A 461,373-nucleotide genomic window follows, 5' to 3' on the forward strand; every position below is an offset into this window, starting at 1 on the left:
AAGTGGCTTTGGTCTTATAACAATGAACGTCCTAACTCGGCTATTGGAGGTATACCACCCAAAAGAAAATTGGCTCTAGCAGCCTAGGTTTCTACTTTTAGTGTCAGTTAAAAATGGGGGGATTACCAGACAAGTGTTCGATCTTCTTTTATTAGTTTTTGTTGAGGTTCCTTGAACAAAAGGAAATCGTTTTGCATCCTTCTCTGTTGCAAACTCATAACCCATCGAATATTGTGCCTTATGATTTTTAATTTCTGATTGGACAACACGGATCAATTCTATAGCTAACTCCCGTGTACTTTCTTTAGAATTCATTTTAACCTTTAACAGGGTTGCATACTCATTAATTAAGTCATCAATCGCTTCCCATACCTTAGCTTTATCATTATCAACAGATTGTCGTGTCCTTTTGGGCAAGTTATTTAAATCTATTTCATCAAAATCGACGTTATTTAATAAACGCAGTTCAAATGACTTGTTCAAAAGCTCAGTCATAAAATTATTTTGAGCATTTTTATCACGAGTTAATTTAGATAAAAATTCGTGTTTAAAGGTGCCTAAAGGTTGCTTTAATTTATCGGCAATATCTGTAAAGCCGTTTTTAAAAATCACGGGCTCTATTTCTAATTGAGCATATTTTTCCAACATTTTTTTGATTGCTACTCGCAAAATAGGATGGCGAGGCACAACGCCAAAGGCATCATTATTTCCCTCAATTTCCAGAGGCAACTCAATGCCCAAAAGTCTGGCTAAATAACGCTTTTCCTCCGGGTGTTCAAATCGCCTAAAGTGACCGATTATCCCAAATTTAGGTTTATCTGGTGCAAGTGTTGTCGACTTATTCACTAGTGCTAATAAATCGGTGTCCAGATAGTAGCCGCCAAAGTAATATAAACTACAATACCTAATTAAATCGCTTACCGCTGCTAAATTCTTGTTTCCTATAGATTCAGTTAATATATGTAATAATAATGCATTAGTTTCTTTGTCTGAAAAAATTGGATCGTTTTTCAGACGAGATACCAATTCATTTATATTTCTGATTTCTATATGATAATTTTCTGCAGTAATAGGAACATCTAAAACTTCAGCGGGGGATGGTTCTTGTGAAATTTTACCTTTAGGATGAGAAGATCCAGGGTGGTTTTTCAATTTGCCAGAACTGTACTTAATTGAAGCTGCTTGGCTCAATGGCTTGTTGATAATTTTTTCATTATCTGTCCAAATGATCGTTTTATTAAAACGATTTCGATAGGCAACCCCCGATAAATCTTTTATGGATTGCAGGTAATGAGGTTTAATCTCGCCCCCTACCCAAACATAATGAAAGACCGGTGGGATGCTTTGGAGGGACTTCATAGAAAATACTCCGTGACAAAGGTTCTGCTAATTGACTAATTATTTTACACGGAATGAATTTTTAGAGAATATACTCATTTGGAAAGTAATAATTTCGAAATTAGTATATAGTGCAATTAATGATCCTTTGTATAAACAGATCCAAGGCTAAATTGCTGTTTTTGAAAGTGCGCATCTATCTGATGATCATATTCGGGATGCTCCGGATTGTTATAAATTTCTTTCCCATTGGTTGGTCTCGATTGATGGATGTTTATGACCATGGTTATGCCAGAATACGAGCCCGTAAAGCCGACTTACTAGATTCACGAAAAGGCGACATACCTCATAAAGAAAATAATTATATATATTTGTTTTCGCAATTCGAGAAATTTTCTTTCATTTTCTCTATTTCATTTTTATCAATAGGAAAATCTACAAAAAATGAGCTTTTGAGTTGTGGCCACTTATTTTTTTCACAAAATTGTTTAAATTTCTTTTTGCTAATATGATCTATTTTAAATTGATTACAAATAAGTTCATACGCAACACCTAGATCATTAAAGGATTGTTCTTTATCACCTTCTATATAACAAATTGTTTTAAAAATAAATAACCTGGTTTTTGGATTCCATAACAAACTCTTACCTCCCGTTGGTGTAGCAATCCCAACTAAGCCGATAAGATCACGGATTCCCAAAGTTAGGGGATAACAACCAAGTTTTGTTAATTGAGTAGAAATGGTAGTTTGATTTGCAGGTAAAAAAGAAGAGCAAAAACTGATCGACCAGTTTTCCTTTATCTTTCGGTAAAAATGATACTCCTCCTTTACTTTTTCGATTTTATAATGTTGATTATTTTGTTGATAAACATGTTCATTTTCTGGAATTAAAAATGGTGAGCAAGAACCATTCATTCCCATTGTAGGATCGACTAAATATTTTTCATTTTCTATAGTAACAATTAAGATTAAATGAGTAGCTGGAATCTTTTTTGCCTCAAGGGAGTCTGGTGATAATCCATTAAGAACTTTTGCAATAGAACGATAAACCTCAAAACCCGATTTACTTAATGCCCTATACAAAATTTCAGAAGATTGAAAACAAAAGCCACCATTATATCCGTCAATAAATTCACCCAAATTAAAAAGGGTTAGGGACTGACGAAATAATGGGTGTGATTGGCTTGCAACTCTCAATTCAAAATTATGAAATGGATAGCTTTGCATATGACAGTTATAAACTTTTTGCAAATAATCAAGTTTAATTTCTTTAGATAAATCATTTACTTGTAAAAAATTACAACTAATTTTTCTAAAATACTCTTTAATTAAATGCTCGTTTCTATCTGACTTACTTAACACAATAAAACCTTATTTTCTTTTGCTTAATTGGCTCAGAATATATTCTTATAATGTACAAAATGGAATAACAATATCAAACTATAAGTTTAATTAAGCCCCGCTCAACAAGATAGTTAATCAGATGCTAATAAATACCTACGCTAAGTAAATAGGAAAAATTTTCCATTTTTATAACAATGGAACCCGAGCTGTCTTATAAAGCCTCTAAACAGGAGGCAATTGAGCAAAATAAGGATATAGAGCTTAAAAAGAAGGCAAGAGAGGAGGAGGAACATCTTTTTTTTTATTTATTTCTCTTCAAAGTAGTTAGTTGCGTTACTGCATGCTGTTGAAATTTATATTTAGATGCTCTTTAAGTTTTAGAGGAAGCAAATCGTTTACTCAATGAATTGCCTTCACATTTAAAAGATATGGCTGACTTTACCTTATCTACTGGATTGCGTGCTTCGATACGTTACTGGAGTACGGTGGAATGAGGTAGATCTCATTAAGAGAAAGAGAACATCACTCCAAGAGCTGCAACAATTAGGGGTATGGTCAATTTTTGAAATGGTGTTACGTTATGCCCATCTTTCTAGGGATCATTTACGAGATGCTGCAAATAGAATTAGTGGGCTTCACGTAACGTTTTGGCACTAGTTTTTTGAAAGAATTTAAAAAAGTGTTACAAATTTGATATCCCTTTTTTCAATTTTCGAAAAACACACGTAAGTACTTGATTAAATGGCGCGCTTGGTAATAAAAACCTCTAATAATCAATACCTTGTGATGCATCATAAGTATAGAATAACAGTGTAAAACTGCCAAAAACAGCGGAGTACTGTCACAGTTATGCCACAATTTATGACACAATAGTTATATTAGATTGGATTGCTGAACGAAATGAGCAACCATTTTGGTACTGTCGCGAAAAGTTTTATTCATACAAATGTCCCTCTTAGAAAAAGTTAGTTTCCAAAAGAGAGTATTCTACAAAAGCATAAAATTGATATATTTTGCGCCGTTTACGCACTTTTGGAATATTATGTTTAAAAATTGTTTTTTTGAAGCGTCGACCGGAACTACTGTAAAAACCCCTGAGGCACGAAAAACGGAGCCAACAAGGCCAGCAGTTCCCAGGTTATCTCTTGAAATAGTTAAAGAAAACCCTTTATCGAAACGACTCCGTAAATTGGACAATACTTCCATTACGCATGCTCCCAAATATTCTGAGGGAGTTTATATCACAACAAATGAAGAACGCTCCGATGTCATAGCAGAACTTTTAGCCGAAAAGCCTAACACTGGAGGGGGATGCCATATTGGATTTTCTGGTTGGCATAACTTAGATATTATGGCTTTAAGAAGATCGAGCTATGGTGTAATTTGTGACCACAATCCTGAAAATGCTTACTTTTTAAGTGTTACATTAAACAACTTGCTTAAGTCAAACAATAGAGAACAATTTATTGAAAAAATGACTCGCTTCGTTAATACTCATGATTTTCACCGTCTTAGCAAAAAAACCGAAAGTAATTTGGATAATGCTATAAAATTTTCTCCAAATTTTCGATCAGATGCCCGATGCTCAGACCCCTCTGATGAAATTAGAGACCATTTACAGGTAAAAACGGGTTGGTTAGCCAATGAGGAACGGTTTCAGTTTATAAAGTTTCTAGCTCACAACGATAAGATTGTACTGTTAACTGAAGATATTCTTGCAACTGAAACCTTTATTAGACTAAAAAAATTGCTTCAGGAAAATGCAGTTGAAATAGATACCTTATATACAAGTAATATAGGTGCATACATGAAGTCTCCTGAATCGCGAGTTGCCTTTTTAGAAACAGTTCAAGCTTTGTCCGAATCCGAAACTAAAATAATTGATGCTCGATGAGACTTTTATCAATATTGCGATGATTTAGCGCAACGCTTGACCACGCCCAAGCTTTTAGTTGACTCGGACAAAGCAAATCAATGGTGGTGGGGAGAAGAAACCTTAAGAGAGTATCTCCAGAGAGAGACACCAGAAGAGAAGGCTAAAAGAGCAGCACTCGTTCACAGTCATTTTAAGTCTGAAGCTGTCCGACGCTTTATGCTACAAAACGAAGATACACCCACATCGCCATCTTTTACTAGCTAATGCATTCATCCTGGTAATTTTTAGCTAAGTGATCCGGGATAGCAAATTGCTAAAGCTTAGATACTGTGAATCAAAAGGTTTAAATCAATAATTAGAAGTAAGGTAAATATTTTATAATGTTAATAAGAGAAATTTTAAATACAGCAAATCTCTTTAGTAGCGAAGAGCAAGCTAGGGAGTTAGCAGCATTGCCTAAGGTTATATCCGATTATAAAGGTTTTAGCCAAGATGCTTATTTAGAATTATTAAGGCTAACTCTTAGAGCAGCAGAAACTGAAGAATACTATCAACCACAAATTGAACGGATTAAATCAGCCAGAATACGAGCACAAAAGCTAGTAATAGCATTTGGTACAGTAGGCGCAGCGCTGAAATATTTAGAAAATTTTGAAAAACAATTCCCTCAAGTGCAGAATAAAATTCATGATGCTTGTTTATTTGGATTCCTACCGGTCACTTGTAACCTTAATTTATGGCGTGGAATTATCAAGCATAATTTCCCAACGCATGCTAACTCTCCTATTTTTAGATTGTTACCTTTAGCTACTCGCATAGAAAAATATGTTAAAGAAAATACAGTACACTTAGAAAGGACCATTCAAGAAGATGTTTCTCAAAAATGTAAACAACGTTTCGTTAGAGACTACGAGTCATTATTTAAACTAAGAGACATGCAATTGCCTACTAAGAAAATTGCAAAAGAAACAAATAAAAAATTTGATGTTTATATAAGACAGCTACTTAGTTACCCATTAATAGGACAACTAAATGCAGTGCAGCAACAACAATTTGAAAAAAAAAGAATGGAGTTAAGCGATAAAAAGGAAGAAATTAAGAATTTAATAGAAGATAAATATCAAATAAAACTAAAAAAGAAAAATGATGCTAAATCTACACCTACGCTTATAAGCCTTGAAGATTACATCGAAGCAAAAATGAAAGAAAATAAAAAAGAAATAGAAGCTACGGTGAAAAGCCGCTTATTATCACCGCGCACACCGATTTCTGTTCTTTTTTCATATGCAAAATATAAAGCTTATACAAGGGCTAATGAAAACTTAGAAGCGGCAGAACTTTTTTTGCAGTATGGCATGCCAGAAAATGTGTTTGAGCAATATCTAGATTTAATACCTCAAGATAATGCAAATTATATTCCCGACTTATTTATTTCCGGTGAAAGTATCTCTGCCGACTATAAAGGCTATTATTTAAAAAAATTACCTTCAAGCGATCCACGCGCTGCCCTGCTTGGACATATGACTGGCTGTTGTCAATCAATTGATGAAAACGGAAAAAGCTGTGTCATTTATGGAATTACCAGTGAGAGATCAGGATTTTATGTGCTATGTAAGCAACGAGGAAAAGAGCCCGACCCTCATGATAGTATTGTTTCTCAATCTTGGGCATGGTTAGCAGAGGATGAAAACCTGGTTCTAGATTCCATTGAAAGCCAATTAGATTTTAGAAAGCATACCCAACTAATAATGGATTTTTATATGGTTCTAGCTAGCCACCTACTTAAAGCCGGGATCCCAGCTGTATTAGTAGGAGCGGGTGGTGAAACGCCTCCGCAGTTAGGTCTAAGGCGGTGGGCTAGATCTAATCCAATCGATTATACAGGTTATTCTGATTCTCATAGGCAACGCTTAATTGCGCATAAAGAGTTGCAGCCCTTACTTTATAAAACGCATAGTCAATTTAACCCTTCTTTGATTCCATTAAATTCAGTATTTGAAACTCAGCAACTAAGCATAGCAGCCTTCTTGGAGTGGTGTGATTTATACGTTATCAATAATCTAACTAATCTTGAGGATCTATACCTTTATCTTCCCCCCAGCATTAGTCAAACAGAAGCTAGATTTAAAATAAACCTTGTTAAAGATTGGAATCAATTATTAGACAAGATTATGGCTGATTCTGAATCGCCTGAAAAAGTTCTACTTAATATTGAACAATATGGACAATATATAAATTCAGGAATTGAGCATAAAAGTGATCAATTTTTATGTTGGGCAGTAAAAAAAGGACAATTAGAGCTCGTAGAACAAATTATAACATTTTACTCTGATGTAAATATTACCTTCGAGGGTCGTAAGCTGTTAGAATATGCTATTAATAAAAAAGAGTTAGGTGAAGCAGAAAAACAAATTATTAAGCTCCTAATTAAATATGGAGCTGATGTTAATGCAAAAGATATATTTAATAAGCCAATGCTTGCAACGACTGTCTATACTGAAAATGAAGTGGCTATTCAACTGCTTATTGAAGCAGGTGCCAAATTAATCGAGGAACCTGAAGTTTTTGTAGCGGCTATAGATAAATTGCAATCAAAAATTATAGATCGCGTATTTAAATCTAATGGTGACTTACAGGTTGTAAATGAATTTATTTCTTCTTTGCTTCAATATTTTATAAACCTTAATGATTACCAATCCAGAATTAAAGCCATTAAAATATTAATAAATATAGGTATCAATTTTGATGATCCAAAAGCAATCAAAGAAGCTAAAAAAATAGGGTGGAATTTAACAAAACTTGTGGTAGATAAACCAACCATATCAAATAGTTTTTTTCAAACACGTGCGGATTTACCCTCTAAGCAACAGACCAAAGAAATTTTACCGGAAAAGGAGTTGTTTGAGTTATGCTGGGATGCTCAAAATATGGACAGAATTAAAGCGCTTCTTTTAATTATTAAAGACATTAATAAGCAGTTTTATCTTGATAATACATGTTTAAGTAGAGCTGCAAGTCGAGGTCATATAAAACTTGTTAGGCTACTTCTTGAACACCAAGCTGATAAAACTATAACTAATATGTTTGGAAAAACAGCGGCTGAATGTGCATCTAATGCAAGCATTAAGGAATTGATTGATAATTGGGATTATAAGGAGGAATGCACGATAAATTCGGGATGGTGCGTCCTATTCTAAATGAGGGCATTAATTTATAATTTTAAAGGCAAGGAAATATTCCTTAATTATAATAATACCAAGTTATTGAAAAAATTGAGGATACCCCATTGAAACTTTTAAAAATTGCTTTCTCCATCTCTACGATTCTTTTGCTGATCCCATTGTGTGCCCACAGATGGGTGTACTCAGCGTGGGCAGATTTTTATTTTTTAGATCAGTTGGGTGAATGTTCGTTTGGGATAGAAAATTATTGGGAGTATCTGGGAAAATTTAGACAGTCGAGTAATCTGTTTATTTGTCTCATTTCCCCTGACACACTCTGGAATGATTGCTCATAGCCAAAATAAACAAAAATATTTAATTTTAATACACTGTCGATGCCTAACTCATGAAAAATTGTCCTCTGCAAAGCTCAGAATTCGTAATAAATCAATTCTTAAGCTTCTCCTTTAATAAATAGATGTTAAAATTTTGTTCTTTACTGACGTATAATAGACCACCATGAAATCTAAAGATGAAAATATTTCTCTCAAAAGAAAAGCAAGCGCAATAGAACAAGACCAATTAGATGGACCGAAAAGCCTAGAGGTAGATGGGATAATGGAAATAGGGGAAGAAGAATTCTATCAGCAAAAAGCGCCTAAAAAGCAAAAAGATATCACTGATAACAGCTCTAATGAATTGCTACCCCCTACAATCATGGAAGAGCTACTAAAATTGATGTTTTCTCAACCGGAAGTTTTAACACTCCAACCACTGAATCCTAATTTATATTCATCCATATTTTCCCCACTTAATGAGCCACAACAAAAAGAGGTTATGACTCAAACAGTGGAGGCGAATAATGAAGAGGTACAGATCCTTACTATTGATGATGAAGGCAAGGGAAGAGAGAAAGAGTTGGTGATAGACGACAACCGTTTTCCTACGACTACTCCTGCACAAAGTCACAGACCAATATTCTATCTTGATGATAATAAATCCATTCAAGAGTTAGAGAATTCAATTCACTTATCAGTCAATGGTTCCCAGGTTAACTTTCAATACAAAAGTGGCAAAAAGGACAAACCCGATCTGGTTTACATTGCTCCTCTGAATCTCATTTCATCACAGCAAATTCACTATGGTGTTTACGCCAGGCGTTTCATCAAAAAGGGCACTGTTTTATTCGAGTACACTGGTGAAAAAGTTTCCGATGAGGAAAATCAGGATGAAAAGAAAGACAGAGATTATTTTATGTTTTTGAAAAATAGGAACAAAATACTTGATGCAAAATACCAGGGAAATGTTTCTCGTTTTATTAATGCTTCAACCATTCAGGAAAATGTCGAATTTATAGAAAAGAAAAAGAGAATGTTGGTCATTGCCGCCAGAGATATTTATGAAGATGAGCAATTATTAGTTGATTATGGCAAAGATTATTATTTTTGCTTTAAACCTTTCTTTTTACACCCTTCGGATAATTTTAGATGTGCTCAGGAAATTTTTGAAGAGTATCAGGATAACTATCATCCTGTTCCTTACAATTTTGCAAACTGTACATATGATCTTAGCCCCTTAGGTATTACCAAAGAAGATACTGCTTTTCTACCTAAACCTGTTTACGAAATGCTACAAAATAGAAATATCAGAAAATATGATTCTATTTCTCATTTGCCATTACCAATTTTAAAAGTAAAAGATGGGCAATTCGTGCCGCTGTGGCAGCAGGAGCGTATCACTTTACTTTTGATGGCCGCTTTTCTGGGAAACGTAACTGTATTGAAGAAATTACTCCAGAACCCTAAAATGGATACAACGATTCAGCAAGCAATGTCGGGCCGTACCGCATTACATCTTGCTTGCTTGGGTACCTCCTTAGATAGAACACCTCGAGATATAAAAAATCGATTAGCAGCTTTAGATCTGCTCATAGAAAAACCGGGCTTAGATTTCAAAGATAGGAATCATAGAACGCCTATTTTTACATTGATTGATAATGATTCCCCCAATTATTTAAGGCATCTACTGCAGAAAATTAAACCTTCTATTACTAATTTCCAACGTCATAAAAAAAATCAGCTTGACCCATTTTTCTATGCATTAAAAAAGAATAAAAAAGATCATGCTTTAGTTATTATTGATTATATGGATAGTATTGGAAAATTATCTAAATATGCTGAGCACATAAAAGAGTTTGTGCGTAAAACGCTAATATTTAATAATGGTCGCTATGATCTCAAATTAATCGCAGCTTGTAATGAAGTGCTTGAAAAAAAAGGCATCCCAGGGACAGTTGTTAAAATGCCAAACCTTTTCAAACCTCTAGTATCAATACCTAATGACCAGAATATGATTTGTCGAGGAAGTTCTCAATCTAATTTGCCGGTACAGGATACCTAATCCAGATAAGAAGTGGTTTGACAGGCACTACACGGGGACGGTCCGGGACCTAAGTGATCTGCGCAAAATGTGATCAGTCAAAAAGGCGCAAAAAAAGCACATAAAAAGAACGAACAAATGATTGGTGTTAAATGATGATTAATGATCTAATAGTTTTATTAACGATTCGTAATCTTTTCCATTTCTTTCAGCTGTTCCTTTATCCACCATAGAGAACTAAATTTTTTTTCACCATGTAATTGAAAAGAAAGAGGGCATAGTAGTACTGGCGGGCTTGTAGAAGCATCGGTATTTACGTAATCTACCGATAATTCCCCATTATGGGCAAACAAGGAATGATAGAGTTTATAAGTTTCTTTTGCAGACCAATTCCTAGGTAAGTCTGTTTTTTTAAACCTAGTAGTCTTAGCCTTAATTGTTCATACTAATCAAATTTCTAGCCTCTTTTGAAACCAGGGAAACTTTATTAAGTATTTGTGCATTAAAGAAACTGTAAATCTGTAATTTAAGCTCGTTTGGTAATTTTTGAAACATAATTATTGTGCCGGCAATTAATTGAACTATTTTGTAATTAATAAAATGGAGTGAGATTTATTTGGATAAAGGACATGCTCTTATTCATCCTGATGAGTCAAAAACTAAAAGAGCAATTCCTGTTCCTTTGAATAAACAAGCTATTTCACTTATTCAATCCCAAAAGGGCAAACATCCTGCTTATGTATTTACATACAAGGGTAAGCCTGTAACTCGATGTAATAATCATGCATGGAGGAAGGCTCTAATAAGAGCGAATATTGATGATTTCCGATGGCATGATTTAAGACATACATGGGCTAGTTGGCATGTACAAAATGGAACAGCCTTACACGAGTTACAAGATCTTGGAGGATGGTCTAACTATTAAACGGTATTGCGTTACGCTCACCTTTCAAGTGATCATTTAAAAATTGCTGCAGAACGGATTTATGACACGTTTTTGCCACAGTAGGTTGGTTTTATGTCACAATTAAAAGGGTTAAGCCATTGATTTTACTATGTAAAAATGGCGCGCCCGGAAGGCTATCAATAGTGATTAGATTTAAGTTTTAAATTGAAATAAGCCCAAGACTCAAAGGAAGGATAGATTCGTCGCTTACTTTGTTCGCTCCTCACCGCTTTGCGGCGCGCTGAAGCGCGTCCAAAATGCTTCGCCGCACTTCGTGCTCTTCGCTTTGCATTTTGTCGAACCTCTTTCAGTTCAAACACTTCCGGGCCAATGACATGGGATGCCTTGGCTACTATTTCGGAGTGATTCTTATTTTGGTTTTATTATTTGGGAATGGCGCGCCCGGAAGGATTCGAACCTCCGACCCCCTGGTTCGTAGCCAGATACTCTATCCAACTGAGCTACGGGCGCGTTGACTGGCGGAGAGAGAGGGATTCGAACCCTCGATGGGATTTCTCCCATACTCCCTTAGCAGGGGAGCGCCTTCGACCACTCGGCCATCTCTCCAATCAATGGTTGCGGAGTATATCAGGTATTTTGATGTCGTCAATATCCATTACTTATAAATTAAATCTTAATATAGAGTTTGGTCTCTATAAGCTCCATTATGATCTATAATTGGTCAGTAAAGTGTGAGTTACTTACTTCTTCGCATACTACCCAATTTTTCAAGAAGTTAGTTTAGTATTTTGAAATATAATGCTTTATAAAATTTCCAAAATTACATGATTACTGCTACTCTTATCATTCATAAAATTACAGCCAATCTCAGTTAGGAGTCAGGGCGTGTAGTTAAAAGATTTTGGTATTTTTTGTAACTTGCAAAAGAGAATATAATCTACTTCTCAAAGAACTACAGATGTATGGAGTTTTTCGAGTAAGTTTCTTTTAACAAAAGGCTGCGACTCAATTTTAAAATAAGGAGGATCGATGAAACAGAAGTCAAATTTACATGGTCGAGACGTGTATATAGTTGATGGAAATCGAACACCATTTCTCAAAGCCAAAGGCATAGGTCCCTTTACTGGATCTGATTTGGCAGTAGCGGCAGGGACGACATTATTAAATCGACAACCTTTTGCTCCAACTGAGTTGAATGAAGTGATTATTGGATGTGCTATGCCTAGTCCAGATGAGGCAAATATTGCTCGAGTGATTTCCCTGCGTTTGGGATGCGGCGATAAAGTGCCCGCGTTTACAGTAATGAGAAATTGTGCATCGGGAATGCAAGCTCTGGATAATGCTGCAATCCAAATTGCAAGCGGTCGTAGTGACTTGGTGCTTGCAGGTGGTACCGATTCTATGAGTCATGCTCCTTTATTATTCAACCAAAAAATGGCCTCGTGGTTGGCTAGTTGGTATGGTTCTAAAAGTTTTAGTCAAAAATTAGGTCTAATCACGCAATTTAGACCAGCATATCTTGCTCCTGTAATTGCTTTGTTGCGTGGTCTCACTGATCCTATTGTGGGTATGAACATGGGACAAACAGCAGAAAAAGTTGCTTATCGCTTCAACCTAACTCGTGAGCAAATGGATGAGTTTGCGACCCAAAGTCATTTAAAGCTGGCAAAAGCTTATAACGAAAAGAGAATGACTGAAGTCTCACCGATCATAGATTATAAGGGACGGGTTTATACACAAGATGATGGACTACGCGCAGATTCAACAGTTGAGAAATTAGCTAAATTGAAGCCCTTTTTTGATAAAAAATACGGAATGGTAACGGCTGGAAATAGCTCGCAAATAACGGATGGTGCGTGTTTGTTATTACTCGCTAGTGCCGATGCAGTGAAAAAATATGGTTTACAAGTTATTGGTAGAATAGTGGACTCACAATGGTCAGCACTAGATCCATCACAAATGGGACTTGGTCCTGTGCATGCGGTAACTCCTATTTTGCAAAGACAGAAATTAAAATCTGAAGACATTGATTGTTGGGAAATTAATGAGGCATTTGCTGCGCAAGTTTTAGGCTGTGTTGCAGCTTGGAATGATGAGGATTATTGCCGGACTCAGTTAGGTTTGGAAAAAGCATTGGGTGGCCCTTCGCTGGAAAAACTTAATCGGGATGGCGGAGCAATTGCAGCAGGACATCCCATAGGTGCAAGTGGTGCACGTATTGTATTACACGTTTTAAAATCATTAGAACAAAGAAATGAGTCGCGAGGTATGGCTTCTATCTGTATTGGTGGGGGACAGGGCGGGGCTATGTATCTTGAACGAGTGACTGAGGTGAAAGGACATGAATAATTACAAACATTGGGACTTGAAACGAGATAGTGATAACATTCTGTGGTTGGGATTGGATAGAAAAGATACGTCTGTAAATAGCATCAATGAAGAAGTATTAGACGAACTCAACAGTCTTCTGCATGAAATAGCACAAGATAAAAAGGCTATAGGTTTGATTGTTTATTCAGCTAAAGAAAAAGGATTTATCGCCGGTGCTGATGTAAATGCATTTTCAAAATTTGAAACGCCAGCTCAAGCGGTGGATTTTTTAAGAAAAGGACAAGCGGTATTTGCTCGACTACAAGCGCTAATCATTCCTAGCGTCGCGATGATAGATGGCTTTTGTATGGGAGGAGGCTATGAATTGGCTTTAGCTTGCACCTACCGTATTGCTAGTGACGAAAAAGATACTCGTATCGGTTTGCCTGAAGTAATGTTAGGTATACATCCTGGTTGGGGAGGTTCTGTACGATTACCTCAATTAATTGGTGGATTTAATGCCTTATCACAAATCATTTTGACTGGAAGTGCTGTACATGCTGTAAAAGCTAAAAGCCTAGGCATGGTTGATGATGTAGTTCCCGTACGCCAGTTAAAACGAGCTGCAGTTTATTTCATTAAGAACAAGCCACCAAAGCATAAACCCTCATTCATACAAGGATTAACAAACAGTGCATGGATAAGGAAACCTCTAGCTGCTTTAATGCGTCGTAACGTTGCGAAACGGGTACGAAAAGAGCATTACCCAGCGCCTTATGCCATTATTGATTTGTGGGAAAAAGAAGGAGGTATGGGTGATAGAGCATACTTGAAGGAAATAGACTCCGTGGAACATCTGGTATCTACAGGAATTACTTCAAAAAATTTAATCCGTGCTTTTTCCTTGCGTGAACGTTTAAAAGGTTTTGCAAAAGGTAGTGACTTTAAAGCAACCCATGTTCATGTGATAGGGGCCGGTGTTATGGGAGGCGATATTGCTGCATGGTGTGCTTTGCGTGGTCTGCGGGTAACTTTGCAAGATCAATCGTATGCGCAAATTGCCCCAGCAATTGGCCGTGCTCATTCTTTATACAAAAAGAAATTACGTAAGCCACGTCTTATACAAGCGGCAATGGATAATTTAATCCCTGATCCTGAAGGCCATGGTATTGCACGTGCCGATGTAATTATTGAAGCTGTTTTCGAAAATCTTGCTGTAAAACAAGAAATTATGCAAAAAGTCGAAAAGCAAGCCAAAAAAGATGCCATCATTGCTACGAATACATCCAGTATTCCGTTAGATGAAATGAGCAGTGTCATGAGTAATCCGAATCGACTCGTTGGCATTCACTTCTTTAATCCAGTTGCTAAAATGGACTTAGTTGAGGTAGTGAGTAGTGTAAAAACCTCCAAGACCGTTGAGCTTGATTCCTGTGCTTTTGTGAATCAAATTGGTAAACTTCCTTTGCCTGTTAAATCCAGCCCTGGATTCTTAGTTAATCGAGTATTAATGCCTTATTTGATGGAATGTGTGCAATTACTGGATGAAGGATACAGTGCAGAAACAATTGATGAGGCTGCATTATCATTTGGTATGTTTATGGGGCCTGTGGAACTTGCAGATACTGTAGGATTAGATGTTGGTTTGGCGGTTGCTGAAAATTTAACAGCTCATTTTGGTGGAACTGTGCCACAAAAACTTCGTGATATGGTTAAAGCAGGTAAACTCGGTCGGAAAACGGGTCAAGGATTTTATCAATACAAAAATGGTAAGCCAGTTAAAAAACAACCCAGCACACCTATTGACCCTCATATTACTGATCGATTAATTCTAAGAATGGTAAATGAGTCAGCAGCTTGTTTGCGCGAGGGAGTTGTATCCGACTCGGATCTGCTTGATGCAGGAATGATTTTTGCCACTGGGTTTGCTCCATTCCGGGGTGGTCCAATGAACTATGCAAAAGATTTCGGAACAAATAATTTGGAAAATTTATTTAAGACCCTTGAATCTAAGTATGGTGAACGTTTTAAGGTAGATGAAAGTTTGTAATTATTGATTCTACTTTAATAAGCAGGATGGTAGTTTAGGTAGAGCGCTATCTTTAAGCTAATACTTTGGCATTCCCGCGAAGGCGGGAATTCATTCTTACAGTAGCACTATACCACGTTAGAAAGGTTCCCGCTTCCGCGGGAACTAGATCTTTTCATAATTGAAGTGCTTTCATCGAATCTATGAATTAAGCTCCTAATATACGTCTAGGGATATTCATTGCAAATGATCTTAAACAAGCAAAGTTTATTTTTTTTGATGTTTCTGCAATTTTGCACATCGTTCTGTGCTGCGACCACTTTGGTTTTACCAACAACAGGTAATGTTGTTGGAGAGATTCAATATGGGGTAGCTGAGGTAAATGAGACCATTGATGAGGTAGGAAGGCGTTTTGATCTGGGATATTATGAGCTTGTACGAGCAAACCCTCAAATTGATGCAAGACAATTTTTAATCGCCAATTCTCGACTTATTATTCCTGCACAATATATTTTGCCTAATGTTCCTAGAAAAGGAATCGTAATTAATTTAGCAGAATACAGATTATATTATTTTCCTGAAAATGAGAATGTAGTAATTACTTTTCCAGTGGGTATTGGGCGCAAAGGTTGGAGTACACCCTTGGGAGAAACAAAAATTATAGCAAAGGTAGCTAATCCCAAGTGGAGACCAACAGAACGACTGCGTGAAGAGGCAGAGAAGAGTGGGGATTTTCTTCCTGATGAATTCCCTTCCGGACCTTATAATCCTTTAGGTCAGCATGCTTTGCGCTTAGGATGGCCAACGTTCCTTATCCATGGTACTAATAAATTTAGTGGAATTGGGTCCCGGGTCAGCGCAGGTTGTCTGCGGATGTTTCCTGAGGATATTGAATATTTATTCCGAATGGTTCCAGTAGGAACTCCAGTGAGAGTTATTAACGAACCCGTTAAAATTGGTAAACAGAATGGGGAATGGGTAATTCAAGTCCATCCCCTTTTAAGTGAACATCAGGGTAGGACCCTCCAATCTATAGTTGAAGAGCAATTAAAAGATCGTAATATTTTTAATTTGAGCCGCAGTAAAGTACTTCAAAATGAGCTTCATTATCCAACAGGAATTGTCCGCAAAATATAAATTACGAGATAATTTTTACGTAAGCCACTGAGTGTAATTTAATTAATACAATTCTTCATCGGAGCTTGGGGGCGCTTTTGTTGAAAACGGTATAGTATTTCAAAAGGAAGTAGCATAAAAGCAAGACAATAAAGCCACCTATTATGTCGATTAAATAATGCCATCCTAACAAAACACAAGATGCAATAAGAAATAAATTAGTTATAAATAAAAGGAAACAAGGAATTGGCCATTCTCTGAGAAGATTCACACATAATATTGCCCAAATTGCGTGAAAAGATGGAAGTGCAATTAGTCCTCCTTCATTTGTAGTCGGATTAATATAATGATGAATTTGTCGGAACTTAAGTCCAGTATCAATTTGCTCAGGTGAAAAATAGGGACTGTTTATAATACTCGCGGGAGCAGTGGTAGGAAAAAAATAATAAAATCCAAAACCGATTAACACCGTACTTAACAAATAGAAATAATACTCTCTTATTAAATGAAAGCGACAAGTGGCAATGATCAGTAAAGGTAAAATACTCATTTGATAGGTGAGACTGTCATAAATTACACCGAGTACGTATTTAAACTGAGGATGGTTGTGAGTCCAGGCTAATATCGCTTCCATATGGATATTCATATGTTCTTCGAGTGTATTAATAAAGGGATCAATAATTGGAAATGGAGTTAATTGTACTGCATTTGTTGCGATGGCAATAAAACACATTACTGAAAAAAAATAGATTAGTTCTCGTCCCACTTGTCGAATTTTATTGTCCTTGGGGAAACAGAGAATAAGCCCAAGATTTAAAAGAATTAGTAAGAGAGCGAGGAAGGGAATTCCCTCTGGGAAAAAATTATTACCCGGATATTTATAGAAAAAATGATTTATTAAAAAAACAATAGAAGATAAAACCAGGACTAGGCCAGACAGAAAAATAATTAAACGAGATGAAACTTGACTCATGTTAAAATTAGTCAACTGTTTCTAAAAGTTGTTTTTGTTTAATGGCCTGAAAAATTTCTTCTCTATGAACATTAACTGATCTGGGGGCATCAACACCAAATTTAATATTTCCATGTTCTTGTGTTTTAAAAGCTAATATTTTAATTGCTGTATCACCAATATGAATCATTAAAGGTTCTTCAAATTGAAGAGAAATTATATCCATTAAAAACCTCTACTTTCAAATAAGTTGATTATTAATCAATGACATTTACATTGTATGCACGGTAACCCAATTCATAGAGAGTTGTCACTAAAAATTAATATAAAATTCATAAAAAATTCTTAAACAGAGCGTTTTATCTGTATAACATCCTAATTTAATAATTTTTAATTGATTAAGAATTGTATGATGCGCTTAATATGGTTATAATTAGCAGCTTTTTTTAAACCTTGCCTTACTGTTGTTTTAAATAACAGGAGGCTTTCATCCATAAGGAGAAATCATGAGACATTATGAAATTATGTTTCTTGTGCACCCGGATCAAAGCGAACAAGTACCAGCAATGGTAGAGCGCTATGAAGGGATCATAAGCAAGCACAATGGGGTCATCCATCGTAAAGAAGACTTGGGTCGTCGCCAGTTAGCTTATCCAATTTGTGATGTTCATAAAGCGCATTACATTCTTATGAATATTGAGTGTAGCCTTGAAGCTCTGGAAGAAATTAAAAATGCATTCAAATTTAATGATGCAATTATTAGAAATTTAATTACTCGTCAAAAACAAGCGATCACTACTGAATCTGTTTTGATGAAGAAAGAAAAAGAAACCAGATCTGCTTAAGGGGAGTCTTAATTATGTCAGCTTATTTTCGTAGAAAAAAAATGTGTCGTTTCAGCGCCGAAGGCGGTAATGAAATTGATTATAAAGATATCAATTTACTGAAAAATTATATTTCTGAAACTGGTAAAATTGTACCAAGTCGGATAACCGGTACTCAAACCCGTTTTCAAAGACAATTAGCTAGAGCAATTATGCAAGCCAGATTCCTTGGACTGTTGCCATATTGTGATAGTCACAGATAAATAATAATGATGCGTGCGGGCAATTTTATAGAAAAACATTGTAAGCTAATGCTTGAAAGTAAGAAGCAAGCAATTATATTTGCTGCTATTTTTTCGGTATTACCTTTTGCATCTTGGCTTTCCGTCGCTTTAGTATGTTTAGTGACCTTAAGAAAAGGTGCGCGATCTGGTTTTGATGTGTTATTGCCTGCACTTGTTATCCATTCTGTTCCATTGATGATGTTAATACCGTTGTCCGGAGCACTAATTAATACTCTTATCGCTTATCTTCCATGTTATTTCGCAGCCTTGGGTTTGCGAAATACTGAAAAATGGCAGGTGACTGCGGGAGTGTTTTTTATCCTGGCATTTTTGGGATGTTTACTTATTCAACTCTTAGCGCCTGGTTTTATTGTCGAACAGTTTAAGGTGTTTACAATAAATTTGTCACAATATCAGGAACTAGTTGACTCAACACTTAATGGCATAAACTCAGTAATTTTGGCGCAATTATTCTTCGGAATTCAGATACTTAGTGTGGTTGTATCCGCAACAATTTCCTTGATGTTTGCGCGAGCAATGCAAGCAAAATTATTTTTGCCTGGTGGTTTCAGGAATGAGTTAATGGTATTTCGTAGTGGTAGACTTTCATTTTTAGTTTTATTGGGAGTTTCTTTGGCAACTTTTTATGAGATTCCTTTGGCTATGAATGTGCTTCCCATTGTGCTTTGCTATTTCTTGGCTTCGGGATTTGGATTGGTTTATTTTATATTTTCTCAAAAGAGACAAGTAAAGATATTCATTTTATTAATGTTGTTCATATTAGTGAAGCCAACTTTGGTATTATGCACTTACGTCATTATTGGTTTATTAGATAGTTTAGTTAATTTTAGATCGTATTTCCCTACAAGGGTTGGCGAGTCAATTTAAGGGGTTATTAAGATGGAAGTTATCTTATTAGAAAAAGTGAGAAATTTAGGTAACCTGGGTGATAAAGTAAATGTAAAATCTGGTTATGGCCGTAATTTCTTAATTCCACAAAATAAAGCAGTTTTTGCTACACCAAAAAATATTGAGTTATTCGAACAGCGTCGTGTTGAGCTCGAGAAAAAAGCCCAACAATCTTTGGCAGTTGCCGAACAACGTGCTGCTAAGTTGAATGATACAACAGTCGTTATTAACGCTATGGCGAGCGACGAAGGAAAATTGTACGGGTCCGTGGGTGTAAATGAAATTAAAGATGCTTTAGTAGAAAAAGGTATCGATATAGTTAAACGTGAAATTGTTATGCCAGAAGGGCCTTTACACTCAATTGGTAATTTTGTTGTTGAAGTACATGTTCACAGCGATGTTATTGCTAAATTGCATGTTGAGATCGTCCCTGCTAAGTAAGTCCTGTGCATCCTGGGGAGCTATTGCGCACCCCAGGCTATCCTAAGCCGTTCTAATTTATACTAAAAGTATTCGATAAAGAGCAAGCAAGGCAATTATTGTATTTAAAACTGCCCACACATAAGAAGGATATAATCCCTTATACCCGCTATAGTAAGCATAGATAGCAATAAATGTACTTCCTGAAAAAAATATCCATTTATCATTGTATGCAAATCCCATAGACAGCAACGCTATGCCAAAAACTCCAAGTATTAAAAATACACTATTTTCCTTACCAAACATTAAATAGAACGTGAGGAGCTGACAGCACATTAATATTGGTAAGAAAAACTGAGTATAAGGCCCACTACCTAATAAAATTGCAGCGTGCCCAGCAATAAGTATTAATTGCAGAGCTATAAAAAAAAGCAATCTAAAATAAATGGCGGTTAAAAGTAAAGCAACACCGCCAATGAAATAATAAAGTTGAGAATGAAGTTGAGGGGTAGTTGTTCCAAAAAACTTCAAAAGTCCACTCAATATAATAAGTGAGCCAATGCATCCCAAAAAAAGAAATATTTCTTTAGCCACGTATCACCATTTTAAGTAAATCCCTTTAGCCACCGATTCTTGAATAATTGCACCTTGGGATTTGTTATATGAAATCCAATAATTTCCCATGTTACTTAGAGCGAACTTAACTCTTGGATACTGACATACTTCTAATACATTACGACAGTCAACAAGTGTAGTTTGTTCCTCAACGCGTTTATAACATTTGAAATTTAGGTTTCTGACATCAGAAGCAAAGGCGCCCCAATTCATTGGATCTAATGTAGCATGTAAAGGAGGACTCATAAATGCTTCTTCACTATTTACGCGCTCCATTTCAATTTTGGAATCAGAGTGATTTTGTATTAGATAATAAGACTGGTTTCCTGTTTCATTTAAAATCAAATAATTTTGACTATAACCGAAACCTGTAACTTCACATCCTCTTGGGAATGGACTTGCAACTTGAGCTTGTGCTGCGCTAATTAGAACAGCAGATAAAATAATCGATTTGTTAATTTGATGAAACACAGACATAAAATACCTCAGTAAGTAAACTTTGTGGGTTATTTTAATCATAAAAAATACAAAGTCTATCCCGTATAAAAGAATCTATTCTTTTTGTGCCGCAATTTTTGCCTTAATCATAGGATAGTAAGTTCTGTAAAAACTTAAAAATACATACATTCCAACATAAGCTAGGGAAAGTGTAAGGCAAATCACATTAGTATTAGGGTAACTAATGAGCAAACAAATTGAACTAATCGCATAAGTAATAGAACACACATGCATAAGTACTTTTAATATTTTGGAGTCTGTTAAATAGTCCAGTCTTGAAGGGTATACGTATTTTACAGGTACAAAAATAAGAATAGAAAGTATAGTCAATATAATTGCATTTGTGAGGGCGGAGGTATTAAAAATAAACATGTATAAAATAGTAATATTCCAGTAACAAGGAAATCCTTTAAAAAAATGATCTGGAGTTTTTGCATCAGATTGACAAAATTGATAAGCCGAAGTAATGGATACCGCTGCGATTATGAAAACCGAATAACTAGATGGAAGCATCCCGGGCTTGACGAGCAAGAAAAAGCAGGGAGTAATAACATAATTTAGATAATCAACAATATTATCCAGTAATGCACCATCAATTTTAGGTAAAATTTCTTTAATATTAACTAACCGAGCAAGACTTCCATCAACTGCATCGATAACCACCGTGATAAGCATTAGCCATAAAGCAAAAATATATTCATGCTGATACATCTTTACTAATGAAAAGACACCAATACAGGCTGCACTTGCAGTAAAGATATGCACTGACCAAGCCGCTACGTACTGTAAGGGATGGAATTGCTGTTTGCTTAAGTTCATTAATTATCCTAGTGTTAATAGAAAACCATTGCTTAAAGCGGGTTTAATTATGGATTTCTAAAATATTTATTAATTGTATTAATATATTGCTTTAAACTACTGTTGCTTTTTTGAAAAGCTAGAAATATAAAAATAGTATCAATAATCAAAAGTAGTACGCAAGGAGAGTTGATAACTTTAATGAAATATACTTTATTTGTATGGAGACATCATGATAATTCAAACAGTAAATCCCGCAACTGAACAAACACTACAAAGCTATAACTGCTTAAGTGAGCAGGAAGTTACCGAAAAACTTAACAAAGCACATGAGGCGTATCTGGAGTGGAAAAAAACATCGTTTTCTAAAAGAAAAGCTTTAATGCTGCGGCTCGCGCAATTGTTAAAATCTAAAACAGAAGAGTTGGCACATTTAATGTCAGTTGAAATGGGTAAACCAATAACCGCTGGAATCGCTGAAATTAATAAGTGCGCTTGGTTATGTGAGCATTATGCTGAACATGCTGAAGAATACCTTGCTGAGAAAGTGGTCCAAACGGATATGAAAAAATCAAAAGTATGTCATTTACCACTTGGGGTGGTTTTTGCCATTATGCCTTGGAACTTCCCATTTTGGCAGGTGTTTCGCTTTGCTGTACCAACACTTATGGCTGGTAATGTTGCAGTATTGAAGCATGCTCCTATCTCGTCAGGAACTGGGAATAAAATAGAGGAGCTCTTTCTGGAAGCTGGATTTCCTGAATATGTTTTTCAACATTTAATTGTCGATAATGATGGAGCCGCTAAAATTATAGAACATCCTGCAGTTATTGCTGTTACGCTAACAGGAAGTGGGCGTGCGGGAAGTGCGGTTGCAAGTCACGCAGGAAAATTTTTAAAAAAAGCCGTGTTAGAGCTTGGTGGAAGCGATCCTTATATTGTTCTTGAAGATGCTGATCTAGATCTGGCTGCCCGTTGTATTGTTAATTCAAGACTTAGCAATTCAGGTCAAGTTTGTATTGCTGCTAAGCGGATCATTGTTTTAAAATCTGTCGAAGAAGAGTTGGTACAGAAAATAATTGAGCACATTTCAACATTTAAAATGGGGGATCCACTCAATTCTGAAACCAAGCTTGGGCCATTAGCGCGTTCAGACTTGCGCGAAAACTTGCATATTCAAGTAGAAAAATCAGTAAAACAAGGTGCTAAATTATTGCTAGGTGGTATAATTCCGGAAGGAAAAGGTTTTTATTATCCACCAACTTTGTTGACTAATGTGACACCTGGCATGCCAGCTTTTGATGAGGAGTTATTTGGACCTGTTATTGCTATTATAACAGTCAATAATGAAAAAGAAGCCATTGAATACGCCAATCAAAGCCAATATGGTTTAGGTGCTGCAGTGTTTACTCGCAATTTAGAAAGGGGAGAGCACATAGCTACTTATGAAATAGAAGCTGGCGCTTGTTTCGTTAATGCTTTTGTGGCTTCTGATCCTAGATTACCATTTGGTGGAATAAAAGAATCAGGCTTTGGCCGTGAGTTATCAAGAGAAGGTATATTAGAGTTTGTTAACACAAAAACCATAGCCATTAGTGATTCATAACATTAAGTTTGCAGCCATTACTTAAAAGTGTTGGCTACAGTATGATTTTTTGGCCACTCTCATTGAGCCGATTGATTTATTGGCTCCGTGTGAGTGGCTGGTTATTTTTATTTAAACAATAATTCTCGCTGTAGGGCTGAGGCAAAATCGACGAGGTAAAACAACAATGTCTTATAAATTTGAAGAGGGTAAAGATGTATTAATTGAAGCCATTGTAGATAAAATTAGAAACTCTATGGTAGGTGATCAAACCGAGTTTTGCGCCGAATTTGCTAAGCAGTTGTATGGTACTGTAGCAATGGAAGACCTGAGTTCATGGACAATTGATGATCTTTATGGCGCTGTAGTAAATTTTTGGTCTTTAATTAGTGAACGTGCCCCACATGAAACGAAAATTAGAATCTATAATCCTGATTATGAACGTCATGGATGGCAAACTACCCATACTGTAATTGAAGTTATTTGTGATGACATGCCATTTTTAGTTGACTCTATTCGTTTGGTAATTCATAGAATGGGATTGTCCTCTCATTTAACCATTCATATGGGTGGTATTCGGGTTAAAAGAGATAAAAAGAATCGAGTTTGTGAAATCTTACCTCGTACTCAAATATTAGACGAGAAAGGCATAATCCATGAAGCGCCAATATTTCTCGAAATAGATCGCCAAACTGACCCCAAGATGCTTGAAGAGTTGCACAAGGGATGCGAACGCGCTCTTGAAGACAACCGAGTTGTTTTTGAAGATTGGGAAAAAATGCGTGCTGCAGTTCGAGAAGCAATTTCCGAGATCGATAAAGTATCTTCTGTACTCGATTTAGATGAGGTGGAAGAAACAAAAGCATTTTTACACTGGATAGAAGATCATCATTTTACTTTTTTAGGAATGAGAGATTACGAGTTAGCACAAAAAGGTAAAGAAACCATTTTACAAGCAGTACCTAATACAGGATTAGGCCTTTTGCGTGAAAATGTTTCTAAATCGATGACACGTAGTATTTCCGCAATGACACCTGAAGCACGCGAATTTACCTTATCCCCACGCATATTAGTTACTTCGAAAACAAATACGTTAGCCAGTGTTCACCGTGATGCTTATACTGATTATATAGGAATAAAACGATTTAACGCCCAAGGAAATGTGATTGGAGAAAGAAGAATTATTGGTCTTTATACTTCTGCTGCCTATCATACTAACCCCAAACAAATTCCATTCTTGAGACGTAAGGTTGCGCTCATTATGGAAAATTCCAAATTAAACCCACGCAGTCATGCGGGTAAAATATTATTGAATATTCTAGAAACGTTACCCCGGGATGATTTGATTCAGGGAACAGAAGAAGAACTTCTAGAAATTGCAATGGGTATCTTTTACATGCAAGACAGAAAACGTATTCGATTATTCGCGCGAGTGGACGTTTATCGTCGTTTTGTTTCTTGTCTGGTCTATGTTCCTAAAGATAGGATTAATACCGAATTAAGAATGGCAATGAAAAAAATTCTTGATGAAAGTTTTAATTCTGTTGAGACTACCTATTCAACTCAATTTACCGAGTCTGTTTTAGCACGGGTACATTTTATTATTAAAATTAATCCGGATATACCCCTTGAATATGATTTAAAAGATATTGAAAGAAAATTAATTGAAGCAGGGCGTTCATGGACTGACGATTTACAAACCCATTTATATGAGGCATATGGAGAGGAACAAGCAAATAGCCTTTTTGGGCGTTATAAAACCGCATTTCCTCTTGCTTATACGGATACGTTTCCTGCTAGAACCGCAGTTTATGATATTAAACATATTGAATTACTTACACCTGAACAACCCTTGGGCATTAATTTTTACAAACCATTGGATGAGACAGAAAATAGTTTTAGATTAAAAGTGTATCAACATGATACTACGATCCCTTTATCTGATGTTTTACCCATATTAGAAAAACTAGGTTTACGCGCAATAAGTGAGCGTCCTTACCCATTGAAGTTTGAGGATGGAAAAGTAGCTTGGATTAATGATTTTGCCATGCAATATAATAAACCGATTGAGTTTGATCTGGATGAGATAAAGGAATTGTTCCAGAATGCTTTTGCCAAAGTGTGGTTTGGTCAAGCGGATAATGACGGTTTTAATCAGTTAGTTTTAGCGGCAGGGCTAAATTGGCGCGAAGTAGCAGTACTACGTACCTATGCCAAATATTTCAAACAAATTGGTATTACTTTTAGTCAAGACTATATGGAAATGGCATTAAATAATAATGTCGCCATCGCTAAAAAGTTAGTAAAATTATTTGAAATTCGTTGCAATCCTGCCGATGATCCAAATAGAGAAGACCGTTTTGCTGATTTGTCCATTGAAATATTAAATGATCTGGATACGGTATCGAATCTTGATGAAGATAAAATAATCAGACAGTATATTCATGCGATTAGTGCTACATTACGTACTAATTTTTATCAATTAAATCAAGATGGACACCATAAACCTTATATTTCGCTAAAACTAAACAGTAAGATCATTCCTGGTGTTCCAAAACCACATCCTATGTTTGAAATCTTTGTTTATTCTCCACGTTTTGAAGGGGTACATTTGCGAGGGGGCAAAGTTGCTCGCGGAGGCTTACGTTGGTCTGATCGAAGAGAAGATTTTCGTACGGAAATACTTGGCTTGATGAAAGCGCAGCAAGTGAAAAACTCAGTAATTGTGCCTAGTGGTGCCAAAGGTGGGTTCGTTCCTAAGTTTTTACCTGTAAACGGCACTCGTGAAGAAATAATGGCCGAAGGAATCGGTTGCTATCAATTATTTATTCGTGGTCTTCTCGATATTACAGATAATTACGTTGAAGGAAAGGTAGTTAAACCTGCGAATGTCGTCTGCTATGATGAAGATGATCCTTACCTGGTGGTTGCTGCAGATAAAGGTACAGCAACTTTCTCTGACCTAGCTAATGCTATTTCTTTAGAGTACGGCTTTTGGTTGGGTGATGCTTTTGCATCAGGTGGCTCAATAGGTTACGACCATAAGAAAATGGGAATTACGGCTAAAGGTGCATGGGAGTCAGTGAAACGGCATTTCTATGAATTGAATATAGATATTGAAAATAACGATTTTACTGTGGTTGGTATTGGCGATATGGCTGGAGATGTTTTTGGTAACGGTATGTTGTTATCCAAACATATTAAGTTAGTAGGTGCATTCAATCATATTCACATTTTTGTTGATCCGGATCCTGACGCAGAGGCCAGTTTCAAAGAGCGTGAACGCCTATTCCATTTACCACGTTCAAATTGGACAGACTATGATAAAAAGCTTATTTCCAAGGGAGGCGGGGTATTCAATCGTAATGCCAAATCCATACCTGTTAGTAAGGAAATGCAAGCTGTTTTCGGAATTAAACAAACTGAAATTGAACCAAATGAGTTAATTAAAGCAATTTTAAGAGCCAAGGTTGATTTACTTTGGAGTGCTGGAATTGGTACTTATGTTAAAGCGAGTACGGAGTCAAATTCAAATGTTGGGGATCGAACCAACGATACAACCCGGATTAATGCCAAACAATTACGTTGTAAAGTTGTGGGTGAGGGCGGCAACTTAGGATTAACCCAATTGGCACGCGTTGAATACTCACTCAATGGGGGTATGGTTTATACCGACTTCATTGATAATTCTGGTGGTGTTAATTGTTCTGACAAAGAAGTTAATATTAAGATTTTGCTCAATAGTATTGTTGCAGTCGGTGATTTAACTCCAAAACAACGTAATGAGTTGTTAATGGAAATGACTGATGAAGTAAGTAAACTAGTACTTCGTGACAACTTTTTGCAAACCCGTGCCATTAGTTTATCTGCTTCACAACCTCTTCAGGCATTGGATCTCCAAAGTCGTTACATCAGTGAACTGGAACGAACCGGAAAAATCGATCGTAATCTGGAATACTTGCCCGACGATAAGATTATTATGGAACGCAAATTGATGGGCAAAGGGCTGATGCGTCCATGTATTGCCGTATTAATGTGTTACAGTAAAATGATTCTTAAGGAACAAATTCTGGCCTCCGGTGTTCCTGAAGAAGCATATATGACGCAATTTTTAATTAGTTCCTTTCCCAAGCCTTTACAAGAGCGATTTAGCAAACAAATGCAATCGCATCCCTTAAGAAGAGAGATTATAGCTACTAAGTTAAGCAATATTATCGTAAATGAGATGGGCTTTACTTACATGTACAGATTACAAGATGAAACGGGTGCTCCTGTTTCAGCAATCGTAAGAGCTTATGTCATTACTCGCTCTGTGCTTAATCTTGAATCTGTTTGGAAACAAATAGAGGAGTTGGGTACGCAGATCAGTGCTCAAAAACAAATAGAAATGATGATGCTTTATGCTAGATTGGCCCGTCGCATTACACGTTGGTTCTTGCGTAGTCAGCGTAGGTCTTTGGATATTTCTGAAGTTGTAAAACTCTATGCACATGGGATTGTCGAATTGAAGAGGTCCATACCAGCAATCTTAAGTGAAGAGCGAAGAGTCAAATACAATGAAGATTATCAAGCGCTTATTGAGGAAGGTATTCCACCAACTCTCGCGCATGATTTAACCGTCACTCGCGGTTTATTTGCTGCAACAGACATCATAGATATCGCTGATAAGAGAGATATGAAAGTAGCCCAGGTTGCTGAAATTTATTTGGGAGTCGGTGAATTCTTGGATCTTGCTTGGATAAGAAAGCAAATTATTATGCATCCAAGTGAAAATCACTGGGAGTCATTGTCTCGAGAAGCATTAAGAGATGATTTGGATTGGCAACAACGTCAACTCACTGCGGGACTGATTAACTATGATGGTGGTAACCCAGATCTGCAGGCTCGTCTTGCTTCATGGGGAGAGTCGCATCGGACACTAATTCAACGTTGGCGCTTTATTTTAGCGGATCTGAAAGCAAGCTCAGTTCTAAACTATACGATGTTCTTCGTTGCAATTAGAGAGCTACTCGATCTGACTCAAAGTACTTTTCAATCCTACGAGTTAGCTGAGCAGGAGGCCTAGCTTAAGAGCTGGCAGTAGCCAGCTCGGGCAACATTATTAGATTTTATTGATTGCCAGCAGCAGCCTGGGTTTCCTGAAACGAGCTCAGATTGATCTGGCGTATCATGGGTTTAATAACAGCATATCTTCAGAGTTCATTTATAAATTAATGGGTTGGATAATTTGATAGAGACCTCGGTCAACTCTATAGGTTGATTATGCCCATCAAGAAATACAATTTGACCGGATTCTTTCAATATACTGACTGCAATTATATAATGCCCAGACCCCAGTATAGAAAAATCAACCAACTCCCCCATTTCTGTTCCCTGAGGTTGTTCCAAGAGTTTTTGACCAGCATAGAGACTATGATGCGTTTTAATTTCATGGACGCTCATTTGATGTTTTAAGGTCGCTTTATAATGCATACGCGCAATAATTTCTTGGCCTTTATAACAGCCTTTATTGAAATTAATGTACGGGGTTTTTTGTAAATCGAGCCTATGTGGTAAAAACAAACCTCGAGATTCGGGATAAATCTCTACTTGCTGCTGAGATAGCCTTAAAGTATGCCAGGTTAATGAGCCAAGATACTGGTCTTTTTTTAAAAAACGATCTTGAATCTCCAATGCATTCTCATTAAGTACTAAAAAAATATAAAATCCATTTCCTAGGTGATAAAAGCATGAGTGTGCAGTGTAAGATTGTGCATAAAGTGCGTTAGGAAAAAATTTTGTATCAGGGATAATATCTTCTTGATTTTGTAAATAAAATCCAAAAATCTTAAATTGGGTGTTTGATTTAAGATTAACACGAGATAAAAGAGCATATTTATTCAATGAATGAAGCGTCGCTTCTTGTAAATCTTTAGGAAGTATTAACTTAATGCCGTGCCAGTTAATAATATCCATTAAGGCGAGAATTCGCCCTTTAAGATTACACTGGGCGCTTTGAATCATTTGTATATCGGATACGGAGCCTATATCGCTGGTTAATTGGCCTTGAAGAAAATCAATGGCTTTACTCCCTTCAACATCAATGGCACATAAATAAGATAAATCAAATAAATAATTTTTTTCAGGTGATAGCTCTAACTCATCTTCTAAGGGTTTAAAGGTGTTTAAGATTCTATTATTAATTAAATGGGTAAAAGTCGTGCTCATCGTTCTAACCTAAATAAAAACAGTTATTGTTCAAGTAACTGTTGGAGTAAATTTTGTAGAGTTTATCTGATTTTTAAACTCCCCATAATATGGTTTTAAAGAGAAACTTAAGGATTTCCGTTTATATAGACAGTAGTGTATCATTTGTCCGTTATAAGATCACAAAGAGATTAACCATGTTGGATGTGAAGGAAAAAGCAAAACTCGCATGGCACTGCCGCCGAGGAATGCTGGAGTTAGACCTTATTTTACAACGGTTTCTTGAGCAACAAGTGGATCATTTATCGATACAAGAACTTGCTGCTTTTAGTTCATTATTAAGTTGTACCGATCCTGAGTTATTTGCTTGGTTGATGGGGCATAACGATCCACAAGATAAAGAGTTAAACGAAATTGTCACCCTTATCCGAAATAACAATTGAACCAGGAAAGTCAAAGATTTATTTACGGTTAGTTTTAGTAATTTATTTCATTACAGTTCTTTTAATTTTCTTTTCATCCCTATATGTATTGATTAAACTGATTTTGGTTGGTTTTATTTTAATTCTGATAAACATTGATTTGCTAAATCAAAATCCGTGTTCATCTATTAAAAAAATTCAATTTATTGGAAATAAGTGGATTTTGGAAATGCGTCAGGGTAATAAACAATCATATACTCAAGCCGTAGTCCTAATCCATAATCCATTTTTTCAGCTTATTGAATTTGTAAATTCAAGAGACAAACAACGGATCGTTCTATTTCTTGATCAAATTACAAATCATCAATTACGTTTCCTACATCTCAAAATAAGTCAAAATAGTATATAATTGTACATATGGTATAAATAAAGGCCAATCATTTAAATAATGGAATTATGAGGAAGTGATGAGTAAAGAAACTTCTTATAGTGATGAGGACTTGATTAATTTGGCGAGACAGGGAGACATGGAAGCTTATAATCTGTTGTTATCGCGGTATAACAATAAAATACAACAAATTATTCAGTTACATATTCAAGATCGAGCAAATGTTAGTGATCTGGCACAAGAAGTATTAATTAAAGTTTATCGCTACTTACATTATTTTAAAGAAAAAAGCCAGTTTTCTACGTGGCTGTACCGAATTACTCAAAATACAATTAAAAATCACTATAGAACTACCAATCTACGCTTGGATCTTGAAGCAGAATATGCTGATAGTTGTTATCCAGGGGTAGAGCTCTCTCCCGAATATTTGTTAATGAATATTGAGTTCGGGGAGCGATTGGAATTGATTCTTTCTACTTTATCCGAAGAGCTACGGCTTTGTTATGGGATGTATATCCTTGATGGCAAATCTTATGAAGACATTGCGAAGAGAATGGATTGTCCTATCGGAACCGTACGATCTCGTATTTTTAGAGCTCGAAAATTGATCATGGAATCAATGGATCAATTTGTTTTATAAACATTTTTTTCGTTCCACAAATATGATATAACCCACTTTTTGAATCGTTTCATAATCAGTTATTTTCTAAATACTATAAAGAGTAACTTCATGCCTAATCCTCTGGAAACACGTTTGGCGAACTGTCGAGATAAACTTTTACGGTTTTATGTAGAGGATGAACATGAAGCAAGGATTCTTCAACAATTAAAAGAGGTTGATGCGTATTATAAAGCTTCATTCGATAAAGCAACTATGCGTTCTAAAGCAATTGTAGAAAGTTATGAGTTATTTGTTGATCATCTCTCTAAAGTAAAAAACGGTGAACTTTCTTCAGAACAAGCATTCCACAAAATTCAAGAGATCACATTTAATAGAAAGCTAGGTATTGCCTTTTATAATATTGCCAAGGCATTGGAAATGACTTTTTGGGCTATTTCCACCCCCGTTTTTTTACTGGGAGCCACTTCGGTCAATGTATCCAACCCTATCTGTGGATTATGTTTAACCATCATTTTAACTGGGCTAATCATAAAATCAATAAATAATTTTTTTGAATGTGCTAACGATTTCAAATCATATACTCGATTACTTGAAGAGGATGAACGGGAGCGAAGTTTGGTATCATTTTTTAAACCCGCTGTTTCTTCCTTACAGGAAACAAACCTAATCAGTTCAAATATGCAATTAACTCTAAATTTAGATCTAAAATTTGGCTAGTTTTTCGAGGAAGCGGATCTCAGCTTTAATTGTATTTTCAATTAGTTGCATCATCTTTAATAGTCGTTTTAATTATGATATAAAGCGTTCTGATTATTTACTAATCAAGCCGATTTTATTTTTCTTCATTAACTTAAGGGATGAATTATGACTGGTTCATTGGGAAAACGTTTAAATGATTGCGATAAACAAATTGATGACCTATTTAATGGAGTAACACTCAATGAAGAAATTGAAAGACAATTAAAAGCAATTAAGAGTTATTATCACAAATTATATCTTGACGCGATTGATGAAGAAACTGAAAAAGAACATATTGAAATGTATGAGCTTCTGGCCGCTGGTCTTGAAGGAATAAAAAATGGAAAGTTGAAGCCTGATTCCGTGTTAAAAGAACTGGATGAAATAACTTCCTTAAGAAAGTCAAACATTGTTTTAGAAAATATTCTCACCTCATTAGAATTACTTTGTTGGGCTTTGCTAGCAGGTTCATTTTTTTCTTATTGTGTTCTTATGGCGCCGCCATTGGTAGCAGTTAATCCTTTTTTTGCTTTAGCGGTAATATCCATTTCTTGCATGGCTGCAATCTATTGTGCAGTTAACTTTTTTAATTGTATTGATGATTTTAAATCATACAGTCCTGTTGAAGACGAATTAAAACGAGAAAAAAATATAATTTCATTTTTTAAGTCCCCACAAACTTCTGAGTTGCCTCCCAAAGTATCTGAATCGAATGATCTTCAAAACAGAGAAACCTTATATCATGTATTTAATTAACTAAAGCCGCCCGGATAAAGGTAGTGTTATCCGGGACTCGGATACGATATGATTCGACAAGGATAATCGAATTTTAGATTTTATCTGCATATATTCAACAAATAAGCTGCTATTCAAAAAACATATGATAAAATGCTACATTCTATTAAATTCTTAAAAGAACTTTATGCTGGAAAGTGACCGCTTAATCAGTACTCAAAGTACTGCCTCGGAAGAGGCCATTGATCGTGCCATTAGACCTTTAAGTCTTCGTGAGTATATCGGGCAAGATGCTGTAAGTTCGCAGATGCAAATTTTTATTGATGCAGCTAGAAAGCGAAAGGATGCTTTGGATCATGTGTTAATCTTTGGTCCTCCTGGTCTTGGTAAAACCACTTTAGCCAATATCATTGCCCACGAAATGGGTGTGAATTTACGTCAAACATCGGGGCCTGTGATTGAACGAGCCGGTGACATTGCGGCAATACTGACTAACCTGCAAGCAAATGATGTGCTCTTCATTGATGAAATTCATAGGCTTAGTCCTGTAATAGAAGAAATACTCTATCCAGCAATGGAAGACTATAAACTAGATATCATGATTGGTGAGGGGCCTGCCGCACGTTCTATAAAACTGGAATTACCACCTTTTACCTTGATCGGAGCAACGACGCGAGCAGGATTACTTACTTCTCCTCTCCGAGATCGATTTGGTATTGTACAGCGTCTGGAATATTATTCTGTTGATTCTTTAACACAAATTGTTACCCGGTCAGCACAATTACTAAATGTAAAAACTAAACCCGAAGGAGCGAGAGAAATTGCATTACGCTCACGAGGCACACCACGGATTGCAAATCGATTATTACGACGTGTCAGGGATTATGCGGAAGTTAAAGGTGGCGGTATTATTAACATTGATATTGCACAAAAAGCTCTAAAAATGTTGGATGTAGACAAACATGGTTTCGATCTCATGGATAGAAAATTACTGTTATCCGTAATTGAACAATTTAATGGAGGTCCTGTAGGTGTGGATAGTATTGCAGCTGCAATCGGTGAGGAAAAAGGCACAATTGAAGACGTTTTGGAGCCATTTTTAATACAACAAGGATTCCTTATGCGCACACCAAGAGGTAGAATAGCCACAACAAGAGCTTACCAGCATTTTGGTTTAAACATAGTGGAACAGGATTGATCAAATGGATGCTACAATTGTGCATCAACATTCCTTTCGAGTTTACGCTGAAGACGTAGATTATATGGGAATTGTTTATCATGCGAACTATCTTTGTTATTTTGAGCGGGCCCGAACAGAAATGTTAAGGCAAAGTAATTTAATTCTCTCTGATTTAATGAAGAAGGATATTCTTTTTGCGATATATGATGCACATATTCGTTATAAAGCACCCGCTCGTTTAGATGATTTGCTAACAGTTAAAACTCAAGTTCAACAATTAGGAGCTTGTAGTTTTTTATTTGATCAGAGTATGCAAAATCAGCAGGGTAAAATTGTTTGTGAAGCTAAAATTCAAGTGGTATGTGTCGATAGCAATTTGAAGCCAAAGCGATTTCCAAAATGAATAAAGAATGGTTTTCGTTATCGGCTTGTAAATAAAAATATAATCGATGATGATTCATAGAAATAAGATCTTGGTACTGGAGATAATATAAATGGGTAATCAAGCAAACGTATTAATGTACTTTATGCAAGCAGGTCTAGTTGTTAAATCAGTCATGATGTTACTCGCTGCTGCTTCCATTACTTCATGGACATTAATATTTCAACGCGCCTGGTTTTTCAATCGCAAAAAACAGCTCACTGATTCCTTTAATCAGAGATTTTGGGATAGCGGTGATTTAAGCAGACTTTATGCCGATATCGATAGTAATTCAGAAGAGCGAGATGGCATGGCTGCTATTTTTCATGCGGGCTTTAAAGAATTTGTACGTGCTAGAAAACTAGGTAATGTAATTATTGAACCCATTCAGCGGGTCATGCAAATAACTCATGCTAAGGAAGCTGAAAAGCTGGAAAAACATTTACCATTTTTTGCTTCCGTGGGTTCTATAGCCCCTTATGTAGGATTATTTGGTACTGTTTGGGGTATAATGACCTCCTTTCAGGCATTGGGTCATGCTCAACAAGCCACCATTGCTATGGTCGCTCCAGGTATTTCTGAAGCATTAGTAGCAACAGCTTTAGGTTTGTTCACAGCAATACCGGCAGTTATTGCATATAACCGATATACTACTCGTGCTAATGATTTATTAAATCGATTTGACTTATTTCAGGAAGAATTAATATCGCTTATAGAACAACAAAACAGTGATACTGTAAGAGGGTAAAATTTGAAATGATCAGACCAAAAACCAAACGTGAGCGTCCCATATCAGAAATTAATGTCGTACCCTATATCGATGTTATGTTGGTTTTACTTGTTATTTTTATGATCACAGCACCAATGCTGAGTCAGGGAGTAACTGTAGACTTACCTAAAGCAGCAAGCCAGACCCTATCACCCACAGATAGAGAACCTATTATTGTTTCAGTAAATCAACAAGGGGCGTATTTTCTTAATATCAGCAGCACACCCGCGGAGCCTATAGAGTCTCAAGCTTTAGTGGTTCGTGTTGCTGCAGAGTTGGAATTAGCAAAGCAGTCAGGCCAGAAGCTTAATGTTTTAGTTAAAGGAGACCAGGGCGTCGCATACGGTAAGGTGGTTCAAGCAATGGCTTTACTGAAGCAAGCAGGGGCAGAACAGGTAGGTTTGTTAACTGATTCCGAGCAAGAAAAATCAGAGGGCCTAGCATGATAAGCAATCCAAGTTATCGTAAACCTTTTTTTGCTGCAATTGGCTTGCATCTTTTTTTAGTGGTGATGCTTTTGACCGATAGTTCAAGCCAACGACCTGTTTTAACGGCGGAAACCAAGAATACGCCAGGAGTAGAGCAACCAATTGCTGTTACACCACAACCCGAAATAGTGAAAGCAGTGAGTGTCGATAACAAACAAGTTATGGAGACAGTAAATCGCTTGAAACAGGAACGGGAGCAACAAAAAAAGGCCGAAATTAATCGACAAAATGAACTCAAACGTCAGGCTGAAGTTGCAAAACAGCAAAGGATAAAAGAGCAACAACAACTTGCTCGACTTAAAGAAGAAGCGAATAGGATAGCTATTGCACGTAAAAAACAAGCAGAAGAAGAAAAAAAGCGTTTAAAGAAACTCGAAGAGCAAAAAGCATTGGAAGCAAAGCGCATTGAAGATTTAAAAAAGCAAAAGGAAGAGTTGGTAAAGCAACAGAAATTTGAAGCTAAGAAGCTTGCTGATTTGAATAAGAAAAAAATGGCAGAAAAAGAGCAAGCTGAAAAATTAAAAGAAGAACAAGCTCAAAAAGAAAAAGCAGATCTTGCAAAAGCAGAAATGGAAAGGAAAAAACAAGCTGAAGCCGCAGCTGCAGCGAAACAAGCACAAGCAGCAAAAAATGCCGAGGCACAGGCACGTATTGCTGGGGAAGTTGATAAATATAAAGCACTTATTGTAAATGCCATTGGTAGAAACTGGATATTGCCTGAAAATGTTGACAGCAGTTTATCGAGTCAATTCAGGATACGGCTTGCTCCCGATGGAATGGTATTGGAAGTTACTTTAACCCGTAGTAGCGGTGATCCATTGCTTGATCGTTCAGCACAAACGGCTATTTATAAAGCATCACCACTACCTGTGCCCGCAGATGCAGAAACATTTAACCTGTTTCGCGATATAAGTTTAACCGTTCGACCAGAACAAGTGAGGGGGTAAAACTCGTGATTAACCGACTTATTACACTTTTTTTAATACTTTTTACGCAGCAAATTTTTGCTCTTGATTTAGAGTTAACCCAAGGGATTAATTCAGCTTTACCTATAGCAATCAATTCTTTTGGTTCAAATAATACGGCTCAAGAAATCGGACAAGTTATTGAAAATGATTTAAATTTATCAGGACAATTTCGAATTGTTTCCGGGCCCCAAGGTGCAAACGCACAATCATCTGTAAGCACGTTGAAACAACTCGGAGCTGACAGTGTTGTTACGGGCCGGGTTAATCAAGTAGGAAACCATTATGAAGTAAGCTTCACTTTAACTGATGCCGTGGCTAATGGAGCTACTCTATTAACAAAAACGTATCAGATTGGCGCGAATCAAATTAGACCCTTAGCACATCATATCAGCGATGAAGTATATCAAAAGTTAACAGGAGAGAGGGGTATTTTCTCTACTCGTATCGCTTATATTTCGGTCCAAAGAACACTGAAAAGTACTCGTTATTCACTCGAAGTTGCAGATGCGGATGGATATAATCCACAGAGCTTATTGATTTCATCCGAACCTATTATGTCCCCCGCATGGGCTCCGGATGGTAAAACTATTTCTTATGTTTCGTTTGAGAAAAAAAGAGCACAGATATTTACGGTTTCAGTTGAGACAGGTCAACGACGTTTGATTACCAGTTTCCCGGGTATTAACGGGGCACCCGCGTGGTCTCCTGATGGAAGGGAATTGGCTGTTGTATTGTCTAAAAGCGGAACACCAAAAGTGTATAGTATAGATATCAATACCGGAAATATGAAGCAATTGACCTTTGGCGATGCTATTGATACTGAGCCACGTTATGCTCCCGATGGTAAAAGCTTATTGTTTACTTCAGGTCGAGGGGGGTCGCCACAAATATATCGTTTATCTTTAGCTAATGGCCAAGTAAGTCGAGTAACCTTTGAAGGCAACTATAATGCTCGAGCTTCTTATACCCCAGATATGAAAAATATTGTGATGTTGCATCGTGACGACAAGCAATTTAACATAGGATTACAAAGTGCAAGCGGTGGACCAATTGCCAGCCTAACTTTTTCTGGCCGTGATGAGTCCCCATCTGTTGCACCTAATGGTCGTTTAATTCTTTATGCGACCCATAATCAAGATAAAGGTGTATTGGGTATCGTTTCCCTGGACGGTAGAATAAGAATGAGACTCCCCGCACGTGAAGGAGATGTACAAGAGCCTGCGTGGTCTCCCTATTTGGGCTAATTATGTCACGGATTATTTATGTACTTGTTTTGTGTTTTGGGGCTTTAAATAGCTATGCTTGGAATGCGGCAGGCCACAAGGTAGTGGCGCAAATTGCCTACGATAATTTATCACCGAAAGCGAAAGACATGTGCTATAAATATCTTCGTTCGCGCACTCATAATACACCCAATTCAAGTTTTGTTAGCGCTTCAACCTGGATGGATGAAATTAGATGGAGGGAAGTATATTGGTATGATGTAATGCATTATATCGATATCCCTTATTCAAGTGATGGAACTCGGTTACCTCCCGTTGAAAGTACCAATGCAATTAAGGCAATTAAACAAGCATCCTTTGTACTTACCTCTAAAAAAACAAATCCATCCGATAAAAAACTAGCATTACGGATGTTAATTCATATAACAGGTGATATTCATCAACCACTGCACGCGATAACTCGAGTCAGTGAGCAACATCCTAAGGGCGATTTAGGCGGCAATTTATTTTTGTTAGGAAAAAATCCGGTAGGCAGTAATTTGCATCAGTACTGGGATAATGGAGCTGGATTTTTTCTTGGGCAATTTAATGAAACCCAAATAAAAAATACAGCACAGTACCTGGAACAAAAAATGCCCTGCTCGATGATTGGTACAGAACTAAAACCTGCTAAATGGGCAAAGATGTCACATAAGTTGGCCATAAAAAATGTTTATCAGACGAATTATAATGAAACTCCTAGCGATAAATATCAGGAAAATGCCCAATTATTAGTGCAGAAACAGGTTACATATGCAGGATGTAGACTTGCAGCACTACTTAATAAAATTGCTCAAGGATAATTCCAACTGAGTGCACGGTGCCCCTATAATAACGAGTGGGAAGCGAATGACATAGGTGTTTATTTCCGTGGCAAAATAAGGTGGTTTTATCCGTAATGTACTGAATTTAAGATATAAATTATTCGTAAAACAAAATAACAATACTGTGCTATATTTTAGAGGCTTGTCAAAAATGGGATTTTATCCTTAACAAAAGGAATTATAAAATGAATAAATTATTCGCAAAAATTAGTATACTTGGCTTATTGATGAGTGTTTCTTTATACGGTTGGACAGGACCTTGTAAAGCCATTGCAATTTCCTGTATGCAAAATGGTTACTATAAGGGAGGAGAAAATGCAGGTAAAGAATTAGTTAAAGACTGTGTGTTACCTGTAGCTATGGGTCAAAAACAATTACCAAATACCAATTTTAGTCCAGAACAATTGCAACAATGTAAAGTGAAAATAGCTGAGAAAATTAAAAGTAAAATGCAAGAAAAAATGGAACAGTAATATTAATCCTCTCCCTTCAGGGAGAGGATTTTCAATTTTATTCCTTTTGTAACGATTCCATCACTGCACCTAGGAAACGTGTTGCTTCGCCTCCAGTAACTGCTCTATGGTCGAAACTTAAGGATAGTGGAAGTATATTATGTGACTCGATAAGACCTTTGTTTACAACAGCCCCTTGGTAGAGCCTACCTACGGCTAAAATGGCCACCATTGGTGGAACAATAATAGGACTTGCAAAACGACCAGCAAACTTTCCAAAATTAGAAAGAGTTATTGTTGCACCTTTTAATTTATCTGCAGTGATTTCTCGAGTACTTACCGATTTTTTAAAATCATTAATCATATTACGAAGCTCAGCATCGGAATGTTTTGCTGCATCATGAATCACAGGTACAAACAAACCCTCTTCATTATCCATAGCTAAGCCTAGATGTACCTGCTCAAAACATTGGCGGGCACTATGCTTAGTATCAAACCATGCGTTTAAAGCTGGTTCTTTGCTCGCTGCATAAGTCATTGCGCGAACTAGGCGAACTGTAATATCAGTACCAGGTTTCCAAGCACTAATATCGGCCTCATCAAAGATACTTACCGGAACCACTTCGGTGTGAGATTGAACCATACTATTCAGCATAGCGCGTCTGACCCCTCGGAGAGGTTCAAAACCTGCAGGAACTTGTGAATTCTTATCTGCTTGGGCTTGAACATCAGCGCGAGTAATGACACCAAATTCACCGGAGCCTTTAACTGAAGATAAATCAACACCAAGTTTTTTAGCAAGTATTTTAACAGCAGGAGTTGTCTTAATACGATTTCTTGTAGTGTGTTGGGTACCAATTGTAAAGTTATCTTCAAACACTTCGCTACTTTCTTCTAAATTACCGACAACTGTTCCTTTATCTGCAGTTTTGGAACTTGTCGATTCAAAAGCTACCAAAGGTTCACCTGTTTTAATTACATCTCCAGGTTTACCGTACAATTTGCTAATAGTTCCAGACTGAGGACAGGGGACGTCAACTACAGCTTTTGCAGTTTCCATAGAAACCAAAGGTTGATCTGCTACAACTTTATCACCTTCTTTGACAAACCATTCATGAATCTCAGCATCCGGTAAACCTTCACCCAAATCAGGTAGATTGAATATATTCATTATTACTCCATTATGCTCATAACGCTGTTTTTAATACGTGCAATACTGGGTATGTATTGTTTTTCCAATTGAAAATACGGCATTACTGTATCATATCCAGTGACCCGTTGAACTGGAGCCATTAAATCAGTCATTGAATTTTCCATAATCTGTGCTGAAATTTCGGCACCCACTCCACAAGTTTTTGCTCCCTCATGAACGATCACACAACGTCCCGTTTTTTCTACTGAGGCTAGAATCGTCTCGATATCTAGTGGTTTAATTGTTGCTACATCAATCACTTCGCATGAAATTCCTTCGTCGCTCAATTGTTTTGCTGCTTGTTGTGTTTCGTGAATACTAGCACCCCAACTTACTAAAGTGACATCTTCACCTTGTTGCAAAGTAAAACATTTTCCTAGAGGAAGAGCTTCACCATTATCTTCAACAGGTTGTTTGACCAAACGATAAATTCGTTTTGGCTCAAGAAAAATAACTGGATCTGGATTACGCAAAGCCGCTAAAAGCAAACCATATGCTCGGCGTGGAGAGGAAGGGATCACTACTTGTAAACCAGGTATGTGCGCAAATAATGCTTCGGTGCTCTCTGAATGATGTTCAGGAGCTCGGATGCCCCCACCAAAAGGAGCGCGAAAAACGAGTGGGCAGTGAAGACGTCCACGAGTTCGATTACGCATACGAGCAGCGTGAGAAATAATTTGGTTCATTGCTGGATAGATAAATCCCATAAATTGGAATTCAGCCACTGGTTTCAGACCCTGAATTGACATACCAATCGCTAATCCAGCAATCATTGATTCTGCTAGCGGAGTATCAAAAACTCTTTTTTCACCGAATCGTTCTTGTAATCCTACTGTGGCACGGAAAACCCCGCCATTTTTACCGACATCTTCTCCAAAAACCACAACATTTTCATCATGAGCTAACTCGTAAGCCAAAGCCTGAGTTACTGCCTCGATCAATGTAATATCAGGCATGAGTTGCTTCCTCCATAGCTATTGCACGTTGCTCCACTAAATAATCAGGTAGTTCAGCATAATGATAATCAAAAATGCTACTAATCGGTTGTGGCTCCATACTTAAATATTCATTAACGGCTTTTTCAACCTCTTTAGAACAATGGATTACTAGATTTTCTTCATCTTGTGCATTCCAGATCTTTTGTTCTGTAAGAAACTCTTTAAATCGTGAGATAGGTTCTTTGGGTTTTGCCTTCTCAACTTCCTGACAGGGCTGGTACCGAGTTGCATCATCAGCAGTGGTGTGATCCGATAACCGGTAAGATAAGGCTTCAATTAAAGTCGGTCCTTCACCACGGCGTGCTTTTTCAATCGCATCGCCAATAATCTGTCGTGTTGCTAAAATGTCATTTCCATCAATCTGTATGCCGGTAAAACCAGCTGCTATGGCTTTCTGAGCTATAGTTTGTGTACCCGTCTGTTGATCCCTAGGAACCGAGATTGCCCATTGGTTGTTATTCACTACAAAAACAACAGGTAATTTCCAAGTACCTGCAACATTCATCGCTTCGTAGAAATCACCTTCTGAGGTACCACCTTCGCCAAGGCATACCACGGCAACCCGTGGCTGGTTTCTGTATTGAAATGCGAATGCTACGCCTGCTGCATGTAAACACTGAGAGGCAATGGGCACACATATAGGTAAGTCTTCTGAGTTCGATGAAAACTGACTACCACGCTCATCGCCACCCCAGAAGGCTAAAATTTCAGACATTTTTACACCGCGTTGAAGTTGGGCAGCGTAATCTCGATAATAAGGTACAAATACATCTTCAGGACGCATTGCATGGCCAATAGCTGCTGAAATTGCTTCTTGTCCATTAATTGGAGCATAAGTTCCCATCTTACCTGTTCGTTGTAAAGCAATTGCTTTTTTATCAAATGTCCGCGTAAGGACCATGATTTTATAAAGTTCTTTGAGCGCAGAATGATCATCGGCAAAAGGGGGTAATTGACCAACCAATTTTCCATGTTCATTTAAAAACTGAGTATATGTAATATTAAATTGAGCAACTGTTGACATATGAGGCTCCTTGTCAATAAAGCGTTTGCATAGCATACTCACAAATTAATTCAAAAACCAGAGAATAAAGTAAGAAACTTATAGCCTAAGTGAAGCGAAGCGGAACCCTAGTCATCCCGATTGTAATGCAGGAATCTACATCGTTGCACTCGGGATGTCGTTAAGAAATCCTAGGCTTCATATTACTTTATTCAGGCTACATCAAAAGAACCTATTATAATATTTACCTTAGAGGAATATTTTGAATCAATTTTCATTACATTCATTGGATTATCATGATTCACTGCATGAGTATTATCAAAAATTACATCATTTACCTGGTTTTGTTCTTCTTGAAAGTACCGATCGCTTTCATGGGCGTTATGATATTATCAGTGCTTATCCTTATGATTTTATTCAAATCGAACAAAACCCTCATGATTTACCAAATTTACTAAAGAAAATTACTCGAATCTTATCGCCGATACCGTCTGTAGCAAATCTTCCTTTCCAAGGTGGTGCTCTGGGCTATGTTTCTTATGATCTTGGCGCAAAGTTATTAGGGATAGATTCTAGTAGGCAACCTACATTAGACAACATGCCCTTATTGAATTTTGGGTTATATGATTGGGCAATCATTGTCGACCACCATCAAAAAAGCATAACATTATTCGCAGCAAATACACTTCAAACAACTCCTAGGATAGTTGAGGAGATCTTAGAACTTTGGAATGCGGCTACCAAACACCCTTGTGATGCACAGATTAAAAGTGATTTTACTCCTTTGATGAGCAAAAAAGATTACGTCGATGCGTTCTCCTCTATTTATCAATTTTTAAAAGAGGGGAGATGTTATCAGGTCAATCTTACTCAACCCTTTCATGCTGCCTATGAGGGAAATAATTGGGCTTTTTATAAAAAAATCTGTAAGAAAAACCCCGTACCTTTTGCTGCATTTTTGAGAACTGCTGATGCTGATATTTTAAGTTTTTCCCCGGAGCGGTTTCTTTTTTATGACGCAGGTAAATTAGTTACATCGCCTATTAAAGGAACTATCGCACGCTCCGAAAATGAAGTTGAAGATGGGTGGTTAAAAAATAAATTAACATCTTGTGAAAAAAATCGCGCCGAGAATGTAATGATAGTTGATCTATTGAGAAATGATCTCGGTAAAATTGCACAACCTGGATCGGTACACGTTACTTCTTTATGCGAAGTACAAAGCTATAATTCAGTTCATCATTTAGTGAGTACAATCGAAGCTCGATGTTTGTCGTCTATTTTGCCATTTGAAGCATTTTTGACTTGTTTTCCGGGTGGTTCCATTACCGGGGCACCCAAAATTGAATCCATGCGAATTATTGATGAACAGGAGTCTTTTTCCCGAGGAATTTATTGCGGGTCTATAGGCTATTTTTCACGGCATGGGCGATTTGACACGAATATCGCTATTCGGACATTGACGGCTAAAGATAATATTTTGCATTTAGCTGCGGGTGGTGGAATAGTTATTGACTCAAACTGTGAAGATGAATATCGTGAATGCTATATTAAAATAGCAGCGGTTATTAATGGACTTAAATGATTTTGAAGGGAAAAAACTAGTGCACTCGGCAGTAGTTGTCTTATATGAACAATTATCCGATTCATTAATTTTGACGCAACGTAGTGATCAATTGCGCACCCACCCAGGAGAAATTTGTTTTCCAGGTGGTACATGGGAAGAAGGAGATGAGAATTATTACGTTACTGCGCTTAGAGAATTGTATGAAGAGTTAGGTATTACCCAAGACCGCATAACCCTAATCAAGGAGTTAAATATCCAAAAAACTCTATTAGGAAGTATTATTCATCCTTGGTTTGCGAGCATCGAATCGGTTCAACCCTACCAATTAAATGTTCATGAAGTTGTTCGTTTAATATCGATACCCATGACATTAGTACAAGATGTTAAAAATTATAGAGACTTTAGGATTGAACGTGGCGGTCGTCGTTATGTTACTTGTGAATTTACTGCGAACAAAGACTGGGTGTGGGGTGCAACAGCTCTCATAATGAGACAATTAGTAAAATAGAAGTACTAGCTTGAGAAAATACTATAACACTGAACCCCGTGGACAAGCCGCGGGGAGGGCAATATCGTCATAAGACGAAGCTTCGTTCAGTTCTTTATATAGCAACAGCTGGTTTTTTCTCGGGATGACTGGGAGAGGAAGCATTCTTTTCTTTTAGTGCTCGACGAAGAATTTTTCCTACATTTGTTTTGGGGAGTTCATCGTAGAATTCGACTATCTTGGGAACTTTGTAAGCAGTTAGATGTTCTCGGCAATAAGCAATAACTTGTTCTTCGGTTAACTCAGGATCTTTTTTTACCACACATGCTTTAACTCGTTCGCCAGATTCTATATCAGAAACACCAACTACACCTACTTCTAACACACCAGGATGCATTGCTATTACTTGCTCCACCTCATTAGGATAAACATTGAACCCTGATACGAGTAACATATCTTTTTTTCGATCAACTAAATAGATGAATCCTTCTTCATCCATTTTACCAATGTCGCCTGTTTTTAAATAGCCATTTTTAGTAAACACTAGAGCAGTCTCATCAGGTCGCTTCCAGTATCCTGGGGTTACTTGCGGTCCTTTAATGCATATTTCTCCACTGGTCCCTATTGGTACTTCATGCTCTTGATCATCAAGAATGATGACATCAGTAGAAGGAATGGGTACGCCAATACTTCCGCTATATTCGGTCAGATTCATTGGATTCATGATGGCAGCAGGACTGGTTTCAGTTAATCCATAAGCTTCCAATACCGGTGTTTTGGTGACTTCACGCCATTTTAGGGCCACACTTTTTTGTAAAGCCATACCTCCTGCAAGTGAGATTTTTAGTTTACTAAAATCAACCTCCTTAAATTTAGGATGGTTTAATAAGCCATTAAATAGGGTATTTACGCCTGTAATTGCTGTAAAACCCACTTTTTTGATTTCTTTAATAAAATGTCCCATATCACGAGGGTTCGTAATTAGTACATTTTTTGCACCTTGTTTTAAAAAGGTCAAACAATTAGCGGTGAGAGAAAAGACATGATAGAGAGGTATCGCTGTAACAATAATATCATTGCCATCTGCACCTATGACCGGCTTAATCCATGCATCGGCTTGCAAGACATTAGAGATCATATTCCCATGAGTTAAAATGGCACCTTTTGCAACCCCTGTCGTACCTCCCGTATATTGCAAAAATGCAATATCATCATGATTTAACTCTACATGGTGTAAAGGTGCTTGTTTTCCTTCAAGTAATGCATAGTTAAAGGCAACTGCATGAGGGATACTATAAGCCGGTACCATTTTTTTTATATATTTAATTATAGAGTTAACAATAAGTCGTTTTGGGGTAGGGAAAAGATCAGCTATTTCAGTTACAATCACATGTTTTAATGTAGGAATTGAATTTAATGCCTTTTCTACAGTTTTTGCAAAGTTGGCTAGTACAACGATCACTTCAGCTCCAGAGTCATTCATTTGATGAATAAGCTCGTCAGTGGTGTAAAGTGGATTTGTATTCACAACAACGTAACCTGCGCGTAGGATGCCAAACAGAGCAATTGGGTATTGAAGAACATTAGGAAGCATGATTGCTATTCGAGTTCCTTTATCCAGCTTAAGCTGTTGAAGATAGGCAGCAAAATCTCGACTTAACTCATCCAGTTCACCAAAAGTTATACTACTTCCCATATTGCTATATGAAGTTTTTTTAGCATAACGTGTGCAGGATTCTTTAAACAAATCTACTAGGGAAGAATATTGACTTGAGTCAATTTCATGGGGAACTCCTTTCTGATATTGTTCAAACCACCGTTTATCCACCTTAATATCCTTCTGTTATTGGTTTTCACATGTTAGTATAAACAAAAATATTCATTATGGATATCATACTCATGAGTGAAAATACAACACAAACTCAAGCATTTAAATTAAAAGGTCGCCTTTATACATTTACTGTATTACAAGTACTCAATACGAATCCTGAGGCTTTTTCGCATCAGCTTGAGGATACTATCGCCAAAGCTCCTAAATTATTTGAGCATACACCTGTTGTGTTTGATTTATCCTCAGTACAACAATTAGAATTTGATTTACAGGCTTTACTGGAGCTTGCTCGTTCCCATGGCATGATCCCTGTTGCCATTCAAGGAGGGAGTATATTACATAACACCCTAGCCCAATGCCATGGATTAGCTGTATTACATGCTTCTTCAACCCAAGATAAACCTATTATTGAGCGACCCATTGAAAATAATCATCATGAATTAACAAAATCAAAATTAATTACTACTCCTGTTCGTTCTGGGCAGCAAGTTGTCGCAAAAGGAGCTGATCTTGTAGTGACTTCTTCAGTAAGTCATGGGGCTGAATTATTAGCTGATGGATGTATTCATGTATATGGAGCTCTAAGAGGAAGAGCTTTAGCTGGAATTTCAGGTGATAAAGAGGCCCGGATTTTCTGTCACTCCCTGGAAGCAGAATTAGTATCGATTGCTGGTTTTTATCGTTTAAGTGATGCAATCGAACCTTACAGTGGACCTTGTCAGATTTATTTATTGGATGAGCATATACATATAGAGCCCTTATGATAGAAGCTGTTTTTATTTCGGATCTTCATTTACATCCTGAAAATCTGGCCATTCAGGAGCGTTTTAATCAATTTCTCGAATGGGCTTGTGATTCAGTCAAAAATATTTATATCCTAGGTGATTTTTTTCATGCATGGGCAGGGGATGATACTGCCGATGATTGGAGCAGAGCGATTGCTAGTCAGTTATATGCCCTAAAAAAACAAGAAATTAATGTGTTCTATATGCATGGCAATCGTGACTTTCTATTAGGAAAAAACTTTGCCAAAATGGCGGGGTGGACAATTTTACCTGAGCCTACCGTGATCCAATTAGGCCAAGACAAAGTACTTTTGGTGCACGGTGATCGATATTGTACTAAAGATAAGGCTCACCAGCGTTTTCGTTTTATAACACGAAACAAAATCTTTTCTACCTTATTTTTAAGTTTCCCATTGAATTATCGGAAGAAATTAGTAAATCAAGTACGCTATCATAGTGAAATGAATCAGAACAAATCTTTAGAGGAAATGGATGTAGTGGCTGAAGTAGTGGTTGCTCATATGTCTTACTATCAAGTGAAACAATTAATACATGGTCATACTCATAAACCAGGCATCTCATCTTATCAAAAAAATTCGCAAAAACTAGTACGTTACGTGTTGAGTGATTGGGATGACAAACCCCAATTATTGTGTTATGATCATACAAAAGGGCTCTATTTTGCCCATTTGTGATTTTCCTGGAGTATCAGTTATGGCGGCTAAAAGTAAAGACGAAATGGATGAAAAATTAAAGGAATTCAATGAACTTTCCTCAAAAGGGATGGCTGAACTTCGAGAGCAAAAAAATAAGGAAGATTTGGATGCTTATATTGCTGAGAAACGTAAAGAAGAGCAGATGAGATATGCTAAATCGATGGATGAGCTGAGAAATAAACATAGAAAAACAAACGAGAGAACCGGTAAAGAAACAACTTATGATGAAGAGTTAAATGAACTCGCTGATTCAGTCATTAATTCTGAACAAAATGCTTATAATGATTGGCGATCCAATATGATGTCCTTGTTGAATTTATTTGGAAAAATGAATAAAGCACACAATATCTCAGCAAATCAAGTTGCAGGAGAAGCATGGGACTTAGCTAAGAATACACCACTTATTGGTGAGGCACTTAAAATGAAAGAGTCACTTTATATTCCTCTCAAAGGTAAACTCGTGCATAAAATAAAAGGGGATGGTGATCTTCAGTTACCTACTTTAGAACATAAAGTTACCTTTAAAGATGGAAAAGTTGAGATAGCTGATTTAACCCGGTCTGATAAGATATCTCTTGACAAAACAAATGAAGCGAATACAGCGTTTAAGTCAATGATAGCTCTTTGGCTAGCAGAAAATGATTATACTCCGGTTCAGGGTAAGCCGGATGAATACGAACATTATGCCAGTGGCGCTAGATTAGATGAAGATACGTTCAAAAGATTGAATGCGAATCCCCAAACAAGTTTAGCTAAATTTTTAAAAGATAATGCTAATTTGAAATATGAAGAGCAAAAAGAAGTACATTCTACTCCTACTCCTACTCCTCCATAATTATTGAATTTGCGGTATTCCGCTATGAAAGCGAAATACCGTATCAGAAGCCAAAATAAAATCATTTTCTATAGATAAAAAAAACTTCAAACGTTGCTCTATGTCTCCACCATATAATTTCGCCAGTCGAAGATAATCCTCAAAATGACGCGCTTCTGATTTAATTAAAGTACCATAAAACTTCACCAAATCCTGATCTTCGAGAAAGGGGATAATGGCGTGGAAACGTTCACAAGAACGGGCTTCGATAATGGCACCAATAATCAACTGATCACATAAACGTTGAAGTACATTTCTGCTTGAAACCTGCTTATGCATCTGAGTTGCATATCCTGATGGTTGTAGGGGGCAAAATTGAATCCCTTTGTTCGACATTAAATTAATGACCTTTTCAAAATGGAGTAGTTCTTCACGAGCCAATGGAGACATCATTTCCACCAGTTCTTTTTTCTCTGGGTATTTGCTCATAAAATTAATTGCAGTGGCAGCTGCCTTCCGTTCACAATGAGCATGGTCAATTAATAACAAAGGTATATGGTCTGCAGCATAATCTAACCATATTTGCGGAGTTTTTACTTGAAGAAAGTCATTTAACAATTGTAAATCAGTATCTAATCGTTTTAACATCTGCGAAATACACTATACTTATCGAATAAACTGTCTTATATCATAGGACCTTTTTACAATTCTACTATTTTGGCCTTTGAAGCTTTGATTACCTGCGCTCGATGCACATGTATCCTACGGTTTGATGAGGTGTAAATCAAAAATTAGATTAATCTAGGGAATTGTAAATACGCTTAATATTTTGAAATTTAAATTGGATGAAAAATGAACGGGGAAGAATCTGATAATGAATTAAGTCACTGGTTTTCAACATACGGAGTAATCACAGCCGAGCGTATATTGGGTACATACAAAGTCAATTTAGCACAAAGTGAATTAGTAGAAGCAATTAAAAGTCCATATAGTTTTTATCATCGGTTGTTACGTGTTCCACTAAAAAGTGTACTGAATGGAATCATCCTACAACAAGCGAATGATTATCATGTTTATACACAAAAATTATTTATTGATTATTTATTATCTGGAGAGAACTCTAAAGGTGAAGAGGCACAGGGAGCTTCAACTCGTGAGGAACTAGAAAATGAACGTCAGCAACTAGTTAATCTTGGAGATGAGTTTCATAATGTGCAGGGACAACATGATTGGTTGATTGCTAACAGTCAATCAGCGTTGATAAGAGTAACTCAAATATTTAATACTGAAATAGAAAAGGCAATCGCTTCATTGAGAGGCCTACTTAAAAGTATGGGTATTTCAGAGAAAAAAAGTAAAATACGGCAGGCAATAAATCATGCGCTAATCTATTGCAATATATTAGATGTTCAAAACAACCAATATTTTTTTATAGAGAAAATAAATGAAGTTCTCAAGACTCCGCTTACTGAGGATTTAGAGAGAAAAATGGCAATGATATTGTCCGAAGTTGTGCTCATTGATATGGATTTTGATGAACAAATCAGTGATTTTCTTGCGCAAACTGAAGAGATAGGACAAGCTGCTAATTCGTACCGAACTCTTTTTTATGAAACGATTCTACGGGTGATTGATTTAATGAAATCATTACCTGAATATAAAATTGACCCAGAACAAGATGCTATTAATAGAGAACCTTTATATTTTGATAAAACAATTGGTGCAATAGGGTAAGGTTAATGAAAAGTATGTATCTAGTTTTGCTTGATGAATGATGACTATGACTTTAAAAGGAATTTATATTAGCCATCTAGCTTAGATTTCGTGTATAATATTGCACTTTAACTAACCCCCTATGGAGTGCGTGATGACAAAAGAAACAACATTGTCAATTATTAAACCTGATGCAGTGGCTAAATCTGTTATTGGACAAATCTATACCCGTTTTGAAAACGCTGGTCTAAACATAGTTGCTGCAAAAATGATGCAACTTTCTCGTGAGCAAGCAGAAAGTTTTTATGATATTCATCGTGCGCGTCCTTTCTTTAAGGATTTAGTTGAATTTATGATTTCTGGTCCAGTAATGGTTCAGGCATTACACGGCGAAAATGCAGTAATGAAAAACCGAGACATCATGGGTGCAACAAACCCCAAGGAAGCTGCTCCGGGAACTATACGTGCTGATTTCGCTGACAGTATCGATGCCAATGCCGTTCATGGTTCAGATAGTCTGGAAAATGCTGCACGTGAAATTGCGTTCTTTTTTGAACCGCATGAAATTTGTGTACGATAAGATAGGTTTTGATATTTAATGACCTCATGTAGCCTGGGTAAAGCGCGCAGCGAAACCCGGGTTCTTGAAAGATTAGTATTCCCAGGTTTCACTATGCTATACAGAGGCTCCCGAATACGTTTTTTAGGTCATTAAATTTGGAGTAAAAATGACTGTACAGAAAGTAAATCTGCTCGATTACAACTACCAACAAATGCGTGAATTACTCAATAGCTGGGGCGAGCAACCTTATAGAGCGCAACAGTTAATCCAGTGGATTCATCAGGCAGGTTTTACTGATTTCACAAAAATGACCAATCTTAGTAAGACGTTGAGAGAAAAATTGGCACAACGTTCTTGCATTAAATTACCAGAAATAGTCGCTTGCCAAAAATCCAATGATGGTACTCATAAATGGCTTTTAAAGCTGGACTGCGGTAACTGCATCGAGACCGTATTCATTCCCGAAACCAATCGAGGCACTTTATGTGTTTCCTCCCAAGTAGGATGCGCTTTAAATTGTTCCTTTTGTTCTACTGCAAAACAGGGTTTTAATCGTAATTTATCCACTGGAGAAATTATTGGGCAAGTATGGTTGGCTGCACGAGAGTTATCACAACAACATGGAACACACGATAAAAGAGTTACTAATGTGGTGATGATGGGCATGGGAGAACCCTTGCTTAATTTTGATAATGTCGTGTCCGCAATGGATCTTATGATGGATGATTTTGCTTATGGATTATCAAAACGTCGTGTTACTTTGAGTACCTCGGGTGTTCTTCCCGATCTGGAACGTTTAAGAGAAGTTAGCCCAGTGGCCTTAGCTGTTTCCTTACATGCACCTACTGATGAACTGCGAAATGTCCTTGTTCCTATAAATAAGAAATATCCTTTAGCACAGCTGATGGCTTTGTGTAAAAACTACTTTAAAAATGAACCTCGAAGGAAGGTAACTTTTGAGTATGTCATGCTCAAGGGGGTAAATGATCAACCTGAACATGCGAATCAGTTGATCAAGTTACTGCGCAATATTCCATCAAAAGTCAATTTAATTCCCTTTAATCCTTTTCCGATGACTCAATATGAGCGTTCGCCTCAAGAAGCAATTGATGCATTTAGAGATAAATTAATAGCCCATGGTATTAATACGATTACCCGTAAAACACGAGGAGATGATATTGATGCAGCATGTGGCCAATTAGCTGGTGAAGTCAAGGATAGAACAAGTCGCTCTCAAAGATGGCAGAAATTACACTTTATATCCAAAAAAGATCAAGAGCAATCCACTGCAGAACAAGAAGAGTAGCTGGCGTAGGGGAGAAACTGGTTAAGATATAGCTCTTATTTACAGGTTTGGCACCACTCTTCGACTCTAATTATGTCACTGAAAACTACAATAAAATCATTATTTGTGACAAATCATTTTTAATTTATTTATAAGCGGTTATAATGCGCAATCATTTCTAACCTTAGCGTGAAATATTGTGTTAAAAAGGTTTTGTCTTTTGTTTATTATGACCGTGCTGTTTTTACAGGCATGTGTGCATGATGAAGAAAATGAAAAACAAAATTTTAAAAAGCCTGATCTCAGTAAAGCTGCATCCTATAATGCACAGCTAGGCCTCGAGTATTTAAAACAAGGGGATAGGCCTAGAGCGAAAAAAAAGATGCTTACTGCATTAGAGCAAGAACCTACTTCAGCCGATGTTAACTCTGCAATGGCTTATTATTTTGAGCAAACTAAAGAACTAGACCAGGCAGAAAAATACTATTTGAAAGCCATCTCATTTTCGGGAAATGGAGGCGCTCAGCTAAATAACTATGGAGCCTTTTTATGTCGACAAGGCAATTATACAAAAGCTGAAAATTACTTTTTAAAAGCTGCTAATGATTTAAAATATGTGCATACTTCTGGAGCTTATGAAAATGCGGGACTTTGTGCTCTTTCAGTTCCTAATGAAGACAAGGCCAAACTGTATTTTGCAAAAGCATTAAATCAAGACCCTTCAAGGAAAGCATCTTTTTATGAATTACTGAAACTTGAAATTAAAAGCGGAAAAGACTCAGATGCATTTGCGCTATTACAAAAGCACCCTGATTTAATTTTAAATGACAGAGTACTATTATCTTTGGCCAAGGAGATTTCTGAGAAAGTTGGGCAATATACTCTCGCAGCAGAATATCAGCAAAGTATAAATAATTTGAATTCCAATATCGACAATAGTGGAGTAAATAATGAATACAACAACCACACTGGATGAAAGTATAGTTGAGCATAAAAATCCAGGCGAACAACTTGCAAGTATCCGGGAACAAAAAGGATATACGATTGAGTATGTTGCCAATAAATTGCATTTAAGAGCTCGTATTATTGAGTTAATTGAAACTAATGAATTTCATTTGTTGCCAGAACCCGTTTTTGTTAAAGGGTATTTGCGTGCCTATGCTAAATTATTAGGTACTTCTCCGGAACCTTATCTGGCGATATTTAATGAGCAGTTTGTCGTTGAGAAAAAATCTGATCGCGCTCTGTTATGGCAACAAAGTAAACGTGAGTCTCATAAAGCAGAACATATTATTCGTTGGTTCACCATTTTGTTTGCTTTAGGTGTGATGGTTGCGGTAGGAATTTGGTGGCAAAAAAATAGAGATACTCAACAGGTATTTCCTGCCCAAAGTACTCCTGTTGATTTATCTCTAAACCAAACACCAGCAACAGAGACCCACGAATTAAAACTGACTGACATATCAAAAATGCAATCTCTATTAAATCCTAAACCGGAAATGTCTCCTATGGAGAAAATAGGTGGCTGAGAGAATCCAAGCAATACGAGGAATGAATGATATTTTGCCTGAAACAACGGCATTTTGGCGTTCCATCGAACAAATTTTTGTAAAAGTATTATCCAGTTATGGCTATCAGGAAATACGCTTTCCACTTATTGAAAGCACTCAGTTATTTAAACGCACTATAGGTGAAGTCACTGATATAGTCGAAAAGGAAATGTATACTTTTAATGATTTAAATGGGGATAGCATTACTTTGAGACCCGAAGGGACTGCGGGTTGTGTACGTGCTTGTCTGCAAAATGGGCTCCTACATAATCAACAGCAAAAATTATGGTATATGGGTCCCATGTTCCGACATGAACGGCCACAGAAAGGACGATATAGGCAGTTCAATCAATTAGGTGTAGAGGCATTTGGGATGCCTGGTGCCATGGTTGAATTGGAATTAATTTCCATATGTCGTAAATTCTGGGAACAGTTAGGCTTTGCAGATTCTGTACAGTTGCAAATAAATACCTTAGGTGAGTTAACAGAGCGTCAGCGCTATAGAAAAGTGCTTGTTGAATATTTGACAGATCATGAACAACAGTTAGATGAGGACAGTAAACGCAGGTTAACTCGCAATCCACTGCGTATTTTAGATAGTAAAAACCCTGAAATGCAGGAGTTATTGTCTAATGCACCTAAACTAATTGATGTTCTGGATGAACAAAGTCGAGAACATTTTCAGTCTTTTTGTGATGGTTTAGACCAATTAAAGGTACCCTATACAGTAAACCCGGTTTTGGTCAGAGGTCTTGATTATTATGGGCATACAGTATTTGAGTGGGTAACCGATAAATTAGGAAGTCAAGCTACAGTTTGTGCTGGAGGTCGATACGATATACTGGTAGAGCAATTAGGTGGTAATCCAACACCAGCAGTAGGTTTTGCATTAGGTATTGAAAGAATATATCTTCTTATGGAAACTCTGAGTGTTCTCAAGCAGGATAATAAAAAGAATGCATTGTATATTATTGCTACCAATGAAGATGCTGTGGTAAAAGCTCTGGTAATTTCTGAATCAATACGTACTAAATATCCAGAAATTGAAGTATCAGTAAATACGGCCGGTGGTAGTTTTAAAAGTCAATTCAAAAAAGCAGATAAAAGCGGGGCTCGATTAGCTTTAATTTTAGGTGAAGATGAGTTAGCAACCAAGCAAATTAGTATTAAAGATTTGCGGAATGAGACTGAGCAAATTACAGTAGATCAAAATATGCTTAATCATGTTTTAAAAGATTATTTAGAGTGAGTGCAGGAGAATAATATGTCAGTGTATATGACTGAAGAGGAACAATTAGAATCGATAAAAAAATGGTGGAAACAATACGGTAATCTTGTCACTATAGTATTATCACTTGTGCTCTTTGGTATTGCAGGATATCGATATTTGCATTGGCATCAGGAAAAACTTACTCAACAGGCTTCAGTTGCCTATGAGCAAATGATGGTCGCTCTCTCTAATCAAAATATTAAAGCAGTAAGAGCCTATGCTAATCAGTTAATTCACGAGCACGGTCGTACCGTTTATGCCGATGCTGCACATATGACACTTGCAAAAATTTATGTATCAAAAAATAAATTGGATAAAGCTACTGAAGAATTACAGGCCGTTGCTGCAAACAGTAAAATGTCAACTCTGAAGCAAATAGCTAAAATTCGTATTGCACGTATCTTCGCAGCAGAAAAGTCGTACACAAATGCTCTTAAGGAATTAAGCAATGTTGAAGATAATACTTATTTACCGGTCATTAATGAATTAAAAGGTGATATTTATGGAGCCACCGGCCAATATAAAGAGGCCATGAACTCTTATAAGCAAGCCTTGGATGAAGTAAAAAGTAATGGAATGGGGAATTTATTTTTAGAAATGAAAACTAATGCGATAGCGAGCAAATCTCATTCAGTTATTTCTGGAGATAAAAAAATAGAGTCTGCATAACCTCTTTGTTATTAGCTTAATAGGCTTAATACACCTGTTTTGAGATTTTCTCTATTGAGCTAAAACTTAGTGAATGCTTTTATTGAGCTGTTTTGTAAAAATTGAGGTCCAATTTTCATGAAAATGAAATTATTTATTTTAATTCTTTGTACCATAATTCAAGGGTGTTCAAAACTTGATGATTACATGTTAGGGAAAGACAACACGCCCAAACCTAAAGAACTTAAGCAAATTAAAGACAAAGTTAAAGTAGACCAAAACTGGACAGTAGCTGCTGGCAAGTCATCAAAAAATAAAGAATATTTAAGACTTAAGCCAGTAATTAAAAATGGGATTATTTATACCGCTGATGCGAGTGGATTAGTTCAAGCTATTAGCAAGAATAATGGTAATATGAAATGGTCTACTGCGCTTAAGCATGGTTTGGTTAGTGGACCAGCAGTAGCCAGTGGATATGTTGCAGTAGGTACTAATAATTCTTCATTAGTAGTATTAAATGAGAATAATGGTAACAAATTATGGCAATCAAAGGTTACGGGTGAAATTCTATCACCACCAGTTATTTTAGGCGGAAAGGTAATTGTTAAGACCATCGACGGTAGAGTGTATGCCTTTAATGCAGCTGATGGAAAACAAATATGGATGGCAGAACATGGTTCTCCTAGTTTAATCCTCAAGGCAAGTTCATCGCCTGTTGCTATGGGAAATTTAGTATTGATAGGTTTTTCTGATGGGAAACTTGATGCTTTAGATTTGAAAACAGGGCGTGTCATGTGGCAACGAAGTATTGCTTACGCTTCAGGACCCAGCGATGTAGAGCGATTAGTTGATATTGATGCCGATCCCATTGTGGAAAATAATGTGGTTTATCTTGCCAGTTATCAGGGTTATATTGGTGCATTATCTTTATCTGATGGGCAGTTTATTTGGAGAAAACCCGGTTCTGTATACAAGAATATGATTCTAAGTGGTAACACCTTATTTATCACAGACAGCCATGATGTCGTTTGGTCTATTGATAAACGTAGTGGACAAGTTAATTGGAAACAAACTGGATTAAAGGCAAGAGTACTAACTGAGCCTGCTTTGATCAAAAATGATTTAGTAGTAGGTGACAAAACGGGTTATTTACACTTTATTGATACCCAAACGGGTGAAATTATAGCCCGCTCAAAAGTTTCAAGTGGTGTGAGTATTTCCCCAAGCGTAATCGGAAAAAAATTATATGTATTAACAGACAATGGAATGTTAAATCAATTATCTGTGAGTTAATAAATGATCCCTGTGATAGCACTTGTTGGACGTCCTAATGTTGGTAAGTCTACATTATTTAATAGGCTGACTAAGACACAAGATGCCCTAGTTGCTGATTTTCCTGGCTTAACTCGTGACAGACAGTACGGTCAAGCCATTTATGATGATAAACACTATATCGTTGTTGACACCGGTGGTATCGGTGTTGACGATATTGCTGTTGATAATTTAATGTCCAAACAATCAGAAATCGCGCTAAATGAAGCTGATATCGTTCTTTTCTTGGTGGATGGAAGAGCTGGATTGACTGGAATTGATGAAAAAATTGCCAATAATTTACGTAAATTAAATAAAAAAGTTCATCTTGTTGTAAATAAAACAGAAGGCCTAGATGATGATGTTGTTTGTGCCGATTTCCATTCTTTAGGTATTGCGGATGTTCATTCAATTTCATCTTCGCATGGTAGTGGCATTGGAACCCTACTTGAAGAAGTTTTATCACCATTTGCAACTCATATTGATGAGAGTGGGGAAGATAAGGCAATTAAAATCGCTTTTGCTGGTCGCCCAAATGTTGGCAAATCAACTTTGATAAATCGGATTCTGGGTGAAGAGCGGGTTGTTGTTTATGATATGCCAGGTACAACCAGAGATAGTATTTCCATTCCTTTTGTTAGAGATGAGCAAAACTATGTCCTGATTGATACGGCAGGCGTACGGAGAAAATCTCGTATTGATGAAAAAATAGAAAAATTCTCTGTGATTAAGACATTACAGGCCATCCAAAAATCCAATGTGTGTCTGCAAGTTCTGGATGCTAAGGAAGGGATTACTGATCAAGACATGAATTTGCTCGGTTTTATTATTGAATCGGGTAAAGCATTAGTTATTGCGGTGAATAAGTGGGATGGTTTGGATGAAGAGCATAAAGAACATGTGAAAAGCGAATTATCTAGAAGATTGCACTTCGCAAATTTTGCAAAAATTAGATTTATATCGGCTTTACATGGCAGTGGGGTAGGTGGTTTATTTAAGGATATAAATGAAGCGTATACTTCAGCTGTCCAATCTTTTTCTACGCCCCGATTAACTCGCTTGCTTCAAGATATTAGCACGAAGCATACACCCCCTTGTGTCAATGGACGTAGGATAAAATTAAGGTATGCTCATCTTGGTGGCCACAACCCGCCCGTAATAGTAATCCATGGGAATCAATTAGCTGATCTTCCTGAAAGTTATAAACGGTACCTAAATAATGAATTTATTAAGCATTTAGGACTAATCGGGACTCCGTTAAAATTGGAATTTAAAGGTGGAACAAATCCATTTGCAGATAAAAAGGTTAAATTATCACAACGACAAGTAAATAAGAAAAGAAGATTAATGAGTCACATTAAAAAGAAAGCTAAAAGCAAAAAGAAATAGGTTTATTTGTGTTTGGAGGACAAATGATAGGTTCTCTAATATAGATAGGTAAAAAGGATAAGATAATTTTATCCATTTAAGACATCCCACCCAAGTAAAAAATCAACGATATTCTGGCTGAGGTCGATATTATTAGAGTTGTGAGGGATTGTATTGCAAGTAATGATCTTTGCAGCATGAGAGAGTAAAAGTTTTTGATAGGCATTTCCTGCGAAAACGCCATGGACACCAACGCAAACAGCGGGTTTCGTATTTAATGAACTTAAATGATTTAATGTTTCCATCATAGTCATTCCAGTCGAGATAATATCATCAATAAGAATAGGAGTAGCATCCAAGTATTGTTTTATTCCCGGAATGGAAATCTCAACTTGTGTATCGCTTTTTCTGATTTTTTCTAAAATAGTGAATGGTGCAGAAGACTTGTGAGCGATGTTTTCAACCCATTGCGCACTTTCTGAGTCCGGCCCAATAAGGAGAGGATTGGATACATGTTGAGCAATCCAAGATGCAATCTCATTTGTCGCATGAAGCACTTTAGTAGGTATCTTATAAATCTCGCTTAAATCTGACCAGCGATGAAGATGTGGATCGATTGTAATTAAGCCATCAAAATAAGAAGAAACCAATTGTGCAAAATAAGCAGATGTAATACCTTGACCTGATTCAAATACTTTATCTTGACGCATATAAGTAAGATATGGAGTTACTAACACAACTTGAGCCGCGTCTAAGGATCTTGCTGTTTGTGCAGCGAATAAAAGGGGTAGGATTTTCGGGTTGGGATGGACTAAATTGGCAACAAAGATAACAATACGCTTCGATACAACAGATTCAATTTTCACCAGAGTTTCTTGATCAGGGAATTGATGAAAGCTCATTTTACCAAGTTCATACTGACATTTTTTTTGAATCTTAGTTGTAAGTTCATTGTGTCCAAATAATGAAAAAATAATGGGTTTTTTCATATACTCGCCTCAATTTGAAAGACCTCATGACCCTGTTTCAGAAAATCAAGGGCATAATTGAGCTCCCCTCGGTTTTCTGCATGAATTCTAAAAAGAGGTTGAGATTTTTTGACTATTGAGTTGAGTGGCGTTAATAATTCCACTCCCGCCGCTTTTGAGCGTGGTGCTCCAGCCAACTTAGCCAATTGGGAAATATGCCGGTTATCAATATTAATAATAGTCCCTGATAGTTTTGACTCTACAGTATGCACAATGGGTGCTTTTTTAATCTCACGTAAGCCGCCTTGGGCTTTGCAAATTGCTTCGAATTTAGCTAATGCTTTTCTATTATCAAGAATATGAGTAGCAATGCTCAATCCTTGGCCTGGTGGTACTTGAGGGGAAAATTCTATGATATGAGACGCTAATGTTAAAGCATGCTCACGTAAATCTTGGGGCGCATGTTTATCGCAATTTAAAACGGCTAATACATCAAATGCCTCAAGTACAGGCCCAATTCCCCGGCCGATTGGTTGTGAGCCATCACTAAATATTACTTTTATACTGATATTAAACTCGTCTGCAACCAATTTTAATAGTTTTTTTAATGAATTGGCTCGTTCAATGGAACGAACTTTGGCTGTAGTTCCTATAGGCATATCAATGACAAGATGATTTGAACCTGCAGCAATTTTTTTTGATAAAATTGAAGCGACCATTTGTCCTTCACTATCGATATTTGCAGTTCTCTCAATTCGGATAAGTAAGTCATCGGCTGGACTTAAAGCCATAGAGCCCCCCCAAACGAGGCAACCATTTTCTTGTTCAACAACTTTTTTCATTTCAGCAATGTTCAGATCAACATTAGTAAATACTTCCATCGTATCTGCTGTTCCTGCGGGTGATGTTATGGCACGAGAAGATGTTTTAGGGATAACTAAACCGAACGCAGCAACAATTGCAACGACAATAGGGGTTGTTCGATTTCCTGGTAAGCCTCCTACCGAATGCTTATCAACAATAAAAGGGAGATCCCATGATAATTGTTTGCCAGAACTAATCATCGCCCGGGTTAGATCAATAACTTCTTTTTTAGACAGTCTATCTCCACCACTAGCAGCGAGATACATTGCAATATTAATATCAGAGAGTTGCCCGGATACAATATCTCTTATGATATGGGTTGTTTGTTCTGCGGTGAGCTCATTTCCATAAATTTTTGATCGGATGTAACTGAGGGAGTCCAATTGTTGTGGGTGAGCTACTGTAATTTCATCGCCTTCTTTTGCTGCGAGCAGCTCCCAAGCATAATTAGAAAGTCCTGCCTCATTGTGTCTTAATAAATTGGTCTCGACAGTATTTAATGTAGCCACAATAGAGCGCTCATTAAGTAGTACCTGAACACGAGCTTGAGCAGTAAATCCTTCAGATTTACAAATATAACAATCTTCACGCATATAAATAACAGGTTCTTTATGGGAATTAATGCCCAAATATTTTAGCGTCAAGGTTGTGTGTCTTTTACTCATAATTGTTCTTCTGTCCCTATCCAGGAATTTCACAGCACCACTCAAGTTGTATTCCAATTTTTAAGTTAAAGGATAAAGCGGCTTCTGATTCATGGTGTATCTATGTGTTGATGAACAATGCTTTTCGTCAACTTGATCAATCAATGAGCCTAATCTTATTGGGCGACAAAAGATCTCTAGAGTCTATTACAGTTCCAGAAGCAGCAAGAAATTTAAATTGCATATTAATCCTTTAATAACAGTGTCGTGAAAAAATTAATTTTAAAGTCGTAAGGTTAATACATCACATGGAGCATGATTCACTGTCGCATGTGCTGTGCTACCCAAAAATGAATGCAAACCAATAGATGAATGACTGCCAATAATAATAAGCTGACAATCTAGTTCTTTTACTTTATTAAAAATATGCTCTTTTACTGAGCCTACCTCGACAAATTGATGTTCGCGCGGAATGTTAAAATTTTCCCCTAGTAGAGTTAATACAGTTTGTGCGTCATCTTTGGCTGGGTTGGCTAATTCTGTAAAACCAAGTCCTTGTGCTAATTGAAAACTAGCAGGTAGTTCAATCACATGTAACAGATATAATGTAGAGGTAAATTGTTTTGCAATAGCGATTGCTTTTTCTGTGAGATGATTATGTTCCTTGAGCAAATCCGTAGCAAATAAAATATTCTTATACATAGCAACCTCACAATTAAATTTATTATTGTAAATAATAGTAGATTCCTTAATATAAGTACCTATTTTACTTCATAAAATTTAAAATAATTTCGGTTGATATGAGTCGCTGTGCATTCCTTACACAAAAACCAGGAGGCATTTAAGATAATTTCCCCAGTCAAGATTTCCCTAATTTATAATGGGGATTTATTTCCAGTAGAGGAATTAAGACAAAGTCTCTAAATTGGATCTGGGGATGGGGAAGTATTAGTTTCTTTGAATAGATCGATTGATTCTCGTAAAAAAGAATATCAATATCAATAACTCTAGGCCCCCAGTGTCTTTTTCGAACTCGACCTTGTTTTTTCTCAATTTTTTGGCATGCTTTAAGTAATTGTAAAGGAGATAAAAGGGTAGAGAGCTCTATCACCGCATTACAAAAGTCTTGTTGACCTTGCAATCCCCATGCTTTATTCCAATAAAAAGAGGAAATTTTAGTAACCACAGTGGAGGGTAATGCCCGTATGGATTTAATTGCTTTGCGAAGTTGACGTTCAGGTACGTGCTGATTCGAGCCCAGACCCAAATAACATACATTCATTGTGGATCACTAACTTTATTACTTTTAGGTTTGCGACGGCGCTTACGCTTAGGCACATCAGGAGTGAGTTGAGCCACCATATCAGATTGTTCTGCTTCATCTGCATCCTGAAAGCTTGTCCACCATTGCGCTAGCTCCATAGACTCATCGCCTGCAAGGGCACGTAACGCCATAAAATCATAAGCTGCGCGAAAACGTGGATGTTGTAAAAGATTAAAAGCTCTTCCTCCAAGTCTTTTTGCAAAGCGATACTGTAATAACCAGATCTCACGAATTATTTGGGTGTACCGTTTGGGAATTGAAATAATTTGATTTTGTTCGGCAATGACGAGAGACATTGCTTTTTCGATTGAAGGCAATGGATCTATTCCAGTTTTTTGTAGTTCCTTTGCCCGCTCAATCATGGGGAACCATAAAAGAACTGCGAATAAAAATGCTGGTGTTACGGGTTTGTCTTCATGAATACGTGTATCGGTGTTTTCAAGAGCAATTTCCAGCAATGCATTTACTGGATGGCTGCTGTTCAATAGAGCATTAGTTTGAGGGCATAAATATTGGAACAAACCATATTGCATGAGTAGTCTTTGTACCGCTACTGCATTACCGCATTGATACAGTTTGGTCATTTCATCAAATAAGCGCGAACTGGAAACATGGGTAATCAGATGACTAATCTCGGGAAAAGGTGCTTCTGTCTCTCGCGCAAGTTTGAAATTTAATTTGGCACTAAAACGAATGGCGCGCAACATGCGCACAGGGTCTTCTTGATAACGTTTGGTCGGATCCCCAATCATACGAATAAGCTTTTCTTCAACATCCTTTACCCCACCAGTAAAATCTACAATGGAGGAGTCATTGATATTGTAGTAGAGCGAGTTAATTGTGAAGTCACGCCGCCAAGCGTCTTCATCAAGGGAGCCGTAAGCATTATCACGCACTAACATACCACGTTCATTTGTTTGTTGACTTTCATCCTCCGCTACATGACTCCGGAACGTAGCAACCTCAATGATTTCCCGGTGGAATAGTATATGTACCAGCTTGAATCGACGCCCAATTATCCGTCCGTTACGAAACAGACTCTTTACTTGATTGGGTGTTGCATTGGTTGCAACATCGAAGTCTTTGGGAGCCTTATGCAGTAATAAATCCCTGACACTGCCTCCAACAATGTAAGCTTGAAAACCAGCACCAATTAGACGGTTAAGCACTTTGAGCGCATTGCTACTAATGTCCGCCTTAGATATGGAATGTTTATTCCTTGGGATGATATAAGTTGAGGCAACAGGGGCCACATGAGCTCTGTTTCTCTTTAATAGCTTTTTAATAAATTTGATGATCTTTGTATCTCACAAGATTAATAAAACACTTATATTATATCGAAGCAAAAGAATAAAGTGAATCTTTTACCCTTACAAACCTTGATCTTTCAATAAAATTTATGCTGGATATTTTAAAGAAAGGTATAGGTGAATCTCAGAATAAGAGTATATCATATAGTTTTTCAATTTCTGACATCTGGGGATTTGATGGATTTTATTGATATTACTGTAGGCTTAATTGTCTTAATTATATTAGAAATAGTTTTGGGAATTGATAATCTAGTAATTTTATCTATTTTGTCAGAAAAGTTACCGCCACAACAGAGAAAAAAAGCAAGGCGCTGGGGACTAACGCTTTCTTGGGTTATGCGGTTAATTATACTCGCACTAGCAGTGGATCTCATTAAATTAACTAAACCAATACTTACTCTGGCCAACATGTCGTTCTCCGCCCGAGATATCTTTCTCATTGGAGGTGGTGCTTTTTTAATCTGGAAAGCAACTGATGAAATTCACCAGGATGTGACTGAAGAACTTGAATCTAATGGTAAAAAGACCGGCGGTTTTAAAACAACATTCCGTGCAGTTATTTTCCAAATTGCATTAATGGATATTATATTCTCTTTGGATAGTGTGTTAACTGCAGTAGGCTTAACATCACACTTTTGGGTAATGGCTGTCGCAATTAGTAGCGCCATACTGATTATGATTTTTGCAAGTGAAGTTGTAAGTGCATTTATTAAAGAACATCCTACAATCAAAATGCTTGCCTTAAGTTACTTGATCTTAATTGGTATGGTCCTGGTTGCTGATGGTTTTTCTTTTCATATTCCTCGAGGATATATTTATTTTGCCATGGGATTCTCTTTGGCAGTGGAGTCCTTGAATTTAGTCAAACACTCACGGAAAAAACGACAGAATCGCTCGGGAAATTAATTATGTTGTGGATTAAAGCATTTCATATTATCGCCATGGTTTCTTGGTTTGCAGGATTATTTTATTTACCCAGGCTGTTTGTGTATCATGCGGATACCCAAGATGAGCCTAGTCTTATTCGTTTTAAAACAATGGAGAGACGGCTTTATTATGGAATTATGTGGCCCGCGGCGATACTGACCACGTTCTTTGGATTATGGCTTCTTAGCTATAATCTCTCTTATTACATGAGTGTAGGATGGATGCATGCAAAATTAAGCTTGGTGATTATTTTGTGGGTTTATCATCTACTATGTGGGTATTATTTAAAGGCATTTTCACGAAATCAAAATCAAAAGAATTCGCGCTTTTTTCGTATTTATAATGAATTTCCAACTCTTCTACTGATTGGTATTGTGATCTTAGTAGTAGTGAAACCCTAGTTCTGTAGCCTGGGTGAACCAGAGAGTAGAAGTCCTTACGGTAAGAACCCCGAGTCCCGCTTCATCCATGCTACATACTTATTAAGGTGTGAACTGAGATCTTATTCTATTTCCACCATATCAAAATCTTCTTTACCAGCGCCACAATCTGGGCAAAACCAGTTTTCTGGCACGTCTTCCCAACGCGTACCAGGTTCAATCCCATCCTCCGGCCATCCCTCAGCTTCATCATAAATAAAACCACAGATAACACAAATATATTTTTTATATTCTTGCATGATAATAACTCATTTTAAAAAGCGTAATTTAGCTATTGTAGCAGTCGATGTAAAGATAAACTGCTTTTTTTGCCAATTTTTAATAATGTCTGTAATATAATCCTGCAAAATTATGGAGATTTTTTATGACTCGTTCTGCAGAATTATTTCATCAAGCTCAGGCTCTTATTCCTGGAGGTGTTAATTCACCCGTAAGGGCATTTAAAGGTGTGGGTGGTGATCCGATTTTTTTTAGACAAGGTAAAGGCGCCTATCTTGTTGACGTTGATAATAATGAATACATTGATTATGTTGGATCCTGGGGGCCATTAATCCTTGGACATTGTCATCCTGCTGTAATTGAAGCAGTAAATAAAGTATTACATAGTGGAATGAGCTTTGGAGCCCCTACAGAACTTGAAATACAATTGGCTGATAAAATAATCTCTTTAATTCCCTCGATTGAAAAAGTAAGGATGGTTAATTCAGGTACTGAAGCAACAATGACAGCTATCAGATTAGCTCGTGGCGTAACCCAAAAAAACAAATTTGTTAAATTTAATGGCTGTTATCATGGACACAGTGATAGTTTACTTGTGAAAGCAGGTTCTGGTTTACTTACGTTAGGCATTCCTTCTACACCTGGAATTCCCCAGAGTGTTACAGAACATACTCTAACTGCAAATTTTAATAACTTGGAACAAACGGCACAATTGTTTGAAAAATTTCCAGATGATATTGCTGCAGTAATATTGGAACCTGTAGCGGGAAACATGGGCTTTGTTTTACCTGAACCAGAGTTTTTAAAGGGATTGCGTCAATTATGCGATCAATACAATGCTTTATTAATATTTGATGAAGTGATGACTGGTTTTAGAGTGGGACTAACAGGAGCTCAAGGCGTATTTGGCATCACCCCAGATATTACTACTTTGGGTAAAGTTATTGGAGGAGGCATGCCTGTAGGTGCTTTAGGTGGTAAGGCGGAAATTATGTCTTTTCTAGCGCCAGAAGGACCGGTTTATCAAGCAGGAACGCTTTCAGGTAATCCATTAGCTATGGCAGCAGGCCTTGCAACTTTATCCGAAATTGAAAAACCAGAGTTTTTTAAACAACTGAGTGAAACAACACAAAGTCTAACCCAAGCTTTAGCTTATGTTGCTGAACTGTTAGGTATCCCATTTTTTACCGCTTCATTAGGTGGTATGTTTGGTTTTTGTTTTACAGAAAAAAAATCCATTGCGGACTATGCGGATGTTGCTGCCTCTGACGAGAGTTTATTTAAACAATTCTATCATGGGATGTTAGATAGAGGAGTTTATTTTGCTCCCTCAATGTATGAGGCTGGATTTGTTTCCAGTGCCCATGGGAAAAGTGAAATTGCTAAAACGCAAACGGCTGCGGAAGAAGTTCTAAGAAAATTAAAAAAATAATATCGTAGGGTTTGGTTTTAGCCTGCGGGAAGCATAAAGCGGACCCCAGTTTTTGATAATTTATTGATTTCAAAAAAAAACGATTATATTGCGTTGCAATGTAATAACTTATTGAAAAGTAATAGGTTTAAAATATATTTTTGAAATACCTAGACAGTGTTTTTTCCTCATGTCATATTCAAAGACGATCTTATTAACAAGGAAGGTCATATGTCGATAATGACAAATAAAAAGGAATTTATTAGGTCAATGCCCCAAGGAACTATTCCACTTTTTTTTATTCAAATTGTTTCTACTTTAAGTTTTAGTGTGTTGTACTCAACACTAGTTTTGTATATGAAAGGCAAGTTAGGACTTCAAATTAGCACTGCTAATAGTATTATGGGCGTGTTTATTGCATTTAATTATGGCTTGCACTTGCTTGGAGGTTTTTGGGGCGGTCGTTTGCTCTCTAACCGTGCGTTGTTTTGTGCAGGAATGGTGGCGCAAATTATAGGTTGCGTTTTATTATCCTTCGGTGATGTTACTTTTCTATATTATGGTTTAGCAGCGTTCCTAACTGGATCGGGTTTAAACGTAACCTGCGTGAACTGCATGTTAACTCAATGTTTCACCCCAGAAGATACGCGACGTGAAACAGCATTTCTCATGAACTATGCGGGTATGAACATTGGCTTTTTCGTCGGTTTTAGTTTGAGTGGATTATTCCAGTTGACCCAGAATTACGAGCGACTTTTCTTACTGAGTAGTTTGGGAAATTTGATTGCCCTACTTATTTGTTTATATTGTTGGCAGCAATTATCAGATAAAGACACAATATTCTCTAAAAAAGACAAACAATCTCAAAAAAGAGCTGTGCTGGTAGGTAGTATTTTGATTATAGTGCTTCCTTTCTTTTTGGGACAAATGCTCCAATATGCGGACTGGGCTAAAAAATTAGTAATGATAACCGGCGTTGTAATGCTGGGGGTAATTCTATATCTGGCACGTCAGCAACCAACAAAAGAAGCCAAAGATAAATTAGTAGCATTTGCAGTGTTTATGATTGTGGGTACTGTTTTTTGGATGCTCTACCAAATAGCCCCTATGGGTCTTACCGTGTTCATTGACCATAATGTTCAACGAGAGTATGCAAGCGGGATTATTCCTCCACAATGGTTCCAAAATATTAATACAGTCGCTATTGTAATTGGTGGTCCCTTATTAGGAATATTCCTGCATAAAATGCGTAAAAATGGAGTACAAATTAATATTCCAACTCAGTTTGCATTAGCATTGTTGTTTATTGGTATTGCTTTTGCAATATTGCCTATTGGTATTGCCTATGCCAACTATGAAGGGTTAGTGAGCCCCAGCTGGATTATCTTAAGTTATATTTTGCAAAGTATTGGTGAGCTTTTAATATCACCAATTGGTTATGCTATGATAGGATATTTGGCTCCTACCTCGTTACAAGGTGTAATGATGGGCATGTGGATGCTAAATTCAGGAGTCGGTGCAACTCTATCCAGCTATAGTTCCAACTTAATGATTGATGGTAAAGATAGTGTTTCACCTTTAATAACTAATAGTGGTTATAGTCATGTATTTTTAATGTTAGGATTATTTGCAATTGGTTCTTCAATTGTACTTTTTATCCTGGTACCTAAGTTAAAGGAATTAATTCAGGAAAAAAAGGCACCTGAATTACAAGAAGCCAAAGGGATGGCTGCGAATCGAGTAGTAGTATGTGAGTAATTTTTTTGTACCTATTAATAAGGCAGAGTTGAGATGGCAGGACACTTTGCCTTTTTCCACACAATACGATGATATTTACCATTCTTCTGAAGGTGCAATAAATCAAGCGCTTCATGTATTTATTAATGGAAATGATTTAGTCCATCGTTGGCAATCACTCTCTGATGATAAACCCTCAAGATTTACTATTGCAGAAACGGGTTTTGGACTGGGGTTAAATTTTCTTGTAAGTTGGAGTTTATGGGAACAATACGCACCCCAAAACTCCAAGTTGCACTTTATTTCATGTGAAAAACATCCTTTATCTCTTGCGGATTTAACAAAAAGTCTCGGTTCCTGGCCACAATTGGAAAAGTATGTTCAGCAGCTGATAGCAAGTTATCCTGTCTTAACTCCTGGATATCATCATTTATCCTTTTGTAATGGCAGAGTAACACTCACCTTAATGTTGGGTGATGCATTGGAGTGTTATGAACAACTATTAATTTGTGGGGAAGCTGTGCTTGAGAAGGAGCTTAGAGCAGCTTTTATTGATGCATGGTTTCTAGATGGATTTGCTCCAGCTAAAAATAAAAGTATGTGGTCTGAATCATTGATTAAAATAATTGCGATGTTATCAAAAGAAAATACTACTTTGGCCACTTATACCGCGGCAGGATCTGTTAAGTCTGGTTTAAGCAAGCATGGATTTGTGGTCGAAAAAAGGAAAGGTTTTGGGCCAAAACGTCATATGATTTGTGCTCGTTTTACACAACTAGGGGTACAAAATACTGCGAAACGACATACACCTTGGCATGTAGGGACGCCAGAAAAATATCCCCGTAGATCAGCAATTATTATCGGTGCGGGTTTAGCTGGTTGCTTTACTGCTTATACCCTGAATAAGCGAGGGTGGAACGTAACAATTATTGATGAATTAAATCAGGTTGGAAGAGGAGGATCCGCAAATCAACAAGCGGTTTTATTTCCCAAGCTCTCTGCTTACAGATCTCCATTAACACAATTCTTATTAACTGCATTTTTATATGCTGCACGAACATATCAATGTATTTTAAAGCAAACAAAGCTTGGAGAGTTGAATGGTTCATTATTACTTTCATACTCTGAAAAAGAAGAAGCCGCGCAGTCCAGCTTGTGTTCTTGGCTAGAACATTATCCAGAGTTAGGATCTCTCGTAGATGCACAGCGTGCAACAGAATTAGCTGGCATTCCTTTAGACAAGCCCGGATTGCATATCCCTTTATCAGGCTGGATTAATTCTCCGGAATTATGTCAGTATTTAGTAAGTGCGGAAGGTATTTCCTTGATTACCAATACCTCAGTGAGACAATTGAATTTTGATAAACGATGGATCGTGAATGATTTAGAAACTGAAGTGCTCATTCTAGCAAATGGTCATAAAATCAACTCATTCTCTGAAACAGAGTATTTGCCAGTGAAACCTATACGGGGACAAATGACAGGGATTACATCCACCGAACAAACTGGAGGTTTAAAATTGCCTGTTTGCGGCGAGGGTCATGTTCTTCCAGCCATAAAGGGTATTCATCAGTTAGGTGCTACCTATGAGTTAAAATCAGCAAATCCACAAATCAAATCCCAAGACGATCAAAGTAATTTGGCTAAGCTTAGAGAGCTCGCGCCAAAAGTGTTGTGGTCTCAAACAGTAAGTAATCATTGGGCAGGTGTCAGAGCATCAACCCCCGATTATCTCCCTATAGTGGGGCAAATTGCTCAGGCCGAACAATTTATGCAACAATTTGCGCGGTTGGAGACTAATGCAAAACGTTGGATAGGCCAAGCAGGTTCTTATTATCCCGGTCTTTATGCTTGTGCTGGATTTGGTTCTCGAGGCCTGACAACAATTCCATTATGTGCGGAATGGCTCGCTTCTGTAATAAATAACGAAATGGGTTGTCTTCCAAGGAATTTGCAATATGCTTTATCACCTGCACGTTTTTTACGTAAAAATATAATTAGAGGTTCGGTTAAAATCGATTGAGATGGAATTCTCATTAGAGCATAATATTAATCCCTAGCTGGGATGAAGAGAAATTATGGGGCTCTCACCTAAAGATCGAGTTCCATTTGATTTTTCCAGCGTGATAAGATTCACAATAAGATCAAGGAGTGACAGCTAATGGTAAGTTCCATGGGCAAAGCCTTCAAACAAATAGTCAAAGAAAATAAACCTTTACCCGTATTGGGTACCATAAATGCATACTCTGCTATGCTCGCACAATCCGCTGGTGCAAAAGCAATATATCTTTCAGGAGCTGGTGTTGCAAATGCATCCTACGGTATACCTGACCTGGGTATGACTAATTTATCTCAAGTTCTTGAAGACGCACGCAGAATTACTGAAGCTTGTTCTTTACCTCTACTTGTAGATGTGGATACGGGATGGGGACATGCCTTTAATATCGGCAGAACAGTGAAACTCATGGAAAAAACCGGAGTTGCTGCCATTCACATTGAAGATCAGGTATTGGCAAAACGATGCGGACACAGACCCAATAAAGCTATTGTGTCTCTGAAAGAAATGGGGGATCGAATTAAATCAGCAGTGGATGCGCGCCAAGATCCTGATTTTGTTATCATGGCTCGAACAGATGCCTATGCTGTTGAAGGAATGAATGCAGCTATTGAACGAGCCTTACTTTGTGTTGAGCTAGGTGCTGATATGATATTTCCTGAGGCAATGATTAACCTGGAAGAATATCAAACCTTTACTCAATCGGTTCCCGTACCTGTGCTGGCAAATATTACTGAGTTCGGTAAAACCCCTTTATTTAATCAAGAAGAACTCAAGCAGGTAGGGGTATCCTTAATTTTGTACCCCTTAAGTGCATTCAGAGCTATGTCTCAAGCGGCGTTAAATACCTATAGCGCAATTCTTCAGAACGGCACGCAAAAGTCTATGCTCGATAAAATGCAAACACGTGAGGAACTATACGAAATACTTGGTTATTATCAATACGAACAAAAACTAGACCAATTGATGGAGGAAGACAATGAGTGTTAAAAGCGGCGGTTTAGCCGGGGTTGTTGCGGGTCAATCAGCAATTTGTACAGTTGGGCTAGCAGGGAAGGGTTTGAATTATAGGGGCTATTCAATTGATGATTTAGCAGAGTATGCGACGTTTGAAGAGGTTGCCTATCTATTGCTTTATGGAAAACTTCCTACTCAAAAAGAACTGGATGAATATACTAAACGATTAGTTAATCTAAGAACCTTACCAGAGACTTTAAAAACAGTACTTAAATTAACTCCAAAAAATACCCATCCTATGGATGTTCTAAGAACCGCTTGTTCATTTTTGGGAACAATTGAACCAGAACATGACTTTTCCGAGCAATATCATATTGCAGACCGATTGTTGGCTTTATTTCCGGGAATAATGTGCTACTGGTATGCGTGGCATTTCCATAATAAAGAAATCAATGGCCTAAGTGAAGAGCAAACAACAGGTGCACATTTTCTAGCCTTATTACATGGACGTAAGCCAAGTAAAAAAGAAGCTCAGATGATGAATGTATCTTTGATTCTATATGCAGAACATGAGTTTAATGCCTCTACCTTTGCTGCACGAGTTACTGCAGCAACACTGGCTGATTTTTACTCTGCAATTACAAGTGCGATTGGTACATTACGCGGTCCTTTACATGGAGGGGCCAATGAAGCAGCAATGGAGCTGATAGAACGTTTTAATAGTCCGGATCAAGCTGAAACTGAATTGAAAAAAATGTTACTCAATAAAGCACTTATTATGGGATTCGGACATCGAGTGTATACGACTAGTGATCCACGTTCTGATATCATCAAAAAATGGTCATTCCGTTTAGGTGAAGATAAAGATGATCTTCTTTTATATCATATTTCGGAACGTATTGAGGAAGTAATGTGGAATGAAAAGAAATTATTCCCTAATTTAGATTTTTATAGTGCTTCGGCGTACCACTATTGCGGTATTCCTACATTCTTATTCACACCCATTTTTGTTATGTCGCGCATCACAGGATGGTCAGCACATGTATTTGAACAAAGAGCCAATAATAAATTGATCAGACCCACTTCTGAATATATTGGACCTGAACCTCAAGAGTTTCCAGCTATTGAAACGAGAGGGTAGTTGTTCCATCCATGCATTAACATATGAATGAAAAGATAGTGAATAGCACAACAGCATCGCTATTTAAGTAGAGTCCCGCGATGTGTTCGCGGGATCCAGGACATCAAAATAAGATGGAGATGTGATTAATCCGAATGCTCATGGATTCCGCGAACAAGCCGGTGAATATAGCCTAGATAGGGTTCGTCAATACACTCTAATAAGACAAGAGGTGATTATGCACAGTTATGTAGAAGACAACATTAAGCCTGATTATGATCAGGTTATGACTGATATAGTGGATTATGTATTAAACAAGAAAATTGATAGTGCTTTGGCTTATGAGACAGCCCGTTTATGTCTTATGGATACATTGGGATGTGGAATTTTAGCATTAAATTTTGCGGAATGTACTAAACTCTTGGGTCCAGTTGTACCTGGCGCAACTCTCGCTGGTGGTGCACGTGTTCCAGGTACTGCATACGAGCTTGATCCTGTACAGGCTGCATTCAATATAGGGGCGATGATACGCTGGCTGGATTTTAATGACACATGGCTTGCTGCAGAATGGGGGCATCCTTCTGATAATTTAGGTGCCATTCTTGCAGTAGCAGATTATATGTGTCGACAAAACTGTACTCATGGTAAGGCACCTATTTTAATGCAGGATGTACTTACCGCGATGATTAAGGCGCACGAAATTCAAGGGTGTTTTGCTTTGGAAAACAGTTTCAACCGAGTTGGACTGGATCATGTTTTTTTAGTTAAGATTGCTAGTGCTGCTGTTGCAGCTCAACTTTTTGGCGCAGATAGAGATATGATGTTAAGAACTTTATCTCAAGTTTTTGTGGATGGTCAAAGCCTCAGAACTTATAGACATGCTCCTAATGCAGGCTCAAGGAAATCATGGGCAGCAGGTGATGCTACATCTAGAGCAGTTCGATTAGCATTAATTGCTAAAGCCGGTGAAATGGGTTATCCAAGTGCATTAAGTGTCCCTACCTGGGGCTTTTATGATGTACTTTTTGACAAAAAAATATTTAAGTTTCAACGTCCTTACGGCAGTTATGTCATGGAAAACGTATTATTTAAATTATCTTATCCTGCTGAATTTCATGCACAGACTGCTGTGGAGTGTGCTGTTATGCTGCATCCGATTGTGAAACATCGTTTTGATGAAATCGCTCGAATTGATTTAGTAACTCATGAATCGGCGATCCGAATTATCAGTAAACAAGGTGCTTTGCACAATCCTGCTGATAGGGATCATTGTTTGCAATATATGGTGGCAATAGGTTTATTATTCGGTGATTTAAAAGCAGAACATTATGAAAACGATATTGCAGCAGATCCCCGAATAGATGCATTACGTGAAAAAATGCATGTTACTGAAAATGAACGTTTTTCTCGTGAATACCATGATCCTGAAAAACGTTCGATTGCAAACAGTATTAAAATTATTTTTAAAGACGGTACTGAAAGTGATTTGGTTACTGTGGAATATCCCATTGGTCATAAACGTAGACGTGAGGAAGGTATTCCCGTTTTATTATCCAAATTCAAAAAGAACCTAAGCACCCAATTTTCTGCAGATAGGGTAGAACGGATTATGCAAGCAATGAGTGATACAAATACACTTGCAACCATGAAAGTGGATGATTTTATGCAATTATGGGTTGTCGAGTAACTCGTTCACACAGATAAATTTAACGTATGGAACATTCGATATTAATATCTTAAGTTCCATTACGTTGACCCCAGATCCTATTACTTACAAAAGTAGATTCATTTGCTTATCCCTATTAAATGTATATAATTTAAACAGTATCTGGTTGGTAGACTAGGGAGAATCAATGAAACTGAAACGGACTGGTTTCTCTGTGTTGTATACTATATTGATGCTTGCAAGTTCTGTTTTATATGCAGGTATTGACCCTAATGAAAAAGTCGTTTCAGTTTATTTGCTTCTTGAAACCCCAGAGCAGCTTCAACGCTACGTTAATGATTTAGTAAAGTTAAAAAAACCTAATTTTAACAGGGTTATCTTCTCATTTGTTAGACCGACTTTGATCGATTACCAAGCTGGTAATTTAGCAACAACCGGTATACTAGGTTACTTTACAGATCACGATGGTAAAGGTGCTCAAGCTTTTAATGCGTTAAAATCCGCAATCAAATTATCTGAAGAAAAAAAGATTCAAACATTTCTAGCGGTAGGTGGTTGGAATTACAGTTGTAACTTTAGTGTGGTAAAAGAGAGTTGTAGGATATTAACTTCAACTACGAGTCAAGCGTTCTATGATTGGTTTCCTGATCCAACTGATCCCGAACAGGCATCAAAAGCAAAAACTTCTTATGAAAATTTAGTAAAATTAGCAAATGACTTAGGTGTGAATGGCATTGATTTTGACTACGAAGAATTTTGGCATGCAGATGAATATGCTGTTGCTTGGGGGCCTAGCACAAGCGGTGAATGGTCAACTGATATTGCGCAAAGCATTCTTAAAGCAGGTGGTCCAACTTATAAAAATCTCATGAAATACGGAATAAATTCTGGATCCTCTTATGTGATGCCCAAAACAATTGATAAAGTGGATGCAATTTTACACGCGATAATGGACAATCCCAGCGCAAAATATCTTAAGTTTAGCACCGCGTCACCCCCCGTGGGTGCTCGCCCAATTACGGGCTTTGTATTTGGAGACAAATATCCGGATATTAATACGAAAGGAGGTTTGTGGTGGAAGGGAAACTTGAAAGGGTTGTGGTATAATCTTACGAATAAAGATGAAGCACTCGTTTCCCGCTTTGATAGCATTGGTTTAATGACCTATGATCTATGTGGAGACAATCCGGTTGTTTGTGCACCTTATGCTAACGGGCCTTTAGATTTACCGGGTCAAGTCGGTGCTTATATGAACGATTTTATCAATTGGCTTAAAGCCGACCGTGTTACTAATCCGAGTTTAACAATTGATAGCATTGGAAAAGTAACTTTTTTACCAGCCAAATATCATATTAATGCAAAAATACAATTTGGTTTTGAAGTAAATCAACCCGCTTATCCGAAAACTGTTGGTGGACAATTGCAACTTACTAATCAATTAGTCGATAAAATCCTTAGTGAACAAAAGGACAGTGGAGGGGTTATCATCTGGCAAATGTATTCTAAGAAAAATATAGCGGTACCCGATGCTACAACTGTCAAATACACAATTAATCAAAGTTGCAAGACCTTTCTAGCTAATGATAGTCGTTATGATTGTAATGCAGACTTCCCTAGTGCTTCCAAATAGTTTCTCCCATTGTGGTGTTTCTAATTTTCTTCAGTTTTGCGGCATTAATATCCAGGATACTGTTAACCAAAAACTTCCTGTTCTATATCTTACGTTGTAAACCTGAGGCAGCCAGTATCTTTGTTGATATTTCCTCAATAGAGTATTTTGTCGAATTAATATAAGAAATTTTTTCCTTTTGATACATAGCCTCGACTTCTTTCACCTCCAGACGGCATTGTTCTGGGGAAGCATATTTACTGTTCGGTCTGCGCTCTGCCCTGATTTGTTGTAAACGTTGCGGATCAATGGTCAACCCGAATAGTTTGTTTTTATAAGGTTTGAGTACATCGGGTAATTTAAAACCGATAATTTCTTCCTCAGTAAAAGGGTAATTTGCAGCCAAAATACCGTATTGTAGTGCCATATATAAGCAACTTGGGGTTTTTCCACAACGTGAAACCCCAATAAGAATAATATCAGCCTTATCATAGCCTCGAGTTTTCACGCCATCATCATGCGATAACGCAAAATCAATTGCTTCTAATCGATGCAAATAGAGTTTACTGTTCACTACACCATGAGTTTTTCCGACGGTATATGAAGATTTTTCATTAAGCTCTTCTTCCATGGGGCCAATAAAAGTATTGAATAAGTCGAAAACGCGAGCATTAGCTTTTTTAAAGTAATTTCTGATTTCTGGATCAATCAGGGTTGTAAATACAAGAGGTTTGATTCCCTGTTCCTCAAAAGCTTGATTGATTTGTGCAACAGCATGTTCTGCTTTCTTTAAAGAGTCAACATAAGGGATGGTGAGTCGCTCAAATTTAATATTTTCAAATTGGGTGATTAAACTATGGCCTAAAGTTTCAGCAGTAATCCCTGTGCCATCGGAAATCATAAAAACATAGCGCTTCATTTATTGCCTTATAATGAAAATGATAGATATATTCTATTTTAAAATGAAATGGTTAATATCACCAGTAAGTGTACTTATTTAAATCCATCTGCTATCTTAAATAAAAAGAAAAGGTTATTTAAGAGGTGATATGGAACAAGATCGGTTTAGCCAAAACAGTAAGCTCTATATTTTAGGCATGATTTGTTTGGTTCTTTGCTTGGGATTATTGTTCTATAGTTTATACCTATTACCCTATCTAGCTTGGGGACTAAATTATAATGTTCCTGAGATGGTTATGACACTTCTGAGTTCCTTGCAAGATGATTATAACTATACCGTTGGGCAAAGTAAGCTTATTGTTTGGTTAATGTTTTTTGTACCCAGCCTCATCACGGGATTGATTTCTTATTTTGTATCGAATCATATTGATAATAATCTTTATAAGTCAGAGCTAAAACCTCAAGAAGAACAAGAGAATCCTCCTAGTAAACAAATTGGGAAGGAAATAAAAGAATCTGCCGGTTTTGGACTTAAGATTCTTGCTTTAATGATTTTAATTTTAATGGCAATTTTTTTCTTACAATATCTGATTCAAGTAACAGCATAGTAAATGGCAGGAGAGTTTATGTCCTATTTAAAACGTTGGAAAATTAAACGAATTACAAAGAAGATAAAAGCAATGCAAGCAAATCGGGTAAATAATCAACCCGGAGACGAACTCCTTAAAAAAGAAATTGCATATTATTTTGAACTGGCAGCTATTTATAATACATTGAGAGGAAGTAAAAAGTTCCCTTATGCCAATGTGATGTATATGGAATGTTATAGAGCTGCCGCAATGCTTGATGATGCAGAAGCTAATTATCAGTTAGGGCAAATGGTTCTCGAAGAAGCTAAATTTAGACAAAATTTAGAAAAAGAAGGCATTTTTAAAAGCGAATCCAATTTAAAAAAATGTAACCAGCTTTTTGAAGAAGCTCATGCTTATTTATCAGCAGCAATAGCATTAGGTCATATCGCTGCAAAACGTTTGAGAGGTCTCAGCTTTATAAATGGATGGGGATTAGAGACCGATAAAAAAGCTGGGTTTGAATTAATTGTTGCAAGTATAGAGGAAGAGGGTTCATGGGATAGAGTTCCCCAAATTTTTGCCTCTATGGGGTTAAACAAGCCGGAATTTTTTTCGCAAATTATGCAGCGAAGAAAATCATCATAAATATTTATAAATCTTTCGCCTAGGTGAGTAAAACAATGCCTAGGCAATTTATCCTTCTGTTACATTAAGCTTTTATAATGTAATACACGATTGTTGGTATTAATATGACTTTTGATGTAAAATTATTAACCTACCAGGTTACGTTGTATTCAAAAAACTGCCATCTATATTTTTAATTTATGCCCTCACATCAATCCAAAACAAAGGTTCAACGTTCAATTACACCGAGTGAAAAACTGTATCTTGCAGGCGATGCTATGAATCACTCCTTTTCGCTACAATTGGTGCTTGAAATGGATTCAGAAGTGCATGTATCTTCGCTCAATAAAGCAATTGTTCGAGCGAGTGATGCAAACCCATATGTCCATTTGCAAGCTGGATTAAGAGTCATTCATTCGATTTGGTATAAGATCCCCGATGAGTTGGTCGATCTGAACACTGTTCAAGTTATCGAGATGGAATGGGATGGACATAATATTCAAGACTTATCATTGTTCCATGGACATAAGTTTGTACCTTCCTATCCTGGGACACAAATTACCTACATCAAAGGGGAACGCCATTTTTTAGTATTCCGTGCGTTTCATGGGGTAATGGATGGCATGGGTTTGTATCATTGGGTAAAGGATATTTTTCGTTCATTGAGAAAACAACCTTTAGTGGGTACAAACTGTACCATGACTGACTATGAATTCCTCAGTGAAAAACGAAAAACTGAATGTAGATCCAATTTTCCATTGGATTGCATTGCACCAACAGGCACTACTGGCGCCACTCATACTCATTATTTATGGCATAAAGTAACCCTTCCTGGAAAAATTAATGCGCTAACGGCTAAGATTTGTCACATATTATTAGAGCGCAGTACACATTTTGGCGCTGAAAAGGCCCGTTTTATGATTCCAGTAGATTTACGTCATCATATTGAGGCGAATACTACAGCAAATTTTACAAATCCTATTTTTATCGAAGCAAAAAAAGGGTCGGACTGGGCTTCCATTTATTATGATATTGTGAAGCAACTTAGTGAGCAGAATGAACTACGCATAGGAACCTTTGATGCTTATATGAACCATCTACCTTTGCCCTTGCTAAAAGGGCTACTTAAAGCATTGATTTATTATCAGAACAAAAAAAATAAATATATGATGTCTGGAATTGTGTCGAAACTATCGATTAATTTATCAGATCTCTATTTAGGTCAAGACTGTAAAGCGCTTGATGGTTATTTTTTGCCAATTAATGTTCCTATTGCTCCCATTGTCCTTACTGTAACCGAACATGAGAATGCCACGACTATTTGTTTCTCTGTCTCAAATGCCCATGCCACACTTGAAACAAGTACCCATTTAGTCAACCAATTTAAAAAGTTGATTGATGCGCCTAAGTTAGTTCGGCAGAGTTTATCTTATTGCGATACCCTATGGCCTGTATATAACAATACCCAGATTGATTTTCCCCAAGAGAAAACAATTTTTACAAAAATATGGGAGAGCGCACTAAAGCATCCTCATTTACCTGCTTTAATTTCTAGAACTCACACTACAACGTATCAGCAATTGGGTCATCGTGTTTTGGAAATTGCCAGTTATTTTTCCGATTTAGGTATTCAGAGCGGGGACAAGATTGCTATTTATTTACCAAGAAATGAGACTATGATTTGCTCTATTCTTGCTTGTTGGTATCTAGGGGCTACTTATATTCCTATTGATATAAAATCACCCAGCGCTTGGGTTTTAGCTATATTGGAAGATGCGCAACCTGCTTTGGTGGTTCATGAAGAATTCGCGGTATTAAAGCAGGATTACCCTGGATTAAGTACCCATATTCCAATACAGATTTTAAATTCCCATATACCAAAAAATAATGGAAACTTACTCACTCAATTGGCTTATATCATATATACCTCGGGTTCTACTGGGATGCCTAAGGGAGTCATGATTAATCATGGGCAATTACTGAATTATTTATCTTGGGCTGTTGGAGCCTATGGAAATACGAATCAACCTTATCATACAGTGTTATTTACAAGCATTGCTTTTGACTTAACCGTAACATCACTTTATTTGCCTTTACTTTCGGGTGGGAGTATTAGGTTAGTCCAAGAGACCCTTAGCTCACTGATGCTTAAAGATATCCTTACAAACCCAGCAATCAATTTTTTAAAGCTAACGCCCTCACATTTGCGAATGATTAGCAATTTACCAATGATCTCGGAACATTCATTAACTTTGGTCGTTGGTGGAGAAGATTTTCCTTGTAAATTGGCACACACTATTAGTAAAAAATTACCTGCGGCCCGAATATTTAATGAATATGGTCCAACGGAAACTACGGTGGGATGTATGGTTCATCAATTTGATGTTATTAACGATCTTCAAGGAAGCGTGCCTATTGGTATTCCTATAGCAAATACTCGCATTTATTGCTTAGATAATAAACTCAAACCAGTCAGACTTGCAGAAAAAGGGGAAATTTATATTGCGGGAAGTAATGTGGGAGTGGGTTATTTAAACCAACCCCAGTTAACAAGTAAACATTTTATGAATGATCCTTTTTTTCCAGGCGATCGTATGTATCAGAGTGGTGATTTGGCGACCCACCGAGAAAATGGTTTGCTTGTTTATTTAGGAAGAACAGATTATCAAACAAAAATACGCGGTCATCGCATTGAATTGGCGGAAATTGAACATGTGTTATTAGGAATAGATGGGATCTCGCAAGCTGTGGTAACACTCATAAAGCAGGATCATCTTATGGGTGAGGATCATAATGAATTAGCTGCATATTTAGTTTCAGATTCGCAAGAGAGAATTGATTTGCACGATAAGCTAGCTACCATTCTTCCTTCTTATATGATACCCAAATATTTTACTTTTCTACCTGAATTCCCTTTAACGGTTAATGGAAAAGTAGATTATAAAAAATTACCAGCACCAACTTCTAATTTGAATTTTAATAAGATAGACGTACAGAAGGATTTACTAACAAAAATTCGTCAATTATTTGCAAACGTATTATCGTTACCCCTTGAACTTATTGATAATCATGTTACTTTTGACAATCTGGGAGGAGACTCCATGCAAATGGCTTATATGATTAATGAAATAATTTCAAAAATGATTTCTCCGCAACATCACATGGTCTTTGCCAAAGAATTAGAGCGATTATTAATTTGCGCAACGCCCTATAATTTTTATAAACATCTATCAAAAATTATTTGAAAATAGAATTGCGCTAGGAGATAAGCGAAATAACTTTATCCTTTCTTATTGATTGAATGCTGGATTTTGAAAAGTAGATTAATGGTTTTAAGGAAATGATTTAGATGAAGATTTTAATTACTGGAGGTAGGGCGCCTGCTACTATGGACATTATGCGTAGCCTCATTAGTCAAGGATATGAGGTCTATAGTGCCGAGAGTATGCTTTATCCGCTAGCGCGACTGGTTAAGGGAGTAAAAAAGCATTTCGTGATTCCTAAACCCAATCAAAACCTGGCTGCGTTTTTAAATACAATCGAAGAACTAGTTATCCATCATAAAATTGATTTACTTATTCCATCATGCGAGGAAATTTTTCATATAAGCCAAGGCTATGAACAATTATCAAAGCATACCAAAGTATTCTGTGAACCTTTTGAACGCCTGAATCAATTACATAGTAAGTATGCATTTAACCAGCTTGTTAGGGAATACGGTTTAACTGCGCCGCAAAGCTGGTTACTTAAAACAGATAAAGATAAAGAGCGTCTTCCAAAGGACGTACCTTTGGTATTAAAGCCTGTTTTTTCTCGTTTTGGATCGCGTACACTCATCAACCCTTCACCACAAATCATTGCAAATCTCCCTGTTAATGAACCTTATATTGCTCAACAGTTTATCCCAGGTAAAGAATACAGTACTTATGCTATTGCGCATAAAGGTGAAGTATTAATTCAATCCTGCTATTACTCAAAATATCAAGCCGGCCTATCTACCGGAATATATTTTGAACCCGCAGAAATAAAACCAATCACTGATTTTATTAAGATATTTTGCAAGAAATTTCAATTTAGTGGCCAAATAGCGTTTGATTTTATTTTAATGAATGATAAAGCATATGTTTTAGAGTGTAACCCAAGAGTAACCAGTGGGTTCCATCTTTTAACTGATAAAATTGATTGGCATACTATTTTAAGTGGACAAAGACAGTATGATATACCTAATATGCAACACATGCAGCCTTTTATGCTGGGCCAAGGAATGATGCTTCACTGTTTGAAATATATACTCAAAAATCCTCATCAATTCATTAAAGATTATCGAAGAGCACATGACGTCTTAAAACATAAAGCTTACCCCTGGTTTAAACTGAAAAGTATGCTGATGATGCTGAATGTACTTTGTAGAGCAATCAGAGCCAAGAAGGGATTCTATCCTGCATCTACTTATGATATTGATTTCAATGGAATTGAAAATTTGTCCAAATAAAAATTTCAACTCCATTTTACAAAGCAGCGTGGTTTGATTAACGTTGCTCTGGACTATGCTCTGGCGATGTATTCTTGGCCTACATTATATAAAATAGAGCCCATAGGATTATATTTGTTTTATTAAAACATTCTTCTGGGAGTAATAAATCGATGAAAATAGCAGTGTGCAGCGATGAGCTTTATCCTGTTAATGAGTTTGTTGTGCAAGAACTTAAACGGTTAGGACATCAAGTTATTCCATTTGGTGCACTTAAATCGCGTCAAAATGAGTCGTGGATTGAAACTGCTCAAATGGCTGCTGAAGCGATTCATGATGGTGAATGTGATGAAGGTATTTTCTTTTGCTGGACAGGGACTGGCATTTCCATTGTGGCGAATAAAATTCCCGGAATAAGAGCGGCATTATGCACGGATGCTCAAACTGCAAGAGGTGCAAGAATATGGAACCGAGCGAATGTTTTAGCCTTATCCAATCGACTTCTAACACAGGATTTGGCAAAAGAAATTTTGGAGTCTTGGTTTAATACTCAATCTGATGAAGAAGGGGAACTGATCATAAAAGAAATTGAAGCCATTGAACGGAAACAGTACTAGTTTTATCGCTCATTTCCTATTTACAAAAGTGGTTAAAGCACAAGTGATAATCAAAGAGTTTTAAGAAGTAGTTGCACCTATCTGGAATTATTTAAACTTGTATAATGAATTACTTTCTGGCTAAATTGGAGTATCACCATCCTCATAGGTTTGTTATGTTAAAACGGGATATTTCAACAACTAATATTCTTATTGCCTCTGCTGGCGGAATGATCGGCTCAGGGTGGTTATTTAGCCCATTCATTAGTGCCCAAATGGCAGGTAGTAATTCATTAATTTCATGGATTATTGCTACTGTATTTATGATTTTTATTGCTCTACCTCTTTGTGAGCTGGGTACTATGTTTCCCATATCTGGCGGGATGTCTAATTATCCTACTTTTACTCATGGGAAGGAGGTTGGGTTTTTATTTGCATGGACATCATGGTTGTCTTATGTCGTAATGACCCCGATAGAAATACAGGCTATTTTGCAGTACTCAAGTCATTTTTTCCCGATATTAATAGTTAAAGATTCCTCAACCTTCACACTCTCCGGCTATGGTTATATTGCAGCAATGGGGATCATGCTTTTTGTCGTGGTCTTGAACTCCTACGGAATTAAATTGCTTGTTGAATGTAATAAATATGCAAGTATCATTAAATTTATATTACCAAGTATTGCAATCGTTTCTTTACTTCATGTTGCTCCAACCATGGATAACATCAAGATCAATTTGTCGGATAAAGAAAGTTGGGTAAATATTTTTACCGCACTTTCTGCTGGAGGTATTGCTTTTGCGTTCACTGGATTTCAAAATGGTTTGGTATTGGCAGGAGAGGTAAAAAATCCACAACGAAATATTCCTATTGCTATTTTAGGTGCCGTCTTGATTGGATTTGTCTTGTATTTCATGCTTGAATTAAGTTTTATTGCGGCAGTACCACAAAAATATTTATCACATGGTTGGCAAGCTCTGAGTTACCCAGGAGATAGTGGACCTTTAGTAGGTTTAACTTTGCTTTTAGGCTTAGGAGTTGTAGCTACTTTGTTGATGATCGATGCGGCTTTTTCTCCATTTGGAACTACTTTAGTGTATACCGCTGCGACTTCACGAATTTTATATGGAATGGCTTTGAATGATCACCTGCCCAAAATCTTCTTAAAGGTAAATCGTCATAAAATTCCTTATGTGACTCTCTATGCAAATTTATTAGTTGGAATGCTTTCGTTTCTCCCATTTCCAGGATGGCAGAAATTGGTAGCATTTCTATCTTCTGCAAGTATTCTTTCATACAGTATTGGACCTATATGTCTTTTAGCAATGCGTAAATTACAGCCTTTAACGCCTAGGCCCTTTAGACTTTCTGGAGCACTTGTTTGTTCACATATTGCATTTTATTTTTGTAATTTAATGCTTTATTGGTGTGGATTTTCGATTATTTGGAAGTTAGATATTGCTTTACTGTTTGGTCTTCTAATTTATTATATATATCATCGCGCAAACTCATGGGATAATCGTTCTCTTTTATACTGGTTTTTATTTTACATGGTGACCCTACTTGTTGTTTCTTATTTAGGCACTTTCGGTGGAATAGGTATTTTAAAGTTTCCTTTTGATCTATTGACCTTATTACCTTTAAGTATCTTTATTCTATACTCCTCTCAAAGATTGTTAAGTCCATCACGTCATGAGCATGTTGTTTCTATGGTAGAAGAGTCAACAGCAATTGTGAAAGATGAACTTCTTATACAATGAGCATTTAATCGTATAATTGTTCTTTATTTTATTGGATTGGATTTTGTTTTATGCGTTTCAAGGTATTTAGATTCAGGGGCTTAAGCAAAGGAGCTTTTTCGCTTTTAGGTATTTTCTTTCTGTCCGCTTCTTTTGCTACTGAAGTCCCGATTTATGATTTCTCGCTAAAATCCTACTCTCAAGATATTCATGATTATTTCCCTTCAGATAGTAAGGACAATGAGGTTCCCTTATTAAAACCGGAATATCAAGAGATTCAATTGCATCAATTTTATAATCACTATTACTCAGATAATTCAGAAGGCCTCTCTCCTTGGAGTGAGAGAATGGTCAGTTCTATTATCCCTGTAGTGAAAAAAATTGAATTGGAATTATTAACGGAATTTGATAATCAAAATAAATCAGAAGAAGAACGACACTATGCAGAAAACTTTAAAGAGCATGATGAGCGATGGTTAAATCGAATCAAAAACAATATGAATTTTCCAGCTATTGAAATATTAGCATTTAACGAAAAGAATAGAGCAATAGCTGTAAATAATACCTTTGCCCGCGCTTTACCAGATGGTGCCCCAGATTTTTTCCATTTTACGATTCCCGGTCAAGGATTTCCCTTTGATAATTTACAAGAATCAGTGATTTGGGCGGGAACACCACTTTATGTTTTTACAGTTTCCCAGGATAGCGCCTGGTCTTTAGTATTAACACCTGACGCTTATTTTGCATGGGTAAAAAACTCAGATGTTGCTTATGCTTCTAATGGATTTATTGAACACTGGAAACAAGCGTCAAAAAAAAGTTTAGTAGCCATCACTGAAACAGAAGCAAGTATTGTAAATCAACGTGGTCACTTTCAATTCGCAGGCTACATCGGTGCAGTGTTCCCATTCCATAGCCGTACTCAAAATCATATTTCTATCTTGATTCCAATAAAAAATGAACTTCATGAAGCAGTGATCCAGACTGGATTTGTGCGCTCCCAATCCGCTAGTCTAATGCCTCTTGAGGCTACAAAAAAAAATATGAGTCGAATATTAGAACAATTACAAAATCGTCCTTATGGTTGGGGAGGAGCTTTCTTTTTTAATGATTGCTCCCAAGAACTAAAAAGCATATTTACTCCATTCGGTATTTGGTTGCCGCGCAATTCCGCACAACAGGCTAAAATAAGCTCAGGGATCGATTTAACTAAAAATACGGTTGATGAGCGAATTAGTACTTTGAAAACACAAGGGCATCCACTCATGACCCTTATTTATATTGGTGGCCATGTAATGCTTTATTTAGGCAACAAGTCGATAAATCATGAAGTTGCTGCTATGACGTATCAGAACATTTGGGGGCTTTCTCCTGAGAGCAGGGACAAAAGGTATGTCATTGGCCAAGCATTATTTTTTCCCTTACTTAAGTACTATCCAGAAAATCCAGATATAAGTTCGCTGGCTAATAAATCATTTTTTAAAATGATTCATCTCGATGAATTGAGTCCCAAGGACATTACACCGGAAGTATTTTCCCGAAGCTTTACAAAACCGAATCGCCCCAATTTGAACTTATAGAATGGAAAAATCTAACTATTATCTTGTCTTGCTATGGGTGAACCTTATTTATTAAAAATCCCCAGATATATTGCCTGACCAAAATATTGGATTAGGGGTTGCACTTCGGCTCTGAATCGGTAAAGCTATACTTCATGTATCTCATTAGGGTAAATGTCGTGCGCTATTCTAATTATTTATGTTTCTTTGCCGCTTTTTTCTTTAATCAAATGGGAAATTCTCAAACGCTTTCAGAAAAAATAGACGGGATTATTGCACAAAAATTACCCCATGCAACCGTTGGTATACTTATTAAAGAAGCGGAAACTGGTCGTGTTGTTTACAGCAGAAATGCAGATAAATTGCTTTCTCCGGCTAGTGGCATGAAGTTGCTTACTGCTGCAGCGGCTCTTTATCAATTAAAACCAGATTATCGTTTTATAACAACACTTTCCCGAAAAGAAAAAAATTACTATGTTCAATTTACCGGATCACCCTCGTTTACTGCCGATAATCTAACTTCATTAATATTAAACTTGAAAAAAAATAATAATATAAACTCCATTCAAGGAAATATAATAATTGACAGTTCGCAATATCAAGAACCAAATTATCCAAGTGGAACTTCTTATGATGATTTAGGTTGGTATTATGCTGCTCCAGATACGGCTGCAATTATCAACGAAAATAAAGTGGCTTATGAACTTACCAGCGCTAAAGAACTGGGTAAACGGGTCGACATTAAACCCAAAACACAGCTTAAAGCACTAACTGTGATAAATGAAGTCTTAACAGTGAGTAAAGAAGAAGGGAAAGACCACTGCAGCTTGAATATTGAACTCAATCCAAATAATACCATTCGCTTATATGGATGTATGATTCAGGAAAAAAATCCAAAAGTAATAGAACTTGCTATCCCTGATCCGATATTGGTAGTAAAACAAGTGATACAAAAAACCTTTGATAAACACAATATTGCCCTGAAAGGAAAAATTATTACCGGCACCTCTCCAGCTGATCCTACTTTTATTGCGAGTTTCCAATCAAAAAAACTGAGTACCCTGATTACTCATATGTTACAACAATCAGATAATCTCTATGCAAACAGTCTAACTAAAAAACTAGGCTTTACTCTAAGCGGGAAAGGCACGCACAAAGAAGGGGCTTTTGCGATTAAAAAAATATTATCTGAACACACCCATCTTGATATGTCACAAATGGATATCATCGATGGCGAGGGAACCCGCTATAATTTGGTTACGCCAGAACAAATGGTAGTTTTGCTTAGCGATCTTTATCATGATCCAGCTATGAAACCTATTTTCTACAATGCACTGCCACGAGCTGGTGTTTCAGGAACGTTAAAGGAGAGAATGAAGAAGACTATGCTTGAAAATAATGTTTATGCCAAAACAGGTTCAATGCATGACATATCTTCTTTATCAGGCTTTATCACCAATCCCCACCAAAAAACATTTATTTTTTCTATTATCATCAATGGAGTTAATAAACCTATAGGAAAAGCGAAGTCTCTTGAAGAAAACATCTTGCTAGCTTTAGATGAGTATAGTTTAGAAGAAAGTCCGTCTCTTTAAACCTTATTGAACATCTACTTTTGAGAGTATGCTTTCAATGTATCTATAGGTTTTTCTTTGTTTTATACTCTATTTATAGGCCAAGGAAATGAAAATGGATGAAAAGGTATACTATAGGACTTTTACGTGTCTAATTGGAGGAATCTGTTTCTTTGTGGGGTTATTTGATTTTTTTGCTTGGTATTTTAGCTCTCATTTACCCGACGAACTCCCCGAATATATTTTTATGAGACCCACCACTACTTTGGGCTTTATTTTGTCGGGCCTAGCTTTAATTTGTTTGTATCGAAAAGCAATACAAGCCAGCCGACTTCTTAGTTGTATTCTTTTATTATTTTCGGCATTTATTTTGTATGAGCATATCGCGAATGCAAATCTAGGTATTGATATTTTCTTCATCAAAATTCTTGCATTAGATTACAAGTTATACCCAGGTCCTATGGCTCCAAGTGTGGCTTTAAGTTTTATCATTGTTTCACTTTGTTTTTTAATTATTTCTTTCGATTTTTCACCTAATTGGCTTGGGGTAAGTTTAGTCGGTGTATTCTTTATTTTGAGTTTGGGATTTATCGCCGGGACTGATTATTTTATGGATTTTACAGCACGCTTTGGAGCTGGAAGATGGATGAAAATTTCTATTTATACTTCTTTGGGTTTAATCCTTTTAAGCTTAGGTATCATTTTTTACATCAATTCAAAAAATGTAAAACATTCGCGAGTCTCCCTGCCATTAATTACGATGTTCGTAATTTTAAATATCACTACTCTAGGATGGCAGATTACTAAAAAGAACCAAGAAAATTCATTAAATATGTTATTGCAGTTGAAGATTGAAAATGTTGAAGATGTCATTGAATCTCATTTACAAGAGTTTACTTCTTCTTTTTCCCGAATGGCCAAACGTTGGATAAGTCAACAAACACCATCCGAAACCGAATGGAAGGCGGATGCAATGCATTATATTCATGATCAGCCCGGCTACCGAGCAATTGCATGGGTGAATAATCAATATATAGTACGTTGGCTTGCACCAGAGGAAGGAAAAGAGCAGCTTAAAGAATATAACCTTTACAATGATCCTGATCGACGAAAAGAGATAACCAAAAGTTTGGCCTCCAAAGAGTTGCAAATGAGTACTCAGTTTGAACTAAAAGGGCTGGGTAAAAGTCTTTTGTTGTTAAGTCCCTTATATAAAGGAAATCTATTTGAAGGGTTTATGGTCGGTATTCTCGATACAGAAAAGTTTTTGGCTGATATTTTAAAAAAAATGGATATTCAAGGATATAATTTGAATATCTATGATTCTTCAGGAGTTTTATATACTAATACTCAAGATATGAAGTTTTATAAGAGTTGGCAGCACAGTATGATTCTTCCTACTTATGGACAAAACTGGAAAATTATACTTTGGCCTTCAATCACACTACACAATCAAGTAATTACCTCTTTTTTTCCTGCCATGATCTTAATAATCGGAATAATTATGGCTTTGCTCTCCGGATTTTTGGTTCATACACTTCAATTTATAAGAGAAAATACTGAAAGATTAAAGAGAACCCAAGTTGCTTTAGCAAATGCGCGAGAGCGTTTGCAAGGAATTATTGAAGGAAGTAATGATTTAGTTGCTGCAATTGATTTGAACTACAATTTTATTGTGTTTAACACTATGTATAAATGTGAAATTTATCGAATTTTCAAAGTCGATTTAGAAATTGGCATGAATTTTAATGTACTTTTACAGAAAATGAGTGTTGAGAATCAAACAAAATCCCTGACGCTGTGGGAAAGAGCAATGAAAGGTACTGCGTTTACAGTGATTGAGTCATTTAAAGACAAACGCTACGATGGACTGGATTATGAAATACATTACAATCCTATTCATGATTCGCAGGGAAATCTTATTGGGGTTAGTCATTTTGCAATGAATGTTCATCAACGTATTCAAAATGAACAAAAACTTGAAGAATCTAAAATAGAGCTTGAGAATCTTGTTAAAAGTCTTGAAATGCAAAATAAAGAATTGGAGTTATTAAAAGAATTAATGAGTTTATTACAATCCAGTCTTTCCATGGATGATGCGATTGAGATAATAAAAAATTACAGTAAACGTATCCTATCAGGTACTTCTGGAATTGTTTACCTTATTGCTTCTGATAATCCGAATATGATTAGCAGAGTTTTAAGCTGGGGTGAGACTGTTTCTAACTTATTCCTGTTTACGCCCAAAGATTGTTTGTCTTTATTGCGACATCAACCTTATTATATTTCCGATAGCACTGAAGGAGTATTGTGCAATCATATAAAAAAAGGAGATAAAAAACCTAAAAGCTATGCGTGCTTGCCTTTATTTGCTCAAAATGAAATGTTAGGCTTATTTTACGTGGAATTTGGTTTAAATACTGACAATCAACGCTTGATTGCTTTGGCGCAAATCATCTCTGAACAGTGCGCATTGAGCCTGTATAATATTAGACTTCGTGATGTCTTAAAAACCCAATCTTCCCAAGATAGCTTAACGGGAGTTTATAATCGACGTTATTTTGAGGAATACCTGCAAAAAGAAATTTTGAATTCAAAAGATAATCCATTTACATTTGCTCTATTATTAATTGATATAGATGATTTTAAAAAAATTAATGATACGTATGGTCATTTGGTAGGTGACCAGGTTCTTTTGGAATTTGCTGCAAAAATACGACACATAGGACGAGAGGAGAATGTGGTATCTCGTTGGGGTGGCGAAGAGTTTATGATTTACCTACGAAGTAGTAATTTAGATCAGGTCAAATCACAAGCGGAAACGCTGCGTAAATCCATCGAAAACTTTTCAATAGAAATTAATCAAGAAAAAACTATTTCAGTAACTATTTCCATCGGTATTGCTTTTTATCCTCACGATGGTAAGAGAATAGATGATTTAATATCTAAGGCAGATGAAGCCCTTTATCAAGCAAAAAAAATGGGGCGGAATAAAGTTGTAGCGAGCTCAAACATTCATCAAAATAGAAATCATTAGCAAAGAAATATTTTAGAGAAAAATTAAAAATATCGAAGATGTTTATCTTGTTATAAATAACAAATACTGGATAATCAGCCATTTAAATAGGTAAAGCGATGAACGTTGAAAAACTATTTTCTTATGGAACTTTGCGTTATGAAACAGTACAACTGAATAATTTTGGACGAAGATTGCATGGATCGGCAGATAAACTGCCTGGATTTGGTATGTCTAAAATAAAAATCAAAGATCCCAGCGTAATTGCGACGAGTGGTGAAGAAGATCATCCTATCATTACCTATACAGGTCAACCCAACGATAATATCGAGGGTATGGTTTTTGATGTAAGTTCAGAAGAGTTAGCAAAAGCCGATTCTTACGAGGTTGAAGATTATAAACGGGTCAAAGTGAAATTGGCTTCGGGCATATTTGCGTGGGTCTATGTTCATGTCGAGAGCATTGAATAACTTCTTTCGAAGAGTAGATTCCCGCTTACGCGGGAATGGTATTTAGTTGTGAGCACATTGATTCAGCGTATCTGGGTTTTCACCCTCTGTTGCATCCTTTGCATAAGGGAAAAACTTATAAGCATTGTTTGTTATTTTGCGAAATGGACATTTTCCTTCTTGTTGTGTTAAGGGTGTTTCTATAAGCTCTTTAATGACGCGAGGAGCATATTTCCCCAGGACATCTTGATACATAGCGTGTCTATCATTAAGCATACCTAGACCGATCTGCATATTATGTAAATCTCTAGCTAAATCGTCGATAAGCATTTCAATAGTTAAATCCTTCATTTGTTGGGGTAACATTTCGGAATAGATAATACCTCCAAAAGGGGTATTCTTTTCATCGATTCCATAATAAGCACGTAGTGCATTAAAAAATTGATGCTCAATAAGATCTTTTTTAGGGCCACGAGCACCCACAATAATGATATAAGTTTTCATTAAGTCAATTTGATATTTCTGGTTCCAGGAAATATATATTTGCTGTAAGCCCTTTAGTTGCAGTTCGGCTGCCATTTCAGTGTACTTATCTGTATTAGGTTTTAAATCACGTAAGTAACGTTTCCGTATCAGGTCAAGTTGATTTACCTGCGTACAACGTGAAATTTCTTTCAGATAAGACAACATTAAATCAATAGTAGGCATAACTACATCTAGATTGGAGAAGTTAGTATGTAACGTTTCAATTTGTTCATACAATTCATCTAATTCCTCTGGCAAATCTTCCAATCTTATATGTCTTTGGATTGCCTGCTCTAAAATTTCAAATAAAGAAATTGAGAAATGACAGGTGATCTTCAAAAGTAGGTACGGATCATCCAGTGCGGGTGTATTACTTTCTTCACAAAGAATATGCTTGGATTTGTCATCTCGTTGAAGAAGCATTAACATTCCATTCATGTAAGTAACAATATGATCTACACCATTTAATTCCTTTTTTGCGAAAATGAGATGTTTTTCAAGAAACCAGATCGAGGCCTTTTGAGCATATCCCCTTAGTGAGGTTTTTGAGGGATGAGTTGTTGGCGTGCCTTTTCCTCTTGTATTAAGTGCAGTAGACAAAGAAAATTCAGATTGAGGAAGAGAATGTTTGGGGGCTCTAGTTGATATTTTTTTAGTGTCTAAAAAGATACCCCCAACTCCATATTGTCCTTAATTGAGCGCCTATGTGGGTTATTTTGTGGATGGCATTTTTGAGCATAGCAAGTAACATAATGATCTCCTATAAAACATAGTGAAAAATAAACAACAAATTGAACCTAACATAGGCTTTATTATTTTGTCAATTTCTTCTATGGAGTGCTCGGAAAATTGAATCATTAAGTTAAAAGAACTTAATGATTCAATGCATGCTTAATGGACCACTTGATGATGTTCATCTTTTACCCATCGCATCAAAAAAGCTCCAATAATTTGGAATAAAGGTAAAATAGCTAAAGCAATATGATAACTAAATATTGAAAAATCATGAGAGGTCCCTGCGGTGCTAAATGTATCAAGCAATTTTCCTATCGCTGGCTCGGTAACTGCATCTAAAAACGCATCACTGGCATTGATTAGCGAGCTTACCGTGCCTGCCAGATATAAAGGGTTGGACTCTTTTCCGATAACAAATACTATGGGAAATGCTCCTAAACTAAAGCCGAAAAGAAAGAGTAATACACTTAATAGCCAAATTGGCATAGGGTGAGCGTAGATAATTAAAGTAATGGATAATGCAGAAACTAAAGTGCTGTAAAAAACAAATGCGCAGCGATTTTGTATGCGATTAATAAATAAAGCAAATAAAGGACATGCAATTGCTAATCCTACAAATACTAATGAAATGAGGGAAGGGGCAACCAACTTATCTAAATGATAGGCTTTTTGTAAAAAGGGATTTCCCCATAAACCACAAAAAATAACGATGGGAGAAAATGCTAAACCACTATATCCGGTTAATAACCAGTTTTGTTTGTTTTTTATAATTAATAAAATGTCTTTCCATAGATGCGGGTTCTTAGCAGCATGTTGAGTTTCTATGGAACCAATGGAAAAGGATGGTTTATCTTTGACAATAAGTAAGAACAAGAAAGCTAAAATTATTCCCATCCAGGCTACGTTAGCTAAACTGGCTCTCCATCCTATTTGACTGACCAGCCATGCCAGCGGCATTTGCCCGAAAATTGCTCCGATCATGGCGGCAGTAACGAGAAGTGAGGTTAACAAAGCATAATATTTTTTGGGAAACCACACCGCTGCTAATTTAAAATAAGCAATGGAAGCAAAAGATACGCCTACTCCTGTTAAAGAACGACCTAGAATGGCGGTATTTAATTCCTGGGCCTGAGAAAAAATATAGATTCCAAAAGCACAGCAAAAAATGGCTCCTGTAGTAACCCAGCGCGTGCCATAGTGATCGAGGATAATTCCTACAAATAGAGGTACGATAAGGTAAGTCCAGAAATACACTCCTGACAAGACTCCGAGACCTAATCCTTGAAGATGAAAGGTATCCATTAATTGTTGGGGCATTACACTTGGAAAATTCTGAAGAATATATTTATAAAATAAAAATGCTGCACATAAACTAATGATAAAAATAGCGCGAGAGGTAATTATTTTTTGTTTTTGCGATGCTTGTGAATCGAGTGCGGTTTCCAAGGTAATCTCCTCAAAATAGTTAAAGTCGTATCGGCTGATTATTTTGGCCTTTCCCTAGAGAGGCCGAATAATCAAAACGCAACTCTAGGGCGAGGAGAGGAAGACCACGACCACCACCACAGAAACGACAGAAACAATAGCACACACCAACCAAGTAGAGTTGTTTAAAGAAGATTGATGTTGTATGGCATTGTTCATATATGTTACAGAGTGTGAAATAAATCGTTAATCATTTGATAGTAACAATTCCGATTAGATCTTGTCAAATAGATTATCAAATAATTGAGTAATTTAGCTGAATAATCATTTGATAGTTGGTGATCTGAGCAAGTACATCTCAGATCACTAAGAATACTGATTTATGAATGGTTTGTTTTAAGTATAACAAAGCCATTTATTTTTTCTGATGTTTTGAACTCGAATCTAATTCGGGTACAGGAAGATCGGGTATGAGTTTTTTTACTCTATAAAGCCACCCAAGTCTTGTCTCGGGACTCATAATTTCTCCCGGCTTTACTTCGCCGATTAATTCATTTAATTCGTATTTGCGTTCTGGTTTAACTACCGCCTCAAGTACATTTTTTGCTTTAAGTATGTCTTCAGGACGAGGAGCAGGAGCATGGGTTGGGACCAAACACTTCAACATGCGCGAATAGCTACTTCTAGGCTGCGGTCTAGGGGCCGTAGGTTTTGGTGACATAGCAAAAGGGGTTTGTGCTTGAAGAAGTTGAACTTTATTTGCCTGAAAATTATCTATACGGTTCATCACTTTCTGTACTCGACTTTGACAATCTTGAGACCGGGTCCTAAGTGTTTCTGCCTGATTTTGTATGCGGTTATTGTATAAATAGTTAACGGTACAAATATCTGATTTTAATTTGTCATATTTTAATTTGGCCTTTAACAAGTCTTTTTCACTTGCATGATCGGGATCCATCTTTTCTGAAAAGACAACATATGAATCTCCATGTCGGCGATAACGAGCTCTTTGATTTGGATCAATAATAAATTGTGCTTGGCTGAAATCATTAACAGGCTCTAACTGGGAGTTTAGAAGAATTTTCTCTTTTCTTAAAAATTGCAACGCTTGTATCAATCCCCGTTCTTGTAATCTCAGACCTTCTATTTGATGTGCACGATACGTAGGCAATTGTAAATCTTCGTTTAACGATTCTTGTTCATTTAAACGGGTTCTTATTTGAGCGATTAACTGTTGATAGACTTCTTCAGAAGTTTGAGGAGGATGTTGGAGTTGAGATTGATAAAAAGCAATCCGTTCTTCCAACAATCGCGCTCTTCTCTCTAGGCGCTGCGTATTTGTTTCTTGTATTCTATCAATATTATTGGGAACCTGTGCTGTTTGCTGTGCTCTAAGGGTCGCTAGCTGGGTTGATAGAGCTGTTATTTGTTGGTTTGCATGCGAAACATATTGAGTTATTGGTTGATTGTTTAATAAAGGTATTTGAAGAAACTCATTGAGCTGTTCCAGATGATCGGCCATGTCTGCATGATATTCTTCCATTGCTAATACTTCTTCTTCAAGCTCTTGTAACTCTTCTTCCAATTGAGTTAAATCACTCTCTAATTTACTTAATTCTTCATCAAGTTTTATAATCTTACTGGCTCGAATACTTGCATCCATGAGATGCATTGCAATTGAAGAGTGCTTTTTCTCCTCAGATTTAAACTCATTAAGCCTTTCATCAATTTGATGCTGCGTCATCTCATTAACGTGTTCAGTATGCGCTTTATTTTTGGCAATTAAGGTCATAAGAAGAAAAAGCAAACGTTGCTGTCGGAGCAGTTCCTCTTCACTACTTTTTCTAATCAAAAGAGTTTGTTCCTCTTCCTTCATTAGTTCTTGTGCTATCATATTTATCGTTTCATTTCCGCCAGCAGTTTTGAGAAATTCAACTACCTGGGTAGCTTCTCTTAGTCCAAACCGTGCAAGGAATTGAGTCGATAAATGGGAATCTGTTTCTGTGGTATTGGGGGTATTGTCTCTTTCTATAGTTGCAAACCATTGCTCAAACTGATGTGAATCCAACATCCTTAGCATTGATTGACTGGGTAATGTATAAGGCACAGAAGAACTCCTGTAGAAAAATATTCTGTTCAAATTATAATCTTCTTTCAATTTAAAGTAAAGGTAATGTGGATTAATAAACTGATAAATCAAGAGTTTAATACATTGGCTTATTACTTCGAGATTTAGTTCTTAAGTACTTCTTTAGTTACTCTAAAATAAAGAATTCTTTTCCCAAAATAAGCGGATGAAGCGATAAGAAACAAACATATAAGGATAAATAAATCGTAATGCAACAATGAATCATATTTTAATGAGGAAGGAGGAGTAAAGCTGACCGCAATTGAAATAATAATGCCAATAAATCCGAGAATGGATGATAAGACAATGCACAAATAATATTGATCTTTTTCTTGCCAAGATAAGTGTATTGCACCAGCAAACATAAACCCATACATTAACAAGTACATTTGAGTAGCCAGAGTAATCATAAACCAATAGGAGGCATTAACACTGGGTAATAATAAAAAAAGTGTACTAATAAATGATACACCACATGCTTGCATAACTAGTAATCTAGAGGAGGATTGTTTCGAAATAGGGAGCTCATCACTTGCAAACAGAAGGCCCTTAACTGGGGAAATAAGCCAATTATTGGCACATCCAATACAACCAATGACGATTAAAATATTAACTATCAAACTTAATTTCGCACATTGGATTTGAGTGAAGAAAACTTGAAATAGCTGGGGAATGCCACTAATAAAATTCAATTGATTCGGTGAAAGTAGCATAGCTAAAGTCAAAGAGCCAAAGAGCATCGTAACAAAAATAATAATCACTGAAAGAGCAATCGCCTTAGGTAATGAGCCTGGTTTGCAATCTTGCGCATGAACCCCAGCAATTTCAATGCCACAAAAAGAAAGTATTATTGCCGTTAGGGATCCCCATGAATCTTGATGGGAAGGTGTTATAAGGTTAAGCGATTGGGGATGAATAATCATCCCTATAAATCCTATAGCTAGGATTAAAATAAAGGGGATTAAAAGTCCCATTATAGAGCAAACAATAGTCAGGCGATTGGAAAAATTGAGTCCTTTTATATTAATCCAAGTCAAACCCCAGATGAGAAGATTAATTATAATAAAAAGAAGCATTTTATTTTCAACAAGATCCGGATTGATGCAGTACAAAAACGCACCCGCTATAAAACTGAAAAAGGTGGGATAAATAAGGATGTTTTGCATCCATTGGAACCAAATAGCGAGAAACCCAGCTTTTTTCCCCAGACTATTTTTTACCCAGCCATAGATCCCTTCGTCAAATTTAGTGGAAAACCAGCCTGCAATGATGGCGCTGGGTAATAAAAAGAAAAATAATGCCAAGCCGAAATACCAAAAAATATCTGTCCCAACCAATGCAGCAGCAGGCAGGTTACGAATGCTGTCTACTGAACCCACGGTCGTTAAAGTCAAACTAAAAATAGTAAGCTTTTTATTCATTAAAATCTTAGGGATAAACAGCTCAAACCACCATCAATTTTACGAAATTCGCTTACATCTACGGTGATCACTTGGAAGCCAGAATTAAGAACCATTTCAACTGAATGTGGGAAACCTTGAGGCATAATGATGGTGTTATTAACATTAATGGAATTCGCGGCGTAAGCTTCACAATCATCAATAACCAATTGTTTTAATGATTGAAAAGCCGGATGATTAATTAATTCTCCATTGACGAGTACACAGCCATCACCCAGATATGAAACTCCAGTTTTTAGATGTAAAAATTTGTTCAATTCAATCACGGTACTTTTAAAACCATATTGTGTCAGTAAAGCCGTTAATTGTGCCGCCCCTTCTTTATTAGTTCGTTGCGAAAGCCCTATATAGAAATGATCTTCTACTTGCATCACATCACCAGCTTCCAAGGTTCCAGGGGCAGTAATTTTATGGATGTTTGCTTTGTAAAAAGTTTGAATACACGGTTCAATTAAATTTACCTCTTCCTCTCTTGATAGGGCCCCTGGACGAGTGAGGAGGGCAAATCTATCTGTAAGGAGTGCAGGGTCCTCAACAAAGCACGAATCAGGAAATGGGTCCAAGGCAGGTAAAACAGTTACTTCGAGGCTACAGCGAGCCAAGGCATTGATGTAACTTTGATGTTGTTTGAGGGCTTTTCTATAATCCGGTTGACCTAACTCGATTGTGGATGTTAATCCATGAATTAAATTGGAAGACGGTGTTCGTACAATTGCCTGTTGAAACATATTAATCATAATCCCTTGGAATAAGTAAATTGAAATCCTTGATGTTGATAGTCCCAAATATTAAGAGCCAAAGCAAGGGAATAGAGTGCTTTATCCTCCGTATTGAGTTCAAATTTTAATTACCGCAGCACCTGTAAACCGCCCGTGACGTAGATCCTCAAGTGCTTGATTAACTTCTCTTAATGGATAGACATGAACTTCTGTTTTAACAGGAATTTTCGGTGCGAGCGATAAAAACTCCTCCCCATCCTTTCGGGTTAGATTTGCTACAGAACACAGAGTCCGCTCTCCCCAAAGAATATTATAAGGAAAACTAGGAATATCACTCATATGAATTCCAGCACAAACTACTATCCCTCCTTTTTCTATATTACCAAGTGCACGCGGAACAAGTGTTCCTACAGGTGCAAAAATGATTGCAGCATCTAAAGGATGAGGTGCCTCTTGGTTTGAATCTCCTACCCATACCGCGCCTAGACTATATGCAAACTCCTGTGCCTGCTTATCACCAGGACTGGTAAAGACATAAACCGATCGTCCTTGTTGTTTCGCTACTTGGATAAGAATATGTGCTGCTGAGCCAAACCCATATAATCCTAAAGTTTTTGCATCATTTGTTTTTAATAAAGCCCTATAACCAATCAAACCTGCACAAAAAAGCGGGGCTGCCTGATCATCAGAATAACCCTCAGGTATAGGAAAACAAAATCGCTGGTTCGCTACACAATATTCTGCAAAGCCACCATCAATTTGATAACCAGTAAATCGGGCGTGATCACAAAGATTTTCATGCCCAGATTTACAAAACAGACATTGGCCACAGCTCCCACCTAACCAAGGGACTCCAATTCGTTGCCCAATAGTAAAAGGGATATTCACTGAACCAATTTTTTCGATGGTGCCAACAATTTGATGACCCGGTATTAGAGGAAGTTTGGGGTGATTTAATTCACCATCTACAACATGTAAATCGGTACGACAGATCCCACAGGTATGCACTTTAATGAGCACTTCATTTTCTTGAGGTTCAGGTTTTTTTATTTTTTTATAGATTAACTTTTGGCCTGATTTTTCCATAATCATTGCATGCATCATAATATGTTCCTTAACTTGAGTACGCGAAAATGCGAATGATATTTATTACTGTAGACCAATTAATACTATTTTGACTTGACAAAATACTTTTGTATATCAAACTGTATTTGGTGTATTTCGTTAATGGAAAATTAATATAGGACGGAGTCGATAACATGAATGCGCTATTAAAATGGAAAAAAGGAACACCTATTTCAATTGAACATCCTCATAATCCTTTTTTAAGTCTTCAACAGGAAGTGGATAAAGCATTCCAGGATTTTTATGAAATGTTTTCACCAAACAGAAGCATGGAACAATTTGAGAATCTAAATCTTATGCCTTCCATGGATTTGGTTGAGGATAAAGATCACTTTACCATCCAAATGGAAATGCCTGGCATGGATGAAAAAGACATCACTGTATCTTTAAGGGACAATTCGCTTACTATTACAGGTGAAAAATCAACTTCTAAAAAAAATGAAAAGAAAAAATATATTTCTCGAGAAATTAGTTATGGTAAATATGAGCGTTCACTCTCTTTACCCTCAACAATAGATATAAATAAAGCCAAAGCAACTTTTAAAAAAGGAATGCTATGGATAGAGCTACCCAAGAAAGCAGAAGCTAAAGGGAAATCTCGAGACGTAAAAATAGAAACTGCAAAATAGAATAAAATGCCCCACGATTATGGGGCGTAATGCTCATGTGACAAAATGACCACGTTCCAAGTGGATTATGAATTATTATAATAGGCATAAAGATGAGTTACATCGAAAATCAGGTCTTTGATGAGATAACAATTGGTAAATCAGCGAGTCTAATACGCACATTAACTTCAGAAGATATCCAGCTGTTTGCCATCATGTCTGGAGATATTAATCCAGCGCATGTAGATGCAGAGTACGCTAAAAATGATATGTTTCACAAAATTATTGCTCATGGTATGTGGAGCGCATCACTTTTATCTACTATATTGGGAACAGAGTTGCCAGGCCCCGGCACCATTTATTTAGAACAAACTTTAAAATTCGAACATCCTGTGACTCTAGGAGACACCATCACCGTCACACTTAAGGTAGTGAATAAAATACCGGAAAGACACATTGTGGAGTTTGATTGTAAAGGCGTTAACCAACTGGGAAAAACAGTTATTTGTGGTCGTGCAAAGGTAATAGCACCAACCACAAAAATTAAAAGAGTCTGTATTGAGTTGCCTAAAGTTGAGCTTAAACCAAAACAAGAACATTGGTATCACCATTTAATTATGGAAAAAAACGCTCTAGAACCACTTAAAACGGCTGTGGTTCACCCTGTGGATGTACTCTCGCTTAAAGGAGCAATTGCTTCGGCCGAAGAGGGATTAATTATACCGGTTCTCGTGGGCCCGAAACAAAAAATTCTTGAGGCCGCTAAAGAAGCTAATATTGATATTTCGGCTTACGAACTTATTCCTACTAGACATAGTAATGAAGCTGCTGAAACTGCGGTAAAACTAGCTGCAGCACAAAAAGTTGAAGCGATAATGAAAGGAAAACTTCATACAGAAGAATTGATGAAACCTATTGTCGCTAAAGAAAATGGATTACGTACAGGGCGCCGTATGAGCCATGTATTTTCTCTTGAGGTACCTAATTATCCTAAACCTATTTTTTTGACCGATGCCGCAATCAATCTATTTCCAAATCTCAGTGAAAAACGTGACATCGTACAAAATGCGATTGATCTATTTCATGCACTTGAACTAGGTACCCCTAAAGTTGCAATTCTTTCTGCAGTTGAAACCGTAAATGAAAAAATTCCATCCACACTGGATGCCACAGCATTGTGTAAAATGGCGGAGCGCGGACAGATTACAGGGGGTATTTTAGATGGTCCCTTAGCTTTTGATAACGCTATTTCTATGGATTCAGCACGTGAAAAAGGTATTTTTTCTCCTGTTGCGGGTAATGCGGATATCTTAGTAGTTCCTGACATTGAATCAGGTAATATGCTTTACAAACAAATGACTTATTTGTCAGGTATAGAAGCCGCTGGGATGGTATTGGGAGCTCATGTTCCCATTATTTTAACCAGCCGAGGTAGCGATGAATTATCACGAAAAGCATCCTGTGTTATGGCTTTATTGTATGCACGTAGAAAAAAATAATGAAATCAGAACAATTTGATGAAGCAGTATTAGTAATTAATGCAGGTTCTTCCAGCATTAAATTTAGTCTCTTTATTTCTTCTTTAACTATAATTTATCATGGTGAAATAGAAAGTATTTTTAAACATCCTCAAATAACCATTTCCAATGCACAACAGGAACAGATTGCTAATACATCCATTTCATCACCGGGGTATGAATCTGCATTGAGATTTTTATTTGAATGGATAAAGCATTTACCTACACGGTATATTTTAAAAGCGGTTGGGCATCGCGTAGTTCACGGGGGACGTTTTTTTCATGATCCCATATTAATTAATAAAGATTCTATTGAAAAATTAACCTCTTTAAATCCTTTGGCACCACTTCACCAACCCCATAATGTAGCGATTATTGAGAGTATCTTGAAGCTTTACCCTGAACTTCCACAAGTTGCATGTTTTGATACATCATTTCATCAAACCCAAGACAAATTAGCTACTCTTTTTGCTATACCCAGGAAATTAAGTGAGGAGGGAATAATTCGCTATGGATTTCATGGTATTTCTTATGAGTACATTGCTTCCGTTTTACCTTCAGAAATCAAAGATAAAAAAGTAATTGTTGCTCATCTGGGTAATGGTGCGAGCATGTGTGCGATGGAACATTGTAAAAGTGTTGCTACCTCTATGGGATTTACTGCCTTAGAAGGTTTAATGATGGGAACTCGCTGTGGTGAAATTGATCCCGGGGTAATTTTATATTTACTCCAGGAAAAAAAATTATCTGTAGAAGAAGTGAATACCCTTTTGTATAAGAAATCAGGACTATTGGGAGTTTCTGAAATCAGCAGTGATATGCGCGAACTTCAAGCCAGTAAGGATGAAAGGGCAGTTGAGGCAGTTGATTTATTTTGTTATCGGGCAGCACGAGAATTATGTGCTCTAGCCAGTAGCTTGCAAGGATGCGAGGCAATCATTTTTACTGCCGGCATTGGTGAACGCTCAGCGCCAGTAAGAAAAAAAATATGTGAACGTCTGACTTGGCTGGGAGTAATATTGGATGATCAGGCAAATTGCACTCATACTGCAGTAATTAGCCATCCTCATAGTAGAGTATTCGTAGGTGTTATTCCTACTAATGAAGAATATATGATTGCAAAACATACATTGAATCTGATTTAGATCCATAACTATCTGGAGTTATTATGTTTCAGTTTTTTATAAGGTTACTTTTAGTGATTTCCGGATCAATCGCGAGCTGGTTTGTTGCGCATGATGAACTCCGATTTCCTATCGTTCAAATGGTAATTTCAGTTATTTTATTTACTCTCATTATCGCTATCATTGCTTTTTGGCCGGAATTAAAAAATTGGTTTAAAGGAATTGGCAAAAAGCATTAAAGGTCGCACGTCTCTATTATTTTACATCAGGCTTTTCTTTTGGTTCCTCATCCGTAAGTTCTTCTATTCTGGATTCCATTTTTCTCATGTGTGGTAAAGATTCGATAGTCTTAAGCATATACTCACGAATAGCATCGATATCATTAACTGGAATATCGCTTGGCACATGTGAAAATACATATGTTTCATCATCATTTTCATACATATTATTGAGTAGTTCCAATAAACCTGATTTTGCTAAATATTTTGCTTCATGCATCGTAATTACTCTACCCTCAGGAGGAATAAGTCCTATATCTCGATTTCTTTGATTAACTAAATCATACTCGTCAGCAAGATAGGCATCATGCTCAGCAAACCCAACTTTTACAGAACACACCCTGAGTTTGTATTCTGGATTTTCAAAACTTACTTCATGCAAAGGGGTATTGATACTCGTCCAACTACATAATATTTGACCTGGTACTGTCAAAAGATGAATGTCTTTTACATCATTTAGTTCTAATCCAACATATTTTTTTCCAAAATTTCGAATCATGGTAATTTCTATGTTTTTCCCTGCTGTTTCTATGACATCCGTAAGCCCTTGAAATTCTGTATTCATTTCTGTTTCTAAGTCATAGCGCTTTTTAAAACGCTTATATAACTCTTCATGAGTCCCCAGGATTTCTTTAGGGTTAACAAAAAAAGGGGGTAAATTGGTTGTGACAATTGCTCCGGAGCTAGGAACTATAGTACTCATGCTTGCATAGGTACCACCAACTTGTAATGATGGAGTAAAAGCACCAAATTTGGTTGTATTATTCAGAATGACATGCTCAGGAATGTTATAATGATCCTGTTTCTGTTTGCTGGGCGCACAGAGAAATCTTCTTCTTTTTAAAAAATCAGCAACTTCATGATTGCTCATACCTCTAAATATGAATTGTTTTTTATGTTCCCTTTCTAGACGCGTAACAAATTTTGGAAATGGTTCATGACTTGAATGCAAATTTGTTTTATATACCGTTTTAAAATCTTTTAAAATGGAACTATTGCGTGTATTTAGGTAATTTAGTACAACATTAGAGTATGAAGACCCACTTTGGTGTTGCTTTACGCGACCGAAAAATTCTCTTGCTTTCATCAAAAGCACTCCAACGATTTTCAATGATCGATTTTGTTATCTTTGATTATAATTATAGCACCGCGGTTAAATTATGCTCTTAATGCAACTGTAGGTAAGCAGAGATGTCCAAGGTTAAGAAGTTGAATACAATAAAACAAAATGTTAGGAGAAGGTAATGAAACAACATGCGCAAGGATTTTTAAAACTAGTAGCTGAGTCTAAAAAACGTATTACCGAAATACCCCCCAAAACACTAAAAGAAAAAATTGATCGGCAAGAACCGCTGCATCTTATAGATGTGCGTGAGTCAAATGAATGGGATACTGGACATATTCCTACAGCAATTCACTTAAGTAAGGGCATTATCGAACGAGATATTGAAAAGAAAATTCCAGATTTGAACGCTCCAGTTCTTGTTTATTGTAGTGGGGGATTTCGAAGTGCCTTAGTAGCAGACAACTTACAAAAAATGGGTTATTCCAATATCTTATCGTTAGAAACCGGACTACAAGGCTGGCTTGATAATGGATATTCGTTACAAAAATAGACGGCGTGGAGCTATCAAATAGGAAATACCAAAAATCGATTCGCTTAACCGAGTAATAAGAGGTTAAGCGTTTCAAAGATAAATTCTACTGAGTCAATCGCTTAAAATTGATAATATATTCGTTGTTCCAATGCCAATTTCTTTCCTGATTTGTGGTAATGACCAAGGACTGAACTTTCTTAGCATCTAATTCGTTATTTCTTTTATAAAGCATTGAGAATTCGGCAGTATTTTCAATAAGAGGTGAAATGAGAAACATTGATTTCGCCATATTAGCCACAAGACGATATTGTTTGGTGCGACCATTGTTAAGATTCATAGTAATGTGCAATTGTTGCGGTTTAAAGAGAATGGTCGCTAATGTTCCCAAAAGAGTAGGAGTTAGCTTAATTTCAGCAAATAATAAATCGCTTTCTGGTAGTTGGACTGTTTCACCAAGCAAATGAGATTCTTTTTTTAACACAATAACTTCTTTTGGATATTCATATTTCTTTTTTCTAAGAAATAGAAAATTATTATTGTAATGAATAGGTTGATAATTCAACAGCAGTAAAGGCCAACTTGCACCATCTTCCAAAGAGGGAACTCGTTGATCTATAGGTTCAATTTTAAAAATAATATTATCAGGCTTGTACTTCCCCTGAAGATGTTTTTTATTATTACTTGCCAGACTTGCATTAAAAACAGAATAGCTCTGAAAAGTTGGCCGAGGTGCCCATGTATTCTGTGAGGATAATAGATAAGCTTGATCGTATGAGTAAATGTCCGTAGTGCCTTGTAAAATGGGGAAAGCCGCTTGCTCACGTATGAAATTCATACTAAATGAAAAATTTTTTTCGAGCCAGGAGAAATCCTGAATTCTATTCTTTAAACCATGCCAGGCTGAGGAGGAAGTAGAGATAAAGTTATTCCGGATGGATATGTGGGTATACTGACTATTGATGTAATACCAAGTGTTCAATGAAAAAATGACGAGCAGATAACTGATCCAGGTATTTAAAATCAGGGATAAAAGTAACGTTGCAAGCATAATGGAGGTTCCCGGGATAAAGGCATGACCAAAATGACGAGTAAAACCGGTTTTAAAAGAAACAAACAAAAAAATAATATATGCGCCTAGCAAGAATATTTTTGTAGTAAGGCGTATTTGTTTATTCCCTGAAATGGTTAACAAAATTAACAGGCAAGTAAGCAAATATAAAATGACTTCACTAATATTACCATTAGAAGACATGGCTTCAGTAAATCCTGATGCTATAAAAACCGAACTGATGAGGTAATCAGGTAATGTAAGTAGAGATTGTCCCGCGACCAACCAAAATAAAATAATTGATATTAAAGGAGAAATAAGACAAATTAGTGCAATTTTTTTTTCTTTATAAGCAAGAAAAAAAATGAAATAAAGAAAAAGTATAAGTAAGCAAATAATTAACATGGACCCTTTTACTAAGGCCAGTAGCCCAAATGGAGCGAAGAGAAGAAAAGCAAATAATAGACGATAGTTGCGAGTAAGCCTATGTTCCAAATAGATGATTTTGAAACTGCATAATCCTGCAAGTAATGGATAAGAAAAAAACAAAGAGTCCCGCGAATAAATCATCCCTAGAAATGGTACGCAATAAATTAAAGTCCAATACCATCTCTTTTTTTGCATTAAAAAAAATAAACAAACCCAGTACATGAGTGCGAGGTAAAAACATCCTAAAATCATCATGAGATCAGTTGCTGGATGATAGGCTTTTGTATACAGAGACGAATAGGGGCCTAGGGTAAATATTATTTCCTTACCAAAAGCCAACCCTTGAGCGACTGCTTGGTTTAGTCCCAGTGCCCATGAAGGATCGATCCCCGAAGCAGGCATTTTGGGAGAAAAGGGCACAAAAGCAATTATAAGAATAAGTAACAACAAGAGCTGACTTAAAAAATCAAAGGGCTTATGCGCTTGTGCAAGCAGTCTCCTTGATATATTCCTCACTATAGCATCCATAATCTTTTTTTGTGGTAGTTTAGCTTGGGTGGTATAAGGGAACAATACTTTTCAAATTTATGGCTTCTCTTTGTGGCCTTTATCATGCGAATCATAGAATCAGGAAATCCTTTTGTTGTAAACGCGTATGGATGACGTAAGTGTGCACTCCAGATACTTCATACAGCCATACTCAGGTGACTCAATTGCGTTGACGGAATAAGGGTAGTATGAGTTCTTCCTTCATGACATTCTTGGTTTTGCAGTGAAAGGTTCTTCCTCAGACCGAGTAGGAATCAGCGATTCCTCTAATTTGTAGGTTCTTTTTATTGCCGAAGCCTCAGCAATTGCTGCACCTGTAGCAACTTCCAGATCTAAAGGGGATAGTGTCAAAAATCTTTGCAACCTGTTTAAGGCTTGCGAAAAACTAGTTATTTGTCCATTACTTGCTTCTTCTAATGTTTTTCCTTGATACGCATTATTGAGCATGGGGATAGAGTATTGCTCTAGTCTTTTTGCAACACTCATTGCTTGAAATGCTAGAAGCGATAAATTCCATCCAACTAAATTCGTTTCGTTTTGATATTGAAGTAATTCTTGATAAACATTTGCTAAAAGTAAGTACCCTGCAGATAAATAATATTTTGCAGCAAGTTGGGCATAAAAAATTATCTTTTCTGCAATCTTTTCATCAAATTTATAGTGTAATAGCTCTAGCCCCCCCTTGCATAACGCATTTAAGGCAAAAAAACATCCATAAAGACCAGACGCCGCCAAAAACTCCTCCGCATTGTCATATAATTCTTGTGTATGCTCCATGTCTTTAAAAATTTTTTTAAAATTTTCATAAAGATAAAGACCTTTTAGTAGATCAAAACATGAGGAAATCGTAGGCATGGGTTGATATTCGTGCACAGCCTCAGAGTTTATAGAAGCATTTTCTTTCGGATTAACACCACAAAGACGCCACATGTCCTCCCAGTGAGATTTTAATTCAGGGGCTTTACATATTGCATCAATTTCAGGATTATTCATCGCAAGTTTGAATAACAATTCATGATCTGCTTGTGCGATTATTTGATAAAAAAAATCGGGATCCAATCGTTTTTTTAGGCTTAATAACTTGGTCTGCTGGTAATTTTCTTGATCATTTAACTCAAGAAATTTAGCTAATAGCATGTTGATTCCAATTGAGTCGTTAAAAGAGCATACAAAATATTTACTATTTTTTACGCATAAGAAAGAACATAAGACTCTTATGTTTTTATCTCTGCAATTAATTGTACACCTTGTTCCTCTTTTTCTATAGTGTCCTTAGATGTTTTCTTTGCATGAACAGAGGATACGAGAATATCCGCATCTTTTGATGTTCTTTGTGGGCCAAGCCAGGATAAAAGTTTTTGTCTCGATTGGGTTGGAACAGGTTTACTGTCTGTTTTTAATGCTAGATGTCCATGTCCTTTTATTTCAATGATTTCATCTAACTGATGTTTCTTTAGAAGTGCTAAAATCATTGAGTGGGAAGCCCCACACGTACTTGTTTTTCTTGCTTCTAACAAATCCTCTACAAAACAGGCAGCCACTTTTGGTTCAACACCGGATTTTTCTAAGTATTTAATAATTAAATATTGACTGTCCATGTTGGCATTAATACTATTTGGATCGAGACCACGCCAAAAATTATAACTCTTGATTTGCGCTCGGGAAGGGGGCATTGATCCTGGACCTACATCACCACCAATGTTTTCGGATTTAAGCCATTTCCAGGTTGCATCCATATATTCCTTTTCTCGTACTGCCATCGCTGCTGCGCCAAAGAAAAATACTTTTTTATCCGCTGAGCATACATGAAGAACCATATTATTTTTATCATAAACAAGTGATACATCGGCCTCGATTTCCTTGCAAATATTTCTCATACGATTATCATCTTGACCAACAGAGTAAATAAGTTGATCACATTCAATAGTGAAGGCTTTTGTTTTTTTCTGAGCAGCGGAGCTTTCAGTTGTAAAGGTTAATAATAAGCTTCCATTAATTTGCTGTTCAATTTTGATTAATTCGGCTTGAATTAAATCTCCACGGGATTTTGCTGTGCCTAATGCAGTCGTAGCGAGTTTTCCTGTACCCGCTTTATCAAATTGCTTTGCAATCCAGATAACAGAGTTTTGTTGATTTGTTTTATTAAACTCCATATTTTCAGTGCGTTTATCATGACCAAAAAAACCCTTCCTGTAGCAGGCAGCGGCGGTTCCCCCACCTCCGTAGATCACTAATTTTCTTGGTGCTTTAACTCGTTCCTCTGTATCCGTTAAAATAAATTGATTACCATCGACAATCGGTGTGAATCCTTTCTTAGAATCAAATTTGTTTAAATGATTGAACTCATCCGATGAGAGTAATGAGCCAGAAATGATATTTCGTGCAGGACCGAGGCCTGTGCATATGTTGAGTTCATTTGCATAGATATTCTTAGTTCCATTAGGCGTCTCTACTATCACACGATATTCATGATCTGAGGATTGCCAATCATTTAAATGATTACTTCTTTTTTCAATTTTTGATACAAATGCACGTAACAGAGGAGCTTCAGTAAAACCAAGATTCACTTGATTTGCTTGATAGACATGTCGACCATTTGCATGAGGATTTTTTCGATAATACTCTGTAGATAAATAGATAGAGGGATTTTCTTTACATGTTGTTCGCTCAAGGATGCTATAAGGTTGGGCAAGGGTATAATTATGTCTCCAACTACCAGAATCTTCACCTATCATTAAAACTGGCGGAAGATCACCCTTAGCTAAGAGTGTTTGGCTGGTCCCATGATGTGCTTTATATTGTTCAAGCCAAAGGGTAGTTCCCGTATCACCCGAACCGATTATTATCTGTGGAACTACAGCAAACTCCTTATTAGTTAACACACGTAAAATCTCGTTAGAAATTTGCTGGACATTTTCCTGAGCCATTTCTAGACGATCATAACCTTTTGTTACTTTAGTTAAATCATCTTCAACTAGCGTCTCAACAGAGGATTTTTTTGTTGTTCCAACTGATATTCTTGTTTTTTCCGCGCCAATAAACTGATCTATGAGTTCTTCTTTTAGTGTAATGTTATATGCATAGATACTATTGTAAGTTTTAATTGCTTTTTTGAGTATTTGAATGCATTGTTCCGGGGTGTAGGTTTCTTTGAAAATTTGTGGATTTCTGCGAATTTGTTCAATAAGTTGAGAAAAATGGGTAATTAAATCTTGAGTAGTACGAATTAAATTATGATTTAACAAAACACAAATAGAGTTTATTTCACTTTGTCTTATGTCTTTAGGAAGGGAGCTTTTACCCATATATTACCTCTCGGATCTGCCCATTACACGAACACATGGTCTGTAATTTTACCAATTAAATCTTAAGAGAATATTAATCAAACAGAATGGTTATTCATTTTTCTTTAGAAAAAGAGGATTTCTGAGGAAGAAATATTAAAAATATTGGCATTTAAAACTTAACTTAAATAAGATAACACTAAATTCCGAGGGTGCTTTTTGTAAATGTCACGAACTGAACGATTATTAGACTTAATTCAGATATTAAGACGGCATCGGTTCCCAGTCCGTGGTGTAACGCTTGCCCAAGAGTTGGGAATTAGTCTTCGTACTTTGTATCGAGATATTTCGATGCTTAAAGGACAAGGGGCTGAAATTGAAGGCGAAGCAGGTATGGGGTATATGTTGCGCCCAGGATTTACTCTTCCTCCACTTATGTTTACCCCAGAAGAAATTGAAGCTATAGTTCTTGGTTCACGATGGGTAGCGGATCGAACAGACACTCAACTCAAATTTGCTGCACAAAATGCACTAGCTAAAATTGCAGCGGTATTGCCTAATGAATTACGAGAACAACTAGAAATATCTGGACTTCTTATAGCTCCAGGCATAGTTGCCGAAAGTAAAGATTCTGATTTAATTTTAATTAGAAAAGCAATACGTTTGGAAAGAAAACTACAACTGCTCTATCGAGATGTAAATGAACATTCATCAAAGCGGATTATCTGGCCATTAGCACTAGGTTTTTTTGATCAAGTTCGTATTCTTATTGCGTGGTGCGAACTAAGGCAGGATTTTCGACACTTTAGAACAGATCGTATTATTGAATTAAATCTAACAGAAATGGGTTATCCTGAACGTCGCCAACCGCTTTTAAAAAAATGGAAGGCAACTTTTGCAACCAATAAATCCAAGTAAATAAAATTAATTTTATGAAAATTAGTGTGTTGATTTATTTTTCTTTAAGAATACGTTAAAACTATTCTAATAATCCAATATTGAGTTGCAATTTTATGCTTGAAGCATTTAAACACGAGTTCCATCATATTAGTATTCCACCTTTTCTGTATGGTACAGCTTGGAAAGAAGAGCGAAGCCAAGAGCTTACTTTTCAGGCATTAAAAAACGGATTTACTGGAATTGATACAGCAAACCAACGTATGCACTATTTTGAAGAAGGAGTAGGGCTTGGAGTTCAGCAATTTTTAAAAGCCAGTGGAAAACAACGCAATGAGTTATTCTTGCAAACAAAATTCACACCCGCCCATGGTCAAGATGAGCGCAAACCTTTTGAGGAAACCGATTCATATAAAGAGCAAGTGATACAATCATTTACAAGCTCACTAGAACACTTACAAACCGATTACCTTGATTCATACATTCTTCATGGTCCCTCTTATAATTCGGGGATTGTTCAAGACGATCTAGATATTTGGAACGCAATGGAGGATTTATATCATGAAGGAAAAATCAAATTACTTGGTATTTCAAATGTGAATTTAGATCAACTAGATGCCCTTTATCATGCTGCACGGGTAAAACCTGCTTTCGTTCAAAATCGTTGTTTTGCCAGTACGCAATGGGATTTAGCAATTCGATTATTTTGTAAAAATCATGGAATAATTTATCAGGGATTTTCTTTGCTCACAGCAAACCAAACTTATTTAATCACTAATATTATGCATCAGCTTGTGAAACATTATAAAAAATCGATACCACAAATTATTTTTCGATTCGCATTGCAAATTGGGATGGTTCCCTTAACTGGAACTAGCAGTGAACAGCATATGAGAGAAGATTTGGATCTGGACTCATTTGAACTTACAGCAGACACAATAAAACTTATCGAAGAAATAAGTATGAAATAACTGTGCTCTACTGACAAAAACTGTCACTAGCTTCAATTATATTGGTAAATATTGTTGCTGCTATGCAGCTGTGTGGTTTCAAATTAAGAGAGAACTGGTTATGAAAAACATTACACCCGAGCTTGTTAAAATAGAGTCATTTACTGTTATGGGATTAAGTGAGCGAACCCGCAATTTCGACGAATTTAATCCTCAAACTGCAAAACTTCCAGAACTTTGGAACAGATTTTATGCGTCAAAAATTCAAACACAAAAATCTCATGTACCGATATATGGAGTCTATTCGGATTATGAATCAGATTGTAATGGCTTTTATACTGTCACTGCAGGAGTTGAACTTGATAATTCGGCAATAATAAATCATTTTAATACCACCAGAGTAAATAAAGGGAATTATCTTGTTTTTAAAAACACCGGTCCTATGCCAAAAGCAATTATCGAAACCTGGCAAGCAATCTGGGCTTATTTTGAAACCCAGTCCAATATTATCAGAACGTATGAGACGGATTTTGAAGTGTATGAGAGGCAAGATCAATGTGCTATCTTCATTGGCGTTAAAACCTAAGGGAACCTCACCTTTTTAATAAATTTCAACCTCACTGCAGCTTGTCCTCGAAATCCGGAGCATCTTGAAAGGATTAAAATTCTGATTAGGAGGGGAGTTGTTTGTTGATCCAGCCAAAAATATAGAACTGCTTAGAAACCGAACGTCTGAAGGATTCAAAAATTAATACGTTTAATTTATAAATGATTTAGCTCCTTGGTGCAGTGAAATAAATTATTTGGTAATTTCCACTACACCAACTTTACTTAATTTACTATGCAATTGTTCTAATAATCCCGCCATCCACACGAATACTCGCTCCATTGGTAGCAGAGGATAATGGACTGCATAAGAATACAACCATATTGGCGATTTCTTCAGGGGAGGCAAATCGCTTGATTAGCGAAGTGGGTCTTAAATCTTCAAAAATATCTTTCTCAATTTGTTTTGTTGATTTATTTTGCTGTTTACCAAGATCGTTTACAAATTGGCTAATACCCTCGCTACTGGTCGGTCCAGGAAGAACTGCATTAACAGTTACATTAGTTCCTTTTGTCGTCTCAGCCATTCCACGAGCAATGGCAAGCTGTGCTGTTTTACTCATGCCATAATGCACCATCTCGGGCGGAATTTGGACACCTGATTCACTTGAAATAAATATGATTCTGCCCCAGTTTTGCTCTAACATCGGAACCAAGTAATGACGACTTAAACGAACACCACTCATTACATTGACTTCAAACATATGCAACCATTCTTCATCGGAAATATCCACAAAGGGCTTTGTGTTATAAATACCAACATTATTGACCAGAATATCTACTGTGGGTATTTGTTTAAGTAATGTCTCTGTTTCTTTTTTTAGACTTAAATCAGAAGGCGCGGCAATTAAGTTGGCTTCGGGGTTGTGCGTTTTTATTTGTTGCATTGCCTCAGTGACCCTATTCTTAGTTCGCCCATTAATTACAACAGTTGCGCCTTCATGAGCTAATAGTTCCGCGATTGCAAACCCTATACCTGCAGTGGAGCCGGTAACTAACGCTGTTTTGCCTTTAAGTTTTAGATTCATGATTTATTTCCCTGAAATTTCGATTGAAATGAATAAATACCTATTCCATGTTTAAGAAAGCTTAACAAATATATTTTAATTGTTAATCTTTTTTATAAATAATTATTTAAGGAGATTGTATTTAAAGGAAAGATATTATTTACATTCCACATTTGAATTCGCACCGCTCAAGGTAGAGTCCTCATTAGGGTCTTTTTGATCATCTTTTTGATTACCTTTCATCACTTCCAGTTGATTTTTCATCTCTTCCAGTTGATTTTTCATCACTGATTGCAACGATTTTCGTGCAGAAAGTTCCCACCCAGCATTAAATGTTGCCCAACCTCGGGCTGTCAGGTCTGATTTTATGTCTATTTTTCCAAAAGAGGCCATAGACAATGCACCTAAAACAATATCTGTGACAGTTCCAGCAAAGATTTTTACTAACCCTCTTAAAACTGTTAGTTCTGGAAAGCTTATTTCAAGCTTATCATAAAGTTTTTGGTATCGGTCGATGTTTTTAGGCTTTTGGGTGTCAGGACTGAGCGACATTGACGTAGTTCTTACAGCGGTTTCCAACAACACACGTCTTCCACTAACACCCAATTTTGTTTGCTTATCTATTTCTTCTAAAATCATTTTTCCTTGGGTAAGGGCTTTTATTTTAGGAGAGTTTTGTTCAGTTCGAAGGTGTTCTTCTATTTCATCCAAACCTTCTCCTAACCGTTTTTTTAGCAAACTTTCGACGCGCTCATGGGGGCAATTATAGTCCCTCCATTCTATAAGCCATGCCTTATCGGAATTATTTTTGAGGTCGTTATAGTGTGCATTAACATAAGCATCAACAGCGTTCCAGATAAGCTTTCTATGATGATTCATACCACGACCTTTAACCATGGTGGGCGCGGCATGTAATGCTTCTTCAAACTCTTCCCGACTCATTGGTTTGTTTCCTACTTCCTTTTTCTGTTCGGAATCAGTTAAGTTAAAAGATTTCACCAGGTTATAATAAGCAGAGGCTACTCCACCTCGGTCAATTGCATCTTTACAACTGAAGTTAATACTTTTGGGGTTTAGAGATTCTATGATGTGATTTGGTAGTTGATATTTTACAAAATGGAACCAGACTGCCTGCCGTTCAGCTTCAGTTAATTCAGTTTTATCTGAATAACCTAAAGCCTTAAAGCTCTCATCAAGTAGTCCTTTTAAAACTTTGGCTTCAGTTTCGTGGGTATACTTGCCTCCATCCTTAAATATTTTTCTGCGAATTCGCTCACTGATGTGAAAGTCTTTTATTTTCATCAGTCCAGGAGGGGTGTGGTCTGAGCTTGCAATCATGCTCTTGGCTTGATCATCTGTAAGATGTATTAAGTCAGAGTCTTGCTCCTTTATATCTTTTAGATTTTTCTCAAATTGAGCAATGTTTTCTATGGGTACCTCTTTAGATTCCCCATCTGCATTAATATAGTACAGTGTTTTAATTTTATCATCGCTACAATATATATAACTTCCTTGATATTGAGTGAGATCTTCAGGTAATTTCTTCCTCAAATGGAGATCATATCCTTTAGATTCCTGTGCAATCCGTAAAAAATCTTCAATCACATTTTTTGAGTTATATTTTGTTGTGGTATCTGCATAGGCTTTTTGCCACATCAACCCCTTATCTGCAGGAAGGGTAATGACAGCTACATTTTTATATCCAGATATAGTTCCGTCTTCCTTTTGGTGTAGTTCAAGTGCTTCTAACTTTTGGGTTAATTCCTTTTCCTTTGTTCCTTCCAGACCGGTTCTATCGCGACCTAAAAGGTTGAAATAAATATGAGTTATTCTATCTTCATCTATCTCTCCATGATCAGCACTCTTTATTCGTTCTAGAGCGATAGTTCCTTCTGCTTGGTTGGGAGCTTGTTTTCCTGTTGCACTCAAGCGTGCCTCGAGTTCTTTTTTTGCTTGTTCTACCCTTGCGTCCTCTCTTTCGGCTTCAATTTTTAAAAACCGTTTGAATAATGGGCTTATGCGAACCTTACCTTCGTGACGTTGTCCTTGAGTACCAAAACGGTATTCTATAGGGCCATTAACATTGTAGCGATAACGTCTGATTGTTGACAAACTGGTTCCATGTTGTGGATGGTATTCCTTAGCCATCATGGCGGTAACCCGACCAACTGTAGAGCCCTCATATGCTGGTGAGTTGGATTTTTTATTGATCGGAGTTTCTTTATCGCTTACATGATTTGAAATGGATTTTTCAATGCTTGATGAGCTTGGATTCTGTTTTAAAGTTATTTCTCTAATATTGTCAAAAGTATCATTCAAAATATGATTATCATTTGCATAAAGAGAAAAAATAAATTCATCTAATGCATCTATCTCTTCTTCTATACGGTTTGCCTTTTCCTTCAAGTTACCAATTGTTTTTATAGAAGGTAAAACACCCATATTTCCAACATATGCTTTTTGTAACGAATAAGGAAGGTATGTGGGGTTAACTCGAATAGTTTCTTGGTATACTGCAAGTCGCTCGCGGTCAAGTAGCAAAGCTGCCCGAGGTTTATCAAAAATATTTTTAATATTATCTTCAAGATAATCAAAAAATTCGGTGTATAAATCAGCATATGGGTAGCTGGAGTCATAGGGAAGGTGACCTCCGTTGGAGGTAATCAATGTTTCAATTTGCGTGGGTTTAAGATTGAATTGCTTCAAACCCTTAACATTCATCTCTTGTAGGTTCTGATCAAATAAATCAAAATCCTTAATTTGTACTGACTCAGATGTACCATCTGATTTAATAAAATATAATTTTTTACTCTCTTGATTAGTGCAATATATATAGCTACCTGTATAGTTCGTTAAATCTTGAGGTAGTTGGGACATTACATTGAACTGGGGTTCTTGTAATGACGAGATGCTGTTAATAACATTTTCTGGAAGTAATTTTAAATCAATAACAGCACGAGGTAACTTCACGTGCCTCAAATAGCTAAAACAGTTTTTATTATGCAGTTTATCACTGGTTAATTTAATTTCTTCTTTTGAACCAGACATAACATTCTCGAATGGTAAATATTAAAGACTTATACTAATAGTCTAGATCTAATTTATTAAAAGAATATTAACTTTCAGCGATTTATAGGATTATTTTCAAAAGGATAAAAAAATGTTGCTTCGTGCTTGTTATAAAACATATTGGTAAGAAAAGAATTTGGTATTTTTTGAAATTTTTTTATTGTGGCCATCTCAATCGTTCCTTGTAATTTTATAGTAAAGATCAATTGCTTGGCTTTTCCCGACTCTATCCATTTCATGATGAGTGCATAAGCTCGCTCCGGATAACAGGCGACATCCGATAATACCCAGTCATAGCTTTGTTCCCACTGCATCGGATCTATAGCAAAGGCACTTTGTTGCAAGTAGTTAATGCGAGGTAATTTAGCAATTTGGGGATCTAATAAAGCCTTATCCACAGATGTCACTGAAGTACCCAGGGATTGCATCACATAAGACCATCCTCCTGGAGAAGCGCCCAAATCTAGGACTTGGTCACCTGGCTTTGGGTATTTTTCTAAAAGGGTTAGTGCTTCCCATAGTTTTAAGTAGGCTCGATTGGGTGGATTTAATTTATCTTCAATAAAATAACATGTTCCATTAGGCCATTTTTTCTGGCGTTTTTGGCTATATATCAAAGTATTTTTATCTAATAAGCAAAAGGCACCTATTTGTGGAATTTCCTCTTCAATAGGAAACTGGCGCAAAAGGGGAGGAGTCTGACGTAATTGTTCTTCGATTAATCGTGAGCGTCTTACATGAGAAATAGGATGTAGGTGCCAAAATTTGCCAGCTTGACGAAGGATTTTTACTGCCTCTGAAATAGATTGAAAAGTTACTGTTTGTGGTTCTAACCAAATGTCCTGTGCAAAACATACATCCAGTTTTTTATGAGAAGAAAAAACTAAATCTTCTACAATTTTGGAAACATTACCTAATTCTTCAGCAAGTATGGGCAGGAATTCAGGTTTGGTGACATAGACTGCAGCAATTTTATCCATAATTTGAGTTTAAAATTAGGTGTAAAAGTACGTTATATTATCATCATGCCCCTATAAGAAACGAGTCTTGGCAGTAAAAATACTTGATGAACCCCGACAATGATTAGTAGGCAAGTTTTATTTACTGAACGAGGATTAAAAATAAACATCCCTTTGATGAAAAAGGCAATATGTCTTTTTCATCAAATTATTCTATTTCACATAAACAGTACTTGCTGCTGGACCATCATTACTTTTTGCTTCAACAAAACTAACTTTTTTTCCAACTTCTAACTTACTGAAATCATAATCAATTACACTTTTACTGGTAAAACGAAGTCTTCTTCCATCAATGGTTTCAATAAAACCGTAATCAGCTATAGGTGCGATTTCTCGAACCAATCCTACAGTAGGTAGTTCATGGTGTTTTATTTCCCCACGTTGTTTATGAACGTATTTTTTTAGTTGTCGTGTCATGGCAAGAAATTTATCTCTTATTGCAACATAAACGTCTTCATGCGCGTGATTTTCTGCTAGGTCTCGATTTACGACGAGTTCCGCATTTGGAACAACAAGATCAATACGCACATGAAAAATTTTTCCTTTATTGTGATGTCGATGCGTTTCTAAGCTGACATTACAACTGATAATACCGTCAAAATACTTCCCTAATTTTTCAGCATGCTTGCGTACATTACTCTCAATTGATTTTGAGTGTTTGAGATTATTGAATATTATTTGTATAGGAAAATATGCTGAATTGTTCATTGCTTGCTCCTTATATCACATACATCAATATCGTTTATTTAAAACTAATTTTTTGTTCTTCAGAGTAGAACTAATGTCTCCAACATGATAGGGGACACGTGAACTCTGCAGTGTTTTTTACTGATTCCATAGGCATAGATGAAAACTAGATTATCGTTATAGTATTTGCCAACTCTCATAAAGGTCTCCCCAAATTAGTTGTTTAGTTTTGCGTTATTAGCAAAGTACTTTTCGAGATAGAAATCTTCATATTCACTACGTCTAACAACTAACTGAGCGCAGAGAAACGAAAGTCAAATACTTTATTAGCTGTTTTTATTATAGTCTATAAAACTTGGGTTCGGGCTAACTCGACTAAGTTAACCCCTGATTTTATGCTGAAATAGAAGATACATAGGATTGTTTTCTAAACAAATTAAAACGAAATAGGAAAAGATTTACCAGTAAAAACAATATAGCTAAACCGAAAGATAAAAATATACCATTTTTTAATGAGAGAAGAATAAATAAAAGAATAATGGAACGCAGTAGTTCAAAAAATAGATTTTTTTGTTTCCCGTTGGCAATTGAACCTAATGTATAGAGGGTAAATAAAATAAATACTCCCATAAGCCATGAGCTCAGTGAGTCTAAAGTGAAGATAAATGAGAGGTAAGCGTAAAGAACTATTGCAAGGGCGATATTGAATAACATATATAGTTTGGGAGATTGGCTGTTTTTCTTATTTACCATTCTTTTGGGAATATCATTCTGCTCTTGTAACTGATTAATTACCCATTCTGGTGGCATAAAAAATGCTTTAATAAGGTCCAGCTTATTTTTCAGATTTTTTCCATAATACAATACGTCTTTAACGACTTTAACATTGGCATAAAACGGATTCCATGTTTCAAGCGGCTCAGTGATTCCATATTCTACAGGAATCTTTTCTGGTTCAAAGGTACCAAAAATCTTGTCCCATATAATTAAACTTCCGGCGAAGTTTTTGTCGATATATTGCGGGTTTATGCCATGATGCACTCTATGATGCGAGGGTGTATTAAACATTATTTCCAACAATCCCATTCGATTTATTGATTGAGTGTGGATCCAAAACTGATAAATAGTATTGCTTGAAGCGATCAGAACAAACATCCAGGTTGGAAAGCCTATTAAAGCTAGGGGCAGATAAAAAACCCAAGATGTTAGGGTTTGGAAATAGCCCTGTCTTAAGGCAACCGATAAATTATAATTTTCACTTTGATGGTGAACCGAGTGCCCTATCCAAAGAAAATTACATCGATGACTTGCTCGATGGTACCAATAATAACAAAAATCAACACCAAGCCAGAGTAGGATCCAGGAAATAATAAGATGAGAATTTATGTGAAACACAGCAAAATGCTCATACAAATAATAATAACCAAAAATTATTGCCCCCCTTACTGGTAGAGCCGCAATTTCTTCTAGTATGCCAGTACTCAAATTATTAATAGAATCATTAAATTGATATACACTAGATTTTTTGTAATAAGAAATGCTCCATTCAATTCCAATTAAAATTAGAAATATTGGGGCAGCAAATACTGTTAAATTAATATCCATATCAATCCTTTTGCTTGGGTGAGTCGCGATAAATTTTATTTTCTTCTAATTGTATTCTGCTTGCAAATGCTGGTATTTATTTTGGTGTGATTTTATTCAAAAATCTGATTGAACAACTGGCTAAGCTCGAAACAAAAAAATGTTAATTTTTGGATTAAACAGTGTAGTAATGTATTCACGCACTATATCAAGATACGTTTTTCTTTTAACTTATTAAAGGCAATTATATAAGTACTTCTGTGTTCATGCTTGATTTCAAGAAATCCATATATTCAGTTTCATAGCCGATAATTGCCGGCAAATGAGCAACAGAGCGAAGGGTGTATTTAATAGGGGTTTCCAAAGAGTCGTTAGTTAATGTTCGATTATTAATTAAACAATAATCGATTCCAAAGTTCTTTGCTCCATAACCATCACTAATAATCGAATCACCAACCATTAACATGGACTGTTTTTCAATTACTTGTTTGCGTTTGCTAGTAATTTCTTGTAGCGCAATATTAAAAATTTCTACGTTAGGTTTAGCAACACCAACTTCATCAGAAACTATATAACAATCAAACCAATTCTTTAACTGGAGTCTTTGCCTTTTTTCTCCTTGTACTTCGACGAAACCATTGGTAATAATACCTAAAATATGTCCTTTTTGATGTAAGAATTCAATAGCAGTTCTCACGTTGGGTAGCCAATGTGCATGGACATACAGATTGATATCATATGCGTCTGCAATTACTTCTGGTGGAGTAGTACAAGAAAGCTTTTGATTTAACTGTACAAATCGTAACAATCTTACATCGCTTGGCATGAGGGCATGTTCTTTGGTTCCCACCTTGCTCCAAAGACAAGCATTAATTTCTTTGTAAAGACGCTCAAAAAGTGTGTATTCGACAGTTGAGTAGAATTGTTTATAGATATCCATCAACCCCATTCGTTGAGAATAGGCAAAATCAATTAGTGTGTCATCTAGATCAAATAAAATAACTTGATAAGCCATTTATGAATCCTGATTATTCATTTTACATCCAAAAATGCAAGTACCAATTGACTATACTATGGCCCCAGAATAAAGAAATTAATCCGCTTACGCATAAAAAAGGACCAAATGGAATTGTTGTATCTTTGGATTTACCTTGTAAATGCAAATACAACAATCCAATTATTGTACCACTAATTGAGGCTAGAAGGAGGATTAGCGGTAAAAATACCCATCCAAACCAAGCTCCAAATGCAGCAAATAACTTAAAATCCCCATGCCCCATGCCTATTTTACCCGTAAACAAATAAAATAGTTTGATAAATATCCATAATCCCATATAAGCTCCCGCAGCACTGAGTACTGCCTGAGGTAAGGAAGTAAATAAAGATTGAGTATTAGCAATGAGACCAATCCACAATAAGCCTAAGGTTAAACTGTCAGGTAATATTTGATGATCTAAATCGATAAAAATTAAACAAATTAATATCCAAATACCAATCAATACAAATACTAATTGTAAAGTAAAGCCGAAATGCCAACTTGCAAATAATGATAGAAGTAAGGTACTTAATTCAATCAAAGGATAGCGAATAGAGATTGGATTTTTACATTGATAACAACGCCCACGTAACAATAGATAGCTTAAAATTGGGATATTTTGCCACGCTCTAACCATAGCTTTGCACGATGGGCAAAAAGATCGTGGAACAAATAAATTAATTGTTTGTTGTTCATCTTCCTTGCCCCCAACTAGTTCATAACATTGTTGTTTCCATTCTCGTTCCAACATTATAGGCAAACGGTATATAATCACATTTAGCAAACTACCCACCGCAAGCGAAAATAGAGCAATTACCACATACATAAACCATGGAGTGTTAATAAGTTCATATATCATTGAAAGATCCTGCTGAAAATGTCTAGGTGCAGCGAAGCCAACCTAGGTTATAGGTCATAAATTCCCAGGATGTGCTTCGCTGCACCCAGGCTATAAGCGATTAGATTATAATGTTATATTGCTGATCCCAGTTTAAAGATAGGTAGATACATTGCAACAACCAGTCCACCGACCAAGACACCTAAAACACACATAATAACAGGCTCTAATAAACTACTCAGGGAGTCAACTGCATTATCAACATCTTCTTCAAAAAAATCAGCAACTTTACTTAACATTTTTTCTAAAGAACCTGATTCCTCACCAATGGCAACCATCTGGATCACCATGTTGGGAAATAATTGCGTATTCTCCATAGCTTTATTCATTTGCTGCCCCGTGGAGACCTCTTCTCTGATATTATCAGTAGCTTTGGCGAAAATAATATTTCCTGTGGCACCTGCCACAGATTTAAGCGCTTCAACTAAAGGCAAGCCGGCTGCGAACGTGATCGATAAAGTTCTTGCAAAACGAGCGATCGCAGCTTTTTCAATAATAGGACCAATTACGGGTACTTTTAACAGCATTCTATCTATATTCTGCGCGAATTGAGGTGAGTGTTTTTTCGCATAAATAAATGCATAAATCGCGCCTCCTAAAACTCCAAATATTAGATACCAATAAGATTGAAAAATTTTCGACATACTCACTACAGCTTGGGTCATTGCAGGTAAGTCGGCACCGAAACCTTTAAATAATGCCTCAAATTGTGGAACCACAAAAATAAGTAAACCTGCAGTAACAAGGAAAGCAACAACCATTACCGCGAGAGGGTAGGTTAATGCCTTTTTAATTTTCTTCTTTATTGTCTCTATTTTTTCTTTATAGGTTGCAACTTTATCCAGCATAATATCGAGAGATCCCGATTTCTCACCCGCCTCAACCAAATTACAAAATAATTCATTAAAATATGCTGGAAACTTTTGCAGTGATTCTGAGAACGTTAATCCTGTCTCAACATCTCTTTTTATTGTTTCAATTAATTCTTTAAATCGTTTATTGGATTGTCCTTTTGCCACAATATCAAAGGATTGTACTAGAGGGATCCCGGATTCAATCATTGTTGCCAATTGGCGACTAAATACAGTTATATCCCCAGATTTTATTTTTTTACTTTTTAAACTAAATAGAGGTGGACGTTTTTTAGCAATTTTATTGACAACAATTCCTTGTCGGCGTAATTCGACTTTGGCTAAAGCAAGACTTCTGGCCTCAATATCTCCATTTACTTGTTGAGCTGCCTTATTAACTCCAGTGTAATGAAAAGTTAAGGTTGTATTGGCATTTTTTTTCATTTTTTGCCTAGTTAATCAACGGTTACCCGATTGACTTCCTCAATAGTTGTAATCCCTTGTTTTATCTTTTCAAGTCCTGATTGATAAACCGTAATCATCCCTTCTTCCTGGGCAATTTTTAATATTTCCAGAGAGTTTCCTCCAGCCATGATGATCTGGCCAAGTTTTTTAGTCATAGGCAGCACCTCAAATAATCCAATCCTTCCACGGTATCCGCTGGTACACCTAGCGCATCCTGCAGCTTTATATAACTTAATTCCTTCCAAATCAGACTCTTTAAAACCTAACTCTAACAAACTCGGTTTATTGAAGTCATCTCTTAAGACTTTACAATGTTCGCATAATTTTCGAGCTAAACGCTGGGCGATAATAAGTGTTACGGAGCTGGCCACATTAAATGTTGCAATTCCCATATTAACTAGACGATTTAATGTTTCAGCGGCACTATTCGTATGTAAGGTCGAGAGGACTAAATGTCCTGTTTGAGCTGCTTTAACTGCAATCTCCGCCGTTTCTAAATCACGTATCTCACCAACCATGATGATATCAGGATCTTGTCGTAAAAAAGAACGTAATGCATTAGAAAAAGTTAATCCCGCTTTAGGATTAATATTAACTTGATTAATGCCAGTTACTTTAATTTCTACGGGATCTTCAGCCGTAGAAATGTTGACTTCTTTAGTGTTAAGAATATTTAATGCGGTATACAACGTTACGGTTTTACCACTACCTGTTGGACCTGTTACCAGGATCATTCCCTGTGGTCGTTCAATAGCATGTTTAAAATATTCTTTTTGAATAGGGCTAAAACCTAAAGCTTCAATACCTAATTTTGCAGAACCAGGATCTAAGATCCGCATAACAACTTTTTCACCTGAGGTAGTAGGGCAGGTGCTTACACGAAAATCAATGGATCGCGTTTTGGATATTTTCATTTTAAAGCCGCCATCCTGAGGAACTCGTCTTTCCGAAATATCAAGACTCGACATGATTTTTATACGTGCAGTAATTCGTGTGGATAAGCTTCCAGGTGGGGTGGCAATTTCATGTAAAATACCGTCTTGACGATAGCGTATGCGGTACTCTTTTTCATAGGGTTCAAAATGGATGTCAGAAGCTCCTTGTTTGATGGCATCTAGAAGTATTTTGTTAACGAATTTAACAATAGGAGCATCCTCCGTTAGCGAAGTAACAACTGCTGTCTCATGCTCTTCTTCTTCATTGATGATAATTCCATCGAACTCACTTGTATCACCCACAAATTCAGATAATCCTTGAGTTTCCTTAACGGTGAGTAAATGATCAATTAATGCACTAAGCTTATCTGCCTCAACGATAATTGCATGTGTATTAAGTCCCGTATGAAATTGAATCTCCTTTAAAGAAGCTTGTTTGCTTGGATCTTCAGTTGCAAGATATAAGTTATTTCCGCGACAAAATAGAGGAACCATTGAATGACGACGAATTAACTTTTCATTCACCAGATCAGTAGGAATAGAATCTATGTCAATACAGTCTAGGTCTAGCATAGGAGCACCAAAATTATGTGCTGCTGTGAGTGCAATTTGGGTGGCTGATAAAATGTTATTTTTGACAAGGTATTGAACTAAAGATATTTTTTCTGCAGAAGCATTTTTACAGAACTCAAGAGCTTGTGGTTTATCCAAAAGCTTTTCAAGAACAAACAATTGTCCTATTCCATGTAATTTAAATTCATCGCTTCCTAACATAAATTCCAATCAGTTTATAATAATATTAAATATAGTTAATTCATTTAATAAAATCACGTGTTCCATTCATATTCGAGTTGTTCATATATTATTATTAAATAAAAACTAATGACGAAGAACTTGCTAAAGGTTTCTTTTTGTCCAGATTTAATGGGTTTCGAAGGCACTATTTAAACTCAAAAAATGGATTGTATGTATATGAAACTCGTTGTATTGTAGTTTAATTGAGGATTAACTATTTGAAAAGGCATTATTTTGTTGATCGAACGGCAACTTAAACAATATCGCGCCCTGAATAAATGGTTTCAATCGCCTTTAGGGCTTTTTGCTGCTCATGAATTTGTAGTAAATATTGAACATGAAAGTGTCTACTCTCATGGCGAGACAATACTGCAATTGGGAAATTGTGGTGACAACATATGGCTCAAAAAATTTAATTACATGCACAAATGGATCGCATCACCTTTTTATTTAGCTAATAAAGTCCACATCGAATGTGCTTTAAACCAACTTCCACTCGATCGTAATAGTGTTGATTGTATTATTGTTCCACTCACGCTTGAACCCTTCGCCAACAGTTTTAGCTTAATTGATGAAATTGATCGCGTCCTTAAACCAATGGGTTTTGTTATATTATTAAGTATTAATCCTTGGAGTTTATGGGGTGGAGCAATGAAAACAGGGCTTCTGCACTGTTATAGTGACCAAAAAGTTAAAATGCGTACCCCCTTTAGCTTAAATCGAATTTTTTTGCAAAGAGGGTATAGGCAATATTCTCTGAGTAACTTTTGTTATATTCCTCCAGTAAATAACTCATCATTAATTAAAAAATTTACATTTTTGGATGAAATAGGCAAAATGCTATGGCCTTTTCCTTCAGGTTTTTACTGCTATATTGCTCAAAAATATCAAATCATAGAACCTGATTTACAGGTAAATCCCGCCGAGTCTGCAATGAAAGACTATCAAGTTCCATTACAGCCGGTTATTTTTTCTTCTCAGAACCATAAAATACAAAATTGATATTGATTACTGCTCCTTAGGTTTAAACGTAGTATCAAAGGGATTAGGTGCTTTCATTTCTGTTAATGAAGGCGATTCTGCTTCAATGGCGGCTGATGCTTGAATCCGCTGAGTAACTGCTTTATCAAAGTTTATTAATCCATCCATCAACGTATTTTGAGTTGGACTTCCAAATTGCTGTTGAGTAATGTCTTCTTTTATTCTCTTATCTATCGTTTTTGTACTTCCTTCATAAAGTTGACCGTTGCCAGCAGAAAATACATAGTCGTCCTTAGGAGTAAAAGCGATATCATCTACGAAGTTGGCGCTAATGGGAGATAAGCCACCACAACAAAACTGATGACATTTTACTGCTTCATCTTCATAAAATTTTTTCTTCTGCTGTTCATTACGAAAAGAAAGAATCGGAGGAAACTCCATGAGTAACATCTCTCGTTGTTTTTTAATTGACTCATTGGGTTCCGCATCAAGACATTCAGATTTAAAATCATTAATTAACGGAGACTGCTGTAAACCAGGTACCAAATTTTGAAAATAAATCATTTTATCTAATTGAAGAGGAGCTTGTGACATGATAGTGCGTCCTAACTAAACTCATTTATTAATAAAATAGTTAATTTAACCACTGTTAATAGTTTAAAGATTAGCAGTTGTATAAAGAAATGCGAGTTATAGAGGATATACGTTAATTTAAATTGAATAGAGTGCCTTTGTTTTTGTATAATTTGCTCTGCCATAAAAATAGGTTAATTTTATGAATAAAAAAACGATATTCAGAATCACTTTTGCTAATCAAGAAGCAATTTATGAAATTTATGCGCGCTCTGTAAAGGAAAGTGAGATATTTGGGTTTCTCGAGGTCGAAGAATTAGTGTTCGGTGAACAAACCGCATTAGTTGTTGATCCTTCTGAAGAACGATTAAAGCTTGAGTTTAATGGTGTAAAACGAACTTTTATTCCGATGCATTCAATTTATCGTATCGATGAAGTTACGCAACAAGGGACAGCCAAAGTAAAAGATAATCCCGGCTATGGAAGTAAAGTTAGCCCTTTTCCTGGAACAGGAAAAATAAAAGATTAAATGACTACATATTTATAACCAGATCTGTCCTGAGGACCCACAATGACTATTCCAGATAAAATTAAAGAAGTTTACGAAAAATCATCTTGCTTGTTTACTACTAATGAAGTTGAAGCAGCTCTTGATCGAATGGCAATTAATATACATAAGGAATTGCAAGATCAAAATCCAGTACTGGTCTGTGTTATGGTTGGAGGATTGGTCCTTTTAGGCAATTTACTTCCACGATTGGACTTTCCATTAGAGGTAGATTACGTCCATGCAACCCGCTATCGAGGTGAGACCCGAGGTGGAGAGATTGTCTGGAAGGTGAAACCATCGGCCAATTTGCAAGGTAGGACTGTTCTAGTTGTCGATGATATTCTTGATGGTGGTGTTACCCTGGCAGCAATTATTGATGAAATAAAATCATTGGGTGCAGAAAAAATATACAGCGCTGTTTTGGTGGATAAATATCGAAAACGTGTTCCCAATGGATTACAGAAAGCTGATTTCGTAGGCTTACAAGTCGAAGATCATTATATATTTGGTTATGGTATGGATTATAACGAATACCTTAGAAATGCACCCGGTATTTTTGTAGTACATCCTGAGCATGAATAATCAAAAAATCTTTTAGGTTATGAACTAAGATAAAGTAGTTATAGCAGACAAAATTAATGGATAAGAAGGAACATCTATACAATTGAACTAGGAGCAAGGAGCCTAAAATGCGTTCGGTGGTGGTTACAGGTGTTTCATCTGGAATTGGATATGCTATAGCTAGTAAACTGATTGCTCAGGACATAAGAGTTTTTGGAAGTGTGCGTAATGAACAAGATGCACAACGTGTATCTAATGAACTAGGCTCACTTTTTATTCCCCTTATTTTTGATATAACTGATCAAAATGCGGTTCGAAATGCAGCCCAAGAAGTGCGTGAGCATTTACAGGGTATAATGCTCTGGGGACTGATTAATAATGCAGGAGTGGCTGTTGTTGGACCGTTGATAGAAACACCGATTGAAGAATTTCGTCGTCAACTTGAAGTAAATGTTATTGGGCAAATTCAAGTCACACAAGCTTTTATCTCGTTACTTGGTGCTGATAGAACGCTGAAAGGCACACCGGGAAAAATCATTAACATAGGTTCTATATCAGGTAAAATATGTAAACCATTTTTTGGCCCTTATTCTATTTCAAAACTCTGCTTTACCCGCTAGCAAAGTAGGGGAGCTTGTGTATCGGATTTTAACTAATTCTAATCCTAAACCCCGCTATACTCTAGTTCCTCATCTTTTCTCAGACTGGATAAACCCAAGACTCTTACCTACGCGTTTTTTAAATAAGAAAATAGCAACAGCACTGGTTTTTTTTAAAAGTAATTAAACAATCGTCTCCTTTTGGTGTTTTCTGTATTTACTAGTTGAGTAGGGAAATGTTATGAATATAATTTTAACAAGGATTAAATTTGATGGTTCAAAGTGGAATTAGGTGGGCCGTGACCCAACTATTCCACTCCTGGTGTTATATAAGTTTAAATGAATTTTTTTAGGAGCCCATTGTCATCATCTACAGCCTCTATTGCGTCTTTGGCTAGTTGGGCTGCATTTTTAACTGTCTTAGCCACTGTAGTCGCAGTTTTTATGTCAAGATAGCTTCCTATTTTTTCAGCCATTTCATAAGGTAGTTCTTTTTTGTGAAAAAAGAATCCTCTTACGGATGCTTTACCATAGAATTGTTGGTCTGCTAATATACTGTCTTTTATTTCTGTCAAAGATTGTTTTTGAAGACTAGCATTTCCAGGAAATAACTCACGTAAAGTGGGTAAGTTTTCTGTTGTTACTATATAGTCAATTCGGGAACTATCGGTCAGATAAAAAAATAATTTTTTTGTGCTTGTGGGATTATCTTTGACTAAGTCCTTTAAAGCACGTAATGCCGTAATATTTACAGTAATATCCCAGTTTTGAACAGATGCAATAGTTCCTTTAATCCTGTCGAAAATTTTATCGAATAATTCTTTTTTTTCCGATGGAGTGATTGAGGATACTAATTCCGCGGATAGATTCATTTCGAATGCATAACCAATAGATACATCCAAATCATCCATAACATTTATCACATCAATAAGAATATTATCCTCTAAATCTGCTAATAACTTTTCAAAAGCCCTGGCAGCTGCTAAAACACTGGTTTTTATTTCTGGTAGAGATTGTTTTTGAAGACTAGCATACTCAGGAAATAACTCACGTAAAGTGGGTAAGTTTTCTGCTGTTATTATATAGTCAATTCGAGAACTATCGGTTAGATATAAAAATAATTTTTTTGTGTTTATGGGATTATCTTTGATTAAATCCTTTAAAATACTTAATGCGGAAATATTTAAAGGAATATCATCGTTTTGAACCGATTTCATATATTCTTCTATCCTATCGAAAATTTTATTAAATAAATCTTTTTTTTCAGATAAGGAGATTGATGATATTAACTCCACAGATAGATCAATTTCGAATGTATAGCCAGTAGGGAGGCAATTAGAGTCATTCATTACATTAAACATATCGACGAGAATAAAATTCTCTAGTTCTATTAATAATTTTTCAAAAGCCATAATACTTCCTCGCTACCGGGTGGTAGAATAAAAACGATACAAAATACACCGAATGCACTTATTTTATACAGTTTGATATATTAATAGAATGCTCTCATTTAGAAACTAAATTTTTCCAATAAAGATAAGGACAATAAATTTTCAAATCTAAGGAACTTGTTTTAATCCTATCCCATACATAACAACGTAAATCCATACCAACTATCTCGCTAGCCCAAGTCCTTGGGCTAGTCTCGCTCTCATATAACTTATTTATTATAAAGCTAGAGTTTGGATGAGGCCGATCACGTCTCCAAGATTCGACTTTGATACGCGGATAGGAAAAGATTTAATTATGTAAGTTTATTTTTTCCACATTCTTATCTAAGGGTGTTGATTCTTGCTTGAACGGTTCAAAGAACAGGTGTTGGTAAGGAATAGGGGGATCAAGCTTCCTCTTATCTAACCCCTTTTTTGACATGTTTCTCACATCAGCAGTTATGGCATAAGTATTAATAAATTCCAATTGGCTTAACATTAATTTTTGTCTGTTTTCATCAAATTTATCCCAGTTATTAAATTTTTCCGTTAAATTGGCAGCCAAAGTTGGATTGATTTTCTCCAATTGCAAAATGACATTACCGATTAATTCATATCCTTTTCCTGAAAAAGCATGGAACCCATAAGGATTTTTGATAAAGGTTCCAAATAGAGCACTTACTTTATTGGGATTAGATAAATCAAAGGCAGGATGAAGCATTAATTGTTCTACCAATCCGATTACGCTCTCTGAATGGGTTGCTGCTTGAATATTAAACCAATAATTGACAGCACTGGGGTCATGTTGCCAGTAGTCATAAAAGGATTTCAAAAGCTTATTTGATTGACTGCTGTTATTATCCAATAACAAATTGAGCGCATAGATGCAGTCGGTCATATTTTTACCCAATGAATTGTTGAATTGCTCAATTAATGAGTGTTCTTCATTTTCAGGTTGTATTGAAAATAAATAGGAATGACAAACGTAATTTAGACGTCGTGAACCCGCAGATAAAATATCAAATGACTTAAAGGGAGTGCTTTGAGATACAGGTAACCTATCTAGGTTTTTTTGTAACCGTAATAGGTCCTCCTTTAGTTCATTTGCAAGCTGACTTTGAATCAATCGACGTGCTTCAGCTATTTTTTCAAAATCCTGATTTTGCATGCTGGAAAACAAGATTTCCTCTGAAGGGATAGCGATTAGCTCAGCAAGTAACCAAGGATTCAAAGAGCTGTTTTCATCACGCAGTATAGCTCGATAGGCGTTAAAAAACTCAGGAGTAAATATAAGGGGCTTGCCAGAACAATATTGACTTACCATTTGGGTAAGGAGTTTATTCGCTGCCTCACAACGATTATATACATTGGTATCAAATTGCATTAGGCGAAGTAGTTGTTCTGAGTTGTATGGGAAATCGAGAATTACAGGAGCAGAGAAACTACGCAATAAAGATGGAGTAGGATGGGAGTCAATGTTCTCAAAATGGAACTCTATTTGAGGTTTATCAACCAGTATCATGGTGTCACTTTGAATTTCCTTGCCTGTATTATTGAGCAATCCAACAACAATCGGAATTGGTCTTCCATTCCCATCTTTGGTTTTAAATCTTAAGGTGTAGCGTTTTGCGTCTACATCATATTCATCAGTAACGGTAATTTGAGGAATACCTGATTCAGTAAACCAAGCTAAGAAAGGATTCATATCTTTCCCCGTTGATTTACTTAATGCGCCTAATACATCTTCCAGCGTTACGGCTCCACCATCATTATCTTTTAGAAATTGGGACATTCCTTTATAAAAAGCTTTATCCCCTAAAAAAAGCATCATCATACGAAATATATCAGCACTTTTTTCATATGCCGCGGGAGTATAAAGGCTTCTAACATTTGTATAGGTATCTTGACGCGGGGCGCGCTCATCAAGATTTTTTCCGTCTAACATCCTAATTAAATCGGTACCAAACAAACGCTCACGAAACATTGCTGCTCTGAAAGTAGTTAATCCTTCTTTAAAAGGTAAATTAAACCACTCGCGAATAGTCACTCGATCACCTGACCAATAATGATAATATTCATGGGCAACAACTTCTAATACCCTTAAAAAGTCAGCGTCAGTACGTGCTTCAGGTGTAGCAAATAAATTTGCAGTGTTAAATAAATTTAACCCCGTTGGCTCCGATGCACCCGATGCATATTTATCCACCCCGGCAACCATATGTTGGGGTAGTTCACACTCTAAATCAAAGATTTCCTCTTCCCAACGCATTGCTTCTTTTAAAACTTCTTTTGCAAAATCACATTTTATCGTAGCTTCTGGAGGAACATAAAATTCTATTGGTAATTCACGACCCGAACGTGTTTTAAAATAAGTGACCGATTTCTGTAGTTTCCCAGCCACCAATGCAAACAAATAACTGGGCTTCGGAACTTTATCAAACCAGGTTACAGACTGCCGTTCCTCATCTAAATCCCTTTGTTCTATAAGCGAACCATTAGAAAGCAGCACAGGGTAGTCTTTTTTCTTAGCAATAATTGTTGTTTTGTAAGTAGCTAAATTATCAGGCCGGTCATGACAATAAAAGACTCTACGAAGCCCTTCGGTTTCTGCCTTGACTAGAATTGTTCCCTCTGTTTCATATAAACCAAATAAATCTGTATTTTTACCCAAACGAGTTTTTGTTTCGAGTATAAAGGGGCGCCCTTGAGGAACATTTTTGATAATTAGAGAGTCTTTTGTTAGTTCATATTCTTCTTGAGACAGTTTTTTGCCCTCGAGGAAGATGGAGTCTAAGATCATATTTTGTCCATCTAACTCTAGATCTAAGGAGCATGATTCAGAATTTGGGTTGGGCTCAATTGTCAATAGAGCGGTTGATTGAACCGGGTTTTTGGAAAGATCCAGCGTCAAATCGACATGTCTTACCAGATAGTCAAGAATCTTATACTCACTTAACCTAAATATCCCAGAATGATTCTTCATGAAAACTCCCTAATTCATGTCAGATTAAGAAGCAACAATATAAGATCAAAATGTTTATTTCAACTGAAATAATAGCTTAAACTGTCATTTCATAATGTGACTCTTTTTCCAACTCTGAGTTTTCTGTGTTGCCCAATTTTAAGTTTAAAGGTTTGGTTACATGTTTAAAAGGATTATCATCTGCATCCCATGGAACAAAAGCCGTCATATCATTAAAATAGCAAAGTTTGGGTTCACCGATTTCCATAGGCAATTTAGTTTCTTCAATAATTATGTTTAGTGTTTTTGTAATTTCTGTATGAAGTTGCTCACAATGTTCTTTAGTTATTGTTTTATTAGGTCTTGAGTAGGCAAGTGTGATATGAAAAACTCGTGGTATTGTTTGTTCGATATTTAAATCTTTCGCAATTTCTCTAATATGCTTTTCTTGCTCTGTGGATAAAGATAACGTAAGCGAGATGCACTGATCAATATGAACCACCATCTTCTCAATTGAAGGATAAAAAGCTTTTTCTTGTAAAGTTTGTTTTATTTTTGTGTAATGAGGCAATGTTTTAATAATAAATTGATTCCATTCTTCACCAATTTGTTGTTCTGTTTCCAGACTCATTGTAGTCATGTGATAACTAGAGGCAGGAAGAGGATTAAAATAACGGATAATCAATGGATTAGTATTTAATGCTCTAAAAATAGCCTCACAAAACTCCTGGTGTTCAGGATAACACGAGGATACGACCGTAACGCCTGGGAACGGTGAATATTCCCCATATTCATTGACTTTACTTAATTTTTTCTGCAGCTCATTTCTATTTTTTAATGTGAACATTTTTATAAACTGAGAGTATAAATTGATCAGAGAATATCATGAATTCACACGGATGCAAAAAGAGGGATTAATATTTCATCTATAATGATTATATGTGAAGGATAAGTAGAACTATTTGCTTTAAGTCAATAAGGATACCAAGCACAGAGAATTATTATGAAATCAAAAAAAGCAGATGGACCCCTAGATTTAGAACAGAAAAGACTTGATGCCCTCCAATCATTGAATATTTTGGATACACTTCCAGAGGAAAGTTATGAGCGGTTGGTACGTCTGGCGATTGATTTATTTAACATCCCAATTTGTTACATCGCGTTTCTAGATGAAGAAAGACAATGGTTTAAAGCACGATACGGTTTAAACGAACCCCAAACACCACGATGTATTTCTTTTTGCAATGTAACGATTAAAAAAAGTGAACCACTCATCATTAATGATGCACTTCTTGATGAACGATTTGCCAATAGTCCTTTGGTTCAACAAGCGCCTTATATTCGTTTTTATGCTGGTGTTCCTTTGACTGATCCCCAAGGGTATAATGTAGGGACCTTCTGTTTAGCTGATACTTCTCCCAAAGAGTTTAACTCAAAGCAACAAGAGCTTTTATTAAATTTAGCGAATATAGCTAAAGATGAGTTAACTCTTCGTAAAACGAATTTCTTATTACAAAAAATTAAAAGCCAACTTGAAGTGCGTAATAAGTTAATTCGTAAAGTATTCAGCTTTTATATGTCTGATGAAGTAGTGAATACAATACTCAAATCGCCTCATCAAAAACTCGGTGGATATGAAAATAAAATAACCATCATGTTTAGTGATTTAAGAAATTTTACTCCATTATCCGAATCCATTCCTTCGGAAACGCTAGTTTCTCTTTTAAACAGCTATTTCAGCAAAATGGTACCGGTTATAGAAAAACATCAAGGAATCGTTGATGCCTTTATTGGTGATGCAATTATGGTTATTTTTGGAGCCCCTTATTCTTCAGGGGATGATTCACACCGGGCAATAGCATGCGCTCTAGAAATGCAAAAAATGTTAAGAAAATTAAATCATGCTAATAGTAAAAATAATTTACCGCAGTTAGAGATGGGGATTGGGATTAATACCGGAGTTGCCATAGTAGGAAATGTAGGATCTAAGAAGCGAATGCAATACAGTGCTATAGGATCAGCCGTTAACTTATCATCGCGAATTCAAGATTTGAGCTTGGGTGGACAAATATTGATTTCAGAGTCCACGTACAAAGAAGTTGCACAGGATGTGGAGATTAATGGTCATCTTCGAGTAAAAGTTAAAGGAATTCAATCACCAATTACTATTTATGATGTATCTGGTTTAAAATCGAAGAATCAAAAAGCTAAAGAGCAAAAGAAATAACTTACTTTAAAGTGGTTTTCAGATAATGCACTGAAAACCACAAGCTACATTCCTAAATTTAAATTTTAGGGGCTTTGCTACTGAGCTCCTCTGACAAACCATTCGGCGTAATTACCCAGGGCTTTACCTTAGATTGCTTAATGGGCAATCCTCCTTTATTTAAGATTTCGCTCACAAGTGAGGTGCAATTATGTACTTCATGATTATTAACTTGTTTTTCAGTGACCCTTCGACGCATTTCTATATCAACTGGATCTTGGGCGATAAATGCAGAACTATCTTTAAAAAATCCAACAACATTCACATTGGGAAAGAGTTGATATCCCATTTCCCCCGTATCTACTTTTTTATGAGATTGTTTTAAGTGTTTACTCATTGCAGAAGTATCAAGGTCTTCAAAATGATATACATGATCTGGAGCTAGGGGTTTAGCCTCTCTTGATTTTACCTTAATTGGTTCTCCTATATCGGTGATGGACATAGTATTTTCTGAGGCACCTAAAGTTTCCATATCTTGAGATAAATTGGTGGCAAGTTGTGCTGGCAAAGGCAATACTGATGTTAATCCTGTGGATGGGATTTGACCGGGATGAATACTGGCATATTCACCAGGGTCCTCATCGTTCATTTTTGGTTTTGATCCACCGATTTGTACTGCAGCATGACCTACTTTATCTGCTGTCATATTCCAAATAAAAACCCAAGTATCTTTTGAAGTTTGTGAGGGTTTTATGTTTTTGGGTGAATGAGCAGTTAAATCAGGGGCATCGGGAGCACTTTGGAGCGTTGAATCTGATGTGGAATTCAGTCCATTATTTTTTTTAGATTTTAAAAATTTAAACATGAGCAATCCTTTTTTGATAGAAACTTGTAGGTACGAATTATAATCAGTTACTTAATTTTTTAGCAAATGATATTAATTATTGCCCTACCTAATTATCTAAAGTAGGGCAATGGTTCATTAGTTATTTTTTCACTGAAGTTCCATTTATATTGTCAAATTCTTTCATGAAATCCAATTTTTCCATTTTAACAAAACCGTGCTTTTGCAACTCGGGAGTAAAGAATGTTGGTATTTTTGGATTTTGGAAATCCTTATAACCTGCTTTGCGTAATACGTGGCTAACAGAACTTGCGCAATTGTCTACAAGAGGTCCTTTTTTAATTTCTGCATGACAATCATTATCATATACATGGATACCACAATGGTCTTCAGGGGGTTCATAACCGGTTTCCTTCACATGTTTGGCTACAGTGAGCTGCGCTCCTTTATACCCTGAAAATAAATGAGTCATACCATGTGCAATAGGGTTGTCTTTCCCAAAAACAGAGTACATTCGACGTCCACTTACTACATCCTTACTAAATGATTGTTGTCCTTTTTTAGCACCTTTAAATGTTTCTTTAGATACGGAAGCAACTAACACATGGTCAGCTTCCTCTAGATCTTGTTTATGATCCGAAGCTAATTCTCCAACTACAGGTACAGATCCAAAAGTCATACCATTGACTAAACTACCAAAAGGTCCAGGATAAAAGCTTGTATGGTAAACTTTAGTATTACCTTCTTTCCTTTTAATAAGCATCGCTGACACATGCCCTGGACCATTTTCTTGATTTGTTTCCTTTACGCACACACCAATTTGGTATTCAGCTTCTGACTTTGATTTCATTTTAGCACCTCAATATTAAAAGGCATCCATACCCATTTAAATTCACTTTGACCTTTAATTATACAGATCGATCATTAACGAATTATTAATTTATTAATACAATTTGAGCATTGTTTGTACAGCGCATAAATTTCTCTAACCGAAATTGTTTGGCTATGTTTTGGAGAAAATTTAGGAGATGGAATTTTGAAAAAAATCCTGAAAAAACTCTTATTGATTACTTTGGCTAATTTAAAATTTTACGCTCTAGGATGCCGATGAGGCATGAAAATTCTTCATCCAACAAATGTAGAATTTACCTGAAAAATATGGGCGAATTTTATTTTGCAGTAAGATGATAAATCTCTAATAGTAATTTTAATAAGGATAATGCGGAGTCAACTGTATTTAGAAAAGAGTGTACTCAAGCTTTAGTGGGAATTTTTGGAATGTTGTTAAGCTAACCCTTTATGAAACTACAATATGTCATCAAAATAATAGAGATCTCCGGTAGGTAGTTTGGGCTTTCCAATAAAATATTATACTCATACCAGAGGAGTGCCTGCCGTAATATCTGGAATAAAGTGTACGCGCCCAGAGTTGAGCCATTCTTTTAGTGCGTTTTACTTTGTACGAGCATTTTATTAGTCAATGCAATTGCCAAAGCTGAAACAAGTAAGGTTAAATGAATAACTACTTGCCACATTACCGAATAATTACTGAGTTTATTCGGATCAATAAACGTTCTCAACAAGTGAATTGATGAGATACCAATTAATGAAAGAGCAAGCTTTATTTTCATAGCTCCTGCATCGAGATGATCCAACCATTCTGGTTGATCGGGGTGTGAGTCAAGAGTGAGATGAGAAACAAAGGTTTCATATCCCCCCATAACAACCATAATCAACAGATTTGCAATCATTACTACGTCAATTAAATCTAATACACCAAGCATAATAAGGGTATCATCAAAACTATTTAGATGAGTTACTAATTCAAATAGCTCATGAACGAAACGATAAACATAAGCTGCCAGGATTAAAATCAGTCCTAAATAAAGCGGAAGTTGCAACCATCTTCCCATAAAAATAAACTTGCTAATGCCATTTTTTAAACTAATCATGAATTACACCATTTACCTATTACAATTCGGGGATACTCATTGAGCGCTGATTATCTTTGAGCGATTTAACAGCGTTAATTTAAAACAGATCGACTTAAAAATGCAAATCAAATTTGTTTTATTTCTTATTTGTATTGGGTATATTTTTATCATATTTACCCTGCTTTTCAGAAGTCTCCTAAGTCTGTGAGAGGAGGTGAGCAAGGTTTGACAGCATATCATTAACCCGGGTTAGGCTGCGCTACACCCAGGCTACAATATTTAACATTATATGCTTGATCCCATTTAAACCATTTAGGGTGTTTCTGTAATTGTAATCACGGAGGAGACACCTTGTGCTTTCGTATTAGGATTGTACATTGCTTCCGCATAGGCAGGGGGAACAATATATTTTCCTATATTTACAGCTTTAATTTTATAGACAATTTCTTTAGCAACGGATTCAACACCACCAAAGAAATTTACTCGATCTTCACGTATGTCAACATAATCCATGACATTATTATTTTTTATGGAGTCATTTACCACTTCAAATCCACCAGGTAGAAGGTCCTCAATTGCGATATTGGACAGATAGTCATTACCTAATGCCCGAATTTGAATATGTACTTCAATTTCACTTCCTAGAGTTGTGGAGGTAATCACATTCCCTTTTGAATCTTTATACTCTCGGAAAATTTCTAAACCTTGTTTTAATGGAGTTTTTGGAATGACTCGATTAAATCCTGACTGCATGAGTTGATAGAAAAACGTTTTCTTATCAGGGTTGTTAAAACGAATTTTTTGGACATTAGGTTCAATATCAATTTTTTGATATCCCGCATTAGCGGCTGGTACATTGAATTCCTTATTATTGTCCATAATTTTTGTCATGGATAAAACAGAGGCCTGCTCATTGGATAAAGAAGGATGATATGCACCTAAGGCCAAGCTGGAAAATCCAGATAGAACTGTATTGATTTCATCATTATTTATGGCTTGAATTAAGCGCTTAAGCAATTCATCGCCAACCTGAGGTAATAAGTTGGGGAAATGTTTTGCTACCAAATATAAATACTGGGCATCCGCAATGGCACTACTATAAAAATCAGTCACATATGCTTGAGTATTTTGTGGCTTATATAAGCCAATTAATTGATTTGCTTCATCATGGCTTTGCAACAATTGATATGAAGCAGCAATATAAGCTGTCGCAATGTCGGTTTGCCATGATTTTGTCTGGTCTTTTTCCAGATATAATTGCAGGTTTGCCAGATAGTTAGTAGTGACTATTTCATTACGGGTTAAAATGTAAATCGCATAAGCTTGAAGCCTTGCTGCATCCATGTTTGTTACATTTTGGCTTGCCAAGGTCTTAAGGTAGTTGATCCCATTGAAGAACAGATCACTAGGAATATTAAATCCTTGGGTTTTTGCCTCGGTGAGGAAGTGCATTGCATAAACTGATGCAAAGTCATTACCTTGATTGTCACCCAGTCCTGGCCAATAACTAAATCCTCCATTAGACATTTGCCGTTGACTTAGCATCTGAATGGCAGCATTTACTTTTTCTTCAACCTGTTTTGCTTCATAACCAAAGCCAGATTGATTATTCATTGCTAATAATGGTATTGCTTTACTCGTTAATTGCTCTGTACAACCATAAGGATAATTATCCAAATAACGTTGTAAACCAAAGACCAGAATCATAGGGCTAGTGGAAGCAGTTGCGTTTACTTTGCGATATTCCGGATACAATGTTTGCATCACCTCCAAAGTTTTTTGCGCGTCTGCTGATTTACCACTATTAATGTACGTACTCAGCGGCGTAGCTGGTCTGACACTAAGTGTCGCGCTCATTGCACTCGATTTATCGCCCATACTCGCTTTAAAGTTTAATTTAGCAGCGCCTAAAAAGGATTTAGCTCTTAATTTGAAGTGCACAGTTTGCTCATGTCCTTCAGCAATTTCTAATGTTTGCGTTGGGGAGCCAATCACTTCAATTTCAGGCGAAGCAATCAAATCTACATTTATGAGTGCATGTTCTCCGGAACCTTTGATATTATTTGCAATGGATGAAGAGATTTCAAACTCATCTCCTGGTGCGACAAAAGTTGGGACATTCGGATTAATAATGAAATCTCCACGAATTTCGGCAGAGGTTTCTTGAGCACCCACAGAATCTGATGATACCGCTACAGCCATAACTCGTAATGTTCCATTAAAGTAGTCAGGCACTTGATAGACGACTTGGTGGGTACTAGAATCAGTATCAATAATTCCAGACCAATAGGCCACTGGTAGATCCGTTTTTCTTTTAAATGGATTTAGACGGCTTGCCATACCTTCTTCCCCATCGTCCCCACCCACTGCAGAAAGCTCTCTATCCTGAATGAATTTGGGCATGATTTGATCCACAGTTTGTTGCGTTAAAACCTCAAGAGCATGCTTTTGGAAGAAAAATGATAAAGGATCCGGAGTTTCATAGTGTGCTACTTGCAAAATACCTTCATCAACCGCAAATACAATAATTTTACCTGGCTTATCGGTGTGATAATTAATAGTAAATGGTTCACCAGGACGTGCGACGTTTGGTGTTTGCAGATCTATTTTTACTTCATGACTCTCATGATTGACTGTGAAGGGGACAACGCTATAGCTAAGTGGGCTAATAAAGATTTCAGGAGAGCTCCAATCGCGTATAAAGGCGACATTAATATATCCGTCTCCCTGAAAATCAGCAGGGATGTGGATGGTTTGCACGGAGTTGGTAGTATCTGTTTTAAACCATTGAGCTGCAAAAACCTTATCACGCTCTATAGTAATTAAGCCGGAGCCAGTATAGGGCGCGGTGATTTGTATTTCAATATCCTCATTGGCTTGATACTCGGTTTTATTAAGTTTTATTGATAATTCAGCATTTTTAGCTAAGGGTTGTTGGCTGGCACCGACCACACTGAATTTTAACTGATTAAGTACCGTATTATCTTTCCCAAGGACACTTAAGGAAAAATCCCCAATTTGCTGTGTGGGTAAAGCGTAATCAGTTCCTTGCGCAGCAATATTAAATGGGGTAGTGCTCACAATTGTCGACTGAATAACTGACTGATATTGGTAGGTTCCATCCGCTTTTTTAACTAAGGTTGTAACCGGATGTAAAGAGACCAGCTGTAGCTTTAAGTCGTTAATTTCTTGTTTATTTAATTCAGGATTAATTGCAATATAATTAACGCTTCGGGTGCTATTTTGCTTAATAAAAGATAGATCACCGTCGGGTTTATAGCCTACAAAATACGGCAGGGGACTAACCAATGTTTTAGTTTGACTTGTTACGCTACGACCGCCTTCCGCCTCAAAACCTTCAGCGAAAAACGTTAATTGGTAGGTCGCCTTTTCAAAACGGTCAAGATTTAAATCAAATTCGGCTTCGCCTTTGTTGTTTGTGGTCCCATCATTTAATGTTTCAGTGAATACCTTAGGCGGTTTTTTGGGATCCAGTAAAGGGTCAATAAAGACGAAATCGGGATATTTATCAAATTCAACTTTTTGAGGTACTAATAAAATTTTAGCGCTGATTTTTCGGTCCGTAGCCGGTGCACCATATAAATTCCAAAGATTTACCTCTCCTTTCAATCCAGTTGGAGAACTCCATCCTGCGGAAGGCTTTGGTGACAGACTGGTAGTAATTCGCATTCTATCGGGTAAGAACTCAGAAACACGAATACTTGTAGAACCAAGTAGGTTTTGTGGGTATCCATCTTTAACTAGATACAAATTAACCATATATTGGCCGGTGGGCGAACTGGTATTTGTTGTAAAATCAAGATCCATATACCCAAGATCATTCAGGGTAATTTTTTCATCTTTAATCGTAGTTCCTCTTGCATCGACTACAGTTGCTTGCAGTGGTAAGCCTCCAGGTTGTGGCTGAGCATAAGCTTGCTTGACTATCATGCCCACATGAACTGTATCTCCTGGTCTGTAGATTCCTCTATCCGAGAAAAGGTAAGCGCTTAGGCTATGCATTTCTTGATTATTCGTATAAAGACCACCGATATCAAATTTAGAGAAATTTAGTTGTCTGTTGGCATTGTTAAATGGAATAAATGACACGTCATTATTTAATTGAGCCAAATATACAGTAGGTTCTCTATCATCGACAAAATCTTTTAAAGGGGGAAAATTAACTCGACCCTGAGTATCACTAACACGTGATAAAATAGGCAACCCATTTTTACCTAAAACAGTTACCGTTGCATTTGCAACAGGGGTACCTTGCGTTATCGAATTAACAAAAACGTCATGGCTACCGTCTTGATTGTCTTTTACCAGTAATGCCATATCAGTAATTAAAATCATGCGGCTTGCTTTAACATCTAACGCACTTTTATTTGTAGTATCCCACCCAGTGGCTTGTAATAAAAACAATCCTTGAGGTCCCAGCGTATTCGTATTCATTGTTAAATACTTACTGAAATCAAGCGCAGTATACTGTTGCTTTGCCAAATCCGAGATGTCAAACTCTTGAATCTCTGATGAGATTTGGCTGATATTTTGTTGATTAAATGTAGGATTAATGAAATAAGGATTGTTAAAATCACCCTGAGTTTGAGTGATTAATTGGTTAATGTTTTCAGGTAATACTCGTGCGAAATCAAACTTCACTGCAGGAACACCACGAATCAATACAGAAAGTTTTTTCTCCCCACTTAAAGCGAGCAATGACCCTTTATGTAAGAAACTGATTTCTTTAGGTATCGCAGGAACAGGGATGATCGCTGCATACTCAGTTCCTAATGTAAAATTACCAAAACTTCGCATTCCTTTATCTATTTGTATATATATATATCGTGGTGTATCTGCTTTAAATTTAAAACTATGCAAAGTGGAGTAGTTTTGTTCTGTAGGAATCTCTTCCTTTGCTAAAGGCGTAGCTAGAGCCAGGACCGCTTTAGTCACCTCACCTGGATTTTGCCATTGATAGTTCTCCTTAGCAGCTTCACCAACTGTGGCTGGGCGATCTTTCGGTAATAAATAAACATGTACCGATTTATTAAACTCATTCTCATTTATGCCTAGGGAGGTTTCGACATTCAGTACTTGTTCAGGTCTGTCTTTGTCGTTACGAATAATGGATGCCGAAGCAGATAGAACTTTAAGAAAATCTTGGGCACTAGGGATCAGGAGGTTTTGCGATAAATCTTTTTTCAAATGAGCAGAATCTGTAGATGAAGTAACATTTTTATCTAAAGTTAAGCGTAAAAAGCGAGCTTCATTGTTTATTTGTATTGTATCTGAATGGAGATATGCTACCCGCTTATTTTTATCATAAGTAAAGGTAATAGGGAGTTTTTCGCCCGAAGAACCTGATTTAGTTTGATACACTAAAGAAGTGTTTTTCTCCAGATTTTTAGGATTAACTGGAAAATTAAATTCTATAGTAGCTACAGCGTTTCTTATTTCAGCATGTACTGGATCTTGATACAGTTTAAATTCAGAGATTTTGCCATCGAAAGAATGAGTGGAAAATGAATATTCATGGCTTTCCATATTGGCATTGTTTGCAAAAAAGTTAGAGGCAAAACTGATGGTAAATTTTTGTCCCGCAGGCCAATCTTGCGCAGGAGTGAAAACTAATTGACTGTCGCTATTCCACGTCCATGTTCCAGGCATTTTTGGAGTCATTTCTATGCCTTCAGTTACCGTTTTTCCAACCTGGCTCAGCGGTGCAACCGATTGATTAATGAATCCGTTATTCTTTATTCCAAAATCAATAACCAAATTGTTAGCGATCAATTGTTCTTCTGAATTTGGTGTGATGTCTGGAACAGTAATTTGCGCAGTGGTATAAATAGGTTTTGGTAAATTTTTATACCAATGTATTGAATAGCCGGCAATAATTAAAACCAGCACTATTAAAAGGCTGCTTCCCCAAAACATTTTTGGAGATGATTTTGATCTATAGCGTAAGTACTTCAGCCACGGAGGGCTACGCCAATTTAATTTTCCAAACACCGATGAGAAAGCATTTTGTACTCGAGATTGCCGATTTTTATTCATCATTTATTCCAAGGGTGGTGAATTGTGCTGAAAAATTTTTGCATATATTTTATTCTATTTAAGGCATAATAGCGACTATGAACAAAATATTTAAGAAACTTAGCATAATATTTGTTACGCTATTTGTCAGCGTCTATCTGGTTTTATTTTTTTTGCCAAAGCCATCTTTGTTAGAGGACGTGAGTTTTTCTAGGGCGGTTTATGACAACAATCATAATTTATTAAGATTAACATTAAGTCAAGATGAGAAATATCGATTGTATACCCCCTTATCACAAATATCCAACCAGTTAATCGAAGCAACCTTACTCCAAGAAGATCAATACTTTTATTGGCATTATGGCGTTAATCCTTGGGCAACAATAAAAGCCATTTGGCAAACGTACGGTGCACAATCACGTAGAATTGGTGCGTCAACAATTACCATGCAAGTTGCTCGAATGCGTTATGGTATGAATTCAAAAAAAATCTCTGGAAAATTAGCGCAAATCATCCGTGCGATACAAATTGAAATGCATTACTCCAAAAAGGAAATTCTAGAAGCTTATTTAAATTTAGCACCCTATGGCGGCAATATTGAAGGAGTCGGGGCAGCAAGTTTGGTGTATTTTGGGACCTCTGTGAATCAAATCACTTTGCCACAATCCTTAACTTTAAGCATTATCCCCCAAAATCCTGGTAAAAGAACGCCCAATAATAAGGAATTAAAAAAAATTAGAGAGCATTTATTGGGCCGATGGTTAAAAAAACATCCAGAGGATCTTAATAAAAAAGGCATGTTTGCTTTACCTTTAGTAATGCAGAATACACATATGCTGCCTTTTAGCGCCCCACATTTTGTAAATGAAATTTTATACGCCACGGCAACTAAACATCAAAGTATCGATACAACTTTAGATTATCGTGCTCAAATGATTATCGAACGTATTACCCATCATTATCTCGACAGAAAAAAAGGTATCGGTGTAAATAATGCAGCTGTTTTACTCGTAGACACCCGTGATATGGGTATTAAAGGTATGTTGGGCTCGGCTGACTTTTTTAATCAAGGGATTAGCGGACAAATTAATGGTGCAGAAACAAAACGCTCGCCAGGATCCACATTAAAACCCTTTATCTATGGGTTGGCTTTAGATCAAGGGTTAATTCATCCAGATACTGTTTTAAAAGATGTTCCACACAGTTTTAATGGTTATAATCCTGAGAACTTTGATTATGATTTTATGGGCCCCATTAAAGCGAAGGATGCTTTGGTTTTGAGCCGTAATATTCCCGCAATTTCTCTTGCCAATCAATTAACTAATCCAACATTGCATCAATTATTGGAAAAAGCTCAGATCAGCCAATTACGTTCGGAATCTTACTATGGTCTGTCACTGAGTTTAGGTGGAGTTGAATTAACGATGAAAGAACTCGTTAGTTTATATGCGATGTTAGCAAACGATGGACTATGGTACCCAATCCGCACATTTAAAAACGAAGCCAAACCCCAAGGGATACGTTTGCTTAGCCCGGAAGCTAGCTACCTGGTATTAGATATGCTTAAAAATACTCCTCGTTTGGATGAGGTTTCCAAAGATTGGTCTCGTTTGCCTATTTCTTGGAAGACTGGGACATCCTCAGGTTATCGAGATGCATGGACGGTAGGGGTATTTGGTCCTTATGTATTAGCAGTATGGGTGGGCAATTTTGACAATAAAGCAAATCCCGCATTTGTTGGTAAAGACATAGCTGCTCCCTTATTCTTTGAATTATTTGATGCATTAAAACACGAACGAGGACCTATATATGCTTTAGAAAAACATCCAGAACAGATGAATCTAAAGAAAGTCGAAGTATGCAAGGCTTCAGGAATGCTTCCTACTCGTTATTGCCAAGATACGGAATGGGGCTGGTTTATTCCAGGAAAATCCCCCATAAAAAAAGATACAATATATCGAGAAGTTGCTATTAATAGCAAAACAGGTTTACGAACTTGCCACATTGATGAAAATACACGCTTTGAAATTTTTGAGTTTTGGCCTTCTGACTTACTGAGTATTTTTAAGCGGGCAGGAATCCAAAGACATACTCCACCATTTTTTGAGCCTGATTGTAACTTATCTGGAAACTCGGGGCTTAATCCTCACATTACCTCTCCACAAAACGGGATCAGTTATATTATTCGCGCAGATTCCCAGCAAAATAATACCATTCCTCTTACTGCAGTGACTGATGCCGGTATTGCTCATGTATACTGGTTTATTAATGAAACATTTATTGCAAAGACTAAAGCAGGGGAGTCCTACCTATGGAAGGCAAAACCCGGAAAATTTGTTGTCAGAATAGTAGATGATCATGGTCTATCTGATGCACGTGATATTAATGTACAATTGGATAGTTAGTTGAGACTATAAATCTTTTCCCCTGGGGGCAACTTTGCTGAACCAGACTACTTGAACTGAGTGCTAAGGAAAGCAATCATGAAGGAAGTAAGAATTCGTCATTGGTTACCTTTAATTATATTAATAGGACTATTAGTCCTTTTTTTTAGTTTTCGTCTGGATAAGTATTTAACTTTTGAATCCTTAAAAGAACACCATTCCTTATTGTTGTCATGGACCAATAAACATATCTTTATGGCATCTTTTCTTTTTATTTTGGGTTATATCTTTTCTGTTGCAATTTCTTTTCCTGGGGCAGTTTTTCTTACAATAATTGGTGGTTTCTTATTTGGTATATTTTGGGGTGTAATCTATGTAGTCTTTAGTGCCACAATTGGCTCCATGATTGTTTTTTTTGCTGTTCGTACATCCTTAGGAGAGTGGTTAGCTGACAAAGCGTCAGGATGGGTAGGGCGAATGCGTAAAGGATTCAAGCACAATTCCTTTTTTTATTTGCTTACTTTACGCTTAGTGCCTCTATTTCCCTTTTGGGTTATTAATATTGTACCTGCACTTTTGGATGTGAATGCAAAAACATTCTTAATAGCCACACTAATTGGTATCATTCCTGGGTCCCTAGTTTATGTAATGGTTGGTAATGGTTTAGGCCATGTATTTGCTGCGAATCTAACACCTAATCTTCATATTATTTTTGAACCCCAAATATTAGGACCTTTATTGGCACTGGCTGGTCTTTCTTTAATCGCACCAATTTATAAATTTTTTATTGGAACCAAATCTACGCAGCGCAATTCAAGCAATAAGAAAGCAACCGACGAGAACAAAATCATAAATTATGATTTGACCATCATTGGCGGTGGAGCAGGTGGTTTAAGTCTTGCATCGGGTTGTTCTCAATTAGGGCTAAAAGTAGCATTACTCGAATCAGATAAAATGGGTGGAGATTGTTTGAATTATGGATGTGTACCATCCAAATCCTTATTGGCTGCAGCAAAAGCTTGTTACAATGCCCGATGCGCAGAGTCTTTAGGACTACATTTTAAAGAATTGAGTATTGATTTCCCTCAAGTAATGAATCATGTGCAGCATGTCATTAGTCATCTTGAAGAGCATGATTCAGTTCAACGGTTTGAAGCTTTGGGCGTCAAGGTGATCCTAGATTCTGGGACATTTCTCAGCCCAAGTGCGATGAGGGTTGGAGATAAGGTTATCCAAAGTAAATTTTTTGTCATTGCAACGGGTTCTTCACCTTTTATACCCTCTATTCCTGGATTAGATAAAGTCTCCTATCTTACAAATGAAACCGTATTTTCTTTAAAAGAACAGCCACAACATTTAATTGTAATAGGAGGAGGTCCTATTGGTTGCGAACTAGCTCAAGCTTTTGCCATGCTAGGATCCAAGGTAACGCTTTTAGATGCAGCAAATATTCTCCCTAAAGATGATGCGGATTGTGTTCAAATTGTTCGTGATCAACTGGAAACTATGAATATTGCCATTTACGAACACATCAAAGATCTTCAGGTAGAATCACATTCCAAATCTAAAATAAAAATATCATTTAGTGATCCTAATGATCATGTAACCATTACTGGAAGTCATTTGCTTATCGCAACAGGCCGTAAAGCGAATGTTGATGGCCTTGATTTACATAAAGCAGAGGTTAAATACACATCCAAAGGTATCAAGGTGAATAAACGATTACAAACCAGCAATAATAAAATTTATGCGATTGGCGATGTAATCGGAGGATTTCAATTTACGCATATGGCAGAGTATCAAGCAGGGATTGTCTTACGCAATATAGTGTTTAAACTCCCCTTCAAAGTAGATTATCGCGCAATTCCGTGGGTTACCTATACGGAACCGGAATTAGCTCATGTAGGTATGCTCTTGGCTGATGCTAAAAAAAACTCGAGCATTAAAGTTTTTGAATGGCCTTTTATGGATAATGATCGTGCACAAACAGAACGAACTGTACAGGGCAAAATTAAAATTATCACAGATGCAAAGGCAAAAATCTTGGGTGTGACAATTGTAGGACCACATGCCGGCGAGCTTATTTTACCTTGGGTTATAGCAATACGGGAACAAAAGAAATTACGTACGTTTACCGATACAATAGTGCCTTATCCTACTTTAAGCGAAATCAGTAAACGAGTTGCCAGTGCGTATTATACACCCAAACTGTTTTCTAAAATAACCCGAACCCTGGTTCGTTGGTTGCAAAAATTAGGGTAGCTCTATGATAGAACAACATTTAAGAGAATATTATCAACAAGTATTGGTTAATCCAGTGGTCACTCATTTGCATCGTTTCATAACCCCTAATCAGGTTACTTTGTTATCTGGAATCTTAGGTATTCTTATTTTTCCAGCCTTAATCGTTCATCAAGAAATTTTAGCAATTGGCTTACTGCTTTTATCGGGTTATTGTGACACTTTAGATGGAACCTTAGCACGTTTTAATCATCATACATCCAACTGGGGCTCTGTATTAGATATTATGATCGATCGATTAGTGGAATTCATCGTTGTTTTAGCTTTATGGTATGTCTCACCTGTAGATCGTGGGTTTTGGTGTTTGTTGATGTTGGGAAGCATGCTTTTGTGCATTACCAGTTTTCTTGTGGTAGGTATTTTTTCAGAAAACCAGTCTCAAAAAAGCTTTCATTATAGTCCTGGACTTATGGAGCGTGCTGAAGCATTTGCCTTTTTTATTGCGATGATAATATGGCCGCGCGCGTTTATCTCTCTTGCTTCTTTATTCACCGTTCTTGTAACTTTAACTGCTCTAATTCGTCTGATTCAATTTTATAACCAACAACAAACAAAATGAAAAAAAATTGATAAAAGGTTAGAGTGCTTTGCAACTAACCTTTTAATAGATTACCAAGCTTCCCCAAAAGGGCGAACTTCCACTTCAAATGACCATGTAGATGGTGCTTGTTGCGTTAACCAAAATACCGTATCGGCTACATCATCTGGTTTTACGAAGAAACTATCCGGTTTATCAGGCATAAATTCCCTGGTTTTTGGTAAATCCACAATTCCATCAATAAGAACCAAACCGACGTGAATACCCATAGGACCTAAGTATTTAGCCATTGATTCAGCAAGACTTCGTTGGGCTGCTTTTGCTGGGGCAAATACTGCAGTATTAATACCTCCTCGTTTTGAGGCTGTCGCACCTATTATGATAAGTTTTCCCTGACCATTTTGTTTCATTTCAGGGATTACGCACTGGCTTACAAGCATTAACCCTAATGCATTAACGCGCCAACTTGCTTCAAAATCTTTGGGTTTAATTTCTTCTATATTACCCCATACCCCAGAGCCAGCATTGTAGACAACCACATCGATTGTACCCAAATCCTGATGAATTTGAGTAAAAGTTTTTTGTATCGAATCATTCTGACTGACATCACATTCATAGGCATGTGCATTACCTAGTTCATTTGCAAGCTCATAAGCGAACTTTTTTGAGCGAGCGAGTAAAGCCAAATGGTATCCTTCTTTAGCAAAACGCGAAGCAACCGCAGCACCGTTCCCAGGCCCAACCCCAACAATAACGCATACTTTTTTTTCCATATATATCTTCCCATAACAATAAGTTATCCATTCTGTTCCAATTTGTTTGATCAATCAAATAAGTATTATCTCACTCAGGTACCGATAGCATCCAAACAATGCTTACCAGCATAACTAGGAAGTTGAAATGGAGCATGTTAATTTCCAAAAACATTTACATGTGAAATGATATTGAACATAATTGCTTCTTTTTTTCAATTAAAATATGAAACGATTTTTTAAGCCCTCTAAAAGAAAAATTTCCTTTCAAGAATACATGCAAGATACTTTACTTCTAGCAAAGCGAATTGTTTCGGATTGTGGTCAACAACGTTATAGTAGTGCCCAATTAGAATTAGCTCTTGTCTCTTTTGCAGATCTTCTAACATTAAAACAAGAAATAGATGATGATATTGAGGTAGAATTTCCCGAGTTGGAATGTGACTGGAGTGCTGGCTTTGACTGGCTGGATCTTTCGGTGCATTTTGGTGATCCTGATGCCATTAAATATTTTAAGAATAACCTGCAAAGAGAAGATTTTTCTGACGAATATCAAAATTATAAAACATATATTCGTCCAGATTGCGATTTACAGTTGTATGAAGGTAACGGTAAGTCTTTAAAAGGATAGATAAAATTGTCCTAGACACTACTATAAGGGCTAGAAACTGACGCTCGTTAAATACACTAGCTCTATTGTATAATTACAATTTCCGATAAGTTCCATTATTAAAAACTAGGTAGGCTTCGCCACGATGAGAGATAACTTCATCAAAAGGAAAGAGCGCTTTAAGCTCTGAACAATTGAGATCACTTCCAAGCCATTCTATTGAAGCCACTTCTACTGAGTTAAACTCAGAGTATCTATTTTTTAAATTAAGTGTAAACGCATGTCTAAAGGGAGTAGGGAGTTTATGAATTAATGATATTAGGTCAGTAAGAATAAATTTATTGTATTTAAAAACTAATTTAATATGAGCAATTGAATTTGTCGGAGTCGGAATAAAAATCGCAACACTCTCTTGATTCAGTTGTTTTGCCAAGAGAGACGCGATAAAGAACGTTTCTTTTCGAGATAATTTCTGTAAGGGCGAAACATAAAAAATCTCTGAGTTCTCCGCTGTGAACCGTTGCGATTCTTGCATTGTATAAGCACCCAGAGCGTTTTTAAATTCGCCTACTTCCATATGCTTTTTTTGTAATACACGAATAGCACTTTGGTTAAGCTGATGCTGCTCTTTGCCGACTAAACGTTGGTACGCTTTTTCAAGATCAAGGATTCGATTATTATTTGAGTAAAACAATTGAATGCTATTTGAGGCAGTAAAACCTATAAGATGATAGGTTAGAAAATAGAATATAATAAAAAGATTAAATAATTTTTTCTCTGACATTGGAAAAGCCCCTTATCGTTTTTGATTGGATGATGAAGCGATTAGTAGGATGGGATCCTAAGCTCCTCATAATAAATAGGATTAAATCAATAAAACTCTGTCAATTAAGAATGTAAATCTAATTATGCTGTATTTTGAGGATCATGGATTCTAAGGTTAAACCAGGCCCAAAAGCACAACTAAAAATATGCTTTTCCATATCTTTGCTATTCAATTTATCCCAAATATTTTTTAAAACGAATAATATGGTTGCTGAGGACATATTCCCATAATTTCTTAATATATCGTAGGAATGTTGGTTGTCTTGACTGGAAATTTTTAATGCTTTTTCACATGCCTGAAGAATTTTAATACCGCCTGGGTGAATGGCATAATAATTGATGTCCGCAAACGAATAATTAGACTGTGTTAATAATTTTTCAACAAACAGAAAAATTCCTGACTCAATTGCTTCGGGCACATAAGAACTCAGTATAATATCAAATCCATAATCTGTGATTGTCCATGCCATGTCCTGGCTTGTTTGAGGAACTAAATCACAATAAAAGGACTCTATACTCAAACATTTGTTTGAATGAGCTTCTCCCTGAATCAAAGCGGTTGCAGCTCCATCAGCAAAAATTGCATTTGAAACGATATTCTCTATTTTAAAGGTATTTTGAAAGTGTATTGTACAAAGTTCAACACAAACTAAAAGTACATTGGCATCAGGTTCAGTTTGACAAAATGCATTTGCGACTTTTAAACCATTAAACGCCCCATAACACCCCATAAAATTGATCGCAGTACGTTTTACCGATGAAGTTAACTCAAGTTTCTGTATAATTTCAATGTCAATTCCAGGAGCATACATACCCGTACAGCTGACTGTAATTAAATGTGTAATCTTTTTTCTATCAAACTCTATGCTATTTAAGCAATTCTCAATGGAAACTATAGCTAAATTTAGTGCATTATCCTTATACAAATTCATTCGCTTTAAGGTTGATGGAAAATTTTCTTTTGGTGTATTAGGAAAAAATTCAAATTCCCCTGGCTGTTTGCAATAATCGGTTAATACACTATATCTAGTCTCAATTCCTGATGATTTATAAATTTTTTTTAGCACCTTTTTTTGTGCTTCATTGAGATGAAAACCCACGGAAATAAGATCCGCAATCTCATCTTGTGTTCGTTTAAAAGGCGGGGTGGCTATTCCAATTGCGGTAATTTTTGATGGCATTTTTTCCCTTTTTTTTGCAAACATCCTCGAAAGCCAGTATGTTATAGCTTATAAGTTTATAGCACAAATCATTATTGCAATATTCAAATATACGATGCAGAATTAAAATTTCCCTCTTTAAAATGAAATGGCCCGATTGAAAGTACGATCACATGAAAAGGAACTCATCGATCTTGGACAGGATTTTTATACGCCTCAAGAATACGAACAATCCTTAAAAAAATTATTTAAAATCAATAAATTAATGGGAATGTTTAAAAATACAGTCCATTTATTGCATCAATTTCCTTCCAGTTCTATATTGACTGATGTGGGATGTGGAGGCGGCTTATTTTTAATTAATCTTGCTAAATACTTTCCTAAAATGCGTCTAATAGGATTAGATATCTCACATGATGCGATTAAACTTGCAAAAGAAGAATTAATTAAATGGGAACAAAAAAATGGAGATGCGCAAGTTAAGTTTCAAATCCAATTAAAACCTGAGCTCGAAATCAATACTCGTGTAGATATCATTTTACTTAATTTGGTATGCCACCATCTGAATGATGAAGAATTAGTCTCGCTCTTAATAAAAGCAAATGATACAGCGCATAAAGCTGTGGTGATTAATGATCTCCATCGTAATTTTTTTGCTTATTGCCTTTATAAAATAATCAGCCCAGTATTGTTTCGTAACCGACTTATCACCCATGATGGTCTATTATCGATCAAAAAAAGTTTTACCAGAACGGAGTTAGTTTTTTTTCTACAACAAGCAGGTATTAAAAATTATCAAATCAAATGGCACTTCCCATTTTGGTGGAGTATTCTTATTCTGAAATAATTATGGATTAAAATTTATGACTCTGGATGTGCTTATCATTGGTGGAGGGCCTTCTGGTGCAACTACTGCATTATTACTTGCCCAAGCAGGATGGTCTGTAGGGCTAGTCGAAAAGAAAAAATTTCCTCGAAGAAAGGTCTGTGGTGAGTTCATATCGGTTACAAGCTTACCTCTAATACAAAAACTTGGTTTGGAAGAGTTCTATCTAACAAATTGTGGACCGGAAATACAAAAAGTCGGTTTATATGCGGATGATCTTATTTTGACCGCAAATATGCCTTCCATTGGAGCATCAAGAAATCTATGGGGACGGGCGCTAGGACGAGAGTATCTTGATACAGAACTTGTAAATAGAGCTAAACTGGAAGGGGTTTGTGTTTGGCAACCATGTGAAGCTCTCTCTGTACAACGTTCTAAAGATGGATTGTTTCTATGCTCCATAAAAGAAAATGATAAAACAATCGAGATAAAGGCTTCTTTAGTTGTTATTGCAAATGGTTCATGGGAAAAAAGAATCGATGCACAAGAGAATAAAATACACAAAGCCTCTGATCTCCTTGCATTTAAAGCACATTTTAGAAACTCCAGCTTACCTGTAAATTTAATGCCACTTCTGGCTTTTCCTGGTGGCTACGGCGGCATGGTTCATAGTAGCATGCAAAGAGTCACACTTTCTTGTTGCATTCGACGAAATGTTTTGCATGACTTGCGTTTAAAAAATCCAGGTGTACAAGCAGGTGAAACAGTGTATCAATATATATTGAACCAATGTCGAGGGGCTAGGGAAGTGCTTAGTTGTGCAGAGCGAGAAGGAAACTGGCTATCAGCAGGGCCAATTAAACCTGGTATTCGTAAGTGCTATCAGAATGGTTTCTTTTTTGTTGGTAATATTGCAGGTGAAGCTCATCCCATTGTGGCCGAGGGAATTAGTATGGCCATGCAATCCGCATGGTTGCTTGCACACTGTTTAATTCAATTTAAACTCAACATACGAAGAGGGCAGCATTTCGATGATGCGGGTACGTTTTATACGAAACAATGGTATAAATACTTTAGCAATCGCATCCATGCAGCCTCATTTTTTGCACAATTAGCGATGATGAAGCCTTGGGCCAGATCGTTATTGAGACCTATAATCAAACAATTCCCTGGGGTTTTAACCATGGGGGCAAGATTTAGTGGAAAAATACAACAGGTTGTACCAATCAATGAACGCTAAAATGAGTCATTTCGATATAAATGTTGAAACATTAATTCTGGTAGCGATATGGGGACAGAATCCAAGTATTGTTCAGGGATGTTTTAAAGTCTCTACGCTTCGTGCTCAGCGTGAACAGTATTTTCTTTTTCGATGTGAAATTAAAAATAATCCACAAACAGCACATATTGAAGATGAATTTTATCCTGAAAATTACCAATTCACCCATTTTTACAATCAAGAACAGACCATCTATTTGAATGAAACAAATGAGTCTCAGGAATACGCTGTATACATATTAAAATATGCACTTCATGTCACTATAAAAAAAATGTTAATCACGAATCCTCAAAAACACCAATTTTTATCTATGGATGATGCATTTATTAACTCTTTGATTAAAAAAATTAAACCTCTATTAAATAAAGAGGAGTTGTGGAGCGAGCCATTGAACGAGATAGGTTTTGCAGTTGCGATGGATTTTTGTCCCCAAGAAAAAATGGGTGAAGCAGCAGTACAAGCACTTTTAGCCAACTTTCATTAACTTCTATTTGTTTAGGGAAAAAAGCTAATAAATACTTATATTTTGTCTACAAAAAAAACATTTTTATGTATTTATGATAAACTTGGCATCCCTTTATTTTGGATAGAATTCTATGTTTGAACTATATAAAAACAATCATTATGTTATGTACTATGAAAACCAAAACAATAGTTCTGGACCCACGCATTTACTCACAGTTAAATGCTTAGCCACAAACAAGACCACTGGAATGTGGGTGGATCCAACGGGCACCAGTACTGATGCAAAACTTCTGGACAAAATTCTACGCCTTGAAGAGTTGAAAAAAACCCTTAATCAAGATTCCTATGAACATGAAGTTGCTTGTTTTATAGAAAAACTCATAGAAAATGGTGGTTATACGTGTCTTGAAATATCAAGTTTAATGAAAGATGCACTAAAACATCATAAAGACCCACAGCATTTGTTTGAAACAATTAAAAACATAGATGTTTCATACATTCGAAATGAAGATCATCACCGGTTTCATAATATTCAAGAAATGAGAAACGCAGTAGCTGGATTTATTAGAACACTTACCGAATTCATTTGTACTGTTTTGTCTATCCCTTCGGAAAATTCCGTCACAGAAACCTTGGTAAAATTTAATATTTATCAAAATCCTGTTGCCAATAAAACACTAAAAAAAGAACGAGACGAAGAACACGACCGAGAGCTAGACGAAGAATCAACTATTAAACCTTAAACGGTTTAGGAAAGGGTTAGGGTAATTAAAAGCAATATCGTTCCCTTAGGTCTGATTATTTTGATAATCAGACCTAATATGGTAAGCGTAGTTAATGTAGTCAACGTTAGATAACTGCTTTAATATCGCGCATCTAACGGGCTGTATTAACGATCTAGGCGCACGTTGGTTAAAGCAAAACATCCTGATACCTAATCGACTGTGCTTACCTCTAACTCTGCAGAAATGTCCTCATGCTAATGCATGTTTAACATGCACACACATTTCGGAACCTCAAAGAAACACCTGGAACAACATAAATGTAGAAAAAATTGAAGACACAATTGAATACTATGCACCCTATGATTATTAATATTCTGAGAATACTCGTTTAATTGATTCTGCCTATGGCGCGATTTAAAAAAATGAATGACTTCAATTTTTTAACAGTTGTTAGAGGCTTTCATTCATTAAATATTTTTCAATGATCTTAACCTGTAGTTTAGTTGAAAGCATTCCATCTATGAGTATATCCGCTTCAGCTTTAAATTTCGTATCATCAAATAGAGGTCTTGAGTGGTTTAAATAAAAATCGATTTCAGAAACAAGCTCATTTTTTGTTCTATTCGTTTCTTTGTAATTTCTAAGTAACCATCTACATAATGAAACATCGAGTGGGACGTCAAGGTGAACCCATGTATCAATATACACTCCAGTCTGCGTATGAAATCGTCCTAAAGGAGCATCAAAAATAATATATTTTGTAGGATTAAGAGTGACTTGTAATGTTGGATGAGCTATGGGTTGTTTAACTTTAAGAGATTCAAGAATTTCTGCCAATTTCTGATAATTCCACTCGACATAGTTTTCTCCACGTTTATACCAGTCAACATAATCCTCCGGTCCTGTGGAAATCTCATCAAAATCATCCCAATTAATAAAAGTACTATGTAACTCTTTCGCAAGCTCCATGGTAAGTGTGGATTTTCCAGCACCCATGTTTCCACTAATACCAATAATATGAGATGCCATAGAATTTATTTTCCCTTGTTATAAAAAAGCCTTAAATTCATAATATAAAGTAAGGGCATTATTTAGATCTCTCTGGTAATTTCATTACCATTAAATGCGTTTGCTCTCCTTTAAAAACACCAATATCCATTTCGAAATCACCAGCCATTTTAAAGCCAGCTTTTTCATAAACATGCTTTGCTCGTGGATTATGTTCAGCTGGGTCAATGAAAAATGTATCTGCAGAAGGATCTATTTCTTTTTGAAAAAATTCTGTAAACAATTTTAATGTTGGCGCTGCTAATTTTTTACCCAAATAAGTTGGGTTACCAATCCCAAAATCAATACTGTATGTTGCCCCTGATATTGAAATATTATCTTGCCATATTGGTGGAAGATCATCGTCTTTATTAACGATGGCAGTTAGGATAAAGCAAAAAGGATTATTGTCGACCAGGCCAATCCAATAGGTAAAAATTCCATCGAAATAGTTAGATGGGTTAACACGCCCATCTATAAAGTTGATAATATCATCCTTATGTTCTTGGCTATTATCCCAAAATTCTTGCATATGCGGCTCAGCAAGCCATTGAAATATTATCTCTTGATGTGAATGATTAACTTTTTCAAAATGAATTAGATTAATAAGGCTTGTCGATGTCATCTAAACTCTTTGATTTATTTCAGTATATTTTTGTATATCATAAATGACAAAGGCTTCCGAAGAAGCCTTGAACGTGGCATCAACAAGGATTATCATCTCCATTTTTGTTGTGCCAGCTACAATGGGCGGACCTTTGTGTAGCCTCGAATGCCTGATGCTAAAGCAGAGCAGGAACGATGAAATTATATTAATTTCTGTAATAAATTACAATTTATTTGTTAATTTGGATAATTTTAGCACATGAAATACCCATTTATAAATTTCTCTAACCTACTCTTCCATGCTTATTTCTAAAATAATCTCTTTAATCCAATAGTCCCTTTAATCTATATAATCAGACCTAATAGCAATAAGGTCTTAATTCAATTCGCCCACAACGGTATTATTCACTGTTTTTAATGCGATAAAATTTACATTCTATACCATGCCCAATTCCATCTTTATAGTAATGCATTCCACATTTTTCCATTACACGATGAGAGGCTTTGTGTTCTATGGGAGCAAAAGCAATAATAAAATCGGTTTTGATATTTTTTTTACTCCAATTAAGAAGGCCTTTTAAAACCTCTGTAGCATAATTCATGCCCCAAAATTTTTTTGCTATTAAATATCCAACCTCAATTTCTCCAGTCTCTATAGGACCAAAACCACAGCGTCCGATAAATTCATTAGATTCTTTATTAAATATAACAAAACAAGGAAGTCCATATTCTTTATGAAAGCCTATAAACTGTTGAATTCTTAGTTTGGTTTGCTCCTTCGATTGCACTCCCTCAGGAAAGTACTTTCTAACTTCTGGGTCTAAATTTAATTCAGCCACTAGATGTAAATCTTTTTCATCTATAAGGCGTAATTTGGTGCGTTCAGTTTCGATTTCTAGCAGCATAGTATTTTCCTATCATTTTATTGATCACAACAACGGCTTTTTTAGTGATGTAATCCCTTGAGTTAAACTAAGTGTATATTTACTTTAGTGAATCAACTAAAGGTTTTTACTGCCATCCACTGTTTAATAATTAACAAATTGACTACGAATAGACATTAATTTTGTTTGCCTCCATAGGCGGAGATTCCTTCATTACCTCTGCCTTTTTTATGGATACTAACTGCTTTTTGAAGGTACCATCTTTTGCAAAACATATCCTGCTTTTGTTTGCAGTGTTTCATAAATATCTTGAAAAACTGGGTTTTTACTTTGTGCTGAATTAACTTATTTTGCAAACTCCAAAGGAGATTTCCCGATACGTTTATCAGTCTAATCAGGATCCACACCTGCTTCTAATAATATTTTTACAAGCTCCAGATTTCCACATCCTATCGCCTTAGAAAGTGTTTTGGCATTAAATTTCTCTTTGTCTTCATTTGAAGCTGGTATTAAGCGTAAAGAGACAGGATTTTTGCAATCTTTCAATTTTTGTTGAAGTAGTCCCAGATAACTATATAGATCCCAGGTGGTATAAGACCCACTAAAAACAGGGACAAAAGGAACCCCTTCCAGTATTTGAGGAGGAAGTAACAAAGAAGCTGCAGCATCAGTAATTTGATGCTTCATTTTACCTTGAAACAATATGGAGTGGGCGTGGGTTGCATATAATTCAACACATCTAAAAACATATCAATAGTAAGTCGAGCTCGATCTTCTAGCTAAGGCATGTATTAATTTCGTAAATTGTTCATTAGCTAGATTATTATTTATATAGTTATCTATGGGATAGAAATTATTGCCTAGATTTCTTTCCTCGAGTACATCGTTAACTAGCTTTTTGAAATAGCCACCCTCTCCTCTTTTATTTTCTCCATTTCTTGAGGAAAATATTCTGTAGGAATCGCAGCCATTTGTTTAAGTCGTTCTTTAAATAGATCGTACTCCCTAATAGAACTGCTTGTGTGCCATTTGGCAAAGTCCAAAGCACATGCCGTTTGGATTTCCTCTGTATCCTAAACTCTGCACGCTTTCGATAAACCATTCCTGTCCCACAGGCAGTTCGTTCATAGTTTCAAAATTGTTATATCTAATATATAAATTATAGACATGTAGTATATTTTTACCCCAAACTCAGACCCAATAAAATAAGGATCTGAGGTCTTCCAGCATGAGGGCTGAGATACAGCTGAAGGCTATGATTCAGGCAAAATTGATTTAAAGTTTGATGGCTGCTTTTATTGCATCCAAGCATTCTTCATTCACTTGGTCAGTTGGTAACTCACTACCGCCAGGAACTTTGTTTTTTACTGCAAATGCAGTTAAATATTTCAAACTTTGGGGTGTATAAGTAATTTGTTGCTTGATTTTATTAGGAAGTTTGCTGATGGCAGCTTCGTCTAAGTGCATTGATTTAACGAGTGTAGCAGTTAGTTCCGCTAAACTTGATAATCGTGGTTTGGCAAAATCTGTTCGACGTCTTAATTCCCATTCAGGATGACCTGCATGTTCTAATAAAGAATCCAATTGTTTAATACGTTCATTGGCTTCATCAATTGAGTTAGCTTCTTTTATTTTGATAACAAAAAGTTCATATTTCTTCTTTAGTAACAAAAGAGTCTTGTTACCAAAAGGAACTTTAGCTTCAAATAAAAGGTATTGGAAAACAGCTGCAGACGGTCTTCGGCTATCAAGGGTTACATCTAAGACAGAATTCTTCTCTTTGTCTTCTTTCAATAAATCATTTGAGTTCCCAAATTGCAGCAAACATTTTAAAGCTTCTATGTGTCCGCAATAAGCTGCTAAATGAAAAGCTGTTGCTTGATTGTTAGGTTCGGTGCTATATAAGTCTTCAGGATGCTCTCCTAGATGCTTTCGAATGGCTTCAGCATTACCGCGTAGTGCAAGTTGGATAATGCGAGGTAGCTCAATAGTTTTTAGGTAACTTTCTTGCATGCATAACCTCCAAAATGAGGCCGCAATTCTACCATAAATTATGGTCAAAGATCGAATTTCACTCAATTCGCACTATTTTTATTTTACGGAGTATCCTTAGGTTGTACTACTGATTCAGCCTTCTTATCAGAATCCACCGCCTCTTTTTCTAAAGTCTTAAAGACCCCTTTTTTCATGGAGCGTGCTAAGGGACTCGAGCTTTTTGTTAGGGGAGCTTTTTTCTCCTCGGGTAGATCACTGGAAGTTTTTGATGCAGTAGGTTCCCTATTCATTTCGTCGGAAATATCTTCTTTTTCAGCATCAGAGTCATTCTTTTTTTGGGTTTTTTTCTCTGATTTATGCTCTGATTCTTCATTTTGAGTTAAATCAGTGGTCTCAGATTCTTCAGCTAAAAATTCATAATATTCTGTACTTTTAAGCTCATCTACTTTTTCCCGTTCATCCCTTCTTTGATGAGATTCCTCTTCGTCATTAGACAGCTCAAGCTCAGCGACCTCTTCTTCAATCATTTTTAAGTTAGAATTAACCAGTTGCGTAACGTCTTCTACCCGGCTTTGCTCAGCAGTTCTTGGAAAGTATTTATTATAGTCTTTTTTACTTACAGCTTCTGGAAAATCAATTTCTATTAAATTACTTCCATCAGAACCTATCACTAAATTTTCAGGCTGTCCTTCATATAAACGTATAAATCTAAAATTCCTTGCAGTAATTTCAGGTCTTCCTGCTAAAATACCGTAAGATTTTCCTTGATTCGCAAGAAAATTGTCTAGCTCCTCATCAAAAACTGGTAGTGTGTTTTCAGTAATTAGGCAAACTATTTGGTTGGGTGCCTTATAAAAAGAGGATTGAGTATACGCTTCTAAACTCGGATACATTTCTTGAAATTTTATTGCTTCGGTATGGCTATGGAACAAAACACCCCGGGTTATCTCTGGCCCTTTAACTTCCTCGTCGTCTGTTACCAGCCATAATTTCACAAAAGGTGATGCTAAATCAGAAGCGGCATCTCTCTGAAACCTTTGTGTAGTTAGGTCAATTGGTTCATAAAATTCGCATTCATTAAATTTGCCACTATAACCTATTCCGTTATGAACCTCTTTTAAAATATGTAAGCTAAGGTTCGTTAAGCCAATAGAGTTTTCCTGTAAACCTTTACTAAATCCAGCCCCTGCAATAGTAAGTATAGGAACTGCTTTCAGCACTTTTTTTGTGCTGTCAATAAAATCGTTCTTTGTCATTTCTCTGAATTTTTGCCGTCTGGTATTATCAGTTAACCATTCATTAGTGCGATAAATTTCTAAAATTTTCATTATAACCAGCCTGCATGAAACTGCTTCTCTTCAACTTGAATGAAATTATAGCACAATTATTAAACAGACTGATCAATAGATATCAAATTAACAGAGATAGAGATTGGATAACTTTAAAAAACAATTATTGAAAGAAAATTGAAAAATTACCCTTTATTGGAATAATATAAAAGAACCGCAGAAACTTTGTAGATACTGGAGTTATTCCTGATTTATAGAGACAGTCCCTTGAATAACCCCTATGACTAAAAATAAATAGCTTATGTTCAAGCAACACTTTCAAGAGCAACAAATCATTGAGCTTTTAAATGTTCATTTTGGAATTTTCATTCATTCGGCACAACTCATCCAGAGTGGAGCGGATATGAATTCGTTTGCATATAAAGCGGATTCAGAAACCAATTCTTATTTTGTGAAGCTGAAATACGGGCATTACGATGAAATTAATTTGTCAATCATCCGTCTCTTGCAGGATTCAGGAATAAAAGAAATTATAGTACCTCTGCCAACACTCGAAGCAAAACTATTTCAACAAATAGAGCATGTTAAAATAATTGTGTATCCATTTATACAAGCACCGAATGGATTTGATGAAAAGTTAACAAAAAAACAGTGGTGTCAGCTGGGGAAAGTATTAAGACAAATTCATGAAACCCCTTTGCCGCCATCTGTTAAAAAACATTTAAGAAAAGAAATGTATTCATCCCAATGGCGCGATATCGTCAAATCCTTTTATACTAAAATGAGCTTGGATAGTTCAGATGATATGATTGCTACTGACTTCAAATCTTTTTATAATCAGCATATTGACGCAATTAAACATTTAGTGGATTCCTCAGAAGCACTTTCTAAAAAAATTCAACCCGATATCGATGAATACGTATTATGCCATTCTGATATCCATGCGGGTAATGTATTGGTGGTTAATGAGGAGGCAATTTATATTATTGATTGGGATGAACCTATTCTAGCTCCTAAGGAACGTGATTTGATGTTTATTGGTGGTGGCGTGGGTAATGTATGGAATGCATCTCAGGAAATTCCTTATTTTTATGAAGGATATGGTCGAACTACCGTTGATAAAACAATTTTATCTTATTACAGACATGAACGCATTGTCGAAGATATAGCAGTGTATGGACTAGACTTGCTTTCCCAGAATCAAAGCTATCAGTCCAGACTTGAAAGCTTTAAACATTTTAAAGAGATGTTTAATCCTAACAACGTTGTTGAAATAGCTTTTGCTACAGAGCAATAATAAGTCAATGCACAGAATAATCTACCAATCTACTCAATTTATTATTATTAAATCAAGAGTGGATGCTCTTTTTAAATTTAAGATGTCCCATTTTCAAATGGCTGTGGGACCTTTATATGTGCTTGATATCAAAGCCTCTATATTATTTATTATTGATCTCATTGAACAATGTACTAGCGTTTTATCATTTAGAAAATAAACAGTTCTTAGTTTTTAATGCATTTAAATTTTTCTACATAAAGATGGAACTGAGTGCTTGAAAAACAAAGAGTTTAATATAAGATACAATATAACATTTTTTTTAGCTACTTGATTTTCAATCAAGTTTTTTGATTATTTAATAGTACAGGATGTAAATAAAAAAGGTATAAAAAAGGTATGATTCAAGTAAATGTTTGGCTCTCTACAACACAGATTTTGGGCAAACGAATTAAAAATCGTTTTTTTGGCCCTTTATTAGCCTCTGAGGATAAAGGGGAACATATTGGACATGCTAATTTTGTTATGGAACTTAATGAACACTCTCCAGGATTTGCAAAATTAGAGGATAAATCATCTATCTTATGCGCCAAGAAAAGTCTATGTTATGTTCCTGAGGCCATTGTCGGTCAATCTGGTAGGTATTATAAACGTAAAGCGCTTCGAAGCGTTCAAGTAACACATAGTTTCTGGCCAGAAGAAAGACCCTCTTCAGGAGAGTTATTTCGGGATTTTTTCAATCTCTTACATCTTGCTCCGAAAGCTAAAGGCACAAAACCAGAGATATCAGATCATGATTCGGATATGAAAAGAGAAGATAGTAATAGCCGTACTCTTGCTATTGAACATCCTGCCTATAGAAAGAAACAAAAAAAGATCGATGATGCCAAGAGAATTAATCTTGATGCAACCGTTAAAGTTTGGAATATTGATGGGGATATAGATAATAGAAGAACTGCCGTAGAAAAACTCAATCAATTAATAATCAAACAACAAAATTTGATTCTTTCATATAATCAACTTGTCGAACACTCTCAGACTGAACTGGATGCATTAAAGAAAACAAAGAATGAGATAGCCGCGCAAGTATTAAAAAATACTAAAAAAACTATTTTTCCTACTAGGCTACTAAATTATTTAAATAAAATTACTAAACCTGATGCAAAGACAATCGCTGAAATATTTCGTTTAACTCTAGAGTTAAACGATTTGCAGAAAGAGAATGAAACACTCAATCAAGCTTTGGTTGTTCTTGAAAAAAATATTGAACAAACTCAAATTAATTACCAGGCACAGTTAAAAACGAGTCAAGAAGAACTAGATCAAACAGCTAAGGAAATCATACTGCTTCAGAGTCAAATTCAAGAACTTAATCAAAGAATAAACGGCATGGATGAGACTGCTGTTGAATTATTAAAAGCAAACGTTCGAAATCGAGCAGATTTTCTTTCCCGAAAAGAAAATTTATTGCTAAATTCAAATAAAACAGAAGGCAAACATCCAGAGCATTCAATCCAACTACCCACTAGTGAAAGCGGTTTACGCTATCATATTAATGAGTTAGCAGTTATAAATGCAATGGAAAAAGAGAGTAATGAAAGTTATTGTTTCATACAAAATAACTGTGCGAAAAGTGTCAAACGTTGTCTATTGGCTGGAATACAACATTTAAAGGCTGAGCTCAAAAAAAATGGAGTTTCCGATAGTTTTTTCAAACCTCAAGCTATTGAAACAACAAATGGGGTTTATAAGTGGGCTCGATCATTGGAGCGTGAACTGAACAAGTTAAATAGTCGACCAGAAGCGGAAATAGAAGTAGAAAAAGCATCTCATAGAATGAGCTATAAATAAACTTTTCTGCTGTAAATCTATTTTTTCTCAGCAACGTCCCTCATGAAGGGACGTGGAGCTGAGATATAAATCGCTTAAGAACGGGCCTATCAAAGTACTTTGACTTAGCCACGCCATGAGAACACGCCAGCGATCCCATTATCATGCACCCTTTCACTTAACTGCCCAATGTAGGACAGCCGTAAATTCAAATGGCCTGGATGATTTGACCAATTTAAACCCGCATCAATTAGCAACGAATCCTTGGCAATGGGAACACCACTGATTTGAAAAGGTATGCCACCACTTACAAAGTGCTGCAGAACTTGGGGAGTTAGGCCATTATAGGCATGTTGCCAACCTAACAGAATGTTCTCGCTGACTGTAAAACGTTCTCCCTTATATAAATTACTCGTCTCCCGAGCACCCAGTGTGGAGTAAAACACATGGTCACTTCCCTCACCTCTCAAAGCCGAAAGTCCACCTCGCTCTGCCCACCGGTCGTTATCAACGTTCACATAGGCGATACCTACAAAAGGCTCTAACTCCACACGCTTGACATTCATACTATATCCGGTTTCAGCAAAAATCTGTCCAGTGTGTGCATGGAAGTTTGACATGAGATGATTGCTAAACCCAGGAAAAATTACGTCGCGATTTATATCAACATTATCCCAAGCATACGCACCTCCCACACGTATACCCCAACTATTGAAGCGGGCACCGCCATAGGCTCCAAGATAATAATTTTCACTGACAGCGGATGAGCTCCTGGTATTTACATTAAAGTTACTATGGCTATATCCACCCACGATCCCCAAACGAAAAGCCTCACCGAACATTCCGTCGGTTCCCAGAAATACTCCACCCGTAGAACGGTTTAAGGTCGCTGCATTGCCATTTCCCTCCAAATCACCCCAGGAACCATATCCGTCACTCCAAAATGACCAACCATCTTGAGGGTCTATTATATGTTTGCCAAACTTATCCACAAACACACTTCCGCGGTCCGCAAATACTTGCTGCAAATGATTTAATACCGCAGAACGCAGATATCTGCTCTCCTCAATAAATGCTCCAAGCGCTGAAGCATAAATTTCTCCAGATAAGCTATTGAGCGCTCGTTGTACCTGCTGTGCATTTAACAAATTAGCCATGGCATCATACACTTGATTGCCTGCTCCCAGGCTTTCTACGGCATTAGCCGTGGCTATCTCATTGGGTGTACTCGCCAAATCAGCAAAAAGAATAGCCGAGCGTAAAACCACCAAATATACATTGTTGCTGTCGTAATTTAGGTTTAAATCCAGAAAAGGCATTAACTGATTAAGAACATCATATTGTCCGGTCACTCCAGAATCAGCGTGCAATATAGTATACTCGGTGTTCGCTACATAAGTCCCGGGAGCCCCTAATACTTCCACCGTACCAGCAATATTAGCCGTACCGCTTACATCAATGAAATCGGATTGTCCCTGGGAGTTAATTTCCACTTCATAAACAGAATTCGTCGTTTGGGTATAATTACCGCTAACCGTCAGAGTACCTATGGAGTTGCCAGGAGCAATAGTGCCGTCTACTGTGACATCTCCTACAGTTCCACTTCCCCTTAATGAACCATCCCGATTTATCAGCAAATCACCACCCAGGATGCCATTGACATTAAGAACGCCCTCGTTGACCGTCATGGAGCCTGCAAATTCACTGCTGTCGCTAGTGAGCGCAAACACACCTAAACCTCGCTTCGTTAATTCTCCTGTTCCTTGAAAAGCTCCTGCAAACTCAGTGGAATGTACCGTACCAAACAACAAGCTACCGTCAACATTCACCAGGCTGCCTGCAACACCAGCTAAGTCCTGTATCGATTGATTACTGCCCGAACCAATTGCTAAAACACCAGTACTACCGGTTAAGTTCACACCGGCACTGGACGCAATTTTCCCACCAGCCCCCAAAGTTAAGGTCCCTTCGTTGATAAATGTGTGGCCGGTAAATGTATTATTGCTATTAAGTATCAATGCGCTGCTGCCGGTTTTTATCAACGCCCCAGTTCCGTTAATGATGCCATTTAAGATTAAATCCGCCTGGGTTTCAAAGGTGCCCTCCCCATTTAAGGACACTGAGCGGCTATTGGTAATAGTAGCGGTGTTACGCAAAGTACCTCCGGTAAAAACAAGACCTCCAGTGGCATTACCCAAATTGGCATTTTGAGAGATACTTAACACTCCTGAAGCAATCGTAGTATCGCCTGTGTACGTGTTTAACCCCTGTAAAACCAAAGTACCCAAGTCTGTCTTGGTTAAGCCATCAACACCATCCAGCACCGCATCAATGGTTGCTGTCATTGCTGAACCCAAAAAACTGCCATCGCCAACCCGAATTGTAGCAGCCTCCGTCAGCAAAAGAGAGGCTCCCGTTAGCGTATATCCATCCACTGCGAACTGCAGACCTGTAGCACTAACCTGACCATCACTATTGTCTATAGTAATCGTACCGGCTGCTCCTTCAAATACTGCAAATGCATTATTAGACTTATAGGGTGCATTCAAAGTACCGCTGCTATCAGTCCAATTGTCATTAGTCAAATTCCAGGTCCCTGTACCACCGTTTACCACGCCATTGTTAAATGGGCCTGAGCCATCCCAGAAATTTAAAGTTACACCGGTACTGTTCACCAGATTTACTTGATTAGCTACAGACGTTTGTATTTTATAATTGGAGTTGTTCGTTTCTAATCCATTGTCCGTCAAACTGCCGCCATAATTCATCAGTCGATACACGCCCGCACCAAAGCCTTGAGTCTGATTGATACTTAGGGTGCCATCCAGCGTCAGGTCATTATTTACTATGAATAATGGATCGCCGCTCGGACTGCCAAGGGTAACATCCAGTGTACTGCTACTACCTAATAGCAGCGATTCCATCGTTAATACTTCACCACCCACACCAATCAGTGTCCCATTAACTGTCACCGTTTTACCAATCGTTGCCCCATTGCCGCCACTTAAGAATGCCCCGGAAGCCACTGTTATATTACTGCTGGCTAAACTGCCCGTGATGTGCAATCCTCCTTCTTTAAGGAGAGTGTTTCCAGTAAAGCCGCCACTATCTCCTGCCAAAACAACTGTGCCACCACCCTGCTTGGTTAATTCTCCAGTACCCTGGAATACTCCACTAAAGGTAGTTGAATTTGCCGTTCCAAAGGAAAGACTTCCGTCAATATCCGCCTGGCTGCCAGCAACACCTATTAAATCCTGTATCGTTTGATTACTGCCCGAACCAATATCCAAAACAGCAGCACTACTGGTTAAATTCACAACAGCACTGGAGGCTATACTTCCAGAAGCTCCCAAAGACAAGGTACCTTCATTAATAAGTGTGGTACCAATATAGGTGTTTTTACCATTGAGTATTAATGCACTACTTCCACTCTTTAGCAGCGAACCAACTCCGCCCATAACTCCATTTAAGGTTAAATCAGCCAAAGTCTCAAAAGTGCCATTGCCATCTAAACTTACTGCACGGTTGCTGGAAATATTGCCCGTGTTACGCAAAGTTCCTCCATTAAAAACAAGACCTCCTGTGGCATTCCCCAAATTCGCATCTTGAGAAATACTTAACACACCCGATGCAATCGAAGTACCGCCTAAGTAGGTATTTATCCCCTGTAATACCAATGTACCTAAGCCCTCTTTCACCAGAGAACCCGCTCCCGAAATGACGCCAGAATGATCCAGGGTAGTATTTTCATTAGTTATGAAGGTAGCACCATTTGCACTTACAAAGGTAGTTCTACTGGTTGCTACATTCCCAAGCGTTTGTAATCCACCGCCATCAAATAGCAAATCGCCGGACGAAGCCCCAAGGCTCCCATTGTCTGAAATAGCTAAAACACCTTCTCTGATATTCCAATCCATCACTGTGTTTGATGTACCAACGAGTGTCCAGATACTTGAACCCTGCTTTTCGAAAACTCCAAAATTCAGATATTGCGTCCCTATGGCAGACACATTCAAAGTACTGTCTTCTGAACCACCTAGAATAAAGGTATCACTAAGACTAAAAGCCTGGACATTTCCTAGTATATTAGAGCCATTACGTAATTCCAGGACATTAACTCCACCAGAAAACTCGATGGCATTTGCACGGCCTGAACCAACCAAACCACCTTCAATAGTACCTGAATTTACCACACTAAGATTATTTCCTCTGATGCCTGTTCCACCATTAGTTCCTCCAATTCCCGCATCACCGGCACGGATAACACCCGCATTTGTAACTGATGAACTGCCTGTTGTTGTGCTTATTTCGATACCATTGCCTCCATTTCCGGTACCACCACCTTTTCCCCCAGAGATCGTTCCAGTACTCTCATTTGTGATAATATTATTACCACTAACACTACTCTGGATGATAGATGCTGCACCATCCCCATCATTCGAGCCTCCAGTGGTCATCAACCCAGAATTTATAATGATATTACTACCATCGTCACTGGTTTGAATTACATCAGACCAACCCGTCCCAGAAGGCTCGGTTGTTACGATAATCCGACCGTTATTTATTAGTATGTTATCGCCTTCTCCAGGCCCAGAGATTTGCTCAATTGGAGTAAGACCTGTCGCTAATATATCCCCATCATTTTGAATAAAACTTGAGAATAACCATTGACTACCATAAACATTAAAATGGTTAAGGGGAGTGTTTGTAATACTATAAGGGGAAATTAGAGTTTTGTTCAGGAGGTCACCTGAATTAAACGCATAATCAGGAACACTAAAAAACTCTAATACGACCAGAAATCCATTGGCAATTAATTTTTTTTGATGCATTAAGTAAATCCATTTATAAATGTACCTTACTATGGGAATAAATTTCAGGTTATGTCAATTAATAAATTTATTAAGGAAGTGTCCTGAATATTGCACATCGACAAGGAAATGGAAAATACCCAACGCCAATTTGTTTGCCGAAACGCGAGGTATGAAACGATTAGATAAGCTGCAAAAAGTTTATTGTCTTTAGATCAATTTTTTTCTTAAGATGTAACTGGTATAACCTATAAAATTATCTGGCAATGTGGCAATCACTTGATAACCAAGTTTCTCATAGAAACCTTTCGCTTGAAACTCTGCCGTATCAAGTTGGATCATAGTGCAATTATTTTCTTTCGCGAAAGTTTCTAGAGTCGCGAATAGATCTCGCCCTAATCCTTTACGGCGATATTTTTCATGGACCCACACAGTAAACACCCTGCATAAGGGACCGAATACATCTCCTTTAATCCCACCACAAATTTCAGACGAATCATTTTGCACATAGATAATAAATGGTTTTGCTTCATACTTCCCAATAATTGATTCGTTATAATTTTTTAGATTTTCATTGATGATTTTAGAAATAGCTTCATTTTCTTTAAAATCAATAATAATATTTACTGAACCCTCCATGCTCTCTCCAACTTATAAGACTCAATTTATCCTGCTGTTATAGATATTTAATCACATATTTAACTTGAGAACACATCAAATTGACCATCTCATGAAGTAAATCGATTTGCACTAAATGGTAATGGATCTGCGATTAAGTCCCCTTCTGTTATCATTTCTGCAATTAAACGTCCAGTCACAGGCCCAAGCGTCAAACCGTGATGAGCATGTCCGAATGCAAACCAAAGCTTTTTATGCCGGGGAGCTTGGCCAATAATAGGAAGCATATCCGGTGTACAAGGTCTACATCCCATCCAGGGAGTTTCATCGAGTCGGGTTGTAATTGGAAAAAGAGAGCGTGCAATAGGTTCTACCAACTTGAGTTGCACTGGAGTTTTTTTTGAGTCTCGTGATGCAAACTCAGCTCCCGTAGTGAGACGAATTCCTCGACGCATTGGTGCTAACAGATAGCCATTTTCTACATCAAGTATTGGATGATTAAGTTGGACATTATGTCTCATGGAATAATGCATATGGTATCCGCGTTTGACTGCGAGGGGTAAATGATATCCCAGTCGAGAGCATAAAGTATCTGACCATGGTCCCAATGCAATGACTGCCGTGTCGGCTTTAAGCAAACCCTTCTCTGTGTTGACCGTCCATTGCTCCGCTAAAGTGAATGCGTCACCCCAAAAAAAGCGGCCACCAAGATGTTCAAAATAATGTGCATAGGCTGCAACTAAGGCAGCTGGATCATTCACCGCCTCAGAATCAATATAACGAAAACCTCCTAACAAAGATTTATCCAGATGAGGTTCTGCTTGAGATATCGAAGCTGAGTCCAAATACTCGAATCGGATTCCATATTCATTTTTGCATTGTTCAGCAAATCGCATTTCCATATCTTGTTTTTTTGCAGTTCGAAATATCTTTATCCATCCACCAGAATGGAATAAATGGCTTACGCCTGCTTGCTCAGCTAAAAAATGATGTTCCGTAACGCTATGTTGAATTAAAGTTGCATAGGAACGGGCAATCTCTGCATGGCGCAATGAATGAGAATTCACCCAGTATTTCCATAGAAACGGTGCAAGCCTTATAAGCGATTTAGGATGATACCTAACCTCAGGGGAACAATTCAAAGCATACTTGAATAAGGAGGCCATATCTCTTGGAAATGGATAAGGATATACCCCTTCACGTTGGATCAATCCGGCATTTCCAAAAGAGGTTTCACTTCCGGGTGCCTTCAAATCAATTAATGCCACAGAACGCCCTCGCATTTGTAAATGAATTGCAACCGATACTCCTACAATTCCACCGCCAAGGACAACGGCATCAAATTTCATAAATAAATACTCCGCTTATGAGATAATGCAATGAATTGCCATTATTGAGTTTATTGGATGAGTTTATAACCTGTAAATAGTTAATTTTTCAATAAGGTACAACTGGGTTCTTACAACCTTTTATGAAAGTACAATTACTAGGTAGGCTAAATATAAAACTCCATTCAACAGTAATGCCTTTATTTGAATTCCACGAGTGCCAATATTAAATCTTAGCCATGCTGTAGCAATATAGGTTACAAGAATACCGGTGAGGACTATTCTAGAGGGCTCCCAAGGTGTTAGGAGTATTCCTAATGCAGGAAGTAAAGTACCCTGAAAAACCATCGCGCCGGTTATATTGCCAAAAGCTAGAGTATCTTGACCTTTTCTTACCCAAATCACACTATTCACTTTTTCGGGTAATTCCGTTGCTATAGGAATGACTAATAATGATAAAAGCAAAACGGGTATGCCTAGAGAGTTAGCCGCCTGCTGTACTCCGTGAATGAACCCTTTTGCACTCAATACTAATAAAAATAAACCCAAAATTAATTGGATCAAAATGGTTAGAAGGTTGTTTTTTAACCCGAGTTTAGTGATCAATAAGGGTTCGTTTGTGATTACCGAATGACCATCTTCAACCAACGCCTTAGAGGCTCTGAAAGTGAGCATCAAGTAAATAAAATAGAGAGTAACAAGAATAATGCAAAATAGAATACGGATGTAGTTTGGTTCTAAGGGAAGGAACATCGCTAAGGCTGCGAATGTGAAAGCGACTAAGAAAAAAGTCATATCACGTTCAAAACCAGTGCGTTCGGGTGTTATATATCCATTTAAGCCTCTTTTTTTAATAACTGAACACGTCATGATAAAAGTTGATAAAGTGGATAACATTAACGGGGCACCTAAGATTGCTCCTACACTAATTTCTTCATTTACTTGTCGATCAGCCGTTCCTGCAATGATTGCAAGAATCGGCACTGTAGTTTCAGGAAGCGCAGTCGATATAGCAGCAAATATTGAACCAGTAACCCCCGTTGAAATATCTATTTTTTCACCAAAATACTCAAGCGCATTAGAAAATAGTTGCGCGGAGATTAAAATAAGGATCAACAAAACTAATAGTTCAAACCACATATACATATTGTATCCCTCTTAATTGCAGGCAATAATTCATACATAAGTACTTTTTCAATGTATAATTTGAGAGCGTTTATTAAAAGTACAAAAATTTTAATGTCCAACATAATTCAGAATAACTAAAATACAAGGCCCTTGGGCTATGATATTGATATTATGATGTTTACAATTTTGAATGGCTAAGTCGCTTTCGGCTCCAGGCTGCATCCAAATGTTTTTAATCCTTTTTTTAATCGCTTCTTCCACAATTTTCTCAGTAATAGCTGGTGGCGTTATAATGGAAATACTTTCCACCTCATCGGGTAATTCCCTCACTGAATGCACGACAGATACGCCTTCAATTAAATCCTCTTGAGGATTTACTGGATAAACTGTTTTATTGTTCTCAAGATAACAACGTAAGACCTTATTACCATATTTTGACCGATTAGAGGAAGCCCCAATAACAGCAAAGGCTTTTGACTGGAAGAATATTTCAATTTGGTGATTTATCATTGTGGTTTCACTTGAATAGTTGGCATTCATTAAGTTTAGCAGTGAATATTAAGCCCTAGTATATTTTACTAATCATAATATTTTTCCAATTTCAATGTCGCGCGGATCACTTTCATGATGGTCAGGATCATCAAATGGCATGTTAACGTATTGATGATGCAAATAAAAATTTATCGCTTCAGGAGAGGATTGTATGTTTAGTTTAATAATGCCCATATGCTGTAACCATCTTTCAATAAGAGTTAAGAAATTACTTCCTATACCCTTATTACGATAGACCTCATCGATCACAATTATTCTTAATGCAGCTCTTTGATTTGGCCAGAATTGGATATGGGCATACCCAACTCGGTTCGTTCCTTGATAAAGAACAAAATGTATGTGGTCCTTATGATCAAATGTCCAGGTATAGGGATCTGAAATCGGTACTTTATCAAAAAAATATTTTTGACGAAAAGTACGTGCTGATTGCCATTCTAGAGGCGTTAATGCTTTCACGATGCGAAGCTTAGTAAAGCCAGTTTTAGCCTCGATTTGAGTAATAAATTCCTCTTTCCCTAGACAATAAGCGGTAATATCATTGGGAAACTGTTTTGCTAAGTCTATTTTCAGTGTTGCATAAGTATCACTATCACTTGGATGGGATCTCATCCAATCTCGAAAATTCAAATGCCGTTCAATTTCTGAATTGTTCTCTTCAAAAACATGTACATTGTGAGTTCTTACTAATGCTCCTTTTTGAAAAAAACGACGAAATGGAATGCCATACTCACCCATAGTAGAATAACCAATGGTTTCCATTGCTTTTGAAGCTTTATCTACGAGCAAAATATCTTGAACAACAGGAAGGATATCAATAATAGGCTTTGCACTTAACCCTGGAACCGATGTTGAGCCTATATGATGGATGGCTATACAATTGTTCCCGAGTGTATGCTTTATTTGGCGTGCTTCTTTTGCAAAAAGTTCAGGCCATAATGAATTATAAGAAACAACTTCGACCGTTCTTTTCATTTTGTGTGTTGCCAGTAACAAAAAAAGTAAATCATACCTTAGACCTACCTTACACTCAATTTGAAGGATGCTTTTCTTAAACAATAATGGCATTAAGTTGGACTTAACCTTCTATTCGTTATAATTCTGTCAGCTATATCTCCTTTATGAAAGAACCAAAAAAAATTCTTATTGTGTGCATATTAATTCCTTTTGTTATATTATCATACACCTTGGTTATTTGTTATTTTTTCATAACCATGAATCCTAATCTTTTATATAACTAGTATATAAGTTTTATTATGCCTAAATTAAAAAAAGTAGATAACAGCAGTGATGGAAACTGTCTTTATTATGCCTATGGCATCTCATTAATGTATCATTTGCGTAACAATAGGAATAGAGCAAACGCAGAGAACATATTTAACAGACTGGAATTAGGTGCTGAAGAAAAAGCAAAACTTTTTTATTTATTAGAAAATGAAAAAAATAAACCCTTTACGTTACTCCACATAAAAAGAATCATTGAACCGATACTTGGCCCTGCCTTGAGACACTATGCTGCAGAGATGACTCGAGAAAATTTTTTAGCCAATCCCAAAGGTTCATCACTCTATACAGCAGCCAATTATGGCATGATCTTTCTTTTCAAAAAATTACTTGCGGAAAAAAAACATCCTGCTCTTTTATTATTTGAAACAGATAGTTTTGATAATGAAAATTTCAATCAAGCAGAAATATTTAAAGTTGAAAATATACCCCAAGAAATGCAGCGTTTTATAGGTACAAAATTCGAAGAATTAATAAGTATCTTTAATGATGAGTGGTTTGCCGAAACAGAGGCTCCAAAATCACTTGCAGAGATTGGAAGCTACATGTTCCGTGCAAAACAACGTTTAACGGACATAATAGGTGATATGACTGTAGCCTTTTTTTTCGAAGAAGACCACCAAAATCTTGAGGCTTATATTAATCATTTAGATACTAATTACAAATGGGGAACTGAAGAAACCCTTATGCTCATGCATTGTAAACTTCAAGGGGAAATACGAGAACGGATTGACGCAGAACATGTTGCGATACGTTATGAGACACCCATGGGTTTACAAATATATCGCGATGGAACACCCTATTTCTCATCGGATGAACACGGTAATCCAGATATTATTTTAAATAACTCAGCTAATAGCCATTGGTTTTCTTTGGTTAACTCTAAGTTCTACTCAATTAAAAGCAAAAATATTCTGAGAAATGATCTATTGGATATAGTGGAATTTAATGCATATCTGCAAAAAATGTTGGAAAAAGCAGATGAGTTGCTAGAAACAGAAAGCGGTGCAAGTGCCGAATTATATAAACTTCATAAAAGTTTAATGGATGAAAAAGAAAAATTTATAGCTCCAGAATCTAAGATCACACGAAAAGATTTCGCAGCGTCATGCACCGCTTTGTTATCTGACCCTGACGCAACAAAGGAGTTACAAAAGCAAAGCGGCTTAGTAGATATGTTAAGCAAAATAATTAATTGCCTTTATCTTATAGTTACTTTCAACTTTAGTAACCTACAGCAAGGTAACCTCAATGTGATTAACCCTTTGGGGATCCATTCAATGTTTCATCGAGTTGAATCAGTAAAGACATCACTAAAAATATCACTTAAAGACTTAGAAAACAGCAAAGTGCCTGATAATAACAATCAATTAGGAGTAGTATAACTAGAATTATTTTGGAGAATTCTATTAAGACAATAAGAGGATGTTTATTTAAACTCTAAACTCCGAGTCATAGAACAATCGGAATGATTTTCTCTTAGCTGTTTCAGGAATTCTCTGTACTCATGAATACATTCCTCGCCAGAAGATTGCATGTATTTTCCTTTATTAGCTTCAAATTCATGCTCCTCTGCAGCCCAATCTGTTTCACTTGCATGTAAACCAGCTAAAGATTCCAAACAATACTCCACTCGGTCAAAGCGCTCCTGCTGTTTTTCTTGCCAATTTTCTTCAAGATCTGTGGCAAAACCATATTTCTCTTTAAACCACTTAAACGCATGCTCTAATTGAAAATAGGGTTTTATTAGAGTCTCTGCAAGCACATGTCCATTCCCATCATTGCCAGGGCCTTTTGCAAAATAAACCGTTGCTCTCCGATCCTTTAAATCAGCACTTAAATCTACGGCTACCCACCCTCTCCAGGGCCCCATATCCCCTGTCTTAAACGCTGTAAGCGGTTTGCCTTTGTTATCTATTTCAAGTTGGAAGCCCAAACACTCAGCTACATAGTTCAAATCGTTTTTATCAGGCACCATCTCTTTTGCCCAAGGATCCTGAGTCATACGTATTTGTGGATTAAATGCATATTGTAATTTCTCATCACACATCCAGGATTGTACAAAAAGTGCATAATCTTCAGCTGTAGTAGTTAAACTGTTTGCTGAGCATGGTCTATTCCCAAAACTACTATTATTCATATGTAAAGGCTCAAATACATATTTCCTGGCAAGCACATCAAGATGGGTGTTATGGCCACGCCTGGCTAATTCTTTGAATATTTTATCATGGTATGGGTTAAGTTCCTGAACATCAGAAAGACTTTGAAGTTCACAATTAAGAGCTTTTAAGTCAATGACACCTGATATACCTACACCATTTATATCAATAAATGTATACCTTAAACTGGGAGGGGTGAGCGAAAAATAGAGCGTGTTTTCTTCAAAAGATTCTATATGATCCAGCATTAAAGCCAATTGTGGTTCATGAAGTTTTTCAATCACTTTTTGCAAATAGAATAGTGGCAATCCTGAATACCTATAATATTCTTGGCCAGGTTCAAATTGATGGTTTGCTTCGTTTGTTCGACTTAAATCAAAACCCGTTTTATGAGAGAGAATCATGGCAGGTGTAATTGCATTAATACGTGCTATATCTTTTTCACTAATTTCTTTATCGTTCTTCCATTTAAAGCCATGTTGGTCGCAAAAGACTTTAAATGACAAAATATTATTAAGTCCTTTCATATCAAGAGTTAACTTGCCCGCCTCTACGAGCTTTAACACGAGGTAAGCAAAAACAGGTTTACTAAGAGAGGCAGCTCCGAAACGTATATTCTTATTTCTGTCACTACCTCCAAAGCTATGAATTATAGGAGAACCATTACTTTTAACTGTAGCCACATCTACTTGTGTTATATTAGCTGTCTTTCTTACATGTTCTATATTGGAAGTTGCGAGAGGCTTTTCGGTTTTAGATTGAGACATTTTAAATCATTAAATGCGATAAATTGTTCTTAAATTATACAATTCCGAGATTATCAAACTTTCTTCTTGTGAAATCTTTACCACTTTTTATCAATACACCAGTCTACAATTAGAACGTAGATGAATTATGAGTTGCTCCAAATATAGCCAACCCTTGGGTACGAAACCAGTACTTATCTCTAGCAATAACATATGTTTTGAGTTCAGGAATCGCCTGAATATCAGCGTAATCCGTAGTTACAAAATAACTCCGTCCAATAATGTAATGCTCTTTTGTATTTCTAGAAGGAGTCACTAGGATAAACCCATCAGGAACGATTTTGACTATTTTCCGCATAAAATCCACGATGTCCTTTTCTTGTTCAATTCCATTCTCAACCCCTAAAAGATACGGAACAAAGGCGGTATCAAAAGTCTGTTCTTGTATTTTATCTATGGTTCCCACCTGAAACTGAATGTTTTTATCCAATTCATAATTCGTTTGATTTATGGATTGAACGGCTCGTTGAACCAATCCCACCATATAGTGTATATAGGCTCTCCGTAATAAATTGGGTTGAATAGTCCAGAATAAAAAATTAACAAGTTTTCCCTGTGATAGATTGATCAAGGGTGGGTACCAACATGTGAGTGCGTCAAATAATTCGCCGACTGATGGTAATGCATTTCCTTGAGTATCATATTCACGATAAAGATAGTATTTCTTAAATGCTTTCATCCATGCAATCGTTACTGGATCTTTGTCATAAGCAGTCACAGATTTAGCGCCCGCAAATGCGAATAAAAAACTGCTAGTTCCATATGCTGGAATGACTAAAACATTTTTTCCTTCAATATGGGGTCGTATATCATATCTTTTTTTTTGATTTCCGGCCAAAGCGGATGATAAGTAGCGCTCTGCTCCCATGGGGTATATTTGTACTTCTTTATTGTCAGCAAGTCTTGTTATACGTCTCTCTAAGATCCATTTTTTTTCTTGCTTAGTTAAAATAGTTTCATAAGCTGACATACTACTCCCAAGTTAATTTCTTGAAGATTGTAATCGCAATGACTTACCCCACTTCTTTATAAAAAAAGGGAACTTTGAGAAGTGAGAATCTAATCTTTCTGCAATTTTTTTCCCAAACGCTTGCGAAGGCCGCTCAATAATTAGATGTAGGAACCAAGATAATAGGATGGAAATAAACATAACCACACATAATGCAAGCTCAATATTAAAATTCCTATCCAACATAATGCGCAGGAGACTGTAACCCACAATGCTGTGAATAATATACAAGGGATAACTCACATCAGCTAAAAAATTAAATATGGGGTTTGCTTTAAAAAAATGAGGAAATATATAAGCGAACATGAACATTAATAAAGCCAATGCATAGCTCCAAGCCAATATTAAATTTTCTGAATAAGGCCCAACCCGCCAGGCAATGCAAAACATAAAAAATAAGGTACTTATTAACAAATACCCCAAATCAGAGGATATTTTATCACTGTATAAATAATGAAAAACAACTCCGATAAACATGAAAATTATATAAGGTGATGACATCATGTAGATTTCTGCCTGGATGAAGGCAACTAAATGATTCATAGCCCACACTGGAATCATGTGCGATACATAACATGACAAAAGAAAAAAAGCTGTGGGTATAAGGAAAATCTTTAGTGAATAACTACGAAACCAGGCAATTGAGAGTGCTACTATAAGATAAAATTTCATTTCTATTTCTAAAGTCCAGACAATGGTATCTATATTTCTCGAACCAAGAAGATCGCGAAGGCCGGGAATGAAATGAATTAACACTTCGTGAATCGAGTAAGGCAAAACTGCAGAAAAATATCTCGCACATGAAAATAAAGCCAATAAAGTAATGCTAAACCCTAGCATGTAGGTTGGAATGATACGAAAACAACGGCTTATGCAAAATTCTAGGCCACTCCTTCGATGGAGTGAAAAAGGAATAACAAAACCACTGATAATAAAAAATAACCCTACTCCAAAAGAACCCCAATCGAAAAGAGGGAAGCAATTAAACCAGGTAATAAATGTTGGTATACTATGTGTTTCAGGAGATAGAAGTGGCGCATTAATTAGATGAGCGATCGAATCCCTCTTGTACCAAAAAGTACTTAAATAATGGGATAAAACAACCGATAATGCCGCAAATCCGCGTAAGGTATTTGCAAATTCGATTTTGAAATTATCACTCATACGTAGGAACTACCTCCCCTTTCGATAACTTTTAGAATAGTCGTGCTATATTTCTTAGATTATTATCAACTAGCAAACACTGATTGTATCTCAGCCCATTTTCTTTGCCTATATCCGTTCGGGTAGTGCGTCGTCCTATAGTGAATTTACATGCCTATTCAGCAAGATATTTTTTGATACCGAGAAGATTCGTATTTTTTTGTCAAAGTCAGACTATTTTTCAATTACTTTTGGCTTTGATAATCTAAATTTTTTCTAAAAAACAGTGTCCAATTAATTTCTTCTTTTAACTTAAAAATTAAATACATGATAATAGTTTACAAGTAATCAGAATAAATTCATTATCTTTGATTCTTTAATTTAATATAAATAAATTTTAGATAATAAATAAGCTTTCCTTCATCCCGCGTCAAGTACATTGAAACGCGGCGATTTCATTAACCATTTTATTTAAGGACAAATGTATGGCTAAAATTCTTTGCGTTTTATATGACGACCCAATTAATGGATATCCAAAACATTATGCGCGGGATATCCTTCCTAAAATAGAACACTATCCTGATGGGCAAATAGTACCTACTCCTAAACATATTGATTTTAAACCTGGAACTCTACTTGGTTCGGTATCTGGTGAACTGGGATTGCGTGAATTTCTTGAAGCTCAAGGCCATCAATTTATTGTTACTTCTGATAAAGAGGGACCAAATTCAATTTTTGAAAGAGAATTACCCGACGCTGATATAGTGATTTCTCAACCCTTTTGGCCCGCTTATTTAACTTCCGATCGGATTGCTAAAGCCAAAAAATTGAAATTAGTAATCACGGCAGGTATTGGTTCGGATCATGTAGACTTACAAGCTGCTAAAGAAAAGAACATCACCGTTGCAGAAGTGACTTATTCAAACAGTATAAGCGTTGCAGAGCATGTGGTCATGATGATTCTTTCTTTGGTGCGTAATTATTTGCCTGCTCATCAGTGGGTTATCCAAAAAGGTTGGAATATTGCGGATTGTGTCACGCGTTCCTACGATCTGGAAGGAATGACGGTGGGTTCTGTCGCATGTGGACGTATCGGTTTGGCGGTGATGAAACGCTTAAAACCTTTTGATGTTAAATTACATTATACAGATCGCCATCGATTGTCTGAGAAAACCGAAAAAGAATTGGGATTGGTTTTTCATAATCGTATTGAATCCCTTGTTGAAACCTGTGATGTAGTGACTATTAACTGCCCTTTAACACCAGAGACTGAAAATTTATTTGATGAGCAATTGATTAATAAAATGAAACGTGGCTCTTATCTAATCAATACCGCTCGAGGAAAAATATGTAATCGCGAAGCGATTGTAAGAGCGTGTGAAAATGGGCAACTGGCAGGCTATGCAGGTGATGTATGGTTCCCACAGCCCGCTCCAAAAGACCATCCTTGGCGCACCATGCCTCATCATGGCATGACTCCTCACATTTCAGGAACTTCCTTATCCGCGCAAGCTCGCTACGCGGCCGGAACACGTGAAATTTTGGAATGTTGGTTAGAGGGTCGCCCTATCCGTGATGTTTATCTTATTGTCGATCAAGGCAGACTCGCTGGAACAGGAGCGCATTCCTATAGTATGGGTAATGCAACTGTAGGAGCTGAAGAAGCATAGATAATTTGAACATCAAAAAAGAATGAATATCGTTTAACTATTAATTTATTTATAGAATGAACGATATTCATGTATTACTATTTCTTTTGCATACATCTTCTACCCAAGAGCAGCCGCAGTTAGAATAGCGGATAATAATTTTACAAAAAGAAAATAAACAAAATTCGTTTGGGTTGCGAAGGATCATAATCAATGATTATAACCTCCTCCGCGTATTGATCTTTTGTATATTCAGAAATGGTTTTGTGCCAAAATCTATATGCTATTTGATTTTCTGGAATCACAGAAACTTCCCAGTGTCCTGGATGAAGCTTAAAAACTTTTTCCACAACCGCCCTTCCTACTCCTTTTTTTTGAAATTTTCCTAGAATAAAAAACTCACCCATATTCCAATCGGTTTTAGGAAACTTTACTTCATGGTTTAAGAGAACAAATCCGGCAAGCTCCCCATCGATTAAAACTTTATAAGCTTTTCGAGTTTCATTTACAAAATACTCTTTAAAATCAAAACATTCGTACAAACCATCCGCTGGAATATTCCAATCAGTAGAATTAAATCCGCATTCTTTTGACATGTCGTACACATAGAAACGAGCCATGTTTTGGATGGTTGGGTAATCTTCAAGTGTTGCCTGTACAAGTTGTGGCTCAAAAGATTTTTTTTTCATCCTGCTCACTTAAAGTTAACAAAAATAAGTTTAGAACATCTATACTAACTTATGATTTTACCATTTAACTAAGGAAGGTACGTATCATGTATAAAAAAATTATACAAACCGCTGTATTTGCATTTACACTGGTACTAAGTCCAGTTGTATTGGCACATTCTGGAGGTTGTGGAGAGGGATTTAAAAGCATGGTTGAATCACTAAAACTTGATGACGGCCAAAAGGCTAAAATAAAACCTATTTTAGACCAGCTTAAAACCTCAATGAAAAATGATGCGGAGCAAATGATGAATTTAAGTCGACAAATAAATCAACAAGCTCAATCAGCCAATATGGATCAATCTACAGTAGACGATTTAATTGATAAGAAAACAAAACTGATTGGGGATATGATGAAAGCCAAAATCACCGCGAAAAATCAAATTTTTGGCGTACTTAATACACAACAAAAAACAGAACTGCAAAATAAAATGAAAAAGATGGAAGCAAAAATGGAAGAAAAATTTAAAAACTGCCATAAAGAATAATCTGCATGAAACAATTAATTCAGGAATAATGTTCGTTGTTCCTGAATTTTTTAGGATAAAAAGGTATTTTCATGTTATTAAAAGAATATCTTAACTGTGATGCAATTGAACTTGCAAAACGAATTAAAGCACGTGAAATTAGTCCCGATGAGGCTATAAATTGCGCTCGCTCCCGAATAAATGAAGTAAATACCACACTCAATGCAATTGTTACTGATTGTTCTGATTTTGCAAAGAAATCTCTCGCGAATCTTAGTGGTAAGGAGCCCTTTTATGGTGTTCCTTTATTAATTAAAGATTTAGGACAACCCCTTGTAGGAACCCGTAGCACCGAAGGATCACGATTTTTTGCTAACAATATTGCTCAGTTCACTAGTGATCTAGTGAGTAAAATGATTTCATTAGGTTTTATACCCATAGCCAAAACTAACACACCTGAGTTAGGTCTTTCCTATGTTACAGAATCTTTTTTATTGGGTCCCTGTCGTAATCCCTATGACCACAATAGAACGTCTGGTGGTTCTTCGGGAGGTTCTGCAGCTGCGGTTGCTGCGGGTATTGCACCAGTTGCTACAGCAAGCGATGGTGGAGGCTCCATTAGAATTCCTGCTGCATGTTGTGGTTTGTTTGGGTTTAAGCCGACAACCGGTTTAACACCCACAGGCCCTTTGACAAATGAATTGTGGTCTGGTTTGGCGGTTAATTTTGTTTTAACGCGATCTCTTAGAGATTCGGAAGCATTATTTAATCAATTAGCAGATCGTTCACGAATTCTTCTGCATCAACCGAATAAAAAGCCATTAAATATTCTTTATCTCGATGGTGTTTTTGCCTCAGTACCTGTTGCAGAGCCATGCCTTGAAGCAGTAAATTTAGTGGAACAAGCATTAAAAAAAATGGGACATACGGTTCAGAAAAAAAAATTAATTCTGGACCTTGATGCCATCGGTAATTGCGTACTTACTCTTATCGCTGCTAATACATATTCAGTAATTAAATTACAAGAGATTCAATTAGGAAGAAAGGCAACACATAATGAACTTGAACCCGTAACTTGGGAGTTTTACCAGCGTGGACAAGCCCTTTCAGCCTATGAGTATCTTATAGCAAAAGCGCGTTTATACCAACTTACTCAGCCACTCCATCGGTTATTAAATTACTCGGATATAATATTAACCCCTGCTCTGGCCCAACTTCCCTTACTAATCGGCGAGTTAAGAACTGATGATGAGTTCGAGAATTATTTACAAAAAAATGTTGAATTTTCTCCATTCACCTCATTATTTAATCAGGCAGGCCTGCCAGCAATGACCATTCCGGTCATGATGCATCATCAACTTCCAGTCTCCATACAAATTGGGGCTGCTCAGGGAAATGACTTACTCCTGTACTTTTTGGCAAAAGAATTGCAAACTGTACTGCCTGACTTTAATAAATGATTACTTAAGAATAAAAATAAGAGTTCATTCATGCAAAAAAATCAAACCACTATAGAATTTCATAACTCCCTACCCGCTGATGTAGCAAAACTTATGCAAGAAGATATGGTAGCATATGAAACCAGTAAAGGAATCGATGTTAATTATAAAACTTTTTGCCTCATTTTAAGAGATGAAAATCAACAAGTATGTGGTGTCCTCAATGCATTCACTGCATTTGCTGAGATTTACATTGATGATATGTGGGTACATCATCAACATCGTGGTAAAGGTTATGGCAAAAGATTACTGCAAGCACTTGAAGATCAATTTCAAGGCAAAGGCTTTAATAATATAAACCTGGTCACTAGCGCATTCCAAGCTCCTGAGTTTTACAAAAAATGTGGTTTTATAGTTGAGTTCATCAGAGAAAATACTAAAAACCCCAAACTCACAAAAACATTTTTGATCAAATATTTTAAAGATGAGATTCAGAAACAAGGAATCTTAGAATAAAACAGCTTAAATAATTATATAAGAGCTCTTACTATAAGGAGAGAGCTCTTTTATTCTTAGTGATTTGGCATGGGATTACTTTTACCCATATTTTGGATGTTAAGATTACTTTTTTCAGGCAAGCTGCCTAGTTTTGGCATATTTTTATCAACTGCGTTAGTGCTCTTTGGAGCATTTTTTTCCATTGCTTCTTTACCATGTAGTGCGGTTGATTTTTGAGGATTACTTTTAGCTTCCTGATTTTTTGAAGCAGGAGATGCCTTACTTGTCGCTAGCTTAGTATTTTTTTTGGAACTTACTTTTTTCACTGATGATTTTTTAGCAGTAGGCGTACCCTTTTTTGCAGGCGAAGCGGAAGCCGCTTTATTATTACCGGATACCGCTTTCTTTGCAGTTGAAGTAGCTTTTTTCATAGCAGAGGAACCCTTCTTCACAGCAGACTTAACTGCGGTAGATGCTTCTTGGGTACTCTTTTGCATAAGATTAGAAGACTCACTCATCATTTTTTTAGTATTTTGATCCAAATTTCTAGAGACATTTAACCAATGACCTTCAAGAATATTAAATGTTTCTCGCATATACTCTAAAGTCATATGACTATTTTGAATGAACAATTCCATATTTTTTTCAAAAAAGTCCTCTGGTCTTTTTAGGCTCAATAAATCCACAGGTTTCATTAAAGATAAGTTCTGCATCATTTTAACATTGAGCTCCATGAGTTTTTGCATCGGAGCATCAAAATTGTTAAATAATTTTTGCTCAAAAAATTCATTTTTCATTAGCATCTCCTTATGTTGCATTGCACAATTCAAGGTTAGTTATAATTAATTAATTTGTCAAATAAAATCTATGAAGCCTTGGGAGGTCTTTTTTATTGTATCCCCACTTTATATAACTCAATTCTAATTCTACTTATCTTTGGATTTTCAATCGCTCAAAAATCTCCACAATTATAACAAATAGATTTTTTATAAAAAGCAATAGCACAAATCATGTTTTTTCAGGTAGGATGAAAAGGGATTTTTATTGTAATTTTTCAAGGAGAGTATTGTGGGGACACTTACAGTTGATGGAATGACCGCTGTTGAAAAATCAAAAAAAGAGCGTGCGGACGCTTTAAAATTATTAACTTCCAAACCGTATAACTCAAACGACGAAGAACAGCAAATAGCACTTAGAAAATATATTAATGACTTTGAATACAATGCCAATCTAATGTACCTTTTCCAAGGAATGAGTACCGGACTGACGGCTTGGGGCGGCTCCTGGCTCGCAGGATTCCTTCTACCAATTCCTGAGTTTGCAAATTACTTTCTAAGTATGTTTCTTTACTGTGGAGCAGCTGGCTATATTCTCCAAAATTTTAGTCTAGCCAATTTTCATAGCCAACTTGATGAAATGAAAACTATTTACAACTGGTGTTTGAAAAAAAATCAGGCTGAATATGATGGCACTGATAATACCAGCACCCTCTCTAATCCAGATATCCAACGCATGATCAAATTAATGGCTCCATTATGCTCCAATGAGTTTATGCTAGTATGGAAAAAAGTAACTGCAACTGAGGAAACTAAAACCTCTATTTGGAGTAGTTTCTACAGTGCTTATTCCCTCTTTTCATCATCTAAGCCTGATGTGGATCTCAATCGTCTTCAAGATTTAAAGGCTAGCGTAGAAAGGCGAGAACTTGATGTAGGGGTATATAAAGGGGTAGAAAGCGCCATTCGTTATTTCGCAACAGATGCCCATTTTAGAGAACTTTTAGTCGCTAAAGTAAAACAACCTGTGGACCAGATAAGAGAAATGTTGCCTTCGGCACTAACCTTTGGACACTCAAAATCGGAATAGTAAATAGTATTTTCAATTACCCCGGGATACTCTAAGTAATCGGGGTTTTTTAATTTAGACATCTACAAAGCAAATACGCAGTGTACACCGCTGTTAAGAGCTATTCTTACCCCCTTTATTACAAAATGAGCACCTCTGGAACACCTTAAGCTTAGAGCTTCTGATTCGCACAAAAGAATATCCAATTTCCTATTCCAGATCATTCAAATATCACTTCCACACCAAATTAATAAAATTTTAATCCAAGTGTCTATAATATATTTATATTGATTCTATTTTGTACCAAAATGTATTCATATCGTATGGGCTTTTTTAAGCCAGTAATTAAATATATACAAGATAAGAAATTAAATAAAGAGCAAGGTAAAGTCCTCGAAAAGTTGTTTGCGTTTATTAAAAATCATGAAATGCATATTCCAACTATACGGAATACTCCTTCTGAAGTATCCTCTCAAGGCAGCGAAGAAGTTATAAAAATATCTTCTGAAGAAGAGAAAAAAGCTCAAGTATCAGACACCCAAACCGAAGCATCCATAACAATACAAAGAATTTGGCGAACTTACTTATTAACTAAAGAATTCTATTCTGCGGAAGGAACAAAAGCCTATTGGAAAATGCTTGATAGACAAGATCCTACCTTAGTCGATAGTGAAAGTAATCTACTTGCCAAAATGATGTATGGAAAAACAATAGCTGCCGTAAAAAATGATAGCAACTTTCCAGTAACACAACATCCTGATTGGCCAACAGAACGTTACTATCACAGAGATGACAAACTACAGGGAAAAGCAATTGATGATATTATAAAAATTTTTGTTACTGAGATCGATTATAAAAAGAATGTATACGTGCCTATAATTTTAGTAAATAATGCATCTATCGATGATCTATTAACAAATTATTTAGCTCCCGAACACTTACCTTTTATTAAAATACATAAAAAAGAAGGTGAAAATATAGGGATAGTACAAATAGATTTAAGAAAACGTGATGAAATTCTGAGTAAAATTCAATCTGCTGGATTAATTGCTTCGCCCTGGGAATTAGCTAAACTTCATACAAAATATCTCTCTAAAGAAGAAGAGCCTCCAGAAGAGGTCTCTATGAATCTAGAGTCTATTGAGGAAGAGTCCCCAGAGGGAGTATCCCCCAAAGAAGAAGAAATTGATACATCCACAATGGCAAGGTTGTTAACCACAATGCCAAACACTATTAAAGACCTAAAAGAAAGCGACATAATGCTTGGTTTATTTAGAATGGCAATCAAAAAAAATAATCCAAATAGATTGTTAGCTTCTTGTTTACATAGAATGATCTCCGCGTTACCCGAAACTGAGATTGATTCAGAAGCAGTTCAACGCATAGCTCTATTTTTAAGCTTTGGAACAAAGTTTTATACTTATAATTATGAACGTTTCTCCTTTTCTGTTTATGCCATAACTCATGAAATATCTCTATTGCTTAACAAAGCCCTAGAGAACGACATCTCCGTTGTAGAATACAGTAATTTCAAAAAATCCATTGAGAAAAATGTTATTTCATCATTTGCTTTAAACTATGAGCCAGACAAATCTTATAGAATGATTGCTGCGCCTGCTATGGCAGGTACCCATGCTTTTATGGTAGCAATGGATTTGGCCAAGAAGATGAAGCTTCCAGAAGGAAAAAAACCAGTTATCAAGACTATCGGATCAAAGTATTTTGAATTTAATAAATTTTTACCCACCAAAGAGGAAAATGAAACAGATGAAATTGCAGATATCTATCATGTCTCCACGGGCCCGATTGTAAATCCAGATGGGATTCATGCAGGAATAGATTTAAATCTTTTTATAAGAAATCAATTGATGAAAGGGAAACAAGATCTTGAAAAACCTATATCAATAGTTGTTGATGTTACTACCGGATTGCATAAAAATTTAAAACTGGATGAGGATATAAAAAAATTAGTCAACAACGGGACATTATCAATTATATGTTATGAGAGTTATCAAAAATTTGGCTTGGCTCATACCGATCAAGTGCAAGGCGGCGTGGTTTATGGTGTGTGTGGCGATGGTTCTTTTTCACCAGAAATTATTGATGAGTTTGAGCAAAAAGCAAAAGATGATTTAGAAAATCATCTGGATATGGTGATTGCAAGCTTTATGCATGAACACAGTGGATACTACTTAGAAAAAATCAAAGAACAACATTTTGAAAATGGAGCTTTATTCAGAAATTTTTTTGCTAACTTGGATAATTATAAACAAAAGGAAATTTATTATAAGGATATGTTAAATGATTTAAATGAATTGTATTTTTTCGTCATCGCAGATTCTCCTAAATTGAAAAAAGCAGCAAGCTCAAATTTCCCAAATCGCGATAGCTTTGGGCATTTTGGCTCAACCTTATCCACGGTTTCATCGGTAGATCGACTTTCCCCAAATGCCTCAGATAAAGTTGATACGCTGATTCAAATTTCCCAATTATATCTTTCAAGCAGATTTACAAGAGATGAACTATTTATGTTTACGACCTCATTTCTAAATAAGAAAAATGGACAACCATTTAACAAACAAGAACAAGTTATTTTTGCAGGATTATTAATTGCATTAAAGAACTTAAGTATGAATAAGCCCCCTCTAACGAAAGCAGAAGAATTTGAAATTTCATACGGAAGCCATTACTTGTCAAAATCGGCCCAATTTATTTCAGGTAGAAATTCTTATCAAGCTTTATTAGAGAGAGTGAAATATACTTCGAAACCCGAAGTTAAAGAGACTAATTTTATTGATCAAGAGAGGGTGAATAAATTTTTAGGTTCTAATCCAAAGCATCAAGATGCGATGAGTGTTTTAGATGAGTTAAAAAAACTCTCTAAAGTTGAAAACAAAGGAGCTTCAGAACAAAACAAACACAAGGCAATAATAGCTTTACAACTCGCTTTTTTATGGCACGAACAAAATCCTGCAACAAAAGAGCCAGTCAAAAAGTTCAATTTCAGCTCTAATAAGTTAATTTGTGAAGCAATTGTAGCACTTAGTAATTGTGATATTCTATCTCGTAATGTGGTTTGGAGCTTGTTGCGTGGAACTAAAAACTCAAAAAGACTGGCTGAAGAAATTGTAACATTGCATCATAATAAATCACTAAACTCTGAGTCTCTGAATAACATGATGAATGGTGCTTTAGCTCAAAAAGGTGAACCCAGCGGATCTCCATATTTACCTAAAGCAGTTCCCGATGGGTCTATAAAATCGACCACTAATGCTAAAAAAATCATTGATACACTAAGGAGAGATGACGCTAGTACAGAACATGGACCAAGTCCCACTAAATAAACCCGCAGCATACAATTGGGTTATTTTGAATTAACTCCCTTTTCTCTAATAAGATCCATAGAGAAGGTTAAAATTTTTGCGGTAAAACGGCTTCTTAAATAAAATCCGCGCGGTAATGTTTTGATTTTATTTCCATAAACATCATAACCATAACATAATGATTTTCCATGGGCAGCCTTGGGTCTCACCTGCAAATATTCTCCGGATTTTGCATCGAGTGTCTGAATATTCCCGCTACTGATTTGAAATGATAGATAATTCCAATCCTCTGCTAAAATACGCTCCTCTGCATCATCGGGTGACCATAAAAAACCTTGTCCGATCCTTCTCTGCGAATAAGGAATATCTTTATCCCCTTCTACCGGAACCCATAAAATTCGTTTTAATTTGGCATAGCATTGAGAAGATTTCCATTGCTGTTTATGAATAGTAAGCAACGGAATGGAAGTAATGAACGTGGATTCTGTAGGTGTTCCAGAGTTATTTAGAGGAAGTGTTTTTAATTCTATGCCTAAAGCTTGAAAATCAGGTACTGATTTATTCTGGGCGTCGGTGCCCAACGCCAACTCAATAGCTTGACCAACCCACCCTTTTCGTTGATTAGGATAAGCCGGAATTAACAACTCTAAACCCAAACCTAATTGTGCAAAACTAAGGCCCGCAATAGAATTGCAACGTTCAAGCAATTCCGCTTCAGTTTTCGGCGGTCTGTTTTTTTGTACTGAGGTCAACATGGCCTTCTTTAATTTCAATAGCGAGTGGTTCAATTGGAGGTCTAATATTTGCGGCTTTGAATTGAGTCATAATAGCAAATAATACTTTAGATCGTACTTCAAACCGGGTATGAATTTGAACATTGATAAAATATCGTGCTTCAAATTCAAGCAATGCTTCATCAATTTTCTTAAGAAAAACTTGAGCCGGAGGATCACTAACAATTTCTGGGGTTGTAGCCAAGATATCCTCTATCAATTGTTTGACTATTACTGGATCATCAGAGCGACTCACTTTTATTGGTATAACTGTTCTGACAATACCGTCCTGGTGGGTCCAGTTAGTAAATGGTTTATTAAATGTTTCTGCGTTAGGGATCAGAACTTCCATATTATCCCAAGAGCAAACCCTCATAGAACGAATGCCGATATGGGCAACACGCCCTTCATGCTCACCTATAGTTACCAAGTCACCCTCGCGTACAGGTCTTTCTACAAGCAACATAAGACCACCTACAATATTACTTGCAAAATCACGTAAACCAAACCCCATGCCTACAGCAAGACCTCCAATAATCATGGACATACCACTAAAATCAAATCCAAGTACGTGGAGAGAAACAAAACCACCTAAAAGTATAATCGCGTACTGGGTAAAAACAGAAAGACTGTTACGTATTCCTGCATCTTTGACGTTTTTATACAACCAGCGATAACAAAATTCGCGCGTCCATTTAGAAGCCCAAACACACACTGCAAGTAAAATAAGAAATTCCAGGGTGCTTGTCACCGTAACGTGGATCCCTGGGATATTCACAATGGTATATTGAGCAAATTTACCTAAGTTGATCATAACTAAGGAATCAGAATTCCAACCAAATAATTGGAATAGAACATGAATGCTCGCTATTAATAGTAAAATTCGTAAAATATTATCTAAGGGCTTTAAAAAAACTTCCACCCATAACCATCCGTTACGTAATGAAGAGATCATCAATTCAGAAAATAACTCCAATGCATCGAATAACAAACCTCTAGCAATGATGTATCCTACGAGTACCAGTAATGCATAAGCAAGATATTGACTAAGGCTCCATGCTAAACCGATAAATCCATATAACCCTATTACGCCCGTAGTTAGTAATGTAAGCGGTACTAGAATAACCAATAATGAAATAGCGTTACTAACATATCTTTTCTGACTCTTGAATAAAGGTCGCAGAAGATAGGGAATAACATCTTTACTTTTCCATATAACCAGAGAGACGGTTAAAATAAAGAGCATAAATAAACGATTAAATATATCTTGAAGCAATATCGATAAGGGTAATAAATGGCCGATAGTCATTAATGCGGTGGTCCAACCACCGAATAGTAATAACCATTTCAAACGATAATAAAGTTTAACATCCTTACCTGAGGAGTCTGTAATTCGTTCCAATAACACCAAACGTGCTATTAAAATTAATATCTTAAAAGTGAACCACACCGCAATTAATTTAAACAGCAATTGGTAATTTGAAAAAGAAATATGGGTTACGTAAAGTAATGCCCAGAGCATTGAAACGATACAAAAATAAGGGAGATTTCTTTGTATGAGAACTAAAACGCCATCATACAGGTAACCTGTTAGACGGGACCGCTCTTTGTCTCTTCGAATAATCTTTAAAATACGGCTTATCAAAAAGAAAAACCCAGCAATCAGCGCAAATCCACCCCACAAGATAACCATGGATACAGTACTTAACCACAAATAACTGTCATAAACTTTTACGCTTAATGTTTTTAGGTATTTATAAAACAAACCTGGAATAGCTACTATTTTCTTTAGAATAATTGGCCAACTGCTAAAACTATAGTCAGCAAGTGTTTGGCGTGAAGATATGAGGGTTTTAAGCTGAGCTTGATAATCAGACAAGCTCTTAAGTAAAAGTTGTTTTTGTATATTGGCTTCATTAACTTGTTGCGCTAAAGTATTTTGTAAAGTGCTTATTGATTTCTTTAACGTTGGGGCTACTACAAGTCTTGTTTCTTTATTCAGAAAATTTTGGATGTGCTGTATCGACTTTTCAATTTTAGCGTATTGATTTAAGGCATCTTTATAAATCTCTGTGATAAGCTGCAAATTTTTGGTATCTGGATTTTTAAGATAAACCATATCCCCTTTAACCACTGTCTTTTGTATATTTAAAGCATTTAACTGGTTTTGAATTGCTGCAATATTTTGATTATTAATCAACAACATTGCTTCATAGTCTGCTGCTAGAAGTTTTGGTGATGTCTTAGATCGTTTATCGGGTTGATTATTTACATTAACGTTGGTGTCATAAAGCGTACTTAAACGTTTATTAAGTTGCTCTTTGAGCGACTTAATCCGTACTAGTTTTTGTTCTAGCACAAAATTCGAATGCCAAGACTCCAAATGTTTTATCTCATCATCTAAAGCGGATTGATATTCTTTAGCAAGTTTTAAATTTTCAGTAATAAGTTGGGTTGTTTGTTTGTTAATATTGATTAAATTTTCTACTCTCTCTACACGTTCAGGTATGGTCGTATTCTCTTTATCCAGAGGCATCTGTTGAAGCTGTTTTAAACGTTGATTAAGATAGTTTTGTTCTTTATTTTGATGTTCTAAGAAACTTTCTAGGCTTTCAATTTTAACTTGAGTCATTGAATGTATCGCCGAGACCAACTTCATCTTAGCGCTAAACTCTTTCTCGCTTTTTAGCTGTATTGTTTGTTTTGCATCTTGAATAGCAGTTATTAAATGTATTTTTTCTTGAGTTAAATATTCAGAAAAAGTAGCCTGCTTTTTCATTGGTGCAGGCGTAGCAAAGGAAGCCGAAAAAAGTAAACAAAATAAAAAGCCCAAAGAGATACGACTTATCATTGATGAGTTGACTTTTCTTAAGAAAAAATTACCCCTAAGAGTACAAAGATTTTCTTCCAAGTTAGCTCTTGTACCCATAGGAGAATAGATCCCTGATTTTGCAGGGATAATCATGTTTTTTACGAGTTTAGCTAAGTTTCTAACTCGTTTTAGTCTGCGTAGTTGGAGCAAGTCTTATTCCTAATTCATTTAATTGTGCATTACCCGTAGGTGATGGCGCACTCGTTAAAAGACACGATGCTGTTTGAGTTTTAGGAAAAGCAATAACATCTCTAATTGATGTTGAGTCTGTAAGTAACATTGCAAGGCGATCGATACCAAGAGCAATACCACCATGTGGTGGCGCACCATATTGCAAGGCATCCAGTAAAAAGCCAAACTTTTCCTGAGCTTCTTGCTCATTAATTCCAAGCAATTCAAAAACTGCCTTTTGTAAATCCGATTGATGAATGCGTATGGAGCCCCCACCGATCTCATAACCATTAATTACTATATCATAAGCTTTTGCTAATGTATGGGTTGGATTAGCACGTAGATTTTCAGGTGATAGATCCTTAGGGGAAGTAAATGGATGATGCATAGGATTCAATTTGTTATTTTCATAGTCTCTTTCAAACATGGGCCAATCAACAATCCATAATAATTCCCAACCCTCTCTGAGTAGCTTTCTATCATGGCCTAATTTAATTCTTAGTGCTCCCATAGATTCATTAACAATATGACTTTTATCCGAACCAAAGAAAATAACATCGCCCGTTTTAGCTTCTGTGCGTTTCAATATGGCTTGTACAGATTCATCAGATAGAAACTTTAAAATAGGCGATTGTAGTCCGGCCATGCCTTCGTCAAGATTATTTACCTTTATGTAAGCAAGGCCCTTAGCACCATAAATTCCTACAAAACGACCATAATCATCGAGATCTTTTCTACTTAGGTCACATCCACCAGGTAATCGTAAAGCAATCACTCGTGATTCTGAATCATTAGCGGCAGCAGAAAACACTTTAAAATCACAGTCTTTTACTAAATCCGCAACATCAATTAACTCTAAAGGATTGCGTAAATCTGGCTTATCACTACCGAAACGTCGCATCGCTTCAGCATAAGACATTCTACGTAACTTTTCGGGTAGCTCTACATTAAGAACTTGCTTAAATACAGTTTTTAATAACCCTTCAATGAGATTTAAAATGCTTTCCTCATCTATGAAAGCCATTTCAATATCAAGCTGTGTAAACTCAGGTTGTCTATCAGCGCGTAAATCTTCATCACGAAAACAACGAACGATCTGATAATACTTATCAAACCCCGAAATCATTAATAACTGCTTAAAGAGCTGTGGAGATTGAGGTAACGCATAAAAAGATCCAGGGTGTACTCTAGAAGGAACAAGATAATCACGAGCCCCTTCTGGAGTAGCTTTTGTAAGCATTGGTGTTTCAATATCAAGGAAACCATACTGATTGAGATAATTTCGAATACAGCTGTTTAACTGATGACGTATCAATAATTTATGTTTCATTGAAGGGCGACGCAAATCAATGTAGCGATACTTATAACGTAAATCTTCATTCACAACTTGGAAATCATCAGGTAAGAATGGTGGTGTCGGTGACTGATTAAGTATTTCCAGCTTTGTGCCAACCACCTCTACCTTACCAGTGGCCATTGCATCATTAATCATTCCTTCTGGTCTTTTACGTACAATTCCTGTGATACGAACCACAAATTCAGAACGTAATTTTTCTGCGTCAGAAAAAGATATTTTATTTTCTGGTTCATACACTACTTGCAATAAACCTGAGCTATCGCGAACATCAAGAAATATCACACCACCATGATCTCGACGATGATGTACCCAGCCACATACGACAACCTCTTTACCTAAACTTGACTCATCGACGCCCAAACAGTAGTGTGTACGCATATAAAACCGCCTATTTAAATTTTTACAAATTGTTTGCTAACGCTGCCTCTGATGCAGGCGGCATTACTCCTAAAGAAATTATAAATTTCAGTGCTTCATCAATACTCATATCTAACTCAATTACATCACTTCTAGGAGTCATTATGAGGAAGCCTGAAGTAGGGTTAGGAGTAGTAGGTATAAATACAGATATCATTTCATCTTTTGTTTTATTATTTATCGAAGTATTTCCTGCACCTGTTTGAAAGGCAATACTCCATAATCCTTTACGTGGATACTCAATTAAAACTACTTTACGGAAGGCCTCGCTATTTGTAGATAATACCGCATTAATTACTTGTTTTACTGCTTTATAAATTGAGCGGACTAAAGGAATTTTGATAAGAATGGATTCTCCCCATTCTACTAATCGTTGTCCAAAATAATTAGTGGCAACAACCCCTGTGATCAATAAAATGAGCAGCGATAAGATCACTCCAAAACCTGGAATATAATGCCCAATGAGCTGCTCAGGCTGATAGGCTTTAGGAATTAAAGCTAGGGTATTGTCAAGTAAGTCAATAATAAAGCGCAATACTCCTATGGTAATGAGTATGGGTAACCATACCACCAATCCAGCGAGTAAATAGCTTCTTAATGACTTTGTTTTCACTTTTTGTCACCATCTTGAGTAGTTTTAGACGAAGAAGTCTCTTTCGTCTTCTCCGTAGAAGCAGTGCTCTCATCTTTAGCGGTAGTCTCCGGAGGTTTACTGTTTTTATTTTTAAAATCAGTAGCGTACCAACCAGTACCTTTAAGTTGAAAGCCTGCAGCTGAAATAAGCTTAATTACAGTATCTTTATAACATACAGGACACTGTTTAACTGGCTCATCACTAATTTTTTGCATCAAATCAAAATGATGATTACAACTTGAACATTGGTATTCATAAATTGGCATCGAAAACCACTCCATTAACTTCAGACAGTTTAATCTAACCTGTTATTATAGCTAACTCACAAAGGATGAACAATATGTAAGGGCTACGCCAGAGCGAGCAAAGTCGTTGAATCTCCCATGAAATTGTTTAAATTTTAACAAATATTTTTCGACTATATAAAAAAGAGGCAACTAAAAAATTAAAGAAAAGAAAAAGTAAGGCGTAAAATAACCCTGCGCATTGTGGACCCAAACCACCAAACAAATATTCTGAAATCGCAACTCGTAATACGTCGTGTGCCCCATTAGGCAGTGTAACAACAAACATGGATTGAATTTTTAACAAAAGCACATGAAAAATAAAAATAAATAATGCATTCATGCCAAAGATCTTAAAAGGCAAGGACCATTTTGTATACCCTAAAACATCGATTATAAAAAAACATAAACCAAAAACAATAAGTGAAAAACCACTACTCCATAAAACAAAGCTGCTGGTCCATAAATTTTTATTAATGGGGATGTTGTAACTCCATATCCAAGCTAATAAAAGAGATAATATGCCTGTTGCAATTATTATCATACTTTTCTTTTGCTTATTAATTGGAGTTAACAAAAAATGTCCTACTAAGACTCCCGACAGTGTCGTGGCAATTGCGGGGATAGTGCTCAGAAGCCCCTCTGGATCAAAGGTTTTCGATAATAGATGCACAGGTGAAAATAATGATGAATCTATATAGCTTACCCAGTTATTTGTCATGCTTAATTGATCCATACCAGTACCAGGGATAGGAATTTGGGTCAGAAAATACCAATATCCTATAAGAATGCCAAAAAAAATAAAAAACTGAGTCTTAACAGAAGTATTAAGATAAAGAAGAGCACAAATGAAGTAACAAAAAGCGATGCGTTGTAAAATTCCATAAACACGCACAGTGGCTAAATCAAAATGAGAGGGAAATGCATTTAGGAACATGCCAAATAAAAATAAAAGGACCGTACGAGTAAGGATGCTTCTATAGAGTAATGTTTTACTCTCCACTTTGAGATGTCTTTTCAGACTAATAACAGTAGTAATTCCCACTATAAATAAAAAAGCTGGAAACACAAAATCAGCTAATGTAAATCCATTCCATTCAGCGTGCTCTAGTATAGGGAAGGTCATTCGCGTTCCCTGGCTATTGACTAAAACCATTAATGCCATAGTCAGCCCACGAAAAACATCTAAAGATAAAATACGACCGACTTCAGTTGAATTACTGCTCATAGAAAATTCATTTAAAATGATTATAATAGCAGCATACTAAGTTGTCTTCAAACCACGCACCGGAACATCCATGTGGTATACATAGTGTTTGATAATTTGTTCGGCTTGTTCACAGGTTAAAGGTTTGCTAATTGCCCCTTCCATAAAATAATGCTGGCAATCGTATTTGACTACATCTGCTTCAAAACCAGTTAGGGCAATTATAGGAACATGGTATTGTGTATTTTTCTCTTGTTGACGCAATTGTTTTGCGACAACATAGCCAGACGAATCTTCTAATCCAATATCCATTAACACCAAATCATATTTTCCGGGCTGAAATAATTTTATTGCGCTATCAGCAGAATCAGCGATATCAACCCGACAATGTAACGCAGTGAGCAGTGCTTTTTCAACGTTTTGTGCAATAATATTATCTTCTACCATTAGCACAGTGGGTAAATAATTTTCCTTTAATGAAGGCTCAATCATTTGGGTGTCTTCTGGTAAAACCTCAACATGTTTTTCAGCTTCTTTAGTTGAAGTAATATCATTTAAAATAACGATCAATCCAATTACTTTTTTATTGCGATTATGCATTAGTACGCGAGAAGAGAGAAAGTAATAAGGTTTACCTGTAGAGTCTTCAATCGCTTTTTCTTCTACGTTATGTTGAGGAATACCTGAAAATATCACTCTCATATCTTCTAATTTTAATTCCTCTACTCGTTCCTTATTCCAATGGGCAAATTCCTCCATTTTTTGATAAGGAGATCCTTTGAGTTCTTTAAGAGTATTTAGCCCGAGTAATTTGACAAAGTTATTATTACACCCCTTCAAATTACATTCGGTATCTACCCAATACACGATGTTAGGCATGGAATTGATAATTTCCATATAATATTCATGTATAGAATCAATATCGTCAACAGTCCTATTTTTAGCGTGGGATGACATGCAAATACTCCAAGAATTTATAATTTGCATGTAAATTATAGTACAGATTAATCCTTTTGATTTTTGAAGTTGGAGACTGGAAGAGTCTTATTAAACAAGTATTTGGTTTAAAAAATCAATCTCTCAATTAAGAACTACTATCTGATTATCCATTCAATTTGGTGTTTTAAGTCAATTGGAATTTCTGAAAGTTCCTCAAGCTCATAATCCAGATACGGGTTATCGATGGAACTATTATTTGCTTGATGATGCATAATTTTTTTATCACGCTCTTGATGCAACCATAAAATTTGTGGCTTAAACAAATGAATCATCCCTTCAACCCAGCGGTCTAAAACTTGCCAATAAGGATCATCACTTAACGTCATTTTATAGTATTTAAGTAGACGCGCACTGTACTCCGCATTATACCAAATTTCCGAAGTAACCCAGCGATTCACCGTGAATAAGCGTATTGGTTGCCCAAGTTGATTCATGCCAATTGCAATCAAGTGGGTCATAGGATTATCAATATATTTATCCCAATCTGCTAAAGGAGCGGGTTTGATACTTTTGGGTATGTGTTTATAACGTAAAAAGCAATGAAAATGACCATGCTCCGTACTCTCATAATTTTCTCTATGACAATGATAAAAATATTGAGCCCCAGTTTTACGATCAATACGATCCCCGCGAGGATAATGACTCATCCGTTCAAAACGCCGTTTCTTTTGTAAGGTATAATGCAGGATGCTTTTACCCTTTCTTGCTGTCATTAATTGTTGGGCTTCTAAAACTTGCTTGGCGTAATTCAAATAAATATTTTTGTGCCAATTGCTAAGTTTGGGTAACGTGAATTCAGCATGAGTAATCATATTTCTTACTTCATTAGGGAGGAAAAAGAAGAGGTAGTGAGAACTACCTCTTGATAGAACCCAAGCTACAGATTAGTCACCTGAGCAACCACTGCAGCCAGTACAACCCTTGCAACCTTTGCAGCCTTTGCAGCCAGTACAACCCTTGCAACCTTTGCAACCTTTGCAACCTTTGCAACCATTACAAGTACTTGTAGTAGTAGATGCATCATCTGCATAAGCAACAGATACTACAGGAGCTGCTAATACAGTTAAAAGAGCAGCTACAGCTATTGTTGATTTTTTCATATTTTACTTCCTTGATAGTTAATGATTTTAACCCATTTAGATATTAGCAAAGAAATTGGAGTTTTTCTTCCTTTTTTTAAAAAGTTTATTATTTCATCCCCTTTTTATCTCGGTTGGTTAGCTCGAAAGTGCAATTAGGAGAGTTCTTTTTTGGAAACCTGCAAAAAGAATTTATCTAACATTTTAACGCTTAAAATCCATTTTAAAAAAATCATGAGATGGGCGGGAAATGTTACCGGATATCGGGCTTTAGGCTTTTTAGATTCAATTGCATGGATCAAACTATCAATCACCGCCTCTGTTTTGCGAGTAAAAAAAGAATCAGTTTTTTTTTGCTTAAATGAAGTCAACATCCGTTCATACTGTTTACTGAAATAACTATGTTGCATATCAATGTTGTTTAATGAGTTATCCACAGAATTATCTCTAAAACGACTTTCTATAGGGCCAGGTTCTATCGTAATAACATCAATACCTGAAGATTTTAATTCCAATCTTAGTGTATCGCTTATACCCTCTACGGCATATTTAGATGCATTATAAGCTCCCCGAAAAGGCATACTGACAATGCCTAAAATTGAACTTATATTTATAATACGACCATATCCTTGCTTACGCATGATTGGGATCGCTTGATTAGTAAGTTCAAGTAGCCCAAAAACGTTCGTTTCGAATTGGGCCCTCATCACATCACGTCTGATATCTTCCAGAGCCCCTGCTTGACCATACCCAGCGTTATTAATTAAAACATCTAAGCGCCCTGCTGTTTTAACCAATACCTCCGCAAACCCATTTTGAATTGAGGTTGAGTCCGAAACATCCAGTTGAACGGCCTCTACTCCGCTATCTAATAGCTTTTGCACATCCTCTTTTTTTCTACATGATCCAATAACTCGATGCCCTCTTTTTTTCAGAGTAAAAACAGCATCAAAACCAATTCCACTAGAACATCCAGTAATTAGAATTATTTTTTCCTTCATAAATTGTATCCAAAAATTGCTCAGGGAAATCATTTATAATCTATAATTCCTAATGTAACAACAAAATATGGAGTTGCAACATGGAAAAAGTTACCATTCGAAACTGTAGGATTTTTCGGCTCCTTGTTCTATCTTTCGCAATACTTATAGGTTTCCTTTACAGTAATATAGCTAAGGCAGAAGCGACCTCCGCCCTACCTGCTCAACAGCTTGCATATTTTGTGGGATACCATTCTGGATACTATGGGCCGTCTTCATATTATGGCCCGCAACCTTATCGCCACTACCGCCATCACCGTCATCATAGAAAATTTTACTGGACAGACTGGAGATACATAGGCCATGGCTGTAGTCGAAGCTGTCTCATTGACCGCTGGAGTGGACGTGTTATTCGCTGTAAAAGAAGTTGTCGTTAAAATTCATACTTCTAATCAATAAAGTAATACTTAGGCAAAATAATCGACCAAACCTTTAATTACCCTCTTATTTTTTAAGGGGGTTACCTCATCTACATCTCCTTGAGGGAATTTTTCTGGGTCTCGAGTATTCTGTTGTGAAAATTGACGTGAATGGGTTTCCGAATCAATGTGCACTTCTGATAAATTTAAACCTTGGTCCGCCATCATCACCTGTAGTTTCGGTAATGATTGATCAATAATATCACGTACATGAGAATTATGTGTTGTTATATTTATTGAAGCGGTATCGTTTATTATCTTAAGGCTTATTTCCAACGGTCCTAAGTGTTCAGGATTTATTTTAATTATTGCACCTTTAACCTCTTGCTGCCCAAGCCAGATAATATGCTGTGAAAATTGGTCTGACCATTCCGGATTATTTATTTCCATAGGTATAGTTAGGGTTTGAGATATATCGAGAGTACGAGTCGGGGTATTAATTTCCACAGTAGCCAGTACATTTACCATGGATGCTAAGTTTATTTCATTAACATGCTCGATTAGATGGGTTAGCTTTGAGTCAGTAGGTAACATAATTTCATTTTGAATTTCTATTTGATTTAAAGGCTGAAATATAATCTGGTTCTCCAAATTTTCCACTTCCAAGGAATTAGCGTTAGGACCCAAGGGAATCAGTGAGCTCATTGATTTTGTATGTTCTTCACGCGATGCTAGAATATTCCTTGAAGTTATATTGGACACAGTGGACTCTATAAGATTTGAAGAATCCGGTGTTATCATTGGGTACGAATGAGAATTGGGTAATAAGCCATATACTTCTGTAATTTCAATTAAAGCCGGTGCATTGGTTTGTTGTTCTTCTTGGGTTATAATATTTTCATTCACATTTTGAAATTTTTGAACTGGGTTTAGAGTTTCTTGGGTTTTTATTGTTACATTCAGCTCGCCATTTGCCCCTATACTTATATTTTTATCCTCAACTGAATCGGTTTTCTGATCATTACTTGTCCAGTTTGCATCAGCTTCCTGCTTCACTTCAGATAAAAAAGATTCATTTTGAATAACCCAATCTTCTACCACCTGTTGAGTTAAACTGTTTTGAATTTGAGCGTCGCTATTTTCTCCGAAAGTTGGAACGTCCTCTTCTGTCTCAAGCATTATTGGGGTTCTATTTTCAATTGCCTTGTCATCTTGTAGGTCCATATTTAATTTTGTCATTTCGATTACATTCTGGTAATACGGAGAATTTATCCATGAAACAGCAACATTATCTTCCATAACATGTGCGGATTGTTCTTCATTCGTTTCTTCTGATATGGGGTTTTCTAACACTTTTTCAGAATCAATTACTGAAGCACCAGTTATGGAACTCAATGATGCTATTACTTCTGAAACTGGAATCGAATTTTGTTTAGCTTCTTGATGATTGGATATAGGGGTCCCAATATGAGTTAATAAAAATAGAAACTCATCTACGTCCTTAGGATCATTATTTGACAAAGGATTTTGCATCTGTGAGTTTTCTACCGTTTTCGTCAAAATTTCGCCATCTAAAGTGTTATCCGACAAATTATTTGAGAAAAGGTCAATAGCGGGTAGATTTGATATTGCTTTACTCAAGTCAGTCATTCCAATTCTCCTAAATTTGTAGATTTAGATAGCAATATCCATACCAATTAATAATAAACACATAACTATTAATTTTTTGTTAAAAAATATTTCTTGAGTGTAAATTAACCTAAAAGAGCTATTTTAAATCAAATCAAACAATGTTAATCTGCGCACTCAAAATATTGAAGAGTAAATATCATGTACGGTAAAAATTCATTTTATAAGCCAAAATATACGCACGAATCAGTTTCGGATATGATTAATAAAGCGTTGAAATTACTAATTGAAGAAAATAATAAAAACGCTTTTCTTGATTTGCTGGCCTTGAGAAGGCAGGAGTTTGAGACTGCCCTGAAGCAAAACCCAGATCCTTTTGAAACCCAACGAATATTAGCTCAATATTATGTTTTTGCTAAGACCTTATCAAAGTGTATATCTGACTCACCTAAAACTAGTACCTATGTAGATTCTTATCTTAACCATAAAAATTATTATCCAGTGGGAGTTACTAAGGTAATCGAAGAGCCCTTTCGGCATAATATCTCACTAGCTGCGACCATCTTAGGTGCAGCGCTTATCTTAGCTTCCTTTGCTGCGTTATTCTTTAATCCATTGATAACTGCAATTTTACTTCCAATTGGTATTTCTCTGTTGGCTCCTGGTGTTGCCTCTTTATTAACCCCTGGGCCTCTTGATACCTCAGAGGTAAAGGGTTTAGAAAAACTTATTTTTGAAGCTGCTGCTAAAGTCAATAATCCAGAATTAGATTTTGACGATGGTCCAGGGCTTACTCAGAATGCTACTGTATTCTAAAAAGTTCTGACCTAATTTCATAAGAACTCATGGAATTTTCTTAAAATTGAGCTATCATTCGGTTTTTGATTTCAGGAGCTCCTTATGAAAGTAGGTCATGACAGCTTATCAACAAAATCTCAATTACATGTAGATGGAAAAACTTATCATTATTACAGCCTTAAAGAAGCGGAACAGAAACATTTAAATGGGATCCATCGTCTTCCTTATTCGCTTAAAGTGCTGCTTGAAAATCTATTGCGTTTCGAAGATGACAATACAGTTACCACTAAAGATATTAAAGCTGTTGCCAACTGGCTGAACGATAAAACCTCACAACATGAAATTGCATTTAGGCCTGCTCGTGTATTAATGCAAGACTTCACTGGAGTTCCCGCTGTAGTTGATTTAGCCGCAATGCGAGATGCTATTGTTAAAATGGGTGGTAATCCCGATAAAATCTCCCCATTATCTCCAGTTGACTTAGTCATTGATCATTCAGTTATGGTTGATAAGTTTGGCAGTAAAGACGCTTTAACTGTAAATACTGAAATCGAAATGAAGCGAAACAATGAGCGTTATGAATTTTTACGCTGGGGACAAAAAGCTTTTAATAATTTCCAAGTCGTACCACCTGGAACTGGGATTTGCCATCAAGTAAATCTTGAATATTTAGGAAAAACTGTATGGAGTAGTATTGAAGACGGCACTTTATATGCCTATCCAGATACTTTAGTAGGTACAGATTCTCATACAACCATGATTAATGGCTTGGGTGTGCTCGGTTGGGGGGTTGGAGGTATTGAAGCAGAAGCTGCCATGCTAGGACAGCCTGTATCCATGTTGATCCCAGAGGTTATCGGATTTAAATTACATGGAAAAATGAAGGAAGGAATCACTGCAACCGACCTCGTACTCACTGTAACCCAAATGCTTAGAAAAAAAGGTGTGGTTGGCAAATTTGTTGAATTTTATGGCCCTGGGTTAAGTGATTTGCCCCTTGCTGATCGCGCTACAATTTCTAATATGGCTCCGGAATACGGCGCTACATGTGGTTTTTTCCCAGTAGACAAAGAAACCATTCGTTATTTAGAGTTGACCGGCCGTGATAAACATACTATTGCATTGGTCGAAGCGTACGCTAAAGCCCAAGGTATGTGGTATGAAAATGACAGCGAAGATCCTGTATTTACAGACACCCTAGAACTTGATTTGAGTTCTGTTGTCCCATCATTAGCTGGCCCGAAACGCCCACAAGACAAAGTAACTTTAAATACGCTACCTGTGGAATTCGATAAGTTTCTTAAGGAAGCTGGGAAAGAACAGGAAACAAATTCTTCGTTCCCAGTTAAAAATCATGATTTCCAAATGAAACACGGCCATGTGGTTATTGCCGCCATTACCAGTTGCACCAATACATCAAACCCAAGTGTACTCATGGCAGCAGGTTTAGTAGCCAAAAAAGCTATTGAAAAAGGCCTCCAACGCAAACCTTGGGTTAAGTCTTCTTTAGCTCCTGGATCTAAAGTAGTTACAGATTATCTCAAACAAGCAGGGTTACAACCTTATTTGGATCAATTAGGTTTTAATTTAGTTGGCTATGGCTGTACTACATGTATCGGTAACTCGGGTCCACTTCCGGATGCTATTTCTCACTGCGTCAGTGATAACGATCTCGTCGTTTCAGCTGTTTTATCAGGAAACCGAAACTTTGAAGGCCGTGTACATCCACAAGTCAGAGCAAACTGGTTAGCATCTCCGCCTTTAGTAGTTGCTTATGCTTTATGCGGAACGACCACAATCGATCTAAGTAAAGATCCTATTGGCAAAGATGATAAAGGGAATGATGTGTATCTCAAAGATATTTGGCCATCTAATGCTGAAATTGCTACTGAGGTATCTAAAGTTACTGGTGGCATGTTCCGTAAAGAATATGCGGAAGTTTTTCTCGGTGACGAACACTGGCAATCAATTAAAACAAGCACTGGAAAAACCTATGAATGGGACGCAAATTCAACATACATTCAACATCCACCGTTTTTTGATCATCTAAAAGCAAAACCTGATTCAATTAAATCAATCAAACAGGCTTATATTTTGGCTTTATTTGGTGATTCAATTACAACCGATCACATCTCTCCAGCAGGCTCAATCAAAGCGAACTCTCCAGCAGGTTTGTACTTAAAATCCAAAGGGGTTGATGAAAAGGAGTTTAACTCCTATGGCTCTCGTCGTGGTAACCATGAAGTAATGATGAGAGGTACTTTTGCTAACATTCGCATCCGCAATGAAATGACTCCGGGACAAGAAGGTGGCATTACCCGGTATATTCCATCTGGGGAAGTTATGCCCATTTACGATGCAGCAATGCTTTATCAAAAAGATCATCATGATCTCGTAGTGATTGCTGGGAAAGAATACGGTACTGGCTCTTCAAGGGATTGGGCAGCAAAAGGCACCAATTTACTTGGAGTCAAAGCCGTTCTTACTGAAAGCTTTGAACGCATTCACCGGTCAAATTTAATCGGCATGGGTGTTTTACCTCTACAATTTTGTGAAGGTATAACTCGTAAAACTCTCGATTTGAAAGGAGATGAGCGTGTTAGCATCGACGTAACTGATTCATTAATGCCTGGTTCAATGGTTCCTGTCACCATTGAGCGTTCCAATGGTCAAGTTGAGAAGATCAAAGCATTATGCCGTATCGATACTGCTGATGAATTAGAATATTATAAAAATGGTGGGATTCTTCAATACGTTCTCAGGAACCTGTGTAATTGAGATGATTAGGTTAACGTCTGGGTTGGGCCTGAGGCCCAACCGCTCTGAGATTCAGTTCACCCAAATATCTAATGCTCACTTTTTTATGATTCTAAAAATCAAACTACTTTTTAGTTTTAATTTCATTAATGATAATGGCATTGCGCATTCAAAGTTTTGCTTGTACCGCATTTGTTAAGGACAAATCATGAATCACCCTAAAAAGGTTCTAAGTGTTTTTTCATTAGTAATGATTAACGTTATTGCTGTTGATAGCTTACGTACTTTGCCTATTAGTGCCAAACTTGGACTTACATTAGTCTCTTATTACGTTGTAGCTGCATTTGCCTTTTTTATTCCTGTATCTTTAGTGGCGGCAGAATTAGCAACAACCTATCCCGAAACTGGTGGAATATACGTATGGGTTCGCGAAGCATTCGGTAAACGAGCAGCTTTTATTACTATTTGGCTACAGTGGATATATAATGTGGTATGGTATCCAACGATACTGGCTTTTATCGCGGCAACCCTATCCTATCTAATAGTCCCAGAATTAGGGAGCAACAAGTATTACTTGTTGGGTACCGTGCTGGGTCTGTTTTGGTTGTTTACGCTACTCAATTGCTTTGGAATGAAAGTATCAAGCATAGTAAGCACTATTGGAGCAACAATAGGGACTATATTTCCAATGCTGTTTATTATTTTTTTAGCAATACTATGGGCAGTTCAAGGAAAACCTATGGTTGTCGGCTATCCAACGACATGGTTACCTGACTTCAGTTCATTTGGTAATTTATCCTTATTTGCAGTAGTATTATTTGGTCTTCTTGGTATGGAGATGTCAGCAGTTCATGCTGAAGAAGTAAAAAATCCCCAACGGGATTATCCAAAAGCACTTTTATATTCAACTATTTTAGTCATTTCTACACTTTCGTTAGGCTCAATAGCTATTATGGTCGTGGTCCCCAATGAAAGTTTAAGTGTGGTATCTGGGCTAATCGATGCTTATGCTGTTTTTTTTAATGCATATAATATGCCCTGGATGACCTCAATTATTGCCATTTTAATTATTTTAGGTGGACTCAGTGGAGTTTCGGCTTGGATTATCGGTCCCACAAAAGGATTAATGGTTTCAGCGAGGGATGGCTCTTTACCTGCAATATTCGCCCATACAAATAAATACGGTGCTCCAACAAAAATTCTCTTTGCACAAGCTATTATTTTTACCCTTCTTAGTACAGCTTTTATTTTGTTAGATTCAATTAATGCGGCCTACTGGATGTTAAGTGATCTGTGTGCGCAAATGGCCTTATTGGTCTATGTCTTTATGTTTGCTGCTGCTATTAAACTACGATATAGTAAACCCAACCTGAATCGAGGCTACACCGTTCCAGGTGGTAATATGGTGATGTGGTTATTATGTATCATTGGGATTCTCTGTTGTCTAACAGCAATTGTTATCGGATTCGTACCGCCCACACAAATACCGGTTGGTAATGTTTTTATCTTTGAATCTTTTTTAATCGGTGGATTACTTTTATTTGTATTAATCCCCTGGTTTCTTGCTAAAAGACATTAGCATATCTAAAGCCGCCATCTTACACTAGACATGAGATGACGGCTGGATCTTCAAGTTTCTCCGGGCAATAACTACTTACTACTATTCAAACATATCCATTATTGCTTGATTCCATTGTTGGGGTTGTTCTAAATTAGATAAATGCCCTGTATTAGGCAAAACAATTAATTGACTATTTTTGGCAAGTGAATGCATATCGATACTTTGTTGTGGAGGAATCACTTTATCCATCTCACCTGTAATAATTAAAATAGGCACCCTTGTTGCTGCAAGGACAGATGAGGTGTCATCACGGAGTGCCATTCCACGCAAGGCAGATGCAGCAGCAGTTGACTTTTGCAAGCTTAGAATATGACGAAGATAAGTTTTTAGTTCCCATGAGACATTAGATGCAAGTGCCTTGATCATAAAACCCTCTATCAAATTTTCCATTCCATTTTCAAGAACATCAAGTGCAGTTTTTTCCCGAGTTACTTTTGTTTCAGGACTATCTGCCACAGCTTGGGTATTAGAAAGCACTAATCCTAGCGTTTGATGCGGATATTTATCTAAAAATGCTAGCGCAATGTAACCTCCCATAGACTCTCCAGCAATAATTGCTTTATCTATTTTTAGGTAATCTAATAACTGTTTTACTTCGTTGGCATATTCAGTCATAGGAATGGCATTTCCATCCACAGATGAGGACTCACCAAATCCCCATAGATCCAAAGTAATCACTCGAAAGCGCTCTTTAAGTCCTTCTTGTTGGGCCTGCCATAATCGTTGATCTGTAGGGAATGCGTGGATTAATACGATTGGTTTACCTTCACCTACGTCATTATAAGAAATAAATTGATTCGACTGAGGAGGAGCAAAAGTCATTGCGAGCAACGTATTGCTAACACAACAAATGAGCATAGAAATTAAAGCCTGGGTTACATAGAATATCTTATTCATTAATAACTCCACTGAATGAGCAATGGCAACATCCTGTTGCGCCAGCAATCTAGGCGTAACTCAATCAAAATACTGAATTACGCCCCAGATATAAACTAATCAGGTAAGGACATTAAACTTGCATTACCTCCTGCAGCAGTAGTGTCAACTGTGTAAGTGCGTTCATGGCAAAGTCGAATCAAATAGTTTGGGCCGCCTGCTTTAGGACCGGTACCAGACAATCCCTCTCCACCAAAAGGTTGTAATCCAACAACAGCACCTATCATATTACGGTTTACATAACAGTTACCCGCATGAATATTTTGTCTAATATATTCTACTGTTTCATTAATTCGACTATGGATACCCAAGGTTAAACCATAACCTGTTGCATTAATTTGTTTAATAACTTGATCGAGATCTTTTCGTTTGAATTGGATTACATGTAATACCGGACCAAAGACTTCCTTTTCCAATGCATTGATATGATCAATAGCAATCGCAGTGGGTGGCATGAAGTATCCCGACTCCAAAGATTCATCCAAAGGGCATTGGTAAATAATTTCAAAACGCTTTTTCATATGCTCCACATGATTTTTTAATGTGGATAAAGCAGCCTTATCAATCACAGGCCCAACATCAGTTACCAGCCAACGGGGATCGCCTACTACCAATTCAGCCATAGCTCCTTTTAAAAGAGCAATGGTTCGTGGATATACTTCTTCTTGAACAAATAATACGCGGAGCGCAGAACATCTTTGACCAGCGCTACCGAAGGCAGAGTTAACCGCATCGACTACTACCTGTTCCAATAGTGCAGACGAGTCTACAATCATCGCATTTTGGCCGCCTGTCTCAGCAATTAGAGGAATCAGTTCACCACCACGCGTTGCTAAGGTACGATTAATTAGATTTGCTGTGTCCGTAGAACCTGTAAACAATACTGCTTTAATTCTTTTGTCGGAAACTAATGCAGCCCCAATGGTTTCGCCAGGTCCAGGAAGCAATTGTACAACGGCCTCTGGAATTCCTGCTCGATGCATTAATTTAACTGTATAAGCAGCAATTAATGGGGTTTGTTCTGCTGGTTTTGCAATAACACAATTTCCTGTAACCAAGGCGGCAGCAACCTGACCTGTAAAAATTGCTAAGGGAAAATTCCAGGGACTGATACAAAGTGCGATTCCACGTGGATGCAAACTAAGCTCATTGAGCTCTCCTGTATAACCAGTTAAACGCAAAGGAGCAGCTAAAATTTGTTGTGCCTGCATCGCATAGTAACGACAAAAATCTATTGCTTCTCGCACTTCTGAAATGCAGTCATTCATGGTCTTACCGGCTTCTAGACATGCGATGGTCATAAGTTCTGCGGAATGTTCCTGTAATAAATCAGCAAAACGGTTAAGACATGCGGCTCTTTCTTTTACAAGAGTATTAGACCATCCTGGGAATGCCTGCACAGCTTGTACCAATGCTTGCTCCACATCTTCTAGGGATGAATTTTGAACGGTTCCAATAATATTTTCAGTGAGTTGCGGCGACTCAACGCGTTGCTTTTCACCTTTAAGTGATGCAGTTCCTGAGATCATGGGGCCTGAAGTCCACTGTTGCAATTTAAGTTGGGTCATTTTTTGTTGTAAAAGAGCTCGCTCAGTACGATCAGAAAAATCAAACCCTTTAGAATTTTTTCTGCTGGGTTGAAAGATATCCTCCGGTAGTGGAATATTTTGATTCATCTTATGCAATAAAGATCTGGCTTTTTCTACAGGATCCTCAACCAACGTACTAATCGGTGCGTTATCATCAACGATGCGGTTTACAAATGATGAATTTGCTCCGTTTTCTAACAAACGACGTACCAAATAGGGAAGTAAATCTTCATGACTTCCCACTGGCGCATAAATACGACATGGGATTCCATAACGTTCGGCTGGTACTATTTGTTGATAGAGCTCAGTACCCATTCCATGCAAACACTGAAATTCGAAGTCTCGATAATCACCAGTAATATCTAAAATCATCGCCACCGAATAGGCATTATGGGTTGCAAATTGAGGATAAATGGCATCCGTCATGGTCAATATTTTTTTAGCACAAGCCTGGAAAGAAACATCTGTAAAAACTTTGCGGGTAAATACAGGATATTCTTTAAAACCCTGCATTTGTGTCTTTTTTATCTCACTATCCCAATAAGCTCCTTTTATCAATCGCACCATGATTCGACGTTGCTTGCTTCTTGCAAGAGCGGCAACCCAATCTAATACATAAAAGGCTCTTTTTTGATAGGACTGAACCGCTAAACCGAAACCATTCCAACCATCCAAACTTGCATCATTAAAAACACGCTCCATTACATCTAGTGATAAATCCAAACGCTCAGACTCTTCTGCATCAACCGTTAGGGCAATTCCGTAACTTTTTGCCAATCGAGCCAGAGCGAGTAGTTTAACGGGTAACTCCTCCATAACGCGATCATGCTGACTTTCGTTATAACGTGGGTGCAATGCAGAAAGTTTTATAGATATACCTGCACGTTTATATACATCAGAGTCTTTATCAGCCTGCTTTCCTATGGTTTCAATTGCTTCCTTATAGGCTTCAAAGTAACGCAATGCATCTATTGATGTAAGAGCAGCTTCACCCAACATGTCATATGAATAACGGTATCCTTGCGCCTCTTTCTTTTTGGCTCGGCTTAAGGCTTCACTAATAGTGCGTCCCATAACAAATTGTTTGCTCATAATGCGCATGGCTTTATCAACTGCTTTTCTTACAACCGCTTCGCTGCTGCGATTAACAAGCTTCATTAAAGATTTAGTTAATGTGGTTTCGGCTTTTTCCGGAGTGAGTATTTTCCCTGTGAGCATCAATGCCCAAGTTGTTGCGTTAACAAAGAATGAATCACTTTGGCCTATATGTGATTTCCAATCTCCACCCGACAATTTATCTTTAATTAAATTATCTACTGTAGCACTATCAGGAACACGTAATAGTGCTTCAGCCAAACACATCAGAGCAATACCTTCATCACTGGATAAAGCATACTCAGTCAAAAATGAATCAATTCCCGTGCTTTTTTTTCGTTCCATGCGCACTGACTCAACTAATTTTGTAGCTCTATCCTTAATGTTAATTAGTTGCTGTTGCCCTAACGCCGCTTTTTCACAAAGTTCGGTTATTAAAGGCAACTCATCGATACGATAGGCATGGTTAATAGCAGCACGTAAGCCTTCTGGTAATTGTATGATCTGCTTTTCCAGCATAGTATTCTCCGCAATCAAATATAACTAATCTTTTTCCCGTTCACTCTTGAAACACAAAGAAGTACAAGTCAATGCTGGGTTTAAAAGAGTTTAAAAACTAACAGCCAAGTATAATTTAGCGCCATCTAAAATGGAATGCATTACCGGTTATTTTGCCTAGGAACAAAAGATAAATCGGCGGTAAATCGAGTTATTATACCTAAATTTCGATCATTTTTCTGGTATTTATTTATTTTTTTTGAATTTTTTTTTATCTATTTGCGCTCAATTTGACAACTCAAATTGGTCTTTTTTGAATCATATAGACCATTGTTTAATCTATACATTTTTTCAATACAGGGTTAAGCATATGAATTGAGTAATATTTTTCCCTGATGGGCAAATAAAGGACTCATGATTTTACAATTACGTGAATTGTTAATATAATCACCATTTTTTCGAAGAAACTATAACGGCGATTTATAGAAGAAAGGAGCAGTATGAATACTCTATTAACTCTTATCTCAACCGTAATTTTAACTAGTAATATAACCTCAAGCACACCTTCGTTTGCAGCAAGGTCAGATTCAGATATTAATAGCAAATTGCAACATTTGAGCCATAAAGCACCCCAATTGAATAAAAATGTTTTAAGACTTGCATTAACTGCGTACCAAAACGCAAGTAAAAGAGGCTCTGTTAAAAAGCCTGTACTTACAGTTATAGATTATTCCTTACCCTCAAACAAACAACGAATGTGGGTATTCGATATTCGTAAAGAACGTCTTTTATATAACACTTATGTGGCACACGGAAAAAATTCGGGTGTGAATAAGGCCAGTCATTTTTCCAATATTCCTTCAAGCAAACAATCAAGCTTAGGTACCTACATTACAAAAGACACCTATATAGGGCATAAAGGATATTCGCTTAATTTACAGGGCTTAGATAAAGGATTTAATGACAATGCATTAAGTCGACGTGTAGTAATACATGGAGCTTGGTATGTAGAACCTGATTTCATAAAGCGAGCAGGTCGCGCTGGGCTATCCTGGGGGTGTCCTGCGATCGCTCAAACTTTAGCAAAACCCGTAATTAATACAATTAAAAATGGGTCTGTGATTTTCGCCTATTTTCCTGATAAAAAGTTTTTATCTCGATCAGGCTATTTAGTAGCATAAAAAAAGCCAGGGCATAAACCCTGGCTTTCGCAGTCATCCGTATAAGAACGTTAAAGTTCTTATTATCATCCATGATAAATCATATCCATATGATTACAATTCCATTTGTGTGACTTATATCCATACAAGCCATGTTTAAAATTTAGCATAGATAATGAGAAGCGCAAGCAGACCTCAGTGTCTTTCCCTAACAAATTTTAAGTGGCTCAAAAAGCATATTCTAAAAATTTTAGTTAAAAAACAGTATGTTATGAAAAATCACTATAATCTAGGGCAAAGAAAGCAGCAATTCTCTTTGCTTGAATTGAGAAATCTCTTACACGAGATAGAGCAAAAAAACGTGCTACGTTTTCAATAAAGCGTATTATTTTTAACTAAAAAACTAAAACTAATAACAGTCTTTACATACAAGTGCTTGATTATGTCAAAAGATGTGGTAGTTTATTCAGCATCTAGATTACGCTTTAGAGCAAAATGATGGACAAACAACCGTTAACTACAGTAAAAAAAGATAAACTAAATGTCATAGATTGGCTTATTGAACATTTTCCAAATGCCTTTTTTAAAAAAGGGAATCAGATCAAACCTCTGAAAATTGGAATATTTGACGATATCATCGACTTCTACGAACGACTAGATACCCCGCCTTTTAGCAAAAAAGCGATACGTGAGGCTTTAAGCTACTATAGTGCTTCACCAGCTTATCTAAACTGCCAAAAAGAGAATGCTGCGCGTATTGATATTTATGGGAATGAAGTAGATGTAGTGACACAAGAACAAGCCAGATACGCTCATCAGCGTTATTTGGAGCGTTATAACAAGAAACAAATTTCCGAAAAAAATCAGAATACCCATAGTGACACATAACGGAATCTCAAGAATCTAAGACTGGCTTTTTTAATTCCAGTCTTAGATAAGTACTAGCTCGTTTATTATTACTGAAAAGCTATCAAATAATTAACTCTTACATCCGACCCTAACGTAGCTTTTCTCAGAAAAGGGTTGTAATCCATACCTTTCAAATCTATTAAATTAAAGTCCCAAGGACGGGCCATAGCACACAACTCACTGGGTTTTATAAATTTTTTATAATCATGAGTCTGTTTTGGCAATAAATTCAATACATATTCAGCAGCAATAATTGCAGTAGCATAGGCTTTAACTGTTCTACTGATTGTTGATACAAATAAAAACCCATGAGGCTTAAGTAACCGTCTACAATGTTCAAAAACAAGCTCAGGATTTTCTACATGCTCCAACATTTCCATGCAGGTAATAACATCAAAACTTTGATCTTTATATGTTTCAACTGAAGTACATTGGTAGTTAATGTTCAAATGATTTTTTTTTGCATGTTCTTGTGCTACAGAAATTGCTGTAGGTTCTGCATCGATACCCGTAACATTTGCTCCAGTACCTGCCATAGCTTCACATAAAATCCCACCGCCACAACCAACATCCAAAACATTTAAACCATTTAAGTGAACATGTTGCTTAATAAAATCCAGTCGGATTTCATTTATATCATGAAGTGTTTTCAATGGCCCTTCTTTATCCCACCATAAGTTAGCATGCTGAGCAAACTTACTAATTTCTTGAGGGTTAATTGTTGATTCAGAATTACTCATATTTTAATAAATCCAGAGGTTTAAAAAAATTGATCACGTGTTGATTCGTGATAAAGCTCACATTATAGGGATGTTCTGCAATAAGTCCTATAGGCAATTTATTCTGAGCTGCGGTTTCTGCTATTTTACCTAATAAAATTAGCTGAACATTAGGTTTAACTTGAACTAACTGCTCCAACAGACTTTGGATAAAAGGCTTCCATTGGCGAGCATGATAAGGAACTTTACCCTCACTATAGACCAATGAGGCATTGAGCAATAAAATACCTTTATTCATCATACCTTCAAACAATTGTTGGGCCGTTTGCACCAGATCATTTTTATCCAGTAAGGCTATATCAGCTTGTGACGTATTAAAACCTAAATCGCCACGGGCACAAAGCATCATTTTTATCCAATTACGCAAAGAAGTTGCCCTATTAACTGTTTTACTTAACCCGGTCGAACTCCATAGGTCCGCAACGGAGTTATCCCAAAAAGCATATCCATTTGCTGAATCTTTACGAGGATATGGGGATTCTCCTAATAAAATGTATTGAGTTCTTGCCAACGGTAAATTGAACGCCGCAAGTAATCGTTCTGCGCCCGGCAACCAATTTTTATCATGAATTAACTGAAACAAATAATTCTGATCCATCGTTTTCAATGCTGTGATTAGAATTTCCTTCCACTCAGGATGGCAAATATTTAAAAAAATTTGATATTCCACTTTTGTACTCGGTATCAATACTTCTAACGACTCTTCCAATATGACTCCCTTTTCTATATAATGACCTCAATTTGCACAATCATATAAAAATTATGAGCACCAACGCAAAAAATGCAGCAAATCTAACTAGCGATGCACTTCATAATCGTAACTGCTATACTTATTTTCTTCAATTAAAAGCTGCAATTGACCAATGCCCTATTGCGCAACTCCTGCCTGAATTTTCCAAATTACACACTGTGATGAAGCAACCGTATAATAATGCTTATCCCTATGGTAATTTATATTCGTCTTGTATCGCTGCTTTAGAGACGTATATTGAGAACAATCCAGCAGAACAAGTTAAAAAGCTGGATGAATTAGTTTTAGCGATTTACCACAATGACAACAAGATCCTCGAAGAATCTTCTGATTGGATAAATGATATTGGTGCCAAAATACATCCTCGGAAATCCAATGTAGAAAAAAAAATTCAAAAAACAATAAAAGACATTGATAAAAAAGTTAATCGACACTCTCCCCATAGCGAAGGTGGAATTTACCGTCGTCTTTATTCTTTATTTTCGGATGACTTTAAACCCCAACAAGAAACCAATCTGCCAACAATCAAAAACTTTTCCTATCAGGACCCTTCAGATCCAACAGAGTATCGTTTTAGCACCCAAGCCCAGCGCCATAGTGGGAAAACTCGCATCAGCCCTCTTTTTGAACGTTGGTTACAAATAAATGCCGAAAGATCGAATAAACAAATATGTCATATCTATTTTAATAATTTGGGGTTGGATCGAAGTAAGTATGATATAGCTGGAGCTAAAGAAAGAGATTTAACTCTAGCACTACATAAACTTGAAGACGATCCGAGCCTCAAGGTCTTAGTCATTACCCTTCCAGCAAATGAAGGTTTAATGGAGTCCTCCGACTTCGAAAAAATAGATGATACTTTATCCACCAGAGCTGTATTTAATGAATTTCTAGATATAGCGGGAGAGAGAACAAATAAAAAAGTCGTTTCTGATTTCCACATTAGCCCCGCAGCAAGAGCATTATTGTTTGGGACTGATGAACAGCAAATTTTAACACATCTACTTTTGGAGAGTTTTAAGGCACAAGGGCTTATCCATAGAAGCTCTATATCTTCCGCAGAAAAACAAGCAGTTTGGGTGCACTTCGTCAAATATGAGCTCCCCAATTACATCATAAAAAAAGTCCAACCTAAAAGTTTCAATTTTTCTTGCAAAGATGCAATAGATCGTGGCGCCCTATCATCTACATACTATAATTTGATGAAGTCCTTTAGGTTAGAAAAACCTATAACTAAAAAAGAATTTGAGCGTTCTTTAGATGCAGCAGCTGCAAATGTAAAAGGAAGAGGTATGAATTTTCATCGAAAAATCATATGGAACGCTTTAAATACGTATGTCAATGCAAATTACTCAGATTTAATTATGAACAAGAAGAAATCTTGGTTAATTCACTGGCGTGATATGAACTGCCCTGAGATACAAACAAAGAAACTTCTTAAAAAAAGACTTAAACAAACTCAAGAACAATTTGAAAAGCTACCCGAAGGAAACATTAAGCGAGTGGGTCTTGATTTATTAAATAATGTAGCGAAGTTAGATCGGCAAAAGTCGGGTAGCGACGAGCTCATACTCGAAATCATTTCCCGTACCTCTGAACTCGTAAATACTCCGTCTAAAGAGTCCATTGAAATCTACAAAACACTAACCGATGCCCTAAAAATAAATCATCCCATTTTATATGAACTCGCCGGCATAATGGTGTCCTTACTCGGCTATATACTTCTTATTCCTTCTTTGGGATTCTCTGAGGGAATGATTGATAAAGGAACTTCCCTACAAAACAAAGGATTATTCTACGAAAGCAGAAATAAACTGGGCGAAGAAATAGCAGAATTTACTTCAACGCTACAGAGCTAAAAATTGCGCTACTTTTCCCTAGCACCATTGTCTTAAAATAACTCCATGAAAACAAATTTTTTACTTGCTTATTCATGTCTTGTGGTTAAAAATAGAATTTACAGGGAGATTCTTAAACACAGGGAGCTGGTGTTATGTCTATTAAAGAACAAGAACTTGATGTACTTATAAAGAGTGATACAAACCTCTCTAATACTAATAGAGTCGTCATTGAAAAAGCTTTATCACAGATGAACTTCTCCGATGCGGCAAAAGAATTATTACTCAACCCAGATTCACCTGAACATGACCTAGATAGTCTTCAAAGTATTGCTTTAACTCAACAACACTTGGCCCAAGTCAAAAAAAGCTTGGGGGAAATAGTGGAAAGTTTACAAGATAATCCAAGCCTTATTTCCCGGGCGGCTGCGTTTTGGGGAGAGTTGCCTTTATGGCAGAGAATTATAGGTGGGGTTGCCATATCAGGACCAACCTTAATCATAGGTGCAGCAGCTCACATTGGATTTCTAGTTACAATTAGTGGTGTAAGCGCCTTAGCATACACTACCAGCGGTATCGTTCTTGATGACCATCATTATCATACGAGAAACATTGCTCAAAAATTAAAAGAAGGGATTTTTGGGGTCGCAGAAATCCTTGAGTTAACTATTGGTGCATTAGATGCTATTCGTAAAAAACTAGCCGTTGAAATCGAACGATTTAAAGAAGAAAATGAAAAATTAGCTAGAAATATTTCAAGGTTGAATGAAGAAGTTGAAACATTGAGCGCTCAAGTTGAAGTGTACGTAGAAACCGAAAAATTACTTCGTAAAACAAAAGACGAGCTTGAAAAAACAGCAGCCTCTTTAAAACTGGATGTTGAAAAACAAAATAAGCAATTTGAAACAACCCAAAAAGAACTTATGAAAGCTCGAGATGAGCATTCAAGAAGTCTGGTGTTATTGTCCCAAAAAACATCTGAGTTATCTGAGGTACGAATATCTATGGGGGCTGAGGTAGAAAAAGCTAAAAAGATTGCTTCCACTTTAGAGGGTACCGTAAGAATTCTATCTAGCACAGCTATAACTGATTCAAATCAAAGGCTTTCTTTTCAAGAAAAACTTAATTCTTTCTTGGATAAAAAAGCAGCAAGTTTCGATCAAGTAGCAGAGCGTATTTGCAAAGTAGAATCTGAACTTTTAGAAGTTAAATCCGAATTGAAAGCGAGTACAGAACGTTTTAATAAGTTACTCGAACTTCAAGAAAGGCAACTTCAGCGTCTACAAAGTCTGGATAAACGTGTTGACTCCAGTGTTAATCCAGAACTGAACCCTGTCAAAACTGAGGAACAAACCAAACCAGAGGGGTTGCTTAGTAAACTCGGTTTCATGGCATTACCTCAAATATGGCCTATAAATAATCCGTCTCCAGCTCCAAAACAACAATCTTCAGTACCCTAATAAAAATTTTTTTGAATGGAATGCATCCTCCAGGCATCATTGGATGGAGGATGAAATGATCGGATAGGAGCGAATTGCGTGCATTTTTTCTTTCTGGCGCAATAGGACAATAGATTGTTAAGCCACCTAATTTCAGCTATTCTGTATTTTTAGCATTAAGCCAAAACCCGTGATTAAATCATATAATAAGCTGATAAATATAATAAAAAACAAACAAGGCATGATGGTGAAACAACTCCATCAATTTTGTGAGATTAATTCTGGGACTACGAATTTAGTTGGATTAGCCTCCATGGCTAACCTACTGAAGGAAGTCTATCTGCCCCTTGCAGATACAATTGATAAAAAAAAATTGCAACCCCTCTCAGTTATTGATATGTGCGGAACTACTTCACTCCAAAGTTGTGGGGATGTTCTATTCATCAGAAAACGGCCCCACTTAAAACGTCGTGTTTTACTTTGTGGACACATGGATACTGTATATGCTGTCAATAATCCATTCCAGAAATTAACTTATATTAATGATAACTGTATCAACGGGCCTGGTGTTACTGATATGAAAGGTGGGCTTATCGTGATGTTGCATGCCTTATCTGCTTTTGAACTGAACGACTGCGCGACAGAACTGGGTTGGGATGTTTTAATTAATGCAGACGAAGAAATTGGATCACCAGCATCCAGCATACTTTTTGATAAACTGGCATCTAATTACCAAGCAGCTCTAGTATACGAGCCAGCCATGACCGCAAATGGAACTTTAGCTAAAAATCGTAAAGGAAGCGGAAAACTAACACTCATCGCTACTGGCAAAGCAGCTCATGCAGGACGTGATTTTGCAGAAGGACGAAATGCAATTTGTTACTTAGCTGAAGCGATAAGTGCCATACACGCTCTTAATGGAAAGCGTAATGGAGTAACCATCAACGTAGGAAAAATCGCAGGTGGCGAAGCACTTAACGTAGTTCCTGACAAAGCGGTAGCGCAACTTGACATTAGAATCAGTCTGCCTGAAGATGAATTTTGGGTACGAAGCGAACTTGATAATATTGTTGTTCAATTAAAACGTCCAGACTATTCTTTAAGTATACATGGTGTATTTGGTAGGCCCGTTAAACGTGTGTGCTCAGGTACAGAACGTCTGTTTCATCGTGTTCAACATTTAGGACAAGAGCTCGGTTTATCTATAGATTGGAAAGATAGTGGGGGCTGCTGTGATGGAAATAACTTAGCACAACACGGTTTACCCGTCCTAGATACACTGGGAGTCAGGGGAGGAAATATCCACAGTGCAGATGAATATATACTACTCGATAGTCTGTCTGAACGTGCTGCACTTAGTGCCCTACTCTTACTCGACCTTGCTCAAGGTGGCTTAGAGGATTTAAAAAATGATGCTATTTCGTAGTGCGTGCAATACAGATTTAGATGCCATTCATCATTTGGCCGAAGAAAGTGGTGTAGGAATCACGACACTTTCTAAAGATAAGGAAATATTGGCAAAACGACTTCACTGGTCCACTGATTCATTTAAAAAAAATATTGAAAAGCCAAATAATGAATATTATCTATTTGTTTTAGAAAACCCTAAAAGTAAAAAAATAATCGGTGTTTCAGGAATTGAATCCTATACCGGTCATGAGGCTCCTTTCTATTCTTATAAAATTTCCAAACGTACCCGAATTAGTCGCTCATTAAATATTCGTAGTGATTATGAGGTTTTAAGCTTAGTGAATGATAATCAAGGCCGAAGTGAAATCTGCACGCTTTTTTTAGAACCGAAGTATAGAAAAAATAAAAATGGTTTATTGCTATCCAAAGCACGTTTCCTATTTATCGCCCAGCATCCTGAACGTTTTGCCTCAACAGTAATTGCTGAAATGCGGGGAATCTCAGATGCGAAGGGTATATCACCTTTTTGGGAAAATGTGGGAAGCCATTTTTTTCATATGTCTTTTGAAGATGCCGATCGACTTACTCTAGCAACTGACAAACAATTTATAGCTGATTTAATGCCACGAAATCCTTTATACATTAAATTGCTGTCGCTGGAAGCCCAAGCAGTAATTGGACAAGCCCATCCTTCCACTCAAGCAGCTATGAACATCTTATTAAAAGAAGGTTTTCGATATAATAAGTATATTGATATTTTTGATGCTGGCCCTACCCTTGAGGTTCCCTTATCACAAATTAAAACCATCGAACTTAGCCAAGTTGTAACCATTAAAAATATTAGTGATGAGGTGAGTAGCACTAGTTATTTATTATCAAATACCCAATTGAATTTTCGAGCAACTATTAATAGTGCGCTAGTCAATAAAGAAAATAATACCTGCATTATTAGTAAAGAAACAGCTAATCTCCTCCAAGTCAAATGCGGAAATCAATTACGAATAGCTCCTTTACAATGTGAGAGTGGAGAGGTAAATGACTAAAGGTGAAATAATCTATGGAAAAGGACAATATGTTAATGGTCAATGGATAAGAGGTCATGGAACTACACTTGAATCCATAAACCCTAGCTATGGTACCATACTTTGGCAAGGCACAAATGCTACAGCTCAAGAAGTTTCAGCTGCCTCTGACGCAGCACGACAAGCACTTTCTCCTTGGTCCTCTTTGGATTTCGAAAAACGAGCCCATTATACCCACAAATTTGCACAAGAAATTGATAAAAATCGTGATCATCTAGCACACCTAATCGCTTTAGAAACGGGAAAACCTTTATGGGAAGCTCATACTGAGGTCAATGCTGTTATAGGAAAAATTAATTTATCCATACAAGCATACCATGAGCGAACTTGGACAAAAATAACCAAAACCACAGAAGCTAATGCATGTCTTCGTTTTAAACCCCAAGGGGTCGTAGTGGTGCTTGGCGCATTTAATTTCCCCGCCCATTTAAGTAATGGACACATAGTTCCAGCCCTTCTTGCAGGCAATACAATTCTTTATAAACCAAGTGAGCAGACACCAGCGGTCGCTGAATTTATTATGCAGTGTTGGCATGAAAGCAAAATACCGCCCGGAGTGATTAATTGTTTACAAGGCGATGCCTCTTGTGGGAAAGCTTTACTTTCACAAGATATTCAAGGCGTATATTTTACAGGAAGTTATACAACGGGGTTACGCATCCATCAACAATTTAGCGATAAACCTGAAGTAATTTTAGCTCTTGAAATGGGGGGAAATAATCCTTTAGTCATTGATGAAATTCCTGATCTTCATGCGGCCATCTATCATACCTTGCTCTCCACTTTGCTTACGGCAGGTCAACGCTGCACCTGCGCACGACGCGTCATTATTCCAGACACACACCAGGGTGATGAATTTTTAAATAATTTTATCAAAACATGCTCATCTCTTAAGATTGGCCCTTTTGATAAAACACCAGAACCCTTCATGGGCCCCGTTATTAGTCATGCACAAGCCACTAAACATCTTCAGAGTCAAAAAAAACTGGTTGACTCGGGTGGCTCTTCCCTCTTACCAATGACTTTACTTGCTGAACAGACTGGCCTACTGTCACCAGGCATAATTGATATGACACACTTTGAAAATCCCCCAGATGAGGAAATTTTTGCTCCTTTAGTGCAGATATATCGTTACAATCATTTTGATGAAGCCATCAAGTTGGCTAATCAAACCCGTTACGGTTTAGTTGCGGGCTTGATTAGTAATAATGAGCAACACTATGATCAATTTTATCAACAAATACGCGCTGGATTAATTAATTGGAACCGACCTACAACAGGAGCAGCCAGTAGCCTTCCATTTGGAGGGGTTGGGCTAAGTGGAAATCATAGGCCCAGTGCTTATTTTGCCACAGATTATTGCGCTTATCCGGTTTCCAGTATGGAGCAGCCAGTTCTAACAATGCCTGAACAAATTTTGCCTGGTATTGTATTGGGTAAATAAAATTATGTGGAAAATTCTAAACTGTCTAAGTAAGGTAAATCATTGGTGCATCTATGCCTAACTTCCCCATTGAGTTTCCGCTTAGTAATTACTTTAAAAATGGATAATTAGAAATGAATGTTTATGAATTAAACATGGATGGCCTTGTCGGACCCTCCCATAATTATGCCGGGCTTGCGCAAGGCAATATTGCCTCCTTCTCGAACGCACTAGCAAGTTCCAATCCTCAAGCAGCTGCTTTGCAAGGATTAGAGAAAATGCACCTACTTCATAAAATGGGCCTCCAACAGGGTTTACTTCCCCCCCACCAACGCCCTAATCTTGAACTACTTTACCAATTGGGTTTTTGTGGTACACCGAAAGAACAAATTAATAAAGCCTACAGAACAGCCCCTGATCTTCTCAGTGCTTGTTATTCAGCTTCCAGTATGTGGTCAGCAAATGCTGCCACAATTTCCCCAAGTACTGATACCCAAGACCACAAAGTTCATTTTACAGCAGCAAATCTTGTAAGTAATTTACACCGACATCATGAAGCTGATTTCTCCAAAAAAATTCTGGAATTTATTTTCTCAAACTCAGATTACTTCCATCATCACCCTATTCTACCTCGATCAACCATTATGGGAGATGAGGGTGCTGCGAATCACAGCCGCATCTGCCAGAGCTACAATCAACCTGGAATTCATCTTTTTGTATATGGGAAAAAAGGTTTAGCAAACAATCCATTGCAACCTGGGCCAATAAAATATCCAGCTCGACAAACCCAAGAAGCATCACAAGCCATCGTCCGTCAACATCAATTATCGACAGACCATGTTGTATTCGCTTATCAAAATCCGCTCGCTATCGACCAAGGTGTTTTTCATAATGACGTGATATGTGTAGCGAATGAATCGGTCTTACTCATCCACGAACAAGCATTTCATCAGCAAGGTTCTGTCCTTAACGAATTAAACGACAAAGCTTCATTCCCCATCAATATCATTCAAATTTCAGCAAAAGAACTGAGTATAGTGGATGCTGTTGAAACCTACCTTTTCAATTCACAAGTCGTTAGCTTGCCCCAACAAAACTCTATGATGCTTATAGCTCCTTTTGAGTGTCAAACTAATTCACGTGCTAATAGCTGTATTGAGAGAATACTCTCTGATTCTTCGAATCCCATTAACTCCGTTCGCTTCCTTGATTTGAAACAAAGCATGCGAAATGGTGGTGGCCCCGCTTGTCTGAGATTACGTATTGCGTTAAATGAAGAGGAACTTCAAGCAATGCATCAAGGCGTTTTAATAAATGAAGAATTATTAAAGCTTTTAAAAAAGTGGGTATTAAAACACTATCGTACTGAGTTAATTGCAACCGACTTAGCAGATCCTCTGTTACTTGAAGAGTGTTTTTGTGCTCTGGATGAATTAACTGGAATACTAAAACTAGGGTCAATTTATCCCTTTCAATTAGAGAAGACTTCCTAAAATGTGGAAAACAAAATTAGGTACCTGCATTTATACGTCTCCTTCAGGTTACAAAGTATATCAAAATGCATTTTATCGATGGTTAAAACTAGGAAGTAATGCGTTACAAACCGTTATAAACCGTCATAATCCACATCAGCCAGGCCTTCATTATCTACCCGCACTCACATTAATGGCTCGAAAATATCCCGGTAGTACTTGCATGTTAGGCCTAGGTGGGGCTGGAGTCGCACTAATGCTGAAGGATATTCATTTGACTGCAGTAGATAATAGCGAAGAGGTTATCGAGATAGCAAAACGTTTTTTTATAATGGATCGTTTAAAAAATTTAACAATCATTCATGAAAATGCAATGGATTATGTACAAACAAGTGAATTTCATTTTTCACATCTCATTGTGGATCTCTACAATGCAAACCATTTTCCACCTGAATGTTCAAACAAGCAGTTTTTTGCTTCATGCAAAAAAATAATAACTGATGATGGAATTTTTGCTGTAAATCTAGCAAATATTAAAGAACAATACCCGATTTTTCAATTAATTAAACATCAATTTAGCAATACGTTGGTGATCCCTATAAGACAAAGTGCAAACATGGTAATTCTTGCTGCCAAAAATGACAGTAAAGAATTATTTATGAATAAAATAAAACACACTGATGCGTTTAAACGAATTATTTGGGTCGACTCGTGGGGTTATGTTGGAGATTATAAAAAAACTACCTGGCAACAATTAACAACATTTTTTAGACGATGAGTTCGGTTGAGAACCGATTATCATCTACCCCAGCGATTTCCTCCTCTCGATTTATGGAGAACTCCCATAAAACTTGCTATGAGAGATATGGGTTATTATAAAAAACTGCGAAATACTCATTTAAATTTTTAAACTACAACACAATCGCGGGGTCGAAGGAAGATACTGTTTCAGCAAATTCATTGATGGCGCGCAGTTCTGGAGATGATTTAAATAATCCATACGCTGTGAGTCCACCAGTTAGGGCCCCTAGCATAGTACTGGATGAGGCTACGGTAACCGCAGCAGTATAACCACTTAGAAGACCTGCAAAAAATGCCCCTGGACCTGTCCACCAACTGCAAGCCACCCCTATTGTAAATCCAATCAATGCAGTTACAGTAAGTACAATAGCGGCTGCAGCAACTGAAAGAACTGCTTTAAGAACATCTGGATATTCATCTTTTAAAATAGTTTTACAATTATGTTTAAAGTCTTCAATCGCTTTAGCCTTAATTTTGGGGCTTACACTAGAATTGTCATGCCTCGCCAATATAACTTGTGACAGCTCTATTAATTCTTTATTAATTAATAAACTTTTTTCTGATGGGAGCGATTGTAAACTACTTTGGAGTGCCTCAACGTTCTCGTTCCATAAGGATAGAAGCTTAGCGCTACAATATTTACAGATTAAACCAAAAAGATTTTCTACATTTTTATCATCTTTTGCTGAGGTGACGATGAAATCAGCAAATAATTCTTTCGATTTAATTCTATCAAGCGCTTTCACATCCGCTTTGGGGGAATCGGATTTTGTTCCAACACAAATAATAGGGGCAGTAGGTACATAGTGACGAAATTCTTGGATACTTTTAAGGATTTCTTCTTCCTTAATTTCTTGGGTTAGATCAATACAAAATACCCCAACATCTGCACCTCTATAAAACATTTTTGACATTCCTTTGTATTGCTCTCGTCCAGCTGTGTCCCATATGCTTACACTGTTATTAGAGTCTATTCGCCTTGTCAAAAAATCAGCACCTATGGTAAGTGGGGCCCCATTTTCGAAATTTAGATTTGCTATTCGATTATTAAGTTGAGTTTTACCACTATCACTTTTACCAAAAAAAACGACCTTATATATCATGGGTTAACCTCAAAGTGACTTACATAACATTTTAGGGCGAGATGCATTCGAGATTATAAAAAAGTGATGCAAACTTTAGTACAAATTTCCCTTATTACATAAGTTAGCGAACGAACTAATTACTTTAGTTATAATGAAAGTACAACAAAATGAATATTGCTGCTTGAGGCTGTTTGCCTCAAGCAGTAACTAGAATTAAATTTCCATTAAATCTTTTTCTTTTTCGGCTAATAATCCGTCTATTTCAAGAATATATTTATCAGTAAGCTTTTGAATAACCTCTGTTGCGCGACGTTCATCGTCTTCTGAAATAGTTTTATCTTTGACCAAATCCTTTAATTGAGTATTCGCATCCCTTCTAATATTACGAATGGAAACTTTTCCTTGTTCGCCTTCATTACGAACAACCTTAATCAACTCTTTTCTACGTTCTTCAGTCAATGGGGGCATTGGAACACGAATCGCACTGCCTGCTGTCGCAGGATTCAACCCCAAATCTGAAGTCAAAATAGCTTTTTCTACGGCTGCTACCATAGATTTTTCCCATGGAGTCACTAAAATTGTTCGTGAATCACTAGCAGAAACATTTGCTATTTGATTTAAGGGGGTCATAGTTCCGTAATAATCAACTTGAATGTGATCGAGCAAACCAACACTCGCTCTTCCTGTGCGAATTTTAGTCAAATCAGTTTGTAACACTTCAATAGTTTTTTTCATCCGCTTTTCTGAATCTTGCTTAATCTCATTTATCATGATTAGCTCCGACTATAGTTCCTACGCGCTCTCCAGATACAATTCTTCTTAATGCATTAGGTGCAGTCATATCAAAAACCTGTAAAGGCATGCCTTGATCCTGACAAAGACAAATTGCAGTAGAGTCCATTACTTCCAAGCCTTGTGTTAAAACTTCAATATAAGTTAAATAATCATACCGTTTGGCGTTAGGGTTTTTAAAAGGATCTTCTGAATAAACACCATCGACTTTAGTGGCTTTTAAAACTACATCAGCTCCTATTTCAATAGCTCTTAAACAAGCGGCGGTATCTGTAGTGAAAAACGGATTTCCAGTTCCGGCCGCAAAAATTACAACATATCCAGTTCGCAAATGTTCAATTGCTTTGCGTCGATGATACGGGTCAACTACACCTAGCATAGGAATAGCTGACATAATACGCGCAGGCATATCAATACGTTCTAAAGCATCTCTCACCGCTAAAGCATTCATTACGGTAGCAAGCATTCCCATATGATCGCCTGTTACACGACCAACGCCTGCCTGAGAAAGTGCTTTACCACGAAATAAATTACCACCACCTAATACGAGACCAACCTCAACGCCCATCTTAATTAAATCGGCTATATCCTTAGCTAATGTATCTAAGACTGAGGGATCAATACCAAATTGTGACTTGCCCATAAGGGCTTCGCCACTATATTTAAGTAAAATACGCTTATATTTTAATGGGTGACTTTCATTCATCATGTACGAACCTGAGCCATCACTTCTTCAACAAAGTTGTCTTCTTTTTTCTCTATACCTTCTCCAACTTCATAACGAACAAAAGAAAGAACTTCAGTATTCTTTTCTTTCAAAAGTTGACCTACTTTAATATCTGGATTTTTAACAAAGGGTTGACCTAATAAGCTTACTTCATCAATAAACTTGTTGATTCGACCTTCAATCATTTTATCGATAATTTCTTGTGGCTTGCCACTTTCTTTGGCTTGAGCAGTAAAAATCTCACGTTCATTTTCAATCGCTTCAGTAGATACTTGATCTTTACTTACTACAATGGGTTTGCTCGCAGCAATGTGCATTGCAATATCTTTAGCAAGCTCTTCATCACCATTTTTAAGCGCAGCCATAACACCAATTCTTGATCCATGTAAATAGCAACCAATAACTCCAGTGTCGCAATGCATACGTTCTATGCGTCTTAATTTAATATTTTCGCCAATCTTTGCTACTAACTGTTGACGGGCTTGTTCTACGGTACCGCCTGATGGAAGAGGCATAGCGGACAATTCTACAATTGTTGTGGCTGAACTATTTAATGCAGCATTAGCAACTGAGTTAGCAAAGTTGGTAAAGTTCTCATCACGCGCCACAAAATCTGTTTCACTGTTTATCTCTAGCATCACTGCGCTGCGTCCATCAACAGAACGTGCGATTACTATTACACCTTCCGCAGCAACACGATCAGCTTTCTTATCTGCTTTTGCCTGGCCTGCTTTACGCATTTCAATGATTGCAGCTTCTATGTCACCATTGGTTGCTATTAGAAATTTTTTACACTCCATCATACCAGCACCTGTACGCTCACGTAACTGCATGACTAAACTTGCACTAATTGACATTTTCATTTCTCCGTATAGCAAAAAGGGGGCAAATTTAGGTGTTCAAACACCCAGCCCCCTATATGTTAAATTCTAATTATTCCCCAGCTTTTTCTGCATCTTTAGTTTGTTCAACTACTTCTACAAATTCAGCGTCAGATGAACCTACTCCTACTGTATTAGTGCCTTTAGCATCTAAAATTGCATCAGCAATACAACGTACGTAAATATCAACTGCTCTCATGGAGTCATCATTACCCGGAATAATATAATCAATATTTCTTGGGCTATTGTTGGTATCAACAACACCAATCACAGGGATTTTTAATCGATGTGCTTCTTCAACAGCAATATGCTCGAAGCCAACATCAACAACAAACAGAGCATCAGGCAAACCACCCATGTGCTCAATCCCACCTAAACCTCTTTCTAATTTTTCAAGTTCACGTGTCAGCATCAATGCTTCTTTTTTAATCATGCCGTTAAATAATCCTTTTTCTTTCATTTCTTTTAATTCTTTTAAGCGAAAAATGGATTGACGAACAGTTTTATAGTTGGTCAACATACCACCTAACCAACGATGATCAACATAAGGCATACCACAACGCTTCGCATGTTCACGAATACTGTCTTGTGCTGCCCTTTTAGTTCCTACAAATAAAATTTTTGCTTTATTAGATGCCAATCTACCCACATAATTGACAACATCATTGAGCATTACCATTGTTTTTTCAAGATTGATAATGTGAATTTTGTTGCGGGAACCAAAAATATAATCGCCCATTTCAGGATTCCAAAAACGCGTTCTGTGTCCAAAATGAGCACCTGATTCAAGCAATTCACGCATGCTTATATTCATAATTTATTCTCCAGGGTTATTCCTCCACGCTTCCCATACGAAACCCTCAAGGGACCCTATCGTATGTGCCGAACCGTGTGTGTATTTAAAGCGCGGTATTTATAACATATTCGACGAAATTCATCAATCGAATTTAGTCGCAATTCATTTTTTTTATCTTGTGCTAAGCTTTTTATATGAACGTTCTTATTGCGTTCCGGAATATACAGTGACTAGTTTTTATATACGGTAATTTATTGAACCTAAAAATTAAGAATAAAATGTATCAATATAATCCAAACTTACATGTAAAAATCTGGTTAAGTAATAATCCAAACGTGTTTATGAATTTGGAAAATCAAATTCGTCTTATTGAAATGCGCGAAAACAATCCTAACGATACGATTCATCTAGTATATGACTCTGCATTATTGACTCATGCTTCTGTAAATTCATTAGATGAATTCTGTAAGGAACATAAGATTATTACTTTTGATGCCAACACCCTACTTGCCACCCTTCAATCGGATAATGAATTGAAATTGTATAGTTTTTATAAAGAAGAATTATCTAATTTAAAATCTGGTGGGAATTTGGCCGTTGCAAGTGATATTTTAAGATGGCTGTCACCAATATTTAAAAAAGGGACTTATACAGATTTTGATTTCCCCATTGATACATCCAAACTTCCTAAGCTCATTGCAACTGAAATGCCCATACTTCTTAACATCGGTAGTTTAAAAATGGGTAGAAAAGAATTTATTCTATCAAATAATGATTTTGTTGCTATTGTAGATGAACTTGCTGCAAAAAAAGACATTGAACGCGTACAATCCGGACTTATCTCAAGACTAGCACATTATGATACCGATTTTATTGAACGAACTGAAAATGAATTAAATGCGAACAGCTTTATAAATCGCCATCTTTTAAAGTTTATGAAAAATCGTTCTGAGTCCCTTTATATAGCAAAATCCAAAGAAATCCTACCACCAGATACTTCCGATTCTTCATTAAAAATCAGAGCCTATATTAATGAAGTAATGACCGATAGAAATAAATTTTTAGATTTTAATAAAATTGAGGCGCAAGAAACCCATGAAGAGGTGATCAAGAGATTACGGAAAGATCTCGAGACACAATTAAACCTAATTAAGTATCTTTTTTTCAGCAAAGAATATTCTTCAATTAGACGTATTTTAGAAAAAAATGATGAGAAGTTCCTAGCTTACTTAATGAATAAGGAACGAGACCTTTATATTAAGTCCATTGTGGTCTGCACTACAGGTCCAATACAAATATCAAATGCATTATTCAGTGGGTACGTTGTGGACTCCGATAAGTTCATTAAAGAGATTCAACCTCTCTCTTTCAATCATTATGGATTGCAAAATGCTTTTCGCTCACAAAACTCTATTCCCTTGCACGAAAATGTTTTGGGAATGCTCAAGTTTCTAGGTGTTGACGAAGGCGAATTAAACGATTCCTCCTGGCTGGATTCTGGAAAAAAATTACAAGCATCCCGGACAAAGTTCCTTGCTACACGTCAGAAAGAACTTGCTCAAAGTTTACCTGTTTCTTTTTTTACAATAAAAAATGATATAGAACAATACATTCAGCAAATACCGCATACATCCAGCCATTTTACTTCTAAAGGAAAAAATCGTGCCAAAATAGATCTTGAGCTGGTATTAAGTTGTTTTACTCAAGAGAATGAATTTAATATCCTCCAATTCAAAAATATCCTTCATAGTATCCGTCAGCATAAAGGATATACACAAAAATTAATCAAAGAACTCGATAGTCTTTGTCATAAAGCAACTATTTTTAGTCTTACAAAAGATAAAAAAATAAAATTAGGCGATCCTTGGTATCACTGATTTTAAATTAATAATATTTTAGGTTCATCGTCATGATGTTAAACAGGAAAGTTAGTTTAATTATTATAAGGATTAAATAATGAAAAAATTTATTTGGCTATCAACAATCGCATTAACCTTAATCTTAGGACAGCCAAGCTTTGCTTGCATTGATGATTCAAAACATTGTAATTCTCATCGTCAATTTGATAAGTTAGCGCAAGAACTTAACCTTACTGCAGATCAAAAAGCAAAATTAAAAGCATATAAAGAAAATGCAAAAGCAAACTTCAAAGAACATTATGCTCAGCTCAGAATTTTACGCAGCCAGATAAACTCTTTGGTTAAGACTGATAAAATTGATGAAGCAAAACTTGATGCTTTGATAGAGAAGGTCAATAAAATTAGAGCTTCTATGTTAAGAAGTAAGATAATGATGCAACATGAAATGTTTGCTCTTTTAAACGACAATCAAAAAGCCAAATTTATCGAATTAAAGAAGAAGTGGCTTATGGAGCAATAATTAATTAACAATGCATCATTTAAGTGTGCTGGTAAAGGATGAATAGTTCTATAGGTTCGGGATAACGTATAGCCTCCATTCCTGCATCCAGAGGAGTTTACGACGAAGGATCTCAATTTCAGGCATTGTATTCCATATACCTCCTGCCATTTACTGAAGATTCCTTAGTACGCTGGGAGGAGGTATTGTTAACCCCTGAATGAAATTATTGTTTACGCGTAGCAACCGCTTTAAAATTTACTGTGACTTCATCTTTTATTTCACTAGTACTCGACCAGTCCCCTTGTCCAATTCCAAAATCTAACCGTTTTAAGTTAGTATGTCCTTCAACAATCAGATGATCTTTAGGAGATTCTACAGCGGTAAACGTAAGCGTTACTGGTAACGATTTATTTTTTATCGTCAATGTCCCAGTGGCTTCATAATTTTTATCATCTTTTTTTGTGAATTTAGATGACTTAAATTCAGCCTTTGGAAACTCTTTAGCATTAAACCAATCGGAACCCTGTAATATGGAAGTAATTTCTGCGTAGGAGGTTGTGAGTGAGTTCATGTTCACTTCCACCACCACACTGCTATTTTGATAATTTTTCGGATCTGCAACTATTTTTGCCGTAAATTCTTTAAAGGTACCTGTAACAGGTGCATTATTTTGTGTTGCAGTAAAACTTATACTGCTTTCATTTGGAACTAGGGTCCATTCAGATAAGGCATCCGCACTCGCATTGACACTGTTCAAAAATAATAAAACAAGAAAATACTTAATCATTTTCATGGGAACATTCTCCGTAATATATCATCCTTATTAATAAAATGATGTTTTAAAGCAGCTGCGGTATGCATACAAATTGCCGCAATAAGCGCATAACCTAACCATTCATGAATCGATTCAAATAAAATCCTTTTGCTTTCATCAGGTGCTATAAGATTAGGCAAAGTAAATAAACCAAAAAATGAAGCAGGCAATCCCGCGGCTGATGTGATTAGCCAACCAGTAATGGGCATCGCAAACATAAATACATAGAATGCCCAGTGCATACTGCGTGCCGCAATTTTTTCCAGCCAAGGTAAAGCCAATTCAGGATTTTCATTCGCTAGACGCCATATGATCCTTAAAATAGCTAAAAATAGGACTAAAAAACCATACTCTTTATGCCAGCCATAGTATTTTAGCCTTTGGGCATTCCAAGGCATAGACACCATATATAAACCAAGTATCAATAGCCCTATAATTAATAAAGCGATTACCCAATGGAATACTATGGTAACAATACCAAAATGTGTGGGGCTGTTTTTGAATTGCATAAAATATCCTATTTTTTACCTTGCGCCTGGTCTTTATCTTGATCTGGTTTTTTATTTTGATCCTGATATCCTTCAGCTCCAATAAAAAGGTTTACTTTATCGCTCACTGCAGGCAAGAATGCATTGATTCCGAAATCCGAACGATTTATAGAGGCTGTGGCAGTAAAACCGACTGACTGTTTATTACTAATCGGATTCATTCCCACCTTATTTAAGGTAACCTGCAATATCACAGGCTTACTTACACCGCGTAACGTTAGAATACCCTCCACTGTAGCTTTTTTATCGCCTTGTGGGGTTACTTTATTACTAACAAAGGTAGCTGCGGGATAATGCTCAGCATCAAAAAACAAATTACTTTTTAAATGTTTATCCAGCTCTGGAAGTCCCGTAATCATATCCATAACATCAACTGTCACATTAACTTTACTCTGACTTGGATTGTCTTTATCAAGAATTAACTGTCCTGTTGCATACCATTTTCCATATTGAGTTGTAAAACCCATGTGATCCGCACTCCATAACACGTAAGTGTGATTTTTATCTAAAGTGTATGTTTCAGGTGCAGCATAGATTGAAGTAGAAAAAGTAATTGCCATAAGCAATGATGAAAACCAACTTCCTAGCGTTTGCTTCATAATCAATTTCCTTATTTACTATGTAATTTTACATCATTTTTATATTCAAATTATTACTCAGATTTGAGACTTCCGCCAACAATTCGTTCACAAAGTCCTTTAGGTAATAAAATAAAGGCATCTTTTTGTTTGTCTTTTGTTGCAGATGAAGCGCAAGAAGCAGTTGCAGTAGCGCAATCATTCATTCCTTTTTTAGCAATTCCGTAGCATTTTTCCGTGGCAGCAGTATTATTGTCATTGCTGTCTGCCGCTGAACTTCCTGTTGCTACTAAAACAAAAAATGCAGTCATTACTGATTGTATTAACTTATCTCGTGTAGACATAGTTTTCCTTTTCATTAAATGAATTCTTCATTAACATACAATAGTGTTATTAAAACAACAAGTGGCAACAAAAAAGGATTCAACCCACCAAGTTAATAATGATCAAGAAATGAATTAATCAGAGTCAATTCACCAGAGAATGGCACTGTGGCTAAAAGACGAGAAGTAAGTTTTTGGCTTAATGTATCTATATTGGCGGATAAAGCTTGCATATTGGGATCAATGCAATTGGCAATCCATCCCATACATTGAATGTTGTTTGTACGTAAAACCGATTCTGTTAACAATGCATGGTTGATACAGCCTAATTTCATACCAACAACCAAAATAACCGGGATTCTAGTAATCTTCAAAAAATCAATCCAAGTTTCATGATCGTTGAGTGGAACCATTAATCCACCCGCACCTTCAATGAACAAGTTTTCAATACCATCAAGCTGCACATTAAGACAATAATCTGCAATTTCATTAATGCATAACTGAACACCCTCTTCATGTGCAGCAATATGGGGTGAAACAGCCCATCTAAACCGCCAGGGATTTATTACATCCAAACTAATACCATTTTTTTGTAAATATTGTGCATCACTACTTATCAGTTGATCTTCTATTTCCATGCACCCACTTGCTACAGGTTTAATTGCGGCTGAGGATGAGAAATAATTGGCCAAACGTGCTGTAACATAGGTTTTACCACAATCCGTGTCAGTACCTGTGATAAAAAAACGTTTCATTTAATAAATCCTCGTAGTTCGTCAATAAATAAATCTGTATGGGATAAAAAGGGCATGTGTGCAGCTCGCTTAAATAAAACAAGATGAACATTGGGGTAGACCAATTGCATGAAATTCATTGTTTTAATCGGTACAATAGGATCTAGTCGACCAAATATAAAGCATGTTGGCTTACTGAACTGCTTTAATTCTTCTCGCAAATCCCAAGATTCTAAACTTTTAAGACCTAATTCCAGCCCCTCTTGAGAGGGCAATTGGTTAGGTAAAGGTGGAAACTCCTTATTAGCTGTTAATCCATTGAGCTCTAGAAATTCTTTTAATGTAGCATGTGGTTCTTCTGATAATCTTTTATAAAAATTTCTAAAAACTTCTGGAGATACCCCTGGCCATAGCTCGCTATTTAAAAATCGTGGTGATGAAGTAATATTAATAAGATAATCGACCCTATCCGGTTCCTCTGTTGCCAAACGCGTTGCATATAATCCGCCCATAGACCAACCAATTAATGCAAATTTTTCGGGCAATTGATTGACTAAGCGCGTTTTAAATAAATCCCAGTCCATTATTGTGGTATAACCAAATCCTGGCAAATCAACGAGGATAAGTTGGTAATGCATGAGAAGCTTGGGTATTAATGGTGACCAGATCTGACTGTCAAATCCCCATCCATGAAAAAAAACAAGCGGGTATCCTTCTCCATAACTATGGATGTTTATGTTCATAAATTTCACTTAACTGATTAAATAACTCATGAATTTGCTCCGGAGTATGATCGTAATTCAAAATAATACGTAATCCCGATGCTTTGACACTCACGGTAGGCTTTCTTATCGCACAGCAACTTATCCCCCGTTTCTTTAATTCGCGAGCATAATGCAAAGCTAAGTGAGGACATCCTAATTTGAGTTGCTGAATTGGACTAATAGAATCAGTCCAATTTAAAGGGGATTGTTTCACGTACGTTCTAAATAAGGCTATTAGTTGTCCTAATTTTGAACGTCTGTCTTCTGCCTTGACTACCAATTCCAAAGTATTCAATAAACCATAACTTAAAGCAGGACTTACCGCAGTCGAATAGATAACGGAACGGCCCGCTTGCAATAAAGCATAAATCCAGTCTGCTTTTCCAGCAACAAGGGCACCTTGCGCCGCATAAGCTTTGCCTAATGGAATTATTCGTAATGGGACTTCATTTTGAGTCAACTCATGATAGTCTGTCGCCCCTCTTCCCTCGCCGCCTATAATCCCAAAAGAATGCGCCTCATCTACTAAGAGTGCGCTTTTATTCGCATGACACATTGAAGAGAGCTTTACCAAAGGGGCCAATTGGCCGCTCATACTAAAAACTCCTTCAGTGATTAACGCCGAACTTTTAAAATCACTAGTTAATTTACCGCTTAAATCATCTAAATTATTATGCAAATAACGGGTATAGTTTACATGCGATAATGCTAAGCCATCATAAATTGAAGCATGAATTTCCTTATCAATAAAACAATGAACGTTTAACTTTCCTAATAAGGCTGTAACTGCGAGATTTGCCGCATATCCCGAAGAAAATAAAATGCAATCGTCTACGGCTAGTAAATTGGCAAATGCTTCTTCAACAGCGCGGTGATTGGGATGATAGCCGCTCAGTAACATCGAAGCCCCACTCCCACTAGGGTATATAGCATAACCTCGTTGGTATCCTGCAGAGATACGTTTATCTCTTGCCAAGGATAAATAATCATTGCTGTCAAAATGAATTAATGAGGAATCCTCAGCCGTCACTAGTCTATTTCTTAATAAACCTTCTTGTGCCAGCTGATTAATATAATCTTTAATTTTATAACTTAGAGGCATTTAAACCATCTCAGTTAAACCAAGTTTACTAAAAAGCTCCTTATCTTTTGTACGTCGAGGATTCTCTTCAGTTAACAACTTATCTCCAAGAAATACTGAATTCGCACCTGCAAAGTAACAAAGGGCCTGTAATTCATCACTCATTTCAGTCCTTCCAGCCGTCAGTCTAATGACACTTTGAGGCATTATTATCCTGGCAGTAGCTATGGTTCTTACTAACTCAATACCTTCTACTGGTTGAGCTTTTGCAAGAGGTGTTCCTTCTACAGGTATTAGACGATTAATTGGTACACTTTCAGGCGGTGTTTCCATGTTTGCTAAAGTGAATAAAAACTCAATTCGGTCTGCACGTGTTTCACCCAAGCCCAAAATACCACCACAACACACATTCATTCCGGCAGCTCGAACATTATTTAAGGTATCCAATCGCTCACTAAATTTGCGTGTTGTAACTACTTTTTCATAATAAGAAGGTGATGTATCAATGTTGTGATTATAATAATCCAAACCCGCTTCTTTTAAACTGGCAGCCTGCTCTTGATTTAACATACCTAAAGTCATGCAGGTTTCAAGCCCTAAAGACTTTACTCCCTTAATCATTTCCTGTAACTCACCCATCGCCTTATCCGGAGGACAACGCCAGGCAGCTCCCATACAAAATCGTTTAGCCCCACCTTCTTTTGCCTCTTGAGCGGCTTTTAATACATCAGTAACTGACATTAACTTTTCTTTCTCAACATGAGTTTTATGATGGCCGCTTTGAGAACAATAACCGCAATCCTCGGGACATGCTCCAGTTTTAATACTTAACAATGTAGCGAATTGTAATGAATTTGGTTGATGGTATTCTCTATGTACCGTATGTGCTTGATGTAGCAAATCATTAAAGGGTTGTTCATAAAGTGCTGTAATTTCAGAAACAGCCCAGTGCTTCTTAACTTGAGTCACAACATTACCTCCTAATCAAGGATATTAAGTGAAGCGAAAGCACCTAACTTCGCTGCAATTTTGTGTCGTATTTATTTAATTTAGGTAACGGACATGATAAAGTCCCAACCCATCTTGTCAACCAAAATTTTAAAAATGGTCAACATCAACCAATTAATTAGTAGAGATTTGAAACATTTTTGGCATCCTTGCACACAAATGAAAGATTTTGAGACATGCCCTCCTTTGTTTATTGAAAAAGCTAAGGGTAGTTATCTCTATACCAACAAAGGGCCACTAATTGATGCTATCTCCAGTTGGTGGTGTAAATCTTTAGGTCACGGCCATCCGGCGATTATTGCAGCAATAAAAGACCAAATGAATCGCTTCGAACATGTCATTACCGCAAATACCACACACCCACAACTGGTGGAGCTAGCCGAAGCGTTAACCCAAATTACACAAAAACAACATGTTTTCTTCGCAAGTGATGGCTCTAGCGCCGTTGAAATCGCGATGAAACTTGCAATCCATGCGAATCAAATCAAAGGCCATACAGATAGGAACCAGTTCATTGCTCTTAAGAATGGATACCATGGAGAAACCCTAGGTACAATGAGTATTAGTGATTTAGGTCTTTATAAAGCTCCCTACTCATCGTTTGGTCTTACCTGTCATTATATTGAAAATATACCGTATATCTCGGGGAAAGGAGATCCCTTATGGCACAATTGTGACAACTATTGGCCCATTGTAGAAAAAGAATTGGAAGCAATCAGTGATAAAGTCTGTGCCATCATTGTAGAACCCTTACTTCAAGGTGCGGGAGGAATGTTGTGTTATAGCCCCGATTTCCTTAAACGCTTATCATCCTGGGCTAAAAGCAAGGATATTTATCTTATCGCCGATGAAATAATGACGGGAATGGGTCGCACAGGTAAATGGTTAGCATCAGATCATGCAGATGTTGAACCCGATCTTATTTGTTTATCCAAAGGATTGACCTCCGGATCGATCCCTTTAAGTTGTGTAATGATCGATAACTCAATCTTTGATCTTTTTTATGCAGATTATGGAAGCGGAAAATCTTTTTTACATTCACATACTTATAGTGGAAATCCACTCGCGGTCAGCGCCGCATTAGCAACCATTCGCGTCATGCAGGAAGAACAAATCCTCGAGCAAGCTCAAAAGTTAGGTGAATACATGTTTGCAGCCTTAACTGAAGTAGCCCAACTCTCTGGTAAATTAAGTAATGTTCGAGGAATTGGAGCCGTAGTAGCAGCGGATCTAGAAGGCACTGAAGATGATCGCATAGGCAATAGTGTTTATCAGCAAGCATTAAACCATGGAGCTTTAATAAGGCCTATAGGTAAAACGCTTTACTGGCTACCTCCATTAAATACGCAACATGAAGTAATTGGGAAATTAGCGGAAATAACACTACACTCTATAAAGGGAGCCTATCTAACGCCGTAAAACATGCGAAAAATATACAGAAACATGGCATTTATTGTTTACAAGCGATTGAGGCTAGTCTGGATATTTTTTACCATTTTTTTACTTTTAGCATTTTCTTATATTAATTGGTATAAGAGTGTTTCGAATTTTTTTAATTATATTACAGACATAACCCATAAACGAGCTCAAAATATTGATCGTTTTATCAATGATGTGTTTCTTGAAATAAATAAAATACCTACGTATCAAAAGAACAATATAAATTGTAAGAATGATTTTGATCCTTACTTACAACAGATTATTATGAATTATCCCCAAGTCTCTGGACTTATGATTTATGACACCAGGCACCAGATTTCGTGCTCTACATTACCCCAAAACCAAACGTTTAATCTAAGTCACGACAACAGTCGCTCACTTATAGGTCCATTAAAAGTCCCTATGTTTATTCATCCTATCTACCTGATTCAAAAAAAAATAGGTATTTATCAAATAAAAATGATCCTCTTGTCTCCCGTCCTCAATGAAGAATTGAATATTTCAGAAAATGGAATACAAACGATTACGTTATACGATGTGAATCAGAAAAAAGAACTTATCCGGATTCAAAAACCAACTAATAGCTCTTGGATGGATAAATTACCCATTTTTACAGAACAAATATTTGCCAGTGCTCCATTAAATACTCTTAATGGCATTGAACTTACGGTCGAAGGACCTGATCAAACTTTAATTAACAACCTTTTGCATAATCAAATCCTGCTGATCCTTGATATTTTAACATTCACAGTTTTATTATACCTTTTGATTAAAAATAAATTTAACAAATATTATTCATTGCACGGCGCAATAAAACAGGCTATTAAAAGTGGACAATTTTATCCTGTTTATCAACCATTATTTGACACTCAACGTAATACCTATTCTGGGGCCGAAGTATTATTAAGATGGCAAGATTATAGTAATGAGATCATTATGCCTGATCTGTTTATAGAGGAAGCTGAAGATACTGGCTTAATTGTCCCTATAACCCTACAAATTATTGAAATAGCGTTTAAAGAAGCTAAAAACATTTTGGATAGCCAGCCCAATTTTCATCTGTCATTTAATATTTGTGCACTCCATTTCACTGATAGTCAATTTTTTCCTCAATTTTATAAACTCGTGCGTCACTATTTGATTGAACCCAAACAAATATTATTAGAAATAACAGAGCGCTCTTTACTTGATATGAATAACGAAATTTATATCAACAGACTCCAAGAGCTTAGAAACATTGGGTATTCCTTAGCTATAGACGATTATGGAACAGGGCATTCAAGTATCAGCTATTTGCAATACTATCCTTTTAATTATCTTAAGATCGACAAATTATTTATTCATGCAATCGGTACAAAAGCTATAGCTGAAACATTAAATGATGCAATTATTCATTTAGCAAAAAAAATTAATCTAACTATTATTGCAGAAGGAGTAGAAACAGAAGAACAACTGAATTATTTATTACAAAACGAGGTTAGACTTATACAGGGCTGGTATTTTTCTAAAGCTTTACCTGTCGAAGATTTAGCTGACCTGCTTCAAGGAGAAACAAATGAATAAACACATAAGATGTTGTTTTTTTCTTGTTCTAGCTGTTCCACTTTCAAGTTTTGCTGAATCAATAACCCTCGAAGATAATTACTGGCAATGTTCCTCTCAGGATGCAACCCAGACTAAATGGACGACCCAAAGTGCTTACCAAAAGGTAGCTTTAAATCTTTCTTACTCTGAATGCAAAAAAAAGAGCACTGCCCCTGCTTCGTGTAAAACTTCTAAAGCCAGTTGTGTTCGATTTATTCATGGTGCCGATGTAACGCCTATGTGGCGATGTACCGCTTTAGATAGAGAAGCTTTTAGATGGAATAGTAATCTTTACCCTACACGAGATGATGCGGCATTAGCTTCCCTGGCGTATTGTAAACACAAAAGTCCCGTCCCTTATACATGTTATATTAATGTAGTAACATGTATTAATAAAAATGAGATTTAAAGAATATGGTTTATTGTGTTGGATTAACAGGCGACATAGCGAGTGGAAAAACTACCGTTGCTGAACTTTTTTCGAAATTAGGCATTAAGGTAATTTATGCTGACATAATATCAAGAGAACTTACCAAAAAGAATGAACTAGCCTATAACAAAATCGTAGAACATTACGGGCACAGAGTTTTAAAACAAGATGAAGAGTTGGATCGAAGTAAACTAAGAGAAATAATATTTGCGAATCATCAAGAACGGTACTGGCTTGAGCATCTTCTACATCCTCTTATCCGCCAAGAAATAGAAAAACAAGTTGATACCTGTACGACACCTTATTGTATTGTTGAGATTCCTTTGCTTATTACAAAACAATCCTACCCTTATATCAATCGAATTTTGCTTGTCCGCGCGCCAAAGGAAATACAAATAGCACGATTGATGCAACGGGATAAATGCAGTACAGAACAAGCCCTGGCAATTTTATCCGTGCAACCAGATATTAATATTCGTCTCAAAAGCGCAGATGATCTTATTGAAAATAATATGGAGATTGACGAACTGACTAAAGCGGTAAATGATTTACATGATAAATACCTATGGGAGGCAAAAAATAAGATGTAACAAATATTTCTCTCTAATTCAACTGATAGAAAGCACGTGTTTTTCTGTCAAATTATACGATCAATGAAAAAGGAATTTAGTAATCAATGAAATTAATTACTTTAAATTTGTGGGGCGGACACCTACGAAACCCTTTATTAGAATTTATTAGCCAACATCATGAAATCGATATATTTTGCTTTCAAGAAGTATATAACAACGCTCATCGTACTGTAACCGAAGAAGATAGAGAACTTAGTCTCAATATTTTTTCTGACCTACAGCAGCTCCTTCCTAATCATTTTGCTATTTTTAAACCCGCTGTAGAAAATATCTATGGAATTGCGATGTTGTTGAAAAACGATATCGATATTTTAGGAGAAGGAGATATCAATATTCATCAAAAACAACATTATCCAGGAATAGGGTTAAACCACCCTAGAAATTTGCAATGGGTCGAATGTGAAGTAGGGAAAAAAATTTACTCCATATTGAATGTTCATGGACTCTGGAATGGGCAAGGAAAGAAGGATACCCCAGAACGAATCAATCAATCACAACGGATTCGCCATTTTATGGATACCATCAATACACCTAAAATATTATGCGGTGATTTTAATTTAAAACCAGATACAAAAAGCATGCATATTCTTGAGCAGGGAATGAATAATCTCATAAAAATTCATGACGTAAAGTCAACAAGGACTCGTTATTACAAAAAAGAAGAAAAATTTGCAGATTATATTCTGACTTCCCCAGATATTACTGTGAATGAATTTTGTGTATTAAGTGATGAAGTATCGGACCATGCTCCGCTGTATATTGATTTTAATTAAGGTGTACTCATTGACCTGCTTTAAGAAATTGTAGCTGAGGGAACCCTATAGAGGATTCCATCATAAAGCTTCTCTGCAGCATAAATAGTTCTGTACGATTGCAATTACTCTATGGTTTGCTTCAGGAAACTGTTCGGGATTGAGTTCATGCTGATGAACCCATTTCATAGCCAACTGTCCTTCCTTACATGAAGGGAGACCAACAAATTGATCAACAAGAAAAATATTTAATTTTACTTCTTTATCGGAATATTGGTGATTAATTTCTCCCAATAATTTGTATTGCAAAATATCTAAGCCAACCTCTTCCTTGATTTCTCGAACTAATGCAACTCCTGGAGACTCACCAGTCTCTAACTTACCGCCAGGAAACTCCCAGCATCCTCCATGCGGAACATGGAAAGGACGCTGGGTTATCAAGATACGCTGCTGTTCATCAACAATAACTGCTACAGCAACTTCTATATTCACGCTAAACTTCCATGGCATGTTTTATATTTTTTACCCGAACCGCAGGGACAAGGATCATTTCGACCAATTTTCTTTTCATGCCTTTTGTAGGTTTGTGTCTGAATTCCCTCTTCCTCATTTTCATCAACATAATTACCGTGTTGCAAGTTCATCTTACTCACTTGCTCAGCTCGGCGCTGCTCTTCAACGGCATTTACATCTTCTTCAGTTTGAATTTCAACTGAGGAAATTAAACGAGTTACATCATATTTTAAAGTATCAAGCATCGTGGTAAACAAGGCAAAAGCTTCTTTTTTATACTCTTGTTTTGGATCTTTTTGGGCATACCCACGCAAATGAATTCCTTGACGCAGTTGATCCATTACCGCTAAGTGTTCACGCCATTGATTATCCAAAGTTTGCAAAATCACTGATTTTTCAAACTGAGACATTGTAGCTCTACCTGCTTGTTTTACTTTTTCATCATATCTTTTTGCCGCAATGTCAAGAATCTTATCCTTGATTTGCTCTGGTTGGATATGATGATCTTCTTCAATCCATTCAAGCACTGGAGCCTTAAGTTTGAACTCATCAGCCAGAACATCACTTAAAGATTTTGCATCCCACTGATCTTCCAAACTTTGTGGAGGAATATAGGTATCAACAAGATTTGATATGACCTCCTCTCTCATCATATTGACCATTTCTTCAGTATCTGTCATATCCATGATTGAGGCACGTTGCGTATAAATAACCTGTCTTTGATCATTAGCCACATTGTCATAATCCAACAACTGTTTTCTAACATCAAAATGATGTCCCTCAAGTTTCCGTTGAGCATTCTCAATCGCTTTGGTAACTAAACTATGCTCAATAGGCTCCCCAGGCTTCATTCCTAAACGACGCATCATCGATGCAACACGATCAGAAGCAAATATACGCATTAAATTATCTTCAAGTGATAAGTAGAAACGACTGCTTCCCACATCACCCTGACGACCTGAACGACCCCGTAACTGATTATCGATTCGGCGTGATTCATGACGCTCGGAACCTATAATTCTTAATCCACCAGCAGCAATTACTTCATCATGACGTTTCTGCCATAACTTTTTAACCGCATCTATTTCTTCGGCACTCGCTGTTTCCGGCAATTGAGCTAAATCAGCAGACAAACTTCCTCCCAAAACAATATCTGTTCCTCGACCAGCCATATTTGTAGCAATGGTTACGGCACCTGGACGACCTGCTTCAGCAATAATCTGGGCCTCTTTTTCGTGAAATTTGGCATTGAGAACTTGATGCTTGATATGTTCTTTTTTAAGAAATTGACTTAAAAATTCAGAAGCTTCAATCGAAACAGTACCCACAAGAACAGGTTGCTTTCGGGCAATACATTCACGGATGTCTGCTATGACCGCTTGGAATTTATCTTGTTGCGTTAAATAAACCAGATCCGATTCATCTTTTCTTACCATCGGTTTATTGGTTGGAATGACCACTACATCAAGATTATAAATTTGCTGTAATTCATACGCTTCAGTATCCGCGGTTCCAGTCATACCGGACAATTTATTATACATACGGAAAAAATTCTGGAATGTAATGGAAGCAAGAGTTTGGTTTTCATTTTGAATCCCAACACCTTCTTTCGCTTCAACAGCTTGATGTAATCCTTCAGACCATCGTCGACCAGGCATTGTACGACCAGTATGCTCGTCAACTATAATAACCTGTCCATCCTTAACGATATAATCCACGTCTCGATGGAACATCGCATGAGCTTTTAATGCAGCATTCACATGATGCATTAACATAATATTACTAGCATGATACAAACTTTCACCCTGGTCCAGAAGTTTTGCTTTAACCAGCAATTCCTCTATATGTTGATGACCTGTATCAGTAAGATGCGCCTGCTTTTGCTTCTCATCAACAGTATAATCCCCTTCACCGCCCTCTTCTTCTTGTTTCTTCAAATGAGGAATCAATGTATTAATTTTGATATATAGTTCGGAACTATCTTCAGCCGCACCCGAAATAATCAAAGGTGTACGTGCCTCGTCAATTAAAATAGAGTCTACTTCATCCACTATGGCAAAGTTCAACTCGCGTTGTACCTTGTCTTCAAGACTAAATGCCATATTATCGCGTAAGTAATCAAAACCATATTCATTATTCGTTCCATAAACAATATCGCAACGATAAGCTTCTTGTTTTGCTGAATGGGACATATCCGGATAAATCACACCTACAGTTAAGCCTAAAAACTCAAATATAGGTTTCATCCATTGACTGTCGCGTTTCGCGAGATAATCATTCACAGTTACAACATGTACACCGCGGTCAGTAATTGCATTCAAATATGCAGGCAAAGTTGCTACCAGTGTTTTACCTTCCCCAGTACGCATTTCAGCAATGTTACCTTCATGCAGTACCATCCCACCAATTAATTGCACGTCAAAATGGCGCAGACCTAAAGTCCGTATAGATGCCTCTCTTACTGTAGCAAAAGCTTCCGCCAACATTTCATCAAGGCTTTCACCTTCTGCAAAACGTGCTTTAAAATGCTGGGTTTTTGCAGCCAACTCAGCATCTGTCAATGCTTTCATTTGTGGTTCAAATGCATTGATTGCCATTACTGCCTTTTCCATACGCCGCAATGTACGCTCATTTCGGCTTCCAAACATTTTCTTAATCAACGTATTCAGCATGGCCTAAATAATCCTCTGGAGATTTCAAATAACAAATTCGTTAATGTACTAAAATTTGGGGAAAAATACCACGAATACCTTATAATTTAAGAGAATCTTCATGATATAACTTGGATGATGAGAAAAGTTTCTGGCGAAACAGACAACCACGATATGATTTTCCACAATTCATATCATAGTATACAATATTTTAAATCAAATAATGCATATATCTCGATATATCAAGATAATGCAATTTAGTTCACTTATAATTCCTCTGCATGCAGCTCAATTTCCTTTAAATACTCTCTTAATTCACTAAACAAAGTAAGATTTTTGGTCTGCATAATCAGCATTAGTTTTCTTTTCCATTGACTTGCACCCGGTAATCCAAAAGCTAAATTGAATACGGGCTTAATCAATAAACTTAAAGAAGCCCCTTTTTTATATTCTTCCTTTAAATAATCCAGATAACGATTAAATACTTGACTGCGTGTACTTGTTTGGATTTCTGGATAAAGTTCATGATGTATTTTTGCTATTTGAAAAGGGTTATCACATGCTAAACGACCGAGCATTACTCCTTCAACAATTTGCAGATGTTCACTAATCTCTTTTATATTTGATATATTACCATTGACTATCACAGGAACGTCCGGTATTTCTTTTTTAAGTCGATAAACATATTCATAGTTAATTGGTGGAATTGTTCGATTTTGTTTAGGGTTTAACCCATTGAGCCAAGCCTTTCGGGCATGCACAATTACTTTCTGCACTCCAGCCTCAATCAACTGATGGACAAAGTCACTAAAAAACTCATAACTGTCTTGATGATCGATCCCGATTCTGGTTTTTGCAGTAATGGGTATAGTAGCAACTTGCCGCATCGCCTTAAGACAAGCTACAACGTGTTTTGGTTCCCGCATTAAGCACGCGCCAAAACGTCCCGCCTGAACTTTATCACTCGGACAACCCAGATTAATATTAATCTCGTTATATCCTTCTTGCTGGGCGTATTGAACACATTGAGCTAAGGCTTTGGGGTCTGACCCTCCCACTTGTAGCGCTATGGGATGTTCTATTTCACTAAATTGTAAAGACCGCACCGGATTATTCTGGATCGCACCAGTAGTTTGCATTTCTGTATACAAAAGTGCACTAGGAGCCAGAATTCGCATAAAAATCCGAAAATGGCTGTAAGTCCAATCAATCATTGGAGCAATAGATAAAGGGGATAGCAAAATGTCTGACACTATTATTATTCAAATAAAAAAAGAGCAATTATAACCTGATCTGAAACTTTGCACAAAAATATAACTGAAAATCCCTGAGTGCAGTAAAGCGAAACCCGGGATTAAATATGGGTTCCCTGAGCTGCATGAGGCTACTTTTTATACCTATTCTTGATTTACAGCATTCATTGCTTGGATTAGTAATTGTAACCGTGTTCGACCTTGATAAAAATTGATATCCAACTTATAAGCTGCATGTACGTATTTAACTCTATGGTTTGGCCAAGATTTTAAGTCCACATTAAACGCGATCGCATCCACTTGTTGATCGCCTTGTGTTGTCACTAAAGTCATTTTTAAATGATTTTTCCCAACCAACCGTTGATCCAGAATCTCAAAAACATTATCAAAAACAGGTTCAGCAAATTGCTGGCCCCAAGGACCAGCTTGCTGAATTAATTGAGCAATTTCAAGACTGAACTCTTCAGGCTGTAAGGGACCATCAGTCAGTAACTCACCTTCGCATTGCGACAAATCGATGTGTTTGCTCACTTCACAAACCAGAGCCTCTCGAAATACTTTGAGAGAACGCGGATGAATACTCAGGCCGGCAGCCATAGCATGGCCACCAAATTTATTAATAAGTCCAGGATGATCCTTATCTATTGCTGCCAAAACATCCCTAATATTTAAATCAGCAACCGAACGTGCTGATCCTTTCAACTCATCGTCACTTACTTCTGCAAAAGCAATAACTGGACGATGATAACGCTCTTTCATTCGTCCTGCTAAAATTCCAATTACCCCTTGATGCCAGGTTTTATCAAAAAGACACAAAGCAATAGGTAAGTGCGTACTGTTGTATTCAGCATTTAGAGCAAGTTTTTCCAAGGCAAGCATGGCCTGTTCCTTCATTTCGGTTTCAATTTGCTTCCTTTCATCATTCAATTCATCTAACTGCTGACAATAATTTCTAGCTTGTTGTTCATCAGAAGTAATTAAACATTCAATACCCAAAGCCATATCATCCAATCGCCCAGCAGCATTGAGTCTGGGTGCAATAGCAAACCCCAAATCAGACTCTCTAAGTCGTGCGCACTCACGTCCAGAGACCTCAATTAAGGCTTTAATCCCTGCACGGCAAAGACCTTGACGTATTCTTGCCAGACCTTGATTTACCATGATGCGGTTGTTTTGGTCCAGTCCAACAACATCCGCTACTGTCCCTAAAGCAACTAAATCCAAAAAACTCGCCATATTGGGTTCGGTAATATTCATCTCACGAAACCAATTCGTACTCACCAAATGTCTTCGCAAAGCCAACATCACATAAAAAATAACTCCAACACCAGCAATCGATTTACTAGGAAATTTACAATCTCGCTGGTTGGGATTTACGATGGCACAAGCATTTGGAAGAATTTCAGCAGGCAGATGGTGATCCGTGATTAAAACATCGATCCCTAATTCATTTGCCCTTTGTACACCTTCAATACTAGCAATTCCATTATCCACAGTGATTATTAACGCGGGATTCCATTTGCTTGCCACTTCGACTATTTGTGGAGTTAAACCATAACCAAACTCAAAACGATTAGGGACTAAATACTCTACAAACGAAGCACCCATAGAGCGTAATGCGGTAATTGCGAGGGCTGTTGAGGTCGCTCCATCGGCATCAAAATCTCCTATGACTAAGATTCTATGCTGTTCACGCAATGCTTTTTCCAAACGTAGACACGCTTTATCGATCCCCATTAGGCTATCAAAAGGCAATAAAGCTTGGAGTTGTTTATCCAATTGAGAAAGCTCAGTAATCCCTCTGTTTGCGAATATTCTTCTTAGAACGTCGGGTATATTAGGTAAATCCAAAAGTTGTGATGCTCTGGGGCGTTGTTTAATAAGCATGAATTAGTTTTCTCCATAAACGAACATACCAACTATCTGCACTTATAGAATAAGCCTCATTGTTCCAATACCAATCAGTACACATCTCCTTCAATTCTTTTTGATGTGGTTCACTGAGCACAGAATAGTCAGTAAGCAATAGAATCTGATAATTATTCAGTGTTATTGATGGGCTATATAAAGAAACTTGAGAACTACATAGTTGTGCTAATGAATAAAAATGCTCGTCAACACAAATGCGTATCGGCATTTTATCCTTAAGTTTTGCACTACTCCACGTCCATAATCCATTAGCCAAGGATTGATTAGGCTTAGATGCAAAAAGCATTTGGCTTTCAGTAATAAACTTTTGCCAATACATCGTATTATCCAATTGTGCTAATTGGGGCATTAATGATTGATGCAATAAATGATGGGGTGGTTTTGCATTCAGCGCGTTTTTTTTGTTATTAATTAACCAAGTTTCTGAATTATGGTAATAAAGAGAGACACCTTCTTTTGCCAGATAGTCTGAGAATAAAAGAAACCATGATTTCGCTTCAGACTCTTCAAGATGCAGTTCACTCCCCAAAGCAACAATCATGGCATCATTATGCGTTGCTTCCCAATAAACTGGTGTCAATACAAACCACTCACCTTCTAAATTATGATGTTGTCTTAATAAGTCAGCATAAGGTGGATTCGTAGAATCATAGCCAAGACACAGCAAAAAATTGAGTAATACATTCCCTTCTGAATTTAGAGGCTTGGCATACTCAGGAATCGAACTGCATTCCGAGTTAATCACAACATGCATATTTGTTCTGCCTTAATCAATCCATCTCTACGAAACAATGCTTTTAAATTTCTTAGTGCTTGACGCATTCGATCTTTATTTTCTATTAAACCGAAACGAACATGACCATCACCCTGTTGTCCAAAACCGATTCCAGGAGACACAGCAACATGAGCTTCTTTTAATAAGTATTTACTAAACTCAAGGGAACCCATATGTTGATAATGAGCAGGAATGGGTGCCCAAACAAACATAGTTGCCTTGGGACGAGCGACTTCCCAACCCATCTCATTTAAGCCATCGCAAAGAATATTACGTCGCTTTTCATATAGAGCTCTAATTTCGTGGACACACTCATCAGGGCCGTCTAATGCAGCAATCGCTGCAACTTGGATAGGCGTAAATGTGCCGTAATCTAAATAAGATTTAATTCGAGTAAGTGCTCCGACTAACTCTTCATTTCCGCAAGCAAATCCAACTCGCCACCCTGGCATATTGTATGACTTAGACATAGAATAAGTTTCAATTGCTATATCTATTGCTCCTGGAACTTGAAGTATTGAAGGAGCTTTATATCCATCAAATACGATATCAGCATAAGCTAAGTCATGAACCACCCAAATTTCATGTTTTTTTGCTAATGCAACAATTTTTTCGAAAAATTCATAATCTACACAATGTGTACTTGGATTTGCAGGAAAATTAATTACTAATGCTTTAGGTTTAGGTAAACTGCGATTAATCGTATCTTCTATTGAAGCTAAAAATTGAGTTTCATTTATAAGCGGGACTTGTTTTACGTTCGCTCCCGCAATGATAAATCCATAGGTATGAATAGGGTATGCGGGATCGGGAACTAAAATCGTATCCCCCGGGCCACTTATCGCTAGTGCCAGATGAGCTAGACCTTCTTTCGAGCCAATGGTAGCTAATATTTGTGTTTCACTATTTAAATGAACATCATAATTCCGTTGATACCAGGAGGCCATAGCACGTCTTAGCCTTGGAATGCCTTTTGACATAGAATATCGATGAGTATCTGGTCTTTGCACCGCTTCAATGAGTTTATTCACAATATGTGGAGGAGTTGGCTGATCAGGATTTCCCATACCAAAATCAATAATATCCTCTCCACGAGCCCGCGCTTCAGTTTTTAGTTGAGTTAATGTATTAAATACATAAGGTGGCAAACGATTGATACGCGGAAATTGACTCATAATAGTGACCTCTGTGATATACTTACAGCCATTTATAATTCATTGAATCATCCTAAACTATGAAGATCAATTTAGAATCCGCAGAACTACATGCAGTGCAAGCTTATAGTGATAACAAAATTCAGATTAATTCCATTGTTTATGAACGCAGTTTAATTGTTTCTAAAACAGAAATCATTAGTGATCTGCCAATTAAAAACATTGAAGAAATTGATGAACACTATATGAATTTATTAACGCAATTTAAACCGGAAATCATCATCATTGGCCATGAACATACCGGAAAACTCCTGTCCCTGTCAATTATGAAACATTTTGCAGATCAAAGAATAGGTATAGAATGCATGTCTATAGGTGCTGCGTGTCGTACCTATAATGTTTTATTAAGCGAGTATCGTGCTGTTATTGCAGGGTTTATTTTTAAATAAGAATAGATGTAGCCTGGGGATGCACAGTGGAGTTCGATTTTTGAATAGGAACGATCTCCTAACTTCAGGTCGCACCCGCTTCACCCAAGCTACAAATCATGACCAAATTAAACTTGTCTTCTCGCCTCGAGAACATTAGGAATTTGCTCTAACTTTGCTAGGAGCCGAGATAAGCTACTTAACCCATCAACATCTACAGTTAAAGTGATATAAGCCATATTTTCTTGTTTATTACTTTGGGTTTGCAATGCATAAACGTGTGCTTTTTCATTAGCAAGAAGTGAGGTCACATCTTTTAAAAGTTCGGAACGATCAAACGCTTTGATTAAAATATCAACCACATAGTTTTCTCGAGTAGCACTGCCCCAAGTAACTTGCAAAAAACGCTGTTTTTGTCGCTCACTAGCATGAATAATATTAGGACAATCTTGTCGATGTACTGATACACCTCGACCTATCGTGATATAACCAATTACGGAATCTCCAGGAACAGGTTGACAACATCGTGCCATAAAAGTTAATAAATTACCTACACCTTCAATACGCAGATCACTTCCAGTAATTTCTGGTTTTGCATGAGGTTTAACAAATCGTTCAAGATTGAGCTCTGAAGTAACCGGTGGAGCAAGTTTACTGACGATTTGCCCTATTTTAATATCACCCCGTCCCAGATTTGCATAAAGATCATCAAGTTTTTTGAAATGAAGTGCTGTAGCGACTTCATTAAGTTTATCGGATTTTATTCCTAAAGATTTTAATTCTTTATCAAGCAATTCACGTCCATCTTGGATGTTTCGGTCATAATCTTGCATTTTAAACCAATGCAAAACTTTGGCTTTAGCTCGCGATGTTTTGAGATAATTTAAGTGAGGATTGATCCAATCACGAGAGGGCTTACTTTCTTTTCCAGTTAAAATCTCAACCTTATCGCCTGTTTTCAGTTGATACGTTAAGGGTACAATGTGTCCATTTATGCGTGCTCCGCGACATCGATGGCCTAAATCACTATGTACGTGATAAGCAAAATCCAAAGAGGTTACGCCTTGAGGTAAATCAAGAACATCTCCGTCGGGAGTAAAAACATACACCCTATCTTCAAGAAATTCTGTGGTAGTACTTTCAGGAACACCCTTATTATTCGCCATTTCCCGATGCCAGGCTAAGACATCGCGTAGCCATTCAATTTTGCGCTCATGGCTTTGTTTTTGTTTGAAACCACCTTCTTTATACTTCCAATGAGCTGCTACCCCCATTTCCGCCAAATCATGCATAAGGAAAGTTCTTATTTGCACCTCAAAAACTCTGCCTTCGGGGCTTTGAACTGCTGTATGTAACGATTGATAACCATTAGGCTTGGGATTGATAATATAATCATCAAACTCAGCGGGAATTTGTTTCCAAAGGGTATGCACCATCCCTAAGACTTCATAACAATGAGGCTGGGTATCCACAAGAACACGTACTGCAGTAGCATCATAAATTTCATCGAGTGAAACATTCTTCCGGGTCATTTTTTTATAGATACTATGGATATGTTTTGAACGTCCATAGACGGCAAAATGTTCTATTCCATGAGCTTTAATTTGTTCATTTAATTGAGCAACAATTGCATCAACGAAATTATCGCGCTCCAATCGTTTTGCTTTGAGACCTTTGGCAATCGCTTTATACTCCTCAGGATGTAAATAACGAAAAGCCATATCCTCCATTTCCCATTTAATTGCCCCAATTCCCAACCTATTGGCTAAAGGAGCATAAATTTCCATCGCTTCGGTAGCTAATTGTTTACGTAATTCTTCTGATAAATGCCCGGCTGTTCTTAAAACGCATAAGCGTTCAGCTAACTTAATTAATACCACTCGAACATCATCTACCATCGCTAATAACATTTTACGAATGTTATCGATTTGTTGTTTATTCTGTGGGTATTTATTTAATCCTTGAAAACTCTGCATTGCGCTCATGCGCTCTATGCCTTTAACCAATTTGGCGATATTTGGGCCTAATTGCTCCACCACATCATCAATGGATAAATCGGCATAGTGAACGTTTTCAAAAATAATGGCTGCTGCGAGTGTTTCTTGGTCGACCTCAAGATCTGCAAGCAAATCGGCCATAGACAAGCCTTGTTGCAAACAAGATTGTCCTGTTTCTGTTGCATGTTCTTGTCCTGCAAGTTGACTTAAGGTACATGCACTACGAATGAGTTCAAGATTATCCAAATAACCCTTTGCACTTAACTGATGAAGCCACAAATCTACATCGATGCTTCCATCTTCGCACAATGGGACAGTATCTTTTACTCTAACCATCAGTTTTATCCTTTTTAAACAATGCGATTGATTCAACATGAGCAGTATGGGGGAACATATCCATTACCCCTGCTTTCATCAACTTATAGCCTTTTTGATTAACCAATACATCTGTATCACGAGCTAATGTTACGGGATTACATGATACATATACAATACGCTCTGGATTCAGTGCATCAATTTGTTTCACAATTTCGAGTGCACCCGATCGAGGAGGGTCAATTAATACTTTGTTGCAAGGTTGCTGCACCAGTTTCTTTACTTCATGTACATCATCTAAATTTGCAGCATAAAAGTCTACATTTTGAATATGATTCAGCTTTGCATTCATATATGCTCTTTCAACCATATTTTTACTGCCTTCAACACCGAGTACTTTGGAACAAAATTTAGCCATTGGAAGCGAAAAATTACCAAGCCCACAAAATAAGTCTAGCACGATATCAGTACTTTTTAAGTCCATAAGTTCAATCGCTTGTGGCACCATAGTACGATTTAATGCTGAATTAACTTGAGTAAAATCTGTAGGGTGAAATGAGAAGTTAATCTGATAATCTGGTAACGTATATGTAAGATATTCACTTGCCTTAGCTGGATAAAAACAATATACGCTGTCTGGACCACCAGGTTGGAGGAAAATTTTATAATCATACTCTTCAGCAAATTTTTGAATGTTCAACTCGTCGTCAAGACTTAGCGGAGTTAAATTTCTGAAAATAAGAGCAACTTCCTTGTCCCCTGCAGCAACTTCAATTTGTGCAATACAATTCTTGTCTTGCATCGAGTCAATCAATTGCCGTAATGGAATAATATCTGCATCAAGCTTTGCATTTAAAACGGGACATTGAGTAATCTCAGTAATATACCGAGGGTTACTACGTTCTCTAAATCCCACCATCGAGGTTTGCTTTTTCTCGACATAGCGGACACTTAGTCGGGCTTTATTCCGGTAATTCCAATATCCAGCAACTAAAGGAGGCAATACAATCTGTGGTTGGGTATGACCATATCGACCTAATAAATCTAATAATTGCTCTTGTTTAAAATGGATTTGTTCTTCTTCATTCATATGCTGTAATGAACAACCGCCACACATGGAATAATGCGGACATTTGGGTTCAACTCGCAAAGTAGATGGTTCAACAACCTTTAGCAAGAATCCTTCATCAAAATCCTTTTTTATCCTGGTGTATTGAAATTCGACAAGTTCACCGGGTAAAGCACCCTGAATAAAAGTTGCTTTGCCATTAATACGTGCAATACCTTTTCCATCATGGCTTAAATTATCAATTTGAGCAGTTTGCGTGGTAGGATTAAGTTTGGATTTTGCTCTTCTCATGACATGTTCTCAACAAATAAATTCTTAAATCAATTTGAATTACCAGTTGCAATCGTTGTGAAAAAGATTGCATTTTTCAAGGTGTTAGAGAGTACCATAGGAAATTTATATTTGTCATGGTAAATTGTGATGACAAAACCCACGCTGTACAAATTAACCGCACCATTATAGCGCTGCATACAATAAAATAACATGTTTACATACCGCTTTGCTTTATTTTACCCGCAGCAAACACACTATTTATTATTGGTTAAATTTGAGGCACACCAAAATGCGCTTATATATCAAGTAATTTATAATCCTATTCACAATGTTATCCACAGTTTTTGTGGATAAACTCTATTTTTACCATCTCACTGAAAAAAATATAATTTGGCTCTGCATAAGGAGAATATTAATATTTAATGGAAAAAATACAAAAAAGATAGAGTACTACTCTAAAAGTTATCCACAGAATGGGGAATAAGAGGATTTACCGAAATGGTCGTATATAATAGCAAAGAAAAAACAAAAAAACAGTCTTGACAGAATACTTTTATAAAAATTTTAAATTAGATTCAGTTTTAAATGGGTAATATTTTTTTTAGCACAATTGCATCTTCAACATGGTCCCCTTCCACATAGTAAGCTGGTTTAATTTCAATTTGCTCAAATCCCATACTTTGATAAAGATGTAAAGCTGATTTGTTACTAGGTCTCACTTCAAGGACAACATGATCAATATACTGGGACTCTGTTAATGAGTGCAGTACTTTTTTTAAAAATTGACGTCCGTAACCTTGTGATTGAAAAGATTTAGCGATACAGAAATTTAAAATATGGCAGCACTTATTACTATGCCTAGAAATAATATAACCCCCAATTATTAGACGGTTTCCAACATCTATATCTAATACACGACAATCATATCCTACACGAACACAATCCCTTAAAATATCTCTCTCCCAGGGTGCAATATGAACCTCTTTTTCAATTGCATAAACATGATCAATATCTGATTCAGTCATGGGTCGAATGTTAAGTGTCATCCTTTTCGCTCCTATACAAAAATCATCTCCCTGGCAAAGCGAAGCCGGGGGATTACTTCATTAGTTTCCCATGTTGCGTAACCCGTAATGCTAATAAGTTCAAAATTTTTTCGATTTCCGAAGGAGTGAATTTATTGCTGAGTCACTATAAAATAAATCTCCGCCTGAGCGGAGATGACAAAGATTTTAGTTCAATCAATTTAACTCAATACAGCAGGTAAGCACTTCATTAGACTGCGCATTACATATTATCCATTAGTTTTTTTCTTTTTTGGCAAGTAAAGATCTGTAATTGTTCCTTCAAATGCCTCTGCAGCTTGAGCGATTGTTTCAGAAAGAGTTGGATGAGGATGTATGGTTAAAGCAATATCTTCAACATCGCAACACATTTCAATAGCTAATGCGGTCTCAGCAATTAAGTCCCCAGCATTAACCCCCACAATCCCTGCACCTAATATTCGATTCGTGTCTGGGCAGAACAATAATTTAGTCATACCTTCTTCTCGACCCATACTAAGAGCACGACCACTGGCGGCCCAAGGGAATGTAGCTTTTTCATATCGAATATTTTTTTCTTTAGCTTCTTTTTCAGTTAGACCAGCCCAAGCAATCTCTGGATCGGTATAGGCAACACTGGCAATACATTTAGGATCAAAGTAATGTTTTTTACCTGCAATAACTTCTGCAGCAACTTTCCCTTCAGGAATTGCTTTATGTGCGAGCATTGGCTGTCCTACAACGTCACCAATGGCAAAAATATGTGATACATTTGTCCTTTGTTGATTATCGACTTTGATGAAACCCCGTTCATCAACTTTTATTCCTGCTTTTTCTGCATCAATGGCACCACCATTGGGTTTTCTACCCACTGAAACAAGAACCTGCTGGAAACAAAGAGGTTGGTCTGTTGCATGTTCGCCTTCCATAGAAACATAAATTCCATCTTTTTTGGCTTCGACGGCAGTTACTTTAGTTTTCAAAAGGAACTTAACGCCTTTCTTCTGCATGCGTTTTTGCAAAACATTAACCAAATCGAAATCAGCACCTGGAATTAGCTGATCCATAAATTCTACAACCGTTACCTCTACACCTAAAGAGGCATAAACGGTAGCCATTTCTAGTCCAATAATCCCCCCACCTAATACCAATAAACTCCCTTTGAGATCAGCAAGCTCTAAGGCTCCTGTGGAACTAAAAATGCGTTTATCTTCTGGAATAAAAGGTAAATTAATGGATTCAGAACCCACTGCTATGATTGCATTTTCAAATTCAACTTCCACTGCACCATCTTTTGTGGCAACCGTTACTTGATTGGGACCTGAAAATTTACCTATGCCAATAACGACTTCAACTTTACGTTGTTTGGATAATGCCTTTAAACCACCAGTCAATTTGGAAACTACTGAATTTTTCCACGCAACGATTTTTTTACTATCCAGCTTGGGTTTACCAAAACTAACACCTTGCTCGGACATTTCATGCGCTTCATCAACCACTTTTGCAATATGTAATAATGCCTTAGATGGGATACAACCGACGTTTAAGCAAACACCACCTAGTGAATCATAACGCTCAACCAATACTACTTTTTTTCCCAAATCAGCTGCTCTAAATGCCGCGGTGTATCCACCAGGGCCACTTCCTAATACTACGACATCTGTTTTTATTTTATTAGCCATTACAAGCCTCTTCAATTAGATATTTATAAAAATTAGAGTAAAATTCGTCTTATATCACTTAAGCACTCGCAAACAAAACGAGTAAAACGCGCCGCTTCAGCTCCATCTATAACTCGATGATCATAGGATAGAGACAAAGGCAACATTAATCTTGGTTGAAAGGTACCGTTTTCATAGACCGGTTTTATTTCCGAGCGAGATAATCCCAGAATAGCTACTTCGGGACTATTCACTATGGGTGTGAATGATGTCCCACCAATTCCACCTAAGCTGGAAATTGTAAAGCATCCTCCTGACATATCATTGAGCATCAAGCCTTTATCTCGAGCTTTAGTGCTTAAACGGGTCATTTCAGCCGCAATTTCAGCTACAGTTAACTTATCCACATTTTTAATTACAGGAACAACCAGACCGTTAGGAGTCTCTACTGCAATACCTATATTGAAATACTTTTTATAGATAAGATTTTCGCCAGAAGCATCTAATGATGCATTAAATTGAGGAAATGCCTTTAGTGCTTTACTCACTACAGCGCATACGAAAGCCAGCAAAGTGAGTTTATATCCTTTTTCTTTAGCCTGTCCTGATTCAGACTTCCTAAATGCTTCAACATCAGTAATGTCAGCTGAATCAAATTGAGTAACATGAGGGATGGTTATCCAAGAACGATGTACGTTAACTCCAGTAAGCTTTTTAATTTTATTCAGTGGTTTAGTTTCAATATCACCAAATTGAGTAAAGTCAATTACTGGATTAGGTTGAATGTTAAGAGAGCCTTGACTCGGTTGCTCACTAAGACGACCTTTAACATAGGCTTGTACATCCTCTTTAGTAATCCGTTCCTTACGACCAGTACCTTTTACTGCATCAAGATTTACACCGAATTCACGAGCTATGCGCCTTACAGCAGGACCTGCAGCAATTAATTTTGAAGAATTTACTGGCTCAACAAAAGCAGCTTGAGGAGAAGCTGGCTCCTCTTTTTTAGATTCTGTCTGGTTTGTTGTTGCAGCAACACTTGCTGGCTTCTGCTCGGCTGTAGCGGTTTTACTTTTTTCAATTTCAGATCCACTTTCTAAGGCAGCTAAAAGAATCAAATCACCTTCAGAGACCTTATCACCTACTTTAACATTAAGCTTCGTTATAGTTCCTGAAATCGGTGAAGGAATCTCCATGCTGGCTTTATCTGATTCCAAAGTAATCAGTGGCGTATCTACTTCAATTCGTTGCCCAACTTGAACCATGATTTCAATCACGTCTACTTGGCTTGCGCCACCAATGTCGGGAATTTTAACTTCTTTTAATTGTTCTGATTTCTTTTCTTGTGTCACTTGAGATTCTTTTGGCTCTGAATTGACCGGTTCCTTTTTAGCAGGTGGAGTTTCATTTTCTTTTTCGTTATTCGATTCTTTTTCCACCGTGGCAAAAAGAATCAGATCGCCTTCAGACACTTTATCACCCACTTTAATATTCAGTTTGGTGACTTTTCCTGCAACTGGAGAAGGAATCTCCATGCTGGCTTTATCTGATTCCAAAGTAATGAGTGGCGTATCAACTTCAATTTGATCTCCTACTTGAACCATTATTTCGATCACATCAACCTGAGTCGCTCCACCAATATCAGGAATCTTAACTTCTATTTCGTTTGCCATGTTTTTCCTCAAAAGATTGCTCAGTGTACTCAAGCCTTGATGGAATAGAAAACATATCTAAGTGATTAATTTATGGTTCCATTACCACCAAAACTTGAATTACCAAGCCTACTATATATTTTTAATTCTAATGATTAACCGGATTTAATTTATCAGGATTAATGTTATAGCGCTTTATAGCATCCACAACTTTAGACTTATCAATACTTCCTTCGGCAACTAAAGCATTTAATGCTGCGAGAACAATAAATTTAGCATCTACTTCAAAGAAATGACGTAGTCGCTCTCGTGTGTCACTTCTTCCATAACCATCAGTACCCAAAGTTACATAGTGATTAGGTACAAACGGTCTAATTTGATCTGCATAAATTCGTAAATAATCTGTTGCAGCTATTACTGGCCCTGGTCTGCCCTCTAATTGAGTTGTAACATAACTTTTTTGTGCTTTTTCCTTGGGATGCATTGCATTATAACGTTCTACAGCCAACCCATCTCTTCTTAATTCATTAAAGCTTGTTACGCTCCAAATATCTGCAGTCACAGCATAATCATCTTTTAACATTTGTGCCGCTTTAATGACTTCACGCAATATGGTTCCACTTCCCATTAATTGAACATGTTGTTTGGACTTCTTCTTGGTTTCTTGCAATACATACATCCCCTTTATGATGCCCTCTTCAACCCCTTTTGGCATATCTGGATGCATGTAGTTTTCATTCATTACGGTAATGTAATAAAAAATATTTTCCTGCTTCTCGAACATACGATATAAACCGTTTTGGATAATCACAGCAAGTTCATAAGCATAAGTGGGATCATAAGAAACACAATTTGGAATTGTTGAAGCATATAAATGGCTATGTCCATCTTGATGTTGCAATCCTTCCCCTGCCAGTGTGGTTCGTCCAGCAGTTCCGCCTAATAGAAATCCTCTAGCTTGCATATCCCCAGCAGCCCAAGCCAAATCGCCAATACGTTGAAATCCAAACATAGAATAGTAAATATAAAATGGGATCATCGCTAATTTGTTTGAACTGTAAGAAGTCGCTGCTGCAATCCACGAACAAAAAGCTCCTGCCTCGTTAATTCCTTCCTCAAGGATTTGTCCATCTTTCGCTTCACGATAAAACATTACTTGCTCATGGTCTACCGGTGTATAAAGTTGACCCACTGGAGAATAAATACCAATTTGTCTAAATAAACCTTCCATTCCAAACGTTCTGCATTCATCAGGAACAATTGGAACGATCCGTGGGCCGATTTCTTTACTTTTCAACAATGTTGAAAGAATACGTACGAATGCCATCGTTGTGGAAATTTCACGGTCACCTAAGCCTTTAGTAACAGATGAAAATTCAGCAAGCTCAGGAGCCTTTAAAGGTTCTACTTGTGTTGATCGCGATGGTAGATAACCGCCTAATATTTCTCTTTGTTTCTTAATGTATTTAATTTCAGGGCTATCATCTGCAGGTTTATAAAATGGAATATCAGCAATTTGGTCGTCACTGATAGGAATACTAAATCGGTCTCTAAATGCCTTCAGTTGCTCCACAGTCATTTTCTTTTGTTGGTGAGTAATATTTTGTCCTTCACCAGCGGCTCCCATTCCATAACCTTTAATTGTTTTTGCTAAAATAACAGTGGGTGTACCTTTATGTTCAACCGCTTTAGCATAGGCAGCATAAACTTTTTGAGGATCATGGCCACCACGATTCAATCTCCAGATTTCTTCGTCGGTATAATTTTCAACCATTTTCTTTAATTCGGGATATTCATTAAAGAAATGCTGTCGCACATAAGCGCCATTATTTGCTTTATAGGCTTGATAGTCACCGTCCACGCACTCTTCCATACGTTTTTGCAACCAACCCTCTTTATCACGCGCTAGCAATGGATCCCAGCGTCCACCCCAAATCACTTTAATTACATTCCAGCCAGCACCACGGAATAAACCTTCTAGTTCTTGAATTATTTTGCCATTGCCACGTACAGGTCCATCAAGGCGCTGTAAATTACAATTAACCACAAAAATAAGATTATCAAGCTTTTCACGCGCTGCAATACTTAAAGCCCCTACTGATTCAGGCTCATCCATTTCACCATCACCAAGAAAAGCCCATACTTTCCTATCCTCAGTTTTTATTAATCCTCGATTTTCTAAATATTTTAAAAATCGTGCTTGATAAATAGCTTGTAAAGGACCTAATCCCATAGATACAGTAGGAAATTGCCAAAACTCACTCATTAACCACGGATGCGGGTATGAGGATAGACCATCAACTTCTACTTCTTGTCTGAATTTACCCAATTGTTCTTCTGTAAGTCGCCCTTCAAGAAAAGCACGAGCGTAGATACCGGGGGAAGAATGACCTTGGATATATATTAAATCCCCCCCATGCTCGCCATTGGGTCCTTTAAAAAAGTAATTAAAACCTGTTTCATACAAAGTAGATGAGGAAGCGTACGAAGCGATATGCCCCCCTAGTTCAGGAGCATATTTACCTGCACGTAACACCATTGCCACCGCATTCCAACGAATCAAAGCACTAATCCGCTTACCAATACCCTCATCAGGAGGTATTTGCTTTTCTTCATGCAGATTAATGGTATTTCTGTAGGGTGTATTAATTGAACTGGTTAAGTTAACCCCTTCTGCATTTGCTTTACTAAGAAGCTGTTTCAAAAGAAAAGCTCCGCGTTGCGGACCGTCATTGATTAATACAGCTTGCAGGGCATCCAGCCATTCACGTGTTTCTATAGGATCCAAATCTAAATTGTTTTCATTTGCCATGAAAGTGTTCCCCGAAATCTATTAAACTCAATAAGGTACAGCTTGTAATTATTTTGGAATTACACCAGCGCAACCTTTCTTACAAATTGTGAAATCTGATGAGCAATCACATGTTACTTTGCGGCATTGTAGTGGATCGCGGTAAGAATTCAACTCGCGCATCACCTTTTTACCTTGAACTCTTCGCTCATGTACATATTTCGCAAAACTTTTTTCCGCTTGTCGTTGAGACACATAGGAACATGTCTGACAATTATTAATACAGTTATCTTTACAAAACTCAAAGTGCTGCACACATGTCGTATTACATTGTTCTAATGCTTGGCCTGTTAATGCATTTTGATGAAACCCCTGACAACCAGCAAGCATTAATATTATAGTGCAACAAATTAGACGCTCAAAAGAATTCATATAAAATCCACAAAAATGATTATGCAGTTAAATGCTCTCAGCTCAAAACTCTTAAAACATAATTACAACCAGGTAATTAATGTAAATAAAGCAATAAAAACCAACATAACAATAATTGCATGCTCAACCAATCCTTCTGCTACTGGCATAGGAATCTCGTCTGTTTCATTTGTTCTAACCGCGAGTAGCCCACACTCTCGTAACATCTCATTATTCATATCCGGTTTGGCGAGAAAGTAATTCGTAAATAAAGAAAAGCCTCGTTGGAAATTTCCTACAAGTAAAAAAAGCAATACAGTTAAACGAGCTGGAATCCATTCAAACAGATCAGTAACTTCATCTGCCTGCTCCTCTATGAAAGGAATCTCGCGGCATAAAGTAATTAAACGATATGCCAAAGCTCCAATAGGTCCGGCGATGATAAACCAAAATACAAGAGAAAATAATTGTCTGTTAACTAAGATAAAATAGTCCCCGACAAGCTCTTGGTTACTTTTTGTATCTGATTGTACTATTGGGTAAAAAACATTTTGGGGACCAAGGCAATAAAAGAAAACGAGTACACTCAAAAGAAATCCCATTAAACCGAACACCACAGGGTTCAGCAAAAGATAAAGCAGAGACACCAGCAGTAAAATAGGTACTATGATTAAAACCAAAAGTGCCCATGGATTATTAAGAAAACTATGTTTATTCCCCATATTTTTGATCTTTTGACAATAATCTGGGAACCAATAAAATCGCTGATAGGAAACAGAGTGAATCAAAAAACGTTCACTTAATAAACACAATAATATTACCAATAATTTCATTATTTTAGTCCTTACGCATTTTATCAGAGAATGCTATGGGTGTGGGGTATTTCAATACAACAAAATACGATGAAACAATAAAAGTTAATATAGTAGTTGCCTGAATTAAATTAGAAGCTTTATTCGAAATCAGTTCGGTACTCAAGGCAATACTGGCAACCAGCAATGAGAACTCACTTGCTTGTCCCAATCGTATACCTACCTCTTTGGCAACATGTTTCTTTTCACCCGATTTTTCAAGAAGTAAATAAAATAAAACAGGTTTAAGCAGAAGCACTAAAGCAGACAAAATAAGCGCAGGAATTATAACTTGTTGTGCCAAACCAAAGTTAAAAGTTGCTCCGATTGAAAAGAAAAACATGACCAGGAAAAAATCCCTTAAGGGTTTTAAACTCTCTGCAATGAAAAGGGAGATTGGGCTTGCTGCAAGTGCAACTCCAGCAATAAAAGCACCAATATCTTCTGAGAGCCCCATCTTCTGTGCCAGAACTGATAACCCCAAGCACCAACCAATTGATAATAAAAATACATATTCCTGAGTTCTATCAAAACGAGCCAGCAACCGGATTAAAACATATTTCTCAATAGCAAATGCAAAAAGGCACAAAGCAGGTAAATTAATGCCTACTAAAATTATATCATCTATGGAGAAACCACCTGTTTGCTGGGCTCCATTAATTAAGATCAATACAATGATTGCAATAACGTCCTGCATAAGCAATACGCTTATCATGACCTCACCAGTATGTTGATGGTGTAGGATAGTCGTCGGTAATAATTTCAACCCAATAATGGTACTTGAAAACATCATTGAAGCGCCTAAAATCCATGATTCAGCCACTGTCAACCCAAAGAACCTGCCAATAAAATATGCAGTAACTGCAAAAAGAGCAGAACTTATTAAAGCAATCCATGTAACTTTCTTAAGCATATGAACGAGATTTTGTGGCTGCAAATGCAATCCAAGTAGGAATAATAAGAAAACTATTCCCACGTCACCAATTTGTTTGACAATACTCACATCAGATACAAGCTTTAAACCCCATGGTCCAAATACTGCACCCAAAAGAATATATGCAACCAGCAAAGACTGTTTGGTGTAAAGAACCAAGGTGGATAGAAATGCTGCTCCTGCGAAAATTAAAAATATGGTATAAAACACAGAGCCATCATGCATTGATTCAGCACCTTAATATTAAAATAAAACCAACCTTAATAAAGAACATTGTAAGCCAGATTAAGCACACTAGAACAAGAAGTTAAACACAAAATTGATATATACTGCGCTAGTACATAAGGCCTATACAATTTTATTACTATAATAATTCAAATGTTCTGAAGTTTGACGTGATAATTTTATCCATTAATCCATTAATAAGCCATCAAAATTCATATGAATTAAACTAAAACGGAAAAAGAACCCTTCACTCCATTAAGTGTTAATTTGCGTTTTAGACTATCGGCCATATTTTTAGAACCAAATGGACCAACTCTCACAATATAATGCTGCTTGTAATGCTCAATATATACTGGGGATGGAGTGATATGAGTTAATTTTTCTTTTAACCGCTTCGCCATGGCTTCGGTTGTAAAAGCTCCAGCCTGAAGATAATAGTGGGCCTGTCCTTTAGGTCCCATTAATGTTTCAATTTCAACCGGTGCAGTCCCTTTGGGAAAGACACCGAGTTTTAAAGCCGCAGCGTAGGACAAATCAATAATCCTGTCGGAATGAAATGGTCCCCGATCGTTTACTTTAACAATTGCAACCTTTCCATTATTTAGATTTTTAACTTTTACATATGTGGGCAGTGGTAAAGTTTTATGTGCAGCGGACATGACATACATATCATAAGGCTCCCCACTTGAAGTTCTTTGTTTGTGAAATTTTGTGCCATACCAGGAAGCGATTCCTCTTGCTTTATATCCTGATGAGCTTCTCATTACTTGATATGAGCGTCCATCAACGGAATATTCTGATATGTTGCCATATCGACTCAAAGGCTCTTTGGAAGGTACCGGCTCTTTAAAACTTATTTTTTTAGCTTTTGCTGGGGCTCCATCTTGGCGCTGGGTATATCGATTGTTTTTATTCTTATAACGGTTATATATGGAATAATTAGTATTGTTCTTATTCTGAGTTACTTGTCGTGTAGGCTGCTTGCTTCCTGCTGATGCTGAATCAAGAGACTGATTTGTAGTTTGACAACCGGCTAATATAATCGTCACGGCAATAAGTATCTTTCGCATATTTTCTATTTTTAATTATTATTTTCTGGTTAATATACAGAAATATCACATAATTTCGAAGATTTATTTTATTTTGAAAAAAATTTCATTATTTTTCATCTGCTATTTTGTTGCCGGCAAAAGGCTGTGGTACTATATTCGCATTTTGCACTGGGACTAGATAACAACATGACAAGAGCAACGTCTATTTTATTAACTACTTTGTTTATTATTACATTATTTGTACAATCAACAAATTCTATGGCTGAGGGAGACTCCTTACCTCCAAAACCTACCGCGGATTTGGAAAGACCTTCGCCAACCGTGAATGATAAACCTTTAGTTACTCCTGCGGCCCCAATTCTTAATGCGAAAGCGTACATACTTATCGACGTAAACAGCGGCAAAATTATTGCTGAAAAAAATAGTGAAGAACGTTTACCTCCAGCAAGTTTAACTAAGATGATGACTTTATACGTGATATCCAACGCCCTGCATCATGAACAAATTCACCTCACTGATAATGTCCGAGTAAGTCGTGATGCTTGGAAAATAGGTGGCTCACGTATGTTTATTAAAGAAGGTCAACAAGTTCCTGTTGAAGACCTGCTCAAAGGAATTATCGTTGACTCCGGCAATGACGCCTGTGTGGCTATGGCAGAACATGTTGGTGGAACTGAAAATTCTTTCACTGATCTTATGAATCAGCAAGCTCAAAATCTTGGAATGAAAAATAGTCATTTTACTGACAGTACCGGTTTGCCTGACCCTAACCTATATACTACGGCAAAAGATTTAGCGATTCTTGGAAGATCCTTAATTATTGATTTTCCACAATATTATGACTGGTATAAGCAAAAGTGGTTTACCTACAATGGCATTCGTCAACCCAATAGAAACCGATTGTTATGGCGCGATAATCAAGTGGATGGTATAAAGACTGGTCATACGAATGAAGCAGGTTTTTGTCTCGTATCTTCTGCAAAACGTGACAATATGCGTTTACTTGCTGTTGTTCTTGGTGAACCCAGTGATTCTTCTCGTGCCGATGATAGCGAAAAATTACTCAATTATGGTTTTAGGTTCTTTGAAACGCATCAGCTTTACAAATCAGGACAATCAATTTCCGAGCTTCCTCTTTATAAAGGAAGTGTTGATAAAATAGCTGTAGGACTAAATGAAGATCAATATATCACTATTCCGACTGGTCAGTATCAACGTCTTAATATCTCTACAAAAGCTCCTTCTTACCTTGAAGCTCCCATTAAGAAAGGTGATAAAATAGGTGACTTGGTGGTTCAATTTGACAATAACGTAGTATCAACTCGACCACTGTATGCTTTGCAAGATGTTGAATCAGGCGGTTTTTATACTCGAACAAAGGACTCAATACGTTTGGCCTTTAAACGATGGTTTGGCTCCTAAGCCATAGGGTTTAAGAATGGAAAAAACAACTTTAATTGAATTTCCCTGTGATTTTCCTATAAAAATAATAGGGACCAATTCAACTGTTTTTCTAGAGGAAATCAGAGAAATTACTTTCACTCACTTTCCTGATATTACAGAAGATGCGCTGACTCATAAAATGAGTAAAGATTCCAATTATCTAGCAATAACTGTGACGGTTTATGCTAGAAATCAAGAAATGCTTGATACATTTTATAGAGCCATTACCCAACATCCCGACGTGAAAATGGTTCTATAATGAAAATACAACAGCTGGGTATTCAAAATTACAATGATGTTTGGCTGCGAATGAAAGAGTTTACCCAAAACCGAGACATACATACACAAGATGAACTCTGGCTTTTGGAGCATTCCCCTGTCTATACTCAAGGACAAGCAGGTAAGCCCGAACATATTCTAAATCCTGCATCTATCCCTGTAGTACAATCGGATCGTGGAGGACAAGTGACTTACCACGGACCAGGCCAGCTTGTTGCATATGTCTTAATGGATATTAATAGGAAAAATTTAGGGATAAGATCATTGGTGAGTCAATTGGAGCAGATTCTGATTTCCGTGCTTGCACAATATCAAATCGAAGGTTCTATACATTGTGGCGCCCCGGGTGTATATGTTAATGAGAAAAAAATTGCGTCAATTGGGTTAAGAGTTAAAAATGGGCGTACTTATCACGGAATTGCCCTTAATGTTGATATGGACTTAAAACCTTTTTCAGGAATAAATCCATGTGGATTTGCAAAAATGGAAATGACTCAAATAAGTCAGTTTGTTCCTACCGTGCAAATAGACGAAGTCAATCAGCATTTCGTGCAATATTTTCTGCAACAATTTTATCGCTGAAAAAATATGAACTTGTTCGTAGATTACGTACAGCCACTCACTGTTTGGTTGCAACAAAACCCTCACTGGTCATTATTTATCACATTTCTAATTTCTCTAACTGAATCCCTTGCAATTATAGGTAGTATTGTACCAGGTAGTGTTACTATGACCGCCATAGGTATCCTTGCTGGCTCCGGAATTATGCGTATTGATCTTACCTTATTGGCAGCGATTTTAGGGGCCGTTGTTGGAGATAGCCTTAGTTATATCCTGGGTTATTATTATAGCGATCGATTGACTGAAATTTGGCCATTTAGTAAATATCCCAAATGGATACAATGGGGCAAAGATTTTTTTGAAACACACGGAGGCAAAAGTGTATTAATTGGTCGGTTTGTGGGACCCCTACGCTCAATTATTCCCGTAATTGCAGGGATACTACATATGCAGCATTGGCGTTTTTTTGTAGCAAATGTTTTATCAGCGATTGGCTGGTCTATTTTATATGTTATGCCGGGTGTTGCAATAGGAGCGGCAAGTCATGAACTCTCTACTGAAAGCGCAACACGATTATTTATATTAATCCTTATTCTACTTGCTGTACTTTGGTTTATTAGTTTATTCATAAAGCGAATTGTTGGGTTATTAAGCTCTATTTTAAAGCTTCACTTACATACTTTCTGGCTAAAACTTAAAGACAACTCTGTTTTTGTTTACGTGTACCGCATGCTTACACCTCAGGGTGAATCAAATCACTACCATACTGCTGCACTGGTATTGATAACCATGTTTTGCCTGCTTTTTTTTCTCACACTTTTAGGACTAACAGTCGGGACACAATATCTTGCCTCCGTTAATTATCCCACTTATTTATTTCTACAAAGTTTTAATACCCCCACATTAAAAGTATTTTTTATCTTTTGTACTCAATTAACCGCTACAACAACGATATTCAGTCTCTTTATTATTTGTTGTGGCTGGTTTATTTATCAGAAAAATAAAACAGCCATAGTTTATTTATGCAGTCTTATTGTTTTTAGTAGTTTTTTAGCTCTATCCCTTATTTATTTTATCCATATTCCTAGACCGTCTGGATTATTGATTGTTATGCCTGGCTCTTCTTTTCCTGCAGTTAATCTTTTAATTGCTACAGCATTGTATGGATTTATTTTATTTTATCTTAATAATACCTATGATTTATTCACCAACATGTCAAAGTCAATTGTATTTACAATTCTTGGTTTTAGTGGTTTAGGTGCGTTGTATTTAGGAGATTATTGGCTCACAGACATTTTGGCATCGTACTTTGCGGGTACAACAATTTGCTTGATTCACTGTTTGATTTATAGAAAATCTAATATCCCACAGCAAAAAACGATACCGTCATTACTATTAATTTCTTTGCTTTTTATCGGTATTTTTTTACCTTCATTTGGCTCAACCTATGTAAATTTCAAAACTTTATCTTACAACCATACTCCCTATCATAAAAAATTTACTTTAAGCGAAAAAACTTGGTGGGGGCAAGAAAAGCCAACTTTACCAATTTACCAATTTAGTCGGATAGGTAAACGAATTAGTTTATTGAACATTCAATTCTCAGGCAATTTGGATACACTTCAAAATTCGCTAGAAAAGAATGGATGGAAACCGCATCAAGATTCATTTTTTACCAATTTACTTTTGCGAATGAGTCAAAAACCAAACAGCGTTAAATTGCCATTGTTTACTCAGTTGTATGAAAATAAGCCGCCCATGTTGATAATGACTTATTCCGATCAACAAACTAAGTTAACTTTGGAATTAAGAATTTGGGAGTCAAGTTATAATATATTAGAATCAAATCAGCCATTATGGATAGGTAGCGTTCATCCATCTACTCGAGCAAATAAGAAAATGAGTAATCAGGGTTATTTCCCAAATTTAATAAATCCATTAAGTTATATGTTTAAAACTGAAAATCCTTTTGTAGTCAAACAAATCAAATTGCCAGAGAGTATGATTAAAACAACAATATATCCAACAGAACCATACTTAACCCTTATTAAAGAAAACAATGACACTACCTTTTAACCATGTCACAACACAGCTTTTTCAAGTAACTTTATTAGGACATCGTCCAAACAGTTCTCCTACATACTCTCAAGATGATCGATTAAAAAGGAAAACATCCTCAGGGCAACGATAATTTATTACACTTAAACTCAAGCTTAGTACAATCTATACAGATGCCCAAAATACTGATATAACTATATAGTTTTAAAGTATATATCACTTAATTTTTAGAGTATGACTCAAATGTATACACTGGGAAAATTAATCCAAAGTCTTTTTCCATTAATTGCACTAGTACTCTTTATTATTGGAATAAAACGACACGCTATTTATTACATTATTTCATCTCTTTGGCTGAGCCTTATTGCACTTCTCATTCATTTTCAATTCTCTGGAAATGAAATTTTTGGAACCTATTTTAACTATCTTAATGCAGGAATTTATTCATTTAATTTACTTATCTTGCTCCTTGCCCTAATACAAGTCATATCGCATTTAAGTATAAATGCCCCTGCTTTTAAATACGCATATACTTTTGTTAATGCACTTTTAGTTGTGGGAGCATTTATTCTGATTAGCAATCTGTGGATTAATGCATTCTTTATAGAGAATAAGATGGAAGGAACACCCGTTATGCAGGTGGCCCTCTTTGACAAGCCTGGATATTGTGATAGTAAGTATGTATTTTATAAAATTGATCGAGACAGTTCTGTCGCCTACCTTTGTCCGAACTATTATGGTCTATTACCCTCTGTAGGCCATCTAGCAACGAGCCCCGATTTCATTACTACACAAATGTCATTACCCATAAAAAAACAAATGCTACTCAAACAAAAAAATAAAAGTTAAATCTATTGATCCATTCTGAGAAGAAAATCAATAAAAAGCATTAAATGAATTTATTTGCACGTGAAGTCTGGGAGGTTAAATTGTTCTTTGTATTAATATTTGATAACATGCCAACAATCCATCACTCTAGTATTTCTATGAAACGGTTATTTGCATTTGTCATAATGATATTTAGCCTGAATTGCTTTGCTATGGCACCTAAACTTAATTGGGATCAAGCCGTCGACCGAGCAATTAAACGATATGGCTTACGTGTCGAACCGCAATTGAAATCTTATTTCTCAAAAGCTAAGGTAAGTTATCCTCCGAGTGATATTGCGTTACTTGCTTTTAAATCCGAAAGAAAAGTGGAGCTCTGGGCTAAAGACTCTAATCAATCATGGAAACATATTCATGATTACCCTTTAACAGGATTCAGTGGTCGGCTAGGTCCTAAGTTACGTGAAAATGATAAACAAATCCCTGAAGGTGTTTATAAATTAGTTAATTTTAATCCATTCAGCAGTATGCATTTGTCAATGATGATTAATTACCCCAATAATTTTGATAAACAAAAAGGTTATCAAGATGGGAGAAGAAATTTAGGCAATAATATTTTTATCCATGGTAAAAACTTATCTGTAGGTTGTCTGGCTGTGGGAGATCTCGCTATAGATCAACTTTTTATTTTGGCACGTCGCGTAGGTTTAAGTAATATTCAGGTAATTATCGCACCCAATGATTTACGTAAGAGCAAACCATCCACCACTACCTTTGCACAACCGAGATGGCTTCCTGAATTATATAAACAAATTGCAGAATCATTAAAGCCTTTTAGTAAAGAGAAAAAGACATATACTGCTTAAAATTAAATGTAGGGTCGACCCATTTGGGCAGCATCCTCTTGAATACCGCGTCCCGTCATCCCGCGTCTTGCAAGGGATGACGACAAAATTCCCTATATTAAAAGTACTGATATAAATTATTGTTTAGGCAAAGAAGCTAAAAACTCAGTAACCTCTTTGGGCGTTAATTCATAACATTGGCCACGCGATAAAAATCTTGGCATAGTTAATACACCATAACGAATGCGTATCAATCGGCTTACTTCAACACCTTGGGACTCCCATAAACGTCGTACTTCCCTATTACGTCCTTCATTTAAGGTCACATGATACCAGGAGTTCGAGCCTTCTCCACCCCGGAATTCTAAGCGGGTAAATTTAGCTATTCCATCGTCAAGTTCCACTCCTTTTTGTAAAATATTTAAAGCCTCCGGACTCACTTGACCATGAATTCTAACTGCATATTCTCTTTCTAAGCCATATTTAGGATGCATTAATTGATTCGCCAAATCACCATTATTGGTGAAGATAAGTAAACCAGAAGTATTTAAATCCAAACGACCCACCTGAACCCAACGGCCTTGTCGTAAATGAGGTAGATGATCAAAAACGGTCTTCTCAAATTTAGGATCATGACGGCTTGATATTTCACCTACAGGTTTATGGTAAAGCAGAATGCGGGTGTTTTGCCTCACTTTAAGGGGATTAGCAATTAACTTTCCTTTTACAGTGATTTTATCTTCGGCACTTGCTGAGTCACCTAATTTTACTGGTTTGCCATTAACTTGGACCCAGCCATTTTCTATCCAACGCTCCATTTCTCGTCGAGATCCAAGGCCAGCTTGACTTAGTATTTTTTGTAACCTTTCGCTGCTCATTCAGTAATATACTCTTCATTAGGATTATGTAAAGTTAATGCTTCCATAACCTCAGGTAAGGTTGGAAGTTCATTTAAATATTTTAAATTAAAATAATTCAAAAATTCTCTTGTAGTCGTGTATACAGCGGGTTTACCCGCTACATTTTTATAACCAGAAACCCGAATCCATTCTCGCTCCAATAAGGTTTTTATTATTTGACTACTTACTGCCACACCACGAAGCTCCTCAATATCAGCTCGGGTAACAGGTTGCTTATAAGCAATAATAGCTAAAGTTTCAAGCAAAGCACGAGAATATTTACTCGGTTTTTCAATTTGCATTCGTGCAACCCAGCTACTATATTCTTTTCTGGTTTGGATAATAAAGCCAGTAGCAACTTGGATAAGCTCAATGGATCGAGAGGTATAGTCTTCTTTTAAGTCATTAATAATAAAAACTAAATGTTCTTTAGTTGGCCTTTGCCATTCATCGAATACATCTAGCAGTCTATCTATAGAGAGTGGTTCATTCGAACTTAAAAGTAGCGCTTCAACTACGTTTTTTAATTCCTTTTCATCCATCTTATGCTGCCTGTAAATGTATTGAAGAAAATGCTTCGTTTTGCGTGATCACAATGAGTGATTGTCTCGCTAATTCTAAAATGGCTAACAGAGAAACTACCAAACCAATTCGTCCCTCTTCGATTGAAAATAATTGACTAAATTCTAAAACATTATGTTCTTGGAGAAGCGCTAATACATGACTCATTCGCTCACGAACCGATAATACTTCGCGTGAAACTTGATGGTGGCTTGTCTGCTCTTCTCTTTGTAATAAGGATTTCATTGCCGTAATTAAATCTTCTAACTGTACGTCTGGATGAACTATGATACGTTCAAGCTCAGAAGGAACAATTTGAATTTGAAAATGATCTCGCTCTTGTCGTGGAAGTGCATCGAGCAATTCCGCAGCAACTTTTATTTGTTCATAGGCCTGAAGTTTTCGTACTAAACTCATACGAGGATCCTCTTCCTCCTCCTCTCCACTAGTAGGAGGAGCCGGAAGCAACAATCGAGACTTAATTTCTGCAAGCATTGCAGCCATCAATAAATAATCAGCAGCTAATTCTAAACGTCTGCATTCCATTAATTGAATATAATGCAAATATTGCTTCGTGATACTAACAATTGGAATATCCAATATATCAATATTCTGTTTGCGAATAAGGTATAAAAGCAAGTCTAGAGGTCCGCTAAAAGAGTCTAAAAGCACCTCTAGTGCATCAGGAGGAATAAACAAATCATCTGGGAGCTCCGTAAGCTCCTTACCGTCAATAATTGCTTTTACTTCTGGTTTACTTGCTAATTCAATATCCATGCTAAAAACTCATTCTTTATTAGGCTCCTTGCAGACACCTTCAAAGATCAACATAAATCGGTACTGTGAAGTTGGTGAAGTAGTGAAACCTGGACACTATTATATTCGTCCAGGATTTTTCAAAAGTACCCATACAACGTCCAGACATCAATAATCGAGGCCCATAACTTCTCGTACGGTACTCAAATTTTTACAAGCAACTTCTCGTGCGGCCTCGCTTCCTTCAGAAACAATTCGCTTTACTGAACTCAAATCAGACTCATATTCCGTAATTGCTTCCTGGATAGGTTTTAATTCTTTATTAACCGCGTCAACGATGGGTCGTTTGCATTCAATGCAACCAATACCAGCTGAACGACAGCCTTTTTGAACCCAATCTTTAACTTCATTATTCGAGTAAATTTTATGAAATTGCCAAACTGGGCATTTTTCTGGCTCACCAGGATCTGTTCGTTTGATTCGCGCTGGATCAGTGGGCATAGTTAATATCTTTTTCTCAACCTGTTCAGGAGGCTCTCTTAACATAATTGTATTATGATAAGATTTAGACATTTTTTGTCCATCAATGCCAGGCATTTTTGCAGTTTCGGTAAGTAATGGATGAGGTTCAGGTAGAATTATTTTGCCACTTCCTTCCAAGTAACCTAGGAGACGCTCTTTATCACCAATAGATAAATTGGGTTGATCTTCTAACAATGCTTGTGCTGTTTTAATTGCCTCATGATTTCCATGCTCCTGAAATTGACGACGCAACTCGCTGTAATACTTACCGTTCTTTTTGCCCATTTTCTTAATTGCTTCGGCTGCCAACTCTTCAAAATTAGGTTCTTTACCATAGATATGATTAAATCGACGCGCAATTTCTCGAGTAAGCTCAATATGTGATACTTGATCTTCACCAACAGGAACATAATCAGCATGATAGATAAGAACATCAGCACTTTGTAATAAGGGATAACCTAAAAATCCATAGGTTGATAAGTCTTTTTCTTTTAGTTTTTCTTGTTGATCTTTAAAACTCGGTACCCGTTCCAACCACCCTAACGGTGTAATCATGGATAAAAGTAAGTGCAATTCTGCATGTTCTGGAACCCAAGATTGGATAAATATTCGTGATAATCCAGGATTTACTCCACAAGCCAGCCAATCCACAATCATATCCCACAAATGTTTCTCTATGAAACCCGTCTCATCATATTGTGTAGTTAAGCCATGCCAATCGGCTGCAAAAAAGAAGCAATCATATTGATGTTGTAATTTAATCCAATTTTTTATTACACCATGGTAGTGCCCAAGATGTAATCTTCCACTGACACGCATTCCAGAAACAACTCGTTTATTGGAACTAAATAATGCTGACATCAATATCCTCTTTATAAATATTAATTATTACTTAAAAGGTTCGGGATCACCCTTACCCTCCCTAATTATCACTGGATAATCACCAGTCAAATCAATTACCGTTGTGGGTTCTTGTCCACAATTACCACCATCAATAACTAAATCGATCTGATGCCCTAAAAGATCGTGAATCGCTTCAGGTTCACTCAATGGGGCTTTTGCACCCGGGAGAATCAATGTCGTACTCATTAACGGAGCTTCGAGACACTCTAATAGTGCAAGTGTAATCATATTATCGGGGACCCTTAATCCTAGGGTTTTTCTTTTAGGATGCAGCATTAATCGTGGAACCTCGTGGGTTGCATTAAGAATAAATGTGTAGGAACCGGGCGTAAATGCTTTCAATAATCTGAATATTGGATTGGATACACGGGCATAAGTCCCAAGCTGAGATAAATCACGACATACCAGAGTCATGTTATGATTTTTATCCAATTGGCGTAATTTTCTAATACGTTCAAGTGCCGCTTTATTACCTAAACTACAACCCAACGCGTAACCTGAGTCAGTAGGGTAAACAATTAATCCCCCTTCCTCAATAATATTCACCGCTTTTCTCAATAAACGAGCCTGTGGATTATCAGGATGTAATGCAAAAAACTGACTCATAAAGTCCCCTGTTAAATGTTCCATTCATGCCAAATAGGTGTACAGTTTACTGGGAGTGGCCTCTGACCGCCAAGCTTTACTCGCGAAGCAATATCACTATGATAATCCGATCCAGAAGAAGCTAATAAATTGAACCGAAGACATATCGCAGCCATTTCATTGACTTCAGTTACAGTCATCTCACCTGAAACCACTTCTATTCCCACGCCACCAACTTCTTTAAATTCTTTAATTAACTCATGCAATTTAGAACGCGTCAATCCGTATTTAAGTGGATGAGCAATTACTGACTGACCACCAGCATCAATAATGCCCTCGACAGCTTCCTGGATGCTAATCCAAGGAGTAGGAATATAAGCGCCCTTACCTCTCCCCAAAAAACGCTTAAATGCAGTAGCAAGGTCTTTAACTTTACCCTCATTTACAAGAACTTGTGCAAAATGAGGTCTACCAACGCGCTCATGTCCCGCTAAGTTACATGCCTTTGAATAAGCATCCGCAATACCAAGCAAGTCCAATGCAGTCCCAATTTGCTGCGCACGCGCTACTCTATTTTGATTTTGTCTTTGAATAAGCTCGAAGAAATCCGGCGTATAATCCATGTGATACCCTAGGATATGTAATTCATGCTTTTTCCATCGGACACTAAACTCTATACCATTAATTATTTTAATCGAAGTGGTAGAAGCCGCTTGCAATAATTCAGGATAACCTGAGACTGTATCATGATCTGTTAGCGATAAACACTGAATCTGTTTGCTTTGTGCTCTTTGGATTATTTCCTTCGGACTTAAGAATCCATCAGAAAAACTGCTATGACAATGAAGATCGATCATGAATGAATGTTATACCAAAAAAGAATGATTGTAGCATAAATCTTGCAGAAGGTGCGCGTTCTGAACTATTCTTGTGAGCTTAAACCTTACACAACTAAAAAGTATAATAAATACTATACTCATAATATATTACTTTTAAGGAAAACCAAAAAATAATGATCCATAATGTTCATCATGTTAAACTATGCAGAAAATCAATTGTCGCCCGAAATAATAAACAAGCTGATTTTCTCGATTCAATTGATCGTTTTGATGTAACCTTTGCTGTTGGTCCAGCAGGAACTGGGAAAACTTATTTAGCAGTTTCTAAAGCGATACAATGTTTTGAAAAAGGGGAAGTACAAAGGTTGATTTTTGTAAGACCGGCAGTAGAAGCAGGCGAAAAATTAGGATTTCTCCCAGGAGATTTAGTAGAAAAAGTACTACCTTATCTGAGACCTATTTATGACGCATTATATGAAATGATAGGCTTCAAGGAAACTCAAAAACTCATTCAAACTGATATTATCGAGGTTTTACCTTTAGCATTCATGCGTGGTCGAACTCTAAACGAAGCATTTATAATTCTTGATGAAGCACAAAATACAACAGTTATGCAAATGAAAATGTTCTTAACACGTATTGGTTTTGGCTCAAAGGCTGTAGTAACTGGAGATGTGACCCAAGTTGATTTACCTAAAGGTATTGATTCTGGACTTGCGCATGCAGTAGGATTATTCAAAAAAATACCGGAAATCAGTATTCATACGTTTACAAGTCGTGAAGTGGTACGACATCCGTTAGTATCTAAAATTGTTGACTGCTATGATCAGGCATCAACAGGAAAAAAATAAATGACTTATTATATCGATATCCAAAACGCAACTGATGAATCACTACCTATCAGCGAAGATGAAATAATAAACTGGGCCTCACTGGCTTTAAGAGATTATCAAAAAGAAGCTGAACTCACCGTTCGTCTGGTTACACCAGAAGAAATGATTCATCTAAATCATACCTACAGAAAACAAAATAAAACCACAAATGTTTTGGCATTTCCCAGTTCATTACCTCCGGAGATACAATTGGAGTGTCCATTACTAGGTGATGTCGTAATTTGCCCCACAGTTTTATTAGAAGAAAGTAAGCATCTTAAAAAAACTTTAGAATCCCATTGGGCATTGATTTTGATTCATGGAATATTGCATTTATTAGGCTATGATCATATTAAAGATGATGAAGCGGCCGTAATGCAAGCTATTGAAATTAAACTATTAGCTGAGCTTGGGTTACCAAATCCTTACGACGCAGAGGGTAATTAACTTGAATAAAGAGGAAGATAACAGTACGTGGTTTGCTCGATTTAAGCAGTTTTTACAAGGAGAACCACAAAATCAAGAGGAACTTGTTAGTTTACTAAGAGACGCACAGATTCGCTCTCTTATTAGTGCTGAAACTTTGGCAATGATAGAAGGTGCTATTTCATTCTCCAAAATGCGTGTGCGAGATATTATGTTGCCAAAAAATCAGATGATTTGTATTAAAGAAGATGAACAATTCTGCGACATCATCAAAACAGTCACCCAAACTGGCCATTCAAGATTTCCAGTAATCACTGCAGACTCAGATGAAATCATTGGAGTATTACACGCAAAAGATTTATTACGCTATCAATCTGCTAACTTGGATTCCTTTGACTTACTTGATATTTGTAGGCAGGCCACTTTTGTTCCTGAAAGTCGACGCTTAGATAGCCTACTGAGTGAATTTCGTAGTAACAAAAATCACATGGCCATAGTGGTGGATGAATATGGTGAAGTTTCTGGCTTTGTGACCATTGAAGACATTATCGAACAGATTATTGGGGATATTGAAGATGAGTTCGATATCGATGAAGATGCGTATCTTAAGACGCATGAAGATGGACACTATATTGTTAAAGCCCATATGCCGATTGATGAATTTAATGAACAACTTAAAGCAGATTTTAGTGAGGAAATTTATGATACAATAGGTGGGATTGTAATGAATAGTTTTGGTCATTTACCTTCACGAGGGGAAACGATTACGATTGATTCTTTTGAGTTTAAAATTATTAACGCGGATGCTCGAAGAATCAAATTAATGGAATGTATTGATAAACGCAAGGCATAATGAAGTATGAATGGTAATATTCTCATAATTGATGACGATATAGAGCTGACAGATTTATTAGCCCAATATTTGGAACCTGAAGGATTTCATGCTGTTTGTGTCCATGACGGAGAAAATGGAGTAAAGAAAGCATTAAATCAAACTTTTGATGCAATTATTCTAGATGTCATGTTACCCAAACTGAATGGTTTTGAAGTATTAAAAGCAATTCGTGAACATTTGGAAACACCAGTTCTTATGCTCACGGCTCGTGGTGATGATATCGATCGAATTGTAGGTCTTGAAATTGGAGCAGATGATTATCTCCCAAAACCATGCAATCCCCGCGAATTAGTAGCTCGTTTACGTGCTATTTTAAGGCGTACTCAAAAGATTCCCACATCAAGACCTATTATTGAGCAACATAATATAGTTGTTGACTGTTCCAAACGTCATGTAACCATGGCGGGAAACTATCTTGAACTGACGAATGCTGAATTCAATATTTTAGAAATGCTTATAAAGTCACCAGGACAAGCATTCTCTAAGGAGGAACTTACTGAATATGCGCTAGGCAGAAAATATACTGCATATGATCGTAGTATCGATGTTCATATCAGTAACTTAAGAAATAAGTTAGGAGATAATCCTCAAGGTGAACCAATAGTTAAAACAGTTCGTGGATTTGGATATATGTTTAATGCGTAGTTTGTATTGGAAAATTTTTATTTCGTTTTGGCTCGCCACAATACTTATTATTTTCACTACAGCCTGGGTAATAAGTCACATCGTACAAAAATCATCATTGCCTGCCCAAGAACAGCTATTTATGGATAGTTATGCAAATGCGGCGGTTGCAACCTACGAATCAGGCCGACAAACTGCATTATTAAAATGGCTTAATAAAATTGGTATTTCACGCCATATGTCAATTTATTTGCTATCCAGCACGGGTGAAATTATTGGCACACACGCAGTACCAGAAAATGTGAAAAAAGTTGCAGAAAACTTACTTCAGGATCAGCTAAGCGAAGGTATTTTAAAATCAGGCAAACTCATAGTGAGTCATGAAATTTTATCCACTTCAGGAAAATTTTATCGACTTGCAGCTGTTAGTGAAAAACCAATCTATCATTTTGTCGGTGTTCCGTGGGCTGGTCTAGCGATTCGTCTCATTTTGGCCACATTTATTAGTGGTCTAATCTGTTATTTATTATCCCGCTATTTAACTCAACCTCTGCGATCGTTAGGAATGGCAGCTAAGTCGATTGCGACTGGAAAGTTAAATACACGTGTTGGGCCTTTAAGAGGACATTACAATGACGAAATAGCTCAATTGAGCAATGAGTTTGATCGAATGGCAGAACAACTTGAGACCCTAATCACCTCTAAAGAGCGATTGTTACAAGATATTTCACATGAATTACGTTCCCCTCTTGCTCGATTACAAATTGCCATAGAATTAGGACGTAATAAAACGAAGGGTTTAGCAGATACAGAGTTTAATCGTATGGAGCTCGAATGTGCCAGGTTAAATGCTTTGATCACTGAAGTGTTAGATTTTGCTCGTTTAGAGAAATCAACAACTGATCTTAATTTAAGTAAGGTTGATCTTTCTGCTCTTTTACACAATATCATTAGAGATGCCAATTATGAAGTTGGGGAGGAAACCCCCCGCGTCAACGCGGGTGTAATTGAACCGTGTAGCTTGCTCCTTGATGAGCGGTTAATTCATAGAGCAATAGAGAATGTGGTTCGCAATGCCCTACATTATTCGCCAGCCACAGAACAAGTCGTCGTTTCATTAAAACATGATGAAACTAAAGAACATATCTATATTGATATCAGTGATAAAGGCCCTGGTGTACCTAAAGATCAGCTCGATAAAATATTTAGTCCCTTTTATCGTGTTGATACGTCAAGAACAAAAAAAACAGGTGGATACGGATTAGGATTAGCCATTGCCGCTCGCTCAATTTACTTACATCATGGTGAAATTATGGCTCTAAATAACCCTGATGGAGGATTGCTCGTACGGGTTATTCTTGATTCAAAATCGGATATTAAAACCGAAATATCTGAACTCAATTCGGTAATGGCTAATACATCAACCTATAATGTAAAAGTAAAAAATTGATTAAGTCTGCATATTTTTTCACTTTTATATTCTTAAATATATTAAATAAACTATTTTTTTCTGTTTAATTAAGGTACAATTTGCAGGGTTACAAAATCTTCAGGATTACTTTTAATGACCGTAGCCCAGAAATTAGATAAAGCAAGTGGCATCTTTTTCTTTGCTGGCTTTTTGCTCTCAAAACTCCAGTATATCCCTTTTCCACTCGCCGCATCGATTTTTAGATTTCTTTCACTGGGCGTTTATGGATTAGCGTATCTGAGTTGGTTTACAGCATGCCATCTTCATCCAGATCACCCAGAGCACTATCGCAAATGGTATGGATTTGCTCAAATTAAAGAGCAATTTATTTTTTCCTCAGCTATAGGGTTTACAGCAACAGTAATCAGTGTGGCTGCCATTTTTGTACCCGCTTTATTTCCGCCTGCAGCATGGCTTTTTCTTCTTGGTAATATAATTTGGGCGATTGGAGAGTATCATAAGTTAAAAAATCCCCCTCCTGCCGATGAAAATTTTTCTTCGACACGGCAAAAAGCTTATGTATCTTACGCCGTAACATCCACTGCCATAAGCTTAGTTGCTGCGCTTGCAGCTACTTTTATACTTTTATTTCCACCACTAGCAATACCCATTACTATTTTTTCACTGCTCATTTGTGTGGGGCTTGGCGCATTAGCATTTGAATTTTGGTTAAATGGCAATTTGGGACAACATGAACCCGACTTACGTCCTGATAGTTATTGTGAAATGACTGAAACATTAAAACCTTCACCTTCCCTGGACCATTCGAACTCACCTGAACCAGAACCCAGTTGCTTCAATGGTTTATTCTCTGATCCCCCAAAGCAATCTCAACCCTCTAAATCATCTGTTAAGGATGAAGAACATAAAGAAGAAGATGGTCTTAAAGTCAATCCTCTTTTATACTTACAGACTACTAGTTTTAATTGAGATTTATTATGGATCAAATAATTGCGAAAATGATTTCAACCGCCCATAAGGCCCTTGCTCATTCTTATTCTCCCTATTCCAAGTTTAGCGTGGCTTGTTGTATATGCACCGATAAAGATAATTTATATAGCGGTGTCAATGTAGAAAACAGTTCCTATGGTTTAGGTGTATGTGCTGAAACTTCCGCCATATCTGCAATGGTCTCGGCAGGAGAGCAACACATTAAAAGTATGGTTATACTTGCGGGGACTAATCTATTGTGTTCACCTTGTGGTGGATGCAGACAAAGAATCCATGAATTTTCCACCGCAGATACGTTGATCCATCTATGTAATAAAGATTCAATATTACGTAGCTTAAAAATTAATGAACTCCTCCCATTGGCTTTTAATTTTGATGTTAACCCTTAATTAATAGGAAATTTGTATGACAGATACTGCACCAAAGCAGAGCTATGCCCATTTAGCAGCAAACTATATAAAAAAACTATATCCCTCATTTAAACCTCGTATCGGCGTGGTATTAGGATCAGGTTTAGGGAAATTTGCTGATGGGTTACAGGATTCAATTCGAATCAGTTATGAAGAATTACCTGGATTTCCAAAAGTTACCGTACAAGGACATGGGGGTAATTTAATTTTAGGATATTTGAATGATGTGGCTGTTGTATGTCTCCAAGGCCGAGCTCATACGTATGAAGGTTCGGAGAACTATGAAACAGTTAAAACCTATATTCGTGCTTTAAAACTATTAGGATGTGATTACTTCATAGCTACTAATGCCTCAGGCTCATTAAGAGAAGATGTTGGGCCCGGAGAGTTAATGCTTATTTCAGATCATATAAATTTGCAGCCCAGCAATCCTTTGATTGGTCCCAACGATGATGAGTTTGGTCCAAGATTTTATCCTTTAGATAATGCTTATGACAAACAAATGCGTTTTGACTTATTATCAATTGCAGCAAAAAATTCTATTAAGCTTACCGAAGGAGTTTACATTTCAGTTTTAGGTCCTCATTACGAAACAGCCGCCGAAATCCGAGCATTTAAAGTTTGGGGGGCTGATGCTGTAGGGATGTCTACTGTACCAGAAGTTTTAGTTGCGAATCATTGTGGAATGCACGTTGCAGTTATTGCAATGATAACGAACTATGCAACTGGTCTTTCAAAAACTGCACACAGTCATGAATCGGTGGTTGCAATGGCTGAAAGTGCTGCAGAAAAACTAAATTTAATTCTGCAACAATATATTGCGAGTATAAAGTGACCTTAGAAACCAATTTTAATGAGGCTATGGAAACATTGCTTGGCAACTATTCCAAAAGAATTATTCCTGCCAAGCAACTGATTCACACCATTGATCTTACCTTGTTGGATGAGCAAGCCACTAATGAAACATTATTGCAATTAAAACATAACGGAAATCAAAATCAGGTTGCTGCGTTATGTGTTTACTTACAGCATTTGGATCAAGTTTCTTCAGAAAATACTATTAATTTAGCTACAGTTATTAACTTTCCTCATGGAAGCGAAGATCTAAATAGTTCACTTGAATCTATAGAAAAGGCTATAAGGTTGGGGGTTAGAGAAATTGACTATGTATTTCCTTACCAAAGGTATCTTAAAGGACAGAAACAACACACATTAGATCAATGTCATGCTATTGCACAATTCTGTAAACAACATAAGCTCATTTTGAAAATAATTTTAGAAACGGGAACTTTTCCTGATATCACAACTACTTACAATGCAAGTAAAGAGTTAATTGATTCAGGCTGTGATTTTATTAAAACATCAACGGGAAAAACCCCTATAGGGGCATCATTAGTTGCCGCATTCGCCATGTTAAGTGCGATTCGAGACGCAAATACATCTTGCGGTATTAAGATTTCGGGTGGCATTAGGACACCACAGCAAGCACATAATTATGCAACCCTCGCAGAGTTAGTGATGGGAAAACAAATTAATAAGAGTTGGTTTCGCATTGGAGCGAGCAGTTTATTAGGAGAACTGTTAAAAATAAATTAATTCTCGGTTATACTTCGTACGGTCGCAAAATTAATTATTACGTGAGATAGATAATCCCTATTACTTAAAAGGTAATCACTCGCAGTCTATATAGGGCTCTTATCTTAATCATGTCCCTTACTGGAGTTAAGTATCTATGAACCGAAAAAACTTATTTAAACCTATTTTAGTACTTTTCTTTGGACTCATTTTAGCAAGCTGTAATAATAAATTACCTCCTGGTGAATATGATTCAAATGAAGTAGGCAAAATTAAAAAAGTTATTCCAGGTACAATTATTTCTAAGCGCCCTGTGAATTTACATCGAAACACAAGCAACATAACTAAAGGTAGTACTAGCTTTGAGGACAATGGCTATAACCAATCACATGGTGTTGAATATGTCATTAAGTTAAATTCAGGCGGAATTATTTCTGTGGTTCAAGCAGAAGATCTCAAACTGAAAACAAAACAAAAAATCCTTGTAATTTATGGAAAAAATACTCGAGTTGTTGCAGATAATGGTAGCGATACCTACTAAATCTAAATTACCTGGGGGACGCATAGCGGAACCCAGGTAATAAAATGCTGTCACTCCTATCTTATAGACTGATACAAACCGCCATCCACATTGATGCGCCATAATAGACACTCACAATAAAAGCTTTGAAGCAATCTCGGGGAATTCTTTTATTAATCAGTATTTGTTGATAAACCAAGATGAGGCCCGCTATAAACCAAAACATATAAAATGATTCATTTATTTGATTCATAAATGCCCAACATAACCACAAACTATGGAATGAACATTGTAACAAACCTATAATCATCCGATCATAATTAGCAAAATAAATCGCTGTCGATTTCACCCCAATTCGTAAATCATCCGCTTTATCAGCCATTGCATACATGGTGTCATAGGAAAGAATCCATGAAAAATTTATTAAAAACAATAAGAAGCATTCATTATTTAAAAATTGATTTGATGCAACATAAGCCATTGGTATTCCCATAGAAAATGCCAAACCTAGGACTAGTTGCGGCGCATCAAGAAAGCGCTTACAAAATGGATATAATAAAGATATAAATAAGGCGATCAATCCAAGATAAAAACAATTACGAGGAAGCTGAATCAATATAAAAAAGGCTGCTAAAAGTAATATTATTAATAATAGGAAAGCCTCAGGCAAAGTCACTTCACCCGCCGTTAATGGTCTTAATTTAGTGCGTTCAACATGTTTATCAATATTTCTATCAGCAATATCGTTAATCACACAGCCTGCCGCCCGCATCAGTATAGTGCCACATAAAAAAAAGACCAAGAGTTTAAGTGTTGGGATCCCTTTATTTGCCATCCATAAAGCCCATGCGGTTGGATACCAAAGTAATAGGATTCCTACAGGTTTATCAAATCGCATTAATCGCCAATATGCATTCCACTTCATGGGTTAATATTCTCAAGTTCAGGTAACATAATCTCGGCCAAATAAAATGATTCTTTTTGTAAAAATAAAAATTCAGTGAGCCGAACCCAAAGTATCCCGCTAATTGAGTTCAGATGCCTTTTTACCCAATGATACTCCAAACATTGTTGATCCACGGGATAAGTTGTCCCCTGAATACGATGAACTTTATCTTCATTAAAAATTAAGTTTTTTATGGATTCATTTTCTAAACGCCCAAAAAAAACAGGATCGAGTTCATAACATCTTTTAGGAATAATACTGCGTGCATACCAATACACAACATCATAACTTTTCATTATGATTTCGCGCTGAAAGACCAATTCATCCTGAATTTCTAGAAGGTTTCTATCCCACCAATTCACATTTTCCCAACCTTGAAAGATAACCTCGATCTGCGTTTCGCCCTTAAGTTGCTGGAGTTTATCAGTTAATGAGGCTTTATAATTAAGCCACTCTTTAAGTTGTTCCGAACTTTGTGCATTTATGGTAAAAATAGAATGAGTATTAATAGACATGTATTATTGCTACTTATGACAAAATATAGTTCAGTAAGATCTTACAAAATTAACGCATCAGCGACAAGTTATTGCTAACTCTTATTCTCCCTAGCCTATTTAAAATAATTAGCACCTGCTCATGGGTATCCATATTCATTAAAATGAAACGCCCATTGCTAATTGCTTGCCCAGGATAAGTTGAAAAGCTGATTTTCTTTTTCGAACCTGCGCCATCCCAATGCAAGTCCCAGCGGGGATGGTTCCATTGCCATTGATAAATTACTTCCCTTTGATTCGTTCTTTTGTTTAAAAAATTTAACACCATCCCATTTGACCAATTAGATGACCCATCGAGCGGAGAAACATATACCGGATTACCAAGAATTATCGCCTGCATCTTAGCATATTGTATTGCCGTACGAAGTTCATCAATAATTGTTTTTTGCTCATTTTTTTTCAAAAAATAAGTATATGAACCAATCCCTATTACTGATAAACCTATGAACACTGCCATCGTTATCAGCAATTCAAGCAGTGTAAACCCTTTTATATTCATAATAAAAATTTATTCCATTAATTCGCGAGTTAACGGATAAAATATCATAGTTCCATGAACATATTACATACTAAATGAAAATCCTTCATCAGACTCTAAATCTCCATAATCATCTTCATAATAAATGCCCGCTTTCACCGTTTGCATCGGCTCATATTTTCTGCTCAATGAACGGAGCATTCGAGGATTAACTTCAGAATTTTTGCTCATTAAATCGAGTATGCGTGAACATTGAGAAAAGGATAAATCCCAACGTGAGAAATACTCTTCTTTATATAAATTTTTATTACTATTAAGTAAATCAAGCAGTCGACTCATCTCTTCATAAACTCTCTCACAAGGATTTTTCTTCAATTGCTTTAATAAATTTATTGCGATATGAAAAATTACATGCGTTTCATTACGAATTTTTGCAAAATGAGTTAAACACTCAAACGGTGCTTTTAATGAAAAAACATGGCGGGCATAATCAAAAATCTTTTTATCGGCGCTGTCCTTTATTAAATCTTGTGATAGTTTTAAAAAAACAGGATATATCGCAAGTAATATCTTATGATGGTCTTTTCTAGTTGACGATGATAAGGCATTGGGTATTTCATTACCAAAAAAAGTCAATGGACTATCATCTTGCTTGGGAGTTTTAGGTGATGAAGTTGCGGTAGTAAAATAAAGTCTACGCAACTCCTGTGCTTGTTGCATTAACTCACTTTGATTAGGAGCGCTAGATTCTTCAATTAGTCGGAATACTATTTCAAACCAATGCTGATCACCTCGATAACAACAATAGGAAAGTAATTCACCCAGGGAACTAAAGGTAGTATACATAAACTCTTCATTTTCATATTCCTTGGCATCATTTTTGTGATATCGCATGTTCAAATAGTTGTTTGTCTCTTGATAACCAGAATCAATCATTTGCTTTCTAGTTTCTTCTCCAACGGTAAATGATGAGGTAGATACATTATCAACATTGATTACAATGGATTGACATGCATATTTTCTCAATTTCAAACGATCTTTTTCCCACCCGCTGGCTGGATCACTAACACCAGTTAATAATCTATAAATCCAATTTAAGACAACATTCTCTCTATAAACTCTATCCATCACACGATCGATCGCCTTTCTCTCTGGACCATCATCAAACTTAACGGCTAATACTTTTAAGTTATTACCATACTCGGATTCAAGTAGTGTGGAATGATCATCGAAAAACACATTGGTTGGTAAATTATTTAATATTCCACCATCACTATGTTCCTCTCCGTCAATGAGTGTTGCTCTATAAACTATAGGAAAACTTGCGGATGTTTTTACTGCCTCACTCACTTCAAAATTTGGTGAGCGTAAGTAAGAGAAATATCGAGTTTTTCCTTGGCTTTTATTTGTTGCTGTAACTACTAATTCCTTACCAATTCCACACCCCGGGCATTTCTGCCGAATTTCTTCTAAGGTTGCAAATGTGATTGGACCTTGGGGATATGGAATTTGGTATTTGAAAACAATTTGATCTAATTTATAAGCAATCGCATAATCAAGAGCGGTCTTTAGGGAATGAGCCTCAGAAATTCCATTGATATTTATATCAAAATGGACTAAATGCTCATGTTTAAAATGTTTAAATAATGCTTCAATTTCTTCCGCTGTATAACCTAAATAACACATTAAGGCCATAATGGCTCCTGCGGAGCTGCCTGCAAATTTTTCAGGATATATTTTGGCTTCATTCAGTGCTTTCCAGACACCAATATGAGCAAAAATTTTTGCGCCACCACCACAAAGAACTATATTTTCAATATTAGGCTTTCTTTCTCTTACAAGAATCTCATGTGATTTTAAAAACCTAAATATCTCGATTTTTTTGGTTTGATATAGAGGTACTACCTGTTTTTCTTTAATCGATTTGCTTTTAACTTTTTCCTCGTTTATCCAAGGAAATAACCAACTCCAAATGCGTACGTACCAAGGCTTTAATGACATATATCGCTGCATCTTTCGATAATCATGCATTTTATCTAGACGTTCTTGTGGATCGGACACTTCGATAGAATGAGGATGAGGGCTTTTACATATGGATTCAAAGTTAATATTTTTTATATTAAGCGAAATTAGCTGATCGACTAATTTATCGGTAATAAAAAGTCGTTTCGTATTTCCTAGAGGTTCTTGCTGTGAGTCATTAGGATCTTTATATTTTGTTCCCGTCCCAGGAACTAAAAATTGATTAAAGCCTACTAATATCCCATGATGACCATGGCACATTTGAATACCAGTTAATTGATAATTTGATATATTTTTCAGTGATAAATCTAAATCACTTATTTTCCAATGCTCTAAAAATTGCCCTTGAAACCAGCTTACTATTCTACCCCACCAGGTTAAAGCAACCTCTGCTGTGAAACCGCGATACTCATTTACTGTTACGCCCGATAAAAATGCTTTAGTTTTTTCCTTTTGGTGGGGATCCAACAGCCATTGGTTAAACAATGATCTTTTCTCATCACTTACGCGAGTAAAATCGAACATTGTTTGTTCGTTATCAAATAGATAATTACCAAAAGCGATTTTATTATCGGGGAGGGAACCATTAATTTCTAAACGTCCTAAATAGGCCGTCATAATAATTTTTTTTAATAAATCAAGATTTTGAGCATATGGGTGTGCGTCAGATTCAAGCAGCTGACTTATTACGTGTTGTGGTGTCATCACTTATCCTTAAGTTATGATAATCCATTAACTCCCTCAGCAATAATTAAAGCACTCCCTGCTTCCAGTTGATTTATTGCTGATTAGATCATGCTATATTTAACTCGAGTCTTGCTGTTTCCATCACCTTTTGTTCAAATGATTCGATTAAGATTCCTTTTTGTTTTATTATTTTTAACCATCACAAATATAATTAACACAAATTTATCAGAAATTAAATAGACCGAATTATTCCGAAATGAACAACTAATAGCTGCTATGAACTGTCAGATGTGACTTTAACGTATGATACTCAGGCACATTTTTGCAATGTACCTAGGGTATAAATAGGATTAATTATCTTGAATATTCTTTAAAATTTGAGTAACAACAAGTTCAGGATTTGATGCTTGATTGATTGGACGTCCGACAACCAAATAATCACTCCCTTCTTCAATGGCCTGTTTGGGTGTCATAATTCGAGATTGATCATCACTTACGTTATTTGGCAATCGGATGCCTGGGGTTACCGTTATAAATTGATCCCCACAAGAACTTTTTATGACCTTAACTTCTTGAGCGGAACAGACGACTCCATCCAAACCTGCTTCCTTGGTCAAAATAGCTAATTTTTTTACATGACTCATTACAGATGTGTCTATCCCAATTGAAATTAATTCATTTTGATTAAAACTGGTTAAAACAGTTACTGCAATTAAGATAGGTCTATTCGTGCCATATGAATCAATAGCATTTCTTGCCGCTTGCATCATACTCATTCCCCCAGAAGCATGGACATTCATCATCCACACTCCCAGCTCAGCACCTGCTTTACACGCTTTTGCAACTGTATTGGGAATATCATGAAATTTTAAGTCTAAAAAAACTTTAAAGTTTCTTTTGATTAATTGTTTCACAAAACTTGTGCCAAGCAGTGTAAATAGTTCGCTTCCAACTTTTAAAGCGCAACTTTTAGGATCCAGCTTTTCAACTAATTTTAAAGCATCATGCTCATTATCAAAATCTAGTGCAACAATTAATTTAGGCATCATTATACTACAGCCTCTTCATGATGTACTTTTAGTGCACTTTTTACGGCGTTAGCTATTTTTATTTGCTCTGCTTCCTGCAAATAAGGATGCATGGGTAAACTAATAACACGACTGCTTGCATATTCAGCATGAGGAAAATCTCCCATTTTATAACCCAAATAGGCCATGGCAGCTTGTTGATGTAGGGGTACAGGATAATGCACTGCAGTTGGAATTCCTGATTCTTGCATTGCCTTTTGGAATGAATCTCGATTACTTACTTCAATGGTATATTGTGCATAAACACTTGTATTATAACTATGAACAAAGGGCGTTTTTACAAGGGGTGACAGAATCTGATCATACGCTTTGGCGACTCTTTGGCGCATAATAATTTCATCGGGGAACAGTTTCAATTTTTCAATTAAAACAGCTGCCTGAATCGTATCCATTCTTCCATTAATCCCTATACGGTTATGGCAATAACGCGCATTTTGACCATGAATTCTTATTTCAAGGAGTTTTTGGGCTAAATTATCATCATTTGTGAAACAAGCTCCCGAATCTCCATATCCTCCTAAAGGTTTAGATGGAAAGAAACTGGTACATCCAATCGTTGATAAAGCACAGGAATATTTACCTTTATAAGTGGCGCCAAAACTTTGTGCTGCATCCTCAATTACTGGGATACCGTGATGAGCTGCAATAGCATTAATCTCGTCATGATCAGCACATTGACCATATAATCCGACGGGCATTATTGCCTTAGTTTTTCTGGTAATTGCTGCCTCAAGCTTGTTAGGGTCCATATTATACGTAAGTGGATCAATATCTATGAAAACAGGCTTAGCTTGACAAAGACTGATCACCTCAGCAGTAGCGAAAAAACTGAAAGGAGTGGTAATAATTTCATCTCCCGGCTGAATTTCCAAGGCCATCAATGCCATTAATAATGCATCTGTTCCACTTGAGTTGACAATTGCATGTTTAACTCCTATAAAATCAGCTAATTGCCGTTCAAGTTGTGCAATTTCAGGCCCCATAATATATTGACCATGATCTAAAACGTTTTTAATACTTGCTAAAATTTCGTTTTCTATTATTGAATATTGTTTTTTTAAATCGATAAATTGCATCATAATCTCTTAAAAAATTAGTTAATATCCTTCCAATCCATGGACAGGTTTCATTCTCCCCCAGTTTTTACAGCTGGGACAATGCCAATGAAGATGCTTGCCACCAAAACCGCAATGAACGCATCGATAAACTGGCTTATTGTCTAAAAATTTACTCGTTATATCATAAAGCATTTGTAATTTGTCACGTACCTTTCCATGGGCAGATTCAAGATGCCAATAGATTAACTGATTTAAACCTCGTATGGATGGATGTTTGCTCAAGTTATCCGCTACGAAATCTATAGCGGCATCCATATTTTTTTGTTGTCTTAAATATTCCGCTATTACAAAAATTACCGAAGCTCTAGGGTTATCCTCTAAAGTCTCTTCAAGATATTTGACACACTCATCCATTGTATTTAATTCTTTATGGCAAACAACTAGAGGTTCGATAATTTCTGTTAAAAAATCTGCATCTTGCTGAGGAACACGTTTTAACGAACGAATCGCATGTTTGTAACGTCCCTCTTTCATTTCAAGACTTGCGTTCATTAAACTGGCTCTAACTGATTCATTATCAACGCTTATAGCTTGTTTGATACAATAAGTAGCTTTATCAATGGCATTGCTTTTTAATGCCTGATTAGCCATTTCACAATAATAATGAGCCGCTTGGTTATGAAAACTTGTTCCTGTTGAAATTTCTAACTTTTTAATTACATCTAAAGCCTTTTCCCAAGCTTTTTCTTGCTGATAAATTGCTAACAAACCATGCAAGCTGCTTGTTTCTTTAGATCCACCTAGTTCAACAACTTCTAAAAATATTCGCTCTGCACGATCGAATAAACCAGCACTCATATAATCCTGGCCTAAGGCCATTAATGATTCTTTCCTTTGCAGAATACTTAATTGAGGCCTTGCAATTAAATTTTGATGAATACGTATGGCTCTATCAACCTCACCCCTACGCCTAAATAAACTTCCTAATGCAAGATGAGTTTCTACCGTATCACTGTCAACTTCTAGTAATTTAATAAAAACATCAACCGCTTTATCGGGCTGCTCATTTAAAAGATAATTAAGTCCAACAACATATTCGCGAGATAAGCGATTATATAGAGTGGGATCTTCCTTGGGTTTACTACGATTTGCCATCCACCAACCAGACCACGCAGCAGCAGGCAATAGTAATGGCCATAAATCAATCATTATTACCCTCCCCTCTGCTTGTTAGACTTTCATAATAATAAAAAAATTAATGTTGATCTTGCAATGGAATTGATCGTAAGTTTTTAATTTCTTTTTCAGTTAATTTTAATTGGTTTTTAATTTTGTGGCATTCAGCTTTTAAACGCCAATATCTTCCAATAAAAAGTATAAAGCCTACTACTATACCAATACCCAACATGATTGTCATGAGAACAGATATAGGGATTGTTATTGTTTTAAAATATAAATTAACATCCACTGAAGTTGCATTTAGAGCAGCAAAACTAACGCCAATAATGATAAGAAGTATATAAATAACTAGCATTAATATGCGCATAAATTCTTCCTTTTTTGTTTCCAGGGCAATTCGAAGCGGAACCCGGGATTCCAGGATGATACAGCAATATTAACCTGAGCTCCACTTCCCATCACCCAGGTGATTAAAATATACAAACAAAAAAGCGTAGAAAAATCTACGCTTTCTAACTAATTAACTATAAAGAATTAATCACTCTCTTTACTTGCCATTTTCTCTTTGAGTAAATCACCTAAGGTTGTTGTTGAAGCGCCTTCGGTTCTAGAGTATTTCTTGATTGCATCTGCTTCATCTTGAGCATCTTTCGCTTTTACTGAAAGAGTAATTGAGCGGTTTTTACGATCCACATTTATGATTTTTGCTTCAATCTCATCACCTTCTTTGACAAGAGTAGTCGCATCATCAACACGCTCATCAGACAATTCACTTGCACGAATAGTACCAGTAATATCATCTGCTAAAGCTACCGTAACTGTCTTAGGATCTACAGCTACAACAGTACCTTTAACTATGGCACCTTTAGTATACTCATCAACAAAACTTGCGAAGTTATCGCCTTCAAGTTGTTTAATACCTAAAGAAATACGCTCACGCTCAGGATCTATAGCAAGAATAACTGCTTCCAACTCTTGGCCTTTCTTGAACTGTTTTACCGCTTCTTCACCAGGAACAGTCCAGGAAATATCAGACAAATGTACCAAACCGTCAATATCTCCATCCAAGCCAATAAATATTCCAAAATCGGTGATTGAACGAATCTTACCACTAACTTTTTGGCCTTTATTGTGTGAGGCAGCAAATTGTTGCCATGGATTACCAACACATTGTTTCATGCCTAAAGAAATACGGCGTCGTTCTTCATCAATTTCAAGAACCATCACATCAACTAAATCACCCAGAGAAACTACTTTACTAGGATGTACGTTTTTATTGGTCCAATCCATCTCAGACATATGGACTAAGCCTTCCACACCTTCTTCGATTTCAACAAAGCAACCATAATCAGTAATATTAGTTACTTTACCTTGTAATTTTTTGCCTATTGGATAACGCTCTACTAGATCAACCCAAGGATCGTTACCTAATTGTTTCATACCTAGAGAAACACGGTTTCTTTCGCTATCAAAGCTCAATACTTTTACTTTTACGTCTTGGCCAACTGATAACACTTCACTTGGATGTTTTACACGTTTCCATGAAATATCAGTGATATGCAACAAGCCATCTATGCCGCCCAAGTCAATGAATGCACCATAATCGGTAAGGTTTTTAACAATACCATGAAGCTCTTGTCCCTCATGTAAGGACTCAAGCAATGCTTGTCTATCAGCACTACTTTCTTCTTCAACAACTGCTCGACGGGATACAACGATGTTGTTGCGCTTTAAATCCATTTTAATAACTTTGAATTCAAGCTCTTTGCCTTCTAGATAAGAAGGATCTCTTACAGGTCTGACGTCTACTAATGAACCAGGTAAGAAGGCGCGTATAGTACCAATTTCAACAGTAAATCCGCCTTTAACTTTTCCAGAAATAAGACCAGTGACTGTTTCATTGTTTTCGTGTGATTTAGATAATTTACGCCAAGCTTCCTGACGTTTTGCTTTTTCTCTTGAAAGGAGCGTTTCGCCGTAGCCATCTTCAACAGAATCCAGTGCTACTTCGACAGTATCACCTAGGCTAACTTCCAAAGCACCATCTTTGTCATAAAATTCTTCTTTAGGTACAATCCCTTCTGATTTTAGACCAGCATTTAAAATGACATAATCGCTATCGATTCCGATAACTTTAGCATTAATAATGGCACCAGGGTAAAATTGAGCACCGGCTATACTTTGCTCAAACAATTCTTTGAAACTTTCAGACATGTTAATAAACTCTTTAGTAAAAAAATGAAAGATTGAGTTCCACTCATCTTTCCCCCAACAAATAATTAAGCACGGTACAAACGCTCATTAATTAATTTTAATACAATATTAAACACTTGTACAATGGATAATCTGGTTGTATCAATTTGCACTGCATCATCCGCAGGCTTCAATGGCGCATGCGCACGAGCAGTATCCCTAACATCACGCTTAGCCAATTCTTCTACAACCTGCGCGAGGCTAACATTAATTCCCTGTTCTTTCAACTGTAAATAACGTCTATTTGCTCTTTCTTCTTCATTAGCATATAAAAATATTTTTAAAACAGCATCAGGAAAGACTACGGTGCCCATATCTCGACCATCAGTAACGAGTCCTGGATATTGAGCAAAATTACGCTGTCGCTCGAGTAATGCATGTCTAACCTCTTGAATCGCAGCAATTTGTGATGCATCTTGTCCGCATTGCTCACTTCGAATTTCGGAACTTATGTTTCTTTCATCTAAAATAGCTTGCGACCCATAATCAGCAGAAGATTCAAAACGTAAATTTAGTGAACGCGCAAGTGTAGTTAATTTATCTACATCATGAAAATCAATTTCATTCTTCCTAGCGGCATAAGCAAGAACACGATAAATAGCACCACTATCAAGCATATTCCATTTAAGATGTTTCGCAAGTAATTGACATAAAGTGCCCTTTCCAGTGCCGCTTGGTCCATCTAGGGTTATAACAGGTACTGCATCATTGTACATTATTAACAGATTCCTCTATTTGTAATTGAAGCTCCTTTGCCGTTTGCACAAACAAAGGAAATGAGGTAGCTACATTGACACAATTTCTAATAGTAACAGGTTCTTTAGCTACAGCCCCAGCAATTGCAAATGACATAGCAATACGATGATCGTCTCTGCTTTCAACAGTACCTCCTTGTAAGGTCCCTCCCTCGATTAGCACGCCATCGTCTAATGCATTTGCATGAATACCTAATTCATTTAGACCCTCAACCATTGCAGCAATCCGATCACTTTCTTTAAAGCGTAGCTCACTTGCACCATGCAGCGTAGTTTGTCCTTGCGCACAAGCAGCGGCGATAAAAATAACAGGGAACTCGTCTATTGCAAGGGGTACCATTTTTGGATCAATATTAATTCCTTTCAATGGTGCATACTGAACGCGTAAATCAGCCACCAATTCTTCTCCAAGTTGTCGCTGATCTAAAAGGGTAATATTAGCCCCCATTTCCAATAAAATATGCAGTATTCCAGTACGGGTTGGATTAATACCTACATTTCGAATGAGAATATCGGAGTCAGGAATAATAGTAGCTGCCACAATAAAGAATGCCGCGGATGAAATATCTCCAGGAATATCTACCTCAGTACCCATGCATTCGCTCTTGGAGTTAACCATTAAAGTATTACCAGAGCGGTGAACAGGATAAGAAAAGTTTTTTAGCATGAGTTCTGTATGGTCACGACTCACCCCTGCTTCTGTGATTCGTGTCTCTCCTTCAGCATAAAGGCCAGCCAATAGAATGCATGATTTAACCTGGGCACTTGCTTCAGGCATTATATAGTGAATTCCTTTCAGTTTTTTGCCACCTTTAATTGTTATAGGAGGTTTTCCATCTACGGTAGTAATATCGGCACCCATTTGTGTTAATGGTGTACTCACCCTCATCATCGGTCTTTTTAATAAGCTCTCATCCCCTGTCAATTGACTATCAAAAGATTGAGCAGCTAATAATCCTGCGAGCAGACGAATGCTGGTTCCAGAATTTCCACAATCAATAACGTGATCTGGTTTTTTCAATCCATGCTTGCCAACTCCATAGATTACGACTTGTTGTTCATCAGGGCCTTCTATTGTAACTCCCATTGCTTGGAAAGCTTTTAGGGTTGCCATGCAATCAACACCATCAAGAAACCCATTGATGATTGTTGTTCCCTTAGCTAAAGAACCAAAAATAATTGAACGATGTGAAATCGATTTATCACCAGGTACAGTGATCTCACCTTTAATTGACCGAACAGGTTTACTAACAAAATTAAGTACTCTCACTAACTATTTTCCTTTGCAAATTCAGACATGAACTCTATAAGCGCATCTACCCCAGCCATAGGCATTGCATTATAAAGACTCGCACGAATACCACCCACGAGTCGGTGTCCCTTCAAAGCATATAAACCTCGTAGCTGAGCTAAATGTAAGAATTCATCCTCTAATGTAGCATTTTGGAGGGAAAAACAGACATTAACTATTGAACGAACTTCAGGATCTACATGAGTAGTATAAAAATCGTTGTTGTCCAAATATTGATATAATTTACCTGCCTTTTGACAATTAAGCCGGTATATTTCTTCAACTCCGCCTTGTGCTTTTATCCAATTAAACATTTTATCCGCTAAATAACAATTAAATACGGGTGAGGTCGCATAAAGCGAATGATGCTCGGCTTGAGTTTTATAATTTAACATGGTTGGCACATAGGGTGTGGGTATTTTTTCTAATAAATCATCCCTAATAATCACTATGGTTAATCCTGCGTTTGCGATATTTTTCTGGGCTCCAGCAAAAATTAAAGCAAAATTTTTGACATCTATAGGTTCGCTAAGCAAAGCAGACGTCATATCAGCGATTAATGGAATTTCTTTAGTTTTTGGAACAAAAGGGAATCGCACCCCATTCACAGTTTCATTTGGAGTATAATAAATATAGGTTGTATTTTCTTTTAAGTCCCAACTTCTTGGATCAGGAATGGTTTTATAACCATTTTGTTCATCACTGGCAATACAATATGCTTTTTTCAAATGTTGTGCTTCAGAAAAAGCCATCTGTGACCAAACCCCAGTGACCAGATAACCTGCCTCATCTTTTGGCCCTAAAAGATTCATTGGAATCATGGCAAACTGAGTACGGGCAGCTCCTCCCAAAAATAAAACATGATAATTTGAAGGGATAAAGAGTAGTTCCCTTAAAGATTGTTCTGCACTGGATAAAAGAGCTGTAAACTCCGGACTACGATGTCCAACTTCAAGAACAGAAACGCCAAGATTTTTCCAATCGAGAAATTCTTCTTGTGCTTCCTTAAGAATAGTCTCAGGAAGCATTGAAGGACCCGCACCAAAATTATAGACTCGAGTTGTCATCGCCATTTTCTTCAATTTCAGTTATGTCATCAGACTCATTAGAATCCTCAGTATCCTCGCCCAAATCTTCAATTTTTTGCATGCCCACTACTTTTTCCCCTGGGCTAACATTAATTAGGCGAACACCCTGCGTATTCCTACCAATTACGGATAACTCATCAACTTTAAACCGTACCAGGGTACCCTTATCGGTAATCAACATGGCTTCATCTGCATCTGTAACTTGCACGGAACGGACCACTTTACCATTACGCTCACTAACCTGAATGGAAATGACACCTTGTCCACCTCGTCCAGAAACCCGATATTCCTCAATGGAGGTACGTTTTCCATATCCATTTTCGGTTGCAGTCAATATGGTTCCATCTGAATGAGCCACAACTAGAGATATTACTGCTTGCTTCTCTTCGATGCGGATACCTCGTACTCCACGGGCAGTACGGCCCATGGGTCGTACTTTACTTTCATCAAATCGTACCACTTTACCTGCATCGGTAAATAGCATGATATCTTTACTACCATCTGTAATATCAACCCCAACTAAACTGTCGTCTTCATCGAGATCCACAGCGATAATTCCATTAGATCTGGGTCTACTAAATGCATTTAACGGAACTTTTTTAACCGTTCCTTTTTTAGTAGCCATAAAGACATAATAACCTTCTTGGTACTCTCTGACAGGTAGCATGGCATTGATTTCTTCGCCTTCAGCAAGTGGTAATATGTTAATAATGGGACGACCCCTAGAGATACGACTGGCTAAAGGAAGTTGATATGCTTTTAGCCAATAAAGTTTTCCGAGGTTAGAGAAGCAAAGCAATGTGTCATGCGTACTTGCAATCACTAAACGAGAAACAAAATCCTCATCTTTAACGTTGGTCGCAGATTTACCCTTCCCCCCCCTACGTTGAGCTTGATATGCAGTTAGAGGTTGGTATTTTACATAGCCTTGATGCGATAGAGTGACTACTACATTTTCTTCAGTAATTAAATCTTCAATTGTCAAATCTTCTTGGGAGGCAGTGATTTCAGTACGGCGTTCGTCACCAAACTGAGTTTTTATATCTATTAACTCATCACGTATTACTTGCATGAGTCGCTCTGGAGAAGCCAATATTTCCAACAGCTCGCGAATTAACTGCAATAATTCCTCAAACTCACCTAAAATTTTATCTTGCTCTAATGCAGTTAAGCGATGAAGTCTTAATTCAAGAATAGCTTGGGCTTGAGCCTCTGATAATTTATATCCATGAGCTCCTAATCCAAATTCAGCAGCCAAATCATCAGGCCGTGATGCATCAGATCCAGCCCTCTCCAGCATTGACTTAACCATACCGGGTTGCCATAGCTTGGCAAGCAATCCTTCTTTAGCATCTTGAGGGGTTGGTGATTTTTTAATCAAATCAATCATTTCATCAATATTTGCTAAAGCAATTCCCAAGCCTTCTAATAAATGGGCGCGAGCACGTGCTTTCTTTAGATCAAATAAGGTTCTTCTAGTTACAACTTCTCTTCGGTGTTTAATGAAATACTCAAGAATTTGTCTCAAATTCAAAGTGCGTGGTTGACCATCAACTAAGGCAACCATATTAATTCCAAACACATTTTGCATTTGGGTATGAGCGTACAAATTATTTAAGATAACATCAGCAACCTCATTACGCTTTAACTCGATAACGACTCGCATACCTTGTTTATCGGACTCATCTCTAAGTCCAGAAATTCCTTCAATTTTTTTATCTCGCACCAACTCAGCAATACGCTCTACTAAACGGGCTTTATTAACTTGGTAAGGAAGCTCGGTAATAATAATGGCTTGGCGTCCTGAATCTTCATCGGTTTCAATTTCTGTGCGTGCCCTAATAATTGCGCGCCCTTTTCCTGTGCGATAGCCTTGTATAATTCCAGCCCGACCATTGATAATTGCAGCTGTTGGAAAATCTGGCCCAGGAATAATTTCCATAATGTCATCTAAACTTAGTTCCGGGTCATCAACCAGAGCAATGCATGCATTAATTACTTCAGTAAGATTATGGGGTGGAATATTCGTCGCCATACCTACAGCAATACCGGAAGAACCATTAACCAATAAGTTAGGTATACGTGAAGGCAAAACTACAGGGGCAAACTCTGTCTCATCATAGTTAGGACTAAAATCTACAGTTTCTTTCTCGAGGTCCGCTAATAAAGCATGGGCTACCTTAGACATTCTTACTTCGGTATACCGCATTGCCGCAGGTGCATCGCCATCTACAGAACCGAAGTTACCCTGACCATCAACCAAAAGATAACGCATCGAAAAAGGTTGTGCCATACGAACAATGGTGTCATAAACTGCGGTATCGCCATGTGGATGGTATTTACCGATTACATCCCCTACAACACGTGCAGATTTTTTATAGGGTTTATTCCAGTCATTGCCTAATTCACTCATTGCGAAAAGTACGCGTCGATGAACTGGCTTCAAGCCATCGCGAACATCAGGCAAAGCCCGCCCCACAATAACGCTCATCGCATAATCTAGATAGGATTGTTTTAATTCATCTTCGATATTAACTGGCAAGACTTCTTTAGCTAGATAAACCATAGTTTGGACGTATCCTTGACGATAAATTTTAATGATAAAGGATACCATACAGACGAATTTAATTAAATCATCTACACTAAAATGTACCTCAAGTACCGCATAACATGCAGTATCCTCCTAGGACAAGGGATAAAATGTACGGTAAATTTTAGATTCTCATCTCAACATAGATAAATTTGTTACTTTTTTACTGTTATTCTTTGAAATTCTAACCCATAATAAAATTGACTGTAAGTGCTCATTTTGTATATAGTGCCACGCACAAACAAACGAATCCTTTTCTCAGGAGAAGCAATGACAAAAAAAACAGCGAAACTTAGCCTTGAAGGGCAAGAGCCACTCGAATTACCAGTATATACACCTACGTTAGGAAATGATGTGATTGATATCACACAACTAGGTGCGCGTGGCGTTTTCACCTTTGATCAAGGTTTTTTATCGACTGCCTCCTGTGAATCTAAAATCACCTATATAGATGGTGAGAAAGGGATATTACTCTATCGAGGCTATCCAATCGAACAATTAGCCGAGAAAAAAGATTTTCTGGATGTAAGTTATCTTTTACTCAATGGCGAACTACCTAATGCCGACGAAAAGAAAAAATTTGTTAATTTAATTAATAACCATACCATGGTACATCAACAAATGTATCAATTTTTAAATGGTTTCCGACGTGATGCGCATCCAATGGCAATTATGGTTGGAATGGTTGGGGCTTTATCTGCCTTTTATCATGACACCATGGATTTAAATAATGCGGAAGACCGATTTATTTCTGCAATTCGAATGGTTGCTAAAATGCCGACTTTTGCGGCAATGAGTTATAAATACTCAATAGGATTACCCTATATATACCCTCAAAATAAAATGTCTTATGCTGAAAATTTCTTGCATATGATGTTTAGCGTTCCGACTGAAGAATCAACTCCTGATCCAGTCCTTGTACGCGCCATGGATACAATCTTTATTTTACACGCTGACCATGAGCAAAATGCATCTACCTCCACTGTTCGTCTCGCTGGATCAACAGGAGCGAATCCTTTTGCATGTATTTCTGCGGGAATCGGTGCTTTATGGGGGCCTGCTCACGGTGGTGCGAATGAGGCCTGCCTCAACATGCTTAAAGAAATTGGAAGCGTTGATCGCATTCAACATTACATCAAACGCGCAAAAGATAAGGATGATCCGTTCCGATTAATGGGGTTTGGTCACCGTGTTTATAAGAGCTACGATCCCAGAGCAAAAGTAATGCGCCAAACCTGCTATGATGTATTGGAAGCAGTAGGTGCAAAAGATGCTCCATTATTCAAACTTGCAATGGAACTTGAACGTATTGCTCTTGAAGATGATTATTTTATTGAGAAAAAACTCTATCCCAATGTTGACTTTTATTCAGGCCTGACTTTAAGTGCTATAGGAATTCCAACAAATATGTTTACAGTGGTCTTTGCTCTAGCTCGTACTGTTGGTTGGATGAGTCATTGGATGGAAATGGTTGCCACTAAATCAAGAATTGGTAGACCACGCCAGCTTTATACTGGTGAAAAAACAAGAAATGTTCCTTAGTATAATTAACTGGGTGTGGGTTTTCCAAAGACCATGCACCCAGGATCACTCGAATTCTCCAGCTCTTGTAATGCTAGGTTACACAACCTAATTTAGACTTTATCTTTTTATTTTTTGTAAAGCATGCCGCCAACCACGATATTCTTGCTCTACCTGCTCCAAAGGCCTTTGCGGTTTAAAGGATTGTTCTACATCCCAAATTGCATGCAGTTCATCCAATGAATTAAAAATTCCGCACCCCAAACCCGCTAGTATGGCTGCACCTTTTGCAGTGGTTTCAATATCTTTAGGTTTTTGTACCTCTAATTGACACTGATCAGCTAAAAATTGTAAAAACCACCGATTAACTGCCATTCCACCATCAACTCGCAATAGTGATAAATCCAATTGGCTGTCCTCTCTCATACAAAAACAGACTTCGCGTGTTTGATAACAAACCCCTTCTAATGCTGCGCGGGCAAAATGCGCTCTATGAGTGGATAGACTCAAGCCAACAATGGATGCTCCCGGAGCGGATAACCAATGTGGTGCACCTAAACCTGTAAATGCTGAAACTAAATAAACTCCCTCATTTCCATATAAGGAGCTTGCCAGGGCCTCAGTTTCATCAGAACTTGTTATTAATTTCATTGAATCGCGTAGCCATTTGACTGTGGTACCTGCATGATAAATACTACCCTCTAACCCGTATACTGTTTTTCCTTGAATTTTATAAGCAATTGTTGTTAGAAGTTTATGCTGAGATAATACGGGTTTATTACCTGTATTAAGTAATAGAAAGGCACCCGTACCAAAAGTTGCTTTTACCATACCAATTTTAAAACAGCCTTGGCCAATTAAAGCAGCTTGTTGATCTCCCGCAACTCCCGTAATAGGTAACTCATTGCCAAGCCATTGCTTATCAATAAGCCCAAAACGGCTATCACTGGCGCAAACCTTCGGTAAAACTGACTCGGGTATTTTAAAATAATCCAGTAGCTCTAAATCCCATTGTTCTTTTTTAATGTTAAAAAGCATCGTTCTCGATGCATTAGTCACATCGGTTAAATGCAAATGCTCGGTAGTTAAACGCCAGATTAGAAAGCTATCAATAGTACCAAAAGCTAGATCACCTTTCTTTGCAAGGTCATTTGCTTCTTGATTATTCTCTAGAAGCCACTTTAATTTTGTTGCTGAAAAATAAGGATCGGGAATTAAACCGGTCTTTTCTTGAATCATGGGTGCATCAATCGCCAGAGTATTGCAATATTCGGCTGTTCTGCGGTCTTGCCATACAATCGCAGGAGCAAGACATTTGCCTGACCTTTTATCCCAAATTACAGTAGTTTCCCTTTGATTTGTTAAACCACAACATAGTATTTGATCTGCTGGAACTTTTGTGACTACATCGCGCATTGCAGTTAAGGTTTTTTGCCATATTTCTTCTGGATCATGCTCGACCCAGCCTGCTTGAGGATAATATTGAGTGAGCGGATATTGACTACTGGCAACTAACCCACCACAAATATCATATATCATGGCACGGGTACTACTCGTTCCTTGATCAATTGCAAGTAAATAATTCATTGTTGCAGAGTTCCTTGTCCCAACTATTAGTGTATATTGATAGTGTATACTTTTTTTCTGGAGACCAAAACATGAATTCGGTTTTTGATGTTGCAATTATTGGCGGCGGCATCAACGGCTGTGGTTGTGCTGCAGATGCAGCATTAAGAGGATTATCCGTGGTACTTTTTGAGCAGGATGATCTAGCCTCGAAAACATCTTCCAGTAGCACCAAGCTTATTCATGGTGGATTAAGGTATTTAGAAAACTTTGAATTTGGCATGGTTAAAAAAGCAATTAATGAACGACAAAGACTTTTAGACCTTGCACCCCATTTAGTACATCCCCAACCCCTGGTTCTCCCCTATGAAAAACACATGCGTTCTGCTTGGTTTTTGCGTTTAGGGTTATTTATTTATGACCATTTAAGCGGTAAAAACCGTTTACCTAAATGCAAAATGATTTCTAGGAAGAGTAAAAAGGATTATTTCTCCTCCCTTATCGATAAACTGAACATGGGTTTTCTATTTTATGACGCAGTTACTGATGATGCTCGTTTAACTATTGTTAATGCCCTACAAGCCAAAAATCATGGAGCTAGCATACGAACTCATTCAACAGTAATTCATGCTGAAGTAGTCAATAACTTGTGGAAATTAACAATACAGCCTAAAACAGGTTCAAATTACACCCTCTATGCTAAATCAGTAATTAATGCAGCAGGACCATGGGTAAAATCAGTAGAAGAGCTCACTAATATTCCCGATCGGAAAAAAATTAGTTTAATTAAGGGAAGTCATATTATTGTACCCAAAATTTATGAGGGTAATCACGCCTATGTATTACAACATCAAGATAACCGTATTATCTTTGTCATCCCTTATCATGGGTTTAGTATGATAGGCACAACCGATATCCCATTAACAGAAAATCCTAATGAGGCTAGGATTAGCAATCAAGAAATTCATTATTTAATAGATCTGGTTAATTCATATTTTAAATGCACGATATCTGAAAAAGATATTTTCTATACTTGGAGTGGCGTTCGTGCCTTGCTTGCTCAAGAGAATAAGGAAGCCAGAGCCTTAAGTCGCGACTATTCCTATGAGGTCCACCTTAAACCTGCACCGATCGTTACAATTTATGGCGGTAAAATTACTACTTATCGTCAATTAGCGGAAGAAGTTATAGATCAGCTTAATTCAATCTTTCCACAAATTGGTTCTTCACTTACAGCCTCAACTCCCCTCCCCGGGGCCATTTTGGAGAATATGAATTTTGCGCAATATGTAGATTATGCTCAAAATAAATATAATTGGATGGATCCAAACTTACTTAATCGTTATTTATATACATATGGAAGTCGAATGGAACTATTTCTTGCCTCTTGTAAAAATCAAGAATCCTTAGGAAAGAAATACTGTACATACCTGTATCAAGTCGAGGTTGATTATTTGATATTGGAAGAGTGGGCTCAAAACTGCGATGATATACTCAAACGAAGAACCAAACTCGATTTGATAATTGATGAAAAAGGCAAGAAAGAACTCGCTACTTACTTATCACGAGTTACTTCTTTTCCTGCTGTTGAAGTTCCGCTTTTATTGCACTAACATCAACTGCTACTGCTTGTTCAACCAACTCTTTTAAAGTCGAAGCTGGCATACTGCCAGCATTTGAATAAATGACTATTCCTTCCTTGAATACCATCAGATGAGGAATCGAGCGTATTTCAAAGAAATCAGCCAATTGTTGTTCGACTTCAATATTAACTTTCGCAAATTTTATATTTGGAAACTGCTCAGCCACCTGCTCATAAACCTTAGAAAACTGTTTGCAGGGAGCACACCAGTCAGCCCAAAAATCAATGAACACAATGCTATTTTGGTCAATTAAAGATTGGAATTCTGCACTGGATACATTGAAGCTGGTCATATTGCTTCCTTAATTTCGATCGACTTAACAATTTTTTGAAAAACGTCGTCTACATCACCAGTACCGCAAATACTATGAAACTCTGGAGCACTAGGATCACCACTCTCAGCCCATGATTTATAATAGTGAACTAGAGGTGCAGTTTGACTGCGATATACTTCTAAACGTTTTCTTACTGTCTCTTCTTTATCATCTTCACGTTGAATTAAAGGCTCACCAGTAACATCATCTATCCCCTCTCGTTTAGGAGGATGGTTTTGAGCATGATAGACTCGACCTGAAGGGAGATGGATTCGACGTCCACTAATTCGCTTGATAATCTCTTCATCATCTACAGCAATTTCAATAACGTGATCTAAATAAATTCCAGCTTGTTTCAGGGCATCTGCCTGAACAATTGTTCTAGGAAAACCATCAAAAAGAAACCCGTTAGCACAATCACTTTTTTTTAAACGTTCTTTAACTAATCCAATAATAATCTCATCAGATACTAGACCACCTGTTTCCATAATTTTTTTAGCACTTTGTCCTAAGGGCGTTCCCTGTGCAATAGCTGCACGCAGCATGTCACCAGTGGAGATTTGCGGAATTTGATAACGTTCAATCAAACGCAAAGCCTGGGTTCCTTTTCCTGCACCCGGCCCACCCAAAAGCATTAATCGCATTAAAAACTCCTTAGTGATCTATATCAGTTTTAATAACTGTATATATTATTACTTATTAACCTATACAAATTCAAATGCAGCCATCGATTCAATTATCAATCCAAAGCCGCTACCTTTCTAATTTTAAAACCAAAATCGTGATTTTAATGATCTTTTACACGAATTGAGTTGCATTGCGTAAAGTTGAGAACGTGCTTTCACTTTACGTGCAACAGGAATTAACCACGATTTTCTCAAATAAGTTCTACGTTGATAGCCACCTATACCTTCATGATAGGCCAAATATAGCGCATAAGCATCTGTGCGAGGAATTCTTGCTTTTTTATAAGCCTCATTCGCATACCAACCAATAAAATCAACACCATCAGCAAAATTATCACGGGAAGCAAACCATCCCCCACAATTTTGTTTATAATGACTCCAGGTCCCATGTAATGCTTGGGTGTACCCATATGCTGACGAAGGTCGTTTCCAAGGAATGATACAAAAGAGTTTTTTCCGTGGTGGCCGAGCTCGAGCATTAAATTTGGATTCCTGATGGATAATAGCCATTTGGACGGGAATAGGAACCCGCCATCGACGCTCAACATCCTTAGCACTTCTATACCACTTTGGATGCTGTCTAAATATACTGCATACGTTGTTTATATCTGCAGGGGGATGACTAACACACGCAGTAAGAAAAAAAGTAAACAACAAAAATACGATGCGTAACTTCTTAATTTTTAATAATGCGTCCATGAGCAACCAAACAATAAAAAGATCATTTTAACAAATTTGCTAACTACAATCTACGCCTGCATTATTATCACAGGCAAGAGGGTTTAATTTAAGATGTTCTGTCCTGATTTTATTTCTTAGATCAATATTTTTCGCCAAATATATGTTCTAAGTGAGACGGTTTGCTATTTCGAAGTATTTTGGCGGGATTCCCAGCAATAACATGTGCTGGCTCGACATCGCGAATTACATTACTACTCATGCCGATAAATGCGTGCTCACCAATTTTAATCAGCTCTTTTAAACAAGAATTTGGGCCTATCCAGACTCTATCGCTGATACTGACAAAGCCGCAAACAACAACTTGAGCGCATATTATACAATTTTTGCCGATCTTAACTTCATGAGCGATGTGGCAATGTGCCGCAATTTTAGTTCCTTTGCCAATAATAGTATCCCCAGTAAAGCCCCTGCTGATATTGGTGCACGCTTGTATTTCAACATTATCTTCAATAATTAATTTGCCAATATGGGGCATAGTTATCAGATCCCCATTTTCATCTGCAATGACATATAAACCGTCGGTTCCTAAAGTACAGTGTTCATGAATAATTACATTTTTTCCAATGATGACATGTTCTGGAATACTAACACTAGGATGAATAAAGCTATTCTCCGTTCTATATTTATTAATTCTGGCTTTAGCAAATTCAATTTTTTCTGCTTGAGATTTTAAATGATTCATATCGGTACAAAGTTGTTAATTAAGTATATTTAGAGACGTCTTTATGGAACGCATCTTAACATAACGAAGTGTTATGTTGAAAAGGAATCTATAACCTCAATCAATTAATTTACCCAATAATATGCCAATATATAAGCACTAACATCATTATAAATGCTCTGGGCGCACATCGTGATTGCCGTGATTATTATCATGACAAACTCAAAATATGCTATTGTTTCTAAGAAATAAACTACTATTTCGCTGCTTTGCCCCATGTTAAGATATAGTTCATTCATAATAAGTTAAGCTGAACCAATGACCATTCTTGTATTTGATATAGAAACAATTCCAGATATTGAAGCTGGCCGGAATTTATATGATTTGCATGGACTATCTGATAAAGATACTGCAGATGCAATGTTTGCATTACGTCGCGCTAAGGTAGGTAACGATTTTTTACCTCATTATTTACAAAAAATATGTGCTATTTCTTTAGTTATGAGTCATGGTTCGCAAATAAAAGTCTGGTCTTTAGGTGATGAGTCCTCTGATGAAAAAGACCTAATAACCCGGTTTTTTTCTGGAATCGACAAACATACCCCAACATTAGTCAGCTGGAACGGCAGTGGCTTTGATTTGCCTGTGTTACATTACCGCGCATTGGTACACGGGATCACCGCCCCTACCTATTGGGAAGTCGGTGAAAATCAACAGAACTTTCGTTGGAACAATTACTTAAGTCGTTTTCATTACCGACATCTTGATCTCATGGATGTAATTGCAGGATATCAAAATAAAGCTTTTGCTCCGCTGGATGAAATCTCCAGCATGCTTGGATTCCCTGGGAAAATGGGTATGAGTGGTTCTAAAGTATGGGAACAGTATTTATTAGGACAACTAAAAAGTATTCGTGACTATTGTGAAACAGATGTACTCAATACTTACTGTGTTTTTTTACGATTTGAATTAATGCGCGGTGTGCTTCAAAATGATGAATATAACCATGCACTGGAATTACTCAAAATATATTTAAAATCCGAGCAAGAAAAAACACACCTACAAGAATTTTTGAATAACATGGCATAAAACAGTCGAAAGTAGATGTTTTCGCTTGGCGACAGCGAAAAAAAACTGGGGATATGAGAGATATTATATTCCCAGGTTCTGCTGAGCTGCCCCAAAACTACTTGATTTTCAGAAAGGCCGATGACCGTCAAAAGTGTTTTCCAAACGATCTGCCTCAATAATATTTAATGCATCTTTATATCCTTTGCTTTGCAAATTCTCCACAGTCTTTGCAAAACGCTCTATCCCTAAGTTTCGATATTCATCCATACTTACTGATTTTGCCTCATTTGCTAGTTGGGTCCAAGACCAAAGAGTAATCCACCACTCTACAACAGGTTTATAAGCGGTATACCATGCCCATATTGAATCTGAGGGCTTTTCTTTACCGAAATATGCACTTAAATAAGCTAATTCTTGTTCTTTGCTGAGTTTCGATTCTATAGCAAAATAAGCAAGGTCCCACATAAAATCGTTGTTGCTTGAGTATTCCCAATCAATTTGATAGAACCTTTCTTGCTTGTTTGTTCCCTCAACTGCCCTCATATAGTTTAAAGGCGTCGAATCATTATGACATGGGCACATTTCAATTTTATAAGAAGAAAATAATTTCTTTAAATAAGACATTTGTTCTATTACAAACTCAACTTTCTCAGGAAAAGCAAAATTTTTAAGTTTTAATTGTTGGAGCAATTGCTCATTACGCTCGAACACAGCAGTATCATTGTCAAAGCGTTCTGAGGCATGAAGTTTTTTTGCCATACCAGCTAAGGTTTGTAATATACCATCTCGTTGTAATGTTTCCTTATCTAAATTCTGAACTCCCTCTATGAATTTAGTAAGTTGTAAGCCATCCGGTCCAACGTACTCTATAGGAACATTAAGTCCTAATATTGATGCCTTATGAGCATTTTTTGCTTCATCCTTACGCGATACTGAAAATAACGATACATCTCCCGGAATTCTTAATACCCACCGTTGCGGTTTTTTACGTTCAATAATAACTGGATTGATCCCAGGAATTTTTGCAAGGTATTTAGAGTAATCTTGTTCAGTTTGTACCCTATAAACAATATTTGTCATGCCACCTGACATTAATTTTAATCTTAATACATCAAGTCCCACTTCAGAAAGCATTGGAATGCGATGAATTGTTGGCAATAAACTCATGTATTTTTGAGTTAAATCGACCATTTTTTTCCATTTATGATTTACCAAGGACGCCTTGAACTGCGAAGTTGGATCAAGTAGACTAAGAATGTAAATCATTAAATGTTCATTAATTCTCGGTTTGCCACTATCTTCGCCAAAAAAATGCCATTTCATAAGATTGTTTTGAAAATTGAACATCAAACGAGTATATAAAATTTAGACACAGATTTACAAGACAGCACACTTAAAGAAAAAAATAAACAACAAGGGCTCTTGCTATGACTGACCCCCTTATTCCTATAACAAAAAAACAGGCGCTTATATTTACCTGTTTTTTTGTCATGTATGAGTTTCTAACTTATATAGCAAACGACATGATCATGCCGGGCATGATTCAAGTTGTTCGTTCTTTTGATGCACCGGAATCTGTGGTAGCTACTTCTTTAAGCGTTTATATACTCGGAGGCGCAAGTTTACAGATCTTCTTAGGACCCATATCTGATAGCTATGGACGCAGGCCGATGATGCTTCTTGGTGCATTTCTATTTTTTATTTTTACTTTATTTATAGCGTGCTCCAATTCAATGAATCAATTTTTAATTGCGCGTTTTTTCCAAGGTATGGGATTATGCTTTATTGGTGTAATCGGTTATGCGACGATTCAAGAAATCTTTGAAGAAATGGATGCGATTCGCTTAATTGCAATTATGGCGAATGTTGCAATTCTCGCCCCATTACTTGGTCCTCTTATTGGAGCGCTGGTAATCCATTACACTTCTTGGCGCTACATATTTGTGACCATTGCGCTAAGTGCTCTTGTCGTATTATGGGGATTATGGCGCTATATGCCTGAACCAATAGGTCAAATCAAGAGGAATGGTCAATTAATTCCAAAAACTAAATTCTCAGCAAACAAAGTACTGCAGAACTATAAAGATTTGTTTACTAATAAAGCATTTTGTTTTGGTACTTTAGCGGCAGGTACAGTGGGCATTCACTGTATTGCTTGGATTGCGTTAGCACCCATTATTCTTATTGTTGAGGCAAAACTTACAGTAATTCAATATGGGCTTTGGCAACTTCCCGTATTTGGCGCTACCATTTTAGGCAATTGGTTTTTACATAAACTGACGTATAAATACAGTATTAGACAAATAGTTTTTCTAGGTTGTATTATTCTGATTGTGGGAGCATTTTTAACTTCTTTGCTTCCTTATTTGTTCGGGAATGCTTATTATTATTTGCTTCCTGGAACGATTATTTATTTTTTTTCACTGAGCATAATCAATGCGCCTTTAAACAGATACTGTCTCTTTGTAACCCCTGTAAGCAAGGGTACAGCTTCAGCTCTTGTTAGCCTGTGCGTTATGGTTGTTGGCGCGATAGGAACAGAAGGAGCTAACCTATTCTATAAGCATCATAATAATCTTCATTTTGGACTTTATTGTAATGCAATCGAGCTTATCTTCTTGATATTTATAGCATTAACTTTTCTACCTAAAAATCCGATTGCGGATGGGACTAAATAGTCAGGCATAAGAAACCATGCTTTTAAATATTGATTTCGCAAGCTTGATTGGACTGACTTGAATTTTTATAAAATTCATATTAAATCTATTAAGTTATCCGATACACTATTGCCAACACCCATTCTTAAGGATAAGACATGCTAAAGACAATCCAGATATCCTCTTTATTAATTGCAACCGCATTGTTCTCTACTGTTTCGGCAGAAACATATAGAGTCCCCGCCACAAAAGATACCGTAACTCTTGGTCTTTTTTCACTTGATAAAAAACCTGCCGTTAAAGTTCACTCTGGGGATTCGGTGTCTTTAGAGACTTGGAACAGTTGCTTGCATGAAATGGTCTTTAATAAAACCACACCGGCTGAAATTGCAAAATTTTATACAAAATATGACATTCAAAAAAGACGGGGTATGCATAGCTTAACCGGCCCTGTTTATATTGAAGAAGCAGAGCCAGGAGATGTTCTCGAAATTCGAGTTTTAGATATCAAGTTAAATGATTTTGGATACAATTTTTTAAGTCCCACACAAGGTATTTTATCAGAATTTACGAAACCACGAATTATGTACTTCAAATATAATAAAGAGAGAAATACCACCGAATTCTCCAAAGGTATTTGCTTACGCCTAAAACCCTTTCCGGGAGTTATCGCGGTAGCCCCACCCAAGGATTGGCCTGATGGCTGGCCCGTGAATTTAGAAACGCATATGGGACAACCTGTTCCAGGACAATTCAACTCCGTCCCTCCAGGTCCTTTTGGAGGAAATCTCGATCAACCGAGTCTGCAAACAGGATCCATTCTTTACCTACCCGTTTTTCAAAAAGGTGCTTTAGTTTGGACCGGTGATTCCCATGCGATGCAAAGTAATGGAGAAATTGATGTCACAGCACTCGAGACTTCTTATGAAGGTATCACCCTGCAGTTTATTGTAAGAAAAGATTTAAAAGCCGAAGGAGTATTTGATAAAACCAAACGAAATGGTAGTAACTTATTCACCTGGCCTATTGTTGAAAACGCGGATGAATGGATAATAATGGGTTTACATGAAAATCTATTTGAAGCCATGCAGCTTGCCTCTAAGAATGCAATTGACTTTTTAGTACGTACTCAAGGGTTCTCACCACAGGAAAGTTATCAATTTTTAAGTATGGTGGGTGATTTCAAAATTCCTGAAGCAGTTAATGTTATTAAAAATGTAGCTGTTCATATTCCTAAAGAGGCCTTCATACATAATGGAAAAATGAGCACGCTGAGCTCCGAAGGCAAGTTTCCTCTCTCAAGGCCTAAGAGCGATGAGAATACAACATGTGTGCCCCAAGAAGGCAAAATTGTTGAATAACCTTTAGGGAAAATAAATGAATAAAATTTTAGTTTATTTATGCTTGTACTTTATGGCTTCAACGGCCTTAGCTACTCAAATTGTGCTTGATAATAAAACAAATTACCCTACAAAAAACAATCAAGGTAAAATTGCAGTACAATGGAAAGCATCCGCTGAGGCCATTCAGGAGAGTAATAGAGCCATTGTCAATGGTTTCAAATTAGACTTAAGTTCCATAATTATTCTCTCGCAACAAGGTCAAATCCCGCTCGGTCTACCTAATCAAGCCCATTACTTCAGAGTGCTTGTCTGGTCAACTGATAAAAAAGAGCCTGATTTACTTACGAACTGGGTCGATATTGTCCCCAATAAAACTTATACCCTAAACCAAGACCAACTTGCAGCAGCAATACTGGTATCTGGAGCTGGCTGTTAGCAATATAATCTTTTTAAGCTTGTGGACCATTTAAACTGCAAGCTTAAAAATTTCTTTCAAAAGGAATATGTTCCTACTTTCAATCTGTCTAATTAAGAATTCGATACATTTTTTGTAACCGTTACTGTCTTTAAATGATTAAAAACTGCTTCATCTTTTTTTAATAAGACTCTTTGAGAAAATTAGTTGTAGGTATTTGTTTCACGGTATTAAGGTTGGTTTTAGGCCAGAAAATATTGAATCTAAGTTTAGAAAAGTATATGGTGAATGATGTTATAAATGGATGTATATTAATGCTTTTAAAAGAAAAATTATGAGCAGATTAATTTTTTTTATCTTATTTATTCTTATAAATTGCATTGATATTGTGAATGCAAAAACCTCAGAAACTATTCCCACAGCAACGAAACCCACGGCCGTACCTAATAGCTCCAGTATCAGTTCAAACCCCGCTGCAGTCAATGTGACTACAGGGTCGGGTGCAATTCAACGTTATATAGAGAAAAAACTAGGTATTGAAGATAATCATGGAATTATGGTTCAAGGGGCCTGGATTGGGGACACCAATAAGTTGTTTTCAGGAGGAATACCGGATGCTGATCGTATCACCTCAAACAGCGTATTTTTACTAGATCTTACGGTGGACACGGAACAATTCAATGGATGGAAGGGAGGATTATTTAGCGCTCAGTTTCTGCAACAAAATGCCCAGAATACTAATGCTCAAGCAGGCATTATTCAAGGATATAACTCATTACCTGATGTGTATCCTTTTAATCGATCAGAACTTTATGCTCTTTGGTACAGGCAAGAACTTTTTGATAAAAAAATGTTTGTACGAATTGGAAAAACAATTACCACCCTTGATTTTAATAATGTAATCAAGCCTGCCCCTCTCCGCTCTGATGAACCCAATATTCCTGCAGTAACGAGCCTAATTTATACTCCAATTTTTATTAACCCAGCTGTAGATGGTGTCATGCCTGGCTACACGAACACGGCTTACGGCATTACTACGACTTGGGCTCCGATTGATCAATGGTATCTTTCCTACGGCATATATGATGGCAATCTAGCAAGTGGTAAACAAACCGGTTTAAGTGGACCAACATTCAATGGAAATTATTTTCAAGTAGGTGAAACGGGTGGCGCCTGGACTATAGGTAAAAACCATCGCCCTGGCACAGCAGGAATAGGGGTATGGCATCAGACCGGTTTAATACGTCAACACAACCTCTGCGAAATGGGAGCGACAGGGGCTTATCTATTTGGTTCCCAACGTTTATGGTATCGGCATCCTGGATATGATATCAGTGGTGTTTCTGCGTTTTATCAATTGAGTATTAATAATTCTAGTGTTTTGCCCATGACCCGCTCTATTGGTGCTGGTTTTACCTTATTTGGACTTATTGCAAATCGTGAAGGTGACTCGTTAGGTGCAGGATTTTCTCTTGCTTGGCTCAACCATAGAATCACCAATCGCTCCTCTGAATTAATGTATCAAATTTATTATCAAGCAAAATTAATCCCCAATATCTATATTGAACCGGCACTTTCATACATACCTACTCCAGGTGAAGACAACCATTTACCGCCGGCATTCGCTGGAACGTTACGCGCTATTATACTGGCATAAAAGCTTTTGCTTGTTATTAGGTATCAAACAGTATAATCATTGCATTCACGGATCCAATTAAACACCATAAGATCAATCATTTGACATATATGCCAATAAATGATTAGTATCAAATTTAATACCTAGAGAACTCTTTTTTACTTCCAAACTTCATTGTGCAATCTAAGTATCTAAAGCAAGGACCATTAGGTCATATTTGAAAGGAATAAAAAACATGACTGTTGAACTCATACAAATAGGCAAAAAAGATACAAATAATTACGAGCAAAGCTTACTAGATCTGGGTTACTCAGAGTTAGATACTCCTCTCAAAGAAGATGTGATTGCCATTTGGAAGTTTTTTTGCAATGAAGAACTTATATACAAAGGGTTGGAAGAATTTGTATCAACCTATTTTGCATTTACCCAACACGACAAAAAATCTTTACGCCAATTTTTTGATGAATGGGGCAGTAAAAATCATTTTAATACCCCGGATTCTCGTGACATTAGTACAGAATTCCAAACCAGTCCCCAATTCCAATACCCTCAGCATACACCCGTTTTGTATGGTGAATTGACAGCTGACCTATTTAATAACGTTTTACTAAAAAATGGTTATCTATCTGCTGATGCAGGTGCAGGCCCCAAGCATGGTAAGTGGGCTCACTCCATTCAGTTTTACCTTTTAGAGGAAGCACGAAAGAAAGGTATTTTACAGCTGCATTCACCCACAATTTGCCAATTTGTTAAAAACATATCACAAATTAAAGGTTCTTTTGAAGCAATAAGTTTATGGGACATTCTATTTGACTCTTTTGAGGATCATATTTTTACTCAGCCTAATAACATTACTACGCTCTTAACCAGTTCCTGGTCCGGTTCAGAGGCAGCTAAATTTCTAGCCGCAAAGTTGAAAGCTTTTGACGAGAAGTTTAATCGGGTTGCCCATGAAAAAGGATGCTATGAAGCCTATGCAAAGCTAAAATATTTAAGTCGATTAAATGAAGCAAGTTATATTTTTTATAAAGAAAAATGTGCTTTATTATGGTTTGCACCCAAAGAAAAAAAGGACACATCTCCCTCGAGTTTGTTGGATCCTTTTTGCAACCTTGAATTAGGATCTTGAGAACAAACCAACTCATTTTTAAGTGAAAAATGAGTTGGGAAATAAAGGTTAATGCTTCTTACGTGCTGGATGAGACTCTTTGAGTATGCAGCTTGCAATGATCAAACTGGCTAGAAAGCATATTGGCATTACCACTAAGGCAATTTGGTAACTCGCAACACTATATACATGCGCCCCATTCACTACATGCCATAAGTTAGTGTGCTGTAATATATAACCTACTAGTGGCTGAAATATGGCACCACCTATCACTACGGAAAGATTATTAAAACCAGAAGCAGTACCCACCAGATCAGGAGCATTATTTTCTTTGACCACGGCAAAACTCACCGTTTGTCCACCTGCCCCTAAACCGAGAACAAAGAGAATAAAAGGTGTCCATCCGTAAGACAAGCCTGGCAAATACAAGAGAATCAACGTTGCAAGTAATCCTAAAATTGCACTAATAATCAGAGCAATACGACGACTTTCAATCTTATCACTAAACCATCCTAAAAGAGGACTACCCACGCCTATTCCAATCCAAATCATGCTGCATAATCCAGAAGCAGCAACCACACTTATTTGGAATTTTTCTTGTAAATATGGAACACCCCAGAGTGCCGCAAACACGGCGATGGGGGCCCATATAGTGAATGCATACGATCCTATTATCCAGGTATAACTATGTTTGCATACAGCAAGAAGTCGTTTCCATTCATCCCGCAAGTAATGTTGAGGAACTGATTGACTCTTTTGATGTGGATAATCTCGTATATACAGCCAAAAACAGGCTGCTAAAATGAAACCAATAATCGAAAGAATAAAACTTGCATTTCGCCATCCAACTGCTTGAATTAAATAAGCAAGCGGCATCTCACCAAATATAGCTCCTACTGAACTCATCAATTGGGCGACTCCTGCCAAAATAGCAAAATAATAAGGAGGAAACCAACGTGATAAAAGAACCAAAACCCCTATAAATGAGAATGCAGAACCAATTCCAATAAGAAACCTTCCAATACACGCCGTGAGCACACTATCCGTTGATGCAAAGAAAGCTGACCCTAGGGCACATAAAATAATTGCAAAGGTCATTAGTTTACGGGGGCCATATCGATCGTATAATACACCTGCTGGTAATTGCGTTGGAGCATAAGCATAAAAATAAAAAGCAGATATGACCCCAAACCCTTGACCAGTAACCCCAAAAGTTTTCATCATGGATTCAGCCATAACGCTGGGTGCTACTTGCAAAATAAATTCATATAAATAAAAAGATGCGGCAAGGAAGAATATAAAATAAGCGGCTGCAAGATTCGTGCTCGCTCCTTGATGTGTTTTATCTGTATAATGTGCGCTCAATTTAAGGTCACTCCGTTTGAAATTCAACATTTAAGCCTATACGTATTTATGTTGTCAATACGTTCTTAGTACATAAAAGACATATAAAAGATAATATTGGGCAAGTTTTAGGTTTAGACCGGTTTTTTGCTGCGCCGCACCCAAAGTTTTTCTTTTAAATTATTTAGTTACTGGATAAATTGCTCCCAAAATTGCAGGGCGTCGTGAGCCAGTAATGGTACGTAAATCCACTGGAATTCGATTAATCGCTTGAGCTGCCAACCAAGCAAACATCATCGCTTCCAAATAGTCGGGACTCATACCAACTTCAGCAATGCTCATAACACTGGTTTGAGGCAATAAATGGGCAAGCATTTGCAATAAAGCTAGATTATGAGCCCCTCCACCACATAAATAAATTTTTTTAATCGGTTCTTCTTCATTTAATACTGTATGTGCAATTGATTTAGCAGTAAATGCAAGGAGAGTCTTTTGAATGTCTACAGGTTGAAAACCTTCTTTTAAATACTCCTCTAGCCAGGATAATGAAAAATATTCTTTTCCTATACTCTTGGGTGCTGACGAACGAATGAACGAATCAGCCATTAAGGTTTCCAAAAGTGGTTCAATCACCTCTCCCTGCTGGGCCCAAGCGCCATCTTTATCATAGGATGTGCCTTGATATTTCATAATCCAAGCATCCATTAAACAATTTCCAGGTCCTATGTCCCAGCCTTTAATAGGTTTATTCGGATTAATAAATGTAATATTGGCAATACCCCCTATATTTACTACAGCGATATGGTTATTTGCATCATGAAATAATTGTTGGTGATAAATAGGTGCAAAAGGAGCCCCTTGTCCACCTAACACTAAATCCCGAGTTCTAAAATCTGCAACAACGGTGATTCCAGTTAATTCAGAAATAGTATGCGCACAACCTAACTGTAAAGTATATGGAATAGTGCAATTGGTATTATGACATAGTGTTTGACCGTGGCTTCCTATAGCAGAAATATCACTGGGGGATAATTTTACTTTTTGCAATAATTCATTAACGGCATTCGCAAATTCTCTTCCAATTAAGGTGTTTAATTGACAGATCGCAGCGAGACTTAAATCTGAGCCAGAAAGCGTCTTATCTATATGGGCCTTGACTTCTTTAGTGTATTTTTTAGTGATTCCACAATGTAGTATATTTTTTGACACATCAACAAGCGCGGTATCTATACCATCCATACTTGTTCCGGACATCAAACCTATGTATAAAGTCATTAATTGGTCCTCACTTCATCATTCAATTATATTAGAAACAACTAGATGTACCCGGATGCAATGAAGCGAGGCCTGGTATGACGAGAAGGAAAGCCCGTGTTCCGTTTTGCTGCACCCAGACAATTCATCCAGACTACACACACTACAATTTAAAACAATTATAAAAGTTATTTGTGGTAATTTCAGCAATCTCAGCGTAGGACATTTTACGAAGCTCAGATATTGCCTCAGCTACATACTTTACAAGAGCAGGATGATTTTGTTTGCCACGATAAGGTACGGGTGCTAAATAAGGCGAATCGGTTTCAATAAGTATTCTATCCAAAGGCACTTTTCGTGCCACTTCTTGAAGTGCAGTTGCATTTTTAAAAGTAACAATTCCTGAAAATGAAATATAAAAATTTAAATCAATCGCTTTATATGCTATATCCAGACTTTCAGCAAAGCAATGCATGACTCCACCAATTTGTTGCGCATTTTCCTCTGCCATTAAGGTTATGGTATCTTCTGCCGCTTGACGAGTATGTATAATCAATGGCTTAGAAGATTTTAAAGCAGCCTGAATATGCTCTCTAAAAAGGGCACGCTGGATCTCTCGCGCTTCTTCCGTATGGGTTCGATAATAATCCAATCCCGTCTCACCTATCGCAATACACGCTGGATTCAGTGCTAAATCACATAACATTTGTGAGGTAACTGGATAGTCCAGCTCCGTATTTGGATGGACCCCTACAGAAATACTGATATTAGGATATTCAGCGGCAAGACGTTCTAGGTGGGGATAATCATTGAGTTCAACACAAACACATAAAAAATGCTGCACGTCATTTGCTTTTGCTTGTGCCAAGACATTAGTCATATCATTATTAAAATCAGTTAGATCAAGAAAGTTTAAATGACAATGCGAATCTACTAACATGGAATGACCTCATAAAATTTTGATCAATTCAGTATAAAATAAGAACGTTTTTTCCAGATTGAATTGATCTTACATGGTATCTGTTAACTGGGAAGATTTTAACATGCCTGCTAAATAGGTCTCTATTCTATTACATACATAGCGGCTATTTTCTCCAATAAATTGCACGCCAATCCCTGGCACTTTATTACCCTGCGCTCCTTTAGGAGTAATCCAAATAACTTTACCCTCAACTACATGGAGTTCATCTTCATCCATTAATTTAATTGAGAGTTTAACTATTGAACCAAATAAATAATTCGTGTCCGTACGGATAAATAGGCCGCCTCCTTTCAAAAAAGGCATATAAGCCTTATAAAGAGTCGATTCATTAGGAAACGAGCAATTAATCTGTTGTATAGTATCCATCATAGATCTCCCTTATACATCTGGATTTCCTATAAAATCAAATTATGTATGCATTTTTATGGAAACATATTAGATTTATTATGAAGTCCTAACAATAAATCTTCTAATGCTAAAGTTTGATTTACATTCATATTATGGCTTAATTTTCGTTGCAATGTATTTATTTTGTCAATTTGGCAAAAAATCGTTACGGAATCTATTTTAGGCATTAAATGGTTTAATTGGTTTATAGCGGGGCCAGCAGCTGCTGCCCCATTAATTTGCATCATTAGGAGCTGCGCATAGACTAAATAGAGAAACCACAGTAATACGCCAAATTCAAACTGACTCCATTGAGCTGCAACCGCACTTGGATGCTCCTTTTGTTCCAATACATCAATTATTCCACCTAAAATAGATTCAGAGTGTTTAATAATTATTGCATGATCAGATTCTTCCGGAAAATACTCAGCCAATCGTAAAAAATTATTAAGTAATGCACTATCAGGCGAAGCAAAACGGACTATCTGGCATCGGCTTAAAACTGTTGGTAATACGGTACTTAATTGCCGGGCTAAAAGTAAAAAAATGGTCTGGGGCGCGGGTTCTTCCAAAATCTTTAGTAAGGAATTTGCAGCAGCAGTGTTCATGCGATCGGCCGATTCAATTACAATCAACCGATGCTTAGCCCGCTGTGGAGTTAAATAGGCGTAACTTTGTAGTTCCCTGATCTGATCAATTTTAATGGGTCCACCATTTTTTTCTGGCTTAACCCATTTCACATCAGGATGCTCGCCGCGAGCAACCATTTGACAATCAGCACATTCAAGGCAAGGTTCATTTTGGTTCTTTCTACAGAAAAACAACTGAGTTAATTTTCTGATTAAATCATTAAAGGCATGATCAAACGATCCTACATATAACATCGACTGAGGTATACGATTGTTGACCCATGCAGATTGAATCTGAGTCCACTGTGATTGATAGCGTTTCTTTTCATCCAGAGAAGAAAGGCTCTGCAGTTCATTAACGTGAGTCATTACTGCTGCTCTATAAATTTATTCATTGCATTTTGAATGGATTGTTTGACTTCCTGCAATGGGCGTCGTGCGTCAATAGTTACGGTATTATCACACAACTCAACATAATGAATATAGCGTTCATGGACTCGATGAAAAAAATCAATCGATTGCTGCTCAATTCTATCCACTTCACCTCTGGATTTAACGCGCCTCATTCCTTCTTCAGGAGTAATATCCAAATATAAAGTCAAATCGGGTTTAAATCCATGCAGTGCAAAAGAAGATAAACGATTAATCATCTCTTGATCTAATCCTCTTCCACCACCTTGATATGCCATAGTGGATAGTTCAAATCGATCCGCAATAACCCATATTCCTTGCCGTAATGAAGGCTTAATAACTTCTTCAAGAAGCTGAATTCTGGCTGTATAAAGTAATAACAATTCGCTTCGATCATCCAAAGTATCTCTGTATTCTGGATTTTTAATCAAATCACGCAAAATCTCACCTAGAACCGTGCCACCTGGTTCTCGTGTTGTTAGCGTTTTGATATCTCTTTTTGCTAGCAGTTCTATAACCGTGTTTATCGCAGTGGACTTACCAGCCCCTTCCAATCCTTCAATAACAATTAACTTCCCGGTTGAAGACAACATTAGAAATCCTTCCGTTTATATTGATTAATTGCTTGCTTTTGTTGTTGATAAGTTTCAGAAAACTGATGAGTTCCATCCCCTTTAGCAACAAAATATAAATAATTGGATAATTGAGGGTGGGCTGCAGCATCTAATGACTCTTTTCCTACCATGGCAATAGGGGTTGGAGGTAATCCTCGATAATGGTATGAGTTATAAGGTGAATCGATTAGTAAATCATTATGAGATAGTTTTCCAGTATAGGCCGCCCCTAAACCATAAATAACGGTCGGATCCATCTGCAAAGGCATTTTTTTATTTAAGCGGTTGATCATTACCCCGGAAATTAGCTTCCGCTCTTGTGGAACAGCGGTTTCCTTTTCGATAATTGAGGCCGCTATTAGTAACTCATAGGGATTCTTATAGGGCAAATTTGATTCTCTGTTGGCCCAACTTAAATTCAAATAATTAATTAAATTACGATGTGCATGTTCTAACAAACTTTTACCAGTGCTTCCACCCCGATATTGGTATGTGTCAGCAAGCAATAATCCCTCAGCATTCGGGTGATCGTCTTTGATTGAATTCCAATCTTGTGGATGATAATTCAAATAAGCCGCTTTGAGTAAATCTTGGGAAATTTTTTGCTGGGTTGTCCCTGCAATAATTGTAAAATTTTGCGTTAAGACATCTCCTGCTACCACTCGATGAACTAATTGCATTGCGGTTTCACCGGGTGTTACTTGATATACCCCTGCTTTGAGCTGTGAAGACAAGCCTGAAGCACGAATCATCATGAGAAGCATTGAACTGGAGCTGATTAAATTTTTATCTTTTAATATTTTTACAAACTGTGAGGCAGTGGCTGTTCGATCTAGAGTAATAATAACCGGGGAACCCTGCTTAGGAACAATAGGTTTAGTAATTTGAATATAGGCAATCAAAAAGAAGATAAAAAAAGACATAAAAAACAGTACAACATATAGTGTTAGTTTTTTATGTCTTGGAAATGTCATTTACACACGCTTAAACAGTAAACTACCATTTGTTCCACCAAAACCGAGTGAGTTACTAAGAACATAATTAATAGCTCGTTTTTGAGGTGTGTAGGGTACATAGTTCAAATCACACCCTTCATCTGGATTATCTAAATTAATAGTAGGGGGAGCGATTTGATCTCTAATTGCTAAAATACTAAATATAGCTTCAACAGCTCCTGCCGCACCCAGTAGATGACCTGTCATTGATTTTGTAGAACTCACAGCTAAATCATAAGCGTGTTGTTTAAATATACGCTTAATTGCTTTTGTTTCATTTAAATCATTAAGATAAGTCGAAGTACCATGTGCATTGATATAATCAACTTGCTCAGGATCTATACCTGCATCATGTATGGCGGCTTCCATCGCTCGAGCGGCACCATCAGCATCATCATCAGGAGCAGTAATATGAAAAGCATCACCCGACATACCAAACCCTACCAGTTCGGCATAAATTTTTGCACCACGAGCTTTCGCATGTTCATATTCTTCTAATACAAGAATGCCCGCCCCTTCGCCCATAACAAAACCGTCCCTATCTTTATCAAAAGGTCTAGATGCTTTTTCGGGCTCATCATTACGTTTAGATAAAGATCGAACTGCAGAAAATCCTGCTAGGCATAGTGGAGTTAAGGTCATTTCAGCGCCACCACATACCATAACATCAGCATCACCATAAGCAATCATACGTGCAGCAAGACCAATATTATGAGTTCCAGTAGTGCACGCAGTAACAACAGCAATATTGGGACCCTTGAGCTGATGTCTAATTGAAATCTGTCCAGCAACCATATTTATGATACCTGCCGGAATAAAAAAAGGAGAAACTTTGCGGGGACCGCCCGCCACCAGTTTATCCTGATTATTGGTAATTGTCTGGATGCCGCCAATACCTGCACCCACTGCTACACCAATACGATTTGATAAATTTGCGTCAATCTTCAAGCCCGAATCACGCATTGCTTCATCAGCCGCAGCAATGCCATATTGGGTAAATACATCCATTTTACGCGCATCTTTAAGTGGAACATAGTTCTCAATATTAAAATTCTTAACTTTAGCCCATATGCGTGTGCTGTATTCGCTGGCATCAAATTCATCTGCCAAAACAACACCACTTTTACCTGCTAATATATTTTGCCAAGTTTCTTCTACATTAAGACCGACAGGGGTAATCATACCCATACCAGTAATCACTATACGCCGCTTATTCAATGAAAGCTCCTCGTAAAACATTCTCATTCCTCTCCCACATACATGTAGGAGAGAAAGAGATCAAGCAAATATTATGCTTCTTCTTTATTTAAATTTGATTCAATATAATCAATCGCTTCTTGAATCGTGGTAATTTTTTCAGCTTTCTCATCAGGAATTTCTGTTTCAAATTCTTCTTCAAGGGCCATAACCAATTCCACAGTATCTAAAGAGTCAGCACCTAAATCATCAACAAATGATGCATCATTCTTCAGTTCTTCTTCTTTAACGCCTAGTTGTTCAACAACAATTTTGCGAACACGCTCTTCAACTGTACTCATAACTTGATTTTCCTCTTTCGGTTGATAGAAATTTAAAAAAATTTCGGGTTATTAACATACTACTTCCACTTAATTTTTCTTGCTTGGTTAATAAATCAAAATACATTTTATAACCTAATCAATTACTTATATTTTAAGCAACCCAAACAACCAAAGTTAAATGGAAGTGGTATAGTTTATTCATTTATACAGATAACGCAAGTGCATTTAGTCCATATACATGCCGCCATTGACATGAATTGTTTCGCCTGTGATATATTTAGCACTATCTGATGCTAAAAATGCTACAGCTTCGGCTATATCGTTAGGCTCTCCTAGCTTACGCATAGGAATTCTCTTTAACATTTCCTCCTTTACCATGTCAGGTAAAGCAGCTGTCATATCTGTATCAATAAAACCAGGTGCAACCACATTAACAGTTATTCCTCGGCTTCCAATTTCTTGTGCTAAGGACTTACTGAATCCAACGATACCTGCTTTTGCTGCAGTATAGTTTACCTGCCCTGAATTTCCACTTGAACCCACAACTGATCCAATAGAAATAATACGTCCCCATCGTGCTCTAAACATAGGTTTAATACAAATTTTAGACATTTTGTATATTGAATTCAAATTCGTTTCAATTACCTTATACCACTCCTCGTCATCCATACGCAGTAATAAATTATCTGATGTGATCCCTGCATTATTCACTAATATTGAAGGAGATTGATTCTCATGAGTCAGTTCACCAATTACCTGCTCTATTTGTTCCGAATTGGTAACATCAAGAACCAGACCTTTTCCAGATAACTTTTCTTTATCAAAGTAGGCATTAATAGCTTGAGCACCTTGTTCTGTAGTCGCTGTACCAAATACAAAAGCACCTTGTTGCGCTAACTTAAGGGCTATAGCCTGACCAATTCCTCGGCTTGCGCCAGTAACTAAGGCAATTTTTCCCTCTAGACTCATTATGTATTCCTCGATAGAAAATAATTATTTTTAAGGTTGTACCTTTGAATTATGCAAATTGCTCTTCAAGTTGATCCAGACTAATAGTATCGTAAACACTAATAGTATTTAAGCTTCTATCTATTCTTTTAATTAATCCGCTCAACACTTTCCCTGGGCCACATTCTAAAATAAGCTCTATGCCAAGATTTTTAAAGAGCTGGATTGTTTCAACCCAACGAACAGGACTATATAATTGCTCTTTTAGCTTTTCACGTATGTGTTGTTCCGAATGATAAACGCTTAAATCTACATTGCTTACTACATCTGTTTTTGTGTTTTTGAATTCAATTTTAGCCAGATATTCTGCAAAAGATACCGCCGCTTCAGATAATAAGGGACAATGGCATGGAACACTTACAGGAATTACTTTGGCCAGACGGGCACCCGCTTCTTCAGCTAATCCGAGTATGCGCATAACAGCTGGAGTATGCCCCGCAACAACAACTTGTCCGATTGCGTTATAATTAGCAGGTGTTACAACCTCATGTTCTTGACTCGCTTCCTTGCATAAAGACATTACTTGCTCATCGGTTAAGCCCACAATCGCTGCCATAGCACCTAAACCCAAAGGCACCGCATTTTGCATTACCTGTCCTCGACGAGAAACTAAACATGCAGCATCAAATAATGATAATGCATCAGCGCAAACCAATGCAGCATATTCCCCCAGACTATGGCCAGCCATAATCATGGGCTGAGCAATACCATGTTGGATTAATACTCTATATACAGCTACATCAGCAGTTAGCATTGCGACTTGTGTATGTTCTGTTTGATTCAGTTTTTCTTCCGGCCCATGTTGCACAAGTTTCCATAAATCATAACCTACTGCTTCTGATGCCTCCGCAAAAGTTTTTACAACAATAGGATACTGCAACTCAAAATCAGCCAACATACCTACTGATTGTGAACCTTGCCCAGGAAATACAAATGCTGTTTTTACCATTTAAAAATAGCTCCGAACTAAAATTTAATTCAAAATGTTGATGAAAAAAAATTATTAATAACGAATTACCATAGCTCCCCAAGTCATTCCACCACCGAAGGACTCAATCAATAACAACTCATCTCTTTTAATCTGATTGGTCCGAATAGAATGATCCAGAGCCAAGGGGATAGAAGCAGCCGAAGTATTACCCTGGCTACCGATGGTAACAATGACTTGTGACATAGGCAGGTCAAGTTTTTTAGCAATGGCCTGTATGATACGCATATTAGCTTGATGAGGAATCAACCATTGAATATCTGATTTTTTCAAATGGCTCGCCTCTAGAACTTCATCAACAACATCGCCCATAATTTTGACGGCAATTTTAAATACTTCATTACCACGCATGCTAATCGTTGCACGTTGATTCTCAAAGGTGGCATTACTAAGATTTAACAATTTTTCAGCATCATAAGCAGCATGTAACACACTTCCCATAACACCTTGTTTATCACTGGCACTTAAAACCACTGCTCCAGCACCATCCCCAAATAAAACACAGGTTGAGCGATCAGTCCAATCTACTGCTCGGGACATGCTTTCACTACCAATGACTAGTACATTTTTTGCTGCACCGGATGTAATATACTGTTTTGCGATATCCATGACGTAAACAAAACCACTACATGCAGCACCGACATCAAAAGCAGGGATAGGTCGTTTCATTTTTAAAGCATGTTGAACATAACAAGCTACTCCTGGAAAAAAATGATCAGGAGTACATGTAGCAACCAATATCAAATCGATTTCATCAGCATTTAAATTCGAAGCAATCAATGCTTGCTCGGCAGCTTTGGAAGCCATGTAGGAGGTTGTTTCATAAGGTTGTGCTACACTACGGCTGCTAATGCCGGTTCTGGTAACAATCCACTCATCAGTAGTGTCCAACATTGACTCGAGTTCAAGATTGGTAAGTTGCTTTTCAGGAATATAACTTCCGGTACCAAGTATTACAGCATTTTTCATAACAGCAATCCCTGATTTATAAAATCATTTATTTGGACACGTACTAAATCTACAACGTTATTTTTAACCTCAAGAACGGCTTGTTCAATAGCATGTTGAAACCCTAGTTCATTAGCACCACCGTGGCTTTTTACGACAATACCATTCAAACCGAGCATACTTGCGCCATTATAACGAGAAGGATCAAAGCGTTTCTTAAGATGCTTTAATGCCGGCCGGGCAATTAAAGCGGAAAGTTTGGTATACCAATTTCTGTTGAATGACTCCATGAGTAAACTTACAAATAACTTTGCAAGGCCTTCACTCGCTTTTAAGGCTACATTCCCCACAAAACCGTCACAAACCACCAGATCTACCTCTCCGGAGTAAAAATGATCACCTTCTACATACCCAACATAGTTCATAATCTCGCATTCAGCAAGCATATGAGCTGTGCGCTTCACTTGATCATTTCCCTTCATTTCCTCAACGCCAATGTTTAATAAGGCGATTTTAGGTTTAGGCTTATTGGCTACCGCTTGTACCAATGCAGATCCCATAACTGCGAACTGAAATAAATGTTCTGCACAGGAATCTACATTAGCACCCAAATCAATTACCCATGTTCTACCCTTCATAGTGGGTAGTTCAGAAACAATTGCAGGCCTATCGATTCCAGGTAAGGTCTTTAAAACATAGCGTGCTGTAGCCATTAAAGCACCAGTATTCCCAGCACTAACACAAGCCTGAGCCATACCTTCCTTCACCAAATTAATGGCTACACGCATGGAGGAATCTTTTTTATTGCGCAAAGCATGTGACGGCAATTCATCCATAGCCACTACTTCAGAAGCATGAACTATGGAAAATTGATTTGAAGATGCTACGCCCTGTTTTTTTAGAAAAGCATTAATCTTGTCGTGTACTCCAACAAGAATAAGTTTCAAATCAGGATCATTCTTTGCTGCACGAATACAGGCAGGAATCACAACATTTAAACCATGATCCCCACCCATCGCATCAATTGCAATGGTGATATTTTTCAAGAAAATTACTCTTGTTCGTAAACAGTATCAGTGTCAATAATTTTTCTACCACGATAGTAACCATCTGGAGTCATATGATGACGAAGATGAGTTTCACCAGTAGTTTCATCAACAGACAATGTTGGCTTTGTCAAAGCATCATGCGAACGACGCATGTCACGACGTGAGCGTGACTTTTTATTTTGTTGTACAGCCATTGTATTACTCCTAAACAAATTGCATTCATAAAGCGGGAATATTAGTGTTAATTAGATAAAATTTCAATAAAATTCATTTTTTCCCACTAAAATTTGATTTATTTCACTGCTGCAATCATCAATTCTTGGATGAAATTGAGGCGCATAGAGATGTAACTCATCAATTAATACATCTTCCAAGCTAACCTGCAAATTTTCGGAAACAATACATTCGTAATGTTCTAATATCTGTTCTGCCCTTTCATCATTCCGACATACAGCAACTACAGTCATATTATCATATGGAAAATTAAATTCGTCCAGACAACGCTGGCATTGAATGAGTAAATCACCTTTAACATGAAGATGAATTAAATAAAAATCTTCTTTAGCTTCAACATGATAAGTAGTATCCAACTGACAGGGAGAAGTAATAAAATTAGGTAACCTCTCGCTGATTGTGACCTTTTTAGTTTGTTGGCCTTGTTTAACCATTTCTTGTAAGTGCAGCATTATTGTCGTATCCTAAAGAGTTATATTTTTCGAATAATACTATTATAGAACAGCAGTTTGTGATCTATTTTCCACACTACGGTTCTAAATCCTAGAATATTAAGCGGTATCTTAATTTTATGAAAGCTAAAGTTATTGTTGGAATGTCTGGTGGTGTTGACTCATCTGTTGCAGCATGGTTATTAAAAGAAGCAGGCTATCAAGTTGAAGGCTTGTTCATGAAAAACTGGGAACAAGACGATAAAGATGGATTCTGTCCCGCGGCCATAGACCTTGCTGATGCCCAAGCTGTATGTAATCAATTAAAGATTCCACTACATACGGTTAATTTTTCTGAAAACTATTGGCAAAGGGTGTTTACGCATTTTTTAAGTGAATATGAAAAAGGAAGAACGCCAAATCCTGACGTATTGTGTAATAAAGAAATCAAATTTAATGCTTTTTTAAATCATGCATTAACACTTGGAGCTGATTACATTGCAACAGGACATTATGCTAAAAATAAAATTGTGGGGGACGTTGGACTTTTATACAAAGCTAAAGATCGTGATAAAGATCAAACCTATTTCTTGCATGCGGTAGATCCTAAGGCTCTAGCAAAAACCCTGTTTCCAATTGGCGATTATACAAAACCAGAAATTAGAGAGTTTGCAAAAAAATTAGGTTTAGTGACTCAAGCAAAAAAAGATTCGACGGGTATTTGCTTTATTGGTGAAAAACGTTTTAAATCTTTTTTACAAGAGTTCATTTTGGCACGACCTGGACAAATAAAAAGCGCTGACGGCAAAGTTTTAGGAAAGCATGATGGGTTAATGTTTTACACTTTAGGCCAACGTCAGGGTCTAGGCATTGGGGGTTTACACAATTCAACCGATGATCCTTGGTATGTTGTCGATAAAGAAGTAGCTACTAATACCTTATATGTAGCACAAGGAAGTCAACATCCTATGCTTTTTGCACAAGGACTGATTTGCGGCCCAATTCATTGGTTAGCTGATTGTAAGGATAGCTTACCTCTTACCTGTTACGCTAAAACACGATATAGACAAGCGGAACAAGGCTGCATGATTTCTCCTCAAAATGAGAATCAGCATTATGTGATGTTTTCGAATCCACAAAGAGCAGTTACCCCAGGACAATATGTAGTTTTTTATGATAAAAACCAATGTCTGGGCGGTGCTACTATTGAACAAATTATTCGATAATTGAGTTATAATTTATATGATACAACGGGAGTTAAAATGGCTGCTATTGATATATCCCCAACTACCAGCGACATTCACTTTTCTGTCAGTGCAGCAGATAAAGTGGCAGAGCTAATAAAAGAAGAAGATAATTTAAACTTGAACCTCCGTGTCTCCATAACAGGTGGGGGGTGTTCTGGGTTTCAGTATGGATTTAGTTTTGATGAAGAAGTCAATGAAGACGATACTGTAGTCATTCAGCAATGTTCAGATGGTGTGTCTTCAGTAAAACTTCTGGTTGACTCAATGAGCTATCAGTATTTACATGATGCTGAAATTGATTATGTCCAAGGAATACAAGGCGAACAATTTGTTATTCGTAATCCAAACGCAAAAACCACTTGCGGATGCGGCTCTTCATTTAGCATTGATGATGAGGATGATTAGTAATATTGCTAATATAATCAAGTATAATGAGGCAAATTCACTTTGCCCATTATACTTGATAATTCCAAATCAATAAGATTTAACAATAACTTTAGTTCCTATTTTAATAAAATTTTTACTAAGCCATTTAGCATCGCCTGGATGTACTCTAATACACCCATGGCTCGCATTATAGTTTGGGACTTCATACGAACCATGAATTGCATAATATTTAGAAAAGAACATGCAGTATGGCATTGGTGAACCACCGCGTCCTACAGGATAACGACTCGATACACATCCTGGCCCACCCTTGCTCCAAATAGTAAAAACACCACTTGGTGTTTTACATCCTCTGTGAATATCGGGGCAATATTTTTTACCACCAGATCCTTTTCCTACTCGCACAACTTTACCATTTGAATCAATAGCCTTCCATGTCAAGGTATTAGGGTTGAAAACAAAGGTGTTTGCTAAAGCTGCGGGAGAACAGAAAAGTAATAGGAGTAGAGGAATTATTAAAAAATAAACTAATGAAAATAAAATAGAACTTTGTTTTTCCATAGTAATTCCTAAATGATTTATCCATCTTCATCTTAATTTTAGTTTATTTTTTGACCAACACAAATTGTTTTTAAGCAAAGTAGAAATATTTGTCCTACTATTTAATGGAAGGATATTAAAAGGGTAACCAATCATGACTAAACATTTACTTACAGGGTTGTACATTTTGTTAGGTTGTACATTTATTTCTTTCTCAATAAATGCTGAAGACACATCCAGTAATGCTGCTGGTGCTTCTTCTAGTAGTAATGACTCTTCTAGTGCTAGTTCTAATAACCAAGTGGATATAACTAAAGACAGTTGGCTTAAATCAGTAACCCCTTTATTACCTGATCTCATATGCAAAGGATTTGAAAACGATCCTCAGCTGAAAAAAAGACTTGATGAAATTAAAATGACTTACGACCAGTGCGCTGCTAAGATTCCTGATAGCGTTAGTAAATGTCAGCAAGAACTTTATGGTAATATTCCTGAGAAAATCAACAGTGATAATGCAGGTATTTGGGGTAAAGCGCTTGGAGAATGTATTGGTAAGGATTTTGCGATAAAATTCCTCATTCCCAAAAGCCAATAGAGTTGAAATTATTGATAACTATGGATACTAGGTCCTTTGGACCTTGTATCCATTAGTTTATATGATAGAGATTAGAAGAAAAAGCTCCAGAATATCAAGCCTCTTCCCAATGATTGACACCTGATTTCTTACTCAAAAACTCCACAAAAGCTTGATGTGAATCAAGCTCTTCCCGCGCCGCACTTAACACAATAGGATTTGCTAATTGAAGTGCAGCAATTTCTTGCGTTTTGACTTTAGTTTGAATGGACGTTTCTTCAACTTCTGCAAACAAGCTGGTTTGACCCCCGGTCATTGCCAGATATACATATGCTAGGATTTCAGCATCCAGCAAAGCGCCATGAAGTTCACGGTTGAAGTGATCGATGCCAAAGCGTTTGCATAGAGCATCTAAACTATTTCGTTGTCCAGGATATTTTTCACGTGCCAACGCTAAGGTATCAACAATATTGCAATACTCTTCAAGCTTTTTGCTCCATTTAATCAGCTTGAGCTCTGAATTTAAAAATCCAACATCGAAAGGAGCGTTATGGATTATTAATTCTGCCCCAACAATAAACTGCCAAAATTCATCAGCCTTTTCCTCAAAGAGGGGTTTGTCTTGTAAAAACTCATCACTTATACCATGAACACGAAAAGCGCCCTCATCAACCTGGCGCTGGGGGTTGAGATAAACATGGAAATGTTTTCCTGTTAATTTTCTCTCTACTAGCTCCACACAGCCAATTTCAATAACCCGATGTCCTTGTTCAGGTCCTATACCTGTAGTTTCTGTATCTAAAATAATTTGACGCATCGTTTACTCACTTAATTCTTCAATCGCCTGATTTGCCAAAGCATCTACTAAATCATTTTCTACATGACCCGAATGCCCTTTTACCCAATGCCAGTTAATTTGATGACGAGAAGCTAATACATCTAATATTTGCCAAAGATCTGCGTTTTTGACTGGCTCCTTTTTGGAGTTACGCCAACCTTTTATTTTCCACGTGGGCAACCAATCGGTCATTCCTTGCCTTAGATATTGCGAATCAGTATACAAATCAACAGAACAAGGACGCTTTAAGGCTTCTAAGCCTTTAATTGCGGCCATAAGCTCCATGCGATTATTCGTGGTATGTGCTTCTCCGCCATATAAGGTCTTTTCTTGTCCTTTATAACGAAGCAAAACCCCCCAACCACCGGGACCTGGGTTTCCTTTACATGCGCCGTCGGTATAAATTTCAATAGTCACTTTAATTCCTAATCTTTATCCCATAAACGGAAAAATGGAGTAACAAATTCCTTATTTAAAATCTTTTGCTTAATTAGGGCAATGTCAGGCGCAAAATACCGATCAGTATTATATGGCGCCACATGAGAACGAATTTGCTGATAAATTTTATCTAATAATACAGATGACTTTAATGGTTTATGAAATTCAAGCCCCTGCCCCGCGGCTAATAATTCAATAGCTAAAATCGTTGCGGTGTTATCATTCATATCATGTAAACGTCGTGCGGCACTGGTTGCCATAGATACGTGATCTTCTTGATTCGCTGAAGTTGGAAGACTATCTACCGAGTGCGGATGAGCTAGAGCCTTATTCTCACTTGCACAAGCAGCTGCTGTAACATGAGCAATCATAAAACCGGAATTTAAACCACTTTCTTTAATTAAAAAAGCTGGTAAGCCACTAAAATTTTTATCAATTAGCAAGGCAATGCGCCGTTCAGCGCTCGCTCCTATTTCGGATATAGCCAAAGCAAGATTATCCGCAGCCATGGCAACTATTTCACCATGGAAATTACCTCCTGAAATTATTTGCTCTTGCTCACTGAAAACAAGCGGATTATCAGAAATCGCATTTACTTCAACCTGTAACGTTTCCCTTACAAAGCCTATTTGATGCAAGATGGCTCCCATAATTTGAGGTTGGCATCTTAACGAGTAAGGATCTTGAACACGAGAGCAATGGCGATGAGCCTCACGAATCTCACTTCCAGCTAATAGCTCCCTATAATATGCAGCTACATTTCTCTGCGCCTGATGGCCTCGTACTTTTTGAATTCGATCATCAAATGGCACATCACTTCCATTCGCTGCATCAACAGATAATGCTCCAGCAATAAGGGCTGTTTCAAATAACTTTTCTGTAGTAAATAAAGCATTTAAAGCAATTCCAGTAGAAGCTTGCAGTCCGTTAAGTAAAGCAAGACCCTCTTTCGCCTCTAATTCTATTGGTTTTAAACCTGCAATCCTCAATCCTTCCAGCGCACTGATAACTTTTCCTTCATGTCGAACATCCCCAACACCCAGTAAAGGTAAAGACAAATGGGCTAAAGGAGCCAAATCTCCAGAAGCACCTACTGACCCTTTCTCTGGAATGCAAGGATATACTTTATGATTAAATAAAGAGATTAATGCTTCAATTAGTTCTAAACGAACTCCGGAATATCCTTGAGCGAGATTATTTATTTTAAGCAATAAAATTAGAGCAACAATGTCATCTGCTAATAATTCACCCGTACCACAAGCATGAGATAGTACGATATTTCGTTGTAATTGTTTGAGATTTTCCTCTGAAATGGTCTGATTTGCCAAAGACCCAAAACCAGTATTGATCCCATATACCGTTTTTTTGTTTAGAATTACTTTCTTTACTGTTTGATGTGATGCATGAATCCGCTCAAATGACTCTTTAGCAAGAACGCAAGTCAATTGTTTTGCTAAAATCTCTTTGATTGAATGCAAGTTCAACTCACCTGGTTGAAGAATAAAAGACTCTTGCATTAACTACCTCCTTAAAAAATAGGTTGGGTTCTATGGCCCACCTGAGATCACAATTCGATTAAGATCCTTATTGGTATAAACCCAAACTACAAAATCTATTTTAGGATTCCATAGGCAACCAAAGCGAGTTTTCCTTAGCACATTTTTTTGCAAGCTTATACCCCGCATCAGCGTGGCGCATAACTCCGGTTGCGGGATCATTATGAAGCACTCTTGCCAGACGTTGTGCCGCTTTCTCTGTGCCATCAGCGACAATCACCACACCAGCATGTTGTGAAAATCCCATTCCTACTCCACCACCATGGTGGATGCTAACCCAAGTGGCCCCGCTAGCACAATTTAATAATGCATTAAGTAAGGGCCAGTCCGATACTGCGTCACTACCATCCATCATCCCTTCTGTTTCACGATTTGGACTTGCTACTGAGCCAGAGTCTAAATGATCACGTCCTATTACAATAGGAGCTTTAACTTCACCCTTACGAACCATTTCATTAAAGGCCAATGCTAAACGTGCGCGATCTTTTAATCCAACCCAACATATCCGTGCAGGTAAACCTTGGAATGATATTTTCTTCTTCGCCATATCCAGCCAATTATGCAAATGCTTATTATCCGGAATTAGTTTTTTAACCATTTCATCCGTTGCATAAATATCTTCAGGATCTCCTGATAAAGCAACCCATCGGAATGGCCCAATTCCTTCACAAAATAAAGGCCTAATGTACGCAGGAACAAAACCTTCAAATTTGAAAGCGTCCTTTTCTCCCGCTTCAAAAGCCATTTGCCTTATATTATTGCCATAATCAAAAACAGGGATTCCTCTTTTTTGAAATTCAAGCATGGCATGAACTTGTAGAGCCATGGATTTTTTTGCTTCAGCAACTACCTCGTCAGGGGCAGTTTTGCGCATTTTTGCCGCTTGTTCTAATGTCCATCCAGCAGGAAGATAACCGTTTAAGGGATCATGAGCGCTGGTTTGATCGGTGACTAACGCAGGAGAGGCTCCTCGTTGAATTAATTGTGGAAAAATTTCAGCGGCATTTCCTAAAACGGCCACAGATAGAGGGCTTTTCTTTTGACAGGATTCGTTTATCCAGGCTAAAGCTTCATCTAAATCCGTCGTATAACGATCCAAGTATCTGGTTTTAAGGCGTTTTTCTATTCGGGACATGTCGCATTCAACTGCCAAAACACTTGCCCCTGCCATTGTACCCGCTAAAGTTTGGGCTCCTCCCATTCCACCTAAACCACCAGTTAATATCCAACGGCCTTCCAAACTTCCATCGTAGTGTTTCTGAGCTGCAGCAACAAATGTTTCATAAGTCCCTTGCACGATACCTTGCGAGCCAATATAAATCCAGCTTCCGGCAGTCATCTGCCCATACATCATCAAACCTTTTTTATCTAATTCATTAAAATGTTCCCAAGTGGCCCAGCGTGGAACTAGATTGGAATTGGCAATAAGCACACGAGGAGCATCCTCATGAGTGGTAAAAACACCTACAGGTTTTCCTGATTGAATTAAGAGTGTTTGCTGATCGGTTAATGTCTTAAGTACTTCTACAATTTTATTAAAACATTCCCAATTACGAGCTGCTTTACCTAAGCCCCCATAAACAATAAGAGAATTCGGATCTTCTGCTACATTTGGATCAAGATTATTACACAACATACGGAGTGCAGCTTCTGTAAGCCAACTTTTAGCTTGTTTCTCGCTGCCTTGATTTGCTCTAATTACAGGGTTTGTTTTAAACTCTTCCATTAACACTGCTCCATAGCGAATAAAAAAAGAAGCATAATACACCAGAGCTATATCAGAGCATAGATATTCAATTTTAATTCCTAAATGAGCCCAACTCTTCAGCTCCTGATAGTTACAATTCGCGCAGTTCACGGCTCGTTTAATACAAATTTAAATCAATATGCCCGCGAGAGAAACACCTTGTCTATGCTAGATTACATTACTATGGTATAATTGGCCCATGTTAACTTATCGATCTAAATAAAGTGCACACCAACTCTGAAAAACACCCAAAGTCACTTCGTATTTTTTTCGCCACTGAGATGTGGGAACGGTATGGTTTTTACGTAGTCCAATCACTTTTAGCACTCTATTTAGCCTTACATTTCAAATGGCCAGACAAACAAGTTTATGCTTTAGTTGGATCATTTACTGCACTGACCTATCTTTCCCCTGTAGTAGGTGGATGGATTGCAGATAAATTAATAGGCCAAAAACGAGCGGTTTTACTTGGTGCAATTGTGCTCTTTGCAAGCTACTGGGTTTTATCATTAGTAGATAACACTACTGTTCTGACCGCAGCTCTTGCAGCGATTGCTGTAGGAACTGGATTGTTAAAGCCAAATATTTCATCTCTTTTAGGAAATGAATATCTTACGGGTTCCGCACGTCGTGAGAGTGGATTTACCATTTTTTATATGGGAATTACAACGGGTATTATTTTAGGCACCACACTACCAAGTATTTTGAATGATCATTTTGGTTGGGTTGCCTCATTCACAAGCGCTGCAATTGGTATGATCGTCGCCTTTGGCGTCTTTTTATATGGCATCAAAAAATACAATATTCAAGACTATAATCCATTTGTCTTTCAATATAAAAAGATTGTTGCAGCGATTTTCTTAATGATATTTTTATGGTCTTTATCGTTCTATATTTTAAATTCTCCTCAGTTGGCTAATATAATTTTTGGACTTGTTGTATTATTTTCAGCCGGATACATTTTGTACTCTGTCAGTGGAGAAAATGCCAATCAGTCGCGACAAACTTTAGTAATTGGTTTGTTGTGTATTATTTCAGTAGTGTTTTGGTCTTTTTACTTCCAAATGTTTATGTCACTTACCTTATTTATATCACGAGTTGTTGAACCCACATTTTGTGGCATTCAATTTCCAGCACCTTATTATGTGACTATTCAAAGCGTGGGCATGTTAATTATTGGATACTTTTTAGCTAAGAAAAATCCAAAACTTAACCTAGTAGAACGCGGATTAAGTATTGGAAAGAAATTTCTACTTGCAATCTTTATTATCACCGCTGCTTATGCCGTGATTGCTTTCGTCAGTAATTTCACTGACAAAAATGCTTTGCTAACACCACTTTTAATCATTCCAGCATATTTAATGTTTTCATTAGCGGAACTCCTTTTATCTCCAGTTGGATTATCTGCAATTACACTTCTTGCAGATAAAAACAAGGTAAGTACCTTAATGGGTATCTTTTTTGTCTCTCTTGGAATTGGCGGATTCTTATCAGGCAAACTGGCTTCATTAACAGCGATTCCCTCCGGTGAAACGAATATTGCCGTGTTAAAAACTCTATATGCTGCGGCCTTTACTCAACAATTAGGAATACTATTTATTGCAGCTTTATGCTGTCTGGTTTTATTTGCAGTGATTAAATTTTTATTAACTCATGTTCATGTAAATGATTCTTCAGATTCAATGGTACAGCCAATGCTGCGCATGCAAGTGAATGAGAAGTAATTGGGGTCATTTTTAATCTATTTTTTCTTTAAACTGGTATTTTGTCTTAAATGAATCGAGTGTATTGACTATAACTCTTTTTATATAAGCAAAATACTGTTATGATTCAGCGCCTTTTATAATTATTAGCTTATATATGTTAGATAAAAACCCAATATTAACTAAACTGTTGCAGCTGCTTGATGATAATCAGGCCATCGACGTAAAAGTAATTGATGTAAAAAAACAAACTACAATTACAGACTATATGATTATTGCTTCAGGACGCTCCTCTAGACATGTTAAAGCAATTGCACAAAAAGTTATGGAAGATATGAAAAATGCAGGGGCTCCAGCAAGGAATTGTACTGGTTTAGAAACAGGTGATTGGGTTCTTATTGACTTTGGTGACTTTATTATTCATGTCATGCAACCTGAATACAGACAATACTATAATCTTGAAGGTCTTTGGGAAGATCTCCCCGGGAACTAAATATTTTAAACGTTATGTTAAAAATCACCATCATTACTTTAGGCAATAAAATGCCGGACTGGGTTACTCAAGGCACAAATGAGTATGCCAAACGATTAAATGATGGTGTTCAACTCAAAATAGTTGAAATCCCTTTAATTCGTCGCAGTAAATCATCAGACCTATCACGGATATTAGAAAAAGAATCTGCGCTTATCAAAGATATGTTACCCAGCAATGCACGAATTATTGCTTTAGAAATTGAAGGTAAAACATTTAGCAGTGAAGAGTTAGCATTTAAGATTTCTCAATTGCAACAAACAAATAGTCATTTTTGTTTTATTATTGGGGGTCCTGAAGGCCTCTCACAAGAAATACTCAAATTAAGTGATGAGCGTTGGTCTTTATCAAAACTCACCCTTCCCCATACCTTAGTCCGTATTATTTTACTAGAAACTCTATATAGAGCGTGGTCTATTATTAATAACCATCCTTATCATAAGTAGTGTTTTTTCAAGTTGTAGTCACAGCAAACAAAGTGGGACCACACGGGATAGAAACCCAAACATTACTAGATTCCATCCAGACTTCAAGGGGCAGAAAGCTATAGTAAAGCATTCAATTTTAAGTTACTATGCAGGTCTTTAAGTCCAGCTACTGACTGTGCGTCAATGAGTCGAAATCAATCTTTTAAAAATTATAGGATGGAATCCCAGCATCAACTTTTTAGAATTAATTTGCTGGTTACTTTTCTTATTATTTTATCTTTAATTCTTGTCCTAAGACTAGCGTTTTTACAAATTTCAGAGTTCAAAAAATATCAGACCTTATCCTTAAAAAATCAAATGAGTATTATCCCAATTGCTCCACCAAGAGGAGTAATCCTTGATAGAAATGGGGTCTTGCTTGCAGAAAACATTCCCGTTTACGTTCTGGAGATAATCCCCGAACATGTAAAAAACATAGATCAAACCTTAATTGAATTACAAAAATTAATTCCTTCAATCTCTGAAGACGACATACAAAATTTCAAAAAAATACGAAAGCAAAACCGTTCCTTTGTGCCGATACCTGTTAAATTGAAATTATCGCAAGAGGAAGTCGCGATTTTTGCCATTAATCAATATCATTTTCCAGGTGTTAGCATCAAAGCGCGGCTGATGCGCCACTACCCCTTAGGTGAAATTACGGCCCATGTTTTAGGTTATGTAGGTCGAATCAATGTGGAAGAATTAAGATCGGTGGATCCAACGAATTATCGGGCTACAAACTTTATCGGTAAAGCAGGGGTCGAAAAATATTACGAAGATGTACTCCATGGAAAAGTTGGATACCAAATGGTTGAAACTGACGTAAGCGGGCGTACATTAAGAGTTGTTAATAAGATAAATCCTCACTCAGGAGCAAAACTCTACTTAAGTATTGATGTCAGACTTCAACAAGCGGCTTACGAGGCACTCAAAGATAAAAGAGGTGCTGTGGTCATGATCAACTCTAAAAATGGTGAAGTTCTTGCCATGGCAAGTTCACCAAGCTTTGACCCTAATATATTTGTTAGTGGCGTAAGTTCTAAAGAGTACAAAAAACTGTCAAATACCTTACAAAGACCTTTATTTAATAGAGCTGTACGGGGAGTATACCCCCCCGCATCTACAATCAAACCATTTGTTGGTTTGGCAGGCCTAGATAAAGGGTTTATTACTACGGCGACAACGATTTATGATCCGGGTAAGTATAAGCTCCCTACTGCTAGTCATATTTATAGAGACTGGAAAAAAACGGGCCATGGAATGATCAATTTTAAAAGAGCGATCACGGTTTCGTGCGATACTTATTTTTATCAATTAGGTAATAAAATGGGTATCTCTAATATTGAGGATATGCTCGTAAAATTTGGTCTGGGCCATTTAAGTCATATTGATCTTTATGAAGAAGCCTCGGGGATCGTTCCAAGCCTACGTTGGAAAAAACAAACTAAAGGAGTACCCTGGTATCCCGGAGATACCTTAATTACTTCAATAGGTCAGGGTTTTATGCTCGCTACACCATTGCAAATGGCAAATGCAACCGCTTCGTTGAGTCAACATGGACAACGATTTAGACCTCATTTGTTAACTAAAACGGTTAACAGTGACAGTGGAGAGACGGAGCAATATAAGCCGGTCGAAGAATATCCAATTTATCTTAAGGATGAAGCTAATTGGGAAGTCGTTGCAGATGCAATGCACAACGTTTTAACCAGCAATGAAGGTACAGGGTATCGATTTGGACGCAACCCACCTTATCCTGTTGCTGGTAAAACCGGGACAGCACAAGTATTTAGCGGCAGACAATATGAAAAAACAAAATATGAGGATATTCCAGAAGCATTACGCGACAACTCCTTGTTCATTGCATTTACTCCGGTTGAAAAACCTGAAATTGCCCTAGCAGTTGTTGTAGAAAATGATGTTGCTGCTTCAATAGTTGCACGCAAAGTCCTTGATACTTACTACCAACTTTATCCGATGAAAACAAATGAACAGACGACACAGTAAACCCGTTTATCGCTTCACCGCAAAATCACTCCATTTGGATTTTCCCTTATTAGGATTATTGCTTTTATTAATCTGCTTTGGTCTTTTAATTTTATATAGTGCATCGAATGCTAACTCGGGGATGATTTTACGACAATCAATGAGACTTATTTTCGCATCCCTCATTATGGTTGTGCTCGGTTTTATCCCCCCTCATAAATATAAGATATGGACCCCATGGATATATAGCATTGGATTAACTTTATTAATCGCTGTAATGCTTATGGGGAAAATTGGCAAAGGTGCCCAGCGTTGGCTTGAATTAGGGTTATTTCGTTTCCAACCTTCTGAAATCATGAAGTTAGCTGTTCCTATGATGGCTGCATGGTACTTTGATCGACAGACGCGTCCGAGTAGTTTTAAATCTCTGGCCATAGCCGGACTAATCATCTGTGTTCCAGCCCTACTTATTGCCAAACAACCCGATTTAGGTACGGCGATCATGGTTGCTGCGGCGGGTCTTTGTGTAGTATTTTTAGCTGGAATTCGATTTAAAGTTATTTTGTTGCTGATCCTTTTAGTCAGTTCAGCTATTCCAGTAATTTGGCATGTAATGCATGACTATCAAAAGCAACGAGTATATACGCTTCTTGACCCGGAACAAGATCCACTTGGAGCTGGCTATCACATTATTCAGTCCAAAATTGCTATTGGTTCAGGTGGATTAGCTGGTAAAGGTTGGTTACAAGGAAGCCAATCCCATCTTAACTTCTTGCCTGAACATGCGACAGATTTTATCTTTGCTGTGACCAGTGAAGAATTCGGCTTTGCAGGGGGATTTGCCATCATCGCACTGATTGTTTTGGTTTCACTAAGAAGCTTGAATATCGCATCGAATGCTCAAACAACATATACTCGTCTTTTAGCCGCAAGTCTTGCAATGTCTTTCTTTTTATCTGGTTTTGTTAATATTGGAATGGTTATGGGAATTATTCCTGTTGTAGGCATCCCCTTGCCTTTAGTTAGTTACGGAGGAACGGCAATGGTTACCTTTTTAGCAAGCTTTGGAATATTGATGTCTATCAGCTCACATAAAATTCTATTTAATAGTTTACGTTGAAGTAGATGGGTATGGTTTATCGAGAAATCATAAGTAAGTGTTTCCACTAGTAGAGGCCTTTCTGCATCATATTGATCCCATTAACTTAGGAAACCCTTAGAATGTTTTATGACTGCAGCACGAAGTGACTCAAAATGCTCTAACTTCTTTAAGCTGCAGTGCACTCAAACGGTATAAATTATAGCAAAGCGGCTACATGCTCGTAGCTTCGACGGTGAATCATACAAGGACCGAGACGATTTAAGGCTTCTCGATGAGCAACCGTAGCATATCCCTTATGTTCCGCAAACCCATACCCCGGATAGATAGCATCAAAGGCAACCATTTCTGCATCTCGCAACACCTTTGCAAGAATTGATGCGGCACTAATTTCGGGAATCAAATTGTCCCCTTGCACAATCGCTTTACAAGGGATACTCAACTTAGGGAGATGTATGCCATCAACCAATACTTGATCGGGTTTGATTGGTAAGGCCTCAACTGCTCTTTGCATAGCCAGCAGAGTAGCATGATGAATGTTTAGGCTATCGATTTCATCTACTTCTGCCCTGCCATAAGCATATGCAATAGCCTCTTCCTTTATTTGTATAGATAACAATTCACGTTTTTTGGGACTTAATTTTTTTGAGTCTGCCAGTCCCTCTATGGGTGCTCTTAAAATTACTGCTGCGGTGACAACAGCACCCGCTAAAGGACCACGTCCTACTTCATCAACTCCAGCTATAAGCATAATATTATTATTCCCTGTATCTAAAATCAGTGTATGGATAGACATAATGTTGGCCAATAATACTCTTTTAAAATTGATTTATCATCCAGGAAATGCGATCATTCGCGCAAATAATTAACATATATATGAATTATAAATGAATAAAACTCGTTGTGCTGTGGTTGGTGTAGGTTATCTAGGAAGATTTCATGCACAAAAATATCAACTTCTTCCAAATGCAGAACTAGTTGGAGTTTGCGATCTGAATTCCAATGCATTAGAAACTGTATCTCAAGAACTGAATGTTGCTGGTTATCACGATTATCACGAGCTATTTGGCAAAGTTGATGCAGTTAGTATTGCCGCGACAACGAACAAACATTTTGAAATCGCCAAAGCTTTCTTGGAGCACGGCATTCATGTATTAATTGAAAAACCAATTACTGAAACTGTATCTCAGGCAGATGAGTTAATTCAACTTGCCAAAAAAAATCGAGTAAAGTTACAAGTTGGGCATCTTGAGCGTTTTAATTCCGCGCGATTGGCTTTAGATGATTATTTAGAAACTCCTTTATTTATTGAATCAGAGCGATTAGCTCCGTTTAAACCACGGGGAGCAGATGTCAATGTCATTCTTGACCTGATGATCCATGATATAGATTTAATTCAAAATATTGTTAAGAGCCCTATAGTGTCCATTCTAGCACAGGGTACGCCTATACTGACTAAGGCAATTGATATAGCTAATGCTCGCATTGCTTTTGCCAACCAGTGTGTAGCTAATCTTACAGCCAGTCGAGTAAGTTTTAAAACAGAACGCAAAACCAGAATCTTCCAAAAAAACTCGTATCTTTCAATTGATTATCAAAGCAAAAAAGTAGCTGTATTCAAAAAAGGAACCGGTGAAATGTTCCCCGGAATTCCTGATATAGTGCGTGAAGAAACAGCATACGAACAAGGAGATGCATTATTGGAAGAAATAAAATCATTCCTCCGATGCGTCCAAGAAGATAATACACCACTGGTGACGGGTGAAGATGGTCTACAAGCACTGAAAGTTGCAGAAACAATTACTTCTTTGATACACAATAACTTAATTGAACGTCATGCAGGAATTTAAACGCGTTGTTATTATTGCTGGCGAAGAATCGGGAGATGTTCACGCATCTGTCTTAATTCGCCAATTAAAATCCACCTACCCCAATCTTGAAATTAGTGGAATTGGGGGGCGACACATGCAAGAAGCTGGAGCAGAAGTTATTTCAGATTTAGCGCATCTTGGTGTGACCGGGCTTACGGCAGTTATCCGTAATCTACATGTGATTCGCAAGGCATTTCTGGCAATCAAACAACATTTGAATCAGCAAAAACCCGATCTACTGATTCTCGTAGATTATCCAGGTTTTAACCTGAGACTAGCAAAATACGCCAAGCTAAAATTAGGTATTAAAATTCTGTATTATATCAGCCCTCAAATTTGGGCATGGAAAGCCAATCGCATTCACCTTATAAAGAAATGTGTGGATCGAATGGCAGTTATTTTGCCTTTTGAAAAAATTTTATATGAAAAGGCTCAAGTTCCAGTAAACTTTGTTGGTCATCCGCTAGTGGAGAAAATAGCCTCTGTGGACGAATGCCAATTACAGCGTACCGCATTAGGACTTCCCCAAGAAGCAAACATTTTCGCCCTTCTACCAGGTAGTCGAGCAAATGAAATTAAATATCATATGCCTGTCCTACGTGATACTGCACTCCTTTTGCATCAGCGTTACCCCAATTTGCATTTTGTAATTCCTATTGCAGATACCATTAACCCAGAGAAAATTAAACACTATTTTTCAAATGTGAATATACCTGTTAGCTTTGTACAAGGCCGAGCGCTAAACTGCATGGCTGCTGCAAATTTTATTATTGTTGCCTCAGGGACTGCCTCTCTTGAATGTGCTTTATTAGAAAAACCCATGTGTATTATTTATAAGTCTTCCTTTCTTTCCTATGTGTTAGCGATGAGATTTATTAAAGTTAAATTTTTTGGCTTGTGTAATCTTTTAGCAAACAGAATGATCGTTCCTGAGTTTTTGCAATATGATTGTAACGCTCATGAATTAAGCCGTTATGTAGATGATTTTTATAAGGACCCAAGCCAACCGACGAAAATGATTTCCAATTTAAATAAAGTAAAAAATTCATTGTCTTCAGAAAAATCCGATCGCACATTATTTGATCTTGTGGTGAATGAATTGCTCGAAAAAAATGCATAGTTTTCTCTTAAAAATATAGAATATCAATTATGCTTCATGTACAATTAATTTTGCTTTCATTTTAAATGTTAGCAATTGGAATGTGTGATTTAATTAATAATAAGGAAGTTAAGATGACTGTCATTGAAACACCTGAAGCTACTTCAAGCATAACTAAACAAGACCAAGGTCTCCAAGATTTAGTCTACAATCTAGTCTCTCGTTTTCTCGCTGAAAACAAAAGCAAAAACATTGACGATCTTTACGATATGATATTATCTGAAGTTGAGCCTCCGCTACTGCAAGCAGTAATGGAAAAACGTCGTGGCAATCAACTGCAAGCTGCTAAGATGCTAGGCATTAGCCGCGGCACAATCAGAAAGAAACTTCAAAGATATTTTGGAACTAAATATTTTCGTTTAACTGACGAATAATCTATTTAAATCACAATTTACTTATGTCTCTCAAAAGGGCTCGATATTCGAGCCCTTTTTTTACAGTAAACGTTTCATTGTTTTTAAGGATTATTACCTGATGAAAAAAATAATGTATCTCACGCCCTTACTAGGCCTTTTTCTTACCTCGTGCGTGACTGACAAACCTGATGTGATTGCAGATGATGCAGGTCAATTACACTACACAACTCCTTATCAAGATGATACAAGAGGCCGTAATGTTTTTCCCATGAAACAAGATGTCCATGGCAAGAAACTCTTTATTTTTGATCCTAAGGCCTATGCATGGGCTGCTTATGATGCCCAGGGGAACAGGGTCATGACAGGTAGTGCTTCGGGTGGAATGGACTATTGTGACGATATTCATGAAACATGTCGCACTGTTACTGGTATCTATCATGTGTTCAATAAAAAAGGGGCTGACTGCAAATCCAATGAATATCCTATTGCCCGTGATGGTCATGTAGTTGGTGGTGCTAAAATGCCGTATTGTATGCATTTCCATGATGGCTATGCGATTCACGCCGCTTATGAAGTTCCTAAGTATAATAGCAGTCATGGCTGTATTCGTGTCCTACCTGGGGCGGCCAAATGGCTTAACGAGAATTTTATTGATGTAGGAACCACTGTACTGGTGCTTCCATATGCTTAACCCCCTATCTAAATACTCATTAATCCTGGAGATATAAACACATTTCCAGGATTGACTAATTAAAATTAACACGTGTTGACTATTTAATGAACTCGTATAGAATGGGGCAAATCTTTGATTAAGGAATAAATAGGATGTCTCTAGCAAAATTAAATATCCAAGACTTGGTTGAACGATGCACGTCTGACTACATTTACGCTCATATTTCAGACTATTCTGCACTGCGCAATCCTTGTATTCTCCCATTGCCAGTTACAGCTGTAACTGATGCGGTTGCTATACAACTCGTTGAAATGCTTTCTCAGGATAAACAGACATCCTCTTCTAAAATAATTTTGAAAGCATGTATGAAGCAGCAAGAACAGGATTTTAAGGAGAACGAAGCTGACCATCAAGAAGAAATGGAGGATTGGCGCGAAGAAAAACATTTAAAAAGTCAATTACAAGAAGTTAATGAACAAATAAGAAAAAATAAGCAAGAGATAGAACACCACCAAGAACAAATTAAGCATATCCAGGTTCTTTTACAACGGGTTGATGAACAAATTACTATACCCCTCCCGCACTCAGAGGATATAACACATCATCACTCCCATTCAGAAACGGAAACATCCCCACATAATCATACCCATCCTAAAACAACTGTACAGCATGATTCAACGGAGCATACACATCCTTCAACAAAACAACACGCCGTAACTACCCATACTCCCATAAGTCCAGAAATTCATACATCTCCTAGTCATTTAAATGCAACACAACATGGACATCCAACATCTCAACTTGAACTCCAAAAAAAAGAACTGCTTCAAACTCTCAATTCCCATGAAATTGATCTGAGAAACAAAAAATTAGCTTGTGAGGGACAGATACGACACCAAAAATTAATAGAGGAAAAACTATTAAAATTTCCCTTAAAAGAGAATCAAAGAAAGGAACGTGCTCTTGGACGCGATTATAGAAATCAGGCTCGTTTATATAACGATCCCAATTTATTACAACTTTCACAAGAAAACCGTAGTGCAGTGAATGCAGCAATTAAGTTGGAACATAAAAAATTAATCCAACTAAACGAACAATTACTGCAAAACGCCAAGCAGATCAGTTATCAAATTTATCTAAACATGCTTGAAAACCTAATAGACCGCGTAATCAAACTAAATTATCCAGAAAATCAAGCGCTAAAACAGATAATTCAATTCATGAAAGACTATCTTGAAACTAAAGAAATAGAGTACGTTAAAAAAGGCATCATGGATGAAGCTCAGCGCTCTAAGAGTCAACTAGTAAAAAAATTGGACGAACATGAAAAAAAGATCGAACAATTTAAAAAATCAAATCCAGAGTTGGCATCCGCAAATTCAGCTTTAGTGGAAGAGAATAAACGACTAGAAATTTCGATTGAAAACTCACGTAACACTAGAAATACCCTTGCAAAAGCAGGACTTTTTTCTCTTCTTTTTACATGTGGAGCAACCGGAACTGGATTAGCTATTGAGGGAGGATTAATCGCACTTACCTCTTTAGTTTTTGCTCCTGCTGCATTACTTGCTGTTATTACACTGAGTATCTTCATTGCAGCCTTAGTCTATGCAATCAATGCAAGTATTGATCAAAATAAATTAGATAACAATAAAAGTACAATTGAACTTAATTGCACAAAAATTATAATGCAAAATAGTGAGATACATGATTTAGAAGAAAAGAAAATTCCGGAGCTTAAAACTAAAATCAGTAAAGCTGACAAAGAGATTCTTAAGGCAACTGCTGAGTACGTAGATATTTATGGAAAAGCTGAATTAAAATTAGAACGCGCAAGAAAAGTAGAAGTCATCTACCCAAGCCGCCAAATATTCCTTAGCGAACCATCTCTTTCCGCTATAAATCATGATAACTACAAACCAACAGCACCAGAAATAGATGATTTTACGGGATACACTTCTACTCATAAATAATTTCTATTATTAAGTGTCCTGTTCCGTTACTTGTATAACCTCTATCACCCTAAAACTGTGGATAGAGGTTATAACACTACAAAAAATTAAAATCCTATTAAACTGCAGAGGAAACTAATAATTTGTTCACTCGATTTACAAAATCTGCAGGATTATCTAACTGACCACCTTCAGCTAAAACAGCCTGTTCAAACAACATGGTCACCCATAATTCAAATAAATCATCGTCTTGGACATCATGTAAGCGCTTAATAATTTGATGCTCAGGGTTGATTTCAAATACGGGTTTGCTCATTGGAACCTGTTGACCAGCAGCTTGCAAAATACGTTGCATCTCTAATCCCATATCTTGTTCATCGGCAACAACACAGGCAGGAGAATCGGTAAGTCTATTGGTTATGAGAACATCCTTAACTCGTGAATCCAGAACTTTCTTAATATGGTTTAACAGCGGTTCCAGTGTTTTTTCCTGTTCTTTAATTTGTTCAGGAGACTCATCACCTAACTCCACTTTACCCTTGGAAATAGATTGGAGTTTCTTCCCCGCATACTCACTCAGATAACCAACTAACCATTCATCGACTTTGTCGCTAAGAAGTAGTACTTCAATTCCTTTCTTCTTAAAAATTTCTAAATGAGGACTATTTTTGGCCGCATTGTAACTAGATGCAGTGATATAATAAATCTTATCCTGTCCTTCTTTCATGCGACTAATGTACTCATCCAAGGTTGCTTCTTGCTTTTCAGAGGGAGTTGCAGTGGTTGCAAAGCGCAGCAATTTAGCAATGTTTTCTTTATTGGTAAAGTCTTCAATTGGACCTTCTTTTAACACCAACCCAAATTCATTCCAAAATTTTTGATAGGTTTCTTTATCTTGAGTGCTCATTTTTTCAAGCATGGATAAGACACGCTTTGTACATGCAGAACGGATGCTCTCTACTTGCTTGTTGTCCTGTAAAATTTCTCGTGAAACGTTAAGCGGTAAGTCACTTGCATCAACAATACCTTTTACAAAGCGTAAGTAACGAGGTAAAAATTGAGTAGCATCATCCATAATGAAAACGCGTTTCACATAAAGTTTTAAACCATGCTTCGTTTCTTGCTGCCATAAATCAAACGGTGCATGTGCTGGGATATAAAGCAAGGAAATATAATCATTCTTTCCTTCAACATGGTTATGTGACCAAGTCAATGGATCTTGGTAATCGTGAGAAATATGTTTATAGAGTAATTTGTACTCTTCATCAGTAATATCTGACTTTTGCATTGTCCATAAAGCAGTTGCTTTATTAACCGTTTCGTATTCGGTGGACTCTTTATCCTCTTCAGATATTTTTTTCATAACGATGGGCCAGCAAATATGATCTGAGTATTTGCTAATAATGCTGCGTAAACGCCAATTGCTCAGGAACTCGTCATTATCCTCTTTAATATGTAACGTAATTTCTGTACCGCGAGTTACTTTCTTTTCAGAATCAATGGTAAACTCTCCTTCTCCCTTAGATTCCCAAACAATCCCCTCTTCAGGTTTCAAACCTGCACGTCGACTTTTAACAGTTACTTTATCAGCAACAATAAATGCTGAATAAAAACCCACACCAAATTGTCCGATTAACTGAGAGTCTTTCGCACTTTCTCCAGTTAAATGGCTCATGAATTCTTTAGTACCCGATTTCGCGATTGTACCTAAATTTTCTACCGCCTCATCCCAACTCAAACCAATACCATTATCTTTAATTGTTATAGTTTTTAGTTTTTCATTAACATCGATAGTAATTTTTAAATCAGAATCGCTTTCATAAAGCGAACCGTTTGATAAAGCCAAAAATCTTAATTTATCTAATGCATCTGAAGCATTAGAAATTAACTCGCGTAAAAATATTTCCTTGTTGCTATAAAGCGAATGCACTACCAAATGCAACATTTGCTTTACTTCTGTTTGAAAGCCCATGGTTTGTTGCTTACTCGACATTTACCTACACTCCTATGACAGATACATTTTCTAATGATTATTGTCATATTGGGTTTCAGTCGTTAATTTCAAGGGGAAAAAGAAATTAAATGTTACGATTTATTTATAATCAAAACCAGGCATTGTTAAAGTACCGCCAGAATGAATAATTAATACATCTCCTTCCAAATCTTCGGTTTTAATATAGTTCCTAGCCTCAAAAAATAGTTTGGCAGAATAAATAGGATCGGCCAAGATCCCTTCTTCTCGTGCCAAACGCTTTACTTCCTTCTTAATTGTTTGATTCACCGAACCAAAGGCTTTAGCCGTAGTTGGATAAAAGCAACGAAAATTTGAGGGAATTACTCCAAGCCATTGTTGTAATTTACATCGAAATGTTTCCTCATCATCGGCTAGAAGCAATACATGAATCATTGCCGGATGATTTAATTGATCCAGTCCGTAAATGAGTGCTGCAGCAGAAAAACCTGTTCCTGCGTCAATAAAAATATGCTGAAATCTAACACCCAAAGTGTGCTCATTTATAAAAATATCATCAGCAAGAGTTAACGCACCGCGCATAGCTTGTGGAACACTCGCTCCTTCTTGCACGACAAATCCTGGCTCATTTAAGTCCTGTAAATAACCAGTGGCCAGTTCATTAACTTTTGGCCACTCATCCCGAGAAATCCAGACAATTTCCTGTTCCTCAAGAAATAATCGACTTAATTTATAATTTCCTCGAAGCTCCAATTTCCAAGGTTGAATCAAAAAAGCAGTGACTTTCAACCTGAATTCTCGGGCTAATTGCAGAGCAGCAAGTAAATTATTGGATTGAGCTCCGGCGATAATAATCAGGTGTTGAATACCTTGCTCTACTAAAAAAGGGAAAAGGCTGGCATATTTGCGTAACTTTGATCCACTAATTCCACAGCCTAATTCATCATCTCTTTTAACATAGCACCGCACCTTTTCATCAGGAAATTGATTTAAACGATGTGCTCGGCTGGATAAATTCCACATAATTAAATTAAATTTGTAGCCTGGGTGGACGCAGTAGAGCCCGGGAAGATAAGTTTCATATATAAACCCAGGCTCCACTTCGTCCCACCCAGGCCACAGATGTTATATTAATGAGCTTCTCTTACAAAATCTAAATGATTAGCTGCTGAGGTTGATTCATGAAACTTATAACCCAACTCATTAAATTGTTTAAGCTGCTCTAGATCATCTAATTGATTTTGCATGAGAAACCTAGCTATTGTTCCGCGTGCTTTTTTTGCGTGAATACCAATCATTTTCAGCTGATCATTCTTTTTTTCATAAAAATTGATAGTTATCAGTGGATAATTTAATTCTTTTGAATCGACGGCTTTTACATATTCATTTGAAGCTAAATTTATTAATACTGGATTTTTCTGAGCTGCTAATTCTTGATTTAAGGCTTGGGTAACAGTTTTTTGCCAAAATTCATATAAATTTTTTCCTGCAGGATTCTGCAAATGAACTCCCATTTCAAGCCGGTATGGTTGGATATTATCCAATGGTCTTAACATTCCATAAAGTCCAGACAAGATTCGTAAATGATTTTGTGAATAGTCAATCGTTGATTGATCCCAGCTTTCTGCTTTTAATCCTTGGTACACATCCCCTTGAAATAAAAATAATGCAGGATATGCATATGGGGAGACCTTATTTACAGAATAATCGTGGTAACGTTTATAATTTAATTCGGCCAAATCCTTGGACAAATCCATCAAAGAAGCGATCTCCGCAATCGATTTAGATTTCATCAATCCGACTAGAGTATTGGTTTTATCAACAAACATAGGATTCGATGTTATACCCGAATATGGGGCGTAACTCGTTAATAATTTTTTAGCTGGAGATAATAAAATTAGCATAATCAATCCGTAGAAAATTAACGTGGTGCCGTACCAGGAACCATACCTACCCGTGGCCTAAAGACATAAATTGTTATAGGCTCACTCTTATCAAGCACATTTCCCTCAGCATCGATAACTTGCACTGCCAAAGTATGAGAGCCCCTATACATCCCTTTTATTTCAAAGACAAGATTTGTTTGCGGTTCTCCCAGAGCAACATTATCGTAAAGCAGTTGTATTTTATCCCCAGGAAGCAAATCAGGCTCTATTTGTGCGGTCACCATAACAAAACCTTGATTATTACGAATCGTTGCACCAGGTGCAGGTTCAGCAATAGCGATTTCGGTATAAGAATGGTTTAGCTTGACGGTATCGGAGTTCTCTTCTGATTGTGGTTCTTGTCCTGGAGTTTGAGAAGTTGAAGGTGTTGGTGATGAAAAACTTTGTGAATCAGGAATAGTCACAATTTCAGCTCCCTCATGAGGAGTATCACTGAAATGAACATTGCCTTGACTATCAGTCCATCTGTAAATTTGCGCAGCATAAGATGCGCAAATTAACATTATCAATGAGAAAGAAACAAAAAATTTGCTCATCACCATTATTCCTAGAGACTGTAATATAACTCAAACTCATATGGATGCGTCAGACTTCTTATTTTGCTTATTTCTTCTTCCTTCATACGGATGTAATTATTAATGAAATCCTGAGTAAATACATCACCCTGTAATAAGAAATCGTGATCCATCTGGAGATTTTCCATAGCTTGTTCCAAAGAAGCACAAACTGTAGGTACGTCCACAAGTTCTTCTGGAGGTAAATCATAGAGATCTTTATCCATAGCTTGACCAGGATGAATTTTTCTTTGGATACCATCCAATCCTGCCATCATCATAGCAGCGAATGCAAGATATGGATTTGCTGTAGGATCAGGAAAGCGTACTTCAATACGACGGGCTTTAGGATTATTCACATGAGGGATACGAATCGCTGCAGAGCGGTTTCTTGCTGAATATGCCAACAGAACTGGAGCTTCAAAACCAGGAACTAAACGTTTGTAACTGTTGGTTGATGGGTTAGTAAACGCGTTCAAAGCCCGAGCATGCTTGATTATTCCACCTATATAATAAAGTGCTGTTTCTGAAAGACCACCGTATTGATCACCAGAAAACAGGTTCACACCATCTTTCACTAATGATTGGTGGCAATGCATACCACTACCATTATCACCAACTAAAGGCTTGGGCATAAATGTAGCCGTTTTCCCGTAATTGTGTGCCACGTTGTGAACTACATATTTTAAAATCTGTAATTCATCGGCTTTCTTGGTTAAGGTATTAAATCGGGTAGCAATTTCACATTGGTTCGCTGTAGCTACCTCATGATGATGCGCTTCAACAACAATTCCTAATGATTCAAGAGTCAAACTCATTGCAGAACGCAGATCATGTGAGGAATCTACGGGTGGAACTGGAAAATAACCGCCTTTTATCGCTGGGCGATGTCCTATATTACCCCCCTCTAACTCTTTTCCTGAATACCATTGTGCTTCTTCTGAGTCGATTTTATAAAAAGAGCCGCCAATGGTTGTTTCCCATTGTACACTGTCAAAGACAAAAAATTCGGGTTCGGGTCCAAAAAGAGCTGTATCAGCAATACCAGTGGATTGCAAATAAGCTTCGGCACGTAAAGCTAATGATCGAGGACAACGTTCATATCCCATCATTGTTTTTGGATCAACTACATTGCATCGTATAAATAAGGTGTTGTCTTGGAAGAACGGATCAGGTTTGATTGTTTGCAAATCGGGCATTAAAGCCAAGTCGGATTGGTGAATTTTCTGCCAACCTTTGAATGAAGATCCATCAATCATTTTTCCGTTCTCAACAAAGTCATTATCAACTGCTGAAATCGGCATTGTTATATGCTGTTCTTTACCCCGTATATCGGTAAATCGAAGGTCTATTAATTTGGCATCATGTTCCTTAATTGCCTCTAGTACTGTATTTTTGCTCATTATTACTCTCCAGGATAGTCTGGTTGTATAGTGTACCTTAAGTGACTTATTAAACCCAATAGATTAAACTCTATGTTTTAACATAAACCATAAAAAAGTATGGGTGCTTACCAATATCAGGCGCTTCAAAAAAATGGCAACACGGCAAAAGGAGTGCTCGAAGCAGATTCTGAACGTCATGCACGCCAATTGCTTCGTGATCAAGGATTAATTCCTACTCAAATTCGGGTATTGACTCAGCAACGCTCAGGTACTCAAACTAAAAGCAAAATTTCTGCAGCCGATCTCGCTCTGTTTACCCGTCAATTGGCGACATTGCTAGCTGCCGGTATCCCTGTTGAGGAATCATTGCGTGGAGTGAGTGAGCAAACAGAAAAAGATAAAGTTAGGGAACTAATTATAGGAGTGCGGGCCAAAGTGCTTGAAGGTTATGGATTAGCACAGGCAATGACCCAATTTCCCCATGCCTTTCCGGAGTTATATCGTGCAACTGTTGGTTCCGGTGAACAAACCGGACACCTTGATGTAGTTTTAGAAAAACTAGCAGACTATACTGAAAATCAACAACAAACGAAGCAAAAAGTACAGCAAGCATTGATTTATCCGCTTATTATGATACTCGTTTCCATTGCTATTATTTGTTTTTTACTCAGTTTTGTAGTACCCAAAATCATTGAAGTATTCACAAGCGGTGGACAAACCCTTCCTGAAATGACCGTATTATTAATTAATATAAGTCACTTTATTAGAGATTATGGCCATTACACTTTGATTGCTCTTATTTTTATATTCATTGCCTTTAAAAAAAGTCTCGCTAATGAAAAAGTTAAAACAGCTTGGCATCGTCTATTGTTGAGGCTGCCTATAGTGTCTTATTTAGTAAAAACAGTTAATGTTTCGCGTTATATACATACTTTTGGTATACTTTTCGCTGCAGGAGTGAGTGTTTTAGAAACCATGCGTGTTGCAGCAAGTCTAGTGACCAATGTGGTTATGCGACAAGCTTTTGATACTGCTGCTGTAAAAGTTAGAGAAGGATGTGGTATTAACGAAGCATTAAAAGAAACGAGTTACATTAGTCCCATGGCAATCCATTTAATTGCTAGCGGTGAGAAAAGTGGCCAATTGTCAAATATGATGGAGCGCGCAGCTGTTCATCTTGATAATGAAGTCAAACGGTTGATTGATACGTCATTAACGTTATTGGAACCAATGGTGATTCTTTTGATGGGTGCAATCGTTTTATTTATTGTTTTAGCTACCTTATTACCTATTTTTTCAATGGAGCAGTTGATTACTTAAATTTTAATACTTGTAGTCGGGTGAGGCATCAAATGATACGCTTCATTCATCCAATCTACGTTTAAGTCGAGGTAAAAATGAATAGACAAAAAGGATTCTCATTAATTGAAATTATGGTAGTGGTTGTAATATTAGGTATTCTCGCATCTATAGTCGTACCTAAAATTATGGGACGCCCTGATGAGGCAAGAAGAGTCAAAGCCAAACAAGATGTGCTTGCCATACAGAATGCTTTGGATTTATATAAATTGGATAACGGTAATTATCCTACCACCGATCAAGGTTTGCTGGCTCTTGTTGAAAAACCCTCCTCTAACCCGGTACCCAATAATTGGAAACAATACCTTAAGTCACTTCCTAAAGATCCATGGGGAAGAGATTATCTTTATTTAAATCCTGGACAACATGGCGATGTCGATATATTCACCTATGGTGCAGAAGGACAACCTGGAGGTACAGGTATAAATGCCGAGATTGGTAATTGGGATGAACCAAAGCAATAAATATTTTTGGGACACTGCTATAGAGAGTGAAGTAGGAAAGGATACAGAGCATGGAACCGCTAGGTACACTCACGTACAAGGGGTTTCATCAGAATATTTCCCCTCTGCAGTTTCCAGGAAATTGAATCATGGTTTTACTTTGATTGAAATCTTGATTGTTTTGGTGATTATAGGCATTACCTTCGGTTTTGCCTTAATTGCTTTTGGTGACTTTGGTGAAAGTCGACGTCTCTTATTTTCAGCCGAACAACTCGTGAACACCCTTCGTTTGGCCCAACAACAGGCTATTTTAGAAACCAGCACACTGGGTCTACGTATTGATAATACAGGTTATCAAATACTTCAATTACACAATAACGCTCAATGGAAGCCAATTTCCGATAAAGGAGTGTTTAAAATGACTTACTTTCCCAACGACACTCATATTACTTTGAAAACACTTAATTCAACTCCGGTAGGAACCCCTTCCATTATTATTTTTGCCTCGGGGGATCTTACTCCTTTTACATTAAATTTTGGCAGCAAAAAGGACAATAATTTAGCTATGCTTATTGGTAAACGAAATGGGGATTTAACTCTCAATGTGGTACATACTAAATGAGTACCTATCATCACAAATCAGGATTTACGCTCATTGAGGTATTATTAGCACTTTCTATAATCGCTATTGCCTTAACCGCTTTACTTAAAGCAATATCCCAAAATGTCGAAACCACACGCCGGGTAAAGGAGAAATCAGTAAGTCATTGGGTTGCTATGCAAGGGGTGACCATGATTCAGCTTAATTTATTACAGCTCAATCAAAGTCAAGAAACAACCCAAGATACCACCATGTTGAATGAACATTGGTACTGGAGAGCAAAAGTTAGTTCTACACCTCTAAAAAATATTCAAAAAATAGTTATTTCAGTCAGTACGGAAAAATCAGGTCCATTTAGAGAGGAACTGCAAGCATTTAGGTTTGTACCATGAAAAAAAACATAACCTCCAAAAAAATTAATGGTTTTACTCTGATTGAAATTTTAATTGCGCTTGCGGTATTCGCCATTCTTGCAACAATCACTTCATCCGTATTATATAACGCATTCACCATACGTTCTCGAGTGAATGCCCAAAGTGAACGCCTCAATGAGTTACAACTTGCATTAAGTCTCATTCAACAGGATACCCTCCAAGCTGTAGAACGTCCTATTCGTAGTAATGAGATGCGATTATTACCCGCATTAATAGGACAAAAAAATTATCTTGAATTCACACGTGACGGTAATGTAAATCCTGGCAGCCTTGAAAAACGCAGTACTTTAAAGCGAGTGGCTTATCTCTGTCAGCAGGGAACACTGATTCGTAGAACTTGGAATAGTCTTGATATAATTGATCAGAAAATTTATGAAGATAAACTCTTATTAAAACATCTCACTAATTGTCATTTTGGTTACTTAAATCAAGATGTACAAATACTTCCTGAATGGAGAGAACAAGCAGTAAGCTTAAATCAGCGTAAAGAGCCTTTTCCTAAAGCAGTTCAAGTTAATTTGACTTTTCGGGATCAGGGGGAAATAAATTTACTTTTTATATTACCGGGTGCACTTTATGCTTCAAGTTAAAACCTTAAAAGGAAGCGCCTTACTCACCGCGCTTTTCATTATGACCTTGGTAGCAATTGTAGCCACTGCTATGAGTACTAAGGTTCAATTAGATATTTATCGTACACGTCTTATCATTATTCACGATAGAGTCTATCTTGCTTCACAAGCAGTTGCTTTCTGGGCACTTGGAGAGTTAAGTAATAAAAAAAATAATTTTACCAAAGCGAATGCTCAAGGAGTGGTAAGTTTCTTCCCACATACTATGGAACATATTGACAGCACAGTCACTCTAAAAGGTGCCCTTTACGATTTACAATCTCAATATAATATCAATAATTTGGAAAACAGAAAATCAATGCTAGGATTTGTAAATCTCATGAATGCAGCGGTACCGCAAAATGCGGAAGCGGAGAAGGTTAAGTTAACCCTTGCAATTACAGATTGGCTTTCTTCTTATGATCTCGCACGCGGTAAAGATAATTACCTATCTTATTATATGAGTCAGAAACCGCCCTATTATCCAAGTCACCAACTCATGAGTAGCAAATCAGAACTTCGTTTAGTGAAAGATGTGAACGCATCGCTTTATTCAACTCTGGAACCTTTAATTACTGCATTGCCTGAATCCACACCCATCAATATTAATACGGCTCCCATAAAAGTCCTCAAATCGCTCAGTAGTACAACCAAGGAAACTCAACTTAATGAATTAATTAAAGCGAGAAAAGAAAACGGTATAAAAGATCTGAGCAAAATTTCTGAGATACTCAAAAAACTAAATATAGCGAATGATCAAATTACCTTAGAGAGTAGTTATTTTCTCAGCGTTGCTTCAGCAACGAGCGAAAACCTCAATCTAACTGTATATACTTTATTGAAACGGAGTCGTGATAAAAATGGAAAAATATCAGTCAACATCCTCAGAGAAAGCTTTAATGTTTTTTAATTTAAAACATCTACGAGTTACTCTTCTTTTTTAGTCGGTTGAATGGTGTTCTGATGAAGTATTTCGTCAGCTAACTCATTACCTGCTTTAATATCCGATTCAGAAAGCTTATTTCTTAGTAGCTTAAGTTCTCGAATTGCTTCTTCATTTTTATTTTTCGCAGCAATCTTAAACAAAGCATATGCTTTGATCCAATCTTTATCTACCCCCAACCCGGCAAGATACATATAACCCAATTTGGACTGGCCAACCGGGTTCCCTTGAACTGCAGATTTTGTAAACCAGTACACCGCCTGTTGATAATCTCGAGGGATACCGGTGCCTGTAAGAAGTAATTGACCTATTTCAGCTTGCGCTTCAGATTGCCCGCTTTGAGCAGCTGCCTGATACCAATAAGCTGCTTTTTCTGGGTTTGCCTCCACTCCATATCCTTTAAGGTAATAATAAGCCAAATAGGTTTGTGCTTTTACATGACCTTGATTTGCTGCTTGAGAAAACCAATAAAATGCCAATTTATCATCTTGAGCAACACCTTCTTGCTGCCCGGTATATAATAGACCCAAACTGTATTCAGCCCTCACATCGCCTTGATTGGCTGCCTGCTGATACCAGTAAAATGCCTTATTAACATCTTTTTTTGTACCTTCTCCCATAATGTAATCGTATGCGAGATTCACTTGTGCCTTGCTGTATCCTTGTTTTGCAGATTTTTCAAACCATTCAAATGCAGTTTTTTTATTAGCTGGAACACCATCACCAGATACATACATTAGTCCAATATTTCTTTGAGCAATTGCATTACCTTGATTTGCTGATTTCATGTACCACTTAAACGCTTCAGAAAAGTTCTGTTTTACTCCTTGCCCTAAATCATACATAAAACCCAAACTGAGCTGGGCTAAGGCATTATTTTTTTCGGCTGATTTTTGATACCAATTTATTGCTTGTGTATAATTTTTAGCAACACCTTCTCCGTATTGGAACATTCGGCCAAGTAAATACATTGCCTCAACATTTCCCTCTCGAGCGGATTGCATTAAATAAGGGTAAGCAGTACTATAATCTCCATTTTGATATGCAGCGAAACCAACAATTTCATCTGCAAATGCAGTATTCATTACCAGCAATGCTGCTAAAATCACCCTGCGCATGCGGACTCCAATTCAGTCTTCTTATCTAAAGCGTAGAATAAAGAATCAACAAAGCAAGTGCGCTGAAAAAATTATAGATAGTATGTGCTTTGAATATTATCTAAAAAAATCGAAAAATACGTAATATTTACTTGAATTTTTTATTCGTCATTTTCCCATCTTATGGTAAGTTTTGTGGACTTTATTCTGCAGCCGGGATTTCTGGTATCAATAGATTTAGCCTTAAAGTAATCCCTGCAACGATGCAGGGACTCTTATTTTTTTACTTGCCAGCAACCATCATTTTTTCAATGAGAACTGAGCCACATCGTGTCGCGATATTTGGATTAATATCATTACCTACCGCAAGAATGGATTTAAATATATCTTTTAAATTACCAGCAATCGTAATTTCATCAACTGGATATTGAATTACGCCATCCTCCACCCAATAGCCACCGGCCCCCCGAGAATAATCACCTGTAACAATATTTATTCCTTGGCCCATCAATTCAGTGACCAATAATCCTGTACCCATTATTTTTAATAAGTCAGCAAGATCACCTGCCGTAGGATCAATTGTTAAATTATGGACTCCATCGGCATTTCCAGTTGTTTTTAATCCCATTCTACGCGCAGAATAACTTCCTAAGACATATTGCATCACACGACCTTTTTCAACAATTAGATTAGGACGCGTTGGGACCCCTTCGCTGTCAAATGCTGAACTTCCTAAAGCACCTTTCAAATGAGGCTGTTCATAAATACGAATAAACTCAGGAAAAATTTGTTCTCCTATGGAATCCAACAAAAAAGTATTCTTTCTGTAAAGATTTGAACCACTAATTGCATTGATAAATGTTGAGAATAAGCCACTGGAAATTCGGGATGAAAAAATAACTGGAATGGCTTGTGTTGTAATCTGTTGCGCCCCTAAACGATTCACAGCGCGATCTACAGCATTCTTAGCAATTACATGGAAATCAATCAAATCCTTTGGATTACGGACAGTAGTGTAGTCGTAATCGCGTTGCATCTCCTCGCCATCCTTCGCGATTAAAGAGCAACTTAAACTGTGGCGTGTACTGTGAATAAATCCGGATCCACCCGATGTATTAGCAAAACCATGGTGCGATTCATAAGAAGATACATTCACCCCATCTGAATTAGCTATTCGCTTATCCAGCGATAAAGCATAATGTTCACACTTTAAAGCCATATCAATTGCTTGTTGCGGACTCACATCCCAAGGATGAAACAAATCAAGCTCGGGATGATTTTTGGTCATTAACTCTTTATCTGCCAATCCGAAGCATGGATCTTCTGCGCTTACTCTTGCGATATCACAGGCCGCTTTAACCATCGCCTCCAAAGCAGCAGGCGACGTATCTGTACTACTTGCCCCACCTTTGCGTTGACCTATATATACAGTCAACCCCACCCCTTTATCCTCACTAAATGCAACGGTTTCAACTTCTCCCATGCGCACATCAACTGAGAAGCCTTTGTCATTATTCACTGCGACCATCGCATCGGTGGCACCTTCTTTTCTTGCAAGCTCAAGCACATCATTCATCAAACGAGTTAAATCTATTGTTGACTTATGTACTTCACTATTGTTATGTTGCGTTTTAATTTGCATAAGAGATTCCGTGGTGTTGAATGATGTACATAAGGATACAATAACATGTCTTCACAAACCAATGTTTATCCTGCAAACAAATCATATTTGTTCCATTTATTATTTGTTTTTTACTTCATATTTGCCCCCCTCCATTCTTATGCTGAGGGTTATTGGCGAACATTAAGTCCTGGTATTGAATATCAAGATCTTGCCGGAGGAATACTTTCCCCCTGGGCGCATATTTATACTTTCCGTATCGATCTCAATAGAAATAAACTGGCGCTGATCAGTGCAAAAAGATTATCTCTAAAAAACGCCTCTGCCGATCAATTTGCTGAGCGCAGCAAAGCCCTATTAAGTATTAATGGAGGTTTTTTTGATCATGAGTTTAATCCTCTCGGACTAAGAATTAATAATAAAAAAGTGATTAATCCTTTAAAACGAATTAGTTGGTGGGGAGTTTTTTACATAAAAAATAATAAAGCCTATATTTCGAGCCTTAAACGTTTTAACCATGACAGTGACATTGATTTTGCTATTCAAAGCGGCCCTCGGCTATTAATTAAGCAGAAAATACCCTCTTTAAAACCCGGTATTGCTGACCGATCTGCTCTGGGAATTACGGCTGATGGAAAAGTAATTATTCTTGTATCAACCAATGCGGCAATGACAACCAATAAACTTGCGCACCTCCTCAGATCGCCACCCTTATCCTGCATTGATGCAATCAATTTGGATGGAGGAAGCTCAAGTCAACTGTATTCGCATATTGGTTCCTTTCTGCTAAATGTTCATGGATTTTCCAATGTCAGTGATGCGGTTGTCGTGAAAAAAAGATAGGCAAATGCTTTTAATTAGTAATCTGAATGAAGTGAAAAGGGGGACGTGTTAATGAACTTCATAAAAACATATCCTGCCTTATTCACAAAGCAACAAGTTATGTGTGAATAAACCCACAACTTATCCACAAAATACTCCCATATTATTCTCTTGACCATTCCTCAAAAACACATTATCTTGTTATTTAGCTTCAAATCAAACCCAATATATTGTGCTATAATCCAATTAACCGTTAATAAATTTAACTGACTGTTAATAATAAAATAATAATAAAAATGCGTGGAGGAAAAATGTCCGCAATTCTTGATCCGGTAAATGATGTGCCGCAAACCAGTCAACTGGAATTGACCGCTAATGCCCCTGGTTTATTAAAAACTATTAAACGCAACGGTAAAGTAGTAAATTATGATGATACGAAAATTAAAGTTGCAATTACTAAGGCATTCATTGCTGATGAAGGCGGTACAGCTTCCACCTCAGATCGTATTCACCAACAGATTGAAGAACTTACCCGGCAAATAACACAAGTGTTCAAACGCCGCTTACCCAGTGGTGGTGCTGTTCATATTGAAGACATTCAAGACCAGGTCGAATTAGCACTCATGCGCAGTGGTCACTATAAAGTTGCTCGCGCTTACGTATTATATCGAGAAGAACACCGTAAAGCCCGTGAAAATGAATTAAAACAACAGGCTAGCGATAATAAAATATTACTAATTACTATGCCTGATGGTGAATTAAAGCCATTAGACACCGATCGCATGAATACGATTGTTGATGAAGCATGCCGTAATTTAGAGCATGTTCAAGCAGAACCTGTTCTAAAAGATGCGATGCGCAATCTTTACAATCATGCAAAATTTGCAGACGTGCACAAAGCACTGATCATGGCAGCACGTACATTAGTTGAAAAAGAGCCGAACTATACCTATGTTAGCGCTCGCTTGTTATTAGACAGTTTGCGTATAGAAGCATTGAATAAATTAGATATTCAAGCAGACGCAACTTTTGATGAAATGAGCAAACTCTACCCTGATTACTTCAAAGTATATATCGCTCATGGCATCAAACAAGGAATGTTAGATGTAAAAATGGCTGACTTTGATTTGGAAAAACTCGGCAAAGCGCTGTTACCTGAGCGGGACATGCAGTTTAGTTATTTAAGTTTGCAAACCCTATATGATCGTTATTTCATTCATGATCAAGGAATACGTTATGAGCTGCCTCAAGCATTCTTCATGCGTGTTGCTATGGGACTGGCTTTACGTGAACAAGATAAAAATGAAAAAGCTATTGAGTTTTATCAATTACTGTCTTCATTTGATTATATGTCATCAACACCTACCCTGTTCAATTCAGGTACTATTAGACCTCAGTTATCCAGTTGCTATTTGACTACTGTTCCAGATCATTTAGATGGGATTTACAGTGCAATTAAAGATAATGCCCTGCTTTCAAAATATGCTGGCGGTTTGGGTAATGACTGGACACCAGTACGTGCGATGGGTTCACATATCAAAGGTACCAATGGAAAATCACAAGGTGTAGTTCCCTTCTTAAATGTTGCTGATGCCACTGCAGTTGCAGTAAACCAAGGGGGTAAACGCAAAGGTGCTGTTTGCGCTTATCTGGAATGTTGGCATAAAGACGTAGAGGAGTTTCTTGAATTAAGAAAAAATACTGGGGATGATCGACGTCGTACACACGATATGAATACTGCATTATGGATTCCAGACTTGTTCATGGTACGTGTACGTGAAAACGGGGATTGGACTTTATTCTCACCTGATGAAGTACCGAATTTACATGATCAGTACGGTAAAGCATTCGAAACACTCTATTGCGAGTACGAAGAAAAAGCACGCCAAGGTCTCATCAAAAATGCAAAAACACTATCTGCAGTTAAACTGTGGCGTAAGATGTTGTCCATGCTGTTTGAAACTGGCCATCCTTGGATGACCTTTAAAGATCCTTGCAATTTACGCTCACCACAACAACATGCTGGTGTAGTTCATAGTTCTAACCTGTGTACTGAAATTACACTCAATACTTCAGAAGAAGAAATTGCCGTCTGTAATCTGGGTAGTATTAATCTTCCCGCACACATCAAAAAAGGCAAATTGGATGCTGAGAAATTAAAACGTACCGTTAGAACTGCAATTCGTATGCTGGATAACGTGATCGATATTAATTATTATTCCGTACCTCAGGCACGTAACTCCAACTTGAAGCACAGACCTATTGGTTTAGGGCTAATGGGTTTCCAAGATGCATTATACGAGTTAAAAATTGATTATGCCTCTCAAGAAGCGGTGGATTTTGCTGATTCATCTATGGAGTTAATCAGCTACTATGCAATCGAAGCATCTTGTGATTTGGCAAAGGAGCGAGGTAGTTATTCTAGCTACGAAGGTTCTTTATGGAGTAAAGGTATATTGCCAATTGACTCAATCAATCTATTGCAACAAGCTCGCAATAAATACTTAGAGCAAGATCGTTCACAACGTCTCGATTGGGAAAACTTACGCATCAAAGTTCGTACTCAAGGAATGCGTAACTCCAATGTGATGGCGATAGCACCTACAGCAACTATTTCAAATATTTGTGGTGTATCACAATCCATTGAGCCCACATACCAAAATCTATACGTAAAATCTAATTTGTCCGGTGAGTTCACTGTCATAAATCCCTATTTGGTCGCAGATTTAAAAGCTTTGAACCTTTGGGATGAGGTGATGGTCAATGATTTGAAATATTTTAATGGTAGCGTTCAACCAATCAGCCGTATTCCTGCTGAATTGAAACAACGTTATGCGACTTCTTTCGAAATTGACCCCCTTTGGTTAGTTGATGCGGCTTCTCGTCGTCAAAAATGGATCGATCAAGCCCAATCATTGAATATCTACATGGCTCAGCCATCAGGTAAAAAATTGGACCAACTTTACATGCATGCATGGACACGTGGACTAAAAACCACATATTACTTACGCAGTTTAGGCGCCTCCAATGCGGAAAAATCTACTGTGACTGATGGTGCACTCAATGCGGTTAAAATAATAGCTGAGGAACCTAAGGTATGTTCCATACTCGATCCAGACTGTGAAGCGTGCCAATAACCAGGAGAATTTAAATGTCAGAAAACATAATACAACAACAAGATACAATTCATACTGGTGCCACTGGATATGAACCGCTCGAAATGGGGGCGGCGCGAATTCATGTTGATGATAAACGCATCATTAATTGCCGGGCAGACCTAAATCAGCTCGTTCCCTTTAAATATAAATGGGCATGGGACAAGTATTTAACTGCTTGTGCCAACCACTGGATGCCTAATGAAATTAATATGAGCGCTGACGTAGCGCTCTGGAAAGATCCTAACGGGCTTACCGAAGCGGAACGTTTAATTATTAAACGTAACCTAGGATTTTTTTCAACAGCAGATTCATTAGTTGCCAATAATCTAGTACTCGCTGTTTACAGACATATTACGAATCCGGAGTGCAGACAGTACTTGTTACGTCAGGCCTTTGAAGAGGCACTACATACTCATGCGTATCAATACGTCATTGAGAGCTTAGGCCTGGATGAAGCAGAAGTCTTTAATATGTATCGTGAAATTCCATCCGTAGCGACTAAAGCGGCCTGGGCACTACCGTTTACTCAAAGTTTGGGGGACGAAACATTCCACACAGGAACTGTAGCAAATGATCAGCGTTTATTACGCGACTTAATTGCCTTCTATGTCATCTTTGAAGGGATCTTTTTCTATGTTGGATTTACACAAATTCTCTCCATGGGTCGTCGCAATAAAATGGTTGGAACTTCAGAACAATTCCAATACATTCTGCGTGATGAGTCCATGCATATGAATTTTGGTATTGATGTCATTAACCAAATTAAAATTGAGAACCCACATTTGTGGACGCCTGAATTTAAAGAAGAAATGATTCAACTAATTCACGAAGGTGTTGCATTGGAATATCAATATGCCAAGGACACCATGCCCCAAGGTATACTAGGGATGAACGCTGAAATGTTTGAAGAATATTTGCACTTTATTGCTAACCGTCGTTTAAACCAAATTGGCTTGCCCGAACAATATCCCGGCGCTACCAATCCATTCCCTTGGATGAGTGAAATGATGGACTTGAAAAAAGAAAAGAACTTCTTTGAAACTCGCGTGATTGAATATCAAGCCGGCGGTACTTTAAGCTGGGATGACGAATAGAGATACTTTTAATAAAAAAATCCCCTATATCTGGTTGGGTTGAACCCCACCCAGATATATTAATTCACTCACTGATTTTTTACTCAGAAAACTTTATAAAAACTTATTCTTTTTAATAAGAAAAAAATAAAGATGACATTTCTCTTCCCTATAGTAGAATCTTAAAGCGTTCGAAAATTTTCGACATTGCTTAATGAAATTGATTTCATCCAAATTTATTTGGTACAACACATGAGGTGACAAATGACCAAGAAGACTACACAACAGGAAGAGGATACAAATTATAGTTTTTTACTCAAATGTATGGCAGCAATAACTGCTGCAGCCATAGCCACCGCAGGAATTATAGCTATAGTCTCTCTAAACTCCGCTGCAATAGCAGCAACTGCCGTAGTATCAAAAACATTACTCGCGTCAGCTTTAATTTTCACCCCAGTACTACCCATTGCCCTTTTTGCAATTGGACTCATGCTTGTATTACCTCTTTTATGTGGGTGTAATAATGATTCTTATACTACAGTAAGTACTACTCCAGGGTACAGTAGTTATGGTTTTTACTCTCCATCTTCTGTTTATAATGGGTTTTCCTATTCTGATTACGGTACCAGCACGGTATATTCAAGCAGCAACTCACATGGCCATTCCACTAACGGAACAGTTCATGGACATAATACTAGTCACACACATGGACATGATACTAGTCATACGCATGGACATGGTGCCAGTAATACGCATGGACATTTTTAAGGGATTCTTCCCTCTTCTGAGGGAAGACTAAACCACTTAAGTAGCTGATCTGGATATCTTTTTATTTGATACTCTAAAACTAGAAAATTTGATTTTTGCCCAATATGGCCTACAATTGCTCAGGTATATTTTTTCAAAAAGAATGTATCTTAGGGATCAATGAGTCAGAAAGACACCCCAATGAGGAAGTTATTAACCGCTTTATTGCTAACGGTCACTACGGTCTCTTTAACTGATAATGTAATTATCACTATAGATGAGAAAGCACACACTTATACTACTGTTGAAAGAACGTCAGTCCCTGAAGGTGATTATTATACTTATCATGGATATCGTTTCCATGCCGGTATTCCAAGTGGAAGTGATATATATTGTTAGCAGAGTAAACGACAAAAAACCTCGCTTACTCTATGGCAGCCTGGATGCACCATAGGAGAACTCGAAAACAATAGTTTTAAATTTACGTTTTCACTATTCGGTACCAGGCTACAATTTATTTAGGACCTCAAAACTTTTTTTACTTGAGTCAAAGAAATTAATTTTTGCTTAGCAATTTCTTTCGCACGTTTTCCCGTTGAATAATCAGGTGTAGCATCACCTTCAATATATTGAGCAAACAAGATAGTATGTGCATCACGCTCTATCCACCCAACAAACCATCCAAGCTGCTTGTCCATATTTCGTGAACCATCTTTCTTAAACGGATTGCCCGATCCTGTTTTACCGTACAGCTTCCAACCTCCAGGTAAATTCTCAATAAATAGTAGATCACGAGTCATTTGCATCGAAAAGTGGCTTACCGGGAGCTTATCTTGAGTTAAACCAGATAAAAACTCGACTTGCTCCTGGGGTGAAATTTGCAATGAACTTGAAAGCCACGCGCGAACTAAGCCATTGTTCATGCCTTTATCACCAGAAACATCCTGATTCCCATAATTTAGTACTTGAACATAATGCTTAAATTGTTCCATTCCTAATTTTTGAGTAATAAGCTGACTATACCAAACGCAACTGTGTTGTATCCAAGTAGTTGGATTATGCGGTTGTTTCCAGACATCTAGCCAATCATTGTATCCTTGTTGGAATGGCCATTCAGGATGAGTTTTATCGGTTAATATCCCCTTATCAAACCCCATTAAACTGATAGCAATTTTAAAAGTGGAACAAGGTGCATGGCGCTGAGCACATTGGCCTTCTTGCTTTAGCGTGACACCGTCCTCTTTAGCTATAAAGCAGTTATTGTTTGCGAAAACAATAGAATTAATTACAAGAAAAGCAATAAAAACCAAACATTTTTTCATTTTATAAAACCATCCCATTAACTTGACTATCCCAAAGCATTTTAAAGTAGCTTTCTTTATTATTTATCAGTTCGTTAAAAGTACCATCTTCGATAATTACGCCCCCCTCCATCACCACAATTCGATCCATATGACGAATGGTAGAGAGACGATGAGCAATAGCGATCACTGTCGCATTGTTTTGTTCCAACATAGCATTAATCGATTGTTGGATTTCTTGTTCTGAAAGGGTATCTAAACTTGAGGTCGCCTCATCAAGTACAACAATGGATGCATTTTTTAAAAATGCGCGTGCAATTGCAATGCGTTGACGCTGGCCGCCTGAAAGCTTCACTCCCCGTTCACCCACTAAGGTATCATATTTCTCAGGTAATGATTCAATGAACTCATCAATATTAGCCATAACTGCGGCCTTTTTTATTTCGGCTTGCGTTGCATTCTCTTTTGCATAACCAATATTTTCACCGATAGAGCGGTGAAAGAGCATAATATCTTGAGGAATTAGCGCAACTTGTTGACGCAAAGAATCGGAAGTTATCTCCGAAATCGGTTTATCATCAATCAAAATTTGCCCCGATGTAGGTCTGAAGTTCTTCAGCAGTAAAGAAATTAATGTTGATTTTCCTGCACCTGAATGCCCTACCAAACCAATTTTCTCTCCAGGTTTGATGAATAAATTAAGATCTTTAAATACCCAAGGAGCTCCCTCGCGATATGCAAAGGAGAGTTGTTTGAACTCAATTTTACCTTGATCTATCTGATAGTCCTCTGCATGGGATGCATCTACTTCATCATGAGGCATCGCCAAAATACCAAAAGAGGATTTAAAATCTCCTATTTCTTTTAAAAAAGTACAAAGACTACTCATAAGCGTCCATAAATCAAAAGAAATGGTAATGGCCGTGAGCATAACAAATAAAAAATCGCCAGTAGAAATCTCCCCATGAATACGTAGGTAAATCATAAAGATAAAAACAGCAATCAGCATGAACCAATACAGTACTGAGCCGACTATATTAAATTTAAAATCATACTGATAAAGTTCAATTTGCCGTGGTACAAAATCAGCCGACATCAACTCATTAACCCGTCGATGTTCCGCTCGCCGTTTCGAAAAATAAAACAAAGAAAAAATATTAGTAATGTTATCAGAGAAAGACCCTATAATCTGATGTTTACTTTCAGCCATATTATTAGACAGCTGATTTAGTTTAAGCGCCATAGGTAGCATTATTACCATAACTAACACACACCAGGTCAACATAAAACAAAAAACACTAAAATTGACGACCAATAAAACAAAAACAGAAACAACAACCACACAAAAATGTTTTCCGACAATATGATGGAGATTAGCAAAAACACTATCATATCCATCCAAAAGACCTTTAAGTTTACTAATTACCGTTCCACTAGGCGTATTTTGAAAATAATTATAAGAATGATGTTGAACATAATCGTAAGCGGACGACAATAATCGCTGCCGAGCATAAGGTTCCGCTTTCCATTCCGCAAAATCACTAATTCGCCAAACCACATCCAATATAATTTGCGCTGTGATAAATAGAACAATAGGAACTAACAATTGATGATAGGAAGCAATAGTCTCACTTGAAAACGCATCCACAAGAAGTTTAAAAGAGTAGTTATTAGCAAAAATATAAAACGCGGTGAGCACCGGAGCCTGAAACATTAAGACATACCACCAACGATAAGGCTTAATGACCTGCCACAAAAAATCCCAGGCTGAATGAAATGGATATTTTAAATCTGAAGTGTCCATCATGCATGCTCAAATAAAAAGTCGATGGAGTATACCACATTTAGCCTGCAAAATGCTCATAATTAACTCATTATTAATGATTAAATCTAGAATGAAAAATCACATTTGCGGCAATGTAACGTTGTTATTTTTTCATGATGACGGTAGACTTACGCGTTAGAGTCCCGGTGGCACAGCTGGATAGCGCAGCCCCCTCCTAAGGGGCAGGTCGGAGGTTCAAATCCTCTCCGGGACGCCAGTAAATAAAGACTTGTGTGAAATTCCTCCAATCTTTGTTAGGTTACAGGGGGCGAACTGAGGAAGGTACATAGCGTAAATTATGAAACTATAAATGCTGATGCAAAGCACAATGTGAAAAAGAGCCTGGAGATTGGGCAATAACTTAGAGAGGTAACCAATAATCCTGTAATCAAACGCTATACAGGAATTAAGGTATTGGGAATGTTATTCAATATATTGAACCCCACCAGATAACCAGCATGCTACTGTTCCGCTCGGCATATTAGTTATAGGACATTAATCTTTTCTTCGTTATTCTTAACTGCCTGTGAATAAGATTAATCAATCACTCTCATCGAGCTAATTAATTTCATCTCATTACCTTTGCGATATTTTCTCTTAAACAGTTAGAAATTTATGCTCAATTGTTTCGCATCATCAACAATTACCATCTAATTATTAAATTTATCTCTAAGAAGACTATAAATACATACTGCGTGACCAATTTTTGTATATAATTTTATATCTATGTATAATTATTGTATTATATACAAATTTGAATTGGTGATCTTCATGAAAAACGACAAAGAGAAAGAAAAAAATTCGTCTGTCCCTTCAACTACCTCAGGAGAAAAACAAACCTCTTCCGCTTCAATCACGTTACAACTTTTAAACAAAGAAAAAGAAAAAATAAAAGAAGCAGAAAAAAAAAGAGTCTGCTGCGGAAGCTGCAAAACAACGTTGCAAAATTTGTTTTAAAGAAACCGCTCCGAACCCCAAATGTTTTGGACATGGAGGAGGCGGCGGTGGAGGTGGTGGTGGCTCTGGTCAAACCTCAGAGGAAAAAGCAAGTTCTGGGCAAGATAAATCGCAGGATAAATCTGGAAAAGTAGTTGAGACCACCGATGAATTGATTGGCGAGTTTGCTTCAATAGGAGATAGTGAAAAGCTTGATTTAGAGTCTACTTTTGATCCAGAAATAATTGAAAAACTAATTGCTGACGGGAACTTGTTGGTTGATAGTGATCGTGAATCAATGACTCTTACTATTAAATTACTTTGCGATCCTGATGAATTAACTGAGGAGCAAAGAGAAGAATTAAAAAAATTCATGAAAGCGATTCTAAAGGAATTTAATGAGTTTAAAGTGGAAAATAATCTTTCGGAGGATTGTCTAGAATTGATGGAAGATGAGAAAGGAAACATACTCTCTCTTCGTATTACTATGCCCACAATAGCTTTATACGATGCATTTATTCAGCGGTTAGCAAATAATTTAGTGCCGATACACAGTCCAAAAGCACTAGATAAGGAAAAAGATACAAAAGAACAGAATTTTGCTCCCAATCCACTTTCGATGGAACTCAAACCCTCTATTAAAGTGAAATCATGTAAACAAGAAGAAATTGAGTATAATAAGGATCTAGAGCCCAAGGAGACTGAAAATGAAGAAGAAGTAATCTTTAACCCATCCCCTTTTAAAAAACCCTGGTAAAGAATAAGCGCGAATATAAATGATTTACTTTATCCGCATTCTGGATCCTAATATAACGTTGTTTCTGAAATAAAATTTGAAAACTCTCTCATTTCAGAGACTTGTCTAATAGTTTATCAGGAGCAACAAAAGACCTAGACGAGCAACATACTCGAGCTATAGGAGTTTACAAGAAATGGCGTTTAACATTTCTAATAGCTTAGAGGTTGATGGAAAGAGACCGTTATACCCAATACTGCATATGGCCTGAAAGCGCAAATTTTGCCATAAACGGGATCACTACCCTAACCTAGGGTTTCTGGGGCATAGAAATTGAACTCAATTATCTATTTCGTAAATAAGTCCAGTGTCCTACGCCTTTGCTATAATTATGTTTGTTTACAAATAATAAAAGTCTAGGCAGTAACTATGCGAAATCGAGAAGAATCTGACGGTATAACTCCCTCCATCAATCTATCTAAAAGTGTGGTAATTATAGAGCTGCAAAAAAAAATAGCTTCTCTCCATATGAGCGAAAGAGAAAAAGTGCTTGAGGAATTTTGGCATCGTATTGAAAACGGTAAAGGCTCACCGCTTATTGAAAAAAATGAATCTGGAGATTATACCGTAACCTTTCTCTATCGTTCCAAAGAAGAGGTAATAGTAGAACTCGATTGTAATGATTTGAATGAGCAAAAACTTGATAAGGATGGAAAGGTAAGATTATTTGATAGGATCCCAGATACAGATATTTATCTGTTTACTATTGAAAACATGCCTGGAGAAGTTATAGTTCCTTATGGATTCACGGTAAATAAGCAGGATGTTCAAGACATGCTAAATAAGAATACATTTCATTTACCCCTTTGCAATTTAGGTAATGGTGAAACCTTTCTTGATATACGCAATTCGTCAGTACTAGCACTTCCAAATGCAAATAGAGACCTTAACTGGTATAAAGGTAATATTGTTAAGGAGCAAGGCAACCTTTATCCTCAAGATATTGAGGATAAAAAGCAAGGCTTTGGTGAACGTAGACTATGGATTTACACACCACCAGACTTCAACGTTAAACGAAACGAGCCCTATAAATTAATGGTTATTACAGATGGCGGCACCTACGCCATGATAATGAAACCTCATTTAGACCAACAGCAGATAATAAATCCTATATTAAGAAATACAGTAGTTGCTTTTGTGGGCAATGTTAGAGAGGGTTCGGTTAACTATCATCCTATTAATTTAGTGGAAAACGAAACAAACGATGACGCTGAGCACCGGCAATATGAGTTTTTAGAACATAGTGAAGCGTTTTATGAAGCCGTCATTGCACCAACCATAGAAACCCTCAGACATGACCCATCACTTCACTTAAGCCAAAAGCCAGAAGATACTATTTTAGCTGGATTTAGCTTAGGTGGTCATTTTGCTCTAGAGTCTGGATTAACTCACCCCGAAAATATAGGAAATGTGATTTGTCTTTCCGGTGCGTTTAATACAGCTGTAAAATCCCTTTACCCTTCTTTAGAGAAAAATAATAAAGACTTGAATATCTTTATGACTGTGGGTCAATTAGAAACATTAAGTCAAACTCCTAAAAACCAAGGAATATATCATGTAACCGATGAAACTCGGCTTCAAGCAAATGAAAGACTCGCTGAAGAATTACGGCATAAGGGATATAATGTCAAATTAGTCACACTTCCAAGTGGGCACAATGAATTATCAACTCTCCATAGTATTACTGACCAGGCGCTTCCATTTTTTTGCGCGAGAAACCTATCTAAAGAAAAGGCACGTGGCGCTTCAGGGCCCATAGCATTACAGCCACCAGAGGAGCAATTACTAAAGGCTCGCGAGCGAATACACGAATTTAAAACAAAGGTATCTTGTGAAGCTCAAGCGGATAATAGCTTAAACTCATCCTTAAAACATGACCCCTAAGCCGCCAGGGAGCGTATGCTGATCCTCCTATATGAATTTAATTAAGCTCTTCAGCAATAATTTCTTCCCTGCTTTTATTATCACTTTTCATAAAAAATTTTATATGTACCGTCAGTATACTTACTTAGTTTTGAACTTTTTTACGCAAATGTTTCATAAATCTTCCTTCTATGAATAAGCTTCTACAATGAGACTGGATTAATTCCTCAATGTTTTGCATACATCCTTCGTTCTTCTCTTGTTATTTTTGCGTTTGAATTAATTTATGCACTTAATGTATCACGCGTCCATGCTTGTTCTTTAGTCCCGGTAAGCTAATTTTATGGCGCTCATCATTATCTTTGACTTTATTCATAATGAGCAAGTTTTGTCCCCATGGAATTTCTGCGACGAGTTGTCGCAGATTTGAATGATCTTCATACTCCAAATAAAATCGCCGCATATCCCTAAGTTTCTGGCGAAAAACCAAATTTTGCATCTGGAAAAATCTTCCGTAAATCTGTTAATAATTACTCTACAAACGATTTTCCCCAAGAATGCTCATTTTGATGATGTACAATCTGTTCCCCAAGCCACCAATAAAGAGATATGGCTTCCTTATTTACTGATTTAGCCACGAATACGAGTTTGACGTTTCATTAGTTACTTGTTCTAGGAAATTTTGATATTCTGGTAGGTGTTGGGTTGATAGTTCATTTATATATAGCTCTCTATCCATAGGTGATTATTTTGTTTTAAATCATGTTTCCAATAAAACTGAAATATTATATCCTTTTCAAATCTGGGTGCATAAGGATGCAATTTATTTGTAAAATAAAGTATAGCAATGTATTTCTATGTAATTAAAAGTGACAAAACTCTTTATATTAAAGAAGTTATTCTGCATAGAAATAGATGGAAATATCTGAGATAATTATTAACTCCCCCTCCTAAGAGGCAGGTCGGAGGTTCAAATCCTCTCCGGGACGCCAGTAAATAAAGACTTGTGTGAAATTCCTCCAATCTTTGTTAGGTTACAGGGGGCGAACTGAATGAGTTTGTATATCGTAAATTATAAAAATATAACTGCTGATGCAAAAAGTAATAACGAAAATAGTTTTTTGCCTTGAGCCCTAAATCAATAGAAAGTAAGTTGTATGAAGAAGTTTAAGTTAATTATTTTATTGTCATTCTCCCTCCCTTCTTTTGCTTTTGATTGTTACCCAGAAATCAACCCTAATCTTCCACAATATATTGTTGGCTATGGAAGTTTAATTGATGAGACATCTAAAAAAAGAACTGATCCATCTGCTGAAGAGAGTGTTCCTATTTTGGTAAAAGGATATAAGAGAATTTGGGCAGGACATGGTAATTTACCTGGAGTTAATGCCACGTTTTTATCTGCCATTGAAAGTAAAAGCTCATCTTTTATTGGTGTAAGTTACAAATTGAGTGAGCCGGAAAACATCAGAAGCTATGATAAAAGAGAGAGCTTTTATTGTAGAAAACAAATTGATCCGGACAATTTGATACCACTTTCTGGATCTTCTAACTTTTCAACTCAAAAGCAAGTTTGGATATACACCATAGCCTCAACGGAAAATCAACTTCCTAACAATAATTTCCCAATTGTCCAATCCTATGTTGATATTTTTCTACGTGGCTGTATTCAAGTTGAAAAAAAATTTAATATTACAAATTTTGCTAGAGATTGCATTGAAACTACAGAAGGATGGCCAGATTATTGGATAAACGACAGAATTTTTCCTCGACGCCCATCCGTATATGAACCTTTTGCTGCTCAAATTGACTCTTTACTAAAAGATATTATACCTGAAAAATTCAAGCATATTAGCTTTGAGAAAACTGTGATCTAACTACAGCTTCTCTTTTTGAATTTATTTTCTGTGTCGATAATATTGGGAGCAAAAAAGGAAATATAGTGAAATCGTAAATGTCTCTAAAAATGAAGGGATCATGGAAATATCATAAAACCATTCCATAGATTATTTTTCGATTCGCAGGTCACCTTCATATGCTACCTTTAACCCGGAACCACGCAAGACAATATATGCATGACGACTTCAGGAGTTGCAGGTAATTTTCCACTCTATGCCTCCAAAATGGCGAATATCACTGCGGGCAAGCTTATGGGTGTTATCTCTTGTTGCGAGATGGAGGTAGGGGTTATTTAATTCAACAATTTCTATTTAGCAGTACTTGGAATATTTCAATTGGATGTACTGCACTTTTATCTTCCATTTTGATATCTTAAATCATAGTCGGAAATATTCTTATAATGGTGGAAAATCGAGTTTTTTTTGACTGGTTATGAATCCTTCACCTTCAATTAATTCGCTATTTAAATTTTTAATATAAAATTTATAATCTTTTATAAAATAATCACCATTCAAATATGATGTTAGTATTGCATCCAATGTACTAGCATCAATGTTAAAGTCATAGTCTCTATATGTTATATGATAATCTTCCCCATCAGGACCAAATTGAATATCAAGTTCATACACTCCTCCAATGAAAAAACAAAGTGGCAGAGATTTCGAGTTTTTTGGAAAAATTCTAATTTCGGTGCAATCAACAAGATAATCGGTTTTTACCTGGTATTGTTTTTTTTGTATTGATTGTATTTTACTAGAATGTAAATTTACCCAATTCATAATCCTTTCTTCCGTTTCACTGTATGATAAAGATTTATAAGTGGACTTAGTAAATAACGATGCAATCGATTCTATGAAGAAATCAAGGACAAGAAACGGAATTGTTAGTATCTTTGAAATCTTTTTCATACGTTTAGAAGGGTCAATTTTGATCAATTCAATGAATGGTAGTATAGCAGAATTTGGGGTGTAACAAGCAACGGAACGAAAAGATACTCTAAGCAATTTTATTAATGAAAAGTAATGGTTCTTTCAATATTAATATTTTGATAACGGGTTCTTCCACAGGACCTAATCGAGTTAATCAGTATGGTGCTTTAACTCAAGAACACATTTTAAGTCCAGATCCACGTACTCCATTTAAGCATAAATTTGAAGAAAGCTTTTCGGAATGTAGCAATAATTTACCCAAAGAGCTCATTGAAAACTAGGGGGGCTCACGAAATCGCGCAAAGTGAGCCCCAAATCAATGAATAAATCAAATTTATGAATGTGCAATTTGCCACTGCCCCTTTAAGAAAAAGGGTTGTGTCCACTGCATTTGTAACTGCTCATTTTTACCCTTAAGGGATTTCGTTAATTGATTTGATTTCACGGTAACTGAATGTATTGAATTATCAATCTTTTTAATAGAAATTAAATTGCTTTTTTGATAGTTAATAAATTGGGGCAGTACGATCTCAACATTAGCGTCTGCAGCATCAACATCAATAATACAATCATCAGGATTAGCGACATACACAAGGTTTTCATTACTATGAATTGTCCTGTGTTTACAATAGTTTGCCGAGGTTACCAAGAGCTCATTTTCTTTATATTTATTAGCTTGAGCGAGACGATTCAAAAACTGGGCAAGATCACCACTATAGCCACATAAGTTAATGCGGACGAAGGCATCTGTAGCGCCCATCGAATTACCGTTATCTACAGCAACATTAAGATCTTGAAGCAGAACCTGCTCGCCAGTCATATTTGGAATGCCTGGACTATTTAGCTTTGCAAAAAAAGTAGGACTACCTGGAATGCTTATGACCTCTGTTCCAGGATAACGCTTAAGCATCTCTGTTTTGACAAGATTATGTCGTTTTACAATGGTATTAAAAGCATCGGTGCGAAGAGCTTGCCCCCCATCAGGAAGTGCAACTAGAGCAGACATAAGATTTAACGCCTCAGCAACTCCTGGAGTGCTTTCTCCTGTTGTTAATTTCCATACATAAGAAAAGAAATTATGAAAAATACTAGCAGCATAGGCATCACTCATAGGAAACCACATATAACCAAGGCGATATCCTGGTCTACCCAGAGCTTTAGAAACGGAGTTAAATGCCAAAACATGTTTGCCCTCATTCCTAGCCTTAGAAAGCCAGTCAATATTTTCTTTGATATATCCCGTACCATCACTTCCATAAGTTGGAGAAGAAAAGACTAAATCCGCAATGATAATATTCGCTTGAGTGTAGGGCTTGCGAAATGTGCCGTCAGGATTATTGGGTGAGGTTACAAATTCGACTAAAATTTCATCTGGTTTTGGCTTCACTTCACTAGGATCATTAAACCCCTGAAAACGCGCATTTGGATAGGGTCGATAATTGACTGCGTGCTCATGGAAAGAATAAAAAGGAATTTTTTCAACAAATAGAAAGTTTTTTTGGGGTTCGGTCGCAGCGATAGCATAAACAAGAGCAAAAATAATTTGCAGCGATCCATTCGACGGACAAAAGGAATATTTTGTTTCATGAGGATCAAGAAACAATTCTTTATTACCGATACGCGCATGATAAGCTCGAAGTGTTTCATCAACATCATTAAAAAAAGCAATACTAGAAGGGATTAATAAACTATTTTCACCAGGTTGCCCCAAATAAACGGAGCTGTCATATACCTGCACTGCAGGAGGGTTAAGCAGGCCATACCGCTGGTACAATTCAGTGAACATGGGTGTTTCGTTGGGTCGCATGTAAATGAGAGGATCAGATGCATTGACCGAGGCAGTGAATATAACAAACAATAAAAAAATCTTGAACTTAAATACTGCCTGCACAAAATTCGTCTTACGCATCCGTAATCTCCTATAATATGGATAAAATCCTTTTACTCATAGTTACAATAAGACTCAAAAGGATCAAGTTTTTTCTTTATAATTTGAATAACCCCCACCCCATTGTCCTGAGCGAAGTTAGGAATCTCCTGGTATAACACGAATTTTCTACCTCTATCGGACATTTGCTGAACCCGAGGATCATCCCTTCAAAACAAATAAACCGCATGCACATATTATTCGCGGAGGCACTGATATCCTGATAAGCCCACGTGCCAGCGCAGATCCTGCCCTCTGCATCAATAAAATTACTTGAAGCGATCCTGCAGCATTTTGGTATTAATGACGCCAAAGCCAAGCTTGTCAATCTTCCAGGGAATGATCTCCAGTAAAACGCATGCACTGCTCGAAAAATTAGGCTGGTTTTTATCGTATTCCTCATATTTAGCTGTGACTGAACGACGTATCACCTATCGTTGGAATAATGAGATATCTTTATCACGGTTCCTGGGCATTCTAAAATTTCCTTATTACCTTACTAGAACTATATTAGAGTATAGCTATAGTTTTTTATATTTTTTGTAACCAGTGGGTAATTTGGTATTTAAATCAAGATATCCCTCGATATAATCATCAGGAAGGAAAGTCCGAGATCACTACACCTTTTAGATTAACTAACTGATGCATCCGCATCATCCCTATCTAAAACAAAATAACATCCTTAATCTTTTCTACCATATGTTGTTCGGTCTGCTGGTTTGGGAATGAACAGAATATCAAACATATAGACATCTTTCATCGATTTGTCAGCTTGCTCTGCCAAATTTTTAGGTAAGGTCATGTCAAAATTATGCTATTAGCAAATTTATTGCGCTGATAATATTTGAATTAATTCAAATCCTCTCCGTGACCCCAAATGAATAAAATATTTCTGATTTTCTAGTCTACAGATACTTTTAATGTCCTAAACGTAATTGAGTATCGTAATTGTTTTACCGGAGCAATCCGATGTTCCCAATTCCAACGTATATCGCCGTCTAGAGTATAAGCCGAGCCCGGATTAAGTAGTAATTTATATTGTTCCTGGTGCTCTTTTCGTTTTCTAAAATGAATTAAAGTAGAGCTATTTAAGGAAATGCCGCAAATTGTCTCAAACACTGCAGCATCCCGATGCCAGCCAATTCCAGCATTAATAGGATATTCTGTAATTAACACTTCAGCAATTTTGTCGGGATGTACCTTTAATAACCCAGCACTTCGAATTTTAATTTCATTTAAAAACGCGGGGATGGGTTCAGCTTTTTTTACTGTTCGCCGCCCGTAATGATAATCCATTCCAAAATGAACAACTCGACGTTTTGCTATCTGGCCAAATAATGCCACTTGTTGCCACCTTAGCTCCTGAATATTTTTTAGTAGTTCTGCTTCTTCTAGTTGAGTAAGAAAGTCTGGCTCATAAGAGAAACCAACTAAATTATTCATGATACATTCCGAGTATGAAAAAGAAGTTATTTATTTGCTTCTTTAATATTTCCCAATCATTATCCTGATCACTTCGATATTTCATTTTAGCTTATCCGTGATTCTCTAATAAAGATTATAGCGAATTTATCAAGGCTAATTTACGTGATTTCTATTAAGAGGGTTATAATTATTGGAGACAAGTTAATGTTATTTATTGTATTATTTTGATACAATGTATTTTTCAAATGAAGTGGCAATCTATGGATACACCCGAAAACAGAGCTCTTTCCTTTTCAGCAACTCAAGAGCTTAGAGCATTGTTTGAGATCGACAGTACTAATAGAAAATCTGCTTGGTATAACCGTCTCATAACGTGCTTGCCCCACGCTATTTTCACTAGTGGTGAACCTGAGATCATCTTCAATCCCGCAGGCCTTACCTACTATAATCTTGAACTTCCTGAATCCATCCCTGAAGACGGAAGTACTATAACAAGCTATACCATTCCTGAGCTAATCGATACTTTTTTAATTAATGAAGGGGTTGGCATAACCATCGAGGCGCGTAATCCCAGACAAGCCATCGACCTCAGCTATGGTGACATCTTAGGTTTTCACCTCTATCGGACATTTGCTGAGCCCAAGGATCATCCCTTCAAAACAGATAAACCGCATGCACATATTATTCGCGGAGGCACTGATATCCTGATAAGCGACGTGCCAGCGCAGATCCTGCCCTCTACATCAATAAAATTACTTGAAGCCATCTTGCAGCATTTTGGTATTAATGACGCCAAAGTCAAGCTTGTCTATCTTCCAGAGAATGATCAGCATGAACTGGTCTTCTCAATTAACAAGAACCAATTTACATCCAGTAAAACACAAGCCCTGCTCGAAAAATTAGGCTGGTTTTTACCTAGGTATTACTCATATTTAGCCTGTGATCTGAACGACGTATCCCCTATCGTTGGAACACACTAAACCAATTTAGCTCATTGTACATTGTACCATTCACCTGTTTTGAACGAGTCTTCGTTTAGTCTTAGATGTTATGAAAGTTAATTGGAGATGACCGATAAATGGTATAAATATTAGTAATATCACCATTATAAATAATAGGATCAGGTCTTATAAGGATCAAAAGATGTCGAAAGCGGTGTCGGATTAAATACCTGGTCTTCTTGTATTTTATCCTCTTCCTTTTGCTCAATTTTCTGGTCTTGCTTGACGGAGTCTACTTCTTTCTCTTCAGATTTAGTGTTTTTTGCTGAGGGTACTGGTTTAGTTGATAAGGGAGTAACCTTCATTTGATGAAACATTTTTTGAGTACTATCATTAGACTCCGAAACCCTCTCCTTCGCTAATTTAGATGGGTGTTCAACAGATTGAAGAATTGGCTCCAAAGTGGGGGTAGGTGTTTTTGTTTTGTAAGCCATCTCTTTTAATTCAGATTTTAAGAGTTTAGGATTCATACCATGAAAATTTGTTCCATCCAACTCGTCCGCATTGCGGGCAAATCCATAGGTCGGAAAAAAATAATCCAGTCCCGGTTTTAGTATATTAGGTAAAATTTGATCTGCGAGAATATGTCCATTGGGTGATTTTGTCAGATAAACAGTAGCTTCAACACAATGTTTACTTAGAGGATCAATTACTGCTCCAACTCCCGAGCGAAATTCAGCGGTGTTATTGCCCATATCCCCGGTATGATAAGCTCCTATAATTTGACCTTGATTATTTTTTACCAGTCCTATTCCTAACCCCCAGGCGACAAGGTCTCTATCCTTGTTATCAATTTCTATCTTTTCAACCAGTTTACCAATTGATGTTGGGTTGGGGAAAAAGTCATTTTTCATAGATTCTGCAGGTGCTACAGGGTCAAAGGCATAATTTAATTTATCATCATTGATCCACGCTGTTATGAATTTGGCATATTCTTCTGCTGTTGTTTTTAGACTATTTGCAGCGATACCTTCAGGGCCATAGGTACTTTTAGACATCTTTAAAGGTCCAAATACGTGCTCTTGAGCTAATTTTTCAAGATTGATACCCGTTAATTCTTCAATCGCTATTTGCAAACATTCAATACCAGGTCCCGAATAGGCGTAGCTGGTGCCCGGTTTAAATTGGAATTGATACGGCGGACTACCCACTATGGGTAAGCCTGTTGTATGTGATAAAACCATTTCAGCAGTTAATTGCTTTGCTTGTTCTTTATCACTGAATTGTTTTAGGAAAGGGTTATTATCGCCCTCAAGTACTTTCCCTTTGTCTTTAAAAACTGAGTACAGGGGGGTCTCTAAATCAAAATCTGTTTTAAATTTACCCGGCCAATCCTCTTCGGTATTTGTTTTATTAACCTCAAGTAATTTTAAAACCAAATATGCGAATACAGGCTTACTTAGGGAAGCACATTGAAAAAGCGTGTCTTCTTTGACCTCACTTTGTACATCGTGATCGAGGATATTACCTACAGGGATCGGTGTAATATCACCTTTAGAATCAACAGTTGCAAAAGATGCACCGGTTATTCCTCCTTGTTGCATTATCCTTTCAATATTTATTTTGTTTCTCATTTTCGATTTTGATATTAAAACTTTGTTCTCTTATTATAGACTAGCGTTTAATAGTCTTATTTTGCTTAAGCGAATTACCCAAAGTAAAATTTCTAATTAGGCAATTTATAATTGATTTAAGGCACTTTCTAACATACTCTCTCAAACTGTGATACAATTGCCCTCTAAATAAACATTTTGAACAATGTACAATATTATCTCCCTACACTGATATCAATATATAAAGGAAAACAGCATGAGTTTTAAATCGTTAGGTTTAATTGAACCATTACTTCAAGCCCTTAACGAATTAAACTACAAGGAACCCTCCCCTATTCAAACTAAAGCGATTCCGACCGTATTATCAGGTAAAGACGTCCTTGCTTCGGCTCAAACAGGAACGGGGAAAACAGCAAGTTTCGTATTACCTATCTTACAAAAACTCAGTTCAAAACCTCGAGCTAAAAGCAACAGTACTCGTGTGCTCATTCTTACTCCTACTCGTGAATTAGCCAGTCAAGTACATGAGAGCATCCTTGAGTATGGGCGACATTTATCACTTCGCTCTGCGGTAGTATTTGGTGGGGTTAAAATTAACCCTCAAATGATGAAATTACGTTCTGGTGTTGAACTTCTAGTCGCCACCCCCGGACGTTTACTGGACTTGCATCAACAACGAGCCATACAATTCGATGAGGTGGATACATTAGTCCTGGACGAAGCAGATAGGATGCTGGATATGGGCTTCATTCATGATATGAAACGAATTATTAAACACCTACCAAGAAATCGCCAAAACCTCATGTTTTCGGCAACGTTTACAGATGAGATTCGTACTCTTGTCAAAACCATTCTAAACCATCCTGTAGAAATTGATGTTACGCCTCGAAATACAACCGTAGTTAAAATCAAACAAACAGTCCATCCGGTGGATAAAAGCCGGAAAGCCGCTTTACTGAGCCATTTGATCCATAAAAACAAATGGGGGCAAACTTTGGTATTTTCTAAAACCAAACATGGTGCAAACAAATTAGTGAAGCAATTGGAAGAGGCACAAATCCATGCTGCGGCAATTCATGGCAATAAATCACAATCACAACGTACTAAAGCTTTAGCAGAATTCAAATCAGGTGAGTTACATATCTTGGTGGCCACAGATATTGCGGCTCGAGGTATTGATATTGATCAATTACCTTGTGTAGTTAATTTTGATTTACCTCAAGTTGCAGAAGATTACGTCCATCGTATCGGTCGAACGGGTCGCGCTGGCGCTTCCGGATTAGCCATCTCTTTAGTTTGTGCTGATGAAGTCAATCAATTACATGCTATAGAAAAACTAATTCAACACAAATTAAACCGGATTGAAATTGAAGATTTTGAACCCAATCATAATGTCCCTCAAACCAATCCTTCTTCGAAACCTAAGAAACCTATTCACAAGAATAAACCCAGCTCAATGTTGAACAATCCAGGGAAAAAACGATTTACAAAGAACGCAGGTAAGAAGAGCTCCAAGACTTAGAATAAGGATTAATTCCGCAATTTAATTTGAAATGATGAGACCTTGTTGGATGGCTTGGATACGAAATTATAAATTTATAACCAATATAACGGTTTAGAATCCAATAGCTAAAACATCAATAGATAGAATCAAATATGGATACCTCCACAAAGTGAGTAAATTTTTTTTCACACTTGCAATCTTGGTCAAATCGAGAGAGGATAAAAAAAAGTTCTCACAATAAATAAAAATGAATCTATATGTGCCAGTGGTGGAAATAACTCCGGTAGGAGAACCTGTTACACAAACAACATCATCTTCTTTCGCATCCCTGTTTGTGGGGGCTCAAATTTTAAGCATAATCGTTGGCGTCGTATTTCTTTTTATAGCATTTTATATGCTTCGTCCCAGAGAAAGAGAACAAAGACGCATCCAAGATCAATTTATGTTTTACTTGATCTTGGGACTTTTTTTCATTTTTTTCTTTTTTCTACTCGAATATTTAGCATAATTGAGGTGAAGGCATAACTAAGCAAGGATATTGAAATTACCTCCAGCTTGATATTAATTTTTCTATGCTTTTAATCAAATTAAGCAATTGTTAAAACGAATAATTAGGGAATTAACCCTGCTTTAAATTTTGAGTACTTTAGAGTGATTGATCTATGCCTAACATAGGTATTATGCTTGATGAACAAAACAAGAAGAAATAAGCGGAGCCTAATTAGGAGCGTGGGATGCAAGAACAAATCAATCTCCTGAGCTCATGCAGAAGTTTGTTGTTTGTTTTATTATTCCTAACTTATACAACTCCATTCGCAGCAATTGATACTACACTTGCCAGCGAACCTCCAACTGTAGGTAATTTTTCTTTACCCACTTCACAACAGCCAGGCCCATTTTTTTCCTTTGGTCAAAATATCGTTGATAAAAAACAATTAATCGTTTCATTTAATCCCGATTATTTATATAGTCAAAGTCAGCGTATCTTAGATGTAACCCCTTCCCTCCTTTACGGAATTACAAACACAGCTTCTTTATTGCTTACACTACCTGTTGCTTTGAGTTATATAAATGACAACCAAAACTCATCAGGCATCAGTGATCTCGAGCTAGATTTAGAATATGCTTTCTATAATCAGGACAACTCAAAATATTCAGATCAAGCCACTATTATTTTTTCTCCTACCTTTCCCATCAGCACCTTGGATTCAATTTCTAAAAAACAGGATCCTAGTAAACGTGTATCAGGATTTTCCAAAAAAAATAGCCCTTCAAGTTTTAATGCTATGACTTATTTTATTGGCGCTACTTACTCTCGTACTCTAATTGATTGGTATGGCTTTATTGCACCAGGGGTTTTATTTATCGAGAAACAGGATTCCATACAGCAAGGCACTCAATACTATTATAATTTGGGAATAGGTCATATTATCAAAAGCTTAGAAAAAAAATATATATGTTCTGGATTGCTCGAATTTAATGGTGAGTATAGTGAGAAAACCCAATTGGCGTCGCATGTTGTTCCAAATACAGGAGGCAATATCATTTATGCGACTCCCTCGCTTTGGTTTTCCACACCCAAACTCATTGTTCAGGTCGGTATTTCTTTACCTGTTTCCCAGCATTGGTATGGTACTCAGGCTAATATCTCTTACTATGCAAGCAGCATAATCACATGGACTATTCTTTAGAAATTTTAGTAAAAACTACTGCTAAGACTCTCTTGTGCATGTAAATATCTGGGCAAAAAATTCCATCTTGAATTATTTATATTTCAGAACAAATCAATAGAGCGTGCCAGAGACTGGATTCTTACACAAACTACATTATGTAGGCCCAAAAATCAGCCGAGGGATCCCATTTTATTTAAATGTTGCAATGATTAATAAGTGTTAATACTGCCTTAATATTGATCAGATAGAATACCAGTTACTCATCCGTAAAATTAAGTAAGAGGTAATGTATGCAATCAAAATTTAATTTTGACATGGGCTTCGATTTTTCAAATGACGATGACCCCCCGGAAGTTAAAAAGGAAGATTCTAGTATAAGTAGTGAGCAAACTATAACTTCAAGTGAAAACCAATCTTCTGGTACTGGGGAGGCTGAAAATCTTGATTCTTCTAGAGAAAACAACCCGACTCCTACTCAAGTTACACAAGAGGTCGACGGCATTCCTGTGGAAGACTATTTTGATACAGATTACAACAAAACAGAGCAAGAATTGCAAACTCAATTTGGTGAGACACCCAGCTTTTATGAAAGTGATAGCAGTAATTCATCAACCAGCTCAAGCAGTTCAAACAGTTCAGAGAAAAATGGCGATCCATGGGCAGGAGCTAAACTTCTATTAACCCCCATCACATTTATTGCAAATTTTATATCTACTCCTTTCAACGGATCGAAAATTACCCCTCCCAGTACGGAGCAGGAAAAATCAATAGATGAAGTTCCTAACCCAATATTCGATGTAAATTTTGATGGAGTAGACTATCAAGATCATCAAAAAGATGTGGGTTCAACAAATAAAATTATAGTGGCGATGATTGATACGGTTAAAGGGGCGTCACAAACAAATATTGAAGAATGTAAAAACCATACGTTTCAATATCCCGAACGAGATAAACTTCATAAGAAAACTGGTGGTACAGATAATATTGAAATGGTTGGTGTTAACGTTTTTCTCGATAAAAGTGGAAAACCCTTGTTACCTGGAGCTCGCAAGTCATTGAAGCAACATGCAAACGCTAAACAAGAATCATTCAAGGAAAATAATTCAGAAATTCATCCTCCTAGCGAAGCAACTTCTCATGCCAAAAAAGAATTTGAGATTGCCCATGAATTTGGAAAAGGCGAGGATCATTATGACAAAGCAGGCAGCTTAATTCACACCGGGAAAGGTATTATTGAATTATCAGCTCTTGATCTAGAGTCCATTCAGGGCGGCGTCACTTCTCAACCGGGTTTTGTTACTAAATCCCCCAGTACTGCCTATTTAATGAGTAAAATCAGAGAACGTTCTGATAAGGCGCAAAAAAAGGACAGTACAATTACTAGTACCACTTCTAGTGAAGAGCTTGAGAAAAATTCGAGTGATGTTTCGTCTCAGAAAAAAATATAGCAACCTAACCATCTAATGAAGACTACCTAAGTCTTCATTAGATTTTTGTAGATCCTTATACGTACAGCGATAAATTTTTGTTAAGAACTCACCAGTAACGTATTAGAAAAGTCATTTTATGGTAATAAATTCCTCACTGTGTTAACATAATGACATGCTACCCATCTAATAGTATAGGAGGAATTGAATATGGAGGATGCGTTTGGCGATCCAGGTATTGTGAGTGATGTTCGAGACTCACTCTCAGTTGCTACTGTCCCTTTGCCATTAGAATCTGATACTCAATCTGGAATTCCCGTGAGTGATTATTTAGATACCGATTATAATGTACTCGATATTGAACATCAGGAAACATATGAAAGCTCACCTAGCTTACCTGAGACCAACAGCAGCGATCAGGAACAGTCATTAGGTAGTAGTAATGAAATATATAACGCAGTGGCTCAGTCAAATTCGAGTTCATTACTTACGCCAATTAATCTCGTTTTCAATTTTGCTGCAGCTCAATTCTCCGCTTTGAAAAATGCTGTTTCAAGTCGTTTAGACTCAAATGAACCCCAACTTGAAGAGGTCAACCCTGAATCAGATGCGAGTTCACCAAAAAAAATTGTAACCTCTCTTCTTGTAACTCCCCAACCCCCTTCCTCGGATAAAACCTTTACAACCCAAGATGAAATTTTAGATGAAGTAGGTGCATCCGCTGATGAAAATGGTATTTGCTCGCCAGTAGTGAATTTATATTTTGAGAAAAAATTAGGTCTTCGAGATGATAGTTTTATGACAGGAAGCGCAGAACATATTTATAAAGAGGCCATTAAAGAAAAATTACACCAAATTGATCTGATTCATCAGGGCAAAGACGGTTTGCATGCAGTATTCGTAGATCATAATATTCCTTATAAGACGAAACAAGTTAAAGCAAGTGAAAGTGAAAGTGAGGGAACTGTAGAAGCCTTGCTCCAGGATTACGATCAGGCATTAATTACTTATCCTACAGTCAGTAAAGACGGAGAACGGGACAGACACCAAATTTATGTGGAAAAAATTGGTAATCAATGTTCCCGTTTTGATGTCAATAAGAAAGGGGGCGTTGAGGAAATGCCCTGTACTTTGTTTTACCAGAAACTTGCCAAGAAAATTGCCAAAACACATGATGAAAATGAGGATGAGGAAGTAATCATTGCAGGTATAAAAAAATAATAGTTCAATGTTCAAGCGAAGGAAAGCGTACGATGCATTAGCATTTGTGAATCTTAGTTCATCTCCAATTTAAATAACACTAATTGTCATTTAAATTGGATACATCGAGTTTTGGACCATCCCCTGTTCTGCTGGGTTAATTGAACCTACAATTGCTATTGGATTGTCAAAATTCCATTACTAAAAATTTCACATTAATTTAAAATAGTACTCGAAATAAATGGGCAAAATGATGTAAAATTGAGCAATGTTTTAATATGCAGGATAGAGTTCTTTGAAATCGATTGATATAGAAAAAAGCTTGCACGCACTGGAAGCACGTGTATCCGTAGTTGAAAAAATTAATGGCATTACTTCAGCCTCACCCAAACAAACTAGTTTTTTTAAAAGTAAACTAATGCCCCATCGTTCAACAGATAAACCAATGTCAGGAAATTGGTTGGGGTTTGTAGCTTCAGTTTGTTTTATCCTAGCAGCGTGCTTCATTGTTAAATTATCAATTGAATCCGGATGGTTAACTCATGAAAAGCAACTTGGAGTAGCTACATTATTGGGGATGGCCCTATTTACCGGTGGAATAATAATTTCAAGCGCTGATCGAATATATGCTTGCTTTTTACCCGCTGCAGGAGCTACCGTACTTTACTTAACATGTTTTGCTGCCTACCAGTATTATTTGCTTATCTCATTTCAAACCGTCATTGCCTTATCAACGATTATTTCCGGAGTCTCTATTTGGTTTTATTTACGATTTAAACATGATATTTATGCGATAGTTGCGGCCCTAGGCGCATATATCGCCCCTCTTGTTGCTGGTGTTGAAAATAACGCTATATTTTCTTTGTATTATTTCACCATTTGCTCTTTGAATTTCGCGACACTTGCTATTTGGGTGGAGTCACGCACTTTAACCATGATTTCAGCTTACTTAGCGATCTCAATTACAGCAGTGGTAGGATTAAAACTCCATCAGGATGTGTTAATTGCAACTGTACTTGTCATTAATTTTCTCATTTACTCAGTTGGTACTCTATTTCATACGCAGTTGACTAAGAAACATCTCACTGAGAAAGAATCTTGGAGTCTTTTCCCAGTATTATTAATTTTCTATGCTATGGAGTATTATTATCTAAGCCGTATTGACCCTACTTTGGCTTCTTGCGTTTCTCTAGCCTCAGCGGCTCTTTTGGTTGGGCTATATTACTCAGCGAAACGATGGTTTCCTGAGCGGCGTTTTAATAGCCGTAATGTATTGTTAACCTTTGTAACGCTTGTTTGTTTCCACTCGATCTATCTTGGCCTAATTCCTTTAAGTTTAAAACCATGGCTTTTTGCTGTAATTATTTTTGGATATACCTTTTTCCATGCAAAAATTAAATCGATTCAATGGAGTATTCCCTTTTTAATTCCATTCGTAGCGCTTTCTGCTATTTTGGGAATTGAATACCTTAACATACTAAGTCACTTAATTAGTAGTAATGAGCTAATTTGGTCTGTAGTAGCTTGTGTTTCTTTTGCCAGTATTTGGTTTTTATTAATCCAAAACCACAAAGATTTAGCTCACAAAGAAGAATATTGTTATGTTTTACTGGCTGCTTCACATCTCCTTGCAATTATGAGTCTTTACCAACTGACCATCGAATACAGCACCTTAGCTGTATCTGCTTCCTGGCTAGCATACGTACTTATCATATTGCAGGTTTCAACTCTGAGAAACAATGTACTTATTGCCAAATCGGTCCTCCTCGTTTTATTTTTTGCTGCAGGTAAAGCATTACTTTATGATGCATCATCCACACCAACAATTATCCGTACATTATCTCTGATTCTTACGGGTATTGTTTTATATGCTTCAGGACTTGTTATTAGGAAAAAAACAAACTGGAAAGGTAAACTCATTTAGTAATTGCTCATAACTCATAAGCTGCAGAGGAATGCAGTAATTATGAATAAATGAACATGGCCCCTATTTATTACTAAATTCAGATAGTTGCTTTCGGGAGCGGCTATCTGTAGTATAAAAACTCATGATTATCAATTCTTGCCATTTTCTACATTTTATTTTTTAGTGTAATTATAGAGAATAAATATATGCGTATTGACTTTACCTTATTAAGGCTTTTGCATCTTCTTGAGTATCAAAAACCAAAGGGAGAACAGTGTCCACTCGAATTGTTTCGAAGGACAATAAATCCAATTGAGATTTCGACTTGTATGCGTCACCTCTATTTGTTCACTGCAGAACAAGTAGAACTACATGACGAATTTTACAATCATACACTTGTAAATTTGAGAAAACCTCGGTTATATCAAAAAATGCCTCAACCCGATGTCCTGGAAGGAATAGAAGTCTATCGTTTTCTTTTATTTTGGGTAATTGGAGGGTTAAATAAAAAAAAACCATTTAATGACGAACGTATTTTAGGTGATCTGAGAAGAATTAGCAGAAGCTATGAAATTTCTCAATCACCCTATAAAAAAGAATCTTGGAAACAAAATAAAGCTGTTGTTCAAGCGTTACTAACTGATGCAAAATATTTATTAAAATTAACAAAGATTGAAATGCCATTAGAAAAAAAGAAAGAACTTCTAAAAACAGCCTGTGATCATTGTGCCTGGGTCAGAGAAAAGGGCTTTTTTGAGATTACTCCATGCATTGACTATTCTTCTTTTCTTGATAAAAAAGAAATGTTTGTCCATCTTTTCGAAATGCTCGAAATAATGCGTAAAAAAATCGATACTGAGCTTGATAAAATATCTTCAGAGAAAGCTTCTCTTCATTTTTTATTTTCCAAATCTGCCGATCGATTGCAAAATAAAATGGAATGTCTTGATAAATTACACGCACTGCTAATATGTGAAGAGCCATCGCTAATGCGAGATAATGAATTGAGCCTGGGTGTATGAGAAGGAGGTAAACTAAAACACAGTCTACATAATTTATGGAGAAAGTCCTCTCTTAAATTTATGATTAAAACCAGAACCCATTTTTATTGTACAACAAGACTTTGTTTTACTAATTTTTCCTCTTTCATTTTAAGTCGATTTAAAGTAATTGAACTCAACAAACTAATCAAAAATAGCAAACACATGAAAGAATTTGAGTCTGTGATACCCATTGCACTGGTAATAAAACTAAATAGTGCAGAGCAATTAAATTGACAGAAAAGGGTTAAAGCTAAAGCCAAACCCATTTGTTTAGGAAATGGACGCACCACAGCAGAAGTTGCGCTCGCAACAATAAATCCAGTTCCAAAATAATAGATCATCATTGGGATAATAAAGATAAGGTAAATGGTGTCAGACATTAGAGAAATTACCCACATTAAAAATGCTGAGAAAGCAAAAGAATAAACTCCAAATGCAGTGAGTTGTCTACTAGAGAAATATTGAGTAAGTACACCACAGCACGCTGTTCCTAATAAATGCATTATTGCCATAGTTGTTTTTGCAAACCCATATTGGTTATAGGTCCATTGAGCACCTTTAATTAAAATAAACGATGCTGAAGTATTAAAGGCGGATTCACCAGCCATCATGAGTGCAGAAATAAATAAATACCCAACAAAAATTGGATGTCGGAAAACTGTATTTATTATTTTTTTTAAATTTAAACTTGTTGAATCCTTAGGTTTGGTCTCTTTCATTCCGATACTCAACGGAAATAGTAACAGCGCATATAATGCAATGATTATTGATGCAGTCTGCCAACCCCAATGACTATTAATTAAGCTCCCCAAAAAAGGTAAAAAGCAGATTAAAAATCCTCCGAAAGTGAAGCACCAGGCAAAGTATTTCGTTGCATGCTGTTCATCATGACTGTCATTAATCATTGCCCTTCCCATAAGTAACGTCGCTCCTACAGCCAATCCTTGGAAAAATCGGCAAAACAATAAAGTTTCAATAGAGGGGCTCCATGCCGCAAAAAAATTAAAGAGCGAATACAATAATAAACCCCACATAAATATAGGTTTTCTACCATAGCGTTCGGAAAGAATTCCCCAAAAGATCATACTCAATGCTTTACCCAATAAGAAAAGACTAATGGTTAATTGAGCGATGCTTGGCTTTACCATGAAAAACTCAGCTAGTTTAGGCAGAGCTGGAGTAAGAAAATGAATATCTAGATTCCCAAAAAACCAGCTAAATAATATGAGCAGAAGAACTTTATAGGTCATGATGCTGATCAGAATAAATATTAGACATCTGAGGTATTGGATTGGTAAAAAATCCATGAAGCCACAGTACCATCAAAGCAAATAAACCATAAAGGCCAGAAATAATTATAAAAAGTGATGAGTAAGACAGCCAATTGATCAGCATACCTCCGAGTAACAAACCAATAAGATTACCTAGTTTGGCAAAAGAGTTGGCAAGACCAAGCGCATAACCCGGTAAAGAGTAACGGTCACTCAAAAGACTAAATAATGCAGGTAGTAAAGCAGCTAACACCACCCCCCATAGAATTCGGAGGCTTCCAAAAACGATAAGATTGTTTGTGCTAGCCTGGCATAACATAAGAATGAAGCCTAAACCACTGTAACGTAATAAATAACGATGGACTAAAAAAGGATTCGATCTGCATCGATCAAACTGACGTCCGCACCATTCCGAACTCAACAACATTCCAACTGCGGGAAACGAATAAACTAAGCCAATGAAAATTAAATTCGAAGAAAACGAATCATTTACGAATAAAGATAATCCTGGATCGGGTAAAAATTTGATGATTTGGGTTAATGTAATTAAAAAACAAATCATGTATATAGGCTTGGAGTCGAACGTCACCTCATTGGGTTTTTGATCTATATTTGCTCCTACATTTTTTGGGATAGTGGGTAGGTAATATTGCATCACAAGGGTAATAGTGAGACAAACAACCGTTGCTATGGCATATAATCCTTGATAATTAGTAAACGATAAGATAATCCCCCCTGCAGAACCCGCTAGAGTTGTAGCAATCGCCTTTGCTGATTGCAAGCGGGCTAACTGTCGACTTTTATAGTGCCATTCACAGAAGCTTAATGAATAGGTTTGCATGGCCACGATAAACCCTGCAAAAGCGCCCTGGAACACCCGAATGATTAAAATCCAGCACAGAGAGTTCACAAAAATCATAGCCAGTTGGCTAAATACCAAAGCCCAAGCGGCACGCATGAGCATGAGCTTATAACCGTAACGATCCGCAGCACGCCCCCAAATCGGTGTCATGATAATATTTGCAAGCATAGGAAGTACCAAACTGAGCATGCTGTAAAATACTGCATTCTGCCGTGATAACTCGTCCTGTGATGCAATCAACAAGGATAAAAAAGGGTTTGTCATTTCCAAAGCCAAAATCATAAAAAATTGACTGATTAAGAGAAGCGACTGCATTGATTTAGGCATAAGCTCTGCTCAAAGGATTTCGAATCGTAGAGTAAAGATCTTGGTCTTGATCTTCATGGAGTCGCATAGCAAGCAAACATTTTTGCTGCCAAGGTTCAACAAGCAATTGTTGGCGATACCAATGATGGATTCGAGGCTCAATTTCTGGTCGCAATTCTTCTAACAGATGATCTAAAATTTGGCGTATCTTTCCCCACAGCATCGATTTAGGAAGCTTATAATCCACACTCAAGCAGTCAATCCCATAAGCCAAATTACTCAGTAAATTACCGTGTATGAATTTATAGGTTAACTCATTTAACCCAGAGCAAGTTATTGTGGAATCAGGATGTAGTGCTGGTTTTGCTACCCTATCATAGAATACGTGAGTACAAATTTTTATACCGCCCAAGTCACGCAGTACAAGACCCGAAGGACGATGTGCTTGAAAAATAACCAAAGTATTTTGTTGGTGAGCCTCTAAGGCAATTCCATAACATAATAATAAGTGCAGTTGACTTGCCAAAACACACCGGCAATAGTCCATAAAGTAACCTATTGGAGTACTTTGACTAAGCTCAATAAGTTCACTAAATAATGATTTTTGACTTAGTGGTGAACGTTTAAAGAGCGATGCAAGCGGCACCAGTTTCTGGTTTAATCGAAGCCATTGCAAAGGATTTTCACGGACTATAAGACCAAAATGTTTTTTTTCGTCATTAGGAATAGATGAATGTATCGCGTTGATCCCCGCTAAATCCCGAGCTAAAAATAATTGGCCCTTATAATATTGATTTTGTGTCAGTAACTCATTAATCCATTGCGAGAGTGCAGACGAGTTATTTACCGAGGCAGGAGAAACAGTACGCAATGATGAAGTAGTATGAACACCCACTGCTAATTTAAGATGAGGACCATGTTTTGTAAGAGGCATCATCGTTCTAAATGACATCGATGGTTTGGTTTGTTGATGGATTGGGTTGAGTATAAATTGATGCTCATCAAATAAAGAGTTGGCTACTGTTTGTAATTTATTAGTCCACTGCCAAGGATGGATAGGGAATGGGTAATAATCTTCTGGCTTCAATTTCTTTAATCGTAACGCTTCACTCCACAAGCTATATTCCTTGGAAAAATGATTACTAAACAGCCAATGAAAAGCAGACTTAGATGTTGAAATAAATGCAAGGGAGTGGTGAATGGCAGCCCAACCGATGGTTACTTCAGAATTAAATTCCGGAGAATATTGCACAACCTCTTTACGATTAAATCCTATTTTGGCACGAAAATTGGGATGAGATGGATGCCCCATGCAACCCCATTGTTCCAAGAAATTAAGTATTTGTTGCTGACTGGAATGTTCAGTTAACCAAGACCATAAATTTTCATATCCTTTGGCCTGCCGCCGAATTGTTTTATGCCATTGGTACTGATACGCAAGAGCTAAGGCTTGATTTGCAATACTTTCATTTAATTCTTCATGTAATGAATGCCAATGTTTGAATTGAGTTGTTTTATTTTCAGAATAAATTCTCAGGAGATCAAGATAAGTAGTAATGGAGTGACTCGTTATTTTTTTATCGATTAATCCTTCTGAAATGGCAGATCTTCGTAATCGATTAAAACACTGTTGATAAGATGCGAAAAGAAAATGTCCCATTTGTTTGGATGAAATAGGAAGATCAGTATTCGTTAACAAGGAACATAATTGGAAATTTAGTTCGCTAGCATAAGAATTCGATAAAATCATATATACCACCCTCTTTATTATCTTTCGATTAAAGTTGTTACTCTTAGAAACACGTTCTAATTAGGAATCTGTTGAGAACAACAAAATGAGAATCATTATCATTTACAATATAAACGATAATGATTCTCATTTGCAATAATTAAAATGGGATTATTTAGGAGGATGGGGATTGAGTCATTTTGAATATAGTGCAGTTAAGAAAGTTCTAGAAGTTTAAAATAAGTTGTAAAGCTAATGTATTTACTTTGGCAGATGTACCCCAAATAGTTTTATTTAAACCTGATGCTTCGTCTTTGGAACTGTATTCATAATCTTTGAAATACTGAAATTGCACTGTAAGATAATCTTTAGGATAGGCCGAAAGTCCAACACCAATTCGTTGTTTGGGTATTCGTAAAGCTAAAGCCTCATAGGAATAATCATAAAATCCAATCAGTTTCCCCGGCATTTTTTTTATCCTCACGTCATAAGTGCTTTGAATACTAAAGGCTTGGGGTTTTGCCCCTTCATTATTGTAACTGAGTTCTGAGTTTTGGAATGACTGAAGTGCTGTAACATAGGTTAAATAGGCGCCCATTTTTTTATAGTTCAAATTTATATAAGCAGCAAAACCGGGAACTTTACTGCGAATTGTGCGTCTTAAAAACCCCCCAAAACCCTTGTTGTATTGGAAAAGCTGACTCTCGGCTAAAGAATGGAGATAACTGCCACCTATATCATAATTTTTTTTATGTGTCCCTATGTTTAAATTGTAATAAGGAAGATTAGATGAATGGACGCGTGTATATGGAGAAAACAAAGAGACGTTCATGTAATATTCTGAGTCGTACCCCATTGCTGCAACTAATTCATTAGTTTGCCCTAAAGCTTTAGTTAAAGGTTTGTAAATTAGCTCATTTTTATAATTACCAAAAGCAATCCATTTTTTCCCTCCCTCAAGATACCAATGTGAATGGGGATTTTTAAATTCGTTATACAGTTGATCAAAATAAAATTGAGGATTAATGGGAGTGGGTAATGTATTATAAATTAGTAATCCTTTCACCTTAGTCCAATCGTTCATCTGAATTTCAGAACCAAGTTTAATATTTGATAATTGCTGATTAAGTAAATATCTTTCTCCCTGAACTGCCGAATTGGTCGCATTAAAATATATATGGCCCTCATAGGAAAACCGCTTCGGATGCATTTGGAATAGTGCCGATTGTGCAAATACATTCAGCGGAATCAGCAAAATTGCAGCAAAGATTGCACTTATTTTAATCATAATTAATAAAAATAGAGAAATACGGTACACATCCTAATTGATAATGATAATCATTATCAATTAGGATGTGCAAAAATAGAGCTGAATTCTCAGTCTTTCACTTGAATTATTAGGAATGTTTGCACTGCAGTGTATGGAGAAGGGTTTTAAGAGCCTCAGATTGATTCTTGATAAATTATCACCTATCAAACCTGAGGCTGAAAAATTTACAATTTAGTTTTTGAATTGGGTTAATAACTGCAAGGTTTTATCTTTAGATATTTGTCCAACAGAACTTAAATTAGCAAGCTGTTGCCCTTGCTTATCATAAAATAGCATTGTGGGAATACCATAAATGTGGAACGCTTGACGAATTTTCGCTACGGCATCTGTCTTTTCACTGATATCAACCCGCAGATTTACTGAACCTTGCATGGCCTCAATAACGGCTGCTTGATTGAAGACATGCTTATCCATAGCTTGACAATCGCTACACCACCCAGCAAAAAACTCAATAAAAACCCGTTGCTGATGTGTCTTTGCTTCAGCTAACTTTGCATTCAATTCCTCAAGTGTATGTACCCTAGTGAATGGTGCTTGTGTCACAAACTTATTATCAGGTGTAGGTATAAAAGCTTGATAAGCCAATGCGCCCGCCCCCATCATAGATAACAATGCCAGGCCTTGCAGAAACCGTCCTCCCAAACGATGTTCCTGACGAAAAGCACCAAAAATCCATGCACTTATAAGCAAGACAACAATCCAGGACAAATCAACCCAAAACGGAGGCATAACACGACTTAATAACCAGACTGCCATTGCAAGCATCATTATGGAAAATACCTGTTTGATCCGCACCATCCAAGGGCCAGAACTGGGTAACAAACGACCATACCCTGCCCCAACAATTAATAATGGCAGTCCCATTCCTAAAGCCAACACAAAGAGCAATAACCCCCCTTCCGCAACGCGATTGCTCTGGGCAATATAAGTGAGAATGCCAATCAAAGGTGCAGTGACACAAGGTGAAACGACCAAAGTAGACAAAGATCCCATCAAAGTTGCTGACAAAATACCATGTTGTTTTCGTTTGGGAGTGAATCGTGTAAAAATGGGTACTCGTAATTCAAAAACACCCAACAGCCATAATGCCATGAATATAAATAAAATGCTGAAACTTCCAATAATCAGCGGTTGCTGCATTAGTGTTTGCACCGTCGACCCAAACCAAGCTGCCAACATTCCCGCAATAGCATAAGTCACTGCCATCCCCAAAACATAACCTAAAGATAATTTAAAGGCATGCCTTCCAGTATGAGCTTCTTGTCCTGTAATGATACTGGATAGAATCGGTACCATAGGTAAAACACAGGGTGTAAATGCCAATAAAACACCAAGGCAAAAGAATGCAGTCAAATAAAAAATCGGACTATGACTTTGGATAAACAACATTGCATCGGCAGGATTCGCACTGCTAATTCCTGATGCAAAAACAGAAAATGAGACAAATGCCATCAGCAATGACAAAATTAGTTTTTTCATTTTGATTCCTTAATAATTATTTTTGAATTGAAAAATAAATAAGAAATCAAATAGGAGGACGATAAATCTCATCCAAAGGAGAATTATATTTTGAAAAGATGAGTAAAAAGCCTAACAAACCAATGAGATTTCGCATTATCCATAACGAGCTCAAATGAAATTCATCCTGAAGCCAATAAGGAGCTGACACACAAATACTATTCATTATTTGTTGTACTGAACAAGGCGTAATTGCAAAAGAAACAACGGTTGGTGGAATCCCACTTTGTTTTGGGCAAGACGGTTTCTTAAGTGGTGTAAAAATAACAGCACTTATAACTAACAATAGGATCAGCAAACGATATTTGTACATTTGATAACCCTAGCATAAAGGTCATCAATAAATCAATGACAAATGACAAGGCAAGTCATGGTGTTTATTTGATAATCTTAAAAAATATCCTGCTTTGTTTTTCGCGAAAAGGGATAGTTAGTGAGTTTTTTTGAAGATCTGAAAAGAAGATAACTATTGGGAGGTTTTAGCCCGTACTTCAACTAAAGATACACGGGCATCTATACTTTTATTTTGGCATTCATTTGGATTTAAAATGGCAAGCGCCTTTCTTAGGTCGAACAAACCGCTTCCAGTTCCTCTGATCCTAAATTGATGAGATTGATTTGGGTGCCAGATTCTGCACTTACAGACACACTACTGTTATTTTTAACTTTGATTAAGGTCCCTTGACCAGTAGATAGTTTTTTTCCATTAATTACGCCGCTATTTTTAATTACATTAATTTTAATTTTGCCTTTATTCTGATTTGTACATTGAACAACACAAGTAGCATTTAGCGTCCAAAGTGTATTGTTAGCAAGAAGTTTAGTTTCGTTAGGGCTAAGTTTAATGGTTTTTTGGGCATATACTTGGGAACAGAATAATCCAAAAATGATAAAAAGAGAAAAAGTCAAAATTTTATTCACCGTTGCATCCTTAAGTACGTTAACAGACAGGTTGTTCAATTATTGAATTGATAGAACATATTTTAGGCTATTAATATTAAGGTTTTATTAAGGAGAATAATAAATAGGTGTTAAAAGGTGTTTTGATCTTTAGATTTATTATTCCTTCTTTTGACAAAGCTTGCTCATAGAACGATAAAAGAAAAGCCTAATATATTTTCTTTTTAAAATCACTTTAGAGGGAATTAAGCAAGAATGGATTGAAGCTAAAGACTTTAATTGCCGACCTTGCCCGCATGAGTTCCAATCATACGGGCATAAATACTATTATGCACGTTGAGCTTGATCCACACTCACTGCAATATCAGCAGCATCATCACTAATGAATTGAGTATTTTTACACAATTTTACGTATTCTTTATGCGTGATTAATGCATAAAAAAGAGCCGACATTAACGAAATGTAATAAATATTTTGATAAAAATAAATTAACCATAGATAAGTAAGAAAAGGAGTTGATAAGACTAGTAATGTTGTGACTTTCATTCGTCGTGCAATTTGTATTGATCCATAAATTACCATCAAAATTGAAATCGACAAATTCATCTTTAAAAAGTCACTCGCGGGGAGTGTGCTCATCATTACCCCAAGGATACAAAAAATGATTAAGCCGAATAATCTAGTATTTGGCTTAATCGCTCCCATGCTAATTGGTGCGGCCATATATCCTATTAAGTGATATCCAGTCACAATCACCATTAATGAGGCCCAACTATCAGAATTCCAGAGAAATATTGCAGTAAGAGTAAAATTAATGAGCAAAGAGCGACGGCACAAGTTATATTCAGGATGTAATTTGCCTATGGTTTTCTTTGGCATTTGACCTTCTTTTGCCATAGCATAGAACATCCGAGAAGCGCCTCCTAGATATGAGTATCCTGTGCCTGATGGACTCACGACACTGTCGGCAATCAAGATCATCGCTAAAAAATTCACCCCAAGTAACATAGCTAAATTAATCAGAGGTGAATGGAAATTGAGGGAACTCCACCCACTTGCTAACATGTCGTGGGGTACAGCACCCATGAATGATAATTGCAATAACATATAAACAAACATCACAATTACAATGGAAAGAACGATTGATAGAGGTATATTCCGTTTTGGATTCTCTATTTCGCTGGCAAAAGCCACTGCCAACTGAAACCCATTGTAAGAATAGATTAACCCCGCTGAAATGATTGCGGTAATTGCTGAACCCACGCCATATTGGGTATTTGTAGCCAAGCTAAAATTGCTAGTATCAAAACGCATGATCAAGAAAATAACAATTGTAAAAATCGGACTAAGAATCTTAATTACGGTGACTGTATTATTAATTTTGGCTAACAACTTAATACCAAAATAATTAATAAATAAATAAATGACTAAGATACTTAAAGCAAATAATTTACCATAAAATGTTAGGACGTTATCTGCGATTAGAACATCACTTTTAATTGCAGCAGCTAAATATTGTGTCGTTGCTTGAGCCTCGGTACCAATAGTAACCATTAAGCCAAACCAGTTAGCAAAGGCAAACGGCATACCAAAAATACCATTATGCGATAATGCACTAGAGCGAGCTGTTGCTCCACGCACAGGATAGATGGATGCAACTTGCGCGAGGCATAATCCTACAGCCATTACTAATAAGGCTGCCAGAACCCATGCAAGGAAGGCATAATTTCCGGCAATTTTAGCATTTAATTGAGCGCTAAAGAGCCATCCAGAACCAACCATAGCGGTAGCAGACAATGCTGTTGCGCTAAATAATGAAATTTTGGCATGCTTACAACTTGAACCCATAATCAATTACCTTAGAAAGATACACATTTTAGAATAAGTGAAAACAAAATATCAATTTTGCATATTTTTCAGTCAGCGTCAATACTTCCCCTATAAAATGTCCTTAAAAAGGTATAGGAAAACCAATCTTTCCAAAAATAGAAAGGATTCTGCGTATTTATTGAAAAAATAAGTCCCTGTTTTTGTTATATTTATTTATAAAATATAAGAAGTGGCAATTTATTGTTCTCTTAAGTGAAATTCGAAACAAAACCCCATAAGTGCTCCCTTTTTGATTGAAATCCCCACAATTAGAACTATGAAGTGGTGGCATCCTGCGTTGTCGGGTAATGGGGAGCATCTTTTGTTATCTCGAAAGATGTTAAGTATTTTTATTGCAAAATAATTCGTATGATACATAAAAACCTGTTCTACAATTTAGAATACAGCATAATTTGCGAGAATAGACGGAGTTGTATAATCCACTATCAAGTTAATTAATTCATTCCATTGGGACTAAGGATGAAAACAACACGATTAGAGGCATTTAGCGACGGTGTACTCGCGATCATCATTACCATTATGGTATTAGAAATCAAAATTCCGCACGGCGATGACTTCGTGAGTCTAACCCCACTTGGCCCCATTTTCCTAAGCTACGTACTCAGTTTTATTTATATTGGTATTTATTGGAATAACCATCATCATTTATTCACCGCTGCCCGGAGTATTTCAGGGAAAGTGCTTTGGGCAAATTTGAATCTTTTGTTTTGGATTTCACTATTTCCTTTTGCAACCGGATGGATGGGAGAAAACCATTTTAATGCGACACCAACTTCAGTTTATGGAATAGTTCTATTAATGGCTGCTATTTCCTATTCGATACTCGTCCATGTACTTATCTCACATGAAGGCGCAGAATCGCTAGTGGCAACAGCAATTGGAAAAGACTATAAGGGAAATATTTCCATAGCCTTGTATGCTTTTGCCATTCCTTTTGCTTATATTTCTACATGGATTTCCCAAATTTTGTATGTAATTGTTGCCATAATTTGGTTCATTCCTGACAAACGCATTGAAAATAAGATAGAGAGATAATTCGGTGTAAAAACCGAATTATCTCAGAGAAATCACACTATTCTGCAGGTTTTGTTTGCAGTTCACATGTGATTTTTGTGCAGTCACGACAATGCTTCATCGCAAAATCAAATGCAGAAGTTCCAGCGGCCGCAGTATTGGACATTTTTTGATCTGCTTGTTCATCAGGCGAGCCTGATGTTGCGCTACTGGCATTGGTTGTACATATCCACATACTTGCATTCACGGTTGTTTTCTTAGTAGTGGTTACCGTAGTGTCAGCAGCCATTGCATAATTTGATAGTCCAAACATACTACCTAAAATGATGACCTTTAATATTCCCTTCATGATGTGCTCCTTATTTAATGCTCATTTAATTTACAGCTAGACTAATTATAGTAGTTTTTCTAGTATTGCAATAAAAGGTTTACCCTTAAATTCTTAATTTATTATCATTCATCCTGATCTAAATTTGGTAATGAAAATCCGGAATATGAATAATCTGGATCTGATGCTAATTACTCTATAAGCCCGAACCACCGCCATAATGATCAAAAAAATAGCTTAATCGAGATCAATTAAGAATTCGTTAAGATTGCTCCGGTATAATTTAAAACCTTTTAGATCAAATCAGTATCAGGTGAAGAATGTTCCAAAAACAGGATCCGATAAAAGGCTTTACACTTAAATATACCGGCACACGATTTAAATATGATGATACTTCTGTTCATGGAATGGAGGCATTAAGAAAGAATTTTTCCGAAATGGGGGCATTAGCCATTCGATTACAGTTAAGTTTGGCTCAGTTTGCTGCTTTAATTGAGCCCGTCTGTGAAAAGGACTATCAAGAAAACTCCACTGAGCATACTGCCGAAGGGAAAAATGAACTTGATTTATTTGGTCTTTCTAAAGCACTCTCACCAGTCTCCCAAGCGACGAAATTTTTAGAACAATCCAGTCATTATATTGTAGGGAAAGGAAAAATATTAAATGAGCGAAGTCAGCCACTCAAATATCCTAACACCCAAGATTTGCATGGAGGTGAATCAATTTGGGACACCATACATTATTCAGTCTGGCAAACGGGAATTAATCTAAGTAGTCAATTAACCAAGCAAGGTTTTCTTTATCTTTGCCATCCCATAGGAGTGGATCCCCAACAATATCAACGTATAACTGAGGAATTGGAGAACGGTGAGTTTGAAATTATCTCCGAACAGGGTAACAAAGTTGTTAAGACCCGTTCAGGAATTATGATTCAAACATCCACTATTCCATCATTTACTAAAATCGATCTTGATCCTGAACATACACAAACTTATCAAAACAATGGTCTGGTAATTAATGTAAATGAAAAGCCAGCACCAATGGGATGGATTATCAAAGAGGATAATAAAAAACTTGTTGAGCATGGTTACGCTGAAGATATATTTCGTGTGATACGAATCTCAAAAAGTGGTTTTCGACGTTTACCTGAAGCCCAAGGAAAATTGTTAATGCTGGGTTTAATGAAAGGAAATGAACACATCCTGCATACACAGAATCGCTCATTCAACGCGATGGATATCCTTCTTGAAATTCTAGAAACAGAATATGGCTTTGATCCTGAAAAACTAATGGACTCAAGGACAACAAAACGCGTATTTGAGCAAATGCAAAAAGATGCAGAGGATAAAAATATTGTAGATGATCTGTTAACCATAAATCTTGCATTTGAAATGATCCAACCTTTAAAAGCAACCCTAGCACAAAGTGTAAGACATCCTTTATTAAAACAATTAACGAACTCTTATCCAGCAAATCAAAATACGCTCAAAGCGGTTATCTATGCTTTTGATTTAGAGAAAAAAAATGGCACCCCTGCGCTTTATTTGGATCAACACAATCCCCTTTCGATTGACGAAGGATTAATTGATGTTCGAATTAATGGGCAGTTGGCAAATCCTGATTTAACAAACCCCAAAAATGCAGCTGCATTATTATCAATAGCTCTTCTTGTTTCTGAACAAATGATCATCGAACAGTTGCTGCGAGATGCAGTACTTTATGAAGATGAACATCCTAATGTCCAAGCCCTCAAACTTATTTTGAATGATGAAAGCTTATTTTTAAATCTTCGGGAACAAGTTTCTCATTTACCTAGCAATGAATCTGGGCCAATTCTGGGGTTACAATTTCCTTACTGCGAAGAAATTATTGCTTACCTCAGAGAGGAATTTGGTACGCAACATCTTATTAAGATCGTTCACCAATTAGAAAATGGCGAGTCTATAGATATTGATCCGGATGCTCTAAACGCTCTTAAAAGATTATTTAATGTGGGTGAACTATTGCAGCAACTTGAACAAACGTCTGCAAGTAAAGCACACTCAAGAGGAATTAATGGTGGATTGAGTGTAGTGATCCAAAAGATAGCTCCTTCACTCTACAAAGAACTTTCTTACAGAGTACCTTGTGATTTAACCAATTACGCTTTAATCCCTATAGAGTCTAATAAAGAAGACTCTTCCATAGATGGTTGCCCTTTTCTTAATGGACAGTTTGGAAAACAAATCGACAAAAATCATCATCTGCCTAAAGAAGCAGAACAATATGAAGAAAAAAACGAACAAACTGTTGAATCATGGTGTGGTTTCTTTACTAAAGTAGTAGTTACAACAGGAGTAGCTGCCGCGAGTATTTATATTGGTAGCCAGATTCTCTAACAAGTATCTCCTAAGAGCATTGATTGATATTCAAAGCCTAAGAAGGCTATGGGGCTTTGAATATTTATGTTAATCATTTATGTTAATCAGCAGCACTAATTCAATATCTAAACGACACTATTTTATAAAAAGACAATAATCCCAAAAGTTCATTTCTCACTTTTTAAATTCAAATCTATAATAAAAGAAAATTATCGTACAAGGACGACTCTTATGAACTATATTACAGGACTACTTCTAATATTTTCCTTAATCTATCAAAATGCCTATGCGGAAAAAGCACTCTCCCCGCCCTCTGGACAATCATCCCAATGCGCAGAGGCTTATGAGCATTCTGGACAAATTAAAACAATAGGTAATGTTTTTAGTAGCTTATCCAACAATTGCTACTCCGCTGGCGGAATGAAATTAATGCATAAAATACTATTATCGGAAAATTCAAATGAGCCAACAGGTGTTTTATTTACATGCTCAGGAAGTGATTTAAATTTTGTTGTTTTCACTTGCCTCTATTCAACAAATTAGTTGATCTCTGAAATAGAGCTCCACGAGTGCAAGTGCTTATTTTATCAATAATTATTTTTTTAGAAAAAAATCGAACATATGCAGCATCATTGAATTTCTTAAAGTTTACAAGAGTTCGACAGACTATAAACAGACTTATCCACAGAAAATGTGAATAACTTTAAGGATACAAAGCACCCCCAAAATGAAAAAAAAGACAGACGCAGCAATGGTTATTCAAATTTGCTTGAATTTAAATTTAAAAAAAAGTTGAATAAATATCCACAAGGATTAGATATAGATAAGAAATTAGCCGTAGTTATCTTAGCAAATAAAAAATCAAAAAAGCAGTCTTGACTCAAATTATTTTTTCTATTTATTTAAATGCTTTTGCTAAGCATTTTTTTAAAAAAAAGGCATCGACTTCGAGTCGTTGTTGAGGTAAAATTATAAGCAAATTTTTATTATTTTAGCCGCTTCGTTTCCTATTTAAACTATGCCATCCTTAACGACAACCAGTATTTATATTTACTGCATATTTTTTTTGGTAAGTGCCCTTATAGAATGCATTTCCTTTAATGCACTGGCTCCACCGGGACAAAACATTGTATCCAGTCGAAAAAAACTTCCTTTTATGACGGATTTAACCAGCATCATTAAAGTATTTTTCTTTTCATTCATCATTATCTATATCAGTCTTTGGAAAATGCAATATAAAACCTATCTATACAGCAATAGCAAGGAACTCATATTTATTTATCATGTTTTCATGGTTTTCTTTGTTCTCGCATTTGTCCCCATTATCAAATACTTACAAAGCGATATAAGAAATGAACGTTTACCCCAATGGTATCTAAAAAATATATTAATTGGTGATTACATTCATTTATGGGGTATTTCATTAGCGTGCTATGCCTCAATTCCTAATTTTTGATGAACAATTACTTTGTATGTAGAAGCATCTCCGGATTTAATATGAAAACCCCTGATTGATGCTTCGCTTGCCCCAACAACTAGACTCGGCTATTCGATATATAAAAACAGGAACCATTTATTTTATCTTTAGATGGAGAATCAGGAAAAAAATTAAGACCTTTGACCCTGCTTTCAATATAAGGTGAAGGGTCTTCCCATAACTCCAATTGTTTACGAGGTTTAATTGTTAGCAACCCCATTCCCCCATTCCTTTGTAATGGTGTCTCATAATTAAAGTGTAACTCCAAATGCTCTTCGGCTGTGAGCTCAAATTTATAGACAGCTAGCATACGAAATAAAGCCATTACTTCAGTCATTGCAATTCGAAGGCCTGGACAACGACGTGCTCCAGTTTTAAAGGGTAATAATTGCCCTTCTTTCTCCATGGTATTTGGAACATAGGATACAGGGGTTTCAGCAAAAAAATGCGCATTGTAAAATTCGTCAGAATTGTTTTTTGGACCCCATCGCTCTGGAAAAATATCGTTAGCGCTTATTACTTTTTTACCAAAAATTCGCTGTCCTTCACTCGAAAGCGCAATGTCAGGAAAATATTTTGCATGTGTGTGTACTCCTTGCATAGGAATAAATACAAGAGCCCCTGGAGGCAAGGTGAGTGAGCTACCCTCTATGTCAATATTGATGGATTCATGTACTATTTCTGGCACAATAGGAGCTGGTGGAGCTAATCGTAAAGCTTCCAAAAGAACAGCTTCCGCATAAGAAACCCCTTTGTCTGTGCGGGCATCCCAAGGAGAATGTAATTCAAAAGCTTCGCTTGTAGAAATTTTTTGCTGAATTTCCTGTTTTATTATGGTGTAAATGCGCTTATCCTGAAGTGCGATTCTTAAAGCGGTAATCAATGCAGTGGCTGTGGCATCAAAACCTAATAATGGAATGAATAAACTTTCATTCACCACATCCCTTACTAAATTTGATAATAAGGTAGTGTCCGCATGTTCTATTGAATACTTTATCAATGATTCACATTGGTCTGCTGTTAATTCTTGCTCTGAATCTATTCCGAGTTGTTGCAATTGACTCTTTACATCAGTACTCATTATTACTCTGACTGTAAGCAAATAATTAAGCCAACTTTGTTTTTCCATTAGTTGTTTTGTTAATTCAGCGGATGAGAAAATAACCTGGCAAGCTAATTTAAATGTTTTATCTCTTAAAGATATAAGATTTTTTTTCTCCTTATCCTTAATAGGATCTAGACTAAAAAGACAAGCAATTAACTCTTTCGTTAAACTTGGATGATAAAATGTTTCAAAAGATTTAATAATACCCTCTCCAAAATAGGTTGTGAGCAATACTCTTCTGGACAATTTATCCATTACTTCACTAAGAGGTCTTCCATGCTGACCTTGTTCCAATTCATATTCTTTAAAAAATGCGGCAACCATGTTGGCTACGTGAGGTCTATTTGTTTCATTCCGGGAAAGAATGGATTGGCGAATCCTTGAATGAGTATCCGAACCTAGTATAGAAGACATGAGGTTACCAGAGCCAAGTATCACTGCTAAACGTCGAAAAAACTGTCTTTGTCCGAATTTCTTTTCATTAGATTTTGCGTACAGTTGTTGAATTGCAGATTTGTTTGACAATACGAATACTGGAGTAAGATCAGGTAATTTAAAATACGCAATGCCCGAACCTTGTGCATCAAGTGAGTGAGAACCAAGATCAGCTATAAAGGTCATAAAACGTGTTTGTAATTGAGTTTTCGCAGAAGGATCGGTTCTTAAAAGAGTAATATCTTTTATTAACGAAAGATAGCTCATTGCAGAGGGATAGGTGATTCGTGCAGCAGATGCATTCTGATATATCTGATAAATTTTCAGAACAAAACCAATGCCCATAATAAATAAAACATAAAAAAGCATATCGCTCCTCATTTAGAGTTAAATGTTTTTATTTGATATGGAGTTAGGAAACTCCCGGATAGACGCTTTGCTATTACCCAGGAGTATGGAAATAAACCGAATTCTAATTCATATATTAAATCACGAGGGGAACGATTTTATAGGGAACCAATTCACAATATTTTTTCCAATCATGACCATACTTAGATGAACATCGCTTATCATCACGAAATGCCCTATCAAATAAAAGAACTGTTAAAAAGCAAAGATAAAAGTACGGGGCAAAATTGTCAAATAAAGCAGGTACGGACCAAAAAAAAGTACCGGCCAGCTCTGGAATATAATGGAAATGTCTGGCTATCCCCCACCACCCTGAAGCCAGTAGTATGGTTTGTTTTTTATCACCTTCTGTAGTCTCGTAACGAGCCAACACCGTAACTGGCTTTTTACCCCAAATTTTGCATTCACCTTGGGTAGCTCGCGCAATAAGTCTTTGTTTATCCGCAAGATAATTTATAATTATACTCGCAAAACCTAACCCTAAAATGAGAGTAGCCCATACAAAAGATAAATTGATTGGATGGAGGACAAGATACATACTTGGAGAAGTATAAACGCAAGGAACCCATACCATACAACCCCAGCAAATATAAAAACCGGCTCGATCATGCATAATGTCTAAAGAGCGTAAATAGCCTTTTTCCCACATATAAAATTTGCTCAGATAGACAAATTGTAGGAGGACTGAAATCATTATTGAGTTAGATAATCCGCCTAACTCAGCTTGCTTGGCACAATAAGAAATAAGAAACAGCCCCCAACTCATCATCCCAAAACGACATGTAATGAATTTTTTGATGCTCCATCCCAGGATTTGAGGATAAAGCTCTGTTCCCCAGTAGTAATCAAATAAAATATTATTTGTTATACCTGAATCTGTCGATGAAGGGAAAAAACGTCCTTTAATATACAAAAAAACACAAACGATAAGGCTAAATAAATTCAACGCGCCAAAAAGAGCCCCCAGATTGTCATAAAGTATAGAAGCTGAAAATAGATTGAAGCCAAACGATGCGATGCAAAAGCTTGTCATTGTGACAATAAATGCCAGGACTCCATTATCTTTATAAACAGGGATATTCCCTTTGGGTGTAATAGGTCCTTCAAATTTTTTACCTGGCAAAATTTTCATTAAAGCCAGTTCAAATACCGTAAAAATTAAAATAATCTTCCAAGCTATTGCAGACCCCCAAAAATACGGTTTCCAAACAGAAACTACTGTTTGGTAAAAACCATCCCTAATCATTAACTCCCACAAAGCAGACAAGGACCCTTGGAGCTGAGTATTGGTGTACCACATCAACATAACAAAAACAGGGCATGAAAGAATGAGAAATAAGGGGCCTAGGGTATTCCTAATATTGAAATTCATAATGCTTCCTTACATAGACTAAAGAGAATTATGATACAGGAATTTTTAGTATTTAGTATCTCTTTAATATAGTGAAAAATGAAATTAAAACGATTAAATAGTATTTGAAATTTATCGCATAAAAATAAAAGAATCCTGTTTGCTTTAGTTATTATTTTGATATTTACTTTAATATATATACTTTCATAGAAGTAACATCATGCTCCAATATCATATCGAACGAATGACCCGTGAAGAAGTTGGAATTGCTATAGATTGGGCACGAAAAGAAGGCTGGAACCCAGGATTAAATGATGCAGAATGTTTTTACCAAGCTGATCCTCAAGGATTCTTTGCTGGTAAATTAAATAATCAAATTATTGCAGTTGGTTCCGCTGTAGTTTATGACGCACACTTTGCTTTTTGTGGACTTTATATCGTTGATAAAAAATATCGTTCTCAAGGATACGGAATGAAGTTAACTACTGCTCGTCTTAACTATATTAATAATCGCAATGCGGGGATTGATGGGGTATTTTCTATGGTCAATAACTATGCGCACATTGGTTATCGACTTGCGCATAACAATGCCCGCTATGCTTTAAAGCATCCCCGATTAAGACCAAAAGTAGATCCCCACTTAGTTGATCTGAATACCGTACCTTTTGAACAACTAATTCAATATGATAAGCAGTATTTTCCTGCATCAAGACCTAAATTTCTTTCAGAATGGATTAAACAGAATACTGCATTAGCACTTGGTTTTGTTTCGGAACGACAGCTCATGGGTTATGGAGTAATCAGAAAATGTTTTGAGGGTTATAAAATAGGCCCACTCTTCGCAGATACACCTACTATTGCCCAGAAACTTTTTGAACAATTAGTCGAATACGCTCAAGGAGAGATTGTCTTTCTAGATATTGTCGAGAGTAATCCTTTTGCCGTTCATTTGGTTAATAAATTTAAGATGTCCAAAATATTCGAAACAGCAAGAATGTATTTAAAAGGAGCTCCTAAACTGTCTACCGAAGGAATTTATGGAATTACTACGTTCGAACTAGGATAAGATGCGTGATAGATTAGGCCATGGCTCCAAAGAAAAATATTCTTGGCACAATGATATGCACTAATTGGGTAATGAATTAAAAGCAGAATTAAGCAGACTTCCCTTTTCTACTCAAAGCCAAAGGACAACGAAATCTGAGTATGGAATTGTTTTATGAGTATGCCAATCCAAAGATTAAATAAAATTAAAAAGAGATAATCCCTGAATGAGCACAAAACTTTGTTGTGCGACCTCTAAATTGTACAGTTCCTGTTTGAACTCCGTTGCAGCAGCTAAAGGATCTACTTCTTGCAAGCGCTTTAAAATTATTTGGCTTTGCTCAATTACATCGGAATTTGCTGTTTCAGCATGTTCCAACTGATTTAAACGTGCTCCCAGATTGGCTCGGGCATCAAGGATGGTACTCAAAGCACTATCTATTTGGGCTAAAATTTGATTATTTACAGTCGTAGCTGCTGCCTTTTCGGTGGCCGTTGAATAAGGTTGATTTAAATTATTAATCATGTTTTGTATAGTGGCAAAAACTGATTCATTTTGAGATGGAGTAATTAAAAAAGAATCACCAGCATTCGGCAAACCCGAAATAGCCATTTCCATTCCATTAAAACTAACCGTCATTCCATCTTGATATAAAGGTGCATCATCCGGTAAACCCGTGGGAGGGATAACATTACCGCTCGTTGCACCACTAACCATGACGACCAAACTTCCCTGGGAGTTCAATGCAAAACTCATTGTGTAATCATCCGGTACATACGCTGAAGGGGTAATTAATGAACCCGTATTTAATGAAGCAGTTCCAGTATTTGGCGTTGCAGTTTGCTTGATTGTAAAACTTCCATTTCCATTGGGTATACGCATGAACAGATCCTCCCCAGGATCGTTTATGGCCATTTGTAGGCTGCTTCCTACAAGCTGAAAACGTTGTGTACTATCACCATTGTATACATATTGCCCCGAAGTATTGATTGAAAAAGGCAAAGTAGAAGTCTGTCCCCCACTAAACATATAATCGCCATTGATATCTTTGGCATTCGCATAATCAAGCAATTCTTTCAATATAATATTGGCCTCAATGGCCAATGCTTTACGATCTTGTTCTGATAATGTCGAATTTCCAGCTTTAACTTGAATTTCTCGTAAGCGTTGTAAACTGATGGTGCAATCATTTAAAATAGATTCCTCCATACTTAACGCACTATCAGCACTTTCACGATTTTTTTGTAGAAGTTGAGTAGTATTTATTCGTTGATTCATGAGTTCAATCTGTGCGAACGCGATAGGATCGTCAGATGAGTATCGTACCTTTAAAAAATTTTCGTTGAGTTGCTCCTGAAGTTTCGCTACTCGCTCTTGTTTGTTCAATAAACTATTCAAGCTATTCTGATAAATTTGATTCGTCGAAATACGCATTTATCACCTCATTATTTGAAAAAGTAATTCCATCATTTGATTGGCAATTTCCATTAGCTTTCCTGCAGCTTCATAAGCTTGTTTGAATTGAAGTAAATTTTGCGCCTCTTCATCCAAATTGACACCACTTATGCTCTCTTGATAATCCACAGATTGCTTATATAAAACTTGAAACGCATCAGCACGATTTTTAGCCTCATTAGTTTGACTTCCTGTTTCAGAAAGTAAATCAGAATAAACATCAAAAATTGTTTCATTACCATTAGAAAAAATACTTTGCTGTTGAACTCCGGCTAAAAGTAAGCCATTACGATTATCACCATATCCTCCTTGATTATACTGGGCCACAAACTGATCGCCGGTATTTGGAGCACCGGATAATCTAATAGAGTACGACGGATTGATGCTATCTGGAATCTGAATCACATTGTCTGTATTTGGCACGTACGTGATTGGGCCACTTGTAATACCATCTGTAACGTTAACCAAATTGAATTGGGTCGGTGAAATAAAATCAATGGTATATTGTTTTGTGACCTCGTTAGTATTGAACACAGCTCCTAAATCAATTGTTCCGTTTCCTGTATTGTTTAGGGAAGCACTAGTTTGTACTGGTGATGCTAGAGCTAATTGGCGAGGATCGCTCACCAAAAGAGAGAAATTCGCAGCAGCCCCACGCGTTGGCATAATTGTAAAAGTATCATTATCAGCAAGATTAGCAATGTTGTCCACGATAATAGTCATGCCATCGACGACAATTTGCCCCGCAGGGGGAGCGGGTGGGTTACTACTCCAATTTAATGTGACTGCTGACCCATCTGAATCACGGATGAGTGCTATCTGATTAGTTCCTGCATTAGTAACAACTAATTGATAATCGCTAATTTTGGTTTGGGAAATATCAGAAATATTCACGGACAACACTCCTGATCCACCGTTTGTTGCTGCAGCAACCGCCCGATTTAACTGCAAAGATTGACTGTTGTAGTCCGTAAAAATATTCTGGCCTAGCTGATTATTCAAATCCATGCCCAAGCGATTTTGAGCATTGAATGTCTGAGCTAATCCAATCGCCATTTGTCCTATAATTTGGCTAGATTTAGATAAAATATTTCGTTCATAATTCAATAAGCCACCTAAGGTGCCGCTGGCTAATTGATTTGTAATATCTGTTTGTCCCGCACCCGAATCCAAAGAAATACGAGTCCCTTGAGCTGTGAGTTGATCATAACTCACAGACAAAGCTCTTTGGGTCGTCCCAATTACCAACATTTGACCACTACCAATACCCACATTCACCAGCCCATTGTCCTGTTCAATTACAGTTAAATCGGAGAATTCAGACAACTGCTTAAGTAATTCATCTCGTTGATCCAATAATTCAGGTGAGTTGGGTGAGTTCATTATTTGTGCGTTTACTGCTGCAATGTTTGCTGTTAGTTGATTGATTTTACCTGTTATTTCTTTAATCTGGGCTGTTGAGTTTTCTTGGTATTGATCCAAATTTTGTTGTAAGAATAAAAATTGACTGGCTAACAATTGGCTTTGACTCATGGCAACATTTCTTGATGCGACGCTGTCTGGTGCATTATTAAGTTGGCCTAACGAGTCAAAAAAAGACTGTAATGAGGAAGATAAACTACTGCCATCCTGAGAAAGTAATTTATTAATCTGCAGAGCTTGCTGATAAAATGTATCATATTGGGATTTAATGCTTAATGTACTTCTCACTTGCGCATTAGCAAACTGATCAACATTGCGATAAACATTATTGACTGCGACCCCTGTGCCAATGAAAGAGCCCGCAAAGCTCCGGGATGGAGTTGGAGCAAATTGAATACTCTGTCTTGAATATCCACGCGTTTTGACATTAGCAATATTATTTCCAGTAACGCTCAATGCGTTTTGAAAAGCACTCATTCCTGAATAAGCAATACTTAGTATTGACATGGTTACTCGCTCCCTGACCTAATATTCAAATGTCTTATAACTTCTTGTTTAATAGTTAATATACTTGATCAATCCACTCTCAGCGCAATATTGTTTCAAATTTGCTCTGATAATTCACAGCGTTGGATTGCCTGCTTCAACTCCTCACCATGATAAATTGATAAAATCTTAGCACCATACTTAGGGTCAGTCGCATAACCTGCTTTGTGTAGTTCATTGACATAGACCTCAGGATTTGCAGTGCTGGCCAAAGCATTTTGATATCGTTCGTTGTCCTTGATTAAGGAAATATAATCATTGAAACTATGTTCCGTAGATGAATATTTTTTGAATGATGCGTTTACCTTAATTGGGGTGTCTGCGATATATTCTGTTGTTTTAACTTGAACGGTTTCAAGTTCGGTACTACCTGATTTAATGTTGAATAAATTGTTACTGCTACTGCCATCAACATCCTTAGTAACAAATTTCCCCCACCCTGTTTCTAATGCAGCTTGTGCGATCAAAACTTTAGGATCTAAACCAATAAGCGATGCGGCTTGTTTAGCTTGAGGCCAAATTGATTTGACGAACTCATCAATTGTATTTGGTGGCGTATCGGGTTGAGCCTGAGTGGTGGGAGTAGGCAATGAAGGAGAACCCACGCTTTTAGGCGGAGTCATTTTGTTGGGTTGTTCGGATGAAGACAAATTATGCTCCATTTGTCGTGTAAGCATATCTGCCAAACCAATACTCTTTGAGTTTGCAATAGTACTTGCATATTGAGCATCCAACATATCTTGAAAAGTTTCCCGATCTTTACCTCTAAATGGACTCGACTCTTCAAGAAAATGTTGTCCCATACGCATACTTTTCAACATAGACTGTATGAATATTCCTTCAAATTGCTTCGCTGCCTCAGGTAGTGCTTCTTTTGCATCATTTTGAGCCTGAACTTTTAGTTCATTTAATGCATTAAAATCACTGGTGGCAATTCCATGTACCGTCATGTTAATCCTTTTTTCAATGGATCAGATCCTTCCATATTCAAGGCGTACCAACAGATCAAAAAATTATATGAGCCTTGATAGGTTTCCCTCTTATATCACAATTAACGTAGCATTTAACGCGCCGGCTTGTTGTAGTGCTTCAAGTATGGCAATCACATCAGCTGGCGTTGCGCCTACAGCATTAATACCTCTAACAATGTCTTTTAATGTCACACCCGGTGGCAAGACAAAAGCATGATTATTTTTCTGTTCAATGGATACCTGTGATTGTTGTGTTGAAACGGTTCTTCCATTTGCAAATGCATTTGGTTGGCTTATCACAGGAGTTTCCGTCACACTAACCACCAAATTACCATGTGAAACGGCTGCGGATTTAACAACGACATTGGATGAAATCACTACCGTTCCTGTACGGGCATTAATAATAATTTTAGCGATGGCTTCAGCAGGCTTGAATTCTATATTTTCCAGCACCGATACATAATCCACTCGCTGCGACATTTTTTGGGGGGCCGTAACCACTACAGATGCAGCATCCAAAGCTCTTGCTGTCCCGGGGCCCATCATTTCATTAATGGCATCGCTCATGCGTTTTGCAGTTGTAAAATCAGGAGAATGCAAATTAAAGGTTAATTCTTTTGTAAAATAAAAAGGGTTGGGAATATCAGCTTCAATTGTTGCACCATTAGGAATTCGTCCCCCGCTAGGAACATTTACAGTAACGCTTGAACCATCACTTCCTGCAGCACTGACACCGGATACGATTACATTTCCTTGGGCTATTGCATAAACTCGTCCATCGACTCCTTTTAATGGGGTCATTAATAAAGTCCCACCTAACAAACTTTTCGAGTCACCAATTGACGAAATATTGACATCCATAGATTGACCCTTTTTCATAAAAGAAGACAAACTCGCGGTCACCATCACTGCTGCCATATTTTTTGAATTAAGTTTGGTACCTGGCTGTATGTTCACACCTAATTGGGTAAGCATGTTTGCAAACGTATCTTCAGTATATCGCGTACCGGTTTTATCTCCTGTACCGTTTAAGCCAACAATCAAACCATAACCAATCAACTGGTTGGTACGAACACCAGCAAGGGTAGCAATATCTTTAATACGTTCCGCATAAACCAGATTTGAGATCAGGTTCATGAGCAACATCCATGTGATTATCAGCACTCGCCGCATTACGATTCCTTAAATGAAGAACTCTAATTAATGCAAATCCTATCTTTTTTTCCGCTCTAACTGGGCAAACAAGTGTATACTCTATGTCTTCTGAATTTCATCGTATCAGATATCAACTCGATTAGGTTGGGAACAAAGGCCCCCACATAAATCGTGCCAACCATCCTTGAGCATTCGTATTATTCACCTGTCCTGTACCCCCATAAGCAATACGAGCATTTGCCAGACGATCTGAAGTTATGGAGTTGTCAGCACGAACATCCTGAGGCCGGATAATTCCGGAAACACGTACATACTCTTCACCTTGGTCGATTTTAACCCATTTTTCGCCTTGCACTACCATATTTCCATTCGCCAACACTTCAGATACGGTAACCGAAATACTTCCAGCCAACTTATTATTCTGTACCGCTTGTGCAGAACCATTGAACTGTCTCTGGTTGTTCAAATCAAAGTCCATACTGTACCCATTACCAAAAGAGATTGGCCTTCCCAAAAAGAGTTTATTTTTAATTACGTTGGTATCGGTTTTCATCTGTTGCAATGTTGCATTTTTTGAAGCGTTAGTACTTTCTACTAAGAATACTGTGATGATATCGCCGGGATGTCTCGCTCTAGGTGTTTCAAAAAGAGGTAACGCAGTTTCAGCACTATAAATTGCACCAGACTCTTTCCTCAACTCCTTCGGATCGGGCGTTGTAGGATATGTAGGTGCATACTCAGGATCCTTCCCGCGTTGAGGGGGATTTAAAAGTTCACACCCCCCCAAAAAAATGGCGACTGAGCTTATAACAAGCAAATTAAATAATTTCATCAATGAAATCTTCTTAAACAGTTTGATTTAAGTATTGCAGCATGTTATCCACTGTCTGGATCCCCTTTGCTGTAATCTCATAGCTTCTTTGGGCTTGAATCATATTAACTAGTTCTTCAACGACATTCACATTAGACGCCTCTAGAGAGCCTTGCAATAAAGTACCTACACCTGATGTTCCTGGATTATTCAAGGTTGCTGCGCCACTTGAAGCAGTTTCTATAAATAGATTTTGTCCTATAGGTTGAAGTCCGGTTGGGTTGGTAAAATTAGCTAACTGAATGCTTCCCAATACTGTTGGGGTATTGCTTCCAACGACTGTAGCACTCACTACCCCGTCCGTACTTATAGTTACCCCTAAGGTTTGGCTAGGAATATTTATCGCAGGTTGCAGCGGATACCCATTCATATTTACAAGCTGTCCTGTGCTATCCACTGTAAAAGTTCCATCACGTGTATAAGCTTGCGTACCATCTGGCATTAAAATCGTAAAAAATCCTTGACCTTGGATCATCAAATCATAAGGGTTGCGGGTATTTTGCACACTTCCTTGCTCAAATATTTTTTCTGTGGCTGCTAGATGCACCCCTGAACCTGCATTTATTCCTGTAGGAATTAATGAGTTTTCTGAAGATTGAGCTCCAGCTTGGCTTGAGTTTTGATAAAGTAGATCTTGAAATATTGCCCTATCCTTTTTAAATCCAGTGGTATTTACGTTTGCTAAATTGTTAGCAATTGTAGCAATATTCTTTTCTTGTGCTTCCAAGCCTGATTTACTGACCCATAATGCTGGTTCCATGGAGCTCCCTCCGCAATTATTCTTATTTTTCTAATAAATGGTATTCATACCTGCAATACTTGTGCCAATTTCTGAAGATTGTCTTCCATTGTCGCAATCAATTTCATATGGGAATCATACTCTCGTCCTGAAGTAATCATCTCTACCATTTGATCAACGGCATTCACATTAGAGCCTTCAATAGCTCCGCTTTTAACTTTAACATTCCCATCAGCAGCAATTGGAGCTCCGCCATTTTTCAATTGGAATAATCCCTCTGAATTTTTAATAATATTATTTTTATCCAGTGTTACTAATTTAATCCTATCGAGTATCACCGCACTTTTAGGATCCCCACCCTGCGGAACCACGGTAATCGTTCCATCGGTTCCTATATCGATGGATTGAGCTGGAGGTATAGAAATGGGACCTCCATTACCTAAAACAGGATGGCCAGATGCCGTAGTTAATAAACCATTAACATCCAATCGTAGGTTACCTGCTTTAGTATACGCTTCTTGACCTTGACCAGTACCTACAGCAAACCAGCCATTGCCTTCAATCGCTATGTCTAAATTCCGCCCTGTGGTCATAATATCCCCAGGACTTAAATCAACTGTACTGGGGTTTTGTATTGCGAAAGCTGGTCCACCATTGGATCCGTTCATATTTGCATACAATGTTTGTGCTTGGTACAGGTCCGCTTTAAAGCCAGGAGTATTCACATTCGCCAAATTATTGGCGATTATCTCCTGACGTTTAAAACCGGTTCTTCCACCCCCTGCTGCATTATATAAGATAGGATCCATGGTTTATCTCCTAACGCATATTAATAATTGTTTGTGTAATCGTATCACCCGCACGAATTGACTGAGCATTCGCTTGAAAATCGCGTTGAGCACTAATCAAATCAACAAGTTCGCTGGTTAAATCAACATTAGATTGCTCCAACATCCCCGATTTAATTGCGCCTAATCCTCCAGTTGTTGCCACACCAATTAAGGGTTGTCCTGAAGCTGAAGTTTCACCCCAGCACACATTTCCCATATTCTGCAGACCAGTAGGATCAGCGAAATTAGCCAATTGAATTTGGCCCATAGCCATAGACTGACCATTGGTATAAATTCCTAAAATAAGGCCCGAATCATCGATACTTAGGCTAGCCAAACTTCCAGTTGTATAACCATTGGGGGCACTCGATTGAACAGAAAATGGACTTCCGAACTGTGTACTGTCGGATAAGTCAATATTCAAACTTAAAGGATCAGCACCATTATTTAAGTTAAGTGATAATGGAATCAGGTTATTTCCAATAGGGGTGCCTCCTGGGCTTGCGACTCCGGCAAATGATCCATCCGAATTAAAATTCACTTCAAACAAGTTCGTTGTATTATCTGTACCTACATTCGTAGGTACATTTTGGTTGTCAATTTGAAAAGCAACATACCATTGATTCTCTGTACCCGCAGGAGTTGAAGCATTAGGTTGCCCCACTGCTGCAGCGGAATCTGCTTTGATAAAAAACATACTAAGTACATGAGAATTCCCCAAACTATCGTAAATAGTTAATGCGGTGGGATTATTATAAGAACTGCTCAGTGGTGAAGCCCCCCCTACCCAATCAATTGCCGGAGGAGTGCTTTGTGAATTTAAATTCACCCCAGTCGTTACCATAGTGCTCGCCTGTGGGCTTATATTTTCCGTACTTATCTTTAAATTCCCTGACGTTCCGGTAATATTTCCTTGGCCATCCGCAAGCAGTCCAGTAAGATATTGTCCATTAGCATTAGTAATATAATTTTGGTTGTCTAAATTAAACTGACCTGCACGGGTATATACAGCGCCCCCCCCTGGATTGTTTAAAATGAAAAATCCAGAACCATTCACTGCCAGATCCAAACTATTTGTGCTATTGGTTAAATTTCCAGATGCAAAGGATTGCTGAACTTGAGTCAACATTACGCCACCACCAATAGCTGTGCTACCGGAGCCAAAGCTCCCATATCCACCAAAGGCATAAATATCACCAAAATTGGCACGAGATCCCTTAAATCCTATAGTCGAAGAGTTTGCAATATTATTACCAATAACGTCTAAGTTACTGGTTGCTGCCTGAAGTCCACTTAATGCTGCGTCAAAAATCATCTTAGCCTCCTGCTTTTAAACTGAAATTTGTCTAACCTGATCCAATGATATTGGTCCAATCCCTGCTACATTCAATTTTAAGCCCTCTCCATTTTGACCAAGGCTTACGCTATCAACATTTGTGGAGGTCATCGTTTTTAATGATACTTCTTGCCCTCCATAAACAGCATGAACCTCAATTTTATATTTACCTTCTTTTACTCGATTGCTGTCGTTTCCTGTACCATCCCAATTAAACTGAAAAAATCCAGGTGAAGGTTGGCCTAATGGAATGGTTTTTATAAGTTCACCGGATTCTGAATAAATGGATGCATTCAAATTACTGAGTCCAGGAGGAATATCAACGGCTGCTTTCGCATCTCCTTCTACTCCAAGTTGAAGCGCGTTACTATTTACCAAAACCTTGCGACCAACTAAAGCTGAAGCTTGTAAGGCCTGATTTGATTGCAAAGAAGTTGCCATTTGTTGCAAGGATTCTTGCATTTTAGCAACGCCATCATTAGTGCTAAACTGCGCTAGCTGCGAGAGGAACTCACCATTTACCTGCGGTTGCATAGGATCCTGGTTTTGAATTTGAGCTACCATTAAACGTAAGAAATCCTGTTGCCCTAAGCTTTTTTTCGCTGTCGCATCAATTTGATTAAATGATGGATTCGATGTGTTAGTTCCATTAACTGAATTTGTTGCCATTTCCTTTTCTCCCTTATTCCCCTAACCTCAAGGTCCTTTGTAATAGTTGTTTTGTTGTATTAAGCAATTCAACATCCATTTGATACGACCTTGATGCAGAAATCACATTTGCCATTTCTTCAACATAATTCACATTCGGTGAATAAACAAAACCCTTTTGATCTGCTTGGGGGTTATCAGGGGCATAATGCTTTATCGGATCTAAAGTACTTTCATATGTTCCCTTTAGCTGAACGCCTCCAGATATTTGTTCATCCATCCACTGATTTGCATGCTGCTGTACCGCTTTGAATATAGGATATTTTGCTTTATACACTTCGTCAGCATTACCTGTTTCTACGTTAGCATTACTCATATTCTGAGCACTTGTTGTTAAACGAGCTGTTTCAGCGGTCAATGCAGAACCTGCAATATTAAAAACTGCACTTAATGTCATGCCTATTCTCCTTTCAGCGCAAGCATCATGGACTTGATTTTATTATCCAGAAAACTCAAACTGGCTTGATAATGAAGTGAGTTCTTGGCAAATTCTGTGGTTTCCAAATCCTTATCCACGGTATTACCATCTAAAGACATTTGAGAAGTAACCCGATATTTCAAACTCGCTGCAAAATCGGCATTTGTATCTATATGATTCGGAGAAGTAACCTCCATCTTCTGTGCACTGCCAGCCATACTCGCTGCTAAAAATTCATTGAAATCGACATCTTGAGCTTTATAATTGGGTGTGTTTACATTAGCCAAGTTATTCGCTAACTGTGAAGCCCTATGATCACGAGCGACTAGAGCTTTAGCATGTATTCCAAAATATGAATCCAAATCTAACGCCATATGTCCTCCTTTTAAAATAAGTACCACAAGAAAAGCAAACATTGTGCCAATTTCAAATAAATGAGAAAATGAGCGAGTTATAACCTGGTGAGGCTCAGCCATGTCAAAAAAACATACTCTTCCTGAAAACGCTATAGAACAAGTAAAAACCTATCTCTTACAATTACAAAATACAATTTGCTCGCGACTCGAGAATCTTGATGGTCAAGCTCATTTTATGGAAGATTCCTGGAAACGACCCTCGGGTGGTGGCGGAATGACTCGTGTTTTAACTGGAGGGGGGGTTTTTGCAAAAGCAGGTGTCAATTTTTCTCATGTAACCGGAGCTCATCTTCCGGCTTCAGCAAGTGCCCATCGTCCTGAATTAGCGGGTAGGAATTTTAATGCCCTAGGCGTATCATTAGTCATTCATCCAGATAATCCCTATGTACCTACATCGCATGCAAATGTACGTTTTTTTCTTGCAGAGAAAGATGGAGCTGAGCCCGTTTGGTGGTTTGGTGGAGGATTTGATTTAACGCCCTACTACGGTTTTGAAGAAGATTGCAAACATTGGCATCAAATTGCTTTGCGAGCCTGCGAGCCTTTTGGCCAAACGATTTACCCTAAATTTAAACAATGGTGTGATGAATATTTTTTCATTAAACATCGAAATGAAGCACGTGGAATTGGTGGCTTATTTTTTGATGATTATAATGAAATAAGTTTTGATCATAGTTTTGCTTTAATGCAAAGCATAGGTAATCACTATATTGAGGCTTATGCTCCAATCGTATCCCGTCGCAAATCCCACCCTTTTGGTGAAAAAGAGAAAACTTTTCAAAATTACCGAAGAGGGCGATATGTGGAATTCAATCTGATTTATGACCGAGGAACCTTATTTGGTTTACAATCGAATGGAAGAACGGAGTCAATTTTAATGTCGTTACCTCCGGAAGTTACTTGGGACTATAATTGGCAACCTGAAACACATAGCGCAGAAGCAAAACTATATACGGATTTTCTGCCTGCCCGTGATTGGTTAGCGTAAAAACTGCCCCAGGCTATCAGCCCCACTGCCATTAAGTCTAAAGAAAAACTGTCATGGCCGCGAAGCGGAAATCTATTTCTAGCGAGGCATAGTATTAGAAAGATCTCTAAATTCGCGGGAATTTCATTTAAGTTCAGGACTATTGGCCCATCCTAATTATTTTTCTGGCAGAACCACCCTCTTTAAATAAATCCTAGCTAACAATGCAACAACAGCATTTAATAAACTCAAAATTAAAAAAATTTGTGGAATTGCAGCACTAAAGTGCAATAAACCAATGACCATAAGCGTCCCTATAACCATAAATAGAGAATTGTAAATATTATTGGTAGCAATAACTCGGGCTCTACCATTAGGAGGACTCGCAACTTGCAAGTAAGTATATAGGGGAACTAAAAATAAGCCGGAACTAAAAGCCAACATGAATAAATCAAAAGCAATACGCCAATGCGCAAATCGGGTGAAGAAATTATTTAAAGAAAAGAGGATGCCTTGTTCTGTTGTGGGAGTAGCCCAATACAAATCCATAGAAAAGCAAGTAAAAGCGAACATTGCCCAGGGGACCATTGACAAATTAATCCGTCCTTTAAAAATAAAGTTAACTGTCACTGAACCGCAAGCAATTCCTACGGAGAACAAAGCAAGAAATAATGCGAAGATGGCATTATTTGCACCCAAAATATAATTCGTATAGTCCGGTAGCTTGGTTAGAATGACTGTACCTAATAACCAAAACCAAGATAAAATCAAAATAGATAATAAGATACCGAAATGCTCTGTAGCCTGCTTCAACATCCTATAAGTAACTCGCCAAATCTGGGCATCGATTTTTATTTTTTCACACGAAGATGGAACTCTAGGGATAAACAGACTGGAAATTAATCCAATCACTGCAACTAATACCGTCAAAAAAACTGCCAGGTAGGGCTTTGGATTGTTCATTCCAATGGATAAAGAACCCATTGTAGTTCCTAATAAAATCGCTATGAAGGTACTCGCATCAATTAACCCAGTTGCCCCTAATAAATCTTTTTTGGGTAAATGATCTGGTAGAATTGCATATTTTATGGGTCCAAAAAAGGTGGAATGTACACCCAACCCTGTCAAAGTGAACATCATTAGAAAAATATTGCCCCAATATAGAGCCAAGCTTCCGATAATCATTAACAATACTTCTAATAATTTAATCACTCGGGTTACTAAAGCTTTATCGTATTTGTCTGCTAATTGTCCTGAGGTCGCTGAAAGCAGAAAGAATGGTGATATGAATAATGCACCAGCTATAGCTTGGTAATATTCAGATTGAGCTTGATCATGAGTTAAATGATAACTAATCAAAGTAAGCATTGCTAATTTGAAAGCATTATCGTTGAACGCACCAAAAAATTGAGTCAGAAAAAAAGGCAAAAATCTACGTTCTCTTAAAAGGTAAAAAGCACCAGTGCCCATGGGCAAAACTCCATTGATAAATATATAACCGTTCACGTTCTACTAGGAAGTGAATACTACACTGAACGGTTATATATTTCTGCATCTAATGTTAATAAAAAACTTGCAAGTCTGAGCGACTAGGCTTTAAACCTGGAGGGAGATCATTATGCTTTAATACCAAGCCTTCAAGATGATCATGAGTGTCTGCCTCACGAACCAGCTGAGATAGCCCTGTTTCTGAAATTCCATTATCGGACAAATCTACATATTTTAAATTAGTATTTAATTTTAATGCTTGTGCAATATACTCAGCGCCTACATTACCAATTTTATTACTCCTAAGATTAAGATGAGTCAAAGATTGTGATTTAGTGATCATAGCAGCAATGTGTTTCGCGCAATCTTCGTTCAAGTTATTGTACGATATATCTAAAATCGTTAATGAAGGGTGTCTCAATACGTAATGATGCAATGCCTTCGTTCCAGCCAAGCTAAAATCATTACAGCTTAATACCAATTCGTTTAAATTTGTATTGGTTTCAAGTGCGTCTAATAAACATTGTACTCCAGCATCACGTAACCAGTTTAATGATAAATCCAAAACTGTTAGTTTCTTTTTGGTCAGAAAAGAAAAAAAGTGAGTAGAAATTTTCTCACCTATCCAATTATCTACGCATCGAATTGTATTTAGTTTTTTATTAGGCAAAGACTCAAATAAATAGGTGAGATGATCGGTATCGATATGATTCGAATAAAAGGAAACCTCGCTTACTTTTGACGATAATTTTAGAATGTCATGGAGTGCACTATAGTCTTTATCATCCAAAGTGGATTGTTCGATGCTAATTTTTTTGATTGATTTGCATTGTCTTGAGCCTTTTGATTGTAAATAGTTCTTAAGATGTGGAAGCGCTAAATGGTGTTGTAGCTGAAAAAGCTCGATCGCTTCTAGTGTCCCATGCTCATGTTTTAGTCGAATTGTCATATCACATCCTCTGTAAATTGATCACTTAATAAGTGTAGATGATATTTTTCTTCTGGATGTGGTGAGGTATAAAATTTTAATTCGCAGCGGAAATCCCCATGAAACCCGAGGTGCTCATAGGAATATCCGTTTTTTGGGGTCGTTAAATTTGCGTTACCAAACGGGTCAATACCTTTCCTGGCCCTACCTCAATAAAAACAGTTTCACCTTGATTTTTGAGATAACGAACCGTTTCCGTCCACCGAACAGGATGAACAATTTGTTTCACCAAGTTGTCTTTAATCATTTTATCGCTATAAGGCTCTGCTGTAACATTAGCAATCACTTGTGTTTTGAGTGGAGCGAATTCGAACGGTGCAATAAATTGTGCAAATTCATCAGCTGCTCCTTGCATATAACGAGAATGAAACGCACCACTAACTTTTAATGGAACGCACATCAATGCCTCACTGGCAAGTAATTCATTAGCCTTGGCAATATCGGCAGCAAGTCCAGAAAGAACTATTTGTTTGGGTGAATTAAAATTAGCAAAATCGACGGAATCCAATCCATTGACTCTCAGTAAAAATTTAATGCGATCTTCAGGTAGATTAATTACTGCCAACATTCCCCCGCCACTTGCTTTGGCCATTAATTCACCACGTTTTTGGACCAGTTTTAATCCGGTAACAAAATCAAATGCCCCTGCCGCAAATAAAGCAGCATACTCGCCCAAACTATGGCCTATGAGGTATTGTGGAAGGGGCTCTTCAGCAGCTCTAGCTAAAAAAGAGAGTGCTTCAACAATATATAATGCAGGTTGAGTATACTCAGTATTACCCAATTGTTGTTTGGGATCATTTAAGCATAAATCTTTAATGGAATACCCTAAGATGTCATCAGCTTGTTTTATTTGCTCAGGGAAATGGGAAAATAATTCGATCCCCATCCCCTTTGCTTGAGATCCTTGTCCAGGGAACATATAGGTTGTCATAGATACTCCTTTCTAATACGAACATTCTAAATAGACATTCATGATAAATAGAACCACGAATAATGTCATTAAATAAATTGAACAAAGAAATAATTGAAAATCATGAATTAAATGATGCAATTACTCTGGTTTATTACTAATCCGAACAAATAATTGTTTCGCCAAAGAATTGACTGAGTCAATTTTAGATGTAGAAAATCACCATGCTTATCTCGAATCATTCTGAGTTTTGTCATAACTCGTTGAGAACCTATATTATCAGGGACAGTAAAGGCAACCACATAAAGGTATAACTTTTTCAGTAAGTTGTGCATTCATTCGCTCTATAAACGAAGTAACTACATCCATAGTCCAAAATTAGCAATGTATTGCATTACCCTGGGAGCCTGGTTCATAGAAAGGAGCAATGTCTTCATCGCTCCCTGCTCTTAATAAAAGTCCTGTTGTCTCTAGAGCGCTCATGGCAAGTAAATTGTACCTTCTAAATAAAGATGACTGGTTCCATACAGAAAGACTCGTCCTTCTTTAACTTCACATTCCAATTTTCCCTGTCGGTTTCCGCCCTGCATAGCAGTGATATGCGATGTCCCTAATTGTTCACACCAATAGGGGGCAATAACGCAATGTGCTGAACCGGTAACAGGATCTTCTGGAACATTACATCCTGGGTAAAAACACCGTGAATAAACGTCGGTACTTATACCTGGGGCGGTTAAAATGAGACCTCGGTAATCCAAACGAGCTACTGCATCCAAATCCGGCATCGCCATTTTTACGTCATTTTCATGTTCATAAACAAACATTAAATCAAATTGGCTTTTAAAAACCTTTTGTGGTTTTTTTAAATTTAATTTCAATAACTCCGATGAGAGTTCAATAGGGAAATAAGGCAATTCAGGGAAGTCCATCATTAGGCCATTATTATATTTACGAACTATAAGTATCCCACTCTTACAATTAAATTTTATAGCAGGACCTTTAAAATTTAATTGTTCAAAAATAACATGGGCGGTAGCAAGGGTTGCATGGCCACATAAAGCAATTTCTTCATTTGGAGTAAACCATCTTATGTAATATCCATCTCCTTCAGGGACAAAAAATGCTGTTTCAGATAAATTATTTTCTGAAGCAATACTTTGCATTTCTTTATCTGTTAACCAATGATCCAAAGGACAAACTGCTGCAGGATTACCTTCAAAAAGAGTGGATGCAAATGCATCTACTTGATACATGGACAAACGTTTCATACAGATCCCCTAAAGTAAAAATTAAATAACAAGAGAGATATATGAAGTTGTTTTGGTAAAATTCAAGATCGAGATTGTTTTTTTTAGAAATTTAGATAAAAAGAGAACATTGATTAATTGCCACATTCCCTGTTTTTGAGGTTCTAGTTCGTAAATAACCTTTACTAGAACACGATTCCTAGATTGTAGCGCTAATCAAAAATCCATTGCATGAGAAGTAAACCCAGGTTACGGCTCAAATCCTTAGCCCAGGTTAAACTTAACACGCGCGATAGCTGAGAATATGTTATCCGTTACTTTACTGTTCAGTAATTATTGTAACGTCTTGTGCTTTTAACCCTTTAGGTCCTTTATCAAGCACAAAGGATACTGGATCATTTTCATGGAGGGTTTTAAATCCAACACCTTGGATATCTTTATAATGAACAAAAATATCGTCACCATTTTCATTAATGATAAATCCAAATCCTTTTTTCTCATTGAACCATTTTACATGGCCCGTTTCTCTTTGCGACATTAGCTATCCCCTTTGTCTTAAGCTTTACTATCCAACCATTACAGATGTTTATTTTTAGCCCAAAAATAATTACTATTAAAACGTTGGGTTATAATAAACATTCACTATACGTAAGAAATGTTTCCTTACATATAGATTAGCATAGCAGTTTTTTATTGATTGTTAAGAATTTTTTAAAAAAAACAATTACTTTATCTTTTTTTTTTCTATTGGAAATACACAATGAATCAGATGAAATCAGCTTTTATAAAATTAGCGCTTGATTGCCAAGTATTAAAATTTGGTGAGTTTACTTTAAAGTCCGGCCGAGTCAGTCCTTATTTCTTTAATGCAGGATTATTTTATCAAGGAAATGCTTTACGACAATTAGGACAATTTTATGCAAAGACCTTATTGGAGCATCACGTTCAATTCGAGCATCTGTTTGGACCCGCTTACAAAGGTTTACCTCTGGCTACAGCAACAGCTATAGCTTTAGCTGAGTTAGGCAAAGAAACCACGGTTACTTTTAACCGTAAAGAAGTAAAAGATCATGGTGAAGGAGGCCAATTAATTGGGGCACCCTTATCCGGGAAAACTATTGTTGTTGATGATGTTATTACTGCAGGTACTGCTTTTAGAGAGTCTCAAGTTTTAATTAAGGAGCATGGAGGTCAATTAACTGGTGTCATCATCGCTCTCGATCGATGTGAACGCGGATTAACTAAGGAATCAGCTTTATCTGAAATTAAAGCACAAGGTATTGACGTATATTCAATTATTACTTTATTTGATTTGATTGAGTACTTAAAAAATACACACCAAAACGAACACGTTAAAAAACTTGAAGCATATCAAGCCGATTATGGGTGTTAACGTATAAAAAACTCAGTAAATCCCCCCTAGAATATTTTCTTTGTTGCCTGGATGAAGGCATAGTCATAACTCAAGGTTTCTTGCTTTCATTTCCCGTTTGTACGCGGGATGACGGCAAGAACATTTAAAATTCTATGATCATATCCATTGACAGTATTAAAAATAGTCATTAAAATTGTTCTAATGTTATAACACGCTAATACATTAATATGAAAACACATACTACAATAAAACATTCTGCGCTCCCTGATTTAATGCATGCGATTAGCTTGCTTAATAATAAAGATGAAGCATTGCAATTTTTTACCGATTTATGTACTCCAGCAGAACTCGAAGCAATGGCAGATCGGTGGCAAGTTGTTCCTTTATTGAGACAAGGGATTCCCTATCGCACAATTCATGAACAAACGGGGGTCAGCGTCACCACAATAACTCGTGTAGCACGCTGTTTGAGTTTTGGTACGGGCGGTTATGAATTAATCGCGAAAAAATTGGAGTTGTCGTGAAAAATCGTTTACGTTTAGCCTTGCAGAAAAAGGGGCGCCTATCAGAAGAGTCCTTGAGTCTTTTACAAAAATGCGGTTTAAAGTTCCGTATTAAACCAAATAGCTTACTTACCCATGTTGACAACTTCCCCATTGATTTACTTTTTGTCCGCGATGATGACATCCCTGTTTTAGTATTTGATGGTTTATGTGATGGCGGTATCGTTGGCGAAAACGTCTTATTAGAGGCTTCCCTTGCCAATCCATCCAAAGGATTTAAAAGAACAGCCAGGTTGGGTACTTGCACCTGTCGTTTATCTATTGCCGTGCCTGAGTCCATGGACTATCAAGGCCCCGGCAGCCTGGATGGCAAACGAATTGCTACAAGCTATCCTAATTTATTAAATCAATATTTACGTGACAAAAAGATATGCGCGGAAAGTCTTGTACTATCAGGATCCATTGAAGTTGCTCCTCGAATGGGTATGGCTGATGCGATTTGTGATCTGGTTTCAAGTGGGCAAACCCTGGAAGACAACAAACTTAATGAAGTGGATGTGGTACTTTCAAGCCAAGCCGTATTGATTCAAAGTGACCAAAAGCCGGCAAATATATTTCAAGATTTATTTGCCATGCTTGCGCGAAGGATTCAGGCAGTCCAACAAGCACAGGAACGAAAATATATTGTTTTTCATGCTCCTAAATCTGCTCTCGATGCAATTGCAGAAAAACTCCCCGGAGCAGAATCACCTACAATTTTACCTTTGCCAGGAAATATGGACAAAGTAGCTGTTCACGTGGTTTCTAGTGAGCGGGTGTTTTGGAACACCTTAGAAACCATTCAAACCCTCGGCGCCAGTTCTATATTGGTTTTACCCATAGAAAAAATGTTGGAGTAGTACGATGTTATCCATTAAAACTTGGCAAGCCCTATCTCAAGAGGAAAAAGAAATCTGTTTAACTCGCCCCATGCAAACCTCCTCAGTGAAAAGCAAGGTAAGCGAGATTATTAAACACGTGCGAACGTTTGGGGATCAAGCCTTATTTGCATTCACAGAACAGTTCGATGGTGCTTTTTTGAAAAGCCTGCAAATCCCCATGCAAAAAATTGAAACCGCCTGCATCACTCGTGCTTCTCTTAATGCTATTAATGAGGCTATCAAAACCATAACTGCTTACCACCAGGCCCTACTCCCGGAAAATAAAAATATAAGCACCGCAAAAGGAGTGAATATTTATTGTACCTATAGGCCAATCCAACGCGTAGGGTTGTATATCCCTGGAGGCAACAAAACGCCTTTGGTTTCTTCATTGTTAATGCAAGCTATACCTGCATTGGTTGCAGGATGTCCCATAAAAATATTATGTACGCCTCCTGATGCATCAGGTTCGATTAATGAACATTTACTTGTTGCCGCACGTTTATGTGGCATAGATACCATTTACACAATCGGAGGAGCTCAAGCCATTGCTGCGATGGCTTATGGAACTGAAACGATTCTTAAAGTAGATAAGATTTTTGGACCAGGAAACAGTTATGTCACGGAAGCAAAAACTCTGGTTTCATCAGATCCAGCTGGTGCTGCTATAGATATGCCAGCAGGCCCTTCCGAGGTGATGATCCTGGCCGACGATCGAGCAAACCCAGCATTTGTCGCTGCGGATCTACTTGCCCAAGCTGAACATGGAGTCGATTCTCAAGTAATTTTGATTTGCGACACCCTTCAGTTCGCAGAACAAGTTAATCAACAGCTACAAACACAATTTATTCGCTTATCCAGAACTCAAATAATCAAACAATCTCTTGCAAATAGTTTGATTATTATATGTGCAGATAAAACAGCTCAATTAAATATGATTAACTTCTATGCCCCGGAACACTTGATTATAAATCGCGAAGATGCAGAAGATTTACTGGATCAGATTTATAGCGTTGGTACTGTTTTTCTTGGGTCTTGGGCTGCTGAAACACTTGGTGATTATATAACTGGCTCAAATCATGTATTACCCACAAATGGTTATGCCAAAAATCATAATGGTCTGAGTACACTCGATTTCCTAACTCGCTTTAATGTGCAATCGATTAGTGAGGAAGGCATTAAAACCTTAGGACCTTCCGCAATAACACTGGCACGAATTGAAGGTTTGGATGCTCATGCACAGGCTGTAGCCATTAGGTTGAACTCATTGGAGATTTAAATGTCTGTACTTAACTTAATACGCCCTGAATTATTAAACAAAAAACCCTATGTTTATAATAGTGCCCCTAAATGCCGATTGCATGCCAATGAGCTTCCTTGGTCTGCATTAAATACGGATATCGATTTGAATTTTTATCCAGAAAAAAATCTGCTTGACCAGTTACAAGAACAATTGGCAAAACGTTATCAAGTTGATTCAAATCAAATGGTATTAACTCGAGGATCTGATGATGGAATTGATTTAATTACTCGTTTATTTTTGAGTGCGGGCCAAGATGCATGCATGCAGTTCTCACCTACCTTTTCCATGTATGAATTTTATGTGTACCTCCAGAATGCACAACTTATTGAATGTTCGTTAAATCCTTGCAACAATTTCGAACTATCACTAGCAGATGTGCGAAATAGTTGGCAAAAAAACTGTAAGCTTATTTTTTTGTGTAATCCTAATAATCCTACTGCAAATCTAATCGATCTGGATTTTATTGCTTCTCTTTGTGATGAATATAAAAATCGCTCCATTATTGTTGTAGATGAGGCGTATATCGAATTTGCTCAAGCTCAAAGTGCAACATCACTAATTACCCAATTCGAAAATATAATTGTTTTGCGTACTCTTTCCAAAGCTTATGGCTTAGCTAATCTTCGTTTAGGGATTATTTTAGCCCAAGAACAGGTAATTCAAGCTTTTAATAAAATTATGCCCCCCTTTCCGCTTTCCAGTGTAGTGATTGATCTTGCGCTACGTGCATTGGAAAAACCCGAATGGTTGATGCAGTCGATTAGCACAATTAAAGAATCTCGAGCCCAGTTAGTGAAGGAATTACAATTCTTTCCTGCGATTAAAAAAGTCTATCCGACTGAAACAAACTTCATTCTTGTCCAAACCGACTATGCCCTGGAATTAACTTCTTGGCTTGTTAATCAAGGCATAGCAATCAAAAGCTTTTTAACTAATTCATTACTCCATGAACATATACGGATCACCGTTGGTAGTGAGTCACAAAATCAGCTTTTGCTACGGGCTTTATCTTCTTTTCAAAACAATATTTCTGGATGTAAAAATGCAAAAAATCTTATTTATTGATCGTGATGGCACTTTAATTGAGGAACCTTTTGATTTTCAAGTAGATTCTTTAGATAAAATTAAACTCACACCCCATGTGATTCCCTCATTACTGCAATTACAAAAAGAAGGATTCCAATTTATTATGGTGAGCAATCAAAATGGAGTAGGTACCTCTTCCTTCCCTGAAGATGATTTTATGATTTGTCATGAATTTACTTTGGACCTGTTTTCTTCACAGGGGATATTTTTTGAGGAAATATTTATTTGTCCTCACATGCCTGAGGAAAATTGTTTGTGTCGAAAACCAAAAACAGGTTTGGTGGATCAATTTCTAAGAAAAAGAGTGATCGATACATCATGTTCCTGGGTTATTGGTGATAGAGATACAGATCGACAATTTGCGGATAATCTAGGTATTAAATTCCTGCCAATCTCACCGAAACATGGCTGGGATCAAGTGACCCAAACCCTGTTGAATCAAAAGCGAAGTGCAGTGATTCAAAGAATAACAAAAGAAACTCATATCAGCCTGACCTTAATGTTGGATACAGATCAAAATAGTATCATAAACACACCTATACCCTTTTTTAATCACATGCTGGAGCAAGTAGCCAAACATGGCGGATTTAATCTTGAAATATATGCCCATGGGGATGTGGAAGTTGATGATCATCATCTAATAGAAGACACCGCCCTCGCTTTAGGAGAAAGCCTAAAAAAGGCACTTGGTGACAAATGGGGGATTAACCGTTATGGATTTACCTTGCCCATGGATGAAGCTTTAGCTTCTATCGCTATTGATATCAGTGGGAGAGGTTTTTGCGAGTTCAAAGGCCAATTTACTCGAGAATTTGTGGGAGGGATGGCAACGGAAATGGTACCTCATTTCTTTAATTCATTAGCCACTGCACTGGGTGCAACCATTCACATTGAAGTAAAAGGTCAAAATCATCACCACATGATCGAAGCCTGTTTCAAATCTTTAGGTAGAGCTCTAGGCCAGGCCTGTATGAAAACAAACAATGCGCTGCCATCGACTAAGGGGGTATTATGATTGCCGTTATTGATGTGAGCGGGACGAATCTAACCTCTTTAGTTAATGCATTAAAAAGATTGGGATTTACTTATCATTTAACGCACGATGCGAAAGTAATTAATAATGCAAGCCATGTCATTCTGCCAGGGGTGGGTACTGCGGCTTATGGAATGAATGCATTACGTCAGTATGACTTGATTGACGTAATTACTTCCCTAGAACAGCCTTTGCTGGGGATTTGTCTCGGTATGCAATTATTGTTTGAACAAAGTGAAGAAAATGATATCCGTTGTTTAGGTATGGTTCCCGGGACAATAAAACGTTTGCCCCGAAAAGAGCATTTCCCGGTGCCTCATATGGGTTGGAACCAATTGCGATGGCGCACTGAGTCATTCTTACAACAAGGATTAAAAGAACAAGACTATGTCTATTTCGTTCATAGTTATGCCCTTGGTGAAAGTGAGTATGCTTTGGCTTATTGTGAATACAGTGAACCATTCGCAGCAATAATTCAAAAAAATAATATTTGGGGCATGCAGTTCCATCCGGAAAAATCTGCAGAAACTGGAATGACCTTACTAAATAATTTTTGTAACTTAAGAGTCGCTTAGACTAAATCGTCAAGCAGACCTCACTAAATGACTTAAAATATGGAGGCGGTATGATCCTGATCCCAGCAATTGATATTCAAGCAGGTCGTTGTGTACGTTTACGGCAGGGCCAATTCGATCAAGTCACACAATTCGATACACTACCGATAGACCGTGCCACCTACTTTGCTCAATTAGGGGCGAAACGCCTGCATATCGTGGATTTGGATGGTGCTCGAACAGGAACCATGCACCAACTGTCTTTAATCTGTGCAATGCAAAACACGGGAATTCCCGTACAGGCTGGAGGCGGAATTCGCTCTTTAGAACAAGCAACTTTATGTGTTTCATTAGGAATATCAAACCTGGTCTTAGGCAGTATTGCCATTACTAATCCTGAATTGACTGCACAAATTATTAAAAAAATAAATCCCCAACATATTATTTTGGCGTTAGATATTCGAATGCAAAATAAGATACCTATTCCTGCTATTCACGGTTGGCAAACAACATCAAATAGTAATTTATGGGAAGTCGTTGCGCACTATCAACAATTGAATGTGACACAAATCCTCTGTACTGATATTGCTTGTGATGGAATGATGCAGGGACCAAATTTTGATCTTTATAAAGAGGCAGTAGATCGTTTTCCACAAATTAAATGGCAAGCCTCAGGAGGTATCCGTCATGCAGATGATATTAATCAGTTGGATGCCTTAGGGGTTAGCGCGGCGATTCTGGGGCTAAGTCTTTACCAAGGCAGTTTGAATCTGGAGTCAATGTTATGTATGTGTACCTCGTAACTTATTAGAAGCGCTGGAGAACCCTCATCATCCCGAGTGCAATGAAGGATCTCCAGGCTGTAGGACAGGGAGATTGTTAATTACATCAGAATCACGAGATCCCGTTCCGCTGCGCTTAACCAAAAACATTATTAAATTGAGTATAAGATTATGTTAACCAAAAGAATTATTCCATGTCTTGATGTTCGCGATAATCAAGTCGTCAAAGGAGTTAAATTTCGCAATCATCGTATTGTTGGGGATATTCTTGAACTTGCGTCGGAGTATTCCGCATCCGGGGCAGATGAACTGGTTTTTTATGATATTACTGCAAGCTCTGAGCAACGCTTAGTTTGTCCTGATTGGATAAATCGAGTAGCTAGTATCATCAATATTCCTTTCACTGTAGCGGGTGGAATTCGGTCCCTTAATCAGGCAAAATCAGTATTAAATTCTGGAGCCGATAAAATATCCATAAATAGTCCAGCGTTAGAAAACCCCGATTTAATCAATGAATTAAGTCGAAATTTTGGAAGCCAATGCGTTGTAATTGGGATTGATAGTCAATTTATAGATGATGATTATTATGTCTATCAATATACTGGAGATGAGAAGAAAACACTTAATTCCAGACGTAAAACAAGAGAATGGATCAAGGAGGTACAAGATCGGGGGGCAGGAGAAATAGTACTAAACTGCATGCAATCAGATGGTGCGCGCAAAGGCTATGACTTAGATCAATTAAAATTAATGCGACCACTATGTCAGGTTCCATTAATTGCATCAGGAGGTGCAGGAACACTAAATGACTTTACTAGAGTGTTCCTTGAGTCTCGAGTAGATGGAGCTTTAGCTGCCAGCATTTTTCATAACAAAATTTTGACGATAAACGAAATAAAATTAGCACTTAAAAAACAAAAGATTGAGGTACGATTATGATTCATATGGAAATTAACTCTTTAGACTGGAAAAAAATGAATGGCCTATTACCAGCCATCGTCCAAAATGCAGAAAATGGTAATGTTCTAATGTTAGGTTATATGAACCAGGAGGCTTTGATCGCTACACTTACTACTGGCCAATTAAATCTATATAGCCGAAGCCGTAAACGCTTGTGGCGTAAGGGAGAAACCTCTGGTAACAGCATGTCAGTACAACACATCAGTGTTGATTGCGATAATGACAGCCTGTTAATTCAGGTTTTGCCTAAAGGTCCTGCATGTCATTTAGGGTACACCAGTTGCTTTCAGCCCGCCCATCACACCAACCTTGGTTTTATCCATGAATTGATTGAGTTGATTAATGAACGTGCGGATTCAAACCATGAAAACAGCTACACAGCAAACTTATTAGATTCCGGACTCTCGCGATGCGCGCAGAAGGTAGGAGAAGAAGCGGTAGAAGCTGTAATTGCAGCGGTAAATAACAACCGTGAAGAATTAGTTAATGAATGTGCTGATTTAATTTTTCACTTATTTGTTTTATTAAAAGCGTGTGAACTGAGTTTTTATGATGTGTTGCAATGTTTACAAGATAGAGACCGATCGGTTCATACTTAAATATTACACAGTGACTGGGCAAAGCGCAGCAGCCTCCGTCTTCCCGAGCGTAATGGGAAAAACCCGGGGTTCGCTCTGCTCCACCCCGGCTATGAAATGATTACACTACAGCCAATAAAACGGCGGTAAGATAACTTCCTTCTGGAAAAGATGCTAAGGTAGGATGACAACTTGCTGGACCATAAACACCTAAAATCCGGGCTTGTTTCCCTACAGCTCCAGCTTGAACACTTACCAGAGAACAAAATTCCTGAGATGAAAGTGCTGATGAACAATTACACGTCATTAATAAAGAACCTGTTTTCATGTACTTAAAAACTTCACGATGTAAAAACCGATAGTAGTTTTTAGCGCGCTCAACATGCTGCTTGGATGGAACCAATTTAGGAGGGTCAAGAACAACTACATCATAATCCCCCGCTTGTGTTAAATATTCCCGTGCGTCCGCTTCAATCCATTCAATCTGCGACGTTCGATTTAACACTGCATTCTTTTGAGCTTGAGCTATTGCTTGCGCAGAACTATCCACCGCTGTCACCTTTAAGGCCCCTGCTTTCGCAGCATGCAATGCAAAACCACCACTATAACAGTAGAGATCTAATACCTTCTTTCCTTTAGATAATTCAGCTACACGTTGATGATTTTCTCGTTGATCGAGAAATAATCCGGTTTTTTGAGCTTGAGCAAACTCCACTTCATAAATAACCCCTGCTTCAAGCACCTGGGTATTATAATGTGTCTCTTCTACAGTAATTTGCTTCCAGCCATCCTGTCCCAGGGGTTTACTTTGTGGCAACCATATAATTTTATCTGTGGGGAACAAATTGCGTAACACGTCAATAATAAGTTCTCGATTGGACTCAACCCAATAAGCGGAACTGGAAACCACAAATGTTTGATTAAATCGATCAATGGTTAAGCCAGAAAGGCCATCTGCTTCACTATTAAATAAACGATAAGCCGTAGTTTCTTCATTGGGTAAATTTAAACACTCTCTTACTTGCTTTGCTTGATTCAAACGATGGGTAACCAAAGTGTGTAAATTACTTATATCAATTGATTCACTGATAAGCCCCAAGACCCTGACCCTGTAAAGAGAATGCTCATTATAAACACCTACACCAATAAGTTTCTCATCTGCATTATAAATATCAACCAACTGTCCTGTAATTAATTTTCCCTGAGTCTTCGCAATAGCCTTGGGGAATATCCATGGATGACCTCGTAATACAGTATTTTGTTTTGCTGCAAGCAAAATAACTTTTGCATTCATTTTTCTATTTCCCAAAGAACAAAAATCGGCTAATCTACACAAAGAACACTAGACCTGCAAGAGTTCGTAAAATTTATAAAACCTAAGAAAGTCATTCTCCCTCCAATTAACTGGTGGAAAAAATAAAGTTAGGGATAGTATAGCAAATATGAAAAAACTCTTTATCGCTCTTTTTGCTATTCATTTAGCAACGCATTCTGGTAATTAATATGGAAAACACACACAAGTTCTCTTATGGTCTTACCCTTGGAGCTTTAGGCGTTGTATTTGGGGATATAGGAACCAGTCCTTTATATGCTTTAAAAGTAACTCTAAATAATATTCCTATTACTCAATCACACATTTTAGGCGTACTTTCGCTGATTTTTTGGTGTTTAATTCTCGTTATTTCCTTCAAATATCTAATTTTGATTTTACGTGCAGATAATGATGGTGAGGGAGGTATTCTCGCACTTTTGGCACTCATGAAGCATAAAAGCACCAAATATACGCCATTATTTTACATCATAGCAATTTTTGGGGCTGGATTACTCTTAGGTGATGGGATGTTGACTCCAGCCATCTCAGTAATCAGTGCTGTAGAGGGTCTTAGTACACTTTCAGCTTCCTTTACTCCCTTCATCCTGCCTATAGCTATTGTTATTCTCATTCTCCTGTTCACATTACAAGCAAGAGGAACAGGAAGCATTGGCAATCTATTTGGACCCATCATATTAATTTGGTTTTTTACGATCGCAATTCTTGGCATCGTACAAATTGCTAAATCTCCTATCGTACTTACGGCGATCAATCCTTACTACGCATTCGATCTAATACGAGATACAGGATTAAAAGGCTATTTACTGTTAGGCGGTATTTTTCTCGTGGTAACCGGAGGCGAAGCACTTTATGCCGATATAGGACATTTTGGGAAAAACCCTATTCGAGCCGGGTGGTTTGCCGTTGTTCTCCCCTGTTTGATATTAAATTATTTTGGCCAAGGAGCTAACTTACTGATTAACCCTAATGCCATTAACAATCCTTTTTACATGATTGCTCCTGAATGGTTTTATATTCCCTTAATTATCCTAGCTACCATTGCAACAATAATCGCATCCCAAGCGGTAATCTCGGCTACTTTTTCTTTGACTAAACAAGCTGTTTTGCTGAGCTTATGCCCTCGTATACCCATAATACAAACATCTAAGGAGTTTTCCGGCCAGATTTATGTCCCCCAAATTAACTTCATTTTGTTTATTGGAACTTTAACTTTTTGTATTGCCTTTAAAACTTCAGATCGACTTGCTCATGCCTATGGGATCGCTGTGAATGCAGATATGCTACTGATTGATGCAATGGTTGCATATACTGCTTTATCAATTTGGAAATGGTCCAAAATTAAAGTTATCCCTATATTTGGATTATTCCTTATAATAGATTTTGCATTTTTGGGTTCAAATTTACATAAGTTTTTAACTGGTGGATGGGTCCCTGTTACCTTCGCTTTATTTATAGCAACCATCATGTATACCTGGAGATTTGGCCTAGAATACCTACGCGAAAATTATTACATGAATAAAGATGATATCTCCAAGATTCTCAGGCAATTAGAGTATAAAAGCTTGAATCAACTTACCGATTTGACTGCGGTATTTATCACTGATGTTTATGATAAAAGTGGCGGAAGCTTTCTTCATTTCCTTAAGTTAAGCCGAGCAGTACCCGAACGCGTGCTGATTGTAAATTATGTCGTAGATAACATTCCCTACATACATTACAGTCAACGCTATGAAATTACTTGCTTGCATGAAAAAGTATTCAACCTTACTTTGCACTATGGTTTTATGGAGACTATTTCTATTCCCAGAGCCCTAGAGCGCGCCTCGAACAAAAACCTTTTCCCCTTTAAGTTAAATGTAGACCGTGCTACTTATATGGTAGAAATACCTAATATTACCGCATCAAAATCAAGAAAATCATTAACCTTTTATTGGCAGGAAAAATTATTTGCCTTTTTAATACGAAATTATTCAGCCAATTTAAACATCGACTTTTATAAACTACCCTACAATAGAACGATGGCAATCGGCACTTATTATATTATGTAATCTCAGGAGTTTTTTTATGTGGTTTAACAATGCACTAATCTATCAATATGAACTGGATGAAGCGAGCGATTTAACAGCATCCCTTGCTGAAAATATCTTAAAACCTTGTCCACCTCACGCTCGGTTTGTTTATGGTTGGCTTCCTGCCTTTGCAGATGAAATGGTTCAGGAAGTTGCAGGGAGTTCCCTAATTTGCATGGGTAAGGAAGAGCGTTTATTGCCCCGTGGTGTGATTAATAAAATGCTTGCTGAAAAAGTGCACGCACTTGAGACCCAACAGGGCCGCACTATTAAACGTGCAGAGAAAGCACAAATGGCCGAAGATATTGAATTTGAATTACTACCCAAATCATTTTGCGTCCAAAAAAAAATGTTTGCCATTCTTGATAGCACCAGCAAAAGAATAATAGTAAATGCCTCCAGTAATAACCAAGCGTCACAGCTTACTTCCCTTTTACGTAAGTCGGTAGCAGGAGTTACGATTGAACCGCTCACTCACACAGAGAATTTGGCTTTACGATTCGCAGAATGGATTCACTCTCCAAGTACTCTTCCTAACCATTTTCAATTAGCATCGGATTGCATTCTTTTTGCTCTTGATGATGAAAAAAAGCGAGTACATTGTAAGGGTTATGAGCTTCCAGCTGAAGAAATTATAACTTTATTATCACAAGGTATGGCAACAGCTGAAATTTCGTTAATCTGGAAAGAAAGAATCCAATTTACCTTAACCCACGACTTTACATTCAAAAAACTTAAAAGTCTTGAATATTTACTCGATGATTTTAACGAAATTAAACAACTTGATGAAGAGTATCAACAACGGGATGCTGCACTTACTTTATTAGCGGGTGAGTTACGTGAGTTGACCAATGATCTTTTCGTTGCAGTCAAAGCAAAAGAACCTGAGTTAGTAGAGGCTCTATAAATAAGGGGGCATTTAAAGGCCCCCTATTTCCATTTTCCTACCCTTTTAAATTCCGTAGCGCTATCCATGATTTTATAAGTATAAAGATGGTTATCCATCGATAAATTAGGTAATTTTTTCCATTTTGGCAGTATGATAAGTTGCTTTATAAACAGCCAATGCCTCTTCCGCAGCTTGATTAAAACCTAAAGCCATATTGGCATCATGCATAACAATTAAAGCTTGTTTTACGCTTGGAGCTTGTGGGTAATTTTTAACGACATAACTGGCTCTATTAATTGCTGCAACATACATCTGACGTTTAAAATAGAACGTCGCTACATTCAACTCATGCTGGGCAAACATATTACGTAGATAAGTCATACGTTGTAATGCATTTGGTTTATATTTACTGTCTGGAAACTTTTGAATCAAAGTACCGAAATCGGAATAAGCTTGTGTTTGCGTTCCAGGATCTCTCCACGACTCATCCAGAGGTAAAAATTTGGCAAAAACCCCTCGACTCTGTTGGAAATTAGCCATTCCACGCATGTAATAAGCATAATCAACATTTTTAGCTCGTGGATAAAGATGTATAAATCTCTCTGCAGTTGCTGCAGCAGAGGGATAATCTTCATTTTTATAATATGCGTAGATTAATTGCCGCTGTGAATTTTCGGTATAATCGCTAAACGGATACATTGTTTCAATCGCTTCGAGATGTTTTATTGCTGTGGCATATTCCTTTTTATGTAAGTCCTTCTGTGCTGCTGTGTAAAGCTGCTCAGCGGTCATCCCTTTATAAGGATTATTATCTTCATCATCTTTACCCCACCAGGTTTTACATGCTGACAAAGAGACAATAAGACCAATTAGGAACAACATTTGAATTCGTTTCATAAACTACACCTATCTAAATATACATCTGTTGCATCCGCGACAACAGCCACAAAAGTTGGAATATTATACCTAGGACTATTTAATTTGCGAACATTCTTCAGTTTTTTTTAAAAAATGGTAAAAATAAAAACAGCAATCAAAAGGGGTTGCCCAAAATTACATAAAATATCAAAAAATATTTGCAAAACCAAAGACGTTAGGATAGTATTCACGCCTGGAGAGATGGCAGAGCGGTCGAATGCGGCGGTCTTGAAAACCGTTGAAGGGCAACCTTCCCAGGGTTCGAATCCCTGTCTCTCCGCCAAGTCGTAATCCCTTATTCTTCAAGTATAAAAACAACCATCTATTCTCAATGTACAGTTTCTTTTCACACTAATTTACATTTCGACAATAAAACCATATGGAATATTGAAATTATATAAGCCATTGGTATAGTAGGCTCATCTATTATCCGTGGAGAATCAATATGTTAAGGAATACCGTAAAACGATTTGGTAGTATAACTAAACTGCTGCATTGGCTAATTTTTATTTTAATGATCGCACAATTTTATTTTGTTTGGTCTCTTAGCGAACATTCACCGCTTACAGATCTTTATATCATGTTGCATAAGTCTGTAGGCCTGACTCTCTTAATATTAGGAATTGTTTTTTTTATTTGGCACATTATTAATAGCAAACCTCGTCCCCCAGAAGATCAACCTCTTTGGCAATACATTGTTTCCAAAGCGGTACACCATATTCTTTTCCTGCTTATAATACTTATGCCAATTATTGGATATCTGTTAACGTGTGCGGATGGAAAACCTATTAATTTCTTTGGTTGGTTTACGATCCCTTGTCTTATCTCAGCGAATGAACACTTTGGAGGCATAATGTTTTTAACTCATGAAACACTTGCTTTTATTATTCTATTTTTTGTGGGAATTCATATACTAGCAGCTCTATATCATCATTTTATATGCAAAGATTCTGTAATGAAGCGCATGTTTCCATTTACGTCTAATGAATAAGTGGTATAACTAGGTCATTACACAGAAGGATTTAATCGGGCAAAGATAAACTTTACCCGATTAAAGCTACACCTTTAGATGTATTGAGGGGCTGTAGGCTCGTACGGGGCTGTAGGTTTTACTACATAATATTGTGCTTGGGGCTGCGAATAAAAAGATGGCGTATATACAGGTTGGGGAATTTCACAGTCAAACCATAAACCACCTACCTCAACAATCCTCAATTCACCTTTACGTAATTGTCTTAATGTTTTCAGTAAGTCGTTAACTTGACTTCCATTTTTATCAAAATAGCGAGTAAAAAAAGAAGGTATTGGTTTTTCATTTTCTAAAAATTTCGCCATTTCTGCGCGCAATGCAACCATTGCACATTTGACAGCGAGCGGATCAATATTTTTTTTAAGTAAAGCCGCTTCTTCTGACGCAGTTAATTGAAATCGCTGTGGATCTGCGGGATCCATAGACTCTTCATTCTTCGATTGATTAATTGAATCATAAATCATACTCATTGCCAAACATCCAATGCCAGCACCGATTGTTGTAAGCAATACTGTGGCCAGTATCACTACCCCAACAGGATTGAATCCGGCTGCTATAGCAAGAGCAATTAGAGGTGCTGCAGCAAAATTAAGGGTCAAAAGAGTTGAACCTGCACCGAATCCAAGGGAAGTTGCGAATAACAATGCACCTTTTAACCAACCCTCCCCATACCAAAATCGTTCAATACCGTTTGCAAATTCATCAATCATGTAGGCTAAAGCAATGAAGGCCAGGATAACTGCAAGCGCTGCTAATGCAATAATCAGTAAACCTAGGATTAATTTGCCCAAATCATCATCCGAAGAGGAGTTACGTCCGTGATGGTTAGAAGGGAAACAGCAGCTCGAATCGTGAGAATGAGCATGGCGGCGAGAATCGAGGATAGTGCTCAAAATCAACCAATTTGTTAGTGTTGAATCGTGGCAATTATAATAGTTATACTCATTAATTACATATTTAACTTCTGGGTCAAATTTAGGTTTTTTAGGATTAAAAGTACGCTGATTTTCAGTTGGTAGTTTTCTAAATAACGGCAAAGCATAAAATATTTTATTAAAAGCAGCATACGCTTTAGTTTTTTCTTCTCGTTCTAGAACATAAAGAGGGCTCATTGGCGATTCTAGAGAATATTGCACTGCCAGGAACATCTCATTATACATTTGAGTAACATCTAAACCACGGTCAACGCAATTTTTATAATGAGTTAATACATGACCATAAAACTGCTTCAATTTAAGGTCTGTAAATTTTGTACTTAAACCAGACATAGAGAAACTCCTATTATTGGGTAACACCGGCAAACCCTGTTATTTAACTTCTAGAAATAAGAAGCCACTAACACGTCTGCTCTAGAACCTAATGCCTCACAATTTGTGCGCGACTAATTAAACTTTTTTCATACAAGTCATAATCCATCATGCCATAGCTCGCTTCAATTTGCTGAATTAAGCTATCCTGTTGCTCCCTGTCTAATGTACTCAATTTCCCATCATGTATCTGTTTCAATCTGACTACTACATAATCGCCATTTGACATAACAAGTCCATCACGACTTTCAGGTCGTAATAAATTAAATGCCGTATCATTAATATCAGTATCAACCTTATCATTATCACGGGTTGACTTAAGCTCGGATTTCCATAATAAATGATTTGAACTTATTAGTTCTTGCTGCTTCTTATCTACAACTGGACTTAATAAATTCATCCCAATCTCTTTGGCTTTAGCTTCAGCTTTTTTCTTAACTAAAATTTTATTAATTTGATCATGGACAGATTCCAAAGGCTGTTCTTTTTCATCCCAGTGCTGATTAATTCTAACAACTACAACTGAATCATTATCAATTTGTATTGGTTCACTATTATTGCTTAAATCAAGAACATCATGGCTGAATGCGGCATTTATTACCTGTTTATTTTTAGTAATATTATCGACACCATCCCCTCTTGAAAAAGGTTTTGTAGTTTGAATTTTCAAATTTAAAGCCTCTGCAACTGGCTGAAGTGAATCAGGGGATTGATAGCTTAAATCAGACAGCTGTTCCAAAGCTTGAGTATATTTGTTTTGGGCTGCTTCAGTGTTTAGTTGTTCTTTGATCGATTGCTCGACTTCAGAAAAAGATTTTGTTGAGACCGGCTTATAAGCAATTAGTTTAAAAATTTCATAACCGTGTTTCGTTTTTTCAGGTGCGGAAATCTGCCCTGGCTTAGTTAAATTAGACAAAATTCGATTATAATCATTCTGTCCTGCAGAAATCCAAGGCAATACACCCTTATCTGTTACAGAGAGTTTGTCATCGGATAGCGTTGAAACAAAATGGTCAAATTGCTCTGGATTTTTTTGTAATGCTTGATATGTATCATTCGCTTTTTTCTGAATTTTTTCCAAATCGGCTTGACTTGCATCATCTGGAACAGCAAATAAAATATGGGCTACTTGCCAACTTGCAGGAGTTAAATAGTTGTTTTGGTTTTCTTCGTAATAACGTTTTGCATCATCATCAGAAATTTTAATTTTGTTCTTAATATCATGCATTGATAAAGAAACATAATCCAAACTGACTTTTTCAGGAGTCATGAAATCTTTTTTATGCTTATTATAATAGTTAGCAATTTCCTCTGAAGATATCTGGACATCCTTCTCAAAAAGTGCTGCAGGGATAGTTAAATAATCATAGTCCCTGCTTTGCATATACAAACTTACAAACCGATCAATCTCATCAGGTAAAGCAAAAGAACTTCCCATAAAAGCAAATCGTTGTTGATTTAGGAGCATTCCCTGTTTTACTTCATTTTGAAAGCTTGATTGTGTGAATAACGCAGCATTTAAGGCTTGCTGATATTTTTGGGCGGAAAAATGACCGTCTTCTTGGAACTGGGGAATGCTCAAAATTGCTGCATTTGCTTGGTTCAAGCTGACATCAAACCCATTTTTGCGAGCCGCTTGCACTAAAACTTCATTAGTAATCATTTGATCTAGAACTTGATTTTGCAGCTTTTTCTCATCAGCAGCAGTCATCTGTTCAATATCTTGCATGGAACGGGCGCGTCTGTAATTAGTCTCAAATGCTTGCATTGTCAAAGGCTGACCATTGACAACAACCTTTGAGTTTGTTGTTTGGCGTGATTGTAGATAGTAATCCACACCAAAAAGTGTGAACGTAATACCGATTAAAATAACTACTAACCAAGCTACTACACCCTGTATACGTTCATTTAACTTTTGTAACATGTCCCGAGATCCATATATTAATTAAGGCTTTATTTAATTAGCGAGGCTGATTATACCCCAGACTGAAAAAAATCAAAACAAAAACAACAGCTCTTATTTTTCAAAATTGGTTTTTCCTAATTCAGCCTGAAATTAAGGTGTGGGTATGAATTTTTTTCTTCATACTACATCTAGCTTTCTCTAAATAAAAAGAAATCAGAAATGAAAGGAAATAAATTTTGACATAAAAATTCATTCCAGATAAAAAAAACGCGCCTTTCGGCGCGTTAATCTGGCGGAGTGGACGGGGCTCGAACCCGCGACCCCCGGCGTGACAGGCCGGTATTCTGACCAACTGAACTACCACTCCATTTCTTGGTGGGTGCTGTAGGGATCGAACCTACGACCCTCGCCTTGTAAGGGCGATGCTCTCCCAGCTGAGCTAAGCACCCAGAAAACTTATGCTTCTTGCACTGCTTCTTTCAGGTTTTTACCCGCTTTAAACTTGGCTACTCGTGACGCTTTAATTTGAATAATTTTACCAGTTTGTGGGTTTCTACCTGTTCTTGCTGAACGATTGCCTGTTGAAAAAGAACCGAAACCAGGTATTACCACTTGATCACCATTTTTTAAAACATTAGTAATAGTATCAGTAAAAGTTTCGAGAACTCGGCTTGCGTCAGCTTTTGTTAAACCCGAACCGCTTGCTATAGCATCAACTAATTCGCTCTTATTCATTGCTTCCCCTATACTGTTAATCTTCCATACTTCAAAGTTAATTTAACTTACTTCATTAAACTAACCGGTCGAGTAGTTACTTCCTTGCAATGCCCGCTAGTGGCGGGCTACGAAACGAAATATACCTCTAATTAATGGGTATGTAAATCATTATTTTTAATTTTTTTTGATTTTTTACCTACTAAAGCCTCAGACTGTACATTTGTTGGCTGATCCACCCAAGGAGTTCGTTGTAAAGCCAGCTCTAACACCTGTTCTATGGTCTTAACAGGATGTATGGATAGCTTTCGCAGAACATTGTCTGGAATCTCTTCCAGGTCTTTTACATTCTCCTCAGGAATAATGACATGTTTGATTCCGCCTCGATGAGCAGCCAATAATTTCTCCTTAAGCCCACCAATTGGCAAAACCTGACCTCTTAGAGTAATTTCTCCTGTCATGGCTACATCCGCTTTTACAGGAATATGTGTCACTACAGAAACTAACACCGTGCACATACCTATACCCGCACTTGGACCATCCTTGGGAGTAGCACCTTCCGGAACATGGACATGGAAATCATTCTTATCATAGAAATCATCTGGCAAATCAAATTTCTTGGCTCGGCTTCGTACTACCGTCATTGCGGCATGGATAGATTCCTGCATAACCTCACCTAATTGACCGGTATGCGTTACCTTACCTTTGCCAGGCATCATGGATGCTTCTATTGTCAGCAATTCGCCACCCACACTAGTCCACGCCAACCCTGTAACCTGCCCTACTTGATCAAATTCCTCAGCTAAACCATAACGGAATTTTTTTACACCTAAATATTTTTCAATATTGCTGGTGGTTACTGTCATTTTTTTAACTTTTTTATTGGATAAAATTTCTTTTACGACTTTTCTACAAACACTCGCAATATCCCGTTCTAAATTACGTACGCCTGCCTCACGTGTATAGTGCCGAATTACCTCTCGTATCGCTCCTTCACTAATATGTATTTCTTGTTTACTCAAACCATTCAACACAACTTGTTTCGGAACCAGATATTTTTCAGCAATACTTACTTTTTCATCTTCCGTATATCCTGCAAGTCGAATTACTTCCATTCTATCTAATAATGGTGCCGGAATTTCTAGCGAGTTTGCTGTCGCAATAAACATCACGTCACTCAAATCATAATCTACTTCGAGATAGTGATCGTTAAAGGTATGGTTTTGTTCTGGATCCAAAACTTCAAGCAATGCTGCCGCTGGGTCACCACGGAAATCCATAGCCATTTTATCCACTTCATCCAACATAATAAGTGGATTTTTTACTCCCGCCTTACACAATTTTTGAATAATTTTTCCTGGCATAGAACCAATATAAGTTCTCCGATGACCACGAATTTCTGCTTCATCTCGAACACCACCTAAAGCAATACGAATAAAGGTGCGCCCTGTAGCATTCGCAATAGATTGCCCTAGCGAGGTTTTACCCACTCCTGGAGGTCCAACGAGACAGAGAATAGGACCTTTCAATCGTTTCACACGTTGTTGAACAGCCAGATATTCAATAATGCGTTCTTTAACCCGCTCCAGGCCATAATGTTCTTTATCTAATAATTTTTCTGCTTTAGGCAAATCAAATTGAATTTTAGTTCTTTTTTTCCAGGGCACTGCAAGCATCCAATCAAGATAATTGCGGATAACCGTGGCTTCAGCAGACATTGGAGACATCATTTTCAACTTATGAAGCTCTGCTATGGATTTTTCTTTAGCTTCCTTAGGCATGCCGGCTTTATTAATAGAATGTTCCAGTTGTTCAATCTCACTACCTTCTTCACCTAATTCACCTAATTCTTTTTGAATCGCTTTCATTTGTTCATTGAGATAATATTCTCGCTGACTTTTCTCCATTTGTCGCTTAACTCGTCCTCTCACACGCTTTTCTACGTGCAATAAGTCAATTTCATTCTCTATGGCTGACATTAAGCGTTCCAGACGAGTGCCAACATCCATTGTTTCTAGCAATTCTTGTTTATCATCAACTTTCAAAGTTAGGTGAGCTGCAATGGTATCTGCTAAACGTCCAGGTTCTTCTATACCCGCGAGAGGAGATAAAACCTCAGGTGGAATTTTTTTATTCAATTTAATGTATTGCTCGAATTGAGACATCAAGGAACGCATTAAGATTCCGATATCCGGTTCCTGAACTGCAGCATTTTCCTCCTCCAGCAATTCCAGATCCGCTTCTAAATATCCTTTTGCCTGATTATATTCCTTTGCTTTGGCACGCTTCTCCCCTTCAACTAGAACTTTCACAGTTCCATCAGGAAGTTTCAACAATTGAAGCACACTGGATAATGTGCCTACGTGGAAAATATCTTCGGCTCCAGGATCATCATTGGATGATTTTTTCTGTGCTACTAAAAAGATTTGTTTACTATCAACCATAGCCGCTTCCAGGGCTTTTATTGATTTTCCTCGCCCAACAAATAGAGGAATAACCATATGGGGGTAGACCACTACGTCTCTTAATGGTAATACAGGTATACTAGACAGTTTTTCTGTCTCATTCGAAGTCTCTTTAATTTCAGTGGACATAATGAACCCTTATTCAAACGGAAAACTTTAATATTTACGTGACTACTAATTATAATTTAAAAGGAAGGGAGAGTTATTGCAAGAAATCAAAGCGTTATAATTAAGAAAGTTTCTAAGAACCTCTCTCCCATCTTATGGATAGGAGAGAGATAGAGCAAAAATTTTACTCTTGGGCACCGGCTGCACTCTTCATCCCATCTTGTTCATAAATAAGGATGGGTTTAGATGAGCTAGTCACCGCACTTTCATCAACCACAACCTTAATTACTCCTTCAAGAGAAGGTAATTCATACATGGTGTCTAAAAGAATATTTTCAAGTATGGCACGCAAACCTCGTGCACCCATTTTTCTTTCAAGAGCTTTCTTAGCGATAGCATTCAATGCCTCTTCTCGAAATTCAAGCTCAACCTCTTCCATTTTGAATAAAGACTGGAATTGCTTAGTCAAAGCATTTTTAGGATTAGTTAAGATATCAATAAGAGCAGATTCATCCAGTTCCTGTAAGGTGGCGACCACGGGCAATCGGCCAACAAACTCTGGTATTAATCCATATTTAATCAAATCATCAGATTCCATTTGGTTCAATACCTTGGATATTTCATCATTGTTTTCTTTTTTATTTTTTAATTGAGCAGAAAATCCAATGCCTGACTTGTCACTACGCTCTCTTATTACTTTTTCTAGCCCAGCAAACGCACCCCCACAAATAAATAAAATATTAGAAGTATCCACTTGTAAGAATTCTTGTTGTGGGTGCTTACGACCACCTTGAGGTGGGACTGAAGCAATTGTACCTTCAATTAGTTTTAAAAGTGCTTGTTGAACACCTTCTCCAGAAACATCGCGTGTAATTGAAGGATTATCTGATTTGCGTGATATCTTATCGATTTCATCAATGTAAACGATACCATGTTGTGCTTTATCTACATCATAATCACACTTTTGTAGAAGCTTCTGAATAATGTTTTCTACGTCTTCACCTACATACCCAGCTTCAGTAAGTGTAGTTGCATCTGCCATAGCAAAGGGCACATTGAGAATACGAGCTAATGTTTGTGCTAAAAGTGTTTTTCCACTGCCTGTAGGTCCGATGAGCAAAATATTACTTTTTCCAAGCTCAACCCCATCTTCACTTTTATGTTGTAATCGCTTGTAATGATTATATACAGCTACGGATAAGACTTTTTTTGCATGTGATTGCCCAATAACGTACTCATCTAAGAAGGTTGAAATTTCTTTAGGTGATGGCAAGCGCACTTCTGCTTCTTCATGAGACTCGTGTGTTTCTTCACGAATAATATCGTTGCATAACTCAACACATTCATCACATACAAATACAGAAGGACCAGCAATCAATTTTTTTACTTCATGTTGGCTCTTTCCACAAAAAGAACAATACAAAACTTTATCGCCACTTCCGTTACCGGATTTACTCATAACCAAACCCCTTCTTACAACGATTATCGGAAAAATAGATAATATATGTAAAATATTAGTCAATCAGAAAAAGATATGCCACTGTCACTATTTTTTAAAACAAAGCGAATACGAAGAGGTAATAATGAATCAATCTAAAAAGGCCCCCTCGCATTCCTAGCCTGGGTGCAGCGAAGCGGAACCGGAAAAACCTTAACCCAAACCCAGGTTCCGCTTCGTTACAGCCGGGCGATGATACATTATAGTTCAGTCTTTAAATTTAATGTAAATAATTACTCTACTTTACTTGCTGATTCACGATCATAAAGCACTTGATCAACTAGGCCATATTCAACAGCTTGTGTCGCACTCATAAAATTATCACGCTCTGTATCGCGCATAATTTGGTCAGGAGTCTTTTTCGTGTGCTTTGCCATAATGGTATTTAATCGTTCTCTTACAGCTAAAGTTTCACGAGCGTGGATTTCGATGTCAGTTGCTTGACCACGATAACCACCTAAAGGTTGGTGAATCATTACTCGTGAGTTTGGTAAGCAGAATCTCTTACCCTCTGCGCCAGCACAAAGCAGTAAGGCAGCAGCACTTGCTGCTTGCCCTATACATAATGTACTTACATCTGGTTTAATAAACTGAATGGTATCATAAATTGCCAAGCCTGCAGTTACTACTCCTCCAGGTGAATTGATGTAAAGAGAAATATCTTTTTCAGGATTTTCAGACTCAAGAAACAACAATTGAGCAACCACCAAATTAGCCATATGATCTTCAACTTCACCCAATAGAAAGATAATACGCTCTTTCAATAATCTTGAGTAAATATCATATGAACGCTCACCGCGTGAGGTTTGTTCAATAACCATTGGGACTAATCCACTGGCATTCCTAATTATGTTCTCTGAATAGCCCGACATATAATTACTCTCCTTTTTTCTCAGTTGCATCAGTCTCTGGCTTAGGATTCATTACTGAATCGTAATCCTTATTCTTGTATTTAACTTTTGCATCCTCAGCAATTTTATCTGCAACCATCTCTTCCATAACCAGTGCTTCAATTTCGGCCATATGTTCTTTACTGCTTTGATACCAAGCACGAAGCTCATCAGGATTTTCATAAGCACTAGCAAATCGCTCAATCACTTCCTTAACTTTATCTTTATCCGCTACGATTTGGTGCTTTTTAACATATTCGGAAAAGAGTAAGCCAAGATGAACACGACGTTTTGCTTGTTCAACGAACAATTCACGAGGAAAATCAGGAATCTGTTCGTTATCATGATGCTCATGTCCAAAAAGACGATGATACATATCATGTTTCAAATGTTCGATTTCTTTGTCAATTAAAGCAGTTGGTAACTCAATAGAATTAGCTTCCATTAATTTATCAAACAACTTTTCTCTATTCATCATACTAACCCGGCGCTCTAATTCACGCGCCATATTCTCTTTAATATCTTTTTTGAGTGCCTCTACGCCACCTTCCTTGATATTAAATTTCTCTGCGAATTCATCATTAAGCTCAGGAAGCTTTCCTTCCATTACATTATGAATAGTAATTTTGAATACAGCTTCTTTACCTGCTAATTCTTTATGACCATAGTCTTCTGGGAAGGTTACTTTGATATCAAAAGGTTTTTCCTTCTTATTACCGATAATCCCATCTTCAAATCCAGGAATCATTGATCCGGAGCCAATAACTAATTCATGGCCCTTAGCACTTCCGCCATCAAAAAGCTTATCGTCTAGAAACCCTTCGAAATCGATAACTACTTTGTCGCCTTTTTTAACAGCTCGAGATACATCATGCCATTCTTTATTTTGCTCACGTAGTTTATCCAGCATGTTATCAACATCTTTATCAGTTACTTCTGAACGTGCCAGTTCAACCATGGCTTGGTTTAATTCAACAATCTCGAATACTGGCATTACTTCAAATCTTGCAGAATATCTGAAGTCTTTCCCTTGCTCAATTTGTTCAGGCTCTACAGAAGGATACCCAGCTGGAACCAATTCGTTTTTTTGCAATGCTTCGAATAAAGTTGATTGTACCATGTCGCGAGCGACCTCTTCACGAACACTTTGAGAATAACGACTAACAACAACATGCATGGGTACTTTACCAGGACGAAAACCGTCCATTTTAGCTTTGCGAGCAAGATTCTTGAGACGTAAGCTCACTTCTTCCTCAACTTTCTCCGCAGGTACAGAAACTGTTACCTTACGTTCCAAACCTTCTAGGGTCTCAACAGAAACTTGCATTAATGTCACCTCTTGGAATTTATAATGATAATGGTGCGAAAGGAGAGACTCGAACTCTCACGGGTCGCCCCGCTGGAACCTAAATCCAGTGCGTCTACCAATTCCGCCACTTTCGCAAATCAGGTTGGATTATCAATCAGTAATTCGGTCTTGTAAAGACTCAGATAAATCTTTAGCGATAAACCATTTGTTTCTTTCTCAAATGGGGTGAACGATGGGACTCGAACCCACGACAACCGGGATCACAACCCGGGGCTCTACCAACTGAGCTACGCTCACCATAAAAACTTTTACCAGAAATTCTTATGATAAATAAAATCTGGGCTGGCACGCCCGGCAGGATTCGAACCTGCTACCCTCGGCTTAGAAGGCCGATGCTCTATCCAGATGAGCTACGGGCGCAAATTTGGTCGGGGTGGAGGGATTCGAACCCCCGACATCCTGCTCCCAAAGCAGGCGCGCTACCAGACTGCGCTACACCCCGTAACCCGTCCCAAGGACAGAGCGCAGATAATACTAGGTGCTTTCATCAAGGTCAATATCTTAAATCACTTAATTTTAATTAATTTAATTTTTTTGTGTTTGCTATTTATTTGGCTTGAACAACTAGGCTTTTTTTAAACCATATAGCCAATCACACATACAATATCTCAAGCTGGCCCTACTCGTATCTTCATCGTTTTTCAGCTAGCATTGAGAATTATATTAACTCCCTAATGAATTTATGAAATTTAAACTACTTCCTATATTTGACAACATAAATTATCTCCATAAAAATCATGAGCACGCTATATTGCCTGATTTACATTTTCAGCAGGATTTTAACTATGCTTTGAATTTTCTAAAAAGCTACACGGGGAGCCAGGGTACATTCAATAGTTACCGAAGAGAAACTGAACGGTTGTTGCAATGGACCTGGTTAATTAAAAAAACAACCTTAAAAGAATTAAAACGTGACGATATAGAACAATACATTCATTTTTGTCAAAACCCACTCAAATCCTGGATTAGTTTGAAAAAAGTACCGCGTTTTATTGAAAGGGATGGGAGACGTATTCCCAATGAAGAATGGAGGCCTTTTGTAGTAACAGTTAGTAAATCTGCACTAAAAAGCGGCCATAAACCTGAAATCGACCAATTCAATTTATCTCAGGGAGCGATACAAGAAATCTTCGCTATTTTAAGTACTTTATTTAATTTCCTAATCGCTGAAGAATACCTGGTTTCCAATCCAGTTGCCCTCATTCGACAAAAAAGCAAATTTATTCGTAAGAGACAACAAAATGCCCCCATACGGAGACTTAGCCTGGTGCAATGGCGTGCCGTTTTAGAAGCCGCTGAATCACTAGCCGAAGAATCTCCCTTAAAACACGAACGCACTCGTTTTATGCTCAGTATGTTATTTGGGATGTATCTCCGTATCTCGGAACTCGCAGCAAGTGAGCGCTGGATTCCCAGCATGAATGATTTCTCTAAAGACAGTAACGGCCACTGGTGGTTTACCACGGTAGGTAAAGGAAATAAAGAACGCCAAATCGCGGTAAGTGATGCGATGTTAGATAGTTTAATGCGATGGCGATGTTTTCTAGGGTTATCCCCTCTTCCTTCCCCAGCGGATAATAGTCCGCTTATTCCAAAAATTCGTGGCAACGGCCCCATGAGTGATACAGCCCCGATACGTAGAATTATTCAACGATGCTTTGACTTGGCGGGTGAGCAACTTCGGATAAAAGGATATACAGAAGCAGCCGATAATTTGGCTGCAGCTACGGTCCACTGGCTTAGACATACTGGAATCTCTGAAGATGTGAAAATTCGTCCCCGTGAACATGTTCGCGATGATGCAGGCCATAGTTCCAGCGCTACAACTGATCGATATATCGACATTGAAAAGCAAGCTCGTTATCAATCGGCAAGGAAAAAAACTATAGAACCTGAGCCAAGTTAAAGGTATTTGTGTTAAAATTCATAAAATATGCGTGATTCATAGCGAGGATTGAGCATCTGTCTTTTATTTCGTATTATCTACACCCTGCCCTCGCGACTTATTACGTCTAACGCAGTTCCTCTGGAATTGCGCAGACAAGTCGCAGACTGTCGAGAGCAACTTTTACTTTTTTTCAGAGATATGTAGATTTAGATACAACAGAGGTGACCAAGTTTTGCTATGAATTCTTAATTTTGTACCTACTCAATTTATGGCTAAAGATTTATCATGCTTACTCTTCGTCAAATTACTCTAAGTCGTGGCAATAAAGTTTTATTGGATCAAGTCAATGTCACCCTTTATGAAAAACAAAAGATAGGTCTTATTGGCCATAACGGCTGCGGAAAATCAACATTATTCGATTTTTTATTAGGAAAATTAGCTCCCGATACAGGTGAGTTTTTAATTAACCCTCAACTGAGCATCAGCCACTTATCTCAGCAATTACCTGACAGTGATGAACAAGCATTAGATTTTGTCCTAGGCGGCGATGATGGTTATATGAATTTGCTTCAACGCTTACAAAAAGCTGAAGAAACGGGTAACGATGCTGAAGTGTTAGCGTGTCATGAGGAATTAAGCCATTCAGGCGGCTACAGTAAACCCGCTCAAGCAGCTACAATTTTGTCTGGTCTTGGTTTTAGTAGTGCACAGCAAAAGTCTTGCGTAAATAGCTTTTCCGGAGGGTGGCGAATGCGCTTAAGTCTAGCACGGTGTTTAATGAAGCCGGCGGATTTACTTTTGTTAGATGAGCCTACTAACCATTTGGATATGGAAGCCATTTTTTGGCTAGAACGCTTTTTAAAACAAAGCCCCAGTACTATTATTCTTATTTCTCATGACCGAGAATTTCTTGATGCCTTCGTCACTCACATTTTACATATTGAAAAACAAGATCTATCGCTTTATGGCGGCAATTACAGTTGTTTTGAAAAAACACACGCACAACAATTGGCCTTACAACAAACGATGTATGAAAAGCAACAAACTAAAATTAATCATATGATGTCATTTGTAAATCGTTTTAGAGCAAAAGCAACTAAAGCAAAACAAGCGCAAGGACGTCTTAAAGCTATAGAAAAAATGGAAATTATCGCAGCAGCCCAAGTTGATTCACCTTTTTCTTTTGAATTCTTTCAATGTCCCCGTGCAGGAAACCCATTGATACAATGCACTATGGTTGATGCAGGATATCAATCAGAAAAAACGATATTAAAGAGAATTAATCTTTCACTCAATCCAGGTGACCGAATCGCTTTACTTGGTCCAAATGGCGAAGGAAAATCAACATTAGTTAAGACTTTAACTGGTTCCTTAACTCCTTTGAATGGAACTATTCATCGTTCAGCTCATTTGAAAATTGGCTATTACGCACAACATCAATTAGAACAGCTTGATTGCAATTTAAGTCCAGTGGAAACGATCCAAGCTCTATCTCCAGAAACACGTGAACAAACTATTCGTGATTTTTTAGGTGGCTTCAATTTTGCTGGGGATATGGCTGTTCAGCCTATTACCCATTTTTCCGGGGGTGAAAAAGCACGCCTGGCTTTGGCCAAACTTGTGTGGCTTAAGCCTAATTTACTTCTTCTTGATGAACCGACAAACCATTTGGATCTGGGGATGCGCTCAGCTATCGAGCTCGCATTACAGAGTTATGAAGGCGCATTAATTTTGATTTCTCATGATCGTCATATGCTGAAAACGAGTGTAGATAATTTCTATCTTGTTTATCAGCAAAAAGTTCAACCTTTTGAAGGGGACTTAGATGATTATTATTCCTGGCTTCAAACTAAAGATTCAAACAAAGAAAATACAATAACTGCCCCCACAACTGATTATAAAGAAAAGAAAACGTTACAAAATCGTCTCAAAAAATTGGAACAATTGATTGAACAATATCAAAATGAACTTTCCAAACTGGATATACTGCTTGGCGATGCCAGTCTTTATGAGGACAGTTCCCAACAAAGTAAACTCAATCAGTTACTGCAAAAACGTACTGATTCACATACTTCTTTAAATAATGCTGAAGAAGAATGGTTAGAAATTAGTAGCAGCTTAGAAGGTTTAATTTAACTATGCCTGTGTAGCTCCTTGTAATACGGGATAAATAAATACCTATACTGACTCGCTGGACAAGTAAATCGTTGGCTCCGGATATTTTTCTTTTTAAAGCCTTTGATTTTTTATTACAGCTGAAATTATTTTTTATAGCCTATAATTTAACCATATGGTATTAAATTGAGGCTAAAATGGAAGCGAAACTACTCGAGAAACTCAAAAAAATCAATCCCTTGAATGCCCAGGGTATTCCTAAAAACAAAGGAAATTGCCAGTGGTGTGCTATTGAGGGGGCTCGGGTATTATTACAAGGCGTGGAGCCAAAGGAAATACCCGAATACGATGAAGGAAATGACCCTGTAGAAGGGTTAGTACATAAGGTCCATGACAGTGAAGAAGTCGATGATTTAGAGGAGTTTTTCAAAAAAATACAAGAATTAAAAAAAGGTGAACTAATGTTAGTCAGTCTGGAAAGCACCAGTGAAGAAAAAGATAAGGATTTAGATCATACCTACATCATCTATGCAAGCGATAATGATAAAGCATATCTTATTGATCCCGACAGACAGGTTTTTGTTCAGTTAGAAAAGAGGGAGGATTTTCTCCAAAAAGTTAAGGGCTGGGATAAAGTTAACACAGTGAACTATCTGAATGGGGATCTAAATTCCAATTTTTCGGATCATGTTAACGTTTGCGTGTGTAAATTGACTAAAGAAGCCGTTGATGAGGTACATGGCGAACCATTACCAGAGTATGGAACTGAGGTTCCCAGCTTTCGCTTTGGCTAGATTTTTTATTTCCAGCTACCCTACCCTTTGTCTAGATGGGTCTTAAGAGTAGCCAGAATGATAAATTATGAGTGGTTATAAATTTCAACGGCGACCTGGCTAACATCTTTTTGAATTAGGAAAGCGTCATTTAGAGATTCCAAAGGCGTATTAGAGACTGCAATAATAAAGGCAAGTAAATGCCCATTCTTCGCGTTAATATATCCTGATAATACTTCTGAAAAGGAATAAAACCGTTGGTTCGCAAAGTCATAGGATAACGAGGTACCTGTTTTCCCATGAATCTTTCCGACCGCAGGAATATTCTGGGCTGCTTTCGCAAGACTACCATCCACACCAAGTATAGGTAATCCATCATAGAAGGCTTTAAATTGAGGTCCAGGCAGCTTATGCATATAAGTTAATAATTTAATAGCAGCCTTGGGAAGAAGCCTGTTTGTATCCCCACCAGCACCATCACCGAATACAAACTCATTTTTATTTAATCCTACTTTATCAAGTAAAAATTTTGCAATATGAGGCAAACCTTGAGCAAATGATGTTTCTTTATAGTGTTCGGCTAATATAAGCGGTAGTAAATCAGCGCCTATGTTATGACTTAATTTTAAAATAATTTTAATATATTCAGAAAATGGTGGAGAAATATATTGCGCAATTGGAGTAAGCTGCTTATAGGTTTCAGCATTGGGTAGCTGACTACTTTTATTATCAAGATGAACAATAATCCCTTGTTGTTTTAATGCCGCAATAAATGCTTGCTTGGCAAAAAGAGCGGGTTTAAGAATAGGTGCTACTCTCAATAGCTCTCCGGAATTGGCAGCAATTTGTCCTTTTATGACCAAAACAGTGTCACTATTTTTACTTGAAATTTTGATATCAGTTTTTTCCCCATCACGAACCGTTATAACCTGGTTATCGATAGAATAACCTGGAGCTTGTGGGCGCCATTTTATTGATGCTTTCTTGCCTACAATGGTCGGTTTAATTTGAAAATCGAACAAGTTTTCATTAATCATGATCGGGGAAATAATGTAATTGCGTAAATGTTCTGTTTTGAATAAACGGTTATCTACTAATACATCACCATTAATTTGTGTAATACCTTTGGCTTTAATTTGTTGAGCAAGGTTAATTAATCCATTCAGTGGGTTTTCTGGAACCATACCTGCTCCAGGTAACTCATTTGCATAAATATGATCGATGTATCCAAAAGTGAGTTTGTCCTCATGAACACGGCCGCCTAATTCTAAATCCCCTTTACCAACAAGAATAAGGTTGCCATTTAAGATGTTGTTCTCTTGATGTCCCATAAAATATACTGGTGTTTTAAAACGGTAGTCGTCACCTAAAACATTCAACGCAGCTGCAGAAGAGAATAATTTAGTTACAGAGGCAGGCATTAATAATTGGTTGCCATTTAATTGATAAACCATTTCTTGGGTATTCAAATCTTTAACTTCAATCCACCATTGTGCATTTTGATAACGCGGTTGATGCATGACATTGAGCAAGTCCTGATGCAATAATTTCGTTGCGTGGGAAGAAGCAGATAGTAAGCACATCAAAAGAAGGATAAGCGTGTTGAACTTTATTTTTATTGATTTCAGTTTAATGTGCACAATTAATTCCCTATTTACCTAAATAATCCTTAAGATAAGGTGTCAGATATACATCATCATATCAAGTTTCTTGAATTCTTTTTTAAGATCATTTAAAACAAAATTTAGGATTACGATTGCCATAGCTTAAGTACAGGCAGAGCAAAGTAAACATAAAGTGAACCTTATCTAATATAGGGAGCGCCTCATGCGTTAAACAATCCAAATATTACAGTGATTTGGGGGAACGCAATAGTTCCAACATTAACTTTGCAGCTAACTGTTCTGCTTTTCTACGGTTAGAGCCTTCGCCAAAAGTTTGTTGTTTTGTTCCCATTACTGTACAAGTTATGTAGAATATTTGATTGTGCTCATCACCTTCCACCTTAGTCAACGTGTACTCTGGAAGAGCCATTTTTTCAGCTTGCAAATACTCTTGCAATTGAGTTTTGGCATCTTTTAAACAATCGTTCAAATTAGAATCTTCAAGTCTAGAGCGATATAATTTTAATATTACCTCTTTTGAAGCCTCTATCCCCCCGTCTAGAAATATTGCTGCAAAAACAGCTTCCATAGCATCTGAAAGAATCGAGGCCCTGCGAAAACCGCCGCTCTTCAACTCACCTTGTCCAAGAAAAAGGAAATCACCTAGCTCAATTTCTTTAGCCAATTCACCCAGCATCTCGCCCCGCACTAAAAATGAACGCAAGCGGCTTAATTGGCCTTCACTTTGTAAAGGAAAACGATGAAACAATTCATTGGCAATTACAAAGCTTAAAATTGAATCTCCAAGAAATTCAAAACGCTCATAGTTTACACTTCCTACACTACAATGCGTTAAAGCTTGCTTAAGATAGGCAATATTATTAAATTGATAATTTAATCGCCTGCATAACCTTTCTAAATCAACTTTCACTGCCTGCTACAACCTCTTCAGTGTGATCAAAATCAAATAATAAGCTTATATTATATACTAGGGGCTTAATAACTTGATATTTCACTTTTACTCTAAATTTATTCGTCCCTATAGGCTCAATCATTAATTGATTTTCCTTTAGACTCTCAACCCCATTAATATTGAGGCGCTTATCTACGGTACTCTTTAAAACATTAACATCTGCCATCGGATCACCACTTAGTGAAGATACAGACATTGTATTCAATCCTTTTATCGATTTGATAACCGAGTAATACTGCAAATAAACAGGAATAACACGCATTACAACGATTGCAGCCATAACAATCACCGCTACAGTAAGTATCATCCCTATAAAAGTCATTCCCTTTTGTTTATGCATTTGCTTATTCCTTTCAATTTTAAGTGAGTGTTTTTGCTCAGATTATCAAAGATACCGCATACTTACGGAATCAATTTTCCTATTCTAGACCAACGAACGTTATCTGTTTTACCATTCCAACTCATCCAAACTAAAAATGCTTTACCTCGGAGATAGGATTCCGGTACAAATCCCCAGAACCGGCTATCTGCACTGTCATCGCGATTATCACCCATCATAAAATAATTCCCCTCGGGAACCACGATATCAAAATCTACAGCTGGAACATCCGTTCTAACAAAAATATTATGTATTGTACCATTCAAATCTTCTTGATATTTTGCTACTGCTTTCCCTGAACTTTCATCAATAGTGTACTCAAGAAAAGTCTGTTCTGCTTTTTTTCCATTAATTGTTAGCACTTTATTATGATAACTAATTTTATCGCCAGGTATTCCTATTACCCTTTTGATGTAATCATAAGAAGGATCAGGAGGCCAACGAAATACTGCAACCTCTCCTGTTTTAGGATCAGAAATCGAAACCACTTTCTTTTCCCAAACCGGAAGTCTTAATCCATAAATAAATTTATTAACCGCTACAAAATCACCCACCAATAATGTCGGTTCCAATGAACCAGATGGGATACGGAACGGTTCAATTAAAAATGAGCGTAAAATTAATACAATGAAAAATACAGGAAAAAACGATCGTGAATATTCAATAATACGATTTGGTTTTTGGTCCTCAGCACGTTTTCTTGCCCAAAAGAGAATATCTAAAAGATAAATAAAACCGCTGATGAACGATAGGACAACCAATATTAAAGCAAAATTCATAAATTATATCCTAAACTTAGTTTCGTAATAATACATCCAACAGCATTGTGTTTGCTCTTGTACTATTTCTTTTTATCTGTTTGGAAAACCGCCATAAACGCTTCTTGTGGTATTTCCACGTGTCCGACCTGTTTCATACGTTTTTTCCCTGCTTTTTGTTTTTCCAACAACTTTCGTTTTCGAGTCACATCTCCACCATAACATTTTGCAGTAACGTTTTTACGTAATGCTTTTACTGTTTGTCTGGCAATAATATGGCTTCCTAATGCGGCTTGAATAGCCACATCAAACATTTGTCGAGGAATTAAGTCACGCATTTTTTCAGCGATTAATTTCCCACGACTATGTGCTGAAGAACGATGAACAATAACTGAAAGCGCATCTACACGTTCGCTATTAATTAAAATGTCCATTTTAACTAAATCAGCTTCTTGAAACCGTAAAAAATTATAATCAAGTGATGCATATCCACGGCTAACTGATTTTAATCGATCAAAGAAGTCCGAAACCACTTCACTCATAGGAATATCATAAGTTACAGAAACTTGACGACCACTGTAAGTCATATTGACTTGTATCCCGCGTCGCTCAACACACAAGGTAATTATTGAACCCAGAAAGTCCTGCGGTACCAGTATGTTTGCCCTAACAATAGGCTCATACATTTCTTTAATTTGTGGCAATGGAGGCAATAGAGAGGGATTATCAATCAGCATCGTCTCGCCTTTGTGGGTCAAAATTTGATAAACCACAGTAGGCGCAGTAGAGATTAAGTCCAGGTTATATTCTCGTTCTAAACGCTCTTGTACAATTTCCATATGCAACATGCCCAAGAAGCCGCATCGAAAACCAAAACCCAATGCTTCTGAAGATTCAGGTTCATAAAATAAGGACGCATCATTTAAGCTTAATTTAGCTAAAGCTTCGCGGAATGCTTCGAAATCATCGGAACTGATAGGAAATAGACCTGCATAAACTTGGGGTTTCACACGTTGAAATCCAGGAAGTTGTTTATCCGCTGGAGTTTTTTCTAAAGTAAGTGTATCACCAACAGGAGCACCTTGAATTTCTTTAATTCCTGCTACCAAATACCCTACTTCGCCAGCATTTAATACATCCAATCTCGTGCGCTTAGGAGTGAATATGCCTACTTGGTCGACTTCGTAGGAACGTCCTGTAGACATTACTCTCATCTTATCCCCTTTACGGATTGAACCATTAACAATACGTACTAAGGAAACAACACCAAGATAGCTATCAAACCATGAATCAATAATTAAAGCTTGTAACGGTGCATTAATATCACCTTCTGGTGGAGGAATACGCGTTACTAAAGCTTCAAGCACATCGTCCACCCCTAAACCACTTTTAGCACTAACTCTTATTGCATCATGTGCATCAAGACCAATGATGTCTTCGATTTCTGAGATAACGCGTTCAGGTTCAGCTTGTGGTAAATCGATTTTGTTAAGGACCGGCAAAACTGATAATGATTGATCAATAGCGGTGTAACAAACAGCAACCGTCTGAGCTTCTACACCCTGTGCTGCGTCAACAACAAGTATCGCACCCTCACAGGCAGCTAAAGAGCGGGATACTTCATAACTGAAATCCACATGTCCAGGAGTATCAATAAAATTCAAGAGATAGTTTTTACCGTCTTTAGCCGTGTAATTCAGAGAAACACACTGTGCTTTAATCGTGATGCCTCGCTCTCGTTCTATATCCATAGAGTCAAGTACTTGAGCACTCATTTCACGTTCGGATAAACCACCACAAATTTGGATAAATCGATCTGCCAAAGTAGATTTACCATGATCAATATGGGCAATAATTGAAAAATTACGAATTCGCTTTAAATCACTCAACTGAAATAACCTTTTTCCAAATAGCGCATTCTAGCTTAAATATGCGCGACCTTAAAGTATTTGCTAATATAGTGCATTTTTAATAAAATTTATCATTTCATTTTTATTAGGATGCGCTATGCGACGAAAACCAAGTTTGGGGTTCATGGCAATAATATTGCTAATTTTTTCATTCTCAACTTATTCAGATACCGCATTTACTAAAAGAAAAGATGTACAGCTTTTTATTAAAAGTATGGTCAAAGAGCACCACTTTACTGCTAAAGAGCTTACAGAAATAATGAATCAAGTCGTCATCCAGCCTGATATTATTGAATCCATGGAAAAACCTTATGAGAAGAAAAACTGGGATGTTTACAGAGATTTGTTTCTCACCCCAGCACGTTTAAAAGGTGGATTGGACTATTGGGTTGCTAATAGAGAGGCTTTAGATAGAGCACAAAAAAAATATGGTGTTCCACCAGAAATTATTATTGCAATTCTCGGCGTAGAAACACTATATGGAGAACGACAAGGAGATCATCGGGTTTTAGATGCTTTGGCTACCTTGGCGTTCAACTACCCCAAACGCTCGCCCTACTTCACTAAAGAATTAAAAGAGTATCTGCTTTTATGTCGTGAACATGGAGTTCCTGCAACTCAATATAAGGGATCTTATGCGGGAGCTATAGGGCAACCCCAATTTATGCCAAGCAGTTACCGTAATTTTGCTGTTGATTTTAATAACACAGGCAAGCGCGATCTCGTTTCTAATAATGCGGATTCTATAGGGAGCATCGCGAATTACTTCCACCAAC

Annotated in this window: 402 protein-coding genes, 10 tRNA genes and 2 pseudogenes (1 of these 414 only partly in view); 195 read left to right on the forward strand and 219 right to left on the reverse strand. The window is 37.1% G+C overall.

The window, feature by feature from the left end; all coding sequences use genetic code 11:
* Positions 1-75: 75 nt before the first annotated feature.
* A complete protein-coding gene (locus tag ACWTE2_RS17295) occupies positions 76-1,191 on the reverse strand; it encodes a glycosyltransferase (RefSeq protein ID WP_454783636.1) in 1,116 nt (371 codons plus the stop codon).
* A gap of 508 nt (positions 1,192-1,699) precedes the next feature.
* A complete protein-coding gene (locus tag ACWTE2_RS17300) occupies positions 1,700-2,701 on the reverse strand; it encodes an arylamine N-acetyltransferase (RefSeq protein ID WP_454783637.1) in 1,002 nt (333 codons plus the stop codon).
* 486 nt (positions 2,702-3,187) lie between these two features.
* Between ACWTE2_RS17300 and ACWTE2_RS17305 the strand changes: the two are divergent.
* The 6 genes and pseudogenes from ACWTE2_RS17305 to ACWTE2_RS17330 form a co-directional block, all read left to right on the forward strand.
* A pseudogene (locus tag ACWTE2_RS17305) lies at positions 3,188-3,310 on the forward strand (hypothetical protein); the annotation flags it as partial.
* Positions 3,311-3,725: 415 nt separating this feature from the next.
* On the forward strand, positions 3,726-4,577 hold the full coding sequence (locus tag ACWTE2_RS17310) for an LIC_10091 family protein (protein ID WP_454783638.1): 852 nt from the start codon (positions 3,726-3,728) through the stop codon (positions 4,575-4,577).
* Between the two features lie 36 nt (positions 4,578-4,613).
* Positions 4,614-4,823 (forward strand): hypothetical protein, encoded by a 210-nt coding sequence (locus ACWTE2_RS17315; RefSeq protein ID WP_454783639.1) that lies wholly within the window; start codon positions 4,614-4,616, stop codon positions 4,821-4,823.
* Between the two features lie 116 nt (positions 4,824-4,939).
* On the forward strand, positions 4,940-7,756 hold the full coding sequence (locus ACWTE2_RS17320; protein WP_454783640.1) for an ankyrin repeat domain-containing protein: 2,817 nt from the start codon (positions 4,940-4,942) through the stop codon (positions 7,754-7,756).
* Between the two features lie 483 nt (positions 7,757-8,239).
* Complete coding sequence (locus tag ACWTE2_RS17325) at positions 8,240-10,120, forward strand: SET domain-containing protein-lysine N-methyltransferase (RefSeq protein ID WP_454783641.1); 1,881 nt, start codon at positions 8,240-8,242, stop codon at positions 10,118-10,120.
* A gap of 574 nt (positions 10,121-10,694) precedes the next feature.
* A pseudogene (locus ACWTE2_RS17330) lies at positions 10,695-11,108 on the forward strand (tyrosine-type recombinase/integrase); the annotation flags it as partial.
* Positions 11,109-11,439: 331 nt separating this feature from the next.
* On the opposite strand, the gene ACWTE2_RS17335 reads toward ACWTE2_RS17330, so the two are convergent.
* Positions 11,440-11,516, reverse strand: a tRNA-Arg gene (locus ACWTE2_RS17335).
* A 6-nt stretch (positions 11,517-11,522) separates the two neighbouring features.
* Positions 11,523-11,612, reverse strand: a tRNA-Ser gene (locus ACWTE2_RS17340).
* A 423-nt stretch (positions 11,613-12,035) separates the two neighbouring features.
* Here ACWTE2_RS17340 and ACWTE2_RS17345 point away from each other — a divergent pair.
* The 3 genes from ACWTE2_RS17345 to ACWTE2_RS17355 all read left to right on the forward strand — a co-directional run bounded on the left by ACWTE2_RS17345 (position 12,036) and on the right by ACWTE2_RS17355 (position 16,482).
* Positions 12,036-13,355 (forward strand): acetyl-CoA C-acetyltransferase, encoded by a 1,320-nt coding sequence (locus ACWTE2_RS17345; protein WP_182393514.1) that lies wholly within the window; start codon positions 12,036-12,038, stop codon positions 13,353-13,355.
* Positions 13,348-15,366, forward strand: a complete 2,019-nt coding sequence (locus tag ACWTE2_RS17350) for a 3-hydroxyacyl-CoA dehydrogenase NAD-binding domain-containing protein (RefSeq protein WP_454783642.1) — start codon at positions 13,348-13,350, stop codon at positions 15,364-15,366. The genes ACWTE2_RS17345 and ACWTE2_RS17350 overlap by 8 nt, the downstream gene beginning before the upstream one ends.
* A 225-nt stretch (positions 15,367-15,591) precedes the next feature.
* A complete protein-coding gene (locus ACWTE2_RS17355) occupies positions 15,592-16,482 on the forward strand; it encodes a L,D-transpeptidase family protein (RefSeq protein ID WP_454783643.1) in 891 nt (296 codons plus the stop codon).
* A gap of 55 nt (positions 16,483-16,537) precedes the next feature.
* On the opposite strand, the gene ACWTE2_RS17360 is transcribed toward ACWTE2_RS17355, so the two are convergent.
* Positions 16,538-17,434 (reverse strand): phosphatase PAP2 family protein, encoded by an 897-nt coding sequence (locus ACWTE2_RS17360; RefSeq protein WP_454783644.1) that lies wholly within the window; start codon positions 17,432-17,434, stop codon positions 16,538-16,540.
* Positions 17,435-17,441: 7 nt separating this feature from the next.
* Complete coding sequence (locus ACWTE2_RS17365) at positions 17,442-17,639, reverse strand: carbon storage regulator (protein ID WP_182393518.1); 198 nt, start codon at positions 17,637-17,639, stop codon at positions 17,442-17,444.
* A gap of 280 nt (positions 17,640-17,919) precedes the next feature.
* Here ACWTE2_RS17365 and rpsF point away from each other — a divergent pair, with 280 nt between their 5' ends.
* Genes rpsF through rplI form a run of 4 tightly spaced genes read left to right on the forward strand, consistent with a single transcriptional unit; the run spans position 17,920 to position 19,871 of the window.
* Positions 17,920-18,258, forward strand: coding sequence for a 30S ribosomal protein S6 (rpsF, locus tag ACWTE2_RS17370; RefSeq protein WP_058469455.1), 339 nt, complete (start codon positions 17,920-17,922; stop codon positions 18,256-18,258).
* Positions 18,259-18,272: 14 nt separating this feature from the next.
* Positions 18,273-18,500, forward strand: coding sequence for a 30S ribosomal protein S18 (gene rpsR / locus ACWTE2_RS17375; protein ID WP_058469456.1), 228 nt, complete (start codon positions 18,273-18,275; stop codon positions 18,498-18,500).
* A gap of 6 nt (positions 18,501-18,506) precedes the next feature.
* Positions 18,507-19,409 (forward strand): hypothetical protein, encoded by a 903-nt coding sequence (locus ACWTE2_RS17380; protein ID WP_182393519.1) that lies wholly within the window; start codon positions 18,507-18,509, stop codon positions 19,407-19,409.
* A gap of 12 nt (positions 19,410-19,421) precedes the next feature.
* Complete coding sequence (gene rplI / locus ACWTE2_RS17385; RefSeq protein WP_182393520.1) at positions 19,422-19,871, forward strand: 50S ribosomal protein L9; 450 nt, start codon at positions 19,422-19,424, stop codon at positions 19,869-19,871.
* Between the two features lie 57 nt (positions 19,872-19,928).
* On the opposite strand, the gene ACWTE2_RS17390 is transcribed toward rplI, so the two are convergent.
* The 3 genes from ACWTE2_RS17390 to pcsA all read right to left on the reverse strand — a co-directional run bounded on the left by ACWTE2_RS17390 (position 19,929) and on the right by pcsA (position 21,782).
* Positions 19,929-20,444: a hypothetical protein gene (locus ACWTE2_RS17390; RefSeq protein ID WP_182393521.1), complete on the reverse strand. Its 516-nt coding sequence runs from the start codon at positions 20,442-20,444 to the stop codon at positions 19,929-19,931.
* A 3-nt stretch (positions 20,445-20,447) separates the two neighbouring features.
* Positions 20,448-20,942, reverse strand: a complete 495-nt coding sequence (locus tag ACWTE2_RS17395) for an enhanced entry protein EnhB (protein WP_454783645.1) — start codon at positions 20,940-20,942, stop codon at positions 20,448-20,450.
* Between the two features lie 75 nt (positions 20,943-21,017).
* Positions 21,018-21,782 carry a phosphatidylcholine synthase gene (gene pcsA, locus ACWTE2_RS17400; protein WP_454783646.1) on the reverse strand — a complete coding sequence of 255 codons (765 nt, stop codon included), beginning with the start codon at positions 21,780-21,782 and terminating at the stop codon, positions 21,018-21,020.
* A 211-nt stretch (positions 21,783-21,993) separates the two neighbouring features.
* On the opposite strand from pcsA, the gene ACWTE2_RS17405 reads away from it, so the two are divergent.
* Together ACWTE2_RS17405 and ACWTE2_RS17410 are read left to right on the forward strand one after the other, a co-directional pair.
* Entirely contained in the window at positions 21,994-23,367 is a 1,374-nt protein-coding gene (locus ACWTE2_RS17405; RefSeq protein WP_454783647.1) for an NAD-dependent succinate-semialdehyde dehydrogenase, read from the forward strand.
* A gap of 166 nt (positions 23,368-23,533) precedes the next feature.
* A complete protein-coding gene (locus ACWTE2_RS17410) occupies positions 23,534-28,411 on the forward strand; it encodes an NAD-glutamate dehydrogenase (RefSeq protein WP_454783648.1) in 4,878 nt (1,625 codons plus the stop codon).
* 134 nt (positions 28,412-28,545) lie between these two features.
* On the opposite strand, the gene ygfZ is transcribed toward ACWTE2_RS17410, so the two are convergent.
* Positions 28,546-29,553 carry a CAF17-like 4Fe-4S cluster assembly/insertion protein YgfZ gene (gene ygfZ, locus ACWTE2_RS17415; protein ID WP_454783649.1) on the reverse strand — a complete coding sequence of 336 codons (1,008 nt, stop codon included), beginning with the start codon at positions 29,551-29,553 and terminating at the stop codon, positions 28,546-28,548.
* Positions 29,554-29,729: 176 nt separating this feature from the next.
* On the opposite strand from ygfZ, the gene ACWTE2_RS17420 reads away from it, so the two are divergent.
* From ACWTE2_RS17420 to ACWTE2_RS17480, 13 genes are all read left to right on the forward strand, one after another.
* Positions 29,730-29,975 carry an FAD assembly factor SdhE gene (locus ACWTE2_RS17420; protein WP_454783650.1) on the forward strand — a complete coding sequence of 82 codons (246 nt, stop codon included), beginning with the start codon at positions 29,730-29,732 and terminating at the stop codon, positions 29,973-29,975.
* Between the two features lie 208 nt (positions 29,976-30,183).
* Positions 30,184-30,363: a hypothetical protein gene (locus ACWTE2_RS17425; RefSeq protein WP_454783651.1), complete on the forward strand. Its 180-nt coding sequence runs from the start codon at positions 30,184-30,186 to the stop codon at positions 30,361-30,363.
* A 58-nt stretch (positions 30,364-30,421) separates the two neighbouring features.
* Positions 30,422-30,982 (forward strand): sigma-70 family RNA polymerase sigma factor, encoded by a 561-nt coding sequence (locus ACWTE2_RS17430; protein ID WP_454783652.1) that lies wholly within the window; start codon positions 30,422-30,424, stop codon positions 30,980-30,982.
* A 90-nt stretch (positions 30,983-31,072) separates the two neighbouring features.
* Entirely contained in the window at positions 31,073-31,681 is a 609-nt protein-coding gene (locus tag ACWTE2_RS17435; protein ID WP_454783653.1) for a DUF5638 domain-containing protein, read from the forward strand.
* Positions 31,682-31,828: 147 nt separating this feature from the next.
* Positions 31,829-32,458 carry a DUF5638 domain-containing protein gene (locus ACWTE2_RS17440; RefSeq protein ID WP_454783654.1) on the forward strand — a complete coding sequence of 210 codons (630 nt, stop codon included), beginning with the start codon at positions 31,829-31,831 and terminating at the stop codon, positions 32,456-32,458.
* Between the two features lie 166 nt (positions 32,459-32,624).
* A complete protein-coding gene (gene ruvB, locus ACWTE2_RS17445) occupies positions 32,625-33,635 on the forward strand; it encodes a Holliday junction branch migration DNA helicase RuvB (RefSeq protein WP_182393531.1) in 1,011 nt (336 codons plus the stop codon).
* A gap of 4 nt (positions 33,636-33,639) precedes the next feature.
* Positions 33,640-34,020 carry a YbgC/FadM family acyl-CoA thioesterase gene (locus tag ACWTE2_RS17450; RefSeq protein ID WP_454783655.1) on the forward strand — a complete coding sequence of 127 codons (381 nt, stop codon included), beginning with the start codon at positions 33,640-33,642 and terminating at the stop codon, positions 34,018-34,020.
* Positions 34,021-34,111: 91 nt separating this feature from the next.
* Positions 34,112-34,786 carry a protein TolQ gene (tolQ, locus tag ACWTE2_RS17455; RefSeq protein WP_182393533.1) on the forward strand — a complete coding sequence of 225 codons (675 nt, stop codon included), beginning with the start codon at positions 34,112-34,114 and terminating at the stop codon, positions 34,784-34,786.
* A gap of 8 nt (positions 34,787-34,794) precedes the next feature.
* Positions 34,795-35,253: a protein TolR gene (gene tolR / locus ACWTE2_RS17460; RefSeq protein ID WP_182393534.1), complete on the forward strand. Its 459-nt coding sequence runs from the start codon at positions 34,795-34,797 to the stop codon at positions 35,251-35,253.
* Entirely contained in the window at positions 35,250-36,242 is a 993-nt protein-coding gene (gene tolA, locus ACWTE2_RS17465) for a cell envelope integrity protein TolA (protein ID WP_454783656.1), read from the forward strand. Before tolR ends, tolA begins: the two co-directional genes overlap by 4 nt.
* Before the next feature lie 5 nt (positions 36,243-36,247).
* The gene (gene tolB / locus ACWTE2_RS17470) at positions 36,248-37,507 is read left to right on the forward strand and encodes a Tol-Pal system beta propeller repeat protein TolB (RefSeq protein WP_454783657.1); all 1,260 of its coding nucleotides are present in this window, start codon (positions 36,248-36,250) and stop codon (positions 37,505-37,507) included.
* 2 nt (positions 37,508-37,509) lie between these two features.
* The gene (locus tag ACWTE2_RS17475) at positions 37,510-38,328 is read left to right on the forward strand and encodes a S1/P1 nuclease (protein ID WP_454783658.1); all 819 of its coding nucleotides are present in this window, start codon (positions 37,510-37,512) and stop codon (positions 38,326-38,328) included.
* 206 nt (positions 38,329-38,534) lie between these two features.
* Positions 38,535-38,822, forward strand: a complete 288-nt coding sequence (locus tag ACWTE2_RS17480) for a hypothetical protein (RefSeq protein WP_454783659.1) — start codon at positions 38,535-38,537, stop codon at positions 38,820-38,822.
* Positions 38,823-38,859: 37 nt separating this feature from the next.
* Here ACWTE2_RS17480 and ACWTE2_RS17485 read toward each other — a convergent pair whose 3' ends face one another.
* From ACWTE2_RS17485 to pdhA, 3 genes are read right to left on the reverse strand one after another with little or no spacing between them, the layout of a single operon-like run.
* The gene (locus ACWTE2_RS17485) at positions 38,860-39,972 is read right to left on the reverse strand and encodes a dihydrolipoamide acetyltransferase family protein (RefSeq protein WP_454783660.1); all 1,113 of its coding nucleotides are present in this window, start codon (positions 39,970-39,972) and stop codon (positions 38,860-38,862) included.
* 2 nt (positions 39,973-39,974) lie between these two features.
* Entirely contained in the window at positions 39,975-40,949 is a 975-nt protein-coding gene (locus tag ACWTE2_RS17490) for an alpha-ketoacid dehydrogenase subunit beta (protein ID WP_182393541.1), read from the reverse strand.
* The gene (gene pdhA, locus ACWTE2_RS17495; protein ID WP_454783661.1) at positions 40,942-42,015 is read right to left on the reverse strand and encodes a pyruvate dehydrogenase (acetyl-transferring) E1 component subunit alpha; all 1,074 of its coding nucleotides are present in this window, start codon (positions 42,013-42,015) and stop codon (positions 40,942-40,944) included. Before pdhA ends, ACWTE2_RS17490 begins: the two co-directional genes overlap by 8 nt.
* Positions 42,016-42,256: 241 nt before the next feature.
* Here pdhA and pabB point away from each other — a divergent pair, with 241 nt between their 5' ends.
* Both pabB and ACWTE2_RS17505 read left to right on the forward strand, forming a co-directional pair.
* The gene (gene pabB / locus ACWTE2_RS17500) at positions 42,257-43,579 is read left to right on the forward strand and encodes an aminodeoxychorismate synthase component I (protein WP_454783662.1); all 1,323 of its coding nucleotides are present in this window, start codon (positions 42,257-42,259) and stop codon (positions 43,577-43,579) included.
* Positions 43,566-44,069: an NUDIX hydrolase gene (locus ACWTE2_RS17505; protein WP_182393544.1), complete on the forward strand. Its 504-nt coding sequence runs from the start codon at positions 43,566-43,568 to the stop codon at positions 44,067-44,069. Before pabB ends, ACWTE2_RS17505 begins: the two co-directional genes overlap by 14 nt.
* Positions 44,070-44,163: 94 nt before the next feature.
* On the opposite strand, the gene ACWTE2_RS17510 is transcribed toward ACWTE2_RS17505, so the two are convergent.
* The gene (locus ACWTE2_RS17510) at positions 44,164-45,876 is read right to left on the reverse strand and encodes an AMP-binding protein (protein WP_182393545.1); all 1,713 of its coding nucleotides are present in this window, start codon (positions 45,874-45,876) and stop codon (positions 44,164-44,166) included.
* Between the two features lie 71 nt (positions 45,877-45,947).
* On the opposite strand from ACWTE2_RS17510, the gene minC reads away from it, so the two are divergent.
* From minC to ACWTE2_RS17525, 3 genes are read left to right on the forward strand one after another with little or no spacing between them, the layout of a single operon-like run.
* Positions 45,948-46,643, forward strand: a complete 696-nt coding sequence (gene minC, locus ACWTE2_RS17515; RefSeq protein ID WP_182393546.1) for a septum site-determining protein MinC — start codon at positions 45,948-45,950, stop codon at positions 46,641-46,643.
* Positions 46,640-47,359 (forward strand): UDP-2,3-diacylglucosamine diphosphatase, encoded by a 720-nt coding sequence (locus ACWTE2_RS17520; RefSeq protein WP_454783663.1) that lies wholly within the window; start codon positions 46,640-46,642, stop codon positions 47,357-47,359. The genes minC and ACWTE2_RS17520 overlap by 4 nt, the downstream gene beginning before the upstream one ends.
* 43 nt (positions 47,360-47,402) lie before the next feature.
* Positions 47,403-48,215 (forward strand): hypothetical protein, encoded by an 813-nt coding sequence (locus tag ACWTE2_RS17525; protein WP_454783664.1) that lies wholly within the window; start codon positions 47,403-47,405, stop codon positions 48,213-48,215.
* On the opposite strand, the gene ACWTE2_RS17530 is transcribed toward ACWTE2_RS17525, so the two are convergent.
* Positions 48,216-48,842 (reverse strand): MiaE family protein, encoded by a 627-nt coding sequence (locus tag ACWTE2_RS17530; RefSeq protein ID WP_454783665.1) that lies wholly within the window; start codon positions 48,840-48,842, stop codon positions 48,216-48,218.
* A 204-nt stretch (positions 48,843-49,046) separates the two neighbouring features.
* Here ACWTE2_RS17530 and ACWTE2_RS17535 point away from each other — a divergent pair, with 204 nt between their 5' ends.
* From ACWTE2_RS17535 to der, 9 genes are all read left to right on the forward strand, one after another.
* Positions 49,047-49,928: a hypothetical protein gene (locus ACWTE2_RS17535; RefSeq protein WP_454783666.1), complete on the forward strand. Its 882-nt coding sequence runs from the start codon at positions 49,047-49,049 to the stop codon at positions 49,926-49,928.
* 133 nt (positions 49,929-50,061) lie between these two features.
* Entirely contained in the window at positions 50,062-50,487 is a 426-nt protein-coding gene (ndk, locus tag ACWTE2_RS17540; protein WP_182393551.1) for a nucleoside-diphosphate kinase, read from the forward strand.
* Positions 50,488-50,635: 148 nt separating this feature from the next.
* Complete coding sequence (gene rlmN, locus ACWTE2_RS17545) at positions 50,636-51,775, forward strand: dual-specificity RNA methyltransferase RlmN (RefSeq protein WP_454783667.1); 1,140 nt, start codon at positions 50,636-50,638, stop codon at positions 51,773-51,775.
* Positions 51,776-51,983: 208 nt separating this feature from the next.
* The gene (gene pilW / locus ACWTE2_RS17550) at positions 51,984-52,730 is read left to right on the forward strand and encodes a type IV pilus biogenesis/stability protein PilW (RefSeq protein ID WP_454784417.1); all 747 of its coding nucleotides are present in this window, start codon (positions 51,984-51,986) and stop codon (positions 52,728-52,730) included.
* Positions 52,705-53,283, forward strand: a complete 579-nt coding sequence (locus tag ACWTE2_RS17555) for a helix-turn-helix domain-containing protein (protein WP_182393553.1) — start codon at positions 52,705-52,707, stop codon at positions 53,281-53,283. The genes pilW and ACWTE2_RS17555 overlap by 26 nt, the downstream gene beginning before the upstream one ends.
* The gene (hisS, locus tag ACWTE2_RS17560) at positions 53,276-54,553 is read left to right on the forward strand and encodes a histidine--tRNA ligase (protein WP_454783668.1); all 1,278 of its coding nucleotides are present in this window, start codon (positions 53,276-53,278) and stop codon (positions 54,551-54,553) included. The genes ACWTE2_RS17555 and hisS overlap by 8 nt, the downstream gene beginning before the upstream one ends.
* Positions 54,554-54,568: 15 nt before the next feature.
* Positions 54,569-55,243, forward strand: a complete 675-nt coding sequence (locus ACWTE2_RS17565) for a YfgM family protein (RefSeq protein WP_454783669.1) — start codon at positions 54,569-54,571, stop codon at positions 55,241-55,243.
* Between the two features lie 117 nt (positions 55,244-55,360).
* Positions 55,361-56,515, forward strand: a complete 1,155-nt coding sequence (gene bamB / locus ACWTE2_RS17570; protein ID WP_454783670.1) for an outer membrane protein assembly factor BamB — start codon at positions 55,361-55,363, stop codon at positions 56,513-56,515.
* 3 nt (positions 56,516-56,518) lie between these two features.
* Positions 56,519-57,922, forward strand: coding sequence for a ribosome biogenesis GTPase Der (gene der, locus ACWTE2_RS17575; RefSeq protein WP_454783671.1), 1,404 nt, complete (start codon positions 56,519-56,521; stop codon positions 57,920-57,922).
* A 68-nt stretch (positions 57,923-57,990) separates the two neighbouring features.
* Here the strand turns inward: der and ACWTE2_RS17580 are convergent, their stop codons facing one another.
* From ACWTE2_RS17580 to pcnB, 5 genes are all read right to left on the reverse strand, one after another.
* Entirely contained in the window at positions 57,991-58,890 is a 900-nt protein-coding gene (locus ACWTE2_RS17580; protein WP_454783672.1) for a ribose-phosphate diphosphokinase, read from the reverse strand.
* Entirely contained in the window at positions 58,887-60,398 is a 1,512-nt protein-coding gene (locus tag ACWTE2_RS17585) for a thymidine phosphorylase family protein (RefSeq protein ID WP_454783673.1), read from the reverse strand. The genes ACWTE2_RS17580 and ACWTE2_RS17585 overlap by 4 nt, the downstream gene beginning before the upstream one ends.
* A gap of 261 nt (positions 60,399-60,659) precedes the next feature.
* Positions 60,660-61,079: a universal stress protein gene (locus ACWTE2_RS17590; RefSeq protein ID WP_182393560.1), complete on the reverse strand. Its 420-nt coding sequence runs from the start codon at positions 61,077-61,079 to the stop codon at positions 60,660-60,662.
* 157 nt (positions 61,080-61,236) lie between these two features.
* A complete protein-coding gene (gene folK / locus ACWTE2_RS17595) occupies positions 61,237-61,659 on the reverse strand; it encodes a 2-amino-4-hydroxy-6-hydroxymethyldihydropteridine diphosphokinase (RefSeq protein WP_182393561.1) in 423 nt (140 codons plus the stop codon).
* Positions 61,656-62,954: a polynucleotide adenylyltransferase PcnB gene (gene pcnB / locus ACWTE2_RS17600; protein ID WP_454783674.1), complete on the reverse strand. Its 1,299-nt coding sequence runs from the start codon at positions 62,952-62,954 to the stop codon at positions 61,656-61,658. The genes folK and pcnB overlap by 4 nt, the downstream gene beginning before the upstream one ends.
* A 234-nt stretch (positions 62,955-63,188) precedes the next feature.
* On the opposite strand from pcnB, the gene ACWTE2_RS17605 reads away from it, so the two are divergent.
* Both ACWTE2_RS17605 and hemJ read left to right on the forward strand, forming a co-directional pair.
* Positions 63,189-63,917, forward strand: a complete 729-nt coding sequence (locus ACWTE2_RS17605) for a TerC family protein (protein ID WP_454783675.1) — start codon at positions 63,189-63,191, stop codon at positions 63,915-63,917.
* A 2-nt stretch (positions 63,918-63,919) separates the two neighbouring features.
* The gene (gene hemJ, locus ACWTE2_RS17610; RefSeq protein ID WP_454783676.1) at positions 63,920-64,339 is read left to right on the forward strand and encodes a protoporphyrinogen oxidase HemJ; all 420 of its coding nucleotides are present in this window, start codon (positions 63,920-63,922) and stop codon (positions 64,337-64,339) included.
* A gap of 101 nt (positions 64,340-64,440) precedes the next feature.
* On the opposite strand, the gene ACWTE2_RS17615 is transcribed toward hemJ, so the two are convergent.
* Entirely contained in the window at positions 64,441-64,617 is a 177-nt protein-coding gene (locus ACWTE2_RS17615) for a rubredoxin (RefSeq protein ID WP_182390598.1), read from the reverse strand.
* Between the two features lie 125 nt (positions 64,618-64,742).
* Here ACWTE2_RS17615 and hemL point away from each other — a divergent pair, with 125 nt between their 5' ends.
* The 7 genes from hemL (at position 64,743) to ACWTE2_RS17650 (ending at position 75,174) form a co-directional block, all read left to right on the forward strand.
* Positions 64,743-66,029 (forward strand): glutamate-1-semialdehyde 2,1-aminomutase, encoded by a 1,287-nt coding sequence (hemL, locus tag ACWTE2_RS17620; protein ID WP_454783677.1) that lies wholly within the window; start codon positions 64,743-64,745, stop codon positions 66,027-66,029.
* A gap of 210 nt (positions 66,030-66,239) precedes the next feature.
* Positions 66,240-67,766 (forward strand): peptide MFS transporter, encoded by a 1,527-nt coding sequence (locus tag ACWTE2_RS17625; protein WP_454783678.1) that lies wholly within the window; start codon positions 66,240-66,242, stop codon positions 67,764-67,766.
* The gene (mnmC, locus tag ACWTE2_RS17630) at positions 67,759-69,768 is read left to right on the forward strand and encodes a bifunctional tRNA (5-methylaminomethyl-2-thiouridine)(34)-methyltransferase MnmC2/FAD-dependent 5-carboxymethylaminomethyl-2-thiouridine(34) oxidoreductase MnmC1 (RefSeq protein WP_454783679.1); all 2,010 of its coding nucleotides are present in this window, start codon (positions 67,759-67,761) and stop codon (positions 69,766-69,768) included. The genes ACWTE2_RS17625 and mnmC overlap by 8 nt, the downstream gene beginning before the upstream one ends.
* 138 nt (positions 69,769-69,906) lie before the next feature.
* Positions 69,907-70,791, forward strand: coding sequence for a methylisocitrate lyase (gene prpB, locus ACWTE2_RS17635; protein ID WP_182390602.1), 885 nt, complete (start codon positions 69,907-69,909; stop codon positions 70,789-70,791).
* A complete protein-coding gene (gene prpC / locus ACWTE2_RS17640; protein ID WP_454783680.1) occupies positions 70,781-71,899 on the forward strand; it encodes a bifunctional 2-methylcitrate synthase/citrate synthase in 1,119 nt (372 codons plus the stop codon). Before prpB ends, prpC begins: the two co-directional genes overlap by 11 nt.
* 217 nt (positions 71,900-72,116) lie before the next feature.
* Positions 72,117-73,565 carry a bifunctional 2-methylcitrate dehydratase/aconitate hydratase gene (locus tag ACWTE2_RS17645; protein WP_454784418.1) on the forward strand — a complete coding sequence of 483 codons (1,449 nt, stop codon included), beginning with the start codon at positions 72,117-72,119 and terminating at the stop codon, positions 73,563-73,565.
* Positions 73,566-73,731: 166 nt separating this feature from the next.
* Complete coding sequence (locus ACWTE2_RS17650) at positions 73,732-75,174, forward strand: hypothetical protein (RefSeq protein ID WP_454783681.1); 1,443 nt, start codon at positions 73,732-73,734, stop codon at positions 75,172-75,174.
* An 82-nt stretch (positions 75,175-75,256) separates the two neighbouring features.
* Here ACWTE2_RS17650 and ppsR read toward each other — a convergent pair whose 3' ends face one another.
* Positions 75,257-76,072: a posphoenolpyruvate synthetase regulatory kinase/phosphorylase PpsR gene (gene ppsR, locus ACWTE2_RS17655; protein ID WP_454783682.1), complete on the reverse strand. Its 816-nt coding sequence runs from the start codon at positions 76,070-76,072 to the stop codon at positions 75,257-75,259.
* Between the two features lie 130 nt (positions 76,073-76,202).
* Here ppsR and ACWTE2_RS17660 point away from each other — a divergent pair, with 130 nt between their 5' ends.
* The 10 genes from ACWTE2_RS17660 to ACWTE2_RS17705 all read left to right on the forward strand — a co-directional run bounded on the left by ACWTE2_RS17660 (position 76,203) and on the right by ACWTE2_RS17705 (position 90,674).
* Positions 76,203-76,661 (forward strand): hypothetical protein, encoded by a 459-nt coding sequence (locus tag ACWTE2_RS17660; RefSeq protein WP_454783683.1) that lies wholly within the window; start codon positions 76,203-76,205, stop codon positions 76,659-76,661.
* 18 nt (positions 76,662-76,679) lie between these two features.
* Positions 76,680-77,270, forward strand: coding sequence for an SEL1-like repeat protein (locus ACWTE2_RS17665; RefSeq protein WP_454783684.1), 591 nt, complete (start codon positions 76,680-76,682; stop codon positions 77,268-77,270).
* Between the two features lie 257 nt (positions 77,271-77,527).
* A complete protein-coding gene (locus ACWTE2_RS17670; RefSeq protein WP_454783685.1) occupies positions 77,528-80,494 on the forward strand; it encodes a non-ribosomal peptide synthetase in 2,967 nt (988 codons plus the stop codon).
* Positions 80,495-80,598: 104 nt separating this feature from the next.
* Positions 80,599-81,741 (forward strand): ATP-grasp domain-containing protein, encoded by a 1,143-nt coding sequence (locus ACWTE2_RS17675; protein WP_454783686.1) that lies wholly within the window; start codon positions 80,599-80,601, stop codon positions 81,739-81,741.
* Between the two features lie 152 nt (positions 81,742-81,893).
* Entirely contained in the window at positions 81,894-82,337 is a 444-nt protein-coding gene (locus tag ACWTE2_RS17680; RefSeq protein WP_454783687.1) for an RpiB/LacA/LacB family sugar-phosphate isomerase, read from the forward strand.
* Positions 82,338-82,492: 155 nt separating this feature from the next.
* Positions 82,493-84,076 (forward strand): APC family permease, encoded by a 1,584-nt coding sequence (locus ACWTE2_RS17685; RefSeq protein WP_454783688.1) that lies wholly within the window; start codon positions 82,493-82,495, stop codon positions 84,074-84,076.
* A 50-nt stretch (positions 84,077-84,126) separates the two neighbouring features.
* Positions 84,127-85,635: an SH3 domain-containing protein gene (locus tag ACWTE2_RS17690; protein ID WP_454783689.1), complete on the forward strand. Its 1,509-nt coding sequence runs from the start codon at positions 84,127-84,129 to the stop codon at positions 85,633-85,635.
* 158 nt (positions 85,636-85,793) lie between these two features.
* The gene (dacB, locus tag ACWTE2_RS17695) at positions 85,794-87,209 is read left to right on the forward strand and encodes a D-alanyl-D-alanine carboxypeptidase/D-alanyl-D-alanine endopeptidase (RefSeq protein ID WP_454783690.1); all 1,416 of its coding nucleotides are present in this window, start codon (positions 85,794-85,796) and stop codon (positions 87,207-87,209) included.
* A 94-nt stretch (positions 87,210-87,303) separates the two neighbouring features.
* Positions 87,304-90,225 carry a diguanylate cyclase gene (locus ACWTE2_RS17700; RefSeq protein WP_454783691.1) on the forward strand — a complete coding sequence of 974 codons (2,922 nt, stop codon included), beginning with the start codon at positions 87,304-87,306 and terminating at the stop codon, positions 90,223-90,225.
* A 98-nt stretch (positions 90,226-90,323) separates the two neighbouring features.
* A complete protein-coding gene (locus tag ACWTE2_RS17705; protein WP_454783692.1) occupies positions 90,324-90,674 on the forward strand; it encodes a gamma-glutamylcyclotransferase family protein in 351 nt (116 codons plus the stop codon).
* A gap of 42 nt (positions 90,675-90,716) precedes the next feature.
* Here the strand turns inward: ACWTE2_RS17705 and ACWTE2_RS17710 are convergent, their stop codons facing one another.
* The 6 genes from ACWTE2_RS17710 to ACWTE2_RS17735 form a co-directional block, all read right to left on the reverse strand.
* The gene (locus ACWTE2_RS17710; protein WP_454783693.1) at positions 90,717-91,778 is read right to left on the reverse strand and encodes a hypothetical protein; all 1,062 of its coding nucleotides are present in this window, start codon (positions 91,776-91,778) and stop codon (positions 90,717-90,719) included.
* Between the two features lie 291 nt (positions 91,779-92,069).
* Positions 92,070-93,359 (reverse strand): MFS transporter, encoded by a 1,290-nt coding sequence (locus tag ACWTE2_RS17715; protein ID WP_454783694.1) that lies wholly within the window; start codon positions 93,357-93,359, stop codon positions 92,070-92,072.
* Positions 93,360-93,753: 394 nt separating this feature from the next.
* Positions 93,754-95,445 carry a hypothetical protein gene (locus tag ACWTE2_RS17720; RefSeq protein ID WP_454783695.1) on the reverse strand — a complete coding sequence of 564 codons (1,692 nt, stop codon included), beginning with the start codon at positions 95,443-95,445 and terminating at the stop codon, positions 93,754-93,756.
* A gap of 125 nt (positions 95,446-95,570) precedes the next feature.
* The gene (locus ACWTE2_RS17725) at positions 95,571-96,887 is read right to left on the reverse strand and encodes an APC family permease (RefSeq protein WP_454783696.1); all 1,317 of its coding nucleotides are present in this window, start codon (positions 96,885-96,887) and stop codon (positions 95,571-95,573) included.
* Entirely contained in the window at positions 96,887-97,663 is a 777-nt protein-coding gene (locus ACWTE2_RS17730) for a dimethylarginine dimethylaminohydrolase family protein (protein ID WP_454783697.1), read from the reverse strand. The genes ACWTE2_RS17725 and ACWTE2_RS17730 overlap by 1 nt, the downstream gene beginning before the upstream one ends.
* A 99-nt stretch (positions 97,664-97,762) precedes the next feature.
* Positions 97,763-98,746 (reverse strand): zinc-dependent alcohol dehydrogenase family protein, encoded by a 984-nt coding sequence (locus ACWTE2_RS17735; RefSeq protein WP_454784419.1) that lies wholly within the window; start codon positions 98,744-98,746, stop codon positions 97,763-97,765.
* A gap of 158 nt (positions 98,747-98,904) precedes the next feature.
* Between ACWTE2_RS17735 and ACWTE2_RS17740 the strand changes: the two genes are divergently transcribed.
* The 4 genes from ACWTE2_RS17740 (at position 98,905) to ACWTE2_RS17755 (ending at position 102,258) form a co-directional block, all read left to right on the forward strand.
* A complete protein-coding gene (locus tag ACWTE2_RS17740) occupies positions 98,905-99,399 on the forward strand; it encodes an Hsp20/alpha crystallin family protein (RefSeq protein WP_454783698.1) in 495 nt (164 codons plus the stop codon).
* 92 nt (positions 99,400-99,491) lie between these two features.
* The gene (locus ACWTE2_RS17745; protein ID WP_454783699.1) at positions 99,492-100,877 is read left to right on the forward strand and encodes a bifunctional enoyl-CoA hydratase/phosphate acetyltransferase; all 1,386 of its coding nucleotides are present in this window, start codon (positions 99,492-99,494) and stop codon (positions 100,875-100,877) included.
* Positions 100,877-102,040 (forward strand): acetate/propionate family kinase, encoded by a 1,164-nt coding sequence (locus ACWTE2_RS17750; RefSeq protein WP_454783700.1) that lies wholly within the window; start codon positions 100,877-100,879, stop codon positions 102,038-102,040. The genes ACWTE2_RS17745 and ACWTE2_RS17750 overlap by 1 nt, the downstream gene beginning before the upstream one ends.
* Before the next feature lie 23 nt (positions 102,041-102,063).
* Entirely contained in the window at positions 102,064-102,258 is a 195-nt protein-coding gene (locus ACWTE2_RS17755; protein WP_182390623.1) for a hypothetical protein, read from the forward strand.
* A gap of 16 nt (positions 102,259-102,274) precedes the next feature.
* Here ACWTE2_RS17755 and ACWTE2_RS17760 read toward each other — a convergent pair whose 3' ends face one another.
* Complete coding sequence (locus tag ACWTE2_RS17760) at positions 102,275-103,384, reverse strand: hypothetical protein (RefSeq protein ID WP_454783701.1); 1,110 nt, start codon at positions 103,382-103,384, stop codon at positions 102,275-102,277.
* A 157-nt stretch (positions 103,385-103,541) separates the two neighbouring features.
* Between ACWTE2_RS17760 and ACWTE2_RS17765 the strand changes: the two genes are divergently transcribed.
* Complete coding sequence (locus ACWTE2_RS17765; RefSeq protein WP_454783702.1) at positions 103,542-103,913, forward strand: rhodanese-like domain-containing protein; 372 nt, start codon at positions 103,542-103,544, stop codon at positions 103,911-103,913.
* Between the two features lie 85 nt (positions 103,914-103,998).
* Here ACWTE2_RS17765 and ACWTE2_RS17770 read toward each other — a convergent pair whose 3' ends face one another.
* From ACWTE2_RS17770 to ACWTE2_RS17780, 3 genes are all read right to left on the reverse strand, one after another.
* Positions 103,999-105,888 (reverse strand): hypothetical protein, encoded by a 1,890-nt coding sequence (locus tag ACWTE2_RS17770; protein WP_454783703.1) that lies wholly within the window; start codon positions 105,886-105,888, stop codon positions 103,999-104,001.
* 234 nt (positions 105,889-106,122) lie between these two features.
* Positions 106,123-107,058 (reverse strand): DUF5630 domain-containing protein, encoded by a 936-nt coding sequence (locus ACWTE2_RS17775; protein ID WP_454783704.1) that lies wholly within the window; start codon positions 107,056-107,058, stop codon positions 106,123-106,125.
* A gap of 77 nt (positions 107,059-107,135) precedes the next feature.
* Positions 107,136-109,226 carry a hypothetical protein gene (locus ACWTE2_RS17780; RefSeq protein ID WP_454783705.1) on the reverse strand — a complete coding sequence of 697 codons (2,091 nt, stop codon included), beginning with the start codon at positions 109,224-109,226 and terminating at the stop codon, positions 107,136-107,138.
* A 204-nt stretch (positions 109,227-109,430) separates the two neighbouring features.
* Between ACWTE2_RS17780 and ACWTE2_RS17785 the strand changes: the two genes are divergently transcribed.
* From ACWTE2_RS17785 to ACWTE2_RS17795, 3 genes are all read left to right on the forward strand, one after another.
* Positions 109,431-110,123 carry a helix-turn-helix transcriptional regulator gene (locus ACWTE2_RS17785; protein WP_454783706.1) on the forward strand — a complete coding sequence of 231 codons (693 nt, stop codon included), beginning with the start codon at positions 109,431-109,433 and terminating at the stop codon, positions 110,121-110,123.
* A 95-nt stretch (positions 110,124-110,218) separates the two neighbouring features.
* The gene (locus ACWTE2_RS17790; RefSeq protein ID WP_454783707.1) at positions 110,219-111,073 is read left to right on the forward strand and encodes an aldo/keto reductase family protein; all 855 of its coding nucleotides are present in this window, start codon (positions 110,219-110,221) and stop codon (positions 111,071-111,073) included.
* A 100-nt stretch (positions 111,074-111,173) separates the two neighbouring features.
* Positions 111,174-111,638: a GyrI-like domain-containing protein gene (locus ACWTE2_RS17795; RefSeq protein ID WP_454783708.1), complete on the forward strand. Its 465-nt coding sequence runs from the start codon at positions 111,174-111,176 to the stop codon at positions 111,636-111,638.
* Positions 111,639-111,891: 253 nt separating this feature from the next.
* Here the strand turns inward: ACWTE2_RS17795 and ACWTE2_RS17800 are convergent, their stop codons facing one another.
* The 9 genes from ACWTE2_RS17800 to pilB all read right to left on the reverse strand — a co-directional run bounded on the left by ACWTE2_RS17800 (position 111,892) and on the right by pilB (position 123,983).
* Positions 111,892-112,686: an SDR family NAD(P)-dependent oxidoreductase gene (locus ACWTE2_RS17800; RefSeq protein WP_182390632.1), complete on the reverse strand. Its 795-nt coding sequence runs from the start codon at positions 112,684-112,686 to the stop codon at positions 111,892-111,894.
* A 135-nt stretch (positions 112,687-112,821) separates the two neighbouring features.
* The gene (locus tag ACWTE2_RS17805; RefSeq protein WP_454783709.1) at positions 112,822-115,713 is read right to left on the reverse strand and encodes a hypothetical protein; all 2,892 of its coding nucleotides are present in this window, start codon (positions 115,711-115,713) and stop codon (positions 112,822-112,824) included.
* A 74-nt stretch (positions 115,714-115,787) separates the two neighbouring features.
* Positions 115,788-116,714 (reverse strand): SAM-dependent methyltransferase, encoded by a 927-nt coding sequence (locus tag ACWTE2_RS17810; RefSeq protein ID WP_454783710.1) that lies wholly within the window; start codon positions 116,712-116,714, stop codon positions 115,788-115,790.
* Between the two features lie 192 nt (positions 116,715-116,906).
* Entirely contained in the window at positions 116,907-117,461 is a 555-nt protein-coding gene (locus tag ACWTE2_RS17815) for an HPF/RaiA family ribosome-associated protein (protein ID WP_182390635.1), read from the reverse strand.
* Between the two features lie 372 nt (positions 117,462-117,833).
* Positions 117,834-119,045 (reverse strand): sterol desaturase family protein, encoded by a 1,212-nt coding sequence (locus ACWTE2_RS17820; RefSeq protein WP_454783711.1) that lies wholly within the window; start codon positions 119,043-119,045, stop codon positions 117,834-117,836.
* 223 nt (positions 119,046-119,268) lie between these two features.
* Complete coding sequence (locus ACWTE2_RS17825) at positions 119,269-120,039, reverse strand: HAD family hydrolase (protein ID WP_182390637.1); 771 nt, start codon at positions 120,037-120,039, stop codon at positions 119,269-119,271.
* Between the two features lie 22 nt (positions 120,040-120,061).
* On the reverse strand, positions 120,062-120,919 hold the full coding sequence (locus tag ACWTE2_RS17830) for a prepilin peptidase (RefSeq protein ID WP_454783712.1): 858 nt from the start codon (positions 120,917-120,919) through the stop codon (positions 120,062-120,064).
* 113 nt (positions 120,920-121,032) lie between these two features.
* Positions 121,033-122,253, reverse strand: coding sequence for a type II secretion system F family protein (locus ACWTE2_RS17835; protein ID WP_454783713.1), 1,221 nt, complete (start codon positions 122,251-122,253; stop codon positions 121,033-121,035).
* Positions 122,254-122,264: 11 nt separating this feature from the next.
* Positions 122,265-123,983, reverse strand: coding sequence for a type IV-A pilus assembly ATPase PilB (gene pilB, locus ACWTE2_RS17840; protein ID WP_454783714.1), 1,719 nt, complete (start codon positions 123,981-123,983; stop codon positions 122,265-122,267).
* 255 nt (positions 123,984-124,238) lie between these two features.
* Here pilB and ACWTE2_RS17845 point away from each other — a divergent pair, with 255 nt between their 5' ends.
* Complete coding sequence (locus ACWTE2_RS17845; RefSeq protein ID WP_454783715.1) at positions 124,239-125,006, forward strand: methyltransferase domain-containing protein; 768 nt, start codon at positions 124,239-124,241, stop codon at positions 125,004-125,006.
* 6 nt (positions 125,007-125,012) lie between these two features.
* Here the strand turns inward: ACWTE2_RS17845 and ACWTE2_RS17850 are convergent, their stop codons facing one another.
* On the reverse strand, positions 125,013-125,579 hold the full coding sequence (locus ACWTE2_RS17850) for a hypothetical protein (protein WP_454783716.1): 567 nt from the start codon (positions 125,577-125,579) through the stop codon (positions 125,013-125,015).
* A gap of 181 nt (positions 125,580-125,760) precedes the next feature.
* Here ACWTE2_RS17850 and ACWTE2_RS17855 point away from each other — a divergent pair, with 181 nt between their 5' ends.
* The 3 genes from ACWTE2_RS17855 (at position 125,761) to ACWTE2_RS17865 (ending at position 127,289) form a co-directional block, all read left to right on the forward strand.
* Complete coding sequence (locus ACWTE2_RS17855) at positions 125,761-126,087, forward strand: DUF1820 family protein (RefSeq protein ID WP_182390643.1); 327 nt, start codon at positions 125,761-125,763, stop codon at positions 126,085-126,087.
* A 42-nt stretch (positions 126,088-126,129) separates the two neighbouring features.
* Positions 126,130-126,690 carry a hypoxanthine-guanine phosphoribosyltransferase gene (locus ACWTE2_RS17860; protein ID WP_182390644.1) on the forward strand — a complete coding sequence of 187 codons (561 nt, stop codon included), beginning with the start codon at positions 126,130-126,132 and terminating at the stop codon, positions 126,688-126,690.
* 107 nt (positions 126,691-126,797) lie between these two features.
* Complete coding sequence (locus ACWTE2_RS17865; protein WP_454783717.1) at positions 126,798-127,289, forward strand: SDR family NAD(P)-dependent oxidoreductase; 492 nt, start codon at positions 126,798-126,800, stop codon at positions 127,287-127,289.
* 314 nt (positions 127,290-127,603) lie between these two features.
* Here the strand turns inward: ACWTE2_RS17865 and ACWTE2_RS17870 are convergent, their stop codons facing one another.
* The 3 genes from ACWTE2_RS17870 to ACWTE2_RS17880 all read right to left on the reverse strand — a co-directional run bounded on the left by ACWTE2_RS17870 (position 127,604) and on the right by ACWTE2_RS17880 (position 132,507).
* A complete protein-coding gene (locus tag ACWTE2_RS17870; protein WP_454783718.1) occupies positions 127,604-128,680 on the reverse strand; it encodes a hypothetical protein in 1,077 nt (358 codons plus the stop codon).
* A gap of 328 nt (positions 128,681-129,008) precedes the next feature.
* Positions 129,009-131,681 (reverse strand): aminopeptidase N, encoded by a 2,673-nt coding sequence (pepN, locus tag ACWTE2_RS17875; protein WP_454783719.1) that lies wholly within the window; start codon positions 131,679-131,681, stop codon positions 129,009-129,011.
* A 76-nt stretch (positions 131,682-131,757) separates the two neighbouring features.
* Positions 131,758-132,507 (reverse strand): DUF1868 domain-containing protein, encoded by a 750-nt coding sequence (locus ACWTE2_RS17880; protein ID WP_454783720.1) that lies wholly within the window; start codon positions 132,505-132,507, stop codon positions 131,758-131,760.
* Between the two features lie 156 nt (positions 132,508-132,663).
* Between ACWTE2_RS17880 and ACWTE2_RS17885 the strand changes: the two genes are divergently transcribed.
* Entirely contained in the window at positions 132,664-133,887 is a 1,224-nt protein-coding gene (locus ACWTE2_RS17885) for an adenylate/guanylate cyclase domain-containing protein (protein ID WP_454783721.1), read from the forward strand.
* Positions 133,888-133,945: 58 nt separating this feature from the next.
* Here the strand turns inward: ACWTE2_RS17885 and ACWTE2_RS17890 are convergent, their stop codons facing one another.
* From ACWTE2_RS17890 to ACWTE2_RS17905, 4 genes are all read right to left on the reverse strand, one after another.
* Positions 133,946-134,731 carry a hypothetical protein gene (locus ACWTE2_RS17890; protein ID WP_454783722.1) on the reverse strand — a complete coding sequence of 262 codons (786 nt, stop codon included), beginning with the start codon at positions 134,729-134,731 and terminating at the stop codon, positions 133,946-133,948.
* Positions 134,732-134,852: 121 nt separating this feature from the next.
* Entirely contained in the window at positions 134,853-135,560 is a 708-nt protein-coding gene (locus tag ACWTE2_RS17895; protein ID WP_454783723.1) for a hypothetical protein, read from the reverse strand.
* 592 nt (positions 135,561-136,152) lie between these two features.
* Positions 136,153-136,662 carry a TIGR00645 family protein gene (locus ACWTE2_RS17900; protein ID WP_454783724.1) on the reverse strand — a complete coding sequence of 170 codons (510 nt, stop codon included), beginning with the start codon at positions 136,660-136,662 and terminating at the stop codon, positions 136,153-136,155.
* A 294-nt stretch (positions 136,663-136,956) separates the two neighbouring features.
* A complete protein-coding gene (locus ACWTE2_RS17905) occupies positions 136,957-142,701 on the reverse strand; it encodes an alpha-2-macroglobulin (protein ID WP_454784420.1) in 5,745 nt (1,914 codons plus the stop codon).
* Between the two features lie 77 nt (positions 142,702-142,778).
* On the opposite strand from ACWTE2_RS17905, the gene pbpC reads away from it, so the two are divergent.
* The 3 genes from pbpC to ACWTE2_RS17920 all read left to right on the forward strand — a co-directional run bounded on the left by pbpC (position 142,779) and on the right by ACWTE2_RS17920 (position 147,924).
* Positions 142,779-145,085 carry a penicillin-binding protein 1C gene (gene pbpC, locus ACWTE2_RS17910; protein ID WP_454783725.1) on the forward strand — a complete coding sequence of 769 codons (2,307 nt, stop codon included), beginning with the start codon at positions 142,779-142,781 and terminating at the stop codon, positions 145,083-145,085.
* A 78-nt stretch (positions 145,086-145,163) separates the two neighbouring features.
* Positions 145,164-147,326, forward strand: coding sequence for an FAD-dependent oxidoreductase (locus ACWTE2_RS17915; protein WP_454783726.1), 2,163 nt, complete (start codon positions 145,164-145,166; stop codon positions 147,324-147,326).
* A 4-nt stretch (positions 147,327-147,330) separates the two neighbouring features.
* A complete protein-coding gene (locus ACWTE2_RS17920; RefSeq protein ID WP_454783727.1) occupies positions 147,331-147,924 on the forward strand; it encodes a CDP-alcohol phosphatidyltransferase family protein in 594 nt (197 codons plus the stop codon).
* Positions 147,925-147,974: 50 nt separating this feature from the next.
* Here ACWTE2_RS17920 and ACWTE2_RS17925 read toward each other — a convergent pair whose 3' ends face one another.
* The gene (locus ACWTE2_RS17925; RefSeq protein ID WP_454783728.1) at positions 147,975-148,676 is read right to left on the reverse strand and encodes an SDR family NAD(P)-dependent oxidoreductase; all 702 of its coding nucleotides are present in this window, start codon (positions 148,674-148,676) and stop codon (positions 147,975-147,977) included.
* Between the two features lie 205 nt (positions 148,677-148,881).
* Between ACWTE2_RS17925 and ACWTE2_RS17930 the strand changes: the two genes are divergently transcribed.
* A complete protein-coding gene (locus ACWTE2_RS17930; protein ID WP_454783729.1) occupies positions 148,882-149,286 on the forward strand; it encodes a hypothetical protein in 405 nt (134 codons plus the stop codon).
* Between the two features lie 73 nt (positions 149,287-149,359).
* Here the strand turns inward: ACWTE2_RS17930 and ACWTE2_RS17935 are convergent, their stop codons facing one another.
* Positions 149,360-150,049: a hypothetical protein gene (locus ACWTE2_RS17935; protein WP_454783730.1), complete on the reverse strand. Its 690-nt coding sequence runs from the start codon at positions 150,047-150,049 to the stop codon at positions 149,360-149,362.
* Between the two features lie 118 nt (positions 150,050-150,167).
* Positions 150,168-151,295 (reverse strand): type III polyketide synthase, encoded by a 1,128-nt coding sequence (locus tag ACWTE2_RS17940; RefSeq protein ID WP_454783731.1) that lies wholly within the window; start codon positions 151,293-151,295, stop codon positions 150,168-150,170.
* Between the two features lie 103 nt (positions 151,296-151,398).
* Here ACWTE2_RS17940 and ACWTE2_RS17945 point away from each other — a divergent pair, with 103 nt between their 5' ends.
* From ACWTE2_RS17945 to ACWTE2_RS17960, 4 genes are all read left to right on the forward strand, one after another.
* Positions 151,399-152,097, forward strand: a complete 699-nt coding sequence (locus ACWTE2_RS17945; RefSeq protein ID WP_454783732.1) for a methyltransferase — start codon at positions 151,399-151,401, stop codon at positions 152,095-152,097.
* A gap of 16 nt (positions 152,098-152,113) precedes the next feature.
* Positions 152,114-153,316, forward strand: a complete 1,203-nt coding sequence (locus tag ACWTE2_RS17950) for an NAD(P)/FAD-dependent oxidoreductase (RefSeq protein ID WP_454783733.1) — start codon at positions 152,114-152,116, stop codon at positions 153,314-153,316.
* A gap of 1 nt (position 153,317) precedes the next feature.
* On the forward strand, positions 153,318-153,839 hold the full coding sequence (locus ACWTE2_RS17955) for a hypothetical protein (protein ID WP_454783734.1): 522 nt from the start codon (positions 153,318-153,320) through the stop codon (positions 153,837-153,839).
* Positions 153,840-153,951: 112 nt separating this feature from the next.
* Entirely contained in the window at positions 153,952-154,563 is a 612-nt protein-coding gene (locus ACWTE2_RS17960) for a hypothetical protein (protein WP_454783735.1), read from the forward strand.
* Between the two features lie 432 nt (positions 154,564-154,995).
* Here the strand turns inward: ACWTE2_RS17960 and ACWTE2_RS17965 are convergent, their stop codons facing one another.
* From ACWTE2_RS17965 to ACWTE2_RS17990, 6 genes are all read right to left on the reverse strand, one after another.
* The gene (locus ACWTE2_RS17965) at positions 154,996-155,574 is read right to left on the reverse strand and encodes an AAA family ATPase (RefSeq protein WP_454783736.1); all 579 of its coding nucleotides are present in this window, start codon (positions 155,572-155,574) and stop codon (positions 154,996-154,998) included.
* Between the two features lie 58 nt (positions 155,575-155,632).
* Positions 155,633-156,217, reverse strand: coding sequence for a GNAT family N-acetyltransferase (locus ACWTE2_RS17970; RefSeq protein WP_454783737.1), 585 nt, complete (start codon positions 156,215-156,217; stop codon positions 155,633-155,635).
* A 382-nt stretch (positions 156,218-156,599) separates the two neighbouring features.
* Complete coding sequence (locus tag ACWTE2_RS17975) at positions 156,600-157,103, reverse strand: GNAT family N-acetyltransferase (RefSeq protein WP_454783738.1); 504 nt, start codon at positions 157,101-157,103, stop codon at positions 156,600-156,602.
* Between the two features lie 369 nt (positions 157,104-157,472).
* Complete coding sequence (locus ACWTE2_RS17980) at positions 157,473-157,769, reverse strand: ankyrin repeat domain-containing protein (RefSeq protein ID WP_454783739.1); 297 nt, start codon at positions 157,767-157,769, stop codon at positions 157,473-157,475.
* 588 nt (positions 157,770-158,357) lie between these two features.
* Entirely contained in the window at positions 158,358-159,095 is a 738-nt protein-coding gene (locus ACWTE2_RS17985) for an ankyrin repeat domain-containing protein (RefSeq protein WP_454783740.1), read from the reverse strand.
* 83 nt (positions 159,096-159,178) lie between these two features.
* Positions 159,179-160,405: a hypothetical protein gene (locus ACWTE2_RS17990; RefSeq protein WP_454783741.1), complete on the reverse strand. Its 1,227-nt coding sequence runs from the start codon at positions 160,403-160,405 to the stop codon at positions 159,179-159,181.
* A gap of 262 nt (positions 160,406-160,667) precedes the next feature.
* On the opposite strand from ACWTE2_RS17990, the gene ACWTE2_RS17995 reads away from it, so the two are divergent.
* Positions 160,668-161,663 (forward strand): phosphotransferase, encoded by a 996-nt coding sequence (locus ACWTE2_RS17995; RefSeq protein ID WP_454783742.1) that lies wholly within the window; start codon positions 160,668-160,670, stop codon positions 161,661-161,663.
* 378 nt (positions 161,664-162,041) lie between these two features.
* Positions 162,042-163,493, forward strand: coding sequence for a coiled-coil domain-containing protein (locus tag ACWTE2_RS18000; RefSeq protein WP_454783744.1), 1,452 nt, complete (start codon positions 162,042-162,044; stop codon positions 163,491-163,493).
* 104 nt (positions 163,494-163,597) lie between these two features.
* Here the strand turns inward: ACWTE2_RS18000 and ACWTE2_RS18005 are convergent, their stop codons facing one another.
* The 6 genes from ACWTE2_RS18005 to ACWTE2_RS18030 all read right to left on the reverse strand — a co-directional run bounded on the left by ACWTE2_RS18005 (position 163,598) and on the right by ACWTE2_RS18030 (position 172,881).
* On the reverse strand, positions 163,598-168,304 hold the full coding sequence (locus ACWTE2_RS18005; protein WP_454783745.1) for an autotransporter domain-containing protein: 4,707 nt from the start codon (positions 168,302-168,304) through the stop codon (positions 163,598-163,600).
* A 189-nt stretch (positions 168,305-168,493) separates the two neighbouring features.
* On the reverse strand, positions 168,494-168,922 hold the full coding sequence (locus ACWTE2_RS18010) for a GNAT family N-acetyltransferase (protein WP_454783746.1): 429 nt from the start codon (positions 168,920-168,922) through the stop codon (positions 168,494-168,496).
* Positions 168,923-169,011: 89 nt separating this feature from the next.
* Entirely contained in the window at positions 169,012-170,250 is a 1,239-nt protein-coding gene (locus ACWTE2_RS18015; protein WP_454783747.1) for an NAD(P)/FAD-dependent oxidoreductase, read from the reverse strand.
* 120 nt (positions 170,251-170,370) lie between these two features.
* A complete protein-coding gene (locus tag ACWTE2_RS18020; protein WP_454783748.1) occupies positions 170,371-171,375 on the reverse strand; it encodes a sodium:calcium antiporter in 1,005 nt (334 codons plus the stop codon).
* 90 nt (positions 171,376-171,465) lie between these two features.
* Positions 171,466-171,867 carry a CoA-binding protein gene (locus ACWTE2_RS18025; RefSeq protein ID WP_454783749.1) on the reverse strand — a complete coding sequence of 134 codons (402 nt, stop codon included), beginning with the start codon at positions 171,865-171,867 and terminating at the stop codon, positions 171,466-171,468.
* A 72-nt stretch (positions 171,868-171,939) separates the two neighbouring features.
* Positions 171,940-172,881, reverse strand: a complete 942-nt coding sequence (locus tag ACWTE2_RS18030) for a GNAT family N-acetyltransferase (protein WP_454783750.1) — start codon at positions 172,879-172,881, stop codon at positions 171,940-171,942.
* Positions 172,882-173,162: 281 nt separating this feature from the next.
* Between ACWTE2_RS18030 and ACWTE2_RS18035 the strand changes: the two genes are divergently transcribed.
* Entirely contained in the window at positions 173,163-174,575 is a 1,413-nt protein-coding gene (locus ACWTE2_RS18035) for a hypothetical protein (RefSeq protein WP_454783751.1), read from the forward strand.
* Positions 174,576-174,619: 44 nt separating this feature from the next.
* On the opposite strand, the gene ACWTE2_RS18040 is transcribed toward ACWTE2_RS18035, so the two are convergent.
* From ACWTE2_RS18040 to ACWTE2_RS18050, 3 genes are all read right to left on the reverse strand, one after another.
* Complete coding sequence (locus tag ACWTE2_RS18040) at positions 174,620-176,116, reverse strand: serine hydrolase (protein ID WP_454783752.1); 1,497 nt, start codon at positions 176,114-176,116, stop codon at positions 174,620-174,622.
* A gap of 109 nt (positions 176,117-176,225) precedes the next feature.
* Positions 176,226-177,125, reverse strand: coding sequence for an ABC transporter permease (locus ACWTE2_RS18045; protein ID WP_454783753.1), 900 nt, complete (start codon positions 177,123-177,125; stop codon positions 176,226-176,228).
* 12 nt (positions 177,126-177,137) lie between these two features.
* Entirely contained in the window at positions 177,138-178,328 is a 1,191-nt protein-coding gene (locus ACWTE2_RS18050; protein ID WP_454783754.1) for an acyltransferase family protein, read from the reverse strand.
* A gap of 464 nt (positions 178,329-178,792) precedes the next feature.
* On the opposite strand from ACWTE2_RS18050, the gene ACWTE2_RS18055 reads away from it, so the two are divergent.
* Positions 178,793-179,977, forward strand: a complete 1,185-nt coding sequence (locus ACWTE2_RS18055; RefSeq protein ID WP_454783755.1) for an NAD-dependent formate dehydrogenase — start codon at positions 178,793-178,795, stop codon at positions 179,975-179,977.
* A gap of 140 nt (positions 179,978-180,117) precedes the next feature.
* Here ACWTE2_RS18055 and ACWTE2_RS18060 read toward each other — a convergent pair whose 3' ends face one another.
* Positions 180,118-180,645 (reverse strand): GNAT family N-acetyltransferase, encoded by a 528-nt coding sequence (locus ACWTE2_RS18060; protein ID WP_454783756.1) that lies wholly within the window; start codon positions 180,643-180,645, stop codon positions 180,118-180,120.
* An 86-nt stretch (positions 180,646-180,731) separates the two neighbouring features.
* Here ACWTE2_RS18060 and ACWTE2_RS18065 point away from each other — a divergent pair, with 86 nt between their 5' ends.
* The 3 genes from ACWTE2_RS18065 (at position 180,732) to ACWTE2_RS18075 (ending at position 183,106) form a co-directional block, all read left to right on the forward strand.
* A complete protein-coding gene (locus ACWTE2_RS18065; protein ID WP_454783757.1) occupies positions 180,732-181,172 on the forward strand; it encodes a Spy/CpxP family protein refolding chaperone in 441 nt (146 codons plus the stop codon).
* A gap of 71 nt (positions 181,173-181,243) precedes the next feature.
* A complete protein-coding gene (locus ACWTE2_RS18070) occupies positions 181,244-182,611 on the forward strand; it encodes an amidase (RefSeq protein WP_454783758.1) in 1,368 nt (455 codons plus the stop codon).
* 30 nt (positions 182,612-182,641) lie between these two features.
* A complete protein-coding gene (locus tag ACWTE2_RS18075) occupies positions 182,642-183,106 on the forward strand; it encodes a GNAT family N-acetyltransferase (protein ID WP_454783759.1) in 465 nt (154 codons plus the stop codon).
* A 56-nt stretch (positions 183,107-183,162) separates the two neighbouring features.
* Here ACWTE2_RS18075 and ACWTE2_RS18080 read toward each other — a convergent pair whose 3' ends face one another.
* Positions 183,163-183,885: a hypothetical protein gene (locus ACWTE2_RS18080; RefSeq protein ID WP_454783760.1), complete on the reverse strand. Its 723-nt coding sequence runs from the start codon at positions 183,883-183,885 to the stop codon at positions 183,163-183,165.
* Positions 183,886-184,156: 271 nt separating this feature from the next.
* On the opposite strand from ACWTE2_RS18080, the gene ACWTE2_RS18085 reads away from it, so the two are divergent.
* Complete coding sequence (locus ACWTE2_RS18085; protein ID WP_454783761.1) at positions 184,157-184,954, forward strand: hypothetical protein; 798 nt, start codon at positions 184,157-184,159, stop codon at positions 184,952-184,954.
* A gap of 287 nt (positions 184,955-185,241) precedes the next feature.
* Positions 185,242-188,277: a hypothetical protein gene (locus ACWTE2_RS18090; RefSeq protein WP_454783762.1), complete on the forward strand. Its 3,036-nt coding sequence runs from the start codon at positions 185,242-185,244 to the stop codon at positions 188,275-188,277.
* Between the two features lie 20 nt (positions 188,278-188,297).
* On the opposite strand, the gene mutH is transcribed toward ACWTE2_RS18090, so the two are convergent.
* The 11 genes from mutH to ACWTE2_RS18145 all read right to left on the reverse strand — a co-directional run bounded on the left by mutH (position 188,298) and on the right by ACWTE2_RS18145 (position 201,098).
* Positions 188,298-189,011 carry a DNA mismatch repair endonuclease MutH gene (gene mutH, locus ACWTE2_RS18095; protein WP_454783763.1) on the reverse strand — a complete coding sequence of 238 codons (714 nt, stop codon included), beginning with the start codon at positions 189,009-189,011 and terminating at the stop codon, positions 188,298-188,300.
* The gene (locus ACWTE2_RS18100) at positions 188,971-191,880 is read right to left on the reverse strand and encodes a mechanosensitive ion channel domain-containing protein (RefSeq protein WP_454784421.1); all 2,910 of its coding nucleotides are present in this window, start codon (positions 191,878-191,880) and stop codon (positions 188,971-188,973) included. Before ACWTE2_RS18100 ends, mutH begins: the two co-directional genes overlap by 41 nt.
* Positions 191,881-192,019: 139 nt before the next feature.
* Positions 192,020-193,807 (reverse strand): aspartate--tRNA ligase, encoded by a 1,788-nt coding sequence (gene aspS, locus ACWTE2_RS18105; protein ID WP_454783764.1) that lies wholly within the window; start codon positions 193,805-193,807, stop codon positions 192,020-192,022.
* Positions 193,808-193,829: 22 nt separating this feature from the next.
* Positions 193,830-194,459, reverse strand: coding sequence for a DUF502 domain-containing protein (locus ACWTE2_RS18110; RefSeq protein ID WP_182390693.1), 630 nt, complete (start codon positions 194,457-194,459; stop codon positions 193,830-193,832).
* Complete coding sequence (locus tag ACWTE2_RS18115) at positions 194,456-194,746, reverse strand: FmdB family zinc ribbon protein (RefSeq protein WP_182390694.1); 291 nt, start codon at positions 194,744-194,746, stop codon at positions 194,456-194,458. The genes ACWTE2_RS18110 and ACWTE2_RS18115 overlap by 4 nt, the downstream gene beginning before the upstream one ends.
* A 127-nt stretch (positions 194,747-194,873) precedes the next feature.
* Positions 194,874-195,992 carry an acyltransferase family protein gene (locus tag ACWTE2_RS18120; protein ID WP_454783765.1) on the reverse strand — a complete coding sequence of 373 codons (1,119 nt, stop codon included), beginning with the start codon at positions 195,990-195,992 and terminating at the stop codon, positions 194,874-194,876.
* Between the two features lie 36 nt (positions 195,993-196,028).
* On the reverse strand, positions 196,029-196,928 hold the full coding sequence (locus ACWTE2_RS18125; protein ID WP_454783766.1) for a response regulator: 900 nt from the start codon (positions 196,926-196,928) through the stop codon (positions 196,029-196,031).
* A gap of 137 nt (positions 196,929-197,065) precedes the next feature.
* Complete coding sequence (locus ACWTE2_RS18130; RefSeq protein WP_182390697.1) at positions 197,066-197,782, reverse strand: DUF6969 family protein; 717 nt, start codon at positions 197,780-197,782, stop codon at positions 197,066-197,068.
* 72 nt (positions 197,783-197,854) lie between these two features.
* Positions 197,855-198,070 (reverse strand): hypothetical protein, encoded by a 216-nt coding sequence (locus tag ACWTE2_RS18135; protein ID WP_454783767.1) that lies wholly within the window; start codon positions 198,068-198,070, stop codon positions 197,855-197,857.
* A 134-nt stretch (positions 198,071-198,204) separates the two neighbouring features.
* Complete coding sequence (locus ACWTE2_RS18140; RefSeq protein ID WP_454783768.1) at positions 198,205-199,050, reverse strand: SDR family NAD(P)-dependent oxidoreductase; 846 nt, start codon at positions 199,048-199,050, stop codon at positions 198,205-198,207.
* Positions 199,051-199,496: 446 nt separating this feature from the next.
* Positions 199,497-201,098, reverse strand: a complete 1,602-nt coding sequence (locus tag ACWTE2_RS18145; protein WP_454783769.1) for a flagellar hook-length control protein FliK — start codon at positions 201,096-201,098, stop codon at positions 199,497-199,499.
* A 180-nt stretch (positions 201,099-201,278) separates the two neighbouring features.
* Here ACWTE2_RS18145 and ACWTE2_RS18150 point away from each other — a divergent pair, with 180 nt between their 5' ends.
* From ACWTE2_RS18150 to ACWTE2_RS18160, 3 genes are all read left to right on the forward strand, one after another.
* Entirely contained in the window at positions 201,279-201,893 is a 615-nt protein-coding gene (locus ACWTE2_RS18150) for a lpg1689 family Dot/Icm T4SS effector (protein WP_454783770.1), read from the forward strand.
* A gap of 84 nt (positions 201,894-201,977) precedes the next feature.
* Positions 201,978-204,653: an aconitate hydratase AcnA gene (gene acnA / locus ACWTE2_RS18155; RefSeq protein ID WP_454783771.1), complete on the forward strand. Its 2,676-nt coding sequence runs from the start codon at positions 201,978-201,980 to the stop codon at positions 204,651-204,653.
* 187 nt (positions 204,654-204,840) lie between these two features.
* Complete coding sequence (locus ACWTE2_RS18160; protein ID WP_454783772.1) at positions 204,841-206,211, forward strand: APC family permease; 1,371 nt, start codon at positions 204,841-204,843, stop codon at positions 206,209-206,211.
* Between the two features lie 81 nt (positions 206,212-206,292).
* Here ACWTE2_RS18160 and ACWTE2_RS18165 read toward each other — a convergent pair whose 3' ends face one another.
* Together ACWTE2_RS18165 and putA are read right to left on the reverse strand one after the other, a co-directional pair.
* On the reverse strand, positions 206,293-207,150 hold the full coding sequence (locus tag ACWTE2_RS18165; protein ID WP_454783773.1) for an alpha/beta fold hydrolase: 858 nt from the start codon (positions 207,148-207,150) through the stop codon (positions 206,293-206,295).
* A gap of 95 nt (positions 207,151-207,245) precedes the next feature.
* The gene (putA, locus tag ACWTE2_RS18170; RefSeq protein WP_454783774.1) at positions 207,246-210,392 is read right to left on the reverse strand and encodes a bifunctional proline dehydrogenase/L-glutamate gamma-semialdehyde dehydrogenase PutA; all 3,147 of its coding nucleotides are present in this window, start codon (positions 210,390-210,392) and stop codon (positions 207,246-207,248) included.
* Between the two features lie 479 nt (positions 210,393-210,871).
* Here putA and ACWTE2_RS18175 point away from each other — a divergent pair, with 479 nt between their 5' ends.
* Positions 210,872-211,552, forward strand: a complete 681-nt coding sequence (locus ACWTE2_RS18175) for a murein L,D-transpeptidase catalytic domain family protein (protein WP_182390704.1) — start codon at positions 210,872-210,874, stop codon at positions 211,550-211,552.
* Between the two features lie 477 nt (positions 211,553-212,029).
* On the forward strand, positions 212,030-212,419 hold the full coding sequence (locus ACWTE2_RS18180) for a ProQ/FinO family protein (RefSeq protein ID WP_182393655.1): 390 nt from the start codon (positions 212,030-212,032) through the stop codon (positions 212,417-212,419).
* 68 nt (positions 212,420-212,487) lie between these two features.
* Here ACWTE2_RS18180 and ubiG read toward each other — a convergent pair whose 3' ends face one another.
* Together ubiG and ACWTE2_RS18190 are read right to left on the reverse strand one after the other, a co-directional pair.
* On the reverse strand, positions 212,488-213,180 hold the full coding sequence (ubiG, locus tag ACWTE2_RS18185) for a bifunctional 2-polyprenyl-6-hydroxyphenol methylase/3-demethylubiquinol 3-O-methyltransferase UbiG (protein ID WP_454783775.1): 693 nt from the start codon (positions 213,178-213,180) through the stop codon (positions 212,488-212,490).
* The gene (locus ACWTE2_RS18190) at positions 213,173-213,928 is read right to left on the reverse strand and encodes a uracil-DNA glycosylase family protein (protein ID WP_454783776.1); all 756 of its coding nucleotides are present in this window, start codon (positions 213,926-213,928) and stop codon (positions 213,173-213,175) included. The genes ubiG and ACWTE2_RS18190 overlap by 8 nt, the downstream gene beginning before the upstream one ends.
* A gap of 53 nt (positions 213,929-213,981) precedes the next feature.
* On the opposite strand from ACWTE2_RS18190, the gene ACWTE2_RS18195 reads away from it, so the two are divergent.
* The 7 genes from ACWTE2_RS18195 (at position 213,982) to ACWTE2_RS18225 (ending at position 223,412) form a co-directional block, all read left to right on the forward strand.
* Positions 213,982-215,829 (forward strand): hypothetical protein, encoded by a 1,848-nt coding sequence (locus ACWTE2_RS18195; protein ID WP_454783777.1) that lies wholly within the window; start codon positions 213,982-213,984, stop codon positions 215,827-215,829.
* A 134-nt stretch (positions 215,830-215,963) separates the two neighbouring features.
* Positions 215,964-217,268: a LegC2/C7 family Dot/Icm T4SS effector gene (locus ACWTE2_RS18200; RefSeq protein ID WP_454783778.1), complete on the forward strand. Its 1,305-nt coding sequence runs from the start codon at positions 215,964-215,966 to the stop codon at positions 217,266-217,268.
* A gap of 169 nt (positions 217,269-217,437) precedes the next feature.
* Complete coding sequence (locus tag ACWTE2_RS18205; RefSeq protein WP_454783779.1) at positions 217,438-218,673, forward strand: hydrolase; 1,236 nt, start codon at positions 217,438-217,440, stop codon at positions 218,671-218,673.
* Positions 218,657-219,700, forward strand: coding sequence for an arginine N-succinyltransferase (locus ACWTE2_RS18210; RefSeq protein WP_454783780.1), 1,044 nt, complete (start codon positions 218,657-218,659; stop codon positions 219,698-219,700). The genes ACWTE2_RS18205 and ACWTE2_RS18210 overlap by 17 nt, the downstream gene beginning before the upstream one ends.
* Positions 219,693-221,183, forward strand: a complete 1,491-nt coding sequence (gene astD, locus ACWTE2_RS18215) for a succinylglutamate-semialdehyde dehydrogenase (protein WP_454783781.1) — start codon at positions 219,693-219,695, stop codon at positions 221,181-221,183. Before ACWTE2_RS18210 ends, astD begins: the two co-directional genes overlap by 8 nt.
* A 113-nt stretch (positions 221,184-221,296) precedes the next feature.
* Entirely contained in the window at positions 221,297-222,655 is a 1,359-nt protein-coding gene (gene astB / locus ACWTE2_RS18220; protein ID WP_454783782.1) for an N-succinylarginine dihydrolase, read from the forward strand.
* Position 222,656: 1 nt separating this feature from the next.
* Positions 222,657-223,412 carry a spermidine synthase gene (locus tag ACWTE2_RS18225; RefSeq protein WP_454783783.1) on the forward strand — a complete coding sequence of 252 codons (756 nt, stop codon included), beginning with the start codon at positions 222,657-222,659 and terminating at the stop codon, positions 223,410-223,412.
* A 133-nt stretch (positions 223,413-223,545) separates the two neighbouring features.
* On the opposite strand, the gene ACWTE2_RS18230 is transcribed toward ACWTE2_RS18225, so the two are convergent.
* The 5 genes from ACWTE2_RS18230 to rpsB all read right to left on the reverse strand — a co-directional run bounded on the left by ACWTE2_RS18230 (position 223,546) and on the right by rpsB (position 227,737).
* The gene (locus ACWTE2_RS18230) at positions 223,546-224,538 is read right to left on the reverse strand and encodes a Rab family GTPase (RefSeq protein ID WP_454783784.1); all 993 of its coding nucleotides are present in this window, start codon (positions 224,536-224,538) and stop codon (positions 223,546-223,548) included.
* A 195-nt stretch (positions 224,539-224,733) separates the two neighbouring features.
* Positions 224,734-225,291 carry a ribosome recycling factor gene (gene frr, locus ACWTE2_RS18235; RefSeq protein ID WP_454783785.1) on the reverse strand — a complete coding sequence of 186 codons (558 nt, stop codon included), beginning with the start codon at positions 225,289-225,291 and terminating at the stop codon, positions 224,734-224,736.
* Positions 225,281-226,021 (reverse strand): UMP kinase, encoded by a 741-nt coding sequence (gene pyrH / locus ACWTE2_RS18240; protein WP_182390715.1) that lies wholly within the window; start codon positions 226,019-226,021, stop codon positions 225,281-225,283. Before pyrH ends, frr begins: the two co-directional genes overlap by 11 nt.
* Positions 226,018-226,896 (reverse strand): translation elongation factor Ts, encoded by an 879-nt coding sequence (gene tsf, locus ACWTE2_RS18245; RefSeq protein ID WP_454783786.1) that lies wholly within the window; start codon positions 226,894-226,896, stop codon positions 226,018-226,020. The genes pyrH and tsf overlap by 4 nt, the downstream gene beginning before the upstream one ends.
* Before the next feature lie 76 nt (positions 226,897-226,972).
* The gene (gene rpsB / locus ACWTE2_RS18250; RefSeq protein WP_454784422.1) at positions 226,973-227,737 is read right to left on the reverse strand and encodes a 30S ribosomal protein S2; all 765 of its coding nucleotides are present in this window, start codon (positions 227,735-227,737) and stop codon (positions 226,973-226,975) included.
* Between the two features lie 257 nt (positions 227,738-227,994).
* Between rpsB and ACWTE2_RS18255 the strand changes: the two genes are divergently transcribed.
* Positions 227,995-229,593, forward strand: coding sequence for a glycosyltransferase family 88 protein (locus ACWTE2_RS18255; RefSeq protein WP_454783787.1), 1,599 nt, complete (start codon positions 227,995-227,997; stop codon positions 229,591-229,593).
* 79 nt (positions 229,594-229,672) lie between these two features.
* Positions 229,673-230,095, forward strand: coding sequence for a Spy/CpxP family protein refolding chaperone (locus ACWTE2_RS18260; protein WP_454783788.1), 423 nt, complete (start codon positions 229,673-229,675; stop codon positions 230,093-230,095).
* A 205-nt stretch (positions 230,096-230,300) separates the two neighbouring features.
* On the opposite strand, the gene ACWTE2_RS18265 is transcribed toward ACWTE2_RS18260, so the two are convergent.
* The 8 genes from ACWTE2_RS18265 to bioB all read right to left on the reverse strand — a co-directional run bounded on the left by ACWTE2_RS18265 (position 230,301) and on the right by bioB (position 235,888).
* Positions 230,301-230,870: a YceI family protein gene (locus ACWTE2_RS18265; RefSeq protein ID WP_454783789.1), complete on the reverse strand. Its 570-nt coding sequence runs from the start codon at positions 230,868-230,870 to the stop codon at positions 230,301-230,303.
* Complete coding sequence (locus ACWTE2_RS18270) at positions 230,867-231,400, reverse strand: cytochrome b (RefSeq protein WP_454783790.1); 534 nt, start codon at positions 231,398-231,400, stop codon at positions 230,867-230,869. Before ACWTE2_RS18270 ends, ACWTE2_RS18265 begins: the two co-directional genes overlap by 4 nt.
* An 8-nt stretch (positions 231,401-231,408) precedes the next feature.
* A complete protein-coding gene (locus ACWTE2_RS18275; protein WP_454783791.1) occupies positions 231,409-232,038 on the reverse strand; it encodes a YceI family protein in 630 nt (209 codons plus the stop codon).
* A 53-nt stretch (positions 232,039-232,091) separates the two neighbouring features.
* Positions 232,092-232,361, reverse strand: a complete 270-nt coding sequence (locus ACWTE2_RS18280) for a BufA1 family periplasmic bufferin-type metallophore (protein WP_182390720.1) — start codon at positions 232,359-232,361, stop codon at positions 232,092-232,094.
* 92 nt (positions 232,362-232,453) lie between these two features.
* Positions 232,454-233,095, reverse strand: coding sequence for a dethiobiotin synthase (gene bioD / locus ACWTE2_RS18285; RefSeq protein WP_454783792.1), 642 nt, complete (start codon positions 233,093-233,095; stop codon positions 232,454-232,456).
* Entirely contained in the window at positions 233,092-233,817 is a 726-nt protein-coding gene (locus ACWTE2_RS18290; protein WP_454783793.1) for an alpha/beta fold hydrolase, read from the reverse strand. The genes bioD and ACWTE2_RS18290 overlap by 4 nt, the downstream gene beginning before the upstream one ends.
* On the reverse strand, positions 233,798-234,940 hold the full coding sequence (locus ACWTE2_RS18295; RefSeq protein ID WP_454783794.1) for an aminotransferase class I/II-fold pyridoxal phosphate-dependent enzyme: 1,143 nt from the start codon (positions 234,938-234,940) through the stop codon (positions 233,798-233,800). Before ACWTE2_RS18295 ends, ACWTE2_RS18290 begins: the two co-directional genes overlap by 20 nt.
* A complete protein-coding gene (gene bioB, locus ACWTE2_RS18300) occupies positions 234,941-235,888 on the reverse strand; it encodes a biotin synthase BioB (RefSeq protein ID WP_454783795.1) in 948 nt (315 codons plus the stop codon).
* A gap of 135 nt (positions 235,889-236,023) precedes the next feature.
* On the opposite strand from bioB, the gene bioA reads away from it, so the two are divergent.
* The 5 genes from bioA to ACWTE2_RS18325 all read left to right on the forward strand — a co-directional run bounded on the left by bioA (position 236,024) and on the right by ACWTE2_RS18325 (position 240,786).
* The gene (gene bioA, locus ACWTE2_RS18305) at positions 236,024-237,346 is read left to right on the forward strand and encodes an adenosylmethionine--8-amino-7-oxononanoate transaminase (protein WP_483099541.1); all 1,323 of its coding nucleotides are present in this window, start codon (positions 236,024-236,026) and stop codon (positions 237,344-237,346) included.
* Positions 237,347-237,370: 24 nt separating this feature from the next.
* Entirely contained in the window at positions 237,371-238,930 is a 1,560-nt protein-coding gene (locus ACWTE2_RS18310) for an EAL domain-containing protein (protein WP_454783797.1), read from the forward strand.
* Positions 238,923-239,360: a hypothetical protein gene (locus ACWTE2_RS18315; RefSeq protein ID WP_454783798.1), complete on the forward strand. Its 438-nt coding sequence runs from the start codon at positions 238,923-238,925 to the stop codon at positions 239,358-239,360. The genes ACWTE2_RS18310 and ACWTE2_RS18315 overlap by 8 nt, the downstream gene beginning before the upstream one ends.
* Positions 239,361-239,365: 5 nt before the next feature.
* Positions 239,366-239,971 carry a dephospho-CoA kinase gene (coaE, locus tag ACWTE2_RS18320; RefSeq protein ID WP_454783799.1) on the forward strand — a complete coding sequence of 202 codons (606 nt, stop codon included), beginning with the start codon at positions 239,366-239,368 and terminating at the stop codon, positions 239,969-239,971.
* Between the two features lie 86 nt (positions 239,972-240,057).
* The gene (locus tag ACWTE2_RS18325) at positions 240,058-240,786 is read left to right on the forward strand and encodes an endonuclease/exonuclease/phosphatase family protein (protein ID WP_454783800.1); all 729 of its coding nucleotides are present in this window, start codon (positions 240,058-240,060) and stop codon (positions 240,784-240,786) included.
* Between the two features lie 60 nt (positions 240,787-240,846).
* Here the strand turns inward: ACWTE2_RS18325 and mutT are convergent, their stop codons facing one another.
* The 6 genes from mutT to alaC all read right to left on the reverse strand — a co-directional run bounded on the left by mutT (position 240,847) and on the right by alaC (position 249,061).
* Positions 240,847-241,257 (reverse strand): 8-oxo-dGTP diphosphatase MutT, encoded by a 411-nt coding sequence (gene mutT / locus ACWTE2_RS18330; protein ID WP_454783801.1) that lies wholly within the window; start codon positions 241,255-241,257, stop codon positions 240,847-240,849.
* Entirely contained in the window at positions 241,254-243,950 is a 2,697-nt protein-coding gene (secA, locus tag ACWTE2_RS18335; RefSeq protein WP_454783802.1) for a preprotein translocase subunit SecA, read from the reverse strand. Before secA ends, mutT begins: the two co-directional genes overlap by 4 nt.
* A 245-nt stretch (positions 243,951-244,195) precedes the next feature.
* Complete coding sequence (dusA, locus tag ACWTE2_RS18340; RefSeq protein ID WP_454783803.1) at positions 244,196-245,182, reverse strand: tRNA dihydrouridine(20/20a) synthase DusA; 987 nt, start codon at positions 245,180-245,182, stop codon at positions 244,196-244,198.
* Positions 245,183-245,326: 144 nt separating this feature from the next.
* Positions 245,327-247,069, reverse strand: a complete 1,743-nt coding sequence (gene recJ, locus ACWTE2_RS18345; protein ID WP_454783804.1) for a single-stranded-DNA-specific exonuclease RecJ — start codon at positions 247,067-247,069, stop codon at positions 245,327-245,329.
* Positions 247,059-247,865 carry a hypothetical protein gene (locus tag ACWTE2_RS18350; RefSeq protein WP_454783805.1) on the reverse strand — a complete coding sequence of 269 codons (807 nt, stop codon included), beginning with the start codon at positions 247,863-247,865 and terminating at the stop codon, positions 247,059-247,061. Before ACWTE2_RS18350 ends, recJ begins: the two co-directional genes overlap by 11 nt.
* Positions 247,853-249,061 carry an alanine transaminase gene (gene alaC, locus ACWTE2_RS18355; protein ID WP_182390734.1) on the reverse strand — a complete coding sequence of 403 codons (1,209 nt, stop codon included), beginning with the start codon at positions 249,059-249,061 and terminating at the stop codon, positions 247,853-247,855. The genes ACWTE2_RS18350 and alaC overlap by 13 nt, the downstream gene beginning before the upstream one ends.
* 59 nt (positions 249,062-249,120) lie before the next feature.
* Here alaC and ACWTE2_RS18360 point away from each other — a divergent pair, with 59 nt between their 5' ends.
* Positions 249,121-249,489, forward strand: a complete 369-nt coding sequence (locus ACWTE2_RS18360) for an Mth938-like domain-containing protein (protein ID WP_454783806.1) — start codon at positions 249,121-249,123, stop codon at positions 249,487-249,489.
* A 107-nt stretch (positions 249,490-249,596) separates the two neighbouring features.
* Here the strand turns inward: ACWTE2_RS18360 and relA are convergent, their stop codons facing one another.
* The 9 genes from relA to ACWTE2_RS18405 all read right to left on the reverse strand — a co-directional run bounded on the left by relA (position 249,597) and on the right by ACWTE2_RS18405 (position 263,760).
* The gene (gene relA, locus ACWTE2_RS18365) at positions 249,597-251,801 is read right to left on the reverse strand and encodes a GTP diphosphokinase (RefSeq protein WP_182390736.1); all 2,205 of its coding nucleotides are present in this window, start codon (positions 251,799-251,801) and stop codon (positions 249,597-249,599) included.
* Entirely contained in the window at positions 251,794-253,140 is a 1,347-nt protein-coding gene (rlmD, locus tag ACWTE2_RS18370; protein WP_454783807.1) for a 23S rRNA (uracil(1939)-C(5))-methyltransferase RlmD, read from the reverse strand. Before rlmD ends, relA begins: the two co-directional genes overlap by 8 nt.
* A 563-nt stretch (positions 253,141-253,703) precedes the next feature.
* Positions 253,704-254,168 carry a ribosomal protein S18-alanine N-acetyltransferase gene (rimI, locus tag ACWTE2_RS18375; RefSeq protein ID WP_182390738.1) on the reverse strand — a complete coding sequence of 155 codons (465 nt, stop codon included), beginning with the start codon at positions 254,166-254,168 and terminating at the stop codon, positions 253,704-253,706.
* Between the two features lie 248 nt (positions 254,169-254,416).
* The gene (gene lpdA, locus ACWTE2_RS18380) at positions 254,417-255,847 is read right to left on the reverse strand and encodes a dihydrolipoyl dehydrogenase (RefSeq protein ID WP_182390739.1); all 1,431 of its coding nucleotides are present in this window, start codon (positions 255,845-255,847) and stop codon (positions 254,417-254,419) included.
* A gap of 32 nt (positions 255,848-255,879) precedes the next feature.
* Positions 255,880-257,499, reverse strand: coding sequence for a dihydrolipoyllysine-residue acetyltransferase (gene aceF, locus ACWTE2_RS18385; protein WP_454783808.1), 1,620 nt, complete (start codon positions 257,497-257,499; stop codon positions 255,880-255,882).
* A gap of 127 nt (positions 257,500-257,626) precedes the next feature.
* Positions 257,627-260,290, reverse strand: coding sequence for a pyruvate dehydrogenase (acetyl-transferring), homodimeric type (gene aceE, locus ACWTE2_RS18390; RefSeq protein ID WP_454783809.1), 2,664 nt, complete (start codon positions 260,288-260,290; stop codon positions 257,627-257,629).
* A 473-nt stretch (positions 260,291-260,763) separates the two neighbouring features.
* The gene (locus ACWTE2_RS18395; RefSeq protein WP_182390742.1) at positions 260,764-261,513 is read right to left on the reverse strand and encodes a regulatory signaling modulator protein AmpE; all 750 of its coding nucleotides are present in this window, start codon (positions 261,511-261,513) and stop codon (positions 260,764-260,766) included.
* 4 nt (positions 261,514-261,517) lie between these two features.
* Positions 261,518-262,690: a cation:proton antiporter gene (locus tag ACWTE2_RS18400; RefSeq protein ID WP_182390743.1), complete on the reverse strand. Its 1,173-nt coding sequence runs from the start codon at positions 262,688-262,690 to the stop codon at positions 261,518-261,520.
* A 221-nt stretch (positions 262,691-262,911) separates the two neighbouring features.
* On the reverse strand, positions 262,912-263,760 hold the full coding sequence (locus ACWTE2_RS18405; protein WP_454783810.1) for a septal ring lytic transglycosylase RlpA family protein: 849 nt from the start codon (positions 263,758-263,760) through the stop codon (positions 262,912-262,914).
* A gap of 168 nt (positions 263,761-263,928) precedes the next feature.
* Here ACWTE2_RS18405 and ACWTE2_RS18410 point away from each other — a divergent pair, with 168 nt between their 5' ends.
* From ACWTE2_RS18410 to ACWTE2_RS18435, 6 genes are all read left to right on the forward strand, one after another.
* The gene (locus tag ACWTE2_RS18410; RefSeq protein WP_454783811.1) at positions 263,929-265,164 is read left to right on the forward strand and encodes a D-alanyl-D-alanine carboxypeptidase family protein; all 1,236 of its coding nucleotides are present in this window, start codon (positions 263,929-263,931) and stop codon (positions 265,162-265,164) included.
* Between the two features lie 16 nt (positions 265,165-265,180).
* Positions 265,181-265,444: an HP0495 family protein gene (locus ACWTE2_RS18415; protein WP_454783812.1), complete on the forward strand. Its 264-nt coding sequence runs from the start codon at positions 265,181-265,183 to the stop codon at positions 265,442-265,444.
* On the forward strand, positions 265,444-266,046 hold the full coding sequence (gene lipB, locus ACWTE2_RS18420) for a lipoyl(octanoyl) transferase LipB (RefSeq protein ID WP_182390747.1): 603 nt from the start codon (positions 265,444-265,446) through the stop codon (positions 266,044-266,046). Before ACWTE2_RS18415 ends, lipB begins: the two co-directional genes overlap by 1 nt.
* Before the next feature lie 6 nt (positions 266,047-266,052).
* Positions 266,053-268,101, forward strand: coding sequence for a VTT domain-containing protein (locus ACWTE2_RS18425; RefSeq protein WP_454783813.1), 2,049 nt, complete (start codon positions 266,053-266,055; stop codon positions 268,099-268,101).
* A gap of 225 nt (positions 268,102-268,326) precedes the next feature.
* Positions 268,327-268,932: a type I secretion system protein LssZ gene (locus ACWTE2_RS18430; RefSeq protein ID WP_182393661.1), complete on the forward strand. Its 606-nt coding sequence runs from the start codon at positions 268,327-268,329 to the stop codon at positions 268,930-268,932.
* 137 nt (positions 268,933-269,069) lie between these two features.
* Positions 269,070-269,777 carry a L,D-transpeptidase family protein gene (locus tag ACWTE2_RS18435; protein WP_182393662.1) on the forward strand — a complete coding sequence of 236 codons (708 nt, stop codon included), beginning with the start codon at positions 269,070-269,072 and terminating at the stop codon, positions 269,775-269,777.
* Positions 269,778-269,893: 116 nt separating this feature from the next.
* Here the strand turns inward: ACWTE2_RS18435 and ACWTE2_RS18440 are convergent, their stop codons facing one another.
* From ACWTE2_RS18440 to ACWTE2_RS18465, 6 genes are all read right to left on the reverse strand, one after another.
* The gene (locus ACWTE2_RS18440; protein ID WP_454783814.1) at positions 269,894-270,634 is read right to left on the reverse strand and encodes a pseudouridine synthase; all 741 of its coding nucleotides are present in this window, start codon (positions 270,632-270,634) and stop codon (positions 269,894-269,896) included.
* Positions 270,631-271,197: an SMC-Scp complex subunit ScpB gene (scpB, locus tag ACWTE2_RS18445; protein ID WP_454783815.1), complete on the reverse strand. Its 567-nt coding sequence runs from the start codon at positions 271,195-271,197 to the stop codon at positions 270,631-270,633. The genes ACWTE2_RS18440 and scpB overlap by 4 nt, the downstream gene beginning before the upstream one ends.
* 1 nt (position 271,198) lies before the next feature.
* A complete protein-coding gene (locus ACWTE2_RS18450; RefSeq protein ID WP_454783816.1) occupies positions 271,199-271,993 on the reverse strand; it encodes a segregation and condensation protein A in 795 nt (264 codons plus the stop codon).
* Between the two features lie 147 nt (positions 271,994-272,140).
* Positions 272,141-273,355, reverse strand: coding sequence for a tryptophan--tRNA ligase (locus ACWTE2_RS18455; protein ID WP_454783817.1), 1,215 nt, complete (start codon positions 273,353-273,355; stop codon positions 272,141-272,143).
* Between the two features lie 27 nt (positions 273,356-273,382).
* Positions 273,383-274,003 (reverse strand): L-threonylcarbamoyladenylate synthase, encoded by a 621-nt coding sequence (locus ACWTE2_RS18460; RefSeq protein WP_182390753.1) that lies wholly within the window; start codon positions 274,001-274,003, stop codon positions 273,383-273,385.
* Between the two features lie 11 nt (positions 274,004-274,014).
* Complete coding sequence (locus ACWTE2_RS18465; RefSeq protein ID WP_454783818.1) at positions 274,015-274,839, reverse strand: PHP domain-containing protein; 825 nt, start codon at positions 274,837-274,839, stop codon at positions 274,015-274,017.
* Positions 274,840-274,994: 155 nt separating this feature from the next.
* Here ACWTE2_RS18465 and ACWTE2_RS18470 point away from each other — a divergent pair, with 155 nt between their 5' ends.
* The 10 genes from ACWTE2_RS18470 (at position 274,995) to ACWTE2_RS18515 (ending at position 282,586) form a co-directional block, all read left to right on the forward strand.
* A complete protein-coding gene (locus ACWTE2_RS18470; protein WP_454783819.1) occupies positions 274,995-275,672 on the forward strand; it encodes a PhoH family protein in 678 nt (225 codons plus the stop codon).
* The gene (gene ybeY, locus ACWTE2_RS18475; protein WP_454783820.1) at positions 275,673-276,140 is read left to right on the forward strand and encodes an rRNA maturation RNase YbeY; all 468 of its coding nucleotides are present in this window, start codon (positions 275,673-275,675) and stop codon (positions 276,138-276,140) included.
* Positions 276,136-276,972 carry an HlyC/CorC family transporter gene (locus ACWTE2_RS18480; protein WP_454784423.1) on the forward strand — a complete coding sequence of 279 codons (837 nt, stop codon included), beginning with the start codon at positions 276,136-276,138 and terminating at the stop codon, positions 276,970-276,972. Before ybeY ends, ACWTE2_RS18480 begins: the two co-directional genes overlap by 5 nt.
* 6 nt (positions 276,973-276,978) lie before the next feature.
* Positions 276,979-277,659, forward strand: a complete 681-nt coding sequence (gene cpxR / locus ACWTE2_RS18485; protein ID WP_182390758.1) for a two-component system response regulator CpxR — start codon at positions 276,979-276,981, stop codon at positions 277,657-277,659.
* Positions 277,652-279,088, forward strand: coding sequence for a two-component system sensor histidine kinase CpxA (gene cpxA, locus ACWTE2_RS18490; RefSeq protein WP_454783821.1), 1,437 nt, complete (start codon positions 277,652-277,654; stop codon positions 279,086-279,088). Before cpxR ends, cpxA begins: the two co-directional genes overlap by 8 nt.
* A 114-nt stretch (positions 279,089-279,202) precedes the next feature.
* Positions 279,203-280,039, forward strand: coding sequence for a hypothetical protein (locus tag ACWTE2_RS18495; RefSeq protein WP_454783822.1), 837 nt, complete (start codon positions 279,203-279,205; stop codon positions 280,037-280,039).
* An 8-nt stretch (positions 280,040-280,047) separates the two neighbouring features.
* Entirely contained in the window at positions 280,048-280,449 is a 402-nt protein-coding gene (gene cdd / locus ACWTE2_RS18500; RefSeq protein ID WP_454783823.1) for a cytidine deaminase, read from the forward strand.
* A gap of 16 nt (positions 280,450-280,465) precedes the next feature.
* On the forward strand, positions 280,466-281,305 hold the full coding sequence (locus ACWTE2_RS18505) for a purine-nucleoside phosphorylase (RefSeq protein ID WP_182390761.1): 840 nt from the start codon (positions 280,466-280,468) through the stop codon (positions 281,303-281,305).
* Positions 281,302-282,066: a deoxyribose-phosphate aldolase gene (deoC, locus tag ACWTE2_RS18510; protein WP_454783824.1), complete on the forward strand. Its 765-nt coding sequence runs from the start codon at positions 281,302-281,304 to the stop codon at positions 282,064-282,066. Before ACWTE2_RS18505 ends, deoC begins: the two co-directional genes overlap by 4 nt.
* Positions 282,067-282,202: 136 nt before the next feature.
* Positions 282,203-282,586: an outer membrane lipoprotein gene (locus ACWTE2_RS18515; RefSeq protein WP_182390763.1), complete on the forward strand. Its 384-nt coding sequence runs from the start codon at positions 282,203-282,205 to the stop codon at positions 282,584-282,586.
* A gap of 61 nt (positions 282,587-282,647) precedes the next feature.
* Here ACWTE2_RS18515 and ubiA read toward each other — a convergent pair whose 3' ends face one another.
* The 13 genes from ubiA to gyrA all read right to left on the reverse strand — a co-directional run bounded on the left by ubiA (position 282,648) and on the right by gyrA (position 298,530).
* Positions 282,648-283,490 (reverse strand): 4-hydroxybenzoate octaprenyltransferase, encoded by an 843-nt coding sequence (gene ubiA, locus ACWTE2_RS18520; protein WP_454783825.1) that lies wholly within the window; start codon positions 283,488-283,490, stop codon positions 282,648-282,650.
* Positions 283,487-284,026 (reverse strand): chorismate--pyruvate lyase family protein, encoded by a 540-nt coding sequence (locus tag ACWTE2_RS18525; RefSeq protein WP_454783826.1) that lies wholly within the window; start codon positions 284,024-284,026, stop codon positions 283,487-283,489. Before ACWTE2_RS18525 ends, ubiA begins: the two co-directional genes overlap by 4 nt.
* Positions 284,027-284,075: 49 nt before the next feature.
* Entirely contained in the window at positions 284,076-284,564 is a 489-nt protein-coding gene (locus ACWTE2_RS18530; RefSeq protein ID WP_454783827.1) for a GspH/FimT family pseudopilin, read from the reverse strand.
* A gap of 63 nt (positions 284,565-284,627) precedes the next feature.
* Positions 284,628-287,270 carry a Dot/Icm T4SS effector VpdC gene (gene vpdC / locus ACWTE2_RS18535; RefSeq protein ID WP_454783828.1) on the reverse strand — a complete coding sequence of 881 codons (2,643 nt, stop codon included), beginning with the start codon at positions 287,268-287,270 and terminating at the stop codon, positions 284,628-284,630.
* Positions 287,271-287,602: 332 nt separating this feature from the next.
* A complete protein-coding gene (gene pyrF / locus ACWTE2_RS18540; RefSeq protein WP_454783829.1) occupies positions 287,603-288,301 on the reverse strand; it encodes an orotidine-5'-phosphate decarboxylase in 699 nt (232 codons plus the stop codon).
* Positions 288,301-289,416, reverse strand: a complete 1,116-nt coding sequence (locus tag ACWTE2_RS18545) for a DegT/DnrJ/EryC1/StrS family aminotransferase (protein WP_182393663.1) — start codon at positions 289,414-289,416, stop codon at positions 288,301-288,303. Before ACWTE2_RS18545 ends, pyrF begins: the two co-directional genes overlap by 1 nt.
* A gap of 21 nt (positions 289,417-289,437) precedes the next feature.
* Entirely contained in the window at positions 289,438-290,607 is a 1,170-nt protein-coding gene (lapB, locus tag ACWTE2_RS18550) for a lipopolysaccharide assembly protein LapB (protein WP_182390769.1), read from the reverse strand.
* A gap of 46 nt (positions 290,608-290,653) precedes the next feature.
* Positions 290,654-290,944, reverse strand: coding sequence for a LapA family protein (locus ACWTE2_RS18555; RefSeq protein WP_182390770.1), 291 nt, complete (start codon positions 290,942-290,944; stop codon positions 290,654-290,656).
* A gap of 167 nt (positions 290,945-291,111) precedes the next feature.
* The gene (gene rpsA / locus ACWTE2_RS18560) at positions 291,112-292,791 is read right to left on the reverse strand and encodes a 30S ribosomal protein S1 (protein WP_182390771.1); all 1,680 of its coding nucleotides are present in this window, start codon (positions 292,789-292,791) and stop codon (positions 291,112-291,114) included.
* Positions 292,792-292,856: 65 nt separating this feature from the next.
* Positions 292,857-293,546, reverse strand: coding sequence for a (d)CMP kinase (gene cmk, locus ACWTE2_RS18565; RefSeq protein ID WP_454783830.1), 690 nt, complete (start codon positions 293,544-293,546; stop codon positions 292,857-292,859).
* A complete protein-coding gene (gene aroA / locus ACWTE2_RS18570; protein WP_454783831.1) occupies positions 293,536-294,855 on the reverse strand; it encodes a 3-phosphoshikimate 1-carboxyvinyltransferase in 1,320 nt (439 codons plus the stop codon). The genes cmk and aroA overlap by 11 nt, the downstream gene beginning before the upstream one ends.
* Positions 294,855-295,943: a 3-phosphoserine/phosphohydroxythreonine transaminase gene (gene serC / locus ACWTE2_RS18575; protein ID WP_454783832.1), complete on the reverse strand. Its 1,089-nt coding sequence runs from the start codon at positions 295,941-295,943 to the stop codon at positions 294,855-294,857. The genes aroA and serC overlap by 1 nt, the downstream gene beginning before the upstream one ends.
* Positions 295,924-298,530 carry a DNA gyrase subunit A gene (gene gyrA, locus ACWTE2_RS18580; RefSeq protein WP_454783833.1) on the reverse strand — a complete coding sequence of 869 codons (2,607 nt, stop codon included), beginning with the start codon at positions 298,528-298,530 and terminating at the stop codon, positions 295,924-295,926. Before gyrA ends, serC begins: the two co-directional genes overlap by 20 nt.
* A 294-nt stretch (positions 298,531-298,824) precedes the next feature.
* On the opposite strand from gyrA, the gene gltA reads away from it, so the two are divergent.
* Entirely contained in the window at positions 298,825-300,096 is a 1,272-nt protein-coding gene (gene gltA / locus ACWTE2_RS18585) for a citrate synthase (RefSeq protein ID WP_182390778.1), read from the forward strand.
* A 99-nt stretch (positions 300,097-300,195) separates the two neighbouring features.
* On the opposite strand, the gene glpK is transcribed toward gltA, so the two are convergent.
* Entirely contained in the window at positions 300,196-301,662 is a 1,467-nt protein-coding gene (gene glpK / locus ACWTE2_RS18590) for a glycerol kinase GlpK (protein ID WP_454783834.1), read from the reverse strand.
* Between the two features lie 71 nt (positions 301,663-301,733).
* Between glpK and glpD the strand changes: the two genes are divergently transcribed.
* Positions 301,734-303,254: a glycerol-3-phosphate dehydrogenase gene (glpD, locus tag ACWTE2_RS18595; protein WP_454783835.1), complete on the forward strand. Its 1,521-nt coding sequence runs from the start codon at positions 301,734-301,736 to the stop codon at positions 303,252-303,254.
* On the opposite strand, the gene ACWTE2_RS18600 is transcribed toward glpD, so the two are convergent.
* The 4 genes from ACWTE2_RS18600 to ACWTE2_RS18615 all read right to left on the reverse strand — a co-directional run bounded on the left by ACWTE2_RS18600 (position 303,211) and on the right by ACWTE2_RS18615 (position 305,706).
* Positions 303,211-303,576, reverse strand: a complete 366-nt coding sequence (locus tag ACWTE2_RS18600) for a thioredoxin family protein (RefSeq protein WP_454783836.1) — start codon at positions 303,574-303,576, stop codon at positions 303,211-303,213. The genes glpD and ACWTE2_RS18600 overlap by 44 nt on opposite strands.
* Positions 303,573-304,241, reverse strand: coding sequence for an adenylate kinase (gene adk, locus ACWTE2_RS18605; RefSeq protein WP_454783837.1), 669 nt, complete (start codon positions 304,239-304,241; stop codon positions 303,573-303,575). Before adk ends, ACWTE2_RS18600 begins: the two co-directional genes overlap by 4 nt.
* Before the next feature lie 123 nt (positions 304,242-304,364).
* Entirely contained in the window at positions 304,365-304,982 is a 618-nt protein-coding gene (locus tag ACWTE2_RS18610; protein ID WP_182390784.1) for a transglycosylase SLT domain-containing protein, read from the reverse strand.
* A 121-nt stretch (positions 304,983-305,103) separates the two neighbouring features.
* Positions 305,104-305,706 (reverse strand): LbetaH domain-containing protein, encoded by a 603-nt coding sequence (locus tag ACWTE2_RS18615; RefSeq protein ID WP_454783838.1) that lies wholly within the window; start codon positions 305,704-305,706, stop codon positions 305,104-305,106.
* Between the two features lie 297 nt (positions 305,707-306,003).
* Here ACWTE2_RS18615 and ACWTE2_RS18620 point away from each other — a divergent pair, with 297 nt between their 5' ends.
* A complete protein-coding gene (locus ACWTE2_RS18620) occupies positions 306,004-306,774 on the forward strand; it encodes a 3'-5' exonuclease (protein WP_454783839.1) in 771 nt (256 codons plus the stop codon).
* A gap of 108 nt (positions 306,775-306,882) precedes the next feature.
* Here ACWTE2_RS18620 and ACWTE2_RS18625 read toward each other — a convergent pair whose 3' ends face one another.
* The gene (locus ACWTE2_RS18625; RefSeq protein WP_454783840.1) at positions 306,883-308,079 is read right to left on the reverse strand and encodes a phosphotransferase; all 1,197 of its coding nucleotides are present in this window, start codon (positions 308,077-308,079) and stop codon (positions 306,883-306,885) included.
* A 104-nt stretch (positions 308,080-308,183) separates the two neighbouring features.
* On the opposite strand from ACWTE2_RS18625, the gene ACWTE2_RS18630 reads away from it, so the two are divergent.
* The 5 genes from ACWTE2_RS18630 (at position 308,184) to ACWTE2_RS18650 (ending at position 313,936) form a co-directional block, all read left to right on the forward strand.
* Positions 308,184-309,434 carry an MFS transporter gene (locus ACWTE2_RS18630; RefSeq protein ID WP_454783841.1) on the forward strand — a complete coding sequence of 417 codons (1,251 nt, stop codon included), beginning with the start codon at positions 308,184-308,186 and terminating at the stop codon, positions 309,432-309,434.
* 137 nt (positions 309,435-309,571) lie between these two features.
* Complete coding sequence (locus ACWTE2_RS18635; protein WP_454783842.1) at positions 309,572-310,774, forward strand: acetamidase/formamidase family protein; 1,203 nt, start codon at positions 309,572-309,574, stop codon at positions 310,772-310,774.
* Between the two features lie 16 nt (positions 310,775-310,790).
* Complete coding sequence (locus tag ACWTE2_RS18640; RefSeq protein ID WP_454783843.1) at positions 310,791-311,192, forward strand: hypothetical protein; 402 nt, start codon at positions 310,791-310,793, stop codon at positions 311,190-311,192.
* Between the two features lie 313 nt (positions 311,193-311,505).
* Positions 311,506-312,828, forward strand: a complete 1,323-nt coding sequence (locus ACWTE2_RS18645) for a carbohydrate porin (RefSeq protein ID WP_454783844.1) — start codon at positions 311,506-311,508, stop codon at positions 312,826-312,828.
* A 214-nt stretch (positions 312,829-313,042) separates the two neighbouring features.
* Entirely contained in the window at positions 313,043-313,936 is an 894-nt protein-coding gene (locus ACWTE2_RS18650) for a LirA/MavJ family T4SS effector (protein WP_454783845.1), read from the forward strand.
* Between the two features lie 48 nt (positions 313,937-313,984).
* Here the strand turns inward: ACWTE2_RS18650 and ACWTE2_RS18655 are convergent, their stop codons facing one another.
* The 15 genes from ACWTE2_RS18655 to ACWTE2_RS18725 all read right to left on the reverse strand — a co-directional run bounded on the left by ACWTE2_RS18655 (position 313,985) and on the right by ACWTE2_RS18725 (position 326,730).
* Entirely contained in the window at positions 313,985-315,280 is a 1,296-nt protein-coding gene (locus ACWTE2_RS18655) for an MFS transporter (protein ID WP_454783846.1), read from the reverse strand.
* 159 nt (positions 315,281-315,439) lie between these two features.
* Positions 315,440-316,534: an anhydro-N-acetylmuramic acid kinase gene (locus ACWTE2_RS18660; RefSeq protein ID WP_454783847.1), complete on the reverse strand. Its 1,095-nt coding sequence runs from the start codon at positions 316,532-316,534 to the stop codon at positions 315,440-315,442.
* 142 nt (positions 316,535-316,676) lie between these two features.
* Positions 316,677-317,453 (reverse strand): TatD family hydrolase, encoded by a 777-nt coding sequence (locus tag ACWTE2_RS18665; RefSeq protein WP_454783848.1) that lies wholly within the window; start codon positions 317,451-317,453, stop codon positions 316,677-316,679.
* A gap of 69 nt (positions 317,454-317,522) precedes the next feature.
* A complete protein-coding gene (locus tag ACWTE2_RS18670; protein ID WP_454784424.1) occupies positions 317,523-317,861 on the reverse strand; it encodes a PilZ domain-containing protein in 339 nt (112 codons plus the stop codon).
* Positions 317,862-317,917: 56 nt separating this feature from the next.
* Complete coding sequence (locus tag ACWTE2_RS18675; RefSeq protein WP_454783849.1) at positions 317,918-318,880, reverse strand: DNA polymerase III subunit; 963 nt, start codon at positions 318,878-318,880, stop codon at positions 317,918-317,920.
* The gene (gene tmk, locus ACWTE2_RS18680) at positions 318,880-319,515 is read right to left on the reverse strand and encodes a dTMP kinase (RefSeq protein ID WP_454783850.1); all 636 of its coding nucleotides are present in this window, start codon (positions 319,513-319,515) and stop codon (positions 318,880-318,882) included. Before tmk ends, ACWTE2_RS18675 begins: the two co-directional genes overlap by 1 nt.
* Positions 319,515-320,510 carry an endolytic transglycosylase MltG gene (gene mltG / locus ACWTE2_RS18685; protein WP_454783851.1) on the reverse strand — a complete coding sequence of 332 codons (996 nt, stop codon included), beginning with the start codon at positions 320,508-320,510 and terminating at the stop codon, positions 319,515-319,517. Before mltG ends, tmk begins: the two co-directional genes overlap by 1 nt.
* Positions 320,511-321,749: a beta-ketoacyl-ACP synthase II gene (gene fabF / locus ACWTE2_RS18690; RefSeq protein WP_454784425.1), complete on the reverse strand. Its 1,239-nt coding sequence runs from the start codon at positions 321,747-321,749 to the stop codon at positions 320,511-320,513. It lies immediately after the preceding gene.
* A 71-nt stretch (positions 321,750-321,820) separates the two neighbouring features.
* Positions 321,821-322,069 (reverse strand): acyl carrier protein, encoded by a 249-nt coding sequence (gene acpP / locus ACWTE2_RS18695; protein WP_003631752.1) that lies wholly within the window; start codon positions 322,067-322,069, stop codon positions 321,821-321,823.
* A gap of 207 nt (positions 322,070-322,276) precedes the next feature.
* Positions 322,277-323,023 carry a 3-oxoacyl-ACP reductase FabG gene (gene fabG / locus ACWTE2_RS18700; RefSeq protein ID WP_454784426.1) on the reverse strand — a complete coding sequence of 249 codons (747 nt, stop codon included), beginning with the start codon at positions 323,021-323,023 and terminating at the stop codon, positions 322,277-322,279.
* Between the two features lie 46 nt (positions 323,024-323,069).
* Positions 323,070-324,008 (reverse strand): ACP S-malonyltransferase, encoded by a 939-nt coding sequence (fabD, locus tag ACWTE2_RS18705; protein WP_182390804.1) that lies wholly within the window; start codon positions 324,006-324,008, stop codon positions 323,070-323,072.
* 54 nt (positions 324,009-324,062) lie between these two features.
* Positions 324,063-325,016 (reverse strand): beta-ketoacyl-ACP synthase III, encoded by a 954-nt coding sequence (locus tag ACWTE2_RS18710; RefSeq protein ID WP_182390805.1) that lies wholly within the window; start codon positions 325,014-325,016, stop codon positions 324,063-324,065.
* Positions 325,013-326,041 (reverse strand): phosphate acyltransferase PlsX, encoded by a 1,029-nt coding sequence (gene plsX / locus ACWTE2_RS18715; protein ID WP_454783852.1) that lies wholly within the window; start codon positions 326,039-326,041, stop codon positions 325,013-325,015. The genes ACWTE2_RS18710 and plsX overlap by 4 nt, the downstream gene beginning before the upstream one ends.
* Before the next feature lie 5 nt (positions 326,042-326,046).
* A complete protein-coding gene (gene rpmF, locus ACWTE2_RS18720) occupies positions 326,047-326,238 on the reverse strand; it encodes a 50S ribosomal protein L32 (protein ID WP_028380381.1) in 192 nt (63 codons plus the stop codon).
* 63 nt (positions 326,239-326,301) lie between these two features.
* Positions 326,302-326,730 (reverse strand): YceD family protein, encoded by a 429-nt coding sequence (locus ACWTE2_RS18725; protein ID WP_454783853.1) that lies wholly within the window; start codon positions 326,728-326,730, stop codon positions 326,302-326,304.
* A gap of 119 nt (positions 326,731-326,849) precedes the next feature.
* On the opposite strand from ACWTE2_RS18725, the gene mnmA reads away from it, so the two are divergent.
* Positions 326,850-327,935, forward strand: a complete 1,086-nt coding sequence (gene mnmA, locus ACWTE2_RS18730) for a tRNA 2-thiouridine(34) synthase MnmA (protein WP_454783854.1) — start codon at positions 326,850-326,852, stop codon at positions 327,933-327,935.
* A 36-nt stretch (positions 327,936-327,971) separates the two neighbouring features.
* A complete protein-coding gene (gene erpA / locus ACWTE2_RS18735; protein WP_182390809.1) occupies positions 327,972-328,361 on the forward strand; it encodes an iron-sulfur cluster insertion protein ErpA in 390 nt (129 codons plus the stop codon).
* Positions 328,362-328,430: 69 nt separating this feature from the next.
* Here erpA and ACWTE2_RS18740 read toward each other — a convergent pair whose 3' ends face one another.
* Positions 328,431-328,904 carry a L,D-transpeptidase gene (locus ACWTE2_RS18740; protein WP_454783855.1) on the reverse strand — a complete coding sequence of 158 codons (474 nt, stop codon included), beginning with the start codon at positions 328,902-328,904 and terminating at the stop codon, positions 328,431-328,433.
* A gap of 133 nt (positions 328,905-329,037) precedes the next feature.
* Here ACWTE2_RS18740 and ACWTE2_RS18745 point away from each other — a divergent pair, with 133 nt between their 5' ends.
* Positions 329,038-329,478: a hypothetical protein gene (locus ACWTE2_RS18745; protein ID WP_454783856.1), complete on the forward strand. Its 441-nt coding sequence runs from the start codon at positions 329,038-329,040 to the stop codon at positions 329,476-329,478.
* Positions 329,479-329,572: 94 nt separating this feature from the next.
* On the opposite strand, the gene dnaQ is transcribed toward ACWTE2_RS18745, so the two are convergent.
* From dnaQ to hutU, 4 genes are all read right to left on the reverse strand, one after another.
* Positions 329,573-330,274, reverse strand: coding sequence for a DNA polymerase III subunit epsilon (dnaQ, locus tag ACWTE2_RS18750; RefSeq protein ID WP_182390812.1), 702 nt, complete (start codon positions 330,272-330,274; stop codon positions 329,573-329,575).
* A 3-nt stretch (positions 330,275-330,277) separates the two neighbouring features.
* Positions 330,278-330,712, reverse strand: coding sequence for a ribonuclease HI (gene rnhA / locus ACWTE2_RS18755; protein WP_182390813.1), 435 nt, complete (start codon positions 330,710-330,712; stop codon positions 330,278-330,280).
* An 8-nt stretch (positions 330,713-330,720) separates the two neighbouring features.
* On the reverse strand, positions 330,721-332,250 hold the full coding sequence (hutH, locus tag ACWTE2_RS18760) for a histidine ammonia-lyase (protein ID WP_454783857.1): 1,530 nt from the start codon (positions 332,248-332,250) through the stop codon (positions 330,721-330,723).
* Between the two features lie 100 nt (positions 332,251-332,350).
* Entirely contained in the window at positions 332,351-334,015 is a 1,665-nt protein-coding gene (hutU, locus tag ACWTE2_RS18765) for a urocanate hydratase (protein ID WP_454783858.1), read from the reverse strand.
* 245 nt (positions 334,016-334,260) lie between these two features.
* On the opposite strand from hutU, the gene ACWTE2_RS18770 reads away from it, so the two are divergent.
* The 5 genes from ACWTE2_RS18770 (at position 334,261) to rodA (ending at position 339,847) form a co-directional block, all read left to right on the forward strand.
* A complete protein-coding gene (locus tag ACWTE2_RS18770; protein WP_454783859.1) occupies positions 334,261-335,760 on the forward strand; it encodes a peptide MFS transporter in 1,500 nt (499 codons plus the stop codon).
* Between the two features lie 136 nt (positions 335,761-335,896).
* Positions 335,897-336,232: a ribosome silencing factor gene (gene rsfS, locus ACWTE2_RS18775; protein ID WP_454783860.1), complete on the forward strand. Its 336-nt coding sequence runs from the start codon at positions 335,897-335,899 to the stop codon at positions 336,230-336,232.
* A gap of 14 nt (positions 336,233-336,246) precedes the next feature.
* Positions 336,247-336,717 (forward strand): 23S rRNA (pseudouridine(1915)-N(3))-methyltransferase RlmH, encoded by a 471-nt coding sequence (rlmH, locus tag ACWTE2_RS18780; protein ID WP_454783861.1) that lies wholly within the window; start codon positions 336,247-336,249, stop codon positions 336,715-336,717.
* A 165-nt stretch (positions 336,718-336,882) separates the two neighbouring features.
* Positions 336,883-338,748, forward strand: coding sequence for a penicillin-binding protein 2 (mrdA, locus tag ACWTE2_RS18785; RefSeq protein ID WP_454783862.1), 1,866 nt, complete (start codon positions 336,883-336,885; stop codon positions 338,746-338,748).
* Positions 338,729-339,847 carry a rod shape-determining protein RodA gene (rodA, locus tag ACWTE2_RS18790; RefSeq protein WP_454783863.1) on the forward strand — a complete coding sequence of 373 codons (1,119 nt, stop codon included), beginning with the start codon at positions 338,729-338,731 and terminating at the stop codon, positions 339,845-339,847. Before mrdA ends, rodA begins: the two co-directional genes overlap by 20 nt.
* A gap of 178 nt (positions 339,848-340,025) precedes the next feature.
* Here the strand turns inward: rodA and rnhB are convergent, their stop codons facing one another.
* A complete protein-coding gene (gene rnhB / locus ACWTE2_RS18795) occupies positions 340,026-340,577 on the reverse strand; it encodes a ribonuclease HII (protein WP_182393667.1) in 552 nt (183 codons plus the stop codon).
* A 136-nt stretch (positions 340,578-340,713) separates the two neighbouring features.
* Here rnhB and ACWTE2_RS18800 point away from each other — a divergent pair, with 136 nt between their 5' ends.
* The 5 genes from ACWTE2_RS18800 to ACWTE2_RS18820 all read left to right on the forward strand — a co-directional run bounded on the left by ACWTE2_RS18800 (position 340,714) and on the right by ACWTE2_RS18820 (position 345,858).
* Complete coding sequence (locus ACWTE2_RS18800) at positions 340,714-341,676, forward strand: Gfo/Idh/MocA family oxidoreductase (protein ID WP_454783864.1); 963 nt, start codon at positions 340,714-340,716, stop codon at positions 341,674-341,676.
* Positions 341,663-342,817, forward strand: a complete 1,155-nt coding sequence (lpxB, locus tag ACWTE2_RS18805; protein WP_454783865.1) for a lipid-A-disaccharide synthase — start codon at positions 341,663-341,665, stop codon at positions 342,815-342,817. The genes ACWTE2_RS18800 and lpxB overlap by 14 nt, the downstream gene beginning before the upstream one ends.
* A gap of 113 nt (positions 342,818-342,930) precedes the next feature.
* Positions 342,931-343,230, forward strand: a complete 300-nt coding sequence (locus ACWTE2_RS18810; protein ID WP_182390823.1) for a helix-turn-helix domain-containing protein — start codon at positions 342,931-342,933, stop codon at positions 343,228-343,230.
* 100 nt (positions 343,231-343,330) lie between these two features.
* Entirely contained in the window at positions 343,331-343,903 is a 573-nt protein-coding gene (locus tag ACWTE2_RS18815; protein ID WP_454783866.1) for a L,D-transpeptidase, read from the forward strand.
* Between the two features lie 134 nt (positions 343,904-344,037).
* Positions 344,038-345,858 carry a hypothetical protein gene (locus ACWTE2_RS18820; RefSeq protein WP_454783867.1) on the forward strand — a complete coding sequence of 607 codons (1,821 nt, stop codon included), beginning with the start codon at positions 344,038-344,040 and terminating at the stop codon, positions 345,856-345,858.
* A 97-nt stretch (positions 345,859-345,955) separates the two neighbouring features.
* Here ACWTE2_RS18820 and htpG read toward each other — a convergent pair whose 3' ends face one another.
* The 5 genes from htpG to glnA all read right to left on the reverse strand — a co-directional run bounded on the left by htpG (position 345,956) and on the right by glnA (position 351,712).
* On the reverse strand, positions 345,956-347,830 hold the full coding sequence (gene htpG, locus ACWTE2_RS18825; protein ID WP_454783868.1) for a molecular chaperone HtpG: 1,875 nt from the start codon (positions 347,828-347,830) through the stop codon (positions 345,956-345,958).
* A gap of 99 nt (positions 347,831-347,929) precedes the next feature.
* On the reverse strand, positions 347,930-348,832 hold the full coding sequence (locus ACWTE2_RS18830; RefSeq protein WP_454783869.1) for a pyridoxal-phosphate dependent enzyme: 903 nt from the start codon (positions 348,830-348,832) through the stop codon (positions 347,930-347,932).
* A gap of 107 nt (positions 348,833-348,939) precedes the next feature.
* Complete coding sequence (gene yaaA / locus ACWTE2_RS18835; protein ID WP_454783870.1) at positions 348,940-349,713, reverse strand: peroxide stress protein YaaA; 774 nt, start codon at positions 349,711-349,713, stop codon at positions 348,940-348,942.
* Positions 349,714-349,730: 17 nt separating this feature from the next.
* Positions 349,731-350,291: a DUF4124 domain-containing protein gene (locus tag ACWTE2_RS18840; RefSeq protein ID WP_454783871.1), complete on the reverse strand. Its 561-nt coding sequence runs from the start codon at positions 350,289-350,291 to the stop codon at positions 349,731-349,733.
* A gap of 11 nt (positions 350,292-350,302) precedes the next feature.
* On the reverse strand, positions 350,303-351,712 hold the full coding sequence (glnA, locus tag ACWTE2_RS18845) for a type I glutamate--ammonia ligase (RefSeq protein WP_182390830.1): 1,410 nt from the start codon (positions 351,710-351,712) through the stop codon (positions 350,303-350,305).
* A 99-nt stretch (positions 351,713-351,811) separates the two neighbouring features.
* Between glnA and lspF the strand changes: the two genes are divergently transcribed.
* The 6 genes from lspF to gspK all read left to right on the forward strand — a co-directional run bounded on the left by lspF (position 351,812) and on the right by gspK (position 356,049).
* Positions 351,812-353,014 (forward strand): GspF family T2SS innner membrane protein variant LspF, encoded by a 1,203-nt coding sequence (lspF, locus tag ACWTE2_RS18850; protein ID WP_454783872.1) that lies wholly within the window; start codon positions 351,812-351,814, stop codon positions 353,012-353,014.
* 77 nt (positions 353,015-353,091) lie between these two features.
* Positions 353,092-353,517: a GspG family T2SS major pseudopilin variant LspG gene (lspG, locus tag ACWTE2_RS18855; protein WP_182390832.1), complete on the forward strand. Its 426-nt coding sequence runs from the start codon at positions 353,092-353,094 to the stop codon at positions 353,515-353,517.
* Positions 353,501-354,118, forward strand: a complete 618-nt coding sequence (gspH, locus tag ACWTE2_RS18860) for a type II secretion system minor pseudopilin GspH (protein ID WP_454783873.1) — start codon at positions 353,501-353,503, stop codon at positions 354,116-354,118. Before lspG ends, gspH begins: the two co-directional genes overlap by 17 nt.
* Positions 354,115-354,489, forward strand: coding sequence for a GspI family T2SS minor pseudopilin variant LspI (lspI, locus tag ACWTE2_RS18865; protein ID WP_454783874.1), 375 nt, complete (start codon positions 354,115-354,117; stop codon positions 354,487-354,489). The genes gspH and lspI overlap by 4 nt, the downstream gene beginning before the upstream one ends.
* Complete coding sequence (gene lspJ, locus ACWTE2_RS18870; RefSeq protein WP_454783875.1) at positions 354,486-355,121, forward strand: GspJ family T2SS minor pseudopilin variant LspJ; 636 nt, start codon at positions 354,486-354,488, stop codon at positions 355,119-355,121. The genes lspI and lspJ overlap by 4 nt, the downstream gene beginning before the upstream one ends.
* The gene (gene gspK / locus ACWTE2_RS18875) at positions 355,108-356,049 is read left to right on the forward strand and encodes a type II secretion system minor pseudopilin GspK (RefSeq protein WP_454783876.1); all 942 of its coding nucleotides are present in this window, start codon (positions 355,108-355,110) and stop codon (positions 356,047-356,049) included. Before lspJ ends, gspK begins: the two co-directional genes overlap by 14 nt.
* Positions 356,050-356,066: 17 nt before the next feature.
* Here gspK and ACWTE2_RS18880 read toward each other — a convergent pair whose 3' ends face one another.
* Complete coding sequence (locus tag ACWTE2_RS18880; RefSeq protein ID WP_454783877.1) at positions 356,067-357,200, reverse strand: tetratricopeptide repeat protein; 1,134 nt, start codon at positions 357,198-357,200, stop codon at positions 356,067-356,069.
* Positions 357,201-357,462: 262 nt separating this feature from the next.
* Positions 357,463-358,821: a metalloprotease PmbA gene (gene pmbA, locus ACWTE2_RS18885; protein WP_182390838.1), complete on the reverse strand. Its 1,359-nt coding sequence runs from the start codon at positions 358,819-358,821 to the stop codon at positions 357,463-357,465.
* A 45-nt stretch (positions 358,822-358,866) separates the two neighbouring features.
* Between pmbA and ACWTE2_RS18890 the strand changes: the two genes are divergently transcribed.
* The 5 genes from ACWTE2_RS18890 to ACWTE2_RS18910 all read left to right on the forward strand — a co-directional run bounded on the left by ACWTE2_RS18890 (position 358,867) and on the right by ACWTE2_RS18910 (position 364,999).
* Positions 358,867-359,643, forward strand: coding sequence for a phosphodiester glycosidase family protein (locus ACWTE2_RS18890; protein ID WP_454783878.1), 777 nt, complete (start codon positions 358,867-358,869; stop codon positions 359,641-359,643).
* Between the two features lie 290 nt (positions 359,644-359,933).
* Positions 359,934-362,759 (forward strand): ribonucleoside-diphosphate reductase subunit alpha, encoded by a 2,826-nt coding sequence (locus tag ACWTE2_RS18895; RefSeq protein ID WP_182390840.1) that lies wholly within the window; start codon positions 359,934-359,936, stop codon positions 362,757-362,759.
* Positions 362,760-362,773: 14 nt separating this feature from the next.
* On the forward strand, positions 362,774-363,874 hold the full coding sequence (locus tag ACWTE2_RS18900; RefSeq protein ID WP_182390841.1) for a ribonucleotide-diphosphate reductase subunit beta: 1,101 nt from the start codon (positions 362,774-362,776) through the stop codon (positions 363,872-363,874).
* Positions 363,875-364,117: 243 nt separating this feature from the next.
* Complete coding sequence (locus ACWTE2_RS18905) at positions 364,118-364,621, forward strand: hypothetical protein (RefSeq protein ID WP_182390842.1); 504 nt, start codon at positions 364,118-364,120, stop codon at positions 364,619-364,621.
* 180 nt (positions 364,622-364,801) lie between these two features.
* The gene (locus ACWTE2_RS18910; RefSeq protein ID WP_454783879.1) at positions 364,802-364,999 is read left to right on the forward strand and encodes a hypothetical protein; all 198 of its coding nucleotides are present in this window, start codon (positions 364,802-364,804) and stop codon (positions 364,997-364,999) included.
* Positions 365,000-365,118: 119 nt separating this feature from the next.
* Here ACWTE2_RS18910 and blaOXA read toward each other — a convergent pair whose 3' ends face one another.
* Both blaOXA and ACWTE2_RS18920 read right to left on the reverse strand, forming a co-directional pair.
* Positions 365,119-365,922 (reverse strand): class D beta-lactamase, encoded by an 804-nt coding sequence (blaOXA, locus tag ACWTE2_RS18915; RefSeq protein ID WP_454783880.1) that lies wholly within the window; start codon positions 365,920-365,922, stop codon positions 365,119-365,121.
* A 1-nt stretch (position 365,923) separates the two neighbouring features.
* Positions 365,924-367,708 carry an ABC transporter ATP-binding protein gene (locus ACWTE2_RS18920; RefSeq protein WP_454783881.1) on the reverse strand — a complete coding sequence of 595 codons (1,785 nt, stop codon included), beginning with the start codon at positions 367,706-367,708 and terminating at the stop codon, positions 365,924-365,926.
* Between the two features lie 158 nt (positions 367,709-367,866).
* Here ACWTE2_RS18920 and ACWTE2_RS18925 point away from each other — a divergent pair.
* From ACWTE2_RS18925 to ACWTE2_RS18940, 4 genes are all read left to right on the forward strand, one after another.
* Positions 367,867-367,943 (forward strand) — tRNA-Arg (locus ACWTE2_RS18925).
* 554 nt (positions 367,944-368,497) lie between these two features.
* Positions 368,498-368,683 (forward strand): hypothetical protein, encoded by a 186-nt coding sequence (locus tag ACWTE2_RS18930; RefSeq protein WP_454783882.1) that lies wholly within the window; start codon positions 368,498-368,500, stop codon positions 368,681-368,683.
* Between the two features lie 151 nt (positions 368,684-368,834).
* A complete protein-coding gene (locus ACWTE2_RS18935; RefSeq protein ID WP_454783883.1) occupies positions 368,835-369,419 on the forward strand; it encodes a hypothetical protein in 585 nt (194 codons plus the stop codon).
* 408 nt (positions 369,420-369,827) lie between these two features.
* Positions 369,828-371,342: an alpha/beta hydrolase gene (locus ACWTE2_RS18940; RefSeq protein ID WP_454783884.1), complete on the forward strand. Its 1,515-nt coding sequence runs from the start codon at positions 369,828-369,830 to the stop codon at positions 371,340-371,342.
* A gap of 271 nt (positions 371,343-371,613) precedes the next feature.
* On the opposite strand, the gene ACWTE2_RS18945 is transcribed toward ACWTE2_RS18940, so the two are convergent.
* Entirely contained in the window at positions 371,614-371,820 is a 207-nt protein-coding gene (locus tag ACWTE2_RS18945; protein WP_454783885.1) for a DUF1016 N-terminal domain-containing protein, read from the reverse strand.
* 658 nt (positions 371,821-372,478) lie between these two features.
* On the opposite strand from ACWTE2_RS18945, the gene ACWTE2_RS18950 reads away from it, so the two are divergent.
* Positions 372,479-373,198, forward strand: a complete 720-nt coding sequence (locus tag ACWTE2_RS18950) for a gamma-glutamylcyclotransferase family protein (RefSeq protein WP_454783886.1) — start codon at positions 372,479-372,481, stop codon at positions 373,196-373,198.
* 417 nt (positions 373,199-373,615) lie between these two features.
* Here ACWTE2_RS18950 and ACWTE2_RS18955 read toward each other — a convergent pair whose 3' ends face one another.
* Complete coding sequence (locus ACWTE2_RS18955) at positions 373,616-373,999, reverse strand: hypothetical protein (protein WP_454783887.1); 384 nt, start codon at positions 373,997-373,999, stop codon at positions 373,616-373,618.
* A 233-nt stretch (positions 374,000-374,232) separates the two neighbouring features.
* Here ACWTE2_RS18955 and ACWTE2_RS18960 point away from each other — a divergent pair, with 233 nt between their 5' ends.
* Positions 374,233-374,430 (forward strand): hypothetical protein, encoded by a 198-nt coding sequence (locus ACWTE2_RS18960; RefSeq protein WP_454783888.1) that lies wholly within the window; start codon positions 374,233-374,235, stop codon positions 374,428-374,430.
* 53 nt (positions 374,431-374,483) lie between these two features.
* Here ACWTE2_RS18960 and ACWTE2_RS18965 read toward each other — a convergent pair whose 3' ends face one another.
* Together ACWTE2_RS18965 and ACWTE2_RS18970 are read right to left on the reverse strand one after the other, a co-directional pair.
* A complete protein-coding gene (locus ACWTE2_RS18965; protein WP_454783889.1) occupies positions 374,484-376,058 on the reverse strand; it encodes an aminotransferase class I/II-fold pyridoxal phosphate-dependent enzyme in 1,575 nt (524 codons plus the stop codon).
* A gap of 918 nt (positions 376,059-376,976) precedes the next feature.
* The gene (locus tag ACWTE2_RS18970; protein WP_454783890.1) at positions 376,977-377,519 is read right to left on the reverse strand and encodes an alpha-ketoglutarate-dependent dioxygenase AlkB; all 543 of its coding nucleotides are present in this window, start codon (positions 377,517-377,519) and stop codon (positions 376,977-376,979) included.
* A 242-nt stretch (positions 377,520-377,761) separates the two neighbouring features.
* Here ACWTE2_RS18970 and ACWTE2_RS18975 point away from each other — a divergent pair, with 242 nt between their 5' ends.
* Entirely contained in the window at positions 377,762-378,481 is a 720-nt protein-coding gene (locus tag ACWTE2_RS18975; RefSeq protein WP_454783891.1) for a hypothetical protein, read from the forward strand.
* A gap of 140 nt (positions 378,482-378,621) precedes the next feature.
* On the opposite strand, the gene ACWTE2_RS18980 is transcribed toward ACWTE2_RS18975, so the two are convergent.
* A complete protein-coding gene (locus ACWTE2_RS18980) occupies positions 378,622-380,046 on the reverse strand; it encodes a serine hydrolase domain-containing protein (protein ID WP_454783892.1) in 1,425 nt (474 codons plus the stop codon).
* A gap of 265 nt (positions 380,047-380,311) precedes the next feature.
* Here ACWTE2_RS18980 and ACWTE2_RS18985 point away from each other — a divergent pair, with 265 nt between their 5' ends.
* The 6 genes from ACWTE2_RS18985 to ACWTE2_RS19010 all read left to right on the forward strand — a co-directional run bounded on the left by ACWTE2_RS18985 (position 380,312) and on the right by ACWTE2_RS19010 (position 388,787).
* The gene (locus tag ACWTE2_RS18985; protein WP_454783893.1) at positions 380,312-381,577 is read left to right on the forward strand and encodes a DEAD/DEAH box helicase; all 1,266 of its coding nucleotides are present in this window, start codon (positions 380,312-380,314) and stop codon (positions 381,575-381,577) included.
* Positions 381,578-382,293: 716 nt separating this feature from the next.
* Positions 382,294-383,250, forward strand: coding sequence for a hypothetical protein (locus ACWTE2_RS18990; protein WP_454783894.1), 957 nt, complete (start codon positions 382,294-382,296; stop codon positions 383,248-383,250).
* Positions 383,251-383,522: 272 nt separating this feature from the next.
* Positions 383,523-384,680, forward strand: coding sequence for a hypothetical protein (locus ACWTE2_RS18995; RefSeq protein ID WP_454783895.1), 1,158 nt, complete (start codon positions 383,523-383,525; stop codon positions 384,678-384,680).
* 189 nt (positions 384,681-384,869) lie between these two features.
* A complete protein-coding gene (locus ACWTE2_RS19000) occupies positions 384,870-385,880 on the forward strand; it encodes a hypothetical protein (protein WP_454783896.1) in 1,011 nt (336 codons plus the stop codon).
* 274 nt (positions 385,881-386,154) lie between these two features.
* The gene (locus ACWTE2_RS19005; protein ID WP_454783897.1) at positions 386,155-387,783 is read left to right on the forward strand and encodes a DUF2339 domain-containing protein; all 1,629 of its coding nucleotides are present in this window, start codon (positions 386,155-386,157) and stop codon (positions 387,781-387,783) included.
* A 311-nt stretch (positions 387,784-388,094) separates the two neighbouring features.
* Positions 388,095-388,787, forward strand: coding sequence for a hypothetical protein (locus tag ACWTE2_RS19010; protein WP_454783898.1), 693 nt, complete (start codon positions 388,095-388,097; stop codon positions 388,785-388,787).
* 83 nt (positions 388,788-388,870) lie between these two features.
* Here the strand turns inward: ACWTE2_RS19010 and ACWTE2_RS19015 are convergent, their stop codons facing one another.
* The 8 genes from ACWTE2_RS19015 to ACWTE2_RS19050 form a co-directional block, all read right to left on the reverse strand.
* Positions 388,871-390,058 (reverse strand): MFS transporter, encoded by a 1,188-nt coding sequence (locus ACWTE2_RS19015; protein WP_454783899.1) that lies wholly within the window; start codon positions 390,056-390,058, stop codon positions 388,871-388,873.
* The gene (locus ACWTE2_RS19020; protein ID WP_454783900.1) at positions 390,048-391,268 is read right to left on the reverse strand and encodes an MFS transporter; all 1,221 of its coding nucleotides are present in this window, start codon (positions 391,266-391,268) and stop codon (positions 390,048-390,050) included. The genes ACWTE2_RS19015 and ACWTE2_RS19020 overlap by 11 nt, the downstream gene beginning before the upstream one ends.
* Positions 391,261-392,997: an IucA/IucC family protein gene (locus ACWTE2_RS19025; protein ID WP_454783901.1), complete on the reverse strand. Its 1,737-nt coding sequence runs from the start codon at positions 392,995-392,997 to the stop codon at positions 391,261-391,263. Before ACWTE2_RS19025 ends, ACWTE2_RS19020 begins: the two co-directional genes overlap by 8 nt.
* A 205-nt stretch (positions 392,998-393,202) precedes the next feature.
* Positions 393,203-394,264: an LbtU family siderophore porin gene (locus ACWTE2_RS19030; protein WP_454783902.1), complete on the reverse strand. Its 1,062-nt coding sequence runs from the start codon at positions 394,262-394,264 to the stop codon at positions 393,203-393,205.
* A gap of 213 nt (positions 394,265-394,477) precedes the next feature.
* Complete coding sequence (dsbD, locus tag ACWTE2_RS19035; RefSeq protein ID WP_454783903.1) at positions 394,478-395,785, reverse strand: protein-disulfide reductase DsbD; 1,308 nt, start codon at positions 395,783-395,785, stop codon at positions 394,478-394,480.
* A 46-nt stretch (positions 395,786-395,831) separates the two neighbouring features.
* Positions 395,832-396,137: a hypothetical protein gene (locus tag ACWTE2_RS19040; RefSeq protein WP_182390864.1), complete on the reverse strand. Its 306-nt coding sequence runs from the start codon at positions 396,135-396,137 to the stop codon at positions 395,832-395,834.
* A gap of 251 nt (positions 396,138-396,388) precedes the next feature.
* Positions 396,389-396,745 carry a hypothetical protein gene (locus ACWTE2_RS19045; RefSeq protein ID WP_182390865.1) on the reverse strand — a complete coding sequence of 119 codons (357 nt, stop codon included), beginning with the start codon at positions 396,743-396,745 and terminating at the stop codon, positions 396,389-396,391.
* Positions 396,746-397,051: 306 nt separating this feature from the next.
* Positions 397,052-398,572, reverse strand: a complete 1,521-nt coding sequence (locus tag ACWTE2_RS19050; protein ID WP_454783904.1) for an APC family permease — start codon at positions 398,570-398,572, stop codon at positions 397,052-397,054.
* A gap of 501 nt (positions 398,573-399,073) precedes the next feature.
* On the opposite strand from ACWTE2_RS19050, the gene ACWTE2_RS19055 reads away from it, so the two are divergent.
* Complete coding sequence (locus ACWTE2_RS19055; RefSeq protein WP_454783905.1) at positions 399,074-399,649, forward strand: TMEM175 family protein; 576 nt, start codon at positions 399,074-399,076, stop codon at positions 399,647-399,649.
* A 37-nt stretch (positions 399,650-399,686) separates the two neighbouring features.
* On the opposite strand, the gene ACWTE2_RS19060 is transcribed toward ACWTE2_RS19055, so the two are convergent.
* Entirely contained in the window at positions 399,687-399,977 is a 291-nt protein-coding gene (locus tag ACWTE2_RS19060; protein ID WP_454783906.1) for a hypothetical protein, read from the reverse strand.
* A 299-nt stretch (positions 399,978-400,276) separates the two neighbouring features.
* Here ACWTE2_RS19060 and ceg17 point away from each other — a divergent pair, with 299 nt between their 5' ends.
* Positions 400,277-402,334: a Dot/Icm T4SS effector Ceg17 gene (gene ceg17, locus ACWTE2_RS19065; protein WP_454783907.1), complete on the forward strand. Its 2,058-nt coding sequence runs from the start codon at positions 400,277-400,279 to the stop codon at positions 402,332-402,334.
* 213 nt (positions 402,335-402,547) lie between these two features.
* Positions 402,548-402,859, forward strand: coding sequence for a hypothetical protein (locus ACWTE2_RS19070; protein ID WP_182390870.1), 312 nt, complete (start codon positions 402,548-402,550; stop codon positions 402,857-402,859).
* Between the two features lie 992 nt (positions 402,860-403,851).
* Here the strand turns inward: ACWTE2_RS19070 and ACWTE2_RS19075 are convergent.
* A complete protein-coding gene (locus tag ACWTE2_RS19075) occupies positions 403,852-405,702 on the reverse strand; it encodes a cytochrome P450 (protein WP_454783908.1) in 1,851 nt (616 codons plus the stop codon).
* Positions 405,703-405,817: 115 nt separating this feature from the next.
* Positions 405,818-407,113, reverse strand: coding sequence for a phosphatidylethanolamine N-methyltransferase family domain-containing protein (locus ACWTE2_RS19080; protein ID WP_454783909.1), 1,296 nt, complete (start codon positions 407,111-407,113; stop codon positions 405,818-405,820).
* A 199-nt stretch (positions 407,114-407,312) separates the two neighbouring features.
* Here ACWTE2_RS19080 and ACWTE2_RS19085 point away from each other — a divergent pair, with 199 nt between their 5' ends.
* Positions 407,313-408,158: a GNAT family N-acetyltransferase gene (locus ACWTE2_RS19085; protein ID WP_454783910.1), complete on the forward strand. Its 846-nt coding sequence runs from the start codon at positions 407,313-407,315 to the stop codon at positions 408,156-408,158.
* A gap of 174 nt (positions 408,159-408,332) precedes the next feature.
* Here ACWTE2_RS19085 and flgL read toward each other — a convergent pair whose 3' ends face one another.
* From flgL to flgB, 11 genes are all read right to left on the reverse strand, one after another.
* Positions 408,333-409,571, reverse strand: a complete 1,239-nt coding sequence (flgL, locus tag ACWTE2_RS19090) for a flagellar hook-associated protein FlgL (protein WP_454783911.1) — start codon at positions 409,569-409,571, stop codon at positions 408,333-408,335.
* Positions 409,572-409,574: 3 nt separating this feature from the next.
* On the reverse strand, positions 409,575-411,521 hold the full coding sequence (gene flgK, locus ACWTE2_RS19095) for a flagellar hook-associated protein FlgK (RefSeq protein ID WP_454783912.1): 1,947 nt from the start codon (positions 411,519-411,521) through the stop codon (positions 409,575-409,577).
* Between the two features lie 95 nt (positions 411,522-411,616).
* Positions 411,617-412,510 carry a glucosaminidase domain-containing protein gene (locus tag ACWTE2_RS19100; protein ID WP_454783913.1) on the reverse strand — a complete coding sequence of 298 codons (894 nt, stop codon included), beginning with the start codon at positions 412,508-412,510 and terminating at the stop codon, positions 411,617-411,619.
* 90 nt (positions 412,511-412,600) lie between these two features.
* Positions 412,601-413,704: a flagellar basal body P-ring protein FlgI gene (locus ACWTE2_RS19105; RefSeq protein ID WP_454783914.1), complete on the reverse strand. Its 1,104-nt coding sequence runs from the start codon at positions 413,702-413,704 to the stop codon at positions 412,601-412,603.
* A gap of 121 nt (positions 413,705-413,825) precedes the next feature.
* Positions 413,826-414,518, reverse strand: coding sequence for a flagellar basal body L-ring protein FlgH (locus ACWTE2_RS19110; protein ID WP_182390880.1), 693 nt, complete (start codon positions 414,516-414,518; stop codon positions 413,826-413,828).
* A gap of 13 nt (positions 414,519-414,531) precedes the next feature.
* Complete coding sequence (gene flgG, locus ACWTE2_RS19115; RefSeq protein ID WP_454783915.1) at positions 414,532-415,317, reverse strand: flagellar basal-body rod protein FlgG; 786 nt, start codon at positions 415,315-415,317, stop codon at positions 414,532-414,534.
* A 44-nt stretch (positions 415,318-415,361) separates the two neighbouring features.
* Positions 415,362-416,105 carry a flagellar basal-body rod protein FlgF gene (gene flgF, locus ACWTE2_RS19120; protein ID WP_454783916.1) on the reverse strand — a complete coding sequence of 248 codons (744 nt, stop codon included), beginning with the start codon at positions 416,103-416,105 and terminating at the stop codon, positions 415,362-415,364.
* A 10-nt stretch (positions 416,106-416,115) separates the two neighbouring features.
* Entirely contained in the window at positions 416,116-417,441 is a 1,326-nt protein-coding gene (gene flgE / locus ACWTE2_RS19125; protein WP_182390883.1) for a flagellar hook protein FlgE, read from the reverse strand.
* A 15-nt stretch (positions 417,442-417,456) separates the two neighbouring features.
* Positions 417,457-418,131, reverse strand: a complete 675-nt coding sequence (locus ACWTE2_RS19130; protein ID WP_454783917.1) for a flagellar hook assembly protein FlgD — start codon at positions 418,129-418,131, stop codon at positions 417,457-417,459.
* A 13-nt stretch (positions 418,132-418,144) separates the two neighbouring features.
* Complete coding sequence (flgC, locus tag ACWTE2_RS19135; protein ID WP_182390885.1) at positions 418,145-418,567, reverse strand: flagellar basal body rod protein FlgC; 423 nt, start codon at positions 418,565-418,567, stop codon at positions 418,145-418,147.
* A 2-nt stretch (positions 418,568-418,569) separates the two neighbouring features.
* The gene (gene flgB / locus ACWTE2_RS19140; protein ID WP_454784427.1) at positions 418,570-418,962 is read right to left on the reverse strand and encodes a flagellar basal body rod protein FlgB; all 393 of its coding nucleotides are present in this window, start codon (positions 418,960-418,962) and stop codon (positions 418,570-418,572) included.
* A 100-nt stretch (positions 418,963-419,062) separates the two neighbouring features.
* On the opposite strand from flgB, the gene hemF reads away from it, so the two are divergent.
* Positions 419,063-419,992, forward strand: coding sequence for an oxygen-dependent coproporphyrinogen oxidase (gene hemF / locus ACWTE2_RS19145; protein ID WP_454783918.1), 930 nt, complete (start codon positions 419,063-419,065; stop codon positions 419,990-419,992).
* 156 nt (positions 419,993-420,148) lie between these two features.
* Here the strand turns inward: hemF and ACWTE2_RS19150 are convergent, their stop codons facing one another.
* The 5 genes from ACWTE2_RS19150 to ACWTE2_RS19170 all read right to left on the reverse strand — a co-directional run bounded on the left by ACWTE2_RS19150 (position 420,149) and on the right by ACWTE2_RS19170 (position 425,145).
* The gene (locus ACWTE2_RS19150) at positions 420,149-421,441 is read right to left on the reverse strand and encodes an MFS transporter (RefSeq protein ID WP_454783919.1); all 1,293 of its coding nucleotides are present in this window, start codon (positions 421,439-421,441) and stop codon (positions 420,149-420,151) included.
* Between the two features lie 91 nt (positions 421,442-421,532).
* The gene (locus tag ACWTE2_RS19155; protein ID WP_454783920.1) at positions 421,533-422,408 is read right to left on the reverse strand and encodes a leucine-rich repeat domain-containing protein; all 876 of its coding nucleotides are present in this window, start codon (positions 422,406-422,408) and stop codon (positions 421,533-421,535) included.
* Between the two features lie 142 nt (positions 422,409-422,550).
* A complete protein-coding gene (fabD, locus tag ACWTE2_RS19160) occupies positions 422,551-423,381 on the reverse strand; it encodes an ACP S-malonyltransferase (protein ID WP_454783921.1) in 831 nt (276 codons plus the stop codon).
* A gap of 458 nt (positions 423,382-423,839) precedes the next feature.
* Entirely contained in the window at positions 423,840-424,628 is a 789-nt protein-coding gene (locus tag ACWTE2_RS19165; RefSeq protein ID WP_182390891.1) for a PhzF family phenazine biosynthesis protein, read from the reverse strand.
* Positions 424,629-424,926: 298 nt separating this feature from the next.
* The gene (locus ACWTE2_RS19170) at positions 424,927-425,145 is read right to left on the reverse strand and encodes a cold-shock protein (RefSeq protein WP_182390892.1); all 219 of its coding nucleotides are present in this window, start codon (positions 425,143-425,145) and stop codon (positions 424,927-424,929) included.
* A 222-nt stretch (positions 425,146-425,367) separates the two neighbouring features.
* Between ACWTE2_RS19170 and pyrE the strand changes: the two genes are divergently transcribed.
* From pyrE to hisIE, 10 genes are all read left to right on the forward strand, one after another.
* The gene (gene pyrE / locus ACWTE2_RS19175; protein WP_182390893.1) at positions 425,368-426,000 is read left to right on the forward strand and encodes an orotate phosphoribosyltransferase; all 633 of its coding nucleotides are present in this window, start codon (positions 425,368-425,370) and stop codon (positions 425,998-426,000) included.
* 209 nt (positions 426,001-426,209) lie between these two features.
* Positions 426,210-426,506: a YerC/YecD family TrpR-related protein gene (locus ACWTE2_RS19180; RefSeq protein WP_182390894.1), complete on the forward strand. Its 297-nt coding sequence runs from the start codon at positions 426,210-426,212 to the stop codon at positions 426,504-426,506.
* A complete protein-coding gene (gene hisG / locus ACWTE2_RS19185; RefSeq protein WP_454783922.1) occupies positions 426,503-427,384 on the forward strand; it encodes an ATP phosphoribosyltransferase in 882 nt (293 codons plus the stop codon). Before ACWTE2_RS19180 ends, hisG begins: the two co-directional genes overlap by 4 nt.
* Positions 427,385-427,388: 4 nt before the next feature.
* Positions 427,389-428,684 (forward strand): histidinol dehydrogenase, encoded by a 1,296-nt coding sequence (gene hisD, locus ACWTE2_RS19190; protein ID WP_454783923.1) that lies wholly within the window; start codon positions 427,389-427,391, stop codon positions 428,682-428,684.
* The gene (gene hisC, locus ACWTE2_RS19195) at positions 428,685-429,773 is read left to right on the forward strand and encodes a histidinol-phosphate transaminase (RefSeq protein WP_454783924.1); all 1,089 of its coding nucleotides are present in this window, start codon (positions 428,685-428,687) and stop codon (positions 429,771-429,773) included.
* The gene (gene hisB / locus ACWTE2_RS19200; RefSeq protein WP_454783925.1) at positions 429,751-430,809 is read left to right on the forward strand and encodes a bifunctional histidinol-phosphatase/imidazoleglycerol-phosphate dehydratase HisB; all 1,059 of its coding nucleotides are present in this window, start codon (positions 429,751-429,753) and stop codon (positions 430,807-430,809) included. Before hisC ends, hisB begins: the two co-directional genes overlap by 23 nt.
* Entirely contained in the window at positions 430,806-431,402 is a 597-nt protein-coding gene (hisH, locus tag ACWTE2_RS19205) for an imidazole glycerol phosphate synthase subunit HisH (protein ID WP_454783926.1), read from the forward strand. Before hisB ends, hisH begins: the two co-directional genes overlap by 4 nt.
* Before the next feature lie 50 nt (positions 431,403-431,452).
* Positions 431,453-432,184 (forward strand): 1-(5-phosphoribosyl)-5-[(5-phosphoribosylamino)methylideneamino] imidazole-4-carboxamide isomerase, encoded by a 732-nt coding sequence (locus tag ACWTE2_RS19210; protein WP_454783927.1) that lies wholly within the window; start codon positions 431,453-431,455, stop codon positions 432,182-432,184.
* A 150-nt stretch (positions 432,185-432,334) separates the two neighbouring features.
* Complete coding sequence (gene hisF, locus ACWTE2_RS19215; protein ID WP_454783928.1) at positions 432,335-433,102, forward strand: imidazole glycerol phosphate synthase subunit HisF; 768 nt, start codon at positions 432,335-432,337, stop codon at positions 433,100-433,102.
* The gene (hisIE, locus tag ACWTE2_RS19220) at positions 433,099-433,722 is read left to right on the forward strand and encodes a bifunctional phosphoribosyl-AMP cyclohydrolase/phosphoribosyl-ATP diphosphatase HisIE (RefSeq protein ID WP_454783929.1); all 624 of its coding nucleotides are present in this window, start codon (positions 433,099-433,101) and stop codon (positions 433,720-433,722) included. The genes hisF and hisIE overlap by 4 nt, the downstream gene beginning before the upstream one ends.
* 100 nt (positions 433,723-433,822) lie before the next feature.
* On the opposite strand, the gene ACWTE2_RS19225 is transcribed toward hisIE, so the two are convergent.
* Positions 433,823-434,995 (reverse strand): class I SAM-dependent rRNA methyltransferase, encoded by a 1,173-nt coding sequence (locus ACWTE2_RS19225; protein WP_454783930.1) that lies wholly within the window; start codon positions 434,993-434,995, stop codon positions 433,823-433,825.
* A gap of 209 nt (positions 434,996-435,204) precedes the next feature.
* On the opposite strand from ACWTE2_RS19225, the gene ACWTE2_RS19230 reads away from it, so the two are divergent.
* Positions 435,205-437,082 carry a potassium transporter Kup gene (locus ACWTE2_RS19230; protein ID WP_454783931.1) on the forward strand — a complete coding sequence of 626 codons (1,878 nt, stop codon included), beginning with the start codon at positions 435,205-435,207 and terminating at the stop codon, positions 437,080-437,082.
* 16 nt (positions 437,083-437,098) lie between these two features.
* Positions 437,099-438,010 carry a recombination-associated protein RdgC gene (locus ACWTE2_RS19235; RefSeq protein ID WP_454783932.1) on the forward strand — a complete coding sequence of 304 codons (912 nt, stop codon included), beginning with the start codon at positions 437,099-437,101 and terminating at the stop codon, positions 438,008-438,010.
* 105 nt (positions 438,011-438,115) lie between these two features.
* On the opposite strand, the gene ACWTE2_RS19240 is transcribed toward ACWTE2_RS19235, so the two are convergent.
* Positions 438,116-438,889: an outer membrane protein assembly factor BamD gene (locus ACWTE2_RS19240; protein WP_454783933.1), complete on the reverse strand. Its 774-nt coding sequence runs from the start codon at positions 438,887-438,889 to the stop codon at positions 438,116-438,118.
* Between the two features lie 216 nt (positions 438,890-439,105).
* Here ACWTE2_RS19240 and ACWTE2_RS19245 point away from each other — a divergent pair.
* Both ACWTE2_RS19245 and ACWTE2_RS19250 read left to right on the forward strand, forming a co-directional pair.
* Positions 439,106-439,193: transfer RNA gene (locus tag ACWTE2_RS19245), tRNA-Ser, on the forward strand.
* Positions 439,194-439,355: 162 nt separating this feature from the next.
* On the forward strand, positions 439,356-439,901 hold the full coding sequence (locus ACWTE2_RS19250; protein WP_454783934.1) for a cytochrome b: 546 nt from the start codon (positions 439,356-439,358) through the stop codon (positions 439,899-439,901).
* 74 nt (positions 439,902-439,975) lie between these two features.
* Here the strand turns inward: ACWTE2_RS19250 and ACWTE2_RS19255 are convergent, their stop codons facing one another.
* From ACWTE2_RS19255 to ACWTE2_RS19315, 13 genes are all read right to left on the reverse strand, one after another.
* Entirely contained in the window at positions 439,976-441,208 is a 1,233-nt protein-coding gene (locus ACWTE2_RS19255; RefSeq protein WP_454783935.1) for a hypothetical protein, read from the reverse strand.
* An 88-nt stretch (positions 441,209-441,296) separates the two neighbouring features.
* Complete coding sequence (locus ACWTE2_RS19260) at positions 441,297-443,171, reverse strand: SurA N-terminal domain-containing protein (RefSeq protein ID WP_454783936.1); 1,875 nt, start codon at positions 443,169-443,171, stop codon at positions 441,297-441,299.
* A 272-nt stretch (positions 443,172-443,443) separates the two neighbouring features.
* Positions 443,444-443,520, reverse strand: a tRNA-Asp gene (locus tag ACWTE2_RS19265).
* A 6-nt stretch (positions 443,521-443,526) separates the two neighbouring features.
* Positions 443,527-443,602 (reverse strand) — tRNA-Val (locus ACWTE2_RS19270).
* Positions 443,603-443,609: 7 nt separating this feature from the next.
* Positions 443,610-443,888: an HU family DNA-binding protein gene (locus tag ACWTE2_RS19275; RefSeq protein WP_182390910.1), complete on the reverse strand. Its 279-nt coding sequence runs from the start codon at positions 443,886-443,888 to the stop codon at positions 443,610-443,612.
* A gap of 131 nt (positions 443,889-444,019) precedes the next feature.
* Positions 444,020-446,461, reverse strand: coding sequence for an endopeptidase La (gene lon / locus ACWTE2_RS19280; RefSeq protein WP_182390911.1), 2,442 nt, complete (start codon positions 446,459-446,461; stop codon positions 444,020-444,022).
* A 163-nt stretch (positions 446,462-446,624) separates the two neighbouring features.
* Positions 446,625-447,899, reverse strand: a complete 1,275-nt coding sequence (gene clpX / locus ACWTE2_RS19285) for an ATP-dependent Clp protease ATP-binding subunit ClpX (RefSeq protein WP_454783937.1) — start codon at positions 447,897-447,899, stop codon at positions 446,625-446,627.
* A gap of 272 nt (positions 447,900-448,171) precedes the next feature.
* On the reverse strand, positions 448,172-448,810 hold the full coding sequence (clpP, locus tag ACWTE2_RS19290; protein ID WP_454783938.1) for an ATP-dependent Clp endopeptidase proteolytic subunit ClpP: 639 nt from the start codon (positions 448,808-448,810) through the stop codon (positions 448,172-448,174).
* A 4-nt stretch (positions 448,811-448,814) separates the two neighbouring features.
* On the reverse strand, positions 448,815-450,155 hold the full coding sequence (gene tig, locus ACWTE2_RS19295) for a trigger factor (protein WP_454783939.1): 1,341 nt from the start codon (positions 450,153-450,155) through the stop codon (positions 448,815-448,817).
* 31 nt (positions 450,156-450,186) lie between these two features.
* A tRNA-Leu gene (locus ACWTE2_RS19300) sits at positions 450,187-450,271 on the reverse strand.
* Positions 450,272-450,358: 87 nt separating this feature from the next.
* Positions 450,359-450,434: transfer RNA gene (locus tag ACWTE2_RS19305), tRNA-His, on the reverse strand.
* A gap of 46 nt (positions 450,435-450,480) precedes the next feature.
* Positions 450,481-450,557: transfer RNA gene (locus ACWTE2_RS19310), tRNA-Arg, on the reverse strand.
* Positions 450,558-450,562: 5 nt separating this feature from the next.
* Positions 450,563-450,639: transfer RNA gene (locus ACWTE2_RS19315), tRNA-Pro, on the reverse strand.
* Between the two features lie 240 nt (positions 450,640-450,879).
* Between ACWTE2_RS19315 and ACWTE2_RS19320 the strand changes: the two genes are divergently transcribed.
* From ACWTE2_RS19320 to ACWTE2_RS19330, 3 genes are all read left to right on the forward strand, one after another.
* Positions 450,880-452,103 carry a tyrosine-type recombinase/integrase gene (locus ACWTE2_RS19320; RefSeq protein WP_454783940.1) on the forward strand — a complete coding sequence of 408 codons (1,224 nt, stop codon included), beginning with the start codon at positions 450,880-450,882 and terminating at the stop codon, positions 452,101-452,103.
* A gap of 267 nt (positions 452,104-452,370) precedes the next feature.
* Positions 452,371-454,221 carry an ABC-F family ATP-binding cassette domain-containing protein gene (locus tag ACWTE2_RS19325; protein WP_454783941.1) on the forward strand — a complete coding sequence of 617 codons (1,851 nt, stop codon included), beginning with the start codon at positions 452,371-452,373 and terminating at the stop codon, positions 454,219-454,221.
* Between the two features lie 176 nt (positions 454,222-454,397).
* Positions 454,398-454,994: a hypothetical protein gene (locus ACWTE2_RS19330; protein ID WP_454783942.1), complete on the forward strand. Its 597-nt coding sequence runs from the start codon at positions 454,398-454,400 to the stop codon at positions 454,992-454,994.
* 65 nt (positions 454,995-455,059) lie between these two features.
* Here ACWTE2_RS19330 and dacB (ACWTE2_RS19335) read toward each other — a convergent pair whose 3' ends face one another.
* From dacB (ACWTE2_RS19335) to lepA, 5 genes are all read right to left on the reverse strand, one after another.
* Entirely contained in the window at positions 455,060-456,613 is a 1,554-nt protein-coding gene (dacB, locus tag ACWTE2_RS19335) for a D-alanyl-D-alanine carboxypeptidase/D-alanyl-D-alanine endopeptidase (RefSeq protein ID WP_454783943.1), read from the reverse strand.
* A gap of 208 nt (positions 456,614-456,821) precedes the next feature.
* Positions 456,822-457,508: a ribonuclease III gene (gene rnc / locus ACWTE2_RS19340; protein ID WP_454783944.1), complete on the reverse strand. Its 687-nt coding sequence runs from the start codon at positions 457,506-457,508 to the stop codon at positions 456,822-456,824.
* Positions 457,498-457,890 (reverse strand): DUF4845 domain-containing protein, encoded by a 393-nt coding sequence (locus ACWTE2_RS19345; protein ID WP_182390920.1) that lies wholly within the window; start codon positions 457,888-457,890, stop codon positions 457,498-457,500. The genes rnc and ACWTE2_RS19345 overlap by 11 nt, the downstream gene beginning before the upstream one ends.
* Positions 457,891-457,952: 62 nt before the next feature.
* Positions 457,953-458,708: a signal peptidase I gene (gene lepB / locus ACWTE2_RS19350; RefSeq protein WP_454783945.1), complete on the reverse strand. Its 756-nt coding sequence runs from the start codon at positions 458,706-458,708 to the stop codon at positions 457,953-457,955.
* A gap of 62 nt (positions 458,709-458,770) precedes the next feature.
* Positions 458,771-460,576, reverse strand: a complete 1,806-nt coding sequence (gene lepA, locus ACWTE2_RS19355; protein ID WP_182390922.1) for a translation elongation factor 4 — start codon at positions 460,574-460,576, stop codon at positions 458,771-458,773.
* A gap of 118 nt (positions 460,577-460,694) precedes the next feature.
* Here lepA and mltB point away from each other — a divergent pair, with 118 nt between their 5' ends.
* Positions 460,695-461,373, forward strand: the 5' portion of a protein-coding gene (gene mltB, locus ACWTE2_RS19360) for a lytic murein transglycosylase B (RefSeq protein WP_454783946.1). Its footprint extends 344 nt past the window's final position; the window shows 679 of its 1,023 coding nt (coding positions 1-679); its start codon is at positions 460,695-460,697; its stop codon lies beyond the right edge, outside the window.

It is taken from the genome of Legionella nigrisilvae, from assembly GCF_977063395.2.

Excerpts from the sequence above, each read along its gene's own strand:
- ACWTE2_RS17310 (WP_454783638.1), top strand. The coding sequence starts at position 3,726 with ATGTTTAAAAATTGTTTTTTTGAAGCGTCGACCGGAACTACTGTAAAA.
- ACWTE2_RS17320 (WP_454783640.1), top strand. The coding sequence starts at position 4,940 with ATGTTAATAAGAGAAATTTTAAATACAGCAAATCTCTTTAGTAGCGAA.
- ACWTE2_RS17325 (WP_454783641.1), top strand. The coding sequence starts at position 8,240 with ATGAAATCTAAAGATGAAAATATTTCTCTCAAAAGAAAAGCAAGCGCA.
- ACWTE2_RS17345 (WP_182393514.1), top strand. The coding sequence starts at position 12,036 with ATGAAACAGAAGTCAAATTTACATGGTCGAGACGTGTATATAGTTGAT.
- ACWTE2_RS17350 (WP_454783642.1), top strand. The coding sequence starts at position 13,348 with ATGAATAATTACAAACATTGGGACTTGAAACGAGATAGTGATAACATT.
- ACWTE2_RS17355 (WP_454783643.1), top strand. The coding sequence starts at position 15,592 with ATGATCTTAAACAAGCAAAGTTTATTTTTTTTGATGTTTCTGCAATTT.
- ACWTE2_RS17360 (WP_454783644.1), bottom strand. The coding sequence starts at position 17,434 with ATGAGTCAAGTTTCATCTCGTTTAATTATTTTTCTGTCTGGCCTAGTC.
- ACWTE2_RS17365 (WP_182393518.1), bottom strand. The coding sequence starts at position 17,639 with ATGGATATAATTTCTCTTCAATTTGAAGAACCTTTAATGATTCATATT.
- rpsF (WP_058469455.1), top strand. The coding sequence starts at position 17,920 with ATGAGACATTATGAAATTATGTTTCTTGTGCACCCGGATCAAAGCGAA.
- rpsR (WP_058469456.1), top strand. The coding sequence starts at position 18,273 with ATGTCAGCTTATTTTCGTAGAAAAAAAATGTGTCGTTTCAGCGCCGAA.
- ACWTE2_RS17380 (WP_182393519.1), top strand. The coding sequence starts at position 18,507 with ATGATGCGTGCGGGCAATTTTATAGAAAAACATTGTAAGCTAATGCTT.
- rplI (WP_182393520.1), top strand. The coding sequence starts at position 19,422 with ATGGAAGTTATCTTATTAGAAAAAGTGAGAAATTTAGGTAACCTGGGT.
- ACWTE2_RS17395 (WP_454783645.1), bottom strand. The coding sequence starts at position 20,942 with ATGTCTGTGTTTCATCAAATTAACAAATCGATTATTTTATCTGCTGTT.
- pcsA (WP_454783646.1), bottom strand. The coding sequence starts at position 21,782 with ATGAACTTAAGCAAACAGCAATTCCATCCCTTACAGTACGTAGCGGCT.
- ACWTE2_RS17405 (WP_454783647.1), top strand. The coding sequence starts at position 21,994 with ATGATAATTCAAACAGTAAATCCCGCAACTGAACAAACACTACAAAGC.
- ACWTE2_RS17410 (WP_454783648.1), top strand. The coding sequence starts at position 23,534 with ATGTCTTATAAATTTGAAGAGGGTAAAGATGTATTAATTGAAGCCATT.
- ygfZ (WP_454783649.1), bottom strand. The coding sequence starts at position 29,553 with ATGAGCACGACTTTTACCCATTTAATTAATAATAGAATCTTAAACACC.
- ACWTE2_RS17420 (WP_454783650.1), top strand. The coding sequence starts at position 29,730 with ATGTTGGATGTGAAGGAAAAAGCAAAACTCGCATGGCACTGCCGCCGA.
- ACWTE2_RS17425 (WP_454783651.1), top strand. The coding sequence starts at position 30,184 with ATGCGTCAGGGTAATAAACAATCATATACTCAAGCCGTAGTCCTAATC.
- ACWTE2_RS17430 (WP_454783652.1), top strand. The coding sequence starts at position 30,422 with ATGAGTAAAGAAACTTCTTATAGTGATGAGGACTTGATTAATTTGGCG.
- ACWTE2_RS17435 (WP_454783653.1), top strand. The coding sequence starts at position 31,073 with ATGCCTAATCCTCTGGAAACACGTTTGGCGAACTGTCGAGATAAACTT.
- ACWTE2_RS17440 (WP_454783654.1), top strand. The coding sequence starts at position 31,829 with ATGACTGGTTCATTGGGAAAACGTTTAAATGATTGCGATAAACAAATT.
- ruvB (WP_182393531.1), top strand. The coding sequence starts at position 32,625 with ATGCTGGAAAGTGACCGCTTAATCAGTACTCAAAGTACTGCCTCGGAA.
- ACWTE2_RS17450 (WP_454783655.1), top strand. The coding sequence starts at position 33,640 with ATGGATGCTACAATTGTGCATCAACATTCCTTTCGAGTTTACGCTGAA.
- tolQ (WP_182393533.1), top strand. The coding sequence starts at position 34,112 with ATGGGTAATCAAGCAAACGTATTAATGTACTTTATGCAAGCAGGTCTA.
- tolR (WP_182393534.1), top strand. The coding sequence starts at position 34,795 with ATGATCAGACCAAAAACCAAACGTGAGCGTCCCATATCAGAAATTAAT.
- tolA (WP_454783656.1), top strand. The coding sequence starts at position 35,250 with ATGATAAGCAATCCAAGTTATCGTAAACCTTTTTTTGCTGCAATTGGC.
- ACWTE2_RS17475 (WP_454783658.1), top strand. The coding sequence starts at position 37,510 with ATGTCACGGATTATTTATGTACTTGTTTTGTGTTTTGGGGCTTTAAAT.
- ACWTE2_RS17480 (WP_454783659.1), top strand. The coding sequence starts at position 38,535 with ATGAATAAATTATTCGCAAAAATTAGTATACTTGGCTTATTGATGAGT.
- ACWTE2_RS17485 (WP_454783660.1), bottom strand. The coding sequence starts at position 39,972 with ATGAATATATTCAATCTACCTGATTTGGGTGAAGGTTTACCGGATGCT.
- ACWTE2_RS17490 (WP_182393541.1), bottom strand. The coding sequence starts at position 40,949 with ATGCCTGATATTACATTGATCGAGGCAGTAACTCAGGCTTTGGCTTAC.
- pdhA (WP_454783661.1), bottom strand. The coding sequence starts at position 42,015 with ATGTCAACAGTTGCTCAATTTAATATTACATATACTCAGTTTTTAAAT.
- ACWTE2_RS17505 (WP_182393544.1), top strand. The coding sequence starts at position 43,566 with ATGGACTTAAATGATTTTGAAGGGAAAAAACTAGTGCACTCGGCAGTA.
- minC (WP_182393546.1), top strand. The coding sequence starts at position 45,948 with ATGAGTGAAAATACAACACAAACTCAAGCATTTAAATTAAAAGGTCGC.
- ACWTE2_RS17520 (WP_454783663.1), top strand. The coding sequence starts at position 46,640 with ATGATAGAAGCTGTTTTTATTTCGGATCTTCATTTACATCCTGAAAAT.
- ACWTE2_RS17525 (WP_454783664.1), top strand. The coding sequence starts at position 47,403 with ATGGATGAAAAATTAAAGGAATTCAATGAACTTTCCTCAAAAGGGATG.
- ACWTE2_RS17530 (WP_454783665.1), bottom strand. The coding sequence starts at position 48,842 with ATGTTAAAACGATTAGATACTGATTTACAATTGTTAAATGACTTTCTT.
- ACWTE2_RS17535 (WP_454783666.1), top strand. The coding sequence starts at position 49,047 with ATGAACGGGGAAGAATCTGATAATGAATTAAGTCACTGGTTTTCAACA.
- ndk (WP_182393551.1), top strand. The coding sequence starts at position 50,062 with ATGACAAAAGAAACAACATTGTCAATTATTAAACCTGATGCAGTGGCT.
- rlmN (WP_454783667.1), top strand. The coding sequence starts at position 50,636 with ATGACTGTACAGAAAGTAAATCTGCTCGATTACAACTACCAACAAATG.
- pilW (WP_454784417.1), top strand. The coding sequence starts at position 51,984 with ATGACCGTGCTGTTTTTACAGGCATGTGTGCATGATGAAGAAAATGAA.
- ACWTE2_RS17555 (WP_182393553.1), top strand. The coding sequence starts at position 52,705 with ATGAATACAACAACCACACTGGATGAAAGTATAGTTGAGCATAAAAAT.
- ACWTE2_RS17565 (WP_454783669.1), top strand. The coding sequence starts at position 54,569 with ATGTCAGTGTATATGACTGAAGAGGAACAATTAGAATCGATAAAAAAA.
- bamB (WP_454783670.1), top strand. The coding sequence starts at position 55,361 with ATGAAAATGAAATTATTTATTTTAATTCTTTGTACCATAATTCAAGGG.
- der (WP_454783671.1), top strand. The coding sequence starts at position 56,519 with ATGATCCCTGTGATAGCACTTGTTGGACGTCCTAATGTTGGTAAGTCT.
- ACWTE2_RS17580 (WP_454783672.1), bottom strand. The coding sequence starts at position 58,890 with ATGAAAAAACCCATTATTTTTTCATTATTTGGACACAATGAACTTACA.
- ACWTE2_RS17585 (WP_454783673.1), bottom strand. The coding sequence starts at position 60,398 with ATGAGTAAAAGACACACAACCTTGACGCTAAAATATTTGGGCATTAAT.
- ACWTE2_RS17590 (WP_182393560.1), bottom strand. The coding sequence starts at position 61,079 with ATGTATAAGAATATTTTATTTGCTACGGATTTGCTCAAGGAACATAAT.
- folK (WP_182393561.1), bottom strand. The coding sequence starts at position 61,659 with ATGAATGTATGTTATTTGGGTCTGGGCTCGAATCAGCACGTACCTGAA.
- ACWTE2_RS17605 (WP_454783675.1), top strand. The coding sequence starts at position 63,189 with ATGGATTTTATTGATATTACTGTAGGCTTAATTGTCTTAATTATATTA.
- hemJ (WP_454783676.1), top strand. The coding sequence starts at position 63,920 with ATGTTGTGGATTAAAGCATTTCATATTATCGCCATGGTTTCTTGGTTT.
- ACWTE2_RS17615 (WP_182390598.1), bottom strand. The coding sequence starts at position 64,617 with ATGCAAGAATATAAAAAATATATTTGTGTTATCTGTGGTTTTATTTAT.
- hemL (WP_454783677.1), top strand. The coding sequence starts at position 64,743 with ATGACTCGTTCTGCAGAATTATTTCATCAAGCTCAGGCTCTTATTCCT.
- ACWTE2_RS17625 (WP_454783678.1), top strand. The coding sequence starts at position 66,240 with ATGTCGATAATGACAAATAAAAAGGAATTTATTAGGTCAATGCCCCAA.
- prpB (WP_182390602.1), top strand. The coding sequence starts at position 69,907 with ATGGTAAGTTCCATGGGCAAAGCCTTCAAACAAATAGTCAAAGAAAAT.
- prpC (WP_454783680.1), top strand. The coding sequence starts at position 70,781 with ATGAGTGTTAAAAGCGGCGGTTTAGCCGGGGTTGTTGCGGGTCAATCA.
- ACWTE2_RS17645 (WP_454784418.1), top strand. The coding sequence starts at position 72,117 with ATGCACAGTTATGTAGAAGACAACATTAAGCCTGATTATGATCAGGTT.
- ACWTE2_RS17650 (WP_454783681.1), top strand. The coding sequence starts at position 73,732 with ATGAAACTGAAACGGACTGGTTTCTCTGTGTTGTATACTATATTGATG.
- ppsR (WP_454783682.1), bottom strand. The coding sequence starts at position 76,072 with ATGAAGCGCTATGTTTTTATGATTTCCGATGGCACAGGGATTACTGCT.
- ACWTE2_RS17660 (WP_454783683.1), top strand. The coding sequence starts at position 76,203 with ATGGAACAAGATCGGTTTAGCCAAAACAGTAAGCTCTATATTTTAGGC.
- ACWTE2_RS17665 (WP_454783684.1), top strand. The coding sequence starts at position 76,680 with ATGTCCTATTTAAAACGTTGGAAAATTAAACGAATTACAAAGAAGATA.
- ACWTE2_RS17670 (WP_454783685.1), top strand. The coding sequence starts at position 77,528 with ATGAATCACTCCTTTTCGCTACAATTGGTGCTTGAAATGGATTCAGAA.
- ACWTE2_RS17675 (WP_454783686.1), top strand. The coding sequence starts at position 80,599 with ATGAAGATTTTAATTACTGGAGGTAGGGCGCCTGCTACTATGGACATT.
- ACWTE2_RS17680 (WP_454783687.1), top strand. The coding sequence starts at position 81,894 with ATGAAAATAGCAGTGTGCAGCGATGAGCTTTATCCTGTTAATGAGTTT.
- ACWTE2_RS17685 (WP_454783688.1), top strand. The coding sequence starts at position 82,493 with ATGTTAAAACGGGATATTTCAACAACTAATATTCTTATTGCCTCTGCT.
- ACWTE2_RS17690 (WP_454783689.1), top strand. The coding sequence starts at position 84,127 with ATGCGTTTCAAGGTATTTAGATTCAGGGGCTTAAGCAAAGGAGCTTTT.
- ACWTE2_RS17700 (WP_454783691.1), top strand. The coding sequence starts at position 87,304 with ATGGATGAAAAGGTATACTATAGGACTTTTACGTGTCTAATTGGAGGA.
- ACWTE2_RS17705 (WP_454783692.1), top strand. The coding sequence starts at position 90,324 with ATGAACGTTGAAAAACTATTTTCTTATGGAACTTTGCGTTATGAAACA.
- ACWTE2_RS17725 (WP_454783696.1), bottom strand. The coding sequence starts at position 96,887 with ATGAATAAAAAGCTTACTATTTTTAGTTTGACTTTAACGACCGTGGGT.
- ACWTE2_RS17730 (WP_454783697.1), bottom strand. The coding sequence starts at position 97,663 with ATGATTAATATGTTTCAACAGGCAATTGTACGAACACCGTCTTCCAAT.
- ACWTE2_RS17735 (WP_454784419.1), bottom strand. The coding sequence starts at position 98,746 with ATGCATGCAATGATTATGGAAAAATCAGGCCAAAAGTTAATCTATAAA.
- ACWTE2_RS17740 (WP_454783698.1), top strand. The coding sequence starts at position 98,905 with ATGAATGCGCTATTAAAATGGAAAAAAGGAACACCTATTTCAATTGAA.
- ACWTE2_RS17745 (WP_454783699.1), top strand. The coding sequence starts at position 99,492 with ATGAGTTACATCGAAAATCAGGTCTTTGATGAGATAACAATTGGTAAA.
- ACWTE2_RS17750 (WP_454783700.1), top strand. The coding sequence starts at position 100,877 with ATGAAATCAGAACAATTTGATGAAGCAGTATTAGTAATTAATGCAGGT.
- ACWTE2_RS17755 (WP_182390623.1), top strand. The coding sequence starts at position 102,064 with ATGTTTCAGTTTTTTATAAGGTTACTTTTAGTGATTTCCGGATCAATC.
- ACWTE2_RS17760 (WP_454783701.1), bottom strand. The coding sequence starts at position 103,384 with ATGAAAGCAAGAGAATTTTTCGGTCGCGTAAAGCAACACCAAAGTGGG.
- ACWTE2_RS17765 (WP_454783702.1), top strand. The coding sequence starts at position 103,542 with ATGAAACAACATGCGCAAGGATTTTTAAAACTAGTAGCTGAGTCTAAA.
- ACWTE2_RS17775 (WP_454783704.1), bottom strand. The coding sequence starts at position 107,058 with ATGCTATTAGCTAAATTTCTTGAGTTAAATGATCAAGAAAATTACCAG.
- ACWTE2_RS17780 (WP_454783705.1), bottom strand. The coding sequence starts at position 109,226 with ATGGGTAAAAGCTCCCTTCCTAAAGACATAAGACAAAGTGAAATAAAC.
- ACWTE2_RS17785 (WP_454783706.1), top strand. The coding sequence starts at position 109,431 with ATGTCACGAACTGAACGATTATTAGACTTAATTCAGATATTAAGACGG.
- ACWTE2_RS17790 (WP_454783707.1), top strand. The coding sequence starts at position 110,219 with ATGCTTGAAGCATTTAAACACGAGTTCCATCATATTAGTATTCCACCT.
- ACWTE2_RS17795 (WP_454783708.1), top strand. The coding sequence starts at position 111,174 with ATGAAAAACATTACACCCGAGCTTGTTAAAATAGAGTCATTTACTGTT.
- ACWTE2_RS17800 (WP_182390632.1), bottom strand. The coding sequence starts at position 112,686 with ATGAATCTAAAACTTAAAGGCAAAACAGCGTTAGTTACCGGCTCCACT.
- ACWTE2_RS17805 (WP_454783709.1), bottom strand. The coding sequence starts at position 115,713 with ATGTCTGGTTCAAAAGAAGAAATTAAATTAACCAGTGATAAACTGCAT.
- ACWTE2_RS17810 (WP_454783710.1), bottom strand. The coding sequence starts at position 116,714 with ATGGATAAAATTGCTGCAGTCTATGTCACCAAACCTGAATTCCTGCCC.
- ACWTE2_RS17815 (WP_182390635.1), bottom strand. The coding sequence starts at position 117,461 with ATGAACAATTCAGCATATTTTCCTATACAAATAATATTCAATAATCTC.
- ACWTE2_RS17820 (WP_454783711.1), bottom strand. The coding sequence starts at position 119,045 with ATGGATATTAATTTAACAGTATTTGCTGCCCCAATATTTCTAATTTTA.
- ACWTE2_RS17825 (WP_182390637.1), bottom strand. The coding sequence starts at position 120,039 with ATGGCTTATCAAGTTATTTTATTTGATCTAGATGACACACTAATTGAT.
- ACWTE2_RS17830 (WP_454783712.1), bottom strand. The coding sequence starts at position 120,919 with ATGATATATGAACTTATTAACACTCCATGGTTTATGTATGTGGTAATT.
- ACWTE2_RS17835 (WP_454783713.1), bottom strand. The coding sequence starts at position 122,253 with ATGAAAAAAAATGCCAATACAACCTTAACTTTTCATTACACTGGAGTT.
- pilB (WP_454783714.1), bottom strand. The coding sequence starts at position 123,983 with ATGTTAGGAAGCGATGAATTTAAATTACATGGAATAGGACAATTGTTT.
- ACWTE2_RS17850 (WP_454783716.1), bottom strand. The coding sequence starts at position 125,579 with ATGTCACAAGCTCCTCTTCAATTAGATAAAATGATTTATTTTCAAAAT.
- ACWTE2_RS17855 (WP_182390643.1), top strand. The coding sequence starts at position 125,761 with ATGAATAAAAAAACGATATTCAGAATCACTTTTGCTAATCAAGAAGCA.
- ACWTE2_RS17860 (WP_182390644.1), top strand. The coding sequence starts at position 126,130 with ATGACTATTCCAGATAAAATTAAAGAAGTTTACGAAAAATCATCTTGC.
- ACWTE2_RS17865 (WP_454783717.1), top strand. The coding sequence starts at position 126,798 with ATGCGTTCGGTGGTGGTTACAGGTGTTTCATCTGGAATTGGATATGCT.
- ACWTE2_RS17870 (WP_454783718.1), bottom strand. The coding sequence starts at position 128,680 with ATGGCTTTTGAAAAATTATTAATAGAACTAGAGAATTTTATTCTCGTC.
- pepN (WP_454783719.1), bottom strand. The coding sequence starts at position 131,681 with ATGAAGAATCATTCTGGGATATTTAGGTTAAGTGAGTATAAGATTCTT.
- ACWTE2_RS17880 (WP_454783720.1), bottom strand. The coding sequence starts at position 132,507 with ATGTTCACATTAAAAAATAGAAATGAGCTGCAGAAAAAATTAAGTAAA.
- ACWTE2_RS17885 (WP_454783721.1), top strand. The coding sequence starts at position 132,664 with ATGAAATCAAAAAAAGCAGATGGACCCCTAGATTTAGAACAGAAAAGA.
- ACWTE2_RS17890 (WP_454783722.1), bottom strand. The coding sequence starts at position 134,731 with ATGTTTAAATTTTTAAAATCTAAAAAAAATAATGGACTGAATTCCACA.
- ACWTE2_RS17895 (WP_454783723.1), bottom strand. The coding sequence starts at position 135,560 with ATGAAATCAAAGTCAGAAGCTGAATACCAAATTGGTGTGTGCGTAAAG.
- ACWTE2_RS17900 (WP_454783724.1), bottom strand. The coding sequence starts at position 136,662 with ATGATTAGTTTAAAAAATGGCATTAGCAAGTTTATTTTTATGGGAAGA.
- ACWTE2_RS17905 (WP_454784420.1), bottom strand. The coding sequence starts at position 142,701 with ATGAATAAAAATCGGCAATCTCGAGTACAAAATGCTTTCTCATCGGTG.
- pbpC (WP_454783725.1), top strand. The coding sequence starts at position 142,779 with ATGAACAAAATATTTAAGAAACTTAGCATAATATTTGTTACGCTATTT.
- ACWTE2_RS17915 (WP_454783726.1), top strand. The coding sequence starts at position 145,164 with ATGAAGGAAGTAAGAATTCGTCATTGGTTACCTTTAATTATATTAATA.
- ACWTE2_RS17920 (WP_454783727.1), top strand. The coding sequence starts at position 147,331 with ATGATAGAACAACATTTAAGAGAATATTATCAACAAGTATTGGTTAAT.
- ACWTE2_RS17925 (WP_454783728.1), bottom strand. The coding sequence starts at position 148,676 with ATGGAAAAAAAAGTATGCGTTATTGTTGGGGTTGGGCCTGGGAACGGT.
- ACWTE2_RS17930 (WP_454783729.1), top strand. The coding sequence starts at position 148,882 with ATGAAACGATTTTTTAAGCCCTCTAAAAGAAAAATTTCCTTTCAAGAA.
- ACWTE2_RS17935 (WP_454783730.1), bottom strand. The coding sequence starts at position 150,049 with ATGTCAGAGAAAAAATTATTTAATCTTTTTATTATATTCTATTTTCTA.
- ACWTE2_RS17940 (WP_454783731.1), bottom strand. The coding sequence starts at position 151,295 with ATGTTTGCAAAAAAAAGGGAAAAAATGCCATCAAAAATTACCGCAATT.
- ACWTE2_RS17945 (WP_454783732.1), top strand. The coding sequence starts at position 151,399 with ATGGCCCGATTGAAAGTACGATCACATGAAAAGGAACTCATCGATCTT.
- ACWTE2_RS17950 (WP_454783733.1), top strand. The coding sequence starts at position 152,114 with ATGACTCTGGATGTGCTTATCATTGGTGGAGGGCCTTCTGGTGCAACT.
- ACWTE2_RS17955 (WP_454783734.1), top strand. The coding sequence starts at position 153,318 with ATGAGTCATTTCGATATAAATGTTGAAACATTAATTCTGGTAGCGATA.
- ACWTE2_RS17960 (WP_454783735.1), top strand. The coding sequence starts at position 153,952 with ATGTTTGAACTATATAAAAACAATCATTATGTTATGTACTATGAAAAC.
- ACWTE2_RS17965 (WP_454783736.1), bottom strand. The coding sequence starts at position 155,574 with ATGGCATCTCATATTATTGGTATTAGTGGAAACATGGGTGCTGGAAAA.
- ACWTE2_RS17970 (WP_454783737.1), bottom strand. The coding sequence starts at position 156,217 with ATGACATCGACAAGCCTTATTAATCTAATTCATTTTGAAAAAGTTAAT.
- ACWTE2_RS17975 (WP_454783738.1), bottom strand. The coding sequence starts at position 157,103 with ATGCTGCTAGAAATCGAAACTGAACGCACCAAATTACGCCTTATAGAT.
- ACWTE2_RS17980 (WP_454783739.1), bottom strand. The coding sequence starts at position 157,769 with ATGAAGCATCAAATTACTGATGCTGCAGCTTCTTTGTTACTTCCTCCT.
- ACWTE2_RS17985 (WP_454783740.1), bottom strand. The coding sequence starts at position 159,095 with ATGCAAGAAAGTTACCTAAAAACTATTGAGCTACCTCGCATTATCCAA.
- ACWTE2_RS17990 (WP_454783741.1), bottom strand. The coding sequence starts at position 160,405 with ATGAAAATTTTAGAAATTTATCGCACTAATGAATGGTTAACTGATAAT.
- ACWTE2_RS17995 (WP_454783742.1), top strand. The coding sequence starts at position 160,668 with ATGTTCAAGCAACACTTTCAAGAGCAACAAATCATTGAGCTTTTAAAT.
- ACWTE2_RS18000 (WP_454783744.1), top strand. The coding sequence starts at position 162,042 with ATGATTCAAGTAAATGTTTGGCTCTCTACAACACAGATTTTGGGCAAA.
- ACWTE2_RS18005 (WP_454783745.1), bottom strand. The coding sequence starts at position 168,304 with ATGCATCAAAAAAAATTAATTGCCAATGGATTTCTGGTCGTATTAGAG.
- ACWTE2_RS18010 (WP_454783746.1), bottom strand. The coding sequence starts at position 168,922 with ATGGAGGGTTCAGTAAATATTATTATTGATTTTAAAGAAAATGAAGCT.
- ACWTE2_RS18015 (WP_454783747.1), bottom strand. The coding sequence starts at position 170,250 with ATGAAATTTGATGCCGTTGTCCTTGGCGGTGGAATTGTAGGAGTATCG.
- ACWTE2_RS18020 (WP_454783748.1), bottom strand. The coding sequence starts at position 171,375 with ATGTATATGTGGTTTGAACTATTAGTTTTGTTGATCCTTATTTTAATC.
- ACWTE2_RS18025 (WP_454783749.1), bottom strand. The coding sequence starts at position 171,867 with ATGATAAATCACCAAATTGAAATATTCTTCCAGTCAAAAGCCTTTGCT.
- ACWTE2_RS18030 (WP_454783750.1), bottom strand. The coding sequence starts at position 172,881 with ATGAAAAGAACGGTCGAAGTTGTTTCTTATAATTCATTATGGCCTGAA.
- ACWTE2_RS18035 (WP_454783751.1), top strand. The coding sequence starts at position 173,163 with ATGCCTAAATTAAAAAAAGTAGATAACAGCAGTGATGGAAACTGTCTT.
- ACWTE2_RS18040 (WP_454783752.1), bottom strand. The coding sequence starts at position 176,116 with ATGTCTCAATCTAAAACCGAAAAGCCTCTCGCAACTTCCAATATAGAA.
- ACWTE2_RS18045 (WP_454783753.1), bottom strand. The coding sequence starts at position 177,125 with ATGTCAGCTTATGAAACTATTTTAACTAAGCAAGAAAAAAAATGGATC.
- ACWTE2_RS18050 (WP_454783754.1), bottom strand. The coding sequence starts at position 178,328 with ATGAGTGATAATTTCAAAATCGAATTTGCAAATACCTTACGCGGATTT.
- ACWTE2_RS18055 (WP_454783755.1), top strand. The coding sequence starts at position 178,793 with ATGGCTAAAATTCTTTGCGTTTTATATGACGACCCAATTAATGGATAT.
- ACWTE2_RS18060 (WP_454783756.1), bottom strand. The coding sequence starts at position 180,645 with ATGAAAAAAAAATCTTTTGAGCCACAACTTGTACAGGCAACACTTGAA.
- ACWTE2_RS18065 (WP_454783757.1), top strand. The coding sequence starts at position 180,732 with ATGTATAAAAAAATTATACAAACCGCTGTATTTGCATTTACACTGGTA.
- ACWTE2_RS18070 (WP_454783758.1), top strand. The coding sequence starts at position 181,244 with ATGTTATTAAAAGAATATCTTAACTGTGATGCAATTGAACTTGCAAAA.
- ACWTE2_RS18075 (WP_454783759.1), top strand. The coding sequence starts at position 182,642 with ATGCAAAAAAATCAAACCACTATAGAATTTCATAACTCCCTACCCGCT.
- ACWTE2_RS18080 (WP_454783760.1), bottom strand. The coding sequence starts at position 183,885 with ATGAAAAATGAATTTTTTGAGCAAAAATTATTTAACAATTTTGATGCT.
- ACWTE2_RS18090 (WP_454783762.1), top strand. The coding sequence starts at position 185,242 with ATGTATTCATATCGTATGGGCTTTTTTAAGCCAGTAATTAAATATATA.
- mutH (WP_454783763.1), bottom strand. The coding sequence starts at position 189,011 with ATGTTGACCTCAGTACAAAAAAACAGACCGCCGAAAACTGAAGCGGAA.
- ACWTE2_RS18100 (WP_454784421.1), bottom strand. The coding sequence starts at position 191,880 with ATGATAAGTCGTATCTCTTTGGGCTTTTTATTTTGTTTACTTTTTTCG.
- aspS (WP_454783764.1), bottom strand. The coding sequence starts at position 193,807 with ATGCGTACACACTACTGTTTGGGCGTCGATGAGTCAAGTTTAGGTAAA.
- ACWTE2_RS18115 (WP_182390694.1), bottom strand. The coding sequence starts at position 194,746 with ATGCCAATTTATGAATACCAATGTTCAAGTTGTAATCATCATTTTGAT.
- ACWTE2_RS18120 (WP_454783765.1), bottom strand. The coding sequence starts at position 195,992 with ATGAGCAGTAATTCAACTGAAGTCGGTCGTATTTTATCTTTAGATGTT.
- ACWTE2_RS18125 (WP_454783766.1), bottom strand. The coding sequence starts at position 196,928 with ATGTCATCCCACGCTAAAAATAGGACTGTTGACGATATTGATTCTATA.
- ACWTE2_RS18130 (WP_182390697.1), bottom strand. The coding sequence starts at position 197,782 with ATGATTACTCATGCTGAATTCACGTTACCCAAACTTAGCAATTGGCAC.
- ACWTE2_RS18135 (WP_454783767.1), bottom strand. The coding sequence starts at position 198,070 with ATGAAAAAATCAACAATAGCTGTAGCTGCTCTTTTAACTGTATTAGCA.
- ACWTE2_RS18140 (WP_454783768.1), bottom strand. The coding sequence starts at position 199,050 with ATGAAGGAAAAAATAATTCTAATTACTGGATGTTCTAGTGGAATTGGT.
- ACWTE2_RS18145 (WP_454783769.1), bottom strand. The coding sequence starts at position 201,098 with ATGACTGACTTGAGTAAAGCAATATCAAATCTACCCGCTATTGACCTT.
- ACWTE2_RS18150 (WP_454783770.1), top strand. The coding sequence starts at position 201,279 with ATGTACGGTAAAAATTCATTTTATAAGCCAAAATATACGCACGAATCA.
- acnA (WP_454783771.1), top strand. The coding sequence starts at position 201,978 with ATGAAAGTAGGTCATGACAGCTTATCAACAAAATCTCAATTACATGTA.
- ACWTE2_RS18160 (WP_454783772.1), top strand. The coding sequence starts at position 204,841 with ATGAATCACCCTAAAAAGGTTCTAAGTGTTTTTTCATTAGTAATGATT.
- ACWTE2_RS18165 (WP_454783773.1), bottom strand. The coding sequence starts at position 207,150 with ATGAATAAGATATTCTATGTAACCCAGGCTTTAATTTCTATGCTCATT.
- putA (WP_454783774.1), bottom strand. The coding sequence starts at position 210,392 with ATGCTGGAAAAGCAGATCATACAATTACCAGAAGGCTTACGTGCTGCT.
- ACWTE2_RS18175 (WP_182390704.1), top strand. The coding sequence starts at position 210,872 with ATGAATACTCTATTAACTCTTATCTCAACCGTAATTTTAACTAGTAAT.
- ACWTE2_RS18180 (WP_182393655.1), top strand. The coding sequence starts at position 212,030 with ATGGACAAACAACCGTTAACTACAGTAAAAAAAGATAAACTAAATGTC.
- ubiG (WP_454783775.1), bottom strand. The coding sequence starts at position 213,180 with ATGAGTAATTCTGAATCAACAATTAACCCTCAAGAAATTAGTAAGTTT.
- ACWTE2_RS18195 (WP_454783777.1), top strand. The coding sequence starts at position 213,982 with ATGAGCACCAACGCAAAAAATGCAGCAAATCTAACTAGCGATGCACTT.
- ACWTE2_RS18200 (WP_454783778.1), top strand. The coding sequence starts at position 215,964 with ATGTCTATTAAAGAACAAGAACTTGATGTACTTATAAAGAGTGATACA.
- ACWTE2_RS18210 (WP_454783780.1), top strand. The coding sequence starts at position 218,657 with ATGATGCTATTTCGTAGTGCGTGCAATACAGATTTAGATGCCATTCAT.
- astD (WP_454783781.1), top strand. The coding sequence starts at position 219,693 with ATGACTAAAGGTGAAATAATCTATGGAAAAGGACAATATGTTAATGGT.
- astB (WP_454783782.1), top strand. The coding sequence starts at position 221,297 with ATGAATGTTTATGAATTAAACATGGATGGCCTTGTCGGACCCTCCCAT.
- ACWTE2_RS18225 (WP_454783783.1), top strand. The coding sequence starts at position 222,657 with ATGTGGAAAACAAAATTAGGTACCTGCATTTATACGTCTCCTTCAGGT.
- ACWTE2_RS18230 (WP_454783784.1), bottom strand. The coding sequence starts at position 224,538 with ATGATATATAAGGTCGTTTTTTTTGGTAAAAGTGATAGTGGTAAAACT.
- frr (WP_454783785.1), bottom strand. The coding sequence starts at position 225,291 with ATGATAAATGAGATTAAGCAAGATTCAGAAAAGCGGATGAAAAAAACT.
- pyrH (WP_182390715.1), bottom strand. The coding sequence starts at position 226,021 with ATGATGAATGAAAGTCACCCATTAAAATATAAGCGTATTTTACTTAAA.
- tsf (WP_454783786.1), bottom strand. The coding sequence starts at position 226,896 with ATGTCAATTAGTGCAAGTTTAGTCATGCAGTTACGTGAGCGTACAGGT.
- ACWTE2_RS18255 (WP_454783787.1), top strand. The coding sequence starts at position 227,995 with ATGTATCAATATAATCCAAACTTACATGTAAAAATCTGGTTAAGTAAT.
- ACWTE2_RS18260 (WP_454783788.1), top strand. The coding sequence starts at position 229,673 with ATGAAAAAATTTATTTGGCTATCAACAATCGCATTAACCTTAATCTTA.
- ACWTE2_RS18265 (WP_454783789.1), bottom strand. The coding sequence starts at position 230,870 with ATGAAAATGATTAAGTATTTTCTTGTTTTATTATTTTTGAACAGTGTC.
- ACWTE2_RS18270 (WP_454783790.1), bottom strand. The coding sequence starts at position 231,400 with ATGCAATTCAAAAACAGCCCCACACATTTTGGTATTGTTACCATAGTA.
- ACWTE2_RS18275 (WP_454783791.1), bottom strand. The coding sequence starts at position 232,038 with ATGAAGCAAACGCTAGGAAGTTGGTTTTCATCATTGCTTATGGCAATT.
- ACWTE2_RS18280 (WP_182390720.1), bottom strand. The coding sequence starts at position 232,361 with ATGTCTACACGAGATAAGTTAATACAATCAGTAATGACTGCATTTTTT.
- bioD (WP_454783792.1), bottom strand. The coding sequence starts at position 233,095 with ATGAAACGTTTTTTTATCACAGGTACTGACACGGATTGTGGTAAAACC.
- ACWTE2_RS18290 (WP_454783793.1), bottom strand. The coding sequence starts at position 233,817 with ATGAACATAAACATCCATAGTTATGGAGAAGGATACCCGCTTGTTTTT.
- ACWTE2_RS18295 (WP_454783794.1), bottom strand. The coding sequence starts at position 234,940 with ATGCCTCTAAGTTATAAAATTAAAGATTATATTAATCAGCTGGCACAA.
- bioA (WP_483099541.1), top strand. The coding sequence starts at position 236,024 with ATGGTCAACATCAACCAATTAATTAGTAGAGATTTGAAACATTTTTGG.
- ACWTE2_RS18310 (WP_454783797.1), top strand. The coding sequence starts at position 237,371 with ATGGCATTTATTGTTTACAAGCGATTGAGGCTAGTCTGGATATTTTTT.
- ACWTE2_RS18315 (WP_454783798.1), top strand. The coding sequence starts at position 238,923 with ATGAATAAACACATAAGATGTTGTTTTTTTCTTGTTCTAGCTGTTCCA.
- coaE (WP_454783799.1), top strand. The coding sequence starts at position 239,366 with ATGGTTTATTGTGTTGGATTAACAGGCGACATAGCGAGTGGAAAAACT.
- ACWTE2_RS18325 (WP_454783800.1), top strand. The coding sequence starts at position 240,058 with ATGAAATTAATTACTTTAAATTTGTGGGGCGGACACCTACGAAACCCT.
- secA (WP_454783802.1), bottom strand. The coding sequence starts at position 243,950 with ATGCTGAATACGTTGATTAAGAAAATGTTTGGAAGCCGAAATGAGCGT.
- recJ (WP_454783804.1), bottom strand. The coding sequence starts at position 247,069 with ATGCTTATTAAACAACGCCCCAGAGCATCACAACTTTTGGATTTACCT.
- ACWTE2_RS18350 (WP_454783805.1), bottom strand. The coding sequence starts at position 247,865 with ATGCATGTTGTGATTAACTCGGAATGCAGTTCGATTCCTGAGTATGCC.
- alaC (WP_182390734.1), bottom strand. The coding sequence starts at position 249,061 with ATGAGTCAATTTCCGCGTATCAATCGTTTGCCACCTTATGTATTTAAT.
- ACWTE2_RS18360 (WP_454783806.1), top strand. The coding sequence starts at position 249,121 with ATGAAGATCAATTTAGAATCCGCAGAACTACATGCAGTGCAAGCTTAT.
- relA (WP_182390736.1), bottom strand. The coding sequence starts at position 251,801 with ATGGTTAGAGTAAAAGATACTGTCCCATTGTGCGAAGATGGAAGCATC.
- rlmD (WP_454783807.1), bottom strand. The coding sequence starts at position 253,140 with ATGAGAAGAGCAAAATCCAAACTTAATCCTACCACGCAAACTGCTCAA.
- rimI (WP_182390738.1), bottom strand. The coding sequence starts at position 254,168 with ATGACACTTAACATTCGACCCATGACTGAATCAGATATTGATCATGTT.
- lpdA (WP_182390739.1), bottom strand. The coding sequence starts at position 255,847 with ATGGCTAATAAAATAAAAACAGATGTCGTAGTATTAGGAAGTGGCCCT.
- aceF (WP_454783808.1), bottom strand. The coding sequence starts at position 257,499 with ATGGCAAACGAAATAGAAGTTAAGATTCCTGATATTGGTGGAGCGACT.
- aceE (WP_454783809.1), bottom strand. The coding sequence starts at position 260,290 with ATGGCAAATGAAAACAATTTAGATTTGGATCCTATAGAAACACGTGAA.
- ACWTE2_RS18395 (WP_182390742.1), bottom strand. The coding sequence starts at position 261,513 with ATGAAATTATTGGTAATATTATTGTGTTTATTAAGTGAACGTTTTTTG.
- ACWTE2_RS18400 (WP_182390743.1), bottom strand. The coding sequence starts at position 262,690 with ATGCATGATGGCTCTGTGTTTTATACCATATTTTTAATTTTCGCAGGA.
- ACWTE2_RS18405 (WP_454783810.1), bottom strand. The coding sequence starts at position 263,760 with ATGCGAAAGATACTTATTGCCGTGACGATTATATTAGCCGGTTGTCAA.
- ACWTE2_RS18410 (WP_454783811.1), top strand. The coding sequence starts at position 263,929 with ATGACAAGAGCAACGTCTATTTTATTAACTACTTTGTTTATTATTACA.
- ACWTE2_RS18415 (WP_454783812.1), top strand. The coding sequence starts at position 265,181 with ATGGAAAAAACAACTTTAATTGAATTTCCCTGTGATTTTCCTATAAAA.
- lipB (WP_182390747.1), top strand. The coding sequence starts at position 265,444 with ATGAAAATACAACAGCTGGGTATTCAAAATTACAATGATGTTTGGCTG.
- ACWTE2_RS18425 (WP_454783813.1), top strand. The coding sequence starts at position 266,053 with ATGAACTTGTTCGTAGATTACGTACAGCCACTCACTGTTTGGTTGCAA.
- ACWTE2_RS18430 (WP_182393661.1), top strand. The coding sequence starts at position 268,327 with ATGTATACACTGGGAAAATTAATCCAAAGTCTTTTTCCATTAATTGCA.
- ACWTE2_RS18435 (WP_182393662.1), top strand. The coding sequence starts at position 269,070 with ATGAAACGGTTATTTGCATTTGTCATAATGATATTTAGCCTGAATTGC.
- ACWTE2_RS18440 (WP_454783814.1), bottom strand. The coding sequence starts at position 270,634 with ATGAGCAGCGAAAGGTTACAAAAAATACTAAGTCAAGCTGGCCTTGGA.
- scpB (WP_454783815.1), bottom strand. The coding sequence starts at position 271,197 with ATGGATGAAAAGGAATTAAAAAACGTAGTTGAAGCGCTACTTTTAAGT.
- ACWTE2_RS18450 (WP_454783816.1), bottom strand. The coding sequence starts at position 271,993 with ATGGATATTGAATTAGCAAGTAAACCAGAAGTAAAAGCAATTATTGAC.
- ACWTE2_RS18455 (WP_454783817.1), bottom strand. The coding sequence starts at position 273,355 with ATGTCAGCATTATTTAGTTCCAATAAACGAGTTGTTTCTGGAATGCGT.
- ACWTE2_RS18460 (WP_182390753.1), bottom strand. The coding sequence starts at position 274,003 with ATGAGTCAGTTTTTTGCATTACATCCTGATAATCCACAGGCTCGTTTA.
- ACWTE2_RS18465 (WP_454783818.1), bottom strand. The coding sequence starts at position 274,839 with ATGATCGATCTTCATTGTCATAGCAGTTTTTCTGATGGATTCTTAAGT.
- ACWTE2_RS18470 (WP_454783819.1), top strand. The coding sequence starts at position 274,995 with ATGATCCATAATGTTCATCATGTTAAACTATGCAGAAAATCAATTGTC.
- ybeY (WP_454783820.1), top strand. The coding sequence starts at position 275,673 with ATGACTTATTATATCGATATCCAAAACGCAACTGATGAATCACTACCT.
- cpxR (WP_182390758.1), top strand. The coding sequence starts at position 276,979 with ATGAATGGTAATATTCTCATAATTGATGACGATATAGAGCTGACAGAT.
- cpxA (WP_454783821.1), top strand. The coding sequence starts at position 277,652 with ATGCGTAGTTTGTATTGGAAAATTTTTATTTCGTTTTGGCTCGCCACA.
- ACWTE2_RS18495 (WP_454783822.1), top strand. The coding sequence starts at position 279,203 with ATGACCGTAGCCCAGAAATTAGATAAAGCAAGTGGCATCTTTTTCTTT.
- cdd (WP_454783823.1), top strand. The coding sequence starts at position 280,048 with ATGGATCAAATAATTGCGAAAATGATTTCAACCGCCCATAAGGCCCTT.
- ACWTE2_RS18505 (WP_182390761.1), top strand. The coding sequence starts at position 280,466 with ATGACAGATACTGCACCAAAGCAGAGCTATGCCCATTTAGCAGCAAAC.
- ACWTE2_RS18515 (WP_182390763.1), top strand. The coding sequence starts at position 282,203 with ATGAACCGAAAAAACTTATTTAAACCTATTTTAGTACTTTTCTTTGGA.
- ubiA (WP_454783825.1), bottom strand. The coding sequence starts at position 283,490 with ATGAAGTGGAATGCATATTGGCGATTAATGCGATTTGATAAACCTGTA.
- ACWTE2_RS18525 (WP_454783826.1), bottom strand. The coding sequence starts at position 284,026 with ATGTCTATTAATACTCATTCTATTTTTACCATAAATGCACAAAGTTCG.
- ACWTE2_RS18530 (WP_454783827.1), bottom strand. The coding sequence starts at position 284,564 with ATGAATATAAAAGGGTTTACACTGCTTGAATTGCTGATAACGATGGCA.
- vpdC (WP_454783828.1), bottom strand. The coding sequence starts at position 287,270 with ATGACACCACAACACGTAATAAGTCAGCTGCTTGAATCTGACGCACAC.
- pyrF (WP_454783829.1), bottom strand. The coding sequence starts at position 288,301 with ATGATGCCTAAATTAATTGTTGCACTAGATTTTGATAATGAGCATGAT.
- ACWTE2_RS18545 (WP_182393663.1), bottom strand. The coding sequence starts at position 289,416 with ATGCAATTTATCGATTTAAAAAAACAATATTCAATAATAGAAAACGAA.
- lapB (WP_182390769.1), bottom strand. The coding sequence starts at position 290,607 with ATGATTGATTTATGGCCATTACTATTGCCTGCTGCTGCGTGGTCTGGT.
- ACWTE2_RS18555 (WP_182390770.1), bottom strand. The coding sequence starts at position 290,944 with ATGCGCATATTAATGCTAGTTATTTATATACTTCTTATCATTATTGGC.
- rpsA (WP_182390771.1), bottom strand. The coding sequence starts at position 292,791 with ATGTCTGAAAGTTTCAAAGAATTGTTTGAGCAAAGTATAGCCGGTGCT.
- cmk (WP_454783830.1), bottom strand. The coding sequence starts at position 293,546 with ATGTACAATGATGCAGTACCTGTTATAACCCTAGATGGACCAAGCGGC.
- serC (WP_454783832.1), bottom strand. The coding sequence starts at position 295,943 with ATGACAACTCGAGTCTATAATTTTGGTGCGGGTCCTTCAATGCTTCCT.
- gyrA (WP_454783833.1), bottom strand. The coding sequence starts at position 298,530 with ATGGTTTATCTAGCTAAAGAAGTCTTGCCAGTTAATATCGAAGATGAA.
- gltA (WP_182390778.1), top strand. The coding sequence starts at position 298,825 with ATGACAAAAAAAACAGCGAAACTTAGCCTTGAAGGGCAAGAGCCACTC.
- glpK (WP_454783834.1), bottom strand. The coding sequence starts at position 301,662 with ATGAATTATTTACTTGCAATTGATCAAGGAACGAGTAGTACCCGTGCC.
- glpD (WP_454783835.1), top strand. The coding sequence starts at position 301,734 with ATGAATTCGGTTTTTGATGTTGCAATTATTGGCGGCGGCATCAACGGC.
- ACWTE2_RS18600 (WP_454783836.1), bottom strand. The coding sequence starts at position 303,576 with ATGACCAGCTTCAATGTATCCAGTGCAGAATTCCAATCTTTAATTGAC.
- adk (WP_454783837.1), bottom strand. The coding sequence starts at position 304,241 with ATGCGATTAATGCTTTTGGGTGGGCCGGGTGCAGGAAAAGGAACCCAG.
- ACWTE2_RS18610 (WP_182390784.1), bottom strand. The coding sequence starts at position 304,982 with ATGGACGCATTATTAAAAATTAAGAAGTTACGCATCGTATTTTTGTTG.
- ACWTE2_RS18615 (WP_454783838.1), bottom strand. The coding sequence starts at position 305,706 with ATGAATCATTTAAAATCTCAAGCAGAAAAAATTGAATTTGCTAAAGCC.
- ACWTE2_RS18620 (WP_454783839.1), top strand. The coding sequence starts at position 306,004 with ATGACCATTCTTGTATTTGATATAGAAACAATTCCAGATATTGAAGCT.
- ACWTE2_RS18625 (WP_454783840.1), bottom strand. The coding sequence starts at position 308,079 with ATGAAATGGCATTTTTTTGGCGAAGATAGTGGCAAACCGAGAATTAAT.
- ACWTE2_RS18630 (WP_454783841.1), top strand. The coding sequence starts at position 308,184 with ATGACTGACCCCCTTATTCCTATAACAAAAAAACAGGCGCTTATATTT.
- ACWTE2_RS18635 (WP_454783842.1), top strand. The coding sequence starts at position 309,572 with ATGCTAAAGACAATCCAGATATCCTCTTTATTAATTGCAACCGCATTG.
- ACWTE2_RS18640 (WP_454783843.1), top strand. The coding sequence starts at position 310,791 with ATGAATAAAATTTTAGTTTATTTATGCTTGTACTTTATGGCTTCAACG.
- ACWTE2_RS18645 (WP_454783844.1), top strand. The coding sequence starts at position 311,506 with ATGAGCAGATTAATTTTTTTTATCTTATTTATTCTTATAAATTGCATT.
- ACWTE2_RS18650 (WP_454783845.1), top strand. The coding sequence starts at position 313,043 with ATGACTGTTGAACTCATACAAATAGGCAAAAAAGATACAAATAATTAC.
- ACWTE2_RS18660 (WP_454783847.1), bottom strand. The coding sequence starts at position 316,534 with ATGACTTTATACATAGGTTTGATGTCCGGAACAAGTATGGATGGTATA.
- ACWTE2_RS18665 (WP_454783848.1), bottom strand. The coding sequence starts at position 317,453 with ATGTTAGTAGATTCGCATTGTCATTTAAACTTTCTTGATCTAACTGAT.
- ACWTE2_RS18670 (WP_454784424.1), bottom strand. The coding sequence starts at position 317,861 with ATGGATACTATACAACAGATTAATTGCTCGTTTCCTAATGAATCGACT.
- ACWTE2_RS18675 (WP_454783849.1), bottom strand. The coding sequence starts at position 318,880 with ATGACTCACGTTAATGAACTGCAGAGCCTTTCTTCTCTGGATGAAAAG.
- tmk (WP_454783850.1), bottom strand. The coding sequence starts at position 319,515 with ATGTTGTCTTCAACCGGGAAGTTAATTGTTATTGAAGGATTGGAAGGG.
- mltG (WP_454783851.1), bottom strand. The coding sequence starts at position 320,510 with ATGACATTTCCAAGACATAAAAAACTAACACTATATGTTGTACTGTTT.
- acpP (WP_003631752.1), bottom strand. The coding sequence starts at position 322,069 with ATGAGTACAGTTGAAGAGCGTGTTCGCAAAATTGTTGTTGAACAACTA.
- fabD (WP_182390804.1), bottom strand. The coding sequence starts at position 324,008 with ATGGTAAAAACAGCATTTGTATTTCCTGGGCAAGGTTCACAATCAGTA.
- ACWTE2_RS18710 (WP_182390805.1), bottom strand. The coding sequence starts at position 325,016 with ATGAAAAATGCTGTAATACTTGGTACCGGAAGTTATATTCCTGAAAAG.
- rpmF (WP_028380381.1), bottom strand. The coding sequence starts at position 326,238 with ATGGCTGTACAACAAAATAAAAAGTCACGCTCACGTCGTGACATGCGT.
- ACWTE2_RS18725 (WP_454783853.1), bottom strand. The coding sequence starts at position 326,730 with ATGCTGCACTTACAAGAAATGGTTAAACAAGGCCAACAAACTAAAAAG.
- mnmA (WP_454783854.1), top strand. The coding sequence starts at position 326,850 with ATGAAAGCTAAAGTTATTGTTGGAATGTCTGGTGGTGTTGACTCATCT.
- erpA (WP_182390809.1), top strand. The coding sequence starts at position 327,972 with ATGGCTGCTATTGATATATCCCCAACTACCAGCGACATTCACTTTTCT.
- ACWTE2_RS18740 (WP_454783855.1), bottom strand. The coding sequence starts at position 328,904 with ATGGAAAAACAAAGTTCTATTTTATTTTCATTAGTTTATTTTTTAATA.
- ACWTE2_RS18745 (WP_454783856.1), top strand. The coding sequence starts at position 329,038 with ATGACTAAACATTTACTTACAGGGTTGTACATTTTGTTAGGTTGTACA.
- dnaQ (WP_182390812.1), bottom strand. The coding sequence starts at position 330,274 with ATGCGTCAAATTATTTTAGATACAGAAACTACAGGTATAGGACCTGAA.
- hutH (WP_454783857.1), bottom strand. The coding sequence starts at position 332,250 with ATGCAAGAGTCTTTTATTCTTCAACCAGGTGAGTTGAACTTGCATTCA.
- hutU (WP_454783858.1), bottom strand. The coding sequence starts at position 334,015 with ATGGAAGAGTTTAAAACAAACCCTGTAATTAGAGCAAATCAAGGCAGC.
- rsfS (WP_454783860.1), top strand. The coding sequence starts at position 335,897 with ATGTTAGATAAAAACCCAATATTAACTAAACTGTTGCAGCTGCTTGAT.
- rlmH (WP_454783861.1), top strand. The coding sequence starts at position 336,247 with ATGTTAAAAATCACCATCATTACTTTAGGCAATAAAATGCCGGACTGG.
- mrdA (WP_454783862.1), top strand. The coding sequence starts at position 336,883 with ATGAGTCGAAATCAATCTTTTAAAAATTATAGGATGGAATCCCAGCAT.
- rodA (WP_454783863.1), top strand. The coding sequence starts at position 338,729 with ATGAACAGACGACACAGTAAACCCGTTTATCGCTTCACCGCAAAATCA.
- rnhB (WP_182393667.1), bottom strand. The coding sequence starts at position 340,577 with ATGCTTATAGCTGGAGTTGATGAAGTAGGACGTGGTCCTTTAGCGGGT.
- ACWTE2_RS18800 (WP_454783864.1), top strand. The coding sequence starts at position 340,714 with ATGAATAAAACTCGTTGTGCTGTGGTTGGTGTAGGTTATCTAGGAAGA.
- lpxB (WP_454783865.1), top strand. The coding sequence starts at position 341,663 with ATGCAGGAATTTAAACGCGTTGTTATTATTGCTGGCGAAGAATCGGGA.
- ACWTE2_RS18810 (WP_182390823.1), top strand. The coding sequence starts at position 342,931 with ATGACTGTCATTGAAACACCTGAAGCTACTTCAAGCATAACTAAACAA.
- ACWTE2_RS18815 (WP_454783866.1), top strand. The coding sequence starts at position 343,331 with ATGAAAAAAATAATGTATCTCACGCCCTTACTAGGCCTTTTTCTTACC.
- ACWTE2_RS18820 (WP_454783867.1), top strand. The coding sequence starts at position 344,038 with ATGTCTCTAGCAAAATTAAATATCCAAGACTTGGTTGAACGATGCACG.
- htpG (WP_454783868.1), bottom strand. The coding sequence starts at position 347,830 with ATGTCGAGTAAGCAACAAACCATGGGCTTTCAAACAGAAGTAAAGCAA.
- ACWTE2_RS18830 (WP_454783869.1), bottom strand. The coding sequence starts at position 348,832 with ATGTGGAATTTATCCAGCCGAGCACATCGTTTAAATCAATTTCCTGAT.
- yaaA (WP_454783870.1), bottom strand. The coding sequence starts at position 349,713 with ATGCTAATTTTATTATCTCCAGCTAAAAAATTATTAACGAGTTACGCC.
- ACWTE2_RS18840 (WP_454783871.1), bottom strand. The coding sequence starts at position 350,291 with ATGAGCAAATTTTTTGTTTCTTTCTCATTGATAATGTTAATTTGCGCA.
- glnA (WP_182390830.1), bottom strand. The coding sequence starts at position 351,712 with ATGAGCAAAAATACAGTACTAGAGGCAATTAAGGAACATGATGCCAAA.
- lspF (WP_454783872.1), top strand. The coding sequence starts at position 351,812 with ATGGGTGCTTACCAATATCAGGCGCTTCAAAAAAATGGCAACACGGCA.
- lspG (WP_182390832.1), top strand. The coding sequence starts at position 353,092 with ATGAATAGACAAAAAGGATTCTCATTAATTGAAATTATGGTAGTGGTT.
- gspH (WP_454783873.1), top strand. The coding sequence starts at position 353,501 with ATGAACCAAAGCAATAAATATTTTTGGGACACTGCTATAGAGAGTGAA.
- lspI (WP_454783874.1), top strand. The coding sequence starts at position 354,115 with ATGAGTACCTATCATCACAAATCAGGATTTACGCTCATTGAGGTATTA.
- lspJ (WP_454783875.1), top strand. The coding sequence starts at position 354,486 with ATGAAAAAAAACATAACCTCCAAAAAAATTAATGGTTTTACTCTGATT.
- gspK (WP_454783876.1), top strand. The coding sequence starts at position 355,108 with ATGCTTCAAGTTAAAACCTTAAAAGGAAGCGCCTTACTCACCGCGCTT.
- ACWTE2_RS18880 (WP_454783877.1), bottom strand. The coding sequence starts at position 357,200 with ATGCGCAGGGTGATTTTAGCAGCATTGCTGGTAATGAATACTGCATTT.
- pmbA (WP_182390838.1), bottom strand. The coding sequence starts at position 358,821 with ATGCAAATTAAAACGCAACATAACAATAGTGAAGTACATAAGTCAACA.
- ACWTE2_RS18890 (WP_454783878.1), top strand. The coding sequence starts at position 358,867 with ATGTCTTCACAAACCAATGTTTATCCTGCAAACAAATCATATTTGTTC.
- ACWTE2_RS18895 (WP_182390840.1), top strand. The coding sequence starts at position 359,934 with ATGTCCGCAATTCTTGATCCGGTAAATGATGTGCCGCAAACCAGTCAA.
- ACWTE2_RS18900 (WP_182390841.1), top strand. The coding sequence starts at position 362,774 with ATGTCAGAAAACATAATACAACAACAAGATACAATTCATACTGGTGCC.
- ACWTE2_RS18905 (WP_182390842.1), top strand. The coding sequence starts at position 364,118 with ATGACCAAGAAGACTACACAACAGGAAGAGGATACAAATTATAGTTTT.
- ACWTE2_RS18910 (WP_454783879.1), top strand. The coding sequence starts at position 364,802 with ATGAGGAAGTTATTAACCGCTTTATTGCTAACGGTCACTACGGTCTCT.
- blaOXA (WP_454783880.1), bottom strand. The coding sequence starts at position 365,922 with ATGAAAAAATGTTTGGTTTTTATTGCTTTTCTTGTAATTAATTCTATT.
- ACWTE2_RS18920 (WP_454783881.1), bottom strand. The coding sequence starts at position 367,708 with ATGATGGACACTTCAGATTTAAAATATCCATTTCATTCAGCCTGGGAT.
- ACWTE2_RS18930 (WP_454783882.1), top strand. The coding sequence starts at position 368,498 with ATGAAAAACGACAAAGAGAAAGAAAAAAATTCGTCTGTCCCTTCAACT.
- ACWTE2_RS18940 (WP_454783884.1), top strand. The coding sequence starts at position 369,828 with ATGCGAAATCGAGAAGAATCTGACGGTATAACTCCCTCCATCAATCTA.
- ACWTE2_RS18945 (WP_454783885.1), bottom strand. The coding sequence starts at position 371,820 with ATGCAAAATTTGGTTTTTCGCCAGAAACTTAGGGATATGCGGCGATTT.
- ACWTE2_RS18950 (WP_454783886.1), top strand. The coding sequence starts at position 372,479 with ATGAAGAAGTTTAAGTTAATTATTTTATTGTCATTCTCCCTCCCTTCT.
- ACWTE2_RS18955 (WP_454783887.1), bottom strand. The coding sequence starts at position 373,999 with ATGAATTGGGTAAATTTACATTCTAGTAAAATACAATCAATACAAAAA.
- ACWTE2_RS18960 (WP_454783888.1), top strand. The coding sequence starts at position 374,233 with ATGAAAAGTAATGGTTCTTTCAATATTAATATTTTGATAACGGGTTCT.
- ACWTE2_RS18965 (WP_454783889.1), bottom strand. The coding sequence starts at position 376,058 with ATGCGTAAGACGAATTTTGTGCAGGCAGTATTTAAGTTCAAGATTTTT.
- ACWTE2_RS18970 (WP_454783890.1), bottom strand. The coding sequence starts at position 377,519 with ATGAATAATTTAGTTGGTTTCTCTTATGAGCCAGACTTTCTTACTCAA.
- ACWTE2_RS18975 (WP_454783891.1), top strand. The coding sequence starts at position 377,762 with ATGGATACACCCGAAAACAGAGCTCTTTCCTTTTCAGCAACTCAAGAG.
- ACWTE2_RS18980 (WP_454783892.1), bottom strand. The coding sequence starts at position 380,046 with ATGCAACAAGGAGGAATAACCGGTGCATCTTTTGCAACTGTTGATTCT.
- ACWTE2_RS18985 (WP_454783893.1), top strand. The coding sequence starts at position 380,312 with ATGAGTTTTAAATCGTTAGGTTTAATTGAACCATTACTTCAAGCCCTT.
- ACWTE2_RS18990 (WP_454783894.1), top strand. The coding sequence starts at position 382,294 with ATGCAAGAACAAATCAATCTCCTGAGCTCATGCAGAAGTTTGTTGTTT.
- ACWTE2_RS18995 (WP_454783895.1), top strand. The coding sequence starts at position 383,523 with ATGCAATCAAAATTTAATTTTGACATGGGCTTCGATTTTTCAAATGAC.
- ACWTE2_RS19000 (WP_454783896.1), top strand. The coding sequence starts at position 384,870 with ATGGAGGATGCGTTTGGCGATCCAGGTATTGTGAGTGATGTTCGAGAC.
- ACWTE2_RS19010 (WP_454783898.1), top strand. The coding sequence starts at position 388,095 with ATGCGTCACCTCTATTTGTTCACTGCAGAACAAGTAGAACTACATGAC.
- ACWTE2_RS19015 (WP_454783899.1), bottom strand. The coding sequence starts at position 390,058 with ATGACCTATAAAGTTCTTCTGCTCATATTATTTAGCTGGTTTTTTGGG.
- ACWTE2_RS19020 (WP_454783900.1), bottom strand. The coding sequence starts at position 391,268 with ATGCCTAAATCAATGCAGTCGCTTCTCTTAATCAGTCAATTTTTTATG.
- ACWTE2_RS19025 (WP_454783901.1), bottom strand. The coding sequence starts at position 392,997 with ATGATTTTATCGAATTCTTATGCTAGCGAACTAAATTTCCAATTATGT.
- ACWTE2_RS19030 (WP_454783902.1), bottom strand. The coding sequence starts at position 394,264 with ATGATTAAAATAAGTGCAATCTTTGCTGCAATTTTGCTGATTCCGCTG.
- dsbD (WP_454783903.1), bottom strand. The coding sequence starts at position 395,785 with ATGAAAAAACTAATTTTGTCATTGCTGATGGCATTTGTCTCATTTTCT.
- ACWTE2_RS19040 (WP_182390864.1), bottom strand. The coding sequence starts at position 396,137 with ATGTACAAATATCGTTTGCTGATCCTATTGTTAGTTATAAGTGCTGTT.
- ACWTE2_RS19050 (WP_454783904.1), bottom strand. The coding sequence starts at position 398,572 with ATGGGTTCAAGTTGTAAGCATGCCAAAATTTCATTATTTAGCGCAACA.
- ACWTE2_RS19055 (WP_454783905.1), top strand. The coding sequence starts at position 399,074 with ATGAAAACAACACGATTAGAGGCATTTAGCGACGGTGTACTCGCGATC.
- ACWTE2_RS19060 (WP_454783906.1), bottom strand. The coding sequence starts at position 399,977 with ATGAAGGGAATATTAAAGGTCATCATTTTAGGTAGTATGTTTGGACTA.
- ceg17 (WP_454783907.1), top strand. The coding sequence starts at position 400,277 with ATGTTCCAAAAACAGGATCCGATAAAAGGCTTTACACTTAAATATACC.
- ACWTE2_RS19070 (WP_182390870.1), top strand. The coding sequence starts at position 402,548 with ATGAACTATATTACAGGACTACTTCTAATATTTTCCTTAATCTATCAA.
- ACWTE2_RS19075 (WP_454783908.1), bottom strand. The coding sequence starts at position 405,702 with ATGCTTTTTTATGTTTTATTTATTATGGGCATTGGTTTTGTTCTGAAA.
- ACWTE2_RS19080 (WP_454783909.1), bottom strand. The coding sequence starts at position 407,113 with ATGAATTTCAATATTAGGAATACCCTAGGCCCCTTATTTCTCATTCTT.
- ACWTE2_RS19085 (WP_454783910.1), top strand. The coding sequence starts at position 407,313 with ATGCTCCAATATCATATCGAACGAATGACCCGTGAAGAAGTTGGAATT.
- flgL (WP_454783911.1), bottom strand. The coding sequence starts at position 409,571 with ATGCGTATTTCGACGAATCAAATTTATCAGAATAGCTTGAATAGTTTA.
- flgK (WP_454783912.1), bottom strand. The coding sequence starts at position 411,521 with ATGTCAATACTAAGTATTGCTTATTCAGGAATGAGTGCTTTTCAAAAC.
- ACWTE2_RS19100 (WP_454783913.1), bottom strand. The coding sequence starts at position 412,510 with ATGACGGTACATGGAATTGCCACCAGTGATTTTAATGCATTAAATGAA.
- ACWTE2_RS19105 (WP_454783914.1), bottom strand. The coding sequence starts at position 413,704 with ATGCGGCGAGTGCTGATAATCACATGGATGTTGCTCATGAACCTGATC.
- ACWTE2_RS19110 (WP_182390880.1), bottom strand. The coding sequence starts at position 414,518 with ATGAAATTATTTAATTTGCTTGTTATAAGCTCAGTCGCCATTTTTTTG.
- flgG (WP_454783915.1), bottom strand. The coding sequence starts at position 415,317 with ATGGAACCAGCATTATGGGTCAGTAAATCAGGCTTGGAAGCACAAGAA.
- flgF (WP_454783916.1), bottom strand. The coding sequence starts at position 416,105 with ATGGATCCTATCTTATATAATGCAGCAGGGGGTGGAAGAACCGGTTTT.
- flgE (WP_182390883.1), bottom strand. The coding sequence starts at position 417,441 with ATGATTTTTGACGCAGCATTAAGTGGACTTCAGGCAGCAACCAGTAAC.
- ACWTE2_RS19130 (WP_454783917.1), bottom strand. The coding sequence starts at position 418,131 with ATGGCAACAAATTCAGTTAATGGAACTAACACATCGAATCCATCATTT.
- flgC (WP_182390885.1), bottom strand. The coding sequence starts at position 418,567 with ATGACATTAAGTGCAGTTTTTAATATTGCAGGTTCTGCATTGACCGCT.
- flgB (WP_454784427.1), bottom strand. The coding sequence starts at position 418,962 with ATGGCGTTAGATTTGGATTCATATTTTGGAATACATGCTAAAGCTCTA.
- hemF (WP_454783918.1), top strand. The coding sequence starts at position 419,063 with ATGTCAAAAAAACATACTCTTCCTGAAAACGCTATAGAACAAGTAAAA.
- ACWTE2_RS19150 (WP_454783919.1), bottom strand. The coding sequence starts at position 421,441 with ATGGGCACTGGTGCTTTTTACCTTTTAAGAGAACGTAGATTTTTGCCT.
- ACWTE2_RS19155 (WP_454783920.1), bottom strand. The coding sequence starts at position 422,408 with ATGACAATTCGACTAAAACATGAGCATGGGACACTAGAAGCGATCGAG.
- fabD (WP_454783921.1), bottom strand. The coding sequence starts at position 423,381 with ATGACAACCTATATGTTCCCTGGACAAGGATCTCAAGCAAAGGGGATG.
- ACWTE2_RS19165 (WP_182390891.1), bottom strand. The coding sequence starts at position 424,628 with ATGAAACGTTTGTCCATGTATCAAGTAGATGCATTTGCATCCACTCTT.
- ACWTE2_RS19170 (WP_182390892.1), bottom strand. The coding sequence starts at position 425,145 with ATGTCGCAAAGAGAAACGGGCCATGTAAAATGGTTCAATGAGAAAAAA.
- pyrE (WP_182390893.1), top strand. The coding sequence starts at position 425,368 with ATGAATCAGATGAAATCAGCTTTTATAAAATTAGCGCTTGATTGCCAA.
- ACWTE2_RS19180 (WP_182390894.1), top strand. The coding sequence starts at position 426,210 with ATGAAAACACATACTACAATAAAACATTCTGCGCTCCCTGATTTAATG.
- hisD (WP_454783923.1), top strand. The coding sequence starts at position 427,389 with ATGTTATCCATTAAAACTTGGCAAGCCCTATCTCAAGAGGAAAAAGAA.
- hisC (WP_454783924.1), top strand. The coding sequence starts at position 428,685 with ATGTCTGTACTTAACTTAATACGCCCTGAATTATTAAACAAAAAACCC.
- hisB (WP_454783925.1), top strand. The coding sequence starts at position 429,751 with ATGCAAAAAATCTTATTTATTGATCGTGATGGCACTTTAATTGAGGAA.
- hisH (WP_454783926.1), top strand. The coding sequence starts at position 430,806 with ATGATTGCCGTTATTGATGTGAGCGGGACGAATCTAACCTCTTTAGTT.
- ACWTE2_RS19210 (WP_454783927.1), top strand. The coding sequence starts at position 431,453 with ATGATCCTGATCCCAGCAATTGATATTCAAGCAGGTCGTTGTGTACGT.
- hisF (WP_454783928.1), top strand. The coding sequence starts at position 432,335 with ATGTTAACCAAAAGAATTATTCCATGTCTTGATGTTCGCGATAATCAA.
- hisIE (WP_454783929.1), top strand. The coding sequence starts at position 433,099 with ATGATTCATATGGAAATTAACTCTTTAGACTGGAAAAAAATGAATGGC.
- ACWTE2_RS19225 (WP_454783930.1), bottom strand. The coding sequence starts at position 434,995 with ATGAATGCAAAAGTTATTTTGCTTGCAGCAAAACAAAATACTGTATTA.
- ACWTE2_RS19230 (WP_454783931.1), top strand. The coding sequence starts at position 435,205 with ATGGAAAACACACACAAGTTCTCTTATGGTCTTACCCTTGGAGCTTTA.
- ACWTE2_RS19235 (WP_454783932.1), top strand. The coding sequence starts at position 437,099 with ATGTGGTTTAACAATGCACTAATCTATCAATATGAACTGGATGAAGCG.
- ACWTE2_RS19240 (WP_454783933.1), bottom strand. The coding sequence starts at position 438,889 with ATGAAACGAATTCAAATGTTGTTCCTAATTGGTCTTATTGTCTCTTTG.
- ACWTE2_RS19250 (WP_454783934.1), top strand. The coding sequence starts at position 439,356 with ATGTTAAGGAATACCGTAAAACGATTTGGTAGTATAACTAAACTGCTG.
- ACWTE2_RS19255 (WP_454783935.1), bottom strand. The coding sequence starts at position 441,208 with ATGTCTGGTTTAAGTACAAAATTTACAGACCTTAAATTGAAGCAGTTT.
- ACWTE2_RS19260 (WP_454783936.1), bottom strand. The coding sequence starts at position 443,171 with ATGTTACAAAAGTTAAATGAACGTATACAGGGTGTAGTAGCTTGGTTA.
- ACWTE2_RS19275 (WP_182390910.1), bottom strand. The coding sequence starts at position 443,888 with ATGAATAAGAGCGAATTAGTTGATGCTATAGCAAGCGGTTCGGGTTTA.
- lon (WP_182390911.1), bottom strand. The coding sequence starts at position 446,461 with ATGTCCACTGAAATTAAAGAGACTTCGAATGAGACAGAAAAACTGTCT.
- clpX (WP_454783937.1), bottom strand. The coding sequence starts at position 447,899 with ATGAGTAAATCCGGTAACGGAAGTGGCGATAAAGTTTTGTATTGTTCT.
- clpP (WP_454783938.1), bottom strand. The coding sequence starts at position 448,810 with ATGTCGGGCTATTCAGAGAACATAATTAGGAATGCCAGTGGATTAGTC.
- tig (WP_454783939.1), bottom strand. The coding sequence starts at position 450,155 with ATGCAAGTTTCTGTTGAGACCCTAGAAGGTTTGGAACGTAAGGTAACA.
- ACWTE2_RS19320 (WP_454783940.1), top strand. The coding sequence starts at position 450,880 with ATGAAATTTAAACTACTTCCTATATTTGACAACATAAATTATCTCCAT.
- ACWTE2_RS19325 (WP_454783941.1), top strand. The coding sequence starts at position 452,371 with ATGCTTACTCTTCGTCAAATTACTCTAAGTCGTGGCAATAAAGTTTTA.
- ACWTE2_RS19330 (WP_454783942.1), top strand. The coding sequence starts at position 454,398 with ATGGAAGCGAAACTACTCGAGAAACTCAAAAAAATCAATCCCTTGAAT.
- ACWTE2_RS19345 (WP_182390920.1), bottom strand. The coding sequence starts at position 457,890 with ATGCATAAACAAAAGGGAATGACTTTTATAGGGATGATACTTACTGTA.
- lepB (WP_454783945.1), bottom strand. The coding sequence starts at position 458,708 with ATGAATTTTGCTTTAATATTGGTTGTCCTATCGTTCATCAGCGGTTTT.